This window comes from Halomonas sp. NyZ770 (genome assembly GCF_020616575.1).
Taxonomy (GTDB): Bacteria; Pseudomonadota; Gammaproteobacteria; order Pseudomonadales; family Halomonadaceae; genus Vreelandella; species Vreelandella hamiltonii.
The window spans coordinates 1205604-1666976 of the sequence record NZ_CP085143.1 but is presented as its reverse complement, the minus strand read 5'-3'; the positions used below and the strand labels follow the sequence as shown (position 1 = coordinate 1666976).

Below are 461373 nucleotides of genomic sequence, written 5' to 3'. Positions count from 1 at the left end.
CACAGACCGGCGCCAACGACACCATCGACAAGCGCGTTTCCACCGTGGGCCGCACACAACCCCACCTGGAAAGCAAGATCGTCGACCCCGGCAATGGCGGCATTCTGCCCCGTGGTGAAATCGGCGAGCTGTGCACCCGTGGATATAGCGTGATGCTCAAGTACTGGAACAACGACAAAGCCACCGCCGAAGCCATCGACGAGGCAGGCTGGATGCACACCGGCGACCTGGCCACCATGGATGACCAGGGCTACATCCAGATCGTGGGGCGTATCAAGGACATGGTGATTCGCGGCGGTGAAAACGTCTACCCGAAAGAGATCGAAGAGTTTCTGTACGCCCACCCGGCCATTTCCGAAGTCCAGGTCACCGGCGTGCCCGACAAGAAGTATGGCGAAGAGCTGATCGCCTGGGTGAAGCTCAACGCCACCGCGGGCGAGATCACCGGTGAAGACCTGCGCGAATACTGCAAGGGCAAGATCACCCACTTCAAGATCCCACGCTACTTCAAGTTCGTGGATGCGTTCCCCATGACCGTCACCGGCAAGATCCAGAAATTCAAGATGCGCGAAATCTCGATAGAAGAGCTGGGCCTGGACGAGCAGAAGTAGCCGCCATGGCAAAGCCCCTGGCGCATCATTACGATCAGGGGCTGCGCGACCAGGAGATCCTCCAGCAGTTGCGCAGCCATTATCCTGAGGGTCCGACGCTGCACCAGCTCGCGCCACTGGACCAACTGCATATCGGTGGGCTGGCCGCCTCGGCCAGGCTGTTGGCCCTGATCGAGCCGCAAAGCGAGGTGCTGGACATCGGTGCCGGGCTGGGCGGGCTGATGCGCCAGGGCGCGGCGATGGGTCTGCACATGACCGGGCTGGATATCACCCACCGCTTCAGCGCGCTCAACCGGGCCATCAGCCAACTCACCCCCACTCCCATGGGCGGCAAATTGCGCTGGGTGACGGGAAATGCCAGCGCTCTGCCGTTTACCGACGCGAGCTTCGATGCGGTGGTGTTTCAGCACAGCCTGATGAACATGCCTGACCCGGAAAGCGTACTGGCCCAGTGCCGCCGAGTGCTGCGCCCCGGCGGGCAGCTGGTGATGCACGAAGTGGTGGGCGGCCCGAACCAGGCGGCGCTGCGCTACCCCGTGCCCTGGGCGGAAGGGCCCGAACATTCGCACCTGCTCAGCCTGGAAGCACTGACTACCCTGCTGCAACGGCAAGGCTTCACCTTGCAACACCACGAGGATTGGAGCCAGACCGCCCTGGCCTGGCGCCAGCGTCAACGCCAAAAGGAGCAGACCGCCCAGCCTGCGGTCGTCTCGCCCCAGTGGGTATTTGGCGAGCGCTTCCTGACCATGGGCAAGCACCTGCTGGAAAATCTCGCTCAACAGGCAATTAACGTGGTGGAAATCAGCGCCCGTTGCTAACCTGTAACGGTTGGCTCGATAAATGGCGACAATCACGCATAACGACAAGGTCACGATCAAGGACAAGAGGAACGCCAATGAACCGCCTGGCAAGCACCCTGTTCCTGACGCTGGTGAGCGCCGCGCCCTTCGCCACTGCCCTGGCAAATGACGATACGGCACTGCTTGCCTATGCGGCCCCCGACGGTGAGTGGATTCGGCTGGATAACGGCGTGGTGCTGGAAGGCAGCGACCTGAGCAGCCTGGACACCAACACCACCGGCTTTCGGCTGACCGCGGGCTTCAGCCCCGAACGGCTGCCCCGGCTGGATATCGGTGCCGAGATCGCCTATCGCGAAAGTGAAGAAGTCCCCATTACTTCCCAGGTGAACCCGCTACTCATGGACACCCTGAGCCTGGGTGGCGCCCTAGTGGCAGGCGTGCGCATGGGCGCCGTCAGCATTTATGCCAAGTCCGGCTTCACCGAGTGGCGTGGTGAAGCGTACCAGCCCCAGGCCGATGATGGCGGCACGGCGCTACTGCAAGGCTTCGGCGCCACCATGACCATCAACCGGTTGATCAGCCGTTTCGAGTACGAGCGTATCGATGCACCCACGCTCAGCCACCTCAATATGCTCAGCGCTTCGCTACACCTGCCGTTTTAATCCCAGTTTTCGATGCTGCCAGCCGAGATGTCTCTTGACCCGGCGTTTATCCGTGTTAATGTACTAGCGTACTAGTACATTAACACGGATTACATCGACCGCTGGTGACTCACTCATGACCCTCTCTCCGTCACATTATCAGACTGAGCTGGTACGCCATCTGGTGGCCATCGAGACCCCCGAGGCCATGGACGCTGCGCTGGCCAGCCTGCTGACACCAGCGGAGTACCAGGAAATCAGCAAGCGCCTGCAGATTTTCAAGCTGCTCAACGAAGGGGTGCCCCACCGCAAGATTGCCGACACCCTCGGGGTCGGTATTGCCACGGTATCCAGGGGCTCTCGCGCACTGAACCAGTCATCTTCATCACGGAACGACCCTTTATGAGCACTCACACTCAGGCCAACACCACTGGCCCAACGCCGTTTACACTGCCCCGTAAACCGCACTACGTGACGTTGGCGGCAGACTGCGACTTCTTCGCCCTGTTTCAAAAAATCGAGCGCCGCTTCGACACCTGCTACATGCTGGAGTCGCTGGGCGAAGATAGCCATATGGCGCGCCACTCGATCATTGGCTTCGACCCCGAATATACGCTGTACGCCAATGGCGACACGCTGACCATTGAAAACCGCGACGGTCAGGCCGAGCAGTACACCAGCGAGAACCCCTACGAGCTGCTGCGCAGCCTGATTCCGCAGAACATCATTTCCCGCAAGTACGCCGGCGGCCTCAGCGGCTATCTGGGCTACGACGCCATGCAGTACTTCGAGCCTTCGCTGACGCTGAAAGCCAGCGACGACTTCGATACCTTCCGCTTCGGGCTTTACAAGGATGGCTTGATCCTCGACAAGATGACCGGGGAAGTCACCTACTTTTACTACGACAACAGCCGCTATGATTTTCTGCAGACACTGATCGAAGCAGCAGACGAGCCTGCCGGGGCACTCAGCATTACCGCGCTGGGCGACACCATGAGCAAGGCCCAGCATGCCGAAGCCGTGGCCAAAGTGAAGCAGGACATCATCGACGGCAAGGTGTTCCAGTGTGAAGTGGGATTCAAGAAGCGCTTTCGCATCCAGGGCGATACCCTGGCGCTCTATGACCAGCTGCGCACCATCAACCCGTCACCACAGATGTATTACGTCAAATTCGGTGATCAGAAGCTGATCGGCGCCAGCCCCGAGCTGCTGTTTCGCCTGCGCCAGGGCGAAATGGAAACCTTCCCGCTGGCGGGCACCACGCTCCGTGGCCAGACCCCCCAGGAAGACACGCAGCTGGCCCGCGCACTGCTCAACGACCCGAAAGAGATCGCCGAGCACAACATGATCGTGGACCTGCACCGCAACGACATCGGCCGCGTGGCCCAGTTTGGAACGGTGAAGGTACGCAGCCTGATGGACATCAAGCGGTTCAGCCACGTACAGCACATCTCCAGCGAGATCGTCGGCATCATCGCCGAAGGCGAAGACATGTTCTCCGCCCTGGCCAGCAACTTCCCTGCCGGAACGCTGACCGGCGCTCCCAAGATCGAGGCCATGAAGATCATCGACGATCTGGAAACCGACGGTCGTGGCCCCTATGGCGGCGCAGTGGGTCAGTTTTCCTTCAATGGCGACTGCACCTTCGCCATTCCGATTCGTACGGTGTTCGTCAACGGTGAACGCGCCTACGTGCAAACCTGCGGCGGCAACGTCTACGACAGCAATGCCGAGGATGAGTACGAGGAGATTCGTCGCAAGTTTGCCGGTACCCGCAAGGCGCTAGCCCCCTTTATGAGCACGGAAACGGAGAGCCCCGCATGAAGGTGCTGATCATCGACAACTACGACTCGTTCACCTACAACCTCTACCAGTTCATCGGTGAAATTCTCACCACCGAAAAGAACCGCGGGGAGCTGCCGCATTTCGAGATCGTGGTGAAGCGGAACAACCAGATCGACTTCAGGGCCATCGAGGCCATGGCCCCGGACCGCATCATCATTTCGCCGGGGCCGGGCTCGCCGGACGACCCGCGCTACTTCGGGGTGTGTGCCGAGGTCATCGAAAAACTCGGCAAGACGACGCCACTGCTGGGAGTGTGCCTGGGCATGCAGGGAATCGTGCATGTCTTTGGTGGCAAGGTGGTCAAGGCACCGCTGCCCATGCATGGCAAGATCAGTCCCATTCACCACGATGACCGCTCGGTGTTCCAGGGCGTCCCCGACCAATTGGAAGTGATGCGCTACCACTCCTTGATTGCCGACGCCACCACCCTGCCCGAGTGCCTGGAAGTGACCGCCACGGTCGGCGCGCTGACCGCCGAGCATTTTGCCGAGCGCAGCGCCTGGCAGGCCGCAGGCGAGTTCGAGCTGATGGGCGTGAAGCACCGCGACTACCCCATCCACGGCATTCAGTTTCACCCGGAGTCGTTTGCCACCGAAGGCGGCAAGGAACTGATCGCCAACTTCCTGTTCAACTCGGCCAAGGTTGCGTAAGCGCCAGAACAGCCGCCAGACAGGCCAGGTTGAGCGCCACCGTGACCCAGAATACTCGCCGAAAAGCGGTTTTCTGGGTCTTGTGGCGCAGCTGCTGCTGAGCGCACCACGCGCCTGGCCAACCCCCCAGCAGCGCCAGCCAGTGCAGCGTTTTTTCGCTCACCCGCTGGCGCTTCTTGATCGCCGCCCGCTTGTCCCATGCATAGGTGGCATAGGTCACGACGCTGGCCGCTGCATAGAGCACCAGCCCGAAAAGCATCCATGAATTCATGATGGGTCCTGGCTGACTATTTGCGCCGGGAAGACGGCTTACCGGCGGCTGTTCTGCCCCCACCAGGACGACCACCCTTGATGGCACTCTTGCCCGCGCCCGGCTTGCCACCGGGTTTACTGCCGGGCCTGCCCTTGCCTTTGGCAGCCGGTTTTCCCGTTGGCTTTGCTTTGGCGCCTGGCTTACCCGGCGCGACTACTCTCCCCTTGGAGTCCTGACGGCTCTTGCCACCCGAACGGGCACCTGGTGAGGCCTTTTTCGCTGCCGGTGGTTTACCTTTCGCGCCATGTCTGTTGCCGCTGTAGTCAGGCCTGTCGCTTTTTTTCTTCTCCGGTGCGGCTTGCGAGGTTTCGGTCAGGGCAATGATGGTCTCGATCTCACGGGGCGTCAGATCGCGCCAGTCGCCCAGCGCCAGGCCTTTCAGGGAGACGTTCATGATGCGTGTACGCACCAGTTGCGTCACTTCGTAACCGAAGTATTCGCACATACGGCGAATTTGACGATTCAGCCCCTGCACCAGCGTAATATTGAAGACGAAAGTAGACTCCTTGACCACGCGACACTTTTTGGTCACCTGGCCAAGAATGGGCACCCCGCCCTGCATACCGGCAATGAACTCATCGGTGATCGGTTTATCCACCGTCACCACGTACTCTTTCTCGTGATGATTGTTGGCGCGCAGAATCTTGTTGACCAGATCGCCATTGTTGGTGAGAAAGATCAGGCCCTGGGAGTCCTTGTCCAGCCGTCCGATGGGAAAGATACGCGTGCCGTGCTTGACGAACTCGACGATGTTGTCCTTCTCGGCAGACTCCGTGGTGCTGACGATGCCCACCGGCTTGTTCAGCGCGATCAGTACCAGGTCTTCTTCTTCCTGCGGTTCGATCTCCTGGCCGTTCACCTTGACCCGATCACCCGCCACCACCTGATCCCCCGTGGTGGCCCGGCGACCGTTGATATAGACATTGCCCTGCTCCACGAAGCGGTCGGCTTCGCGGCGGGAGCACAGGCCGCTTTCACTGATGTACTTGTTGATACGGGTAGAGGTTCTTAACGGCATAAAGCGCTACGTCATCCCATTGGGTTAAAAAGAGGAGCCCGGCTGCTGGAGGAAGGCGACTTCTTCCGGCGCGGCGAGGGCAGGCGCTAAGGTTTGAAACCAGAAGACCATCACGGCCTGAGCATCTGCGTGCATGGTGCACCTCCCCTGGAGTGCGTCGATAAAAGCTCAACGAAAACAGCAGCCCAACATAAACAAAAGCGCCGCCACCCGAGGAGTGACGGCGCTGGCCCACGGTGCGACTAGCCGGTATTGCGCAGCCCGGCAGCGATGCCTGCCATGGTGACCATCAGCGCCCGTGAGAGATCGGCGCTGATGGCGCCGTCAGCATCCCGGTTACGCTGCAGCAGCTCGGCTTGCAGGCCGTGGAGCGGGTCGATGTAAGGGTTGCGAACATCGATGGCCTGACGGATCAGCGGCGTATTCTCCAGCAGCCGCTCCTGCTGAAGAATGTCCAGCACCACCAGCTCCAGCCGCGCAAAGCGTTCTCGCAGCTGCTTGCCCAACGCCTTCAGCGCAGGCTCGTCGACCAGGCGATGCTCGTAATAAGCCGCAATGGCCACATCGGCCTTGGCCAGCAACATCTCCAGCATGTCCAGATAGGTGCCAAAGAATGGCCACTGCGTACGCATCTCCTGCAGCACTTCCAGGCCGCCCGGCTCCTCAAGGCGTCGGGCAAAGGCCTCACCACTGCCCAGCCAGGCGGGCAGCATCAGGCGAATCTGCGTCCAGGCAAAGATCCAGGGAATCGCCCGCAGCGTTTCCACGCCGCCATCCTGGCGACGCTTGGCGGGACGCGAACCCAAGGGCAGCCTGCCCAGCGCGCCCTCGGGCGTCACCGCGCGGAAATAGGGGACGAAATCCGGGTCTTCACGCACCACGCCCACGTAAGCCGCGTGGGCAACCTTGGCCAGCTGGTCCATCTCTTCGCGCCAGTGCGGTTGTGGTGCAGGCGGCGGGAGCAGCGTGGCTTCCAGCACCGCGCAGGCGTAGATCTCCATGGAGCGCAGCGCAATGTCCGGCTGGCCGAACTTGAAGCGAATCATCTCTCCCTGCTCGGTCACCCGCAGGCTGCCGTTCACCGACCCCGGCGGCTGAGAGAGAATCGCCGCATGGGCCGGACCGCCACCACGGCCTACCGTACCGCCTCGGCCATGGAACAGCGTCAAATCCACGCCGTGCTTCTCGCACACGTTGACCAGCGCTTCCTGGGCGCGGTACTGCGCCCAGGCCGCCGCCAGTTGCCCGGCATCCTTGGCAGAGTCGGAGTAACCGATCATGACTTCCTGACGGTCCTGAGTGAGCGCTCGGTAACCCGGCAGCGACAGCAGCTGATCGATGACAGCACCGGCGTGGTCCAGGTCGTTGAGCGTCTCGAACAGCGGCGCGATGGGCAGCGTCACTTGGCCGCCCACCTCTTTCATGAGCAGCGCCACGGTCAGTACATCGGAAGGCTCGCCTGCCATGGAGATGATATAGGTGCCCAGCGCTTCGGCATGCTCCTGGGCAATCACCTTGAACGTATCCAGCACTTCCCGTGATTCGGCGGAACACTCCCAGCGGCGCGGGATCAATGGACGGCGCGAGGCCAGCTCGGAAAGCAGGAACTCCTGACGCTGGGGCTCGCTCCACTCCTGATAATGACCAAGGCCCAGGGCACTGGTGAGTTCTTCCATGACCTGGGCATGGCGGCCCGCTTCCTGGCGCAGATCCAGCTTGGTCAGGGTAACGCCGAACACGGCGACCCGTCGCAGCGTATCCAGCAGCGCGCCGTTGGCGATGGTGTCCAGACCCACATCGCACAGCGAGCGATAGCAGGCCAGCAGCGGCGCATACAGCTGGTCGCGGGTTTCGATGATGGGCCCGCCATCGTAGTTGCGCCCCTCCAGCTGTGCCTTGGCCCAGTCACGGGTAGCTTCCATCTTCGTCAACAGACGCTTGAGCAGCTCCCGGTAAGGCTCGGCGACATCGCCCACTTCGGCCTTCAAGGCGCTGTTGGCCTTCCACATGGAAAGCTCGGTCTTCAACTGCTCCAGATCGCGCAGATAGAGGTCTGCCGCCATCCAGCGCCCCAGCAGCAGGACTTCCTGGGTCACCTTCGCCGTGACATTGGGGTTGCCGTCGCGATCGCCACCCATCCACGAGGCGTAGCGAATGGGCGCCGCATCCAGCGGCAGGCGCTCGCCTGCCGTTTCCAGCAACAGGCTATCCAGGTCGCGGTGAAAATCGGGCACCGCCTGCCACAGGGAGTTCTCGATGACCGCAAAGCCCCACTTGGCCTCATCCACCGGGGTGGGACGTTCGTGACGAATCTCGTCGGTGTGCCAGGCCTGGCTGATCAGCTCTTCCAGCCGCCCCTGAGCGCGGGCGCCACGCTCAGGGTAATCCTCGGAGCTTTCAATGGCGGTCAGGCACTCGTCGATGGCGTCATACTTCTGAATCAGGGTGCGGCGAATGACCTCGGTGGGGTGGGCAGTGAGCACAAGCTCCACGCGCATGTTGGCCAGGGTTTCGACCAGCTTGCGGGGGGAGTTGCCCGCCTGCTGGGCGCGACTGAGCAGTTCGCCCAGCACCGGCTGGGTGCCTGGCTTGTAATCCTCCACGCGACGAAACCGAGCGCGGTAATGCTGCTCGGCGATGTTGGCGAGGTTCAGGAACTGGTTGAAGGCACGGGTGACCGGCAGCAGGTCGCGCTCGGGAAGCTGGCGCAGATACTCGATCAACTGCCGCTGTTGAAGGGTGTCGCCCTGGCGACCCCGCTTGGCATGGGCACGAATGGTTTCAATCTTGTCGACGAACGACTGGCCCAGATCATCGGCGATGGTACGCCCAAGACTGTCACCCAGAATACGGACATTATCGCGCAGCGACTCGTGTAGATCATGGCTCATTGGCGGGGCCTCCTTGCGGGGTCGCGTTGATATGGTGAGATATTAGCGTTGTTCTTGGGCTTTCGCGGCTTGCCAGTGGTGTTCCATTTCTTCCAGGGTCGCCTGACCCAACGGTCGCTCGGCCCTGGCAAGTGCGCCTTCGACATGGCGAAAGCGGCGCTCGAATTTGCTGTTGGTCTGGCGCAGGCACTGCTCAGGGTCGGCCCCCAGGGTACGCGCCAGGTTGGTGACCGCAAACAGCAGGTCACCCACTTCTTCCTGCGCATGCTGGCGGTCGCCAGCGGCCAGCGCCTCTTCGACCTCGGCCAGCTCTTCACGAATCTTGTCCAGCACGCCGCGGGCATCGGGCCAGTCGAAACCCACTCGGGCGGCACGCTTGGAGAGTTTGGTCGCCCTGCTCAGCGCAGGCAGGTTACGCGGTACATCGTCGAGCACCGATACCTCTTCTACGCTGCGCTGCGCGCGCTCTTCGGCCTTGAGCGCTTCCCAGCGGCTGTTGACCTGCTGGGTTTTGACGGCGTCTGCGCTCATGCCAGGCGGGCGGCGAGACGCCAGCGTCCCCTCTGGAAACACATGCGGATGGCGACGCAACATCTTTTCCGTCAACGTATGGACGATATCGTGGAAATCGAAGCGCTGCTCCTCGACGGCGAACTGGGCGTAATAGACCACTTGAAACAGCAGGTCCCCCAGCTCTCCGGGCAGCTCATCGAAAGCACGCCGCTCGATGGCATCGGCAACTTCGTAGGCTTCTTCCAGGGTATGCGGCACGATGGTGTCCCAGTGCTGCTTGACGTCCCACGGGCAGCCCTGCTGCGGGTCACGCAGCACGGCCATCAGCGTCAACAGGTCTTCCAGGCGGTAGCGCATCAGGCCCCTCCTTTGCGGGCACTTTTTTCGGGGTCGGCGTTACGCAGGCGGCGAACCTCGGTCACGTTGGGCAACTGCTGAATACGCGAGAACAGCCGTCCCAGGGACTCCAGGCCATCCACCTCCAGGGTGATGCGCAGGCGGGCAATGCCCTCGTCGGTATCGGTCAGCGTGTTGACCGCCAGTACATTGACCTTTTCATTGCCCAGCAGGCCCGTGACATCGCGCAGCAAACCCGAACGGTCCCAGGCCTGAATCTCGATGGTCACCGGGTAGCGGGTATGGGCGCGCTCGCCCCACTCCACTTCGATAATGCGCTGAGGCTCCTCCATGCGCAATTGGAGAATATTGGTGCAATCCTGACGGTGCACGGTGACCCCACGCCCTTGCGTGATGAAGCCGACAATCGGCTCGCCGGGCACCGGTCGGCAGCAGTTGGCCATGCTGGTCTTCAAGTTGCCCACGCCCAGCACGGTAATGTCGCTTTTGGTGGCCTTGCTGGGCTGGCGGCGAGGCTTGGCCAGCAGTCGGTCCAACTGCTCCTGGTCATCAGTCTCGCCAAACAGCTGCTGCGCCTGATGCAGTACCTGGCCTATCCGCAGGTCACCGGCGCCCAACGCGGCGTACATGTCGTCAGCGTTCTGGTAATTGACCGCCTTGGCCAGTTTTGGCAGGTCGAGCCCTTCCACATCCAGACGACGCATTTCACGCTCGAAGAGCGTGCGCCCTTCGTCCAGGTTCTGGTCCCGGGCCTGATGCTTGAACCATGCCTGGATCTTGGCCCGCGCCCGTGAGGTGCGTACGTAGCCCAGGCTGGGGTTGAGCCAGTCGCGGCTGGGGCCACCCTTGGTCGCGGTGAGAATCTCGATCTGCTGGCCAGTCTTGAGCTTGTAGGTCAGGGGCACGATACGCCCATTGACCTTGGCACCTCGGCAGCGATGGCCTATTTCGGTGTGTACCCGGTAGGCAAAGTCGATGGGAGTAGCGATACGCGGCAGGTCGATCACGTGGCCGTCAGGGGTGAAAACATAGATTCGGTCCGGCGCCACGTCGCTGGAGAGCCCCTCGCGCAGGTCTCCAAAGCCGCCCACTTCGTCCTGCCACTCCAGCACCTGCCGCAGCCAGGCGATCTTTTCTTCGTAGCTGCGACTCTTGGCATTGGTATCGTGGCCCTTGTAGCGCCAGTGGGCACACACCCCAAGCTCGGCCTCGTCGTGCATACCGAAGGTGCGGATCTGAATTTCCAGCACCTTGTTTTCCGGCCCCATGACCGCCGTGTGCAGCGACTGATAACCGTTTTTCTTGGGGTTGGCGATGTAGTCGTCGAACTCGTTGGGCACGTGGTGCCAGCGGGAGTGGACGATACCCAGCACGGTGTAGCAGTCGGTGACTTCGGGTACCAGAATGCGCACGGCGCGCACGTCGTGGACCTGGGAAAAATCGATCCGCTTGCGCTTCATCTTGCGCCAGATGGAGTAGATATGCTTTGCCCGGCCACTGACATCGTAACGATGGATATGCTGGGCTTCCATGAGGGTCTTGAGGGTTTCGACCACATCGTGAATATAGCGGTCGCGGTCCAGGCGCTTCTCTGCCAGCAACTTGGCAATCGCCTTGTACTCGTCCTCATGCAGGTAGCGGAACGAGAGGTCTTCCAGCTCCCACTTGATCTGGCCAATGCCCAGGCGGTGGGCCAGCGGCGCGTAGATATCGGCCACTTCCCTGGCCACCTGAAGGCATTTTTCCCGGGGGGCGTCCTTGACCTGACGCAGCGCGCAGGTGCGTTCGGCAATCTTGATCAACGCGACTCGTACATCTCCCACCATATTGACCAGCATTTTGCGCAGGTTTTCCTGCTGGTTATGCTGGCTCATGCCATGGTTGGGCGCCAAGGGGTAGCTGATGGCGGCCATCTGCAGTACGCCATCGATCAGCTTCGCCACTTCATCGCCAAAGCGCTTGGTCACCGCGTCGAGGCTCAGCAACCCTTCGCGCACGGCGCGATACAACACGGCAGCTTCCAGCGTGGCTTGATCGAGCTTGAGATCCGCCAGAATATCGGCCATTTCCAGCCCCATGCGAAAACTGGAACCTGGCGACAGCCACACACGATGGGTGCGGGGAGCTTCTCGCTCCAACTGGTCGGCCAGCTCGCAGGCCTGAAGCAGGCGCTCGGGCTCACGCAGGCGCACATCTTCCTGAAGGCGCGTTAACCATTGTTGTATGTCCACCTTTCCGCTTTCTGTCAGCGGCTGGTCTTCACGCACTTTCACCATGACAATGACTCATCCTTTTGGGTGGCGGCTTGCTGCAAATGGCACGCTAGCCCGTATATTCAAACAGCATCAGCGTTTCCATGTGCGCCGTATGTACGAACATGTCGGCCACGACAACGTGCTTGATAGCATACCCTGCATGCACAAGATGTGCCGCATCGCGAGCCAGGGTTGCCGGGTCGCAGGAAACATACGCGATCTTGGCAATGCGATGGCGGCCCAGCGCCTGACACACCGCCTCGGCACCGCTACGCGGCGGATCCAGCACCAGCGCATCCACGGGGTGCTGCCGCAGCACCTTGGCCACGGCCTCGGCATTGCTGAGATCCGCTTGTTCCGCGCTGACCGCCAGGACTGCATCGGCATCGCGGGCGTTATGGGCATTGTCGCGCAGCCGTTCGACCATGCCTTGGCTCCCTTCGACCGCATGAACGCGGGCGCCTGCAGCGGCCAACGGCAGGCTGAAATTGCCGATACCGGCAAACAGATCCAGCAGCACCATGCCGGGCTTGGGCGCCAACCAGCCTACCACTTGTGCCACCATCTGCTGGTTCACCTCGGCATTGACCTGCAAAAAATCTCCCGGCGCAAAGTCAAGCGACAGGGTGGATGGCAGTGTGCTGGCGTCGATGCCCAGCGCCTGCATGTCAACGCGCTCTCTCAGCAAAGGTGGCGCACCATACCAGTGCAGCTGGGGCGTTTCGCGCCCCAGCCAGGCACCGACATGTACCTGGTGCTGCTCAGCGAAACGCTGCCAGCGCAGCTCATCGTCAGGCTGTACCTTCAACTGACGCACCAGCACGACCGTCGCATCCGGGGTCGCCAGCAGTTCGAGGTGGCCGACCAAGCGCGGGGCTTCCAGGCTCTCCAACAGCGCTCGCAGAGGGGCAATGAGCGCCTGCAAGGCAGGCACCAGCACTGGACAGGTGTCGATATCTACCAGCCGATGCGTGCTGGCGGCGCGAAACCCCAGGTGCACCTTGCCCTGGCTATCCACCTTGACACCCAGCCTCGCCCGACGGCGATACGCCGTGGTCTGCCCGTGGAGCAAGCCGATGGCATCATGGGCCAGGCCCTGCCGTGCCAGCAGCTCAGCGACCACCTCCCGTTTGTGGTGGCGCTGGGTGTCGAGCGCCATGTGCTGCAAATCGCACCCTCCGCACTGGCCAAAGTGGGCACAGGGCGGCGTCACGCGCAGGGGCGAGGGAGTCAGCAGAGTTTTGACATGCGCCTCATCGAAGCGTTTGCGGGTCACATGGACCGCGACCTCCACTTTCTCGCCGGGCAGCACCCGGTCGATGAACACGGTCTTCCCGGCAGCGTTGTGGGCCACCCCTCGGCCATCATGGGCCAGCCGCTCGACGACCAGCGGCGCACCGGAGAGCTCGCCAGTCTGCTCTTTTGCGGCTCGCCCACTTGGCGTGCGTGTCAGGCCCGAATGGCCCGAGGCGGGGCGTGGAGGCCGCCGCTTACCCAACATGGCCATTCATACCTCCGGGGCGAACAAGCCCGTGGAGAGATAGCGATCACCACGGTCACAGACGATGAACACGATGACCGCGTTTTCGGTTTGTTCGGCGATGCGCAGCGCACCTGCCAGGCTGCCGCCGGATGAAACCCCTGCCAAAATACCCTCTTCCCGGGCCAGGCGACGCATGTGCTCTTCGGCTTCCTGCTGGGCGATGTCCAGCGTGACATCGACTCTCGGCGCTTCGAAGATGGCGGGCAGGTACTCCTGGGGCCAGCGGCGAATGCCGGGAATACTGGCGCCATCGGCCGGCTGCAGCCCGACGATCTGCACGGCCGGGTTCTGCTCCTTGAGATACCGTGACACGCCCATGATGGTGCCCGTAGTACCCATGGAGCTGACGAAGTGTGTGATCTCACCGTCGGTTTGCCGCCATACCTCCGGGCCGGTGGTGCGATAATGCGCCAGCGGGTTGTCCGGGTTGGCAAACTGGTTGAGCGGCTTGCCCTCGCCTCGGGCAATCATGGCGTCGGCGATATCGCGTGCCTCTTCCATGCCTCCCTCCTTGCTCGCCGAGATGAGCCTGGCGCCGTAGGCCGCCATGGCTTGCTTGCGCTCGGCGGAAGCATTTTCAGGCATGACCAGCACCATCTTGTAACCCTTGATGGCGGCCGCCATGGCCAGCGCAATGCCGGTATTGCCCGAGGTCGCCTCGATCAGCGTATCACCGGGACGAATGTCACCACGGGCTTCTGCTTCGCTGAGCATCGACAGCGCTGGGCGGTCCTTGACCGAGCCTGCCGGGTTGTTGCCCTCCAGCTTGGCCAGCAGCGTATTGTTGCGGCCTGCCGTGATTCTTTTCAGACGTACCAGCGGTGTGTTGCCGACCACATCTTCAAGCGTGGGATAATTCATCACACATTCCTTATCGTAACCGTTATGCTGCATTATATCGGTGCTGCCCATGCCTGGACAGGCAACCTTCTGGATTCGATGAGCTTCTTTCATGTCTTTAAACACGCGCCTGCTGTTTGCCCTGCTGGGTTTTCCACTGTTGGTGTATGCCATGATGGCGTTTCTGTTCGTCTTTCACGCCGACGCCACAGGCCGTGCGGTACTCGAGGAAAGGCTGGTCGGTACTGGCGAGCTGTTGGCTCCCAGCCTGGGCGAGGCCATGGCCGATGGCGACTCGCAACGCCTGGAGAGCCTCGCGGGAAAACTGCTCGAACAGCGCCACCTACGAGCCGTCACCCTCTTCGATGAACAAGGCAATCGCCTGCTGGTGATGGGTACCTCGCTGCCACCCCCGGCTCGACTGCACGCCCCGGAAACGACGACCATCGCCATGGAAGACGATCTGTGGCGCGTTCAGGTACCGCTGACCAGCGAGTCACTGAGCGGTCGTGGGCGCACGAACAATGGCTGGCTGGAAGCCGAGATGGATATCCGCACGCTGGTGCTGGAGCGCTACAAGCTGATTGCCAGCCTCAGCCTGGGCGGCATGCTGCTGGGCCTGTTGCTGTTTCTGATCGCCTTTGCCATCAGCCGCTATGTTACCCGCCCCATCGAAGAAGCCAGCCAGGCACTTTACCGACTGTCGAGAGGCGATGACCGCCTGCAGATTACTCCTACCAACCCCATCGAGCTGCACCAACTGGCCCAGCATATCAATCGGCTGGCGGAGTATTTCCAGCACGCCCGGCGCAACATGCAGAGCCAGATCGAGCAAGCCACCAGTGAACTCCAGGAATCCATGGAGACCATCGAAGAGCAGAACATCAAGCTTGATCTAGCACACCGCAGCGCGCTGAGAGCCAACGCCGTGAAGTCTGAATTTCTGGCCAACATGAGCCATGAGATACGTACACCGCTCAATGGCATTATCGGTTTCTGTCGGCTGCTGGGCCGCTCGTCGCTCGACAGCCGCCAAAAGGAGTGGCTGGACCATGTGCGCCGGGCCTGTGACAACCTGCTGATGCTGGTCAACGACGTGCTGGATTTCTCAAAACTGGAAGCAGACCGCCTGACACTGGAAGAAGTGGACGTGGATATCGTGGCGCTGGTCGATGAAGTGATTGGCCTGCATGCCCCAGAAGCGCAGCGCAAGCAGCTCAACCTGGTCGCCATGGTGTATGACGACGTGCCGACCCCGCTATGCGGTGACCCGCTACGCATCCATCAGGTGCTGAACAACCTGCTTGGCAATGCCCTCAAATTCACCAATGAGGGCGATGTGATCGTGCGCGTCATGCTGGACAACCAGGAGGGTCAGCACGTCGTCCTGCACATCAGCGTCAGTGATACCGGTATTGGATTGAGCGACGAACACCAGCAGCAGCTGTTCAGCGCCTTCTCTCAGGCAGAGCCCAGCCACTCCCGACAGTTTGGAGGTAGCGGTCTGGGCCTGTCGATCTGCCGCCAACTGATTCAACGCATGGGCGGCGAGATTGGTGTCGAAAGCGAGTTGGGCAGAGGGTCGACTTTTTCGTTTACGCTCCCCCTGCTCGCCCATCAGGCAGACGAACGCCCTCCAGAACTGGTGCTGGACAATCCGATCGTGCGCTTGCACGAACCTCACTTGCCCACTCGAAACGTGCTGGAACACTTGCTGGAACGCTGGGGCGCACGCCCAGTATCGTTCATCGATGCCGGCAATGAGGCACTGCTGATGGTCAGCCTCGAACACGATGATTTTGACGGCGAACGTAAGGGCTATTGGCAGAACATCATTGCCCAGACCCCCTGCCCAGTCATCATCCTGGCCAACACCACCAGCTTTGAACTGCCCCACTGGGACCTTCCCCATGGCGGTGACATGCTCTGCAAGCCCTTCACCCGCGCCCAACTGGTCACGATGGTACGACGCTTGCTGCAGCCCACGGTACTGCCAGCGGGTCAGGAGCCGAAACCCCTGGAGCTTGCCAACAAGCCTGCCTCAGGCGCCCCTTTGACGCTGCTGATCGTTGACGACAACACTGCCAACCGTGAGCTGCTCAAGGCCATGCTGGAGAGCAGCACGCTGCGCATCGTCTTGGCTGCCAGCGGCAGAGAGGCATTGGAGTTCGCGCGCCAGCATACCGCCGACATGGTACTGATGGATATTCGCATGCCCGACATGAACGGCATCGAAACCACCAAAGCGCTGCGTCGCGTCAACGGCAGCTGGGCACGCTGCCCCATCATCGCGGTCACCGCCCACGTACTGAATAACGAACGCCAGCAGTGGCTGAGTGAAGGGCTGGACGATGTGTTGATCAAGCCCATCAATGACGTACAGTTGCAGCAGCTCATGCAGCGGTTTCTGGGTATTACGCCTGACCCGGGGTATCAAGACATCACGCCAACTTCTACTGAAGCAGATACCCCACCGGCCACACCAGAGCCCTTGGCAGAACCCTTGGCAAAACCCTTGGCATTGCCCAGCGCCCTGCCTGCCGTGGATCTCACCCTGGGGACGCGCTTGGCAGGCGGCAAGACATCATTGGCCAAGCAGCAGTTGGTCAGGCTGATCGACAGCCTGGAAGAGCACGAACAACAAATGCGCGAGGCTTTCCAGGCAGACGACCTGAACGAACTGCTGGACTGGGTGCACGGGCTGAACGGGGCCAGCCGCTACTGCGGTGCACCAGAGCTGGCCCTGCTGGTGGAAACCCTGGAAACTCGGCTACGCACCAGCGGGCTACGCCATGTCGATACGCTGCTGGAGGAGCTTTACGCCGCCATGACGCGACTTGCCCAATACCGCGATGGCTTACTGGAGTAAACAAGGAGAACGGCATGTGATGGGGGCGATCAGCGCTCCAGCACCACGAACGCCACGGCATACTCGGCTTCGTCACTGAGGGTAATATGCGCTGTGGCGGCGCCGCTGGCTGCGAAGAGCCGCTGAGCCTCACCATGCAGGTGTAATCCGGGCTTGCCCAGCGCGTCGTTAAGCACCTGGATGTCTCCCCACTGCATGCCCTGGCGCAAGCCAAGGCCCAAGGCTTTCACGAAGGCTTCCTTGGCCGCGAAGCGCTTGGCCAGATAAGCCACCGGGCAACCTTTGGCCCGCCATACCTGCTGCTCCTGCTGGCCCAGAATGCGTTCGGCAAAACGCTCACCGTGGCGCTCCAGGGCCTGACGAAACCGAGCAACGCGAGCAATATCAGAACCGATGCCAACGATCATTCAATGCCCGCAGCAGCCGTGATGACCATCATGCTCGTCATGCGCGTGCTCGTGCTCATGGGCATCCAACGCGGCCATCAAGCCCGCCTCCTGGCCAGCAATTATCAGCCGCTTCATTTCCTGAATGGCTTCTTTCAGCCCTACGAACAGCGCGCGCGCAATGATCGCGTGACCGATGTTCAGCTCGTTGACACCCGGCAAGGCAGCAATGGCTTCCACATTGTGGTAATGCAGACCATGCCCGGCATTGACCACCAGTCCAAGCGAGACGGCATGGACCGCTGCTGCGCTAAGGCGGTCATACTCGGCGTTGGCCGTTTCGCTGCCCGGCCGAGCTTCGGCATAGGCACCGGTGTGCAGTTCGATGGTGGGCGCTCCAGCGCGCTTGGCCGCGTCGATCTGGGACTCATCGGGGTCGATGAACAGCGATACGTCACAGCCCGCGGCTGCCAGACGCTGGCAGGCAGCGGCAATCTGTTCGAACCCACCCACCACGTCCAAGCCACCTTCCGTGGTCAGCTCTTCGCGCTTTTCCGGCACCAGGCAAACGTGGGCAGGCCGCACTTCTTCGGCCAGGGCCAGCATCTCTTCGGTCACGGCCATTTCGAGGTTCATGCGCGTATTGAGCATCTCGGCCAGCAGGCGTACGTCGCGGGGCTGGATATGACGGCAGTCTTCACGCAGGTGAACCGTGATGCCATCGGCACCGGCCTCTTCGGCCAACAGCGCTGCCTGAACGGGGTCCGGGTAGCGGGTGCCCCGTGCTTGGCGCAGGGTGGCGACGTGATCGATGTTGACACCCAGTAGAATACGAGGAGGATGCATCGTGACTCTCCATTGGATGGCACACAGAGGCCATCATTGCTTGTCTGAGTATTGCTTGTCTGAGAATTGCTTGTCTGAGAATTGCTTGTATGAGAGAGGCCCGCCTAGCGCTGACGGCGGCGGGCCAAATCCATCATCAGCTCTCGCGAGCGTAGTGCCACTGCCCCCAAGTGGGGCGCCAGCGCTGCTCGCATGAGCGCTTTCAAGGCGCTGGCCAGGCTCTCTGATTCCCAGTCACCCTGCTCGATATAGCGCAAGGCACGGCCGTCGATCCCTCGCTCGGCGGGCAAGAATGCACGACTGGCCGCCTCGAATCGATAGCGCCCGTGAGGGTCCAGAGGGGTACCTTGAGGCGTGCAGAAGCGCGGCGTGGCTTCCAGGGCTTCCAGTAGCGCCCACTCATAGCGTCTCAGCGCCAACCCGCGCGCGGCGGGCACCGGAAGTGCCTCCAGCAGCGCACTGTAAAAGGCAAACACATTCGCGGATGCCAGTTCCAGCGGCAGCAAGCGGGTGGCAATTTCATTGGCATAAAGGCCACACAACAGCCCTTCACCCGCCAACAGCGCGGTCTGCCCCCGGGACTCCATCAAGGTCAGCCGCTTCAGCTCACGCTCTCCGCGCCAAGCGATGAACAGCGGCGTAAAGGGTTGCAAACGCTGGCGCGATTTCGAACCGGGGCGCTGCCCGCCCTGAGCCACCGCACGGATGCGCCCGTGGTTGAGCGTCAGCAGGTCGACCAGCGCGCTGGTTTCCCGATACGCCTTGCGGTGCAACAGAAAGGCAGGCTCGGGGGTCATGGCCGCGCTCAATCCAGGTCGTAACCCAGGCTCTTCAAGGCACGCTCATCGTCCGACCAGCCTCGCTTGACCTTGACCCACAGGTTGAGCATGACCTTGGTGCCCAAGGCACGCTCCATGTCCAGCCGCGCCTCTCGGCCGATACTCTTGATCCGATCGCCGTTTTCACCGATCAGAATCACTTTCTGGCCCTGGCGCTCCACCAAAATCAACGCGCTGATATGGGTCACCCGCTCGGTCTCGCGAAACTCCTCGATCTCGACGGTCATCTGATAGGGCAGCTCGTCGCCCAGCTGACGCATGACCTTTTCGCGCACCAGCTCGGCGGCCATGAAGCGCAGACTCTTGTCGGTAATCTGGTCTTCAGGGAAGAAGTGAATACTTTCTGGCAGGTGTTTGGCCACCTCATCTTCCAGCGCTTCGACCTGCGTGCCGTGCTTCGCTGAAATGGGGATGACGGCAGCAAATTCACGCCGTGCCCCCACCTCCGCCAACCAGGGCAGCAGGTCGGCCTTGTCCTGCAGGCGGTCGACCTTGTTCACTGCCAGAATCACCGGCGCCGTGACATGCTCCAGACGCTTGAGCACCGCCTGGTCTTCCTCGGTCCAGCGCGTACGATCGATGATGAAGACGACACAATCCACGTCACGCAGCGCCTGGGTGGCTGCCTGGTTCATGAATCGGTTGATCGCCTTGTTGCGATCCTTGGACATGATGTGCATGCCCGGGGTGTCCACGTAGATGAACTGCGTCTCATCGACGGTCTTGATACCCATCACCTGATGGCGGGTAGTTTGCGGCCGCCGAGAGGTAATCGAGATCTTTTGCCCCAGAATCCGGTTCATGAGGGTTGATTTGCCTACGTTGGGACGGCCAACGATGGCCACGAATCCGCAGGTTTGGCTCATGATTTGTCTCCAGGGGGTTGTTCAAGATAGGACAGAGCTTCTTCCGCCGCCTGTTGCTCTGCATGTCGGCGGCTAGGACCTTTACCAGTGGTATGCTCGCTCAACAGATCGATATAGCACTCCACGGTAAACGTCTGGGCATGCGCCTCGCCCTTGACCGAGACCACTTCGTAGCGAGGCAACGCGGCCTGGCGTGACTGGAGAAACTCTTGCAAGCGCGTTTTGGGGTCCTTCTGAGTATCCTGAAGAGAGATGTTTTCCAGCCTCTCCGCATACCAGGCCAGTACTCGGTCACGCACGGCGTCCATACCTGCATCCAGGTAGATGGCCCCGATCACGGCCTCGACGGCATCGGCCAGGATGGATTCACGGCGGTGACCGCCGCTTTTCATCTCTCCCGAGCCAAGTCGCAGGCACTCGCCAAACGACATTTCACGGGCCAGCTCGGCCAAGGTCTGCCCCTTGACCAGACGCGCGCGCAGGCGAGAAAGCTGACCTTCTCGCGCCTGGGGGAAGCGCTGAAACAGCGCTTCGGCAATGACAAAGTTGACGATAGAGTCACCCAGAAATTCCAGGCGCTCATTGTTGCGACCACCATAGCTGCGATGGGTCATGGCCAGTTCCAGTAGCGTTGGGTCGCCAAAGGTATGGCCGATTCGTCGGCAAAAAGCGGTTAAGGAATTGCTCACGGTGCTCCTACGTCATTGACGTTATACAAAATAACCACGCTGACCTTGTTGTTTAACAGGTGCTTCATTCGATGCGACGCACGCTGCTGAAGCTGGGCAAACCACCATCCCAGTGCATCCAGACTGCAAAGGCGCGCCCGACGATGTTCTCTTCCGGAACAAAGCCCCAGTAGCGGCTATCATTGGAGTGATCACGGTTATCGCCCATGGTGAAATAGTGCCCTTCCGGCACCACGACCTCACGCATTTGCGGGCCAGGATCACGCGGATTGTTATAAATGAAATGGCTCACTTCACCCAGCTGCTCTTCGAGCAACAGCTGCTGAGGAGACAAGGCCGGGCCTTCTTCGACCAGCACCTTGCTGACTGCTTCGCCGTTCACATAGAGCTGCTTGCCTTCATACCGAACACGGTCGCCGGGCAGGCCCACTACGCGCTTGATGAAATTGACCGAGGGCTCGTCAGGGAAGCGAAACACCATGACATCACCGCGCTCCGGGTCGTCCACTTCCAGAAAGCGGTGGTGTACCACGGGCAGGCGCAGGCCATAGGCAAACTTGTTCACCAGGATGAAGTCGCCTACTTCCAGCGTCGGCTTCATGGAACCCGAGGGAATCTGGAACGGTTCGACGATGAAGCTACGCACCACCAGTACGACCAGCAACACGGGAAAGAAAGAGCGAGAGTAGTCGACCGGCCAGGGCTCCTTGAGAAGCTTTTCCCGGCTGGCATCGTCCAGCCCGTCTACCGTGGCGGCTTCGGCAGTGGCCACCCGCTCACGGCGCTTGGGCCGCAGCACCAGCACATCCAGCAGAAAGATGGCCCCGGAGAGTACGACGGCAAGTACCAGTAATAATGAAAAATCCATGTGAGGTCGAGTCCCTAGTCGTTGACCTTGAGCACAGCAAGGAAGGCATCCTGGGGAATTTCGACACGCCCCACCTGTTTCATCCGTTTTTTACCGGCTTTCTGTTTTTCCAGCAGTTTTTTCTTGCGGCTGACGTCGCCGCCATAACACTTCGCGGTCACGTTCTTACGAAGCGCCTTGACCGTCGAGCGCGCGACCACCTGCCCGCCAATGGCAGCCTGGATGGCCACGTCGAACATCTGCCGCGGAATCAGCTCTTTCATCTTCTCCACCAGCAGACGGCCGCGGGTGTGGGCATGATCCCGATGGATGATGACCGCCAGCGCGTCTACCTTGTCGCCATTGATCAAGACGTCCAGACGCACCAGCTTGGCGGCTTCAAAACGCTCGAAGTTATACTCTAGCGACGCGTAACCGCGAGAAATCGACTTCAGACGATCGAAGAAGTCCATGACCACTTCCGACATCGGCAGCTCATAAGTGAGCTGAATCTGGTTGCCCAGAAACTGCATGTCCAGCTGGGTGCCACGGCGCTGCTCGCACTCGGCAATCACGTTGCCCACGTACTCCTGGGGCACCAGAATACTGGCCCGCACGATAGGCTCGCGCATCTCGTCGACGTCGGCCATGTCCGGCAGCTTGGAGGGGTTGGAGACGTATTTGATGTCGCCATTTTTCATGCCCAGCTCATACACCACCGTGGGTGCAGTCGTGAGCAGATCCAGGTCGTATTCGCGCTCCAGGCGCTCCTGGATGATTTCCATGTGCAGGGTGCCGAGGAAGCCCACGCGGAAACCGAAGCCCAGGGCATCCGAGTTTTCCGGCTCGTACTCCAGCGACGCATCGTTCAGCGCCAGTTTCTCCAGCGCATCGCGGAAGTCTTCATAGTCATCGGCGCTGACCGGGAACATACCGGCGTATACCTGCGGCTTGACCTTCTGGAAGCCCGGCAGGCGTTCGACATCGGGGGTTTTGGTGTGGGTGATGGTATCACCGACCGGGGCACCATGAATTTCCTTGATCCCGGCAACCACGAAACCGACCTCACCCGCGCGCAAAATATTGGTCTCTTTACGCAGCGGTGTGAAGATGCCTACTTCGGTGGCGTTCCAATCCCGCCCGGTCGATTTGATGCGAATCTTGTCGCCCTTGCGCAGCGTACCGTCGAACAGCCGCACCAGCGAAACGACGCCGAGATAGTTGTCGAACCAGGAATCGATGATCAGCGCCTGCAAGGGCGCGTCCGGGTCCCCTTTAGGGGGCGGAATGTCACGCACCAGGCGCTCCAGCAGTGCGTCGATACCAATACCGCTCTTGGCCGACACCTGGCAGGCATCGGTGGCATCCAAGCCGATGATTTCTTCCACTTCCTGAGAAACGCGGTCCGGGTCGGCCTGGGGCAGGTCGATCTTGTTGAGCACCGGCAGGACTTCCAGGCCCTGCTCGATGGCGGTGTAGCAGTTGGCCACCGACTGAGCTTCGACGCCCTGAGCGGCGTCCACTACCAGCAGCGCCCCTTCACAGGCGTACAGCGAGCGGGATACTTCGTAGGAGAAGTCCACATGCCCTGGTGTATCGATGAAGTTGAGCTGATAGACCTGACCATCGGCCGCGGTGTAGTCCAGCGTGACCGACTGCGCCTTGATGGTAATGCCGCGCTCGCGCTCGATATCCATGGAGTCGAGCACCTGCTCCTTCAGTTCACGCTCGGACAAGCCACCACAAGTCTGAATCAAACGATCGGAAAGCGTCGATTTACCGTGGTCGATGTGGGCGATGATGGAGAAATTGCGAATATGCTTGAGCTTTCCGCCGGAAACGTCATGAGACATCGAGTGTGTTCTGCCTTATTGGTACGCAAGCGATGGTGTTGGGGACAGCGCCAACAAGGCGTAACGTGAACACCGCACCACTGCATTGCCAAAGTTCGTCAAAAGATAAGCGCTATTGTAGCGATATGCGGGGGATAGGAACAGCAGTCCGGCGAGAACCGCCGGACTGGAGGGAGCGAAAAGCGTACTTATTCCAGACGCAGCGCTACAAAAAGTGAGCGTCCATCACGATACAGGCGCAGCGGGATGGCACGATCGGTGGGCAAGGCTTCGACGATTCGCATCAGCTCATCGGCAGAAGCAACGCTACGGTGGTCGAGGCTGACCAGAATGTCTCCCGGGCGGAGCCCCGCCTGGGCGGCAACGCTGTCCGGCTCCACCTGACGAACCTCTACGCCACCGGTGATGTTGAGCCGCTCGCGCGTGGCTTCATCCACTTCGGCCACAGCGACACCTAGTCGCATCTGATTGTTGCTGCTGGAAGCTTGCTCGACGCCTTGGGCATCCGGCCAGCTTCCCAGTTCGATGGTTTCAGTCACCTGCTCACCATCGCGCATCAGGGTAAGCTCCACATCGCTGCCAGGGGCAACACGCCCGATGAGGCGCGGCAACGTGCTGGAGCGATCGACCTCTTCGCCATTGACTTCCAGAATCACATCCCCAGCCTGCAGGCCACCCTGCGCGGCGGGACCTTCGGGGTCCAGGTCGGCAATCAGCGCACCGATGGCTTCGTTCATGCCAAACGACTCGGCCAAATCACGAGACACCGGCTGAATCATCACGCCCAGCCAACCACGGTTCACCTGGCCATCTTCACGAAGTTGGCTGGCAACGTCCATGGCGACGTTGATCGGAATGGCGAACGACAGACCCATGAAACCACCGCTACGGGTGAAGATCTGCGAATTGATACCGACGACTTCACCTTCCAGATTGAACAGTGGACCACCGGAGTTGCCCGGATTGATGGCCACGTCGGTCTGGATGAAGGGGACGTAAGCGTCCTGTGGCAGCGTACGGTTGATGGCACTGACGATACCCGCAGTGACCGAATGGTCGAAGCCGAAAGGCGAGCCAATGGCCGCCACCCACTCCCCTACCTTGAGCTCATCGGAATTCCCCAACGTGAGCACGGGCAGGTCGCTGGCATCGATCTTGAGCAAGGCAACGTCGGTCTGCACATCGCTGCCGATCAGCTCGGCGGGCAGTTCGCGACGGTCGTTGAGGCGTACCAGAATTTCATCGGCATCCTGCACGACGTGGGCGTTGGTCATCACGTAGCCATCTTCACTGATGATGAAGCCAGAGCCCAATGACTGTCGCTCCTGGCTACGCCCCTGACCACCACTGGGCGGCGCTGGAAAACTGTCACCAAAAAAGTGGCGGAAGATTTCGGGAATTTCCTGACCACCAAACCCTTGTGCCGACGGCGAGCTGCTGCGCTGCACCGTGCGCGTGGTAGAAATGTTGACGACGCCCGGCGCCGCTTCTTCTACCAGCACCGTGAAATCGGGCAAGGTTTGCGCCTGGGCACTGTGACCCACCATGAACAGCGCAATCAGGCATAACCATAACGTTGAGGGGAGAACCAAGCGCTTCATGAAACAGCTCCTAGTCAAGCAGGGACGACACCATGGAAGTGCAACTCTTAGCGAGCTACAGGACAACTAACTGACCAAACGCGGACGGAAGCGTTCCATCCCCCCGCGCATGAGAAATCTAAGCGCCACCAAGGCGCACGCCAAGGTACCAAAAAAGGCACCCGCGCTGATCCATTGGCTCTCTGCCACCCTGGCAATCACCCCCGACACCACCAGCGCCAGCAGCATGGGCGCGGCATAGACCAAGAGCGCCAGATAGCCAACGGCTTGCCGCTCCACCGTCAGCGTCACCGCACTGCCCAAAGGGTAACGCTCTGCCAATTGGCTTTCCAGACACTCAGGCCGCACCTCGACACGCTGGTGCTGGCGGCGCGCCAGCAGGCCCATGCCGCAACCCCGCCCCTTGGCGCAGGCATCACATTCACTGGCCACCGATACATCCACCACCAATCGCCCTTCGACATGCCCTGTTACTCGGCCAGTGCGATAGAGCGCAGAACAGGGTGCGGGCTCGGCCAATGACATCAGGGCTGAATCACGATGGACTGAACGATACGGCGCATGACAGCAGCTGGCAGCTCACCAACGCCTACCAGCTGCCAACGCTGATCATCGACCTCCACGACCGATACCGTGGCCGTAGAAACGCCTAACTGATGGCTACCTTCCGAGAGCGCCTGCTGCTCCACGGGCGCTGCAAACAAGCTGACCGAAGCCAAGCCGTCGCTGTAGACACGCTGACTCGATAACGAACTCGTTTCGACCGGCTGAGAAACGAAACCATCCGGCAGCCACTCCGCCTGCCAATTCACTGCTGGCTCCTCAGGCGAAGCAGGATTTGCAATCACGCCCTCATAAAGCACCGGCGACTGTAGCTGTGTGATCTGAAACGTTTCCAGCGCCCGCGATTGACTATCGCGCATGACATGCTTGAGCAGCAGCCCCGTCTCTTTGTCCAGCCACCACTCATGCTGATAGCGCTCACCATCCTGAGGCACGAACTTGAGCTGCACGGCTTCGCGGCCCGCCACGCGATCATCGTTGAGCAGCTCGATCTCATAATAATGGGCCACGTGAGCCGCCCAGGCTTCCGCTGCGCTGCCGGTCTCTTGATCTTCAGGAATGAAGCGGGCGCGATAGCCCACGGCCGACTGACGCTCGACACTGACAGAAGGGCCATCCAGATGCTGAACGACCTGTTGTCGAATGCCATCTCGGATACGATGCGAAAGCGCCAGAGTGCGCACTCCCAAGGCATCGATGGAGACGGCTCTGGCCTGGAAATCGTAGCAATGACCGGCCTGTTTGCTGAGCACCAGCCACTCTTGAGCACTGGCAGGCTCGGTCAATGAAGTGAGGTCATCGCAGCTGAAAGCGGACTGCTCTGCGATGACCGGCATGGAGAAGGAGAATAGGCTTACCAGCCCAGCAGACGCGACGGCCTGAATTCCCCACTGTCGGCACTTGTCCATCGCCATAATGCTCAGGCTACCCTGTCCGCCATCAACGTTGGCCCAACGGCTCAGTGACCGAGGAGCGCATCAGCGGCATCCAGCTGTCACCACCGCCACTGGCGGCGCCTTGAGCGTGCTGCTCCAGATAGGACTGCAACAGGCGCAGTTGATCAATATCGATGGACGTTGGCTGCTGAGCCATGACGCTTTGCGGCGCAGACGGAGCCGCGAAACCGGCTTCGCTGACGTTCATCAAGCCGCTATTGCCTGCCTGCCCATTGATCCGGAACGGCGTGGGCTCGAACATCGGCATATCGGAGGCTGCCAGGGCTCCCGTCTGGGCACCAGACAAACTGACCGGCTGTACCTGCGCACCCACTCCAGCGCCAGGCTGAACGGCAATGTTGCCATCAGGCTGGCCGCTCGACCCTGTACCGCTATTGAAGAACTGTACGCCCGTGATCACCATCAGTGATACGGCCGCTGCCACGCCAGCACCGCGGGCAAACGAGATGCCGCCCGTACGATGATTCGCCGCCGTGACCGGTTCGGCGATCGGTACCGGCTCGTCACGCAGTCGAGCCATGATGCCCGCCGAAAGGTCGACGCTGACATCCACTTCGCGCTCACGCTGCATCATGCTGCGCGCCAGATGATAGCGGCGCCAAGTCTCTGCCGCGTCGGCGTCGTCAGGTAGTGATTTCAACACTCGGCGAAGTTCCAGCTCATCACTTTCACCGTCCATCAATGCGGAAAGTGACTCCCGTGTGTTTTGACTCATACTTCACACCCTCACACTGTGTTGGAAGAAGCTTCACGACAACACGGCTAGTGCGTGTTTTAGCCGCAAAACCTCACAGGCCAAGACTCAGATTATCTATCACCGTCTGCACAACGCCATTGCCAAGTTGGCAGGCAACATGATTGGGCTGCTCGGCGGCTCAACTCAATAACGCTGGCAGCCCTTATGACGCCTGACTCGCCAGACAGTTCACAAAAAAAGTAAAAACGTAAATGTTTGTGTCCATGCGCAGGCAGCGGCCCAACGCTCAGGGCTCTTCACGGCTGTTGCGCGCCGTGGTAACCAGCGGGCGGATATGCTCGTCTACCGCCTCCCTGGCACGAAAAATACGCGAACGCACCGTACCCACCGGGCACTGCATGATTTGCGCGATGTCCTCGTAGGCCAACCCATCCAGCTCACGCAGGGTAATGGCCGTGCGCAGGTCATCCGGCAAGCGTTCGATGGCTTCGAACACAGCGGCTTCCAACTGGTCCCGCGCAATGGAAGCTTCGGGAGACTCGGAGTCGGCCAAGCGGCCGCTTTGATCGACGATTTCGGCATCGACGATATCCAGGTCGCTGCCGGGTGGACGACGCCCTCTGGATACCAGGTGGTTCTTCGCCGTATTGATGGCGATCCGGTACATCCAGGTATAGAAAGCACTTTCTGCACGAAACTTGCCCAACGCACGGTACGCCTTGATAAAGGCTTCCTGCGCCACATCCTGCACTTCGGCGTGGTCGTGCACGTAGCGTCCTATCAGGCCAATGATCTTGTGCTGATACTTCTTAACCAAAAGATCGAAAGCGCGTGTATCGCCTTTCTGGGCACGCTCAACCAACTGCTGGTCCGTTTCACGAGTGCCCATTCACACGCTCCTTCCGCGCCGGTATCACACCGGCCGCTTCATATTCTTGTCGCCCTGTTGATCGGGCCTTCACAGCAAGCAGCATAGTGTCCCTTGGGCATTGGTTAATCGTCATGGAGAGCTCGAGGCCCATGAGGCCTGGTGGCTCACCTGTTCTGGAGGGCGTTTGGTGGCATAACGCCAATGTCATCTAGTGTTACGCGTTCTTAGCAGCGCATCAAGCGCTTACCCCCTTTCTTGAAACCCTGTGGCTGACATTTTTCCTTAATGCAAAGTTCCGTAACAATTGATTTTTACCACCGTGACGCGCCATAGTAGTGACCACTTTTCGCCCATCGCGCATGTACAGGTAGCAAGATGTCTGATCAACAGGTTAGCAATCTCAACGTCCTCGCTCAGGATGTTCTCACCACCCCCGACGCTCTGAAGTCGGCTATTCCCCTCACCGAAGCCGCCGAGCGCTCCGTCGTGGAAGGCCGTCGCGTCATTCAGAACATCCTGGATGGCAACGACCCGCGCCTGCTGGTGGTCGTGGGCCCCTGCTCCATCCACGACGTGGATGCCGCGCTGGATTACGCCCGCCGCCTGCGCGCGCTGGCCGACAAGGTGAGCGATAGCCTGTACATCGTCATGCGCGTATATTTCGAAAAACCGCGCACCACCGTGGGCTGGAAAGGGCTGATCAACGACCCCCACCTGAACGACTCGTTCGAAATCGACGAAGGCCTGCACATCGCCCGCAAACTGCTGGTCGACCTGGCCGAGATGGGCTTGCCCCTGGCCACGGAAGCGCTGGACCCGATCTCGCCACAGTACCTGCAGGACTGCATCAGCTGGTCAGCCATTGGCGCCCGCACCACCGAGTCACAAACCCATCGCGAGATGGCCTCAGGCCTCTCCTGCCCGGTCGGCTTCAAGAACGGCACCGACGGCAGCCTGGATGTCGCCATCAATGCCCTGCAGTCGGTCGCCAACCCACATAACTTCCTGGGCATCAACCAGACCGGCCAGGTCGCCATCATCCGTACCCGGGGCAACGCTTATGGCCACGTGGTACTGCGCGGCGGCAACGGCAAGCCCAACTACGACAGCGTCAGCGTCGCGCTGGCCGAAAAAGAGCTGAGCAAGGCCAAGCTGTCGGCCAACATCATGATCGACTGCTCCCACGCCAACTCCAACAAGGACCCGGCCCTGCAGCCGCTGGTACTGGAAAACGTGACCAACCAGATTCTGGAAGGCAACCGCTCCATCATCGGCCTGATGGTCGAGTCCAATATTGGCTGGGGCGCCCAGAAAGTGCCTGCCGACCTGAGTCAACTGCAGTACGGTGTCTCGATCACCGATGCCTGTATCGACTGGGACACGACCGTCGAAACCTTCACACGCATGAACGAAAAGCTTGCTCCGGTGCTGGCCAAACGTATTGCCTGAAGCCAACCTGTCGACGCCCCGCCAGATCCCTCTGGCGGGGCGTTTTTCATTAGCATCACCCGCTGCCGCCCTTCAGGCCTGAATGTCACGCCTGAAGGGCGGCAAGGCATCCAGCAGCGCCTGACCGTAGCGCCGCGTGATCACGCGGCGGTCCAGCAACGTGATCACGCCCCGGTCGTTCTCCTTGCGGATCAACCGACCACAGGCCTGCACCAGCTTGATGGAAGCATCGGGCACGCTGATACGCATGAAAGAGTTGCCGCCCTGGCTTTCGATCCACTCGGCCAACGTGGCACCCACCGGGTCATCGGGCACCGCAAAGGGTAACCGAGTGATGACTACATGAGTCAGGTAATCCCCAGGCAGGTCGATGCCTTCTGCAAAGCTGGCCAAGCCGAAGATGATGCTCCCCTTGCCGCTATCGACCGCAGCACGATGCCGTTCGATCAACTCCCGCTTGGGCAGCGCATCCTGCGCCAACAGGCGCTCTTTCAAGGCCGCTGGCAGCACTTTTTCCACCGCCCTGAGCTGGGCCCGGGACGAAAACAGCACCAGAACCGCTTCATCCTCCCCCAACTGGGAGACACAGCGCACGATGGCACGCTCATGGGCCTCTCGGTCGCTGGGGTCCGTGGCTTCCGCGGGCACGCGCAGCACCGCGTTGGCATAATCGAAGGGGCTGGGCAGCGCCTGGTACCGATAGCGACTGGCCAGGCCAGCGCGCTCCTGAATACGTTCGAAGCGCCCCAGTGCCGTCAAGGTGGCGGAGGTGACCACCGCCCCATGGCAGCGCCCCCACAAATGCTTGGCCAGCGTGTGCGCCGCCGAGACAGGGCTGGCGGAGAACTCGATTTCGGGCTCCCCGGCCACACGACTCAACGTGATCCAGCGCGCACAGGGCGGCGCATTGGGCGGGTCCTGCTCGCTGAACGCCTGCCAGAGCGCGTGGGCTTCCAGGGCGCGACCATGCAGCAGCGCCACCAGCGGTAGCCAGGCTTCGGCCTGATCGCGGTCCAGCCCCGTCTGCTTGTCCGGGTCCAGGCTCTCACGCAGGATATCGGCAATGCTTTCCAGGCTGCGTGATAGCGTGGCAAACATCACCAGCAGCTGCCGCGCCTGCTCGCGCAGCGCTTCCGGCACCTCGCCCTTCTCGAAACGCTGCTGGTGGCTGGCCTCTTCATCCGCCAGCCCCTGCTCGCGCCCGGCCAGCTGGTGCCCCAGGCTGAACACGTCCCCCAGGGCAGGCTCCAGGCCATGCAGCACTTCAGGCAGGCTGGCCAACAGCCGGGCCACGGTGGGCTGAACCGCCAGCCCCTGGTGGAGATCGGTCAAGCTGCTGCGCAGCGTCTTGAGCCAGCGCAGACAGCCATGCACCGCGAAGCGGTGGGCAAAGTGCGACAGCGCCTTGTCCGGCAGGTGATGGCCTTCGTCGAAGATGAAGATACAGTCGGCAGGGTCCGGCAGAATGGCGCCGCCCCCCAGGGCAAGGTCCGCCAGTACCAGATCGTGGTTGGCCACGATGACATCGGCATCTTCCAGCTCACGGCGTGAGCGGAAGAACGCGCAAGCACCGAAATGGCCGCAGCGGCGCCCGGTACACTGGCGGTGATCGACGGTGAGCTGACGCCAGTGGGCATCATCGATGGTGTCAGGCCAGGTATCACGGTCACCCTGCCACTCGCCTTTGCCATAGGCATCGGCAAGGTCGCTGGCAAGCACCTGATAGTCGCTGCTATCGCTTTGCAAGGAGTGCTCGAACAGCGACATGGTCGGGTTCGGCTCACTGCCCTCCAGGGCCTGGTCCAGCCGCGCCACGCACACATAGCGCCCGCGTCCTTTGGCCAGCGCGTAGCGAAAGGCGATGCCACTGTGCTCGGCCAGGGAGGGCAGGTCCTGATGCAACACCTGCTCCTGCAGAGCCACCGTGGCCGTGGACACGATCAGCCGCTTGCCCTTCGCCTTGGCAATGGGCAAGCCTGCAATCAGATACGCCAGCGTCTTGCCCGTGCCGGTACCGGCTTCCAGCACACAGACGTGGCTGTCGCTGGTGCGCTTGCCATCGCTGTCGCACTGAATATCGCCCAGGGTGCGGGCAATCTCGGCAATCATCAGCCGCTGGCCGTAGCGTGGGGTCAGCGCTAACTGCTCCACCACGTTACGGTACGCTTGCTGAATATCGGCCTTGAGCGCGTTATCCAGCATGTGCGTTACAGCATGCCTTCCGGCGGATGCTCGCAGGGCAGCTTGCCGTTGATGTAGCGCTCGATTTCCGGCAGCGAGAAGGCGTCTTCTTCACCCACGAAGCTGATCGATACCCCTTTGGCACCGGCACGACCGGTGCGGCCAATACGGTGCACGTAGTCTTCCGGGTCTTCCGGCAGGGTGTAGTTGATCACGTGGCTGACGTCTTCGATATGGATGCCACGACCGGCCACATCGGTGGCTACCAGCACCTGGATCTCGCCTTCGCGGAAGCTTTCCAGCGTCTTGATCCGCTGATTCTGGGGCACATCACCCGACAGCATGGCGGCACTCACGCCTGCCTTTTTCAGCAGGTCATCGAGTTTGCGCACCAGATCCCGACGGTTGCCGAACACCATGACCCGCTCGAAGCTCTCCTGCTCCAGCAGCTTGACCAACAGGCGCTGCTTGTCGTCATCCGACACCAGGTATACGCGCTGGTCGATATCGGCCTGATTCTCTACCGTGACTTCGATCTCGACATGGGCCGGTTCCTGCGTCCACTGGCTGGCCAGGTTGAGAATGTCGTCGGTGAAGGTGGCCGAAAACAGGAACGTCTGACGCTCCTCTTTCTTGGGGGTGTAGCGGATGATGCGCTTCACATCCGGGATGAACCCCATAGAAAGCATGCGATCCGCTTCATCGAGCACCAGCACTTCGGTTTCGGACAGGTCGATATCGCGCTTCTGATGGAAGTCGAGCAGACGGCCAGGCGTGGCCACCAAAATATCGAGTTTCTTGCCGAGGCTCTCACGCTGTTTCTGGTAATCCATGCCACCGACCACGCTGGCCACGTTCAACGACGTGAAGCGGGCGAGCGCCTTGGCGTCTTTCTCGATCTGCAGCGCCAGTTCGCGGGTGGGGGCGATGATCAGCGCACGGGGAGCCCCCGGCTTCTGACCGTCCGGCGCGGGCTCTTCCAGGAAGTAGGCCAGCACTGAAATCAGGAAGGCAGCGGTCTTGCCAGTGCCCGTCTGGGCCTTGCCCACAATGTCGCCACCCAGCAGCGTGTGGCGCAGCGCCTCTGCCTGAATGGGAGTGCAATATTCATAGCCTTGGGCATGAATAGCGCGCATCAAGGGCAGCGGCAGATCAAAGTCATGGAAGCGCCACTTGCCGGCAACGGCGGGCACCTGAAACTGACGAAGATCCCAGTTCGACTGACGACGACGCGGCTTGCGACGACGGCGTTTAGGCTTGCGGTTCTGGTCCGATGCTGTGATCTGTTCCGACTCGCTCATAGGCTGTGTATCTGTCCATTGCTGTGGAGGTTAGGCATCACGAATCGCGCATTGTAGCAGGGCTTGGCGATAAGAGCGCGCTCTGCTGTCGAAGGAGCGCCCTTGCCTGTTAGAATGAGGCATAAATTAACCCAAGGAGCGCGACGATGACGCGTAAGAAAAAGACTCGTTCACTGGCAGACAAGGTGACGATCCGCACCGGTCGCCGCAAGGATTACAAAAAGTGGCGCCATGAAAACCCGGATCAGGTGACCTCATCACGCCGTTTCGTGGCCAAGAAACAGCAACAGCGCAAACTGCAGGCAGTGCGCAAGCTGGCACGCCAGCAAAGTGGCCAGAACATTGCCATCCACCCCGACAAGGGGAGCGACTCCTCTTCGGGAGAGCCCTCCTGATGCGTCTGGTGTCTTTCAATATCAACGGTATCCGGGCAAGGCTGCATCAGCTGCAAGCGCTCATCGACACCCATCGCCCTGATGTGATCGGCCTGCAGGAAATCAAGGTGCAAGATAGCGAGTTTCCCTTGGCCGACGTGGAAGCCATGGGGTACCACACCTTTCATTATGGCCAAAAGGGCCACTACGGTGTGGCCTTGCTCTGCCGACAGAAACCTCAGCAGGTCTTCTACGGCTTTCCTGATGATGAGGAAGATGCCCAGCGACGCATGATCGGCGTGCGCCTGCTGACCACCGACGGCCAGCCGGTCACCGTGTGGAACGGCTACTTCCCTCAGGGCGAAAACGTCGACCACCCCACCAAATTTCCGCACAAGGAGCGCTTTTACCAGCAGTTGGCCAATCTGCTGGCCACGCAGCACTCCTCGGAAGAGCATCTGGCCGTCATGGGTGACTTCAACATTTCACCCGAAGACCAGGACATCGGCATTGGGGAAGCCAACCGAAAGCGCTGGCTACGTGATGGCAAGGCCAGCTTTCAACCCATCGAGCGGGAGTGGCTGGCAGGCATCAAGGCATGGGGGCTCAGCGACAGCTATCGGCTCTGCCACCCCGACAACAGCGAATGGTTCAGCTGGTTCGACTACCGCTCGAAGGGCTTTGACCAGGAACCCAAGCGCGGGCTGCGCATCGACTACATCCTTGTCTCGCCTCCCTTGGCACAGCGAGTCACCGATGCAGGTATCGACTATCCCCTGCGTGCCATGGAGCGACCTTCGGACCACGCGCCCACCTGGAGCGACTTTTCCCTGACCCTGGCAGACTGACCGCCCCTTGGCTGCCGCCCACTCGGGCGGCACGGCTCACCCCCTGAGCCCCCTCAATCGAAATAGCCAAGCCACTGCTCGGCCTGTTCGTCGCCCAGCTCCGCCGCTCGCAAGAGCGCCTCTTTCGCCAGCGACTCATTGCCCCACGCGTAGGCCAACTGACCATACTGGCGCCAATCGTCAGCCGCCCGAGTGGTTTCAGCCAGCGCCTGCCAAGCGTTCAGGGCATGCTCGACATGCCGGGCCTGCTGCCAGGCCGTGGCTCGCAGGCGCAGCGTCTCTTCATCATCAGGCAGCTCCCCTGCTTCCAGCGCTGCCTCCAGATGCTCACCGGCACGCGCTGGCGTGCCCCCTGCCAGGTGCAGCCGAATCAGGGTCAAACGATCCTCGAGCGCAGTGAACTTGCCCATCTGCCAAGCCGCTTCCCAGACGCCGGCGGCAGCGCCCAGCAGCCCCGCCTGCTGCGCCAATCCAGCCGCCTGACGCCACTCCTCGGCGCTGCTGCGCTCGCTCAGGTTTTCCAGCAGCCAGGCCAGCGCCTGCTCGCCTTCGCCTGCATGGCGCAACACGACGTTGACCAGCGCCTGCTGGGCATCACTCAGTTCTCTGCCCGGCTCCAGCTGGGGGGTGAGCCATTCGAGGGCCTCTTCCCAGCGCTCCTCTTCTGCCAATAGGCGCACCAACGCCCAAACCGACTCAAGGTAGCGCTCATGGCCCGCCGACTCGCCGAGCCACTGCGCGTAGAGCTCGATGGCCCGAGAGCGCTGTCCTGCCGCACGGCGCAGGGACGCTTCGTCACGCAACCAGCGCAGCCGTTGGCTGTTCGGCACGCTGGTACGCTGGCGGGCACTGGCCAGCTCATCCGCTGCCGCCTCGGGCGCCTCTTGACGCACCAGCGCACTGGCCGCCAACTGATGATATAGCGCGCTGGCCCACTGATCGGCTCGATTGCCCGAGGCCAGCCTGGCGGCCTGGGAGCGCGCACGGCTCAGAATGGTGTCCAACGACTCATTCTCTGCACCAGAACCGGAAAGTTCCGCCAACTGGCTCTGCAACCCATTCAGGTCGAGAATGATATCTTCACTCAGTGGCACATCCGCCACCGCCATCGTGCTCCACACACCGAGCACTGCAATTGCCAATAAACGCTGCATAACGCTCCCTCGACGGGCTTACCGCAACTGAAATTCGATGCGCTGAGTGGCACGACGCAGCTGCTGACTCGGCTCGAATTGCCAGCGCGCAATGGCCTCCTCCGCCGCCTGCTCGAACACCCGGCGCGGCTGGGCGTTGACGACGCGAATCGTCCCGCCATCGACGCTGCCATCACGCCGAATGACGAACTCCACCTCGACAAAGCCCTCCATCCCACGCCGCTGGGCACGGGTGGGGTACGTGGGATTGACGCGACTCGTGGGCGCCACCTGCCCGACACTCACCGGCTCATTGGAAGGTGCTGGTTCTGCCGCAGGCGCCGCTTCACGCTCGGCCGTCGCGGGTGCCGCGGATGGCTCGGAGCGCGACGCGGGCTCTGCGGCAGGCTCCGGCGTGGGCTCTGGCGCAGGCTGCGGCTCCGGTCGTGGTTGCGGTGTCGGCTCTGGCCTTGCCTCGGTAAGCTCCGGCAGCTCACTCTCCAACTCCAGCGGCTCTACCGGTGCATCCGGCAAAGCCAGATCGGGCAGCGCAATCTGACTCGTCGCGACCGGCGCAGGAGCAGGCGCTGGTGCAGGAGGGGGAGCCGCAGGAGCCGCCTGGGCAGGCTCTGGCGGCGGCGTTTCCGGCTCGGCAGCCTGCTCAGGCGCTTCCACCATGGTCATGGCCATGGACATGACCGGCTCGTCGACGCTGCGCTCCGGCGGTGCCACCAGCAGCGCCAGCATCCAGAACAGCCCCATCGCCAGCGCAGCACCAGCCAGCAGCGAGAACCCGTGGCGTATCATGGCGCACTCCGACTAGCCGCCACCGCCACTTGCTCGACGCCTGCCTGCTGCAGGCGATCCATCACTTCGATCAGCAGTCCAGTGGTGGACGCTCTATCGGCCTGGATGACCACCGAGCCATCGCCACTGAGCATGCCGGCCACTTCCTGACCGATGCGATGGGCATCGACCGGACGACCATCCACCCAGACGGCTCCTTCCGGCGTAATCGCGATCAGCACCTGGGCGTCCGGACGCTGTGTGGCGGCGGCCGCTTCCGGGCGCTCGATCTCTACGCCACTCTCCTTGATAAAGCTGGTCGTCACGATAAAGAAGATCAGCATGATGAAGACCACATCCAGCATCGGGGTCAAGTTGACTTCATTGCTCTCTTCGACGGCCTCTATGGAACGGCGTCTACGCATCATTTTCCTCCAGGGCACGTGCCAGGCGATCATGCAGACGCTGGTCTTCTCGCCGAATCACGTGCTCCAAACGGCTGATAAACAGCATACCCACCACGGCAATGGCCATGCCTGTCAATGTAGGTAGCGTGGCTCGGGCCACGCCATCGGCCATGGCCCTGGCCTGATGGGTGTCACTCATGGAAAGGCTGTCGAACACGGTGATCATGCCAGTGACCGTGCCCAGCAGACCCAACAGCGGGCACAACGCCACCAGCAATTTGATCCACGGCAGCGGCCGACGCAGCTTGGCCACCAGGGCCGCACTCCACACATCGCGCAACGTTCGTGCGCTCCAGCTGCGATGGTCGCTACGCGCTGCCCAGCGGTGCACCAGCTGACGACGCGCACGTCGCCAGCTGATGCGGTAGTACCACCAGCGTTCGATGGCCATGGCGAACACCAGCACAGCCACAAGCGCCAGCACCACCAGCACCGCGCCACCGGCGTCCAACAGCCGCTCTACCGGCTCCAGCCAAAGGGGCAACGTCGGCATATCAGTTCACCGCTTGCCCGGGACGGGCAGACTGCGCTTCCAGGTGATCGGCCAGGGTGGCGCTGGCCTCCCCTTCGATCACTTGCGTAATGAACCGGCTTCGGCTGGACAGTGCCGTTTGTGCGAACAGCAGCGGCACCGCCGTCACCAGCCCCAGCACCGTCGTCACCAGCGCCTGACTGATCCCACCGGCCATGAGCTGCGGATCGCCGGTACCGAACACGGTAATGGCCTGAAAGGTGACGATCATGCCCGTCACTGTACCCAACAGGCCCAGCAGCGGCGCAATGGCTGCCAACAGTTTGACGATGGGCTGGCCTCGCTCGATGCGCGGCAGCTCTGCCAGCACCGCTTCATCCAGGCGGGCCTCGAGGGCTTCGGGCGTTTGATGCTTGTCCATGTCCTTGAATCGCTGCAGCACTCGGCCCAGCGGATTGTCGGCTCGCGGCTGCTCCAACTGACGGCGTTGACGACGCACCCGTGCGCTCACCAGCAGCAGATAGAGGTATTGCGCCAGCGCCACCAGCAGGCCGACACCCCCCAGCACCACGACCACATAGCCGACATACCCCCCCTGCTGGAAACGCTCCCAGAGACTGGGCTGCTGCGCCAACGCCTGCAGTACGCTGCCTTGGGTAGGGTCGATGGCAAATTCACGACTGTCGCCTTGATGGTAGGCGGCGAGCAGACGGCGGATTTCCGACGGCGTACGCGGCAGCTCGGCCAGGCTCTGGTCATCCTGCCCCTTGCGGAGCAGTGCCGACTCCGTGAAAGCGGCAAAATCCCCCAAACGAACCACCTGACGAGGCGCAATCTCGCCCGCATCGTCTGCCACGGGCAGCTCGAGACGCTCGGCCTGCCCGGTGTTCATGGTCAAGGCTGCCAGCCGGTCTACCACGCTCTCCAGGTGCTCACGCTCCAGCACCTCGACGTCGTTGAGGCGCGGAGGCAAAGCGTCAGGCGTCAACGTCAGCCAGCTCTCCCCTCCCAATTCGTTGCGCAACTCCTCGCTGTGCCGTGTCAGATCGGCCAACAGTGCCGCAAGGGCCTCCCCCTGCTCATCCTGACGCTGAGCCAGAACCTCGGCCTGTTCGGCCTGCTCTTGCTGTTGCGCCTGCAGGGCAGCTTGCTCCTGCTCGGCTGCTGCGTGCGCAGTGCGCGCTTCCTCCAGGGCCGCGGCCAGGGCGTCCTGATCTTCCAGAAACGACTGCAGCCGCGCCTGGTCTCGCGCTTCTGCTGCTTCGCGGGCATCACGTAGCGTCGTGACATCACTGCTTTGGGCAATGGTCGGGGCGCTCGCCCAAACGCTCATGGCCAGCAGCAGGCAGGCCATCTTGTGCACGCCGCGCCGATAGCTGGATAGTTTCATTACGGCGCTCCTGTGGCGGTGATCGATAGCGGCAATTGCAGCAGTTCAGGCGTACGCTGATCATCGGCAATACGCAGGCCATTACGCACTTCTCGGCGTGCACGCTCTTCCAGCGCCAGCCATTCGCCGCGCTGCTGGTCCCATACGCCGCCCTCACGGCCATCCGGCGTCAGGTAATAGAGGCCAATACGCCCAATACGCAGATAATCGACTTCCCGAGGAGCCCCGCCGTCGCGTTGCAAACGCCCCCGCCAGCTATCCACCTGGCGGCCGTATGCCAGCTCTGCACGCCAGGCTTCGAGCAGCTCGGCAATCCGTTCGGCGCTCTCCTGGGAGGATACCTCTACCCCTTCTGCCCGTGCCAAGCGCTCACCACGAAGGAAAGGCAGATCCGACTCGATCCATCGGGTGAGCTGTTCGGCCATATCCTGCTCGATGGCCGGCAGCGCAGCACGCGTATCGCTCAGCGTATCCAGCGCCTGGGCCAACCGCTGCTGGCGCTCCGCCTCACTGGCCAGGCGACTGCTCAGGGCAGCATTGGAAGCGCTCATCTGCCGCGTCTCCTGCTCCAGTTGGCGCAGTTCTTCCAACTGTTCTCGGGTTGCTTCGTCGGCCCTGTCGATTTGCTGCTGCAGCTCAGATTGCACTTGCTGGGCCTCGACACTCTGGGCCGCCTGATCCATCGTTTCATCGCTCGCCATCAGCGATGTACTGGCCAGCATTCCAGCAAGCCAATATCCGCTCAAGGCAAAGAAAGGCCTTTTCAGCACGTCGTCTCTCCATCACTGCTCAGCGCGCCATCTGCATCAGCTCGCCAAGGCTCACCAAATATAAGAACGATTTGCGTTTAAATCGTTAGCGTGCATAGCCTACCATCAATAGAAGAAATGACAATATTTATCATTAACATTCAATAACGAAATCTTTTCATCGTCCATAAAAAAACGGGAGCCCTGAGGCTCCCGCTGAGTGGCACACTAATGGACCGATCAGAACGACCAGTCGTCGTCTTCGGTAGCGACCGCCTTGCCGATGACGTAGGACGAGCCGGACCCCGAGAAGAAGTCGTGGTTCTCGTCTGCGCTGGGGGACAGCGCCGCCATGATCGTCGGGTCGACGTCCGTGACGCTGCTGGGGAACAGCGGCTCGAAACCGAGGTTCATCAACGCCTTGTTGGCGTTGTAGTGCAGGAACTTCTTCACGTCTTCGGTCAAGCCCACCGCATCATAGAGCGACTCGGTGTAGCGCACTTCGTTGTCGTACAGCTCCAGCAGCAGCTCGTAGGCATAATCCTTCACTTCCTGCTGACGTTCCGGGGTGGCTTCCGCCAGCGCCTGCTGGAACTTGTAGCCCACGTAGTAACCGTGCACCGCTTCGTCACGAATGATCAGACGAATCAGGTCAGCGGTATTGGTCAGCTTGGCATGGCTGGACCAGTACATGGGCAGATAGAAGCCGGAGTAGAACAAGAACGACTCCAGGAAAACGCTGGCCACTTTGCGCATCAATGGGTCATCGGAGCGATAGCGCTTGAGAATCAGCTCGGACTTCAGCTGGAGCGACGGATTCTCCTCACTCCAACGGAACGCATCGTCCACGTCCCGGGTGGCGCACAGCGTCGAGAAAATCGAGCTGTAGGAGCGCGCATGCACCGATTCCATGAAGGCAATGTTGGTATACACCGCTTCTTCATGGGGCGTACGCGCATCTTCCATCAGCACCGGCGCACCCACGCTGCTCTGGATGGTATCGAGCAGAGTCAGGCCGGTGAAGACCCGGATGGTCAGCTGCTTTTCCTGCTGAGTCAGTGTGTTCCACGACTGAATGTCGTTGGACAGCGGCACTTTTTCCGGCAGCCAAAAGTTGCTGGTCAGGCGGTTCCACACCTCCAGATCTTTATCGTCCTGCAGACGGTTCCAGTTGATCGCATTAACCCGCGACAGGCGTTGCATCGTTGTCATCAGCGCTCTCTTCTAAACGTCATCACATGCCAGTGGGGATATCGTTACAGCGTGCAGGAGACACAGCCTTCTACCTCGGTGCCTTCCAGCGCGCTTTGGCGCAAGCGAATGTAGTAAAGGGTCTTGATGCCCTTCCGCCATGCATAGATCTGCGCCTTGTTGATATCCCGAGTGGTAGCGGTATCAGGGAAGAACAGTGTCAGTGACAGCCCCTGATCCACATGCTTCGACGCTTCTGCATAAGTATCGATGATTTTCTCAGGGCCAATTTCATAGGCATCCTGGAAGTAATCGAAGTTGTCTTCATTCAAGAACGGCGCCGGATAATAGACCCGCCCCAGCTTGCCTTCTTTACGAATCTCGATTCTCGCCGCCACCGGATGAATGCTGGAGGTGGAGTTGTTGATATAGGAAATCGAGCCCGTGGGCGGCACTGCCTGCAGGTTGCGGTTGTACAGGCCGTGCGCCATGACCGAGGCCTTCAGGGCCTGCCAATCGTCCTGGGTCGGCAGCGCGATACCACTGCGTTCGAACAGCTGGCGCACTTTTTCGGTACGCGGCAGCCAGGCCTGGTCGGTGTACTTGTCGAAGAACGTGCCCGACGCATAGGTGGAGTCTTCGAAACCGGCGAAGGTGGCGCCATGCTCGATGGCCAGCTGGTTCGAGGCACGAATGGCATGGAACGCGACGCAGTAGAAGTACAGGTTGGTGAAATCCAACCCCTCTTCCGAGCCGTAATAGATGTGCTCACGCGCCAGGAAACCATGCAGGTTCATCTGCCCCAGACCAATCGCACGCGACTTGGCATTCCCTTCGGCAATCGAGGGCACGCTGCTCAGGTTGCTCATTTCGGACACGGCAGTCAGGCCGCGAATGGCGATCTCGACGCTGGTGCCGATATCGCCCGAATCCATGACCTTGGCAATGTTCATCGAGCCCAGGTTGCAGGAGATGTCCTGACCGATGTCGCGGTATCCCAGGTCGTCGTCATACTCGGTCGGCGTGTTGACCTGCAGAATCTCGGAGCAGAGGTTGCTCATGTTGATGCGACCGGCAATCGGGTTGGCGCGATTGACCGTATCTTCGAACATGATGTACGGGTAACCGGACTCGAACTGCAGCTCAGCCAGCGTCTGGAAGAAGGCGCGAGCATTGATCTTCTGCTTGCGAATGCGCGCATCCGCCACCATTTCATGGTACTTCTCGGTGACGCTGATATCGCCAAACGGCACCCCGTAGACCCGCTCTACATCGTAGGGGGAGAACAGGTACATGTCGTCGTTGCGTTTGGCCAGTTCGAACGTGATGTCCGGAATGGTCACGCCCAGCGAAAGCGTCTTGATGCGGATCTTTTCGTCGGCATTTTCACGCTTGGTGTCGAGGAAACGCAGAATGTCAGGGTGGTGAGCATTCAGGTACACAGCCCCGGCACCCTGACGAGCCCCCAGCTGGTTGGCGTAAGAGAACGCATCTTCCAGCAGCTTCATGATGGGGATGATGCCCGACGACTGGTTTTCGATACGCTTGATCGGCGCGCCAGACTCACGAATGTTGGTCAGCAGGAACGCCACCCCACCGCCACGCTTGGAGAGCTGCAGCGCCGAGTTGATCGACCGACCGATCGACTCCATGTTGTCTTCGATACGCAGCAGGAAGCATGACACCAGCTCACCGCGCTGCTGTTTGCCGCAGTTCAGGAAAGTCGGCGTGGCTGGCTGGAAGCGACCACTGATCACTTCATCCACCAGCGACTTGGCCAGCGCTTCATCCCCACGAGCCAGCGTCAGCGCAACCATGCACACGCGATCTTCGTAGCGCTCCAGGTAACGCTTGCCATCGAAGGTCTTCAGCGTATAGCTGGTGTAGTACTTGAAGGCACCCAGGAAGCTGGGGAAGCGAAACTTGTAGGCATACGCCTGCTCGAACAGCGACTTGATGAATTCGAAGCTGTACTGATCGAGTACGTTGGCCTCGTAATAGCCCTCTTCCACCAGGTAGTCCAGCTTCTCTTCCAGCGAGTGGAAGAAAACCGTGTTCTGGTTGACGTGCTGAAGGAAGTACTGACGCGCCGCTTCGCGGTCCTTGTCCAACTGCAGTTCGCCGTTGGCACCGTACAGATTGAGCATCGCGTTGAGCGCATGATAATCCAGCGTACGCGCTTCGGTGGTACCCGCAGCAGGACGTTTCGCTTCTGCCGACTTCTTGGTAGCGGCGCTGGTGGACGCTACGTTGTTAGAGACTGAGCTTGACGTTTCCAAAACTCTTCTACTCCTTTGCGGACCTTGGCGACATCGTCATCGGTGCCAAACAGTTCAAAGCGATAAAGCAACGGTACCTGGCACTTTTGCGCGATGATGCGCCCTGCCAACCCGTAAGCTTCACCAAAATTCGTATTACCCGAGGCAATGACACCTCGAATGAGGTGCCGATTGTGCTCATCGTTCAAGAAGCGAATCACCTGCCCCGGTACGGCGCCTTGTGCATGGCCACCGCCGTAGGTAGGCGTCACCAATATGTAAGGCTGCGTGACGCGTGGAGTGGGCTCTTCACGATTCAATGGCAGCCGCTGGGCACTCAAGCCAAGCCTTTCGATAAACCGGTGGGTATTGCCTGACTTGGTGGAAAAATAGACCAGCGTACCCGCCTGCCTGGTTTCCACCGTGGCCGTGTGCATGGCGGCGGAGCTACGCCAGCGCCTGGATACGGTCAGGGCGGAAGCCGGACCAGTGATCCTCACCTACCACGACGACCGGCAACTGACGATAGCCCAGAGCTTCGACCTGCTGCTGCGCGCCTGACTCTTCCGTAATGTCGATCACGGTGTACTCCAAACCCTGCTTGTCCAGCGCACGATAGGTAGCGGTGCACTGTACGCAGGCAGGCTTGCTATAAATTTGGATTTCCATGGCTATTTTCCTTTTCATAGCGACACTTTTCGGGTAGCGCATGGCAATGGCGCCACCCCTCTGAAATTCTCCACGCATACTATATATAGACCACCAGAAAATCAATTCAAGCATATATGGTATTTTTTCATCCACAGGTTATTGACAAGCCATACCCAGCGCTATACCCAGAAACAAAAAAAGCCGCCCCCTGAAAGGGGGCGGCTTTGGCTGCAAAATCACGCGCTCAGGCGCAATTTTCGACCATTATCAGGCCTTGGCAGCTTGGTAGCGACGCTCGACGTCTTCCCAGTTCACGACGCTGAAGAATGCGTCAACATAGTCGGGGCGCTTGTTCTGGAACTTGAGGTAGTACGCGTGCTCCCATACATCCAGACCCAGCAGCGGCGTGTTGCCATGCATCAGAGGGCTATCCTGGTTGAGGGTGTTCTCGACGACCAGCTTCTTCTCGGGTGTGACAGATAGCCACGCCCAGCCGCTGCCAAAACGGCCCAGCGCTGCTTTCTTGAAAGCGTCCTTGAACGCATCGAGGCCACCCAGCTCGGCGTCGATGGCCTTGGCAACATCACCCTGGGGCTGACCGCCACCATTGGGAGACATCATCTGCCAGAACATGGAGTGGTTGGCGTGACCACCACCGTTGTTGATCACGGCCTGACGCTTCTCTTCCGGCACGCGATCCAGATTGGCAACCAGCTCTTCTACCGGCATATCTTCCAGACCAGTGCCTTCCAGGGCACCGTTCAGGTTGGTCACGTAGGTGTTGTGGTGACGAGAGTGGTGGATCTCCATCGTCATCGCATCGATGTGCGGCTCGAGTGCATCGTAAGCGTACGGTAATTCAGGAAGGGTATGGGCCATGCTATCTTCTCCTTGAGTGGCTTCTATAACGTTCACTATCTAAGGTGCGGTCTTGCTTCACCCTTTTCAACTGCCGCCCCGGCAATTTTTCTACCAGCGCGACGACTTCTTTATCCCAGTACTTTAGTCAACTATTTTCAGTTTATCGAATTCATCGCCATTAAAAAAGCCGACCTCTTGCGACGTCGGCTTTTGGTAAAACGGCGTTCCTGCTTACAGCTTGCTCTCCAGCTCCGGCAGGATCTCGAACAGATCCCCCACCAGGCCGTAGTCGGCTACCTGGAAGATCGGGGCCTCTTCGTCCTTGTTGATCGCCACGATCACCTTGGAGTCTTTCATCCCCGCCAGGTGCTGAATCGCGCCGCTGATGCCCACGGCAATGTACAGCTCGGGGGCGACGATCTTGCCGGTCTGGCCTACCTGCATGTCGTTGGGCACGAAGCCTGCATCCACCGCCGCACGAGACGCGCCAATGGCGGCGCCCAGCTTGTCGGCAATGCCGTCCAGCAGTTTGAAGTTTTCGCCGTTGCCCATGCCACGGCCGCCGGAGATGACGACCTTGGCACCGCCGAGTTCCGGGCGGTCGCTCTGGGCCAGCTCCTGCTTCACGAAACGGGACTGGGCGTTGTCGACGACCACGTCCACGGCGTCCACGCTGGCGCTACCGCCGCTGCCTACCGCATCGAAGGCGGTGGTGCGCACGGTGATGACTTTCAGCGGGTCGTCGCTTTTCACCGTGGCGATGGCGTTACCGGCGTAGATCGGGCGCAGGAAGGTGTCGGCGCTCTCGACACCAATCACTTCCGACAGTTGGCTGACGTCTTTCAGCGCAGCCAGCCGCGGCAGCACGTTCTTGCCAGTGGTGGAGGCGCTGGTCAGCACGTGGGTGTAGTCGTCGGCCAGGGCGACCAGCAGCGCGCCCATGGGCTCGGCAAGCTGATGGGCGTAGACGGCGTTGTCTGCCACGCGCACCTTGCTCACGCCGTCGAGTGTCGCGGCGGCTTCGGCGGCGGCCTGGACGCCTTCACCGGCGACCAGTACATCGATATCGCCACCGATAGCCTGGGCGGCTGCCACGACGTGGGCGGTGGCGCTGGCCAACTGACCTTCATGCAGGTCGGCAAGTACCAGAATGCTCATGAGATCAGCTCCTTTTAAAGCACTTTGGCTTCGTTTTTCAGTTTATCGATCAGCTCGTCCACCGAGGCGACCTTGATACCGCCCTTGCGCTCGGCGGGTGACTCGACCTTGAGCAGCGTGACGTTCGACGCGACCTCGACCCCATAGTCGGCGGGGGTCTTGACGTCCAGCGGCTTTTTCTTGGCCTTCATGATGTCCGGCAGCTTGGCATAGCGCGGCTCGTTGAGGCGCAGGTCGGTGGTGACGATGGCGGGCAGCGTGAGGGCGACGGTTTGCAGGCCGCCGTCGATTTCACGGGTCACGTTCACCTTGTCGCCATCGATGGCGACTTCCGAGGCAAACGTGCCCTGGGGCAGATTGGTCAGCGCCGCCAGCATCTGGCCGGTCTGATTGTTGTCGGTGTCGATGGCCTGCTTGCCAAGAATCACCAGACCAGGCTGCTCTTCATCCACCACCTTGGCCAGCAGTTTGGCCACCGCCAGCGATTCGACGCGCTCGTCGGTCTCGATGTGGATGGCGCGATCGGCGCCCAGCGCCAGCGCGGTGCGCAGCTGCTCCTGGGCAGCCTTGGGGCCTACCGTCACGGCGACCACTTCACTGGCCGCTCCCTTCTCTTTCAAACGCACGGCCTCTTCCACGGCGATTTCGCAGAAGGGGTTCATGGCCATCTTGACGTTGGTCAGATCCACATCGGAGTGATCCGCCTTGACGCGGATCTTGACGTTGTAGTCGATGACGCGTTTTACCGCGACCAATACTTTCATAGGTTCCTCGCTTGGCCTGGATGACAGCCGTTGACCTGAACAGACGCTGCTCGGATGGCAGCGTAAAAAAATTCATGCAAGCGTTTGATAGGCTAGTAAATGAAAAACCCTATCAATTTGCCACAGCCTACCTTTATGCAACAACACCTAATCACTGCGGCCTTGGTCGTAGTCGCTGGCGGCTTTTACCGTAAAGTGCGCTTTTGCCATCGTAGGGGTTACCTGACACAGGTATTATGCCTATCATGGGAGACAACCAGAAGCAAACGACCGTTTTAAATTAAGGCCATCTTTTCATAAGCTAGTGCTCAATCGCTAGCATCGGCGGGTGGCGCTTATGAGAATAAGGAGAAACCAGGTGGAAACCGTTGAACGCGATGTAATGGATTTTGACGTGGTCATCGTGGGCGCAGGCCCCTCTGGCTTGGCCGCCGCCTGCCGTTTGATGCAGCAGGCCAACGAAGCGGAGCAAGAGCTGACCGTTTGCGTGGTCGAGAAAGGGTCTGAAGTGGGAGCGCATATTCTGTCTGGCGCGGTATTCGAACCCCGTGCCCTGGCGGAGCTGTTTCCCGACTGGGAAGAGCGCGGCGCTCCCCTGAATACGCCCGCCACGCGCGACGATGTCTATTTGCTGAAGGATGCCGAAAAGGCGCAGAAAATCCCCAATGCGCTGGTACCCAAGAGCATGCACAACACCGGCGGTGAACTGACTCGCTACGTGATCAGCGCAGGCAACCTGTGCCGCTGGCTGGGTGAGCAGGCAGAATCCTTGGGCGTCGAGATATTTCCGGGCTTCGCCGCCCAGGAAGTGATCATCGAGGATGACGTGGTGCGCGGCATCCTGATTGGTGACATGGGCATCGGTGCCGATGGCACACCCAAGGATGGCCATATGCCCGGTATGGAGCTGCGCGCCAAGTATACGCTCTTTGCCGAGGGTGCCAGAGGCCATCTAGGCAAACGTCTGATCAAGCAGTTCTCGCTGGATGCTGGCCGAGACCCCCAACACTACGGTATCGGGCTAAAAGAGCTGTGGGATGTACCCGCCGACAAGCACGAGCCCGGCCTGGTGGTTCACGGCTCTGGCTGGCCACTGGACAGCAAGACCCACGGCGGCTGGTTTCTCTACCACGCAGAAAACCAGCAGGTCGTGGTAGGGCTGATCATGGACCTTGGCTACCAGAACCCGTGGCTCTCGCCCTTCGACGAGTTCCAGCGCATGAAGCATCACCCAGTGCTCAGCCAATATCTGGAAGGCGGCAAGCGGGTGGCTTATGGCGCGCGCGCGATTGCCAAGGGAGGCTTCAACTGCCTGCCCAAGATGACCTTCCCTGGTGGCCTGCTGATTGGTTGTGACGCGGGCACGCTGAACTTTGCCAAGATCAAGGGGCTGCACACTGCCATGAAATCAGGCATGGTGGCGGCAGAAAGCGTCTTCGAAGCCATCAAGGGCGGCGACGAGGGTGGCCAGACGCTGGCCAGCTTCGAACGCTTGTGGGAGGCCAGCTGGGCTTACCAGGAGTTGAAAGAGAGCGCCAGCTTTGGTCCGGCGATCCATAAATATGGTACGGTCGGCGGCGGGGCTTATAACTTCGCGAACCAGCTGCTGGGCAACAAGCTGCCCAACGTGCACGACACCACCACCGACCACGGCGCCCTGAAACCGGCGGCTGAATTCGAGAAGATTCAGTATCCGAAGCCGGACGGCAAGCTGTCCTTCGACAAGTCCACCTCGGTATTTCTCTCGAACACCAACCATGAGGAAGACCAGCCCTGCCACCTGCGCCTGGCTGACCCGGCGTTGCCGATTCGCGACAACCTGCCGACATACGCCGAGCCCGCACAGCGCTACTGCCCAGCGGGTGTCTATGAAGTGGTGGAGGATGACCAGGGCCAGCCACGCTTCCAGATCAACTTCCAGAACTGCGTACACTGCAAGACCTGCGATATCAAGGACCCGGCCCAGAACATCACCTGGGTAGCCCCCGAAGGCGGTGGCGGCCCGAACTATCCGAACATGTAACGCTTGCCTGTCTCGTGCTGCCCCTTCAGGGGGCAGCACCGACTGCGAATCTTCGCTAAACCGATTCAGCGTAAAAAAATGCTGCGTTCTTGCCCGCCTGCTTGGCTCGATACATTGCTATATCGGCACACTTCATCAACGTTTGCTCATCGAGCCCATCGTCGGGAAAGAAGGCGACGCCAATACTGACCGAAATCGAGCACGTCTCTTGGTGAAGTATGAAAGGCTCCTGGATCGTTGCCACCAACTGATCGGCTATGCGAGCCACCGGCTCACGCTGGGTGACGCTTCTTACCAGAATGACAAACTCATCGCCGCCCAGGCGAGCGACGACATCCTGTTCACGCACTGCCGCCACCAAGCGCTTCGCCACGAGCTCCAGCAGCCTGTCCCCCGCCTCATGACCCAGTGAATCGTTGACGTTCTTGAAGCGATCCAGATCGAGGAACAGCAGGGCAAAGCCCCCCTCATCACGCTTTTGCTCCAGCGCTTTGCGCATCACAAAACTCAAATAGACTCTGTTGGGCAAATTGGTCAGCGTATCGTGAAACGCGAGGTGCTCGATATGATGGGCATGTCGCAAGCGTTCGTCTGTCGCCCGCTGTCGCTCGCGCTGCAGTTGCAGGCTCTGCCAGGTCAGCACCCCAAGGATCAACAGCGCCACCACACTCGCGATCACGGCGCGTAGCCAGTAACGACGTATCATCGGACTGGCACTGGCCAGCTTCTCATCAACGGAGATACCCACCACGACAGACAAGGGGAAGTTATACAGCGGCTTCACCAACGTCATTCGTTCGCTACCAAGCCAATGGGCAATAAAGGGCGCATCGCCGCTGCCCAAAGCGTCCTCATCGTTACTCAGTTCCATGGCAACGCCCGAATACAGGCGATCCCCACTTCGTGCAACACGAGTGACATGTGAGGCATCGACTAACGCCAAAACACCCCGCTCACCCAACGCGGCAGCGTCATAGCCACTGACAAAATAGTCTGCACTCACCGCCAAAATGCCCCATACGGGAGCATTGCCATATCCAACGTCGCTCAACAATCTTGCAAAGAGAAACAGCTCGCGCCCCTCGTCCGAAAAGGCCTCGATGAACAATCCAGGAGCCAACGACAAGGGAGGCAATACGATGCTCGCAGCTCCATCCCAGACACCGGAGCTCTCCATCACCTGCCCTTGCGCATCGACGATACCCACGGAAAAGATCAGCTCGGGCGGGAGCAAGGCATACTCTTGAAGCGCATCCAGGATGCCTGTTTGCTGCTGGCTGGCGACCAGGTCGACGAGCTTCAAGGTGGAATCAATTTCTCTCAGCGAGCGCAACACTCGCGCTTCATAAGTATCCGCAACGTCCAAAATGGACAGCTCGACCTGCCGCTTGATGGCAGCTTGCTCACGCGTGACCAGATAATGAGTACTGCTCCAGATGATGGCCAGCATGAGCATGACAACCGTTCCGAACAGCACACGAGGGTCGGCCAACCATTGGTGCCAAACACCCTCGCTCTGCTGAGTCGCCCTGCCGGGTTCCGGGCCTTTGAGGCTACTCAACCGTCACCACCTTGAGCCGCTCATCCAGAAAGCGGGCATCTATGTACCCCAAGGCTCTTGGATCACCAATCAGCCTATCCACGACGGCTTGGCTATCGGGCAATGTGAGCGGCGGCTGGCCGCGTCCGGTAAAAATCAACCTGGCCCAATGAGCCCGCAGCTGCGCGGGCGTTTTTTCAATATAACGACGATAAAACTCGCTATGCTCGGGTGTCCGCTCGGACTGATCTATAGGAACCATATGCGCCTGCCCTCGGAGCGGGGAGCGACTTTCCAAATAGAGATCTTTTAGCTCTTGGCGCTGTATGCGATCCAGCGTCGCCTCTGCGGCCACTACCACAAGAAGGTCAGCCATCACCGTGCAGGGAAGCACACAGAGCATGACAAGGTAACAGACCCGAGTTAACCGCTTAGTCATGTTCACGCCCCCTAAAATACAAAGTCGAGCGCAAGGCTGAACACGTTGACAGCGCCACCTGGCTGAAAGCCGGGCTGCTGGTTGATGAGCCCTCCTGGGGAGCCCGAGCGAAAATCCAGATGATCATATTGTGCGGTCAAGGCCATGCCGGGGCGAAAGTCCCAGCGTACCCCCAAGGTCTGGCTATCCTGCTGAAGCCCGGAGGCCAGCAACGCATTGAGCGTGCCGTTCAGCAATAGGGCCCCCTCTGCGAAAGGAGAGGGATAAAGCGCAGGATCCAGCCCCGGCTCGAAGGTGTCGCTCAATACGCGCGCGCTGCCAAACGCGGCAAAAGGCGTCCAGCTACCAAAACGATAACCTGCAGTGACATGAACACTTTCTCCACGCCCCACCAACGATGCTGAAGAGAGCCGGGCCCACTCTGCCTGAGCAAACCAGGGGCCAGGGTCATAGCCAACACCAATGCCAAGTACTCGCAACGCCTTGCCATCCACCTCGTAGCGATTGGCAAGCGATTCACCCGGTGGGCCAAAGAGCCGGTAGATGTCAAAAAACCGGGTCAACTCTTCGGCGCTGACGCTGAGCTCACCATAGCTGGCGAAGAGCGTGACATCGCCCCATTGGGTGCGTTGCGATATACCCCACGAGTCGGAGGCCTCGATATCGCCAGACGAATACTCCACGTTGCCGCCACCGTAGCTGAGCCGCAGATCATGCACGACCGTGCCTGTAGAGTAGCGGTAGCGCAGATCGACACCGTCAAAGTTGGCAACGGGCACGAGGCGATAAACCTCAGAGGGAGGCCTGACCCACGGCGTGGCGTAGTTGACCTTGCGGTATTCGGAGTTTAGAAAATTGCCCTGCACCATACGACCAGCGCGAAGGCTCAGCTGTGGCGTGGCATCGAACTGGAGATAAGCCCACTCGAACTCAGGCGCATAAGAGCCATCGAAGCGCTTTTCACTGACCACCTGTACGGTGGCGGAGAGCGTTGACGTCGCCGACACCATTGCCTGCAGGCCAAGGCGACTATCGACTTCGGCACTCCAGTGTCCACTGAAACCTGCCCCCGAAGAAGCGAGTGGGTCAGCAACAAAATCGGCATTGGAGATATCGGCATGCACTACTCCAAGAGTGCCAAAGCCGTTCAAGGTGGCGCTGGGTAGCGAGCCGTCAGCCGTCGTAGAGCTGCTGTATATCACGAGGAAGATGGCGAACGACCTGACGAAATGCCTTGGCATGCCGATTACCCGCAAGGTAAATAGTTAACTTCAAAGCATTTAATCGGCAGTATCAGGGTAAGTCAAACACCGGATGGAGACCTTGCGTCGTATACAGTTAAAGGTGGACTATTGACAAGGTCGGCAGGCACTCAAGAGCGTCAGCCAATGGCGCTGCCAGCAGGTTCCACGACTTCGATGGGCGCACGCCGTGCGATCAGCCGTCGACGCCCCGCTTGCACGAATCTCACGTCGATGACGGGGTCCGACGGGTTGCCCTCCACGGCCGCCACCTCCCCTTCCCCAAATACGGCATGTCGCAGACGCTGGCCCGGGTAGAACGACATGGTCACTTGATAGTCCGCAGGCGCTTCCTTGAGCTGCGCGGCGGCCAGAACGATATCACTGCGCCCCAACCGGTCGAGGTAGCGTCTCACCAGGCTAGGTGACGATACCTCCAGCGGCTCGGCGCTACCGCCCTCATCATGCAGGCATTCAGCAATACGCACGGCATCCTGCCAGGCGCTTTCACCAATGAACCGGCTGGGGCGATGAGCGCCACCGTCGTGCAGCACCAATAGCTGCTCTTTGGCGCGGGTGATGGCCACGTAAAACAGTCGCCGCTCCTCTTCCAGACGATCATCGCTGAGCGGGTTGTCACGGCTGTAGTGGGGAAAGTCCTCTTCATTGACGCCGGCCACTGCCACCAGCGGCCACTCCAGACCTTTGGCACCATGCACCGTGGTAATCAACACGCCCTGGGCCTGATTTTCCACTGGGCGCTCCAGCAGCTCGATGAAGGCATCAGGATCCTGGACGCTCTCCGCCTGTTCGATCAACACGTCCAGCAGACGCACGTCTTCCTCGCCTTTATCGCGCCGAGCAGCCGCGCGCTTGAGGGTTTTCTCGGCATCGATGGTATCCACTACGTGATGCAGCAGCCGAGCTGGCGGCCAGCCAGCCAAACGCGGCAGCTCGCACAGCAGTTCCCAGCGTTTTTTCAGCGTACGCCGCTGCAAGGGTTTGAGCGTTGACAGCACGGCATCATCTCGCTCTGGCCAGCGCTGGGTGGCCGCCAGCTGAGACGCCAGGCGCTGCAGGCGCTCACGGGCCACGAAGGGCGTGGGCTGGGACAGCAACAGCAGCAGATGCTCGGGATCGTGCAGCAGTTCGGCCCGCCGCGACAGCTTCAAATAGCCTGCCAGTGCCTGTACCAGCGGCAGGCGAAACACGAAGCGATCCTCACGCAGCAGCCGAAAAGGCACCCCGGCCTGAAGCAGCGCCAGCTGAAAAGGCACCGAAAGCGCCCAGCTGCGCACCAGCAGGCTGGCATCACTCAATGCCCGCCCCTGGGCCTGCCAGTCCATCAGGGCATCCAGCAACAGGCGGCTGCCCAGCCCCACGCGGACCTGAGTCTTCGGATTCTGGGCAGCCGCCAAGCATAGCTGGTCGGGGCGGCGCTGGTTCGCCATGATGGCGTGGTTGGCCGTCAGCGCCAGCGCGTGCCCATGGCGAAAGGTCGTGGAGAGCGGATAATCCGTGGCGGTGCCGAACGTGGCGGTAAAGTTTTCCAGCATGGTGTCCGGCCTGGCACCCCGCCATTCATAGATGCACTGATTGGCATCTCCCACTGCCATGACGCTGGCATCAGGGCCTGCCAGCACGGCCAGAAGCCGCTGTTGAACGGTATTGATATCCTGGTATTCATCTACGATGACGTGGTCGAGGAACCCTTCGACCCGCTGACGCAAAACAGGTTCGGCCTCCAGCGCTTGCAGCGGGCGGTAGAGCAAGTCCGCGTAAGTCATGACGCCTTCGGCTTCCAGCAGGCGCTCGGCCTCGCCGAAGGCCGCCGGAAAGTAATCAGTGTCAGGCTCGTAGCTCAGTTGCTCATACAGCGTGGCAGCAGGCAACATTTCTGCTTTGACCAGAGCACAAAAATGGGCCAGCGCTTCCAGGCGGTCCCCTTCCAGGGCGGCATCGCGTTGCTCGGCATCGTCCAGCACATTGAGGCTTGCCTGGCGCAGCAGACGCTCCATCTGCCACTCGGCAGAGAGCAGACGCCGCGGCGCCAGCGCCCCCCAACGACACAAACTTTGCGTGAGCCGATGCCCGAGCGAATGGAAGGTACGCACATCCGGCAGGGCTTGCCCCTGCGGTGCCATTTTGGCAAGGCGGCGTTGAAAATCATCCTTGGCCGAGCGGTTGAACATCAGCACCAGCATCCGACGTGGGGAGACTCCCTGCGCCAACAGGTGCAGCACGCGTGCGGCCATGGTGGTCGTCTTACCGGCTCCTGCTACCGCCGCCACCCGCGCATGCCCGGCACCATGACGAACGACGGCCTGCTGTTCGGCGGTCAGTTTCACGATACCTCACCCGCCACGCCGTTATCCCACATGCCCAACCGATGCCATTCACCCGCACTGTAGAGGCGGCATTCGCTGCGGCCACCGGCCAGCTCGTGTATCTGGGCCTGCTCGACCAGCCGATAGAACACGTTGCGATGCAGGCGCGCGGCCAGGCCAAAGCGCACCGCACACTCGGGGGCCAGCTCTCCGTCGGGGGTGGCGGTCAGCGTCAGCGGGTGCTGGTGGTCCAGCCGCACCACATCGTCGAACTGAGTCTTGAACCACCAGGCATCATCGTAGAAATCCGCTTCCACGATCAGCAGCGGACGATCCACTACTTGAACGCGCCAGCGCTCTGCAGGTGTCACCAGGCAGTACCCCTCATCGTCCAGGCGTAGCAGGCTTGCCAGCAGCTTCGCCACCGCCGGACGCGCAAACGGCTGCCCCTCGTGCTGCCAGGTGCCGTCTGGATGAATCACGATATCCATGTCGCCAGACAGCGCAGGGTGCCAGGTATCCAGCGGGGGAATATCTGCCGCGTCACCCCGTTGCTGCAGTAGCCGATCCAGCGTCATCGCCCTTCTCCTGAACTGCGCCGAGCGCTATACCAACAGACCCGACTGGGCCAGCGCTTCTTTGACATGAGGCGGTGCATCGGGAACGGCACCACGAAACAGATGGTAGAAATTGGCGGTGGTCTGCATGGCGACCTCGTCGGTGGTGATACCGCGCTGCTGAGCAATGCACTCGGCGACTTCGACGACCCAGGCAGGCTCATTGGGCTTACCGCGATGAGGCACGGGGGCCAGATAGGGACTATCGGTTTCAATCAGCAGCCTGTCGAGGGGCAGTTGTCGAGCCAACTCTCGCAATGGCGCGGCATTACGAAACGTGATGATTCCCGACAGCGAAATGTAAAAGCCGAGCCGAACCGCCTCTCGGGCCATGTCCAGATCTTCGGTGAAGCAGTGCAGTACCCCACCGACGTGAGGATCGGCATATTCACGCAGCAGGGCCAAGGTGTCCTCCTTGGCCTCTCGCGTATGCACGATGACCGGCAGCTCCAGCTCGGCAGCAGCCATCAGGTGACGCTTGAAGCGTTCGTGCTGAACGGCCTGAGGTACGCTCTCCTGATAGTGGTAATCCAGCCCGGTTTCCCCGATGGCCACCACGTCGTACTGCTGGGCGGCCTCCACGATCTGCTCCACGCTGGGCTCTACCGGAGCCTGATGCAGTGGATGCAGCCCTGCCGATATCACCACGTCCTCATGTTCTCTGGCGATGGCGGCCAGACCAGGCAACTCTTCCAGCGAGGTCGAGATGGCCAGAAACTGATGCACGTGAGCAGCACGCGCTGCTGCCAGCGTGGCAGCAACGTCGCCGCCGTGAGTAAGCTCGGATAGGCGGTCCAGATGACAGTGTGAATCAACGAACATGAAAATCTCGCAGGGGATGAGTGGCGTGACGACGATGTTACAACGTGAACGAAGGCGGCGCCTTGTCCAACTGACCGGCCAGCAAAGTCTCGATCCGGTCGCGAACGGGATAATCCTGTTGGCTGAAGTGCACCCCGATGCCCGGCATCCGCCGACCGCTGACACCTTCGGGCGAAATCCAGATGACCTGACCGCTGACAGAAAGGCGTTCGGTCTCTCCCGGCAGCGTCAACAGCAATACCACCGGCTGCCCGAGACGATAGAGCGAAGACGTGGGAACAAAGATCCCGCCGCGATCCAGAAAAGGCATATAGGCAGCGAGCAGCGTAGGCACATCCGGTATGGTCAAGGAGAGCGCTTTTTGAGCAGCCATCACCACCTCGTCAGAAACACGTTGTCATGAGCGCAGCAGGGCCGACCAACGTACCAGCCAGGCCTCCAGCACCAGTTGCGGATTGGGGTTGGCTCCCACGGCCAGTAGCCGACGTTGCTCGCGGGCGTAATCGAGCAGTCGAAACCAGTCCTGAACCCGGCCATTCTTGACGGCTTGTCGATACAATGGCGCAAGATCGGGATTGTGCAACGCGCTTTGCTCGCCCGACAGCCCCAGCCGGATCAAGTCTTCAAGCCAGGCGATACCGTACCACAAGATCGAATCGATCGCCTGACGATCCAACCTCGCCGCCTCCGCCACCGGTTCGGCACCCCTGACCAGCTGCTCGAAGCAGTCATGAATCTGATGGCGTAGCGCCCGCTCCTCCGGCGCCGCCAGCTCCACCGCCAGCAAGGGCAGTCCGCCTGAAACTTGCCACCAGAAGTGTGCCTCGTCACCGCCCAACTGCTGGGTCAGCCAGCCACGGCACTCGTCGAATGCCACGCTGGGTAGCGCCCACTGCTGGCAGCGCGAACGGATGGTGGGCAGCGTGCGAGAGGGTACATCGGAGAGCAGAATGAACAGCGTCTTTTCACCTGGCTCCTCGAGGCTCTTGAGCAGCGCATTGGCCGCCGCGATGTTCATGGCCTCCGCCGGTGACACGACGATGACTCGGTAGCCGCCCTGCTGCGCCGTTTGTGACACGAAACGGTTGACCTCGCGAATGGGGTCTATGCGAATTTGACGCTTGCCCTCCTCCGGCGACACCCTCAGCAGGTCGGGGTGATAGCCTGACGCCAGCATATGGCAGGCATGGCAATGACCACACGCCTGGTCACCGGGCTGCGCGCACAGCGTGCGTGCGATCAGCGCTTCGGCAAGCTGCTGCTTGCCCACCCCATGGGCGCCGCTGAGCAGCAGCGCATGGGGCATGCGACCGCTGTCGGACAGGCGCACCAGCTGCCGCCACGTCGCCTGGTGCCACGGCAAGACATCATTCACGACCATTGCGCCACCCGTGCTTCCAGTGCGCGCGCAATGGCCGCCTGCACGCCTTCGAGAGGCTGTGCCGCATCGACCACGGCAAAGCGCTGCGGTGCCGCCTGGGCCCGCGCCAGGTAAGCATCACGCACGGCGCTGAAAAACGCGGCATGCTCCTGCTCGAAACGGTCGCGCTGGGTGTTGAGATCACGCAACCGCCCTTCCAGGCGTTGGCGGGCAGCCTCGACGGGCATGTCCAGCAGCAGCGTCAAATCCGGAGAAAGCCCTTGCTGAACGAAGCACTCCAACTGAGCAATGCGCGCCGGATCGATGCCACGCCCGCCACCCTGATACGCAAAGGTGGCATCGGTGAAGCGGTCACACACCACCCAGGCCCCGCGCTCCAGAGCCGGCACGATTTTTTCGGCCAGATGCTGTGCTCGGGCCGCGAAAACCAGCAGTAGCTCAGCGTCCACGCTCAGCGGCTCCTGAGGTGCAGGATCCAGCAGCAGCTCGCGAATGGCTTCGGCACGCGGCGTGCCACCGGGCTCACGGGTTCGCACTACGTCGAGCCCCTGCTCTTTCAGCCAGGCCTCCACGAACGCCACGTTGGTAGATTTTCCGACGCCCTCACCACCCTCCAGGGTGATGAAGCGACCACGCTTGCTCATTGCTGCCCCTTACGGAATAGATACGCCATGATAATGCTCGCCATGATCTGTGTGTCAGCGGTTGCGAATATAGCGATTCACCGCATTGTTGTGCTCGCGCAGGGTGCGCGAAAAGTGGTGCGTACCATCGCCACGGGAAACGAAATAGAGCGTTTCACCCGGCAACGGATTCACCGCCGCCTCCAGCGAGGCGCGCCCCGGCATGGCGATGGGCGTGGGCGGAAGGCCATCGATCACGTAAGTATTGTAGGGGGTTGCCTCGCGGATGTCGGCGCGAGTAATGCGCCCCTGATAACGCTCGCCCATGCCATAGATGATGGTCGGGTCGGTCTGCAGCCGCATGCCCTGCTCCATACGACGCTTGAATACTCCGGCGATTTCACGACGCTCTTCCGGCGCACCGGTTTCGCGTTCGATCAACGACGCCATGATCAACGCCTCGTAGGGGGTATCGATGGTCAGGTCGTCATCACGCTGCTCCCAGACCTCTTCCAGGATTCGCTCCATGCGGCTCAGCGACTGGCGCAGAATATCCACATCGCTCATGCCCAGGTGGTAGCGGTAGGTATCCGGAAAGAACCAACCCTCAGGAAACGTGCCTTCACGCCCCAATAAGGCCATGACCTCGTCATCGCTCATCTCGGCGGTACGATTTTCCAGCTTCGGGGCACTGTCCAGCAAAGCGCGCATCTGGCGGAAGGTCCACCCTTCCGGGATGGTCAACGGGTACGTCACCACGTTGTTGCTGCCCAGCAGTGCCACCAACTCCATACCGCTCATGCCCGGCACCAGCTGATATTCGCCTACCCGCAGACGCGGCACTTGCTCGGGCTCCAGCCGCGCCAGCAGTTGGAAGGGCCAGCGCGCCTGGATAATGCCTTCCGCTTCCAACTGACGAAGCACCTGATTGAAGCCTGCACCGGCAGGCACCTGGTAAAGCGCTGGCTCATCCAGCGCAATAGGCGCCGCCAGACGATGCTGCCAATAGGCGTAGCCACCGGCCACTGCGGCAACGCCTAGCGCAATGATCAGCCCCACGGCGATAAGAAACCGTTTCACGATGTCACCTCAGTGATTTCAAAGTCGTTGTTGGCTATTCAGGCTGGATAGCCCAATGGCGGATGGGCCACCCGCTGTAACGGGTCGGGGCCTTGCACCTCCGGCCAGGTACGCAAGATGCTGCCCTGCGGGTCATCCAACCGATGTACGGGCCACACGCCTTGCACAGAGTTGCCCACCCAAAGGCGCTCGACGCTGGAGAGCGCACTCACAGGCAGCTTGCTCTCCCTGACATGCCCCAGCTCCAGTAGCGCAGCCCGCAGCGTTCCTGCGACGCCACAGCCATCGACGAAGGGCGTGAACAACGCCTGACCCGATTGCCAGAAGAGGTTCATGCTGGTCGCTTCGATGACGTTATCGCTGTGATCGAGCAGCAGCCCTTCAGCAATGGCACTTGCCCGCCATTCTCGGCGGGCAAGCACGTTTTCGAGGCGGTTCAAGTGCTTGATGCCCGCCAACTGCGGCTGGTGACCCAGCCGCAGTTGGCATAAGCGCACGCGCACCCCCTGCTGCCAGCGCTCGGGGCTGGCAGCAAAGGGCGTTCTACGGCTCAGCAGCCTTGGCGCTACTTGATCGGGGAGCGCGTAACCACGCCCCCCGCTGCCCCGGGTCACGATGACCTTGAGCACCTCCAGAGGTGCCTCTGCGGGGGTTTTCCACGTATCGGCAAGTGCTGAATCAGCAGGCATCGGGATACCAAGCCGCTGGCACCCCAAGGCCAATCTTGCCTGATGGTATGACCACAGCACGGGCTGCCCTTCACGAAGCAGCACCGTTTCGAACAGGCCATCCCCATACGCCAGCCCTCGGTCATCGAACGGCACCCAAGGCATGGTCATGACGCGCTATACCCGCTTGAACAGCAGCGAACCGTTGGTGCCACCAAACCCGAAGGAGTTGGAGAGCGTGATATCGATGCGCATGTCGCGGGCAGTGTGGGGCACGTAGTCGAGGCGACAGCCCTCCTGGGGGTTATCCAGGTTGATGGTGGGCGGTGCCACCTGGTCACGAATTGCCAGGATACTGAACACCGCCTCGACCGCACCGGCCGCGCCCAGCAGGTGGCCAATCATGGACTTGGTCGAACTGACCGCCACGTCTTGAGCAGCGCTCCCCAGCACCTTCTCGACGGCACGACTTTCGGCCAGATCGCCTGCGGCGGTCGAGGTACCATGGGCATTGATATAATCCACGTCGGAGGGGTCGATACCCGCGTCCTTGATGGCGTTGCTCATGGAAAGCGCAGCGCCTCGGCCATCTTCCGGCGGGGCAGTCATATGATAAGCATCATCACTCATGCCAAAGCCCGCCAGCTCCGCATAGATATGCGCCCCGCGTGCCTTGGCGTGCTCATACTCTTCCAGCACCAGAATGCCTGCCCCATCGGACAGCACGAAACCGTCCCGATCCCGATCCCAGGGGCGGCTGGCCGCTTGCGGATCGTCATTACGAGTGGACAGGGCACGCGCCGCCGAAAAGCCCCCCAGGCCCAAAGGCGTGGTGGCCATTTCCGCGCCACCACACACCATCACGTCGGCATCGCCATAGGCGATGGTACGCGCACTGTAGCCGATATTGTGAGTACCCGACGTACAGGCCGTGGTAATCGCGATATTGGGGCCCTTGAAGCCATGCTGAATGGCCATGTTGCCGGAAATCATGTTGATGATGGATCCCGGAACGAAGAACGGCGACACGCGACGAGCGCCCCCCTTGAGCAGCGCACTGTGGTTCTGCTCGATCATCGGCAGGCCGCCAATGCCCGAACCTACCGCCACACCAATCCGCTCGGCATTCTCTTCGGTGCACTCGATGCCAGAATCCTTAATGGCCTGGGCTCCGGCTGCCATGCCGTACTGAATGAATAGATCCATCTTGCGGGCATCTTTCGGATTCAGATAAGGGCTGATATCAAAGTCCTTGACCGAACCACCAAACCGCGTGTTGAAACCGCTGGTATCGAAATGCTCGATGGCTGCGATTCCACTTTTACCGGCGACGATATTCGCCCACGATTCAGCCACGTTGTTGCCCACTGGGGTCACCAGGCCTAACCCAGTTACCACTACCCTTCTTCGCGCCATCAGCTTTCCTCCAGGCATCCTTGGTGACACGACCCGTCCGGGTCATCTTGCAGCACAAAATTGGTGACTAGTATAACGGAGATTGCACGTTATATTCATTGTGACCGCAAAGCAAAAAAGCCGCCCCATATCAGGACGGCTTTTTTAACATGGGTGGACAGCTTGCCACCCTGGTTCACAGCGTCGACCGAGCCCTTACTGGTGGGCGTTCACGTAGTCGATGGCTTCCTGAACCGTGGTGATCTTCTCGGCTTCTTCGTCAGGAATTTCGGTGTCGAATTCCTCTTCCAACGCCATCACCAGTTCAACGGTGTCCAGAGAGTCAGCACCCAGGTCTTCTGTGAAAGAAGAGCTATTCTGGATATCTTCTTCTTTTACGTTCAGGCGCTCTGCCACAACTTTTTTAACGCGCTCTTCAATAGTACTCATCAACGTACTCCAGTCGTTCACATTAGCCGTTATAGATAACCAGCTATTTGGAAACCGCAAGCCAAAAGCTGCGGGGTAGTTTATAGACGCCCTCAAGCTGACGCAACCGCCAGTCTCAAGGCCATCAACGCATATTCATACCGCCGTTGACATGCAGGGTTTCACCCGTGATGTAACCTGCAGCATCACTGGTCAAGAACCCTACTGCGGCGGCGATCTCTTCCGGCCCACCCAGGCGAGCGAGCGGAATCTGCTTGAGCAGCATCTCGTGCTGCGCCTCCGGCAGCGCTTCGGTCATGTCGGTCGCGATGAAACCCGGCGCCACGGCATTGACCGTGATCGCACGCGAGGCAACTTCACGGGCCAGTGCACGACTGAACCCTTCCATGCCCGCCTTGGCAGCCGCGTAGTTGGCTTGCCCCAGGTTGCCCATGGTCGCCACCACCGAGCTGATCGACACGATACGACCAAAGCGTGCCTTGGTCATGCCGCGCAAACAAGCCTTGCTGACACGATAGACCGACTTGAGGTTGGTATCCATGACGGAATCCCACTCCTCTTCTTTCATGCGCATGAGCAGGTTATCACGAGTGATACCGGCATTGTTGACCAGAATGGTCGGCGCACCGAAACGCTCGGTAATGCTCTTCAACACCTCATCGATGCTGGACTGATCGGTCACGTTCAGACACAGTCCAGCACCTTCGATACCATTGGCTTTGAGATCGGCATCGATTTTCTCGGCACCCGACTCACTAGTGGCGGTTCCCACCACGATGCGCCCCTGGCGACCCAGCTCGTGAGCAATGGCTCGCCCGATACCTCGGCTGGCGCCAGTGACCAGCGCCACTCGTTTTTCTTGCGTCATTACGTTTATCCTTTCACCAAACTAGCAAAGGTAGCAGAAAACAACCGCTGGTCACGCACCATCAGCCAACGCTTCGCGAGCCAACTCCAGCGCGGCATCCAGGCTATCCGGGTCATTGACCGCCAACCCCTTGGCACTGCGCACGATCCGCTTGTTCAAGCCGGTCAGCACCTTACCAGGACCACACTCGATAAACACGCTCGCCCCTTGCTCGGTCATCGCTTCGACGCAGGCGGACCAGCGCACCGGCTGATAAAGCTGTTCGATCAGCCGCGTGCGCAGCGTATCGATATCGGCATGCGCCTGGGCATCTACATTCTGAACCACCGTATAGCGAGGTGCACGCAGTTCAATCTTCTGCATGGCCTCGGCCAACTGCTCGGCCGCAGGCTTCATCAGCGCACAGTGCGAAGGCACAGAGACCGGCAGGGCCAGAGCACGCTTGGCACCCGCCTCCTGGCAGGCAACGATAGCACGCTCTACGGCTGCCTTGCTGCCCGCGATGACCACCTGGCCAGGCGAATTGTAGTTGACCGCAGCGACCACGTCGCCCTGGGCTGCTTGCGCACAGGCGTCTTCTACCGCCTGATCATCCAGCCCGAGGATGGCCGCCATCCCCCCCTGACCAGCGGGCACCGCCTGCTGCATGGCTTCACCGCGCAGGCGTACCAGTTGCACACCCTCGGCAAACCCCATGACACCGGCACACACCATGGCACTGTACTCGCCCAGGCTGTGGCCTGCCATCATGTTGGGGCGCGGTCCTTCCAACTCCTGCCATACACGCCAGATGGCCACGCTGGAGGTCAGCAGCGCCGGCTGGGTGCACGCGGTCGCGTTCAATGCATCTTCAGGTCCTTCCTGGACTACTTTCCACAAATCGTAGCCCAACGCATCTGACGCTTCCTCAAAGGTCGTTCCCACTACGCTGTAGCGCTCGGCCAGCTCTCGCAGCATTCCAAGCTGCTGAGAGCCCTGCCCGGGAAAAATGAGGGCAAGGGGTTGAGACATGTCGTTCACCTTTGCTCTTGTAGGCATTTGCTCAATTGAGCGATAGGCGTAGCTATTGTCCCCGTTTGACAACGGGTGTCGGCATCTCCTGCTGCCTCCAATAACCCGCAAAGTCGTATATCGTTTATTGTCATACAATCACGGCGGCATCAGCAAAAACGCTTTGCCAATTGGGCAGGCAGGGCCTGCTCCACCTCATGCAGTGCCCGCAAAATGGCATAATAAAAGCCGTCTGCCTGGGCTCCGCCATGACTTTTCACCACGATATGCTTCAACCCAAGCAGGCTGGCTCCGTTATAGCGCACCGGATCCAGCTCTTGCTTGAGGCGCTTGAGTACAGGCTTGGCCAGTAGACTTGCCAGCCGCCCAGTGAGGCGCGATTCAAACGCCATCTGAACACGCTCGACCAGCATACGAGTCAAACCTTCACTTGCCTTGAGCATCACATTGCCGACAAAGCCATCACACACAACCACGTCCAGCTGGCCCTGAAAGACATCACCCCCCTCAGCATAGCCACAATAGTCGAAACCAGGGTCTGCATGACGACGAATCAAGGCATCTGCCTCGCGCACCGTGGCACTGCCCTTGGTGGCTTCCGAGCCAACGTTCAATAACGCCACGCGCGGACGTTCGATACCGTCCATGCATTGCGCCATGGCCGCCCCCATGACGGCAAAATCTAGCAACCGTTCTGCGGGGGAATCGACGTTGGCACCCAGATCAAGCAGATAGCAACGCCCCCCTGATCGTGCAGGAATGGCGGTGCTGATCGCTGGCCTGGAAAACCCCGCCAGCATGCCCAGCTCACGCCTTGCAAGCGCCACCAGCGCTCCGGTATTGCCTGCGCTGACCCCCGCAACGGCGTGCCCAGCCGACACATGGCGCAGCATGGAGGCCATGCTGGTGTGCTGGCCGCGGCGCAACGCCCAGGCGGCGGTAGCGTCGGGCGCCACGCTATCAGGCGCGTCGATGACCGCCAAACGTGACACTGCCGCAGCCAAGGGCTGCGGCAAGCGCGAAAGCTCAGCGACAATGCGCTGATGCGGGCCAAACAGAGCAAGTTCGAGAACAGGATTTTCCACCACTGCCCTCGCAGAGCCTTCGACAATGGCACGGGGGCCTTGGTCACCCCCCATGACATCAATCGCCAGGCGCACTGCACTCACGCTGACTGGCCGCGCGAAAGGTCGAGAGAGGCTTAAACCTCAACCACCTTGCGACCACGGTAGAAACCGTCCGGAGAAACGTGGTGACGCAGGTGAGTCGTGCCGGTTTCCTTGTCCTGAGACAGGGTCGGGGCGCTCAGCGCATCGTGGCTACGACGCATACCGCGCTTGGAACGAGTTTTACGGTTCTGTTGAACTGCCATGGGTGTTTACTCCAAGGTATGTAGGGTAAGTGATGCTTACTTTTTGCCTTTCAAAGCGCCACTGCTTTTCAAAGCATTGAGCACCGCGAAAGGGTTTTTGGCAGGAGCGGACTCGTCCGCTGCGCCTTCGGTCTTGCTGACCAGCTGCTCCGCCGAGACATGGCATTCGGTCTCATCGTGATAGACCACCTGCGGCAAGCTGAGGATCAACTCATCCTCGATTACCGTCAGCAAGTCCAGCTGTTCGTTTTCCACCAGCACAGGCTCATGACTGGCAGGCAGCTCGGCAGCCAACGCTTCGTCTGAAATCATTCCCAGAAGGAATTCACTCGACACGTCTTGGCTCAGCGGCACCAGACAACGACGACAAGGCAGCGCCAAGGTCGCTTTCAGGGAACCACGAATTTCGCGACGACCTTGGGCATCGACACCAAACTCAAGAGTGACGTGGCAGTCACCCGTTTGGTCACCGGCTTCTTCAGCCAGACGAGGCAGCTTGTTCAACGCTACCAGGCCTTCGAGTCGTTCGCGGCGGGCTGCAAGCTTATAAGGCTCAACCCGGCTGGGGAGTTGTGAGGTCAACATAGGCGCGCAATGATAGGCACTCGCCCCGCCGGTGTCAAAGCCAGCGGCATATTTCTTGACAGTTTCTGTTCGCAGACAGCCTCTGCAGGCATGCGCCAAGGCTTTTCGCTACACTGTCCGCGATGCGTTTTTTCTTTTCGATCACCCAAATCTTGCCCTTCACAGGAGAGTATCGTGCCCCTCGCCCCCAATGCCACGCTGGTACTGGCCTCCAGCTCACGCTCGCGACAAGCCCTGCTCGACCGATTACAGCTACCCTATCAGTGCCAATCGCCGGATATCGATGAGACACCGCTGCCCCATGAAACACCAGAAGCCCTGGTGCATCGACTATCGCTGAGCAAGGCACACGCCGTCGCCGAATCGTTTCCGGCACACTGCATCATCGGGTCGGATCAAATTGCGCTGTTCGAAGGCGACGTGCTGGGCAAGCCTCATACCGCCGAGCGCGCCTGCGCCAACCTGAAACGCTTTTCAGGCCAGCGCGTCAGCTTCCTGACAGGCCTGGCACTACTGGATACCCGCCAGCAGCGCCACCTGGTGCATATCGAGACGTTCGATGTCGTGTTTCGCCACCTGCGCGATGCCGAAATCGAACGCTATGTGGCCCTGGAGCAACCGCTGGACAGTGCGGGCAGCTTTCGCATGGAAGGACTCGGCATCACGCTGTTCGAGCGCCTGGAAGGACGCGACCCCAATGCGCTCATCGGCCTGCCGTTGATCGCTCTTTGCGACATGCTGCGCCAGGCAGGCCTGGACCCGCTCGGTGCAGCATAGTCACGATCTGGAGGCTTACCACTAGGGGGCCTGGAAGCGCAGCGGCGAGCGGGCGCTTTCCACCCCCAGCACTTCCGCTGCCGCCTGGGTGAAACGACGCGTCAGGCGCTCGAAGGGGTCCAGCCGAGGCGTGTAATTCTCCCACTCGGCTTCTCCGATACGCGCTCGCGCCACTTGCTCGAGACTGGCCAGCTCATCCACCAGCCCCAGCGCCAGCGCCTGCTCACCGCTCCATACCAGCCCGGAAAAAATCTCAGGATCGCCACTCAATCGCTCGCCTCTCCCGGCCCGGACGTCTGCTATGAACTGCTCATGGGTCTGCGCCAGCACCGTTTGCCAGAACTGAACCACCTCCTCATCGAGCGGCTGGAACGGATCAAGAAACGCCTTGTTCTCACCAGCGGTCATGACACGCCGCTCCACGCCCAGCCGACCGATCGCCTCCTGGAAACCAAAGCCTGCGTAGATGACGCCTATGGAACCCACCAGGCTGGCGGGAGAGGCAATGATCTCATCCGCCGCCGACGCGATATAGTAGGCACCGCTGGCCCCCACGTCTTCGATGACCGCCAGGATGGGTTTGTCTCCCAGGTCACGCAGCCGCATGATTTCCGCATGGATGCGCTGGGATTGCACCGGGCTCCCGCCGGGGCTGTCGATATGCAGCACGACTGCCGCCGCGCTCTCGCTCTCCCAGGCACGATTCAAGCCGCGAATGATGCGTTCGGCATTGGCGGGCGCATCACTGGCAATGACGCCCTGCACCTCGACCAAAGCCAGATGCTGCTGCTCCGGCACGCTTGAGGCCGGCTCTGCGACGAACACGCGGTAAAGCGTCGTGGTGATCGACACCAGCACCAGCGTCAATACGACGAAACGGAAAAACAGCTTCCACCGCCGCGCCCGGCGCTGCTCGGTCAAGACGCCACCAATCCAGCGGTCCATCATTTCCAGCTGGGCCAGACGCTGACGTTCGCGCAGCGTTTCGGCATCGTCGCTCGGCTCACCTGCGGCCGATGCTTTCGATTCGGTCGCAGCGACTTGCGGGCCCTGTGTCCATGGATCCTTCGCGCTTCCCGACGACGCTTCGTGGGAGGGAGCGCTTCGCTCTCTATCGCGTGACTGGTCGTCGCTCATGCTATCTCCCTCATATCGATTCCCCTCATACGACGTCTCTCATACTGTCTGTCTTCCTGACCCAAGCTTGAAAGTGGCCATGTACAAGTGGCTATACAGAGTAGCCATGCAGAACTCAGCCCCTTTGTCACCCAGCGTCAGCCATGCAACCATTCGAACAGCGCGGGAATGTCATCCGCCATCCACACAGGCTGGCACGCCGCCAGCCGCTCGGCAGAGTGCACCCCATAGGTCACACCGACACGATCCATGCCGATGGCACGTGCCATCTCCAGGTCGTATTCGGTATCACCCACCATCACCGCACGCTCTACCGGCGTATTCAGCTCGGCGAGCAGCTCCAGCAGCATCTGCGGATGGGGTTTGGAGCGGGTTTCGTCTGCGGTACGACTGGCATCGAACCACTGGCCGCTATCGGTTTCTCGAAAGACACGATCCAGGCCGCGACGACTCTTGCCCGTGGCCACGGCCAGCCGCTGCCGGGGACGCTGGCGCAGCTTGGCCAACTGCTCCTCGACACCGTTGAAAAAAGGCATGGGCGTCGTGTCGCCACTCACAAAGTGATGCGAGTAGCGCTGGCGCAAGCGCTCTGCCTGCTCCGGAGAGATGCCTGGGCACAGCGTTGCAATGGCTTCAGGCAGGCCAAGACCAATGATGTTTTCGATGGCGCTGTCTTCCAGGGGCGGCCAGCGTACATCCGCCGCAGCGGCATGCATGCACGACACGATCTTGGGCACCGAATTCATCAGCGTCCCATCCCAGTCGAAGATGATCAGTTCGTAACGCATCAGGCTCCCCCTACTTGCTCGGCTGACGCGCACGCGCCAGCGTCTCTTCCAGCGCTTCAGGCAGCGGCGCCTTGACCGTCACCGGACGACCGTTACCAGGCTCGGGAAAGGTCAATGAGCGCGCATGCAGGAACAAGCGCCCCAAACCCAGCTGCCTGGAGAGCAGTTCGCTTTCACGCGTCGCGTATTTGTCATCGCCCAGCAAAGCGTGCCCCGCGTGAGCAGCGTGCACACGAATCTGATGGGTACGCCCGGTCACCGGCTCGGCCTCGATGAGCGTCACTTTCTCGAAGGTTTCCACAACGGAAAAGTGAGTACGCGACACCTTGCCGTTGGGATCCACCCGTACACGGCGCTCGCCATTTCCAGCATCGAAACGATCCAGCCGAGCACTTTCATAGGTCTTTCTGGCAGGCCAGCGCCCTGCCACCAACGCCAGGTAGCGCTTGTCCATACCGTGTTTCTTGAGCGCCTCGTTGAGGGTCACCAGCGCCTCACGCGACTTGGCCAACAGCAGGCATCCAGAGGTGTCACGATCCAGACGATGGACCAGCTCGAGAAAGCTCAAGTCGTCACGCACCTGACGCAATGCCTCGATCAGACCGATCTTGACGCCACTCCCACCATGCACCGCCAAGCCAGAAGGCTTGTTCAACACCATCCAGTCCGGCCCTTCCATGATGACACTCCCCACCAACACGTCGCGCAGGTTATCGCTGACCTCCTTGACCGCCTCCTTGGGCGCCAGGCGCAACGGCGGCACGCGAACGAGGTCTCCCCCCTGCAGGCGATAGTCCACTTTCACGCGTTTCTTGTTCACTCGAACTTCACCCTTGCGCACGATACGGTAGATCAGCGCCCGTGGAGCGCCCTTCAATCGAGTCATGAGAAAATTGTCGATTCGTTGACCCGCCTGCTCCTGGGCGATTTCCACCCACTGTACTTCACGCCCTTCGGACATTACCGTGCACTCCTAGTGTCATCCACGCCACATGATGGCCAGTGACCTTGATTGAAAAGCGGCATTCTAGCGTAGACCTTACCCCATTGCGTCAATTGCTGGCGCTTCTCTTTACTGTTATATTCCAAGACGCTCATCGGCCAACGTGACTTGCTGATCTGAAACGCAATAAGCCGCCTTGCATGGCAAATTGTCGTCTAGCGAATTGTCCGTCACGTCAGCCTAGGCACCTGCCCGACCAACATGCAGGTCAGAGCAACGAAGCCTTCGGCAGTGTACGCATTGCCTGCTTCCTACGTAATGAAATGCAGCAACTCTGTCGCTTGACCGCGGCAGAGCGAAAAGAATATCGCCAGCCACGACTGGCAAAAAAACGTTACGCCCCTGCCAAGCAGTTACCTTATTCGTCACAAGGCGCTGTCATGCCGGGGCGCAAAGATCAACGCTGTGCCGACAGCCGGCGTTGACGAATCGATGAATGCCAGGTGTAGGCGGTGTCAGCAGAGCCGGATGGACGTGACAGCCACCGAAACACGTTCTGCCTCCGCCACGTACTCAACGCCCTATTTGGCCGGGTCGGCTACGATGCCTTCCCGGCTTGATGCGTCAGCATAGCCATGCGCCGAGCACAAGCACGCAGCACACAGCGGTTCGTCGACGACTCCTCGTTTGACGGCACGACATGCTACGTGAGACCACATGAAACGGATGCTTATTAATGCGACCCAGCCCGAAGAGCTGCGGGTCGCCCTGGTAGACGGACAGCGCCTTTACGATCTGGATATCGAGTCCGGCGCACGCGAACAGAAGAAAGCCAACATCTACCGGGGCAAAATCACCCGGGTAGAACCCTCCCTCGAAGCCGCCTTCGTCGACTTTGGCGCCGAGCGCCACGGCTTTCTGCCGCTGAAAGAGATCTCTCGCGAATACTTCATCAAGGATGTTTCGGGCCGCCCCAACATCAAGGAAGTATTGAAAGAGGGCCAGGAAGTCATCGTCCAGGTAGACAAGGAAGAGCGTGGCAACAAGGGCGCTGCCCTGACCACCTTCATCAGCCTGGCCGGACGCTTTTTGGTACTGATGCCCAACAACCCTCGTGCCGGTGGCATATCGCGGCGTATCGAAGGCGATGACCGCAGCCAGCTCAAGGATGCCATGGGCCAGCTGACGGTACCCGACAAGATGGGCCTGATCGTGCGTACCGCCGGCATTGGCCGCAGCTCCGAGGAGCTGCAGTGGGACCTGGACTACCTGGTACAGGTGTGGGAATCGATCACCACCGAGTCCGCCAAGCGCCCTGCGCCTTTTTTGATCTACCGCGAATCCAACGTCATCATCCGCGCCATGCGCGACTACCTGCGCCAGGACATCGGCGAGGTGCTGATCGACAGTCCCGACATCCACGCCGAGGCGCTGGCGTTCATCCGCCAGGTGATGCCTTCCTACCAGCAAAAGATCAAGCTGTATGCCGATGAAGTGCCGCTGTTCTCGCGCTTCCAGATCGAATCTCAGATCGAAACGGCCTACCAGCGGGAAGTGAAGCTGCCCTCCGGCGGCTCCATCGTCATCGATCACACCGAAGCGCTGGTCTCCATCGACATCAACTCGGCCCGCGCCACCCGCGGCAGCGATATCGAAGAGACCGCACTGCAGACCAACACCGAAGCCGCCGACGAGATTGCTCGCCAGCTCCGCCTGCGCGACATCGGTGGGCTAGTGGTCATCGATTTCATCGACATGGGCCCTGCCCGCAACCAGCGTGAAGTCGAAAACCGCATGCGTGATGCGCTCAAGCTGGATCGCGCCCGCGTACAGATCGGCCGCATTTCGCGCTTCGGCCTGATGGAAATGTCGCGCCAACGTCTGCGCCCCTCGCTGGGTGAAACCAGCGGCGTGGTCTGCCCGCGCTGCAACGGCCAGGGCACCATCCGCGATGTGCGCTCGCTGTCGCTCTCCATCATGCGCCTGATCGAAGAAGAGGCCATGAAAGAGCGCAGCGCCCAGATCCGCGCTATCCTGCCCGTGCCGGTCGCCACTTATCTGCTCAACGAAAAGCGCAGCGTGCTGGCGGATATCGAGTCACGCCAGGGCGTACGCGTGGTCATTCTGCCCAGCCCGGACATGGACACCCCGCACTACGACGTTCAGCGCCTGCGCGATGACCACCTGGACGAAGACGACAGCCACACCCTGTCGAGCTTCGAGCTTTCCACGGACACCGAGATTGGCAAAGAGCCGCCTCCCAGCTTCGCGGCTCCGGCTCAGCGGGCAGAAGCCGCGGTCAAGAGCATCGCTCACAACGCTCCGGCCCCCGAGTCGCTGCAAACCGAAGAAGCGCCCGCCAAACCAGCCGCAGCCGTGGCGCCCGCAGAACAGCCCAGCGTACTGGGCCGCTTCATTCGCGGTTTTGCCAAACTGCTGGGTGGCGATGAGACCAGCACGACGGCCTCTCAGGAAGCCAGCTCGACGAACCGCAAGCCCGAGCAGCCGGCAGCCCCAAGCCGCCCGCCGCGCAATGAGCGTCGCCAGAAGCCTGCGCAAGAGCGCCAGTCTCAGGAGCGCCAGCCCCAGGAGCGTTCAGCACCCGAGCGTCAGGAAAACAGCGCCTCACGCGACCAGCGCAACGAGACCGTCAAGGCACCTGCTGCCCGCAACGACGATGCAAACGACAAGCGCAGCGGCCCTAGCCGCACACGCAACCGTCGCCGTCATCCGCAGCAGGAAGATGGCCGGGCTCAGGAAAGCACGCCCCGCAACCCGCGTCAGAAAGAGACTGCCAAGGAGTCGTCGCAGAACGATGCTGCCAGCAGCGCACCGCAGCCGGAACAGCGTCGCGAGAAACCCCGCGACAACAAACCCAAGCACGACGATAGCCGCTCGGAGGCCGTTCAGCAGGACGAGCCGCAAAAGGATGACGGCAAACCGAAGCGCACGCGCAACAACCCGCGCCAGCGTTCACGCAAGCAGGCACTGAGCCCACAGGCCGAAGCCGAGCAGTTGAAGCTCCAGGCAGAAGCCCAGCAGGCACCCGAGGAAGCCCCTGCCCCAGCGGAGGCAGATGCTGAAACGCCTGCAAAGAAAGCCGCGTCAGCGCCAGAAACGGCGACTCAAGCAACCGCTGCCCAAGAGACAGCCACGCAAGAGCCCGCGGCTCAATCGCCAAACGAAGCGGCAGAAGCGCACACTGACACACGTCAGGAGGCCACCGAAGAGGCCGCGGCAGAAGACACCACGGCCACCGCTCGCGCCAGCAGTGCGGACAAAGCACGCAAGTCAACGCGCCAGCGCCGTCAACCTGCCATTCGCGACGAAGCGGCCAAGGAAGCCAACGCGTCTGGAGACGACAACGATACCCCCGCCGCAGCCACAGAAGAGCCGACAGCGCCACGTGAGGAACAGCCAACCTCGTCGACGGCTCAAGAGCCTTCAGCGGCGGTAGAGAAAAAACCCTCAGCCGTGGTCGAAGAAGAGCCTTCAGCGGCGGTAGAGAAAGAGCCCTCAGCGGTGTTCGCAGAAAAGTCCTCAGCGGTTACTGAAGAAAAGCCTTCAACGACCGTGGCAGAAGCACCTTCTGCCGATGAGAGCCAATCTTCCGCCACTACTGAAGAGCCTTCAGCGGTAGTAGAGAAAGAGCCTTCGGCGGTGGTTGAAGAGAAATCTTCTGCGGTGGTTGAAGAAAAATCTTCTGCAGTAGTTGAAGAAAAAGTCTCAGCAGCCGTTGAGGAGGAGCCTTCAAAAGCGTCTTCCGCAGTAGCAGCAGAAGACACCTCAGCAGCCACTGAAGCGCAATCTTCCGTCACCACTGAGGAAAAGCCCGCCACGGCCGAGGAGCAAGCGCCCACGGAAGCGGCTCAGGAGCGCTCGACGCCTGCTGCACAAAACGCAGCAGCAGAGAAAGCCCCCGAAGCCCCTCAGGCAGCGGCCGACGCCAATGCCAGTGGCGAGCCTGCCGCTGACGAGGAGGCCTCCAAGCCACGTCGTCGCCGCCGCCGGGCTCATAACGACCCGCGTGAACAGCGCAAGCAGCAGGCCCAGCAAAACTCACCCGAGTAATGCTGACAGCCATAAAAAAACCCCGCCTCGGCGGGGTTTTTTTATGCGCTAGCGTCAAGAGATCAGTCGTGGCTCCGCTTCCAGCCTGACGCCAAAACGTTCGGCGACCGCATCTGCAACGACATCCGCAAACGCCAGCAGCTCTGCACGGTTACCGCCACCAAAGTGCACCAGCACCAGCGCCTGATGCTGATGCACGCCAAACGCCCCCTGGCGGTGCCCTTTCAGGCCACACTGATCGATCAGCCATCCGGCCGCAAGCTTCACCCCATCGGGCTGGGGAAAATGCGGCATACCAGGATAGTCGTTCAACAGCCGCTGGGCATGGTCACCGCTCACGAGCGGGTTCTTGAAGAAGCTGCCGGCATTGGCCAGCTCGGCGGGGTCCGGCAGTTTCTCCTGGCGAATGGTGCAGACGGCACGCGCCACCTCCAGCGGGTCAGGCGCGGCAGACACCCGTGCGGCCAGGTCGCCATACCTCAATTGAGGATTGGGTGTTTCCGAGAGCCGCAAGACGAGCTGCGTAATGACCACCTTGCCTGCCAACTCACGTTTGAAGAGACTGTCTCGATAACCAAACTGACACGCCTCGGCATCCAGCCAGCGCACTTCCCCAGTGGCCAGTTCGACCACCTGCACCGCCGCCAGCACGTCGGCCAGCTCGACACCATAGGCACCTATGTTCTGCACCGGAGCGGCCCCACAGTCACCGGGGATCAGCGCCAGATTCTCACAGCCCCACAGACCACGCGCTGCCAGCGCCATCACCAGGGCGTGCCAATTCACCCCCGCCCCTACGTAGGCCAGCACCTCCCGGCCACGCCGCTCCAACCACCACTGCCGGAGCGAAGGACGAATGACCACTCCTGACAACTGGCTCGGCAACAGGACGTTACTGCCCCCCCCGAGCAGCGTCATCGGCCTCCGCTGCTGCCATGCCTGATGCAACACGTCCTGCAACGCCGCCAGCGTGGTCGGCGCCGCATACTGTTCGGCCACACAGGGCAAGCGCAGCGTATTGGCCTGGGTCAGATCCCAGGATGCCATCAGAACCTTAGGGCGGGAGACAGCGCTAGCGTTCACGCTGCAACTCATCGAGCAGACCCTGCGATGCACGCTCGATCAAGTCCAGCACTTGCTCGAACCCCTCGTCGCCACCGTAATAGGGGTCAGGCACATCGCTCTGCGGCAGCCCGGCGTAATCGAGCAGCAGCCCTACTTGGGCCTGGCTACTGGCCGGTTGCAGAGCACGCATGGCGGCGAGGTTTTCGCGATCCATGCCCAGCACGTAGTCGAACTCGTGGAAGTCACTGACTTTCAATTGGCGAGCGCGAAGATGGCCAATCTCGATACCTCGTTGTCGCGCCGCCGCCTGGGAGCGGGGGTCTGGGGCTTTCCCCACGTGCCAGTCACCTACTCCGCAGGAGTCGATGGTGATGCGGTCATCCAGCCCTGCTCGCACCACGGCCTGCTGAAAAACGCCTTCCGCCGTGGGCGAGCGGCAAATATTGCCTAAACAGACGAACAGCACGCGCTTCATGAACGATCCTCCGATGACGTCAACAAGGCGCGTACCCGTGTCAGGTCCTCAGGGGTATCGACCCCCGCCGGGTTCGCAGCCGCGGCCAGCGCCACCTGAATGACATGACCGTGCTGCAATACACGCAGCTGCTCGAGCTGTTCCAACTGCTCCAGGCTGGACGCCGTCAGATCACGGTAGGTGGCCAGAAAGCTGGCACGATAAGCGTAGATGCCAATATGGCGCAGCCAGGCATCGGTGGTGAGCAAATCGGGCTGAGTCTTGAACTGCTCTCTGTCCCAAGGGATCGGCGCTCGGGAAAAATAGAGCGCGCGCCCTTGCAGTGAACGCACCACCTTGACCACATTGGGGTTGAATAGCGTATCCACATCGCCGATGGGCTCGGCCAAAGTGGCCATGGCCGCCTCAGGATCGTCTGCCAGCCGCTGGGCTACCTGGTCGATCAACACGGGAGGAATCAATGGCTCATCACCCTGCACGTTGACGACCAGCGTGTCACCCGCCAGTGAGAGCTGTTCGGCCACTTCGGCCAGCCGGTCCGTGCCGGAGGGATGGTCGGTCCGGGTCATGACCACTTCCGCGCCGTAGGCCTGCATGGCCTCACGGATACGCTCGTCGTCAGTGGCCACGATGACTCGCTGCGCCTGGCTCTCGCAGGCACGACGCCATACGTGGGCCACCATGGGCTCACCGGCGATATCCAGAAGCGGCTTGCCAGGCAGCCGTGAAGAGCCGAACCGCGCCGGGACGACCGCGATGAATTGCGCCGCAGAGCCCATCACACCTCCCCAGTACGGCCAGGTGAAGTGGCCAGCTTCTCATCGGCGTCCATCTGTCGCGCTTCTTCAGGCAGCATCACCGGAATCCCGTCTCGGATGGGATAGGCCAGACCATCATAGTGGCAGCACAACTCCTGTGCGTCGCGCTGATACTTCAGCTTGCCGTTGCAGAGCGGGCAAACCAGCATTGCCAACAGTTCCTTATCCATCGGTGCTTCCCCTTTGTGTCAGTTCTGCCAGCCTGGAAGCCAGCCAATCTTCAAACTCTTCTGGAAGCCGTGCTTCCACATCCAGCACCCAGCTGTCCGCCGGGGCCAGCTCACGGCATTTGACCGCATCCTTGGCCGTCATGACCACCGGCCCGAAGGCCATGGGCTTGAAGGTTCGCTCATCGAAAGCGTGATGATCCGCCAAGGGGTGCTGTTCCCCATGGACCCCCAGCGTTTCGAGGGTCTTGAAAAAGCGCTGCGGATTGCCGATCCCCGCCAGCGCATGTGCTGGCAGCGTAAAGGGCAAGGGAGCCAGCGGGTAGTGCTGGCCACTGGCCAGCTTGCGCCAGCCCTGGGGTACCAGTTGCATGGCCACCGAAGGCACCGGCAAGGGAGCCGTCAGCGTGCCATTGACGATCACCGCATCCACTTGTTGCAAGCGAGCAACGCCTTCGCGCAGCGGTCCTGCAGGCAGGCAGCGCTGGTTGCCCAGCCCACGGCTGCCATCGACCACCACCAGTTCAATATCGCGCCCCAGTGCCAGGTGTTGCAAGCCGTCATCGCTGATCACGATATCGCAGCCCATCTCGACCAGCGCTCGGGCGCCCCGAGCCCGCTGCGGGTCTGCGATGACGGGCAGCCCGGTCTGCTGAACCAGCATGAGCGGTTCGTCACCGCTATGCGCGGGGTCCGTGGTGGGCGTGACATGAAGCGGATAATGGGGTGCGGTGCCACCATACCCCCGGGTCACGATGCCTGGCGAGTAGCCCTGCGCGACCAGCCAGCGCCCCAACCAGGCCACCAGCGGTGACTTGCCGGTGCCGCCCAGGGTGATATTGCCCACCACGATCACCGGCACCTCCGCCCGCCAGACGGGCTTGTGCCCCCGTCGGTAATCGCGCGCTCGACGACACATGAGATAACGGTATAAATTACCTAGCGGAAACAGCGGCGCCAGCCACGGGCTTCCCCCGTAGGCGGCGTCGAGCCAGCGCTTCGCAAGGCTCACTCGTGCTCCTGAAACTGAAGCTGGTGCAGGGCCGCATAAGCACCTGACTTTTCCAGCAGCGCCTGATGGGTGCCCTGTTCCACGATCCGCCCCTGGTCCATGACCAGAATGCGGTCGGCACGCTCGATGGTCGACAGGCGGTGGGCGATCACCAGCGTGGTGCGCCCCTCACAGACCCGCTCCAGAGCTTTCTGGATATAGCGTTCGGATTCGGTATCCAGCGCCGACGTGGCCTCGTCCAGAATCAGAATCGGCGCATCCTTGAAGATGGCTCGGGCAATCGCCAACCGCTGGCGCTGCCCGCCCGAGAGCATGACCCCATTTTCGCCTACCACGGTGAGATAGCCTTCCGGCAGTTTCTCGATGAACTCACTGGCGTAGGCGGCTTCTGCGGCAGCCTTCACGGCGGCCATGTCCGGATTTTCCACGCCATACGCGATATTGTCGGCGATGGTGGCATTGAACAGGGTGACCTGCTGGGAAACCAGCGCTATCTGCTGCCGCAGCGGCCCCAGCGCGTAGCGGTCGGCATCGATGCCATCGATCAGGATCTGGCCTTCGGTGGGTCGATAGAAGCGTGGCAGCAGGCTCACCAGGGTAGACTTGCCGCTTCCCGAGCGCCCTACGATAGCGACCAATTCGCCGGGAGCGACACGCAGCTGAATATCGTGCAGCACGTTGGGCTGGTCGTCGGCGTAGCGGAAGCTGACATGGTCGATGACCACCTCGCCAGTCAAACGGCTCGGCACCACGTCGCCCTCATCGCGCTCTGGGGTCAGATCCATGAGACCGAACAGCTCGGCAGCAGCAGCAATGCCCTTCTGAATCTCACTGTTCACTTCAGTGAGCTGACGTACCGGCTTGATCATCAGCGCAGCGGCAGTAATGAAGGCAACGAATTCACCGGGCGTCATGTTGGCCATCAGACGAGGGGCCATGGCCAGCCATACCAGCAGGGCCATGGAAATGGCCACCAGCATCAGAATCACCGGCGAGCTGACCGCTCGGGTCATGGCTTCTTTCATGCTTTGCCGACGATTCTCTTCGCTGACACGTTCGAAGCGCTGCTTTTCATAGGCTTCGGCACCATGGGTGCGCACCACGCGATACCCCGAGAGGGCTTCCGAAGCCACGTGCGTCACATCGCCCATGGAGTGCTGGATGCGCTTGGAGATGCGCCGAAAGCGCTTGCTGACGTAACTCACCACACCGGCAATCAACGGCGTCACGCCCATGAACAGCAGAGTGAGCATCCAGTTGGTCCAGAACAGGTAGCCAATCAGGCCCACCACGAAGAGTCCTTCACGGAGAATGATGGTCACCGCGTTGGTCGCTGCCCCGGCAACCTGCTCGACATGGTAGGTCACCCGGGACACCAGATGCCCGCTGGAGTGGTGATCGAAGAAGCGCCCCGGCAAATGCAGCATGTGATCGAATACGTTACAGCGCAGCGTATGAATCACATAGCGCCCTACGTAGGCCATGAAGTAAGTACTGAGGAAAGTGCCCAACCCTCGGGCTGCGAACATCAGCACGACGAACAAGGGCAGGAAAAGCCGAAACGCGGCATCGGGATTCTGAATGCCATCGATGAGGCGCTTCATCATCTCGGCCAGCGCAGTGCTGGACGCGGCGTAAATCAGAAACCCGACCACGGCCAGCGAAAAAGCGCGCCAGTGTGGCTTCACATAACTCAACAAGCGTTTATAGAGTACCCAACCTGAATCAGTCACACGCGCTCCCGGCAGTAGTGTGCAGTGGGGGCGATTCTACCCTATGGTGGCCCGCTTCAACACCGCTTCTGGCCACCGGGGACACGCCGCTGGGTATCTATCTGCACGGGCACCCCCGGTTCCAGGCGGATACGCACCGCGCCATCATGGGCGGTACTCCACAGGCAGCTGTGCTGGCGGCGGAAGCGCCGTACCACCTCATCGGCCGGGTGCTGGAAGGCATTATCGCGTCCGGCACTGAAGATGGCATGCCGAGGCATCGCTTCACGGACGAACTGCACACCGGAACTGGTGTGACTGCCGTGATGGCCCGCCACCAGCACCGTGACGTCACCGGCCAACAAGGGCAGCAAGTGGCGTTCCACCTGACGCCCCACATCACCGGTGATCAGCAGCCGATGCTCTCCCACCTGGACTTCCAGCACGCAGGAGCGGTCATTGGAAGAGAGCTGCTGATGTCCTGCCGGGGGCCAGAGGAAACGATAAGTGACGCCGTCCTGCTGCCATTGCTGGCCCTGCTCACAGGGCATGCTGTCGACGATCAGCGGCTCGTCCAGCGGAGCACGCCAGTCCGCCACCTGATGTTCGTCCCGCAACGCTTCGACGCCGCCTGCGTGGTCGGTATCGGCATGGCTGACCACCACCAGGTCGAAGGCCTGACCAGGCGGCCAGAGCGTTTGCAAGGGCATGAAACCGCTGCGAAAACGCGGCCCCGTGTCGTAAAGCATCCGATAATCGGCGCTGCGCAGCTCGACCAGCTGGCCCTGCCCCACATCGTGCACGGTGACGACCAGCCGACGCTCTTCGACGCGTTCACTTGGCCACCAGGGAGCGCTCAGCGCCAATAGCGTGACCAGTATGCGCACCCCGCTGGGCGTGGCGGGCAATCCCCAGCCAAGCGCCAGCAGCAGCCAGGCCAGTGCCAACGGGTAAACGTGCTCGGGCGGTGGCTGCCACAGCGGTGCCAGGGCCAACGAGGCCTCCAGTAGATAATGGAACAGCGCCAGCGCCTGTGTGAACACCCACCAGGCTGCCAGCCCAATGCCCGGCAGCGGCGCGAGCAGCCACCCCAGCAGCGCCGAAGGCACCATGATCGAGCTGACCCAAGGTACGGCCAACAGGTTGACCAGCGGAGCCGCGGGCGCCACTCGGCCAAATGCCAACAGCACCGCCGCCGCCATCAGCGGGGCCAGCAACAGCTGGGAACGCAGCAGCGCCCAGCACCAGCCTTTGATACCCCGAGGGCGAGGGCGCCCCTGCCAGATCACGATCAGCCAGCCCACCGCCACGAACGACAGCCACAAGCCTGGCCGCCATAGAGAGAGCGGGTCGGCCACCACGATAACGGCGAGGGCCAGCCACCAGGCCTGCCAGGGGCCTGGCGCATGGCGCCCGCTCAACACCCATAGCCCCAGCAGGGTCATGATCATGGCGCGCATGGCAGGAGGTGCCAGCCCTGCCAGCAGTGCATAGCCCACGGCAGCCGCCCCCGCCACCCACCAGGGCCAGACGCGCAGGCGCCAGTCACCGGGAGTCATCAGCCGTGCTGCCAAGCGGGCCAACAGCAGCGCAAAGGACGCCACCAGGCCAACGTGCAAACCGGAAATCACCACCAGGTGCGTGGTGCCGGTAGCATTCAACAGCGCCCAGTCCTGCTGCGTCAGCTGGTCGCTATCGCCCAGCGTCAACGCGGCCAGCCAGCGCTGGGTACGCGCCTCTGGCGCAGTACTCTCCAGGTAGGCCACCGCCTGCTGACGTAGTTGAAAAGGCGCCTCCGACAAACGTTCGGGCGCAGGGTCGTTGCGTACATAGCCAGTGGCATGAATACCTTCACGCCATAGCCACTGGGCATAGTCAAAGCTGTTGGGGTTGGCAAAGCCTCTGGGTGGGCGCAGCCGAACGGTCAGCTGCCAGCGCTCGCCAACAGCGTAAACCGCACTGGACTGGGAGGCAGACGAGGGAAAAGCCGAGTAGGCGTTGACCCGCACTTGCTTCAGTCGATCACAGGGCAGCAGGGACTCCGGCGAGCGGCACGCTTCTACCGCCAGCCTCAAACGCTGGCTGCCGCCGTCCTCTCTTTGCACGTGGAGCACGCGGGCCTCCAGGGTCAGGTCCTGGCCGCTCAAGCCGTCGGGCAGTCGCTTGCCCCACTCCTGCTGAAGGGTCAGCACCATCAGTGCCACCAGCGCCAGCCATATCCACCAGCGTGGGCGCATCGTCGCCACGATCACGGCAGCCACCATCAGCAGTGCCAGCGCCAGGGTGGCGTCCCGCTCGGCCCCCAGCCAACCCGCCAGCGCACCCCCCAACAGCGCAGCCAAGGCCGCTGGCACCGCACTCCCTCGCCCCATTCCACCTCCCTGGCCGAGACTCTTCGCCTCAGTAACGTAGCCTAAGCCCTGCGCTATGTGGATAATAGCCTGCACCAATAGCAAGAGTACCTGACATGCCGCGCCGTTTCCTGCAGCGCTACATGCCTAAACCGGACACCATCCGACGCCAACGATCGCTACGTTTCATGGCGCCGTTGATTGCCGATCCAGGTTTGTGGCTACTCACTCGACGCAGCGTTGCCAACGCATTCAGTGTCGGGCTTTTTTGTGCCATGCTGCCCATTCCTTTTCAAATGGTCGTGGCCGCGCTGGGGGCACGGCTGGCTCGCTGCAATCTGGCGCTCTCGGTAGGCCTGGTGTGGGTCACCAATCCGCTGACCATGCCGCTGATCTTCTACATCAATTACCGGATCGGTACTTTTTTGCTGGGCGCTCCGGTACGCGAGGCGCCATCACGCATTTCGACCCGCTGGATAGCCGAGCAGATGCACGACATCCTGCCGCCCCTCCTGCTGGGCTCACTGATTACTGCCATCGCACTGGCCCTCATCGCCAACGTCGCAATTCGGCTCATCTGGCGCTGGCACGTCTCCCATAACTGGAAACGCCGCCGCCTGAAAAGGCGACGGCGCAGAGCCTGCATCGAATCGCAGTTCGACGATTAACCCCTGAGCGATTAACTCTGGAGCTGCTCGACGAGCCGCCCACCATCCAGCTTCATGACCCGATCCTGATGAGCTGCCAGGCTCACATCGTGAGTCACGATCACGAAGGCACAGGCGCTCTCCTTGGCCAGCTCATCCATCAAGTCCAGAATGGTGCTGGCGGTGGTCTGATCGAGATTGCCAGTGGGTTCATCCATCAACACCAGGCTCGGGTCGGTCACCAGCGCCCTGGCAATGGCCACACGCTGACGCTCGCCGCCCGAAAGCTCACCAGGCTTGTGGTCGGCACGCGCCTTCATGCCCACCCGGTCGAGCAGCTGCAAGGCGCGCTGTTCGGCGACCTTTTTCGCCTGGCCGCGAATGATCAGCGGCAGCGCGGCATTTTCCAGCGCAGTGAACTCGGCCAGCAGGTGGTGGAACTGGTAAACGAAGCCAATGTAGCGGTTGCGAAATTTGCCAAGTGCGGCTTCGTTCAGCTCCGACAGCGGTTCGCCAGCGATCACCACGCTGCCTTCGCTGGGGCGATCCAACCCTCCCAGCAGGTTCAACAGCGTGGTCTTGCCGGAACCGGAGCTGCCCACGATGGCCACGCGCTCCCCGGCATGTACCTGAAGGTCCAGCTGGTCCAGCACCGTCAAATCCTGCGGCCCTTCGCTATACACCCGTGTCAGGCCACGGCATTCCAGCATGACGGCGGGTGGTTGAGTAATCGTCGAAATCATCGGAGCATCCTTATTCATAGCGTAGTACGTCAGCCGGTTGAACCCGAGCTGCTCGCCAGGCAGGGTAAAGTGTCGAGAGGAACGTCAGGCCGAAGGCGGCCAGCACGATGTCCCGCACATCGCTCCACTGCAAGCGCGAGGGCAAGTCGCTGATGAAGTAGACCCCGGCATCGAGGAACTGGATGCCGAAAGCACTCTCGAACCAGGCGATGATGTCGGAAATGGTCAGCGCCAGCGCAATGCCGACCGCTACGCCGACGGCAATGCCGATCAAGCCGATGGCCAACCCCTGGACGATGAAAATACCCATGATCGAGCGCGGCGTGGCACCGATGGTGCGCAAGATGGCAATGTCGGCACGCTTGTCGGTCACTACCATGACCAGGGTGGACACGATGTTGAACGCCGCCACCGCAATGATCACCGTCAGCAGCAGCGCAATCATGCGCTTCTCCATCTGGATGGCCTGGAACAGGTTGCCGTGGGAGAACGTCCAGTCGGTGCCACGATAACCCGAGCCCAACTCCCTGACGATGGCCTGGGTTTCGCTCCCGGCCACGAACAGGTCATCCAGCTCGAGTCGCAGCCCACCTACGGCGTCGCCCATGCGCGCCAGGGTCTGCATGTCTTCGATGTTGGCATAGGCCAGATTGGCATCCAGATCCGCGCCCACGCTGAAGATTCCACTGACCGTGAAACGCTTCAGCCGGGGAAAGACCCCAGCGGGCGTAATCGACGCTTCGGGCACCAGCAGCGTGACGCGGTCACCCACCCCGACGCCAAGACGCCTGGCCAGCATGGAGCCCAGCACCACATTCCACTCGCCGGGCACCAGATCGGCCAGCTCACCTTCCCGCATGTGCTGGCCAATGATCGATACCTGGCCTTCCCAGTCGGGGTGGATGCCGTTCACCATGGCCCCCTGATTACGCCCACCCGACGAAAACATGCCCTGCTGTTCGACATAAGGCGCCGCGCCAATCACTCGCTCGCGCTGCGTCAGCCGGTTGGCCAAGGCCTCCCATTCGACCAGACCCTCCTGCGCTTCGATCTTGGTGTGTGGCACCATGCCGAGGATGCGCGTACGCAGCTCATGATCGAAGCCGTTCATGACCGACAACACCAGAATCAACACCGCCACGCCGAGCATCAATCCGAGCATCGAGGTCAGTGAAATGAACGAAATAAAATGGTTCCGGCGTTTAGCGCGCACATAGCGCAGCCCCACCAGGAAAGGCAAACGATCAAGCATGGCTTCATTCCTTAATAATGAGCGTCCATGGTACGGTTTTTTCAGCATGGCTGCATGTACAAACGCAGCCTTAGAGTAGCGAAAGCAGCGGCTGTTCCCTGGCACACGGTAACGCTTGCAAGTTGCGAGGCAACCCCCTAAATTGCGGCCGTTCCTCTTGCCCGCTGGGCGAGCCCTCTTACCTCGACACGAGTACCCGTGACATTGGCTATCAAGACGTATCGCTTGCTCCCCGAATGGCATCCACAGGATGGCCTACAGTTGACCTGGCCCCGCCCAGACGGCGACTGGGCGCCCATGCTATCGCGGATCGAAGCGACCCTTGAGCGCATTGTGTTGGCCACCGCACGCTATCAACGCGTCATCATCAGCGTGCCGGATGAGGCGACTCGGCAACGCCTGCTCGCCACGTTCAGCGCTTATGGCATCCCCGACGCGCAGCTGCAGCTGATTGTCGCACCCACCGACGATACCTGGGCGCGCGATCACGGCCCCATCACGGTGCTGGACGAAGAGGATCAGCCCCTGCTGCTGGACTATACCTTTACCGGCTGGGGCGGCAAATTTCCTGCCGAGCACGACAACCAGCTCACCCAATGGCTGGCCGACGCCGGAATATGGGCCTGCCCCGTCGCCTCCCGGGCCATGGTGCTGGAAGGGGGTGGCATCGAGACCGACGGCGAAGGCACGCTGTTGACGACCGAAGCCTGCCTGCTGAACCCCAACCGCAACCCGACCCTCAGCCGCGCCGACATGGAAGCCCGGCTGGCTGACGATTTCGGCGTGGACCGCTTTCTGTGGCTGGCTCATGGCCACCTGGAAGGCGACGACACCGACAGCCATGTGGACACGCTGGCACGCTTTTGCGACCCCACCACCATTGCCTACGTGCGCTGCGACGATCCAACAGATCCGCATTATCCGGCATTGCAGGCCATGGAACAGGAGCTCAAGGCGTTCCGCCAGCGCAATGGCGAGCCCTACCGCCTGATCGCCCTGCCCTGGCCACAGGCATGTTTCGACCCGGAAGATGGCCACCGGCTGCCGGCTACCTACGCCAACTTCCTGATCATCAACGAGGCGGTGCTGGTGCCCACCTATGGTGACCCCGCCGACGTGGTTGCCCTGCAAGCCCTGGCCACGGCGTTTCCGGAGCACACGCTGATCCCGATCGAGTGCGTCAGCGTGATTCGCCAGCACGGCAGCCTGCACTGCCTGACCATGCAGCTACCCAAAGGCACACTCGCCCCGATTGTTTCCATGTCTTGAAGTGAACGTCTTGAGGAGAACGGCATGTCACACACGCTGAACGTTGCGGTCATTCAACAGGCTGCCTGGCCTGACAAGGCACGCAGCCTGGCAGAGAGCGAAGCCGGTATTCGCGAAGCAGCCCGTCAAGGTGCCCAGCTAGTGCTGCTGCAGGAGCTGCATGCTACCCACTACTTCTGCCAATACGAAGACCCGGCGCTGTTCGATCTGGCCGAGCCGCTGGATGGCCCCACCGGGCAGCGCCTGGCCGACCTGGCAAAAGAGCTGGATATCGTGCTGGTGGGCTCGCTGTTCGAGAAGCGCGCCGCAGGCCTCTACCACAATACCGCCGTGGTGTATGACCGCGCCCAGGGTCGCGTGGGCCAGTATCGCAAGATGCACATTCCCGACGATCCCGGCTTCTACGAGAAATTCTACTTCACCCCCGGCGATGCCGATGCCGCCCGTGGCGATGGTTTCACCCCCATCGACACCTCGGTGGGACGCCTGGGCATCCTGGTGTGTTGGGATCAGTGGTATCCGGAAGCCGCACGACTCATGGCGCTGGCGGGCGCGGAGCTGCTGCTCTACCCTACGGCGATTGGCTGGGACCCCAGCGACGACCCTGCCGAAAAAGCTCGCCAGAAGGAAGCCTGGACGCTGATTCAGCGTGCCCACGGCGTCGCCAATGGCCTGCCGGTACTGGTCGCCAACCGGGTGGGCTTCGAAACCGACCACTCGGGCGTCGGCGAGGGTATCGAATTCTGGGGAGGCAGCTTCATCTGCGGCCCCCAAGGGGAGCTGCTGGCCCATGCTGGCGAGCAGCGCGAGCAGCTGGTGGTGACCCTGGACATGGCGCGCAGTGAAAACACGCGACGCATCTGGCCTTATCTGCGCGACCGCCGTATCGATGCCTACGGTGACCTGACGCGCCGCTACCGGGATTGAGCCAAGCGTCCTTTCAACCACCGCCATCGTAAAAAAACGCCTACTCGGGTAACCCGAGCAGGCGTTTTCATTTGCACCACGAGGCGTCCCTTCCTCACGCCATGTCGCCCGTCGCCTGCCGACAAGCAGGGCTGGACGTCACGGGCTCACTTCCAGAAATCGCGGATCGACGCGATCCCCTGAGCCCCCACGGCGCGGGCGTGGTTGGCATCGAAGCGCGTCATGCCACCCAGCGCAAACACCGGCATGCCCGCCCGCTCGACCAACTGCTGGAAGTCGTGCCACCCCATGGGGGCCACTTCCGGGTGGGAGGGCGTGGTACGCAGGGGTGACAGCGTCACGAAATCGCAGCCCAGCACGGCGGCTTGAGACAGCTGTGTCTGGTCATGGGTCGAGGCAGAGAGCCACTTGTTTTCGGCAATGGGGCGGCGGTCCAGCGACATCAAACGCGCACTGGTGAGATGAATACCGTCGGCATCCACCTGCTCCAGCACTTCCGGCTCGGCATTGAGCAGCAGCTTGGCGCCGTACTGGCGGCACAGCGCCAACGCACGCTCTGCCCGCGTCAGGTAGGCCGCTTTATCCAGCGACTTGGCCCGCAGCTGCACCAGGCGAACATTATCCTCACGCAGGGCACGTTCCAGCAGCGCTGCAAACCGCTCATCATCGGCCTCTTCACCGGTAATGAGGTATTCGGTAGGCAGCATCACTGCGCGCAGGATGGGCAGATTGGCGGCGGGGAACGGGTAGTTCACCAGCTCGTCCATGGGTACCCAGCGCACGGCCTGACCTTCACGCCCGAAAGGTTCACCGGCAAACTCATGCACTTGCCACACGTCCAGCAGAATGTGCTTGTCCGGGTACTCGTGGTGCACACGAATCAGAGGCTGGGCGCGCACGATCTCTACCCCCAGCTCTTCATGCAGCTCACGCTTCAGACCTTCCAGGCCCGTTTCATAGGGCGCCAGCTTGCCGCCAGGAAACTCCCACAGGCCGCCATGATCGACATTGGACGGCCGACGCGCGATCAACACGTGCTTCTGATCAGCGCTGATGATGGCCGCTGCCGCGACATGAACCCGTCGTTTTACCATTACACTCATTACGTCTAATCCACTCTGTGCGCGCCGCACGGGACAGGTACGGCGCTATCTGGCTTTGTTGAGCACGATGCCACAGCCTAGCTGCGGTAATCCGCATTGATGGACACATAGTCATGGGAAAGATCGGAGGTCCATACGGTAGCCCCCTCCTCACCACGACCCAGCGTGATCCGAATGGTGATCTCCTCCTGCGCCATGACCGCACTGCCAGCGGCCTCGGTATAGCTGCTGGCGCGACCGCCCTGCTCCACCAGCCGCACGTCCCCAAGGTCGATGACCACTCGGCTGACGTCGAAGGCCTCAACTGGCGCACGGCCCACTGCGGCCAGAATACGCCCCCAGTTGGCATCCGAGGCATACAGCGCGGTTTTCACCAGCGGCGAGTGGGCAACGGTGAAGGCGACATCCAGTGCTTCCTGGCGGGTACGCGCCTCATCGACCTGCAAAGTGACGAACTTGGTCGCCCCTTCGCCATCACGAATGATGGCCTGTGCAAGCTCGGTCATCACGCGCTGCAGGCCATTGCGGAAAATCGCCACCTGCTCATCGCTTTCGATGCGAGCGCCGGTTCCCGTGGCCGCCAGCATGCAGGCGTCGTTGGTGGAGGTGTCGCTATCCACCGTGATGCAGTTGAACGAACGATCAACGGTCTCGCGCAGCAGGGTTGCCAACAGCGTTTGCTCGATGGCCGCATCGGTGACCACGAACCCCAGCATGGTGGCCATGTTGGGCTTGATCATGCCCGACCCTTTGGTAATGCCGTTGATGGTGACCTGCTGATCCCCCAGCGCTACCGTCACCGTTGCCCCTTTGGCGCGGGTGTCCGTGGTCAGAATACCTTCGCCGGCGTATTGCCAAGCCTGACTACTGGCCGCCAGGGTGTCCAGCGCTGGCGGCATACCCGCCAATAGCCGCGCCATGGGCAGCGGCTCTCCGATCACACCGGTCGAAAACGGCAGTACCTGCTCCGCCGAAACGCCTGCCTGCGCGGCCAGTGCCGCGCAGCTCTCACGAGCATCCTGCAGCCCCGAGTCGCCGGTACCCGCATTGGCATTACCGGTATTGATCAGCCAATAGCGAGGTGTCTTCCCCGCCGCCTGACACTGTGCCATGTGCTCCTTGGCCACGGTCACCGGCGCTGCGCAGAACGCATTGCGGGTAAACACGCCCGCCACGCTGGCGCTTTCGGGCAGTTCGATCACCACCATATCGCGGCGGCCCGGCTTCTTGATGCCCGCCATTGCAGTGCCCAGACGCACCCCTTCAAGGGGTGGCAACTCCGGAAAGGGAAGGTTACCCACCGCCATGTTTTTCTCCTTAACGTGCGCTAACGATAATCAGCTTAGTTTGCCGCAGCACTGCTTGTATTTCTTGCCGGAACCACAGATACACGGATCGTTACGGCCGACTTTCGGCCCCTCACGGCGCAGCGGGCGACCATCGGCACCAGGCGCGACTGCCTCACCGTCTTCGCTGGGCGCATCATGGCGGCTGGCCGCTGTGGCCTTCTCACGCGCCAGCTCTTCGCGGCGCTTCTGCTCCAGCGCATCCACTTCTTCTGGTTGGCGCACCTGGACATGACTCAGGATGCGGGTGACATCGGCCTTGATGTTGGTCAGCAGATGCTGGAACAGTTCGAAGGACTCGCGCTTGTACTCCTGCTTGGGGTTCTTCTGGGCGTAGCCACGCAGATGGATACCGCGACGCAGGTGGTCCATGGATTGCAAGTGTTCTTTCCAACGCGTATCCAGCACCTGCAGCATGACCTGCTTCTCGAAACGACGAATCAGTGCCGCGCCCGCCGAGGCAATCTTGGCTTCGTAAGCTTCACGATGCATGGTCTGCAGGCGCTCACGCAGCTTCTCTTCACTGAAGCGCTCATCCTCTTCCGCCCACTGAACCACCGGTGCGTCCAGATTGAACTCGGTTTTCAGATGCGACTCCAGGCCATGCAGATCCCACTGCTCGGCCAGGCTCTGCGGCGGCACGTAGGTGCTGATGGCCTCTTCCATCACCTCCTCACGAATACCCAGCACGGCGCTCGATACGTCGTCAGAGGCGAGAATTTCGTTACGCTGCTCGTAAATGACGCGGCGCTGGTCGTTGGCGACGTCATCGTACTCGAGCAGCTGCTTACGAATATCGAAGTTGCGCCCCTCGACTTTCTTCTGGGCACGCTCGACGGCGTTGGACACCATCTTGTGCTCGATGGCTTCGCCACGCTCCAGACCCAGCGCCTGCATCAAGCGCTTCACTCGGTCCGAGCCGAACAGTCGCATCAGGCTGTCTTCCAGCGAGAGGAAGAAGCGCGTGGAGCCAGGGTCGCCCTGACGGCCCGCACGGCCACGCAGCTGATTGTCGATACGACGCGATTCGTGGCGTTCGGAACCGATCACGTGCAGCCCGCCAGCTGCCAGTACCGCATCATGACGCTCCTGCCACTCGGCTTTCAGGGCATCGAGCTGGGCCTGGGTCGGGTTCTGCAGCTTGGCGGCATCAGCCTCCCAGTTGCCGCCCAGCATGATATCGGTACCACGACCGGCCATGTTGGTGGCAATGGTGATGGCGCCGGGACGCCCGGCCTGGGCAATGATTTCGGCTTCGCTCTGGTGCTGCTTGGCATTGAGCACGCTGAATTTGAGGCCCGCGTCACGCATCAGGCGTGCCAGATATTCGGAGGTCTCGATGGAAGCCGTACCGACCAGCACCGGGCGGCCCGCCTCGGTCTCGGCAGAGACGTCCTTGATGATCGCTTCGTACTTCTCTTCGGCACTCAGGTAGACGAGGTCGTTGAGATCCTTGCGTGCCAGAGGCCGGTTGGTGGGAATGACGATGACGTCGAGGCCGTAGATCTGACGAAACTCGAAGGCCTCGGTATCTGCAGTACCGGTCATGCCCGCCAGTTTTTCATAAAGGCGGAAGTAATTCTGGAAGGTGGTCGATGCCAGGGTCTGGCTTTCACGCTGAACGGTAACGCCCTCTTTGGCCTCGACCGCCTGGTGCAGGCCTTCCGACCAGCGGCGGCCAGGCATGGTGCGCCCAGTGTGCTCATCGACGATGACCACTTGCCCGTCGGCGACGATGTAGTCGACGTCAAGATGATAGAGGTGCCGCGCCCGCAGCGCCGAGTGCATGTGCTGCAACAGGTTGAGGTTTTGCGCCGCATAGAGCGAATCGCCTTCGCCCAGCAAGCCTTCGGCGCGCATCAGCTCCTCGACCTTGTTATGGCCTTGCTCGGTGAGCTCGACCTGCTTCTGCTTCTCGTCCAGCACGAAGTCGCCTTCGACAGGAGCGTCTTCGTCTTCGGATACTTCCGCCTGCTCCAGCTGCTGGGCCAGACGGTTGACGATGGTGTACAGCTCGGTGTTCTCGTCCACCGCACCGGAAATGATCAGCGGCGTACGTGCTTCGTCGATCAGGATGGAGTCCACTTCGTCGACAATGGCATAGTGCAAACCGCGCTGCACCTTGTCCTCCAGCGAGAACGCCATGTTGTCGCGCAGGTAGTCGAAGCCAAACTCGTTGTTGGTGCCGTAGGTGATGTCACATTGGTAGGCGTGGCGCTTCTCTTCACCGGTCTGGCCAGCAAAAATCACCCCTATCGACAGCCCCAGGAACTCATACAGCGGGCGCATCCACTCGGCATCACGGCGGGCCAGATAGTCGTTCACCGTGACCACGTGTACCCCTTTGCCCGTCAAGGCATTCAGGTATACCGCCAGCGTGCCCACCAGGGTCTTGCCCTCGCCGGTTTTCATTTCGGCGATACGGCCGCGGTGCAGCGTCATGCCACCGACCATCTGCACATCGAAGTGACGCATGCCCATGACTCGCTTGCCGGCTTCGCGCACTACCGCAAAGGCCTCAGGCAGCAGTTTATCCAGGCTTTCCCCAGCCTCCAGACGCTGGCGCAGCTCGGCCGTCTTGGCCTGCAGCTCGCCATCGCTCAAGCCGACCAGAGTCTCTTCCAGCACGTTGACACTCTGCACGCTCTTGAGCATGCGTTTGACTTCACGGTCGTTCTTGGAGCCAACGACTTTGCGTAACAAGGAATTAATCATGAAATATCCACATCAACAGGAGCGACCTCTTCAGGCGCACTCTTTCATAGGGTCAATTAACGTCGGGTAAATGAACGTACCGCTAGCGGCAGGTCAACGGGCTGGCGGCCCCCGAGGAGAGCATACATCCAGAGCGACCGTCTGGCGGGGCATGACGGGAAAGAAAGAGATAAAGCTTTTCAGAACAGGAAGTTGACGCTGCTGACGTGCTACCCAGCGCCTTAGCGCGCGGCGCTTTTTGGCGATCCACTGCGACTGGGCACGCAGCATGGCGGGCACCCAAAAGCAGATACACACGCTCCGGTCGCTGCTGCGCAGATCGGAAGGGTGTAAACTGGCGGGCAGCAGACAGCTCACCAGCAGGCCCGCAAGCCACCAACGCGCCAGCCCATGGCGACGATGTCGCCGAGGCAGAGCAGATAATGTATCGAGCGTTGATGGCATGCTGTGGCGTGGCTCCTGAGCGTGTTAGGCTCTGTCGATAGACGAAAAACATGGGTGCTGCGCGCACTCGTCAGCACGATACTATCCGCAACACCCCAGGAATCAGGTAAATGAGTATAAAGGTTAAGCGTTCCCGCGCACAGCCCATTACCCAATTGCTGAACACGTCCGCTGGCGCAGGCCATCTGATGCGTCAGTCGCGCCTGATCGATCAAGCCCAGACTCATCTTCGGGCCCACTTGCCCGAAGAGATGCGTGCGCATGTGTTCGTCGGCGGCTTCAGCAATGGACGACTGACCCTGATCAGCAGCCAGGCCAGCTGGTTGACCTGGTTGCGCTACGAGCAACCGCGCCTTTTGAGCCTCCTGCAGCAACTCCCCGGCTTTGCAGGGGTCACTGGCTTTACGCTGAAAGTACGCCCCGTACGCACCGTGACACCACCGGCACGCTATGCGCGCACTCTCTCTACCAGCGCTGGCACGACCCTCATGGAGTGCGCCGAAGACACCGAACACCCCAAGCTGAAGCAGGCTCTGGAGCGCCTTGCTTCGCATGCCCAGCGCTCTTCATGAGCCACCTGCGCAGCACGTCATACACCTGACTGTCAGGCCAAACGCAATAAAGCACCGCATGGCGGTGCTTTATTATTAGTGGGGGGCATTCCCCCGATTTCAACCTGCGCGCTTCAAAAACCACGTCACGCCATGGCGGGTGCCGCATAGGAGATAGGCGCAACAGCCTTCTCTTCTTCGAAGGTCACGATTTCGTAGGCATCGGGCTGCGCCATCAGCTCACGGCACAGACGATTGTTGAGGGCATGGCCGGATTTCACGCCACGGAACTCGCCAATCAGGCTGTAGCCAAGCTGATACAGATCGCCGATGGCGTCGAGCACCTTGTGCTTCACGAATTCGTCCTCGTAGCGCAGACCACCTTCATTCACGATACGGTAATCATCCACCACGATGGCGTTGTCGAGACTGCCACCCAGCGCCAGATTGTTCGAGCGCAGGTATTCCAGGTCACGCATGAAGCCAAAGGTTCTGGCCCGAGAGACTTCCTTGACAAACGAGGTCGTGGAAAAGTCGATCAATGCCGTCTGCTTCTGCTGCTCGAAGACAGGATGGTCGAAGTCGATGGCAAATGACACCTTGAAGCCTTGATGGGGCAGGAATACGGCTTCCTTGTCACCATCACTGACCGCCACACGACGCTTGATGCGAATGAATTTCTTGGCCGCGTCCTGTTCGAGAATACCTGCAGACTGGATGAGGAAAACGAACGGGCTGGCGCTACCATCCATGATCGGCACTTCCGCGGCACTGATATCCACGTAGGCATTGTCGATACCCAAGCCCGCAAAGGCAGACATGAGGTGCTCGACGGTGGCTACCTTGACGCCTTCATAGGAAAGTGCCGTGCACAAGGTAGTGTCTTCCACCAGCTCGGCGCGGGCAGGAACGTGAACCACTGGGTCCAGATCGGTTCTGACAAACACAATACCCGTGTTGGCCGGTGCCGGGCGCAAAGCCAGATGGACTTTCTTGCCAGAGTGCAGACCCACTCCAGTGGCGCGGATGACGTTTTGTAGTGTGCGTTGTCTGATCATGGGCAGTGGTCAAGCTCTAATATCGGCGGCGTGTAACGAGTCGCTACCCAGCCGCAGGGGGAGAAAAGTTATCAAACAGTGTTCACTTTAACAGCAAACGAGCGTTTTACCAATAAAACTCTCGTTTGCTGCCTCAATAAACCTGATAGCGCAGATCAATCTGCCTGGCGGCGCAGGAACGCGGGGATATCCAGATAGTCATCGGCATCGGCCGAACGACGTTTTTCAGGGCGTGGCTTGGCTGCTGCTTCCGGCGCTTCGGCACGCGCGGTAGCCTGTTGCCGCATGACGGTGGGCTGCTGCAATTTACGGTAGTCGGAGCCACCGGCATCTGCAGCGGAGCGGCGTGCCGGTTCGCGAGACACGGCCTTGGCCTTGCTGCCATCCAGGCCAGCCGCCACAACGGTCACGCGCAGCTCGTCGGACATTTCCATATCGATGGAAGTACCCACGACGATGGTGGCTTCCTGAGAGGCGAACTCCTGCACCGTGGCACCGACGTCATTGAACTCGCCAATGGATAGGTCGGGGCCAGCCGTGATGTTGACCAGAATGCCGCGGGCACCGTGCAGGTCGATATCTTCCAGCAGCGGGCTGCGGATGGCTTTCTCTGCAGCTTCACGGGCACGGTTCTCACCAGTGGCGCCGCCAGTACCCATCATCGCCATGCCCATTTCGGACATGACAGTACGCACGTCGGCAAAGTCGACGTTGATGATGCCCGGGCTGGTGATCAGCTCGGCAATGCCTTGCACTGCGCCCAGCAGGACGTCGTTGGCAGCGCTGAATGCCGTCAGCAGGGTCGCGTTCTTGCCCAGCACCGACAGCAGCTTTTCGTTGGGGATGGTGATCAACGAGTCGACATGCTCGGAAAGCTCTTTCATGCCCTCCTCGGCCGCTCGCATGCGCTTTGGCCCTTCGAACGGGAAGGGACGGGTGACCACGGCAACCGTCAGAATGCCCAGCTCTTTGGCGACCTGGGCAACCACCGGAGCGCCTCCTGTCCCCGTGCCACCGCCCATACCGGCAGTGATGAAGACCATGTCGGCGCCACTGAGCAGCTCGGCAATACGATCACGATCTTCCATCGCGGCCTGACGGCCCACCTCAGGGTTGGCGCCTGCGCCCAGCCCTTTGGTGATTTCCCCCCCCAACTGAAGCACCGTTTTTGCCGACACCCGCTTGAGCGCCTGTGCATCGGTGTTTGCGCAAATGAATTCGACGCCTTCGATGTTGCTCTCGACCATGTGGTTGACAGCATTGCCGCCGCCACCGCCAACACCGACTACTTTAATGACCGCACTGCTCGAGGGTGCGTTATCTACCAATTCGAACATAAGCCCCGTCTCCTGAACCGCGTCGCGGCCCTATCAGAAATTTCCTTTGAACCAGCCTTTGATTCTTGCCAGCGCCGAATGGCCATCCTTGATATCACGTCGGGCAAATTCACTGCGTCCTTTGTGTCCCGCAGCGCTTCCCCCGTGGCTTTCTAGGCCTTGCCCATGACGCGTTTCCTGCAGTGCATAGTGCAGCAAACCAACGCCCGTCGCATAGATAGGATTGCGAACCACATCTGCCAAGCCTCTGACATTTTGTGGGCAGGCAATACGAACCGGCATGTGAAAAATTTCTTCGGCCAATTCGCTGACACCTTCCATGCGTGAAGTGCCGCCGGTAAGCACCACTCCCGCCGCCACCATATCTTCATAGCCACTGCGGCGTAATTCGTCTCTGACCAGCGTGAAGAGCTCTTCATAGCGAGGCTCCACGACTTCTGCCAACGCTTGGCGCGACAGATCTCGTGCCGCGCGATCGCCCACGCTGGGTACTTTGATCATTTCATCGCTGGCGGCCAGCTGCGTCAGCGCGCAAGCGTATTTTACCTTGATTTCTTCTGCGTGCTGAGTGGGCGTGCGCAACGCCATGGCGATATCGTTGGTGACCTGATCACCCGCGATCGGTATGACCGCCGTATGGCGTATAGCACCTTCGCTGAAGATGGCCATGTCAGTGGTTCCCCCACCGATATCGACCATACAGACACCGAGCTCGCGCTCGTCTTCGGTCAGTACCGCCATGCTGGATGCCAGCTGTTCCAGAATAATAGCATCCACATCCAGACCGCACCGCCGCACGCACTTTTCGATGTTCTGCACGGCATTCAAGGCAGCCGTGACCAGATGCACCTGAGCTTCCAAACGAACCCCGGACATGCCCAACGGTTCGCGGATGCCCCCTTGGGCGTCGATGGAAAACTCCTGGGGTAATACATGCAGCACTCGCTGCCCTTCGGAAATGGCCCGTGCCCGCGCGGAATCGATGACCCGTTCGATATCGTAAGGAGTGACTTCGCGCTCCTTGATGGCCACCACGCCGTCGGAATTCATGGAGCTGATATGGCTGCCTGCCACACCGACATAGACGGAATGGATGTCGCAACCCGCCATCAGCTCTGCTTCTTCTACTGCACGCTGAATCGACTGAACCGTGGATTCGATATTGATGACCACTCCCCGCTTCATGCCACGAGAAGGGTGAGAACCGATACCGGCGATTTCAATCCCACCATCATCGGTGGGTTGACCGACTATCGCGACGACCTTGGACGTTCCAATGTCCAGCCCGACAACCATATTGGATGCGTTGGGTGAGCCTGCCATGAGTCGGTAAATCTCCTTGTCGTCGTTTTATAAGAACGGGGATCGCTTTTAATGCTTAAGCAAAAGCAGGCGAAACCCAAAGATAAAATAAATAACCTGACTAAAACTGTGTGACGCCGCTAACCGCTGACCGAATAATAAAAACTGACCCACAGCATCGCCTGGGACATAGTATAGAAACAATAGCCACAATACGACTAGCCCAAACCAACGATAATTGGCTTGGAAAGCATTTTAAACCCCATAAAAGGGTTTTTTAGCGGGCCGACCTGCCCATTTACCCGATTTTTTGCACATTGCGCCTTATAGTGACTCGCCCTCCTCCTCCGGAACCTCGGTTTCACCGTGCCACGCCACCGCCACACCATTGGGATAGCGCAAGTCGATATAGCGAATATGCTCGCCCACGCTACCCAGCTCACGCTGCCAGGAGGCCGACAGCCGGGCAAGTCGTTCGCCATGGTGACGACGCCCCAACATTACCCAGGTGCCTTGATCAAGTTGAAGTCGCCAGGCACCACGAGGCTCCAGGCGGAGCTGAGCCAGCGTCAACGACAGCCCGGCAAAGTGCGGCGTCAAGCGCTGATAATAGGCCAGCACTTCCGCACTGCTTTCCTGAGGGCCCGCCAGATCGGGCAACCCAGGGGGCACGGCAAGAGGCGCATAGGAGAAAGGTTCGCCTCGCGGGTTAAGCAGGAAGTCGTCATTCCAGCGGGCTACCGGCGTCTGTTCTATCAATTCGAAGACCAGCGCATTGGGCCACTCTCTGGAGATTCGCACTTCATCCAGCCAACCAATCTCCAGCGCATTGCGGCGCAGCTCGCCCAAGTCCGCCGATAACCAGGTAATGTCCTGAACCAGCGGGGCCAGCTGTGAACGCAAATAGTCGGCGCTCACGTATTCCCACTCGCCTCGAATGGAGACGCGCTCGATAGGGCGATCCAACCAAAGCCATAGCGCTCGGCTCCCCGCCCCCAGCAGCAATGCCAGTAGAACGATACCGAGCCACGCATTGCGCTTCTTCATAAGGAACTCATGCCATGCCCCGTCACGAATCGCGCGCCAGTGCAGTGGTCAAAATACGCATCACCAGCTGGTCGAAATCGATACCGGCGTGGGCCGCCGCCTGAGGCACGAGGCTATGGTCGGTCATGCCGGGCACGGTATTCACTTCGATCAGCCAGAAATCGCCCGCGGCATCACGCATCACATCGATACGCCCCCAGCCCTCTCCGCCGACGGCCAGGAAGGCCTCTTTGCACAGCGCGGCCAACGCCTGCTCGTCTTGCGACGACAAGCCACAGGGCAAATGGTACTGGGTGGTGTTGGTCAGATACTTGGCTTCATAATCATAAAACCCACCCGGCACCTCGACACGAATGGCAGGCAGCACGTCATCGCCCAGCAGGCCGACGGTGTACTCGTCCCCCGTGATGAAGCGCTCTGCCATGACCCTGGCATCGAAAGTGGCAGCCTGGGCATAGGCCGCTTTCAGCTCATCGAGGCTGCGGACGATACTGATACCCAGAGTCGAGCCTTCGTGTACCGGCTTGACCATCATGGGAAGCCCTAGCTGAGCTACCACTGCCTCCCAGTCCGAAGCGGCATTCAGCATGATGCACTCCGGCGTGGGCAGGCCGACGGCTTGCCACACCTGCTTGGTACGCTGCTTGTCCATTCCCAGCGCCGAAGCCAGTACGCCACTGCCGGTGTAAGGCAAACCGAGCAGCTCCAATGCGCCCTGCAGCGCACCATCTTCACCGCCACGCCCATGCAGTGCGATGAACACCGCGGTGGGATCGAGGCGCTCGAGGCCCGCCAGCCCACCCTCTTTGAGATCGTAACCCTGCGCATTCACGCCTTGACGCTGCAAGGCGCTCAACACGGCGGCACCACTCTTGAGCGACACCTCCCGCTCGGCCGACATGCCGCCGTAGACCACGACGACACGCTCCAGGCCAGCCTGCTGCGTTTGCCCTGATGTCATAGCACCACCTCTTTCATGACCAGCTTGGCTTGGGCAAGGCGCAGTGAAATGCCGCCCACATCGCCCGCGCCCTGGGTAATCAGAATATCGCCTGGACGCAGCACGTTGTTGAGCAGGGCAGGCAGCTCGTGCTTGTGCTCCACGAACAGCGGATCGACATCGCCACGTTGACGGATGGAGCCTGCCAGGGTCTTGCCTTCAGCACCCGGCACCACCGCCTCGCCAGCGCTGTACACGTCGAGCAGCACCAGCGTATCCACCTGAGACAGTACGCGTACGAAGTCTTCGTAGAGATCGCGGGTACGGCTGTAACGGTGGGGCTGGTAGAGCATCACCAGGCGGCGCTCGGGCCAGCCGGCACGCACCGCCTGAATGACCATGTCCACTTCACGCGGATGGTGACCGTAATCGTCGACCAGCATGATCTCGCCTTCGCCGACCGGTGCCGGATAGTGGCCATGGACCTGAAAGCGCCGCCCTACGCCCGCAAACCCCATGAGACCGCGCTGAATGGCGTCATCACTGACTCCGGCGTCGGTCGCCACCACGATGGCCGCCATGGCGTTCAAGGCATTATGACGGCCAGGCATGGCCAGTCGAATGGCCAACGGAGGCGCGCCACCGGGCCGCAGTGCCGTGAAGGAAACTTCCCCGGCCTGCTGACTAAAATCCACGATGCGGTAATCGGCATCTTCATCGAAGCCGTAGGTCACGAACTGGCGCTTGATACGCTCGCACAGCCCGCGCACGTGGGGATCATCGATACACAGCACCGCCAGGCCGTAGAAAGGCAGATTGTGCAAGAACTCGATGAAGGTGTTTTTCAAACGCTCGAAGTCACCCCCATAAGTGGCCATGTGGTCAGCATCGATATTGGTGACGATGGACACCATGGGCTGAAGGTGAAGAAACGACGCATCGGATTCGTCGGCCTCGGCCACCAGATAATCGCCCTCCCCCAGGCGAGCATTGGCGCCTGCGCTGGTGAGTTTGCCACCGATCACGAAAGTTGGGTCCAGGCCGCCCTCTGCCAACAGGGTAGCCGTCAGGCTGGTCGTGGTGGTCTTGCCGTGAGTACCGGCCACGGCAATGCCGTGACGAAAGCGCATCAGCTCGGCGAGCATTTCCGCACGCCGCACCACCGGCACGCGGTGGTCATGAGCCCAGCGAATTTCAGGGTTGGCTTCATCGATGGCACTGGAGACGACGACCACATCCGCGCCTTCCACGTTTTCCTTGGCATGCCCAATGAATACATCGACGCCGCACTGACGCAAGCGCTCCACGACAGTGGAGGCTTTCATGTCACTACCGCTGACCTGGTACCCCTGATTGGCGAGCACCTCGGCAATGCCGCACATTCCGGCACCGCCAATACCGACGAAATGAAGCCGCTGGATACGGCGCATACCCGGGCCGCTCGGGCCACTCAGCTGCGGCGACGTATGATTGACTGACTCGGTCACGCAGTTTCTCCTTGCTTCACCAGCGAGAGACAGCCTTCGGCCAGGCGCTCGGTCGCGTTCAAAGACGCGGCTTGACGTGCCTTGACGGCCATCTCTGCCAGAGTCTCTGGGTGGAGTAATTGTTCCAAAAGGTTACTTAAATAATCAGGCGTCAGCTCGGCCTGAACGATACATAGGGCCGCGCCCGCCTGGACCAGCACGTCGGCATTTACCCGTTGATGGTCGTCCACGGCAAAAGGAAACGGCACCAGCAACGCGGGCTTGGCCGCCGCCGCCAGTTCGGCAATCGTCAGCGCACCGGCTCGGCAAACGACCAGATCTGCCCAGGCATAGGCAGCGGCCATATCATCGATGAACGGCGAAACCTCGGCGACTACCGCCTGTTGAGCATAGGCCTCTGCCGTGGCGAGATCGCGCTCCTTGCCAGCCTGGTGACGCACCTCGGGACGTCGCTCCGGCGGCAGCGCAGCCAAGGCCACAGGCAGGCGCTCGTTCAACGCTACCGCGCCCAGGGAGCCGCCTACCACCAACAGGCGCAGCGGCCTGCCCTGCATGTCGGCCACCTGGCGGGGCTGCTCGCCCAGCGCGGCGATATCATCACGTACCGGGTTGCCGATCACCTCGGCACGCGTGCCAAACGCATTTTCGAACGCGGCATACGTCCGCGTCGCCAGTCGCGACAACACCTTGTTGGTCAGCCCTGCCACGGCATTCTGTTCATGAATGACCAGCGGAATACCCGATAACCGGGCCGCCAGACCGCCAGGGCCGCTGGCGAATCCGCCCAGCCCCACCACGACATCCGGCTTGAAACGCTTGATGACACCACGTGCCTGGAGCACCGCGCGCGACAGGTTGAGCGGTGCCTTGAGCCAGCCAGCGGCGCCATTGCCGCGCAACCCACTGATCGCAATGGTATGCAGCAGAATGCCCGCCTCGGGCACCAGGCGGTTTTCAATTCCCCGTGGGCTACCCAACCACTCTACGGTTACTCCCTGGGCCTGGAGGGCACGCGCCAGCGAGAGCGCCGGAATGACGTGCCCTCCCGTTCCTCCCGCCATGACCAATACCCGTCGACCCGCATGTATCGCCACAAACAGCTCCTTGAATAATTACGTCAACCGCGGCTCTCGGCGAGCACGGTAAGGCGTCGACAATCGGCGCGGGCGATGCCGAGTTTCTGCATCCACCCGGAGCAACAGCCCCACCATCATCCCAGTGACCAGCAGACTGGACCCCCCGTAGCTGATCAGCGGCAGGGTCAGCCCTTTGGTCGGCAGCAAGCCAGCACTCACCGCCATATTGATAAACGCCTGAGCCGCCACGATAAAGCCGATTCCGTAACTCACGTAGGCACCGAACAGATGCCCGGCCAACTCTGCTCGCCGGCCCACCCACATGGCCCGCACGATGAACAGGGTGAACAGCAGCACCACGGCAATCGCTCCGATCATGCCCAGCTCTTCGGCCACCACCGCAAAAATGAAGTCCGTATGGGCTTCAGGGAGATAGTGCAGCTTCTGCACGCTGTTGCCCAATCCGGTGCCGGTCACATGACCACGCCCAAACGCGATCAATGCCTGCGTCAGCTGATACCCGGTGGCGAACTGGTCGGCCCACGGGTCCAGGAAGCTGGTCCAGCGCGCCAGTCGATACGGCTCCATGACGACCATCATCACGGCACCAAACCCCAGTACCCCCCCACTGCCCAGCAACAGCGTCAGCGAAGCGCCACTCATCATCAGCATGCCGATTACACAGACGGCATACACCACCATGCCGCCGAAATCCGGGGCAAGAAACAGCAGGAAGGCAGGAATAGCCAGTACTGCCAAGGGGCGCCACATGGTAAAAGCACGCTGGCGCAATTCGTAAGTGAAGCGCGACATGAACGCTGCCATGTAAAAGATCAGCCCCAGCTTGCCGAATTCCGAGACTTGCAGGCTGGGAAGCGGCCCCGGCAGGGCAATCCAGCGCTTGCTGCCGTTGACCTCTTGACCCACGGCCAGTACCACGACCAGCATGAAGATGCTGAACAGCAGCAGCAATGCCGCGTTCTGACGCCACAGCTCCAGCGGCACACACACCATGAACAGGCATGCCATGATGGCCAGCACCAGAAAGATGCCGTGCTGGCGGGCATAGTGATAGCTATTTTCCAGTAGCCCTATCGACGCGGAGCTGACCATGACCCAGCCCAGCCCCGCCAGCGCGACCGCCGCGACAATCAGCCAGACATCGCAAGGCAGGTGGCGGGTTGCCAGCGCTTCACGCAGTCGTTGCACCCTACTCATTGATTCGTCGCTCATGGGGCACTCTCACGCTGTTTCTGCTCGATCCAGTCGCGAAACAGGTCGCCCCGCGCCTGGTAGTTGGCGAATTGGTCCAGGCTGGCACACGCTGGCGAGAGCAACACACAATCCCCTGGCTCGGCCAGGTGCCATGCTGCTTCCATCGCCTGTGTCAGCGTTTCGACACGCTGAGTGTGAAGGCAAGGGCCAAGCACGCTGTCGAGACGCTCGGCGTCTGCGCCATAGAGTAGCGCGGCCTTTGCGTAGCTCGCCAGCGGCGCGGCCAGCGGCGTAAAGTCGGCACCTTTGCCCACGCCACCGGCCAGCAGGATGATCTTGCCTGTGAGCGCGACGCCAATACCATTGATGGCTGCCAGGGTCGCGCCGACGTTGGTCCCTTTGGAGTCGTTGACCCAGCGAACCCCGTTCACCTCAGCAACGGCTTCACTACGGTGCGGCAGCCCCTTGAACGTGGTCAACACCTCGCACATGGCCTGACGATCGAAGCCCAGCGCCTGGCCCATGGCCAGCGCTGCCAGCGCGTTCAACTGATTGTGCTGTCCGGTGATGGCCAGCTCATCCACCGCCAGCCACGGCGTCTCGCCGTGCATCAAATAGCGGCGTCCATCGATATCGGCCAATCCCCAGTCACTGCCGGACGGGACACCTACCCCGAAACGCTCGACACGCTCCAGGGCATCTAGAGGCCAGGTCATGGGGTCATCGGCGTTGACCACCGCGTGCTCCGCGCCGATGAAAATGCGCTGCTTCGCCTCACGGTAACCCGCAAGATCGCCATGACGGTCCAGATGGTCATCGCATAGATTGAGAAACGCAGCCGACGCCGCCCCCAGGCAAGGCGTCGTTTCCAGTTGAAAGCTGGATAGTTCGAGGATGAAAAGCTCGGCATCGGGGTGGTCGGCCAACAGATCCAGAGCCGCCGTGCCCAGGTTACCCCCCACGGCAGCGTACACTCCCGAGGCCTTGGCCATTTCGCCTAATAACGTAGTCACCGTGGACTTGGCATTGGAACCCGTAATCGCCGCCACCGGGGCACGCACCAGACGCCTGAACAGCGCCGTTTCGCCCACCAGTATCGGCTCGCCGGTGGCAGGATTGACGCGCTCCAACAGCCCGTCGAGGCCTGCCGAATGCGGGTCGACGCCCGGACTGACCACCACCTCGTACGCATCGCTGAAATCCAGCTCGCTCAGCGGCCCACAGTGGCAATCAATCGCTGGATAACGCTGCTGGAACGCGGCGAGGCCAGGCGGCATCTCGCGGGTATCGGCCACCATGAAAGGCACTCCATGGCGGTCCAGGTGGCGACAGATCGCCTGACCGGAAATGCCCAGCCCGACAACAACGGTAACACCCTGAGGTACCTTCACCATGAACGACTCCTTGTGCCTGAGCCAGAGCGGCCTTGTCCAACCTGACACGGCCACCCTGACACGACTACCCAATGACTAACGCACTTTCAGGGTGGCCAGTCCCAGCAGAACGAGGACAACGGTGATGATCCAGAAACGCACGATCACGCGCGGCTCAGGCCATCCCTTGAGTTCGTAATGGTGATGCAGCGGAGCCATGCGGAAGATACGTCGCCCCGTCAGCTTGTAGGAGCCGACCTGCAGAATGACCGACACGGTTTCCAGCACGAAAATACCGCCCATGATGAACAGCACGATCTCCTGGCGCACGATGACCGCCACCACACCCAGGGCGGCCCCTAGCGCCAGCGCACCCACATCGCCCATGAACACCTGGGCGGGATAGGTGTTGAACCACAGAAAGCCGAGGCCAGCACCGGCAATCGTGGCACAGAAAATGGCCAGCTCGCCGGTTCCCTGAATGAAGGGAATATGCAGGTAGTTGGCAAATACGGCATTGCCGCTGGCATAGGCAAACACCGCCAGCCCCATGGCCACCAGCACGGTGGGCATGATGGCCAGACCGTCCAGGCCATCGGTCAGGTTGACGGCATTGGAGCTACCGACGATGACGAAGTAGCTCAATACGATGTAGAACAAGCCCAACGGCAGCGCAACGTCCTTGAACAGCGGAATGAGCAGGCTGGTTTCGGCGGGCGTGGTGGCCGTGGCGTACAGAATGATGGCGGCTCCCAGGCCGACCACCGACTGCCAGAAATACTTCCAACGTGCTGGCAGGCCTCGCGGGTTCTTTTCGACCACTTTACGATAATCGTCGACCCACCCGATGGCGCCAAAGCCCAGCGTCACCAGCAGCACGATCCAGACGTAATAGTTGGTCAGGTCACCCCACAGCAAGGTGCTGATCGCAATCGCCAGCAGGATCATGGCGCCGCCCATGGTCGGCGTACCTGCCTTGGAAAGATGCGACTGGGGGCCGTCGTCGCGAACGGCCTGGCCAATCTGCCCTTCGACCAGGCGACGTATCACCCAAGGCCCCAGCCAAAGGCACAGCATCAGCGCGGTGAGCGCGGCGAGAATGACGCGCAGCGTCAAATAATTGAACACCTGAAACGCAGTTTGGAATTGAGCTAGAAAATTCGCCAAATGAAGTAACATGAACGGCGCTTACCTTGTGTCATCCGCACGCAGCGCAGCAATGACTCTTTCCATGCCGGCACTGCGCGATCCTTTCGCCAGCAGCGTGGCGTCAGGTGGCAGAGAATTAATAACATGACGCACTAGCGTCTCGTGGTCGTCGAAGTGCAGCCCGCGACCAAAGGCATCCGAGGCAGCCTTGGCTGCCTCGCCAACCGTCAACAGCATGTCCAGCCCCAGCGACGCAGCATACGCTCCTACGTCGGCATGCAGCCGTTCAGATTCATCTCCCAGCTCTCCCATCGCGCCCAGGGCGCACCAGCGAGGGGCAGGAAAGCTCGCCAAGGCATCCAGAGCCGCCTTGACCGCGCCAGGGTTGGCATTGTAGGTGTCGTCCAGCAGCGTCGTGCCGCGAATGCCGGTCACCACGCTCAAGCGGCCCTGCAATGCCGACAACCGATTCAGCCCAGCCACGACCTGCGGGGCAGGGACACTCAGCGCCAGGGCGGCGGCAGCGGCGGCCAAGGCGTTACTGACGTTATGCTTGCCGATCAGGGGTAGCGTTACGCCCCCCAACGGCTCACCTCCGACAACGAGCGTGAAAGCATAACGCCCCTGTGAGTCGCAGGAAAGAGCCGAAGCGTTTACGTCCGCATTGCCCTGCACCCCGTAGCTGACCACGCGGCGGGGGGCCGCACAGGCCGCCCAGAAAGGGAAGTAGCGATCATCGGCATTGATGATGGCCACGCCATCCTGATCGAGCCCTGACAGAATTTCGCTCTTGGCCTGGGCAATCTGACCCATGCCACCAAACTCACCTACATGAGCGCCCGTCACGTTGGTGATGATGGCCACCCTGGGGGCCGCCAAACCAACGGTCCAGGCGATTTCACCCAAATGATTGGCCCCCAGTTCGATGACACCCGCCTGGTGCTGTGACCCAAGACGTAACAGTGTCAGCGGCGCCCCGATATCGTTATTGAGGTTGCCGATGGTCGCCAGCACCTCACCGAGTGGCGCCAACAGGGCTGCCACCATCTCCTTGACCGTGGTTTTTCCGCTATTCCCCGTGACCGCCACCAGCGGCAGCGTAAAGCGTCGCCGCCATGCGCCCGCCAACAGCCCCAGCCCCAAGCGCGTATCCGGGTAGCGCAATTGCGGCAGCGGACTCTCCACGGGATGCTCCACCAGTGCCGCCACGGCGCCCAGCTCTCGAGCCTGTTCGACGAAATCGTGACCATCGAAACGCGGGCCTTTCAGGGCAATGAACAGGCAACCCGGCACGATCTGGCGGGTATCCGTCACTACCTGGCTGATCGCAACGTCAGTCGCTTCGCTTGCCAACGGAATACTCAGCGCCGCAGCCACTCCGCCAAGGGTCCACATCAGCGGCCACCTCGCGCCCGAATGGCTTGCTGCACCTGCTCGTCATCCTGGTAGGCGTGTCGAACACCCTCGACTTCCTGATAAGCTTCATGACCCTTGCCAGCCACCAGCACCACATCCTGAGAACCTGCCTGAGCCACGGCATGCAGGATGGCCTGACGCCGATCGCCAATCTCTTCCACCCGCTGCGGCTCGTGAAAACCCGCCAGAATTTGCTGACGAATCTCGGCGGCAGATTCACGGCGAGGATTGTCGTCGGTCACCACCACACGGTCGGCCAGCCGCTCGGCTACCTTGGCCATTTCCGCGCGCTTGCCGGTATCGCGCTCACCACCACAGCCAAACAGGCACCAGAGCTTTCCTTGGCTGCCCAAGTGATCACGCAGTGCTTCCAGCGCATTTTGCAGCGCGTCAGGCGTGTGGGCATAATCCACCACGACACAAGGGGCTTCGCCCCCGCCAAAGCGCGTCATGCGACCCGGCACCGGGCTCAACTTGGTCGTCGCCTCGAACAGCGCGTCCAGCGACTCGCCCAGCCCGTACAACACGCTGATGGCCAGCAGCACGTTATCCAGGTTGAAGCGCCCCAGCAGCGGCAATTCGAGCGCTTTCTCGCCCTCGGGCGTGGCAATCAGAGCCTGCTGACCGGTTTCCAACGGATGCCAATCGAGGATACGCAGCGTTACCGCCTCATCACTGCCCGTCGCCAGCACACGCACATGGGATTCGCACCCTGCCAGCATCAGCCGAGCCAGGGAGTCGTCACCGTTGACCACCGCCAGGGTCAGCTCAGGACGACGGAACAGCTTGGCCTTGGCCGCAGCATAGGCCGCCATGCTGCCGTGATAGTCCAGATGATCCCGGGTCAGATTGGTGAACACGCCGACCGTCACGTTCACTGCTTCCAGACGGTGCTGGTCCAGCGCATGGGAAGAGGCCTCCAGCGCTACACGCTGGACCCCTTGGCGCCCTAGCTGACCCAGGGTGGCCTGCAACGCCAGCGGCCCGGGCGTCGTCAGCCCGGTATCCATTAGCTGCCCCGGGCGCCCAACGCCCAGGGTGCCTATCACTCCAGCCCGAGTGCCCAAGCGCTCACTCAATGCCGCGATATAATGCGTGACCGAGCTTTTGCCGTTGGTTCCCGTGACTGCGATCACCTCCAGGCCATCAGGCACTTGATAAAGCGAGCGCCCCAGCTCACCCAGCCGCAGTGCCAGATGAGGCAGCGAAAGCACCTTGCCCTGCAGCGTCAACTCGGCCTGCCGCGTATGCGCCAGCACCAACGAGGCGCCTCTCTCCAGGGCTTGCTCGATATACTCGCGGCCATCCCCTTGACTACCGGGCACCGCCACGAAGACATCTCCTTGTGCCACCTTGCGCGAATCGGTCACCAGATCGAGCGACACGGGCAGCGGCGGCAGCTCCGGCAAGCCAGCGCCTGGCCACACCGCCTTGAGGGCGGCCCGAAACTGGTCGAGGCTCACAGTCATGCCTACTCCTTGAAAGCTATTCAACGTCATGATCAGGCGGCACATCCAGCAGCCGCAGCGCGTTGCCGGTGACGCTGGAAAATACGGGGGCCGCCACCGCCCCGCCATAAAACTGTCCCGCCCGAGGATTATCGATCATCACCACCGTGACGATGCGCGGATCAGAGATAGGTGCTATGCCAGCAAAGACGCTGCGATAGGCATCCGTGGCGTAACCCTGCTGGCTGGTCTTGCGCACCGTACCGGTCTTGCCGCCCACTCGGTAGCCCTCTACCCGAGCACGCCGCCCACCAGAGTAGGCCCCCACGGACGTTTCCAGCACGTCCAGAAGGTCATCGGCCACGCTAGGCGAGATGGCAGGAATGCCCTGTGGAGGCTCGGACAACCTCAACAGCGAGGGCGGCAGGCGCTCACCGCCGTTGGCCAATGCCGTGTAGGCACTGGCAATCTGCAGCGCAGAGGTCGACAGACCATAGCCATAGGAGAGCGCCGCACGCTCACTGCGCGACCACCGCACCGGTGCCGGGAGGCTACCCGTGGACTCGCCAGGAAAACCGGTACCCGGCCCCTGCCCAAAGCCCAACTGATTGTACTTTTCCCAGATCGCCGTATCGCTGAGCTGAAGCGCCAACCGCGACATACCGATGTTGGAAGATTTTTCCAGAATACCCGCCAGATCCAACTGCCCGTAATTACGGATATCACGAATGGTGAACTGGTCGATGCGCATCCAGCCCGGCGACGTATCGACGACCACATCGCGGTCAAATACGCCGCTTTCGAGAATCGCCGCCATGGCCAGCGGCTTCATGACCGACCCGGGTTCGAAGACATCCACCAGGGCCTGATTGCGCAGCCCTCGAGGATCGAGCCCTGCACGGTTGTTGGGGTTGTAGGAGGGCAGGTTGGCCATGGCCAGCACTTCGCCAGTGCGTGCATCCATCATGACCAGCACGCCGCCGTCCGCCTCGTGCTCGGCAACGGCGGCGCGCAGTTCACGATAGGCCATGTACTGAATGCGCTGATCGATGGAAAGCGTCAGCTCGCCCCCCGGCTGGGCATCACGGATCACCCCCAGCTCACGCACCAGACGCCCCCGCCGATCCTTGATGACGCGCCGCTGGCCGGGGTGACCTGCCAGATAAGGTTGATAAGCAAGCTCCAACCCCTCCTGCCCCACGTCATCGACGTTGGTGACGCCCAGCAGTTGGGCCACCACTTCCCCTGCCGGGTAATAGCGCTTGTACTCCCGCTGCGGATACACCCCGGGGGTGCGCAGATCCAGCACTCGCTGCGCAGCTTCCGGGGTCATATGGCGACGCAGATACATGAACTCTCGACTGGCAAAGCGCGCGACCCGGGCATCGAAATCATCCAGCGACATCCCCAGGGCCTGGGCCAGCATGACTCGCTGAATGGCATCGCCAGGCAACTCTTGCGGGTTGGCCCACAGGGTCACCACAGGCGTCGAGATGGCCAATGGCTCACCATTGCGGTCGGTGATCATGCCGCGATGTGCCGGAATGGCCTCATGACGCAGGGTGCGCGCGTCCCCTTGGCTTTGCAAAAAGGGGCGGTCGATGACCTGGAGCAGCGTGATACGACCGATCAGAATGGCAGAGGCCAGCCCTACCACCAGCAAGATGAAAAAGAAACGACCGCCAGCCAAGGGCGGTGCAATGGGATATTGACGGGACTTCCCTCCCCGACCTTCGCGTCTCATGGACGAATAACCTCAACATCGTTGACGTCTGGAATACGCATTTCTAGCCGTTCCGTGGCGATTTGCTCGATGCGTGCCGGTGTCGACCAGGCACCCTCTTCCAATAACAGCTGCCCCCATTCGGTTTGCAGCTGATTCTTCTCCTGCTCCAGACGCTGCAGCTCGGCAAACTGTACCCGAGTCATGTGGGTGGTCATCACCACCGACAACGCCGTCAGCAGACATAAGGCAAACAGGGCGACCAACAGCAGCGGCCAGAGGCGCAGACGCACTTGAAATGGCCACTCGGCCTGCAACGTAGACAGCCATCGTTCGAAGCGATCAAGGCTCATGGTCACGCTCGCTTACGGGCGGCACGCATGACGGCACTGCGGGCCCGGGGATTGGCATCCACCTCTTCGTCGCTGGGACGGTTCCCCTTGCCCAAGGCCTCGAGGCGGCGATTCAACTGATCATCACGGATGGGAACGCCACGCGGCAGATGGGTATCTCCGCGTACATGGTGGCGAATGAAGCGCTTGACGCGGCGGTCTTCCAGCGAATGAAAGCTGATGACCACCAGATGCCCACCCGGCGCCAAGGCTTCCAGGGCCGCTTCCAAAGCGCCATCCAGCTGTTCCAGCTCGCCGTTGAGGTAAATACGCAGTCCCTGAAACGCCTTGGTCGCCGGGTGCTTGCCCTTTTCCCAGGCGGGATGGGCTGCCTTGAGGACGTCGGCCAGATCCACGGTGTGCGTGAAAGGTTGCTCGACGCGCCGCTTGACCACGGCATTGGCCAGCCGCTTGGCGTAGCGCTCTTCGCCATAGGTCTTGAAGACGCTGGCTATCTCGGATTCGCTGGCACGGGCCAGAAAGCTTGCTGCACTCTCGCCTTGCGTGGGGTCCATGCGCATGTCCAACGGGCCATTGCGCATGAAGCTGAAACCACGCTCGGGATCGTCCAACTGCGGCGACGACACGCCGATATCCAGCAGGATGCCCGACAACCGACCATGTACGCCCTGCTCTTGGGCGAATTCCGCCAGCCGCGCAAATTCACGACGAGTGATCTCAAAACGCGAGTCGGTGATTTCCGCAGCGGCGGCAATGGCCTGTGGGTCGCGGTCCATGGCCAACAAGCGGCCCTGTTCACTCAACCGCGACAGGATGAGACGCGAGTGCCCCCCGCGACCGAACGTGCCGTCCAGATAGACACCGTCGGGATCATGGATCAACGCATCGACGGCCCCGTCCAATAACACGCTGGTGTGACGAAAACGGGAAGCGACCTGATCGGCGTCGGCAGAAGGCATGTTACTCTCACACAAAATTTGGGAAGGCGTGCCCTGCACGCCTTTCATGGAAATGGGGAGTCGGCCGATAAGCCGGGTTCTGTCGTGGACAGTCATTCCTCTAGGCGCTGCGTCACCACAGCGCTCAAGCAACCTACCCGGACCCAGCGCGGGCCACGCCATTGGGTCCCTATTTGGTCTTGCTCCGAGTGGGGTTTACCATGCCACGCACTGTTGCCAGGCGCGCGGTGCGCTCTTACCGCACCCTTTCACCCTTACCGGTTCCTGAGGTTGATGTCAGAAACTTAGGCGGTCTACTCTCTGCTGCACTTTCCGTCGGCTCTCGCCGCCCAGGCGTTACCTGGCACTCTGCCCTGTGGAGCCCGGACTTTCCTCCCCCAACGGCTCTTGCGAGCATATTAGCGGCGACTGTCTGGCCAACTCCGGCGGCAAGCATACCAGCGCCCCGCCCTGGCCTCAATGCTCGCCTTTGATTGCCTGCAATCTGGCATACCACTGCTGCTTGCGCCCTCCCATCAATCGCGCCGCCACCGCCGCTCCCTGCTTGACCCCGACACCTTCGGCCAATAGCGCCGCCAGCAGGGCATCTGCCTCCACGGACTGCTCATCACCCTGCTCGACGGGCGCCGCTCCGGCAATGACGATCACGAACTCACCACGCGCCTGATTGGCATCCTGCTCCATCTGCTCCAGCAGCTGCGCAGACGTTCCCTGCAAAAACGTCTCGAAAGTCTTGGTCAGTTCCCTGGCCAGCACCACGCTGCGCTCGGGCATCTGCTCTGCCAGCGCCTCCAACGTCGCCAGGATACGATGAGGCGACTCGTAAAACACCAGCGTCTCCTCCCGGGCCACCCACCGCTCCAGCGCCTGGCGCCTGCCACTGGACTTGGCAGGCAAAAAACCGCCAAAAGTGAAGCGATCCGTGGGCAGGCCAGCCGCCGACAGCGCCGTGATCAAGGCACAAGGACCGGGCAAGGGCACCACATGACGCCCACGCGCACGCAGCTCGCGCACCAGCACGAATCCCGGATCACAGATCAGCGGCGTGCCGGCATCACTGATCAGAGCGATGTCTTCCCCTGCCACAAGATAACGATCCAGGCTATCCACGCGCTGCGCTTCGTTATGCTCATGCAGTGATATCATGGGGGTATTGACCCCCAGATGGGCCAACAAACGTCCGCTATGGCGCGTATCCTCGGCGGCGATGCGCGCCACACTGGCAAGTATCCGAGCGGCGCGAGGCGACAGATCGTCCAAATTCCCAATTGGCGTAGCAACCACGTACAATGTGCCCGGAGGTTGGTGTGTCATCGTGACTCCCGATTTATTAATAGCTTGCCCTGACGGTGCGCTATGCTTACTCAACGTGAGATCAACCTGCTCATAGGCCGCGACAGCGCAAATGGAAACTAAGGAAGGATACATGAAACAGTCACTTCGTGGCCTGTTGGCCACTGCCTTCATGGCACTTCTCATCACCGGGTGTGCCATGCAGCCGCCCAGCGTCGTTGACCGAGCCCCCGATCAGGACGCAGGACGACTGCTCAGCCAGGCAGAGCAGCAGGCTCCCGAACAGGCTGCCCAAACGCGCCTGGAAGCGGCCAACATCCTGGCCCGCCAGGGTCAGCGAGAGAGCGCTTTCGAGGCCGCCAGCAGCATCGATGAAGCCCAACTGGGCGATACCGATCGCTTGCGCTGGGCCATGCTGTTCTCGGAACTGGCCCGCGGCATGAACGACCCGCAAGCGGTCCTGCGCGCCACGCAAGTACTGGATGACGAACTGCCCATGCAGGCCAATCAGCAGCAAACGCTGGCAGAGCGTCGCCAATGGGCCCAGGAAGCGCTGGACCAACGCCCTGACGACGTGCAAGTCGCGCTGCCGGAGCTGGAAGGCACCGACGTGCGACGCATCGCCGTAGCCCTGCCGGAATCCGGCCCTCTGAGCAGCGTGGCCGGCACGCTGACCACGGCCATGCGCCGCCACAACGAAATCAGCAATGATGGCGTACAGCTGACCTTCATCGACGCCTCCCAGTACTCTCTGGATGAAATCTACAGCCGTGCCGAACAAATGAACGCACAGCTGTTGATCGGCCCGCTCGACAAGGATCAGGTGACCCAGCTGGAACAGCGCGACAGCGTTCCGCTGCCCACACTGGCGCTCAACTACGGCAACAATGCCAGCAATCAGGCCCAGCGCCTGCTGCAGTATGGCCTGTCAGCCGAAGACGAAGCACGCCAGGCAGCCCGCCGTGCTTATCAGGACGGGCACCGCCAGGTAGCCGTCATGGTGCCGGATAACGACTGGGGGCGCCGAGTGGGAGAAGCCTTCTGGAACGAGTACCAGCGCCTGGGCGGCGAAGTCACCAATGCCGTGCGCTACAACCCGAGCAGCCCTGTGTCCAATGCCGTCCAAACTGCACTGAACGTCAGCGGCGAACGGGCTCGCCTGGGCAACATCGACGCCCTGTTCCTGCTCGCCTTGCCCGACTACGCGCGCCAGGTGCCGCCCACCATGGATTACTATTACGCACCTGACCTGCCGATCTACGCCACCTCGCACCTGCATGAAGGCCGCCGACAGACTCGTCTGGACCAGGACCTCAACGACGTCATGTTCATGGACATCCCCTGGCAGATTCCTGACGCAGCCGTCGGTGGAGAGGAAGTTTTGCCCTTCTACGCCACCTACCAACAGCTGCGCGAAGAGTCCGACGCCTCCATGTTCCGCCTCATGGCCATGGGCGTCGATGCCTACGAGCTGGCCAAACGCATGTCGGACCTCTCGGACATCAATGGCCTGAACGGCAGCACCGGTCGCATGTCATTGGCCAGCGACGGCCGCATTCATCGCGAACTCCCGTGGGCAAAGTTCCAGAACGGTACGCCCGCGCCCATCCTGATCCCTGGCCTCTTGGGCAATGAGCCGTAGCCCGCAAAGCGCACGCTACCGAGGAGCAGCCATTGAGCGAATCGCCGCTCAATGGCTGCAGGAGAAAGGCCTTCGGCTGGTGGCCAGCAACCACCACGTGAAGGGAGGCGAACTGGACCTGATCATGTATGATCGGGATATTCTGGTGTTCATCGAGGTCAAACACCGCGCCACCACGGAGCACGGGCATCCACTGGAGACCGTGACGGCACAGAAACGTCGCCGTCTGGTAAAGGCTGCCACGCTTTATATTGCAAGGCATGGCCTCGACTGCCCCTGCCGCTTTGATATTCTAGCGATCACAGGCATGCCACCCGAGCTGACGTTCGAATGGGAACAAGCGGCTTTTGACGCTTATTAATACTCTATAACCGGGAAGCCCTGATGGACTTTCAATCTCGCATTCTCAATCACTTCAATGCCAGCATTGATACCAAGACCTATGCCAGCGAGGTGCTGCCACCGTTTATCGAAGTGGCCAGCCAAATGATGGTTCAGTGCCTGGTCAACGAAGGCAAGATCCTGGCCTGCGGCAATGGCGGCAGCGCAGGCGACAGCCAGCACTTCTCTTCGGAACTGCTCAACCGCTTCGAGCGCGAGCGCCCCAGCCTGCCTGCGCTGGCATTGACCACCGACACGTCGACGCTCACCTCCATCGCCAACGACTACAGCTACAACGAAGTATTTTCCAAACAGATTCGTGCGCTGGGTCAACCGGGCGATGTCCTGCTGGCCATCTCGACCAGCGGCAACTCCGCCAATATCGTTCAAGCCATCCAGGCAGCCCATGATCGCGACATGACGGTGGTGGCTCTCACAGGGCGTGACGGTGGCAACATGGCGTCGCTGCTTGGCCAGGATGACTGTGAAATACGCGTGCCCGCCACCTCGACGGCGCGCATACAGGAAGTCCATCTGCTGGTCATTCACTGTCTGTGTGATTTAATTGACGAACAGCTGTTTGGCGGCGCTGCCTGACAGCGCGCTCAGGTCAACGAATTATATCGATAAAGGAGTCATCTCAATGGCCCTACGTTTTTCTTCTCGCTCCCTCTTGGTCGCTACGCTGTGCGGCGCGGTTCTGCTCAGTGGCTGTGCCAACAACAGCGGCTCCAACCCCTCCAACTACGGCCAGCGCAGCAGCGATGTCCAAGCCGTCGATGCCACCATCGAACGCGAAGTGGAGCGCTCTCTGTCACGTTCCGATGCTCGGCTAGGCGACGCGCGGATTCGCGCCCATAGCTACAACGGCACCTTGCTGCTGGTCGGCCAAGTCCCTAGCGATGAACTGAAAACCATGGCAGGCAACGTGGCTTCCAACCTGCGCGGCGTCAATCAGCTGCACAACGAACTGACCATTGCAGCCAACCTGCCCGCCAGCCAACGTCTGGCCGACACCTGGTTGACCACCAATGTCATCAGCCACCTTGCCACCAATGATCAGATCGACTCTTCCAAGCTGAAAGTCACCACCGAGAATGCCACCGTGTACCTGATGGGCATGGTCACTCGTGAGGAAGCCGACCGAATCGTCAATGCGGCGTCCGGCGTGGCCGGCATTCAGCGCATCGTCAAGGTCTTCGATTACCTGAACTGAGCTTCGTCCTGGCAACAAAAAGCCTCGCCAGCGTGACTGGCGAGGCTTTTTTTAGTCATGACCATTTAGCCATGACCAGGCTAAAAGCCCGGCTACTTGACCACTCTGAGAGCCGGTTTCTTCTTGGGCTTTTCAGACGCAGTCGATGCATCCGACGCCTCTTTGGAAGGTGCTTCCGTCAAGGTCAGCTCGGGTCGTGCAGCTTCATCAGCTGAGGACTCCTCACCCCCCTCTAGCTCGTCGGCATCCAGTTCCGGCTCATGGCCAAAGACCATGCCTGCCCCGTTTTCACGAGCGTAGATAGCGATCAACGCAGGGATGGGGATCATCACCTGCATGGGCTGACCCCCAAAGCGAGCGCTGAAACCAATTGCCTGGTTCTCCATGAACAGGTCACGCACTGCCGTTGGCGCGGCATTGAGTACGATCTGACCGTTCTGAACGAACTGGCGCGGCACTTCTACGCCCGGCTGCGTAGCATCCACCACCAGGTAAGGCGTTAGGTCGTTATCCAGAAGCCATTCGTACAAGGCTCGGGCGAGATAGGGACGGCTCGACTTCATAAGTCTCCCTCCTCCTGACAAGTGAGGCCCCTGCCCATCAGGCTAGGGGCCATATGAATTCAGGCGCGCATCTCTTTTTCACGCTCGTTCAAGGAGGCCTTGAACGCTTCACGCTCGAATACGCGCGACATGTAGTTCAGCAGCGGCTTCACCTGCTTCTCCGGCAGCTCGATATTGAGCTCGGGCAGACGCCAAAGGATGGGCGCCAGACAGCAATCCACCAGCGTAAACTCTTCGCTCATGAAATACGGCATATCTTCGAAGATGGGCGAAATGCCGATCAGGCTTTCGCGCAGCTCTTTACGCGCCTTGTCTGCCTCTTTCTTGCCACCCGTGCGGATCAGCTCGAGCATCGGGCACCATTCGCGTTCGATACGGTGCATCCACAGCCGACTTTGAGCACGTGCCACTGGGTAGACGGGCAACAGCGGCGGATGAGGAAAGCGCTCATCCAGATACTCCATCATGACCTTGGACTCATAGAGCACCAGATCACGATCCAGCAGCGTGGGAACACTGTTGTACGGGTTGAGGTCCGCTAACTCTTCAGGTGGCTGTTCCTCAGCAACATCGACGATATCGACCGCCACTCCCTTTTCAGCCAGAACAATGCGCACACGATGACTGAAATGATCATCATTACCTGAGTAAAAGATCATTGACGACCGCTTGGCCACAACACCCATGAAAGCATCCTCGCATCAAAACAATAGACGATAGTAACACGCCCGCCGCCTTTTATGGTAAAGCGACGCAAAGCCCCTGGGGGCACATAAACAAACAAAGGGCGCACGGCTTTCGCCGTGCGCCCCGCCCACCAAGCATAGGCTAATGCTTAGTGAACATCCCGCCAGTACTCACGCTTGAGCAGGTAGGCGATCACACCAAAGATAAAGATGAAGATCAGCACCTTGGGCGCCAGTGCCTGAGCCTGCAGCTTGGAAGGCTCACCGACGTAGGCCAGGAAGTTGGTCAGGTCATAGACGGCTTCCTCGAACTCGGCAGGCTCCATGGAACCTGGCTGAGTGACTTGCAGCACTTCACAAGACTGGTACTTGCCAGACAGCGGGTCGGGCGACTGCCCTGCTACCGGCTGGTCGGTTTCCGAGCAGACCATCTCCTGAACACCCTGCAGCGGCTCCAGCACGTTGGGCATGGCCACCAGATCAAATACCGCGTTATTGACGCCCAGTGGACGGCTCGGGTCACGGTAGAAGCTCAGCAGGTAGGAGTAGATCCAGTCGGGACCGCGCAGACGACCATGCAGCGTCAGATCAGGCGGCGCAGCGCCGAACCAGCTTTCACCATCTTCCGGCAGCATGGCGATGTGCATCAGGTCGTTGTAACCCAGCGATGAAGAGAAAATCAGGTTCTCTTCGACCAGGTCCTGCGGCATACCCAGATCATTTGCTGCACGGGAGAAGCGCTGATGCTCCAGCGAGTGACATCCCATGCAGTAGTTGACGTAGAGCTGCATACCACGCTGCAGAGACTCCTGATCACGCAGATCCGGCGTCATGGAGTAAGGCACATCGGGCCCTGGCGCTGCGACCGCCATAAAAGGCAGCAGCGCGAACAGCAGTGCGAACAGTTGCTTTTTCATTAGCCAGTCACCCTTTCAGGAACGGGTTTAGTCTTCTCGATACTGGTATACACCGGCATCAGAATGAAGAAGGCGAAGTAGAGCACCGTACAGATCTGGGCAACCAGCGTACGCAGCGGAGTCGCCGGAATGGCACCCAGAACACCCAGGATCACAAAGCTGATCGCAAAGATGATGAGCGCAATACGCGACAACCAGCCTTTGTAACGCATGGACTTGACCGGACTACGATCCAACCAGGGCAGTACGAACAGAATGGCGATAGCGCCACCCATGGCCAGCACGCCCAGGAACTCGGCACGCAATCCCAGGAAGTCGAAGGTAATGGCCCGCAAGATGGCATAGAACGGCGTGAAGTACCACACCGGCGCAATGTGATCAGGCGTTACCATCGGGTTGGCAGGCTCGAAGTTGGGACGCTCGATGAAGTAACCACCCCCTTCCGGGAAGTAGAACAGCACCACCGCAAAAACGAACAGGAAGACCGCCACACCCACCAGATCCTTCACGGTGTAGTACGGATGGAAAGGAATGCCGTCCAGCGGTTTGCCGGTTTCGTCTTTCTTTTCCTTGATCTCGATGCCATCTGGATTATTGGAGCCGACTTCGTGCAGTGCAATGATATGCAGCACCACCAGTGCCAGGATCACGATAGGCAGCGCCACCACGTGCAGGGCAAAGAAGCGGTTCAGCGTGATTCCAGAAATCAGGAAGTCACCACGAATCCACTGCGCCAGATCCGGGCCGATACCAGGGATGGTCGCGAACAGCGAGATGATGACCTGAGCACCCCAGTAGGACATCTGACCCCAGGGCAACAGATAGCCCATGAAAGCCTCTGCCATCAGCAGCAGATAGATGGCCATGCCGAAGATCCAGACCAGCTCGCGCGGGGCCTTGTATGATCCGTACATCAATGCACGGAACATATGCATGTAAATGACGACAAAGAAGGCAGAGGCGCCGGTCGAGTGCATATAGCGGATGATCCAGCCGTACTCGACGTCACGCATGATGTATTCCACAGAGCGGAAAGCGCCTTCCGACGTGGGGTTGTAGCTCATGGTCAGCCAGACACCGGTCAGAATCTGGTTGACCAGCACCAGCAACGCCAATACACCAAAGATGTAGAGGAAGTTGAAGTTCTTCGGTGCGTAGTACTTGGTGAGGTGGTCTTGCATCATTTGCGTTGCGGGGAAGCGGTCGTCCACCCAGCGCATGATGCCGCGTTCAGCCTTGACTCGATTAGGATTACCCATTACGCGGCCTCCTCGTCTTCACCAACGATGATGTCCTCACCCTCGAAACGATAGGGCGGCACTTCAAGGTTGGAGGGTGCAGGTACGTTATTGAAGACGCGTCCGGCGAGATCGAAGTACGAGCCATGGCAAGGACAGAAGAAACCGCCCGGCCAGTTGTCTGTGACTGCGGCCTCAGGCTCGGGACGGTACAACGGAGAGCAACCCAGGTGGGTGCACACGCCAACCATGACACCGACCTCGGGGCGCACAGAGCGCAACGGGCCAGTGATGTAGGCAGGCTGCTGCTGCTCCGTGGATTCCGGATCCCGCAAGCGAGACGGATCCAGGCTCTCTGTACGCTCGACCATCTCAGGCGTACGGTTGATGATCCATACCGGCCGCCCACGCCACTCGATGGTGACACGCTGCCCCGGTTCGAGCTTGGAAAAGTTAGCTCGAACCGGCGCACCGGCCGCCAACGCACTGGCACTAGGCTGCCAGGATGCCACAAAGGGGACCGCAACCCCGACAGCGCCCACCGCCCCCACAACGGAGGTGGCGCCCACGAGGAAACGGCGCCGGCCTTTGTTTACGCCGTTATCTGCCATTTCTGGTTTCTCCCATCAGCTTACCCGTTTCGCCGCAAAGGCGTCTTGCGGCGACGAATATCAAATACGCCCTATGTTAAAAAAACAAAGCGCTCTGCACAAGAACAACCGCCCCGGACCATGGTGGTACAGGTACTATAATTTTTTGATATTCCAATAAAAAACGCCCAGGTCTTGGACCTGGGCGTTTTTGCCGCATAGCGTAAAATTAACGCTTGGAGAACTGCGGACGACGACGCGCCTTGCGCAGGCCGACTTTCTTACGCTCTACCTGACGTGCGTCACGAGTGACGTAGCCAGCAGCGCGCAGAGTCGGGCGCAGGTCTTCGTTATAGTTCATCAGGGCACGCGTGATGCCGTGACGGATGGCGCCAGCCTGTGAAGAGCCACCACCACCTTCGACGGTCACATACACGTCGAACTGGTTCAGGGTCTCGGTCAGCTCGAGGGGCTGACGAACAACCATGCGGCCGGTAACGCGACCGAAGTACTCGTCGAGTTCACGGTTGTTGACAGTGATTTTGCCGGAGCCCGGCTTCAGGAACACACGAGCGGTGGAAGTCTTGCGGCGCCCGGTACCGTAATACTGCTGTGTCATGGCGAAGATTTCCTCAGATGTTCAGTTCAAGCGGCTGCTGGGCAGCATGCGGATGCTCGGCACCTGCGTACACTTTCAACTTGGAATACATGGCGCGACCCAGCGGGCCTTTCGGCAGCATGCCCTTGACAGCAGACTCGATGATGCGCTCGGGAGCGTGGTCCAGCATCTTGTCGAAGGTCATGGAGCGCAGACCGCCCGGGTAACCAGTATGGCGGTAGTAGGTCTTGGCCTTCGCCTTGTTACCGGTCACCTGGACTTTCTCGGCATTGATGACAACGATGTAGTCGCCGGTATCAACGTGAGGGGTAAATTCGGGCTTATGCTTGCCACGCAGGCGGCGAGCAATCTCGGTTGCCAGACGACCGAGCGTTTTGTCCGTAGCGTCGACAACATACCAGTCGCGCTGGACGGACTGCGGCTTAGCACTGAACGTCTTCATGGATGAAATCACCAGATTAAGTGTGTTGGGTAACTTGCGCCACTTGATAGCGAAGCACCATCCCTATTCTTTTTGGTTGCAGCCAGAAAAAGACTGCAACGTACAGCGAGGCGTCATTCTACAGCAAGTGAGTGGACAAGTTAAGTGCCATCTTCACTTTTCTCGAACGCCCTGGCATCGCACTCAGGCAACAGAGGCGCTCAGGGTTTGTGCGGCAGCGCCAGATACTCCCGGGACTGCATCTCCTGCAGGCGAGACAGCGTCCGCTGAAATTCGAAGGTCAGCTTGCCGTCACTGTAAAGCGACTCGACGGGCACTTCTGCCGACATCAAGAGCTTGACGCCCCGATCATAAAACTCGTCCACCATATTGATGAAGCGGCGCGCCTGGTCGTCGCGCTTGGCATCCATGCGCGGCACATTGGCCACCAGCACGGTATGAAACTCTCGGGCAAGCTCGATATAGTCGTTCTGGCTACGCGGCCCGTCACACAGTTCGGCAAATTCGAACCAGACGACATCCTCATGAAGTCGACGCGTTTTCAGCACACGGCGGTTGATTTCCAGCGGCGCGCCCTCTTCTCCCGCATGACCGGCAATCTCCTTGAAGCTGCGTGCCAGCTCCTTGTCGGCAGCCTCATCCAGCGGCGCATGGAAAATTTCCGCACGCTCCAGCGCCCGCAACCGATAATCGATCCCCGAGTCCACATTCACGACGTCACAGTGGCGATTGACCAGCTCGATGGCAGGCAGGAACCGAGCGCGCTGCAGGCCATCCTTGTAGAGCTCATCAGGGATGATATTGGAGGTCGCCACCAGCACGACACCACGCTCGAACAGCGCCTCCATGAGATTGGCCAGAATCATGGCATCCGTGATGTCCTTGACGAAAAACTCGTCGAAACAGATCACCCGAGCCTCGGTTGCAAACTTGCCGGCAATCAGCGTCAGCGGGTTTTTCTCACCCTTGTAGTGCGTCAACTCGTTATGCACCCGCTGCATGAACCGATGAAAGTGCGTGCGCATTTTTTCAGGAAAGGGCAAGGCGTCATAAAACGTATCCACCAGGTAGGTCTTGCCGCGCCCGACCCCACCCCAGAAGTAGAGCCCCTTCACCCGGGGCACCGGGGGCTTGCCCGGCTCACTGCGCTTGCCCAGCAGACCTGCCATCTTCGCCTTCAACCCTTTGCTTGCGACCACAGCCTTGGGTACGGTCGTGGAAGCCGACAACAGATCATCGTAAAGGCGCTGGAGATGCTTGACCGCCTGCTCCTGAGCCGGGTCGTATTGAAAGTCACTGCGCGTCAAATCCTGTTGGTAACGCTCCAGTGGCGTCAGGCGACGGGGGTGTTCAGACGCCTGGCGTGCAGATACTGATGACATGAAGATGCTCCCGCAGCGCGTAGTCAAGCGCTTGCTTCGGCGCACAATGGCACGCACGCCGAGCACTGGCCTGACCGATAAAAAGAGCCTAATTATACGCGGGTTGAACGCTAAGCGCATGAGCGGATTGACCCGACCAGCCGTGACGCGCCTATAATGGGTCCGTCCATGCAGCTGTGCGATCGGCGACGCCATGCCATCGATGACATGGCGCGCATCATTATTAGGGAGAATACCGTGGAAGCAAGCTCGCCAATCACTTTTGCCGTTGTAGGTCTCATCGCTGGCTTTCTCATTGGCCTTGCCTGCTATCGCCTGTTCAGCAAGAGCGAGAGAGACACGGCTGCGCTGAAGCAAACGCTGCTGGAGCGCGAGCACAAGATTGCGGAACTGAAAAAAGCCATGGGCAGCAGCCTGACCGGCATTCAGCAACGCCTTGACAGCATCCGCCAAGAGACAAATCAGATCGAAGCGCAGATTGCCGACGAGGCGGCTCAATGGCAGCTCACCAGCGTCAAGACCTCCCATCACAAAGCAGCGGCCACGGCAGAAAACGATGCCGACCTTGCCATGCCCCGCGATTACGCGGCTGGCAAGAACGGCACGCTCTCCGAAGGGTTCGGATTGAAAGAGCATCAGAAATCGGACAGCGATACGCTTGCGCAACCCCCACGCTACTGATCTACGCTCGCCAGGGCGCCCCTGAGCGCCCTGGCAGCGCGCACTTTTCTCCGAGTCAGGCCGGGTTGTCGATATCCACGAAACGATGCTCGACATCGAACTGGCTGGCCAGCCAATCACCCAGCGCCTGCACCCCATAACGCTCGGTGGCATGGTGCCCAGCCGCGATGTAGTGAATACCCAGCTCGCGCGCCAGGTGCGTGGTACGCTCGGAAATCTCTCCTGACACGAATACTTGAGCACCTGCTTCGTGGGCAGCCGTGATCATGTCCTGCGCCCCACCGGTACACCAGGCAATTCGCTCCACTGGCCCCGCCAGCGGCGCCTCGACGACCAGCGCCTGACGCTGAAGTGTCTGGCTCAACTGCTCCGCCAACGCGGCCAGAGGTTGAGGTGTCACCAATCGCCCCGACCACAGCAATCCTTCGCCCAGCTCGCCGTCCAGACATCCCTCTACCTTCCATCCCAGGCGCCGCGCCAATTCGGCGTTATTGCCCAACTCCGCATGGGCATCCAGAGGCAAGTGATACGCCAGCAAACTCATATCGTGGGCCATCAGCGTCTTGATGCGCTTCTGCTTCATCCCGGTAATCGCCACTGGCTCGTTCTTCCAGAAATAGCCGTGATGAACCAGCACCATATCTGCCTGCCAGGCCACCGCCTCATCGAGCAGCGCCTGGCACGCCGTCACGCCGGTCATGACCCGCCGCACTTCCTCTCGCCCTTCAACTTGCAGGCCATTGATGGTGTAATCCTTGAATTGGCCAGCGCGGAGCTGGTGGTCACAAGCAGCGACGAGTTGATCACGATGGTTCACGCGGACTCCTTAATAGTTGCCGCTGCCCCGTGGGGAAGCGCAGCGTAAAGTGTTACCATATCGTCTATTGTAAACTCGCTGCACGTTATCGCGAACCTCGCGACCTGCTGAAGACCGCCATCCGCTGAGGAATGCTTGCATGCACCGCTTTGTGCTGCCCTATCTCTGGCCCATTACCACGGGCCTTCTGCTGGCCGCAGTCATTCTGCTGGCCTTCCCCCAGCAGATTCCCAACCCGTTTCGTCAGGCGACGCCCACCACCGTCGAGCCACAGCCTGCACTGGTCGCGACTGGCAACCAACCAACGGCCAACCGCCCTGCCCCAGATATCCGTCAGGCAGCACCACTCTCTCGCAGCCAGGGTCCGGCCAGCTACGCCAACGCTGTCAATCAGGCCGCGCCAGCGGTGGTCAACATCTACTCGTCGCGCATCGTGTCACGGGACCAGCACCCGCTGATGTCCGATCCATTCTTCCAGCAGTTCTTCAGCGGCGACGATGCGACGACCCATCAACGCATGCTCTCCAGCCTGGGCTCTGGCGTCATCGTCAGCGACGATGGTTACGTGCTCACCAACCACCATGTGATCAGCGGGGCCGATCAGATACAAGTGGCGCTGCGCGATGGCCGAGAAACCCTGGCCCAAGTGATTGGCACCGACCCGGAAAGCGATCTGGCAGTGTTGCGCATTCAACTGGACAACCTGCCCGTGATCGAGCTGGCCGATTCGAAGGAAGTGGCCGTGGGCGATGTGGCCCTGGCGATCGGCAACCCCTTCGGTGTGGGGCAGACGGTGACCATGGGGATCATCAGCGCCACGGGACGCAGCCACCTGGGGCTGAATGCCTACGAAGATTTCATTCAAACCGACGCGGCCATCAACCCGGGCAACTCGGGCGGAGCGCTGGTCAATCCTGACGGCGCACTGGTGGGTATCAATACGGCGATCTTTTCACGCTCGGGAGGCTCACAGGGAATCGGTTTCGCCATTCCGGCCAACCTTGCCCACAGCATCCTCGACGAACTGGTCACCCGCGGCCGGGTGATTCGCGGCTGGCTGGGCATCGAGGCTCAGGCGTTATCGCGGGAACTGGCCGCCTCGTTTGGGTTACGCACTCCCCAAGGCGTCATCGTGGCTGGCGTGGTCAGCGGTGGGCCAGCAGCAGAGGCAGGGCTGCAGCCCGGCGATGTGCTGCTTTCCATCGACGACCAGGTCATCATGGATGCTCGTGCCACCATGAGCGAGATTGCCTCTATCCCACCGGGTACCAAGCTTCCCCTGACCATCGTGCGCAGCGGTGAGCGCATGGAAGTCACCTTGGAAGTGGGCGAGCGCCCCGTGCCCACCAATGCGACGTCCGAAGATCGGCAGAGCGGCTCCTGAAGCCGCTCCACCCATACCTCACTTGCTGCGAATACGATACTCGGCCGAGCGTGCATGCGCCGTCAGGTATTCGCCTCGGGCGAGGACCGACGCCACTTTGCCCAGTTCGGACGCCCCTTCAGGAGAGCAGTGAATGATCGAAGAGCGCTTCTGGAAGTCATAAACCCCCAGCGGTGACGAGAAACGCGCCGTGCCGGACGTCGGCAGCACGTGATTGGGACCCGCGCAGTAGTCGCCCAAGGCCTCCGACGTATGACGCCCCATGAAGATGGCGCCTGCATGGCGGATCTCCTCTAGCCACGCCTCGGGCTCGGCCACGGAGAGCTCCAGGTGCTCCGGCGCTATGCGATTGATCATCCCGACGGCGTCGGCCGGGTGCTGACAGAGAATCAGCGCCCCCCGACGCTTGAGCGAAGCACGCGCAATCTCCTCACGCTCCAGCGTAGGCAGCAGCCGTTCGATGGAAGCCGCGACGGCATCCAGATGCTCGGCGTCCCAACTGACCAGAATCGCCTGGGCATCTTCATCATGCTCGGCCTGGGAGAACAGATCCATGGCCAACCAATCAGGGTCGGTCTGTCCATCGGAGACCACCATGATTTCTGACGGCCCGGCAATCATGTCGATGCCTACCTGCCCGAATACCGCACGCTTGGCGGTGGCCACGTAAATGTTGCCGGGGCCCACGATCTTGTCGACACGAGGTACGCTCTGGGTGCCATAAGCCAATGCCGCAACGGCCTGAGCCCCACCGATGGTGAAAACATGATCGACACCGGCCAGATGTGCCGCCGCAAGCACCAGATCGTTCAGTACACCGTCAGGGGTCGGCACCACCATGACGATCTCACGAACACCAGCCACGTGGGCGGGTATCGCATTCATCAGCACCGAAGAAGGATAGGCCGCCTTGCCGCCCGGCACATAGATACCAGCGCGGTCCAGTGGCGTCACCTTTTGCCCCAGCACCGTGCCATCGGCCTCTTGATACTGCCAGGACTCCGGCTTCTGCCGCTCGTGGTAGCGACGAATGCGCTCCGCTGCCACGGCCAGCGCTTCACGCTGTTCCGACGGCAGCCCCTCATACGCCGTTTTCAACTGCTCGGGCGACAGGCGCAATTGCTCCATGGAGTCGACGGCCAGCCGATCGAAGCGGTTGGTGGCATCGATGACGGCCTGATCACCGCGCTGTTTGACGTCCGCCAGTATTTCATCGACACGGGCCTGCACGGCGCTATCGGACACGCCCTCCCAGTCCAGCAGCGTATCCAGCTGACGATGGAAGCCCGGCTCAGTGGTAGAGAGCCGAGCAATGGTGGCAGTGGTTGTCTCACTCATGGCAAACCTCGTGTCATTCGGCAGGCTGCAATTGACGTTGCTTTACGGCACTTTCCAAACGCGCCAACAGCGGCTTGATACGATCATGCTTCATGGTCATGGCCGCCTTGTTGACCACCAGACGGGTACTGATATGGGCAATCAATTCCCTTGGCTCCATGCCATTGGCACGCAGCGTATTGCCGGTATCGACGATATCGACGATTTCATCGGCGAGGTTCATCAGCGGCGCCAGCTCCATGGCACCGTACAGCTTGATCACCTCTGCCTGAATGCCCTGCTCGGCGTAGTAGCGGCGCGCCACGTTGACGAACTTGGTCGCCACCCGGCGACGAGCTCGTGCCGGTGGTTGCCCGGTCACGCCTGCCGTCATCAGCTTGCAGCGAGCAATGTCCAGATCCAGCGGCTCGTACAGCCCCTCGGCACCGTGCTCCAGCAGCACATCCTTGCCCGCCACACCCACATCGGCGGCCCCTAACTGCACATAGGTAGGCACATCGGTGGCGCGAATGATGACCAGCTTCACATCCGGCAGGTTGGTATCGAACAGCAGCTTGCGACTCTTGCTCAAATCTTCTGCGGGCGTAATGCCCGCATCTGCCAACAGCGGCAGCGTTTCGTCCAGAATACGCCCTTTCGAAAGGGCCAGGATCAATTGCTTACTCATGATGTAAGGCCAATGGTTGGTCACATGGCTTAGCCGGGAATGCGACGAATCTTCGCCCCCAGCAGCTGAAGTTTTTCCTCGATACACTCATAACCGCGATCGATATGATAAATACGATCCACCAGCGTCTCGCCTTCGGCCATCATGGCCGCAATCACCAGAGACGCCGAGGCACGCAGGTCCGTCGCCATGACCGGTGCACCGGACAGCTTGTCGACGCCCTGGATGAGCGCAGCGTTACCTTCCAGCACGATATTGGCGCCCATGCGATTGAGCTCCTGCACATGCATGAAGCGGTTTTCGAAGATCGTTTCCACGACACGCGAGTGCCCTTCTGCCACCGCATTCATGGCCACGAACTGCGCCTGCATGTCGGTGGGAAATGCCGGATACGGCGCCGTGCGAATGTTGACGGCCTTGGGGCGCTTGCCGTGCATGTCCAGCGCGATCCAGTCATCACCACTGGTGATCTCGGCACCGGCCTCTTCCAGCTTGGCCAACACCGCTTCGAGGATATCGGCGCGAGTGCGCTTGACCTTGACACGCCCACCGGTCATGGCAGCCGCCACCAGAAACGTTCCGGTTTCGATACGGTCCGGCATCACATCGTGTTCACAGCCGTGCAGGGAAGGCACCCCATCGATGATGATGGTATCGGTGCCATGCCCCTTGATCTTCGCGCCCATCTTGATCAGGCACTCGGCAAGGTCCACGACCTCGGGCTCACGAGCAGCATTTTCAAGAATGGTACGGCCATCGGCCAGGGTCGCGGCCATCAGCAGGTTCTCGGTGCCTGTCACGGTCACCGTATCGAAGAAGATCGTGGCACCCTTGAGGCGTCCATCTACGCGCGCACGAATATAGCCCGCTTCCACGTGGATTTCGGCACCCATGGCCTCTAGACCACGCAGATGCAGATCCACCGGGCGCGAACCAATGGCACACCCGCCAGGCAGCGAGACGTCGGCCTTGCCGAAGTGCGCCAACAACGGGCCCAGCACCAGAATCGAGGCGCGCATTTTCTTGACCAGCTCGTAAGGCGCATGGCACTGAGTCACTTGAGAGCCGTCCAACTGAATGCTCAGCTTCTCACCCATGACGGGCTCGACGCCCATCCGGCCCAACAGCTCCAGCGTCGTGGTGATATCCTGCAAGTGCGGCAAATTGCCGATCACGACGGGGCCATCGGCCAACAGGCTGGCACACAGAATGGGCAGCGCCGCGTTCTTGGCGCCACTGGCCCACACTTCTCCGTCAACGCAACCGTTGCCGGTAATAATCAGCTTATCCATGGGCAGGCCGTTACTCAGCGCTTTGCGATGCAGTTTGCCACTGCGTCGGGGTAAACGTTTTGATGCTGATAGCGTGGAGGGCACCGGACGCGATTTCATCACTCAGCGCGGCGTAGACCAGTTGCTGGCGCTTTACAGGTGAAAGACCTTCAAAGGCTTCGCCAACCGCAATAACCTGAAAATTGCAGCCTTCTCCCTGGATGTGAAACTCACACCCATCGATGCGGGATTCAAGCAGTGCTTTGACCTCGTTGGGTTGCATAAGCCAGGAAACTCCTTTGGGGTCATGAAAAGAATGTGCGGAAAAGCCACATGATAAAGAAAAGCATCACGCTTGGCGATGTTGGCAGCATGACGGATAGAAGAAAGCAGCCCGCAGGCTGCTTTATGGAGAAGGATTACTGCACGGGGCTGTGCTGAGCTATCAAGGGCTCCAGCTCTGCCAGCGTCGCCAGACGCTGGAGCGGCGGCGATAGCACGATCGCGCTCACCGGCAACTGCCTGACCTGGCTCGCTCTCAGCCACTCGAACATCACGCTCAAGGCAGCACTACTGGCACCATCGACACCGCTGAAATCGAACTGAACCGACGTGGCGCGGGTGGTTCGCAGCCAGCTTACTCCTGCCGCCGCCACATCGGCGGCGGCGTTCATGCTCAAGTCACCGGACACCACCAGCCCATCCGGTTGCTCGGCCAGTGAGACATTCGGGCGGTCGAGCAGCGTGCTCACGCATCGCCCCCTTGCTCCAGCTCTTCGACGCCGATATCCGGCGACCAGCCGCGAATGACCGCATCGTAATCGCGATTGTTTTCACGCATGGCCTGATCGAACTGATTGCGGAACGTGAGGCCCAGGTTGATACCATTGACGATCACGTTGACCACGCGCCATTCACCATTGGCCAGGCGCAGGCTGTAGCTGACCGGGTAGACCTGACCATTGTTGGCCACCACTTCCATATCGACACTGGCCTGATCTTCGTGACGCTGGGCACGCTGTTGGCTCAACACACGCAGCTCGTCGTAGTCGAAGGTCACCAGACCACGCGTGTAGGTATCGATCAGCGTCTGGCGGAAGACATCCGCAAAACGGCTGCGCTGCTCTGGCGTGGCATTGCGGAAATAGCTGCCCATGACGCTGGCACCGATATAACGGAAATCGGCAATGTCATCCAGGCTATCGTTGACCAGCGCCTTCAGCTCATCGAGATTGTTGGCATAGTAGTCTTCACGCCCTTCGATTTGCGCCATGAACCCTTCGATGTTGTCGCGAATCATCTGTTCGGGCGACTGAGACTGCGCCTTGGCCAAGGCAGGCAAAGCCATCAGCAGCAGGGCCAGGGCAAACCAGCGGGAAAAAGTTGCTGTCATCTTTTGCATCGTTACACCTCTGTAATCACGCACCATCACCATGGATGCTTAGTTGCTGACCATATTGGACACGAACTGCTGAATAAGTTCTTCCAGCACCAGGGCCGATTGCGTGTCGCGAATCGTGTCACCGTCTTGTAGCACCTCAGGGGCACCGCCCACACTCAAACCAATGTACTGCTCACCCAGCAGCCCAGCCGTCAGAATGGCCGCCGTGGTATCCTGCGAAAGCTGGCCTTCCAAGTCACTGTTCAGGCTCAGCACCACGCGTGCGTCGTACCACTCCCGGTCCAGCTCGATGGCCTCGACACGTCCAACGGTCACGCCCGCCATGGTGACACGGGCACGCGGCTTGAGGCCGCCGATATTGGAGAAGTTGGCCTCCAGGCGGAACGTGTCAGACGCGCCCGAAAGCGTCAAACCGCTGACTCTCAGCCCCAGAAAGACCAGGCCGATGATCCCCGCCAACATGAATAGACCAACGCCAAACTCCATGGTTTTACTGCGCTTCATGACACCACCCCAGCTATTGAAGGCCGCCGAACATGACGGCGGTTAAAACGAAATCCAGCCCCAGCACCGCCAGCGATGAGTACACCACCGTACGGGTGGTCGCCCGAGAAATGCCTTCGGACGTGGGAATCAGATCATACCCTTGGAAAACGGCGATCCAGGTCACCACCAGGGCAAACACCAGACTCTTGATCATGCCGTTACCGACATCATTGATGAACGAGACGCTGGACTGCATGTTGCTCCAGTAAGAGCCTTCGAAAACGCCCAGCCACTCGACGCCGACCAGATAGCCGCCCCAGATACCGACCACACTGAACCCCACCGTGAGGATCGGCAGCGCCACGAATCCGGCCCAAAGCCTCGGGGCCACTACGCGACGCAGCGGGTCGACGCCAATCATTTCCATGCTGGTCAACTGTTCGGTGGCCTTCATCAAACCAATCTCGGCGGTCAACGCCGAGCCGGCCCGCCCTGCAAAAAGCAGCGCTGCCACCACCGGGGCCAGCTCTCGCAGCAACGACAGCGCCACCATCTGCCCCAATGCCTGCTCGGCACCAAAATCCACCAGAATGGTGTAGCCCTGAAGCGCCAGCACCATGCCGATGAACAGTCCGGACACCAGCACGATGGCCAGAGAAAGCACGCCGACAAAATGCATTTGACGAAGCCACAGAGCCCACCCTTCACGGGAAGGCACCCCGACCGCCGACTGCGCGAGAAACACTGCCGCGCGCCCCAGCGCTTCCACCATCTCGCATCCCTTGCGCCCCAATCGCGTGATGGGCGCTACCCACTGTAAGAGTCTTGACTGCATTTACCCTGCCCCGCTTGCTGGATCGTGACCGAGAATGTCTCGGTAAAGGGTGTTGCCAGGATAGTGAAACGGCACAGGGCCGTCCGGCTCACCATGCATGAACTGACTGACTCTGGGGTCCTCGTTGACATCCAGCGACGCCGGCGTGCCATGCGCCACCACCTGGCCATCGGCGATCAGGTAGAGATAGTCGGCAATGCTCAGGGTTTCCTTGATGTCATGGGAAACCACCACGGAGGTCAGCGACATGGCCTGGTTCAAGCGCTTGATGAGCTGCACCAGTACGCCCATGGAAATGGGGTCCTGGCCCACGAACGGCTCATCGTAAAGAATCAGCTCCGGGTCCAGTGCCACGGCCCGCGCCAGCGCCACGCGGCGGGCCATGCCGCCCGAAAGCTCGGCAGGCGACAGGTGGCGCGCTCCGCGCAGGCCCACGGCCTGCAGCTTCATCAACACCAGGTCACGAATCATGGTATCGGGCAGGTCGGTATGCACGCGTAGTGGAAAAGCGACGTTCTCGAAGACATCCAGATCGGAAAACAGCGCGCCACTCTGAAACAGCATGCCCATTCGCTTGCGCAGCGCAAACAGCGCCTTGCGAGACAGCCGATGCACGTCCTGCCCATCGATCAGCACGCGCCCCCGATCAGGCACCAGTTGCCCGCCGATCAATTTCAACAGGGTGGTCTTGCCGGTTCCGCTGGGCCCCATGATGGCAGTGACTTTCCCACGCGGAATGCTCATGCTCACGCCACGAAAGATATCGTGGTCGCCGCGGGAAAAGTACACATCCTCCACCTGGATAAAGGGCATATCCGTCATGGGCATCACACCCCTCGTTCGCTCGCCGACGCGGGCATGTCGAGCCCGGATCGGCGGTTTAAAAAACAGTGTTTTCGAAATATTATCGAACATCGTATCCTAACGCCACCCACAGGAACAGCCACGCGCACCTTGCCTGCTGGCCACGGCCTGCCAGTGGTTTGGCTAAAAGCCGCCGCAAGATGTTATTCTTGAAGGCTATCAACCGTGATGACGAGAACGAGACCGACCATGCCCCAGCCTCCCACCCCACCCAGCTCACTGCGTGAAAGCGCACTGCGGACACTGCAGATAGAGCAAGCCGCGATTGGCGGCCTGCAAGCCAAGCTGGACGAGAGCTTCGACCGCGCCTGCCAGCTGATCCTGGCTTGCAAGGGTCGTGTGGTGGTGACCGGCATGGGCAAATCCGGCCATATCGCCGGAAAACTGGCGGCCACCCTGGCCAGTACCGGCACGCCCGCCTTCTTTGTTCATCCCGGAGAAGCCAGCCACGGCGACCTCGGCATGATTACCCGGGGCGATGTGGTGCTGGCCCTGTCGAACTCGGGTGAAACCGGCGAAGTCACGGCTCTGCTGCCGCTGCTCAAGCGCTTGGGAACTCCCTTGATCAGCATGACGGGGCGCCCTGATTCGACCCTGGCACGTCACGCCGAGGCCCACCTGGACAGCGGCGTCGAACGTGAAGCCTGCCCACTGGATCTGGCCCCCACCAGCTCGACGACGGCAGCGCTTGCGCTAGGTGACGCGCTGGCCGTCGCACTGCTGGAAGCACGCGGTTTCACGGCCGAAGATTTCGCGCTCTCGCATCCTGGCGGCAGCCTGGGCAAGCGACTGCTGCTGCGCGTGCGTGATCTGATGCACGATGGCTCTCGGCTTCCTCGGGTTGCACTGGGCAGCCCACTGCGCGATGCCCTGCTGGAAATCACCCGCCAGGGGCTCGGCTTTACCTGCGTCATCGATAGCCAGGGCAGGTTGGCCGGTGTCTATACCGATGGCGACCTGCGGCGCACGCTGGACCAGTTTCACGACCTGCGCGACGTCAAGGTGGACGACGTCATGACACGGCCAGGCAAACGCATCGGCCCCGACGTTCTGGCGGCCGAAGCCGTGCGTATAATGGAAGATAGTCGTATCACGGCGCTGGCCGTGGTCGATGAACAGCAGCGCCCGATTGGCGCTCTGCATATGCATGACCTGCTGGCAAGCGGCGTTATCTGACCCATGATCCAATGATGGATGATACGGAGGCTCTATGGCCCTACCTGACGCACTTTTAGATCGTATACGCCGTGTAAAACTGCTGGCCCTGGACGTGGACGGCGTGCTGACCGACGGCCGCCTGTACTTCCAGGCCGATGGCATCGAAATCAAGGCCTTTCACACCCAGGATGGCCACGGGCTGAAGCTGCTCAAACGGGTCGGCATTCACGTCGCGCTGATTACCGGCCGTGACTCTCCCATGGTCAGCCAGCGTGCCGCAGCGCTGGGCATCAGCCATGTCTACCAAGGCTGTGAAGACAAGCTCGCCACCCTGCGCGGGCTATGCCAACGGTTAGACATTACCCTGGAACAGGTTGCGTTCTGTGGCGACGACCTCCCGGACCTCGCGCCGATCAAGCGCTCCGGCGTCGGCATCACTGTGCCCAACGCCCCCGACTACATGCACACCCACGCCGACTGGATTACCGATCGCCTGGGCGGGCATGGCGCCGTGCGCGAAATCTGTGACACGCTGCTCACCAGCCAGGGGCACTGGGACGCCGTACTCGACACTTATCTGCACGGTTCCGTCTGAATGGGCATCAGGGTGAGAAAACGCGTCTGGCTGTCGGGCCTGGTCATCACCCTGGGTGGGCTGTTGGTGTGGCTGGATCCACGCGCCCCTCAACAGCGTGAAGTAGACCCCGAGGCCCAGGCCCAAGAGCCCGGGCACGTGCTGGAAAATGCCGAAATCACCCTGTTCGGTGAAGACGGCACGCTTCAGCAATCCTTGGTGGCACCGCGTCTGGTACATACCCCGCAGGCGGCCATGACCCACGTCACGTCACCACGCGCCACCCTGTTCGACAGCGAGCAGCGTGAATGGCTGGCCATTGCCGACACCGGCACCTTGAACATGGACTCCCAGGCGCTGACCCTGGCCGGATCCGCACGCCTGCTGGCGCCGGACGAAGGCTGGCAGCTGGATACCGACCTGCTGCACTATGATGGACTGGAGCGTCATGCCTGGAGCGACACCCCTGTGATACTGCAGCAGCCACCTCAACGCATCGAAGCCTCACGCATGGATGTCTGGCTGGACGACAGCCGTGTCAGTTTGATCGATAACGTGCGCGGCGTGCATCCGCCCGCCCCCCAATCTTCTCAGGAGTCGCCATGAACGCCCTGCTTCGTACGGCACTGTTCGCCCTTGCCGTTCCCATGGTGGTAGGCGTACTGCCTGCCGCCGCTCAACAACAGGCCCCCGTTGAAGTGGAAGCCGACCGCCTGGACCTGGACCAACGTGCGGGCACGGCGGTCTATACCGGCAACGTCGACATTCGCCAAGGTGAAATGCAGCTGCGCGGAGAGCGTGTCGAAATTCATCGCAACGAGGCGGGCGAGCTCTCCCGGGCCGTCGCCACGGGCGAGCGTGCCTACCTGCGCAACCAGCTGGAAGACCAGACGACGCCCATGGAAGGCTGGGCGCGGCGCATCGTCTACCATGTGTCCGAGCGGCGTGTAGAGCTGATCGACCAGGCCGAACTGACCCAGCAAGGGGATCGCTTCCAGGGTGGACGGCTCGAATACTTCATCGACCGCGGGGTGGTCCAAGCACGCTCCGATGTCAGCGGCAGCGCACCGCAACGCATCCGCATGACCTTACAGCCCGAGCAATAGAGAGAGCCCCTCGTGACAGCCATCAGCCCCGACACTGCAGCGGTCAAGACGCTCCATGCACAGCATCTGGCCAAGAGTTACAAGCGCCGCCGCGTGGTCAAGGATATCAACCTGGAAATTGCCCAAGGCAGTGTCGTTGGCCTGCTAGGCCCCAACGGCGCAGGCAAGACCACCTCGTTCTACATGATCGTCGGCCTGGTGAAGGCCGATGCTGGCAAAGTGGGCATCGACGATCTCGACCTGACCCGGGCGCCGATGCATGAACGTGCCCTGGCAGGCATCGGCTACCTGCCTCAGGAAGCATCGATCTTTCGCAAACTGTCGGTGGCCGACAATATCATGGCCATTCTGGAAACGCGTCGTGAGCTCGACCGCAGCAGCCGAGAAGCCAAGCTCGAATCTCTGCTGGAAGATTTTCACATCACCCACATTCGCGACAACCTGGGCATGAGCCTCTCGGGCGGCGAGCGGCGGCGGGTGGAGATCGCCCGCTCGCTGGCCACCGAACCTGCCTTCATTCTGCTGGATGAACCATTTGCCGGCGTCGACCCCATTTCCGTGGGCGATATCAAATCGATCATACGCGCCCTCAAGAAGCGTCATATTGGCGTCCTCATCACCGACCACAACGTGCGTGAAACTCTGGATATCTGCGATATTGCCTACATTGTTGGCGACGGACACATCATCGCCAGTGGAAACCCCCAGGAAATCCTCAATAACCAGAAGGTACGCGACGTCTATCTGGGCGCCGACTTCCGGCTTTAAACAATGGCCCACGAAGACATTTTATTTAGTGGCATGCTTATTGCACTTGCACCAAACGGAGACTCGCTCTAGGGTGGAGCTTTCTGATTAACGAGTGGTTCTCAGATGGTCATGAAAGCTTCTCTTCAACTGCGCATCGGCACACAGCTGACCATGACACCTCAGCTGCAGCAGGCCATTGCGCTGCTTCAGCTATCGACGCTGGACCTTCGTCAAGAAATTCAGCAGGCGCTGGATGCCAACCCCATGCTCGAGCAGGAAGATGAGTTTGGCGAACAGGCCGTCAGCGAGCCTCAGGAAGCCGAGTGGGCAGACAGCATCCCCAGCGAGCTTTCCGTAGACAGCGACTGGTCCGACACGTACCAGGACATGGGGAGCATGGGCGGCAGCAGCGAAGGCCCGGACTTCGAGCGTCAGGCGGCGGGGCAGAGCCTGCACGGTCACCTGCTTTGGCAATTGGCCATGACCGACTTCTCCTCCCGTGAACATGCCATCGCCGAAAGCCTCATCGATGCGCTGGATGCCAACGGCTACCTGACCCAGCCTCTCAACGACATTCGCGAGGGGCTCAAGGCACAAGGCCACGACGGCCTGAGCCAGCGCGAGGTCGAAAACACCCTGCTGCGCCTTCAGCAGTTCGAACCCACCGGAGTATTTGCCCGTGACCTGCGGGAGTGCTTGATGCTGCAGCTGGCCTCGCTGCCCGAAGACACCCCGCTGCTGATGCCTGCCAAACGCCTGGTACGCCAGTTTCTCGAAGCCCTTGGCAAGGACGACATGCGCTTGCTGAAGCGACGCCTGAGCCTCGACGACGAGCAGTTGGACGATGTCATCCGTTTAATCCGCAGCCTTGACCCCAGGCCTGGAAGCGCCTACGGCATCACCGACGACAGCTATGTCACGCCAGATCTGGTGGTACGCCACGATCACGAGGGCTGGCACCTGGAACTCAACCCGGAAGCGCTGCCTCGACTGCGTATTCAGCCCGACTACGCCAGCCTGATCAAACGCGCCGACAAGAGCCAGGACAACCAGTTTCTGAAAGAGCATCTCCAGGAGGCTCGCTGGCTGATCAAAAGCCTTTCGAGCCGCAACGACACCCTGCTGCGCGTGGGGCGCGAGATCATTGCTCGGCAGATCGGCTTTCTGGAGCATGGCGAAGAAGCCATGAAACCGCTGATTCTGGCCGATATCGCCGAAGCGGTGGAGATGCATGAATCGACCATCTCGCGGGTCACTACCCAGAAATACATTCATACCCCGCGCGGGGTGTTCGAGCTCAAGTACTTCTTCTCCAGCCAAGTCAGCGGCCAGGAAGGTGGCGACAGCCATTCCAGCACGGCCATTCGAGCACGCATCAAGAAACTGATTCAGGACGAGCCTCCGGGCAAGCCACTCTCCGACAGCCGTCTGGTCACCCTGCTGGAAGCGGGCGGCATTACCGTGGCCCGCCGCACCGTGGCCAAGTACCGTGAGTCGATGGGTATACCTTCGTCGAGTGAGCGCCGTCGTTTACGCTAGTTAAACGCTCTCGCCCAACAAACTCTCGACGAGGGCTTTGCAATGGCCCAAAAAGGGTTACAATCGAAGTACAGTCCGATGGATAAGGAGCACGTCAATGCAAGTAAACATCACTGGTCATCACGTTGAACTGACTGACGCCTTGCGTGACTACGTAAACGAAAAGCTGGAACGCGTTGAACGTCACTACGACAACATCACGACCGTCCAGGTCACCTTATCTGTTGAAAAGGAGCGCCAGCAAGCCGCCTGCACCCTGCACGCAGCAGGAGCCGACCTTCATGCCGAAGCGCTGGACAACGACATGTACGCAGCCATTGACGCCCTGGCGGACAAAATCGACCGTCAGCTCGTAAAACACAAGGAAAAAGCACAAGCCCGCGCCCAAGGCGCTGGCGTGCGTTAACCCGATGACGTTGGAAACCATTCTCCCCCCGGAGCGCGTGCTGTACGACGTGCCCGGGGGCAGCAAAAAAAGGGTGCTGGAGTTTTTCAGCACCTTTATCGCTCAAAACACGCCCAGCCTGGATAGCCAGGAAGTCTTCAGTCGATTGATTGGCCGTGAACGGCTGGGCAGTACCGGCATCGGCAATGGCGTGGCCATTCCCCACGCACGCAGTCCTCACTGCAGCACGCCCATTGCCGGTTTTCTCAAGCTGGCCGAACCCGTCGACTTCGATGCCATCGATGGTGACCCCGTCGATCTGGTGTTCGTGCTGCTGGTACCCGAAGAAGCCGATGATACGCATTTGGCGCTATTGGGTCAGGTCGCCACGATCATGAACGACGCAGCCACACGCCAGCAATTGCGCAATGTCAGCAGCCAGCGTGAACTGCTGACGCTGTTGACCGATAAGATTCGCGAGCAGGCTGCCTAGCGCAGCCTTTGCCGGGCAGCAAGGCCGTCGGTAACCCCCTATTCCTTCTCAAGCCAAGAGAGATGCGCTATGCAGCTGGTGATCATTAGCGGCCGTTCAGGGTCCGGTAAGTCCATCGCCCTACAGGCGCTGGAAGATCTTGGCTATTACGCCATCGACAACCTGCCTGCCATGCTGCTGGGCTCGCTGGTCGATGAACTGCGTCAACAGGGGGGGCGTACTCATTTGGCCGTCAGCATCGATGCGCGCAACTTGCCTACTGCACTGGAACAGTTGCCTGCTCTGCTGGAAGAACTACGCCAGCGTCAGATCCGTTTTCAGGTCATCTACCTGACCACGGACGCTCGCATTCTGCTGGAGCGCTACTCGGCCACCCGTCGGCGCCACCCGCTGACGCGCGATAGCGACATGACCCTGGAAGAGGCCATCAACAAGGAAGAAGAAACCCTGCTCGAGATTCGGGACCTGGCTGACCTGCTGATCGACACGTCGCGTCTTTCGGTACACGACCTACGCCGCCGCATCACCGATCAGGTTGCTCATCAGCGGCGTGACCAGTTGACCCTGACGTTCGAATCTTTCGGCTACAAACGGGGCGTACCCATGGATGCCGATATCGTGTTCGACGTGCGCTGCCTGCCCAACCCCTACTGGGACCCCAGCTTGCGGCAGTTCACCGGACGCGACGCCAACATCAAGGCCTTCTTGAGCGGCTACACCATCGTCGATGACATGCGTGACGATATTCATGCCTGGCTGGAGAAATGGCTACCTGCTTACCAAAGCAGTCAACGCAGCTATATGACCGTGGCCATTGGCTGTACCGGCGGACAGCATCGCTCTGTCTACATGGTCGAGCAACTGGCGCAATCGCTGGTCAAGCGCACTGGCGCTATTCAGCTCAGACACCGGGAATTGGGCTTGCAGTACACGCTGAGCGAATTACCCGCTACCGTCGATGCCGCTTCTTCCACCCCTCCCAGCGACACGACGTCGCCCTGATATCACTCGGCAAAAAGGAACCAGAGTGCCTGAAAGAACCTTAACGCTGACCAACCAACGCGGCCTTCATGCCCGCGCCGCCACCAAACTGGTCAAGTGCGGCCAGCAGTTTTCAGCCCGCATTCACGTGTACAAACAGCAGCAAAAGGCCGATGCGGCCAACATCATGTCGCTGCTGATGCTGGCGGCCCCCTGCGGTACGTCACTCACCATTACCGCAGAAGGTGAAGACGCCGACCAGGCCCTCGATGCCATCCAGGCCCTGTTCGACGCCCGCTTCGACGAGGATCAGTAACCCTCGTCAGCTGCCCGCCACCGTCATGGCGTCCACCAGCCAGCTGCCGGTATGAATGCTGCCACGCGTATCGGTATCATCGCCAATCCCCATCAGGCCAGCGAACATGGTGTTGAGATTGCTGGCAATGGTGAACTCTTCGATGGGGTACTGTACCTCGCCATTCTCCACCCAGAAACCGGCCGCACCGCGAGAGTAGTCACCCGTCACAGCATTGACCCCCTGCCCCATCAGCTCGGTGACCCAAATACCCCGCCCCATCTGCTGCAACAGCTCGTGACGCGGTGTCAGCGGGGCCAACAGACGCAGGTTACGCGCTCCGCCAGCGTTCCCCGTCGACTGCATACCCAGGCGACGCGCGCTGTAGGCAGACAGCATGTAGCTGGCGATCCTGCCCTGCTCGATGAAACGGTTATCTCGGGTCTGCACACCCTCGGCGTCGAAGGGCGAGCTGGCCGTGGCGCCGACTTCCATGGGGCGCTCCTCCAGCCCCATCCACTCCGGGAAAAGCGGGCTGCCCAGGCGATCACACAAGAACGATGCTTCACGATATAACGCCCCGCCCGCCAACGCGCCCATCAGGTGGCCTACCAGGCCTGCGGCCAGGGTTGGGTCGAACAGCACGGGAAACGTACCGGTGGGCGGCTTGCGCGCACCCAGCCGCCGCAGGGTGCGTGCGGCCGCTTCGCGCCCGACGTCCTCCGGGTCACGCAGCTGTACGGGATTGCGTGCCGACGTGTAGTCATAGTCGCGCTGCATACCCTTGTCATCCTGGGCGATCAGCATGCAGGACAGCGAATGGCTGCTGCCCTTTTGGGTACCTAGAAAGCCATGGCTATTGGCGTAGACCCGCACGCCCTCGCCACTGGACAACGAGGCACCTTCGGACTGGTGAATACCGTCCACGCTGCGCCCGGCCTGTTCACAGCGCAGCGCCAGCTCGATGGCCTGCTCGGTCGAGAGCGCCCACGGGTGGTGCACCTTGAGATCCGGCATCCGGGTCGCCATCAGCGCAGCGTCTGCCAACCCGGCAGCAGGGTCTTCGCCGGTATAGCGCGCAATTGCCAGGGCCTTTTCCACCGTGGCGCGCAGCGAGGCGCTGCTGGCATCCGTGGAGGAGGCGCTCCCCTTGCGCTGGCCAACGTAGACCGTAATGGCGATTCCCTGGTCACGGGAAAGCTCGACGGTCTCGACCTCGCCGAGCCGTACGCTGACGCCCACCCCCTGGTCGACACTGGCGCCTACTTCAGCGGCATCGGCGCCCAGCGTTTTCGCCAGGCCAAGGGCTTCTTCCGCCCGCTGGGCCAGTAGCGCCTGTTGCGCTGCTGCATCAAATGCCTGTGCCATGTGGTCTCCTTTTCGCCTCAATTGCATTGGCGAATCAATGTTATGGTCGCAGCCTGATATAATGCTGCCGACGAATCCAAATCAGTGAGTGTCTGTATGCCTAAGCAACGCCCCGAGCCCCTCGATATTGACGAGCAGGAAGAGCGTCCCAGTAAATCCCAGCTCAAGCGTGAAATGCATGCTCTTCAGGCGCTTGGCGAAACCTTGATTGCCATGAAACCCGCCGAACGAGCGCGTTTTCCGCTGTCTGACGACATGTTGCGGGCCATCGAGGAAACCTCGCGCATCCGCTCCCATGAAGGCCGCCGCCGCCACATGCAGTACGTGGGCAAGCTGATCCGCAAGGAGGATCTAGCCGCCATCCAGGGGGTATTCGATGCCATCGAGCAAGAGAAAGAGCAGCGCGACCATGCCTTTCACCGCCTGGAAAAGTGGCGTGATCGGCTGGTCGACGAGGGTGACGACGCCGTCGACCTGTTCCTTGCCGACTACCCCGATGCCGACCGCCAGACCCTGCGTCAGCTGGTGCGTAACGCCCGCAAGGAGCGTGAGCAAGGTAAACCGCCGACCAGCGCGCGCAAGCTGTTCAAGCACTTGCGCGATACGCTGGCGCTCTGACCCCCACACCAACGATGACGAGCTGCGCTGTCTGACTAGCCGGATTGCGTGCCACCGACGGTCAGCTCGTCCAGCTTGAGGGTGGGCTGCCCAACGCCTACCGGCACGCCCTGGCCCTCCTTGCCGCATACGCCAATCCCGGTATCCATGGCCAGGTCATGGCCAATCATGGACACTCGTCCCATCGCCTCAGGGCCATTGCCGATCAGCGTGGCGCCCTTGACTGGCGAGGTGATGCGGCCATCTTCGATCAGGTAGGCTTCGCTGGCTGAAAACACGAACTTGCCCGACGTGATATCTACCTGCCCGCCACCGAAGCTGACCGCGTAAAGGCCGCGCTTGACGCTCTTGATGATGTCTTCCGGCGCATCTTGCCCGGCCAGCATCACCGTGTTGGTCATACGCGGCATCGGCAGGTGGGCAAAGGACTCACGCCGCGCGTTCCCGGTTGGCGCCATGTTCATCAACCGCGCGTTCAGCTTGTCCTGCATGTAGCCGGTGAGGATGCCATCCTCGATCAGGGGGGTGTACTGGCCCGGCGTGCCCTCGTCATCGACGCTGAGCGCCCCGCGGCTATCCATGACCGTGGCATCGTCTACCACAGTGACGCCCTTGGCCGCCACGCGCTGGCCCATTCGCCCGGCGAAAGCCGAGCTTCCCTTGCGATTGAAGTCACCCTCCAGGCCGTGCCCGACCGCCTCGTGCAAGAGGATGCCGGGCCATCCAGCGCCAAGCACCACGGGCATCTGTCCAGCGGGTGCATCCACCGCTTCCAGGTTGACCAGCGCCTGACGCACGGCCTCCTGGGCATAGCGCTCGGCCACCCCCTCATCGCGCAGGCGAGCCATGGAGTAGCGCCCACCGCCACCGGCGCTACCGCGCTCCCGACGGCCATTCTTGGCCGCGATCACGCTGACATTGAAACGTACCAGCGGTCGCACGTCCGCCGCCAGGGTACCGTCGCTAGCGCGCACCAGCACGACTTCGTAGGTGCCGGACAGCGAGGCACTGACCTGGCTGATGCTGGGGTCGGCAGCGCGCGCGACGCGGTCGGCCTGCTTCAGCATGGCCACCTTCTCCTCGGCGCTCAGCCCTGCCAGCGGGTCGATACCTGCATAGCGCGCCGCTGCGCTTACCGGCACGACACGCTGGCCAGGCAACTGCTTGCCACTGCGCACGATGCCCGACGCGGTGCGTCCGGTATCCATCAGAGCATCGGCAGTAATCTGGTTGGAGTAGGCAAAGCCGGTTTTTTCACCGGCCAGCGCCCGCACACCGACCCCGCCATCGATGTTGTAACTCGCTTCCTTGACCTCACCGTCTTCCAGCACCCACCCCTCCTGCCAGGTGCGCTGAAAGTAAAGGTCAGCATAATCGATGCCTGCCCCCATGGCGTAGCCAAGGCCCGTATCCAGGGCTTCCAGATCGAGACCACCCGGCGTTAGCAAAATGGAAATTGCAGACTCTATATCGCTTGTGTGTGCGGTCATTGAGGGCCTTCTAAAGTAACCTGCGGCGAGGTCCAGGGACCTCGCACGCGATAATGAATGGTGGTGGCCTGGGCCAGTGCGTCACCAAAAAGCCGGTCGGCAATAAAGAGCGCCCCACCGACGATGGGAGCACCCACCGCGATTGCAGCGATAGGCAGACTTTGGCTCACTGGCAGTGTGACGCCAAGACGCTGATCGAGTTCGCGCTGCAAGAGATTAACATTTCCTGTCAGCGTAAAGGTCGTGGCAGGGGCATCAATTTGTAGGGGGCCACGCAGCAACAGCTGCCCTTGGGCCACGTCTGCCGTGCCATGCACCCGATCGAACGCCGTCCCTTGCCCGGTCACATCCGAAAAATCAAAGCGCAGTCTGCGCAGAATGTTATCGAAGTTGAGCAGCCCCACCAGCCGAGCAGGTGCCGAGTCGAGCATCACGAAGCGCCCGTCACGAATATCCGTGCTCAGCTCCCCACCTGCGCGGGCCAGCGCAAACTGCCAGGGCGCCCCCGCCCAGGCAAGCTCGGCGGCCACGTTGGTGGTGCGGCTGCGCATGGCAACGGGCTGCCCCAGACGCTCCAGGGCAGTGCCCAGATCTCCCCCCTGGATCGTCAGGTCAGCGCGCGTGCGGCTGGTCACCGGATTACCTTCCCAGTGCAGCTCGCCACGCGCCGAGAGCTGCCCCAACGTCAGCCCCACCGGCGCAATCGAGAGACGCTGATCGTTCGTTTGCCAATACGCCGTCAGAGGACCGTAAAGGCCATTGCCAACACTCAGTTCGGCCAGTCGCAATCGCCCATCGGGCACGGAGGCCAGCCATTCGGGGATAGGGGCTGGAGCCGCGTATTCGGTGGTGATCTCATCCAGCCAGGAGTCTGGTGCAGAGACGGCGTTGGCCTGCTCCTCACCGGGCAAGTCAAGCAGACGGTCAGCGGCCAGATAGCTCACCACCACATCCAGCGGACGAGCCTCGCGAGGCTGATAGCTCACTCGCCCCGACAGCAGCTCACCATTGATTTGCAGCTGCGCTCGGTCCGCCTCGGCACTGCCGGACGCCGTCATGGCGCCCAGACACTCGTCTCGATAACGTAAACAGGACGTCCTCAGCACGGCTTCGAGGGTCGGCAACTCCCCTGGCGTCGTCAGCCCATCCGCACCACTGTCGAAAAGCGGCGACACGGCCTGCTGCCAAGCCAGAGGGTCGATATGCTCCAGCGATGCATCTATTTTCCAGCCAGACTGCTGGGGCCAGTCTACCAGGGGTGCCACGCTACCCAGCGCGACCGCTCCCGCCAACCCCTCTGGCTCTCTGAGCGCCAGACGCATGGCCAGCAGATCGGCAATCCGTACTTCTCCTCTGGACCTGGAAACGTCGGCACGCACCCGCAACGGCCAAGGCTGCTCGGCACGTTTGTCGAACGGCTCGGGCAACTGGCTAGTCAGCCCGACCAGCTGGCTTTGCAGGGTCAAGGTGGGGCTGTTCCCCCAATCCACCACGCCTTCCCAGGTCGTTCGCCCACGCAGTACTTCGCGCGCCGTGTCCGGCATGTCCGCCAATGCCCAGAGCGCTACGCTGTCTACATCGCCGCTGAGCTGCACCCGCTGCTGATCTTCATCAAAGTCGGCCCGGATTCCCCCACCTTGCCAACGCCCCTGCAGGTTACCCAGCAGCGCACGCTGCTCGCCCGACTGCTGCCAGTTCACCTCGCCTTCGACCTGACGCAGTGACAAGGGTAGCGGTTGATAGCGCACGACCTCCAGAGAAGGCACCACGTTGATATCCAGCGACAGTCCTTCTGGATGCGCCAAAGGCACGACCGCCGCCAAGGAGCCTTCTACCACGCCTTCGGCACTGAGCTCGTCGAGCGGTAACCCGCCCGCCTCTGGCGTGGCCTTGAGAAAGCGCAGCAGCGAGGCGCCATCACTGTGCAAGTGTCCCGACAGACGCAGCACGTTGTCTTCATCCAACTGGACGGCCCCCTCGGATAGCTGGACACCCTGGCTATGTGCACTCGTCACTTGTGCCTTCAGCTCTCCACCTTGCCATATCAGGCGACCATCGACCTCTTCCAGCAGCGGCCAACCATCGGCAATCGGCAAGTACCCCTCGCGCACCAGCAGCGCCAGCGTGGCGGAAAATGGCGGTGCGCTACCGCGCTCTCCAAACGGCAGACTCATCTTGAGCGCCCCCTGCGGCACTCGGCCACCGATGTCTTTTTGCAACCATTCACGCAACTCCGGCCCCAACACACCCAGCGGCAACCATTGCCCTAACGGGCGCTCCACGGCATCGACATTCTCGAAGGCGAGGTCGAGACCAAACTGACCACGCTGCTGCCCCGTGATCAGGCCAAAGCCACCCTCGATGCGGGCGCCATCCCAATCGACTTTAAGCTCACGCCCGCTGATCATGGTACGTGGGCCATCGTAGACCCACTCCACCACGCCCTCGGCATGCCCCAGCTGCATGGGCGCTTCGAAGAGCTGCGGGAAGTAGAGTTCGCTGTTGCCCGCACTGCTGAAGGTCACCCGGCCACGCAGGTCACGCGCCTGCACCCAGGCATCCAGAGGGCCACCACCGGGTGCCTGCTGCCACGGGTCGACCGCAACGTTGGTCAGCGCGGCATCGACCCCCCAGCGCCCTTCACGCTGTCCTAGCCGCAGCCCCTGCACCTGCCCTCGGGGGGCCAGGGTTTGCAGCACCCGCGTCAGCGACTCGGGCAACAGGGCGTACTCGCGCCAGGCGGCCAGCGAGGCCAGTTCGAAGGCGCTGGTGCGCAGTTCCCAACGGCCGGGCTCGTGGGCCAGATACCAGTGGTAAGGTAGGGCAGGACCATCGCTGATGCCCTCTGGCTGTGCCCACTCGACGTTTTCTGCGTTGCCGCTCAGCCAGGCTTCACCGCCCTCCCCGTTGCGCTGCCACTGCCCGGAGGCCTGGATGTTGCGCAGCACGGCATACTCCACATCCCGGCGCAGGGTCAGCTCGGGCATATCGACCGCAAGTCGGGCATCCTCAAGGCGCCCTTCTCGCCAGCGTCCCCATAGCTGCACCTGACCGCCCGCCTGCTCCAGATACGGCATCTGCTCGGGTCGAAACAGCGCTGCCAGCACCACCAGATGATCCAGCTGCATATTCATCTGCAGCGCGGCCGAAAAATCACTCAAGCCACGCGCACCTGGCTGCATCTCGGCACCCATGGTGATGGCAGGCAGCGCCGCGGCTTCCTGGTCGGGGTCTTCCACGACATTCAGCTCGCCAGAGAGCCGCGTCCGACGCTCATCGCCATCCAGCACCAGCGACGGTGCATGCAACAGCACCGTCTGCTCACGCCCATGCAGCAGCACGCGGCTGTTGTCTACCCACAGACGCTGCCGGAGCAACAACCCTGCCCAGGCGTCGATCAACGCCAGATCGATATCCGGCTGCGGGGCCATGCCCAAGGGAAGCCTGGCGGGCGCCGGCCATCCCCAGGTGGTTCCAGGGGTTTGATAGAGGTGGAACTCGAGGCCCGCCATGCGGGCATCGCTGAAAATGGGTGCCCAATGGCGCAGGCTCGCCAAACCATCCAGGCGTAAATGCACGCGCTCGACGGCAGCCAGCGGGTCGCCTTGAGGGGTATCGATACGCAGGTCTTCGAGCAGGAAACGCAGATCATTGCGCGCCAACGAGAGCGATACTTGCCCGATACTCACCGGCGCACCGATTCTGGCTTCCAGCACGGCTTCGATACGTGGCGCGAGTGCATCGCTCTGGCTGAGGGCCACGCGCAGCGTCACCAGCAGTAACGCCAGCAGGCCCAGCAGTACTGCCAGCGTCACCAGTACGACGCGAAGCAAGAGGCGGAGTAAGGAGCTTGACGCAGCCATCACATGAGTACGATATCGTACTGCTCTTGGGAGTAGTGCTGCTCGACCTGAAAGCGAATGGTCTTGTTGATGAAGGTTTCCAGGTCAGCCACGGCCGCCGACTCTTCATCCAACAAACGATCCACCACCGGCTGAGAGGCCAGCACCATGTAGGTTTCTGCGCTGTAGGCACGCTCTTCACGCAGGATTTCGCGGAAGATTTCGTAGCAGATGGTTTCGGGGGTCTTCAAGGTACCGCGGCCGGCGCAGGTGGGACAGGCCTCGCACAGGGTTTGTTCGAGACTTTCCCGCGTACGCTTGCGGGTCAGCTGCACCAGCCCCAGCTCGGTTACCCCGGTACATTTGGTTTTTGCATGGTCACGCTCCAGCGCCTTTTCCAATACGCGAAGCACCTGACGCTGATGCTCGACATCCACCATGTCGATGAAGTCGATAATGATGATACCGCCCAGGTTGCGCAGCCGTAACTGACGGGCAATGGCCGTCGCGGCTTCCAGGTTGGTCTTGAAAATGGTCTCTTCTAGATTGCGATGACCGACGTACCCACCGGTGTTGACGTCGATGGTCGTCATGGCTTCGGTAGGATCGATGACCAGATACCCACCGGATTTGAGCTGCACCTTGCGCCCCAGGGCTTTCTGAATCTCGTCTTCGACGCTGTAGAGGTCAAAAATCGGTCGCTCGCCCGGGTAGTACTCGATACGGTCCACCGCGTCGGGCATGAACTCTTCGGCAAACTCGACCAGCTTGACGAAGTTTTCCCGGGAGTCGATGCGTACTTTTTCGATGTCATCGCGCATGACGTCACGCAGGGTGCGCATGAACAGTGGCAAGTCGTCGTAGATCACGCTAGGCGGGGAAGCGGTGATCTTGCGCTCGCTGACCTTGCGCCAGATACGCAGCAGAAAATACATGTCGCTGGCCAGCTCTTCATCGCCCACGCCTTCTGCCGCCGTGCGCACGATGAAGCCACCCGTCACGTCGATGGTCTGTTCTGCGATGCTCTTGTCCAGCAGCGCTTTCAGCCGCTCACGCTCGCGTTCGTCTTCGATGCGCTGGGAAACGCCATGGTGAGGCGAGTCCGGCATGTAGACCAGGTAACGCGAAGGAATCGAGAGATGGGTAGTCAGCCGCGCCCCTTTCGTGCCGATAGGGTCCTTGGTGACCTGCACGACCAGGGCCTGGCCTTCGTGCAGCAACTGCCCGATGGTCTGCTGCTCATCGCTGGGGGTGCCGGGCGGCATCACTTCATGGGCATGAATGAAAGCGGCGCGTTCAAGGCCAATATCGACAAAGGCAGCCTGCATGCCAGGCAGTACGCGAACCACTTTGCCTTTGTAGATATTACCCACGATCCCACGGCGACGAGAACGCTCGATGAGCGCCTCCTGCAACACGCCATTTTCCACCAGCGCGACGCGGGTCTCCATGGGCGTCAAATTGATAAGGACTTCACCGCTCATGCACAATTCCTTATTGAATATCCGGTTCCTTGCCAGCGCAGCGGTCGTCGCCAGGTGCCAGTGCGGGCCCAATCGCTACGTTGGATATCGGCCCGCCCAAACGGGCACTCCCTGCTGGACAAGCAAGCGCGTGGTTTCAAATAGCGGCAGCCCCACGACGGCAGAGTGACTGCCCTGAATTTCTTCGACGAACACCGAAGCAAGCCCTTGTATGGCATAGCCACCGGCTTTGTCCACGGGCTCACCGGTCTGCCAGTAGCAGGCGATTTCCTCGCGGCTCAATGAGCGCATGGTGACATGAGTCGTGACACAACATGAGAGTATACCCAGCGGCCCACTCACTGCCACCGCGGTCAGTACTTGATGCGTGCCCCCCGAGAGCCGTTTCAACATCTCGGCGGCATGTTGCTGGTCTCGGGGCTTGCCAAGAATATCCCCCGCCACCACGACTGCCGTATCCGACCCGAGCACCGGCAAGTGCGTTCGGCCCATGGCCGCGCTGGCCTTGGCGATGGCCAGCCGCTCCACATACGCCAAAGCCGACTCATCGGCCAGCGGCGTTTCATCGATGTCGCTGGGCAGCACGCTGACAGGCACACCAATCGACGCCAGCAGCGCCTTGCGACGCGGCGAAGCAGACGCCAGGCAGAGCACCGGCGGGGAGGATGCGCCGGAAATCACCTCGCTCATGTTCCACTGCTCATCATGCGCCGCTCCAGAGCCACCAGCATGGTGGCCAGCCAAGGCCACAACAGCGCACTCATCAGCGAGGGAATCAGGAAGGAGAGGTGGATCGAAAACTCGCCGGTCAAGGTACGCAACCACTGCTCGACCAGCTGCACCAGCCCCAGCAGCACCAGCACCAGCACGGCCTGCTGCACCAGCGAATAAGCGCGAAAACGTGGATAGACCATGGCAGCCAGAAACGCCAACAGCGACAAGATGAGCGCGTGTTGGCCCAAGGCGGTCCCTTCGATCAGGTCCAGCAGCAGGCCCACCACGAAGCCGTGAAAGACCCCGACTCGGTCCGGTGAGCGCATGCTCCAGTAGATGAGCATGAGGCCCACCCATTCGGGGCGAAACACCTGCCAGCCATCCGCCACCGGCATGACCTGCAAGCACAGCGCCAGCAGCAGGCTCAGCCAAACGGCGAACAGCGGCACAACGGGAGCCCTAGCCATCAAGGCGCCTCCTGTGAATGAGACTCGGCCAGACGCTGAGCGGCATGCACGGCCTGCGCCGAGATATCCATGGACTCATCCCAGTCAGACGCGTCGAACTCTTCGCGGGGCGGTGGAAAGAGCATCAGGAAATGCCGTGAGCGTTGCAGCTGGGCGGCAGGCTCGGCCATGACACGTGCAAACGGTTGGCCGGGGTCATGGTACACCTCGGTGACACGGGCCACGGGATACCCAGGAGGAAAGCGACCCGCCAACCCGGAGGTGGTCAACAAGTCTCCTTCGCGAATGTCGGCAGTATCCGGTACGTGCAGCACGCTGACGCTGCCATAACGGCCGGTGCCCTGCACGATGAAACGCAGGCCGTTTCGATTGACCTGAACCGGCAAGGCATGACTTGCATCCGCCAGCAGCAGCACGCGGCTGGAGTAGGCAGACACAGCGGTCACCTGACCGACCAACCCAGACGCATCGATCACTGGCTGTCCGACATAGGCGCCGTTACGATGCCCTCGGTCGACGACCATTTGATGAGTAAAGGGGTCGTTGTCCAGCGACAGCAATTCGGCCGTGATGTAGGGAATCTCACGACGCTCGCCCGCCTTGAGCAGCGTGCGCAGCTCGGCATTTTCGGCGGTCAGGTTGGCGAGCCGCTGCCCACGATGGGACAGCGTCAGGATCTGCTCACGCAGGCGGCGATTCTCATCCACCAGCGCTTGCTGGTCAGAGAGCGCCAGCGCCCCCCAGTTCAAGACGTCGCTGGGCACGCTCACCACCCACTGAATGGGGGCAACGACCATGGTCATCTGGGCGCGAATATCTTCCATGCGCGTGAAACGCTGGTCGACAAACATCAGCACGCTTGCCGCCAGCACACAGAAGAAAAGCCGGTAACCGGGTAACGGCCCGTGTGAAAACAGCGGTTTAATAGGCAATCCCCCGCGTCAAACCGCTGCGATCAATCGCTCGACAGTAACTCAAAGGTATGCTGGTCAATCATCTCCAGCGCCTTGCCACCGCCACGCGCCACGCAGGTCAGCGGATCTTCGGCCACAATGACCGGCAGTCCCGTCTCTTCGGCGATCAGCTTGTCGAGGTCACGCAGCAGCGCGCCACCACCGGTCAGCACCAGGCCGCGTTCGGCGATGTCCGAGGCAAGCTCGGGGGGCGACTGCTCCAGCGCGCTCTTGACGGCAGACACGATAGAGCCCAGCGTTTCCTGGAGCGCCTCGAGAATCTCGTGGGAGTTGAGCGTGAAGCTTCTCGGGATGCCCTCTGCCAGGTTACGGCCGCGCACGTCGATCTCGCGCAGCTCGCCACCCGGGTAGGCACACCCGATCTCTTCCTTGATGCGCTCGGCCGTGGCTTCGCCGATCAGGCTACCGTAATGGCGGCGCACGTACGCGGTGATCGCCTCGTCAAAACGGTCACCGCCTACGCGGATCGATTCGGAATAGACTACCCCGTTGAGTGAGATGATGGCGATCTCGGTGGTACCGCCACCAATGTCCACCACCATCGACCCCTGCGCTTCTTCTACCGGCAAGCCTGCACCGATGGCCGCAGCCATGGGCTCTTCGATCAGGAAGACTTCGCGGGCACCCGCCCCTTCGGCGGACTCGCGGATGGCACGGCGCTCTACCTGAGTCGACATGCAGGGCACGCAGACCAGGACACGCGGGCTGGGCGTCAGAAACGTACTCTGATGCACCTTGCGAATGAAGTGCTGGAGCATCTGCTCGGTAACGGTAAAGTCGGCAATGACGCCGTCCTTCATGGGTCGAATGGCCGTGATATTGCCAGGCGTGCGACCGAGCATACGCTTCGCGTCGGCGCCGACCGAAGCCACGCTGCGCATGCTACCGGATTGGCGGATGGCGACTACGGACGGTTCATCGAGCACGATGCCACGACCGCGTACATAAATCAGTGTGTTGGCCGTACCCAAGTCGATCGACAGATCGCTGGAAAACAGCCCCCTCAAACGTTTGAACATGGATGTTGTTACCTAGTGCAGACCGGGAACCCTGTGCGGATGCAAACGGTATCACCGCAACCCCTTGGCAGCAAGCACGAGTCGTGCCCAATAGTGCCCGAGGGGGGCAATATGTGGTACCTTTTGCGGCTATTTTCCACGTCTGCTCCACAAGACGAATTTAAGATGACCGTATGTATACCGCTCAAAGCGGAATATGTTCCATCACGTTTGCGAGGAAACCTCGATCATGGCGCTTGAAGAATCTCATGTGCGCCGGGCCGCACATCTGGCCCGACTCGCCGTCAGCGATGACCAAGCCAGTGGCTTCGTCGACGATCTCAGCCGCATTCTGGACATGGTCGACCAGCTCCAGAGCGTGGATACCGAAGGCGTGGCGCCACTGGCCCACCCGCTGGATGCCACGCAGCGCCTGCGCGCTGACGAAGTCACCGAAACCAATCAGCGCGACGCTTTCCAGCGCTGTGCTCCGGCAGTGGAAAACGGCCTGTATCTGGTGCCTCGCGTGGTTGAATAACCACCGCACCCCGCTCGTTTCTGCTTATTTCATTCGCCCCCGAACGGAGCTTCCGGGTCATGCACGATAAAACCGTAACGCAGCTCGCCGCCGCCCTGGATAGCGGTGAACTCTCCAGCCGAGAGCTGACCTCCCACTTTTTGCAGCGCATCGAAAAAGCCGATGGCAAGCTCAACAGCTTCATCACGGTGACCGCCGAGCAGGCGCTGAACAAGGCCGAAGCCGCCGACCAGGCACGGGCGGCAGGCAAGGCGAGCAAGCTGGCTGGCATCCCCTTGGCGCTGAAAGACATTTTCTGCACCCAGAGCGTCAAGACCACCTGCGGCTCCAAAATGCTCGATAATTTCATCGCGCCTTACGATGCCACCGTGGTGGAAAAGCTGGCGGCCGCTGGCACCATCAGCCTCGGCAAGACCAATATGGACGAGTTCGCCATGGGCTCGTCCAACGAAAACAGCCACTATGGTGCGGTCAAGAACCCCTGGGACCTGACGGCAGTCCCCGGCGGCAGCTCCGGCGGTAGCGCGGCGGCGGTAGCGGCAGGGCTCGTCCCCGCGGCCATGGGCACCGACACCGGCGGCTCCATTCGTCAGCCGGCCGCGTTCTGCGGCATCACCGGATTGAAGCCCACCTATGGGCGCGTCTCCCGTTACGGCATGATTGCCTACGCCTCCAGCCTCGACCAGGCAGGCCCGATGGCACGCACGGCTGAAGATTGTGCCCTGCTGCTCAACGTGATTGCCGGGCACGACCTGCGCGACTCCACCAGCGTCGCCCGTGGCGTGCCTGACTACACCGAAACACTCAACGCGCCGCTGTCAGGCCTGAAAATCGGCCTGCCCAAGGAGTATTTTGGCGACGGCCTCGACCCGGAAGTCGAGCAAGCCGTGCGTGACGCCGTCAAGGTTTACGAGTCGCTGGGTGCCACGGTGCGGGAGGTCAGCCTGCCCCACACGCACTACGCCATCCCGGCCTACTACGTGATTGCCCCCGCTGAAGCTTCCTCCAACCTGTCGCGCTTCGACGGCGTGCGCTTCGGTCACCGCTGCAAGGCGCCTGCCGACCTGATCGACCTTTACACCCGCTCGCGGGCCGAAGGGTTTGGTGAAGAGGTCAAGCGGCGTATCCTGATTGGCACACACACCCTGTCGGAAGGCTTCTTCGACGCTTATTACACCAAGGCCCAGAAGGTGCGTCGCCTGATTCGTCAGGACTTCCTCGACGCCTTCGATGATGTCGATGTACTGATGGGCCCCGCATCGCCCACGCCCGCTTTCGACCTGGGCGCGAAGAAAGACCCGGTGTCGATGTACCTGCAGGATATCTACACCATTGCCGTGAACCTGGCGGGCATTCCCGGCATCAGCGTTCCGGCCGGATTTGCGGGCGGCCGCCCGGTGGGCCTGCAAATTCTCGGCACGCACTTTGCCGAAGCGCAGCTGCTCAACGTCGCTCACCAGTTCCAGCAAGCCACCGACTGGCATCTCAAACTGCCTGCCTTTGCCGAGGAGAACGCCTGATGCAATGGGAAACCGTGATTGGGCTCGAGGTCCACGTTCAGCTCGCAACGCGTTCCAAGATATTTTCCGGCGCCTCGACGGCGTTTGGCGCCGAGCCGAACACCCAGGCCTGCGCCGTTGATCTGGGCCTACCTGGCGTACTGCCCGTCTTGAACGAACAGGCGGTCGCCATGGCCGTTCAGTTCGGCCTGGCCGTCCATGCCGAGATCCCGGAAGTATCGGTCTTCGACCGCAAGAACTACTTCTACCCCGACTTGCCCAAGGGCTACCAGACCAGCCAGATGTATCACCCCATCGTGGGCGCTGGCGAGGTGGAAATCACCCTGGACGACGACACCACCAAGCGCATCCGCATCCACCATGCCCACCTGGAAGAAGATGCAGGCAAGTCGCTGCATGAAGACTTCCACGGCATGACCGGCATCGACCTGAACCGCGCAGGCACTCCGCTGCTGGAGATCGTCTCCGAACCGGACATGCGCAACGCCAAGGAAGCGGCGGCCTATCTGAAGGCCATCCACTCCATCGTGACCTACCTGGGCATTTCCGACGGCAACATGGCCGAAGGCTCGATGCGCTGTGATGTCAACGTCTCGGTGCGCCCCAAAGGCCAGGAAGCGTTCGGCACGCGCGCAGAAATCAAGAACGTCAACTCGTTCCGCTTCGTGGAGCGCGCCATCGCCTTCGAAGTCGAGCGTCAGATCGAGCTGATCGAAGATGGCGGCAGCGTGGTGCAGGAAACCCGCCTGTACGACCCTGAGCGCGATGAGACCCGCAGCATGCGCACCAAGGAAGAAGCCAACGATTACCGCTACTTCCCCTGCCCCGACCTGCTGCCCGTGGTCCTCGATGAAGCGTACCTGGAGCATCTGCGCAGCCAGTTGCCGGAACTGCCAGCCGACAAGCGCGCTCGTTTCCAGGACGCGCTGGGGCTATCGGCTTACGATGCCAGCGTACTCTCGGCCAGCCGCGAAATGGCGGAGTTCTTCGAGGAAGTCCACCGAGTGTGCGGCGATGCCAAACAGGCGGCCAACTGGGTTCAGGGCGAGCTGTCCGGTGCATTGAACCGGGAAAACCTGAGCATTCAGAACAGCCCCGTCTCGGCCCAGCAGCTGGGCGAAGTGGTACGCCGCGTGCTCGATGGCACCATCAACGGCAAGGCCGCCAAGCAGGTCTTCCAGGCGCTGTGGAATGGCCAGGGGGGGAGCGCCGACGCCATCATCGATGCCAAAGGGCTGAAGCAGGTGACCGATACTGGCGCCATCGAAGGCATGATCGATCAGGTCATCGCCGAGAGCCCGGCCCAGGTCGCTCAGTACCGCGATTCGGAGCCCGAGAAGCGCGGCAAGATGATCGGCTACTTCGTGGGCCAGGTCATGAAGGCCTCTCGCGGCACCGCCAACCCCCAGCAGGTGAACGACCTGCTCAAGACCAAGCTGGACGCTTTGCTGTAACGCGCCCCCAGTGCCAGTGCATCACCATGAGCGGCTGCTTCGGCAGCCGCTTTGCGTGGTGGGGGACTCGCTCAGCTATTTTCAACAGCTATTCTCTACAGCTACTCTCTAAAACCAGCCTCTACAACCAGCCGCTACAGCTGGCTGGGCTGGGTGAAGCGCTGCAGCTGAGCGCACCCCGCCGCCCAGACGTCGGCCTCCAGCTCGGCAATGGCCGCCGTGGGGAAACCCAGCCCTTGGCTCGGCGAGCCTTCGATCAACAACCCTGCCAACTCGCCCACCAGCGGCATATGGCTGACCAGCATGATGGGCCCTTGGGGCTGTTGTGCCATCAGCCACTCGGCCACGTCGCTGGCGGGATCGTCTGGCGTGATGAACGGCAAGGTATTCAAGGGAATGCCCAAGGCATCACGGATATGCTCAGCGGTTTGCTGCGCACGCACATACGGGCTGGCATACAGCACGGGGGTGGCAAGCTCTCCTTCACTGACCCGCGCTGCCAGCCAGCGCGCCATGGCGCCCGCCTCCTGTTCGCCGCGGCGAGTCAGCGCACGCACCGGGTCTGGAAAGCCGGGAGCGGCTTCACCATGCCGCATGATCAGCAGTGGGCTCGCGCCGCCATGGCGCAGCGCCTGATTTCCCTGGTCACTCATGAACATCTCCTTTGCTGACCGCCACTCGAGGGGGCGATGTCTGTTCCCGATGCGCCTGCTGTACGGCCTCACGGGGCAGAATGAATTCGACGTCGCTGCTTTGCTCACCCAGCATCAGCGTGCGCGCCATTTCCTGGGCGGGCACGCCATCGAACAGCACCCGCTTCAGCCCTTCCGCCAGCGGCATGTAAACGCCCAACTCCTCAGCCTTGGCGCACACCAGCTTGACGGTATTGACCCCTTCCGCGACCTGCCCCAACGCTTCTACCGCAGCCTCCAGGTCACGCCCCTCGCCCAGCGCATACCCCACCCGATAGTTACGCGACAGGTTCGAGGAGCAGGTCACGATCAAGTCACCTACTCCCGCCAACCCCAGAAACGTCATCGGATTGGCCCCCTGGGCCACGGCAAACCGGCTCATCTCCGCCAGAGCACGGGTCATCAGCATGCTGCGGGTGTTTTCACCCATGCCCAGTGCCGCTGCCATGCCTGCGGCGATGGCATAGATATTCTTGAGTGCCCCGCCCAGTTCGACGCCGTGCCGGTCATTACTGGCGTAAACGCGGAAATAGCGACACCCCAGCACCTGCTGCACCCGGGTACGCGTCAGGGCATCGGCGCTGGCAATCACGGTCGCGGTCAGCTGTTTATCGGCAATCTCGGAGGCCAGGTTAGGGCCCGCAATCACGCCAATATGGCTAAAGCCGGTCTCCTGCTCCAGCACTTGGCTCATCAGCAGAAAACTCTCCTGCTCGATCCCCTTGGTGGTGCTGACGAGAATCTGCTGGGCGGTCAGCCACGGTTTGGCCGCCTGCACCACGCTGCGAAACGCCTTGGAGGGAATGGCGATCAGCACCAGCTCCGCCCCGACCAGGACGGCTTCCAGGTCAGTGGACGCCTCGACGGCAGGGTTGATCGGATAATCGGGCAGGTAGCGGCCATTACGGTGCTCCTGATTGATCTGCGCCACCAGCGCTTCGTCACGCATCCACTGGCGCACCTGGGCACCGTTGTCTGCCGCAATGCTGGCCAAGGCGGTACCAAAACTCCCCCCGCCCAGCACGGCGACCTTAATCTGTTGCTCATCCGCCATGATGACATCCTGATCGTTTAGCATTCATAGTGATCACCTACTTTATCACCAACGGCCGCCTTCGCCGTTCAAAACAGGCCGAAAAACAAACGGCCCGCCTGGCAGGCCAGGCGGGCCGCATCCCTCAACGGATGGGCATCACGCGGTCAGCACGCTGTTCAGCCGCTTCACGTAAGCCGCCGGGTCGTCCAGGTGGCCACCTTCGGCAATGATCGCCTGATCGAGCAGAATATGCGCCAGCTGGGCAAACAGCTCGCCTTCGCTGCCTTCGAGCCTCGCCACCAGCGCATGATCGGGGTTGAGCTCGAGAATGGGCTTCACTTCGGGCAGTTTCTGCCCCGCGGCCTCCATGATGCGTCGCATCTGATAGCCCATCTCATGCTCCGGCAGCACCACACAGGCAGGCGAGTCGGTCAGGCGGTGAGTGACCTTCACCGACTGCACGTGCTCGCCCAGCGCTTCCTGAACGCGCTTGACCAACGCCTCTTTTGCCTTGGCGGTCTCTTCTTGAGCCTGCTTTTCGGCTTCGTCTTCGACATCGCCCAGGTCCAGCTCGCCTTTGGCCACGTCGGCGAAAGACTTGCCATCGAACTCGGTCAGGTGGCTCATCAGCCACTCATCGATACGATCGGAGAGTAGCAGCACCTCGATACCTTTCTTGCGGAAGATCTCCAGGTGAGGGCTGTTCTTCGCGGCATTGAAGCTGTCGGCCACCACGTAGTAGATCTTCTTCTGACCTTCCTTCATGCGCTCGACGTATTCGGCCAGAGAATGATCCTGGGCGGACGTATCGGTATGCGTGGAAGCAAAGCGCAGCAGACCGGCGATTTTCTCGCGGTTGGCGAAGTCTTCACCCGGCCCTTCTTTCAGCACGCTGCCAAAGGTGTTCCAGAACGTCTGGTACTGTTCGCTATCCTTGGAAAGCTTCTTGAGCATGTCCAGGGCACGCTTGGTCAAGGCACCCTTGATCTTGTCGACCTTGGGGTCCTGCTGCAGCAGCTCACGAGAGACGTTCAGCGACAGGTCGCGGGTGTCCAGCACGCCCTTGATGAAACGCAGGTAGAGCGGCAGGAACTGTTCGGCGTCATCCATGATGAATACCCGCTGAACGTACAGCTTGACGCCTCGGGAACCGTCACGGTCGAACATGTCGAACGGTGCGCGGCCCGGCACGTAGAGCAGGCTGGTGTACTCCAGCTTGCCCTCGACCTTGTTGTGGCTCCAGGTCAGCGGGTCGCTGAAGTCATGGGCCACGTGCTTGTAGAATGCCTTGTATTCGTCGTCCGACACATCGCTCTTGGGACGTGCCCACAGCGCCGTGGCTTCGTTGACGGTTTCCCAGGTGGTGACTTCACTGCCTTCGATCTCGTTGCCCTCGTCGTCACGGGCGGTCTCGACCTTGGGCATGCGCACCGGCACTTCGATGTGATCGGAGTACTTGCGCACCAGGCTTTGCAGGCGATAGTCGTCGGCAAACTCCTTGGCATCTTCTTTCAGGTGCAGGGTGATCTCGGTGCCGTGCACCTCGCGCTCGACATCGGCCACGGTGAACTCACCTTCGCCCCGCGAGCGCCACTCGACGCCTTCCGACGCGGCGGTGCCCGCCTTGCGAGTGCGCACGGCGACTTCGTCTGCCACAATGAAGCCAGAATAGAAACCGACACCGAACTGACCGATCAGCTTGGCATCCTTCTGCTGTTCACCGGAAAGCTGCTTGAGAAACTCGGCGGTGCCTGAACGCGCGATGGTCCCCAGGTTGGCGATGACATCTTCGCGATTCATGCCGATACCGTTGTCACGCAAGGTAATGGTATTGGCATCACGGTCGTGCTCGATTTCGATGCGCAGCTCGCTGTCACCTTCGTACAGGGCGTCGTTGTCCAGGGCTGCATAGCGCAGCTTGTCGCAGGCATCCGCTGCGTTGGAAATCAGCTCACGCAGGAATATCTCCCGGTTGGAGTACAGGGAGTGGATCATCAGGTTCAGAAGCTGCTTGACTTCGGTTTGAAAGCCAAGGGTTTCTTCGTGGTTCGCCGTGGTCATGCGCTTAGCCCTCATCTATTTCGTGTGGCGTGTCGCCTCTGCCAGCCAGGCAGAGGCGTCAAACAGGATGAAGGCAATATGGGGATAAGTGATGGGATTTCAAGCGCTAGCCAACCAGCCGCGCCGATCAGGCAGCCGTCGACGCTGCCTCGTTCTCGGCCTTCCAGGCGCGATATTCGGCCAGGTGGCGATCCACACGGTTCAACAGCCAACCGACGATCAGCACATCGTCGACCAGGCCAATGATGACCAGGAAATCAGGGATGAGATCAAAGGGCATGACCAGATAGGCCAGTGCCAGAGCCATGGTACCGAAGGCGGCCCAAGGCACCGGCCTGAAACTGCCACGCAGTACGTCGCGGGTCATGGGCAGGAAAAGCGTGAGCGCACGGGCTACTCGTTTGATGGCCCAGGCCCGACCTTTCAAGCGACGAAACAACCACCAGCTAGATAATCGTGCCATCGTCAGGGAATCCTCTCAGGGTACAATGGTCAGAACGTCATTTGGCCAAATAGTTCATGATCGCGACGGCCACGCGACGGTGGCCATCACCTACTCGACCGTCATATCAGCCAGTTCCAGTTAAAGAGGGAGTGCCATGCAGGCAACGCCATTTCGTTCTACCCTTCGCACGCTGTGTGCCGCGGCACTGATCGGCCTGCCATCTGCGTCCTGGGCCGCCTCGGACGAGGCCATGCGCGATGCATTGAACGCCGCCCGCCAGCAGCAGTGGCAACAAATCGACCAGAGCGCCATCGACGGGCATATCCTCAGCGGCTATGTGGAGTATCACCGGCTACGCCAGCAGTTGCCCAACGTCTCTGTCAGCCAGGTACTGCAGTTCATCGAGCAGCACGGTGACTCCCCCCTAGGTGAGTGGCTGCGCGGCCAGGCCATTGCCAACTACGGCTATGCGGGCCGTTTCAGCGACCTGCTGGCCGTCGCCGATGGCGAACCCGCCGGTACGGCACGGCAGTGCTACTACTACACGGCACTCCTCGACCGCGCCCCCGAACAGGCACGCACGGCGGGCCTGGCGCTGTGGCGCGTGGGCAGCTCACAGCCCGACGCCTGCAACGCCCTGTTCAGCCGCCTGCGCGCGGATGGCACCATCGATGCCACCGCCATCTGGGAGCGCAAGATGCTGGCTTGGCAAGCAGGCGAGCAGCGCCTGAGCACTTACCTGGGAGGATTGCTCAGCGGCCAGTGGCAAACGGCCATCGATACGGCGGAGCGGGCCAACACAAGCCTCAACAGCCTGACCACGGCCCCCACTTGCCTGGGGCCTGAATGCGCCGCCACGGCTGCGTTCTATCAGGCGGCCATGCAGCGCTATACCCGCGAAGACACGCCCCGTGCCTTTGCCGCCTGGCAACAGATCGCCCCGCGCCTGACGCTGGCGCCCAGCGACCAGCAGGTCATCGAGGAGGAGCTGGCCTTCTACGCCCTGGTGCGCGACGTGCCCGGCACGCTGAGCTGGGTAGACAGCGTGCTGCCTTCCTTGCAGAGCGAACGGGTGCTGGAGCTTCGGGTGCGCCGCGCCCTGGCGGAGCGCCAATGGACCGATGTCATCCACTGGATTGCAGAGATGCCCGCCAGCCAGCAGGAGAGCAGCCGCTGGCAGTACTGGCTGGGACGCGCCAACGAACAGCTGGGTAATCAGGAAGCTGCTCAGGCGCGCTACCAGCAGGCCGCTCTGGACCGTAGTTTCTATGGCTTTGCCGCCGCTGAAAAAATCGGCCAGCCGTACCGACTCAACCACGAGCGCCACCACTTCGACGAAGCCACCCGCGAGGATATCGCGCGACTGCCCTCCGTACAGCGCACGCAAGCGCTGCTGCGCATTGGTGAAGAGGGCCTGGCCAACAGCGAGTGGCTGCATGCCGTGCGCGAAGCGTCGCCTTACCAGGCTCGCGCCCTCGCCGACTACGCTGCCCAGCAGCAGTGGCATGCCCGGCTGGTACAAACCACGATTGCCGGTGAGATGTGGGATGCCCTGGAGTGGCGCTTCCCACCCGCCTACCGGGACAGTTTTCTGCATTGGGGCCGCATGACCGGGGTAGACCCCTTCCTGCTGATGGCGATCACCCGTCGGGAGAGCGCCTACAACCCCGTGGCGCTGTCACCGGCTGGCGCACGCGGCCTGATGCAGCTGATGCCCGGCACCGCCACGCAGGTCAGTCGCCAACTGGGACTCAGCGACCCCGGGCCTTACGGCGTACTCGACCCCGAACTGAACATTCGCCTGGGCAGCACCTACCTGCGTGACAAGCTCGACCGTTACCGTGGCAACCGCCTTGCCGCGACGGCAGCCTACAATGCCGGCCCTGGTCGCGTAGACCAGTGGCTGGGAAGTAACAGCATGGAGTCGTTCGACCTGTTCGTGGAGAGCATCCCCTTCCGCGAAACCCGCGATTACGTGCAGGCCGTACTGAGCTATCGGGTCATCTTCGAGAGCCTGGCCAACGGCGGTAGCAGCGAAGGCGTCTCGCTATTGAACGACAGCGAGCAGAGCGTTCGCTACGACCGCGCGCTGGTTCAACGCTAAGCCTGTCTCCGCTCTCCTCCCGCGCCCGGTCACACCGGGCGCTGCTCCAGCGCCAGCCGCAGCCCGAACATGACCAGCACCGCCCCCGTGGCCGCATTCAGGGTTTGTGCAAAGCGCGCGCTGGCCAGCCATTTGCTGGCACCCCCGACCATCAATACCACGCTGATCTGCCAGACGTTGGCAATCACGAAGTGAATGCTTGCCAGCCACAGCGACTTCAGCAGGGCGGGGTCGGTGGGCGCGATGAACTGCGGCAGGAAGGCCATGTAAAACACCACGGTCTTGGGGTTCAGCACGTTCGACAGCAACCCTTCCTTGATGGGCTGCCAGAGCGGGACAGGCGCAGCGTTCTGCATGACGCCTTTGACGGGCAGCGGCGTTCCTCTACGGGCGGCCATCAAACTGGAAACCCCCAGCCAGATCAGATAGGCTGCACCGGCCAGCTTGAGCGCATTGAATGCCCAAGCCGATTGCAGAAGAATCAGCGAAATGCCCAGTGCCGACACCGTTGCGTGCACGAAGAGACCGCAGCAGATGGCCACGCTGGTGGCAATACCGTCGCGCAGGCCACCGCGTGCCGTATTGCGGATCACCAGCAGGGTATCCACCCCGGGGCTGACAGAGAGTAGCGTGATAGCCACCAGAAACGGGATGAACTGCGCGTCGATCAAGGTAAAAGGCATGCGTATCAGGCTCGCAAAAGGCGTTGACGGGAAGGTTTTCGGGGTCACTGGACGACCCGGCTATTTGCTTCTAAATTGAATTTCGCGGGCAAACACCGTGAATGCCCGTCTAATCATCAAGCACGTTAAGGATATGAATGATGGCAACTGGTACTGTCAAGTGGTTCAACGATACGAAAGGTTACGGCTTCATCTCTCCCGATGACGGCGGTGACGATCTCTTTGCCCACTTCTCCGAAATTCAGGCGGAAGGCTTCAAGACCCTGCAGGATGGTCAAAAAGTCAGCTTCGAAGTGACTCAGGGTAAAAAAGGCCTTCAGGCATCCAACATTCGCCCGGTATGACCCAGGCCAATGTAGAAGGCCCGCTCTGGCGGGCCTTCTTTTTTCGCTCTCGCATGACGCTAGCGTTTCAAGAGGTCATGCGATCAGGGGGACGTCGTCCCGTTGCGCGCCCCTGAGTTTTCCAGCCGTTCCCGCTCCAGCTCTTCGAACTGCTCTTCCAGGCGTCGCTGGGCTTCCTCGAAACGGCGCTCGGTGTCCTCGATCAGGGCGTCCACGTCAGTGGCTTCCAGGCCATCGTCCAGACGGGCGCCATTCGTGATGGCGCTATCAGTTTCCCAGTCGCCCGACAAGCGATCGCTCTCCATGGGCTCCAGCTCGGGGCGCTGCTGCTCCACTTCCTGAAACTGCTCTTCGAGCTGGCGCTGGGCCTCTTCGAAGCGGCGCTCGGTTTCGGCAATCACGTCATCCACATCAGAGCGCGTGGTTTCACCTGGCATGGCACTGGCCTCGTCCAGAGCTTCTTCAGGGTCTGCCCCCAGCGTCTCTTCCCCGGCCTGCAGCTCGCTGGCTTCCGGCGCGCCGGGTTCGCTCGCATCACCTTCGCGCATCGCCTCGGCAGCTTCCAACTGCTCGGCGGCCTGGCGCGCTTCAATATCGTCTTCCACTTCCTCCGGGTCCGGCACCTCGTTTTGCACGTCGTCCTGCGCCGCTGCCGAGGTCGCCGTTCCCTCTTCGTCAGTCACCGTGGCAGGGGGCTCTTCCGGGGCAACGTTGGCTTCTTCCTGGCTGTCGCCACAGGCACTGAGTAACAGCGCCAAGCTGGCCAGCACAGGGATCCAGAGTCGATTCACCATCGCGTGTAGCTCCTTAAAAATCGTATTCAATGACTCAATAATGACCGGCTAGTGGCGTTCATTGGCCGACAACAGTGCACACCCTTCGGGCAGCAGTACCTGGAGCGCCAACGGCACCACCTCGGCCGTGAAGCGCTCGTAGCGCTTCGCTTCGCCATCCAGGGTCAGCGGCCAGGGGTCATCGTCCGGCCTGGTGGTCACGGTCAATTGGCTGGCCGTGAAGTAGCGCACGTAGCGCCCATCCGGTGGAAAATGCTGCAGCTCGCCTAACAAGGCAGGCAGTTCCAGCACCGAACGGAAATCCTTGACCAGCAGGACATCCAGGCGCCCATCGTCCAACCGGGCCCTGGGTGCCAGTACCTGACCGCCCCCCGATTGACGCCCATTGCCCAGCGCCAGCAGCAGCAGCGAAGCGGCCTGTTCGCTGTCGGCCCAATGCAGCGTGCCGCGATAACTGCGGTGTCGCCACGCCTTGAGCGCGCCCATCAGCGAGTAGGCACCCCCGCCCAACATGCGTTTGAGGGTTTTCGGGGTCGAAGAGGTAATTTCGGCCCCAAAGCCCCCCGTCGTCATGTTGACGTAGTAGCTGATCGACTGCTCACCGTTGGCTTCCGCCGTCATGCGAATCACATCGATGGGCGCCGCCGCGAGCGAGACAGCCGCTTGCAGCGCAGGCCCGGGCTCCAGGGGCAGCCCTACCGACGTGGCGAAATCATTGGCACTGCCCAGAGGCACGATACCCAGCGGGGGGCGGTGGTCATGGGGCAGGCGCATCAATCCATTGACCACCTCGTTGACCGTGCCATCACCGCCACAGGCCACCACGTGGGTCGCCCCCAAAGCCTCTGCGTCGGCCGCAAAGTCGGCGGCATCGCCCCCTTCCCAGGTCGCGCGTACGGTGATGGCAACCCCTGCCTTGCGCTGGGCGGCTACCGCCTCGCGCAGCTCAGGGTTGCCCGCTGATTTTCCGTTGATGATCAGTAGATAGTGCTTGTTCGGATCTGTCACTGGCGCGTTTCCTTTCCCTGGTTAAACCGCAAGAACGATCTTAAGCCAACGCTTTTTCGACCACTTCGTAGACGTTCGCCGAGAGCGGCTCCTGGCGAATGCGCATCAGTTCCTGGCGCATCAGCTGCTGGCGAGCCTCGTCAAAGCGCTGCCAGCGGGTCAACGGCGTGACCAGCCGCGCAGCAATTTCCGGGTTGAGTCGATTCAACTCGATCACCACATCGGCCAGCAATGCATAGCCCTGCCCGTCCAAGCGATGGAAGTTCACCCGGTTCTGAGCAAATGCCCCCACCAGCGCACGCACCTTGTTGGGGTTCTTGATCGAGAAGGCCGGGTGTTGCATCAAGTAGCGTACCCTCTCCAGCACATCCGCCTGAGGCCGGGTAACCTGGATGGTAAACCACTGGTCCATGACCAGCGGGTCGTGGGCCCACTTTTCGCCAAACGTTTTCAGCGCAGGCGCCGCCAGGTCGTCACGGTCGCTGTGCGCCAGCAGCGTCAAGGCGTGCCGCACATCGGTCATGTTGTGTCCCGCGGCAAACTGCGCTTCGCACAGCGCCACGGCCTCGTCATCCTCGATCGACATCAGATAGGAGAGCGCCACGTTTTTGAGGCTGCGCTGGGCAATTTGTTCAGCCGAAGGTGCATAGGCCGCATCACTGAGATTATCCTGATAGACCGCCAGGAACTCCTCACGAAGGGCCAGTGCCAACGACTGGCGAACGAATTCTCGCGCCGCATGGATGGCATCCACATCGACGATCGGCTGCAGCTCGGCAATGTAGGCCTCGGAGGGCAGCGTCAGCATCTCGGCCAGCACGGCCTTGTCCTGCATGGGGCCAGTCAACAGAGTTCTGAAAGCCTCCACCACGCGGCCGTCCATGACCTTTTCGACCCCGTTGCGATGAGCAGCGATCAGATCGTCCAGCGCCAGCATGGCCAGCCGCTGACCGGCATCCCAACGATTGAAGCCATCGCTGTCGTGGGTCAGCAAGAACGCCAGCTCTTCCCGTGAATAGGGGAAGTGCAGCTTCACCGGTGCAGAGAAATCGCGCAACAGCGAAGGTACTGGCGCTTCAGGAACGTCGGTGAACACAAACGTCTGCTCATCGTCGGTCAAGTGCACCACGGCATCCTTGCCCAACGACTCGCCATTCAGCGTCAGGGTCAGGTCGTGGCCCGACTTGGTACCTACCAACCCCATACGCACGGGGATGTGCAGCGGCTGCTTCACCGGCTGGCCGGGCGTCGCCGGGGTACGCTGGCGCAGCGTCAGGCGGTACACCGCATTGGCATAGTCGTATTCGCCGTTGGCGTCTATCTCGGGGGTGCCCGCCTGGGCGTACCAGCGCATGAACTGCTCCAGATCCAGCCCCGATACCTCGGCCATGCAGCCGACGAAGTCTTCGATAGTCACGGCCTGACCGTCGAAGCGCTCGAAATAGCGGTCGGCACCGCGACGGAACGCCTCCCAGCCCAGCAGGTTGCGCAGCATCCGTACGATCTCAGCACCCTTTTCGTAAATGGTCAGGGTGTAGAAATTGGTGATTTCGATATAGTGGTCTGGGCGTACCGGATGAGCCGTGGGGCCTGCATCTTCGGCAAACTGCGCCGTGCGGAAAAACGATACGTCCTGAATACGCTTGACCGGCGCCGAGTTGACGTCTGCCGAGAAACACTGGTCCCGGAAGACCGTGAAGCCCTCTTTCAGCGACAGCTGAAACCAGTCCCGACAGGTAACCCGGTTACCCGACCAGTTGTGGAAGTATTCGTGGGCCACGATGCCTTCCACGTTCTGGAAAGCCGCATCGGTGGCGGTATCCGGGTGGGTCAACACGGCTGCCGAATTGAAGATGTTCAGACCCTTGTTCTCCATGGCCCCCATGTTGAAATCGTTCACCGCCACGATCATGAACAGGTCCAGGTCATACTCACGCCCGTAGGTCTGCTCATCCCAGGCCATGGAGCGCTTCAGCGATGCCATGGCGTGATCGGTCTTGTTCAGGTTTTCCTGCTCTACCCACAGCTGAAGGGTCACGCGACGACCGCTCAGGGTCGTGAAGTGATCCTCGACCTTGTGCAGATTGCCTGCCACCAGGGCAAACAGGTAGCAGGGTTTGGGATGCGGGTCTTCCCAGGTGACGAAGTGACGCCCGCCAGGCAGCTCGCCACGCTCGACGGGGTTGCCGTTGGCCAGCAGCACCGGCTCGCTTTCGGCATCGCCCACCACGGTGACTCTGTAAGTGGCCATGACGTCGGGGCGGTCAGGATAAAAGGTGATACGCCGAAACCCCTCGGCCTCGCACTGGGTGCAGTACATGCCGTTGGATTGATAGAGCCCTTCCAGGGCGGTGTTGGTGCTGGGTGAAATCTCGACCTCACTCTCCAGCACGAACGCCTCGGGCACCTCACCAATGGTGAGCTGGGTATCGCTCAACTGGTACTCGCTCTCCGCCAGCGAGCGACCGTCGAGCTCGAGCGAGCGCAGGGTCAAATGCTCGCCATTGAGCACTAGCGGCGCCTGCGGCGCGGCCTGGGCATGGCGCTCAATGGTCAAACGTGCCTTGACACGGGTCGCGGTAGGGTCAAGATCAAACGTCAGCTCGGTATGGGTAACCTGATAGTCGGGCGGCTGGTAGTCGCTTAAATAGACCGGCTGCGGATCAGACATGATTCGTGACTCCTGTGGGCAATAAAGTGAACGCGCCGTGGCAGCCTTCGGCTGCACGACGCGGCTATGCGGTTGTGATCAGTCGCGGAAATTATCGAACTGAAGCGGCAGGTCGGGCCCCTCTTCGCCTCGCAGCAGGGCCATCACGCTTTGCAGGTCGTCGCGCTTCTTGCCCGTCACGCGCACCTTTTCACCCTGAATCTGGGCCTGCACCTTGAGTTTGCTGGCCTTGATACGCTTGACGACGTCCTTGGCTTCGGCCTGGTCGAGCCCCTGCTTGAGCACTACTTCCTGGCGAGCTTTCACTCCGGAAAGCACCGGGTCCTTGACGTCCATGCAGCGCGCATCGATACCCCGTGCGATCAGCCGACTGCGCATCACATCGAGCATCTGCTTGAGCTGAAAGTCGACTTCGGCTTCCAGCTGTACCTTGTCGCCTTCCAGTGCAAAACTGGCATCCACGCCTTTAAAATCAAAGCGCGACTGCACTTCGCGGTTCGCCTGATCCACCGCATTGGCGGCTTCGTGTTGATCGAACTCTGACACAATATCAAAAGATGGCATGACCTGTTTCCTATCGAGACATAGCCTCCTATTCTAGAGCAGCAAGGCACTCAGCGGCCAATTCTGTTACCCGAAGTTTTTACCCAGCGTAAATTCGACAGGGCACGACACCCCATCACGAGGAGATTCGATGAGCGATCGCGAGACGCGTCACAAGGCAGCCATGGAAAAACTCAAGGCCCACGTGGACGAGAAAGTCGCCAAGGCCACCGAGCAGCGTGGCCTGCTGCTGGTCAATACGGGCAACGGCAAAGGCAAGACCACGGCTGCCTGGGGCACCGTGACCCGGGCGCTGGGCTACGGCTATAAAGTCGGCGTCGTGCAGTTCATCAAGGGGCTATGGGAGTGTGGCGAGCGCAATCGCCTGGAAGAAGACCCGCACTTGAGCGTTGCCATCATGGCCACCGGCTTCACCTGGGATACCCAAAACCGCGAGGCCGACACCGCTGCCTGCCAGGCCGTATGGCAGCAGGCCGAGGCCATGCTGAGCGACCCCGACACCTACCTGGTGGTGCTCGATGAAATCACCTACATGCTCAAGTTCGGCTATCTCGACATCGCCACGGTCAAACAGGCCTTGGCCAATAGACCGAGGGAGCAAACCGTCATCATCACGGGGCGCAATGCCCATCGCGAGCTGGTGGCCATGGCCGACACGGTGACGGAAATGCAGGAGGTGCGTCACGCCTTCAATAACGGCCTGCAGGCGCGGCGCGGCATCGACTTTTGAGTGCGCGCCAGGGCTGCAAACAAAACGGGGCGACGTCACCGTCGCCCCGTTTGGCTGGCATCGGCAGGTATTAGCTGTCGAAGGGATTGCGCAGCACGATGGTTTCCACGCGGTCAGGGCCGGTAGAGATGATGTCGATGCTGGTGCCTACCTGCTCTTCCAGGTAGCTGATGTAGGCACGGGCGTTGGCGGGAAGATCTTCGACCTTCTTCGCTCCCAGAGTCGACTCTTTCCAGCCCGGCAGGTCGTGATAGACCGGCTCGACGGCTTCGTAGCCCTCTGAGTCCACCGGATTGTCGAGCACTTCACCGTCCTTGCTGCGATAGCCGACACAGACGCGAATGTTCTCCAGGCCATCGAGCACGTCCAGCTTGGTCAAGCAGATACCCGAGACCGAGTTGATCTGCACGGCGTGGCGCAGGGCCACGGCGTCGAACCAGCCACAGCGACGCGGACGCCCGGTGGTAGCGCCGAACTCATGGCCGCGCTCGGCCAGGTGGCGGCCGTGGTCGTCGAACAGCTCGGTGGGGAACGGGCCAGAGCCTACACGCGTGGTGTACGCCTTGGTGATACCCAGCACGTAATCCAGGTACAGCGGACCCACGCCAGAGCCGGTGGCGGTACCACCGGCCGTGGTGTTGGAGCTGGTCACGTAGGGGTAGGTACCGTGGTCGATATCCAGCAGCGAGCCTTGAGCACCTTCGAACAGAATGTTCTCACCGGCCTTGCGCAGGTCGTGGACCATGCTGACGGTATCGCTGACCATGGGGCGCAGCTCTTCGGCCATCTGCATGGCGCTGTCGAGCACTTCCTGGAAATCCACCGCCGGTTCGCCGTGGTAATTCACCAGTACGAAGTTGTGGTAATCGAGGACTTCGCCCAGCTTGGAGGCAAAACGCTCGCGATGCAGCATATCGCCCAGGCGCAGGCCACGACGGGCAACCTTGTCTTCATAAGCCGGGCCGATGCCACGACCGGTAGTGCCGATCTTGGCCACGCCACGGGCCTTTTCACGCGCCTGATCCAGGCGCACGTGGTACGGCAGGATCAGCGGACAGGCTGGCGACAGGCGCAGACGCTCACGCACCGGCACGCCCTTGGCTTCCAGCTCGCGAATCTCCTTGATCAAGGCTTCCGGAGAGAGCACGACGCCATTGCCGATGACGCAGGTCTTGCCCGGACGCAGCACGCCGGACGGAATCAGGTGAAGAACGGTCTTCTCACCATCGATGACCAGCGTGTGGCCAGCATTGTGGCCACCTTGAAAGCGAACCACGGCAGAAGCGGATTCGGTCAACAGATCGACGATCTTGCCTTTGCCTTCATCGCCCCACTGAGTCCCCAGGACTACGACATTCTTACCCATTATGCACTCGTCTCTTGTGTCAGGGCCGCTGTCTGCCAACGGCCGTCGATAAACTCAAGACGGCGGTCACAGTTGTGCTCCGCCGGCCCAGTACGCTGCCCAGGCAGCGCTTGAATAACGCGTTCACCCTGCTCGCGCAGTGCCACGATGGCAGCATTGAGCGACTCATCCTCCTGGGCTGGCGCCCACACCGCTTTGCGGTCAGGAGACGCTGGCGCCAGGGAGGCCAGCTGTTTCAGATCCATCGAGAAGCCCGTCGCCGGGCGAGCACGCCCAAAGGCACGCCCAGTATCATCATAGCGCCCCCCTTTGGCCAATGCGTAGCCATAACCGGGAACATAAGCCGCAAACATCATGCCGGTGTGGTACTGATAGCCACGCAGCTCGGCAAGGTCGAAGTACAGGGCCACGTCGAAACGCGCCAACACCCCTTTGTACAGCGCTTCCAGCTGATCCAGCGCGGCATTGACCGGCGCCGGGGCACCCGCAAACCGCTCACGCGCTTCGCTCAGCACCTCGGCATTGCCGTGCAGTTCGCCAAGCGCCATCAGCATCTCCGCCAATACCGGGTCCTTGACGCTGGCCGCCACTTGCTCGGCCAACTGCCCAGGCGATTTGAGCGCCAGCGCCTCGAACAGCGCACGCTCCTGCTCTTCGCTGAGCGCAGCGGCTTCGACCAGGCTGCGATAGATGCCGATATGCCCCAGCGCCAGGTGGATCTCACTGGCACCGGCGGCATGCAGGCTGGCAAGCGCCAGGTGAATGATTTCGCTGTCGGCTTCGAGCCCCGCATGACCAAACAGCTCGACACCCACCTGCACGGGGCTGCGCCCCCCCTGATGCTGGTCGGCCTTGGCACGCAGCACGTTGGTGCAGTAGCACAGGCGTACCGGCCCCTGACGTTTCAGCGAGTGCGCATCCATTCGCGCCACCTGGGGCGTGACGTCTGCCGAGGCGCCCATCATGCGCCCCGTCAACTGGTCGGTCAGCTTGAAGGTTTGGAGGTCGAGGTCGGTGCCGGTACCGGTCAGCAGCGAGTCGAGAAACTCTACCGGTGGCGGCATTACCTGGTCATAGCCCCAGGCGTGATAAAGATCGAGTAGCGCACGGCGCAGCTCTTCCATGCGGCTTGCCTGAGGCGGCAGCACCTCATCCATGCCGTCAGGCAGTAGCCAGCGGTCAGCGATGGTCATGTGAACAATCCTGCGAGACGATGAAGGCCCGGCCGACGACACCAGGAGGGCATCTTGACCTGCCCGGCCTGATAACGCACGTGAAATGGGGCCACAAAAAAACCGGGCGACGCCCGGTTGATAAAGTCTACCACGTTTGGAGCCCAGTTGAACCCCGCCGGGCGTATCGCCCAGCGGGAAACGAGCCCGCTTCGCTTACTCGTCGCTGTCCGGCATGGCGCTGCGCAGGTAGCGGAAGAAGTCGCTGTCTGGCTCCAATACCAGCAGGTTGCCGTCGCCAGAGAAGCTCTGACGGTAGGCATTCAGGCTACGCCAGAAGGCGAAGAATTCCTGATCCTGGCTGTAAGCCTGGGAGAAGATCGCGGCGGCTTCGGCATCCCCTTCACCACGCAGGGTCTCGGAACGCTCGTTGGCTTGCGCCAGCAAGACCTGACGACGACGGTCGGCGTTGGCGCGAATACGCTCGGCCTCTTCCTGACCCTGAGCACGCCACTCGCGCGCTTCACGCTCACGCTCGGAGCGCATCCGCTCGAAAACGGCAGCCGACACGTCTTCCGGCAGGTCGATCCGCTTGATACGAATATCACGAATCGCCACGCCCAGCTCTTCACGCATCAGCTCGTCGAGTTCGCCGGTGGGTCCGGTCATCAGGTCATCACGGCGCTCGGCGATGATTTCCTGAAGATTGAGGCGACCAAACTCGTTACGCAGGCTTTCGTCGACTCGGGGCTGAATCAGGCGTACCGCCATCATCTCGTCACCCGCAGTGGCCTCGTAGTAACGGGTGGGGTTGACCACCTGCCACTTGACGTAGGAGTCGACGATGACCGCTTTCTGCTCGAGGGTCAGATAACGACTGGTATCGGTATCGAGGGTCAGCAGACGCACATCGAACTTGCGCACGGTCTGGGCAATCGGAATCTTGACGTGAAGCCCAGGCTGAATGTTCTCTTCGATGACTTCACCAAAGCGCAGCTTGACGGCACGCTCGGTCTCATCCACCACGTACAGGCTGTTGCTGGCCAGCCAGGCAACTGCGGCCAGGCCACCCACGATCAGCAGGGAACGGTTATTAATCATTTAGCGACCCTCCCTGCGAATGGGCGAATTACTGGACGATGACGAAGCGCCACCCTGACTGGTACGCAGCGAATCGAGCACGCGCGGGTCGATGGCGTCACTGCTGTTACCGCTGCTATCGCTGCTGCTGGAGCTGCTCGAACCGCCGCTGCTTCCACTGCGCATCTGATCCAACGGCAGGTACATCAAGGGCGCATTGTCGCTGATATCCAGCAGCACCTTGGGCGTGCTCCCAAAGACTTCTTCGATGGCATCCAGGTACATACGCTCGCGCATCACTTCCGGTGAGTTCTGGTATTCGGTCAACAGCGCATTGAAGCGGTTGGCCTGACCCTGTGCTTCGGCAACGACCGATTCACGGTAACCCTGCCCCTGCTCTACCACACGCTGAGCCTGACCTTGTGCAGCCGGGATGATCGCGTTGGCATAGGCCATACCTTCGTTGATGGTCCGCTGGCGATCTTCGCGGGCACGGATAACGTCATCGAAAGCATCGATCACCGGCGCGGGCGCCGAGGTGGACTCGATGTTGATCGTCTGCAGACGAATACCGGCACCATAGGCATCCAGATAGGTCTGCAGGCGGCTGGCCACCGAGCTACCGAGAATTTCACGACCAGAGGTCAGAATATCGATCATGTCGGTGCCACCCACCACGTGGCGCAGAGCCGAGTCCAGCGCATTCTCGATGGAGAGTGCTGGGTCGCGCACGTTCAGTACGAAATCACGTGGATTGGCCACCTGATACTGGGCCGAGATTTCGACTTCGACGATATTTTCGTCTCGGGTCAACATCGACTGGGTCTGTGCAACGGAACGAACGCGCGTGACGTTCACCATACGCACATCGTCGATCAGCGGCGGATTCCACTGCAGACCGGGACTGACGATGCCCTGGAACTCACCAAAGCGCAGCACGACACCACGCTCGGACTGGTCGACCAGATAGAAGCCGGACGCACCCCAGATGGCCAGCGCCACGATCAGCAGCAGCCCGGGCAGTGCAAACGAATTGCGCGGCTTGCCGCCGCCCTTGTTGCCACCGCTACCGCCACCGCTCTTCTTGCCGCCGCCCAGCATGCCGTTCAGCTTGTCTTGAAACTTCTTGAGCGCTTCATCAAGATCGGGAGGCCCCTGATTGTTTCCGCCGTTCCCACCATTGCCTCCGCCGTTGTTGCCGCCGTTATTACCACCGCGGTCACCGCCGTTATTGCTACCACGACGCCCCCCACTGCTCCAAGGGTCGTGCTGGTTGCCACCACCGGGCTCATTCCAGGCCATACTTCGTCTCCACTAAGGTGTTCACCTGCACCGTACCTTACGCTCAGGCAAGGCCGAGTGCTTTTGATATTATTGCTATATCAATCTTGTACCATACTCCCACAACACTGCACCATGGGGCAGCTGGGGAGTCGGCACTTGAAGGGCTACCATTCGTCAGATTCGCGTAATGCTTCTGGTAAATAGGTATTGGCGCGCTCGCCCAGCTGCGCCATCAGCTGGTTGAAATCACGCCGCGGCAGGCGCACGTCCAGCACGGAGCGCCCCTGCTCGTCGAAACTCTCTTCGCGGACGGCATTCAGCTCATGCAGGCCAGCGCGCAGCCTGCCCTGCTCTGGCGCCAGGGTCAGCGAGAAACCGATCACGTCATTGGCCAGACGCTCTGACAGCGCTTCGTGCAACAGTTCCAGACCCAGCCCCTGCTGAGCAGATAGCCATACCACGCTCGGCACGCCATGACCGTCGTACTCGATGCGCGGTGCGCTATCCAGCTTGTCGATCTTGTTCATGACCTTGAGCACCGGCACGCTGTCGGCACCAATTTCCTTGAGCACCTCGTCCACCTGCGCCACGTTCAATTCGCGGTCCGGGTCGGCGGCGTCGATGACGTGGACCAGCAACGTGGCTTCGGAAGCCTCTTGCAGGGTCGCCTGGAACGCCTCCACCAGCTTGTGCGGCAGGTGACGGATGAAGCCTACGGTATCGGCCAGCACGACGGGGCCGACATCTTCTATTTCCAACCGTCTGAGCGTCGGATCCAGCGTCGCGAACAGCTGATCGGCGGCATAGACTTCAGCGCTGGTCAGCGCGTTGAATAGCGTCGACTTGCCAGCGTTGGTGTACCCCACCAGCGACACGCTGTGGATCTCGGCTCTGGCCCGAGCGCGGCGATTCTGCTCGCGCTGGCTGCGCACCTTGTCCAGACGCTTGTGGATGGACTTGATGCGGGCACGCAGCAATCGCCGATCGGTCTCCAGCTGTGTTTCGCCGGGACCGCGCAGGCCAATGCCGCCTTTTTGCCGCTCAAGGTGGGTCCATCCACGAATCAGACGGGTAGACATGTATTCGAGCTGGGCAAGCTCGACTTGCAGCTTGCCCTCATGAGTTCGTGCCCGCTGCGCAAAAATATCGAGAATCAGACCGGTGCGATCCAAGACACGACACTTGAGTTCCTTCTCAAGATTACGCTGCTGGGAAGGGCTTAAACTGTGGTTGAAGATCACCAGTTCCGCTTCATGGGCTGCGAGCATCGCCCGCAGCTCCTCCAGCTTCCCGCTCCCGATGAACGTTCGGGAATCGGGACGCTGGCGGCTAGCTGTGAGCAACGTCGCGGGCTCTGCACCGGCAGAGCGCACAAGCTCCAAGAACTCACCCGGGTCTTCTCGTGCCTGCTCATCATAGAAATCTACGTGAACAAGGACTGCCGTTTCACCGGCTTCAGGGCGTTCAAAAAACAATCAATACCTCGTGGACTCTCTTGCCATCCAGCCGTCTCAGATGTCAGCGTCAGCCGCTGAGGGATCCTGTGCTGGCAGGCGCACATTGCGCGAGGGCACGACGGTGGAAATGGCGTGTTTATAAACCATCTGACTGACGGTATTGCGCAACAAGATGACAAACTGGTCAAACGATTCAATCTGGCCCTGCAGCTTAATGCCGTTTACCAGGAAAATAGAGACCGGAATGCGCTCCTTGCGCAAAATATTCAGGTACGGGTCTTGAAGGGACTGCCCTTTGGACATGTTGCTCTCCCTAAACTGTCGTTGGGGTTGGTTATCAAATGGCGCGCCCTACTGGTGCTGCGCCGCAATCTTGTTGCCCGAAAGGCCTAGTGTCGATTCGAGCGCCAAAGGCCACTCTAAAACACTTGTTACGAAATCACTATCTTACGCTAAGCACCGCTTTCACGCACGAATTTCAGCAGCTTATCCAGCGTATCCGGCTGCTGCGTATCTATCCAGCGCAGCGCTGACCAGCTACGCAGCCACGTCAGCTGCCGCTTGGCCAGTTGACGTGTAGCGATCACTCCCCGGGACACCAGCTCGTCCCGGTCATACTCACCATCCAGATATTCCCATACTTGACGGTAGCCAACACTTTTCATCGAGGGCAAGCCCGCATGAATATCTTTACGCTTTTTGAGGGCGGCGACCTCATCAATCAAGCCCTCATCCAGCATGGCGTCAAATCGCTGGGCAATACGCCGGTGCAATACCGAGCGATCGAGCGGTGACAAGGCTATCGACAGCACCCGCCAGGGAAAGGTTTCCGCTTCCTGCTCAGCCCACAGTTCACTCATCGGCCTGCCACTGGCATGGAACACTTCCAGAGCACGCATCAGCCGCTGCGGGTCGTTGGGGTGAATGCGCGCCGCCGAGACCGGATCTACGCTGGCCAGTTCGCGATGCAGCGCTGCCAGCCCTTGCTCTGCCTGCATGGCCGCCAGCCGCTCACGAATGAGTGGGTCTGCGGCGGGCAGATTGGCCACCCCTTCCACCAGGCGCTTGAAGTAGAGCATGGTACCGCCCACCAACAGGGGGACTTTGCCTGCCGCGCTGATTTGCCGCATCTCGCGCAGCGCATCTTCACGAAAATCAGCGGCGGAATAGGGGTCTGCCGGGTCACGCAGGTCGATCAGCCGATGGGGGGCGCGGGCCAGCTCCGCAGCACTCGGTTTGGCGCTGCCGACATCCATGCCACGGTACACCATGGCCGAATCGACGCTGATCAGTTCGTGCCCCAGGGTTTCGTGCAGTGCAATGGCCGCATCGGTCTTGCCTGCCGCGGTAGGCCCCATCAAGAAAATCGCCAAAGGGCGCTGATCAACCATCGGTCTGGCCTGCTTCACGGAATAGGTTCATAGGGGGTGTCTCAAGGCTACTGGCCACGCAAGAACAGACGATCGAGCGCCTTCATGTTCATTTGCGTCCAGGTGGGGCGACCATGGTTACACTGGTCGCTACGCTCGGTGCGCTCCATGTCGCGCAGCAGCGCATTCATTTCATCCAGGGTCAGGCGGCGATTGGCGCGCACGCTGCCATGGCAAGCCATGGTGGAGAGCAGCTCGTGAATGCGCGCCTCTACCTGATGGGTGCGGCCAAAGCGCGACAGCTCCTCCAGCATTTCACGCACCAGTGCCTCGGGGTCTGCCTGGGCCAGCAGGGCTGGCAACTGGCGAACCAGCAGCGTTTCCGGCCCTGCCACGTCCAGCTCGATACCTAGCTGCGCAATGGCCTCGCGCTCGCTTTCGGCCGTCGCCACTTCGCTGCGGCTGGCGGCCAGCGACACCGGCACCAGCAGCGGCTGAGCATCGATCCCCTGCGCGGCAGACCACTGCTGCTTCATGCGCTCATAGACGATGCGCTCATGGGCTGCATGCATATCCACCAGCACCAGCCCCTGGGCGTTCTGAGCCAGAATATAAACACCATGCAGCTGACCCAGCGCGAACCCGAGCGGCGGCGCGGCCGTGGCATCCTCCTGGGGCATGACGGGCGGCGCCTCGCGCACCTGATGGACTTCAGGCATCGTGGCCGTTGGCGGGCTGGGCTGAGGCGACAGCAGCGTCTCTTCATGGTCGGGGTGAAGCGCCTGATAGCCCTGCATGAACCGCCGCACCCGCTCGGCTCCTGGGTGGCGACGCTCACTCTCCGCCAACGCCATGCCCTGCTGCTGCCAGCGTGGCGCCGGGGCCGCAGGCGGCTCGGCATCAGACGTAATCGACTCGGCTTGCGGGGCTTGGTCAGCCTCGGGCTCGGCACCTTCACTGGGCCGAGACACCGCCAGGCAGTGATGCAGGCTGGAGTAGAGAAAATCGTGCACCATGCGCCCATCGCGAAAGCGCACTTCATGCTTGGTGGGGTGAACGTTGACGTCCACCACGTCCGGGTCCAGCTCCAGGTAGAGCACGAAGACCGGATGCCGACCGTTGTAGAGCACGTCTCGGTAGGCCTGACGCACCGCGTGGGCCACCAGCCGGTCGCGCACGACGCGCCCATTGACGAAGAAGTACTGCTGGTCCGCCTGGGAGCGCGAGTGCGTCGGCAGGCCTACCCAGCCACTGAGCCTTAGCCCGCCGGCTTCCCGCTCGATGTAGCGGGCATGCTCGATGAAGTTCTTGCCCAGCAGCGAAGCGATGCGCCGCTCTCGCGCGGCGGCGGTATCGCCGGGCGGCAGTTGATGCACCACTTTCTGATTATGGCGCAGCACCCAGCCAATATCGTAACGCGACAAGGCCTGCCGGCGGAACGCCTCTTCCACATGGGCGAACTCGGTCTTCTCGGTGCGCAGGAACTTGCGTCTGGCTGGCGTATTGAAGAACAAATCACGCACCGCCACGCTGGTGCCACGCGGGTGCGGCGCAGGCGTCACTTTGGCCTCCATGCCACGCCCTTCCGCCACTACCCGCCACCCTTGGCGGGGATCGTCTTCAGCATTGGATACCAGCTCCAACCGGGAGACCGAGCTGATGGAGGCCAGCGCCTCCCCACGAAACCCCAGCGAACTGACGCCTTCGAGATCTTCCAGGCTGGTGATCTTGCTGGTGGCATGACGCGCCAGGGCCAGCGGCAGGTCCTGCTCGCCGATACCGATGCCGTCGTCGCGAATCTTGATCAAGCGGGCGCCGCCCTGCTCGATATCCACCTCGATACGCTGGCTACCCGCATCGATGGCGTTTTCAATCAACTCCTTGGCCACCGACGAAGGCCGCTCGACTACTTCTCCGGCCGCAATCTGGTTCGCCAGACGGGGGTCCAGTACCTGTATCCGCCCAGCGGCAGAAGTCAATTCAGCCAACCTTCACCTCACCTGTTTCCGTTGCTTCGTTTCCATAGCGCCGTTGTCTCGGCCTGCTCGTCATCCGTTTCAAGAGCTGGGAATGCGCAGCACCTGACCCACACGAATCACGTCGCCGTTCAGGTCATTGGCCTGCTTGAGCTGGTTCACCGGCACGCCGTGGCGAATCGCGATGGCCGACAAGGTATCGCCAGACTGGATACGGTATTCGTTGCCCGTGGGGCGGCGCTGATTGTCGCGCTGCCAGGCCAGCAGACTGGCCGGTGGCGGGTTGCTCTGAAAATGCTCGCGCAGGCCGCTGAAAATCGCCGTCGACAGGCCTTGCTGATGCACCGGGTCGCGTAGCCGTCGCTCTTCGTCGGGATTGGAAATGAAGCCCACCTCGATCAGCAGCGACGGAATGTCCGGCGACTTGAGTACCATGAAACCGGCCTGCTCCACGCGACTCTTGTGGAGTCGATTCACCCGACCCAACTGCTCCAGCACCTGCCCACCGATGGAGAGCGAGTCGTTGAGCGTGGCGGTCATGGTCAGGTCGAGCAGTACGCCACGCAGCACCTGGTCCTTGTCGCGCAGCGACAGACTGCCGTCGACGCCGCCTATCAGGTCGGCGCGGTTTTCGCTGTCGGCCAGCCACTGAGCGGTTTCCGAGGTGGCACCCCGCTGGGAAAGCGCATACACCGAGCTGCCTTGCGGCCGGGGGCTGGTGAAGGCATCCGCATGGATGGAGACGAAGAAATCGGCTTTCTGCTCTCGGGCCAGCTGGGTACGCTGGCGCAGGCCAAGATAGTAGTCACCGTCACGAATCAGCACGGCCTTGAAGCCTTCGGTTCGATTGACATCGGCGGCCAGGCGACGGGCTATCTCCAGTACCACGTCCTTCTCCCGAGTACCGGCAGGCCCGATGGCACCAGGGTCTTCCCCTCCGTGCCCGGCATCGATGGCGATGATGATGTCGCGGCGCGGGTGGGGCTGCGCAGGCTGAACCTCGACCGGCTGGGTGGGTGCTTCTGGCACCTCGGCCACCGCACTGGGCACATCTGCCTGCTGGGCCTGGGCACTACGCTGCGCCATGATCTCCTGGTCGCGGATCATCGCCTCGATGGGGTCGATGGGGTTTTCGACGGCACTTTCACCGGGGTACTCCAGATCCACCACCAGCCGATGACCGTACTGGTCGTTGGGCGGCAGGGTAAAATGACGCGGGGAAATATCGCGATTGAGCTCCAGCACCACGCGCAGGCCGCCACCATCTCGGGAGCCCGTGCGCACGGCGGAAATCGCGCTGCCCTCCAGGGGCAGCGTCGAGACATCGGTATCGAGCTGGCTGTCGTCGAGGTCGATGACCAGCCGCGCCGGATTGTCCAGGGTAAACACATTAGCCTGCGCAGCGGCGGTCAAATCGAACACCAGCCGCGCATGATCGGGGGCCGCCCACAGGCGCATGCTCTCGATGGTCGCCGCCTGCAACGATGCACCGCTCATCAAGAGCAGCGCGCACCCGGTAGCCAGCCTGCCGGCCCAGGCAGCCAATGACTGTCTCATGTCCATTGAACCACACCACACTCCTGTTGCTGTTCAGCCGACAGCGTTTCGAGCTGAGCCAACACCGCAACTCCATGCGGCGTCTCGGCACTTAATGACAGCAGGCGGCCGGGTGACGCCACCTGCAAGCGTATCCACAGATCGGGCGCGGGCAGCCAGCCAGCGCCCTGACTGGGCCACTCCACCAGGCACAAGGCCTGGTCGGACAGCACCTCTCGGCCGCCGATGAACTCCAGCTCTTCCGGGTCGGCAAGGCGGTAAAGATCCAGGTGATAAATCCGCTGCTCGCCTAGCTCGTAAGGCTCTACCAGGGTATACGTGGGACTTTTGACCGCCCCCTGATAACCATAGGCACGCAAGATGCCTCGCGTCAGCGTCGTCTTGCCTGCCCCCAGGTCGCCTTCGAGATACACTCGCCCGCGACCTTCCAGCGCCTTGCCCAGCGCTTCTCCAAAGGCAACGTGGGCCATTTCGTCACTTGATTGCACCTGCATGTGGGCTGCCTTCACGGGTTGATAAACGCTCGTGCATAGGATGCCAGATCACTTGCCAACAGGCCACGCTCTCCGCTGGCTTTCGCGGCGGCATCGCCCGCCAGGCCGTGTACCATCACGCCCAGCCAGGCGCTCCACTCCAGGCGATCATGCTGGCCTGCCAAGGCTCCCAGCATGCCGCTCAGCACGTCACCCATGCCGCCGCTGGCCATGCCGGGATTCCCGTATGGGCATACCACCAGCCCACTGGGGCCGACGATCAGGCTGCCTGCCCCTTTCAAGATCACCACGCCGCCACGGGCACGCTGCAAGGCCCGCGCCGCCTCAGGGCGATCCGCCTGTACCTCGGCCACCGTGCACCCCAGCAGTCGCGCGGCTTCCCCCGGATGCGGGGTCAGTATCCAGTCATCGCGGCGCACGTCAGGCCAGCGGCTGGCCAGCAGGTTCAGGGCATCGGCATCCACCACCAACGGCGTCGCCCCCTGCAGTGCACTTTGCAACAGCGCCTGCCCCCAGGCGCCCTGCCCCAGGCCTGGGCCAATCACCACCACATCGGCGGTGTCCGGCAGTCCGACGGCCTCCGCCCCGCCACGCACGGCTCGGGCCATGACTTCCGGGCAGCGCACCAAACTGGCGGTAATGTGCTCCTCGGCCGTCGCCAGGGTGACCTTGCCCGCGCCTAGCCGCGCCGCGGCCTGGGCGGCCAGCAAGGCGGCTCCACCAAAGCCGGGCGCGCCGCCCATGACCAGCACATGCCCCAGATTGCCCTTGTGGCTGATCCGCGAACGCGGTGCAAAGGCGTCGGCCAGCAGCGCTTCATCCAGTCGCCAGGCCGTGGGCGGAATATCGAAAAAGGCCTGAGCCTTCACGCCCAGCGGGCGAAAATCGATCTCGCCGGTATAGGCAGGCGCGTCGCCGGTATGCAGCCCGACCTTGTCGCCAATGAAGGTAACGGTGCCATCCGCCACCACCGCACTGCCCAGCACGGCCCCGCTATCCGCCGACAGACCCGAGGGGATGTCCAGCGCCAGCACTGGCTGGTGCGCACCATTGATGGCCTCGATGGCCTGGCGGATGTTGCCCTGGGGCTCACCGGCAAGCCCGGTACCCAGCAGGGCATCGACGATCACTTCCCCCACCAGCGTCGTGGCGGGCTGCCACTCGTCGAATCCCACCCCGGCGGCCGATGCCAGCCCTGCCGCCTTGGCAACGTCCCCCGTGAGCGCTTCCAGGGGTTTGGTCGAAAGCCGCTGAACCTTGAGCCCTGCCTGCATGGCCAGGGCCGCCAGCACGTGGCCATCGCCCCCGTTGTTGCCGCTTCCACACAGCACCGTGACGCTGCGGGCCTGAGGCCAGCGCGAGCGAAAACTGTGCCAGGCACTGGAAGCCGCGCGCTGCATCAGCGCGAAGCTGTCGATGCCACTGGCAATGGTGCGTCGATCCAGCTCACGCACCTGGGCCGCCTTGTACAAAGGGCGTAGCGATGAGGTACTCAGTGTGGACACGGTCTCTCCTTAGCGGTTGCCATGTGCCGGGGCGCTGCCGTCGTGGTGACACGGCAGCACCGTGCATGTCGTATGAAAGCGTAATGGGTTAGCATAGCGCGCCTGTCGCGCCAACGTTGATCAACCATGCCACCTTCCTCTGATTTTTCACTCTCTGCCGAGCAACTCCAGCAACTCGCCGAGCGGATCAAGCGCTGGGGGCGCGAGCTGGGCTTTCAGCAGGTCGGCATCACCGATACCGATCTTGCCGTCCACGAGCGCCATCTCGAGCGCTGGCTGGAACAGGGCTACCACGGCGACATGGGCTTCATGGCCAAGCACGGCACCAAGCGCACCCGCCCGGCCGAGCTGGAACCCGGCACACAGCGGGTGATCAGCGTGCGCATGGACTACCTGCCCGCCGACGTTGCCACCACCAAAGTACTGGGGCAGCCCCAGCGTGCCTATGTATCGCGCTATGCCCTGGGGCGCGACTACCACAAACTGATGCGCAAACGGCTGGCCCAGCTGGCACGGCAGATCGAGCAAGAGGTAGGCGCCTTTGGCTTTCGCGCTTTCGTCGACTCGGCCCCGGTCATGGAGCGTGCCCTGGCCCAGAAGGCAGGGCTTGGCTGGTTTGGCAAGAACGCCATGCTGCTCAACCCCCAGGCTGGCTCGCTGTTCTTTCTCGGCGAGCTGTATACCGACCTGCCCCTGCCCGTGGACCCGCCCTTCGAGCGAGAGCACTGCGGCAGCTGCAGCGCCTGCCGCACGGCCTGCCCCACCGGCGCCATCGTCGATGACAAGGTCGTCGATTCGCGCAAATGCGTCTCCTACCTGACCATCGAACTGCACGGCGCGATCCCCGTGGAGTACCGCCGGGCCATGGGCAACCGTGTCTATGGGTGCGATGACTGCCAGCTGGTCTGCCCGTTTACCCGCTTCACACGCCCGACCCAGGAGCAGGATTTTGCTCCGCGTCACGATCTCGACCGCGCCTCGCTCGTCACTCTGTTCGGCTGGAGCGAGGCGGAGTTTCTCGACAAGACCGCCGGGAGCCCGATACGCCGCATCGGCTACGAGCGCTGGCTACGCAACCTGGCGGTGGGCCTGGGCAATGCGCCCTGGAGCCGTGACGTCGAAGCCGCCCTGTGGGCACGCCGCGCCTACCCCAGCGCGCTGGTCCGCGAGCACGTGGTCTGGGCACTGGCAGAGCAGCACCAGAAGCGTGGAGCGCGCATCGCGACGCAAGGCTGAAAAACGTCAGCGCGGATCAACGCTGCTCGTCGCTGCCGGGCGCCACGCGCAGGAAGGTGCTGCGATAGTGGGCAAGCTCGGCAATCGACTCCTTGATGTCGTCCATCGCCAAATGCACGTTGCGCTTCTTGAACCCTTCCAGCGCGCTCGGGTTCCAGCGCTTGGCCAGTTCCTTGACGCTGGACACATCCAGGTTGCGGTAGTGGAAGAAGCTCCACAGGGCGGGCATCTCGCGCTCCAGAAAGCGGCGATCCTGATGGATGCTGTTGCCGCACATGGGCGATGTGCCGGGCACCACGTAGCGGCTCAAAAACGCCAGCGTCTGCTGCTCGGCCTCTTCGGTACTCACCTGGCTGGCCTTGACCCGCGCCACGAGCCCCGACTCACCGTGGGTTTTCTGGTTCCACTCATCCATGGCGGCCAGCAGGCTGTCCGGCTGCTTGACGGCAATCACCGGCCCTTCGGCCACCACGTTGAGATGCGCATCGGTGATCAGCGTGGCCACTTCGATGATGCGCTCCTTGTCCGGCTCCAGGCCGGTCATCTCCAGATCGATCCATACCAGCAGGTCGCTGCGCGGGGTGACGGCTTGCTCACTCATTCGTCTCATTCCTTGGCCAAAGTCGCTCCAACACGAGCGATGTGCATAAAAGTGTCGCTTATATTGCCTTGCACCGCACCCCGTAGGGGACAGTGGGTGGCTCAGGTGGTTACAATGCCTGCCATTGTAACGATCTTCGGGTGGTCATGAGCAAACGTAAATTAAGCCGTCAGCAGCAGTGGCGCGTCGAAAAAATCCAGGCCGAGCGCGCTCAGCGGGCGGAAAAACGCGACGCGCGGGATGCCGAAAAACTCTCCGCCGGGGAGTATGGTCCCGAACAGCCAGGCCGTGTGATGGCCCACTTCGGCCGCACCCTGGAAGTCCGCGATGCCGACGGCACCCCGGTACGCTGCCATCTGCGCGCCAACCTGGAAGGGCTGGTGACCGGCGACCGGGTGATCTGGCGAGCGGGTCAGGATGGCTCTGGCGTCGTGGTGGCCCGGGAGGAGCGCGACACTATCCTCAAACGCCCGGATGCCAGAGGGCAGCTCAAGCCGGTTGCCGCCAACATCGACCAGCTGCTGATCGTCTTTGCGGTGGAGCCTGCGCCGCACCCCAACCTGATCGACCGCTACCTGGTCGCCGCCGAGGCCACCGGCATCACGCCCGTACTGGTGCTCAACAAGACCGACCTGCTGCCGGAAGGCGGTGGCGAACTCGGCCAACTGCTGGAGCGTTACCGCCAACTGGGCTATCGGGTGGTGCGTACCACCACGGCCAACCCTGACGGCCTGAACGCCCTGCGTCAGCAGCTGGAGGGCCGTACCTCGGTGTTCGTCGGCCAGAGCGGGGTAGGCAAATCCTCGCTGATCGATCTGCTGCTGCCGGACGAGACCCTGCGCATCGGCGCCCTCTCGGAAGATTCGCGCAAGGGCACTCATACCACCACCACCGCCAGGCTCTACGCCATGCGCAGCGACGAAGTGCACGACGGCGAGCTGATCGACTCCCCCGGCATCCGCGAATTCGGGCTGGTGCACCTCGATGAACAGGAAGTGACCAACGGCTTCATCGAGTTTCACCCCTACCTGGGCCAATGCCGCTTCAGGGATTGCCGCCATCGCAATGAGCCCGGCTGTGCTTTACTGAATGCCGTCGAGGCGGGCAAGATTCACCCAGAGCGCTTTACCAGCTACCGACGCATACTGGATAGCCTGAACACCCAGGCCTGACGGCTGACGCCGATGGCTCAGATTACTTTCATTGCAGGGACAGGGAGCCGACCATGACCAACAGCCACTCTTCCGAAACCAACGTGCTGCCACTGATCGTCGAACCAGAACAGCTCGTCGAGCATCTGGGCGACCCTCAGCTCTTGATCGTCGATGTGCCACTGAATGGCGACAGCTACCGGCAGGGGCACGTGCCCGGCGCCATTTACCTCGACTACCGCTATCTGATGCGCGGCGAGGGCCCGGTCCCCAACGACGTGCCTTCCGTGGCATTTCTCTCGCAGCTGTTCAGCGCCATGGGCCTGACCCGTGATACCCACGTGGTGGCCTACGATGACGAGGGTGGCGGCTGGGCCGCTCGCCTGCTGTGGACGCTGGAGCTGATTGGCCATACCCGCTACTCCTACCTGAATGGCGGCATTCATGCGTGGCGCGACGCGGGCCTCGAAGAGAGCACCGAGCCCACGGCCCCCACGCCCAGTGACTATCAGGCCGACATTCTCAATCCTCAGGCCGCCATCAGCCGCGACGAGATTCTCGACAAGCTGAACGACAAGCAGTTCGCCATCTGGGATGCCCGTTCGAAGGCCGAGTACGACGGTGAGCGTGGCAACAACAAGCACCTGGGCCACATTCCCGGCGCGGTGAACATGGATTGGGTAGACGCCATGGATCGTCAACGCGCGCTGCGCATTCGCGACTACGCCGAACTGATCACCGAACTGGGCGCGCTGGGCCTGACACCGGACATGGAGATCGCCACCCACTGCCAAAGCCACCACCGCAGCAGCTTTACCTGGCTGGTGGGCAAGGCCCTGGGCTTCAACATTCGTGGCTACGCGGGCTCCTGGGGCGAATGGGGCAATCGCAACGATACCCCCATCGAACGCTGATGCCTGCCATGCGCCAACGACACTCAACCGACATCGAGACAAAGACACCACTGTGACCGTTTCTCAAAAAGCCTTTTCGCTACTGCAGTACCCACTGCCCCATCACGCGCTTTCCCGGCTGACGGGCAAGGTCGCCGCGTGCGATCAACCACGGGTCAAGAACGCCGTCATCAAGGCGTTCATCAAACGCTTCGACGTGGACATGAGCCAGGCACTGGAACCGGACCCTACCGCCTACGCCACGTTCAACGACTTCTTCACCCGGGCGCTGAAGCCCGATGCCCGCCCCCTGGGCGACGGCATTCTCAGCCCGGCCGACGGCACCCTTTCGCAGTTTGGCCGCCTGTGCGCAGGCGACATCGTGCAAGCCAAGGGGCATCGCTATTCGGTGTATACATTGCTGGGGGGGGACGATGCGCTGGCCCAGGAGTTCATGGCAGGCAGCTTTGCCACCGTGTACCTCTCCCCACGGGATTACCATCGCGTGCACATGCCGGTGACCGGCACATTGCGCGAAATGATCTACGTGCCGGGGCGGCTGTTCTCCGTCAATCAGGCCACCGCCAACTACGTGCCTGGCCTGTTTGCGCGCAATGAGCGTCTGGTCTGTATCTTCGATACCGAGCACGGCCCGATGGCCATGGTGCTGGTGGGTGCCATGATCGTGGCCGCCATCGAGACCGTCTGGGCAGGCCAGGTGACCCCGCTGGCGGGCACGCCCCAGCGGATGGTCTTCGGCCAGCCCATCGTGATCGAAAAAGGCGCCGAGATGGGCCGCTTCAAGCTGGGCTCCACGGTGGTCACCTGCTTCGCCAAGCCGATCACCTTTGCCGAGCATGAGCTGGGCGCCAAGGTGGCCATGGGCCAATCCCTGGCAACACCGCAGGCGTCATAGCCAGCGCCCGGCACGGCCAACCTCAACAGGCAGGGGTAGCAAACGCCAGTACTTCCTCCAGCTTCCCCTTGCCCAAGGCCTGCTGTATCAACCGGTCGATGCCCAGCGCGACACCGGAGGCAGCAGGCATTCCATGGGCCAGCGCGGCCAGCAGCCGCTCGTCCACGTCCACTTCGCTCAGCCCCAACCGACGACGCTCCTCGTTATCGCGGGCAAACCGCTGACGCTGTTCGTCGGCATCGGTCAGCTCATGGTAGCCGTTCGCCAGCTCGACCCCGTTCAGATAGAGCTCGAACCGCGACGCCACCCACTCCCCATCGCTATCCTGATGGCGCTGCGCGAGTGCCGCCTGGCTGGCCGGATAATCCACCACCACGCTCAGCTCCTGCTGGCCCAGGCGCGGCTCGATGACCATGCCCATGAGCAGATCGAGGCACGTATCACGCCCCTCCTCGGCCAGCGCCTTGGCGGGCATGCTGCCCCGCTCGGCCGCCACCAGACGCAAGGTGTCCAGCGACGTGGTGAAAGGGTCCACTTCCAGATGCGTATGAAACAGCTCACGGTAGCGGTAGTGCACCACCGGCCCAGGAGCATTGGGCATCACATGGGCGACCAGCGCCGTGGTCTCTTCGATCAGCTGGGCGAGCGAATAGCCCGGCTGATACCACTCCAGCATGGTGAATTCGATATTGTGCCGCGACCCCACCTCTCCATCACGAAAGCTCCGAGCCAGCTGAAAGATCGGCCCGCTTCCCGCCGCCAAAAGCCGCTTCATGTGAAATTCCGGCGAGGTTTGTAGCCACAGCTTGCGCTGGCCCTTGTCCGTGCGTGCCCGCGTCGCCAGCGACACGAGGTTGACATCGGTACTGCCCCCTTGCCCGAGGACGGGGGTCTCTACTTCCATGACATCGCGTGATACGAAAAAATGGCGCACTGCCGCAAGCAGGCGCGCACGCTCACGTAGCGTCTCCATGGAGGCTGTTGGCTGCCAACTGGCCGTCATTCCCTTCTCCCTGACAACATAAAGCCACGCAGAGTGCGTGGCTTTGCTTACCGCTTGCAAGTGACGCCGATCAAGCGCGTGATACGTACTCACCGGAGCGGGTGTCGATCTTCAACACTTCGCCCTGGTTGATGAACAGCGGTACGCGTACCACGGCACCCGAGGAAAGCGTAGCAGGCTTTGAGCCGCCCTGAGCAGTATCGCCTTTCAGGCCGGGGTCGGTTTCGACGACTTCCAGCTCGATGAAGTTGGGCGGCGTGACCGAGATCGCCTTGTCGTTCCACAGCGTCAGGGTGTAGGGCACCTGCTCCTTGAGCCACTTTTCGGTCTCGCCCAGTGCTTTTTTCTCTACCGCGTACTGCTCGAAAGAGCCGTCGGTCTTCATGAAGTGCCACATGTCACCGTCGGTGTAGAGGTACTCCATCTCCAGATCCATGACGTCAGCGCCTTCCAGCGAGTCACCAGACTTGAACGTGCGCTCACCGACACGGCCAGTCATCAGGTTTCGCAGCTTGACGCGGTTGAACGCTTGACCCTTGCCAGGCTTGACCAGCTCGTTCTCGACGATCGAACAAGGATCGCCATCGAGCATTACTTTCAAACCCGCTTTGAATTCATTGGTAGAATAGTTCGCCATACTGCCTCTCAATGGTTCTATGGTGTGTTTCAGTCGGTGACGCGCGCAGCCCTGCTTCGCCGTCGTTAACCTTGTAGCCAAGTGCGCGCATGATAACCCGAAGGAGGGCTTTTTGCAGGAGAACATCATCATTGCCGGTCACTCGATATCCGACGAGGCGCCCGCCTCCTGGCAACGGCAACTATCCCGCGCCATTCGCGACCCGCAAACCCTCTGCCAACGCCTTGGCCTGGACGCCCAGTGGCAGCAAGAAGCCCAGGCGGGGCATCGCCTGTTCGATATCTGCGTGCCCGAGGCGTACCTGTCACGCATCGCGCCCAACGACCCCAGCGACCCGCTGCTGCGCCAGGTCCTGCCGCTGGCCGAAGAAGCCCTGTCGCCGCCTGGCTATGTCACTGACCCACTGGAAGAAGCCGAGCACCGCCCGGCCAAAGGCCTGATCCATAAATACACCAACCGCGTGCTGTTGATCGCCAGCCCGGCCTGCGCCATCAACTGCCGCTACTGCTTTCGCCGCCACTTTCCCTACCAGGAGCACGCGCCTTCGCGAGCCCAGTGGCAGGAGGCCCTTGGCTATATCCGCCAGGACAGCGCCATTCGGGAAGTGATTCTCTCCGGCGGCGACCCGCTGGCCGCCAACGACAGGCAATTGAGCTGGCTGGTCGCGCAGCTGGAAGAGATTCCCCACCTGCAGCGACTGCGGCTGCATACGCGCCTGCCGGTGGTCATCCCGGACCGGGTGGATGACCATCTGCTGGGCTGGCTTGGCAACACCCGGCTGCAAAAGGTAATGGTGCTGCACATCAACCACGCCAACGAGATCGACCAGGCCGTGGTCGCAGCCTGCGCGCGCCTCAAACAGGCGGGCGTCACGCTGCTCAATCAGAGCGTCCTGCTGCGCGACATCAACGATGACGTCACGACCCTGACCACGCTCTCCGAACGACTGTTCGAGGCGGGGATACTGCCCTATTACCTGCACGCCTTCGACCCCGTACAAGGCGCAGCCCACTACGACGTCACCGACGAACGCGCCAAAGCGCTGGTCCAGCAGTTGCTCGAACACCTGCCCGGCTTCCTGATGCCCAGGCTGGTGCGAGAAGTACCGGGCAGGATGAGCAAGACGCCGCTGTGAATGAGGAATGTATAAGACTACTTAGAGGGAACTGCCCGCGCAAACGGTTAACGTTTGCCCCGTGATAGAACGAGCAGAGTCGCCGAGTAAAAATGCAGTAATCGCTGCTATTTCTTCTGGCTCGATAAAACGCCCCATTGGAGGTAGTCTTGGCGCCACCCCCTCTCGCTTTGGATCAGCCAGCATCGGGGTACGTGTGGCACCTGGAGCAACCAAGTTAACCGTTGTTTGATGCTCTACAAGCTCCATTGCCCATGAGCGTATCAAGCCCTGCTGAGCCGCTTTAGATGCCGCATAGGCGCTTTTACCTAATGCCCCCTGCTGTGTCCGGCTTCCAACCAAAATGATGCGTTTTAAAGGCGCCTGCTCAATCATCAACTGCCGAACGAGTAGGGCTGGCACCTCGACGTGGAGTTTCCACATCTGCTGGGCCAAATCATGGTCAAAGGCTTGGAGCTCACCTGTATGCATGACTCCTGCAGCATGCACAAAGGCGTCAAAACATCTCGACTCAAGCTCCATTCGAGTCGAGTGAAGCGCATTCAAGTCGGCAGCAACCCAATGAAACAATTCACTATCGATGGGAGGTAAACGTCTAGAAATACCAGTAACTTTGAACCGTTGGTCAAGCAGATGCCGACAAATGGCCAAACCTATACCTGAGCTACACCCAGTAACTAACACATGCATGGATTGACTCCCTACTTCAGCCATAACTAAAGTTTGATCACCTCAAGCGTCACCGCTCGGCGACGCTTGAACGCCTCAAGTCTGTCTTCTCCTGCCTGGTCATCCGTAATCAACGTCCATTGGCTCAACATCGGTGTCCAGTGTTGCTGTCGCGCGCTACCCAGCTTGCTCGAATCGGCTAGCACATAAACGCTAAGGGCTCGTCGAATCATTATCTCTTTGAGATAAGCTTGCTCAGCGCTCGCCTCACACAGACCAAGATCTGCCACGACTCCATCAGCGCTCATAAACAGCTTATTGACTGATAATCGCTCAAGCGCCGCTTGAGCAGTCACACCATAGGTCGTCATACTAGACACACGAAGGTCTCCACCCAGAAAGCTAACCTTGCAATCCCTGATAGCAGCCAAAGCGGGCAATGCGGCAAGGTTGTTGGTGAATACGTGGAGCCCACGGCGCTGACCAAGCAGCTTGGCCAGCGCTGTGGTGGTGGAACCGCCTTCTAGCAGTAGCGTATCGCCATCCTCAATATGTTCGAGCGCTGCAAGCGCTAAGCGTGCTTTGACATCTCCCCTCTCGTGCTGCCGTTGCATAAGTGACAGCTCCGGCTCGCGCTTGCCCACCACAGCCGCTGCGCCACCATAAGTCCGAACGATGTGGCCCTCGTCGGCCAGTGACGATAGATCTCTTCGGACAGTAGCTTCAGAAATGTTGAACCGTTCGCATAGGGTCTCGACATCAGTAATGCCGCTATGAACCGCTTCCAGCATGGCACTGCGACGTTTAGCAACTTTCATTGAGACTCCTTAGTGCGAAATCAGATGCTCATACGATCAGGGAGAGAAGGAAACGCCATGACGCCTAGCGACGATGTCGGAAAGTTCCGGCACAAAACATTCGCCAGCCCCCTCATCGAGCGCACTGGCGTAAAGCTCCTGGATAGCGTTAGCAACACCAGCTTTAACGTTCAGGTCGTTGGCCAGATTAGCAACGTAACTAATATCCTTCCCAGCATTGGCCAGTGAAAAACGGTGCGCGTTACGGTCTCGCTCGAGTACATATTGGAAAAACGTCTGATAAAAGCCGCTATCCATTCGGCTGCCGCGAATAACGCTGTCAAACACCGCTGGCGTCACACCCGCTTTGGCTCCAATAGTAAGTGCCTCTGAGTAAATCGCTCCATACCCCATAGCCAAAAACTGATTGAGCAGCTTCATGGTATGACCTGCCCCGGCTGGACCGACATGAAGAATCTTGCTTGCCCAGCACTCCAACACCGGACGTATAACCTCTAGCGTGTCCTTTTCAGCACCCACGATCGCCTGAAGCTCACCAGACTCTGCCTGCGTAGGTGTACCGCCAAGGGCTGCATCCATGAAAGCCACCCCCTTGTCAGCGAGCGTTTCGCTTAAGCGCCGCGTAAGGGTTGGATCCGAAGTCGAGCAGTCAACAATGACCAGTCCATCGTGAGCTCCTAGCACCAACCCCTGCCTTCCTTCAACAATTGCTTCGACCTGCGGCGCACCGGGTACACAAATAAACACAATATCCGAACACTCAGCCAGTGCCTGGGGAGATTCAACTGATTTGGCACCGTGTGCGACAAGAGGAGCGAGATTTTCCTGGCACGGATCAAATAAAGCCATGGGGTAACCACCCTGCATGATATTACGAGCGATATTGGCTCCCATCAGACCCAAGCCGATAAAACCGATACGTTTCATTATACTTTCTCCTTTGTAATTCTAGTTGCCACAACTGGTTTTTCTTGGCGATTAGCAAGGTCGACGGCTTGCTTGAGTGCTTCCAAAAGGCTTCGCTCGTCTGCAATCCCTGTACCAGCTATGTCAAAAGCCGTTCCGTGATCAACCGAGGTCCGAATGACCGGCATACCTACGGTCACATTGACTCCGGCCTCCAAGCCCATCACCTTGACCGGGCCATGTCCCTGATCGTGATACATCGCTACGACTACGTCGAAGTCACCCCGTCCAGCGCGAAAGAAGAGCGTGTCCGCAGGCAGTGGCCCCTGAACATCCCAGCCACGTGCAGTGAGTTCCTCAATAGCAGGCACGATCTTCTCACCCTCCTCACCGTGGCCGAACAGGCCGTTCTCACCAGCGTGCGGGTTGATACCACACACTCCAATACGCGGATGGGCTATGCCTGCCCGGCTTAGAGTTTCATGCGCGCGCTCAATAGTGCGTTTGACGAGCCCCGGCTCGATACGCCTAATAGCATCAAGAAGCCCGATGTGGGTTGTGACATGAATCACCCGTAGATTCGGCGCCACCAGCATCATTGAGACCTCTTCGATACCGGTTAAGTGAGCCAACATCTCGGTATGCCCTGGAAAGAGATGCCCCCCGGCGTGCAGCGCCTCCTTGTTCAACGGCGCCGTGCAGATAGCGTCGAGCTCGCCCTTATGAGTCAGCTCGACGGTACGGGCTACGAACTGGTAGGCAGCATCACCAGCTACCGGTGACACTTGACCGAAAGGTAGATCTTTAGGAATCAGGCCGAGATCAATGCAGTCGACCGTTCCCGACACAAACGCCGCCGCTCTGACATCATCGATGATATTTAAATCAAGCTTGCTTTCCACGATCTGCCCAGCTTTCTTCAACCGGTTCGCATCACCGATAACAAGCGGGCGACAGGTACGGTAAACGCTATCATGGGCCAAAGCCTTCATGATAATTTCAGGCCCGACTCCAGCGGCATCACCCATAGTAATGCCTACAACAGGAAGGTAGCTCATTAGTATTTTTACTCCGAAATAAATAGGTTGAAGATATTAGCTGAGCTCTCCAACACATAAACGAGATGCTCGATGAACAACCAAGGCGCTCCAGACCGCATAAAGGGTTTGTTCACAGCCGAAGGCACCTGCCTTGGTCACCACTGGCATACCCTGATCGCTGACCGAAAGCGCCACTCCTGGTTCGAGTTCATTCATTAAATGAAGACGCTCAATTCCAGCTGCAACTAGTAACGCCCGAGCCGTTTCACCACCTGTCGCCACTAGCGCGCCGAGCAGCTTGAAGTAACCGCTAAAATGGTGAGCCAAGCGCTGTGGCAGGAGATGGCTATCAATAGCAGCATCTGGTTCCTGCTGGGCCAGAGAAACAAGTACGTCTTTACCTTTTTCAAGAGCTTGCTGCGCTCTCGCGAGTGCCGCGGGAGGCTTAGTTGATAAAAGAAGCTCATGGATATTGATTGAATAGTGTTCAATACGCCCCTCACTTTGCGCCAACAGATAGTCGACCTGACGATGAGAGATGGATGACATGCTGCACACCACAGTTAGAACAGGTCCTTCGACAGTTAAAACCGGTGATGAGCCTTTATGGAGGTCATTCTGGAAGTAAGGGCAAATCGCGTTAGAAAGCCCTGCCGATCCTACCCAAAAGATATCCTCCAACTGGTGGCTCGCCAACGCCAGCCGTTCCAAGTCTGACTCGCTCTCGGCGTCACAAATTACGGCACCGATAGATTGTTGTCGGTACGTTACCAATTCCTGACCAAGCGCTTCGATGGTAGACTGGCGCAGCGTGCTCAACGACAAGTGAGCGACGCTAGCACCAGCATTGATAAGCATGATATCGATTGCCGCCGTACCTTGACGCCCCTCATTTTGCCATACAGGTGTCTGCTCTACCGGAGTGTCACCGATATACTGATGGGCACCTTGGGTAAAGCGCTTCATAGCTGGCATCGCCGGAGCAACGAGTGCCATCCCAACTTCGGGAATTAACGCAGCAACCTCTTGAGCCCAATTGCCGCGCAGCGTCGAATCAATCTTCTTGTATAAACGAATATCGCCACTCCTGACCGCACGCCAAACGCATTGGTTTATGTCAGCAGCCTCAGTCGGCGACAAGTGGCGAGAATCGGTATCGAACACCGCAACGTCGGGTTGGATCGTGCCTGAGCCTTGTTTCGTCAGTTCTACAGTCGTGGTCAAGCCTTTTTGCGCGTAACCCGCGGCACAGTCCGCAGCCCCCGACAGGTCATCGGCCAGAATGACCAAGCGCGTTACGCCCGGACTCGGTCTTGACGTTGCCCCGCCCATCAGCGGTAAACCTGCATTAATTCAGCGAGCCGTGTTCGCTGCTGTTCATCAAGCGGTAGTGCAGGGGCACGCGTCGGCCCTGCAGGCATCCCCATCAATTCGGACGCCGCTTTCAGAACGACAGGCATAGTGGCCATACTGAAAGCTGTTCGCAGCACGCGTAGTTTCTCTTGAGCTTGACGAGCCGTCTCCATATCGCCCGACTGATAAGCGTTATAGATGCTCATCACCACATCAGGCACTGCGTTTGTAGTCGCTGCCACGGCGCCATCGGCCCCAGCCAGTAATCCCCAAAAAATCAACGAATCAGTGCCGGTAAACACCGCGAAATCATCGCGTTTCAAACCAATCAGTTGCGTGAGCCGATCAAAATCGCCGCCACTGTCTTTGATGCCCTGAATCATTGGCAGATGCGATAGCTCAGCGACGGTGTCGATAGTGATCGTGCCACCAGTTTTGGCAGGGATGTTGTACAACATGAAAGGTAACGTCGCCTGTTCGGCAATCGCCGTATAGTGCACCACGAGTTCGCGCTGCGATACCGCATTGAAGTAGGGAGTAATGATAGAGCAAGCATCGACACCAATTTGCGCCATTCGCGCATTCATGTCGATGACCCCTTGAGTGGTGAAAGCCCCGGTTCCTGCAATAACAGGCACTCGTCCCTTTGCCTGGTCGACGACGATACGTGCCACGTCGAGCTTTTCGTCATCACTCAGAGCGAAGAACTCACCATTAGTCCCTAGAGCGAAGAGTCCATGCACGCCCTTCTCAATCAAGATATCCACTAGCGTGCGCAGAGCGATCTCATCCACCTTCTGCTGCTCGTTCATAGGCGTAATTAACGCGGGAATAATCCCTTTGAATGGCGTTGTCATAAGCTTGGCTTCCTTCATAATTTTCGACCACATCGATCACAAACTGATTGATCCGAACGATTACCGCAAGCCAAGCAAACGAAAAAACCTTACAAAAAAACGCCAAAAAAACAATAACCAATTGTTTTAAAAACAAAAATATCTGCAAAACCTTTAGTCTATAAAACCAAAGTTTAAATGCACAGAATGACTATTTCGATCATTTTAAATTTGCTGTACACAGAGAAACATATTTATCCGTTTGCATTTTCTTTCGTTGAGCCTGAAGAAATAAAGACAACGCACCATGCCACAAGGCTTTGCACAACAAAAACAGGAGATTAAGATGACGGTACGTAAATCACTATGTGTAATTCTTGCTACGTCCTTGCTCGCTCCCATAACGGCAATGGCCAGCTATCCAGAAAGACCGATCGAACTGATCATTCCCTTCGGGCAAGGAGGTGGCAACGATCTAGTAGGTCGCGCCTTTTCACAATCACTTGCTGAATATTCCGAAGTCGACGTTCTACCTGTCAACCGCACAGGAGGAAGTGGCGCTGTAGGTTTTCATGCGGCATCGTCAGCAAGACCGAATGGCTATACTCTCGCCATGATCAATAGCTCGCTGGTGGGTAATCCGCATATGATTGATGGATTTCCTGCAAGCGTCGATGATTTCACGCCGATCTGCTTGCTCTCAGCCGAGCCCGTAGGTATCGCGGTCAGCGCTAGCAGCAATATTGAAACGCTTGAGGACTGGGTATCAATTGCCCAAGAAAATCCTGACCAGCTTGCACTAGGTTATACCTCAATCGGTGAACTGATCGCGCTGTCGGCTGGCAATGTCACCGACACCGACCCAACGCTAATTCCTTATTCTGGCTCGGGTGACGCTATAACAGCTGTTATTGGCGGCCATATCGATGGTGCTATCGTTTCCGATGCCGAAGCCTATGCGCAGGTTCAAGCCGAACAATTGCGCATGTTGACATTTTTCAGCGAAGAGCGCTCTCTAAGTTTGCCGAATATCCCAACCTCGGCCGAAGCAGGCTACCCGTTGGATATTGGCTTATTCCGTGCCATCGGTGCCCCGGCAAATCTGCCCGATGATATCGAGAACTACCTGATCGATGCCTGTACACATATCGCTCAGCAAGACTCGTTCATCGAACGCATGAACCGAATCGGCTTCAATGTCCAGTTGCGCACTGGCGACGATTTCAAGCAGTGGCTTAACCGCCAGAATGAAGCATTCTCTGCCGCAGCTGATCTGCTGGAGCAGTAAACCACGACCCAAGCGCTGGCGCATTAACGCTTTATCAATTTTCGCCAGCGCTGTTGAAGGGATAGCGTTTTGATGAGTTATCAAGTTCTCAAATATCGGTTGAAAACCATAGAATTCTGGACATTAGTCTTGCTACTTATAGCAGGAGGCTACTTTCTTATCCAAGCTATGGGAATGCCCTTCGAAATGCGACGCACGATTGGCCCTGGTTTCATCCCTACCATCGTGTTAACAGTCTTAATCGGCTGCACCCTAGTAGCGATCATTCGTTTTTTGACCAACTCACAGCATAAGATCTTCACCAACTTTCCAGAAGGGTCCGAAGATGACACTACCTTTAAAGCGCTAGCCGAAGCCCTCAACCACCAAGACGGCCCGCGCCTTGCACTGTCTAGCCATGCTGGACTTGGCAACTTCTCTGCTCTAAATGTTATTAACCGAAGTCACCCCAACACTTCGATACTCGCTGCTTCTTCTAAAGCAACTCAGGTCAATGCAGAACTGGCTGCACAGCAGCACCTAAACGGTTTCAAGCCATTAAGCCTGCTCTATTTTGATGCTTTCATTCTGGCTGCTCGAACTGACACGACTATCTCGAACGATACACTTGACGAGCTGACAATTGGCTTTGACCCTCAACTTGAGGATACCGTTTTTCTAGAAAAGCTTCGCCTGAGCTTGAATGCTCAATTCTTGCCGATGGATATTACGACACAGCATGATGCATTGTCAGACAACCGAATTGATGCCGTACTCGCCGCCCGCTCTGAGTTCACCGAAGCACTACAGAACAACGACCTAAAAACTCTTCACGTCTTCGATGGAGTTGCCATTGAACAAGACGCTCTGATCTACGGTGATTGGGCAGCGCTGTTCGTGTCTGAACAACAAACTAGCGATCTTCGACAGCAAAATGCCACACGCTTGGTGGAGGCCGTTGAGGCGCCAATTTTCACCACACAACTGCAGCATGTTCAGGTTCCATGGCAGCCTACAAGTGCTGATGACGCACAAGCGCTCTTGAGCGCACTAGCGGCCCAGGGTACTCAAGGCGTCAAGGTAAAAGCCCGACCAGCACGTGGGCGTGCATACGCAATCCCCGCAACTCTACTGGCCATTGCACTTTTCCCATTTTTAATGAGCAGTGTGGGCTTCATTATCACCTCCACTTTGGTCACATCACTAATCATGGCACTTTTGCGCGCGGAGCTGAGTCTGTTCGGCCTAATCAAAATCGGTGCCATCAATATCGCAATTTCCGTCAGCACTTACATGGCTTTTTATCATGTATTCAGTATCCCACTTCCATTAGGATTGGTCTGGTAAGGAGTCCAGCATGATCGAACTATTGATACAAGGGTTTGCATCCCTTCTGGATCCACTCCTAATACTATTATTGGTGGGCTCGGTAGCCATCGGTATTGTGGTAGGTGCCATGCCTGGCATTTCCCCCTCACTTGGCGTTGCGATTGCAAGTCCATTGACGTTCGTGTTCGACCCGTTCACGGGTATCAGCTGCCTGCTAGGTATTTATATCGGCGCCGTCTTCGGCGGATCGATTCCCGCCACGGTGATTGGTATTCCGGGCTCAGCCATGGCAGTTACCACAGTGTTTGACGGCTACCCAATGGGGCGCAAGGGAAAGGCAGGACTTGCTCTTGGACTGAGCACGATCTCCTCGTTTGTTGGTGGTGTGCTCGCCTCCCTTATCCTAATTCTACTTGCCTATCCAATCTCTCAGTTTGCTCTTTCACTTGGCCCCAGAGAGTACTGCGCAATCGCTGTTTTGGCATTAATGGCCGTTGCCTCGCTATCAGGCGGCTCTTTTCTAAAAGGCGCTATTGCCTGTCTTATCGGCCTTTTCCTGGCCACCGTAGGTCTTGATGAAATCAACGGGCAGCCACGCTTCACGATGGACATTCCTTACCTGATGGGAGGTATCCCTTTTATTGCTGTCATCATCGGGCTGTTCGCGATTCCAGAGATCATGCAGCGATTCGAGCGAATTTCACATCGCAGCCAACCCATCGTTCAGGTGTCTGAGGTCATACCCTCCTGGTCGCTGCTGAGGCGACTTGTTCCGGCACAGCTTCGCTCGACCGGGATTGGCACCATTGTTGGTGCAGTGCCTGGCGCGGGCGCTGATGTGGCATCACTCATTTCCTACAGTCAAGGTCGCAATCTTTCAAAATACCGTGACCGTTTCGGCTCGGGCGAACCCGAGGGCATTGCCTGCTCCGAAACTGCCAACAGTGCCTCGGGTGTGGGCGCACTCATTCCCCTTTTGACCCTTGGCCTTCCTGGTGGCGCGGTCACCGCCGTCATCATCGGCAGTTTTATGATTCATGGCCTACAGCCGGGGCCACTTTTGATGCGTGACCATGCACCGCTGGTATATCAATTCTTTGCCACTACAGTCGTTGTTAATTTCATCGTGTTATTGATTGGCCTACCTGGTGCGAAGCTATTTTCGCGAGCTCTTCAGGTCAAAGAAAGCATACTACTGCCGATCATTCTTCTGATCTGCATTGTCGGGGCTTATGCGCTGCGCAATAACCCTTGGGACATTTTGGTTATGCTTGGCGTCGGAGTGTTCGGCTATTACTTGGCCAAAGCGGGCATTCCTAGAGCGCCTATTGTAATCGGAATGACCTTAGGGCCGATTATCGAAAGCGAGATCGCTCGCGGACTGTTGATCACTCGTGGTAACTACCTCGATTTCATTACACCGATCAGTGCCATCATCTGGGCAGTTGCCTTGCTGCCACTCTATCTTCCGTTGTTGCGCTTTGGTTTTCGTCTCCTTAGGCGTCGCCCAGACTATCGCAACCAGGCTTCCTGAAAAATATTTCCAAGGACATACTATGAGCGCATTCACTGTTCCAATCCAAACAGGCCAGTTGCATACTGCAGCAATCGATGGTGGCCGACTGGAAGCGTACCTGCCTACTCCCTGCCTACAAAATCATGCATCGTTTCTACACGAGCTCGAAAATGGAGATTTACTGTGCGCCTGGTTCGGAGGCACTCAAGAGGGCGTACCTGATATATCGATCTATGTCGCGCGACTGAAAAAAGGAGAAACACAGTGGTCGGAAGCGGAAAAACTTTCCGATGACGACACACGTTCAGAGCAAAATCCCGTGATATTTACTACACCCGATGGTGCTCTTTGGCTAGCCTATACCGCCCAGCTCTCTGGGCACCAGAACACCGCGATCGTACGTCGTCGCATCTCTCACGATGGTGGCCAAACTTGGGGCGATACAGCCGACTGGTTTGAAACTCCCGGAATTTTTATCCGCCAGCCGCCGGTTTTCACCGAAGAAGGAAACTGGGTGATGCCCATTTTTCTTTGCCGTGTAGCCGAAGGAGAGCGCTGGACCGGCAACGACGACATCAGCGCTGTGATGGTATCCAAGGACGCTGGCCAAACTTGGCAACAGCATGAGGTGCCTAACAGCGTGGGCTGTGTGCACATGAACATCCAGCCACTCAAGGATGGTTCTTTCATCGCACTCTATCGGAGCCGCTGGGCCGACTATATCTACTTAAGCCGCTCGCAAGATGCCATTCACTGGAGCGACCCAGTGCCAACGGAACTTCCCAATAACAATTCTTCAATCCAGTTCATTTGTCTAAATAATGGCCATTTGGCATTGATCTATAATCACCGCAGAGCCGACTCGAATGCTGAGCGACGTACATCGCTTTACGACGACATTGAGGATTCGGAAGACCATGGAGAGTTGGTCGAGCAGGCAAGCAACGCTGGCCAATCAGCTTTCTGGGGCGCACCTCGCGCGCCCATGACATTGGCGTTGTCCACTGATGGTGGTCACACCTGGCCATCGCGCCGTGACCTTGAAATAGGCGATGGCTACTGCATGACCAACAACTCCATCGAAAAAAAGAATCGCGAATATTCCTATCCGACCATCATTCAAGGGCAGGATGCCAATCTGCACATTGCCTTTACTTACTTTCGACAGCGCATCAAGTATGTGCGCGTGAACGAAAGCTGGGTCATAAAATAGATCTTTTACGCTAAAACATCTAAATAAAAGGATTTTTTTATGGTCCTTCACGAGAACTCGGACTGATCAGCATTTTTGCTTCAGAAATGAGGAGAGCTGGTAATACTACAGGAACACGATCCCATGTTAGATCATACTGCTCAGTTATCGTTTGCCAAGGCGCAGCCCACTACGACGTCACCGACGAACGCGCCAAAGCGCTGGTCCAGCAGTTGCTCGAACACCTGCCCGGCTTCCTGATGCCCAGGCTGGTGCGAGAAGTACCGGGCAGGATGAGCAAGACGCCGCTGTAAGCGCTGACAACCGATACAGCGTGGTGCAAGCCCAATGATAACGCACCAAAAAAATGCGCAGACAAAAGCGACGCTGCATGCCTTGTTCGTCAGAAACGTCGCCAAACGCATGATTCACCGTCATTTTTAAGCAAGCGGCCAATATCTTGCTGTGTTCATGGTGTTACACACGGGGTATTGGCCGCTATCGCAGCCGCACAATCGAGTTTCCAATAGATCGCTAGGGTTCCGACACCATCAACGAAATGCCCCTGATGGCTGTGGCTGGTCCGAGAGCGATCGACCTTGCAAGCGCAAGGTTACACGGCGGGATAAAAGCCCGGGAGGATAAGGCACAGTGATGCGCCGATGCCCCCTGAGTTTTTACTTAGCCGCTGGAGGCTCTCATGACCCGTTCCATCCGCACCCCTGGCAACTATCTGCTGGCCCCGCTCTCGGCCGCCCTGCTTGCCACCTCACTGGCCCCCTCTTTCGTGCATGCCCAGGAGCGTGACCAATTCAGCGTCTGCTGGTCCATTTATGCAGGCTGGATGCCTTGGGCCTATGCCGATGTCGAAGGCATCGTCGACAAATGGGCCGAGCAGCACGGCATCGCTATCGACGTGATACAGGTCAACGACTACGTCGAGTCCATCAACCAGTTCACCTCGGGCAACGTCGATGGCTGCGCCATGACCAACATGGACGCTCTGACCATTCCTGCCGCCAGCGGCGTCGACTCCACCGCACTGATCATCAACGACTACTCCAACGGCAATGACGGCATCGTGCTCAAAGGGGGCGGTGAGCTGGCGGATATCGAAGGCCGCCGGGTCAATCTGGTGCAGTTCAGCGTGTCTCACTACTTTCTGGCACGCGCCCTGGAGAGCGTTGGGCTGACCGAGCGCGACATCGAAACGGTCAATACCTCCGACGCCGATATCGTCGGCCTGTTTTCCAGCAGCAGTACCGAAGCCGTAGCCGCCTGGAATCCGCAGCTCAGCACCATCGCCGAGATGCCGGACAGCCAAGTGGTATACACCTCGGCGGAAATCCCCGGTGAAATTCTCGACATGATGGTAGTGAACACCCAAACCCTGGCCGACTACCCCGCGCTGGGGCACGCCCTGGTGGGCGCCTGGTACGAGGTCATGGCGCTTGTCGAGGCCAATGACGAGCACGCGCTGACGATCATGGCCGATGCCGCCGGCACCGATCTGGAGGGTTACCGTGCCCAGCTAGAGGCAACCTACCTGTATACCGACCCCGCCGAAGCCGTGGCGCTGATGGAAAGCCCCGAGCTGTTGGACACCATGGAGCGAGTGGCCGACTTCAGCTTTACCCACGGGCTGTTGGGCGACATGGCACCCAGCGCGGGCGTGGTGGGCATCGAAACGCCCAGCGGTATCTTCGGTGACGAGAGCAACGTGCAGCTGCGCTTCGATCCTTCCTTTACTCAGGCGTACCTCGACGCGCAGTAACGAGGCCACGGTATTCGCCCCATGAAGCGGCGGCTCGCCGCTTCTGCCCCTTACTTACCTGGTGGACCCTGCCATGAAGCGCTTGATTAACCTGTCGCCCTCGCGCGGCGGCCGCTGGCTGCTGGGACTGGTGCCGTTTCTGGTACTGGGCATGCTCTACCTGAGCGCCTCCAGTGCTCGCCTGGCTGACAACCCCAACGACCGCCTGCTGCCTTCCCCTGGCAGCATGGCGCAGACCTTTCACCACCTGGCCACGGCCGAAAACGTGCGCACCGGCCAGATTGTATTGTGGACCGATACTTTCGCCAGCCTCGAAAGGCTGCTGATCGGTGTCGGCATCAGCGCACTGATCGGCCTGGTGGTGGGCATCTTGAGTGGCGGCATTCCGCTGCTGCGCGCCAAGCTCTCGCCGCTGATCACGGTAACGTCGCTGATACCGCCCATGGCCATTCTGCCGATCCTGTTCATCGCCTTTGGCACCGGGGAAGCGGCCAAGATCGCGTTGATCGTGATGGGCGTGACGCCCTTTCTGATTCGTGACTTGCAGGGCCACGCCCTGCGCCTGCCAGACGAACAGTTGATCAAGGCCCAGACCCTGGGTGCCAGCTCCTGGCAAGTGCTGCTGCGCGTGCTGCTGCCTCAATTGACGCCTCGGCTGCTCAATGCCACACGGCTGGCGCTGGGCAGCGCCTGGCTGTTCCTGATTGCAGCAGAAGCGATTGCCGCCCAGGAGGGCCTTGGCTATCGCATCTTTCTGGTGCGCCGCTACCTCTCCATGGACGTGATTCTGCCCTACGTGGCCTGGATCACCCTGCTGGCCTTCGTGCTGGATCAACTGCTGGCCTGGGTATCACGGCTGGCCTTCCCCTGGTATCACGCCGATGAAGGAGACAAATCATGAGCCTGCTCTCCGCCCACCGGTTGGAAAAGCATTATGGCCAGCACGTGGTGCTGGAAAACCTCAACTTCTCCGTCGAGGAAGGCGAGTTCGTGACGCTGGTGGGCGCGTCAGGTTGTGGCAAGACCACCTTCCTGAAAATGCTGCTGGGCACCGAAAAGCGCTCCAAAGGCAGCCTGCTGCTGGATGGCCAGCCCATTCCTGACGAACCCGGCCCCGACCGAGGCGTGGTGTTTCAAAAGTACTCGGTCTTCCCCCACCTGACCGTCCTGGGCAACGTCATGATCGCCGAAGAGCTGCGGACTGCCCCGCTGCTGGGCAAGCGCTTTGGTGCATCCCGGCGGCGCGCCATCGAGGTGGCCACAGCGCGCATCGAGGAGGTGGGCCTGGGCCATGCGCTGCACAAGTACCCTCACGAGCTCTCCGGCGGCATGCAGCAACGCCTCGCCATTGCCCAGGCGCTGATGATGAAACCTCGGCTACTGCTGCTGGACGAGCCGTTCGGCGCGCTCGACCCCGGCATTCGCCAGGACATGCACGCGCTGATCACGCGGCTTTGGCAAGAACAGTCGCTGACCATTTTCATGATCACCCACGACCTCACGGAAGCCTTCGCCCTCGGCACGCGGCTGTGGGTCTTCGACAAGACTCGCCACGACCCCCAGGCCCCCGAGGCCTATGGCGCCACCATCACCTACGACCTGCCCATCGGCAAACAGGCCAACCGCGCACACTCCGCCCAGGCACTGAGTGAAACGCTGGCGGAACGCGGTCTGACCACCCACGTACAGGAGACGCTGTCATGACAACCCACGCGGATTACGCCACGCACCTGCCCGGCGGCCATCACTGGTCCCTGCGCCTGCGCCGCGGCACCACGCTGACCCTGTCAGCCCAGCAGGCCAACAGCAACGTAGGGCTGCTCTGCTACAACCCGGAAAACCTGCTGGAGCGCCTCAACCTGCCGGACACCCTGAAGTGCCAGCACACTTTCAAACTCACCCAGGGCCACTGCCTCTATTCCGACATGGGCCGCATCTTTGCGTCGATCACCCACGACACCCTGGGCTGGCACGATAGCGTGGGCGGCAACCTGATGCCCCACCACCTTCTGGCCAAGGGCTGGCAGCCGGTGAGCTACCAACAGGCTCACAATGACTGGACCCGCACCGGCCACGATGCCTTTCTCGTCGAGCTGGCGAAATACGGCCTGGGCCGACGCGATCTGGCGGCCAACCTCAACCTGTTTTCACGGGTCGAGAGCGATAACGCAGGCAAGCTGCGCTATGTCGACAACCACTGCCAGCCGGGCAGCCGCGTCACGCTGCGTTTCGAGATGGATACGCTGGTGCTGCTGCACACCTGCCCGCACCCCCTCGACCCCAGCCCGCACTACCCCCGTCGCGGCGTCGATATCGCGCTAGGCACGGCGGAGCCTCCCACCGAGGAAGACCCCTGCTACCGCTCACGGCCCGAAAACGCACGTGGCTTTGCCAACAATCGCCTCTACCACCTCGGCCTCTAAGGGGGACACCATGATCATCGAAAGCACCTTACGCCCTGAAAACGCCGTCCGCCGCACCACCGTCGAGGCCGGTGACCACTACATCGGCACCGTGAAGCGCGGCCAGACCCTGCGCATTCTGGACCTGGAGGGTAACCAGGCCGCCGACACCCTGTTCTTCAATGCCGACGATACCGCCGAACGCTACAGCGCCATGGATACCGTGCGCGAACAGGGCGCGGTTTACCTGACGGCGGGCACCCGGCTGATGTCCAGTGAAGGCCGCACCATGCTGACCATCACCGCCGATACCTGTGGCCGCCACGACACCCTGGGCGGAGCCTGCGCCAGCGAAAGCAATACCGTGCGTTACGATCTCGAAAAGCGCCACATGCACTCCTGCCGCGACAACTGGATGCAGGCCATTGCCCGCCACCCCGAGTTCGGGCTGACCAAACGCGACATCACCCACAACATCAACTTTTTCATGAACGTGCCGGTGACGGCCGACGGCGGGCTGACCTTTGCCGACGGTATTTCGGCCCCCGGCAAGTACGTCGAGATGGAAGCCAACATGGATGTCATCGTGCTGGTCTCCAACTGCCCTCAGCTCAACAACCCCTGTAACGGCTACAACCCGACGCCCATCGAGCTGCTGGTCTGGGAGTGAGGCCACTTTTCCTCCTGGGGACGACCCCAAGGGGCTGATTCATCTGCGGGACGGCCCGCCCTTCTTTGCAGGCACCACCATGTCCATGACACCGTTATTGTCCAAGGTATTGATTGCCAATCGCGGGGCCATTGCCGCGCGTATCCTGCGAACGCTGAACGCCCTCGGCATCCAGAGCGTCGTGGTATACGCCGACGCCGACCGCGATGCGCCCTACGTGCACCAGGCCGACGAAGCCTATTCGCTGGGTGAAGGCGGCGCCAGCGAGACCTATCTGAACATCGACAAGCTCATCGCCATTGCGCAGCAAAGCGGCGCCCAGGCGGTTCACCCCGGCTACGGCTTCCTGTCGGAAAACACCCGCTTCATCAGCGCCTGCGATACGGCCGGGCTGGTATTCCTGGGCCCGACCGCCGAGCAGATCCGCCAGTTCGGCTTGAAGCACGAAGCCCGCGCGCTGGCCGAACAGGCCGGGGTGCCGCTGGTCCCCGGCTCACCGCTGTTGGCCTCGCTGGAAGACGCCAAGGCTCACGCCGAGCGTATCGGCTACCCGGTAATGCTCAAGTCCACCGCTGGCGGTGGCGGCATCGGCATGCAGGTCTGCCACTCCCAGGCAGAGCTGGCCCGCGCTTTTGATTCGGTGAAAGGTCTGGGCGAGCGCAACTTCGGCGATGGCGGCGTCTTTCTCGAAGCCTACATCACCCGTGCTCGCCATCTGGAAGTGCAGCTGTTCGGCGATGGCCAAGGGCAGGTGATTGCCCTTGGCGAGCGGGATTGCTCCACCCAGCGTCGCCATCAGAAAGTTCTCGAAGAGTGCCCTGCTCCCAACCTGCCTGATGCCGTGCGGCGCTCCCTGCACGCCACGGCGGTGCAGCTGGGCCAGGCGGTCAACTACCGCAGTGCGGGCACCGTCGAATTCATCTACGATGCCGAACGCGAGGCGTTCTACTTTCTGGAGGTCAATACCCGCCTGCAGGTCGAGCACGGGGTGACCGAACTGGTCTACGGGGTCGATATCGTCGAGTGGATGGTACGCCTCGGTAGCCAGGCACTCCCCCCGCTGGCCAGCCTGGCAGAGGGCCTGCAGCCCCGTGGCCATGCCGTGCAGGCCAGGCTATATGCCGAAGACCCAGCGCACGATTTCCGCCCCAGCGCGGGGCTGCTGACCGAAGTCACCTTCCCCGAGGATCAGGGCCTGCGTATCGACCACGCCCTCGAAGCAGGCCTGGAAGTCACCCCCTTGTTCGACCCCATGCTGGCCAAGGTGATGGTCCATGCCGACACTCGCCAACAGGCCATTGCCCGGCTGGCCACGGCCCTGGAAGATGCCTCGGTATATGGCATTGCCACCAATCGCCGCTGGCTGGCCCATGTGCTGAGGGACGCCCGCTTCGACGCCGCCCAGATCGATACGCACTGGCTCACCCAGCTGGCATGGGCCCCTCCCGCCATGGAAGTTCTCAGCCCGGGCACGCTGACCACCGTGCAGGATTACCCGGGGCGTCAAGGCCACTGGGACGTGGGTGTTCCCCCATCTGGTCCCTTCGACGACTGGTCGTTTCGCTTGGGCAATCGGCTGCTGGGCAACCCCGACGAGGCCGCCGGGCTCGAAATCACCCTGAATGGCCCCACGCTGCGCTTTCATCGCGCCACCCAGATCGTGCTGGCGGGCGCCGAGCTGCCTGCCACCCTCGATGGCACCGCCATCTCCGGCTGGCAGGTCATCGACGTGCCAGCCGGCGCCACCCTGACCCTGGGCAAGGCCGCCGTGGGCGCCCGCGCGTACCTGCTGGCGCGGGGCGGCATCGACTGCCCCCGCTACCTGGGCTCACGCAGCACCTTCACGCTGGGCCAGTTTGGTGGCCACGGTGGTCGTGCCCTGCGCAGTGGCGACATGCTGGACCTGCCCGCGTTTTCAGCTGCGCCCGTCAAGACGCTGGACCCAGCGCTGATCCCCACCTTTGGCGGCCCGGAGGTGACCCGCATTGCGGTTCTCTACGGCCCCCACGGCGCCCCGGACTTCTTTACCGACGAGGATATCGAGCGCTTTTTCGACCATGAGTGGGAGGTTCACTACAACTCCAGCCGCACCGGCGTCAGGCTCATCGGCCCTCGGCCCACCTGGGCACGCGCCGATGGCGGCGAGGCGGGGCTTCACCCCTCCAATATTCATGACAACGCCTACGCCTTCGGCACCATCGACTTCACCGGCGACATGCCGGTCATCCTGGGCCCCGACGGCCCCTCACTGGGCGGCTTCGTCTGCCCGGCCACGGTCGTGCGCGCCGAACGCTGGAAGCTGGGCCAACTGACGGCAGGCGACAAGGTGCGCTTCGTGCCGATCCGCCTGGAAGATGCCCGCGCCCTGGAAGCGCATCAGTTGACGCAGTTGCAGCAGCTGTCCGCCCAGCCCACGCCCGTTTGTGAGGCCGAGCGCGGCTCGCCGCTGCTCCGTGAGGTCGATGCAGCTCAGGCAGGCGAGCGCATCGTCTACCGCCGCGCAGGTGACGACTTCCTGCTGATCGAATTCGGCCCCATGGAGCTGGATATCGCGCTGCGCTTTCGGGTCCACGCCTGGATGCTGTGGCTACGCGAGCACCCGGTGGCGGGGCTGCGCGAGCTGACGCCGGGCATTCGCTCCCTGCAGCTCCACTACGAGCCCCGCGAGCTAAGCCTCGACCAGCTGCTCGACCACCTGCGCCAAGCCGAACAGGCGCTGGTGGATGTCGAGTCGCTGGAAGTGGAGTCCCGCGTGGTGCACCTGCCGCTCTCCTGGGACGACCCTGCCTGTCAGGAAGCGGTGGACAAGTACCAGCGCAGCGTGCGACCCGATGCCCCCTGGTGCCCCAGCAACCTAGACTTCATACGCCGCATCAATGCGCTGGAAAGCGAGCAGCAGGTGCGCGATATCGTCTTCAACGCCCGCTATCTCGTCATGGGGCTAGGGGACGTCTACCTCGGCGCACCGGTCGCCACGCCCCTCGACCCGCGCCAGCGGCTGGTTACCACCAAATACAACCCGGCCCGCACCTGGACCGCCGAAAACTCGGTGGGTATCGGCGGCGCCTACCTGTGCGTCTATGGCATGGAAGGCCCTGGCGGCTACCAGTTCGTGGGGCGCACCCTGCAGATGTGGAACCGCTATCGCACCACGGCCCACTTCGAGAACCCCTGGCTGCTGCGCTTTTTTGATCAACTGCGTTTTCATGAGGTCAGCCACGAGGAGCTGGCGCAAATTCGCCGCGACTTCCCCCATGGTCGTTACGAGTTGTCCATTGAAACGACTCGCTTTCGCTTGGCGGACTACCAAGCCGACATCGACAAACATGCCTCGGCAATTGAGACCTTCCGCTCAAAACGTGAAGCTGCCTTCCAGGCCGAAATGGCCGCCTGGCGTGCCAATGGCCAGTTCACCTTTGAAGACCAGGCCCCGGAAGCCACCGAAGTCACCGCGTTGGATGATCACGAAATAGGCATCGAAAGCCCCGTCACCGGCAGTCTGTGGAAATTGCTGGTGAAAGAAGGTGATCTGGTAACGGCTGGCCAGCCAGTGGCACTGGTGGAGTCGATGAAAATGGAAGTTGAGATCACCGTCCACTGCGCTGGCCGTGTTGCTCGCTTACCCCTTTCTGAGGGCGCTTCCATTGCCCCGGGGCAACCACTTGTGGTGCTCACCAGCGAACAGGAGGTAAACGCATGAGCCAGATCACCGCCGACCAGCGCTTAGCTGACTTTCAAGCAATCCCCGTTATCGACATTAGCGGTTTACTCCATGGTGATGCCGCTGCACGCCAAGCGGTTGCGGATAACCTTGGTCGCGCCGCACGAGACGTGGGGTTCTTTCAAATGGTGGGCCACGGAATCGACCTCCCACTTCGCGAGGGATTGATTACTCAAGCCAAACGCTTCTTTGCCCAACCTGAAGCCATCAAAATGGAGCGCTACATCGGCCTCTATCACCACCACCGAGGCTATGTTCCTCCTGGTGAAGAGTCGCCAGACCCTAAAAAGCCGGACATGAAAGAGGCGTTTGATCTTGCCTTTGAACTGCCCAGTGACGACCCAGAGGTGTTGGCAGGTACGCCACTCCTCGGCCCCAACCCCTGGCCCGACCTTGACGGTTTCCGCGAGCCTATCGCCGCCTACTACGAGGCTGCCTACCAAGTGGGCCGGGCACTCATGGGCGGCTTTGCCCGAGCATTGGGTCTTGATGAGCAGCAGCTACTGCGCCACGTCACCAAGCCGCCCAGCCAACTGCGATTGATCCACTATCCGTATAACCCTGATGCCGAAGATGCCCAAGGCATCGGTGCCCATACCGACTACGAGTGCTTCACGCTGCTGCTACCCACTGCACCGGGGCTCGAGGTAATGAATGGTGCAGGCAAATGGATCGATGTCCCCTATCAAGAGGATGCATTAGTCGTCAATATTGGCGACATGCTGGAAATTTGGAGCAACGGCGAATTTGTGGCGACCTCCCACCGAGTGCGCAAAGTTAAACAGGAGCGCTACTCTTTCCCGCTGTTTTTCGCCTGCGATTACCATACTGAAGTGGCACCGCTGCCTGAATTGGTCGAGCGCCACGGCAAAGCTCATTACGCACCGCTCAAAGCGGGCGATCACCTCTACGCCCAAACGATCCAGACCTTCCGCTACCTGCGCGAGCGTTTGGCAAAGGGTGAGATTACGCTTCCCGAAGGTGCCCGAGAAGTGGGAAGCCTGGGCCAGCACGGCAAGCACTCGGCTGCCCAAGACGGGAAGCCCGCCTCATGACCCTACCACTCCCCGCCACACCAACCGAGTTTCGGGGCGTCTGGAAGCGCACGCGCTATGCCGAGCCCGCTCAGCCGCCCTACCAGTACACGGATACCGGCACCCAGGTGGTCTGGCTACAGGGCGCTCAGTGGCATGCCGACCTGCGCCTTCCCGCCCGTCACGATGCGCTGGCAGGCATCGAGCACCTGGGTGCGTGCAGTCGAGCGCAGCTCGAATGGCTCGCCCACCTGACCGGTTTCGTCGGCATCACCCAGATCGACGGGCCGGTATGCACCTGGCACCGCCTGCAGGACCTGAACCCCAGCCTGGAAAAAGACGTCGGCCACCTGGCCTGGCTCGATGACCACCTGCTCGAAGAACAGCACCCCCACGGGCGCTACGTCGAACACTGGCAACGCCAATGCACCCCCGACCAACGCGAGCTAGTGCGCACCGACGCCCAAGGGCAGCTACGCTGGTTACAGATCGGTGACCATGCCATGGCCATCACTCCGCGCCCAGCACCAGGCCACCAGAACTCGCTATACACGCCACTGGAAAAGGCCAGCGACGACGCCCTGCGCTGGCGAGCCAGCCTGTGCATGGACTATCTGGAGCGCGATGGGCAAGGGTGGCAGATTCGTCTTTCGACCCACCCCTGGCGCATAGGTCACCCAGCCACGCCAATGAACGACACGCCACTCAAGCTCGACACGACCCAGAACGGCTAGGTAAGACCACTAGCTCAGAACTAGATTAGGAGACCACCATGGCACTCACCCAAGCGCTGGATATCGCCAGCCTGCACAGCGCCTATCGGCAGGGCAACCTGACACCTGCACGACTGGTAGAACACCTGCTCGATACACACGGCCATGACCCTGCCTGGATCACCCGGCTAACACGTGAGCAATTAGCGCCCTACCTCCAACGCCTGGAAGGCGAATCGCCGGAGACCCTGCCCCTGTACGGCATTCCGTTTGCGATCAAGGACAATATCGACCTGGCGGGCGTTCCGACCACCGCTGGCAGCCCGGCGTATGCCTATACACCTACGGAAAATGCTTTTGTGGTGCAGCAGTTGATCGATGCGGGAGCGATCCCCATGGGCAAAACCAACCTGGATCAGTTTGCCACGGGGCTGGTCGGTGAACGGGCGCTGGAGGTTTACGGCACGCCCGCCAATGCCTTCGACCCGACGCGGGTGCCGGGTGGCTCCAGCAGTGGCTCGGCGGTGGTCACGGCGGCAGGCATGGTCAGCTTTGCTCTCGGTACCGATACGGCGGGCTCAGGCCGTGTGCCGGCCTGTTTTCACAACTTGTACGGGGTCAAGCCAAGCCTTGGCCTGCTCAGCACCCGCGGCGTAGTACCCGCCTGCGCAACGCTGGACACCATCAGCCTGTTTACCTTCACCGCCGACGATGCCGCGAAAGTGCTCAGCATTACCGCTGCCTATGATGATCAGTGCGCCTGGTCGCGAAAGCACGATTTTGCCGTGCACGCCAGACGCTATGGAAAGGCCCCTTCTGCGTTCCGCTTTGGCGTACCGCCGCAAGCCCAATGGCAAACGGATGCGGCCTACACCCAGGGCATGCACCAGGCCATTGCCCACCTTGAAGCGTTGGGCGGTGAAAGGGTCGAGCTGGACTGCGCGCCACTGCTGGCGGCGGCGCGCCTGCTTTACGAAGGCCCCTGGGTGGCCGAGCGCTACCACGTGATTCGTGAGCTGATGGCCAGCCACCCCGAAGCCATTCACCCAGTGACGTTTCAGATCACGCAAGGCGGGGCCACCCCGCTGGCGGTCGATGCCTTCGATGCCCGCTATCAGCTCGCCGAATTCAAGCGTCAGGCCGATGCGCTCATCGCCCAGGTGGATGTGATGCTCAGCCCCACCACGGTGACCCACCCCACCAAGGCAGATGTCGCCGCTGACCCAATTGGCGTGAACTCACGGCTGGGGACCTGGACCAACTTCATGAACCTGCTCGACTACAGCGCCCTGGCGGTACCTGTGGCATTGTCCGAGAGCGGCCTGCCTGCCGGAGTCACCTTGTTCGGCCCGGCGTTTGCCGACCTGATGCTGCTGTCGTTGGCGCGGGCGCTGGAAGCACGCGTGATGCTGCCACTGGGGGCAACCGGCATTGCACATCCGCCACTCGCTGATTTGGCAACCACCGCCCAGGACGGCCACATGGAGATCGTGGTGTGCGGCGCTCACCTGAGCGGCTTACCCCTCAACCACCAACTGACGGAGCGCGGCGGCGTACTGCTCGAAGCGAGCCAGACGGCTCCTTGCTACAAGCTGTTCGCGCTGGCAGGCGGGCCGCCTTCGCGTCCGGCGCTGCTGCGCGATGCGGGGGGCCAGGCCATTGACGTCGAGGTATGGCGGTTGCCCGTCGAGACCGTGGGCAGCTTTCTGGCCGGGATTCCCGCGCCGCTGGGGCTGGGGCAGGTGGAGCTGGCCAGCGGCCGCTGGGCGTGTGGATTCATCTGCACTGCCGGGGCGTTGAACGAAAGCGGTACCGCCAGGGACATTACCGAATTCGGCAGTTGGCGAAAGTGGCTGGCCAGCCACGCCTGACACCGCCCGCCGCTCTGAGCAATGACCTCAGAGCGGCGCTACCCACGCTGCCTCGGCGCGTGTGCAAGCGTCCTGGCGCACAGGCGCGCCACCGGCAGTAGCAGCCAGAGCAAGGGGGAAATCAACCAGCGATATAGCCAGCGAGCCATGATCAGCACCGGCAGCAAGACCAAGAACCACAGCAGCCACTGCCCCAACCAGGTGGGCCAGCCAAGCCAGTTGGCCAGATTGGCGCCGAGCGCGCTCACCAGGCTGGGGTGGCGTACCACCACGTAGGCCGTGCCCGCCACTGCCGCCACGCGCGCCATGCGAGGCAGCGCTGTGAAACGTCCCGTGCTGGCCGCGACGCCCACACGGGCACCCTGCGCCTCCAGCGCGCCGACTCGGCCTGCCCGGGCGGCTCTTCCCGCTCGCAGCACCTTGACCGTGCTGGCCATCACCAGCAGGTCCACCCCTGCCCACCCGAAATCGCTGGCACGCACGCCGTCACCGCTGCGCCACTGGCTCTCCAGTTGACGAATCCCACTGGTGAAAAAGTCGCCCACCCCGGTCACGACACGCTCGCCTTGCAGCCAATTCACCTGGCCTTCACGGTCGATGACGAACTGGTTCAACAGTGCGTGCCCCTCGGCATCGAGGAATGCAATGCCCATCAGCCCGCGCTGCTGGGCCGACCATTGCGCCGGGGCAGGCATCTCTTCATCGCTCCACCATCGGCTCAGCTGCTGATAGCGCTCACCCAGCCAGTGCTGCGCACGCAGCGTGGCGCTGTCGTGATGATGAAAATAGCTGACTGGCAGCACCGCATCGGCACCATAACGCACCAATACGTCTTGCCACTGGGGTGAGAGCCCGTACGCGAGCAGTACCTCCCGGGCGAGGTCGCCATGCTGCATGACAGCCAGCCAGGCGCTCATCCACAGCGCCTGATCGGAAGCGTAGTGCAGCATCAGCGCATTGATCTCAGGAGACTCTTGCTCAAGGGGCAATGCAGGCAGTGCCTTGTGGGCTTCCAGCCGCACCAGCCGTGGCTCGAAGGGCTCGTGGGAGGCAGCCGAGGTCAATATTGCAGCTGCCAAGGCAATCAGCACGAAGACCCACCCAACCCGTGTTACCCATCCTCTGCACATTGACGGCTATCCTGCTGTTCTATGCTGGAATAATCGCTTTGACACTAGGTGGTCTCCCGCCATAGAGGTCACTGCCCCGGGCCTACCCAATCTTCTACACGCAAGCCCGGCACTGCTTTGAACTCGCGCATATTGTTGGTGACCAGTATCAGCCCTCGTGAGCGCGCGTGACCGGCGATCATTTGATCGTAAGGGCCTATGGGCTTGCCCACCTTGGCTTGTTCAGCGCGCAGCTGCCCTGTATGCGATGCCGCTGCCTCGTCGTACATCAACACGTCCAGCCTGGCTGCAAACCCTTCGATGGTGGCTAAATTACGTTCAGGGAAAGCAGATTTTTCTGCACCATACACCAACTCCATCAGTGTGACAGTACTGATGCACAGCTGCCCATGATGCTGTTTGAATGCCTCACGAACCTCTTGCGGACGATTTTTAATCGTGAAAATGCAGATATTGGTATCGAGCATGAACTTGAGCATCAAAACAGGTCTCGTTCCTGTTCGGGGGGCTGCTCACGAGACGACATGAAGTCAGCGCTCACGCCTTCTCCCTCAAACCAGCTATCCCAGGCCTCCCCGGCTGGCGATATAACCCGGGTACGACCAATGGCCACGATGTCGACTCGCTTTACACCTTCTGGCAGAGCCAACGCTTTGGGCAGTCGAACCGCCTGGCTTCGATTACTCTGAAAGACTGCGCCTTGTTCCATGATCAGACTCCTGTGCCAAGACCATCGGGAGATACCGTACATGGAACTCATGTTAGCCAACGCAATGGATATGTCAAAGGGATATACACCCTAATGAGCCTACCCAATCCTGTAGCTGGCGATGCACTTCCTCCATGGGCAGATACGCCTGCTCCATGCTGATCTCTGAGTCAGTGCATCTTGTAAACCGTGTTTACTCCAACGTTGCCGCCTAAACGTTTACTGTTGGGAACGAGCCGCATGATAACGATTGATGGCACTCAGCACGCCTTTCATGGAGGCGCTGGTGATGCTCTCGTCGCTGCCGACGCCAAACACGGCCTGGCCGTCGATACGGACTTCGACATAGGCAATGGCTTCCGCATCGGCGCCCTGGCCTCGGGAGTGCTCGTGGTAGTCGATGATCTCCACGTCGTGACCATGGGCGTGTAGCGCTTTGACGAAGGCCGCCAGCGGGCCGTTGCCCTGACCGCTCAGCAGATGGCGTTCGCCCTGCTGCTCCACGACGGCTTCCAGGGTGACCCGAGGGCTATCCGGCTCGGAGGCCAGGCGGTGGTTGACCAGCGCCAGCGGTGTCTGCTGCTCCAGGTACTCTTCCAGGAAGGCCTGATAGATCATCTGGGAAGTGATCTCGCGACCCGTACGGTCCGCCACTTCCTGCACCACCTGGCTGAATTCGATGGAGAGCCTGCGCGGTAGCTCGATGCCGTGCTCCTGCTCCAGCAGGTAGGAGATGCCGCCCTTGCCCGACTGGCTGTTGACGCGAATCACGGCTTCGTAGCTGCGCCCGACATCCATGGGGTCGATGGGCAGGTACGGCACGTCCCAGGGGGCTTCGGGGTTGGCGCGACGCTCGGCCATGCCCTTCTTGATGGCATCCTGGTGCGAACCGGAAAACGCCGTGAACACCAGGTCGCCCACGTACGGATGGCGCGGATGAACCGGCAGCTGGTTGCAGTACTCCACTTCGCGCATGATCGGCGTGATATTGGAGAAATCGAGCTGGGGGTGTACGCCCTGGGTGTACATGTTCATGGCCAGCGTCACGATATCGACATTGCCGGTACGCTCGCCATTACCGAACAGGGTGCCCTCGATTCGGTCGGCACCCGCCATCAGCGTCAACTCCGCCGCCGCCACGCCGGTGCCGCGGTCGTTGTGCGGGTGCACGCTGACGATCAATGTATCGCGCTTTTTCACATGGCGGCAGAACCACTCGATCTGGTCGGCGTAATTGTTGGGCGTGGCCACTTCGACCGTGGCCGGCAGGTTGACGATCATCCGGTTGTCCACGCTGGGGCCGAAGGTGTCCATCACGGCTTCGACGATCTCCACGGCAAAAGGCATTTCCGTGGTCGTGAACAGTTCCGGCGAATACTGGAAGGTCCACTGGGTCTCCGGGTTGGCGGCCATCAGGTCACGTATCTGCGCCGTGGCGTCCACGGCAATTTGCACGCACTCTGCCTTGTCGACGTTGAACACCACCCGTCGAAACATCGGGTCGGTGGCATTGTAGACGTGCACGATGGCGCGCTTGGCGCCCTTCAGCGCCTCGAAGGTGCGCTCGATCAGATGCGGCCGTGCCTGGGTCAGCACCTGGATGGTGACGTCGTCGGGAATCTTGTCCTGCTCGATCAACGAGCGCACGAAATCGAAATCGGTTTGCGACGCAGAAGGAAAGCCCACTTCGATCTCTTTGAAACCGATCTTCAGCAGCATGTCGAACAACCGCTGCTTGCGCTCCTGATCCATGGGGTCGATCAGCGACTGGTTGCCATCGCGCAGGTCGACGCTGCACCAGATGGGCGGCGTGTCGATACGCTGGCCGGGCCACTGACGGTCGGGCAGGTCCACCGCCACGAAAGGGCGATACTTTTTCGAAGGGTCCTTCATCATCATCGTGGCTCTCCTGTTATTCGTCGCGGTCAGGCTTTGCTTGCCCAGGCTGTGCTAGACCAGGCTTTGCTTGCCCAGGACTGGCTTGCGCGGCCGCCTGCAGGGCGGACTCCATGCGATCCAACTGGCTGCGCAGTGCGCGCACGTCGTCACGCAGGCCCTGTATCTCTGCAGCTTCGCCTTCTCCGCTTTCTAAATCAATCTGCGCGCTCTCTTTCTGCATCACGTCCAGCACGATACCGATCATCATATTCAGGAAAATGAACGCATTCAAAAAGATGAAGGTCAGAAAGTAGATCCAGGCGTAGGGGTACTGCTCCATAGTGGGATACAGCACCGCCGTGGCCCAGCTCTCGAAGGTGGCCACCTGGAACAGCGTCAGCATGGCCAGCGCAATGTTGCCCCACAGCTGCTCATCCACGGTATGGAAGATGAAGCTGCCCACCGCCGCGTAGATATAGAAGATGATGAACATCAGCAGCGCCACGTAGCCCATCCGTGGAATGGACTTGATCAACGCCACCAGCAGCAGGCGCAGCTCGGGAATCATCGACACCAGACGCAGCACCCGGAAGATGCGCAGCAGGCGTGCCAGCAGCACCATCTCAGAGTCGTCCATGGGAATGAGGCTGGCCGTGACGATCAGGAAGTCGAAGATGTTCCAACCCTTCTTGAAGAAGTTGGTCAGATTGCGTTCGGCGGCCATGCGAATCAGCAGTTCCACCAGAAAGAAGATGGTGACGGCGACGTCCAGATAGATCAGCCACTGCTCGAACTGACTGACCTCATCGTAGGTGCGGGCACCGATGGTCAGGGCAGACAGCACGATGATGGCGATCACCACGGTCTCGAACAGCTTGTTGCTGCGCAGCTTTTCAAAGCGCGCCTGCCAGGTAGTAAAGGATGCACTCATGGAACGGGGCTTCTCGGAAACGTTGAATCGGCACACTTTATACCAAAAAGAGCCGCCTTCCACCTGCTGGATACAGGGGAGTTTTACTGCTCCTGCTAGTGGTCGATACCACTTTCGGGTAAGCTCCCTGTCGGTTTTTTGGCCTGTAACGAGGTACAACTATGCGGCGCCTGACAAGGCTATCGATACTGTCGTTGACGGCCCTGCTGATAGCGGGCTGTGCTGACCCCAAAATTGATACGAGTTCGATGCCCGCAGCCGTGGTGTCCATCGAGAAAGTCCGCGATTCGCTGCCCACCTACAAACGCGACGAGTTCGACCAGGCGCTGAAGATCATCGCCATGTCGTCTTTCAGCGGTATCAGCGTGCTGCAGCCCGGGCGCATGAACGCGGCTGAAATCGCCGAGTCGGCCAACGCCTACATGCATGGGCTCACCGGCGACCAGGTCATCGAGCGAGCCGACGAGATGCTGCGCCAGCGCCGTGCCCGAGAGCGTGACCAGGCCCTGCGCACCTTGAGCCGCCTGGAAGAAAAAGAGGCCAACGCCGAAGCCGCCCAGCAGCAGCTGGCGCGGGTAAGTATCGACAGGGCGCGCTACTATCTTGCTTCCAGCCCATTCGGAGCGCTGGAGCCGGTCATTGAACTAGAGGTCAGCAACGATTCTGATGCAGCCATTGCCGAGCTGCAGCTGCGCGGCGTACTGCGCAGCGCCAACCGCGACGTTGCCTGGGTAGACGAGACGTTCTACTACGTGATTTCCGGCGGCCTGGCGCCGGGTGAGCGCGCCACCTGGAGCCTGGCACCCAACCGTTTTGGCCCTTGGGGCAACGATCAGATACCCCGAGATGTCCAGCTCACCCTCACGCTGAAGGGCGTGAAGGATGCCCAGGGCCAACGGCTGTGGCACGCGCCTACGCTGACGGAGGCCGAAACCGAACGGCTGGAAGCCCTGCGGGCCGAGTACGGTAGCCTGACGCCCAGCACCGAGGGTCCTTCGAGCTGAACAGGGCGGCCAAACGCCGCCCCGTCAATCACTGGATAAGGTCGAAGATAGGGTCGAACTGGATAGAGTCGAACTGAATGGGGTCGAACTAGACAGGATCGATCAGCTCGGCCTGGGAATAGCCCAGCAGATAGAGCACGCCATCCAGCCCCGCCACGCCCAGCGCCTGACGCGCCTCGGCACGCACCAGCGGCTTGGCGCGAAACGCTACGCCCACTCCCGCCTTGGCCAACATCTTCAGGTCGTTGGCCCCGTCACCTACCGCCACCGTCTGCGCCAGGTCGATACCTTCACGCTGGGCAATCTGCTCCAGCAGCAGCGCCTTGCGCTCGGCATCGACGATGGGCTCCTGGACTTCGCCTGTGACCTTGCCCTGCTGAATCACCAGCTCATTGGCGTGGATCTCATCGAAGCCAAGCCGTGCCTGCAGGCCACGGGCAAAATAGGTAAAGCCACCAGAAAGGATGGCAGTGCGGATCCCCTGATGGCGAAGATTGGCCATCAGCCGCTCGACACCGTCCATCAGCGGCAGCTCGGCCGCAATGCTGGCCAACACCGACTCATCCAGCCCCGCCAGCTTGCTCATCCGCTCCCGGAAGCTGGCCTGAAAGTCCAGCTCGCCGCGCATCGCCCGCTCGGTGACTTCAGCCACTTCGTCGCCTACCCCGTGGCGGCGCGCCAGCTCATCGATCACCTCGGCCTTGATCAGGGTGGAGTCCATATCGAAACAGACTAGCCTGGGAGCCCCCAGGTGGCGCCGGTCGGGTTGCACCACCACGTCGGCCCCCAGCGTTTCCCCCAGCGCCAGCGCCGCCTGACGCAGCTCCCGCCACTCGGCGGGAGCGCCAGCCAGATGCAGCTCCAGGCAATCCAGCGGCGCGCCTTCTGCCACCTGGGCCAACGGCGTGCGCTGCTGCTCCTGCAGGCCGAACTGCGCCAGCAGTGCCGCCAGGGGCGGCTCCATGTCGGGTGTCCAGCGTGGTGCCAGTACACTCATCACCACATCGGCTACTGCTTCATCACCGCGTGCCATCGGTCACTCCCCTGCTTCTAGTCGTTCAACTTTTTGGAAACCGCGCGGCAACTTGCTGCCCCGACGCCCACGTTCACCCCGGTAATAAGCAAGGTCATCGGCCTTGAGCGTCAGCTTGCGCTTGCCCACATGAATGATCAGCTCTCCGCCTTCCGGCACAATGGCGATATCACGCAGGAACTCTTCGCGCCGCGCCGCCCGGGGGCCGGGGATATCGAGCATCTTGTTGCCCTTGCCCTTGGCCATCTCGGGCAACTGGTCCAGCGGGAAGAGCAGCAGCCGCCCTTCATTGGAAACCGACGCCACCCACAGCGATTCGCCTTCCGGCACCTCCACGGGCGCCATGACGCTGCAGCCCTTTGGCACGCTGAGTACCGCCTTGCCCGCCTTGTTCTTGCCGGTCAGCGCCTCCAAGGGCGCGACGAAGCCATAGCCACCATCGCTGGCCAGCAAAAAGCGTCGCGTGGGCGGCGCCAGCATCAAGCCCGCCATCTGGGCGCCCGCCGAGACATTGGCGCGGCCGGTGACCGGCTCGCCCTGCCCTCGGGCGCTGGGCAGGTTGTGCGCTGGCAGCGTGTAGGCACGGCCAGTATCGTCCAGCAGCACCAGCGGCTGATTGGTCTTGCCCCGGGCAGCCAGGCGGAAGCTGTCGCCCGCCTTGTACGATAGCCCTTCAGGGTCGATGTCATGGCCCTTGGCCGCACGGATCCAGCCCTTGTCGGACAGCACCACGGTAATCGGGTCGGCTCCCAGCAGCTCCACTTCCGAGAGCGCTTTCGCTTCGCTGCGCTCGACCAGCGGCGAACGGCGCGCATCGCCGTGCTCCTTGCCCGCCGCGCGAATCTCTTTTTCGATCAGCGTAGTGAGCTTGGCGTCGCTGCCTAGCAGGCCTTGCAGGGTCTTGCGCTCTTTCTCCAGCTCGTCCTGCTCGCCGCGAATCTTCATCTCCTCCAGCTTGGCCAGGTGGCGCAGGCGCAGCTCCAGAATCGCCTCGGCCTGCCGCTCGGAGAGGCCAAAAGCGCTCATCAGGGCAGGTTTGGGCTCGTCCTCCTCGCGGATGATACGAATCACTTCATCGATGTTCAGGTAAGCCGTCAGCAGGCCTTCCAGAATGTGCAGGCGATCTTCCACCTTGCCCAGCCGATGCTCCAGGCGACGGCGCACCGTGGCACGACGAAAGCGCAGCCACTCGCCCAGCATGTCATTCAGCGGCATGACCCGTGGCCGACCGTCCAGGCCAATCACGTTCATGTTCACCCGCACGTTCTTTTCGAGGTCCGTGGTGGCGAACAGGTGGGCCATCAGCGACTCCACGTCCACTCGGCTGGAGCGCGGCTCGATCACCAGGCGGGTGGGCTCTTCATGGGTCGACTCGTCACGCAGGTCGGCCACCATGGGCAGCTTCTTCGCCTGCATCTGCGCGGCGATCTGCTCCAGCACCTTGGCACCGCTGACCTGGTAAGGCAGCGCGGTGATCACCACGTTGGCCTCTTCTCGCACGTAGCGAGCGCGCAGCTTCACCGAGCCACGGCCGCTTTCATAGAGCTTTTGCAGGTCCGCTTTGGGGGTGATGATCTCGGCATCGGTGGGGAAGTCCGGTGCGGGCACGAACGCCATCAGCTCGGCCGTGGTGGCCTTGGGGTTGCGCAGCAGATGGCAGGTGGCATCGACCACTTCCGATACGTTGTGCGGCGGAATGTCCGTGGCCATGCCCACGGCAATGCCGGTGCCGCCATTGAGCAGCACATGGGGCAGACGAGCCGGCAGTACCACCGGCTCCTGCATGGTGCCATCGAAATTGGGCGCCCACTCCACGGTGCCCTGGCCCAGTTCGCTGAGCAGCACGTCGGCGAATTTGGAGAGCTTGGCCTCGGTGTAGCGCATTGCCGCGAAGGATTTGGGGTCGTCCGGGCTACCCCAGTTGCCCTGGCCATCCACCAGCGGGTAGCGGTAGCTGAACGGCTGGGCCATCAGCACCATGGCTTCGTAGCAGGCGCTGTCGCCGTGGGGGTGGAACTTGCCCAGCACGTCGCCCACGGTACGCGCCGACTTCTTGTACTTGGCGTTGGCGTGCAGCGCCAGTTCACGCATGGCATAAATGATGCGCCGCTGCACGGGCTTCATGCCGTCACCGATGTTGGGCAACGCGCGGTCGAGAATGACGTACATCGAGTAGTCGAGGTACGCTTTTTCGGTGTAGTCGCGCAGGGACAGACGCTCGACGTCGCCCTCCGCTACCTGAATATCCATGGTCATCGGAGGTTATACCTCAATGTCTGCGAGGTTGCCGTAATCTTCCAGCCACTTCTTGCGGTCGCTGGCACGTTTTTTCGCCAGCAGCATGTCCATCATCTCCAGCGTGCCGTCCCCCTCGCTCAGCGTGAGCTGCACCAGCCGGCGGGTCTCCACGGCCATGGTGGTTTCACGCAGCTGTAGCGGGCTCATTTCGCCCAGCCCCTTGAAGCGCTGCACGTTGGGGGTGCCGCGCTTGCTGGCCAATTGCTTGAGGATGGCGGCCTTTTCGCTCTCGTCCAGGGCGTAGTGTACTTCCTTGCCCAGGTCGATCCGGTAGAGCGGCGGCATGGCCACGAACACATGGCCTGCATCCACCAGGGCGGGGAAGTGCCTCACGAACAAGGCACACAGCAGCGTGGCGATGTGCAGGCCATCCGAATCGGCATCGGCCAGGATGCAGATCTTGTGGTAGCGCAGCTTTTCCAGGTCGGCACTGCCGGGGTCGGCGCCAATGGCCACCGCGATGTCGTGGACTTCCTGGGAGCCGTAGATATCGTGGGTCTCGACCTCCCAGGTGTTCAGAATCTTGCCGCGCAGCGGCAGGATGGCCTGGGTTTCGCGGTTGCGCGCCTGCTTGGCGCTGCCCCCGGCCGAGTCCCCTTCCACCAGAAACAGCTCGCTCTGGGCCGGGTCCTGGCCCGAACAGTCGGCCAGCTTGCCCGGCAGCGCGGGGCCCGAGGTGACCTTCTTGCGCGCCACTTTCTTCGATTTCCGCTGACGCTGCTGGGCAGCGCTGATCACCAGCTCGGCCAACTGCTCGGCCTGCTCCACGTGGTGGTTCAGCCACAGCGAGAACGCGTCTTTCACCACGCCGGACACGAATCCGGCGATGGTACGCGACGACAGCCGCTCCTTGGTCTGCCCGGCAAACTGAGGGTCGAGCATCTTGACCGACAGCACGAAGGACGCGCGCTCCCACAGGTCTTCGGCGGTGAGCTTGATACCCCTGGGCAGCAGATTGCGGAATTCGCAGAACTCCCTCAGGGCATCCAGCAACCCCGCCCGGAAACCGTTCACATGGGTGCCGCCCTGGGGCGTGGGGATCAGGTTGACGTAGCTCTCCAGCAGCGCTTCGCCACCTTCCGGCAGCCACTGAATCGCCCAGTCCACGCCATGCTCGTCATCATTGAAGTGGCCAACGAAAGGCTCCTTGGGGAGCACCTCGTAGCCATCGGTGGCTTCGGCCAGGTAGTCGCGCAGGCCATCGGCGTACGCCCACTCGGTTTTGGTGCCGTCCGGCTCCACCAGCGTGACCGCCAGCCCCGGACACAGCACCGCCTTGGCCCGCAGCAGGTGCTTCAATCGTGAGAGCGCAAGTTTGGGGCTGTCGAAGTAGCTTTCGTCCGGCCAGAAGCGCACCAATGTTCCGGTGGCACGCTTGGCGGCCTTGCCGATCTCCTTGAGCTCTTCGACCTTTTCGCCGTGTTCGAAGGCAATGGCATGGCGCGCGCCGTCACGGGTGACCTCGACCTCCAGCCGCCGCGACAGCGCATTGACCACCGATACGCCCACGCCGTGCAAGCCGCCGGAGAAGCGGTAGCTCGACGAGGAGAATTTACCCCCCGCGTGGAGCTTGGTCAGAATCAGCTCGACCCCCGAGACGCCGTGCTCGGGATGCAGGTCGATGGGCATGCCGCGCCCGTTGTCCTGCACTTCGATGGCGCCATCGCCGTGCAGCACGACGCTGATGGCCGTGGCATGCCCAGCCAGCGCTTCATCGACACTGTTGTCGATGACCTCCTGCGCCAGGTGATTGGGCCGCGAGGTATCGGTATACATTCCAGGGCGCTTGCGCACCGGCTCAAGCCCGGAGAGAACCTCGATGGAACTCGCGCCGTACTGAGAAGCATCAAACTGGGTCATGTAACGTCAGTTCCTAAAAATACGTACTGTCGACGGCGTGCGCCGCCGACAAAAGGGCACAGGATAGCGGAAAAGCAAAAAGCTGTATATCCAGCCATGAAAAACGGGCGCCACGCATCTCTTAGCCGCGCGGCGTCTGCTCCGCCGCCCAGAACGCTTCGATCAGCCCACGGCTGGACGCGTCCAAACGCGCCAGCTCGCCGTCGCCTTCGATGATGGCCTGGGTGTCGGTAGCAATCTGCTTGCCCAGCTCGACGCCCCACTGGTCGAAAGGATTGATGTCCCAGATCACCGCCTGCACGAACACCTTGTGCTCGTAGAGCGCAATCAACGCCCCCAGGGTGGCGGGCGTGAGCTTGTCCAGCAGCACCGTGGTCGAGGGCTGATTACCGCGATAGCGCTTGTGTTCGGGGCGCGGGCCGTCCTCCTCCAGCGCATCATCCCCCAGCATCAGCACCCGCGACTGGGCGAAGCAGTTGGCCAGCGCCAGCCGATGCTGGGCCTTCAGGTGGCGGCGAGTGTCCGGGTCTTCGACCTCGTCGTAGCGCTTGAGCGGGGCAATGAAGTCGCAGACCACCGGCTGGGTGCCCTGGTGCAGCAGCTGATAGAACGCATGCTGAGCATTGGGACCCAACTGCCCCCAAAGCACCGGGCAGGTAGAGTAACTCACCGCCTGGCCCTGGCGGGTCACGGATTTACCGTTGGACTCCATTTCCAGCTGTTCCAGATAGGCGGCAAAATATTCCAGACGCCCGTCATAGGGCAGAATCGAATGGGCACGAATGTCCAGGAAGTTCACGTTCCAGATACCCGCCAGGCCCAGCAGCACGGGCAGGTTGTCGGCCATGGGCGCCGTCTTGAAGTGGGTATCCATGGCGTGCGCGCCCGACAGCAGCGCACGAAAGTTCTCCATGCCGATCACCAGGGCAATCGGCAGGCCGATGGTGCCCCAGAGCGAATAGCGCCCCCCCACCCACTCCCAGAACATCAGCTGGTGGTCCGGGGTGATGCCCCACTCGCTCATTTTTTCCGGGCTTGCCGAGACGCCAATGAAGTGCTGACGCACGACCAGTTCGGCACTGATGGTGTGCGCCTGAGGGGCTTCGCCAGCTTCTGCATGTCGGGACAGCCGCCCCAGCAGCCAGTCACGGGCGGTATTGGCGTTGGACAGCGTATCGATGGTGGTGAACGACTTCGAAGAGAGCACGAACAGCGTCGTCTCCGGGTTGAAACGCGTCAGGTAGTCGGCCAGCTGCGAGCCATCCATGGTCGAGGCAAAGTGCACCTCGACGGGGTGAATGTCGCTGGGGCGATAATCGGCCAGCGCATGGGTCACCATCAGCGGGCCCAAATCCGAACCGCCTACCCCCAGGTTCACCACGTGACGAATCGGCTTGCCGGTGGCACCGCGCCACTGGCCCGCGTGCAGGCGCTGCACCAGGCACTCCATCTGCGCCAGGCTGTCGTGCACGGCCCCGACGATGTCTTCACCCTCCACCTCCAGCTGGGCATCGGCGGGCAAGCGCAAGGCGGTGTGCAGCGCCGGGCGGTTTTCGCTGACGTTGACCCGCTTACCGCTCAACAGCGCTTCGATGGCCCCCGGCACGCCCGCCTCTTCCGCCAGGCCCAGCAAATGCTCCAGGGTGTCGTCATCCCAGCGCTGTTTGGAGAGGTCCAGCGTCAGCCCCGCCACGTGACGGGTGAAGTGTGACCAGCGCTCGGGGTCGTCACCAAACAGGTTCTTCAGATGGATGTGACGAATCGCCTGGGCATGCTGGGTAAGCGTTTGCCAAGCGGGTAGCGTATCGGGAGTTGCCTTTGCTGAAGCCATGTGCCCTCTCCTGTGGCGTCGTTCCGTGAGGCAGGAATCTGTGATCGACGGGCCTGTTCTGGATTAACAAGGGCGCGTAAACTAGCGAGCCTCATTAACCAGCCTGGCTTGCCCATGAGTGATGCATCTTACCGCGACGCTATCTTTTCAACACCCCTGGATAAGGTGGCAAGGTTCTCTTTCGATGAACAGGTCGTCGCCTGCTTTCCCGACATGATCCGCCGCTCGGTGCCCGGCTATGGCCAGATCCTGGGCATGCTGAGCCTGATCGCCCAGCGCCATTTGCGCCACGGCGCCCATGTCTACGACCTGGGCTGCTCGCTGGGGGCCTCGGGCCTGGCGCTGGCCGGGGCCATGCCCGCCGACGCTTTCCGCTATACCGGCATCGACCTCTCGCCTGCCATGGTCGAGCGTGCTCGCCAGACCTTTTTCGACGAGAGCCCCGACCACGCCATGCAGGTGGAAGAAGCCGACATCCGCACCTACGCGTACGCGCCCTCGGGGATGATCATTCTCAACTTCACGCTGCAGTTTCTGCCTCCCGCCGACCGAGATGCCCTGCTCAAGCGGCTGTACGCTGCCCTGGAGCCCGGCGGCGTGCTGATTCTCTCGGAAAAGACCATCGACGCCGACGAGCGCGACAATGCCTGGCGAGTAGAGCGCTACCACGACTTCAAGCGTGCCAACGGCTACAGCGATATGGAAATCAGCCAGAAACGCACGGCGCTAGAGAACGTGCTGATTCCCGACACTCTGGATGCCTTGCACGAGCGGTTGTCGCAGGCGGGCTTTCCGCGCTCGATGACCTGGTTTCAGTACCTGAACTTCACCTCGCTGATCGCGTTCAAGGAGGGCTGACGTGGCGCTGCTTCCCGACGATCATCGCGTGCTGTATCAAGCGTTTCTGGATCAGGCCACGCAGGACGCTTCACTGACGCCGTGGCTGGCCAAACTTCCCGAGCAGCTGGCCAGCGGGCTGGACCGCCAGCGCCACGGCGACCTTTCCGCCTGGGAAAAGGCCGTGGCCAAGCTGCCCCCGCTGCCCGAAGAGCGCCACGTCGACCTCAACAGCGACACGCTGACGGTAGAGCTGGCACTTACCGAGAGCCAGCAGCGCCAGTGTTTCAACCTGCTGCGCAAGCTGGCCCCCTGGCGCAAGGGGCCGTTTTGCCTGGGAGATATTCATATCGACACCGAGTGGCGCTCCGACTGGAAATGGCAGCGCGTCGCGCCGCATCTTGCCCCGCTCAAGTATCGCAAAGTGCTGGATGTCGGCGGCGGCAGCGGCTACCACGCCTGGCGCATGGCAGGCGCAGGCGCCGCCTTCGTGCTGGTGATCGACCCTTCCCCGCGCTTCTACTGGCAGTTTCAGGCCGTGCGCCACTTCGTGGGTGACGCCGATGAAGGCCGCACGCACTTCCTGCCCGTGGGTATCGAGGATGTACCGGAAAACCTGGGCTTCTTCGATACGGTGTTCTCCATGGGGGTGCTCTACCATCGCCCTTCGCCCCTGGAGCACCTGCAACAGCTCAAGGGCGCGCTGGCCCCCGGCGGCGAGCTGGTGCTGGAAACCCTGGTAGTGGAAGGCGACGAGCAGACCGTGTTCGTGCCCGGCGAGCGCTACGCCGCCATGCCCAACGTCTACTTCCTGCCCTCATCCCGCGCCCTGTGCCACTGGCTGGAGCGCTGCGGCTTCACCAACGTGCGCGTAGTGGATGAAGCCGCCACCACGCTGGACGAGCAGCGCTCCACCGAGTGGATGACCTATCAGTCACTGGCCGACTTTTTGGATCCCTACGACCGCACCCGCACCATAGAGGGCTACCCCGCCCCCCGCCGCGCAGTGATTCTGGCGAACAAGCCGGCGTAAGCCAGGCTCAGCGCCGCAAAATCACCAGCCAGCGCCCCAGGTTCATGACGCTGGCCAAGGAGGCGGCCACGTAGGTGAAGGCGCAAGCGGTCAGTACGTGGCGGGCACCGGGCATGTCGTAGGGGGGCACGTAGTCTTTCAGCAGCGGCAGGGCCCGATTGAAGCTGGCATCGAACTCGACCGGTAGCGTGACCAGATGCACCAGTGCCGCAGTGCCAAAACTGATCACGGCCATCGCCACCACCGCTGCCAGGCCGCCGGGCAAGCGGGTCAGCAGGAACAGGAAAGGCGCGAGCATCATCAGCACCGCCCCCAGCTTTTCCGCTCTTTGCGCCAGCTGCACCAGGCGGCTGCGGGCCAGCAGCGGCGCATAGCCTTCATGGTGCTGCAGAGCATGGCCCACTTCGTGAGCCGCCACGGTGACGGCAGTGAGCGAGCGACCGTCGTAGTGGTCTGGCGTCAAGCGCACACAGCGGGCTTCCGGGTCGTAGTGGTCGCCATGCTCGGTACGCTCTACCTTGACCCCTTCTACGCCCAGGCGGCGCAACAGGTGCTCGGCCAGTTCGGCCCCGGTGCCCGGGTAGTCGTCACGGCCACGGGTGTGACGCTTCAGCACCCATTTCGCCCAGACGTTGGGCAGTACGAAGATTGCCAGCATGACGGCAATGACCAGAATCCACATAACTCCACCGCTGCGTTCACAGGTAATTCAGAGAGGCTTCGACAAGCCGTGGGGCACTGACGGCGGCAAAGCAAGCTGCTCGCGACGGCCAGTGCCTACGTAAAATGACCCGCAAGCGGGCCATTAGTTTTACCATGATACGCGCGGGGGCGCAGCGTCAGTCGGGGTCGTTGTGATGTGCGGCGACATCACGCTTGACGGCCTGCAGCCCGCGGGCAGATATATCGCCCTGTCCGTGGGCATGTTCGGCCATCAGCACGCTATCAGCGGCCAACACCAGTTCGCACTGGGTGTGCGCCAACTGCTCACGCAGGCGTTGAATGGCTTCTTCGCGTTTGGGGTCACTGTCCACCCGTCGGATGTAGATCGCCTTGATGCGCTCCGGGTAGGCTTTGACGACCTCGGTATACACTTCCGGGTCGTGCTGGCCGCTGTCGCCGATCAGGATGCAGGGCATGTCCTGATAGAGCGCCAGCATGCGGTCGATCAGGTCGCGCTTGTGGGCTTCTGCCCGGCGCGGCCAGGGCTTGCGCCAGGAGATACCCCATTCGCGCAGAAACAGGATCGGCCCCACCGGAATACGGTTGAGCTGAAAGAAGGCTTCGAGCATTTCATAGATGGCCCAGGGGCCACGGGACACGTACAGAATGGGACGCTCTGCCTTTTCGGTCTGGCCACGGTAGAGCGCCTGGTACAGCGATGCCACGCCGGGAAACGCGGTGCGTCGATGGGGTTTGCGCACGAACAGTCGATAGAGCATCTTCAGCTTTTCGGCCACACCGGTGAACATCACGGTGTCGTCGATATCACTGATCACCAGCAGGTCGGCCTCGGGGGGCGGCACGTAGACTTCCACGCTGGTGCGCACCGTGGGCTGACCGCTGGCACGTACGACGATATCGGCACGGTGCCAGGAAACGTCCACTGGCAGCGTCGAGGTGATGGGCAAATGGGCGTCGAAATAACCGTCGCGGTCGGTGGTCAGCGTCAGCTGATTTTCGCCCACACGGATCTCTACCTGGGCATCGGCCAGGCCACGGCGAAAGATGCGCCGGGCCACGTCGGCCGTGTCACGCAATATGCCGCGCCGCGGGATGGCACGCCCAAGCGCCGCCTGTCGAAACACGCGGCCCATGACGAAAATTTCCTGTTGAGAGCCGTAGCCACGATAAGGGTGCACCATCATGCCACCCCGGCCACGATCCTTTTTCATGGGTTTGGCAACGACATGGGCAAGCCTTTTGGCAAAGCTTGCCCACTGGTGATACCACGCCATTAAGCGTGCTGACCCGAGTGACGCCCTTCCTGCAGCTCTTCCAGCAGCTTGGCGTTGAAGGCATCCAGGTCCTTGGGGGTGCGGCTGGTCACGAGCCCACTGTCGACCACCACCGGCTCGTCTACCCAGTTCACGCCCGCATTGCGCAAATCCTGAGCGACGCTGGCGACCGAGGTCATCTTGCGCCCTTCCACCACGTCTGCATTGATCAGAATCCACGGGGCGTGACAGATGGCCGCCACCGGCTTGCCTGCCTGAAAGAAGGCTTTGACGAAGCTCAGCGCCTCATCGTTCATGCGCAGCTCGTCCGGGTTGAACAGGCCACCGGGAAGCACCAGGGCGTGATAGTCCGCCTCGCTGGCTTGTGCAAGCGACTTGTCGGCGCGGTAGGTATCGCCCCACTCGGTCTCTGCCCAAGCGCGGATCTCCTTGCCTTCCGGGGAGATCACATGCACATCGACGCCTTCTTTTTGCAGCGCGGCGCGAGGTACGCTCAGCTCGGACTCTTCGAAACCATCCGTTGCCAGAATAGCGACGCGTTTACCGTTCAGTGCTTGATTCATCATGCTCTCCATTTCGTGATGAGTAGTCGTGTACAGCACCTAACCAGTGTGGCGCATCTTATACCATCGTCAAGCATTGTATAAAACGCGACCCAGCTGGCTGATGTCGTAACCTTTCAGCGCCTCGGCCCGCTGATGAAAGCGCGGCTGCCGGGCAAAGGCCATCAGCGCTTGCATGGTGGGCTCGAAAGCGCTGCGTCGATGCAGGACCAGATCGAACGACTCCTCCACCAAGGGAATGAAATGAAGCTGCTGGCGATGCGCCGCCGCCTCCATGCCCACCCCGACATCCGCCTCTCCCTGAGCAATGGCCAGGCCGAGATCCTCCTCGCTGAGCGCCATGTGGTCGGCCCAGCGCAGCGCGTCAGACGCGATGGACGCTTGCTTCAACAAGCCTCGCAGCAAATGCGCAGCCCCGGCATCGGGCTGGCGATGAGCACACACCACGTCTGGGCGGGCAAGATCCTTGATCGTCTTCAGGCCCAGCGGGTTGCCCGGCGCTACTATCAGACCCTGACGGCGCTTGGCCCAGTGCAGCACCACCAGATCCTTGACCCCACCCAACCCCAGCAAGGTCGGTTCGTTGTAGCGGCCGCTGTCAGGGTCCCGCAAGTGGATACCCGCCACCATGGCCTTGCCTTCGAGCAAGCGCCGAATGCCGTCGCCACTCCCATGGCACAGCGATGCCAGGTCGCAGCCACTCTCACGAATCGCCCACTCCAGCAGCGGATCGAGGCTTCCGGCCAGCACCTGAGGGGGCGGCAACCGTTGGGCCTGGTCGCCTTCCAGGTGGCTCAACACCCACATGTCGATGTGCTGACGAGGAAACAGCAGTTTCCCGGTCGCACGGCTACAAGGGATCTGCCCCTGGCGCACCAGGTCATACACCTTGCGCTCCTTGAGCCGCAGATACTCCGCCACTTCCGCCGTCGTAAGGTACTCTTTTGAATACTCTTTCAGAGACTCTCTCACCCGCCCACCTTCAATTCCTGCATGAGACTGCATAGTAGCGCATATTTTTCAGCGCACCGTGCATCCCGGGAAATTTACGTACACTATGTTCCTGCCTGATGCTCCTACCAGCATCGTGACTTTTCAAATACATCATGACCTTACAACGACATCCTACAAGCACAATGAACCTGCCCCTATCAGCAACCCTGGCCACGGAACGTCATGTCGGATAACCCATTCAGCACCGCGATAGCGCTCATTCTGGGCATGGACCCTGCGCTCGTGGCCATCGTGACGCTATCGCTTCAGGTGTCGCTGATCGCCGTCACCCTGGCCAGCCTGTTGGCACTGCCCCTGGGGGCGGCGCTGGCACTGTGGCAGTTCCCCGGGCGGAACGCTCTGATCGTGGTGCTCAATGCCCTCATGGGACTACCTCCCGTGGTCGCGGGCCTGTGCGTCTACCTTCTGCTTTCCCGTGCGGGGCCATTGGGTCAGTTCGGGCTGCTGTTCTCGCCCACCGCCATGGTCATTGCCCAGGTGATTCTCGTCTTTCCGATCATTGCTGCCCTGACACGCCAGCAGGTGGAAGCCCTGCACAGCGAGTACGCCGAACAGCTGCGTTCGCTCGGGCTCGGCCAACTGCGCATGATGCCCACGCTGCTATGGGATGCGCGCTTTGGCCTGCTGACCGTGATCCTGGCGGGCTTTGGCCGCGCCAGTGCGGAGGTGGGCGCAGTGATGATCGTGGGGGGCAATATCGACGGCGTGACCAGGGTCATGACCACCAGCATCGTGCTGGAAACCAGCAAGGGTAACCTGGCGATGGCCTTGGGGCTGGGCATCATTCTGCTCAGTCTGGTCACCTTGATCAATGCACTGGCCCACTGGGTCAGTGAAACGGCAAAACGGCGGTTAGGATGAACGTACCTCTCAGCCCCGCGGCTTCCACCGTCCCCAGCCTGCATTTTCAGCAGGTCAGCTTCTGCCACCGTGGCGACACGCTGCTGGCACCGACCACGCTGGCGCTGCACGGCTGCCGCCGGACGCTGGTAATGGGCCCCAACGGGGCTGGCAAAAGCCTGCTCATGCGCTTGGCGCATGGGCTGCTGCGCCCCAGCGGTGGCCAGGTGACCTGGGAAGGCAAGCCGCCGGTGCAGGCCATGGTCTTTCAGCGCCCGGTGCTGCTGCGCCGTTCGGCGCTGGACAACCTCACCTACGCCCTGGCCGTGCATCGGGTGCCTCGCCGCCAGCGCAAAGCGCTGGCCTTGCAGGCATTGGAAAAGTTCGGCCTGACCAGCCTGGCCAAACGCCCCGCCCGGGTGCTTTCCGGAGGCGAGCAGCAACGTCTCACGCTGGCACGGGCCTGGCTGCTCAAGCCTGCCGTCCTGTTTCTGGATGAACCCACCTCCGCCCTGGACCCGGCGGCCATCAAGGCCGTGGAAGACGCGGTCAATGAGTTCCATCAGGCAGGCACGCGTATCGTCATGACCACCCACGATTTGCACCAGGCCCGGCGTCTGGCCGACGACGTGCTGTTCATGTACAGCGGTCAGTTGATCGAACACACCTCGGCAGAAGACTTTTTTGACACCCCGGCAACAGCGCAAACCAGGGCGTTCATACGGGGCGAGCTGGTCTGGTAAGCCCTACTCTGGCAAGCCCTACTCTAGCAAGCCCCACCACGACGCTTGAACAATACCCAAAGGAGCAGGACCGTGAACAAGACCACTACCCTCGTTACCGCCAGCCTATGCACCACGGCACTGGCCTGGAGCGCCTCGCTGCTGGCCAATGATGACTACATTACCCTGGCTTCCACCACCTCTACCGAGAACTCGGGCCTGTTTGGGGCCATTCTGCCGGTCTTTACGGAAGCGACAGGGATCGATGTGCGCGTGGTGGCCGTCGGCACCGGTCAAGCCTTCGAAATCGCTCGTCGTGGCGATGCCGATAGCCTGCTGGTTCACGATACCGCAGGCGAAGAGCAGTTCGTTGCCGATGGCTACGCCACCGAGCGGCTGGATGTGATGTACAACGACTTCGTGATCGTGGGACCCAGCGATGACCCCGCCAACATCGCCGACAGTGACAGCGTCAGTGATGCTTTGGCGCGGATCGCCGACAGCGAGTCGCCCTTCGCCTCACGGGGTGACGACAGCGGCACTCACCGCGCCGAGCTGCGCCTTTGGGAAGATGCGGGCGTCACACCGCAAGGAGATTGGTACCGTGAACTGGGCAGCGGCATGGGGCCGACCCTGAATACCGCCGCAGGCATGAACGCCTACAGCTTCACCGACCGCGCCACCTGGGTGGCCTTTGAAAACCCGCAGGACCTGACCCTGCTGTTCGAGGGCGACGAAGCGCTGTTCAACCAATACGGTTCGCTGCTGCTGTCACAGGAGCAGCACCCTCACCTGAAACATGAGCTGGCGGGCCAATGGCACGAGTGGCTGGTGTCCGACGAAGGCCAGCAAGCGATTGCCGACTTCAAGGTCAACGACCAGCAGCTGTTCTTCCCCAACGCGGAATAACCCAAACAGGCGCGCCCCCACTGACGTGGGGGCGCACTGGCGACACGGCGAGATTTGACGGGCGCTAGCCCACCAGCCACATCTTCTCGACGGAGCGGGTCGCTACTTCTCCCGGCACGTCCACATACCCACGCACATTCGCACTCGTCGCGGAAATGGAATCCATGTACAGCGGCGCGACGGTGCTGCCTTCCTGTTGATACAGCACCTGAATATCGTGGTACATCTGGCGACGGGTGGCTTCGTCCTGTTCGCCACGGGCGGCGATGATCAGTTGATCCAGCTGCTCGTTGGCCCAACGCGACTCGTTCCAGGGCGCATTGGAGAGGTTGACCATCGACAGGTAGGCATCGGCCGTGGGACGGCTGGACCAGCCCGAGGCACAGAACTCATGCTGACGCCACACTTCCGACCAGTAACCATCCGCCGGTACACGGTTGATCTCCAGCGGAATGCCCGCCCGCTGGGCCGACTGCTGATACAGCTCTGCCGCCGACACCGCCCCTTCGAAAGTCGCCCCATCGGCCACGCTCAAGCGAATGGGCCGCTCTACCCCTGCCTTGCGCCAGTGGTGCAGTGCCTTGTCCGGGTCGAAGGCATGACTGGGCAGGTCGGTGGTGAAGTAAGCGTTGCTGGGGAACAGCGGCGAATCGTTGCCCACCTGCCCATACCCCTGCACCAGCATCTTGAGCAGCTGTTCACGGTCCAGCGCGTGCTTCATGGCCAGCCGCACGTCCAGGTTATCGAAGGGCGCGCGATCGGCCAATCCCGGGAAGGTGACCTGGAAACTGCCCGAGTTACGGTTGATCTGCACCGACGAGGCGCTCTCCAGGCGACTGACGATACTGGGCGTGACGCGGTTGATGAAGTGGACCGAGCCGCTCATCAGGGCCGCCACACGGGCCGATGCGTCGTTGAAGGCGCGGGTTTCCACGCTATCCACGAAGGCACGATCGCTTTTCCAGTAGTTGTCGTTGCGCCTGACCAGCGTGCGCACGCCCGGCTCGAAGCGTTCCAGCACGAACGGTCCGGTGCCGATACCGTCATCGAAATTGGCGCCTTCGGGCGTGATCGCAAAGTTCACCTCGCCCAGCAGCGAAGGCAGGTCCATGTTGGGTCCCGTCAGCGTGATATGCACCTCACGCTCACCGTGGGCTGCCACTTCCGCGACCTGCTCCATGTACCCCTTGACCGCCGAGGGAGAGTCCTCGGCCCGGTGATGGTTCAGCGAGTAGACCACATCCGCCGCCGTCAGGGTCTTGCCGTTGTGGAACGTCACCCCTTGGCGCAACTGAAAGACCCACTGCACCGCATCCTGGGTATCCCAGGATTCAGCCAAACCCGGCGCCAGCGAGCCGTCGTCGTTCAGCTCGGTCAAGGTATTAAACAGCTGACGACCAATGTGGTACATGTACTGCTCGAAATAGTAGGCCGGGTCTAGACGATCACTGCTGGACGCGTTGTCGATGGCCAGAATCAAGTGCCCACCGCGCTGAGGCACGGCGGCGTCCTGTGCGCTTGCCCAGCGGGGCAGCACCAGCCCCCCGACCGCACTGGCGCTTACCGAAAGCGCCGCCGTATGCTGCAAGAACTGACGTCGTGTAAGCCCTGCCGATGCAGGCCGACCCGCCTGCCATTGGTCATTCGCCATGTCGATTGCTCATCTGCAATGCACTTGCGTGCAAGTTTAAACGCTCTGGCGCAGGGCCTGCGCCAGCTGTTGAATATGCTCTGGGCCAATGCCGCAACAGCCGCCAATCAGGCTGGCGCCCGCCGCCTGCCAGCGCTGGGCAAACGCGGCATACGCCTCTGGCCCCAGGTCATCACGCATGTCGCTGACCCCGGAGTTGGCCGCCATGCGATTGCTCTGAGGAACGAAGCTATTGGCGTAAACGCCCAACCGCAGCGAAGCGCCCTGCTCTGCGACGGCAGCCGTCGCCTGGCGTAGCGCTTCCTCCATCACCTCGGCCTGACTGCAGTTGAACAGTAGCGCCTCGCCCTGGGCGGCCAGAACGGCGTTCACGGCGGTGGCAATGGACTCGCCCGAGCGCAGCTCGCAGGGCAAAGCGCCGTGTTCATCGGCATCTTTCAAGGTGAAAGAGAACCACCTTGGCCGCGTGTCGTCGTCCAGCGCCTGGGCCACCGCAGCGGCTTCTTCGGTAGCGCCCAAGGTCTCGGCCAGCCAGACATCCACATAAGGCGCCTGCCCTTCGATCAGCGTCTTCAGCAGCGCCGGGGCGCGCTGTGCATCGAACAACTCCGGCTGATAAGAGCCAAACAGCGGCGGCAAGGAACCCGCCACCACCACCGGCTGTGGCTGATTGGCAGTGCTCTCACGGGCCAGCTTGCCTGCCAGAGTGGCCAGCTCCAGGCCACGCTCTTCGAAGCACTCTTCGCCAATGTGAAAGGGCACCACGGCATAGGCATTGGTGGTAATCACTTCTGCCCCGGCCTGGATGAACGCCTGGTGCGCCTGGGTCACGCACTCGGGGGCTTCCATCAGCGCCAGCGCCGACCACTCCGGTTGACGAAATGGCGCGCCCAAACGTTTCAACTCACGCCCCAGGCCACCGTCCAGTAGGGTTAACATCGACCTTCACTCCTTGGTGTCTCGATTCAGCCATCATTAAGACTTCATCTATCATTAAAAACAGCGGCAACCCACCCGCTGTCTCCATATAGAAAACCTGCTGCAGCGTCTCGCGCCAACAGCAGGTCCAGTGTGCGTTGCCAACGGCTAAGCGTCTACTCGGTTATCTCGATAACGTCATCAAGCCGTTAGCGCAGAAGGTCACGGATGTCCTTCGCGCCCCAGTGCGGAAAATGCTTGCGCACCAGGGCGTTCAGGTCACGTTCGAAGGCGGCCCAGTCGGTGGTGCCGGCCTGCTCACGGGCATCCGCGACCCGCCGAATCATACCGGCGCCCACGGTCACGTTGCTCAGCCGGTCGATGATGATGAAACTGCCCGTGCCGGGGCTGGTACGGTAGTCGTCCACCGGAATCGATGCCGTCAGTTCCACTTCACAGCGAGCAATGGCGTTCAGCCCCAGGCGCTGGGTCGGGTGTTTCTCCAGCGTGTTGACGTCCACCTGATACTCGATGGCGCTGATCTGGCCCGCCAGATCACGAGTGGCCAGCTTGATATCGTAGAGCTTGCCCGGCTCCAGGGGCTCTTCGTGCATCCAGACCACATCGGCGTTGAACACGTTGGAAAGCGGCACCTGGGCTTCGGCGCTGACCAGCCAATCGCCACGGGAGATATCGATCTCGTCTTCCAGAGTCACGGTGATGGCCTGACCGGGGTAAGCAGCGTCGAGATCCCCGTCGAAAGTGACGATGCGCGCCACGCGAGAGGTCTTGCCCGACGGCAGCGCCTTCACCTCTTGGCCTGGGCGCAGCACACCGGCCGCCAGGGTGCCGCAATAGCCTCGGAAGTCCAGGTTGGGGCGATTGACGTACTGCACCGGCAGGCGCAGGTCGCTCAGGTTCTGGTCACGGGTGACTTCGACGTTTTCCAGCAGCTCGATCAGGGTCTTGCCTTCGTAGCCTTCACTGCCCGCCGCAAAGTACCAGGGCGTGTGCTCGCTGGCGTTGACCACGTTGTCGCCATTGAGCGCCGACATCGGCACGAAGCGAATATCCGGGGCCTGCAAGTTGGCCGCAAAAGCGCGGTACTCCGCCACGATCTCGTTGAAGCGTGCCTCCGAGAAGCCCACCAGGTCCATCTTGTTGACCGCGATGACCAGATGCTGAATGCCCAGCAGGTCGGCAATGAAGCTGTGCCGACGGGTTTGGGTCTGCACACCGTAGCGCGCGTCGATCAGGATGATCGCCAGGCTGGCAGTGGAAGCGCCCGTGGCCATGTTGCGCGTGTACTGCTCGTGCCCCGGCGTATCGGCAATGATGAACTTGCGCTTGTCGGTGGAGAAAAAGCGGTACGCCACGTCGATGGTAATGCCCTGCTCGCGCTCCGATTGCAGGCCGTCTACCAACAGGGCGAGGTCCACCGTATCACCGGTGGTGCCACTGGTCTTGGAAGCCTTGGTGATCGCGGCGAGCTGATCTTCGAAGATCATCTTGGAGTCGTGGAGCAGCCGTCCGATGAGCGTGGACTTGCCGTCGTCGACGCTGCCGCAGGTGATGAAACGCAGCAGATCCTTGTTTTCGTGCTCGTGCAGGTATTGCTCGATGTTATCGGCAATCAACGTTGATTGGTGCGCCATTAGAAATACCCCTCACGCTTTTTCTTCTCCATGGAACCGGCCTGATCGTGATCGATGGCGCGGCCACTGCGCTCGCTGGTCTTGGTCAGCAGCATCTCCTGAATGATCTCCGGTAGCGTGGCGGCGGTGGACTCCACCGCCCCCGTCAGCGGGTAGCAGCCCAGGGTTCTGAAACGCACCCACTTCTCTTCCGGCACTTCGCCCTCGGCCAGCGGCAGGCGCTCGTCGTCCACCATGATCTGCATGCCGTCGCGCTGCACTACCGGACGCTTGGCGGAGTAGTACAACGGCACGATGGGAATCGACTCCAGATAGATGTACTGCCAGATATCCAGCTCGGTCCAGTTGGAAAGCGGGAACACGCGAATCGATTCGCCCTTGTTGATCTTGGCGTTATAGACGCTCCACAGCTCCGGACGCTGATTTTTCGGGTCCCAGCGGTGGTACTTGTCGCGGAAGGAGTAGACGCGCTCCTTGGCACGGGAGGCTTCCTCGTCGCGCCGCGCGCCGCCAAAGGCAGCATCGAAACCGTGCTTGCTCAGGGCCTGCTTGAGGGCCTGGGTCTTCATGATATCGGTGTACTTGGCACTGCCGTGGTCGAAGGGGTTGATGTTGGCAGCGCGACCCTCTTCGTTGGTGTGCACGATCAGCTCCATGCCCGCCTCTTCCGCCATGCGATTGCGGAAAGCGATCATTTCGCGGAACTTCCAGGTGGTATCGATATGCATCAGCGGGAACGGCGGCGTGCCGGGGTAGAAGGCCTTCCGCGCCAGATGCAGCATCACCGAGGAGTCCTTGCCGATGGAGTACATCATCACCGGGTTGCTGAACTCGGCTGCCACTTCCCGGATGATATGGATCGACTCGGCTTCGAGCTGCTTCAGGTGGGTCAATCGAGCGGCATCCGGTGCGATGGGCACCTGTTGCGTCGCCGACGGCGCAGAAAACTGGTTCATTACCTACTCCCTCACAAAACGGTGCTTGCTTTTATCGAGACGGCTTTTCAAGGAAGCCTGTGCAAACATGGTGTGCCGCCCGGCGCGTATGAATCGCAAGGCGGGCATTTGTGGGTAGGGTAACGCCAGGTCAATAATAACCCAAAAGAATTAATAACTATCTTTTTATATCTTTATCAACTAAACAGAAAAGCATCAGAGGTCGATACGCTCGACCCAGGTCTGCCACTCCTCCCCGTGCAACTCCACCACGCGATAACCCGGCCGCGACGCTTCATCCACCGCAAAGGTTTCCGCTCCGGGCAGAAACTGATCTGACGTGGCGGGGCAACCATAAGTGCCTATCGCCGAGCCCGCCAGCGGCTGATGCTGGGCAAAGGCCTGATGGGCATGCCCAAACAGAATGATCTTGACCTGGGGGTAAGCGCTCAACAGCTGCCAGAACGCATCGCGGTCCTGCAAGCCAATCGCATCCATCCAGGCCGCCCCGACATCCACCGGCGGGTGGTGCATGACGATAGCCACCGGCCGCTCGTCCTGCTCCAGCCGTTCGGCCAGGGCGGTGAGTTTGGTCGCTCCCAGCTCGCCATGGGGCTTGCCCGGCACATGGGTATCCAGCAGCAACAGGCGCCACTGTTCCAGGTCGACTTCATCCAGCATCGGGCGTTCTGCGGCCATCAGCTCGGGCTGGTCGTGGTTGCCCGGTATCCAGAACCAGGGGCACGGCAGGCGGTTCAAGGCCTCGCAGGCGTGAACGTAAGACGCGCTGGTTTCATCCTGGCTGACGTCACCACTCACCACCACCACGTCCGGGCGTTCGGCCACCACGGCGTCCAGCACGGCTTCGAACTGCTGCCAGGGAATGGCCGCCCGAGAGCGTGCCTGCTTGTCGGCGTGCAGATGCGCATCGGTAATCTGTATCAACCGCATCAGGGTAGCTCCGGCAAATCGACGACATGACCATGGGCCAGCCCATGGGCCAACCACTCTCCTAAAAAGCAGTTCAACTGCAGCTTTTCATCCGGTTGATGCATGCGCGCATTGGGGTAGCGATAGCGTCCGCTGAAATGACGCTCGCGCTGAAAGTCGATGACTTCCGCCATGCGCACATCATGGTAAAGGTGCACGCGCATGCGCGGCCCTTCAATGACCGCATCCAGCGGGCCACGCTGGGAGATCTCCACCAGCGTGGTGTAAGGGGCCTGCTGAAGAATGGCCAGCTTGAGGTCGCCAAAGTGCTGGTTATCACCGCGCAAGGCGATATCGCGCCGCTGGCCGCTCTGCAGGTCACCCACCAGGCGCACCAGGCGCAGATAGTTGGCGCTGCACTCCCCTTGCAGGGTTTTCAAATCGGTTACGTAGGCGGCTCTTGCCATGATGGCTCCTTACCGGGTGTTGGCCTCGGCGGCTGACACGGCAGCGCGCTGGGAAGCCGCCCGCAGCGATGCCCGCTGCCCGGCCAACCAGTGCATGCCGATCAAACACATGGCGTTGTCGAGTCGGCCCTGCTCCAGGAGTTCCCAGGCGGCGGGAAAAGAGACGACATGAACACGGATGTCTTCATTCTCGTCCTCGACACCATGCACGCCTCCCACGCCCTGGCTATCGACCAGCCCGCAAAATAGCGTGACCCGCTCGTTGCAGGCGCCAGGGCTTGGGTAGTAGGTATGCAATCGGGTCAGTTGGCCCACCTGGCAACCGGCTTCCTCCTGGGCCTCACGGCGCGCCACGTTTTCCAGGGTCTCGTCCTTGTCGACGAGGCCAGCCACCAGTTCCAACTTCCAGGGGGAGTGAGGGTCGTCGATGGCGCCGGCGCGAAACTGCTCAATGAGGATCAGCGCATCGCGCTCGGGGTCATACAACAGCACACCCACCGCATCGTGGCGGTTGTGCACTTCTCGGCGCATGGTGGCGCTCCAGCCGCCCTCGAAAAGTCGATGACGCAGCTCTAGCGCTTCCAGGCGAAAAAACCCCTTGTAAAGGGTGTCACGCGTGATGAGTTCCACATCGTCGCGATTGAGTGTGGGGCCCATGCGGCACTCCCGGTGAACATGATCGTACCATTATCAATGCTGGCCACCGGGAATGCCAATCGGATCATCAACCGCGTGATTTGACGGCCATTACAGCTCGCGCAGCAGCGCCTCGGCATCACGGCGAAGGGCTTCGTCGGAACGCTGGCGACTCTCCCGCGCCGTGCCGTTCACGGCTCGCTGAGCATGCTCCCGCGCCGCCTGGGTGTTGCCCTCTTCTTTCAGGAAAGCGGCATAGTAGTAGTTCACATCGATACCGTCCGGGCGAATTTCCAGCGCCCGCTGGAACATCCGCTCAGCGGTGGCGCTATTGCCAAACCCCAGCGGGCGCCCCGGGGCGCGATCATACAGCGCCCCCAGGGTCACATACGCAGAGCCATTGCCCCCCATGGGGTCGATCTCTACGGCGCGTTCCAGCACCGTGCGCGCATCACCGGCGGTACCCAGCGCCCCCAACCCACCCCGCTCTCGAGCATAGGAAGCCAGCACGATGCCTTGCCATACCAGCACCTCGGCCTCGTTGGGGTTCTGCTGGGCCAGTCGCTCCGCCTCGCCCGCCAATGCCCTCAGGGTCGACTCGCGCTGGTTGGCGGGCATCTCGGTCACCGTATGCTCCCAGCGGTTCTTCAAGGAGAACAGCTCGCTTTCGAAGGCCGACGCGCTCAGCGGCGACAGTACCAGGGCACCGCCCAACGCCGCCGCCATGAAGAGTCTAGAAAATGGAATTGCACGCATGAAAAACTCCTGCTTGTTGTTATGAAGTATGAGGAATGAGCCATGAAGAATGAGTCATGACTGTTGAGTTATCACTATCGAATTAGACCTGCCCAAAGCATGGCGATATCTCGTCCACACTGACAATGTAACGAACGTTTGAATGATTCGCCAGGGAATCACCGCTTTGTTGCCCCGTACCTTGGTAGCGTAAGCTAGGCACTTTTCCGGGAAGGTAACGACACCATGAAAGGCCGCAACATGACGCGCTGGCGCGATCCGGCAAAAGACCCGCGCCAGGCACCCAAGAGCAACCTGATTACCGCCGAGGGCGCGGCCCGCCTGCGGGGCATTCTGGACCACCTTTCCCGCGTCAAGCGCCCTGAGCTGTCGGCCAAGGTAGGGGAAGCCGCCGCGCTGGGGGACCGCAGTGAGAACGCCGACTACACCTACAACAAGAAAGAGTTGAACCGGGTCATCGCCCGCATCCGCTATCTGACCCAGCGGCTGGACGAACTACAGGTAGTGGACAGGCTGCCCGCCAACACCGACAAGGTGTTTTTCGGCGCGTTCGTGAGCCTGGAAGACGACGCGGGGGAAGCCCTGCATATCCGCCTGGTGGGCCATGACGAAATCGACACCCGGAAGCACTGGATCAGTGTCGATGCCCCCATGGCCAAGGCGCTGCTGGGCAAGGAAGTGGACGACGAGATCACGGTGATCACGCCCAACGGCGAGGCGTTCTACACCATTACCGACATTCGCTATGCCGGTGCCTCACCCAGCGCCTGAGCCAGCCACGGCTGTCATTCCAAGGCATAATCCACGGTGGTGACCACGCGGATGCGTTTGATGTGCGGCGTGTAGCTATCCAGGTCGTCGATGGAAAAATAGCCCTGCGTGGCTTGGCGTATGCCCCCCACGGCACTGCCGGAATCTTCGGCAAACTGTTGTGCTGCATTGCGCGCATCGGCGGTGGCTTCGGCAATCATCTCGGGCTTGATGGCGTCCAGCGCCGTAAACAGAAACTCGGTGCGGTACTCATAGGTGGGCGACAGTAGCACGCCCTGACGAACCAACGCCGTTGCCTGGGGCACCGCCTCTCGGACCCCCTCCACGTCATTGGTGCGCAGCAGCAGTGTCGCTTCGGCACGATAACGATCGTCCGGGCGGTCACTGCCATAGGCAAAGCTGAACTGGTCAGTGATACGTGGCGGCGTCACGCTTACCTCTGCCATATCGAAACCACGCTCGCTCAGAAAGCGCCGAATCAACTGCTCATGACGGGAAAGCTGCTGCTCCAGCTCGGCCAGGGTATTGGCACTGACGCTATAGTTGAGCGGCCACAGTACACGGTCGGCAGTCACCTCCCGCTCCGCTAGACCGCGCACCGTCACGCTGCGTGACGACTGCTGCCAGACCTCGGCGGCGCCTTTCAAATAGCTGCCTCCCCACACCAGCCCAAGCGCCAGCAAACCGCCCAGCACGAAAGCACCCCCAATGATCGAGACACTCGCCACGTTTGACGTACTGCGTTCGCTGCCTGCCATCCTGGTCACCTCCGCTATCGATCCACACGAGTGAGACTGCTACAGGTTTATCATAGCTGCCCGCGATACACCCGGAAACGCCGATTGTCGGCCAGCGTCTCGAAGCTTCCAAACGCACGCTCCAGCCGCTCGGGATAAGGCAGGAAGGCGTTGGCCACCAGCACCAGTTGGCCTTTGGGGGTCAGGTGCTGACGCGCTTCGTCGATGAGTCGCGCACTCGGTCCGTAGCTGATCTCGCGCTCCTGGTGAAACGGTGGATTGCTGACGATCAGGTCGAAGCGCGCATCGCCCAGCGCACGGTAGACATCGCTTTCGCACACGCTGCCCGTCAGCTGGTTGGCCGCCAGGGTCTGGCGACACGCCTCGACGGCAAAAGCGTTGACGTCCACCGCTGTCACCGTATGGCCACGGCTGGCCAGCCAGGCGCTGATGATGCCGTCACCACAGCCCATGTCCAGCACGCTCATCGGGCGCCTGGGCAGGTGCGCTTCCAGGGTGTCGAGGAGTAGCAAGGTTCCTTCGTCGACCTTGCCATGGCCAAACACACTAGGGTGGCTCACCAGCGTCATGCCCAGCGCTTCGAAGCGCTGCCACTCATCTGGCTGCTCGGGCAGCGCCACAGTGCGGCTGGCAAACAGTGAACAGCGGCGTGCGTTGTCCAGCTTGTCACACCCCATGCCCAGCGCTGCCAGCAGCTTCGGCACACGCTTGATCCCGCCCTGGTGCTCCCCCACGATCTCGAAAGGCGTGTTCTCGGGGAGCCATTGGCACAGCCAGCGCAGCCACCACGTGCCCAAGGCATGCGCCTTGGGCCAGAACAGCACCACGCGGCCAGCGGGCTCTGCATTCATGGGCGCCAGCGGGCTACTGGCCAGCTTTCCAGCATCCTGCCACTGCTGGCGCAGCGCCACATCGCCACTGATCATGGCGGTAGAGCGTTCCACCAGCCAGCCGTCGGCAGGCGGGGCGATTGGCAGCAGTTGAGCCGCAGGGCCATGGTAACGTTCGAGAAGTTGGCTGGCGGGCAGTTGAGCGCTCATGCATCGGCCTCGGGTTTGGTGAAGGTGTAAAGTAGATAGCGGCCCAGCCGCCAATGGGGCTCCTGGCGGCAGTACTGGCGTTCCAGCGCCATGAGCGCGGCCTGGTCGTCAGCGCTGGCAGGGGCCTGGCGCAGGTAGTCCTGAAAGATACGAATGCCCGCCACGTCGACCATCTCCAGGCCGCAGGTGTCGGCCCAGCCCAGAACTTGCGCGTGGGTCATGGGTGAAATGGGGGTCAAGCGCTGGCGACGCCCCTTGCCTGCCAACTGGTCGCCCAGCGCCTTGTTCAAGTTGCCCTTCACCACGTTGGAGAAGCGCAGCGCATCGCGGTTGAACACCATCAGGCTCAGCTGGCCACCGGGAGCCAGCAGGCTGGCCAGGGTAGCCAGCGCCTGGGCAGGGTCGCCCAGCCACTCCAGCACCGCATGACAAGTGATCAGCGGCCAGGGCCCGGGGGCTTGAACGGGCAACGCTTGCAGCGGTGCTGCAACGTAGTGCAGCGCGTCGGCATTGAAAGCACCTTCGCTGACCCGCTGGCCATGCCATGCCTGGGCGTGTGCCAACATATCCTGGGAAGGCTCTGCCATGGTCACCGCATGCCCCCGCTCGGCCAGCCAGGCCGATAGCTGTCCCAGGCCGCCGCCTACATCCAGTATCGGCTGGGCGTTCAGGTTCAGCATCTGAGGCAGCAGGTAATCCAGCATGGCCAAGCGCAGCTCTCCACGCGGGGCCTGATACAGCGAGCGGGAAAATTTCTCCGCCAGACCATCGAAATAACGGTCGCCCGCCTCGGTCAGTTCGTAGGATGGGTGCATGCAGCAAGCTCTAGATAGAATCACGGTCGTCGATTGACGGGGGCGTAGTTTACCCTGCCTGAGCTGCAAACGCTTGCCGAGGCAGCCTCGCCTGCCAGTTTTCCTGCTGCTCCAGGGCGGCGGCCAACTGCAGCAACTGGCGGTCTTCCCCCAGCCGCCCAACCACTTGCACCCCCACGGGCAAGCCGCTTTGCGCCACGTGCATCGGCAGCGACATGGCAGGCTGGCCGGTCAGGTTGGCCAACTGGGTAAAGGGCGTACGGCTCAGGGCATCGACGGCCAGTCGCTTCAACAGCCCCGCCTTCAGGGCCAGCGCGGGCAGGCCCGGCACCGCCAGCAGCGCCATCAGCCGTTCGCGCAGGGCCGACGGGTACAGCTCCCCTAACCGAGGCGCGGTGTCTGCGGCCACGGGCAGCACCAGCACATCATTACGCTGATGAAACTGGCTCATCTGCTCGGCGGCCACGTGCCAGTAGCGCTTGGCCGTCTCGTACTCCCAGGCAGAGAGTTTGGCGCCCAGGCGGCCAATGGCTCGGGTAGAAGGCTCCAGAGGCAGGCGGCCGAGCGGCACGCCGGTTTGCTGACTGATCCAGCGCAGGTCTGCCGCCAGGTGGCCCAGATAGAGCGTCAGGTAACTGTCGGCAAGCGCCTCACCGTCGACCGGCGGGTCGCACCACGCTACCGTGTGCCCCATCTCCTCCAGCCGCTGGGCGGTTTTCTCGATGGCCATTTTCACCTCTGGATTCAACCGTGTACCCAAACTGCGCCCAAAAGGCTCCCCCAGAGAGATCGCCACCCGCAAGGGTGGGCAGGGTTTCGACAGCGCCTCCACATAGCCGCGTTCCGCAAGCACCGGGTAAGGGCCCGAAGGCGCCATGCCGTTGACCTCTTCCAGCAGGGCCGCACTGTCACGCACGCTCCGCGTGATCGCATGCTCCACGACCGCCCCCTGCCACACCTCACCATGGGCTGGCGCCAGCGGCACGCGGCCCCTGGAAGGCTTGAACCCGAACAGCCCGCAATAGCTGGCAGGGATACGAATGGAACCGCCGCCATCGCCTGCCAGCGCCAAGGGCACCATGCCCCCGGCCACCGCGGCCGCCGCCCCACCGCTGGAACCACCGGGCGAATAGCCTGCGCACCACGGGTTTTCAGGGTGGGCAAATGCCTTGGGCTCGGTGATGCCCATCAAGCCAAGCTCCGGCGTGGCCGTTTGGCCCACCACCACCAGCCCCGCCCTGCGCGAGCGCTGGATGAACAGCGAGTCCTCGGCAGGCCGCCAGTCGCGTAACGCAGCACTGCCGAATGCCAAGGGCTCCCCTTTGAGCGCCATCAACAAGTCCTTGCTCAAGGTGGGCACACCGGCAAAACAGGCCGAACTTTCTACCTGCTGGCTTTCACGACGCGCCTGCTCGACCCGCATGCGCACCACGGCCTGCAGCGCCGGGTTAGCCTGCTCGATGGCCACCAGCGCGGCCTCCAGCACCTCTTCCCGGCTCACCTGCCCGCCACGAATCAGCGCTGCCAGCCCCGTTGCGTCGTACTGTTGATACTCGTGCACGTGCATCGCCACCCTCCCGGTTTTCTTTCAGCGTAGCAAAGGCTGCTCGGGCATTGGCCACACAGGCATTGCCCACATGTGCCTTGACCATATGGGCATATTGTCTTGGCGATATAAAGGTATTAAGGTGAAACCTTATCATGGGAACGTTCCCATTCACTCATTTGCATCAGGTCGTCGTGCTCATGCTCTCCTCACGCGCAACGCTCATCGAAGTCGCTCGGCTGGCAGGTACGTCCAAAACCAGCGTTTCACGTTTCTTCGGCCCAGAGCGAGACAGGCTGTCTGCCGCCTTGCAGGCGCGTATCGATCAAGCGGCCAAGAGCCTTGGCTACTCCCCCAACCAAATGGCACGGGGCTTGAAAGGCAGCGGATCCAGACTGCTGGGCATGCTGGTCGCCGACATACGCAACCCGTTTTCCGTGGCCATCGTTCATGGAGTAGAGCAAGCGGCACGGGCACAGGGTTACTCGCTGATCGTGTGCAATACCGATAACGACCCCGAGCTGGAAACGCGGCATCTGGCCTCGCTATCGTCCTACCGAGTGGAGGGATTGATCGTCAATGCGGCCGGGCAGCCAGAGCGCGCATTGAAAGCCTGGGCGCACAACGGCATCCCCCTGGCCCTCATCGACCGCGACGTCGCCAACCTGGACGCCGAGACCATCGGCCTCGATAACGCACTGGCCATCGACCTGGCGCTGGAACACCTCATGCAGCGGGGGTATCGCGCGGTACTGTATGTCAGCGAGCCTCCCCAGTTGGCCAGCGCTCGCCAGGAGCGGCTGCAGCGCTTTCGACAACGCGTGACGTCACTGGGCATACAGGGCGAAACCCTGACATCCCTCGACGACCCACAGGCAGCCTCACGGCTGCGCGCCTTCGTTCAACGCCATCGCCAGGCCCCTTGCGCCGTACTATGCGCCAACGGCAACGCCACCCTGGCCATGGTTCGCCATTTCCAGCACCAGGCCATTTCTCTGGGGCCCGTCGGCCTGATCGGTATAGACGAGCTGGAGTGGTGCGCCCTGGTGCCTCCGGGCATCACCACGCTGGCCCAGCCCACCAACGCCATTGGCCAAGCCGCCGTGACCAGCCTGCTGAACCAGATCACACGGTTGACTGGCCCTCGGGCGATAGAGCAACCGGTGCAGTACCGCCATGCGCCCACTCTCATTGCCCGAGGCAGCACTCACCGCCAGGGCCTGCAAACCAACACGACAACCCAAGACAACACGTGAGGCCCCGATGACACGCCCCAAACCCTCCCCCAGCGTTCTTACCTTTGGCGAAGCCATGGCCATGTTCGTGGCAGAGACTCCCGGCGAACTGGCCACCGTGGAGCATTTTCAGCGGCGCCTGGCGGGGGCGGACAACAACGTCGCCATCGGCCTGGCCCGGCTGGGCTTTGACGTGGCCTGGATGAGCCGCGTAGGTAGCGACAGCTTCGGGCAGTTCATTCGCCAGGCACTTGAGGCGGAAGGGGTAGACAGCCGCCATATTCATACCGACCCCAGCCACCCCACCGGCTTGCTGTTCAAGGAGCGTGCCGAGCGCGGGGCAGACCCCAAGGTCACTTACTTCAGGCGAGGCAGTGCTGCCAGCCATCTGTGCATCGAAGACGCCGAAAGCGTCGATATGGCCGCCCTCACCCACCTGCATGCCACCGGCATCACGCCTGCGCTTTCCGAAAGCGCCGCGCAGTTGAGCCGCCATATGATGCAGCAAGCGCGCGCGGCGGGCTCCAGCGTCTCTTTCGACCCCAACCTTCGCCCAACGCTTTGGCCCAGTGATGCCCTGATGCGCGATACCCTCAACGCCTTGGCCGTCCTGGCCGACTGGGTGCTGCCGGGCTTGTCCGAGGGCCGCCTGCTCACCGGGCAAACGTCGCCCGAGGCCATCGCCGACTTCTACCTGGAACGAGGCGTCAAGGCGGTCGTCATCAAGCTGGGCCCAGAAGGCAGTTATTATCGAGGAGTGCTGGGCGGCCAGCTGGAAAGCTTTAGCGTGCCCGGCCAGCCGGTTGCCAACGTGGTCGATACGGTCGGCGCCGGTGACGGCTTTGCCGTCGGTGTGATCAGTGCGCTGCTGGATAGGCTGCCCCCCTTACAGGCACTTCAGCGCGGCAACCTGATCGGTGCTCAGGCGGTGCAAGTGGTTGGCGACATGGAGGGCCTGCCGACCCGCCAGCAGCTCATGCAGCTGGAGCAGCTCTGACACCCCCACCCCATCATGATCACTGGAGAGCACATGAAACCGCGTATCATCGTTTCAGGGCGTCTCAGCCCTGCCCAACTGGCCGAACTGGACGAGCACTTCCAGCTCATTGAGCTGGAAAGCCCATTGGATCTGACTCAGCCCAACGTGCGCGAAGCGCTGCGGGAGGCACAAGGGATCATCGGCTCCAGCCTGCTCATCACCGATGAGCTGCTGGAAGCCTCCCCTGCCCTCAAAGTCATCGCCACCATTTCCGTGGGCTATGACCATCTGCCCGTCGATGAACTGACCCAGCGCGGCATCCTGGTATGCAACACCCCGGATGTGCTGACAGAAACGACGGCAGATACCGGCTTTGCGCTCATCATGGCCACCGCACGCCGAGTGGTGGAACTGGCCAATTGGGTCAAGGCGAATCAGTGGCAACAGAGCCTTGGCCCAGCGCTGTTCGGCAGCGACGTGCACGGCAAAACCTTAGGCATGGTGGGGTTTGGTCGCATCGGCCAGGCAGTGGCCAAGCGCGGCGCCTTAGGCTTTGGAATGCGCATCCTCTACTCCAATGCGTCCCCCAAGCCAGACCTCGAACAGGCGCTGGGCGCCCAGCGGCGTGAGCTGAACGCACTGCTGGCCGAGTCCGATTTCGTGTGTCTGACGGTCCCCTTGACCGCCGACACGGAACACCTCATCGGTGCTGCCGAACTTGCCCGCATGAAGCCCTCGGCCATTCTGGTCAACATTGCCCGCGGCAAGGTGGTCGACGAACCCGCCCTGATCGAAGCGCTGCAACAGGGCGTGATCAAGGCAGCCGGGCTGGACGTGTTTGCGCAAGAGCCTTTGGCCCATGACTCTCCCTTGCTGCAGATGACCAACGTGGTCGCGCTGCCGCATATAGGCTCAGCCACCCATGAAACCCGAGACGCCATGGCGCAACGCGCGGTGGACAATATCCGCATGGCCCTGCAAGGCCAGCGCCCTATCAGCCTGGTCAACGAGGAAGTCTGGAAATGAACACGACTGGCCAATCGGCGGAACATGCCGCCTACTGCTTGTTGTTCGATTGTGACGGCACGCTGGTCGACAGCGAGACGCTGCTCGCTGACGTGATGGGCGACGTTCTGCCGGAATACGGGCTGCCCTTTACGGCCCGGCAATACATGGCGGAGTTTCGCGGAGTACGTTTTCACACCATCGTGCATACCCTGGAGGAGCGCTTTCAAGCGCTGGAAGAAACCCGATTGATACAGCTCGAAGCCGCCATGCGCGCGCGTATGGAAGCACGCATGCAGGCCGAGCTACTGGCCATAGAAGGCATGCCGGATGCGTTGGCCCAACTGGCCCACCACCCCAAGGCGGTGGTATCCAACGGCCCCGAGCGCAAAATCCGCTGCGCCCTGGAGTGCACGCAGCTGACGCACCATTTTGCGGGCAACCTGTTCAGCGCCTATACCCTGAACGTCTGGAAACCCGATCCGCAGCTGTACTTGAAGGCCGCTGCCGCCATGGGCTACGCCCCACAACAGTGTGTGGTCATCGACGATGCCGCCGTAGGCGTGCAGGCCGGCCTGGCGGCAGGCATGCACGTCATCCACCTGAACCACTTCCCGAAAGAAGAGGCCACCCCCGCAGGCGCGATCGGCATTCATCATGCCAGCGAGCTGCCGGAGGTACTGCATAAGCTCGCTTGAAGTGAGCAGTCAGAAACAGGTGTTCATCGTTTCACGGACCGTCAATTGCTCATCCACGAGCAGAAGCTGGCGCCACTTGTCGAACGTCAGGCACGGATGAGAGGCGCCAAAGGAAACGATATCCCCCACCGCAACATCCTGGGCCTCTTCAGGCAAGCGCACGAAGGTGTGCTGATCCATGATCTTGGTGACTTCCCAGCCCGCTACGGAAAGCTGTTGGCCTTGTGTTCCCGATTCCCGGTAACGGCGCAAGGCCAGCGGTAGTTGGTCATGACCAATATCGCGTTTTCCAAGGGCAATGATGGCCAGCCCCGGCTCAGGTAGAGACTGCACTTGAGCGAACACCTCCAACGCTGGCTCAAGCCCTTGCTTTAAATCGGGACGTCGCGCCATGACCGCTGCCTGCGCCTCGTGGTACAAGCCATGATCGTGCACGACATAGCATCCAGGGCGCAAAACCGGGGTAAACCGACCTTGCTGCAGTGGGGCGGAGTGGAACGCCTCTGCAATGAGGTCGTACCAGGCAGACCCCGAGGCCGTCACGATAGGATTGGCGACCGAAAAGAGACCCGCGCGCTCCAGTTCCACAGCGACCTGCACCAGATACTCGGCATAGCGGCGAATACCGCTCTCAGGGTCATCCCCGTGCACGACGCCTTCGTACCCTTCCAACCCCGCCAGCGCAAGGGCCGGTTCATCGGCAATGGCGTTGGCCAACGCAATAATTTGCGCTTGGTGACGGCAACCACAGCGACCACCTTCCACTCCCAACTCGATCAGCACCGAGAGTGTCAGGCCGCGCGATGCAAAGAACTGCCCCAGTTGGCGCACGTTTTCAGGGTGGTCGACCACACAGAAAAACTCGGCCCCCTCCTCCAGCAACGTTGCCACGATCGCCATGTTGGCCTGCCCCACCAGTTGGTTTGCCATCAGCAGACGCTTGATGCCATGCGCAAAGGCCGCTCGGCACTGAGGAGCCGTTGCCAGCGTGATACCCCAGGCACCCGCGGCTATCTGCCGATGGAAAAGAGCAGGTGTCATGGTGGTCTTGCCATGGGGAGCCAGGTGCGCCCCATGGGCTTCGGCAAAGCGCTGCATCCATGCCAGGTTATGAGTCAGTGGACTTTCATGAACGACGGCAGCGGGCAAGCTGACACCTGATAAAAGATTAGGACTCAGTTCGATACCGCCTTTATCGACTGCTAATGCCATCGTGCTCATCGCTTCATCTCCTGCTGAAGAGGTGTCATTCATCGTCAATGTTAGAAATTTTCACACATATTGACTTTAAGTTAAAAACTAACATACTTTTCAAACAAGGCAACCATCAGGAGCCCAAGGTGAGCCAGGAAATAGATATTTTGTCGCGTATGACGACTGACTTCGCCACATTGCGTGACGCTGAAAAAAAAGTCGCTGAGCTGATCTTTGCGGATATCGAATTCGTTACAGAAGCCAGTATCAGCGATATTGCACAGCGCGCAGGGGTCAGTGATGCCAGCGTCACCCGTTTTGCACGGGCAATCGGTTGCTCGAACGTGCGGGATTTAAAAACCCGCCTGACTCGGGCTCTCGCCGCAGGTCGTCGCTTCATTCAGGAAGCGACGCCAGAAGACGGCTCCAGCGTCGTCTATGACATTGCCACCCAGACCCTGGCCCTCAACCGAGACCTGCTTGCCCAGGCAGATGTCACAGGGGCCGTGGAGCGTCTGGATGCAGCCCGCCAGATACTGGTGTTTGGTGCCGGAGGTGGGTCCAGCATTCTGTCGCAAGAGCTGCAGTTTCGCCTGGTACGTCTAGGCTATGCGATTTGCGCCTACCCACAGGCCCTGTTGCCGCGCATGGTGGCTGCCACCCTTGAACCAGACGACGTCGTGGTAGTGCTGTCTGCGACCGGCTATACCCCCGAAATGGTGGAGTCGGCGCAAATTGCCCGCCAGTACGGTGCCACGGTGATTGCCATCACGGCCATGAATTCTCCGCTCGCCGAGATTTCTGACATCGTGCTGCCGGTTACCTCTCGGGAGACCGATTTCATCTATCACCCCTCAGCCTCACGTTACGCCATGCTCGCCGTCATCGACGTGCTGGCATTAGAGCTGGCCATGCGTCATCGCGAACGCTCACGCAGCAAACTGCGCCGCCTGAAGCTAAGCCTGGATGACCACCGTGGCGGCGACAACCGTCAGCCATTGGGAGATTAAAATGGTGTACGACCTGTTGATTCGTGACGCCGACATCCTGGATGGCTCTGGCGCACCGCCCTTCCGTGCCGATATCGCCATTCAAGGCGATCGTATCTGCGCCATCGGCAAGATGCCTGAGGCCAAGGCCCACGCGCTCATCGACGCCCATGGGTGCTATCTGGCGCCGGGGTTCATCGATGTGCATACCCACGACGATACCAACGTGATCCGTACGCCGGAGATGCTGCCCAAGCTCTCCTAGGGAGTGACGACCGTCGTCGTCGGCAATTGCGGCATCAGCGCGAGCCCCGTCGTGCTATCGGGAGAGGTACCCGACCCGATGAACCTGCTTGGGCAGACCGGGGACTTCCGCTATCCCACGTTCGCTGCGTATGCCCAGGCCGTCGACGATGCACGACCCAGCATCAATGTCGCCGCGCTGGTAGGTCACACCAGCCTACGCAGCCAAGTGATGGACAGCTTCGACCGCCCTGCCAGCTCGGCTGAAGTCGCCCAGATGACGTCCCGCTTGCAACAAGCACTCGATGAAGGAGCACTTGGGCTGAGTTCCGGGCTTGCTTACCGAAATGCCATTCATGCACCTACCGCCGAGATGCTGCCTCTGGTAGCTGCGGTAGGCGAAGCGGGCGGCGTTTATACCACGCATCTACGCGATGAATTTGCCGGCCTGCTGGCAGCAATGGACGAAGCCTTCGATACGGCGCGGGAAGGCAAGGTTCCGCTGGTCATTTCGCATCTGAAATGCGCAGGCGCAGGCAACTGGGGGGGCGCTGCGAAAGCCCTGGGCAAACTAGAAACCGCTGCCCGGCATCAGCATGCCCACTGCGATTGCTACCCATATACCGCAGGCTCCTCCACCCTCGACCTGGGCCAGGTGACCGATGAGATCGACATCACCATTACCTGGTCCCAGCCGCATCCAGACCAGGCACGTCGGCCATTGAGAGACATTGCCGCCGAGTGGAGCGTATCACTCATGGACGCCGCAAGACGGCTTCAGCCTGCCGGTGCGGTGTACCACAACATGAACGAGGCGGACATGCAGCAGGTGCTGGCGCACCCGCTCTCCATGGTAGGGTCCGATGGACTCCCCAATGACCCCCACCCGCACCCCCGGCTATGGGGAGCCTTTCCGCGGGTGCTGGCCCATTACAGCCGCGACCTGAACTTGATGTCGCTGGCAGAAGCCGTACGCAAAATGACGAGCCTGTCCGCAGCCAACTTTGGCTTGACGGACCGAGGTGTAGTGCGCGTTGGCGCCTACGCCGATCTGACCCTTTTTGACTTGAACACCCTTGAAGATACGGCAAGTTACGACCACCCCATTGCCGCTGCCAAAGGCATCGAGCTGGTGGTGGTCAATGGCAGGATCGCCTATCGCCAGGGCAACGCCAGTCGGCAGCGCGAAGGGCGGATGCTGCGACGAACCGAGCGTATTTCTCCCTCCACACCGTTAACCACCCAACAGGAGCAAACCCCATGAGCATTACTCGATACGGCACCGAAGGCGGCGTCGGCACGGGCGGCCAAAAGTTGCCCTTCGCCCGCGCGGTCGAAGCAGGCGGCTGGCTATACGTGTCTGGTCAGACGCCCATGACCGATGGCGAAGTGGTCGAAGGCGGCATCATCGAACAGACCCGTCTCGCCTTCGACAACTGCCTGAGCATCATGAAAGAAGCAGGATACGGCGTCGAAGACGTGGTGCATGTCACTACCGTGCTGACCGACGCGCGCTATTTCAGCTCGTTCAACAAGGTCTTCAAGGAAGTGTTTGGCGACAACCCGCCAGCGCGTATCTGCAGCGTTCAGGACCTGGTGGTGGACTGCAAGGTAGAAGTCGACGTGAAGTGTTTCAGAGCGGATCGCGTATGACCCCGGAAGACTAGATGGCACCGCGCCCCGGCAAGGGCGCGGTGCCGAATTACCGCGTGATTAGCATAAAAAAGCCCGCGGCAATTTCCTGCATTGCCTATGTTCGGCCGCGGCAACGGCCGGATAAACAACGATAAGAGGTTACCATGAACAGCCAAATATTCCTTGTCACCTTCGTTCTCTACATCATCGCCATGATCGCGTTCGGATGGTGGGTATCACGCCATAAACGCGGCAGTGGTGATGACTTCCTGCTGGGTGGCCGTAGCGTTCCCCTCTTCCTCACCGTCGGCACCACCGTGGCCACCATGGTCGGTACCGGCTCCAGCATGGGCGCAGTCGGCTTTGGCTATGCCAATGGCTGGGCTGGCGCGCTGTACGGCATTGGCGGTGCTGTCGGGGTACTGTTACTTGCCGTCTGCTTTGCCTCGGTACGCAAGCTGCGCTTCATGACCATGAGTGAGGAGCTGGCTTATTACGTGGGCGCCAACCGCCTCGTGCGTAATATCGTGGCGCTGCTTATCTACATTGCTTGTATCGGCTGGCTGGGCGCGCACATTCTGGGTGGCGGGCTTTATCTCTCCTGGATGGCAGGTATCGACCTCACCACCGCCCGCATCCTGGTTGCGTTAGGCTTCGGTATTTACTGCGTGGTTGGTGGGTACTTTGCGGTCATCTGGACCGACACCATCCAGGCCGTCGTGCTGTTCACCGGGTTTATCGTGATGGCCGTTCTGGCACTCATGGAAGTGGGGGGCTTTTCAGGCCTGACCGCAAGCATGGACGCAGGTGCCGCCAGCTTTTTGGGCATCGGCCAGATTGGCGGGCTTCCAGCGCTGTCGCTGGCGGCGGTCATTGCCATTGGTGTGCTGGCAACGCCCTCTTTTCGACAGCGTATCTACTCCGGCGAGTCGGTTGGCTCGGTACGCCGCTCGTTTCTGATTACGGGCGTCCTCTATCTGGGGTTCTCCATCATCCCCGCCATTATCGGGATGGCCACCCACGCGCTGAACCCTGGGCTGGAAAACAGCAACTACGCCTTTCCCTTTCTGGCAACAGAAATCATGCCCCTAGGGCTAGGCTTGCTGTTGCTGGTGGCGGGGCTATCGGCCACCATGTCGAGCGCAAGCTCGGATGCCATCGCCGGCGTTTCAACCCTGATTCGTGATCTCTACGTACTGGCGACAGGACGTACACCGTCGGCACGCAACGTGGTGCGCTTTTCGCGCATTGCCTTGGTAGCCACCATTGGCTTGGCACTTCTATTTGCCCTCACCTCCGACAATGTCATCACGTATATCACACGGATGATTTCGACCATTCTGTCCGGCCTGTTTGTATGTGCCATGCTGGGGCGCTTCTGGCCGCGCTACAACTGGCAGGGGGCCATAGCGACGCTGGTCAGCGCCTCTCTCACCTCCATGGCCATCATTGCCAACGGCCAGTGGACCGCCTTCTGGGGGAACCCCAGTATTCCCGCCGTACTGGCGGCACTGGCCGTCGGCACCGTGGTCACTCTGCTGACACCGGCGTCCCGGGTTTCATCCGCCGAAGCACTCCGGATTCTCGACCAGGAACGCAAACGCATGGAGCAAATGCCCGAGCCGACATTGACCGGCGCTGAAGTGGCTTCAGCTTCCCGTTGAGGGTTTGCTAGCAGCCATACCTAAAAAAGCCCTACGGCACTTGCTGAACTTCCCCCGCCGTAGGGCTTATGCGTAATGCCCCGATGACAGCTAGCGGCCCGTCAACTGCCGCACGGCCAGCTCCACTCCGCGCAATTCGGCCAAGCCACGCATGCGCCCGTACAAGGGATAACCCGGCGCCGTCTTGCGCTGCTGATCGTCCAGAATATGGTGGCCGTGGTCGGGCCTTAGCGGTAAACGCGCCCCGCCCTCCCTCTCCCTGCGCCGCTCTTCCTCTATCAAGGCATGAATCACGCCCACCATATCGACACTTCCGCTGAGGTGAGACGCTTCGTGAAAGGAGCGCTCGTCACCCGCTTCCGATTGCGTCGCTCGCAGGTGGGCAAAATGGATATGTCTCGCAAACCGCCGCGCCATGGCCACCAGATCATTTCGTTTGCTGACACCTAAAGAGCCCGTACAGAAGGTGATGCCATTGGCCTGACTGGGAATGATATCGAGGATCCATTCGATGTCGTCGGCACAGGAAACCACTCGGGGCAGGCCCAGTAACGGCCGCGGAGGATCATCCGGGTGAATGGCCATGCGAATGCCGAGCGACTCCGCCACGGGAATCACCGCTTTCAGGAAGTACCCCAGGTGCTTGCGCAGCTGGGCGGCATCGATCTCCGCATAATCTGCCAATACCGAGCGAAACTGCGCCAACGTATAGTGCTCTTCCGCGCCAGGCAGGCCCGCGATCAAGGTATTGATCAACCGCTCACGAGCCGCCGTATCCAGCGCTTCCAGATAGCGGGTTGCCTGGGCTTTCTCGTCGTCACCATACTCCTGTTCGGCACCTGGGCGCCGCAGCAGGTAAAGATCGAACGCGGCAAACGCGACTTGATCGAAGCGCAGCGCCAAGGCGCCATCCGGCAACTCGTAGGCCAGGTCGGTGCGCGTCCAGTCCAGAACCGGCATGAAGTTGTAGCAGACGGTGTCGATACCGCAGTCCGACAGATTACGAAGGGTCTGGCAGTAACTGGCAATCAAGGCATCCCGCTCTGGCAGGCCCTTTTTGATCGACTCATGCACCGGAACGCTCTCGACCACCGACCAGGACAATCCGGACGTCTCGATCAACTGCTTGCGCTCACGTATGGCCGCGATTGGCCAGACCTGCCCGTTGGGTAGGTCGTGCAGCGCCGTGACGACCCCCGTCGCCCCCGCTTGACGAATTTCCCGCAGTGACACCGCATCCTGCGGCCCAAACCAGCGCCACGTATGCTCCATTCTCGATCTCCTTGTTAGCGGTCTGCCAGCATGGCCGACAGCGCACCGACCATCCCACCTTGAGTCAGCGCTCGATAGGCGGCTGAGACGCACGCCACGAACGCCGAATCCGCCGCCAGTGCACCGGGCACGATGTCCTGCATGTTCAGAAATGCCGTGACGAGGCCAGCACAATCACCCTCATGAACCTGATGCAGCGACGCAAAACGCTGGGCCAGCGGGTCATCGACCGGGTACGACTGCCCATGCAGATCGTGGCCTGCGGTATAACGAATCCAGGCAGCCATACCCAGTGCCACGCAGGGCGTCTCACCTCCGTGGCGACGCCGTGCCAGCGTACCCGACAGCCAGCGCTGCGGCAGTTTCTGACTGCCATCCATGGCGATTTGCTGCAGGCGATGCCGCAAGCTGTCATTGGCAAAGCGTGCCAGCAGGGAATCGGCATAGGCGTCTAAATCGATCCCGTCGGGCATGTCGAGGGTTGGCGCGGCCTCCTCCAGCATGTAGCGGCGAAGCAGCGTGCGTAGGCCCGTATGGTTCACGCCATCGAAGACGGTTTCGATGCCTGCCACCGCACCCAGATACGCCAGCAAGGAGTGGCTACCGTTGAGCATGCGTAACTTCATGGTTTCGAAGGGGGCCACATCGGCAACCATATCGACGCCTTCGGCCTCCCATTCAGGGCGACCCATGGGAAAGTGATCTTCCACGACCCATTGGCTGAACGCTTCACACACCACGGCATTAGGATCGTTCACACCCAACACCGAGAGGCGCTCGAAATCCTGTTCGGTCATGGCGGGGACGATGCGATCCACCATGCTGCAGGGAAATGCCACCTCACTGGCAATCCATTGGGCCAACGAGGCATCGCGCAACTGGGCGAGCTGCAGCACCGCCTGGCGCGTGCGCTTGCCGTTATCGGGCATGTTGTCGCAAGAGAGCACCGTGAAGGGAGCGACCCCTGCCTTGTACCGGCGGGCCAAAGCTTCGAGCAACAGCCCTGGGGCGGTTCGGGGTCGTTCCGGGGTTGCCATGTCACTGGCGACCATGGGGTCTTCGGTACGCAGCTCCCCACTGGCAGGATGCAAAAAATAGCCTTTCTCGGACACCGTCAAAGTGACGATCCGTGTCTCGGCAGCGGCCATTCTTGCCAACAACACCTCCCGGTCACGCCCCCACTGCCCTGCCGCATCGCACCCGGTGAACAGCGCCTCTTCCAGCACGCCGATGTCGCGCAGCGTCAACGTCTCGCGACTGGAATACTCCGCCACATGGTAGCGATACCCGGCAGCGTGCAAGCCATCCACCAGCCCGACACTGGCACGCAGGTTGGCACTGCAGACGCCCCAACGGGTGTCGCCACTACGCTGGCGGTAGCGCTCCAGATACACGGCCTGATGAGCACGGTGGAAGGCCCCCAGGCCAAGGTGAACGATGCCGATATGGCCTGACGCGCCAGCACTGGCAATGCAATGTGGATGAGTCATGGAAGGACACTCCTGTGATGACAAACCGCCCGAAGGGATGACTCAAGCGGAACGCTTCCTGGTGGTCATACGTCGATACCGAAATAATCGCGGGCATTATCGAAGCTGATACGGCGCACCATGTCGCCCAGCAGGACTTCATCATCGGGTAATTGCCCATCCACGACCCACTGGCCGAGCATGCGACATAGCAGGCGACGGAAGTATTCATGGCGTGTATAGGAAAGGAAGCTGCGGGAGTCGGTCAGCATGCCAATGAAGCGGCTCAGCAGCCCCAACTGCGCTAACTGGGTCATCTGGCGCTCCATGCCATCCAACTGGTCGTTGAACCACCAGCCAGAGCCAAACTGCACTTTCCCTGGCACACCGCCACGCTGAAAATTACCTGCGGCCGTCGCCAGCACTTCGTTGAACGTCGGGTTCACGCAGTAGAGCACCGTGCGGGGCAAGCGGTCATCACGATCCAGAGCATCGAGCAGCCGCGAAAGAGGAGCCGCAACCGGCCGGTCATCCATGGAGTCAAACCCCATGTCCGGCCCTAACTGCCGCACACCCCGCGTGCTGTTATTGCGCAATGCACCGATGTGGTACTGCTGCGCCCAGTCACGGCGATGGTATTCTCGCCCCAGGAACAGCAACAGCGCCGTGGTAAACTGCGCGTGCTCCTCTTCATTCGGCAAACGCCCCGACAGGCGTCGGGAGAAGATGCCCTCCAACTCGCTATCACCCGCTTCGGCAAATACGACGCGGTCCAACCCATGGTCCGAAATCCGGCAACCCAGGTCGGCAAACGAGTCCATTCGCCGAGACAGCGCGCGGCATAGCGAGGCGACATCGACAATCTCCACATCAGCGGCTTCGCCCAGGCGCTGCAGGTACTGAACATAGTCATCGGCCTGAAGCTTGAACGCCCTGTCGGGTCGAAAGCTGGGCAGCACCTTGACGTTGAAATCCGCAGCCTTGGCAATCTGCGCATGGTATTTCAGATCATCCGCCGGATCGTCGGTAGTGCCCACCATGCGTACGTTCATCTGGCGAAGTATGCCACGGGCCGAGAACTCAGGTCGTTTCAGCAGGTCATTACCACGCGCCCAGATAGCGTCCGCCGTTTTTTCCGAGAGCAGCGTATCGGTGATCCCGAACGGGCGACGTAATTCGAGATGCGTCCAGTGATAGAGCGGATTACCCAAGGTATAGGGAACGGTGCTGGCCCAGGCCCGAAATTTCTCCAGGTCGCTGGCATCGCCAGTACAAAAACGCTCATCGATCCCATTCCAGCGCATCGCCCTCCATTTATAGTGGTCCCCCCGCAGCCAGATATCCGTCATATTCTCGAAACGGTAATCCTCCGCAATGTCACGGGTTGGCAAGTGGCAGTGGTAATCGAAAATGGGCTGCTCACTGGCATGGCCGTGATACAGGCGGCGTGCCATGTCCGAATTGAGCAGAAAGTCATCATTTAAAAACAGGTTCATCGGTCATCTCCACAAATAAGGCAGTCGTACTCTTCTTGAACCCCCTACTGGCGCGCATCGCGGTTACCCCAGCAACAAGTTGGGCAAGAACAGAACGACACTTGGGAAAAAGATGATCCCCAAGACCACCACGAGCACTGCCAGCGCAAAAGGCAGCAACTCACGGCTATAGTCGTAGAAAGAGCAGCGCAAAATGCCGCACACGGTATACATGGAAATACCCACCGGTGGCGTCATGCCGCCAAACGTCACCAGTGTCATCATCAACAAACCGAAATGCACAGGATCGACACCCGCCGCTTTTATGACGGGCACGAGAATGGGGGTCAGCAGCATGACGACAACGGTGGCTTCCAACAGCATGCCCAACACGACCAGCAAGACGGCCAAGGTAAGCAATAAGGCGATCTGGCTGGAGAACACCCCCAGCATCAGCTCTGCAATCGTCTGCGGCACCCTTTCGAAAGAGACGACATAGCCAATAATCCCGGAGAACATGATGATCAGCATGATCATCCCGATATCTCTGACGCTGGCTTTCATGGCATTGACTATTTCCTTGATGCCCATCTCTTTATGAATGACACACCCCACCAGCAAGGCATACGCAACGGCAAAGGCACCGGCTTCGGAAGGCGTGAAAAGCCCGTAACGAATGCCCACCAATAGCCACACGGGAAAGAGCACCGCCCAAATACTGCTGCGCAGCGCCTGCCAAACCTCACGCCCGGTAGGTAACTGCTGCCTCACGGCGTGATACCCCCGACGCTTGGACATCACATAAGTGGCCACCATCAGCGCCACCATCAACAGGAACCCCGGCACCAGCCCGGCAATGAACAAACGGCCAATGGAAACCTCTCCCAGGTAGCCGTACAGAATCAGCCCGATACTGGGCGGAATCGTTGCCGTAATCAGCCCGCCGATGGATAACACCGCCCCCGTGAACCCTGGGGAGTAACCACCGTTCACCATGCTTTTACCCAACACACGGGACTGCATGGCAGCGTCGGCCACGGCCGACCCGGATACCCCTCCCATCAGCGTGCTCAGCACGATGCTGGTCTGCGCCAAACCGCCACTCATCCAACCCGCCAATAGCGAGGAGAGATGCAGCAGTCGTGGCGTAATGCCACTGGCATTCATCAAATGACCAATGAAGATAAAGAGGGGAACGGCAAGCAGCGGAAACGATTGCGTTGAAGAAACGATGCGCTGCACGGCAATACTGGTAGGTAAAAACGTATCCGGCAGTAGAAAGTAGCTAAACCCCGCAATGCCAATCGCAAAAGCGACGGGCATGCCGATGGCCATCAATAACAAACCCAGCCCCAATAACAACGCCGCTGTCATAATGCCTCCTCTACCACGTCGTCATCGTCTGCGATCAAGCAGCCCACCACGCCATGGGAAACGACGCGCCTGACCAGCGAGATCAACATCAACGCAGCGCCGACCGGCAAGGCCAACGTGATGTACCCATAACTCAGCCCTGCCACGCCCATGGGGCGCTGCCAGTTGGATATCGCCAGCGGAAATCCGTACCAAATCAGCAGCACCAGAAACAGCGCCATCAGGCTCACGCACAGTCCTGTCACCAGATATTGATACTTCAACGGCATACGGATGACGAACGCATCGATACGCACCTGGCCGCCACGACGCAGAGTGATATCGGCCCCCAACACGGCCGTCCAGATGAATAGAAACTGGGCAAGCTCCGCGCCTCCCGCAAACGGCTGGCCTATCGCCCTGGCCGTGGAGCTCATGAGCATGATCAAAGAGGTGCCACCGAGCAGCATGATGGCCAGCCACTCTTCGGCTTTTTCGTACCAATGCCACATACACACATCCTCTCCCCATGGGGCAGTTGGACTATCAGGTATCAGCGATCCAAACGCAGCCCCCGCCTGCCTCATGGCAGGGGCTAACGCTCACTCCTGGCCGAGCAATTGGCGACGATACTGTTCGTAGCCCAATGTTTCGTAGACGGTGCCCACGCGCTCACGGAACACCTCCAGGTCGACCTCGGTAAAGACGATGCCCGCTGCCTCCATCCGCTCACGCACGGCGGCTTCGGCCTCTACGGTGGCCTCGCTGGCCTCGTCCCCCGCTACCTGCAGTTCTTCGTCCAGAATGGTGCGTAACGCTTCAGGCAAGGATTGATACCACTGCTCGGACGTCACAATACCGGTCATCAGCTGAATGTGGCCGGTCAACGCCACGTGGGTGATCACCTCATGCAGATTTTGCCCTTCGGCACCGGTCAGCTGCGCCTCGGCGCCATCGATAGAGCCAAGCTGCAACGCTGAATAGACCTCTGACCAAGGTAGCGGAGTTGGCGTAGCGCCCATGGCACCGATGGTGTTGATCCACACGGGCGAGTTGATCGTGCGCACTCTGACACCACGCAAGTCATCAGGCGCATGAACCTCGTTTTGTGTCAGCATCTGACGCGCGCCCTGATACCAGTTGTAGTTGAGCAGCCGCAAACCGCTGGTGTCTGCCAAGCCCTCGATCCACTCCAGATACAGGGGCGATTGGGTAATCTGTCGATAGTCGCGGTGGTCTTCCACCAGATAGGGAGCGCTGAGGATGCCCAGCTCCCGCTGATACTCGGAAAGCCGTCCGGCATCGATCAGAATGGCAATGTTCGCTCCGCTGCGAATCTGCTCTACCACATCCTCGTCCGAACCTAGCTGGCTGTTGGGAAAAATCTGAACTCTCAGTTCGCCTTCGGAGCGCTCCTCGATGGTTTGCCGAGCACTCTCCAACGCTTGTGCTATCGGGTCCTGAGGGCTCAAGGCGATAGAAATATTCAGTTGATAAGCCGCTTGAGCCGTACTGCTCATCATGGCCAATACAAGTGCAGACATTATTGTTCTGGTTTTCATCTTTGCCTCCAGTGAGGTTGTTTTGTTATTGATGCTTCCCATAAGCCAAGGCTAAAAGCACCGTCGTCTTTCAGCCCACGCTGCCGTTACCAATGCCAAAGCGTTCCGTCTTCGAGCCGATTGACCGGCAAGCTGGCCCGTTTGTAGGGGTATTGCCTGGCTAAGGTTTCGTCGATATCCACCCCGTGCCCCGGCGCTTCGCCTACGATGAAATGCCCCTCTTCAAAACGGTAATCGTGAGGAAAGACGGCATTGGTTTGGTCGGTGTGGGGCATGTACTCCTGAATACCGAAATTGGGCACCCAGGTGTCGAAATGGATGGCTGCCCCCAGGCACACCGGTGACAGGTCGGTCGGCCCATGGAACCCGGTACGCACGTGATAAATAGCCGCCAGGTCTGCCAATCTCCTGACATGGGTAATGCCACCTGCGTGGGTCAACGTGGCGCGGATATAGTCGATCCACTGATTTTCGATCAATGCCTTGGCATCAAACAGGCTATTGAACACCTCACCCACGGCCAGAGGCGTGGTGGTGTGCTGACGAATCAACCCAAACGCCTCCTGGTTTTCTGCCGGGACGCAGTCTTCCAACCAGAACAGATGGTAGGGTTCGACCTCCTTGCCTAGCCGAGCCGCCTCGATAGGCGTCAGGCGGTGATGAACGTCATGCAAGACATGCAGGTCGTCACCGAACCGTTCACGTACCGCCGCAAACAGCTTGGGCACGTGATTCAGGTATTTGTGGGTACTCCAGACGTGTTCCGCCGGCAGGTCCGCATCGGCAGGCTCGTAGGGCTCACCGTCTCGCTTGGCGACGCCATAGATACTGGCGATCCCAGGCACACCGGCCTGCACACGGACGGCCTTGTAGCCTTCATCCACATGCCTAGCGACTTCTTCCAGGCACGCCTCGATGTCTCGTCCAGTGGCATGCCCATAGACCATGACGCGGTCGCGGCTTTTCCCTCCCAGTAGCTGGTACAACGGCATATTCGCCAGCTTGGCCTTGATGTCCCATAGCGCCATGTCCACGGCGGCGATGGCGCTCATCGTGACCGGGCCTCGGCGCCAATACGCGCCTCGGTAGAGGTATTGCCAAATATCTTCGATACGCTGCGGGTCTCGGCCAATCAATGCAGGAATGACGTGCTCTTCCAGATAGCTGACCACCGCCATCTCTCGCCCATTGAGAGTAGCGTCCCCAATGCCATACACCCCCTGGTCGGTAAGAATCTTGAGCGTGACGAAATTGCGCCCCGGCGACGTCACAATGGTATAGGCATGCTCTATTTTCACTGGCTGGCCTCCTCGATAAGGGATGCGGTTTCCTGAGAATCGAACAGATCGGGGAAGCGCTTGACCAGATCCGGCAGCGAGATGAAGATTTCTCTCAAATGATGCCGCATGGCGTGTTCTGCTCGCGCCGAATCGCGCTCTTCGATGGCGGCCACGATGTCCGCGTGCTGATCGATCAACCGGGCAATCGGGGTGCTGTCCGGCACGCTCAGGTAGCGCACGCGATCCAACTGCGCACGAACGTCCTCGATCACTTTCCACGCAGCATGTTGCTCGACCCCCAGCGAAAGCATGCGGTGGAACTCTTCATCCAACCGATAGAAACGACCGTAGTCGTGGGGCGCTATACAGCGCCGCTGCCTGTCCAGCAAATCATGCAGTTCAGCCATGATGCCGCTCTTGAGGCCTTTGCTAGCGGCCTGCCTGACGATGGCAACCTCCACGGCCTCGCGCACGAAGCGCGCTTCGAGTACCGCCCGTTGAGAGATCTTGACCACATAGGTGCCCCGCTGTGGCCGCACCTCCACCAGTCCGGCCTCGGAAAGGCGTATGAAAGCTTCACGGACAGGCTGTCGACTGACAGAAAAGTGATCGGCAATCTCTTTCTCGGAAAGCGCCTGCCCCGGCGCCAACAACCCTTGGATGATGGATTGACGCAGCACTTTATACAGGCGCTCACGTACTGGATCGCTGTCTCGCGTTTCTGCCCATAGCGTTTGCAGTGGCATATGCATAGTAGGTATCCAAATGCGGCCGAACGGGTTCGGCACTTAACTGATATGACTAGTATGGTAGTATGGCAAAAAAAGAGATAGCCTTTAATGGCTATACTTTAGTGGCAACGATTACGACTCTGACGCGGTTGATATGACAACTCAGCTGCGAGGCCATGGAAGTGGCACAAAAAAACCAGCCGCCTAAGCGACTGGTTTCAGGACCAAGGGAGGGGAAGAACTCAGAACTGTTCCCAACCGCCTACTGTCGAGGGTTGGGCTGGCAGGTTGGGCTTGCCTTTCACGCTGTCGAGGCGAAGCGAATCGGGGCGGCGCGGCGCCGGTAGGCGGTGGGGCTGAGAGTTGGTATGGCGGCTGGAAGTTCTGAACGCGTTCACGCTGTTATTCAGGGAAGCGGCTTCTCCGCTGAGCGCATCGGCCACTCGGCGGTAGCTCTCCATGTCTGAAGCACTGGCTTGCGTCGTGCTGTCGATCTCGGCGATGGCTAGCCCGATCTGTGCAACCCCGTCGCTTTGCTCACTGGCGGCGCGGCTAATCTCTTCCATCAGGTCGTTGACGCGCTGGCTGGCCTGCTTGATGCGCAGCGTGGCCGCCTGGGTTTCACGGGTGTGGGCCACGCTTTCCAGAACGCTCTGGTTGGTGTCCACGATCATGCGCTGCACTTCCTTGGCCGCTTCGGCGGTCTGGTTGGACAGCTTGCGCACCTCTTGCGCCACCACCGCAAAACCACGCCCATGCTCCCCTGCCCGAGCAGCCTCCACGGAAGCGTTCAAAGCGAGAATGTTGGTCTGGAAGGCAATCGCATCGATGGTCTGCACCATGTGCTTCATGCGCTCCGACTGCTTGGTCAGCACCTCCATGGCCTGCGCCAGCTCATCGGTCAGGCGGGATGCCGTACTGACCTCTGCCAGGTTGGTATCTGCCGCCTTGCTCGCCAGCTCCGCGTTGGACGCGCTTTGACGCACGGTACTGGAGATCTCTTCCATACTGGCAGCGGTTTGCTGCACGGCGGAAGCCTGTTGCTCCAAACGATCAGCCATATTGCTGTTGTTATTGAGAATCTGGTCGACCACCGGTCTGATGACTTCCATATTGCGCTGGATGTCGCTAGCCGTGGAAAGCAACGAGCGGCGCATCAACTGGAGGGCTTCCAGCGTCTGACGTAGCGATTGGCGCTGGTGAGAAGGAATGGCCGCATTCAGATTGCCTGCCGCCAGTTGCAGTGCAATATCTTTCAACGAACCGACCGAGCGGTTCAACGACCCCAACAGCAAGACATTGACGCCACAGATCAGCCCTGCCAGCACCAAGGCCAACACTCCCAGCTGCCACCCCCCCAGGGCATAGTGCTGAGTCACCGCCAGGCCTGCATCCAGCAGCACCACGCTGGCCAGCGTGGCGAACAGCAGGCGCGTTTTGACGCTTTCCCAATGAATGGATGGTAGCTTGCCCAATAACCCACGGCGCTTTAACTGCCCGCGCTTCAGATAGTAGGGGCACGTCTTTTCGCGCATTTGTCGGTAAATGTTATCGAAGTAGCGCGTCTTTTCCTCTTCCGCATAAGAGCGCAGCGATGCGTACCCCTGGAGTTCTCCTTTATCCATGACCGGCACGACATTGGCATGTACCCAGTAGTGGTCCCCATTCTTACGGCGGTTTTTTACATAGCCCTGCCAAGAGATGCCTTCACGCAGGGTGGCCCACATATCGCGGTATACTTCCGGCGGCATATCCGGATGACGAACGACGTTATGGGGTTCGTTCATCAACTCTTCGATATCAAAACCGCTGACCTCGATAAACCGAGGATTCGCATAAGTGATATAACCGTTAGCATCAGTACGCGAAATCAAAAAATCATCAGGATCAATAGGATAGTTCACCTGGGAGACATAGCCATTGTTTCTCATCACACACCCCCTCGTTATCGACTGCCTGGGCAGCACCCATCATTGGGCTTATGTAACTACTATGGAGGGAGATATTAAAAAAGTAACTAGGCCAGCTGGAGATGTGACATTTGTTGACATTCACTAAAAATAACGAGATCAACAACTATAAAGACGATGCTTATCATTAGCCAGAAAACAAACTTAAAACAACTCTTCTACACAACTTGCATAACATTTAAAAAGCATCAATAAACGATTGATCCGCTTCAGTCTGCTGCCAGATCACACAGCGATCTCGCCCACGGTGCTTCGCCTGATAAAGCGCCTGGTCTGCCATCTTGATCAGCGAATGTCGGCTGTCGGCATGCTCGGGGTACGCCGCAATACCGCACGAAAGCGTGATGTAGCCCAACGGTTGCTGGAGGTGAAACAAGGCATGGGTACGCAGCGTCTGCAACAGCTCGTTGGCCCGTCGTTCGGCCTCATCGAGGTCGGTCATTGGCAACAGCGCCACGAACTCCTCCCCGCCCAGGCGGCACACCACATCGCTCCCGCGAAAGCAGCGTGTCAGCAGGTTGGCGACTTCGATCAGCACCGCATCGCCCACATCATGGCCAAAGCTGTCGTTGACGTTCTTGAAGTGATCGATGTCGATCATCAACAGGCAAAGCGGCTGCCCACTCTGGGCGGCGCGCTCCATCTCTTCATCCAGCAGCGTATCGAAGTGGCGCCGATTGGGCAGCCCGGTCAAGGCGTCCTGGAGCGACAATCCCTTCAACTGGTCCACCAGTTGATCCAGCTCCGCCGTACGCGACTTCACCTGCGCCTCCAGCGTCAGGTTCGCCAGAGCCAGCTGCCGCTGCGTGAAACGGTAATGCCACAGCGAGACCCCCACGATGGCCATCGAAAAGCCCAGCGCCCCAACGCTCAAAGGCACTTGCCGCAGCGCCACCAGCCCGTGGGCCACCAGCATATCGAGCACCAGCAAAGGCGCGAACATTACAAAGCTGAACACCAGCAAACGTTGCTCCAACGCCAAGCGGCGCCATGCCACCAGGGTGATCAGCAGCATGCAGGGCAACGTCAGCAACAGCAGCACGTCAAACACGGGAAAGGTCAGGGCCAAGTTCAAGAAGCCGAACTGCACCAGCCCCATCGTCACCACCAGATACCCCAGATGAAGCTGCCAGAAACGCGCCATCCAGCGCTTGGCCGACCCCACCAACCAGTGGCTCAACAGCAGCCCCATGGCAATGGGCAAGGTAAAATAACTGGCGGCGCGCAGCATGTCCCAGGCCAAGGGGGCATCGGCGATCAGCTGCCTGGCAGGCGTTTCGGCCAACAGCATCAATCCGGAAGCACAGGCGAACAGCGCCGTGGCACCAAAGCCTCGCCGGTCAGGGCCCATCAGCGCAAAAATACCCGCAAGCGTTGCCAACAACAGGCTGAATGCACTGACCGCCAGGTCTTTTGCTGACGCCTTCAGCATCGCCTTGAGGGCGCCCAGGCGGTCCATGACCCGAACATCGCCCCATAAACCAATGCTGGTGTAGTCCGAATAGATGCGTATTGACAGGGTCTGGCCCGCAAAATCGTCGGGCAGCGGAATCAAATGCCACGGCCAACCAATGAAGCGCGGCTGCTGCATATCGCCGTGCTCATAAATCAGCTCATCCCCCAAAAACACCTGCCCGACCAGATTGATGCTGGTGATGTGGATCACCGGATCACGCCAGTTTCCCTCAGGCAGTACGGTCCTGAACCAGACATATTGCCGCCCCTCGCGCTCGGGCGGGTTCGATGGAAAGGCAATGGCCTGCCAATCGCGGCTCGGCTCCGATAACCAGAGTGGCTCCCCTTCGCTGTCCAATGGCGAGTCCCCCCAGCGGTACTCCCACTCCCCCAATGGAGAAGGGCCCTGGTAGCCGTGAGCCAGCCCAGAAAGTGCCAGCAGGGCACACAGAGCAGGCCACCCCGCCAGGGTACGCCATCGAGAAAGAAGCATCGCCATGACCACGTGCACTATCAGCCACCCAATAGGATTAGAAGTTATCCAGCCGTTCCGTACGGTAAAGATGCCATTCATTCTCTACTCGGCCATCTGGCAAGCGGCAATAACGCCCCGTCCCCAAACGGCTTTCACGGGTGATACGCTCGCCTCCCCGTGCCTCACAATGTTCAGCCGCCGCCGCTTGCATGCTCGGCGCCTGCTCACCCCCCGCCGTGGCACATCCCGCCAGCAATTCGGTCATCCCTACCGCTACCCACAGCGGCCAATAACGTAATCTCATGTCATTTTCCTCAACGCAATATCCAGTCTTGCGACCTGCCATATCGCGCCCTGCCAGACCTATGTGTCACCCGACTATAGCGCCTCTTTGACGCACGAGTCGCGTCCTCTTTTACACGCTCCCAGATTCCACAATTTTTCACATCTGCGCTAGATACCGCGATACCGCCTGTATTTACACTATGGGGAGGTCAGGCGTGCCCCTTGATGGCGTGCCAATGCATTTCAGAGAGTGGTGGGTCACGCCATGAAAGAGCCAACGATTCAACGCAATCCCGCAACGCCACCCCTCGTGCGAGCCATCAGCGAGCTGCTGGATGACCGTGCCGATGCACGCTTCGACCGCGTGACTCAGCTGGCCCAGCAAACCTTCGGCGTTTCGATGGCGGTGATCTCTTTCATTCACCAGGCCAAGCTCCTGTTCAAGTCCTGCCAAGGAATCGACCTGCCCTCCCTGCCCCTCGACCAGACGTTTTGTGGCCATGCCGAGCTGGACGATGCGCCGCTGATCGTCGAAGACGCTCGGCAAGACGCCCGCTTCGCTCGACTTCCCGTTGTCACCGCCGCCCCGTTTCTACGCTTTTATGCAGGCGTACCGCTGCGTATTCATGGCCAGCGCATTGGCACGCTCTGCCTGCTAGACCCCGAACCCAAGCAGTTGAGTAGCGAGCAGCTCAGCCTGCTATGCGATATGGCCGCCATGGTAGAGGAGCTGGTGCAGAGAGACATCGACTACGGCACCTCGCGCTCCGGGCTGGTTCAGGAACTGCAAGCCAGCCGAGACGAATTCGCCTCGCTGCTCAGCAACATGCCCGGCGTCACGTTCCGCTGCCTGCCCGACGACAACTGGACCATGCTCTACATCAGCGGCCAAATCGACCAGATCAGCGGCTACCCCGCCGAAGAGTTGCTGAACAACAAATCCACCAGCTACGCCGAGCTGGTACACCCCGACGACGGCCCCATGCTGACCGAACAGGTCAACCTGGCGCTGGAACGCAAGGAAGGCTGGCATTTCGAGTACCGCGTTCGCCACCGAGACGGCAGCTGGCGCTGGGTCGAAGAGCGCGGCAACTGGGTACCCGGCAATGCGCAATACCCGCTCATCATGGAAGGCTTCATTGTCGATATCACCCGCGAGCACGAAGCCCGCAGCCAACTGCGCAAGCACCACGACGCCCTCAATCTGCTCAACGATATCGCCTTTCAGCCCGCCGACACACTCGATGCCAAAATCCAATACGCCTTGGCCCGTGCCAAGGCCTATCTCGGGCTGGACCTAGCCGTGATCAGCCAGATCGAAAGCGACGTGTACACCGTGCGCTGGGTCGATGCGCCCGACACCCTGCCCATACCGGCCGGCTACAGCCTCCCCGTCGACCAGACCTGGTGCCAACTGCTGCTTTCCGACCAGCAGCACGAGCTGTTCATTGCCAACGTCTCCGACAGCCGCTACCACCATCATCCATGTAACCAGAGCTTTCCCATCGGCACCTACGCAGGTATTACCCTGAACGTAGAGGGCCAAATATTCGGCACCCTGAACTTCACCTCCAGCCACTCCCGGCTGGGAGAGTTCGATGAAAGCGAGACCCTGTTCATGCGCCTGCTCGCCCGCTGGCTCTCGGACACGCTCACCAACAGCCTGAGCAACGAACGGGTCACCAAACTGATGGCCCAATTGCCCGGCACGATCTACCAATACCGGCTATTTCCCGATGGTCGCGCCACCTTCCCGTTCAGCTCTCCGCAGATCGAGGCGCTCTACGGTATTACGCCAGAAGAAGCCGCCCAGGATGCCGGGCCCGCGTTGGCCACCATCCACCCCGACGACCTCGAGAGCGTCGCGGCCAGTATCGTGCACTCCGCCAACACCCTCGATTACTGGGAAGCCACCTACCGCGTCAAGCAACCCGACGGCCACTACCGCTGGACCACCGGCCAAGCCCGCCCAGAACGCCTGGCCGATGGCAGCGTGCTGTGGCACGGCTACCTGTACGATATTCATGAACAAGAGCTGGCCCGCCTGGCCATGGAGCGCAACGAAAGCCGCCTGCGCGGCCTGTTCGAATTTGCCCCCATCGGCATTGCCCTGAACGATTACGAAACCGGACGCTTTATCGACCTCAACGACGCCCTCATCCAGCCCTCCGGCTTCACGCGGGAAGAGTTCGTCAACCTCAGCTACTGGGACCTGACCCCCAAAGAGTACCAACCCGAAGAAGAGCTGGTGCTGACCAGCCTGGCCACCCATGGCCGGTACGGCCCGTTCGAAAAAGAGTATTACCGCAAGGACGGCAGCCGCTACCCGGTGCGCTTGCAAGGCATGCTCAGCCAAGACCCGGATGGCAAATGGGTCATCTGGTCGCTCATCGAAGACATCACCGAACGGCGTCGGCTGGATAAAATGAAGAACCAGTTCATCGCCACGGTGAGCCATGAACTGCGCACCCCGCTCACCTCCATCAACGGTGCGCTGGGGCTGCTGGCCGGGGGCGCACTGGGGGTCTTTCCACCCCAGGCCGCCGCCCTGCTCGACACCGCCCTGCGCAACGGCCAGCGCCTGACCACGCTCATCAACGACCTGTTGGACATGGAAAAACTGGTGGCCGGAAAAATGCCCATGCAGCTCGCCGAACAGCCCCTGGCCCCCTTGGTCACGGAAGCCATCGAATCCATGGGCAGCTATGGCGACCAGCACCAGGTCAGCCTGCATCTGCTGGCCAACGACACCACCCTGAACGTCAACGTGGATGGCCAGCGGCTCATCCAGGCACTGACCAACCTGATCTCCAACGCCATCAAGTTCACCCCCGCAGGAGCAGCCGTCAGCATCACCGCCCACGCCCAGCAAGGCCGCGCAGAAATCCGCGTGCGCGACCACGGCCCCGGCGTCCCCGAAGCCTTCCAGGCACAGCTCTTTCAACGTTTCTCGCAAGCCGACAGCAGCGACACCCGCAAACTCCCCGGCACCGGCCTGGGCCTGGCCATCACCCGAGAAATCTGCCGCCAGCTAGGCGGCGACGTACACTACCAAGACGCCCCCGGCGGCGGCAGCGAGTTTGTGATTGAGTTGCCGGTGGTGTGAGGGGAACGCGAGTAAGTCTCGGAGCGAGAGGTATACCACACGGTATTCCTCTGATTGTAAGGGTGGAATGTATAGAGGAACATGCAATAGAGCTGAAAGATTAGAAATTTCAGCGCACTAGCTCTGTTTCTAGGCTTTTGAGGACTTCCCGAGAAGCCCCCCAATGGCGTCCCTGGCAGGAGTCGAACCTGCGACCTGCCGCTTAGGAGGCGGCTGCTCTATCCTACTGAGCTACAGGGACTTAGGGGGCGCGTAGTATAGCGCGTTGGCTTGCCTCGGCCAACCGTCGCGCTTTAAATCCACCCCGCCAGGCGCAGGGCGAAAATGCCCAGGGTCACGGTGATGCTGGCCATCAGAGTGGTGATGGCGATGATATTGGCGGCCAGGGCCACGTTGCCGTTGATGGCCTTCACCATCACGAAGCTGGCGGCGGCGGTGGGGCTGGCGAAGAACAGGAACAGCAGGCCCAGTTGCGCGCCGGAAAAGCCCAACAGCCACGCCGCGACCGTCGACAAAGCGGGCAAGGCGACCATCTTCATCAGGCTGGCACTCATGGCCACTTGGCTGCCTTCACGCAAGCTGGACACCGAGAGCGTGGCGCCAATGCAGATCAGCGCCAGGGGCAGCGTCAGCGAGGCAAAGTAGTTGCCCGAGGTCATCACCCAACTCGGCAGCCCTACCGAGAACGCCGTGAACGGCAACGCCGCGAACACGGAAAGAATCAGCGGGTTCTTGACGATATGCCCCAGCAGGCTGCGCCAATCGGTGGATTGGCCGGGCTGGTACGCCGCCAGGGCCACCACGGAAAGCGCGTTGTACATCACGATCACCACGCCCAGCAGCAGGCTTCCCGCCGAAAGCCCGTAGTTGCCGTACATGCCCGCCGCCAAGGCCAGCCCCACCACGCCGCAGTTGCCGCGAAAGGCCCCCTGCACGTATATCCCTCTGTCTGCCTGGGGCACACGTAGATGCGCCCAGCCCCAGCTCAGGGCGAACTGCGCCAGGGTGGCCACGGCGAAGAACAGCAGCAGCGGAATGTCCAACGCGACACTCAGGTCGGCCTTGACTAGACTCAGAAAAATAAGCGTCGGCAGCGTCGCCTTGAACACCAGCGTCGAGGCCGTGCTGATAAAGGCACTGTCGATCCAGCCAAGGCGTTTCAAGCCAATGCCGATGAACACCATGGCAAACACGGGTAGCGTCACGTCTAGCGTGCGGGTAAACAGTTCCAGTAGATCCACAGCAGCTCTCTCAGTTGGATAAGCGACGTCTTATACTCTACCGTTGACCAAGATTTGTCGACTGGCTAGACAGGCACCTCGGCATAAGGGAAAGTAGCCCTAAACGCGCATCACGGATACGTTACGTATGGTACAGCCCGCCGTCCCTGAACACGAAGCACACCGGCTTCTCACCCTGAAGCGGTACACACTGGGGGATCTTTCGGCTGACCAGGAGTTTGACCGCATCACCCGTCTAGCGGCTGCTTACTGCGAAACCCCCATGGCCTTGATCACGCTGGTGGATGCCAGTCACGTCTGGGTCAAAAGTGGCGTGGGCGAATACAGCCCCACGGTATTGCGTCAGCTTTCATTATGCGGGGAAGCCATCCTCGAACCCAAGCTGTTCGAAGTATCGGATGCACGCCTGGATGCGCGGCTCCATAAATTGCCCATGGTCAGTGAAGCGCCCCATGTCGTGTTCTATGCAGGCATGCCGCTGGTTGCCGAGGATGGCAACATCATCGGCACACTGTGCGTCATGGATCAAAAGCCCCGCCAACTGAGCCCTACCCAGCGGGAACTGCTGCAGCAACTGGCCAGCAGCACCGTGCTGCAGTTCGAGCACTACCTGAGCCAACGCGCCTATCAAGCCATTGGCAATGCCGCCATCGGCCTCTGGGAGATGGATGTCGCCACCCGAACCACCCACTGGAACGACGTGGTCGATGCGCTCTATCAAACCGATGCTCGGCAAGCCAACACCTTCGAAGCGCGCATGCAGGCGTACACCTCGGCTGACCGCGCCCGCCTCGTCGAAGCCATCGACACCGCCATTGCCCACGGAACGCCCTTCAACGACATCTTCGAGATGCAGACCCCTTCGGGCGAGCCGCTCTGGGTCAGAATCACCGGCAACCCCTTGGCCGTGGATGGCCAAGTGGTGCAGATCATCGGCACCATGCTCGATGTCACCCCCCGCAAGAAGGTCGAAACACAGCTACTGCGCCAGCAGGCACTGGAGCAGGCCATCATGCGGGCGCAGGCCAGCTTCATCGACGAACAGGGCAATGCCAAGGCGCTGAACCCGCTGCTCGACGACCTGCTCACCCTCACCGGCAGCGAATACGGCTTCATCGGCGAAGTGCTTTACCACACCGACAAGACACCCTACCTGGTGGCCCATGCTATCACCGACATCAGTTGGGACGAGCCCTCGCGGCAATTCTACGCTCAGCACGCCCCCAACGGCATGGTGTTCAGCAACCTGGACACCCTGTTCGGTCATGTCATGCGCCACGAAGAAGTGGTCATTGCCAATGAGCCCGCCCACGACGCCAGGCGCGGCGGCCTGCCACCGGGGCATCCACCGCTCGATGCGTTTCTGGGGGCACCGATTCACTTCCACGGTCGTTGCATCGCCATGATTGGCCTGGCCAATCGCCCCGGGGGCTATCATCCCGACCTGGTGGAGTACCTGGCCCCGCTGCTGGGCAGTATCGGGCAGTTCATCAACACTCTGCGCCACCACCGCCAGCAGCAGCAAGACCAACAGGCCATCGCACGGCTCTCCCTGGTGGCCAAGAACACCAGCAACGGCGTGGTGATCACCGATGCACGTGGCAACATCGAATGGATCAACGATGGCTTTACCCGGCTCAGTGGCTACACCTTCGCAGAAGCGGTCGGCAAGAAGCCGGGGCAACTGGTGCAGGGCAAAGCCACCGACCGCGCCACGGTACTGCGCATCGCCCATGCTCTGCGCCACCGCCAGCACTTCGAGGAAGAGCTGCTCAACTACCGCAAGGATGGCACCCCGTACTGGGTACATATCAGCTGTAACCCGCTGCCTGCCAATGAGCAAACCGGCGGCGGCTTCATTGCCATCCAGTCGGACATCACCGACACCAAGCTGCACGAAGAAGCGCTGTACAAAGCCGCCAATATCGACGAGCTGACGCGGCTACCCAACCAGCGGCTGGCCCGCACGCAGTTGGAAGCGCTGGTGCGCCAGGACACCCCGCTGGCCGTTGCGATCCTCAACATCGACGATTTCAAACGCCTCAACGACCTGTTTGGCTACGCCACCGGCAACAGCATACTCAAGCGCATTGCCAAACGGCTGGAAGCCTTGGTCAGCCCCTTCAAGGCCCAGGGCATCACGGCGCGGCTCAGCGGCGATGAGTTCGTGTTGGCCGGACCAGTCCAGCGCCTCACCCCGTCCACCATCCAGCACGCCATCCAGCAGCCGCTGCATGTGAACGGGCAAAAGCTGAAGCTCACCGCCTGTCTCGGCATGACCAGCTACCCCAAAGACAACGTCGACCCAGACGCCCTGTTTCGCCATGCCTACCAGGCGCTGTACCAGGCCAAGACCCAAGGGATCGCCCAGTGCGTCCGCTACAGCACCGATGAAGAACACCTGGTCAAACTGCGCCAGCAAGAGCGCAGCGCCATTCAGCACGGCCTGGCCAATAACGAATTTCGTCTCTACTACCAGCCCCAGGTCGATCTCGAATCGCACACCTTGGTCGGGGCAGAAGCGTTGATTCGCTGGATTCACCCGCAACACGGGCTGCGCAACCCCGCGGAATTTCTGCCCCTGCTGGAAGGCAGCGAGCTGGAGTTTCATCTGGGCGAGTGGGTCATCGAAGCCGCCTTGAAGCAGCTGCAAAGCTGGCTGGCCATGGGCATCGAACTGCAGGTGAGTGTCAACATCAGCCCGCAACACCTGCTGCACCCCGGCTTTCTGCCGCAGTTGGAACAGCTGCTGCTGTACTACCCGCAAGTCCCCTCACGGCTGCTCGCCATCGAGATACTCGAATCGGCCACGCTGGATGACATGCAGGCCGCCCTGCACGTGCTGGAAGAGTGCCAGCGACTCGGCATCGAAATTGCCCTGGACGACTTCGGCACCGGCTACTCCTCGCTGGCCTACTTCCGTCGCCTGCCCGTGCAGTTGATCAAGGTAGACCGCGACTTCGTGCGCGACATGCTGGAAAGTGAGGATGACAAAGCCATCGTGGAAAGCATCATCTTCATGGCCAGAAAATTCTCACGGCCGGTGCTGGCCGAAGGGGTCGAGACCATGGAGCATGCCAAAGCCCTGCTGGCCATGGGCTGCCATCTGGCACAAGGTTACGGCATTGCCCGTCCGATGCCCGCCGACGAACTGCCAAGCTGGCTGGAAACCTGGCAGGCAGAAGGGTTTGCGCTGCGTTAATCGAACAACGCCATCGGGTCGCTTTCCCCCGTCAGCTTGACCATGACGCCATCGCGCCCCTGGCCCTTGACGTCGTAGCTAGCGGCATCGGCACGGGCCAGGGCGACTTCCACGGCGTCATCGCTTTCATCGAAGACGGTCACGCCAATACTCAAGGTAACGGTATATTCCTTGCCCTCATGGGTCACCGACACCTCGCTCACCGCCTTGCGCAGTGAATCGGCAATCACCTTGGCTTGCCCCAGCGTGCAGCTAGGCAACAGCACGCCAAACTCATCGCCCCCCTGGCGGGCCACGTGGTCGCTGCGGCGCACCTCCCAGGCCACCACCTGAGCAATACGGCGCAGCATCTCGTCACCCAAGGCATGGCCGCCTTCGTCATTGATCGGCTTGAAGTGATCCAGGTCGAACAGCAGCAGCGCCGAAGGCGTACTGGTTTTCTGAAAATCGGCGAAGGCCTCTTCCAGGCGGCGCTCGAAGCCACGTCGGTTCAACAGCCCGGTCAAGGGGTCATGTTCGGCTTCCCAACGCTGCAGCGCCTCTTGCTGGCGCCGCTCGGTAATGTCCTTCACCACACCGACCAACCCCAAGGAGTGGCCGCCTTGGGTCAACATCACCACCCGGGCATGAATATCCAGCCACAGCGTTTCGCCGTCGCTGCGCAGAAAACGCAGCTGGCGCACGAAGTCGCTGCCGGTCTTGAGACTATGCGTCCACATATCACGCGCACCCTCACGCTCATCCGCGTGAATCTGTGTCAGCCACTGCTCCATCGGGGTATCGGCTGAAATGCTCAGCATCTGCAAAAGCGCAGGGTTCATGTAGGTGATCTTGCCACCGAAGTTGGCCACGAACATGCCCTGGGGGGTGGCGCTCAGCACCGAATCGAGAAACGCCTCACGCTCCTGCAAATGCCCCACCAGCTGCTGGCGCTCGTCTTCCACACGATTGAAGGTATTGGCGACCTGCTGTAGCTCCTGCATCCCCGTGGCCAGGGCCAACTGCGAACGCCGCCCAGCCCCTACTTCGCCAATCTGGCGTTCGAGATGCTCCAGGGGCTTGAGAATACGCGCCAGCAACCACCACAGTAGCGGCATCATCAACAGCGAAATCACCAGCCAGATACCAAACAGCTTGGAGATGAAGCCCGAAAGCGGAAGCTGCGCCTGCTCGGTGGGCAAATAGAGCCCAACGACCCAGTTGGCTGGCCACACTTGCGCATATGCTTGCAGGCTGGAGCGCCCGTCGGCCAGCTCGCTGACCCCCTCCCCTTGCCAGCCGTCCAGGGCCAGGTCCAGCAGGGCATTGCGCTGGGCGCGGCTGATTTCTGCATTCACCAGCTCGTAATCAGGGTGGTAAAGAATCTTGCCTGACGCCGTGGAAACCGCCGCAAAGCCGTGGTCACCCAAACGAATCGTGGCCAATCGCTGGAACAGGCCGCTACGGTCCAGGCTCACTATCCCCGCCACTAACCCAGCAAAACGGCGGTCTTCATCCAGGCGGGGCACGGTCATCAGCACCATGGGCGCGCCGCTTGCACGGCCAATGAAAGGCTCGCTTACATAAGGGCGGCGAATGCCCTGCACCATCTTGAAATATTCGAGCTCCGAGGCATCGAGCCCCACTCGCCCCACCACACTGGGCCAGTCCGCCACGATCTCACCATACTCGTCACTCACAATCAGTCCATCGAACCAGGAGAGCAAGGCATCGTTTTTCTGCAGCTCGTATGCAAGCCAACCCACGTCATTGGAAGGCCCCATGGAGCTGCTCAACCGCTTGAGCGCATTGATACGCTGATTCACCTGCTGGGTGATCTCGTCAGCCAGCAAACTGGCCTCGTAGCGCAAATGAGACATGTTGGTCTCGTGCACCATGGTCTTGCCGACCTGCCAGGCCATGCTCAACACCGCGCCCGCCAAAATCGCCAAGGCGAAAGAGAGGCCCAGCAGCAGCCGCCCTTTCAAGGAGCGTAACGTCAACAGCCTGTTGATGAGGGGGGCTAGTCGCACCAGAAATTCCTATTTCGTCAACGTTCCTTGAATACTGCCCTAAAATTCAATCGTTATTGCATCACAGGCAATCAACTTACCAAAAACAATCACAAACTGCGCGTTGATATAATTCAACTTAATCTCCTTGTATCACCCTAGGCCAAGGCATGCCAGCACGCTAGCCTGGTCAGCCAAGCGCTCACTGCGCGCCACGAATTGATAACCCTGCCCAATTCACGTATGTTCGCCGCCTGTTTGGTATCTTTATCAGGACGACTTGCGGCCTTTTCCATGGCAAAACGTACGGCGGGTTATACATCCTCAGGCATCGGTAAAATTGCGACTCTTTCAGTGCTGCTGTCCGAGTTTGACGACGTCATACCGATCAGGCCTTTCTGCTCTCCGCCGTCAACGGTCATTGGCTGGGGCCTCAAGCCCACGACGCGACGATCGAAACGTTATGCCGAGCGCAAGAACCTGCCCCACATCGCCCTGGAGGACGGTTTCCTGCGCTCCCTTGGCCTCGGTGTCGAGGGCTATCAACCGCATAGCATGGTGGTGGATGTCACCGGCATCTATTACGACGCCTCGCGCCCCAGCGACCTGGAAACGAGCATCAACGAAGCCACCTTCAGCAGCGAAGAGCTGGCCCGTGCCGAGCGCTGCATGGCCCTGCTGCGGCACCATCGTCTCTCCAAGTACAATCACGCCCCCGATACACCGTTGAATCACTCCAACGCCACGGTCCTGGTCGTCGACCAAACCGCAGGCGATGCATCGATCACCTATGGTGGTGCCAGCAGCGAGAGCTTTCAACGCATGCTGCAGGAAGCCCTGGCCAATCACCCCGATGAGGAGATCCTGGTCAAGATCCACCCCGACGTGATTGCGGGCAAGAAACAGGGCCATCTTACCCAGGCACTCGACCACCCCCGCTGCCGCATCATCAGTGAAGACATCAACCCCTGGGCACTGTTCGATCAGGTCAGCAGCGTTTACGTCGTCACCAGCCAGCTCGGCTTCGAAGCCCTCATGGCAGGCAAACAGGTGCATTGCTTTGGGCTGCCCTTCTACGCAGGTTGGGGGCTGACCCAGGACAAGCTGGCCTGCCCGCGCCGTACGCGCACCCGCTCCTTGCCGGAAGTCTTTGCGGCGGCGTATTTGCGCTACGCACGCTACGCCAACCCCTACACCTGCCAGCCCGCCACGCTGGAAGAAACCATTACCCTGCTGGCCGACCAGCGTCGCCAGCAGGAACGCCTGCGTGGTCCATGGGTAGCCTGCGGTTTCTCCGCCTGGAAACGTGGTTTCATCGGCTGTTTTCTCGGCCCCTGCGCCAACATTCACTACCAGGAAACGCTGCCCAGCACTCTCGAAGGCACGCCGTCGGCACCCCGCATCCTGGCCTGGTCCAGCGCCCTCACGCCAGAGTTCAAGGCACGTAATGCCCACGCTCTGCATAAAGTATGGCGCATCGAAGATGGCTTCATTCGCTCGGTAGGGCTTGGGGCAGACCTGACCACGCCGCTGTCCCTGGCCATCGACCGCCAAGGCATCTATTACGACCCCACCCAGCCCAGCGAGCTGGAAACGCTTCTGGAAACCCACGCCTTCGATGCGCCGCTGGTTGAACGCGCCGCAGCGCTGCGTGAACGCCTGGTGGCCCTCAAGCTCTCCAAATACAACGTCTATGGTCAGGCCAAAATAGACCTGCCCAGTGGCAAGCACGTCATCCTGGTGCCCGGCCAGGTGGAAAGCGACGCCTCGATCGCCACCGGTTCTCCCCAGGTCAGTACCAATAGCGCCCTGCTGCGTGCCGTGCGCCAAGGCCACCCGGACGCCTTCATCATCTACAAGGCTCACCCAGACGTTACCAGTGGCGCGCGGGTCGGCAAACTCGATAGCGACGCCAAACAGTTGTATGATCTCGACGGCAGCCACATGGAGATCACCGCCCTGCTGGAGCGGGTCGATGCCGTGCACACCATGAGTTCACTGACCGGCTTCGAGGCGCTGTTGAGACATCGTCAGGTACACACCTATGGCCTGCCCTTTTATGCCGGTTGGGGGCTGACCCGCGATGCCATGCACTGCCCAAGACGCACACGCAAGCTGACCCTGGATGAGCTGGTGGCAGGCACCCTGCTGGTATACCCCGGCTATGTCGACCCAAACACGGGTCAGCTATGCAACGCTGAAACCGTCGTCGCGCTACTGGAACAGGCCAAGACGCGTCAGCATCACTCACAAAAACATTTGCTTACATGGAAGCAGCGGCTCTATCGCAGCTATCGTAACGTATTCATTGGAAGACATTGAGTTGAAGCAGAAGCGCGCATTTTTATTCCTGCAGGGCGTATGCTCGCCCTTTTATCAGCGTCTGGCTCGGCGTTTGACCGATGACGGCCACCGTGTTGTCAAAGTCAACTTCAATGCAGGTGACATTCTTTATTGGCAGCGCACCCATAGCAAACATCATTTATTTCGTGGTCCGTTAACGGTACTACCTGAATACATCACATCGCTTTGGAAGCGCTACGACATTACCGACCAAGTCATGTTCGGTGATCGGCGTCCCGTCCATCGCTCGGCTATCGAACAAGCCGACAAGGCCGGGGTGCGTACCCATGTTTTTGAGGAAGGTTACTTTCGCCCTTTCTGGGTCACGCTTGAGCGCGATGGCGTCAATGGGCACTCTCTTTTGCCGCGAGACCCTGCTTGGTTCTATGAAACAGGGAAAACATTACCTCTGCTACCAAAGCCAGTGCGCTTTCGTTCGGCTTTCAAGATCCGTGCTTTGCACGATGTTGCTTACCACACAGCCGGATTGCTCAACCCGTTGATCGCCCCACGCTACCGCAACCATTCCCCCATCACGGCACCAGTGGAATACGCGGGTTACATCAAGCGCTTTACACAACTGAAACAGTGGAAAAAACGCGACGTCCAGCGCATCAAGGCGTTGATCGAAAGCGGACGCTCGTATTTCATGCTGCCGCTACAGCTCAACACCGATGCGCAGATCCGTGACCACTCCCCCTATCAAAACATGGAAGAGGTCATGGACCATGTGATGGGCTCCTTTGCGGCCAACGCCCCGCAAGATGCCCAGCTATGCATCAAGAATCACCCCTTGGACATGGGCCTGGTCAACTACCCGGGCATCATTCAGCGGCTGGCCGATTTTTATGGCCTGCAAGGGCGTATCGTCTACCTGGAGTCTGGTGACCTGAATGCACTGCTCAAAAACGCCACCGGAACGGTCACGGTCAACAGCACCGTCGGCATCGTCTCCCTCGAGCACCAGTGCCCCACCTTTGCGCTGAGCGACCCCATCTACCACATGGCAGGCCTGACCTACGAAGGCAGCCTGGACGAGTTCTGGCACCAGCCGCCACCGCCCAGCGCCCAGCTGTTCGACTATTTCCGTAACACCGTCATGTATGCCACCCAGCTCAACGGGGGGTTTTACTGCCAGCCCGGCATCGACCTGGCGGTCAATAACGCGGCCCAGGTACTCGAAGCCTGCCCCTCCCCGCTGGAGAGACTGCTGTGAGCACCCCACCCCAAACAGGCCACCGCTGCGTGCTGATCACCGGCGCCACCGGAGCCATCGGCAGCGCCCTGGCCAACGAATATGCCACCCACGACACCCACCTGATCCTCCACGGCCGAAACCTTGCCGTGCTGGAACAGGTAGCCGAAAACTGCCGCGCCCAAGGGGCCAAGGTCACGCTATCGAACATCGACCTCGGTGATGAGACCGCACTGGCCAACTGGCTGGGCGAGCTATGCGCCCACCACCTGCCCGATATCGTGATCGCCAATGCGGGCAAGAACACCCACCCGCCCCAAGCGGGCGAGCTGGAACCCTGGCCAGACGTTCAGGCGCTGCTGGACATCAACCTGACCACTCCCATCGCCATGGCTCACCACCTGGTGCCCGCCATGCGCGCAAGGGGCAGTGGCCAACTAGTGTTCATCAGTTCCCTGGCCGCCTGGCACGGGCTGCCCAGCACGCCCACCTACAGCGCCAGCAAAGCGGCCATCAAAGCCTACGGGGAAGGCCTGCGTGGGCTGCTCGCCCCGGCCGGTATCGGCGTCACCGTGGTCATGCCCGGCTATGTCACCTCGCCCATGTGCAACGCCATGCCCGGCCCCAAACCCTGGGAGTGGCCACCTGAGCGTGCCGCCCGCGTCATTGCCCGGGGCATTGCAGCCAACCGGCCACGTGTCAGCTTCCCGTTTCCGCTCAACTTCGGCACCTGGTGGCTGGCCGTACTGCCCGCGTCGGTGTCCCAGTGGCTGATCAAACGGCTGGGGTTCGACCACCTGGAGGGCGGCTCATGATGCTGCTCTCAGGTGCCGCGATGGCCGCCATGGCCCCCGCGCTGGTCACCGGGCTACTCGGCAGCCTGCTGGCTGAAGCGCTGCTGCGCCCCCAGCCACGCCCTTTCTGGCAGCGCCGTCTGGCCGCCAATGCCGTGCACCTGGGCAGCTGGCTGCTGCTGTTTGGCGTGTTCACCTTGCTGCTGCAGCGCCCCTGGTTTGCCGTGGTGTTCATTCTCTCGCTGCAGTTGGTAGTGGTGCAGTCCAGCAACACCAAATCGGCCACGCTCAACGAGCCTTTCATCTGCCACGATTTCGAATACTTCTGGGATGCCATCTTGCACCCCAGGCTGTACGTGCCCTTCTTCGGCATCGGGCTCGCCATCGCCGCCAGCAGCGCTGGGGCCGTGGCCATCGGCAGCTTCTTCTATTTCGAGCCGTCGTTGGTGGGCCAGTGGGGCTTGATGCCTTGGCTCTTCAGTTGCCTGCTGCTGATACTGGCGGGTGCGCTGCTGCTGGCGGCCAGCCTGAAGCGCTTGCCCCCGCCCACGCTAGCCCCCACACACGACCTGCATGAAACAGGGCTATACACCAGCCTGTGGAGCTACGGCGTCGCGCTGTTGCGCTCCCGTGCGCCTGGCCCGGAAAGCTCACCGTTCCAACCGCTCAGCCAGCTGCTCGGCGAACCGCAGTGCCCGCCTGACGCCACCACCGTCGCGCCCACGAGCAAGGGCAACACATTGCCAAACGTGATATTGGTGCAGAGCGAGTCCTTCTTCGACCCCCGCCCGTGGTGCCAGCACGTGGCGCCAGGGCTGCTCAGCCAGTTCGATGCCACCGCCGCCGAAGCCCTCGAACAGGGCGAACTGCACGTACCCGCCTGGGGAGCCAACACCGTGCGCACCGAATGCGCAGTACTGACAGGCCTGGCGCCCAGCGACTGGGGGCCGCGTCAATTCAACCCCTACCGCACGCTGTCACGCCACCCTCTCGCCAGCGTGGCCAGCGCATTCAAGGCCCAAGGGTATCGCACCGTGTGCGTGCACCCGTACCCGGCCACCTTCTACCTGCGCGACAAGGTCATTCCCCTACTGGGCTTCGACACCTTTCTGGATCTCAGCGCCTTCGAAACCCAGGAAAAGCACGGCCAATACATCGGCGACCAGGCCGTCGCACGAAAGGTTGGACGCCTGCTGAAAGATGACGATAATAGGCCGCTATTCGTGTTTGTGATCACCATGGAAAATCACGGCCCGCTGCACTTGGAAGCACCCCAGCAGCAGCGCCTCGCCGAGACGCTGCCCAACGCCCCATGGCCGCTGCCGAACCATTTGCGAGACTTGGCAGTCTATCTTCACCATCTGGGCGAAGCAGACCGCATGCTGGGGGGGCTCAAAACGGCCTTGACGGAGGCGCAAAGGCCGGGGCTACTGGGATGGTACGGCGATCATGTGCCCATCCTGCCCGCCGCGTATGGATATTTTGGCGCCCCTACGGGCCGCACGCCATACATGATATGGTCAACGCAACGGCAACCGTCTGACCCACCGCCTGCCGAGCACATGCCGCAGGGAATAGCAGCAAACGAACTTGGCGTCCGACTATTTAAACAAGTGTTTGGACGCGATATAAGTAGTGATGTGATCAAGGCAGAACCAGAACCTCAGGAGCAAGAATGACTAAACGCGTGGCCATTATTGGTGCCGCCCATCGTTTCCCAGGCACCACCCCTGAAACGTTCTGGCAAGACCTGCAAGCTGAAAAAGACCTCGTCACCCAAGTAGCGCCCGACCGCTGGAGCCACGATGCGTTCTGGCACCCCGACAAGCGCCACCCCGGCACCAGCGTGACGTTCGCCGCCGGTAGCCTGGGCGATATCAGCGGGTTCGACGCAGAGTTTTTCGGCATCTCCCCCAGGGAAGCAGCCAACATGGACCCCCAGCAGCGCATGCTGCTGGAGCTGGCTTGGGAAGCCATGGAAAGCGCGGGCATCGTGCCCAGCACCCTGCGTGGCAGTCAGTGCGGTGTGTTCCTTGGTGTGGCCAGCCTGGATTACTCCTATCGGCTTGCCGACGACATGGCGGCCATCGACGCCTCCACGGCCACGGGCAACACGTCCAGCATCGCCTCCAACCGGCTGTCGTACATTTTCGACCTGCACGGCCCCAGCATGTCGCTGGACACCGCCTGCTCGTCTTCCATGGTTGCGTTCCACCAGGCCTGCCAATCCATTCGCAGCGGTGAAACTCCCATGGCGCTGGCAGGGGGCATCAGCCTGCACCTGCACCCCTACGGCTTCATCATTTTCTCCAAAGCCAGCATGCTGTCGCCCACCGGGCGCTGCCAGGTCTTCGATGAAGCAGGCAATGGCTACGTGCGCTCGGAAGGCGCGGGCCTGTTTCTGCTCAAGGACTACGACTTGGCCGTCGCCGACGGCGACAACATCCTGGCGGTGGTAGCAGGGTCGGCGGTCAACACCGACGGCCACAAATCCGGCCTGACCGTGCCCAACCCCAGCGCTCAGGTTGCCCTGATGCGCAGCGCCTACGAGCAAGCGGGCATCTCCCCCGATGAGATCGACTACCTGGAAGCCCATGGCACCGGTACCGCCGTCGGCGACCCCATCGAAACCCGTGCCATCGGCGAAGCCCTCGGCCAGCATCGCAAAACGCCGCTGCTCATCGGTTCGGTGAAGAGTAACGTGGGCCACCTGGAAACCGCCTCCGGCGTGGCCGGGCTGGCCAAGGCGCTGTACAGCCTTCAGCACCGCGAAGTGCCCGCCACCATCGGCATTCGCAAGCTGAACCCGCGCATCAAGTTCGACGAATGGAACCTGCACGTGGTCACCAAGGCCCAGCCGCTCAAGCCCGAGGGCAAGCTGGTCATTGGCGTCAACTCCTTCGGTTTTGGCGGCGCCAACGCCCACGTCATTCTGGAAAGTGCCCCGGAAACGCCCGCCGCTGAGCGTCAGGTGCCGGACACCCGTCTGCCCATACGTATCAGCGCACGCAGTGAAGCCGCCCTGGCCGCCAGTGCCCAGGCACTGGCCAACCACCTGCAGGCCACCGAGCAGCCGTTTTACGACATTGCCCACACCCTGTTTCACCACCGTGAGCAGCACAGCCACGGGGCGCTCTGCTTTGCCAGCAGCGCAGCAGAAGCCGCTGCCGCGCTTGGCCAGTTTGCTGAGGGCGATACTCGCCAGCTCACCACCCTGGAGCGCCTCACTGACGCCAAGGGCCCGGTGTTCGTCTACGACGGCAACGGCTGCCAGTGGGCCACCATGGGCCACGACCTGCTCGACACCGCACCGGCCTTCAGCGACGCCATCGACCGCGTCGATGCACTGTTCCAGCGCCACGGCAACTTCTCACTGCGCGCCGAGCTGGCAGGCCTGAACCAGCAAGCCGGCGAAGAAGAACGCTTCGTCAGCACCGAAATTGCCCAGCCAGCGCTATTTGCCCTACAAGTGGCACTCACCGAGTGGCTCAAGGAGCAAGGCATTACCCCTGCCGCCGTGTTCGGCCACAGCGTGGGTGAAGTCGCTGCCGCCTGGGCATCGGGTGCCCTGAGCCTGGAAGACGCGGTGAAAGTGATCTACTACCGCAGCGACTTCCAAGGCAAGACCCGTGGCCAGGGCGAAATGACCGCCGTGGCCATGAGTGCCGACGACATCGTCCCCTGGCTGGCCAAGCCCGAGTTCGGCCAAGTCAGCCTGGCCGGTATCAATAGCCCCAAAGGCATTACCCTGGCAGGCGATAAAGACCAGTTAAGCGAACTGGAAGCGGCGCTCAGCGCCCAAGAGGTGTTTGCCAAACGCCTGCCGCTGGATTACGCCTTCCACAGCCCCGCCATGGACAGCATCCAGGAAGGCGTGGTGGAAGCGCTGGCCGGTATTCAGCCGCAGCTCACTCGAATTCCGTATTTCTCCACCGTCACCGGCGCCTTGGCCGAAGGCACGACGCTGGATGCCCACTACTGGTGGCTGAACATCCGTGAACCAGTACTGTTCGACGATGCCGCCACGCAGCTGATTCAACAGGGCTATAACGTCTTCGTCGAGGTCGGTGCGCACCCCATCTTGCGCCGCTACCTCAACGAGTCGCTGCGCCAGCAAGAGCACAGTGGCCTGGTGCTGGGCACCGTTGAACGGCACAAACCCGGCCTCGAAGGGCTGCAGCGCACGCTGGGCCAACTGCTGCTCAGCGGGCTTTCCCTGCCCAGCGGGCACTACTTCCCCGTGGAAGGCCAGCGCGTGCTGCTGCCTCGCTACCCATGGCAGCGCACCCACCTCTGGGTGCAAGGCACTCAGGATGGCCAAGGCCTGCTGTCGCGCTACTACCAGCACCCGCTGCTGGGCTACCCGCTGGCCCAACAGGAGCACACCTGGGAAAGCCAGCTGGACACCAAGCGCCAGCCCTGGCTGGCCGACCACGTGGTGGGCGAAGGCGCCGTCTTCCCCGGCGCGGGCTTCATCGAGCTGGCCCTGGCCGCCGCCATGCAGCAAAAAGACACCCAGCTGCTGGATATCGAAGAGCTGGAAATTCGCGCGCCGCTGCTGCTGGACGGCCCCAACGGGCGCACCATGCGCCTGACGCTGGACCCCGATGACGGTCGCCTGGAAATTCACTCTCGGGAGCCCGCCACCGGCAGCGAATGGCAGCTCAACACCGTGGCTCGCCGCATGCGTGAAAGCCGTGGTTTCCTGCTCAATCGCCAGGCCCCGGCACTGCCCAGTCGCGCTGCCGACTACACCCTGGAGCAGCACCTGGCCATGGCCGAGCGCATCGGCCTGCACTACGGCCCCGCCTTCCAGGCCATTACCCGTGGCTGGATCGAGGGCGACAGCGTCATCGGCGAGATTCACCTCTCGGAAGCCGTCACCGCCCAGCTCGACACGCTGCACGTGCATCCCGGCATTCTCGATAGCGCTTTCCAGCTGTTCATTCCGCTGCTGGCACGCCAGGCCGAGTTTGCCTCGCAGCTCGCCTTCGTGCCCGTGCGCGTAGGCCGTATTCAGGTCAATGCCGAAGCCGGAACCCCCGTGCTGGCCCGCGCCGTCATGGGCAAACGGGCACCGCACTCCTTCACCGCCGACTTCGAGCTCTACGATGCCGAAGGCCGCGCCGTGGCCGTGCTCAGCCAGACCCGCTTCAAGGCCATTCGCCTGAACCGCGCACACCACCAGCACTTCAGCTACCTGGATATCGAACTCACGCCCGCGCCGCTCAGCGCCGTCACGCTGCCCATGCCAAGCGAAGCCCTGCCACGCCTGATGGGGCTAAGCGATGCCTTCAGCGCCAGCACCGGCCAGCGTTACGCCCAGGAAGTCGCTCCGCTGCTGGACAGCCTCAGCGAAGCCTTCGCCCAGCAGGGCCAGCCTGCCGAGGCCACCGCACCCGGCGACGATGCCGCCAGCGACGAGGCAGCGCCCCTGCCCCCGGAAACCATCTGGCAACTGCTGGTCCAAGACTACCCGGACTACTTCGCCCCCATTCATCTGGTGGGCAGGCTCGGTCTGCACAAGGAAGCCCTGGCGCGTGGCACCGACACCCTGGAAAGCCTGGGCGTCACTCACGAACACCTGGCAGGCATCAACCGCGTCCTGATTGGCGAAAGCGGCTGGCAAGTACTGGCCAGCGAGCTGGGCAGCCTGATGGAAGCAGCCCTGGCCGCCCTGCCCGAAGGCCAGCGGCTGGCTCTGCTGGAAGCAGGCCCCTGCGCCCCCGCGCTGGGCCAACGCCTGCTGGAACGGCTTGCCCATCACTCCCCCAAAGTCACCGACAGCTACCGCTACCGTGCGCTGACCACCAGCGACACCGCGCGCCATCAAGCGGAACAGCTCCAGGAACGCTACCCGCTGATCGACGTTCAGCCGCTGGAAGAGACCCTGCCCACGCTGGCAGAGGCACAAAAAGCCCAGCTGGCCTTCATCAGCGCCGATGTCACCCAGCCCGAGCGCACCCGCCAGCTCATCGAGGCCTTGCCTTCGCAGTTGGCGCCGAGCGCACAGCTCATCGTGGTCGGCATTCATCCCAGCCGCTGGCTGGACGACCTGCTGGCCACCCCCGGCATCGGCCAGGCCGCGCTGGAACAAGCCACCCTCATCGAGTGGCTCTCCGCCCAAGGGCTCAGCGTGACCGCGCCCATCGAGCTGGAAGAGAACGGCGCCTACCTGCTGCACGCGCAAGCCCCCAGCGAACAGCCGGGCAGCGCAGCGCAAGCGCCCCAGGCACATACCCTGGTCATTGCCGACGACACCCAGCAAGCCCTGGCCAACGCGCTGGCGGCAGCGCTGGACAACGTCACCCTGCTCAGCGATGGCGAGCCTGCGGCCCTGCTGGCCGAGCAGCTGCGCCAGCACGAAACGCCTCCCGCCGCGCTGAACGTACTGGACCTGCGCGGCCTGGGCCAAGACACTACCGCCGCACAGACCCAGCGCTGCCACCTGGCTCAACAGTGGTCGCTGGCCCTCGAACACAGCGGCCTGGAAGCCCAGGGCAGCCGTGTCACGCTGTGGCTCCTCACCCAGGGTTACCAGCACGGCGACGACGCCGCGCTCTGGGGCTTTGGCCGCTCGCTGGCCAACGAAGCCGTAGGTCACAGCGTTACTCTGCTGGAACTGCCCGAGCAACCCAGCAGCGAGGCCCTGGCCTGTATGGCCGATTCCGTGACCCACCCGGATGCGGAAAACGAGCTGGTCATTACCCAGGCAGGCACCCGTTACGCCACCCGCCTGCGTACCCTGCCCGCCCCGCACCCGCACAAGGCCAGCCAGGCAGCGCCGCGCCAGGCCATGACGCTGGGCTTTGCCCTGCCCGGCCAGCTGCGCCAGCTACAGTGGCGGCCACGCCAGCTCCCCGAACTGGGTGCCGACGAAGTGGAAGTGCGCGTCAAGGCCACCGGCCTGAACTTCCGCGATGTCATGTACACCCTCGGGCTGCTCTCCGATGAAGCCATCGAAAACGGCTTTGCCGGCCCCACGTTGGGCCTGGAGTTCTCCGGGGAAATCGTGGCCGTCGGCAGCAACGTCACCCACTTGGCCCCCGGCCAAGGCGTGGTCGGTTTCGGCCCTGCCAGCTTCAGCGACCGCCTGGTCGCCAGCCAGCACGCCGTGGCCCCGCTGCCCGAAGGCGTCAGCTACGCCGCAGCCGCCACCATTCCGACCACCTTCTTCACGGTCTACTACGCGCTGAAGCACCTGGCACGCCTGCAGCCCGGTGAAAAGGTGCTGATCCATGGTGCCGCCGGGGGCGTGGGCATTGCCGCGCTGCAAATTGCCCAGTGGATGGGCGCCGACATCTACGCCACCGTGGGCTCGGAAGAGAAACGCGACTTCCTGCGCCTGATGGGCGAAGCGCGTCTCTATGACTCCCGCTCGCTCACCTTCGCCGAAGAAATCCTCGAAGACACCCAGGGCGAAGGCGTCGATATCGTGCTCAACTCCCTGGCAGGTGAAGCGATCAACCAGAACCTGCGCGCACTGCGCCCGTTCGGCCGCTTCCTGGAGCTGGGCAAGCGCGACTTCTACGAGAACACCCACATTGGCCTGCGCCCGTTCCGCAACAACCTCAGCTACTTCGGCATCGACTCCGACCAGCTGATGAAAGTGCAGCCCGCGCTCACCCAAACCCTGTTCAGTGAAATGATGGCGCTGTTCAACGACGGCACCCTCAGCCCGCTGCCGTTCACCGCCTTCAGCCACAGCCAGGTCATTGATGCCTTCCGCTACATGCAGCAGGCTCGCCAGATCGGCAAAGTAGTCGTCACCTACGAACAGCCCATTGCGCCACCGCGCCAGGAACAGCTGGGCAGCGGCAGCCTCACCCTGCCCGCCAATGCCAGCTACCTGGTCACGGGTGGCCTGGGCGGCTTTGGCCTCAAGACGGCTCAGTGGCTGGTCAGCAAAGGCGCACGGGAACTGATCCTGCTCAGCCGCAGCGGCCCTGCCAGTGAAGAAGCCCAGGCCGCTATCCGTGACTTTGACGCCCAGGGCATCAAGGTCATGGCCGCCGCCTGCGACATCACCGACCGCAATGCCCTGGCCAACGTGCTGGAACGCGCCAAGGCCGAGCTGAGCCCGCTGCACGGCATCGTCCACGCCGCCACGGTGATCGACGACGGCCTGATCCGCAACCTGGACGCCGAACGCATCCATAAAGTGCTGGCCCCGAAAATCGATGGCGCACGCCACCTGGAAGCGCTGACCCAGGAAGCCCCGCTGGACTTCTTCGTGGTCTACTCATCGGCCACCACGCTGTTCGGCAACCCTGGCCAGGGCAACTACGTGGCCGCCAACCACTGGCTCGAAGCCTTCGCGGCCCGCCGCCGCGCTCAGGGCCTTCCGGCCACCTGCGTACGCTGGGGTGCCATCGAAGACGTCGGCTTCCTGGCCCGCAACACCCGCACCCGCGATGCCCTGCAAGAGCGTTTGGGAGGCTCGGCGCTGCGTTCCGACGACGCCCTGAAGGTGCTGGAACAGATGCTGCTGACCCCCGGGCCAAGCCTGGGCGTGCTGGAGCTGGAATGGGGCGCACTGGCGCGCTTTTTGCCCACCTCCGACACCCCGCGTTTCGACGAAATTGCCCGCGCCAGCGATGACGACGGCAGCCTCGACCACGACGACGACATCAGCGCCCTGCTGGCCGACCTCTCGCCGGAAGAGCTGCACAGCACCATCACCGAACTGCTGCGCGCAGAGCTGGCCAGCATCCTGCTCATCGACGAAGAGAAGATCGACGTCAACCGCTCGGTGTACGACATGGGCTTCGACTCGCTGATGGGCGTGGAACTGATGACCGCCATCGAGAACCGCCTGGGCGTTCAAGTGCCGGTCATGGTCCTCAGCGAAGCCTCCACCCTCGACAAGCTGGCAGGCGTGCTGATCCAGAAGCTCCACCAGCACGATGAAGACGTTGAAGAGTCGCCGCAAGATGCGTTAGCCTCTCTGGCCGCCCGCCACGGCGCGGACGGCATTACCAGTGAGCCCGCATCCTCCCCAGCGACAGAGACACCATGACCGCCAAGCGTTCAGAACTAAAACGCCAGCTACTGGAACAGGCGCGCAAGCGCCCTACCGCAAGAGCCAGCCAGCCCACTGCCCCTGCCACCAGCGCAGGGGCAACCCGTTCCGTGCCCGAACGCTTCACCCGCTTCGATGCCCACCCAGGCTATCAACAGCTCTCGATGATGCGTCAGGGCGCGCAACAGCTGGGCTTGCAGGTGCCGTTCTTCAAGGTGCACGACGGCCTGGCCGGGGCCACCAGCGTCATGCAAGGTCGCACCTGCATCAACTTCGCCAGCTACAACTACCTGGGCTACTCCGGCGACCCGCGGGTCATCCAGGCCGCCTGCGAGGCCGCCCAGCACTACGGCACCTCGGTATCTGCCAGCCGTGTGGTCTCGGGCGAGCGCCCCATTCACGGCGAGCTGGAACAGGCCATCGCCAAGGCGTATGCCGTGGAAGATGCCGTGGCCTTCGTCAGCGGCCATGCCACCAACGTCTCCACGCTAGGTTACCTGCTGGGCCCCAAGGATCTGATCCTCCACGACGAGTACATCCACAACAGCTCGTTGGTCGGTGCCCAGCTCTCCGGGGCCAAGCGCATGTCGTTCAGCCACAACGACCCCGACGCCCTCGACGCGCTGCTCACCCAGCACCGCCACCAGTTCGAACGCGTGCTGGTGGTGATCGAAGGGCTCTACAGCATGGACGGCGACATCCCCGACCTGCCTCGCTTCATCGCCATCAAACAGCTCCATCAAGCCTGGCTGATGGTCGACGAAGCCCACTCCTTCGGCGTCATGGGCGAAACAGGCCTGGGCCTGCGGGAACACTTTGCCATCGACCCCACACAGGTAGACATCTGGATGGGCACCATGAGCAAAACGCTCTCCGGCTGTGGCGGCTACATCGCGGGCAACCAAGCCCTGGTCGAAACCCTGCGCTACTTCGCGCCCGGCTTCCTCTACAGCGTCGGCATGCCCGCCCAGGTCGCCGCCCCCTCGCTCAAGGTACTGGAACTCATGGCCCAGGAACCCGAGCGGGTCGCCAAGCTACAGGCCATCTCCCGTTACTTCCTCGAACAGGCGCAAGCACGCGGCATGGACACCGGCCACAGCATCGGCTCCGCCGTCGTCCCCGTCATCGTCGGCAGCTCACCCCTGGCCGCCAAGCTCTCCAACGCCCTGCTCGAAAAAGACATCAACGTCCAACCCATCCTCTACCCCGCCGTCCCCGAAAAAAGCGCCCGCCTACGCTTCTTCCTCTCCTGCGAGCACACCCAAGCCCACATCGACGAAACGCTGGATGTACTGGAGAAGCTATTGGCCGAGGGAAAGTGAGGAGTGAGGAGTGAGGAGTGAGGAGTGAGGAGTGAGGAGTGAACCGTAGCGCGGCGTAACGACTGAGCGAGAGCAACGAGCGAAAGAGGCACCCGCAGCGGCGGCCCGGCGCGAAGGGCGGCGCCAGCCGCCCCGATCACACGCCACCGTTCAATAAAGCGCCACCACCACCGCCTATCACGCCACCCAGGGCAAAAAAAGGTAACCGCATGGTAATCGCAACACCCCAAACCAGCACCGCCCACTGGTACGTCATCCAATGCAAAGGCAGTGAATCCTTCCGCGCCGCCGAACACCTCGCCAACCAAGGCTACGAGGTGTTCCACCCCGTGCTGGACGTCAAACGCAAACGGCAAGGCAAGCTCACCACCGTCGCCGAACCCCTCTTCCCCTACTACCTGTTCATCCAGCTAGACCAGGTCAGCAGTAACTGGCGCCCCATCCGCTCCACCCGAGGCGTCCTGCGCCTGCTCACCTTCGGCAACACCCCCATCGCCGTGCCCGACGCCCTCGTCGCCACCCTCCGCGCCCAACCCCACCGCCAGGAAGGCAACCACAGCATCTTCACCGCCGGCGACAAAGTCACCATCACCGAAGGCCCCTTCAAAGACCTCGAAGCCATCTTCACCCGCTGCAAAGGCGAAGAACGCGCCATCGTCCTCCTCAACGTCCTCCAACGCCCCCACCCCGTCGAACTCCCCGTAGAAAGCCTGGAAAAGCGGTGAAGCGCGAATGGTGAATGAAAAACAATGCATGACGAAAGACAAACCGTAGCGCGGCGTAACGATTGAGCGAGAGCAACGAGCGAAAGAGGCACCCGCGAAGGCGGCGCCAGCCGCCCTGATTGAGCCACCACCACCCACCGCGCCACCGCCGCCCATGTGCCCTAATCGGCAACGCTAACGCATTGCTTCGCGGGTGCGCTCCGCTTACGCCGCGCTACGGGGTCATCGCCAACATCGGGCATGGGGAATGGGCATGGGCACGGACACCCCCGTAGCGCGGCGTAACGACTGAGCGAGAGAAACGAGCGAAGGAGGCACCCGCGAAGGCGGCGCCAGCCGCCCTGATCACGCCACCGCACGCCCCCGCGCCCTCATCGGCAACGCTCTCGCGTTGCTTCGCGGGTGCGCTCCGCTTACACCGCGCTACGGGGTCATCGCCAACATCGGGCATGAGGAATGGCCGTGAACGCGCCAATGTTGGGTATGGAAATGGATTAATCACGCCACCATCACCAACCGCTCCACCGCCCCACCACGCCCTCATCGGCAACGCTCTCGCGTTGCTTCGCGGGTGCGCTCCGCTTACGCCGCGCTACGGGTCATCGCCAACATCGGGCATGGGGAATGGTCATGGGCATATGCACGGGCACGGATACCCCCGTAGCGCGGCGTAACGACTGAGCGAGAGCAACGAGCGAAGGAGGCACCCGCAGCGGCGGCCCGGCGCGAAGGCGGCGCCAGCCGCCCTGATTACGCCATCATAAACAACCACGCCACCGCCGCCCATGTGCCCTCATCGGCATCCCTAACGGGATGCTTCGCGGGTGCGCTCCGCTTACGCCGCGCTACGGGGTCATCGCCAACGTCTGGCACAGGTAACCACCCCCGCACGAAAGATGCACTCCCTTTCCAATCAAGGTACGCTTACCCTAAATTCACTGCAGGGAAGCAGCCCTTGGCCACCTACCGACGCGCGCACATCCCCGGCGGCACCTACTTCTTCACCGTGGTAACCTACGGCCGCCAACCGCTCCTGGCGGACCACCTCAACATCAACGCCCTGGGCCGGGCCTTCCGTCGTGTGAAAGAAGAACGCCCCTTCACCATGGACGCCTTCGTCCTGATGCCCGACCACCTGCACTGCCTCTGGACCTTGCCCGAAGGCGACGCCGACTACTCCTCACGGTGGCGAGACGTCAAAAAATACGCCTCCCAAGATTTCATCCTCCCACCCGGCTCCCAGAACGCATGGCAACGCGGCTTCTGGGAACACGCCATCCGCGATGAGCAAGACTGGCAAAACCACATGGACTACATCCATTACAACCCCGTCAAACACGGCTGGGCCACCGCCCCCAGCGAATGGAAATGGTCCAGCTTCCACCAATGCGTCACCAAAGGCTGGTACGACCCCCAATGGGGCGCCCAAACCCCACCCGACATCGCCCAAATGAACTGGGAATGAACACTCCCGCGCCCTCATCGGCATCCCTAACGGGATGCTTCGCGGGTGCGCTCCGCTTACACCGCGCTACGGGAACATCGCCCATATTGGGCGTGGGGAATGGTCACGGGTATGGACGTGGGCACGGGCACCATCGTAGCGCGGCGTAACGATTGAGCGAGAGCAACGAGCGAAAGAGGCACCCGCGAAGGGCGGCGCCAGCCGCCCCGATCACGCCACCACAACCCACCGCGCCACCGCTCACCCATGTGCCCTCATCGGCAACGCTCACCGCGTTGCCTCGCGGGTGCGCTCCGCTTACACCGCGCTACGGGGTCATCGCCAACGTCGGGCATGGATAACCATTCCGAATGGTGGCCCCGTAGCGCGGCGTAACGATGGAGCGAGAGCAACGAGCGAAAGAGGCACCCGCGAAGGGCGGCGCCAGCCGCCCCGATCACGCCACCACAACCCACCGCGCCACCGCTCACCCATGTGCCCTCATCGGCAACGCTCACCGCGTTGCCTCGCGGGTGCGCTCCGCTTACACCGCGCTACGGGGTCATCGCCCATATTAACCGTGGGGAATCGGCACGGGCACGGATACCCCCGTAGCGCGGCGTAACGATTGAGCGAGAGCAACGAGCGAATGAGGCACCCGCAGCGGCGGCCCGGCGCGAAGGCGGCGCCAGCCGCCCCGATTACGCCACCACAACCAGCCGCGCCACCGCCCACCATCACGCCCCCCTCACCACCACCCGCACCCCAACATCACCCCCGATCCCCCCACACCACAAAAGGCGGGTTCAGAGTTTGAGAGGGGGTGGCGTAGTGCAGCGGTTGGCCGTCCAGGGTGACGATGCGACCTCCGGCCTGGTGGACGATGGCGTGGGCGGCGGCGGTGTCCCAGAGGCTGGTGGGGCCGAGGCGGGGGTAAACGTCGGCTTGGCCTTCGGCGATCAAACAGCTTTTCAGCGAACTGCCCATGGGGTGCATCTGATAAGGCCCCAACGCTGCCAGCCAATCGGTGAGCGCGGGGTCGTGATGAGAGCGGCTGCCCAGCACGCGCCACATGGCACCCTCGGCGGGCCTGCCCGCCACCTGCAAACGGGTACGCTGGCCATCCGGCGCTACCTTGTAGGCCCCCAGCCCCTCTGCCGCCAGGTAAGCAACGCCTGTTACCGGAGCGGTCACCACGCCCAAGATCGGCGCACCGTGTTCGATCAGCGCGATGTTCACGGTGAACTCCCCGTTGCGCTTGATGAACTCCTTGGTGCCATCCAGCGGGTCCACCAGCCAGTAGCGGCCATCGTCACCCACTCCTGAAAAGCCTTCCACATCCTCTTCGGAAAGAATGGGATGCCCCTGCGGCAGCGCCTGCAAACCTTGCCGAATGACGTCATGCGCCGCTCGATCTGCCTCGGTCAGCGGGCTGTGGTCCTGCTTGATCGTCACATCGAAGGCGCGGCCATACACCGCCATGATGGCACTGTCCGCCGCCTTGGCAATGGCCAACACCTGTTCCAGTAATTCGCGCATGGCACCTCCCAAACATGAAAAACCGCCCACGGGGGACGGTTTTCGAACACGCAGCCTGCAACTGGCCGTTAAACGTCGTAACCCGCTTCACGGGCCAGCGTGGTATTGGCCTGCAGCCAGCCTTCGATATGCCCGCAGTCGAACGTACGGCCATGCATACGGTACGCCTGCACCGACTTGCCTTCCTGCATCAAGCGGTCGATAGCATCGGTGAGCTGGATTTCGTTGCCCGCGCCGGGCGGCTGGTCGCGCAGCAGCTCCATGATGCGGTAAGGCAGCACGTAGCGGCCAATCACGGAAAGGCGCGAAGGCGCTTCTTCCGGCTTGGGCTTTTCCACCACGCCGCGCATGTTGGCGCTTTCGCCTGCCGCAGGCTCATCGCAATCCACGATGCCATAGCGGTACACCTCTTCCTGGGGCACGGCTTCCACCATGATTTGCGATGCGTCGTTGGCTTCCCAGCGCGCCACCATGCTGCCCAGGTCACAGGCACTGCTGCCCAGCTGCGGCTTGACCAGCACGTCGGGCAGAATCACCGCGAACGGCTCATCCTGGTCCAGCAGGTGGGCCGCGCAAAAGATCGCATGCCCCAGGCCCTTGGCATTGGGCTGGCGAACACTGGTCACCTTCAACTGCTTGGGAGAAATAGCCGACAGCGTCTCCAGCAGCGCATCCTTACCCTTGCTGGCCAGCGAATGCTCAAGCTCGAAGTGGGCATCGAAATGGTCTTCGATGGCCGATTTACCCGCCCGCGTCACCAAAATGATCTCGTTGATGCCTGCGGCCAGCGCCTCTTCCACCACGTGCTGAATCAAGGGGCGGTCGACCACCGGCACCATCTCCTTGGGGATCGCCTTGCTGATGGGCAGCAGGCGGGTACCAAACCCCGCCACCGGAATAATCGCCTTGCGTACTTGAGTCATTCAACACTTCCTTTTTCGTTACGTTGCTTGCGCCACTCACTCACTTTACGCAGCAGCTGAGCAGTACTGGGATCTTCTACATTCTGGTGCTCGATCGGCAAACCCGCCAACGTCTGATACAGGCTGGTGGCCAGCTGCTTGCCCAGCTCCACGCCCGGTTGGTCGAAGGGGTTCAGGTTCCACAACACCGATTGAACGAACACTTTATGCTCGTAAAGTGCCAGCAGCGCGCCAATCGACCACGCATCCAGCTCACGCACCAGTATAACCGAATTGGGCTGGTTACCCCGATACCCCTGGGCCATATACCCCCGCAACGCAGGCGGAATGGCATCGTCTCCCAGCGCAAACAGCTGGGCCTGGGCCAGGCAGTTCGCCAGGGTCAGGGAGTTTTGCGCCTCCAGCGCCTCCGCCACCGGCGAAGCCACCTCGGCGCGGCGCTGGGCCACGGCCACGAAATCGGCGCTCACCGTATGGCTACCCTGATGCAACAATTGATAGAACGCATGCTGGGCATTGGGGCCCACATCGCCCCACAGAATCGGGCAGGTAGCATGATTGACCGAACGGCCATCCAGCCCCACGCTTTTACCGTTGGACTCCATCTCCAACTGCTGAAGATAGGCCGCGAGGCTCTTCAAACGGCCATCGTAGGGCAGCACTGCGTGGGTGGGGATATTCAAGAACTGGCTGTTCCAGGCCCCCACCAGCGCCTGCAACACGGGCAGGTTCTGCGCCAGCGGCGTCTCCAGAAAGTGGCGGTCCATGGCGTGTGCACCTTCCAGCAAGGCATCGAACTGCGCCACCCCCAGCTGCATGGCCACGCTCACGCCAATCGGCGACCACAGCGAAAAGCGCCCGCCAATCCACTCCTTGAACGCCAACTGATGCGCCTCGGGAATGCCGAACTCGGTCATTTTTTCCGGCTTGGAAGAGACCCCCAACAGCTGGTAACGGCGCACCGTGGCCTCATCCACTTCCAGGGCGTCGCTCAACCAGGCCAGCGCCGTGCGCAGATTGAACTGCGTATCGGCCGTGGTGAACGACTTCGAGGCCAACACCAGCAGCGTAGTAGCCGGGTTCAGCGTTTCCATCAACGGCAGCAGCTGCGAGCCATCCATGGTAGACACATAGTGCACGCCCACCTGCGCCTGGCTCGGGCAATCGGCCAGCGCCTCGCTCACCAATTTGGGGCCTAAATCCGAGCCCCCCACCCCAATATGCACAATATCGGTGATCGCCTGGCCCGTGGCACCAAACCACGCCTGCTGATGAACACGAGTCACCAGCTCGGCCATTTTCACCCGCTGCTGCTGGCAAAACGCAGCGGCGGCCTCCATGCCCTCAGGGGCAGGCGTCGCTTGTGGCCAGCGCGCCGCCATGTGCAACGCCGCCCGGCGCTCGGAGTGATTCACCTTGGCGCCTGCAAACAGCGCACTACGCCGCGCTTCCAGCCCACAGCTCTGCGCCCACGCCACCAATAACTGCAACGTTTGCTGGGTCAACCGCTGTTTGCTGAAATCCAGATGCAGCGTGCCAAATGAAAACGCCAGAGAATTCGCCCGCTGTTGAGCAGACTCAGAGTTCCCCAACAGGTCGCTCAATGACTGAGCCTGCAGCTGGTCAGCATGCTGATGCAATGCATTGAAAGGCGTGTAGGTACGCTCGTTAACAATGGATAGTGAACTGTTCATGTGTCGTCCTTGATAAAAGGTGGCATGACAAAGAGAAATAAGCATTTGCCACGCCAACCTGCATCACTTCAGTGTTAACCATAAAGTTTACAGTAAGATGATGGGGGAAGGTACACAGCCAAAAATGGATAATACGTGGAAATTGAGACACCAGGGAGCAGCGCAGCGAACAATAGCCATAATACTGTGCCACTATTAACCACCTTCCCCACTCCAACGAAGCGACGATCGAAAGGAGTGGGGATATGCCTTACAAGAGTTCTACGCGGCCAACACGCCCGAAAGTAACTGCTTGGCGCTGTCGATCAGTTCGTCCAGGTGTTGGGGGCCTTTGAAGCTTTCAGCGTAGATTTTGTAGAGCGATTCCGTACCGCTGGGGCGAGCGGCGAACCAGCCGTTGTCGGTGGTGACTTTCAAGCCGCCAATGGCAGCCTGGTTACCGGGGGCCTTGACCAGTACGGCAGTGATGGGGTCGCCCGCCAAGGTGGTGTCGGTGACGCTGGCGGCGGTGAGCTGCTTGAAGGCGTCCTTCTCTTCCACGCTGCACGGCGTGTCAACACGCTTGTAGCAAGGCTCGCCAAAGCGCTGGGTCAGCGTCTTGTAATACTCGCTGGGCGTTTTGCCGGTCACGGCCAGAATCTCGGCGGCCAGCAGGCACAGCGCAATGCCATCCTTGTCGGTAGACCACGCCTTACCGTCGCGGGTCAGCAGGCTGGCCCCGGCGCTCTCTTCGCCGCCAAAGGCCAACCAGCCATCGGAGAGGCCATCCACGAACCATTTGAAGCCCACCGGCACCTCGTGCAGCTCCCGCTCATGGGAAGCCACCACCCGGTCGATCATGGAAGACGACACCAGCGTCTTGCCAATGCGCAGCTCCTGGCTCCACTCGGGGCGGTGGCTCATCAGGTAATCCACACACACCGCCAGAAAGTGATTGGGATTCATCAACCCATTGGCATCCACGATACCGTGGCGGTCGGCATCCGGGTCGTTGCCGAAGGCGAGATCGAAGCGGTCCTTGATATCGAGCAGGTTGGCCATGGCCGCCGCACTGGAACAGTCCATGCGAATCTTGCCGTCGTGATCCGGCGGCATGAACGCAAACCGGCTATCGAGGGTGGTATTCACCACCTCCAGATTCAGCCCGTAGTGTTCGGCCACCGCCTGCCACACCGGCAGTGCCGTACCACCCATGGGGTCTGCCCCGAGGGTCAGGTTGGCCTTCTGGATGGCATCCATATCCACCACGCGGCCCAACTGGGCCACGTAATGAGCCGTGAAATCGTACTCCTGCACCTGGGCCAGCGCCTCTTCCAACGACACCAGCGTAATATCGCTCAACTGGCGCATCAGGTAGGCATTGGCACGCAGTTCGATCCAGCGGGTCGCTTCGGTATCGGCGGGGCCACCGTGGTACAGGTTGTACTTGATGCCGCCATCTTCCGGCGGATTGTGCGAAGGCGTGATGATCAACCCATCGGCCTTGGCAGCAGGGTCACCCAGCGGGTGCTGAGTGTTGTAATGAATGATGGCCTGGCTGACCAGCGGCGTCGCCGTGTAGCCATGGCCCTTCTCGACCAGCACCGGCACGCGGTTGGCCACCAGCACCCGCAGCGCGCACTCCCAGGCGGGGCGCGAAAGCGCGTGGGTATCCACCCCCAGAAACAGCGGCCCCTGGTAGTTCTCTTCCTTGCGGTAGTCCACTACCGCCTGGGTAATCGCGATGATATGCGCCGCGTTGAACGTACGCTCGGTGGCGCGGCCACGGTGGCCAGACGTACCAAAGGCGATGCGTTCCTTCACGACATTGGCATTCGGCGTTTGATCATGAAATGCCTGGATAATGGCGTCCATTCTACTTACTCCCTGATTGATATACGGAAAAACGAGCCTGCCGTGCCTGCCAGAACTGTATCGCATCGTCAGGTTGGCCAATGCGCTGCGCATCTATAGCTGCCTGACGGGCCATGGCCGCGGCCTCTTGGGGATGATGAATCAAGAAGTGCAGTGCAGCCTGCCACTCCTCAGGCGTGTCACCTACCAGCAAGCCGTTGCTACCGTGGGAAACGACATCAGTGTAAGGGCCCCGACGCGAGTAAACACCCACGCCACCCATGGCAGCAATATCTAAAAACTTGATATACGACTTACCCCGGTTAAACGGTGTAGGCCATAGCGGAGCCAAGCCAATATGCACCCGATGCTGAGATTGGTAGTGACGAAACGCCTGCCAAGGCAGTGGTTCTGGCGTAGTCACACCTGGTAACTCAGCCAATTCGGAAGGCGTATGTCGCCCCAGCATAATTTCCAGCTGTGTACCCACTTGAGCGTTCTGAATTGCCTTAAGCGCGGGAGCGATATGCTGCAGGTCGCTCAAATGGGCGCGCGTCCCATGGAAGCCTATTCGCCAAGGTAAGCCTGGCGAAGGCGGTTGTCTGAAGTGGTTCAAGTCTTCAGGAAGGGCGGCGATCAATGGAGGGGGCAACACCGACACATTGGCATGGTCTGAACGGAATTGATCGGCTAACGCTTCACTGCACGCGACCACCTCATCACACAAGGCCAGCAATCCTGTCTGGCTATCGGCAATACCTGCCATGCGTTTACGGTAAGCATCGGGGAGTGATACATCGGCGGCAGCGGCAGAGATATCATCATCGATCAAATACACGACGTAGCCAAAGACACGACGATGACGTCTTAGCCAGCGTATCCATGCGGCAGGCAGGGAGCGGCACACGACCAGATTGGCCCCCGCATAATGATCCAGAAAATCTCGCCCCAGCAGCCACGGCGCGGCAAACCACCTCGAAGCCATCACGCGCTCAATGCGCAAACCCTGTTGGCGAAGCGCCGGTACAGCAGATTCAAGAAAGTAGATATCTTCCGTCGGCCTGCTGCCGTCGCTAAAAACAACCCAGTCTGCTTTCGGGGTCATAAGGCATCTTGCAGGCACACAAAACACATGAGCACACCATGCCGTGAAGCTGGCCACACAGACATGGCGTTACTCACAGGTATCACCAGCATGTTAACGGAGTGAGAAATCTTCATGCACCAGCGTCAAGTTAGGGTTGTAAGCAGGGTCATTATCCAACTGTTTGGCCCAACGGCGGCGCATATAAGCAACTTCGCTCAGCCACCGTGCGCGTTTGGTAGGCGTGTCATCTGCACCACGGGAAATAGACTCGTGATGATACAGCTCTGCATAAGGTGTCCATAAATTGCGGTAACCTGCCTCTCGAACACGTAAACACAAATCGACATCGTTGTAAGCAACTGCCAACTCGCGCTCGTTCAGGCCCTTCACTTTATTAAAGACACTTTTTCGCAATAACAAACATGCGGCAGTAACAGCAGAAAGATTCTGCACAACTTTCAAACGCCCGTTATAACCATCGCTTTCCCGCGGGAAGAAGCGATGCGCATGACCCGCCACATCGCCTAACCCAAGGATGACCCCACCATGTTGCAACATTCCATTAGGATAGTAAAGCTTAGCGCCAACGCAGCCGATTTCAGAGCGACACACTTGGCCGACCATTTCGGTTAGCCAGTGCTCGTTGATGGGTTCAATGTCGTTATTTATCAGCCCAATAATCGAGCCATGCGCGTGCGTTGCACCAAAATTATTGATGGCTGAATAATTGAACGGGTGATCCCACCGCAAAACTCGCACGCGAGCATCACGCTGCTCCACTTCGTTCATATAGGCCAGCGCCTCCGGGCAATCACTTTGATTATCCAGAATCAGCACTTCAAAATGGGTATATGCCGTACGAGCAAGAATGGCATCTACACAAGGCCGCAGGATATCCACCCCATTACGGGTAGGAATCAACAGACTTACCAATGGCGCAGGGCGCGGAATCGGCCACTCGATACGCACGCTATGCTCCAGCAAACCAGGGTGAACAACTGCATGATTACTGGCCACATGCTGTTTCAATACGTGCGTTACCAGCTGTATGGCATCCGCTTGAGAAAGTGAATAGCGAAATAGCGTACTACGGTGATACAGCATTGCAGGTAAATGATGAACCGAACGCTCACTCCCATGGACACTCTTCCACATCAAAAACGTCAACGCCAAGGCGTAGTCGACAGCCGCTCGGTTAGTCAGATGTGACAACAGGTCTGCTTGCTCGGTTTCCAGCTGCCATAGCAGTTTACGCTTGTAGAGTGCCAGGCGACCAATGTAATTGGTAGACAGCAATAAATCAGGGTTCCAATCTGGCTTGAAAACCGGCTTGCTACGCTCGCCATTTTCATTAATGGCATCTTCATCGCCATAGAACAGCTGCGCATCCGGATACTCGTTCCATGCCCTGGCCAGTTGGCTCAGCGCCTCTGGTGATAGCTGGTCGCCAACGCTAATCCGCAACACGCCATCCCCTTGGGTTTGAATAAACCCCTGGTGATCCAACTTCGCATAGGTGCGGTGATAGCTCCTGATCAGATTGATACGGCTGGTAGAAGGAATATAACGCTCAAGACTTCGCCTTTGTGCATCGGTAATCTCAGCCGACAACACGATGAATATTTCCCAAAAGAAATAGCTTTGCGCCTTGAGCGAATTGATCGTGGCAACAAAATGTTTCTCGCCTTTTTCAAAATCTTCCAGAGTCACGGGCATGATCAGCGAGAACAAAGGCGCGTGCGCCAGCCTGGAAATAAAGGCCTGAGCATCAAGGTGAGCAGAAGGCTCTTTGACATCGATCCAGCGCACATAATCATCGTTGATGTGCTGCTTCGCATGTGTCTGGTCATAGGCAGTAAGGGCCACTTTACGCCAGGAGCACCCTTCCGCCACAGACGCGACATGCAATTGCCGGATCACCTTGCGAGTACGCAGCCCCTTGAAGTCTTCATGGTTATTGATAAGCCGGCGCGCCAAGCGGTTATGTGCAAACCAAGGCGTCAACCACACCCATCGCAACGTAGCCGACTGCAGCGCCGCCTCGGAAGTACTGAAAGAAAGCGTAATACCAACAACGCCCAGCGGCACCCAAACAATCCGTTTAGTCGTTTTACCAGGACGTAAAGAAACAGAGGATTCAAGCTCCCCCTGCCGCGTATGAAGCACCAAAGTAGCAGCACCGTGAGCATCACCCGCCAGCCCATCCAGCTCGATCATATTCCAGCCTGGCCAAGGCTTGTCGCCGACTACCTCGCAGTCGACAGTACCGTTTTCGCGTTCATATTCGACTGCTTCATCAAGCGCCGAAGGCGTACTTCTGATATTCAAGACAGGCTGACGCCGCCAGATAGGCGGCATGTCAATCAAACGACCCAGCGCGGCCATCCATTCTTTAAAGCGAACTGTATGCTGCCCCATTCACACCTCAACCCAATTCTTTGACAAGGCAACCTTCATGAAATAAGTGCCCGAGCCGCCTGCGCCCAAGGCAGAATGCCCACCGTTTGCAGGTACTCATCCTCGGCGATGATACGCCGTTCCAGCACACCCTCAAGTGCTTTCTCGTCGAGCTGGGACGACTTGCTCTGCACCATCTCCTGTAAGCTATAGGCCACTGTAGGTACTTGAATCACAAAGCGCGCATTGGTCTGAGCGGCCAGATAAGCAGGGCTGACAGCCTGCACCAGAGCAGGGTCAACATTACCTGCGCTATGCACGAACACCACGCGCTGAAAAAGGCGGCACAGATAATTGAACATGGAATAGCTGGACGAGGAACCAAACAGCAAGCACGTGCCAGGCATCAGCGCTTTCGGGTACTCCATCACCATCAGACGGCCAAAATTAGGCAGGCCATTGTCATAAGTCTTGTAACGGGTATGCGTAAAAGAAGTCAGGACCTCCACCACGGACGTCTGTTTGGGCGCCAACTTATTGCCCAAGTCCCCCCCCATGGTTCTTTTCTTGTAGCGATCTTTGGCAAACACTGACGCACACGACGACGCATCCAGCCCCAAGCGCTCGGCAAAAGCCAACGTTGCGGTCATCGCCCCCTGATGCGTCCAGTGCGTATCGGTCGGGATAAAAGCACCGTCTCCCAATGATTTCAGCGCCGCCACGGGGTACACCAACTCAGCAGCTTCTGGCAATGCCAATACCTGCTGCATGGGACCTGTCTCCCCGCCCTGTTGAGGGTGATACTGCTCGCCCATGACACTCTCTTTGGAAGGCGCCACCAACAACGCGCAGGGCACCTGGCCCGCCACCTCTGACAATTGGCGCAGATACGCCTGCCACCCCTCCACGCCAGCCTGGGTCAGCTGCATCCGTCCCGTAAATTGGTCTACGCTGCCATTGGTATCATTATCCAGAAACAGCCACCCTTTTTTACCTTCGAGGACTTTCAATGGCTGTGAAGGAGCAACATCCTGAGTATCCACGTGAACGTCTTGCAACAGCCAGCGCTCATCACCCAACGCAAGCCACAGTGAAAACTCTCTCAACAAGGGCGGCACCGTAAAGCGAAAACCGCACCGCTGCTGAGCGTGCCCTTCGGCGGCTACGCTCAGCACATTCTCGATGACATCAGGACGCTCGATATCCAACGGATAACACAGTTCGTAGACGGGCAACCAGCGAGCAACGATGCGAACCTGAGCTCGCATGTCCTGTAGATGCTCAGGCAGCAGCAGCCACCCTTGTACCACTCGCCCAGAAGGCAGAAAACGCGACCCGCGCTGCGGTGAAGGATAATCCAACGACCAGCGTTCAATCGGGGTTCGTTCATGCTCTGGGGTAGCATGAGTCCACTCCTTCACACGGCGCGTTAGCCAGCGCTTCAAGTCCTGCCCTGCCGAGCGCTCGTCGGCATTTTCTGTTACGTCATGTTGCTTATCTGCAAGCTGCTGCAACCATTTCATTTTCTGTTTAACCTTAGGCGCGAATTGAGCGGCCACATGACACTCAACATCGTTACGGTCATGGCGCATAAAGTAGTCACGCTGCTTTTGATAATGGGGGGTGGCAGCACTGCCACGCTGAGCCTTGCCCAGCACAAACTCTTCTACCGACTTGACCAAATAGTGGTTTATCCGCGCGCCGTCCCAGCAAACAGTGTCGCTCAACCCCTGGCTAACCGAGCCATTCGGCCCCTGACGTGCAATCAGCGGCGCCCCATGGCTATTGAGATAGTGGCCATGGCGCAAGCGAGCAATATGCGGGTTGATAAAACACTCGACATCACGCGGCCTGACCACACTTTTTATGTGATGGTTAGGCCCGAAGTCCTGCCGGGCACGCCGAGTGAAGCGTTCGATGACCAGCCCATCCTCACGAAACCTGGCACCAGCAGAGCCAAAGCAGGCCCAGTTCAGCCCCAACGCACTTACCTCAGGGTCAGAAAAGCGCGTTTTCAACCACGACAACAAAGGATACTCGTCATCTTCCAGGGTTTCAGTGGTGGGTAGCAAGAACTCATCGACATCAATAAACGCCAACAGATCAATAAGTTGAGGGCAATGATGCAACAATTGCCGATACGCCTGCAACTGAGGCGGCTGCCCCTCGGTGGGCACAGACAGCAAGGTCACCAGCCCTGCCTTTTGCATAGGAGCCAGCCACTCATACGTGCCATCATCGCTTTCATTATCGGCAATCAAAAAGTGGCTAACGCCTACCGACAAACGAAACGCCATCCACTCGGGAAGGCTCTCTCGTTCATTCTTGACGATAGCAGCAATGGCAAGCTTCAAGCATGTCCCTCCGCTGGATCTGTATGGTTTTGCCACGTAGTCGATGTCACGTAATCAATGCCACGTAGTCGATCACGGTGTATCTGCAAAGGCAGGCACACCGGTTAACCGATACGCCTTGCACAATGCACTGCCCAGCTCAGCCGAACTAAACCAAGTCACCGCTCGCTGCTGTGCAGCCTGACCGAAGCGTCGGCATTGAGCGGGCGCAGCGGCCAACTTTGCCACCTGCTGGGCTGCCGCCGCCGGGTCGCCATACGGCACGAGATACCCCGTTTCACCATCAACGACCAGCTCGCCCAATGCGCCCCACTGATAAGCCACTACCGGCCGTCCTGCCGCCATGGCTTCGAGTACAGTACGCCCAAAAGACTCTTGAAAGCGGGATAGGTTCACCACGATATCAAGCTGAGCCAACGCCTCTTCAGGGCGTTCTACGTAACCCGCAAAGCGCACATTGGAAGGCGCACGGCCCTGCGCCTGACGCGCCAATAGCGCTTTTATTTCAGGAGTGCAGGCCCCAAACACCACCACCTCAGCAAAGGGAGACAAAGCTTGCAGGTGACGAGCCATGGTGGCCAGGTCATCGATGCCCTTTTTGGCAACATTGCTACTCAACATGCCCACCCTTACCCCACCCTGACGCTCGCCGGGTGAAAAACGCACGGGCGGCAGCGCCAATAATGGCGGCATATGGATCGTATTAGGCACCACGCACACGGGCGTTGAAGACGGCAGTGCAAATGCCTCGGCAGCGCAGCGTGAGTTGGCGATCACCACATCGGCTTGTGCATGAACATGGGCCACCACCGCCTCAGGCTCAGCGCCCAACAAGGCACACAAGCCTGGATCATGACGCGGCAATTCACGAACATGCACCAGCGTTGGTAACCCCGCTCGACGTGCCGCCACATAAGGTTCCAAAAGCACTGCTGTATTACCGTGTATCGCATTGACCTTGTGGCGCTCGATCAATGTTTCGAAATGAGCAACCGTTCTCTCGACCGGCAACCGCCCTGCCTGCCACCAGCCATAGGGGAGTACGGCCAACACCCGGCAACGCTTCAAAATGGCCTGCTCATACTCGGCATTCATGGCCTCAGGCAAGGTAACCACTACATTCCAACGCAGCTTGACCATGGCATCCAGCACATCCAACAGGCTACGCTCAGCGCCAAACAGCGTCTTGCCCGCCTGATGCGCGCACAACATGACGGTTGGCCGGTTAGAAAACGCCTGCTCCCCCTCCCACTCTGGCAAGGCTGAAAAGTCGTGTGCGTACCCCGTCTTTAAAAAATGAGCCAGCGGCTGACAAGGAAGTTGAGCCACCTCCGGGTAATAACGTAAATATCCAGACGTAGAAAAATCGGGCCCTGGATCTCGGCCTTCGGCGGCGCCCGCCTCCCAGAAATGCAGCAGCGGCTCGGTTGGCGTATTCAGCAAATCCGGGTAACGGGCAAGGTACCACCCAGCATCAAACAGCGTGGATTCGCAGACTCGCTCGAAATCGGTCAACGACCCATTGGCAGGCGACTGCTCGCGCAGCATCGAAAGCGGTGCTGCAAATGGCCTTGACTCAGGCATAAAAGGCATCAACAGCGCCGTTCTGCTTTCTGCTGCCTGATGCCACTGGCGAGCCATCTGCATATAACGGAACCGTGCTCCACTGAACTGACTTACCAAATGCGTGCTGGTATGCTGGCTTAATGACCCTTCATCACTCAAGCCAAATGACAGGGGCACACCTGGCAGCACCTCAGCCACACTTTCCGGCCCAAAAGCCGCTTCCACACGATACCGGAACTCGGTATCGGCATTGACGTTCACGCGATCCCAATAGCCCAACGCCTCGAACGTCGAGCGCCGAAACATCAACGAAGACATATTCGGATAGACCCACCCAAACTCATCCAAGCGCCAGCGGTGGAAGTGCAAAGACGGCGTAACACGTACCCAATGCGAAAGGCAGGCCTGCACCTGCGGCTGCGCCACCAGCGCCTGACATTGGTGCCACAATTTCTGAGGGTGAGACCAGTCATCACTATCGTGGGTAGTAATGAACTCACCACGCGCCACTTTCAGCCCAGTATTACGTGCCGCATAGGCCCCCTGGTTACGCTCGTGGCGCAGCAACACCAGCTGCACATGGGAGGGAGCCTCATGCTGAAGCGCCTTGACTACCGCAGCACCGTCATCCGCACTGGCATCATCTACCACGATGATTTCAAGGCGCACGCCAGATTGCGCAAACAGCCCGCGCAACGCCGTGGCAATGGTGCGTTCAGCGTTATAAAGCGGAATAATGACACTCACCAATTTCAACGGAATGACATTATTGACCTCTTTATTGCCCGTGCCCCCAGCAAGCTGCAAAGCAGACAGCGCAAACGAAGACGCATCATCACCCAGACCAACGGGAGCGAGATCATGCGCCTCGAACATGGCATTCAAAACACCCAATGATGATGCGGAAGGCTCATCCAACCATTGCTGCATGTTACAGCGTGCCAGAGCGGTGTCGGCTAAATGTGGGTAATGGCTCTCTAAAAACGTCAGCGCCTGCTGAACTGCCCCCCTAGTGTGACGAGCCACCTTACCCCGACAACACGCATCAATGACCAACAGCGCCGGCCCAGGGGACGAAAAAGCCTCCCACCGCCCTTCCGGCATCAGGCTATCCAGCACCGCATCCCAACGTTGCTGCCAGGCATACCAGCGTGCTAACGCCCAACGCGCCGCCAGCCGCTCAGTAGCATTGGCAGAAGACGAGGAAAGCAGCTGCGCTAAACGAGGCAGCATGACACGATCGGCTCCTCGCCATAACGCATGCTCCCAGCCCACCACTCGGTTGCGAAAAGGCTGCCGGCCCTCTGCCCGGCCATGGCGCTGATAATGCTGCCACGGGTCCAACCCCGCCTCAGCCACATCGGGATAAGCGTCGAGATACCACTGAGCATCGAAATCAGCCGCGTCATCCTGCCGTAGCGGAGTGGCGTGAACAGCATCTCGGGCCGATGAAGGCCGACCCCACCATTTAGCCAGAAAAGAAAACATGGCAACCCATTAGCGAAAAGTGAAATCCCAAAACCCTACATACAAAAAAGCCGTCAAACCCTGGGTTGACGGCCCTTACATGCATTTATGGGCAACACGTTTTTATAAATAAAACCGAGGCCTAGCGGCAATATAGCATACCCGAAGCGTTAAATTTCCATGGGCTCGCTCAATCGCTGCCAAACAGGTCACGGGTATAGACCTTGTCCACCACATCCTCCAGCTCAGGCACCATGCGGTTTGCCAAGATCACATCTGCCTTCTGTTTGAAGGCGTCGAAGTCGCGCATCACCACAGAACCAAAGAACTTCTCTTTATCCAAGGCAGGTTCGAACACCACCACTTCGATGCCCTTGGCCTTAAGACGCTTCATGACGCCCTGCATGGCACTGGCACGGAAGTTATCGGAACCGGTTTTCATGATCAAACGGTACACGCCCACCACTTCCGGCTCACGGCGCAACACCGACTCCGCGATGAAATCTTTGCGAGTGCGGTTCGCTTCCACGATGGCCTGAATCATGTTGTTGGGCACATCCTGATAATTCGCCAACAGCTGCTTAGTATCTTTAGGCAGGCAGTAGCCGCCATAACCGAAGCTGGGGTTGTTGTAATGCTTGCCAATGCGCGGGTCCAGCCCTACCCCTTCGATAATCTGTTTGGCATCCAACCCATGAGTTTCGGCGTAGGTATCCAGCTCATTGAAATACGCTACGCGCATGGCCAGATACGTATTGGCGAACAGCTTGATTGCCTCTGCTTCCGTGCTGTTGGTCAACAGCACATCGACTTCCTGCTTGATGGCACCCTGCTTCAACAGCTCGGCAAAAGTCGCCGCCCGCTCCGAACGCTCGCCCACAATGATGCGCGAAGGGTACAAGTTATCGTGCAGAGCCTTGCCTTCACGCAGGAACTCAGGCGAAAACAGCAGATTCTGCGTGTTCAAACGCTCAGCAGTTTCCTGTGTATAGCCCACCGGCACGGTGGACTTGATGACCATGACCGCATCCGGGTTGATCTCCATGACCTGCTGAATCACGGCCTCAACGCTTTTGGTGTTGAAATAGTTGGTGTCCGGGTCGTAGTCGGTGGGCGTGGCAATAATGACAAACGCCGCCCCCGCGTAAGCCGCTTTGGCATCCAGGGTTGCCGTGAAGTGCAGGTCTTCCCGGGCCAAAAACGCTGAAATTTCCGCATCCTCAATCGGTGATACGCGGTTATTCAGCATCTCGACCTTTTCAGGCACGATATCGACCGCGACCACCTCATGGTGCTGGGCCAACAGCATCGCGTTAGAAAGGCCAACATAGCCCGTACCGGCAACTGCAATCTTCATCCTTAAGGTTCTCCAACAAGCATCGTTGCATCAGTCATCGCCAAAGCGACAGAGTCGGCGCGATTGTAACAAACTACGCGCCCATCGATTCATCATAACCATCACATTCACCAGAAAGTTCCCTACAAAGGGGGATGCCTTCCTAAGGCAGGATGCATGTTATCGCAAAAGACGGCCTGGAAAGCTCAGCGCCCACTCCCACAGGCCATCGCCAACTCAGTCCGCATCAGTTCAAGTAAAACACTTCCCATGCTTTGCAGTTTTTCTTGAAGCTCACTTCGCCTGAACGCTCTGCAGACAAATAACGCTCTGCCCCTTTCACTACGATCGCGAGCCCGCGGCCATTACGCTTGAAAGCCAACGGTTTACAGCCATAGGAATCATTGGTGGAAAAGACATTTCGGTTATCGAGAAACAGCTGCTTGCCTGTTTCACTGAGGGTCAGTGCGTGCTTTTCACGATCAAAGCAGACCAGCTCATCGTCATGGTCCAGCACCACATCGCGGGGGTGGCAGTGATGGATTTCTTCACTACTGTGTGAGTACACCAAGACACTTTTATGATGGGTCACCAAGCAAGCAGCAGAAAATCCCTCGCCCAGAAAATCAAGCTGCGGCAACGTTTCAAGCGCCACTGCATTGCCTTCACGCAAGAAGCAGAAGCGCTCAGCTACTGTACTTTGGCCAGCCGTCTTGGCTGCACGTGATTTTTTCAACTTCTGCTTGAACTGCTTGGCAAAAATGTCACTGCCCGGATGTACCGTGCGCACGTACATAGGAAAGCGTGGATTAACCACCAGCGGATGCTTTTCATCCACCTTGGTGTGATTACCCAAGCTATATACTGAGAGTAACCGTGGAGGAGAGGAAGGCCGATACACTTGCACCAAAGACAGGCCCATCGCAATTTTGGGGCTATGCCGTGGCAAAAAAGAAGAATATCCGCCCTCTTCATAGATACCTTCATAACCATTTGCAAACGTAATGGCATGGCCTTCGAATTCAGGCGAAATATAATGGTATAGCTGCTCTTCAAAATCATCCGCCAGCGCATCATCGTCATCCAGGCGAACGGTGGCGTAACATACCTCACCGCCAAATGCTTCCAAGCGACTCAGCAGGTGCTGCTGCATTTTCGAGATAACCCCCCCTTTGCTGGAAAGAGGCACGATTTCAAGATGGGGGCAGGCTTGCTGTGCTCGCTGTAATTGCTGCATGTTCTTCTCAGGCAATGCTTCTGACGTAAACACCAATACCGTTGTCTTGTCAGGCGACATTTTCTGCAAGGAAGGCAGCGTTACGTTGAAGAAAAGCTCTTCATGTAACGACATGCGCTCATCAGAGAACAGCTCTTTTTTATAGGCTTCAAATTCGTTATCACGACCAATGACCCAAGCAGTGTTGTTTTCAGACAAAACGCTATAGCGGATCATGACAAACATGTGCTTTTTCATTGATTTTCTCCTGATCACCGGCTTGTCCAACAACCCGTCTTATTCACGAGCCTTGACCTAAAATAAAGAAGGCGAGTGGTTTATTCTTTATAATCAATATGTTCGGCAAGAACTTGATTAGAGAGGGCCGCTCGCCATGGGTGAAACACTACCAAGCTGGAAACCAGCCTGCAACTTATCTGTTTCAGTGCAGCTCAGTGAACAAAAAACCAGTAGTGATGCCGGTGCATTCTTGCTGCGCGAGGTGCTCGATCGCAGCGGTGTGATTGAGAGCTTGGATCGGCAGTTGCTTGATGATCGTGACCCCGCACGTGTGCAACATAGTTTGTCCAGTCAGCTTCGTACTCTGCTGATTCAGCGTGCGCTGGGCTGGGACGATCTGAGTGATACGCAAACACTAGCAAACGACCCGGTTTTGCAGCTGGCCTGCAGCGATCAGCGCAGCACCACGCCACTAGAGCAGCCCCGTCCTTCGCAGCCAACCCTGTCGCGTCTTCTGAATCTGTTGGCCACAGATATCAACCAGTCTGCATTTCATGACGGTTTGCTCGACATGGCCATGTGGCGACTGTCTTCGATGCGCAGCGGCAAGCCATTGTCATCGATCACGTTGGATGTCGATGGCCTGCCCATTGAAACTTTTGGCCAACAAGTCAGAACGGGCTACAACAGCTATGTTGGTTATTCACACTACTCACCGCTGGTGGCTTCTATCGCTGAAACGGGCGACATGGTTGGCGGCCTGTTACGAGAGGGAAACAGCGGTTGTGCAGTACAAGCTGAGCACTGGATTCCCAAGCTGGTTGAACGGATTGGCAAGACAACCGGCACCAAGGTCAGAGTTCGTTTTGATGCGGGTTTTACTGGCAACCCAACACTTTCGGCACTGGATGACGCCAATATTGAATATGTTGGTCGATTGTCCAGCAATACCGTACTTGAGCGCGAAGCGGCACACTACCTCAAGCGCCCAGTGGGTCGGCCAACCCATCAACTACGCGAGTGGTGCCATGAGTTTTACTATCAGGCACAGTCTTGGGAGAAGCCGCGCCGCATTATTTTAGTGGTCTGCGAGCAACCGGATGATCTGTTTTTAAAACATTTTTTCCTAGTCACCAGCCTGGACTGGAAAGACTGGACACCGCATAAAATTCTGCAGCTGTACCGCAAACGCGGGAAAGCTGAGGGGCACATGGGCGAACTGAAAGACACGCTCAACGTTCACCTATCTTCTACCTGCCGTGGTGCGTCTACCGTGCAACAGGTGATGGGCCGCAATCAGGTCAGCCTGCTGCTGAGTCTCTACGCTTATCAGATGCTGCACAGTCTGCGAGCGCTGATGGAGCGCGTCACACAAAAGGGCTGGAGCATACGCAAAGTCCGCGAGCAGATCCTGAAAACAGCAGCGACCGTGGCCGTGCATGCGCGAAAAATAGCAGTTCATATCGGACAGTCTGGCGGCAAATGGTGGCCCAGTCTGCTTAAAAACTTGCCTCGACTGCATCAGGCTCAAACTTAAACCGAGGCACGCAACAAACAGGTTATCGGCTGAACGGCTGAGGTTTTATCTTGCCTAAATGATAAGAAAAGCTGTGAAAGAGTTGAAAGCAGGCACAAAACCTTTCTGTTTTTACGCTGACAAAGTAAATACACTACCGAAAATCGTACCCCCCAGCCCGAAAACGGTTAGAGGGTCATCAAGCTGCCGAAAATGAGTCACTTTGAGAGCTCTCATGAATAAGACGGGAACAATGGAAAAGCACGCCACCCCAAGAAAACCACTCAAAGCAATACGACATGACAATATAACAACACCACGCCAACTGCCTTTAAACAGCTTCATGGGAGTGGCGTGATATCGTTATTATTGGACTTACATTTTAAAACATCTATGAATTCTTATGATACAAAGGTATAGCACATCGTCACTGTGCAGGACAAGACCTTGCAATCAACCCACTGTCTATTTAATTAGCAGGCTAAAATCATCGAAGAAGGCACAGTCTGTCTTGAAGGCCCCCGTGCTGTCTCTTGGAGCCCACTCAGGGCTGCTGCCCCCATGAAACGTACTGAACATCAGCCGCTGAATCAGACTCTGATCGTTTTCGACATCTCGAAAGCGCAAACCGGTATGCTCGATGACCAATGCATCATCCACCCACACCAGCACCTGCCCATTATTCGCAGAGGAAGGGGCGTTCAAGTCTACATGCATACGCACATGGTGGTACTGCCCTGGCGTAAACTGGAACGCCTCTGCACGGCGTGTATCACCATAACGCCCTGCCATATCCTGGTGGTAAACATAGGTTTGCAAGCCGCCATCGCCGCGGAACATCAAACGGGCGCTCCACTGGTCGGCACTGGGTTCATTGCCACCCGCCACCGGGCTGGCAGGCCCTAGCCCATGTAACTTGCCACCTCGAGCGAAATCAAACCCTTCACAGAACTGAACCCAGAAAGAGAGCTCATACTGGAGTGCAGGATCAATACGAGGCGACACCACTACCCGACGGCTGCCGCGCTCGTATCCTTCATAGTCAACACGCAACGCAGTACTGCCATTGACCCCATGGCCGGGTGCTAACTGGGTACGGGAGTGCTCGACAAGACTTTGCCCCTGAGAGGAAAAAGTAGGGTTATCGAATGTTTCGATGGCCTGCTCAGAGGTGGGCGGCGCTTGAATGCCAGACCACCAAAGAGCGAACAGGACCACCAGGGTCAGCCCAAGCGTCCAAAACCTAATCAATGCTGCTGGCTCCTCGAGTCATGGAATGCACCCATCGTTTGTGACATCAAGTGATGGAGAAATTATCCAGGACGCTGACACTCCCTCCATCCGTTACGTTAACGTAACTGACCAGTGCTTTGGCAGGCCCTTGATTCGCCGCACGTACCAGGTCAGAGATCGCAGAGTCGCTGCCCTGAACCATAGCGACTACTGAGCCATCTTTCTGATTGGATACTGTTCCACTGATTGAGCGCAGTTTTGCTTGGCGGGTAAACCACTTGCGATAGCCTACGCCCTGAACCTTTCCGCATATCGTTAATTGACGCCTTATAACAGGCGCAGGTGATGACTCTGGGAAAAGGTCGTCAAGAATAGCTCCCGCCGCATTACGTGGCTCTCCCCGCGTAGGGAAGTGATGCATTGCTAAATCACAGTTAGCATTTACTTCAATAACGGCATAACGTTGTGCGTCTGATGGGCAACTGATATCTTCTGTAATAAGGTCCAGCCCACAGAATGCAAGTTTTTCAAATGCGCCATAAACACGCTCAGCGATTTCAATAAAGTCAGGGTGCACAAGCTCCGTCACATCCTCACTATCTCCCCCTGCACCGATATTTGCAATAGTTTGCAAATACAACACTTTTCCAGCGTCAAGGATAGAATCAGGAGCATAGCCTTTACTCGAAATACGTTCGATGACAGCTTGATCTAATGCTAGCAAATATTTGCCAGTATATGGATTGTGCCTCCGAACTTTGTTCTTTGCATTTACGAGCATCTCTACCGTAGAGACACCATCACCTACAACGTGTGCAGGATGCCGTTTAATGGCATACTTGAACTTACCGCCTACTACAAACAAGCGATAATCAAAACCATTGATATGCTCTTCTAATACAGCATCGTCATCGTCCAAGCCAGCAAGAGCATCAAGCATCACTTTCTTAGATGCGATACCCGAAGTAACACCCTTTCCACCCGAACCATTATAAGGCTTAACAACCACTAAAGGACTGGAACCAAGAGAATCAAACCATTTTTCAGCAGTATTGAAATCCGATTGCTTAACCCTAATACCGGAAGGCACATGGATACCATATTTAGACAGACGCTGCTTGGTTTTCTCTTTATCATTTGTGAGGGCCCTTGTAGCATAAGACGTTTGGGCAGGCATATTCTCACGAAAAACAATAGACCGTTGAGCACTGGTAATAGACCAACGCTTGCTTCCCTTCTCAGTGCTCCAAGTGTCAAAAAACAAGCCTCGGGAATGGATCTCTCGGCGTAACACCAGCCTATTACTATTTGAAAATGAGCTCAACTCCTTAAACTTGAGATCATTAACTGAATCAGAGGTTAATGGAAAGCGATTAACCCCAGGATCCAATAATATTCCTGTATCATTCTTTCTAGACAAATTTACGGATTTTTTTATGTCGCCAATTCTGCCACCAACCACATATTTTATCTGAGTGGCCGGAAAAAGGGCACTGACCAGTGCGTCTGCAATATTTCTGCCTTTCCCATCATCAGGCATAAGCAAAGAACTCAACTGTGGCCGGTTATTCGCCTCAATCAGATAACAGCTCTCTTCATTGACAATAACATCCAAGCCTGTACATAAACTATCGTTAAAATAACTCCCTAGCTTATCTATTTTTTTCAACACCCAGCCAGGCATTTGATGAGAAACATCGTACACATCTCCACCTGAGGAGCGCCCCAGCACATTAGTTAAAGCAACAAACTCACCATCAGCTGGCACTACATCAACGCTTTTCCCTTGAGCAGATAGGAAAGCCAACGCGCTTTCCTTTTTGATCAGAGGATGATGTTTTTTCTTTTTTAACGCATTTTTTTGCTTAATCAGTTGCTCAACTGTCATCACGCCGTTACCAACAACATTGGCAGGCACTCTTTTGACAGCACCAAAGTACTTACCTTTTACAAGGTAAATACGATATTCATCACCAGACACTTGTTCTTCTACTACCAGATCATCAGACACACTATTCTCTATTGCTACTTTTAGTGTACTAATGCTTTTCAAATCGAGAACAACGCCCTTTCCCATGCTTCCGCCAACCGGCTTCAACACAACGGGAAACTTGATACCGTTTTTTTCAAGCAGTTTAGATGAGAACTGATTCTTTTTAAAAAAAACACCCTTGGGTGAATCGACACCTAGATGCTCACTATCTTTCAATGCTTTCTTTGAAAAAGCAGGCGGCAGTTTAGAAAGTAGAAACTTGGTCTTATTAACAAGATAGGTTTTATCGCCATAGGTCAATGAAAAAACTTGCCCTACACCGTAATAACTTTGGCGAAACTTCAGACCGTACGTAGCGCATATTTTTTTAATTTCTTCAGCAGAATAGATATAAACCTTAACATCACGAGCTAACGCACTTGCCATTATCGCATGGCAGCATAGCGAGCTACTATGGACATTGCAGCTCTTAACAGATTCAAACAAAGAAACATCGTGTTCATTCATCATTGCCTGAGCCACCAAAATCACTTAAAAAGATCCGCCGCCCGCTTATGAGCAAACATATCTTCAATATCATTGACATTCTCAACGACATTATTTAGAACGTTTGCCCAAAAAGCCCTTGGAGCTGTTTTATGCCCATCGCCCCAATCACCATTACACGTCACTAAGTGATCGTTATGTTGATGCGCCCCTGCATTCAGCATGGGTTCAACACCAAGCGACTCCAAGAATGGAATATAATGACGATTTACATGATGCAAATCTTTTTGGTTTTGCATGTAAAGCGTTTTGTTCTTAAGAGAACCATCGTAATATTTCAACAAATTGGTAACGGTGCCACGCGTCAACTTTGAATTAGCTCTAACAGCATCCACACTCTCCACATCAAAACCATACTTCAAATAACGATTAACATGTGATTTGTAATATCTAAAAATTGATGTTTGAGGATTTGATGTTATACAAATAGAATCCGGGAACTTTGAAGCATAAAACAGGCTGGCAAAACCTCCCGCAGAACCACCCACAAAGACAATCTTGCTGGCTGAAAGAAGAGATGCAACTTTACTTACAATTCTCGGTATAATATCTTTTTGCAGAGCAATCGTTTTAGTGCCTGCGTACCAACCCATAGATATATCATCTGCGAGATACAAGGCTGGATCATTAATGGAAAGCCGACTGGCTTTACCTGAAGGCGTTACCTTAGCACCGGAAAAAATAGGAAGCTTCGTACTATCCTCTCTATTTTTAGCCCCATTGAAAAAAACCAACAGAGGCCCAGCACCTGCAGCTTCTACATTAATATCAATCAATGCGCCACTTTCATAAATCGTGTAGCAGCCATCAACTAAACTATCCACGGATTCAAACTGGTCTAACGAAAAGTAAATATCTTTCACTCCACCCCAACGAGCAAATGACCTTTCATCACCAACATAACGAATTGACCAAGACATTTTTTATTGAAACCTCAGAACGAAGATAAATGAGAAAGAAAAAGACACTTACTTTCAGGACCAGAAGGCTCCATGCCATATGTCCGCTGCATGATGGCGTCATCCCATTTATCTGAATTTTTATCCAAAGCAGTCAGCGTTACTTTTGTTTTTTGATCGGATTTTACATCTTTGCCTATCAAGCCATACAAAGGTATTTGCTTCAGTATAAAACTAAACTTACCCAGCGTTGCTTTTTTCCTTTTGGTATTAATTATTTTATTACCAAACTCGCTTTCCAACAACAAAGAACAGGAATCATTGGCTGAGATGAAAGAGATGGCGACCGGAGCACCCTTGACATATAACGCTACAGATTCATTTTTCTCAAGCACGGTGGTTTGCTTATGAAACCTTGAATTTTCATAGCACTCTACGGCACCAGGCAAACCATAAACATTTAGCTTTTTGTCTTTCGAAGATGCTGATGTTTTTTTGTCAAAAAAACCAACCAATTGACTCAGCAAATATTCACTGACAACCACTTCAGATATATATCGAGTTACGCCAGGCGAGCTATAATGACTCTCATCCAAATAAAATTTTTCAAAACCACCCGCTACAGCAGCTTTTTCTTTAAGCAACGTATCAATATCGACAACCAGCGCACCAGAACGATCAGACAACGTCTTCATTTTATTATGCATACGTTGTTGATTATTCCAAAAACGCTCTTTCTGACGCCCCAGCAAAATCGTGACTATGTGAGCTGATGGATATTTTGATTTTAAAGAAGTCAGGAGGCTAGTAAAGGCCTGCTCCCATAGCACTCGGTCATTTGCAAAAAGCGGTAGATCGTTAATCCCATATTCAATAAAAACAAGGTCTATTTGCTTTTTTTTGAAAAGGGTCAAATTTTCCAAGCCGAAAAGACAGGGAGTTGCACCAACGGCAATATTGTATACATTATCAACTGATATGCCTGAATTGCGTAAGCACTCAGGAATTAGTGTCGAGATACCCTGTTTGATAACAAGATTACTTCCACCAACGAAAAGAATGTTCATTTATTCCTTAGTCCTTACCCAACCAGCTTTTTAACAAGCGCCCTTCAGCACTCAAATAACACTCGCCCAAGTAGCGGTCAAAGGCTTTGTTGAACGACGAGAATTGGCCTGGGCGAGGGGTGAATTCGCCGAAGGAGAAAGCCTGGCGGCTTTTGATAAAGTCAATGCGCATAAAGGGAGTGGTGATGGCTTTGCTGATGCGCTTGGCGGTTTCTAGCTGCTCACTTGTAAAGCCGTTGCCAATGAAGCTTTTGTCAGCATAGCGGCCGGTTTCTGCAAGGCGGCCATCCGGCAGCCATTCGCAGTAGCGGGTTTCATTGGCACGCTCGACCTCCAGCACAAAACCAACTTCGCCGTAGAAGCAATAAAATTTGAGGTCGACGGGCGGCAAGGGCTTACCCGCCTCGAAATCTCCAATAAATTCTTCCAACAGCCAAGAATCTTTTTTGATGGTGCCCTGCTCTACCATTCCACGGGCCTTGGCCAGCGCCTCCTCTGCTGTGGCCAAGGTTTCCCCGGTGCGTACTTCGAAGGCACCTCCCTGCTCATCAAAAATGAACACGCCCTGGCTGGAAGAACCATTTTCAGGCTTCAGCACGCTGCCCTGCTTGGGCTGGATACTGGCTAACGGCTGGTTGAAGGCATAGGTGTCTGGCCGCTTGATGCCCAGCTCATCAATAAATTTATAGGCATAGCGCTTGCTGTTCAGTTTCCATTCTGGCTGAAAATTGAATAGCTGCCGACGCCGGGTCGCCTGTACCAACAGCTGCTGAAAAGAAGCCACGTTCGTGAGCGGCACTTTGTGCTGGCTCAACAGGCGTGTCAGCTTTTCTGTCAACTCATCGGACGTTAACAGGTTTGCTACCTGCTCCAGCACAGCCGGACGCTGCTCCATGGGCAGTTTGGGTAACGCGGCCACGAGCTGATTGGCAATGGTGCGTTTCTGCGCTTTTTCGCGCTGTACTTTTTCTTCTGCTTGGGTAAGCGCTTCTAACAAAGCGCTTACGTCCTGCTGGCGTTTACTCACAGAGCTCCCCAATTCTTCAAGCCGATAAACTCGGGGTATCCATCCAGGGGATACTCGGTCAAGGTGTTATCGGCTGTTTTATAGTGGCTGGCGTTGACCACCTGGCCCATCACAACGGGCTCTACTTTACCTTGTTTAAGCAGCTCGAAGTAGAGGTTGCACAGGGCTTCCGGGGCTTTGTGGAAACTGGGCCAGTGGAACAGGGCGACCTTCTGCTTGGAGTGCTTGCCGATGAATTCGGCGGCTTTCCGGCAGTCTTCGAGGCGAGAAAAATCGCCCGCAATCACGGTGTTGAACACCAGCGGTTCATCCGTGCGCTCGAACATACTGCGAGGCGCGGGGAAAGCGCGCTGGGCTTTAGCATCGCGCACGTTCAAGTGTTTTTGCGATGCGTGCCACCAGGCACAAATTTCGCGGTAGATATGGCGCAGCCCGTAGTACACGGTGCGCACATGGGTGGCTTTGGTACGGGTAAGCGAGGATTCTTCATCCAGTGCGAAGGCCAGCGGGGTATCTGGATAGATCTTGGCGAACGATTTTTTCCCGAACTGTGCCTGCATGCGCCAGATGTACTCGGTATCGCCACCAATGCGTACGTGGTCCCACTCGCCAATGGTGTCCAGCACTTCCTTGCGGAACATGAAGGATGACTGGCTCCAGTGCGTCAGGCAGCTGTTCGGGCGCCAGTTCTGAGTAAAGGCCAGATTGCCCTGGGCGCGGATCCAGTGCGCCGAGCAGCCCTTCACAGAAGGATGTTTTTCCAGGTAGGCCACTTGGGTAGCGATTTTCTGCGGGTGCGACCAGTCATCACTGTCGTGGGTTGTAAACAGATCGCCAGTGGCAAAGGTGAGCCCGTAGTTACGCGCCGCGTAGGCCCCCCCATTGTGTGGCGGCTGCACGGCTTTCACGCGCGGGTCTTCTTTCTCTAGCGCCTTGAGCACCTCGAAAGTGTCATCGGGCGAGCAGTCGTCTACCGCGATAATTTCTATGTTTTCATAGGTTTGTGCCAGCAGCGACTCAATGGCAATGCGTACCTGCTCGCCTGCACTGTAGATGGGCATGATGATGGAGACTTTTTTCGTGCCCTTCACTTTCGGCGCAGGTAGCCCTACCACGTTGCCAATCGAAAGCGGCTGCGTTTTATCCTTGCGACGAATACCACTGAACCCATGAATCGCGAAGGCCTGGTTGATCAGCTCGATGCGCTTGGCATCATCGGAGAGTGCGTTGGTAAGCGCAAAGTGGGCATCGGCATCATTGGGGTGGCGCTCGACGAAAGGCTTGAGGGCGTCATAGGCTTCCGCAGAGCGGCCTAGCGTCAGCAGGCAGAAATAGGTGAGATACACCGTTTCTTTACGCGACTTGTTGGCATTGGTCAGTTCGCGCATTTTTCCGGCGAACGCCAGGGCAGCTTCGATCTCACCACAAAAATAGAGCCAACGCGCCGTGTGCCACATGGCCCACCAGCGAGACGCTTCCGTTGCATTGGGGTCGTTGTACACGTCCTCCAGCGCTTTCAAAGCCGATACCGAATGACCGTTCCAGAGCTGCACGGCCAGGTTGGCGGTGCCGTTGGCTTCCTTGTCCTTGATCTCGTTCCCTTTTGCCTGGCCCTTGTACAGGTAATGCAGCAACGGCACTTCATTGGGCTGCATCTGCGCCTTGTGCGTTTCCAGATAAAAATCGTTATCGAAGCGTTTACAAGGGTTCAGCCCCAACCGCCAGCCTACCGCCAGGTAATGCAACACGGGGTCCACCTTGTGAGGCATCCACACCTCATGCTCGACCAGATACCATTTGCCATTCACCAGCCGAGACTTCTTCACCAGCTCGATATCGTTATCAACCTGCCCTGGCCGCACCACTTCCAAGGCATTGCGCAGCAGTTGGTCGCACACCTTCTTGTTGTCGATCTTGCGCAAGGCCAGCGCCAAATTGACATAAATCGGCTTGAACCCCTTATACCGAGACAGCGCGTTGACATAATGGGCAGCTGCCTGCTCGTAGGCTTCCTGCCGATATAGGTCATTTCCTTTTTCAAAACTCATGGGGTCGCTCAGGCTCTGTGTATTCATCATGTTCATTCGGCAATATTCTGTATAAGAGGGAGCAGGCAACCGCTGCCCACCACGTTGGCAATCACTACTCGAATTCGACTAACGTCTATAGGCTAACACAAACCATTAAAGCGCCTCAGCGTTTGCTCAGGCGCTCTATAGATACGTTCTGGCGTGGTTAGTTGCTTAATTCTGGGGCAACGACGCCGCAATATGGCGAGCACACCAGTCGGCCAAGGCAGCATCGCTGGCTTCTACCATGACGCGAATCAACGGCTCGGTGCCCGATTTACGCAGCAGCACTCGGCCTTTATCACCCAGCCGGGTTTCTGCTTCCTGCACAGCGTGCTGTACACGAGGGCTCTGCACCGGGTCTTCCTGGGTCGCGTTGAAGCGCACGTTCAGCAGCACTTGAGGAAATTTGTGCATGCCTTGTTTGGCCATGAACAGCGTATTGCTCTGATTCATCAAGGCCGTGAGAACACGCAAAGACGCTATGATGGCGTCGCCGGTGGAAGCGTGGTCCAGGCTCAACAAGTGGCCTGACCCTTCGCCTCCCAACCGCCAGCCGGTCGCTTTCAGCTGTTCCATGACGTAGCGGTCGCCCACTTTGGCACGTACAAACGGCATCCCCAGCATGGCCAGCGCCTGTTCTAGCCCCAAATTGCTCATTTGCGTACCCACCACGCCACCGGTATACCCATGGTGCTTGGCATCTTTGGCCAACAGGAAAAGCAGCTCATCGCCATCCACCACCGTGCCGGTATGGTCTACCATCATCAAGCGGTCGGCGTCGCCATCCAGCGCAATGCCCAGGTCGGCCTCGTGAACCAGCACGGCGCCACAGAGGGCACGCATCGACGTAGCACCGCACTCGGCATTGATGTTCGTGCCGTTGGGGCGGTCATTGATACTGATGACCTCTGCCCCCAACTCCCGGTATACCGCAGGGGCAACCTTGTAGCCTGCGCCATTCGCGCTATCGACCACGATCTTCAACCCCTGCAGGCTCAGCGTGCTGGGCAACACCGCCTTGCAGTACTCAATATAGCGCCCTGCGGCATCATCAATTCGGCGTGCCTTGCCTAGCGCATCCGACTCCACACACTCCATCCCCCCTTCCAGAGCGATATGAAGCATCTGCTCGATTTCCTGCTCCTGGGCATCGGTCAGTTTGAAGCCCCCCTGGCCAAAAATCTTGATGCCGTTATCGTAAAACGGGTTGTGCGATGCGCTGATCACCACGCCCGCATCGGCCCGAAAAGTAGACGTAAGGTAAGCCACCGCCGGCGTAGGCAGTGGGCCCACCAACGCGATATTGACACCCGCCGCCGAAAAGCCCGCTTCCAGGGCAGACTCCAGCATATAGCCACTGGCCCGAGTGTCCTTGCCGATAAGCACTTCTTTAACGCCTTCAGCGCCCAAGACCTTACCAGCAGCCCAACCCAGTTTCATGGCAAACGCCGGTGTCATCGGAAACTCACCTACGCGGCCGCGAACGCCGTCGGTGCCAAAATAGTGTCGCATGATGTAAAAACCTGATTAAAAGATGGTGAGGGGAAAAGAGTGAGGGGTGAAGCGCTGGACTGCCACAGGTCTAGTAGCGCGTGGTAACGAGCAAAGCGAGGCACCCGCGGATGGGCGGCGATGAGCCGCCCCTAACGCAGCCCCACTAACGCCATCCCACCAACGCTGGCACCCACGCTATGCCAAGCCTTACTCCACCGTAACGCTCTTGGCCAAATTGCGCGGTTTATCCACATCGGTGCCTTTTACCAGCGCCACGTGGTAAGCCAGCAACTGCAAGGCCACGACGTGCAGCACAGGGGAAAGCAAACCGTAATGCTCCGGCATGGCCAGTACATTCACCCCTTCACTGGGTTTCACCGCACTATCACCATCGGCAAATACGTAAAGCTGGCCGCCGCGAGCGCTCACTTCCTGCATGTTGGCTTTGAGCTTTTCCAACAGCTCATCGTGAGGGGCCACCACCACCACCGGCATATCGGCATCTACCAGGGCGAGCGGCCCGTGTTTCAACTCACCCGCGGGGTAGGCTTCAGCATGAATGTAGGAGATCTCTTTGAGCTTCAGCGCGCCTTCCAAGGCAACCGGGAAGTGGCGGCCACGCCCCAGGAACAGCGCATGGTGCTTATTAGCAAACTGCTGTGACCACGCTTGAATGCTGGGTTCCAGCGCCAGTACCTTTTCGACCGCAATGGGCAGGTGGCGGAGCTCATCCAGGTAGGCTTTCTCATCGGTGGCGGGCAAGCGCTGATGAGCTTTGGCCAACAGCAGGGTAAGCAGAAACAGCGCGGCCAGCTGGGTGGTGAACGCCTTGGTGGATGCCACGCCAATTTCTGGCCCGGCACGGGTGATAAAACGCAGCGCGGTTTCACGCACAATGGCGGATTCCGGCACGTTACAAATCGCCAACGTATGGGGGTGGCCCAACGCTTTGGCATGCTGCAAAGCGGCTAGCGTATCCGCAGTTTCACCAGATTGAGAGATGACCACCACCAGCTGGTTCGGGTTGGGCACACTCACGCGGTAGCGGTATTCGCTGGCAATTTCTACATTGCAGGGTATACCCGCCACCTGTTCTATCCAGTACTTGGCTGTCATGCCTGCATAGCTGGAAGTGCCACAGGCCAGGATCAGTACCGAATCCACCTGTTCAAACACGGCTTGCGCATCGGCCCCAAACATACCGGGGTGCAGTTGCCCTGCCCCACTAAGCATTTCCAGCGTATTGCCTAGCGCCTGGGGCTGCTCGAACATCTCTTTTTGCATGTAGTGGTTGAACTCACCCAGCTCTACCGCGTTCGCCGTGAGATGAGACGTCACCACGGCACGCTGTACTGGCTGCCCCAACGCATCCACCACCGCCACCGCATCACGCGTCAGCTGTGCCACATCGCCATTTTCCAAATACATCATCTGCTGCGTGACGGACAGCAGCGCCGACGCATCCGAGGCGGCGTAGTGGCCTTCATCCGTTATGCCCAGCATCAGCGGCGAGCCTTCACGGGCCACCACCAGGCCCTCCGGCTCTTCTTCACTGACCACAGCCAGCGCAAACGCGCCCGTCAAATGCTTGACCGCACACTGAACCGCAGAGAACAGGTTTTCTGCGGGTTCGCCTATTTCACCCTTAAAGCACGCTTGAATCAGGTGAGCGATAGTTTCGGTGTCGGTATCTGACGTAAACACATAGCCCAACACCTGCAACTGTTCACGCAGGGCTTCGTAGTTTTCGATAATACCGTTGTGCACCAAGGCCAAACCTGCCGAGATATGCGGGTGAGCATTGCGTTCAGCAGGCACCCCGTGAGTGGCCCAGCGGGTGTGGGCAATGCCAATGGTGCCACGGAGCGCCTGCTGATCCACGCGAGCCGCCAGCTCCGCCACGCGCCCTTTAGCCCGCGCCCGCTGTAAGCCATGATTGAGCACCGCCAAGCCAGCGGAATCGTAACCGCGATACTCCAGCGTCGAGAGCCCTTCCAATAGAAAAGCAATGCTATCCTTTGCGCTTACCGCGCCTACTATCCCGCACATTTAAACAGTTCCTACACAAGCAAAAGAAAACAGCATGCCTTTGCACAAGCCATGCCACTACCCAGTTCATGATTATAAAGCATTAAGCTGGCTTAATTCAGCCTTTGTTGCGAGTTTCGGGGAGGGAGAAGTCTAGGCCGATAGAACGCTCGGGGTGGGGTTTAGAGCTATCGATAAAAAAATCTTCTCGCCTGATAGTGCTTGAAACAGAACACTCCGAACCATTGGCTAACTTGTCATAATCATCTTTTCTAACAGATAAAGAATCACTATTTTCTACACCTCTTCTAGTCTCAGAAATCATTACATTAAGAGTATTATATTTTTCACGCAACTGAAGATATGAGGATCTGATTTTTTGTCTTTCTTCCCAAAGCTTATAAAAACTTTTACCTTGCAACAAGCTATTGCACTGGAGCTCTTCATAAGAAACCGAATCCAAATGAACAAACCAATTAGTTGGCGTAGCGTTAAAGGTTCGCCAATAAACATAACCCAAGTTATCAAGAATTGCATGTACCTTTAAAAACTGCTCCTCATTGTGCGATTCAACAAATAAATTCGGCCTATCATTCAATAGAATATTCACAGCACCTTTTAAAACATCAACCTCCATGCCTTCAACGTCCACTTTAATAGCTTTAACCTTACGATTAAACTCAAAACTATCAAGCGACACAACTTCAACCTCTTCACCATCAAGCAAGGCTTTATCATCTACTAAAGTTAGTGCCTGAGCACCTAAGTTATGGGGAATTGACTCTTTAAAAACCCCTTTCCCATAGCATGCTCCAACTCCTTTACTTATAACAGTAACACGATCTTGAAGTTTGTTCGTAGCAACTGACTGCTTCATGGAATCAGATAATTTTTTATTTGGCTCGAAAGCAAACACATAACTATTGGCAACCACTGCCAGGCAAAGCGAGTGATTTCCAATATTAGCACCAACGTCTAAAACCAAGTCATCCTTTTTTAAAACATCAAACATAGCCTCTAACATTTCCAGCTCATACGGACGACCTTTATCTGCCAAATACTTCTGTATATAATCAGTTTCATGATCTGGAAGAAACATGAAATATTGTTTATCTCTCGCTTGAATAGCGAACTTTTTGCTTTTCAATTTTTAGTCCTTATTAGCTGAATAACTTAGGCTCATCATTTATACGGCAATAATTCAAAATCAGTAGAAAACCAATTACACTTCAATAGCAAAATGCAATTTAAAAAAATCACAAACAAACTCGTAACAAGAACCCATCAATCTTTTCAGACATTTTTTTTAATTCTGAGCTTTCAGGATAATAAGCCAAACCAAGGTCAACAATAGATTTAGCCGCATCAAAATCAAACACTTCAATGAAAACACTTGCTAAATTTAGATAGAAACCAATTTCACCAACTACCAACGTTGACAACTGACCATCTGCCTTTAAACTTCTGAAATACAAATTTTTTCTGTACTTAGTTAATGCAATCTCTTCTTTTCTAAAGCCATATCCATAATCAAAAAACAGTTTTTTTATAGCCGTCTCAACATAACTAGAAACACCGTATACTCTATATTTTTTTATCAACTCATAAGCTTTTTCTATTTCACCTGATTGTATATGCCTTAGGGCTTTCTTTCCATAACAAACAGGGTTTTTCAAAGGATCAATTTCTACATTCGAAGGAAAACAATCATCCTCCACTATGCTAAAGAAAAATTTTTTTAAACACCCGTTATTAAGAAGCGTCTTTGCTACAGAATGTTGCCCATCTGGCACATCATAAATTCTTGCAGATCCAAAACCTGGCCTAACTCTTTCGTTAAAAAAAAGATTATCTGTTTTAACCAATGAATCATATATTACAAACTGAGCAAGAGATGCATCATTATCCTTTTCACTTAACGGAATATGCAGAAACTCTTGTTGACTCCCACTTTTAAACAAGCCTTTTAAAACAGGATCAGGCGGGCAAAGTGGGGAGAATGCAATAGCAGTACCATTTAAATAACTTGAAAAATATAAAGCTGCGTAGCCACCGACACTAGAGCCGTAAAGATATACTTTTTTATTAGCAACATATATGCTAACTGCATCTAAAATATCTTCCGGGCTTACTAACTGATAGCTAGTATTTTTTGAACAAGTGATATGGAGGCTAGTGTAATTATTTTTAGCTAGAAATTCAGTACCAAATCCAAAAGAGCGTAAACCTCCAGGCAAACCGTCAAAAGTAAGGAATATAACATCATTTACTGCATTTTTTTTAGGTGTATTTAATGCAACGCTGAGCACATTGTCTTTAAAAACAATTTTGGTATCAAATAAAACATTCACTTACATTACCTCCCCAAAAACTTAAACAACCATTACTGTCATAACATAAAGGAAACGAAAATAAAAATTTAACGCTAAAACACAAGCACGCATAAATAATCAAAGAACGATCACTTACACTGTAGAGACAAAGCACAAAAATTAAAGAAGTCAAAGATTAATCATTTATAAATCTTATATGCAGAAACATTTGGAAAAAAAGCATCATAAACGCTTCTAACTTTCATATAACATGAAAGAGTGGCGTTATTATTAGACCCTGCCTTCTTCAAGATAGAGTCGCGCATCTTATCATCAAACAGCACCTTTCCAAGGTTATTATGATCACAAATGAAATCCATCATGCTTTTAATACTACTTGTAGCATATTCAATCATGCCCTGATTACAACTTGATATCCATGGCGCATGTTTATGAACCTTACCTTGCTCGCTTTTAAAGGCGGCATATTCCATTAAATCATGTTCGTAATCTAATAACTCACCATCAGGATCACCTGAAAAAGGATATGCAGCGACACTTGGTTCTAGCTCTTCATAAATCACCTTAAGAAATTTTTTACTCTCTCTCTCTTGAATAGTTAATTTGTTCGCTGCAATATTCCAGTATGGATTGGCCAGAGGAAAAAATGTACGTTTTCCCATAGCTAACATTTCTCTATGGTGACCAAAATGTCGATTGTTTCTTTCTAAAAAAAATCTATAGTTTAATTTTTCCTCAATATTATCACCATGATATTTCAAAAGATGACTGACAAAAAAGTCTTTTGATTCTTTATGATTTCTCAAAGAAATACTAGGTTCACATACAATATCAAACAGCACAGATAAATCATCCTCCGTACTCTTTTCAGTATTTTTGAAGCCACCCTGCTTCTTAGCCCGTTTTGCAATACCCTTATAAAGAGCACTGACCCTTAAGACCTCACCTGCACCACCTCTTACCTGAACCTCACGATCATAACTTGTTGAGGAACATGCAACTCTAGAACCTGTTGCTAAGCGCGCAAAATAATTATTAGATCTATATTTTGAAATATAATTTAAATAATTGTCAGGGGAGAACTCCAAAGACCCCCTACAGTCATCACGAAACCAACTCATACTTAAATCTTTTTTTATAAAATTTGCAACTTTAAAATCATTTTTTAAAACTTTATACGAATTAGGGGATTCTTTGCCTGTAGGTATCGCAGTCGATAATCCAATCTGCTCTTTATCTTTAGTTTTAAGCAAGGCTGACAGACATACCCGGGAATCGTTGCCACCTGAAAAGAATAAATTAATTTTATAAGGCGAAAGGTTTGCTATATTATTGACAAGATATTCTTTACCGCTCTGCACTAAACCATTGAAGTCTTGGTTTTCGTTTACCAAGTCTCTGCCAACATTTAGAACCTGACCAGACAAAGGAAAATAATTAATCTTGCAATCAGGACTTAATGATTGAATTTTATCACTTGCAGTATGCGTAGAATAATTATTAGCAAAAAAAACATCCGATGAAGCTAATATGGGATAAAACGCTGCATTATCTACAGATACTTTGATGCCTCTTTGTAGAAGATGATCACTTAGTGAGGAAAAGCAATTAGAAATCAATAACGCCCTCTCACCACCTGAAGTTACATTCGAATAGTAAAGCCTATAAAAACCAAAATAATCAGTTCTAACCTCTAAAAAGCCATTGATTTTAAACACAGCCACCCATTCACCATAGGGTTCGCTTTCTCTATCAACAACATCTTTAAAATCATTGCTTGGCGTCTTACCCATTTCAGTTTTATAAAAATATCTTTTATGGGAGTGGTTGATATATCCATCAAAAAAAATCAAACCATCCCTACAATCTAAAAGATTTTCACTTAAGGTAACAACAAATCTATCTTCATCACTCAAGAAATAATTCACACCCACCTCACACAATTATTTAAACTATAAAAAATTCAAAATACAACCGGCAACCTTATAACGATCAAAACATAAAACTTTCTCTTTTATTGAAGGTAGCAAATCAGATCTAGCAATGAACTCAGCAGCCATGTCTAGAGACATAAATATTGTATTGCTCGGGTAGATTGTTTCCGCTCCTGGCCACGACAAAATTATCGGTCGTGAACCACTTGCTAAACCTTCAGCCACAGCCAGGTGAAAACTCTCATGATCGCTGACGGAGAGTATCCAGCCGATTTTTTGCAGCCATACATCTATTGGGCCAAAACCCTCAAAAATAACGTTTTCACTCCAGCCGTTATCTTTGATGCGCTGATATTGGCTTTTGTAATAAGCCATTTCATCGGCTTTCGCCTTTGAGTGCATCCACGGGTAATCTTCCGGCCTCTTACCTTTTATAAAAAGCTTATAACGCTTATCTTTAACATACAATTTTTCAAAAATGTCTAATGCCCGATCTAGGCGTTTAGACTGAGGCACATCTCCAATCATCCCAAGATGAAACTCGGAACCTGGATACTTAGGCTTATCTAGCAGATCTGTATCTACCATGTTGAAAATCATCCTACACTTCTCTCTTTCAAGAGAAAATTCAGATATCATCAGCTCATAATAATAAGGTGAAACAAAAATGTAATTATCAATATTTTTATGGTTGCATTGCTCAAGATGCCTAGTCTTTAGCTCTTGCGCATGTATACGGGTGATTAATTTCTGCCCCTCTTTTTTATGATTTGAGTACCAAACTAGATTCCCCAGGCCCCATTCACAAAGTATTGTATCCGCTTGGTTTAATAACCGTAGGCTTTGCTCTTCATCATGTTTACTGTGACCTTGCCATTGATCAACCAGCAATTCCATATCATCTCGCTGCTCAATAGCTTCGATGATAAATTTAGCAAATTTCAGATCATGACCTGCAACGAGCACTTTCTTTTTATCTTGCGCAAAGGTCAACGCTTTCCTTGCTCGCTCCGCAGTCTGGGTATGAGAAAAGCGTTCTGCTTCTTCTACATTTACTCCTAAACGACCTTGGATAGCTTCCCACATGGCGTGGGCAATTCCATCTATATCTTTTTCTGTTAATGAAGCCCCCCCAAGGCTATCCAACATATCCGGTACACAGCCATGGGCCATGGTCACTGCTAATACCGGTTTTTTAGCCCCTAAGTAGTCAGCGAGCTTTCCTGGATAAAATGGTGTGTCACGAAGCCCTTGATCGCTAAAATCAGCATCACGTAACAGCAGACAATCAGCTTGGGTCATTACTGCTAGGCTTTCCAGGTAACTGACCGTTCCCTCGAAGCTGACAACCCCCTCCAAACCATAATCGGCAGCAGCCTGAATATAACGGTCATTGGCACCATAGAACTCTAAGGTAAAACGCCCTAGTAGTTCAGGATGTTTTTCTAGCAATCGCTGGGCGCCCAGCATGAAGGGTTCCGAGGTACGCTTGAACTTATAAAGCATACCGACGTGCATGAAGCGAAAGACCTGTTCACCCCCAGCCTTCTCCTGCACGATGTCGGTTTGCTCAGCCCGCGCCGGATACATGCGCTCATCGAAGCAGTGGGGCAGCACGAAGAACTTGTTGCTATCCACCGGCTGGGCCTGGCTGTCGCAGACAATGGCCTGCTGGTAGGGGTTGGTGACGATAATCCTGTCAGCCCGCTGAAGCACCTCTGTTTCCGTCTGGCTATCCTCTTCCAACATGGGAAACTTGTAAGATTCGTTAAAAGGGTTCGCGGCTATAGGATCACCAAAAGAAGCCACCCATCGCAGTTCTGGATTGGCCTTCTTGATCGCCATAGCGGCCAAATGCGAAGCAATCTCATGAGAGTGTGAAATCATCACCCGGTAGTGGCTGTGTTCTTTCAGGCGTTGATAAAAATCTAGTACCTTCTCCACATAGTGTTCGCGGGCCTGGGGATCTCGAGCATCTTCCGTGGGCACTTCGATCTCATAGCGATTGAAGCGGCTGGCCGCGTAGCGGAACATCCCTTCGTTGTCAGGCTTGTCGGCGCGCTTGATCTGCAACACATCGTACTCGTAGCCGGTGTCCTTCAATCGTTTGAAGAGATTGAAGGCCGAAGAGCTCTTGTAAGGCGGAAAATGCCAGGAGACCACCAGCACCTTCTTTGGGGTAGAGCGGCTCATGCGCTTACCTCCTGCCGACGGGAGACAAGCGTTAGGTCGGAACTCGGTTCATGTTCGCCCCAGTAGATGAAATCCTCCAGTGCCTCAATGTGCAGGGGTTGGGACACGTCGTGCTTGAGGACGCGATTATGCCCGTAGTAGTGGCGCTCATCGGTATAGAACTCGTGGGCGAGCTTCATAGCGTAAGTCACAGTGCCGTTGGATTGGTTGAGGAACTGGTATGCGGTTTCGAAGTTTTCCAGCTCGATGAAAAGCTGTTTATTATGGGCGGTCTGGGCCTCAAATAGCTGCTTAGCTCGCTGGATATCAGCTTCGCTGCTGGCAGTGATCGCCAGGGCAACTTTGGGCAAAGCAACCTCAACCTCCATACCCAGTAGGCGGCACAGCGACTGGATGCGGTGGCCATAGGTATGGTCGCGCATCACGGCACGTACGCCGCGGCGAGCCAGTGCCTGATAGGCCTGTGGCGAGGCTTCCAGTGCCCTCAGCTGCTCGGCAATGCTCTGCTCGCCGGGCATGATGACAATATCCCCAAACAGCTGGCGTACCCCAACTGAATCGTTGCTTATCACCGGCGTACCGGAAGCTAGCGACTCATAGACCCGACGGGCAAACATGGTGGCAGAGTCCTGAACTGAGTTCATATTGACCTGATACTTGTAGCCCTTATGGGCCTTCCAGACCTCTTCCGGCGGCAGATTGCCAACGATGCTGTCTTGATAGTGATCGGGGAAAAAGAACTTCTCGATGCCCTGCTGGTAGTTGCGGTCGAAGATATCGCACTGGACGCCGGCCCGCTTCACCTCACCCATCACCTGGTTGAAATCGTCACAGCGCTTGGGCTTATCACCGTAGTAGGAGCCAGCGAACACGGCCTTGGATAGTCGGGGAATCACCGGCTCGGGATTATGGATTCTGGGCTGGGCGCCGAAGGAGAGTGGGTGGGCATCAATGCCGAAGTCTGCTTTGTAGCGCGGCACCATGTTGACGTCGGTGGTGATCGCTAGGTCGAAGAGCTTGGCAATGGGGCCAAATTTGTCATAGTGAGGAGGGTCTTCCTTATTCCAGAACGCCGTAGGGATGCCCTGCTGCTTACAGTAGCGCAGCAGACCGCTGAGTTTCTTGCCACCACCGCTACCCTTGGTGATCGTACCCCAGTTGCCATCATTACCTTTCCAGCAACTCTCCACCAGTAGGAAGTCCGGTGGGTTCTGCTCGATTTGCGACTGCCAGTCCTCTTGGGTCACCTTGATCAGCTTGACCTCGTGAGAGAGACACTCGGCGGTAAATTCGTCCAGTACACAGGCTACAGTCAGGTCCGAAGTGAGTCGCTTGTGCTGGGGATCATGGACGATAGCAGTCGGAAGGGGCTGTCGCTGAAGCAGTTGACGCTTACGCTCTTTCTCGGCGGCTTCGCTGTAGCAACGCCCTTGGATGCAAAGCTCGACCTGCTCATCATCCTTGATGCCCAGACTTCCCACTGAGAGAGACACACTGACAACATCTTCTGGTAGCGTCAGTTTGAAGACTTCTTTTGTGGTCTCATCTAGCGTTTTGCTATTAGCGTTGAGATATCGAAAATGCTGCTTGAACGCCGCCGCTATTCCAATACCGGGAACGGTCGCTTTTTTGTTGCCTTCCTTGTCCAAAAAGTCGAACAATAGCACCGCTTTGCGGGACGTAGCGGCACTTTTCAGCCGGTAGATGACAGCCGCTGAGAGCTCTAATGTAGCACCAGGTACCGGCACCTTTATGAAATCAGCTACGCTTTTCTTGCTGTTGCCGCTGAGCGTCAATTGCTTCTTTGTGATATGAACTGTTTCATCTTTCGGCGCTAAAGCAGGCTTGGGAGTAGCTGCCGGAGTGGGCAACTTTACAGCCGCTGGCTCAGTCGCAGGCGCTACCACTGGCTCTACAGTGGTCTCACTCTCTATGCCCTGCTGCCATTTCTCTATCGTCAACACCTTCACTATTGGCTCAGCATGCGCAGAGAACAGCAGCTCAGAATTCGGCTTCGGTGCTGGCAGCTTCAGTGACCTCTTAAGAGATTCAGCCAAGCTGGTGGCATTGTCAGCGTTAAAACTCACGACCTCTTTGTGTTTCTTTGCATACTCTGCCAAAGGCGCTATATCAGAAACGACCAGGCGCTTACCGTAAGAAAGGGCTTCTGCCGCTTTAATCGGCGGCACAATGTTGCAAACGGCCAGTGGCTTGCGGGGAATCACTACTGCATTCAGTAATGCGTAGTAATCGCCTACCTGCTCATGGGCAACGCGCCCTACCTGTATCAACCAGGGGGTGCTGTCTGCTTCTTTGGCCAAAGCATGGTCGCCTACTGCTTTGGTGATCGGCTGCTCGTCACCTACCAACAGCAGCTTGATTTTTTCACCTTGGGCCACCAGCTGGGCACAGGCTTCCAGCAGCACTTCGAGCCCTTCATAGGCACTAAAACTGCCAATGTAGCCTACTACTTTATCGCCCTCTTCAATGCCTAGGCGTTTTTTCAAAGCTGAGTTGGCCGGCTTGATGTTGGGAAGCGCGGTCACGCCATTAGGCACAATGGCAATGTTTTCCGGCTTTACGCCGCGCTTTACCAGCTCCTCTTTCATAGGCTGGTTGAGGGTGAATACCTTTTGCGCCTGTTTTGCTACAAACGCATCACGCTCGGCTTCTTTACGGAAGGCGGCGCTGTTTTCATACTCGGGTTCGCGGGCGGCACGTGAAAGCTCCCAAAATCCGCGTACCTCGTTATAGAACGGTAGGCCCAAGCGCTTGGCAGCCACCCAGGCGGGCAGGCCCACTGCATGGTTGGAAGCAGCCAATACCGCGCTGGGGCGGTACACCCTGAATAACTCTATGTACTTATTTATGCTCTCTTCTAACAGCGGCTTGCCGTTTTTTGGGGCGGCATCACCTTTCCAGCGTGTATGAATGTAGCGCACGCCTTCAATGGTGGTTTCCGGTGCGACGTTGCTTTCTGCGTTTAGCTCCCACGGCCTGCCTGGGCGCACAAAGCAGAGTGTTTCAAAGCCGTGCTGGTTCAGTGCGTGGGCAATGCCTTGGGTTCTAATCGCATAGCCGTTGCTAGCGTAACTTTGCCCATGGCTAACCATATAGGCAATTCTTCCTTGAATGGGCGCATTGAGTGGCTGCGCGGGTGTGTCCGCAAGCTTGGAGGCGTGTGAAAGCAACTCGTCCATGGAGATCCAGAAATAGGTAAATAGTGAGAGAACAATCGTAAAGAGTGAGGAGTGAATGGTGAGGGGGAAGTGATGAGCCTATGGACTAATGCTGTGGCCCTGCGGAACTCCCCCTCACTTTTAAGTGGGCTATTAGCCCAGTAAGCCTACGGCGTCGATGACGCTCTCTTTCTCGCGTACTTTCTCTACATTTTTGATAAACGATTTGTGCTTCACGAGTACGCACACTACGTCTGCTTGTGTCAGTGCTTCTTCGAGTGTTTTTAGTTCTACATTGGTTTGTTGCAGTGTTTTAGGCAGCGCTTCGATGTTGGGCTCGACTACCTGCAAACGGCAGCCCAGGGCGGCTACTTGTTCGGCAATGCCCAAGGCGGGGCTTTCACGCAGGTCGTCGATATCGGGTTTGAAGGCAACGCCCAGGCATGCCACGGTCAGCTCGCTGCGCTTGGCTTCGGGGTTTTGCTGGTGGTAGCTGTCCAGGGCCTCTTTAACCCGCGCCAGCACCCACTGGGGTTTGGCATCGTTGACTTCACGCGCAGCACGTACAATTTTGGCCTGTTCTGGGCAGGCATCCACAATGAACCAGGGGTCTACGGCAATGCAGTGGCCGCCTACGCCTGCGCCGGGGGTCAGAATATTCACCCGTGGGTGGCGGTTGGCCAGCGCAATCAGCTCCCACACGTTGATGTCCAGCTCGTGGCAAATGGTGGAAAGCTCGTTGGCAAACGCAATATTCACATCGCGGAAGCTGTTTTCGGTCAGTTTGGCCATTTCCGCCGTGCGGGCGGTGGTCGGCACGCACTCGCCTTCGACCACGATGCCGTACAAGGCGCAGGCGGCTTCGGCGCACTTGGGGGTCATACCGCCAATCACTCGGTCGTTTTCCACGAGCTCACGAATCACATGGCCGGGCAACACACGCTCGGGGCAGTGGGCAATGCGGATATCCGAGGCTTCGCCGTGGGTTTGCGGGAAGGTGAGGTCTGGCCGGGCTTCTGCTAGCCATGCGGCCATTTGCTCGGTGGCACCAATGGGGCTGGTGGATTCCAGCACCACGAGGTTGCCCGGCTCTAACACGGCGGCGATGGCTTTGGCAGCAGCTTCGATGTAGCTCAGGTCGGCTTTGTGATTCTGGCCGTGCTCATCGGTGTGGAACGGGGTGGGAACTGCCACCATGAACGCATCGGCGGGTTCGGGTTTTGTGGTGGCACGCAGGTAACCTTCGGTGACGGCAGCGTGCACCACCATATCCAGCTCGGGCTCGACAATGTGAATTTGGCCGCTGTTGATGGTGTCTACGGCATGTTGGTTGACATCCACACCAATGACTTTTTTCTTGCGTGACGCAAATACTGCCGCGGTAGGTAGACCAATGTAGCCCAAACCGATCATGGAGATAGTATCGAATTTCATTTTCATGCTCTTATAAAGAGTAAAAGTAGTGAGCCACGGAAAACACTGACAACACGGATAAGTACTTATACGGATAGGTACTTATACAAATAGTACTTTTTCATTTATCCGTGTCATCCGTGTTATTCCGTGGCATGACAAAGCTAGCGCGCGTATTACTTCGCCAAGATGTCGCGAATACGTTGGCAGGCGTTGCCGTCGCCGTAGGGGTTGTGGGCGTAGCTCATGGCGTTATAGGCCTGCTCATCGGTGAGCAGCGTGTTCAGCGCGCGGGTGATGGCGGCGACATCAGTACCTACCAGTTTCACGGTTCCGGCTTCTACCGCTTCAGGGCGCTCGGTGGTATCGCGCATGACCAGCACGGGCTTGCCTAATGAGGGCGCTTCTTCTTGAATACCGCCAGAGTCCGTCAGGATAATGTGCGCCTGGTTCATCAAGTACACAAACGGCAGGTAGTCTTGCGGCTCTACCAGGTGTACGTTGCTCACATCGGCTAACAGCCGGTTTACCGGTTCGCGCACGTTGGGGTTCAGGTGTACGGGGTAGAGAATTTGCGTTTCGGGATGCGCTTTGGCGGTTTCCGCCAGGGCTTGGCAAATGCGTTCGAACCCGCCGCCAAAGCTTTCACGGCGGTGGCCGGTCACTAGAATCAGTTTCTTGCTGGCATCCAGCATGGGAAAGCGCTTCGCTTGCTCTGCGGCAAGCTCCGGCTGGCTCTTCAGCTTTTCTACGACTTCCAGCAGCGCGTCGATCACCGTGTTGCCCGTTACGTGAATGGTGGCAGGGTCAATGCCTTCTTCCAGCAGGTTCTGCCTGGAGGTACTGGTAGGCGCAAAGTGCACGGCGGCCAATGCGCCGGTTAACTTGCGGTTGCCCTCTTCCGGCCAGGGCGAATACAGGTTGCCCGTGCGCAGGCCTGCTTCTACATGGCCTACGGGAATTTGCTGGTAGTAGCACGCCAATGTGGTGGCAAAGGTGGTGGCCGTATCGCCATGCACTAACACGATATCCGGCTTGAACTCTTCAAGAACACTCTTTAACCCTTGCAGAATGCCGCAGGTCACATCATTCAGGTCTTGCCCTGGCTTCATGATGTTGAGGTCGTAGTCGGGCGTCAGCTCGAATAGTTCCAGTACCTGATCCAGCATTTCGCGGTGCTGTGCCGTAACACACACTTTCGCTTCAAAACGCGTGTCTTCCGCTAACTGCAGTGCCAGCGGGGCCATTTTGATGGCTTCAGGGCGTGTACCAAACACGGTTAAAACTTTCATCGGTGTTCCCTATTCCTTGCCTATGGTGTGGCGGTTTCCAACAGTTGATATTCCAGCTCTTGGCAGCGGCGGTAGTAGTGTTCAAGCAGGCTTTGGGTTTCTGCCAGCTGTCTAGATTCCGCAGGCGAGCCCGCAAGCACTTGTTTATGTTCAGGTTCGCCTTTTATACGCTGCTCACACAAAGCAATATTAGCGCTGAAAAAGGCGCTATCATAAAGCGTTGCTGCTTTCTGGTACAGGTTTAAGGCTTCCTGATAGTTGCCCTCGCGGAAGCTTTTAGAGGCGCTGGCCACAATTCGCTGTGTCACATCCATTCCCTTATGTTCTCTGTTGCTTATGTCCATTCGTATCGTCGTGAGAGACTTTGCCGCCCCGCGTTAAAGGTCCGTGGTACGCCGTGTAATATGCTGGCCCAAGGCATTGGCAACCTCTTTGATAAACGTGTGCTGCTCGTCAAATTTTTTATTTATATCTTTATGCAATTCCATGAGTGCAGCATGCAGCGCTTTTTGTTGTGCCAATTCGGCCTGCAAAGCGTCGAGCTTTTGCTGTTGTTCGGCACACTGTGCTTTCAGCGCTTCACGCTCTTGCTGCCACTGCGTTTGCTGAGCTAACCACTCCTGCTGTTCGTTATGCCCTGCCTCGATGGCCACTTGGGCAGCCTTGAGCTGCTTGGCCAGCTTGGCCGCGCGCTGTGCCTGCTCTTGCCAGCGGTCGTAGAACGGGTGGCGGGTTAGCTGAAGCAGGGGCAGGTCCGGGTCGTCTTCGCGGGTTACTTGAAGCTCGAAGCCTTCTTCCAGGCACCAATTGAGGATTTCCTCGGCTTCCGGCATGCCTTGGTACAGCGGTACGCCCCCTACTCTTAACCACAGCTCGCTGAGTTGCTTGTAGCCGGCGTGCGCTTTCAGCGCTTGCAGTAGCGGCCATACCAGTTCTGGCTGTTCGACCACTATGGTGCTGGGCTGGTTTTCCAGTTCATTCAGTAGATCGGCGACCCCCATGAGCGGCTGGGGGGTGCTATCTACCAGCTCTAGCCCTGGGTAAAGGGTGTAAAGCCCAGAGGCGGGTTGGCTGGCGTTGAACTCCGGCAGGTTGAAGACGTAGTACGGCTGTTCACCGCTGGCTTCCGCCAGTTTTTTTACTTGCTGCACGGCTTGTGGGAACAAACCCTGTACTTCCAGCCACTGCTCGCTATTCGCGGTGGGCGTAATGAACTGGGCACTTTCTGCCGGGCCAAGCGCTTCCAGCAGCGTTAGCGTGTCGGGCCGTAGAGGCCCCAGGTACAGTAATTGAATGCTCATGAGGGGTCACTTCTATGCGTGGGCATTGGGCAGCGTGGTATTCAAGGCTGGGCGGGGGCTGGCAACTGCTGCTGGGGCCTGGCGGGCAAGCGCTCTTCATGCTGCCCATAGCGCAGGTAGTGAAGCAGCGGGTTTTGCCCGGAAATCGCTACGTCTGCGTATTCACACAGGTAGAAGTAAGTATCGAACTTGTCGCTGGGGTTGCGCCCTTCGGTGGCACCAAACTTGAGGTAATGTTCGGCGGGTTCCATGCCGGAAGTTTTGACATCCGGGTACTGTTCACAATACCACTGGGCATCGAAGAAGCTGCTTTGCTGGATGGTGGCTACCTGTTGCGGTAGCGCACGCTTGAAGGGGCGGCTATAGCGGTAGGCGGCAGCGGCATTGCGGTGCCCACTGGCGCGCAGCCACTGGGTAATGCTTTCGTACTGGTGCTGCATGAGCTGCTGTTCTTGCTTGAGCACATTGATGGTTTTCTGACGGCTGTCGGCCTGCTTTTTGTAGTGCTGGGCATTTTCGGTGGTCTTTACTAGCTGCTCTTGCACTTCATGAAGCTGAGCCACGATGAGCTGCTGCTCTTGCTGCAGCTGCTGGTACTTCACACTGGCCTGCGCGTCTTTTTTCTCTGCTTGCTTCACCGCTTTTTGATGCGCTTGAGTGAGCTTGTCCAGGCTTTGCTGGGCGGTTTGATGCTGTTTTTGCAAGGTTTGCAGGGTGTCTTGCAGCTGCTGCTTGTCCTGGGCTTCCAGGCGGAACTGCTCTTGGGTTTGATGCAGCTGTTCGATCAACAACGCCTGCTCTTGCAGTAACTGCTCTTTGCGATGCTGCGCTTGTTGCTGCGCCTTGGCGGCATTTTCTTCCGCTTGTTCCAGTTCGGCTTGGTGTGCAGCCGCCAACGCGTTGGCTTCTTGCTGCGCTTGTGCCAATTGCTGTTCGACCTGTTGCAGTGCCTCTTGGCTGGCCTGGCTCAGCGCTTTGTAGGCATCTTGCTGTGCTTGGGCGGCCTTGGTTTGCTCTGCCAGCTGCTTTTCCAACGCTTGCTGGGCTTTTTTATGGTCGCCTTTTAGCTGGCTCAGTTCGGCTTTGCGCTCATCCAGCCGAGCTTGTTGCGATTTGGTTTTCTTTCTTAACCAGTTGAGCTTGGTTTCTTTTTCTTCCAGGTCGGCCTGTTGTGCCTGGTTGGCCAGAATGTTCTCTTCCAGCGCTTCTTGCACTTTCATGAGCTGTTCTAGCAGCGCCGCATTTTCTTGCTCTACGCCGTAAGTGTGATCTTGCAGCTTGGCCAGTTCGTTGGCTTTGCGCGTGGCGGCTTGCTGCTGTTCGTCCAGCTGCTGGCGCAGCTGGGTGTTGGTGGCCTGCTGCTCTGTCAGTTGGCTGGCCAGGGTGTCTTTGGCGTGTTCGGTTTCCAGCAGCTGGGCGCTTTTTTCTGATAGGCGCTGGGTGGTTTCTTCCAGGCGCTTTTGGGTTGCGTCGTGCTTGGCTTGGGTATCGTTGCATTGCTGCTGCAGCGTGGCCAGCTGTTCGCCAAGCTGGCTGTTTTCCTGCTGCACGTGGCTTAGCTCTGCCTGGGCACTCTCTGTCGTGGCTTTGAGCGTGTCGCGTTGCTGGTGCTCGTGCGCCAACTGTTGCAGGCTTTGCTCGACTACGTCGACGGCGGGCTGCTGCCAGTTCGCTACGTGGCCGCTGCTGGCTTTCAGATAGCTGTAGGCTTGTTGCAGCAGGCTGTCTTCCTGGGTGAGCTGATGCGCCATTAGCCGGTAGAGAGGTGCTGTTTGCGCCAGCGTGAGCTGGGCCACCCATGGCAGCAGGGCCACAGTGGCGACGTTGGGCAGGTACCCTTCCAGCGTCACCTGTTTACGCTTGCGCTTATAGAGTTTTACCAATAGGTCGGCCTGATAGCTCCATTGCCACAGTGCTTCTTTAGGCCGATTGGCGTGCTGCAAGCTGGCGGCTAACCAGGCGCTGGGGTGCGGCCATGCAATGGTGCAGGTGCGCTCTGCATCGCTTTTTAGCCAGTGTTCCAGAGCTGAGAGGGCTTCTTCCGTGAAGACGCTAAGAAGTAAAGCGGGCTGCCCTTCCGTCGTGTCGTGGGAGAAGCCAGTGGCGATATCGCCTAGCGTAACGGCATGGGCGGGCTCTGCGCTGGCGTCTCCCTCTCGCGTATCGCGAAATTTTTCGGTTCCGATATATACGGCTAAGGACATTGTCTGGGCAGCTCCATTCACTTCTTTGATAGTCATTTGATTTACTTGAACTGGGGGGCTTCGTGCAGGCTGAGCCCTTGAGCATCTTTGTTGGATAGGGTGGGTCGTTGGTGTTCGCTCAGCGGCCATGTAATCGCTAGGCTTGGGTCGTCCCAACGGATCGACACTTCATCGCCGGGGGCGTAATAGTCGGTGCATTTGTATTGAAATTCGGCTTCGTCACTCGTGACGTAAAAGCCGTGTGCAAACCCTGGTGGTACCCACAGCATTTGCTTGTTGTCCGCACTTAAATGGACGCCTACCCACTGGCCAAAGGTGGCCGAGCTTGCGCGCATGTCCACCGCTACATCGAACACTTCACCTTGCGTGACGCGTACCAGCTTGCCTTGGGGCTGCTGATGTTGGTAGTGCAACCCGCGTAAAATGCCGTGTTTGGATTTGCTGTGGTTGTCTTGCACGAACTGGTAAGGGCCGCAGTGGGCTTCAAATTCGCTTTGACGAAAGGTTTCCATGAAGAAACCGCGCTCATCCCCAAACACTTGCGGGGTGAGCAGCACCACCTCAGGAATGGCGAGTTTTTCGTACTTCATAAATAGCTCGTAAGGCGTGAATCGTTAGGTGTGAGGTGCCATTCAAGTACCACAAGGTTCCTTACCTCTTACCCTTTACCTTTTACTTTTAAAAGGCGCTGGAGGTATTGGCCGTATTGGGTTTTGGCTAGGGGCTTGGCGAGCTCGGCTAGCTGTTCGCTGGTGATCCAGCCTTGCTGCCAGGCAATTTCCTCCAGGCAGGCGATTTTCAGGCCTTGGCGGTGCTCAATGGTTTGTACGTATTGGCTGGCTTCCAAGAGGCTATCGTGGGTGCCGGTGTCTAACCAGGCGAAGCCTCGGCCCAGGCGCTCTACGCGTAAATCGCCGCGTTGCAGGTAGGCGTTATTCACGCTGGTAATTTCTAGCTCGCCACGTTCTGAGGGCTTGACCTGCTTGGCAATCTCGACCACATCTTTGTCGTAGAAGTAGAGCCCGGTGACCGCATAAGCGGATTTGGGCTTCTTGGGCTTCTCTTCGATGGAGATGGCTTTGCCTGTTTCATCAAACTCCACCACGCCAAAGCGTTCAGGGTCTTTGACCAGATAGCCAAATACGGTGGCACCGCTGGTGTGTGCGCTGGCTCGCTTTAGCTGATCAGAGAAGTGTTGGCCGTGGAAGATGTTGTCGCCTAGTACCAGGCATACCGGGCTTTCGCCGATGAAGCGCTCCCCGATGATGAAGGCTTGTGCCAGGCCATCGGGGCTTGGCTGTTCGGCATATTCGAAGCGCAAGCCGAAATCATCGCCACTGCCCAGCAGGTTTTGGTATTGAGGCAGGTCTTCAGGGGTAGAGATGATGAGAATATCGCGGATGCCCGCCAGCATCAGTACCGAGATCGGGTAGTAGATCATCGGCTTGTCGTAGATGGGCAGCAGTTGTTTGGAAACGCCCCGAGTAATGGGGTGCAGGCGCGTGCCTGAACCACCGGCAAGAATGATGCCTTTTCTGGGTGTGGTTTGACTCATTGGGGTCTCTTTGTTCATTTTTTAGCCACGAATGTTCACTGATAGCACGGATGACATCAAAAGAAACAATAAATAAAAAGTTTCCGCTTTTTCAGTGCGTTCCGTGGCTTAGTAATGTTCCAGATGCTCTTGAAGCGTGAGCGCCAGCTGGCTTTGCCACGTAGGCAGGGTGATGCCTAGTGCCCGCTCTATTTTGCTCAGCGACAGGCGTGAGTTTAACGGGCGCTGGGCGGGTGTTGGGTACTGAGCCGTGGTGATGCCGTGGGTATTGTCAGGTGTAATGGCCAGGGCTAACTGCCGCTGGGAGGCCTGTTTGAAAATTTCGCTGGCGAGGCCATGCCAGCTGGTTTCGCCCTGCGTGGCCAGATGGTAAACCCCTGATGGGATGTGAGGGGTCAAACGTGAGGCGTGAGGGGTGAAGGCCAACGCGGTGATTTGGGCGATCAAGCGTGCTGGCGTGGGCGCGCCTATTTGGTCGTTGACGATGTTGAGCGTTTCGCGCTTGTGGCCCAGGCGCAGCATGGTTTTCATGAAGTTGTTGCCCCGGGCGGCGTATACCCAACTGGTGCGGAAAATCAGGTGGTGTGCACCGCTTTGAGTCACCGCTTCATCCCCTTCTAGCTTGGTTTGCCCGTAAATGCTTAGAGGGCCGGTGGGGCTATCCTCTTGCCACGGGGTCTCGCCGTTGCCAAGGTAAACGTAATCGGTTGAATAGTGCACTAGCGCGATGCCCTGCTGGGCGGCATAGGCGGCTAGCTGTGCGGGTAACTCGGCATTCAGGCGTTTGGCTTGTTCCGGCTCGCTTTCGGCTTTGTCTACCGCGGTGTAGGCGGCGGCATTCAGAATCAAGGCAGGTTGGTGCTTTGCAAGATACTCATCCACAGCGTGAGCATTGATTAAATCAAGCGCCTGCCGTGAGGGGGCCAAGATGTTGCCGAACGGGGCAAACTGGCGCTGCAGCTCAAAGCCCACTTGGCCGTTGCCGCCGGTGATGAAAATGTTCATGGTGAATCCTTTTTTGCCACGGACACTCACGGAAAACACGGATAAAAACATTAAACAACGATACGTTTGATCAGTGTTTTTGGAAATGTGAAATTAATGAGCAGTCCTACAGGTAAGTTAGTGGCACGAAGATAATTTATGAGTTGCGGTTCAGCGGCTGGAGGCAAGTTTTTCTGCGCTTTCAACTCTAGAATAATTTTACCTTCTACCAACAGATCGAGCCGGTGCTCCCCTACCAGGCACTGTTTGTAGTAGATATTGACAGGCTTTTCAGCCTCCACATATAGACCGGCAGATTGCAGCTCAATGAACAATGCTTTTTGATAGATGCTTTCCAGAAAACCGGGGCCAAGCTGCCTGCTGACTTCAAAAACAGCTCCCCTGATTCGATATGTTAGCGCTTCTTCCTTGAGCATGTGCATCTCTTGTTAGTAACCACGGAAGCTCACTACAAACACAGATAAGATCAAAAGCAATTAATAAAAAAACCATATCTTGGTTTTATCCGTGCTTTCCGTGTTTTCCGTGGCAAAAAGCAGTGGCTCTACAGGCTGCCGAGGCGTTGGCCTTGGTAGCTGCCGTTTTGTACGCGTTTCCACCAGGTTTCGTTGGCAAGGTACCACTCCACGGTTTTGCGCAGGCCGGTCTCGAAGGTTTCCTGCGGCTTCCAGCCGAGTTCGCGTTCGATCTTGCTGGCGTCGATGGCGTAGCGTACGTCGTGGCCTGGGCGGTCGGTCACGAAGGTGATCAAGTCTCGATAGGATTTTTCACTGGGCACCAGCTCTTGCAGCAGGTCGCAGAGGGTTTCGACTACCGTGAGGTTGGCTTTTTCGTTGTGCCCACCAATGTTGTAGGTTTCGCCTACCTGGCCTTCGGTGGCTACCTTGATAAGCGCGCGGGCGTGGTCTTCGACGTAGAGCCAGTCGCGGATCTGTTGGCCGTCACCGTAGACAGGCAGCGCTTTACCGGCGAGGGCGTTCAGGATCATCAGCGGAATGAGCTTTTCCGGAAAGTGGTACGGGCCGTAGTTGTTCGAGCAGTTGGTGACCAACGTGGGCAGGCCATAGGTGCGCTGCCAGGCACGTACCAGATGGTCGGAACTTGCCTTGCTGGCGGAATAGGGTGAGCTGGGAGCGTAGGGCGTTGTCTCGGTGAAGAGGTCGTCGGTGCCTTCCAGGTCACCATATACTTCATCGGTGGAGACGTGGTGAAAGCGAAAGGCTTCCGCCTTGGCGGCGTTGGTGGCTTGTAGCGCTTTCCAGTAGCCACGGGCGGCTTCCAGCAGCACTGCCGTGCCCACGATATTGGTTTGGATAAATTCGGCGGGGCCATCGATAGAGCGGTCTACGTGGCTTTCGGCGGCCAGGTGCAAGACGATATCGGGCTGGTGGTGCGCGAACAGCTGCTGCATGGCCACGGCGTCACCAATGTCGGCTTGCACAAAGGTGTAGCGCTCGCTGGCTTCCACGCTGGCCAAGGATTCCAGATTACCTGCGTAGGTGAGCTTATCGATATTGACGACTTGATGCTGGGTGCTGTTGATCAATTCACGCACCACGGCGGAGCCGATAAACCCTGCTCCACCGGTAATAAACAATGTTTTTTGCATGACGTTCTAATTTTCCAGTGCTTAGCGACCAGGCCCGTTCACTCAAGGGACTCCAGGTGTAATCGCGCTTCTTTGGCACGGCTACCGGCTTCTTGAACGGCTTTTTTAGCAGCGGCGATCTCTTTTGTGTCGCCCTGCTCTTTGGCATCGTTCAAGCGCTCTTGCGCGGATTTCAGGTCGGCATGGCAGGCTTGCAGGTATTGGCGCGCGCCCTTGGCATCTTTGGGCAATTCGGCACTGCGCTTTTTATGATCGATATCGGCATGGTAAGCGGCAATGGCGTCATGAATATCGTCGTACCAATGCGCTTGACCCTGTTTGATGTACAAACCGGCTTGGCAGAGGTCTTTCAGAATCCCTTCCGAGTGCGAGACCATGATCAGCGATGACACGCCAATCTTGGATTGAAAAAGATTTTTGGCTTTTGCCTTGAACGCGCGGTCACCTACGGCGGTAGCTTCGTCTGAAATGTACACATCGAAGTCGAAGGCGAGTGAAAGGCCAAACGAAATGCGTGACTTCATACCGGAGGAGTAGGTACGAATGGGTTCGTCGAATGCGGGGCCTATTTCCGCGAATTCTTCTACGAACTTGATGACGCGTTTGACTTCTTCTGGGCCACTGCCCTGAACTCGGGCGACGAACTTGGCATTCTGGCGCCCGGTCATGTTGCCTTGCATGCCGCCGGAAAGGCCCACAGGCCAGGAAACACGGCTGTGGCGAATTACTTCACCACGCTCGGGGGAATCCATGCCCGCGATAAGACGCAATAAGGTGGATTTACCCGCTCCGTTGGCACCAATCAACCCTACGCTCACCCCTTGGGGGATCGTGACATTGATATCTTTCAGCACCCAGTCGCTACCGTGATGGTTGTGGTAACGCTTGTAGAGGTTCTTTATTTCAATCATTTTGGGTTTGTGAATGGTGAGGGGTAAATGGTGAATGGGGCGTTCGTGGGGTGCATTGATTTCACCGATTCTGTCAACGTTTGATTCAACTGCTGGGCTGGGCAAGTATGCGGTGGCTTCGTTAGGGGTGCTGAATATGCCAATGAGGTTATTCCACCACCGTGGCCCAATCAGGGCGGCTGGCGCCGCCCACGCGGGCGCCTCTTTCGCTCGTGACCTCGCTCTTTCGTTACGCCGCGCTACGGGGGCACGTGGCCAATGATGGCGGTGTTTCGTAGCGCGGTGTAAGCGGAGCGCACCCGCGAAGCACCCCGCCAGGGGTGCCGAATAAGCCAGCGAGGGTTGCTACACCACCGTGGCCCAATCAGGGCGGCTGGCGCCGCCAACGCGGGTGCCTCTTTCGCTCGTTGCTCTCGCTTTTTCGTTACGCCGCGCTACGGGGGCACGTGGCCAATGATGGCGGTGTTTCGTAGCGCGGTGTAAGCGGAGCGCACCCGCGAAGCACCCCGCCAGGGGTGCCGAATAAGCCAGCGAGGGTTGCTACACCACCGTGGCCCAATCAGGGCGGCTGGCGCCGCCAACGCGGGTGCCTCTTTCGCTCGTTGCTCTCGCTTTTTCGTTACGCCGCGCTACGGGGGCACGTGGCCAATGATGGCGGTGTTTCGTAGCGCGGTGTAAGCGAAGCGCACCCGCGAAGCACCCCGTGAGGGGTGCCGATGAGGCCAATGAGGGTTGCTCCACCACCGTGGCCCAATCAGGGCGGCTGGCGCCGCCCACGCGGGTGCCTCTTTCGCTCGTGACCTCGCTCTTTCGTTACGCCGCGCTACGGGGGCACGCGGCCAATGATGGCGGTATTTCGTAGCGCGGTGTAAGCGGAGCGCACCCGCGAAGCACCCCGTGAGGGGTGCCGATGAGGCCAATGAGCTTTGCTCGATCACTGTGGCTTGATCGGGGCGGCTGGCGCCGCCCTTCGCGGGTGCCTCTTTCGCTCGTGACCTCGCTCTTTCGTTACGCCGCGCTACGGGGTGGTTGCCGCCATTCGAGGTGTTGCCGCGCTTGATCGTTAAGCAATGAAATGAGGTTGGTTCTATTCACCATTCATCACTGTCACGCCCTTTCCTTTACGGGTGTACATCGCTTCCAGCTCACGTTTGAGTGCGCTGCGGGCGGTTTGTTCGCCGTGCACCAGGTGGATGGTGTGGGGCCAGCGGCGCATGCGTTTGACGAAGTTGAGCAGGTCTTTCTGGTCGGCATGGGCGGAGTAGCCGCTGATGGAGGTGACGCCTGTTTTGATATCGTATCGCTGGTTGTCGATCTCGACCCAGCCGCCACGCGGGCCATATTGCTGAATGGCGCGGCCTGGGGTGCCTGCGCCCTGGTAGCCGACGAACAGTACCTGGTGGCGTTCATCGCCCAGCATGGCTTTGAGGTAGTTCATGATGCGCCCGCCTGCGCACATGCCGCTGGCGGCGATGACCACCGCTGGGCGGCCTGTGCTGGCCAGGTAGCTGACCGTTCGCTCGTGGGCTTCGTGGCTGTCTACGGTGTAGAGGTTGGCGAAGTTGAGCGGGTGGCGGCCACTGCGCAGGCGGCGTTGGGCTTCGTCGTCCCAGTAGGGCTTCAGCTCGCGGTATACCTGGGTGAAGCGGGCGGCCAGCGGCGAATCGACGATGATCTCCAGCGTTTGCCATAGGCTTTTGGGCAGCCCGCGTTTGGCGTTGCGCTCGGCTTCATGAATGATGCCTTCCAGCTCGTAGAGCAGCTCTTGGGTTCGGCCAATACTGAAGGCGGGCACCATGACCGTGCCGCCGTTAGTGAGCGCTTGCTCGATGGCCTGTTTCAGCGTGGCGCGGCGCTGGCGGCGGTCAGGGTGCTGGCGGTCGCCGTAGGTGCTTTCGAGTACCAATTGTTCGCAGCCGTAGGGCGATTGCGGCGCGGGCAGTAGCGGTGCGTAGGGAGCGCCTAGATCGCCGCTGAAGATGACCCGTTCCTTTTCGCCGCTGGGGTGCTGGTGGGCTACTTCCACGTAGCTGGAGCCCAGTATGTGCCCTGCCCGCTTGAGCTTCACTCGGGTGGTGATGCCGCCTTCTTCGGTTTTTTCAAGCACGGTGTGCCATTTACCGTAGGGCACGCTGATGATCTGGCTTTCCAACTGCTGCTGGAAACGTTCGATGAGCTGGACATTGCGGGTGAAGCCGATTTTCAGGGCATCTTCGATCACCAGGGGCAGCAGTTTGGCCGAGGGGATGGAGCAGATGATGGGCCCTTTGAATCCCGCCGCCAGCAGGTAGGGCAAGCGTCCTACGTGATCGATATGTACGTGGGTGATGAACAGCGCTTTGACGGTGCTGATATCGAATTCGATCTGGAGCTGCTGGAAAGTGTCTTCGGTGGTGTCTTCGCCCTGAAAAAGCCCGCAGTCGATCAGCAGTGAGTGTTCGCTATCGAGAATGAGCTGGTGACAGCTCCCCGTCACGCCCGTTGCCCCGCCGTGGTGTGTGATATCGAGCATGGAATTCCTTTTCGTGCTTTTTTAGCGTGCTTTCTTTGAGCGTTTGGCGTGTGGTGGCGTTATCAGGCGGCTGGCGCCGCCCACGCGGGTGCCTCTTTCGCTCGTTGCTCTCGCTCTTTCGTTACGCCGCGCTACGGGGTGGCACGCCTTCCCCCTCACCACTCACCACTCACCCACTCTAATCCCGGTGATCCTTGACGATCATGATGATCATGCTGAGGATGAATGACAGGAAGATAGTGATGATGGCAAACACGCTGCTGTTATAGAGTCGGTTTGGTTCTGTGGGGTATTCGGGCATCAGCGGGCTTTGTAGCACGCTGACTTGTTTGAGCTGGCGGGCGGCTTCCAGGCGTGTGTTTTCGAGTGCAGCCAGGGCACTTGAGTAGGTTTCCTGAGCAAACTGTGCCTGCAGCTCCAGGGTTTCATACTCTGCTGATACCCGGTTGAGCGAATTGCCGGTGGCCTGTGCCAGCCGATCGCGCTGTTGGGTTATCTGGTCTCGCAGGGCTTCTATGTTGCGCTCGACCTGACGAAGCTCGGCCGATTGGGCGCTTTGGAAGCTTGCCAGGGCATTACGTTGCGCCTGGAAACGCGCGAGGTCTGCTTCCAACGTGGCCACTACTTGATTGATACTTTCTACCGTACTGGTGGGAGACACCAAGCCAAATTCGTTCTGGAACTCCAGCAGGCGTGCGCGAGTATCATTGAAGCGCTCTTCTAGACGCACCATTTGTTGCTCAAGAAAACGTACTTGCTCATCGGCGAGCCGATGGCCCATTTCGTTCATGTGGTTTTCGCCTGCTTCAAGCAGAAGCGTGGCCAGATTTTGCGCAAACTCTGGCGTGTAACCTTGTACTTGGATATTCAGTACGCCGGCGTATTCGTCCAGCTCTACTTCTACCCGACGCAAATAATATTGATGCAGATCTTCAATGGGTGCAGCCGGATCACGCAGCCGAGCAAAAAAATCGCCATTTTCGCTGTAGTGCTGGCGAATGCCGAGCTGTTGGTCCAGCAAACGCAGCATGTCTACTGAGAGTAGGTGCTCGCGTAGCAATAACAGGTCGTGCGTGTTTCCTCCGCCGCCCCCCATGAGTGAAGAAAGACTGAACTCTGGAGGAGCTACCTGGGGGCTCTCCAGCACGACAGTGGCACGCGATACATAGCGTTCTTCTGCCCACACGAACCAGTAAAAGGTAACCACCAGAATGGCTAAAAAGGCAACGGCCCAGTGGGGTGAGGTTTTGATAAAACGACCAAAAGAAGCGTGCATGAATTAATTTGCCTTTAAACGATCAACAAAGCGCAGGTGCATCAGAAGCCCCACTGAGATGAGCGTGAGCGTAAACAACCAGAAATACAGCATGCTGGTCCCGTGCACGACCTGATATTTTTCAAAGAAACCTAAGCGTAGCGTTTCAAGCCCATGGGGGATGGGGTTCAACATCAGGTATTCCAGCAGCCAATGGGGCAGGCTGTTGAGCGGGATAATGACACCCGACAAAATCATCAGCGGTAGCGATAACATTCGAATAACCTTGCCTATTTCAGGCACCAGCGTTGCCGCAACCGATGTTACCAGCCCCAGCCCCAGCCCCAGGCTCCAGAGCGATAGCCAGGCCGCCATGACACGCACGGCATTGTCGGGGTACATGTCCAGGCCAAGCATCAGGCCGCCGCCGATAAAGATCAGAAATACCAGTGAGCGTAGCGCTCCTTCCAGGAAGTTGCGCACCAGCACCGGGTCGACTGGCTGCACTTGCCGATAGGCGAACAGGGCTTTATTCCCGTCAATCGCCCCCATGCCACGCATCATGCCTTCTCTTACCAGCATGAAGCCCATCAACCCCGCAATGAGCCAGGGGATAAACTCTGCGTTGACGATCAGACGGCCACCGCGAATGAAGCTACGCATGGCCACCATAATTCCCACAAAGGCGACGGGTTCAAAGATCATCCAGAACCAGCCCATGCGGTCGCCCATGGTACGCGAGAGCGCCTCGCGTACGAACATGGCGTACCACACGCTGCGAGTCACCTGCCAAGGTGTTCGCGCCCCTTTCGGAGCGCTGCTTGTGTTATCCATGTTTCCGTTTCTTTTGATGTCGGGAACGTAAATGGAGAAGTGGCGTGACCGGGGCGGCTAAGGCCGCCCTTTGCGCCGGGCCGCCGCTATGGTCTCATCACAGGTCCAGGGCGACACGGGTGGTGACGGCGATCTGGAACAGGATCTGAGTGAGGGTCGAGGCGAGCTGCAGGTTGTGCGTAGGTGCCTTGGGCATGACGAGGATTTCGTCGCCAGGGCGCAGCGGCGTGTTACGGGCGTGTTCGACGGCGCCGTTCTGGCGTACCAGCAGAATCTGGTCGCGGTCGGCACGTTCGGTGAAGCCACCGGCGCTTTCCACGTAGTCGATGACGCTCATGCCGGGGCGGTAGACGGCGGCCTGGGGCACGAGGATTTCACCGCTGATGAGCACCGAGTCGCTGATTTCAGGAATGGTGATGATGTCACCATCTTGAAGACGTATATCCGCAATACCTTCGCTGGAGGCAACCACCAAGCGGCCGCTGGGCTCTAGCTCACGGGCACGCTCGATGAAACGTTCGATCAGCTCCGCTTCTCGCAGGCGGATCTGGGCTTCCTGATCGGTGCGCGAGGAGGCGCCCAGGTAGGTGGTTTCCAGGCGGCGCAGACTGTCCTGCAGGGACTGCGCCTGCTGCTGACGTACGCTTTCACGCTGCAGCGAGATGCTTTCCACGGCGGTCATGTTTTCGGGTACGGCAATGGCGTCAAGCAGTTCGCTGAGGCGCGCATTGCGGGGTAGCGCAAACCGCGAGGGGCCGTAGTAGCTGCCTTCGATTTCCACCACGATGGTTTCGTTACGCTGGTCGGCACTGAACACCACTTCGTCACCGCTGCGTACCGTTTGGCCTGCAAACAGGTTGATGGGGAAGTATTGGGCAATCGGGCCGTCGTCTCGGTCGCCGCGTAGCAGTACGTGTGAAACTCCGCTTCTCAACCGGGCCAGGTTGATGATTTCGGCACCGCTGAGCTGGTTGCCGATCAGTTCGTAGCGGTGTTCGCGGTGTACGTCACCGACCACGGCAATGGCAGGGCCGCGCTCTTCCACCACGATGGTGTCGCCATCCTGGAACTGCGGGCGGGCGATGGTGCCGTTGATGAGGAAGTCGTAGAGGTCGACGGTGGCCACGGTGCGGTCGTCACGGACGACGCGAATCTGGCGGTAGCTACCCAGGTCCTGGTCGATGCCGCCTGCCTGGTCGAGGAAGTAGAGCAGCGAATCGTTGGGGGTGCCTGCATAGCGGCCCGGATTTTCCACGTAGCCGGTGACGAACACGGCCACGGGCTGAACGCCTTGCACGTTGGTGTAGACCTCGACGTTATCGGGGTACACCGAGGTAATGGCGCTGCGTACGCTGCCATCGACCTGTTGGCTGTTCTGCCCTTCCACGTTGAGCGGGCCGGAGCCGGGAATGAAGATGTTGCCCTGGGCATCCACGGGCAGCACGCGGTCGAACTCGAACGCGCCCCAGGCGCGCACGGTGATCTGGTCGCCGGGCTTGATGCGGTAATCGGCGTTCAGGCCGTCTCCCATGGCACCACGAAAGCCCCCGGTGAACAGGTTGGCGCCAAAGGGCGGCAAGGCATCGGGGTTTTGGGGCGGCGTGGCAATGGGGCCGTAGGTGCCGCTGCGCCAGTCTGCGCGCGGGGTGTCCTCCACCTGCTCTTGCTGCCCCTGCTGGCCGCCTTGCTGGCTACCCTGTTGGGGAAGAATGTCGTTGGAGAGGCTGAGGGACTGGGCTATGGCAGGCGCCGCAGTCAATGTTGCAAATACCAATCCTGCTGTCGCCAACATGCGTTTAAGAGGAACCAACGCAACGGTGGGTGAGGAGATAGATGACTGCATGTTAGCGCCCTCCTGCTTGAGTGACCAGGCGCTGATGTACCCAGCCGCTTTCGGTTTCGCAGGCGAGTGCTGCGCGTACGCTGCCACCGGGCTCCATCACTTGCAGCTGGCGGCATTTGCGCCCGCTGGCGGCCAGATACGGGGCATCGGCGATAATTTCTACGTTGTCACCCCAAGGGGTGCGGGCAGCTGTGTGCACACCACTGGCAGGCGATTGGGTGAGGAAGCGATTGAGTGCTTCATCTTCCAGAAGTTTGGCCGCATCGTCGGTTAGTACGTATTGCGGTGATTGTTGACCGCTGCCAGAAGGGTATTGCGTGGCACACCCACTGAGCAGGGTCAAACTGACCGCCGCCAACAGCATGCGAGCTGGCCGCGAAAAAGAAGTGGGGGTATTCGACATAGTAGATTCCATCAAAAAGGCACGCTACCGCCCAGGGATTCATACGGGCGCATTCCCTTGCCCTACGCTGTGCGGATGAATAGAAGGTTAACCTGAGATATAAAAATGCTCGGCTATTGTAAGGGATTAACAGTGCCAGCTCTACGTCAACAAGCCTTGTACAATCAATTAAATCTATTTAGCGCAATAACTATCTTCTATTTTTATAAAAAAAACGGCCTGTTCAAGGCCGTTTGGAATATACGTTTAAAAACATAACGTTATTTAGATATAAGCGCCTACGGTTTAGAAATCGCAGCGCCTTGCCCCCGATGGCAGCCCCACAGCACCACCAGCAGGAAGGCGTACATCATGACGCCGCTGTTATGCTCCAGAAAAACCTGGGAGAGCCCGAAATCCAGAAACGTGACGGGTAGCAGCACGCCCGCCGTGGCCACGGCGCGAGCGGCCAGATCGGGGGATTGCAAATCGCGGGCGAACATTCGCATGGGCACCAGATAAAGTGCCAACAAAATCACCAGCCCTAGAATGCCGCGCTTGGCGAAAGCATCGACGAATTCATTGTGAGCGTGACCATATTGAGCCGCTTCACGACTGATGACGCCTTCTTCACCAAAGTCGTACATAGCTTCGGCGTAACCGGTACTGCCCCACCCCGTCAGCGGTTTTTCCTGAATCAGCATGGCGGCTCCGCGCCACATTTCGAACCGCGACCCCACGGAAGAAGAGCGGTTTTCACCCGTGATATATAGCGACACATCGGTTACGGCCTGATGCACTCGGTGCTGCACGCCGGTTTGCGGCACGGAATACACCGCCAGCCCACCCACTACTACGGCCGCCACGACGGCTACTTTGAGGCGGTTGGAAAGCTGGGTGCCATAAGCTCGGTACAGCACCAGCAGCACGATGGGGAAACCTACCCAGCCGCCACGGCTGCCGGAAAACAGCGAGCCCAGTATGCCGCCCAACGCCCCCGCCAGCAGCAGGGCCACCCAAAGTTGGCGCTGGCGCTGCACCACGGCCCACCCCAGGCCTGCCATGCACAGTACGCCCAGCAGCATGCTGAGGTTACCGAACTGAATCACATGGGTATGGCCCTGGGCGCGGTCTACGCCTTCGAACAGCTTTTGCCACCCGGCCCAGGTACCTGCACTGAGTGCGCCCACGGCGGCACCGCTCCACAGAAAGGCCAGATTGGGCGGGTAGCGCAGTACCCAGAACAGCGCCGGAATGGCCAGAATGAAGCGGCTGGGCTTGTCGAAACCCTTGCTGCCCTGGCCATCCAGCCACGCTTCCAGCATGGTGATGGCCGCATAGGCCAGCAGCACGGCAATAATCGCAGCGTCCTGGCGTGTCAGCTTAGGAACACGGCGCAGGGCGATGAGCCCCAGGCCCGCCAGTAGTAGCAGTAACGCACCCAGCGAGTAGCCGCTGGGCACGACCAGCGCGATGGCGGCCAAAAGAAAGACGGCCACGCCGGTAAATAACTGAGGAGGCTGAGTGCCGGGATGTGACGAGGGGGGGTGCGTTACCAACATTGAAACAGACTTCCTTTCATGGCCCTGGGGCGGCAAATCATTGAGGAAGCCGATAGTAGCACAGGCAGCCTGTTCTCAGGGATAGCATAGGCTCACAGGCAACAGGGGCTTACCGATAACGTGGCTGCTTGCCAGGCGCTCACCTGGCAAGCATACGTTCAGGCGCTGGCGTGCTGCTGCCAGCGCCAGGTGTCGATCATCATGTCGTCGAGGGTTTGGGTGGCTTGCCAGCCCAGCTCTTGCTGCGCCTTTTCGGCACTGGCCCAGAAGGCGGCCAGGTCGCCATCGCGCCGGGGGGCGTAGCGGAAGGCCACGGGCACTTGGGTGGCCTGGGTAAAGGCATCGATCATCTGCTTGACCGACACCCCCTGCCCCGTGCCCAGGTTGTAGTGGCTGGCGCCGGGCGTTTCCAGCGCCTTGAGCGCGACGCGGTGCCCTGCCGCCAGATCGACCACGTGCAGGTAGTCACGCACGCAGGTGCCGTCCTGGGTCGGGTAGTCGTTGCCGTAGACCTGCAGCTCGGGCAGCACGCCTGCCGCCACCTGGCTGATGTAGGGCATCAGGTTATTGGGGACCCCTTGGGGTGATTCACCAATCAGGCCCGAGGGGTGCGCACCAATGGGGTTGAAGTAGCGCAAAATGGCCACGGACCACTCTGGGTCGCTGGCGCACAGGTCTTCCAGCACCTGCTCGACCATGGCCTTGGAGGTGCCATAGGGGCTGGTACAGCTGCCCCGGCCCATGGTTTCCACGTAGGGCGGGATGGCATCCACGCCATACACCGTGGCCGATGAGCTGAAAATCAGCCGTTTGATGCCGGCCCTGGCCATGGCCTGACACAGCACGATGGAGCCGTACACGTTGGTATCGTAATAGGCCAATGGCTGGGTGACACTTTCACCCACGGCCTTCAGGCCTGCGCAGTGAATCACCGCCTGGATGGGATGGCGTTCAAAAATGGTTGCCAGCAGCGCGGCGTCGCGCACGTCGCCCTGATAGAACGCCGCCGAGTGTCCGGTAATCTTTTCAATACGCGGCACCACGGAAGCCACACTATTGGCAAGGTTATCCAGCAATACCACTGAGTGCCCTGCTGCGAGCAGCTCGACGGCGATATGCGAGCCAATATAGCCCGTGCCACCTGTCACCAGGATCATCAGAGGCTCCGGTTAGTAAGCATTGGTGTGTTTAAAGCCCTTGAATACGGTCATGAAGATGATCTTGAGATCGAGCCACACCGACCAGTTGTCGATGTACCACAGGTCGTATTCGACCCGCCGCTGCATTTTTTCCAGCGTATCGGTCTCACCGCGCAGCCCATTGACCTGAGCCCAGCCGGTAATACCGGGCTTCACCTTGTGCCTGCGCATGTAGGACTCCACCAGTTCCTTGTAGTACTCATTGTGGGCCAGCGCATGGGGCCGTGGCCCCACGATGGACATGCGCCCCTGCAGCACGTTGTAGAACTGCGGCAGCTCATCCAGGGAGGTGCGGCGCAGGAAGGCTCCTATCGGCGTCAGACGGTTGTCGTTTTTGGTGGCCTGAGTGACGACGCCCTCTTTTTCCTGGTGCACTTTCATCGAGCGGAATTTGTAAACTTTGAACACCTTGCCGTTGGAGCCCGTACGGTGCTGCTTGAACAGTACGGGGCCAGGCGAGGTGAACTTGATGGCCAGCGCAATGGCAATGCATACCGGCAGAATCATCAGCGAGATCAGGCTGCCGACGATGATGTCTTCGGCACGCTTGACCACTCGGGACATGCCGTTGATGGGCGATACGCTGAGGTCGATGGCCAGGTGGCCCGCCACTTCGCTGGTGCGATGGTTGAGCAGGCGCATGTCCTTGAATTCCGGAATCAGGCGGATCTCTTCGGTATGGTTGCGCAGCGCGTAAAACAGGCCATGCACGGTGTCGCCCATTTCCAGCGGCACACAGATCCACACTTCGGCGGCGCCCGCATCACTGATCCGAGCGGCAATGCGCTCCAGGTGCTCTTGATCAGGCGCTTCATCACCCAAGCGCTCGACCCCCGCAATGGAGTGACCTTCCCAGGAGGCTGCCCGCATGCCCCGCGCCACGTGCAGCACGTTCTTGGCAGGCCCCACCAGAAACACGGGGCGCCGTGCTCCGCCACGAATGCGAATGCGCCGCAAGCCATATTGCACCAGCGCCCTGGCACTGGCCGCCAGCACGAACGAGAACAGCAGGGTCAGCCCCACCCATAGCCGTGAGTAGCGCTCTGCCGCGTGGGCAAAGTAGATGATGGAGGTGACGATGATGCCGATCACCATCCACACCAGCATCAACTTGGTGATGATGTAAAACGTGGACGAGATGCGCCAGCGTTTATAGCTACCTGTGGAACTGTTGGCCACCACCACCAGCAAGGCCATGCAGGCCAGCGCCAGAACGTAGCGCTCATGCAAATGAAAGGTCTCGAAACGCAACAGGTACGCCATTACCCCCGAGAACACGACAACGACGAAGTCGAATACCGGGAAGATGATCTTGGGCGGATAGCGCTCGGAAAAGATCACGCCTCTTTTCTGAGCCACCCCCGGTTTACTGTCTGAGTGCATAGTACGGTCTCTACTCTACGATCCAATTATTGGGCGCTATATAGGGCATGTCGGGCCGCTTTCAAACCGTGTTGGCACCGGGTGCCTCCACCGAGGCCGCTGGTGCCGGCTCCTCTCGCCCATAGGAGAGATAGAACATCATGGAAAGCATGGCAAACACGCTGTTGAACGCCGAAACGGAAAGCGATGAGGCCATCAACACGCCCAGCACACACAGGGTATCGGCCCAGCTATAGCCGCTCTTGCGCAGCGCGTAGACGGTAAACGCGACGAGGAAGACAAGCCCCAGCACGCCATGGTCGTAAAGCACACGAATGATATAGGAGTGCAGAATGACCGAGTAGCAGGTGCCATCCCCGGAGAAGCTGTACATGTCGCTCCAGTAAGAGAGTGCTTCGCACGTTTCCGTAGACATCGGCGTCAGGGGCTGTGTACCCAGCATCACGTTCCACCACTGCCACCCCTCTACGTCATCGAGGAAATAGAGCAGGAATCGAACGCGGTCGATGGACGCGCCCCGTTCCAGCAGGGAGCGAAAGGTAAGCGGCTGCTCGATGACTTCGCCATCTGCCCCTAAGGTGGCAATCGGCGAGCGATCTTCTTCCAGGGCTGGCATGCTGGGATGCTCGCCAGGAGCCGCGCTGCTGCTCAAAGAGATGTCCATGCGATCATTGACGATGCCGTAGGCCAGCAGCACCAGAAACGGGAAGAGCAGCAGCCATGGTTTGATAAAGCCTTTGCCTGCCCGAAACACACTGAAGAAATACACCGCGAGAAAACACAGAAATGCGCTGCGCGATCCCGACAGAAAAATGATCAGCATCACGGCCACGAACGAGACGAACCGCCAGCGCATCACGGGCAGCACCAGATACAGAAGCAGAATCAGCAGCACCAGCTCGAAATTGTTTTCCGTGAAGATACCGGGGCGCTGGCTGACCCAGGCGTCCAGACCAATCAGCCGCGAGTAGGTGTACTTGAGGAAGAACAGCCCTAACAGCACATAGAAGAATTTGACGACGTGGGCCTGCTTGAATAGCGGCTGACCGATGAACGAGCACAGCAGCAGCACATAGAAAAATGCCTTGTACGCTTGCACGTAATCGAGAATATGGCTGCCGCTCATCAGCAGCGCAATGGCCAGCGTGACCACCAGATAGCCGCCTGCCGCCAGTAGGAACAGCCAGGCTGAACGACTTTTAGGTGGAAACACCAGTACGGATACCCCCAGCACCGCCAGCTCCAGGAGCGGCGCGGCGGGCAGTATGTTGTAGTGCCAGGGCGACATCACCCCCACCACACCCAGCACCAGGATCACGGCCATCAGCAACATCGCTGCCAGCGGTTGTGCCTTGCTGCGGTAAGACAATAACGCATTGCCCACTGGGTAATGTCCTTGCATTCCTTGCTCCCAAACGCATCTCGCTAAATTGAATCCCTTTACCGCGATGGCCTACTTGAACAACTTTCTGAATACTCTTTCCACCAGCCCCATTTTCCACCCTTTTCCCCAGTGGTGGATCAGGTAGGTATCGCTTTCGATATAGCAGTACATCAGCTGCTTGCGATCATGCGCCTTGGCATAGGGGTTATAGGGGTAGAAAAAGTGCCAGGGCTTGAGATCGATATCACTGGCATCCTGTTCGACACAGGCATTGGCCACTTCCGGGGCAATCAGAAACGGCTTTTTCTGTTGATGACGGGCTTCGATCAGCGTCATGGCATTCTTGAAGAAGTGATGCCCTGCCACCCCGCCCACCACGGCGGTGTTCAGCCGTCCTTCATCTTCATAGCCCAGGAAACAGGGGCTTTCCAGCAGCGGCTCCAGCGAGCGTACGACTTCCATGTCCACATCGAGGTAGATGCCACCGTGCTCATGAAGTGCCGCCATACGGACGTAATCGGACAGAAAGGCCCACTTCTTGTTTTCCAGGCAGTATTTGATGAACGGATTGTCGTGATCGATGGTGGACTCGTTCCACTCGATGATCTCGAAGTCGGGCATCTTTTCTTTCCACGTGGCGAGGCACTCTTTATAAAGCGTGCCCATGGCGTTACCGCCAAACCAGCAGAAATGGATCTTTTTAGGAATCATGATTTACTCGATCTTGTTGCCGTATTTGATCAAAAACCGGGGGTAGTCTTTCAGGTAGCGCTTCAACAGCCGGTTCGGCTCTTTCATCATTCGGTACAGCCAGCGCAGGTTGAGACGGTCTACCCAGGCTGGGTAGTAGTCTTGCCCCTTGGCCTCCACGAACTGATCCAGATAGCCGCCACAGGTAAAGCCGGTGCCTTGCCAGCCCGCAGCCCTCAGGTCCAGCAGCAGGCGCTCCTGCTTGCCTGCGCCCATGCCCACGATGACGATGTCGGCATTGGCTGCCTGCACTAAGCTCTGCTGGCGCTCTTCGTCACTGCTGAAAAAGCCGGAGCGTGCGTAGCTGATCTCGAGCCCAGGGTATTTCTGTGCCAGCAGCTGCGACGCCTGACGGACGTTTTCTTCGGTGCCGCCCACCAGCGCAACGCGCTTCTGTGTGGCCTGGGCATGGCCTAGTACCACCGGGGCAATCGAGGTGTCGTCGAAGCTGGTCCGCTGAATCTTTTTGCCTTTGAACAACCGGGCATAGAGCACGACGGCAATGCCATCGGCGTAGAAGCGAATCTGTCGGCACTCCTGCTCGCTTAGGCTTTGCGCCACGACCCCTAGAGAAAACGGATTGATGAAGCTGTAATCGATCCCTTCTTCCAGGTGGAACTCCCTTTCGAGTCTAATCATCTTGGTTCACCATCATTGTTGGCTCGGCTTCGTGGCGTCATGACGAAACGCCAGTCGGTCATCATGAAACCGAACTTTCTCTTCACCACGTAGACCGCCACGCCATTCTGAATCAGCAGGCACAGCAGCAGCGCATAGGCCGCCCCCTCTGCGCTGTAACGCGGAATCAGTAGCAGCGAGGCAATGCCCCCCACCACCACAGACCAGATTAGTATATTCCGCGCTGCACGCTGCTGGTCGGCCATCAAAAGCAGCAAAATGACCGAGCCGGTCATCACATTCACCAGCTGCCCGATCACGAGAATTCTCACGACGCTGGCAGCACCGGTGTAATCACTGCCAAACAACGCCAGCACGGCGTTGGGCCAGATGATGAACACCAAGGCAGGCAGCAGCGCGAAGCAGGTCATTTGAAAAGCACTTTTCTGGGCAAGCAGCCTGAGCCCTTCGCCATTGCCTTCATGCTGGAGCCGTGAGAAACGCGGCCCCAGAATGCTGTCGTATACGGTCAGGATGAAGCCGATGATCATGGCCAGCCGTAGCCCCAGGCTGAACAAGGCAACATCGCTTTCGCTATGGAAGGCGCCCAACACCAGGCCAACTCCCCACTGGGTGTAGTAGAAGATGATGCCTACCAGCAAAAAATCGGGCAGGTGGCGATAGAAGCCTTTGGTAAAGCTGACGCTGTCACTTTCGACCAGCGCGCTGCGGCGGTACAGCCACCAGACGGCCCACAGCGCCACCAGCAGGTAGAGCCCCAGAATCACACCCAGCGCAGTCATCAGCGCCAGTGCCCCCAGCGAGATCCCCAGCCAGGCACACACCAGCACGACCCCGCTGAGCACGATGGAAATACAGCCTATTTCGAACAGGCAGGAAACGTTGGCCCTGCCCCACCCTTTCATCAGAAAATTGCACAGGTAAATGACGCTGTACACCGGCGACAACAGCGCGGTCATTCGCAGGGCCTCGACCGCATTGTCTGTCGAGGAGAGCAGCATTTGTGCCACGCTGGGCGCCGCCACCCACAGCACTACGCCCAGCAGCACGCCGACCAGTACGTTGACCGTCATGGCGTGCCGGTAAATCCAGGCGACTTCACGGCGGTTATTATTGGAGGTCGCGACCCCCATGTACTTGAGCGTGGCCCGGTCGGTGCCCAGGCTGGCAAAGACCTGCATGCCGATCATGATCGACAGACACAGCATGAAGGCACCAAAGGCCTGAATACTGACGAACGTGGCCAACACATAGGAAAGCAGGAAGGTGCCACCTGCGGCAATCCCACGCGCAGCCAGCGTGGTGAGCAGTTGGTTCTGCAGAATTCGTTTTATCATCCGTGACTCTTGGAGAAGTCAACTCTTTGACTTTGCGCGTAAATTCAGAAAGGCATGGCCATAGAACGCCACTACCTGATAAGCGTTATCACTAATGTAAGTGTGCTTAGCCTAAGGTATGAATCATACCCTTTTCGGCGCCTGCATGTAACAAGGTGGAAGCAGGATTCATAAATCTTGCCTATTTCCTCCATTGTCAATAGCAATGAGATGTGTTTAGTAAATACTGATAAGGCTACTGTACCTTGCTTCAGACGGCCAAGCGATTGGCCAACCTGTTCACTCACTGACCATAGGCCATCAAATAAAAAACCGGCCCCTGAGGGCCGGTTCTATCTGCTGTTAGGCAGTTATCCATTCAAGCGTTGGCAAAAGCCAGGCTTAGAAGTGGTAACGAGCGCCAGTCAGCCAGTATACGTTGTCGGTCAGGTCGCCCAGAGTGGTGTCACGATCGACGCTCGGCGCATCGCCGTCAGCGACCTCAGCGAATACGTCGAAGTTGCTGGATACTTTGTAGTATGCGCCAGCAGCCCAGGCGTTGCTGGTAGAATCGTTGTCACGCTCGATGTTGTAGTAGTCAACGTTGAACGCCCAAGGACCAGTGGTGAAAGTACCACCCAGACCTACGGTGTCGAAGCCACCGCCGAATTCAGTGCTGTCGTCACGGCCTTCGTAGCCCAGACGTGCAGTGAACTGGTCAGTGATGTCGTAAGAACCCATTACGCCGTACAGCATTTCGCCGTTGCCGCCGCCACGAACTACGTCGTCAACGAAGCCCACAGCAACAGTCACAGGACCTTCAGCGTAGCGAACACCACCCTGAGAGGCTACAACTTCACCTTGCTCAGTAGTTTCGATACCTTCCAGCAGGCCACGCTCGCTGTAGTGTTTCAGCTGCAGGAAGGCAGTGAAACCGCTCAGGTCAGGCGTGTAGTAACCGATAGAGTCGCCGCGAGACTGTGTCGGGTGACCAGCAAACTCAAGACCTTGGTCGATGTAGACGTCGAACGGCTTGGAAACGAACTGGCTGTAGAAGCTGTCGAAGTTACCGCCGACAACTGTACCGTACTGCTCGCTCTTCAGACCGATGTAGCTCTGACGAGTTTCACGGAAAGCTTCGTCGCTGCGACGCTCGTCAGCACGGAAACGCCATTCCAGGTGACCGAAAGCGCTCAGGTCAGAAGTAACCTGCTGGCTCATGCGCAGACCCAGACGAGAGAACACGTCTACGAACTCAGCGCCGTTGTCGATTTCACGGTCTTGAGAATCGAACTCGGGGCCGCCACCGGCGATACCCATGGCGATACGGCCGTATACGTCCAGACGAGTGCCGTCTTGGTCATATACAGTAGCTGCTTGAGCGGCAGCGGAGGCACCCAGGGCGCCAACGATGGCAGTCGCTAAAAGTGTCTTTTTCATGATGTAGGTTCCTTTAACTAGCTTACTGTTTCGATCGTTATTACTGGCCTTCGTAGAAGCCAGTAAGTGGCTTGCGGGCCATGCTCTTTTTCTCATCCGCCGGTTTTTCCCGGTGGTATGCGACATGTCCTCAACAAAGCCTTGTTATAGTCCAATGCTCGCAGGTCAAACTCTATACTGGGATTCCAAGGAACGCAATAGAAAAAAACAGTGTTTTTTTATGATTTGTGTTTTTTTATGGAACCCAGCCAAACAAAACCGGTCTCAGCGGCCTTCGAATTTCTGCTGCAAGCCTTTGAGCTTATCTTCAAGGCTAAGCGGTTTTGCCTGCTCGGTTTTTTCCTGCCGGGGCACTTCCTGACGTTTTTCCTTCCTCGGCGGCGGCGTTCGTTGAGCAGGTTTGGCACGCGGGGTCGGCGCTGTTTCTGTTGCTGTGGTCGCCTGGCTTTCGTGGCGCCGCGCACTGGCGTGCTGTGCCGCTTCCTTGTCGACTTTGCCTGCCGGATTGCCTTCCAGATCGACCCGTTCTACGCCTTCCCGCATGGATTTGATGTAGCGCGGCAGATTGACGTAGTTGGCCAGCGCACGACGCACCAGCTTGCCCGACCAGGGCTCACGCTCGGCCAGGTCGTGATGAATCCCTACTTTCAGCGGCTTGGTATGCCCTTTGAAGAAAGCATTGGGATAGCGCTGATACCACTGTTTCAACAATGCGTGGGGCGAGGGGGGCTGAGGCGCTTCAGCAGCAGGTTCAACGGCAGGCGCTGGCGTTTCGTTTGCTTCTGCCTGCGGTGGCACTTGCTCGGCTACCACCGGGGGCTTTTCCTGGTGCTGACGCGCTGCCTGGGGCTGGCACTCTTCCATGGGCAGCGGCGCTGGCGCTATCTGGGGTGACGCTACCTGGGGTGGCGCTGCTTCCCCACGTGCCAGCTGCTGCTTCAGGCGGCTGTTTTCGGCACGCAATGCTTCCAGCTCGGCGTTTTTCTGGTCGAGCCGTGTTTCGAGTAGTTCTAATAGTTGCAGTACGTTGGCAGCCATCACCTCCTCCTTTCCTTGCTCAGTCGTTGACACGCTCATATACCACGAAATCATAACGTGGCTGCCCTTCCGCTGGCTGGCCGGGTACGCGCTGCACTTCACGCCACTCGTCTGCCGAGAATTCAGGAAACGTTGCGTCGCCCGCAACGTCGATATCGACTTCAGTAATATACAGCCGCTGGGCAAAGGGCAAGGCTTGCTGGTAGATCTCGCCGCCTCCCATCACCATGATCTCCTCCGCCGCCTCGATAGTGGCGTGCTGGTCGGCCAGCGCCAAGGCAGACGGCAGGTCGTGGCAGATACGCGTGCCCTCGGCGGTGAAGGCCGTGTCTCGGGTCACCACGATATTCAGCCGATTGGGCAACGGCTTGCCGATGGATGCATAGGTCTTGCGCCCCATGACCAGCGGCTTGGCCTGGGTCATGCGTTTGAAGAATTTCAGGTCTTCCGGCAGGTACCAGGGCAGCTTGCCATCGACGCCAATGACACGATTCTTCGCCATGGCGACGATCATCGCCACCGGCACCAGCAGTTCGTCAGTCGGGAGAGATTGGCTCATACGGCAACCTTTGCCTTGATGTGGGGGTGCGATTGGTAACCTTCTATATGAATATCATCGAAGGTGAAGTCGAACAGATCCGTGACCGCCGGATTGAGCACCAGCGCTGGCGGCGCCATGGGCGTACGCGCCAGCTGCTCCTGCGCCTGCTCCAGGTGATTGCTGTAGAGATGGGCATCGCCCAGCGTGTGGATGAACTCACCCGGCTTCAGCCCGGTCACCTGCGCCACCATGCTGAGCAGCAGCGCGTAGCTGGCGATATTGAACGGCACACCGAGGAAAATATCCGCACTGCGCTGGTACAGCTGGCAGGAAAGGCGACCGTTCGCCACGTAGAACTGGAACAGGCAGTGGCACGGCGGCAGCTTCATTTCCTCCACCTGCCCCGGGTTCCAGGCCGAGACGATCAAACGGCGCGACTGCGGGTTATGGCGAATCTGCTCCAGCACATTGGCAATCTGATCCACGCTGCCACCTTTGGGGTGCGGCCAGCTACGCCACTGGTAGCCGTATACGGGCCCCAGGTTGCCCGCTTCATCGGCCCATTCGTCCCAGATACGCACGCCGTGCTCTTTCAGGTAACCGATGTTGGTATCGCCCTTCAGAAACCACAGCAGCTCATGAATGATCGAGCGCAAGTGCAGCTTCTTGGTGGTCAGCAGCGGAAACCCACGAGAAAGATCGAAACGCATCTGGTGGCCAAACACCGAGCGCGTACCCGTACCGGTACGGTCACCGCGATCAACGCCCTGTTCGAGCACAGTGCGCATCAAGTCCAGGTAAGGCTGCTCAAGCGCAGGCAATTCGTTCGACGTGGTAAGCGAAGGCGTTGTAGCAGTCACAAGGTTTCCAGATTAACAGCGAATATGAGGCTGTATTCTAGGCTCCCCTAAAGGCAACGTCTACGTTAAGCCCACCGCCGCCCACCGAGCCCTCATCGGCAACGCTCCTCGCGTTGCTTCGCGGGTGCGCTCCGCTTACGCCGCGCTACGTTTTCCACCGAAAGCTATGCCCCCCGTAGCGCGGTGTAACGACAGAGCGAGAGCAACGAGCGATGGAGGCACCCGCGAAGGCGGCGCCAGCCGCCCCGATTACGCCTCCAAACGGGAAAACGCCACCGCCACCCACCGTGCCCTCATCGGCAACGCTTTCGCGCTGCTTCGCGGGTGCGCTCTGCTTACGCCGCGCTACGTTTTCCTCCGCAAGCTATGCCCCCGTAGCGCGGCGTAACGACAGAGCGAGAGCAACGAGCGATGGAGGCACCCGCGAAGGCGGCGCTAGCCGCCCCGATCACGCCTCCAAACGGGAAAACGCCACCGCCGCCCACCGTGCCCTCATCGGCAACGCTCTCGCGTTGCTTCGCGGGTGCGCTCTGCTTACGCCGCGCTACGGGGTGTACTGCTTTCTATACCTTGGCGTCGATGGGCTTGCCTTTTGACCAGAGCATCAGGAGGAGTCCGAGAATAATCATGGGCAGGGTGAGGAGCATGCCCATGGTGAACCAGCCAAAGGCGAGGTAGCCGATGTGGGCGTCGGGCATGCGGACGAATTCGACCATGAAGCGGAAGACGCCGTAGCCCAGCAGGAACAGGCCGGAGACGAACCCGCGCGCGCGAGGCTTGGCCGAGACCCACCAGAGGATGACGAACAGCACGGCGCCTTCCAATACGGCTTCGTAGAGTGCCGAGGGGTGACGCGGCTCTGGGCCCATGCCGGGAAAGGGCATGCCCCAGGGAAGCGAGGTCACGCGGCCGGGCAGCTCGTGGTTGATGAAGTTGCCGATGCGCCCTGCCCCGAGGCCGATGGGCACGAGCGGGGCGATGAAGTCGGTGAGGGTGAAGAAGGCCAGCTGCTTGCGCCGGGCGAATAGCAAGGCCGCCAGCAGTACGCCGATCAGCCCGCCGTGGAAGCTCATGCCGCCATCCCAGACGCGGAAGATCCACAGCGGGTCGGCAGACCACTGCCCCAGGCCGTAAAACAGCGCATAGCCCAAGCGCCCACCGGCCACGACACCGATGGCGCAGTAGAACAGCAGGTCGCTGATATCATCCTTGGTGAGCCCGATCCGCGCAGCACGGCGGCAGCCCAGCCACCAGGCAGCAACGAAACCGACCACGTACATCAAACCGTACCAGTGCACTTGCAGGGGGCCGAGCGAAATCGCGACGGGGTCTATCGTGGGGTAATTAATCATTCCGTTTCTCTACGTGAACAAAAGAAGTGACAGCGTGCCGGGTGGCGATTACGCCAGGATGAAGCGCAGCCCCACCACCGTGAGCAGCAGGGCAAAACCATAGCGCAGCACGTGGGCAGACAACACGTGCGCCAGCCGCACCCCTAGCCGTGCAAAGGGAACGCTGGTGACGACGATGCCGATAAACGCGGGCCACATGACGAAGCCAGTGGCCCACGGCGGCAATAGAGGGTTGCCCCAGCCGACGATGATGAAGGTGATGGCACCCACGACGGCAATGGGCAGGCCACAGGCGGCGGAGGTGCCCACGGCCTGGGTCATGGTGGCACCGGAGCGAGACAGCCAGGGCACCGTCATGGCCCCGCCGCCAATACCGAACAGCGCCGAAATGGCGCCCACGACACCTCCGGCCACCGACATCGCCACTTTACCGGGCGCAACGCTGCCCGGCTTGGGATTCAAGCCAATGACCATCTTGGCGGCCAGCAGCAGCACGAACACGCCGAACAGTGTGCCCAGCACGGTGCCTGAGAGATTCCCTGCAATGAAGACCCCGGCAATCGCACCGAGCATGAGCCCCGGCAACAGCGCCATGAACCAGGGGCGGTGTACGCTGCCGCGACGCACGTGGCCAAGGGCCGAAGAGGCTCCGGTGACCACGATGGTGGCCAGCGACGTGCCCACTGCCAGATGCATGGTGATTTCTGGCGCGATGCCTTGCAGGCCAAAAGCGAACACCAGCACCGGTACGATGATGATGCCGCCCCCTACGCCAAACAGTCCTGCCATGGTGCCTGCGGCGGCACCGAGTACGAGATAACTGGCCAAAATGGCGGCAAATGTCATTGTGCGGGCTTCTCCAAAGCGTCAGGCAGCCATTTTTTGAGCATGCGTTGCAGCGTTTCGGGTTGATAGGGCTTGGCTAGGATATCATCCATGCCTGCCGTTTCGCAGGTGCCTCGCCCGGCGTTGTCCACGTTCGCGGTGAGGGCAATGATGATACTGCGATGGGCGGGGTTATGCCGCTCGAACTGTCGCCAGCGGCGGGTAGTTTCCAGGCCATCCAGCGTGGGCATGAAGATGTCCATGAACACGAGATCGTAAAAAGTGGACTGTTGCCGCTCCAGCGCCTGTTCGCCACTGCTGACACCTTCTACCTGAAGCCCTTGAGATTCCAGCATTTGCCGTGCCAGCATCAGGTTGACGGGGCCGTCATCCACGACCAGCACACGGGGCTGATACCCTTCGGTTTCCAGCACATTGTAGGTGGTGGCTTCGTTGACGCTCTGCTGCACGAAATTGGCCAGCAGCGAGCGTATGTCGGCCAGCCGCTCGCGCACATGGGTGACGTTCTGGCGACACGCCTCGGTAGGGTCGTCCTTGATCATGCTGCCCAGGTGTTCGAACAGGCTGTCGGCTTCACGCTGCATCAAGGTCAGGTAGCCTGACTTCAGCCGCGACTCTTCCCGTGCCCGCTCCCTGCCTGCCATCAGGTGCTTCAGCTGCTTCTGCTGGTGATGCAGGTCTTCGAGCAGCGCCTGGTCGGCCCGGCCCGCGCTCTCTTGCGTCGCCGTGGGTATTTTTTCCAGCTGTTCCAGCATGGTGGCCAGCCGATCGTTGACATGGGTAAGGCGCTTGAGGGGACGCTGATGGGTGTCTTCTTCCGCCGCCCATGGCTGGCTGGGAGCGACCTTCTGCCCCAAGGAGGCGACACGGCACTCCAGCTCGACCAGGCACTGCATGAAACGGGCATCCTTATATCTGGCCCGGGCTTTGATTAACATCAAGAAAGCGCCTACATTCATGCAACTGCCCAGCAGCAGGGCCAGGGTAAGCCATAATGTGGTCGACCAGGAGGCCTGGCCTGGCGACATCACCCAGATCACCACTCCCATCAACAGGCAGAGCAGTACGAGTGCGGCTTGCACTAACAGCAGCGGCCACAGAACGGGCCAGATGATGGCGTTCCAGAAGTGCTCTCGCTGATCACGTTGCATAGTGTGCGTCTTCCTCGTTGATATGAGGCTCTGTCGCGGCAGGTGAACCGCCTTATTGCTTTAGCTTTTAAGCTAAGTGTACGTCCACTCTTGGATGCTGTCATGCAGCACACCGCAAGGAGTCGGATTTCGTGACCAACAGGGGTCGTTTATGTGTTTGATCACCTTTTCATGGCGCCCAGGGAGTCGTTTCCCGCTGCGTCTGGCCGGTAATCGGGATGAATTTCATGCCCGCCCCACGGCACCACTGGCCCACTGGGACGGCAAGCCGCTGCTGGGCGGCCGCGACCTGGAGGCCGGGGGCACCTGGCTGGCGGCCAATCGGCAAGGGGTGGTAGCCGCGCTGACCAACGTGCGGGATACACGGCTGTCGCCCCCTGCTCACCCGCCCAGCCGGGGCGAGCTGGTCGCCAACGTGCTGGCCAGTGAGAACCCGGCCAAGTGGCTTAGGCAGATGGCCGAGCACGGCGCAGCCCGTTATGCCGGATTCAATCTGCTGGTGGCGACGCCCACCCACTGCTGGCACCTGCACCGTGGGCGCCATGACGTGACGCTGACGGACGTGGCCGAGGGGGTTCACGGGCTATCCAACGCCAGCCTGAACACTGCGTGGCCCAAGCTCCAGGCGGTGCGCCACGCGCTGAGCCAGCATGAGACGACGCTCTGGCGCCGAGCAACTCGCCAGGCGCTTCACGATGCCAGCCTTGCGGAGGACGCCGCACTACCCGATACCGGCGTTGGGCTGACGCTGGAACGTCAGCTCTCTGCTGCGTTCATTCTGGGGGAGGCCTACGGCACGCGGGCCACGACATGGCTGTCACTGAGCGCGCAAGGAGACGTCACCTTGACCGAGCAGCGTTTTGGGCCCCTCGGTCGGTTTCTGGGTGAGACCACGTTGGCAACGCCCGCCTACAGGGAGTATTAATCCCTGGGGGGAAGCAGGTGGGAAAGCTGCCACTCGTCGAAGCGCTGGTTGAGATGGGCATGTACCTGGGAAGGTGTATCCAGCTGCATGATCTCCTTGAGCAGCGTTTGCGCATCAGCCAGGGTGACACGCCGAATGGCTGCTCGCACCTTGGGCAGGCTGGGAGCGTTCATGGAGAGGCTATTGAAGCCCATGGCCATCAGCAGCAGCGCCCCTGCCGGGTCCCCGGCCAGCTCGCCACACAGCGAAATGGGTTTGTTCAGCCGCCGGGCATCCTGAGACAGCTCGACCAGCGCGCCCAGCAGCGCTGGGTGCAGCGCATCGTAGAGGCTGGATACCCGTGCGTTGTTGCGGTCCACCGCCAGCAGGTACTGGGTGAGATCGTTACTGCCCACCGAGAAGAAGTCCACCCGCTTGGCCAGCGCATCCATCTGATAGATGGTGGCGGGCACTTCGATCATGACCCCCACGCTGGGCCGCTCCACTTGGATGCCCTCTTCGCCCAGCTCGATGATGGCACGGTCGAGCAAGCGAATGGCTTCATCCACCTCTTCGACGTTGGTAATCATCGGGAACAGAACGTGGAGATTGTTCAGATCCTGAGAGGCCTTGAGCATGGCGCGCAGCTGCACCATCAGCACTTCAGGATGGTCGAGGGTGACGCGCATGCCGCGCCAGCCCAGGAACGGGTTGGCCTCTTCGATGGGGAAATAGGGCAAATCCTTGTCGCCGCCGATATCCAGCGTGCGCATGACCACCGGCAGCGGCGCAAAGCCTGCCAACTGCTCCCGGTACATGCGCATCTGCTCTTTCTCGCCGGGGAAGCGCTCGGTGATCATGAACGGCACTTCGGTGCGATAGAGCCCTACCCCGCCAATCCGGCTTTTCAGCATGGCAGACGCATCCACCGCCAGGCCGGTGTTCACCATCAGCGGGATGCTGTGGCCATCCGGGGTTTCGCTGGGCAGGTCCTGCTCGTGGGCCAACACCTCACTGAGCACTTTCTCTTCGGCAATCAGGCTGGCATAGCGGGCTTTGAGCTCGGCCATGGGCCGTACGAACAGCCGCCCACGGTGGCCGTCCAGCACCACGGGGGCGCCGTTGAGGCGGGGCAGCGGCAAGTCCATCATGCCCAGCACGGTCGGGATACCCATGGCGCGGGCGACGATGGCCACATGCGAGGTGCTGGAACCACGCACCGAGACCAGCCCCTTGAGCTTGTCACGGGGCACTTCGCCCAGCATGGCCACGCTGATTTCATCACCCACCAGAATGGCGTCGTCCGGGTAGGTTTCCGGGGTAGCGGGCGTGTCTTCCTGAAGATGCGCCAGCACGCGGCGGCCCAGGTCGCGGATGTCCGCTGCCCGCTCGCGCAGGTAGTCGTCATCGACCCGCTCCAGGTATTGCACGTGACGGCGCACCACATCGGCCAACGCCCCTGGCGCCCACTGCCCTTCGCGGATGCGTTTTTCGACCTCTTCCGAAAGCGCCGCCTCGCCCAGCATCTGCTGGTAGACATCGAACAGCGCCAGCTCCTGGGAAGAGATACGGTTGACCAGCCGCTCGGCCGCCGCGCGGATTTCGTCGCGGGTCTTGCCGATGGCTTCTTTCAGGCGGGCGATTTCATACTCCTGATCGCTGGGGATCAGGTCTGGCACGCTGTTGAGGTCGGCGGGCGGGGTGATGACCACCGCTTCGCCCATGGCCATGCCAGGCGACGCGGCCACGCCCTTGAACATGGCCTGGCCACCGGGCAGCGCGGGGCGGTTGAGGTGGCCAGTGGCCAGCGCATGGGCCAGCACGCCTGCCAACTGGGCCGCCATGGTGACCAGAAACGCTTCGTCTTCGTCATCGTAACGGCGTTTTTCCGCCTGCTGCACCACCAGCACCCCGAGCATGTGGCGCTGGTGGATGATCGGCACCCCGAGAAAGCTGCAGTAGCGCTCTTCCCCGGTGGCCTCGAAATAGCGGAAGTGCGAGTGTGACTGCGCATCTTCCAGGTTGAGGGGTTCGCTGCGCTTGGCCACCAGCCCCACCAGACCCTCGCCCAGTGGCAGAATGACTCGCCCCACGGCCTGAGTGCGCAGGCCGATGGTTTCCATCAGCACCAGCGACTCCAGCTCTTTGTCATACAGGTAGAACGAGCAGACGTCCGTCTGCATGGCCTTGCGGATACGACGTACCATGGTGGACAGCGCGGCATCGAGATTGCGCGCGCCATTCACTTCCTGAATCACGCGTCGCAGCACCTCAAGCATCGACGTTTTACTATTCACTGTTGTTTGCCTCGCTGAGGAAGTGTCCGGCTATAGCCCACTGCCGGCTTCCAGCAGTGACGCGCACGTCATCCTTCATTATCTTGTGCCAACCGTTGAACGCGGGGAGACAGCTCTCGTAACGCGCGTCGATAAACCTCTCGTTTAAAGGGCACCACCTGACCCAGCGGGTACCAGTAGCTGACCCATCGCCAACCATCGAATTCCGGCTTGGGTGTCGCCGTCATACAAATCCGGTTTTCCTGGCAGCGAATTTGCAATAAAAACCACTTCTGTTTCTGGCCAATGCAGACTGGCCTGGAGTGGGTACGAATCATGCGTCGTGGCAGACGGTAGCGCAGCCAGCCCCGGGTGCAGGCGACAATATCAACATCGTCGGCGGTCAGGCCGATTTCTTCGTGAAGCTCACGAAAAAGTGCTTGTTGTGGTGTCTCGCTTGCCTTGATGCCTCCCTGGGGGAATTGCCACGCATTTTGTCCTACACGACGCGCCCAAAGCAGTTGCCCCTGGCTATTGGCAATAATGATGCCAACATTGGGGCGAAAGCCGTCAGCGTCGATCACGGACATCACCTTCATAAATTTTCAGTTGTCCCCATTTTTCCACAAGGGAGTCAACCGTATCAATACAATATAACGCCAAGTGGTGAAAGCCAGGCGACTCTGCGATAATCCGGCGCTTTGTGTCGCGCACATCTCACCAACATCAACCATCAAGGGGAGCGCCGTGAGTCTGGCCATTTTCGACCTGGATAATACGCTGCTATCCATCGATAGCGATCATGCCTGGGGGGAGTTCCTGGTAGAGCAAGGAGCCGTGGACCCGGTGGCCTACCGCGAGGCCAATGAGCGCTTCCTGGCCGATTACAACGCCGGTACGCTGGACATGATGGCGTTTCTGGCGCTGGCGCTGAAACCGTTGGCTGACAACAGCCCGGAACAGCTTGCTGCCTGGCACCAACAGTTTATGATTAGCAAGATCGAGCCGCATATTCTGCCCAAGGCCGAAGAGCTGCTGGCCCGCCACCGCACCAAGGGCGACACGCTGTTGATCGTCACGGCCACCAACCGCTTCATCACCGGCCCGATTGCCGAGCGGCTGGGCGTGGATGACCTGATTGCCGTCGACCCCGAGATGGTCGATGGCCGCTACACCGGACGTGTGGCCGGGGTGCCCAGCTTCCGGGAAGGCAAGGTCGCCCGTTTGGAAGCGTGGCTGGAAGACCAGGATTGCACCCTCGATGACGCGTGGTTCTACAGCGACTCCCATAACGACCTGCCGCTGCTGGAAGTGGTCGACAACCCCGTTGCCGTAGACCCTGACGATACTCTTCGCCAAGTGGCCGAGGCGCGCCATTGGCGCATCATGAGCTTACGGGATTAATGGCGTTCGACCCACCTACCCTGCTGACGCTGACCATTGCCATCGCCGCCGCTGCGGCGCTGTACCTGTTGATGGAGTGGCGCGGTGCCCGCGAACAAGCCCTGCTGCTATGGGCAGCGGGGTTCGCCACGGTGACGGTGGGTTCCAGCCTTTCTCTGCTACGCGCCAACGGTTTCTTTCTGGTAGGCGTTTGGTTCGCCAATGGCCTGCTGATCCTGGCTCACTGGCTGTTCTTGCTGGGCGTGCTGCGTTTCGTGGGTCAACGCCCCAGCCGCGCCTGGTGGCTGCTGGTCGTCATCTGGTGCGGGCTGCTGCTCCCCGAGCCCTTGACCAGCTCCAAGCTCTACCTATCGCTCAACTCCCTGCTGGTAGGACTGCTGGCCTTGCGCGCCAGCTGGGCGCTCAAGCTGGAATCCGACGCCGCCACGCTCGGCACGCGCCAACTGCACTATGTACTGATGATCCATGGCCTGTTCTATGTGGCCAAAGGGCTGCTACCGCTGGCCCCCAACACGCTGGTTAATCTGATGGCTTTTCAAGGTGCCATCATTCGTATTTCGCTGGTGGAAGGCTCCATGGCCATCCTGTTGATTGCGCTCTCGATGACGGGCACCGTTCGCTATCAGCGGGAGCGGCACATTACCCACCTCGCCGAACGCGACGCCCTGACCTCGCTGCTCAACCGTCGTGGTTTCGAAGCCCAGGCGCCGCGCGTACTCAAGCGTATCTCCCCCAGCCAACCAGGGGCGCTACTGCTGCTGGACCTGGACAACTTCAAGCAGATCAACGATCTCTATGGGCACGCAGCGGGAGACCACCTGCTGCTCGCCCTGGCCGACATTGCTCGGCAAACGCTCCCCACGGACGCGCTGCTGGCCCGCCTGGGTGGCGATGAGTTCGTCTTTCTATTGAAAGACGTGAACGACGATGAATTGCTGCACATCGGCCAGCAATTACGCCAACGCTTCCACACCGTCGCCTCGCACACCTACCTCACCCCCGCCCCCGTCTCCTTGAGCCTGGGCGTCACACGCCTCACCCAGCCCACCCAAGACCTGTCCAGCCTCCTCGCCCAAAGCGACCAAGCCCTCTACGAAGCCAAGCGCCGCGGCCGCAACCGCATGGAAATCTGCTGACGCCACCACCACTATGCTTGGGTGGCTGCCCGGCTCATCAAGCCGCTGTAGTGGTGTGTGGGAGGGGGCTTCAGCCCGCGATGATTCAGGCTCCCAGCCTATTCAGGCAGTCGCCCAATGAAATTGGCCTCCCACAGATATGAAGCCCCCGAACGACAATATGCCACCGCCACCCTCGTCGCCCTCATCGGCAACGCTCTGCGTTGCTTCGCGGGTGCGCTCCGCTTACACCGCGCTGCGGTACGCGCCCACATCACACCAACGCATAAACCACCCCGATCACACCGCCAACACCAACCCGAATACGTCACCACGGCAAATCGAGGCAAACCCGTAGCGCGGCGTAACGATTGAGCGAGAGCAACGAGCGAATGAGGCACCCGCGAAGGGCGGCACCAGCCGCCCCGATGAAGCCACCAAACCCAACACGCCCTCGAACCGCAAAACGCCACCGCCACCCTCGGCGCCCCCATCGGCAACGCTCTCCGCGTTGCTTCGCGGGTGCGCTCCGCTTACGCCGCGCTACGGTATGCGCCCACATCACCCCAACGTATAAACCACCCCTATCACATCGCCAACACCAACCCGAATACATCACCACGGCAATCGAGCCCCCCGTAGCGCGGCGTAACGATTGAGCGAGAGCAACGAGCGAATGAGGCACCCGCGAAGGGCGGCGCCAGCCGCCCCGATGAAGCCACCGCCACCCCCAGCGCCCCCATCGGCAACGCTTTCGCGTTGCTGTAATGGTACGTGTGGGAGGGGGCTTCAGCCCGCGATGATTCAAGCTCCCAGCCTATTCAGGCAGTCGCCCAATGAAATTGGCCTCCCACAGAGATGAAGCCACCGAACGACAATATGCCACTACCACCCTCGTCGCCCTCATCGGCAACGCTCTCGCGTTGCTTCGCGGGTGCGTTCCGCTTACGCCGCGCTACGGGGTCACCCACTCAAGCTATCCCGCAAGCGACATAACGTTCCATCCAAACCCATTACGCTGAGCATAAAAAACCCCGCAAGCATGGCTTGCGGGGTGGGTGCGGTTGGCGAGTGCCAAACGGCGTGCTTAGCCGAGCAGGTGCTCGACGGCAGCGCGCTCTTCGCGCAGTTCTTTTTCCGTGGCCTGCATCTTCTCTTTGCTGAACGCATCGAGTTCGAAACCTTGTACGATTTCGTACTTGCCACCCTGGCAGCGCACCGGGTAGGAGTAGATGATGCCTTCGGCGATGCCGTAGCTGCCGTCGGAGGGGATGGCCATGCTGACGATACCGTCGCAGCCCAGCGCCCAATCACGCATGTGGTCGATGGCGGAAGACGCAGCAGAGGCGGCAGACGAGGCGCCGCGCGCCTTGATGATGGCGGCACCGCGCTGCTGTACGGTCGGGATGAAGTCGTTTTCGTACCAGTCGCGCTCGACCAGATCGAAAGCGGCTTTGCCGTCTACCTTGCACTGGGCCAGGTCCGGGTACTGGGTGGCACTGTGGTTGCCCCAGATGATCATGTTTTCGACGTCGGTGACGTGCTTGCCGGTCTTCTGTGCCAGCTGCGTCAGGGCGCGGTTGTGGTCCAGACGGGTCATGGCGGTGAACTGGCCAGCGTCCAGGTCCGGCGCGTTGCAGGAGGCGATCAGCGCGTTGGTGTTGGCCGGGTTGCCGACGACCAGCACTTTCACGTCGCGGCTGGCGTGGTCGTTCAGCGCTTTACCTTGTACGGAGAAGATGGCGGCGTTGGCTTCCAGCAGGTCTTTACGCTCCATGCCGGGGCCACGCGGACGAGCACCTACCAGCAGAGCGAAGTCGGCATCCTTGAACGCCACGTTGGGATCGTCGGTGGCGACGATATCTTGCACCAGCGGGAACGCACAGTCGTTCACTTCCATGACCACGCCGTTCAGCGCGCCCATGGCTTGGGGAATTTCGAGAAGCTGGAGAATGACGGGCTGATCCGGCCCCAGCATGTCGCCAGCGGCAATGCGGAAAATAAGAGAGTAGCTGATCTGGCCGGCACCGCCGGTAATCGCAATACGTACTGGATCTTTCATCATTGCTCCTTGATGGTTCGCCTAGTGAAGGTTCGCCTGGTAAAGATTCGCGCACCGATGTTATGCCCACACGCCCAAAAACTCAATCAGACTTGAGACTACTACCCATTCGCGCGGCGGCTTGGTACTCGCTGAGCGGCAGCACTTGCGCTATGGTGTGACGGGTTGCGAGCCCCTCTTTATTTGGAACAGTGACTCCTCATGCGAAGAATCCCCCCCTCTTATGCACTGGCTAGCCTGCTGGTGCTGGCCCTGGTGGTATGGCTTGCCCTGGGCGACTTTCAGCGTTTTCAGTCCACCCCTGTAGAAAACCGCGAGAGCAACAGCGAGACCTTGGCTCGGGTGGAGGTCTCGACCCAGCCCAGCACGCTCTACATTCCTCAGGTGGTCGTTCAAGGCCAGTTGGCGGCCGCTCGCGAGGCGGTGTTGCGCGCCAACGTGGCGGGCCTGGTGGCGGAAGCCCCCATCACCCAAGGCGAGCGCGTTCAACCGGGCGAGACGCTTCTGGTACTGGAGAGCGATGCCCTGCCGGAGCGCCTGCAGCAGGCACGCGATGAGCTGGCCCTGGCGCAGGCCGAGTACGCGGGGGCCCAGAACCTTCGCCGTCGCGAGCTGATTTCCCAGCCCGAGCTGTTGCGCTTGCAAAGCGCACTCAGCGCCAGCGCGGCCCAGGTGGCTCAATTGGAGAAGCAGCTACGCGATACCCGCCCCAGCGCTCCGTTCGAAGGCGTGCTGGACCGGGTACAGGTGGAAATCGGCGACCTGCTGCAGCCCGGAGAAGAGTGGGCTCGCCTGGTCGATGACCGTCGCCTGAAAGGGGAAGCCTGGGTGTCCCAGCAGCAGGTAGGCGCTTTGAGCGAAGGGCTGCCGGTGACGGCCCGCCTGTTGAATGGTGGCGAGCTGTCTGGCGAAGTGAGCTATATCAGCCGCCGTGCCGATGAAGCGACCCGGACGTTCTATGTGGAAGTCATCCTCGACAACCCCGAGCGCCAGCGGCTGGCAGGCGGTAGCGCCGAGCTGACCATCACCCTCCCCCCTCGCGCCGTGCATACGCTTTCGCCTGCGCTGTTCAGCCTGGATGCGCGGGGCCAGTTGGCCATTCGGCATCTGGATGCCGAAAACCGCGTGGTGCAGTCTGCCGTGGAGCTGGTCAGTGCCGACACCCAGCGCGCCTATGTCAGCGGCCTGCCCGACCCGGTCACGCTGATCACGTTGGGAGCTGGCCTGGTCAGCCCAGGCGAGGAAGTCACCCCCGTGCCTGCCCAGGAAGGTGGTCATGCGCTCACTCATTAATGCCGCGCTGACCCATACGCGCACCACCCTGCTGCTACTGGTCGGGCTACTACTCGCTGGGCTCACGGCCTGGCAAGTGATCCCCAAGGAAGCCAACCCGGACGTCACCATTCCGATCATTTATGTCTCGCTCTCGCTGGAGGGGGTCAGCCCGGAAGATGGCGAACGGCTGCTGATTCGCCCGATGGAGCAGGAGCTGCGGGGCATTGCCGGGCTGCGCAAGTTCACAGCGCAGTCCAGCGAGGGGCATGGTTCCGTCACGCTGGAGTTCGACCCGGGCTTCGATCCGGACACCGCGCTTTCCGACGTGCGGGAACGGGTGGACATTGCGCGTAGCAGCCTGCCCACCGAAGCCGATGAACCGAGGGTCATGGAGGTCAACGTCTCGGAGTTCCCGGTCTTGAGCATCGGCCTTTCAGGGGAACTGGACACCCGCGAGCGCATTGCCATCGCCCGTCGCCTGAAGGAGGAGATCGAAGGCATTGCCGACGTGCTGGAGGTGGACATTGCCGGTGACCGTGAAGACCTGCTGGAAATCGTCGTGGACCCGCTGGTGCTGGAGAGCTATGGGGTCGATTTCGATGCCTTGTTCAACCAGGTCTCGCGCAACAATCGGCTGGTGGCAGCCGGCAGCCTGGACACCGGCGCAGGCAGGCTGGCGCTGAAGGTGCCCGGCATCATCGCCGCCCTGGAAGACGTGATGAACATGCCCGTGAAAGTAGAGGGCGAGCAAGTGGTCACGTTCGGTGACGTGGCCTGGATTCATCCCACCTACAAAGAGCCCGAAGGCTTTGCCCGTATCGACGGTCAGCCTGCCGTGGTGCTGGAAATCTCCAAACGCGCCGGGGCCAACATCATCGCCACCATCGACGCCGTGCGGGACCGCTTTGCGGAGGCGCAAACGCTGTTACCCGAGCAGCTACGGGTGACGACCATCCTGGACGAGTCGATCACCGTGCAGAACATGCTCTCCGAGCTGCTCAACAACGTGCTAACCGCAGTGGTGCTGGTACTGGTCGTGGTGGTCGCCGTGATGGGCTGGCGTATGGCACTCCTGGTCGGACTGACCATTCCAGGGGCTTTCCTGACCGGTATTCTGCTGGTGTGGGCCTTTGGCTTCACCCTCAACATCGTGGTGCTGTTCGCACTGATTCTGGTGGCGGGCATGCTGGTGGACGGTGCCATCGTGGTCAGCGAGCTCGCTGACCGCCATCTGCACGAGGGGCAGACGGCTCATCAGGCGTGGCTGAACGCCGCGTCGCGGATGAGCTGGCCGGTGATTGCCTCCACGGCAACCACATTGGCGGTGTTTCTACCGCTACTGTTCTGGCCCGGCGTCGTCGGCCAGTTCATGAAGTACCTGCCCGCGACGGTGATTCTGTGCCTGCTGGCCTCGCTGGTCATGGCACTCATCTTCCTGCCCACGCTTGGGCGGCTGTTTACCCGTACCGCCAAGGCCAGCGGTGCAGGCACTGGCCCCCTGGATGAAAGCACTGCGATGGGCCGAGGCTACCGCCATTTGCTGAGCCGATTGCTGCGCTACCCCGGCTGGGTGCTGGCCTTCGCCCTGCTGCTGATCGCGCTGCTGTATACCGGCTATGCGCGGTTCAACCACGGCGTGGATTTCTTCCCCAATGTCGAACCCGATAGCGCCCAGGTGCTTGTGCGCGCCCGGGGCGATTTTTCCGCTCAGGAAACCGATGCCATTTTGCGCCGCGTGGAGCAGCGCCTGGGCGGCCTGGGTGAAGTGGAGGCTCTCTACGCACGCTCTTTTGCAGTGCCCGACCAGCAGATGGGCAGCGACGTGGTCGGCATGCTGCAGTTTCAGTTCATTGATTGGTATCAGCGCCGTCCGGCACGCACCATTCTGGCGGACATGGCCGAGCGCACGTCAGATATTCCGGGGATCACCCTAGAATTCCGCGAGCAGGAAATGGGCCCCGGCGGCGGCAAACCCATCGTGCTGGAAGTCAGCGCCACGGACCCGGACGTTGCCGATGCGGGGGTCGATCAACTCACCCGGTTGATGCGCGAGCTGGGCGGCTTCGTGGATATTCAGGACAACCGCAGCCTGCCAGGGGTGGAGTGGCAGATCACCGTGGACCGTGAGGCCGCCGCCCGCATGGGGACCGACATCACCACCATTGGCAGCGCGGTTCAACTGCTCACCACCGGCCTGCAGGTGGCCAGCTACCGCCCTCCCACGGTGAGTGACGAGGTCGATATTCGCGTACGCCTCCCAGAACACTGGCGCACGCTGGACCAGTTGGAGCGGCTCACCATCAACACCTCCCGTGGGCAGGTGCCGATTTCTCATTTCGTGGAAATCACCCCGGCGCCCAAGGTGGGGACATTGAACCGCATCGATGGCCGCCGCGCGATTACGCTGGAAGCGGATCTGGCGCCCGGCTACCTGGCCGATGAGCGCCTGAGAGCCCTGCTGACCGCTGGCCAAGGCCAACTGCCGGATGGCCTGATGGTCAATGTGGCTGGCGAGCAGGAGGATCAGCAGGAGTCGATGCAGTTTCTGATCAGTGCCTTCCTGATTGCCGTAGGATTGATGGCGCTGATTCTGGTGACCCAGTTCAACAGCTATTACCAGGCCGCGCTGGTGCTGTCCGCCATCGTGTTCTCCACGGCGGGCGTACTCATGGGCCTGCTGATCACCGGCCAGGCCTTTGGCATCGTCATGGTAGGCATGGGCGTGATCGCGCTGGCGGGCATCGTGGTCAACAACAATATCGTCTTGATCGATACCTACAACGAGCTGCGCCGCGACGGCATGCCACCTCCTCAGGCAGCCCTGGAAGCAGGCTGCCTGCGCCTGCGCCCCGTCCTGCTGACCGCCATCACCACCGTGCTGGGGCTGATGCCCATGGTACTGGGAGTCAACGTCAACCTCTTCACCCCCGCGCTCGGGTTCAACGCCCCCTCCGCCCAGTGGTGGACACAAATGTCCAGCGCCATCGCCGGTGGATTGACGTTCGCCACCTTCCTCACCCTACTGCTCACCCCCTGCATGCTGGTGATCGGCGGCCGCTTACGGCGGGAGAAAGATCTCGGATAAAACGCGCCCCACCCCGCTACGGGCAACCCCATTTGCATCGTTGGCGCCGCACCCGTAGCGCGGCGTAAGCGGAGCGCACCCGCGAAGCAACGCGAGAGCGTTGCCGATGGGGGCGACGGGGGTGGCGGTGGCGTTTTGTGATTCGAGGGCGCGGTGGGTTCGGTGGCTCCATCAGGGCGGCTGGCGCCGCCTTCGCGCCGGGCCGCCGCTGCGGGTGCCTCTTTCGCTCGTTGCTCTCGCTCTTTCGTTACGCCGCGCTACGGGGGTATCCGTGCCCGTGCCCCATACCCAATGTTGGCGATGTACCCGTAGCGCGGCGTAAGCGGAGCGCACCCGCGAAGCAACGCAGAGAGCGTTGCCGATGAGGGCGACGGGGGTGGTGGTGGCATTTTGTGTTTCGAGGGCGCGGTGGGTTCGGTGGCGTCATCAGGGCGGCTGGCGCCGCCTCCGCGGGTGCCTCTTTCGCTCGTTGCTCTCGCTCTTTCGTTACGCCGCGCTACGGGGGTATCCGTGCCCGTGCCCCCATACCCAATGTTGGCGATGTACCCGTAGCGCGGCGTAAGCGGAGCGCACCCGCGAAGCAACGCGGAGAGCGTTGCCGATGAGGGCGCCGGGGGTGGCGGTGGCGTTTTGTGATTCGAGGGCGCGGTGGGTTCGGTGGCGTCATCAGGGCGGCTGGCGCCGCCTCCGCGGGTGCCTCTTTCGCTCGTTTCTCTCGCTCAGTCGTTACGCCGCGCTACGGGGGTATCCGTGCCCGTGCCCCCATACCCAATGTTGGCGACATACCGTAGCGCGGCGTAAGCGGAGCGCACCCGCGAAGCAACGCGGAGAGCGTTGCCGATGAGGGCGACGGGGGTGGCGGTGGCGTTTTGTGGTTCGAGGGCTCGGTGGGTTCGGTGACGTCATCAGGGCGGCTGGCGCCGCCTCCGCGGGTGCCTCTTTCGCTCGTTTCTCTCGCTCAGTCGTTACGCCGCGCTACGGGGGTATCCGTGCCCGTGCCCCCATACCCAATGTTGGCGACATACCGTAGCGCGGCGTAAGCGGAGCGCACCCGCGAAGCAACGCGGAGAGCGTTGCCGATGAGGGCGCCGGGGGTGGCGGTGGCGTTTTGTGGTTCGAGGGCGCGGTGGGTTCGGTGACGCCATCGGGGCGGCTGGCGCCGCCTCCGCGGGTGCCTCTTTCGCTCGTTGCTCTCGCTCTTTCGTTACGCCGCGCTACGGAGGTATCCGTGCCCGTGCCCCCATACCCAATGTTGGCGACATACCGTAGCGCGGCGTAAGCGGAGCGCACCCGCGAAGCAACGCGAGAGCGTTGCCGATGAGGGCACCGGGGGTGGCGGTGGCGTTTTGTGGTTCGAGGGCGCGGTGGGTTCGGTGACGCTATCGGGGCGGCTGGCGCCGCCTCCGCGGGTGCCTCTTTCGCTGGTTGCTCTCGCTCTTTCGTTACGCCGCGCTACAGGGGCGCGGCATTAAGCGGGAGATTTGATCTGCTGGGGGCTGTGGGCTGCGTGGAGGCGTGCGATGAGCTGATCCTCCAGGGCGAAGCGTTCGGTGAGCCCTTTGGCGAGCCGGTCGATCCAGGCGGGCAGCCGGGCCAGGTTTTGCTGGCAGCGTACCGGGGTGGCGAAGTCTTCGTCGAACTCCAGCACCATGGCGGTAGACATTTCGAGCCTTTCCAGCAACAGGGCCGCGATTTGCAGGGCTCCTTCATCTTCGAAGGCCTTGGCTTCTTCGGCCAACTGGGGGTAGATCTCGAAGTGGCCCGCGCTGATGTAATCCATCAGCAGTTCGCTGAAGGTGTCGATGCGCGCCTTGCTGACGGCTTCGAGTTCCGCATCGCAGGCTTCCTTGAGCTCAATGAAGCTGACCAGTAGTGCGCGCCGTTGATCCAGCCAGCGGTCGATCAGGCTGTGTACGCCCCCCCAGCGCTCCAGGGCATTTTTGCAATCTTCGAGCATGGGGCTTCTCCTTGCTGATAGCCGCCTTCATCAAGGCTAGACTCGCTGTTCCTTCTAGCCCTGTCAATGCAGGCGGGCACGATTTCCTTGATACTGCCGAGTGTGCCTTGAATAATCAACGCTTGGCTAACGTACCCTGCCCTGTCACGGCCAGCCATAACATATGTAACGGTACCAGGGCGAGAATGAGGAACCCGACCAGCGTCCAGCCAGGCAGCGACAGCCCCAACAGCATGAAGTCGATTTCCGCGCACTCGCCGGAGCCGGTGAGCACCATGGCCACGACTTCCTGCATGGGCAGAATATCCATCATGTATTCCAGGCCGGGGCCACAGCTGGGCACTTCATCGGCGGGCAGCCCCTGTAGCCAGACATGGCGGCCTGCGATGAACGCCCCGGTACCCACCGCCGCCAAGCTGAGCACGCCATATAACCCCTTGCCGAAACGGCCGCGGGGGTTATGAATGGCAGCCACGGCCAGTACCAGCCCGGCGGCGATGACCGCGACGCGCTGGAAGATGCACAGCGGGCAAGGCTCCAGCCCGCCAATGTGTTCCAGTCCTAGCGCCACGGCCATCATCAGGATACAGAAGGCAACGCCGAGTAGCGCGACCGGACGAATAGTTGATGAGGTCATTGCCCATCCTCAGGTGTAATGGCCGATAGCGCTCGCGATTCCCGCGCCTTGGCGAAGTAGTTTTCCAGGAAGGTACTGAAGCTTTCTTGATCCGCGGCTTCGATATCACGCTGCTGCTGGTGCGAGGTGTCGATGAGCTGTGCCAGCAGCGCTTCCCGTGAACGCAGCATGGGGGTGCTCTTCAAGGCCTCTGCCTGTTCTTGGGCCATGCCCAGCAGAGTCTCGCTGAGCGAGCCGTTGCCGGATTGCAGCTTCGCCAGCAGTTGCGCAGAGGGCGTCAGCTCGGGCTGGCGCAAACGGGGCTGTAGCGCCGCCAGGGCGGCCGCATGGGGAGCGTCGTCTTCCACGGCGTCCAGCAGCCGAGCGACCTCGGCCATTTCCGCGAAGATCTGCTCGCCCCACTCGGGGAGCGTCACCGATTCCCCCTGACGCACGAGACGCAGCTCAGGGTCACGCCCCCGCTCCACCACCAGGCGACGGTTGTCATCCAGGCGGTCACACTCTTCATCGGAAATCCAGGGGCTGTCGCTGAGCAGACACCACATCAGGAAGGTGTCGACGAAGCGCATCTGCACTTCCGTGACGCCCAGCGGATCGAAGGGATTGAGGTCCAGACAGCGCACTTCGATGTACTCGACGCCACGAGCTTCGAGTGCCTGGCTCGGGGTTTCGTTGTGCCGCGCCACGCGTTTGGGGCGAATATCGCTGTAGTATTCGTTCTCGATCTGCAGAATATTGGCATTGAGCTGCTGCCACTCATCGCCTTGCCGAACGCCCAGCGCTTCATAATCGGGCCACGGTGTGGAAATCGCATGGCGCAGGGTGTTGACGTAGTTGGAGAGCGAGTTGAAGCAGATTTTCAGCTGCGACTGGACCTTGTTCTGATACCCCAGGTCGGACATGCGCAGCGTGGTAGCGTAGGGGGCGATATAAGTATCGTCACCGAGCGGCTGCAGCTTGTCCGGCACCTGCCCGCTGGGCAGGAAGCTCTTGTCCACGGCGGGAGACGCACCGAATAGATAGAGCAGCAGCCAGCTATGGCGACGGAAGTGACGAATCAAGCCAAAGTAGCGCGTCGAACGGTAGTCGTTGAACGGTACGTGGGTGGCTTTTTCCATCTCGCGCAGGGCGTACCACATGTCTTCAGGCAGCGAGACGTTGTAGTGCACCCCGGCAATGGCTTGCATGATCCGCCCGTAGCGCACGTCGAGCCCTTTGCGGTAAACGTGCTTCATGGTGCCCACGTTGGAGCTGCCGTAGTCGGCAATCGGCACGCTGTCGTTACCGGAGAGCCGGGAAGGCATGCTGCCAGGCCAGATCCACTCGTTATCGAGATGGTGATAGGTAAAGGTATGCAGATCGGACAGGAAGGCCAGCGCCTCCTTGGGTTCCGAATACACCGGGGTGATGTACTCCAGCAGCGCTTCGGAGTAGTCGGTGGTGATGTGCGGGTGGGTCAGCTTGGAGCCCAGCGCCTGGGGGTGTGGGGTCTGTGCGATATGGCCCTGCGCATCGACCCTCAGCCCCTCTTTTTCTAGCCCGCGACGCAGCCGCCCCAAACGACCCAGACGGGCGCTGGGGAGCAGGCGCTCGACCTGAGCGGTCAGCGACGTAGGCACCGTGAGTGGTTCAGACAAGGTGAACACTCCTTGTTGATAAGGCCTGCATGACGCAGGCCTTGTGGAAACCGGCGGGCGTGACCATGAGCTGTATCCTACCTGATAGGGAATAGTGGGCAGGATATGGCGGCAACCCTGTGTTTTTCAAGACACGCGACTATTTGCCCCGCTTGGCCTTCAACAACGCGGCACCCAAGGCACCCATGGCCGCCGGTGCATTGCCCTGCTGCTGCCCCTGGCGCTGGCCCGATTGACGGCTGCTGCGCGCAGGCTTGCGGGGCTCCTGAGCGGCGCGGCTGCCGTTTTGCTCAGGCTGCTCTGGTTCATCGCTGAGACGCATGGAAAGCCCGACTCGCTTGCGGGGAATATCGACGCTCATCACTTTGACGGTAACGATGTCGCCCGCCTTGACCACGCTGCGCGGGTCGTCGATGAACCGCTCCGACAAGGCCGAGATATGCACCAGGCCATCCTGATGAACCCCGATATCCACGAACGCGCCGAAGTGCGTCACGTTGGTCACCGTGCCTTCCAGCACCATGCCCAGGGTGAGGTCCTTGAGCGTTTCCACGCCTTCGCGGAACTCCGCCGCCTTGAACTCCGGGCGCGGGTCTCGGCCTGGCTTGTCCAGCTCCTTGAGAATGTCGCTGACGGTGGGCACCCCGAAGCGCTCATCGGCGAAATCGGCGGGCTTCAGCGCCTTGAGGGTGGCGCTGTCGCCAATCAGGCCCTTGAGGTCACGCCCGCTTTGCTTGGCGATGCGCTCGACCAGAGTATAGGCCTCTGGGTGGACGGCGCTGGCATCCAGCGGGTTGTCGCCATTGCTGATACGCAGGAAACCGGCGCACTGTTCAAACGTCTTGGGCCCCAGACGGCTGACGCCGAGCAGCTCCTTGCGGCTTTTGAAGGCACCCTGCAGGTTGCGCTGCGCGACGATGTTTTCGGCCATCGCGGCGCTCAAGCCAGCCACTCGGGAGAGCAATGCGCTGGAGGCCGTGTTGAGGTCCACGCCCACCGCGTTCACACAATCTTCGATGACGGCTTCCAGGCTGCGCGAGAGCTGCACCTGAGAGACGTCGTGCTGATACTGACCTACCCCGATGGATTTGGGCTCGATCTTCACCAGCTCGGCCAGCGGGTCCTGCAGGCGGCGGGCAATCGAAACCGCCCCCCGGATGGTGACGTCCAGATCGGGCAGCTCACGGGCCGCGTATTCCGACGCCGAGTACACCGATGCCCCGGCCTCCGACACCATGACCTTGCTCAGCGGCTGCGCGGGCGCCAGCGCCTTCACCAGTTCCCCGGCCAGCTTGTCGGTTTCACGGCTGGCGGTTCCGTTGCCCACGGCAATCAGCTGCACGCGATGCTGCTTGACCAGCCGCGCCAGCACCTCCAGCGATTCGTTCCAGCGGTTCTGGGGAGCGTGGGGGTAAATGGTGGCCTGGTCGATGAACTGACCGGTGGCATCGATGACCGCTACCTTGCAGCCGGTACGCAGGCCGGGGTCCAGCGCCAAGGTGACTTTCTGCCCCGCCGGGGCCGCCAGCAGCAGGTCTTTCAGGTTGGCAGCAAAGACATCGATGGCGGTCTGCTCGGCCTGTTCGCGCAGGCGGCCCAGCAGCTCGGTTTCCAGTGCGGTGTAGAGTTTGACACGCCAGGTCCAGCGCACCACTTCGCCCAGCCACTTGTCGGCCGGGCGCCCTTCATCGCGAATACCGACCTGACGGGCAATGGCCACCTGGGCAGGATGCACCGGGGCGTCTTCTTCACCGGGCAAGCGAATGGCCAGCCCCAGAATCCCTTCGTTGCGGCCACGGAACATGGCCAGCGCACGGTGCGAGGGCACCTTGGCGAGTTTTTCGTCGTGCTCGAAGTAATCCGAAAACTTGGCGCCTTCCTGCTGCTTGCCTTCCAGCACCCGGGCGCTCAGCTCGCCTTCCTGCCAGAGCCGCTCACGCAGCTGGCCGATCAGCTCGGGGTCTTCGGCAAAGCGCTCCATCAGAATCTGCTTGGCACCGTCGAGGGCGGCCTTGGCATCTTCGATGGCCGGCACTTCCCCTTCTGCCGGGCGCAGGTAGCGTGCCGCTTCGTTTTCCGGGTCGAGGGTGGGGTCGGCCAGCAGCGCATCCGCCAGAGGTTCGAGACCGGCTTCCCGGGCAATCTGGGCTTTGGTGCGGCGCTTTTTCTTGAACGGGAGATAGAGGTCTTCCAGGCGCTGCTTGGTGTCGGCGGCCTCGATAGTGGCCTTGAGCGCGGGGTCCAGCTTGCCTTGTTCATCGATGGCCGCCAGCACGGCTTCGCGCCGCTCTTCCAGTTCGCGCAGGTAACGCAGGCGCTCATCCAACTGGCGCAGTTGAGTATCGTCCAGCGCGCCGGTCACTTCCTTGCGGTAGCGGGCGATGAAGGGCACGGTGGCACCGCCATCCAGCAATTCCACCGTGGCCAGGACTTGTTCAGGTCGTACGCCCAGCTCTGACGCCAGGCGCGCAATAATCCGTTGTTTGACATCCATAACGTGCAACCAGCTCATGCAGCATTCGAGGTGCCGACACGGTACCACAAAGCACCTGTGCTGGCATGGCTTGCGCGCCCGAGACCGCCCTAGCGGTGGAATTGCTTCTCCCGCTCGGGCTGCCAGAAGATGGCATCCACCCGCAGCTTCACGTCGGTGGCATTGGGTAGCGGCCATTCGATGACATCGCCCACCTTCAGGCCAATCAGCGCGGCTCCGATCGGCGCCATGACGGAAATACCGTCTTCCACGCTGGCCAGCGCATGGGGATAGACCAGCGTGCGGATCATTTGCCGCCCACGGGTCAGGTCGGTGAAGCGGATCTGGCTATTCATGCTCACGACGTTATCGGGAATGTCCTGCGGGTCGAGCACCTCACCGCGCAGCAGCTCTTCTTCGAGCAATTCCGCCACCATCTGATCCTTTTCCGGTGCTTGATCGATCAGTCGCTGCAGACGCTCTGCATCGAGACGGTTGATGATGATTGGAGGACGCTGCCCCATGGTCTCTCTCCTTGATGATACCGACCATAAAAAACAGCCCTTCCCCAAAGGGAAAGGACTGTGGATATCCGCTACATGCAGGATAGCTTATTTAAAGTGACCCGGTAACTCAATCGACCAGGCCACCGACATGATCAGGTAACGCCCTGCTCGATCATGGCATCGGCCACCTTGCGGAAGCCTGCGATGTTGGCACCGAGCACCAAGTTACCGGGTTCGCCGAACTCTTCTGCCGTGTCAGCACACTGCTGATAGATATCGGCCATGATGCGCTTGAGCTTGTCATCGACCTTCGCTAGCGACCACTGCTCCATGCTGCTGTTCTGGGCCATTTCCAGCTGGCTCGTGGCCACGCCACCGGCGTTGGCGGCCTTGCCAGGGCCGTAGGCGAGCCTGGCGGCAATAAAGCGCTCCACTGCCGCCTTGGTAGAGGGCATGTTGGCCCCTTCACTGATACAGCTCACCCCGTTGGCGATCAGCGCCTGGGCATCCTGTTCGGTCAATTCGTTCTGGGTGGCACAAGGAAACGCTACCTGCGCCGGTAGACGCCATACGGCATGGCCATCGGCAGGGTAATCCCGTGCCGCCACATAGTGTGCCTCAGGGTGCTCGTGCAGATAAGCTTCCAGAGAAACACGCTCGACCTCCTTCAGACGCTTGAGCAGCCCCAGGTCGATGCCTCGCGGGTCGTGAATCATGCCCTTGGAATCACTGCAGGTCACCGGTAGCGCACCGAGTTCCAGCAGCTTTTCGATGGTATAGATGGCGACGTTGCCCGCGCCGGACACCAGGCAAGTCTTGCCTGCCAGACTCTCCCCTCGGGCGGCCAGCATGTTCTGGGCAAAGTAGACCGCGCCGTAGCCGGTGGCCTCCTTGCGCCCGAGCGAGCCGCCCCAATTCAGCCCTTTGCCGGTTAGCACCCCTTCGTAACGCCCGGTCAGCCGCTTGTACTGGCCAAACAGATAGCCAATCTCGCGGGCGCCCACGCCGATATCGCCGGCGGGCACATCGCTATGGGGCCCCACGTGGCGGTACAGCTCGGTCATGAACGACTGGCAGAAGCGCATGATCTCGTTGTCCGACTTGCCCTTGGGGTCGAAGTCCGCGCCGCCCTTGCCGCCGCCAATCGCCAGGCCGGTCAGCGCGTTCTTGAAGATTTGCTCGAACCCCAGAAACTTGATGGTGCCTGCGGTCACGCTGGGATGAAACCGCAGCCCCCCTTTATAAGGCCCCAGGGCCGAGTTGAATTGCACTCGATACCCTTTGTTGACCTGCACCCGACCCTTGTCATCCAGCCAACTGACGCGGAACATGATCTGCCGTTCAGGCTCGATCATACGCTCGATGATACTGTGCTGGTGATAGTGCGGCGAACGCTCGAACAGGGGGCGCAAGCATTCCAGCACTTCCTCGGTGGCTTGATAGAACTCGGTTTGGGCAGGGCTACTCTTGGCTAGCCGCGCAAGGGTGTCATGAACGTAGGGCATGGCGTCGTACCGTTACCGTAATGAGACTGTCGTTATGCTGGCCAGCGCATGACGGTATTTAACTGTGACGGCGTTTTTCTGCATACCCTATGCCGGTTCGGTATGGGCAAAAAACCGGCTGCAACTCGACTAAAGTCGCAATTTTTTTGCCCACTATTGGTGCATTAACCAAATTTGATAAACGATGATTTAACGAAGCGCCGCGGAAAATAAAAAAGGGAGGGTGCCAAGCACCCTCCCTTGAAGCGATGAAACAGCGAGTATCAGGTCAGTTGCGGGCCAGCTTTGATGATCGCTTCGTTGACGCCTTCGAACTTCTTGAAGTTGTCAACGAACTTGGTGGCCAGGTCTTGCAGGTGACGGTCGTAGGCGTCGCGGTCGGCCCAGGTGTCGCGGGGGTCCAGCAGGCTGGAGTCCACGCCCGGCACGGCCAGCGGCACTTGCAGGTTCAGGCCGTCGATGTGCCTGGTCTCGACATCACGCAGGATGCCTGACTGAATCGCGCTGATGATGGCGCGCGTGGTGGGGATCGAGAAGCGCGAGCCGCCTTCACCATAGGCACCACCGGTCCAGCCAGTATTCACCAGGTACACTTGGGCGTCTTTCTTTTCGACACGCTTGATCAGCAGGTCGGCGTATTCACGGGCCGGACGCGGGAAGAACGGCGCGCCGAAGCAGGTAGAGAACGTTGCTGCCAGACCTTCGGAAGAGCCCATTTCCGTGGAGCCGACCTTGGCGGTGTAGCCCGACAGGAAGTGGTAGGCTGCGGCTTCCTTGGACAGGATGGACACCGGCGGCAGCACGCCCGACATGTCACAGGTCAGGAATACGATGGCGTTGGGCTCACCCGCCAGGTTTTCGGCCACGCGCTTCTCGACGTGCTCCAGCGGGTACGCGGCACGGGAGTTCTGGGTCAGACTGTCGTCGGCGTAGTCCGGCTCGCGGCGGTCATCCAGCACGACGTTTTCCAGCACGGTGCCAAACTTGATGGCGTTCCAGATGACCGGCTCGTTCTTCTCGGAAAGGTCGATGCACTTGGCGTAGCAGCCGCCTTCCATGTTGAAGACGATGCCGTCGCCCCAGGCGTGCTCGTCGTCACCAATCAAGAAACGCGCCTGATCCGCTGAGAGCGTGGTCTTGCCGGTGCCTGAGAGGCCGAAGAACAGGCAAGTTTCGCCATCTTCACCCACGTTGGCAGAACAGTGCATCGGCAGCACGTCGGCGGCGGGCAGCAGGTAGTTCTGCACCGAGAACATGGCTTTCTTCATTTCACCGGCGTAACGCATGCCGGCGATCAGCACCTTGCGCTCGGCAAAGTTGATGATCACGCAGCCGTCGGAGTTGGTGCCATCACGGTTCGGGTCGCACTCGAAGCCTGCAGCGTTGAGGATGGTCCACTCTTCCTTGGCGGCCTGGTTGTAGGCCAGCGGGCGCACGAACATGGTGCGGCCAAAGAGGTTTTGCCAGGCCGTTTCCGTGGTGACACGTACCGGCAGGTAGTGGGTGTTGTCGCTGCCCACGTGCAGCTCGGCCACGAAGCGCTCACGGCTTTCCAGGTAGTCTTCGACACGCGCCCACAGCGCCGAGAACTTCTCGGCGTCGAACGGGCGGTTGACGCTGCCCCAATCGATGCTGTCACGGGTGGAGGGCTCATCGACGATAAAACGGTCTTTCGGTGAACGCCCGGTGCGTGCGCCGGTGTTGACTACCAGGGCTCCGTTCGCCGAGAGGCGACCTTCACCACGGGCCACGGCGCGCTCGATCAGTTCGGCGCTGCTGAGATTGACGTGGGCTTGAGGAGCGGCTTGAGTCGTGGTCATGTCGATTCCTGGGCCTTGCGGCCGTTTATCTCGTTTACCGGGCGTCGTACGACGCCTTTAAAAGTCATCCCAACCACTCGCGAACGGGCTGGGCGCGCTGAAGTCCGGCGCATTATGGCAAAAAGAAAGCCCCCGGGAAACGGGGGCTTCTCGCAAACATCTTGTAGTTAAACTACTACAATGACACTACATTTTGTGTTGCAGCGCAGTATATTTTCAAACAACCGTTTGCTGGGTGCGCCGAGCGCATTGTCTCCTCTGGGGTGGCGCCAGGCCGCCTGAAAGCCCACCCCATCAGGAGCCGACTACACAATCAGTGAATGACTGGCGGTGGTGCGCCCGGGTCTTCCAACAAAATTTCAATATCTGCGGCGGTGTAGTGATATTTCGTGTGGCAAAAGTGGCATTGGGTGTCGATGGCACCCTGCTCCTGAAGAATATCCATCAACTCTTCCTTGCCCAGGGTGTACAGCGCATGGCTCATACGCTCCCGTGAACAGGTGCAGCCAAAGCGCAGCGCCTTGGGTTCGAAGACCCTGACGATCTCTTCGTGATAGAGCCGATACAGTACCTCACGCTGCTCCAGCCCCAGCAGCTCTTCATTCTTGATCGTTTCGGCAAGGTGCACGCTGCGCTCCCAGGCATCCACGTCCTGGTTTTGCGAGGCATCCGGCAAGCGCTGCAGCAGCAGCCCACCCGCTCGCTGACCATCGGCGGCCAGCCACAGCCGGGTAGGTAGCTGTTCGGACTGGCCGAAATAGGCTTCCAGGCAGCCACTCAGCGTATCGTGATCCAGTGCCACGATGCCCTGGTAGCGGTGCCCCTCCTTGGGGTCCAGGGTGATCATGATCTGGCCGTCACCGACCAGCTCACGGAAGCTGGCCTGCTCGCTGGGCAGCGCGGCCTCTTCGGCGATACGTGCAATGGCGCGCAGCTCACCGCCCGGATTGGACTCTGCCATCAGCAGCGCCAGCGCGCCCTGGCCGCGCACTTCGATGCTGAGCGTACCGTCCAGCTTGACCGTATCGGTCAGCAGGGCCACCGCTGCCAGCAGCTCGCCCAGCAGGGCATTGACCGCCGGTGGGTAGGCATGACGGTCAAGCACTTCCTGATAGGCGGTGCTCAGCGTGACGATTTCGCCACGCACGTTGGTTTGGTCAAACAGGAAACGCTGGATCTGATCAGACATAGTGAAACCATGAAGAGAGAAAGGGGAACGTCGACAAGGCAGGCGTCAGCGACGCTACTCGCCCTGCTGGCGTTGAAATCGGTGTATATCGCGGCGCTGCTTCTTATCGGGGCGCTTGAGGGGGTGCTGCATCGCTTCGTTGGTGAGCCGACGCGCCTCGGTTTCCTTGGCACGACGCTGGGCGCTGGCCTCGGTTTCGGCATACAGGGTGCGCGCCTCGGGAGCGCCCCTGCGCTGGTCTGAAAGCGCCGTGACTTCCACCTCGTAAATGTCCCAGCCCTGGGGCACGCGAATCAGCGCCCCCAGCTCGACGTTCTTGCTGGTCTTGGCACGCTCACCGTTGTAGTGAACCTTGCCGCCTTCTATCGCTTTCTTGGCCAGGGCGCGGGTCTTGAAAAACCGTGCAGCCCATAGCCACTTGTCCAGGCGAACGCTGTCGCTCATTGGCACTCTCCTCATCTATTGGCTGCCCCGCGAAGGTCGCCCCTGGCGGATCAGTCATTGGCCGATGCCCAAGCCGCACTCATGGCAGCAGTTGGGCAAATCGGTCCAGGGCCACGAACTCCTGCAGCTCTTTTTCGGGCCGCTGGCTATCGGGCTGCTTGATGCCCAACAGGTACTTGATTCCGAACTCCCTGGCGCTTTCCAGTACCCGGGCGTTGTCATCGATGAACAGGGTGCGTGCGGGGTCGAAGGGCTCTCGCTCCTGCAGTGCGAACCAGAAGGCCTGCTCCTCCTTGGCAGCGCCAACGTCTTCCGAGGAGATGATGGCATCCAGGTAGTTTTCCAACCCGGTGAGCGGCAATTTCAGTGCCAGACTGGCTCGGTCGGCATTGGTGGCCAGCACTACTCGGGGGTGGGCTTGCTTGAGCCAGGTGAGAAAGTCCAGCGCGTCGCTACGCAGGCCAATCAGATGCTGCACTTCACGCTTGAGGGCCACGATATCGACGTTCAGCTCGCGGCTCCAATAGGCCAGGCTGTACCAGTTCAGAGTGCCCTGCTCACCGATGATGCGGCTCTTGAGCTCCTCCTGGCTGGCCTGATCCAGTTGATGCAGCTCGACGTAGCGGCGTGGCAGATGCTCCAGCCAGAAGTGGCTATCGAAGTGAAGGTCCAGCAGCGTGCCGTCCATGTCCAACAGCACCGTGTCGATCTCGCGCCAATCAATCATGGCCACTCCAGTCTTTGAGAGTAAGCGTGCTATTGTAGCGTAACCCGTTTTTTGCAGCCACGGAGGCATGATGGACCGCGACGATTCCACCACCAGCGACGTCACTGAGCGCTACCCGCGCAAGCCCACGATTCTGGCTCGTCACCCCGTGGCCCAAAGCCGCTTGTTTCAGATCGAGGCGCTGGACCTGCGCTTTTCGAACGGCGAGGAGCGCCAGTTCGAGCGCCTCACCGGCGCCGACCGTGGCGCCGTGATGATCATCGCCATGCCGGACCCGGAACACGTCTTGCTGATTCGCGAGTACGCGGCCGGTTTCGAGGACTACGTGCTGACCCTGCCCAAAGGCTTGGTAGACCCCGGCGAGGATGTCGTGGCCGCCGCCAACCGTGAACTCATGGAAGAGTGCGGCTTTGGCGCCCACCGTATCGAGCCGCTGGTGGAACTCTCGCTGGCCCCCAACTACATGCGACACCGCATGCAGGTACTGATCGCCACCGACCTCTACCCCAAACGCCTGCCCGGCGACGAGCCCGAGCCGCTGATCGTGGAAACCCACGCCATCGAAGAGCTCCCCGCACTGCTGCTTCGAGAAGACTTCCACGAAGCACGCGCCATCGCCGCCCTCTACATCGCACGCGACCGATTACGCGAAGAGCAGCGCAGCAACGGCATTAATTTACTCTAGCAGTCTGTCGGACTTGAGGTTAATGGATGAGCTGAGGCGTGGGTTCTTCACCCCCCCCTGTGTTGGTGTTGGTGTTGGTGCTGTTGTGTGGCTCTTAACCTGCCCCTCAGCTTCTGCAAGGCGGTTCTGACGCCTTGCCTGCTGGCCGGTTGGGCGCGGCGAGCCCTCAGCCCGCCGTCAACCGGTGCATCCGCTTGATATTCCACGCCATGGTGGCCAATCGCCACTCGCCGCTGACCTTATCCAGTCCGCGTAGCGAGAACTGCCGGAACCCCATCACGTGTTTGATGATCCCGAAGACCGGCTCCACGGTATGTTTGCGCAATGCGTAGAGCGCTCGGCCCGCCTGCGTCTTCAAGCGGTGTGCCATCTGTTCGACGGGGTCCTCGCTCTCCGGGGCAGGCGGATCCGCGGCGAAACGTTCAAAGACCGGAAGGTGATGGACGTCTCGCTTCATCGCCAACAGCGGTTCGATACCATGGTCATGGCAGGCCTGGATATTGCTGGCACTGAAGTAGCCGGTATCACCCAGCAGGTGGTCAGGTTTTCCCAGCGTTTCCGGGTAACCTTGCCAGGCCGTCAGTAGCGGCATGACTTGCTGCTTGTCATTGGTCGCCTGCGTGACGTGGACATGGGTCACCAGCAGACTCTCGGTATCAACCGCGGCTTGGGCGTTGTAGCACTGATCAAACCCCTTGCCGGTGACCGGCATGATGCGCGACTGCGGGTCGGTGAAATTGATCTGATCCTTGTCACGCGGGCCACCAGTGGGCGGTTCGGGGTCACGCCCACGGGGCTTCTTGCCGGCCTTGCGCTGCGCCTCCCGCCGCGCCACCTTTTCCTGATAGGCGGCTTGCTCGGTGGCGTCCCGCTCCTCGGCGCGCGCCTCGATCTTGGCCTTCGCCTCAGCGATGGCCGCCAGGCGGGCTTCACGGCGGGCAATCTCGGCGGGGATATCCATGCCGTCGGCCGCGTCCTCCTTGTCCGCCGACTCGGCCCGCTCGGTCAGCGCTTTCACCTCTGCCCTGAACTGTGCCTCCAGCTTCTTGGCATGGCCATACGACAACGCCTTGTGCTTGCTGGCGTTGGCCTTGAGCTTGGTGCCGTCCAGGGCGATGGTGCCAAGCTTGAGCAGCTTCATCTCGCGGGCCAGCAGCAGCACCTGTACGAACAACTGTTCCAGTTCCGGCAGAAAGCGGCGGCGAAAGGTGGCCAGCGTGTCATGGTCGGGATGGGTATTGGCGGCCAGGTAGCGGAACGCCACCGAGTCATAGGTGGCACGCTCGATCTTGCGGCTGGAGACCACCCCGGTGGCGTAGCCGTAGATCAGCAGGCTCAGTAGCACCGCCGGGTGATGTGCCTTGGAACCCCGCCCCATGTAACGCCGGGTCAACGTCGAGAGGTCCAGTTGTTCGACAACATCGACAACGAACCGCGCCAGGTGACCATCGGGCAACCACTCGTCTACCGAAGGCGGCAGCAGGTAATCGGTCTGGCGATCCACAGGGATGAAGCGGCTCATGGCGATCTTCTCAGCTCGGCGATGACGGTGGTCAGTATCTCACGGTGCAACGGAAAGACCGACAGGCTGCTAGCGCCGAATCAACACCCCTGCGCCCCCACCGGCAGCGCTCTCCGCGCTGCTTCGCGGGTGCGCTCCGCTTACGCCGCGCTACGGGTAACCCGCCCCCCCAAATTCCGGCAACCTCCCGTAGCGCGGCGTAACGAATCTTGCGAGGCACGAGCAAATGAGGCACCCGCGAAGGGCGGCGGCCAGCCGCCCCGATCATGCCACCATCCACCACCGTGCCACCGCCATCCCCGAGCCCCCATCGGCAGCGCTCTCCGCGCTGCTTCGCGGGTGCGCTTCGCTTACGCCGCGCTACGGGTATCCCGGCCCTCCAAATTCCAGCAACACCCCGTAGCGCGGCGTAACGATTGAGCGAGAGCAACGAGCGAAAGAGGCACCCGCGGAGGCGGCCCGGCGAGAAGGCGGCACCAGCCGCCCCGATGAGGCCACCACCAACCGCACCACCGCCCACCTATGCGCCCCCATCGGCAGCGCTCTCCGCGCTGCTTCGCGGGTGCGCTCCGCTTACGCCGCGCTACGGGTGTCCCGAACTTCCAAATGCCAGCAACACCCCGTAGCGCGGCGTAACGAATCTTGCGAGGCACGAGCAAATGAGGCACCCGCGAAGGGCGGCGCCAGCCGCCCCGATCACGCCACCACAACCAACCGTGCCACCGCCACCCCCGAGCCCCCATCGGCAGCGCTCTCCGCACTGCTTCGCGGGTGCGCTTCGCTTACACCGCGCTACGGTTATACCGCTCCCTAAGCACATGCAACCTCCCGTAGCGCGGCGTAACGATTGAGCGAGAGCAACGATCGAAAGAGGCACCCGCGGAGGCGGCACCAGCCGCCCCGATGAGGCCACCATCCCCCACCGTGCCACCGCCGCCCCATGTGGCTCCATCGGCAGCGCTCTCCGCGCTGCTTCGCGGGTGCGCTCCGCTTACGCCGCGCTACGGGTAACCCGCCTCTCCAAGTGCCAGCAACCTCCCGTAGCGCGGCGTAACGAATCTTGCGAGGCACGAGCAAATGAGGCACCCGCAGCGGCGGCCCGGCGCGAAGGCGGCGCCAGCCGCCCCGATGGAGCCACCATCCCCCACCGTGCCACCGCCATCCACGAGCCCCCACCGGCAGCGCTCTCCGCGCTGCTTCGCGGGTGCGCTCCGCTTACGCCGCGCTACGGGTATCCCGACCCTCCAAATTCCGGCAACACCCCGTAGCGCGGTGTAACGAATCTTGCGAGGCACGAGCAAATGAGGCACCCGCGGAGGGCGGCGGCCAGCCGCCCCGATCACGCCATCACCACCAACCGTGCCACCGCCCACCCCCGAGCCCCCACCGGCAGCGCTCCTCGCGCTGCTTCGCGGGTGCGCTCCGCTTACGCCGCGCTACGGGTATCCCGACCCTCCAAATTCCGGCAACACCCCGTAGCGCGGCGTAACGATGGAGCGAGAGCAACGAGCGAAAGAGGCACCCGCGGAGGGCGGCGGCCAGCTGCCCCGGCGAGGCCACGAAACCACCCTGCCGCTCCACATTCAGGCAGGCATTTAATACATGGGCGGCTTTATGAGTGGTGCTTCAACGCTATCCAGCGGCGTTGGCGGTGGCTGTCGAGGCCGGCTTCGAGCAAGGTCATGCTGCGCAGGGCGTCCTCGACGGAGACTGGGAGGGGGGCTTGTTGGCGGATGGCGTCGGCAACGCCCTGGTAATAGGCGAGGTAGTCGCCGGGTAGCGTGGGGTGTTCGTGACTGACCAGCGGGGCATCTTCGCCTTGCCCTTCGCGTAGGGTGAGCATGCCGGGAATGTCCTGTCCCCAGTGCGGCGTGGGGGTCTCGCCTGCTTTCAAGCGCGCTTCCTGTGGGTCGAGCCCCATCTTCACATAGCTGCCCAGCGTGCCATGCAGGCGATAGCGGGGAGTGGGCTCAGCCACCAGGGTGCCTGCACTCAAGCTGACACGGCAGCCGTCGTACTCCAGCAGAGCCAGGAAGTCATCGTCGGCATGGGCGGCGTCTCGGCGCGCGCCGATCTCCAGCAGGATGGCGTGGGGCATGCCAAACAGCTCGCAGGCCTGGTCCAGCAGGTGAGGCCCAAGGTCGTACCAGATGCCGCCCCCGGGCGCGGCTTTTTCGCGCCAGCGGTCGCGCACCTCCGGACGAAAACGATCGAAGCGGGATTCGAAGCCCGTCACTCGCCCCAGCGTGCCTTCGGCCAGCAGTGCCTTGACGGTCAAGAAGTCGCTGTCCCAACGGCGATTGTGAAATACCGAGAGCAGGCACTCTTTATCCGCCGCCAGGGCCTTGAGTTGCCTGGCCTCCGACAGCGTGACGGTAAAGGGCTTGTCGACCACCACATGCTTGCCTGCCGCCAGCGCGGCCTTGGCCAGGGGAAAGTGAGTATCATTGGGCGTTGGGATAACGATCAGATCCAGATCCTTGCGTTGACACAGCACCAGAGCCTCGCGCTCGACCGCCACCTGGGGCAAGTCGGCAGTCACCTTGCTGGCATCGCTGGAAGATACCGCCACCAGTTCCAACCCCGGTACCGCCTGAATCAGCGGCGCATGAAACGTTTTACTCGCAAAACCATAGCCGACCAGGCCCACATTGATCGTCGCCTTCATGACGCTCCTCGATAGGTGTTGGATGATATACCACAAAAAAAACAGCCCGCTTTCGCGGGCTGTGAGATAAGCCGATCAATCCAGTTTGGAGAGGTCGCGTACTGCGCCCTTGTCGGCGGAGGTGGCCAGCAGGGCATAGGCCTTGAGGGCAGGCGTCACCTTGCGCGGGCGCTGCTCGACGGGCTTCCAGGCGTCCTTGCCACGCGACTCCATGGCGTCGCGGCGCTTGGCCAGCTCGGCATCGCTCAGCTGCACGTTGATGGTGCGGTTGGGGATGTCGATCAGAATGGTATCGCCCTGCTCGACCAGCCCGATGGCACCCCCGGCGGCGGCCTCAGGTGATACGTGACCAATCGACAAGCCTGAGGTGCCCCCGGAGAAACGGCCGTCGGTCAGCAGCGCGCACGCCTTGCCCAGCCCTTTGGATTTCAGGTAGGAGGTGGGGTACAGCATCTCTTGCATACCGGGGCCACCTTTGGGGCCTTCGTAGCGGATGACCACCACGTCGCCCTCTTTGACTTTGCCATCCAGCACGTTGGCCACTGCCTGATCCTGGGACTCCACCACGTGAGCCTTGCCCTCGAATACCAGGATGGAGTCGTCTACACCGGCGGTCTTGACCACACAGCCATCCAGGGCGATGTTGCCGTAGAGCACGGCGAGGCCGCCCTCACGGGAGAAAGCGTGCTTCAGATCGCGGATACAGCCAGTGGCACGGTCGCCGTCCAGGCTTGGCCAACGGGCGCTCTGGGAGAACGCGGTTTGGGTCGGAATGCCCCCCGGGCCTGCCTTGAAGAATTCGACCACTTCTGAACTGGGCGAGCGCATGATATCCCACTCGTCCAGCGCGGCTTTCAGGCTGTCGCCGTACACGGTGGGCACCGAGGTATCCAGCACCCCCGCCCGGTCCAGCTCGCCCAGAATGGCCATGATGCCACCCGCGCGGTGCACGTCTTCGATATGGTATTTCTGAGTATTGGGCGCCACTTTGCACAGCTGCGGCACTTCACGGGAAAGGCGGTCGATATCCGCCATGGTGAAGTCGACTTCTGCCTCTTGAGCCGCCGCCAGCAGGTGCAGGATGGTATTGGTGGAACCGCCCATGGCGATGTCCAGGGTCATGGCATTCTTGAAGGCGGCCTTGTTGCCAATGGCGCGGGGCAGCAGGTGTGCCTCTTCGCCTTCGTAATAACGCTTGGCCAGCTCGACGATACGATGGCCCGCCGTTTCGAACAGGCGACGGCGATCGGCATGGGTCGCCAGCACGGTGCCGTTACCGGGAAGTGCCAGGCCCAGCGCCTCCATCAGACAGTTCATGGAGTTGGCGGTGAACATGCCCGAGCAGCTGCCACAGGTGGGGCATGCGCTGCGCTCGACTTCTGCCAGGGTTTCGTCGTCGACGCTGTCGTCTGCGGCCATGACCATGGCATCGACCAGATCCAGGCCGTGATCCAGAAGCTTGGTCTTGCCGGCTTCCATGGGGCCGCCGGAGACGAAAATGACGGGAATGTTGAGCCGCATGGCGGCCATCAGCATTCCGGGGGTGATCTTGTCGCAGTTGGAAATGCACACCAGCGCATCGGCACAGTGGGCGTTGCACATGTACTCGACGCTGTCGGCAATGATATCGCGGCTGGGCAGCGAGTAGAGCATGCCGTCATGGCCCATGGCGATACCGTCATCCACGGCGATGGTATTGAACTCTTTGGCAACGCCACCCGCTTTTTCGATTTCGCGGGCGACCAGTTGCCCCATGTCTTTCAGGTGCACATGGCCGGGCACGAACTGGGTGAACGAGTTGGCTACCGCGATGATCGGTTTGTGAAAGTCGTCATCCTTCATGCCGGTGGCACGCCAAAGGGCACGAGCGCCTGCCATGTTGCGGCCAGCGGTAGTGGTACGGGAGCGATACTGGGGCATGGTGTCCTCTACGTCTTTATCATGGCCCGCCACATACGAGGTGGCGGGCGGGTGAATCCAGCGGTCTTCGATTGTGGCATGAGCGAACCGCTGAGACTAGACGTAGAGAACAACCAATACCGGACATGCTTTAAAAGGTTGCCCACTCCTCCGCGGCACGAGCCTTCACCAGCGGACGCTTCGACGGCGCTGACGAAGAGGCCGAGGGTGACGGCAAGCTGGCCGACTGCCCAGCACGCGCCACGCGAATCCGCGCCATTTCGCTACTCTCCTCCTCGGCCCCTTCCAGGCGGAAAGCCGCGATCACGTTGGCAAGGTCCAAGGCTTCATTGGTCAACCGCTGAGCAGCGCTGGAAATGGACTGCACCTTGGTGGCATTTTGCTGGGTCACGTGATCCATCTCGGAGACGGCCATGTTGATCTGGGCAATACCGCTGCTCTGCTCGTCGGACGCAGTGCTGATCTCCTCCATGATGTCGCTGACACGCATGACCTGATTGACCACCTGCTCGATGGCCTGCTCGGCTTGCTTCACCGCACTGGTCCCACCCGCGATTTCCTGGGTAGAGGTGTCGATCAAGCGGCGAATTTCGCCTGCTGCGTCGGCACTGCGGCCTGCCAGGTTGCGCACCTCGTTGGCCACCACGGCAAAACCACGCCCCTGCTCTCCGGCACGGGCAGCCTCCACCGAGGCATTCAGCGCGAGGATATTGGTCTGGAAGGCAATGCCATCGATGACGCTGATGATGTCGTTCATCTTGTCGGCGCTGGCCGCAATGCGCTCCATGCGTTCCACCAGCGCCTGCATGTGCTCGCCGGTTTCACGGCTGGTGGCGGCATTCTGCATGGCCAGTTGGTTGGCCTGGCGGGCATTTTCGGTATTCTGCTGCACCGTGGCGGTGATCTGATCCATGCTGGACGCCGTCTGCTGCAGCGACGAAGCCTGCTGCTCGGTACGTGAGGCGAGGTCTTCGTTTTCCTGTTTGATCTGCTCGGACGCAGGCGTGACCACCTCGACCTTGTTGCCCACTTCGGTAATCAGCCCTGAGAGGCTGGCCCGCATGGTTTCCAGCGAGGCCAGAAGCTCGCCCAGTTCGTCATCCCGCTTCAAGGTGACACGGTTGGCCAGGTTACCCGCAGCGATTTGAAAGGTGACACGCCGCGCCTCACTGAGCGACTTCAGCAGTGATTTCAACACCGCCACGCTGAGCCCGACCATGAGCGCAATACCGAACAGCAGCACGCCCACTTGCCCCCATAGCAGCCATTGCTGCTGCCGCTCGGCATCGGCCATCAGGCTGTGAGCTGCCGCGCGCTCGTTATCGACCAGCAGATTGATGGTGGCACTGATACTCTCCGAGGTGGGCCTGACGATGTCGTTGAAGGCTTCAAAGGCCGCAAAGCCATTGCCCTCGCGAATCGCCGTCATGGCGGTGGTCGAGCCGCCAAGAAACGTCGCCAAATGGGCGGTCAACCCTTGCTGCACACCGCTGGCCTGCTGACGCTGTTCGGTAAAGCCTTGCCAGGTTTGCTCGATTTGCTGCTGGAGGGATGCCAGCTGCTCATCGAGCTGAGTGAGGTCCACGCGGCGAGGGTTACGCACGGCAGGCTCCAACACCTGCAGTAACTGGGCGCTACGCTGCTCGATCTGCTGCAAATCGGCAATGCCTTCCAGGCCGGTCTGGTTGAGGGTACGCAGGCGCTCGGCAGAACTGGTCAAGCCATAGACACCGGCGGCCCCTGCCACCGTCAGCAGTAGAATGGCAGCGACGACCATGCCCATCAATTTGGCCTGCATGCTACTGAAACTGAAGCGTTGCACCCAACCACGCACCCCGGTGCGACGTAATGCACCACGATGGAGCATAAACCCTCTGGCACGCCCCTGCTGCATGGCGCTATAACCTTTGGCAGCACGTGTGACGGCCTTGTGCGATGCCCGGCGGCGAATGGCGGTGTAACCCGCCACCCGTTCACCGTCCAACAGTGGCGCCACGGTGGTATGCACCCAATAAGTATCGCCGTTCTTACAGCGGTTCTTGACCACCCCCTGCCAGGTGTTGCCTTGCTCGATGGTGGCCCACATGTTCTTGAAGACCTGAGCAGGCATCTCGGGATCACGGAAAATACGATGGGGTTCGCCCAGTAGCTCAGCCTGTGAATAGCCGCTTACTTCAATGAACGTCTGATTGACGTAGGTGATATTACCCTGGCGGTCGGAGCGTGAAATCAGCACCTGATCGTCTGTCAGCTCAAGGGTTGCCTGGCTAGATGTGCTCATGAAGTCCCCTGTATTTTTTTGAAAGGCATGTTTCGCCTGATGACCCAGCGCTTCCTTTTACCAAGCCGACCTAGCAGTCTGTCGGACTTGAGGTTAATGGATGAGCTGAGGCGTGGGTTCTTCACCCCCCCCTGTGTTGGTGTTGGTGTTGGTGCTGTTGTGTGGCTCTTAACCTGCCCCTCAGCTTCTGCAAGGCGGTTCTGACGCCTTGCCTGCTGGCCGGTTGGGCGCGGCGAGCCCTCAGCCCGCCGTCAACCGGTGCATCCGCTTGATATTCCACGCCATGGTGGCCAATCGCCACTCGCCGCTGACCTTATCCAGTCCGCGTAGCGAGAACTGCCGGAACCCCATCACGTGTTTGATGATCCCGAAGACCGGCTCCACGGTATGTTTGCGCAATGCGTAGAGCGCTCGGCCCGCCTGCGTCTTCAAGCGGTGTGCCATCTGTTCGACGGGGTCCTCGCTCTCCGGGGCAGGCGGATCCGCGGCGAAACGTTCAAAGACCGGAAGGTGATGGACGTCTCGCTTCATCGCCAACAGCGGTTCGATACCATGGTCATGGCAGGCCTGGATATTGCTGGCACTGAAGTAGCCGGTATCACCCAGCAGGTGGTCAGGTTTTCCCAGCGTTTCCGGGTAACCTTGCCAGGCCGTCAGTAGCGGCATGACTTGCTGCTTGTCATTGGTCGCCTGCGTGACGTGGACATGGGTCACCAGCAGACTCTCGGTATCAACCGCGGCTTGGGCGTTGTAGCACTGATCAAACCCCTTGCCGGTGACCGGCATGATGCGCGACTGCGGGTCGGTGAAATTGATCTGATCCTTGTCACGCGGGCCACCAGTGGGCGGTTCGGGGTCACGCCCACGGGGCTTCTTGCCGGCCTTGCGCTGCGCCTCCCGCCGCGCCACCTTTTCCTGATAGGCGGCTTGCTCGGTGGCGTCCCGCTCCTCGGCGCGCGCCTCGATCTTGGCCTTCGCCTCAGCGATGGCCGCCAGGCGGGCTTCACGGCGGGCAATCTCGGCGGGGATATCCATGCCGTCGGCCGCGTCCTCCTTGTCCGCCGACTCGGCCCGCTCGGTCAGCGCTTTCACCTCTGCCCTGAACTGTGCCTCCAGCTTCTTGGCATGGCCATACGACAACGCCTTGTGCTTGCTGGCGTTGGCCTTGAGCTTGGTGCCGTCCAGGGCGATGGTGCCAAGCTTGAGCAGCTTCATCTCGCGGGCCAGCAGCAGCACCTGTACGAACAACTGTTCCAGTTCCGGCAGAAAGCGGCGGCGAAAGGTGGCCAGCGTGTCATGGTCGGGATGGGTATTGGCGGCCAGGTAGCGGAACGCCACCGAGTCATAGGTGGCACGCTCGATCTTGCGGCTGGAGACCACCCCGGTGGCGTAGCCGTAGATCAGCAGGCTCAGTAGCACCGCCGGGTGATGTGCCTTGGAACCCCGCCCCATGTAACGCCGGGTCAACGTCGAGAGGTCCAGTTGTTCGACAACATCGACAACGAACCGCGCCAGGTGACCATCGGGCAACCACTCGTCTACCGAAGGCGGCAGCAGGTAATCGGTCTGGCGATCCACAGGGATGAAGCGGCTCATGGCGATCTTCTCAGCTCGGCGATGACGGTGGTCAGTATCTCACGGTGCAACGGAAAGACCGACAGGCTGCTAGTGACGCGCATTGATATGCAGCCGTCGTTATGAAAAACAGGCAAAAAATATGCCACCCGGGGGTGGCATAGGCACAACACATCGTGGGTTTTCATTGATGCTGAGCACAGCACCCCGTCAGAAGGTTCCCCAAGGCTCGTCCTGGTGGGGCAACGCATGGCGTGCCGACGCATCAGGCTGCTGAAGAACGGCTTTCTTCACACGCGCCAGTTTTTCCCGCGCTGCCGCAATACTCTCTTCCTGGGCACCTTCCAGGCGGAACGCATCGACCACGTTGGCCAGTTCGAAGGCTTCCAGGGTCAGGTTGTCTGCGGAGGCGGCAATGGACTGAACCTTGGTGGCGTTTTGCTGTGTGACGTTGTCCATCTCCGCAATGGCCGAGTTGATCTGGCCGATTCCACTGCTCTGCTCGCTGGAAGCGGTGCTGATCGAGGCCATTAGTTCGCTCACCTGATTGACCTGGCGGACGACGTTCTCGATGGCGCTTTCGGCTTGCTCCACGGCGCTGCGCCCACCGCTGACCTCCTGAGTGGTGCTGTCGATCATCTTGCGGATTTCCTGGGCAGCATCAGCACTGCGGCTGGCCAGGGTGCGCACTTCACTGGCCACCACGGCAAAGCCGCGACCATGCTCCCCAGCTCGGGCGGCCTCGACGGAGGCGTTCAGCGCCAGGATATTGGTCTGGAAGGCAATGCCATCAATCACGCCGATCATCTCGGTCATCTTCTCGGCGCGCTGGGCAATACGCTGCATACGCTCTACCAGCTGCTCCATTTGCTGGCGGGTTTCCTGAGTGCTGCTGGCGTTTTGCTGAGCCAGTTCGGTGGCCTGGCGCGCGTTGTCGGTATTCTGCTGCACGGTAGAGGTCATCTCTTCCATGCTGGAGGCCGTTTGCTGCAGCGAGGAGGCCTGTTGCTCGGTACGCGATGCTAGCTCCTCGTTCTCAGCGGCGATCTGCTGAATCGCAGGCGTCACCACCGCCACTCGGTTTTCGACCTCGCTGACGATACTGGAAAGGCTGAAACGCATGGTGTCCAGCGAATAGAGCAGCTCTCCCAGCTCATCGTTGCTTTGACGACGCTCACGGGCGGCCAGGTTGCCTGCGGCAATCTGGAAGGTCATGTAGCGCGCGCCCGCCAGGCTGCGCATCACCGAGCGCAGGATCATCACGCTCAAGCCGATCATCACCAGTAGCCCTACGGCCATCAGCACCAGTTGCGCCACTAGCATCTGCTGACGGCCCTGATGCGCTAGAGCCACCAGCGCATGGGCGCCTTCCCGCTCGGCATCGACGAGCTGGTCACTCAACTGTCGCAACTGCTCGGTGGCGGGCTGCACGGCATCATTGAAAGCTTCGAACGCGGCAAAGCCGTTGGCCTGACTGACCGCCGTCATGGCGCTGGTCACGCCAGTGATCCAGGCATTCAACGACGCCTCGACCACTTGCAGCACGTCAGGAGCGGCTGCGCTATCCGACTCATACTCATCCCACAGGGTCTGGACCGACTGAGTGACTTCTTGCAGCCGCGATTCAAGGGCCACCAAGTCTACCCGGCGCGGGTTGCGCACCGCGGGCTCCAGCTGTTCGACGGTGAGCCCTACCTGGCGCTCCATGAGCTGCAGGTTGGCAATCGCCTCGAGCCCCGAGCGGTTCAGCGTATCCAACCGCTCCCCCGACACCATCAACCCATAGACGCCAAGCCCCCCCGCCATGCCCAGCAGCAACAGCGCGGTAACGACCATCCCCGTCAGCTTGGCCTTTAAACTACTGAACTGAAAGCGCGCCACAAGCCCGCCCAGGCCACGCCGAATCAGTGCGCCCTGGTGCAACCGGTAGCGGCGTGATTTGCCCTTGGCACGAATCTCGGCATACACCTGCTCGGCCCGGGCGATCCGCTTGGCAGACGCCTTGCGGCGCAGCGAGGTATAGCCCACGATCCGCTCGCCGTCGCGCAGCGGCGCCACGGTGGCATTGACCCAGTAATGATCGCCGTTCTTGCGACGGTTCTTGACCGTACCCTGCCAGGTGCCGCCTGCCTGGATGGTTTTCCAGAAGTCGGCATAGGCGGCCTCGGGCATGTCCGGGTGTCGGATCATGTTGTGGGGTGCCCCCATCAACTCCTCACGGCTGTAACCGCTGACCTCCACGAAGGCTGCGTTGGCATAAGTCACGTTGCCTTTCAGGTCGGAGCGAGAAATCAGAACGGTTTCTTCGTCAAGCACGTATTCGCGCTGTGTCACGGGCTGGTTGTTACGCATCGCGGCTCCCCAGGGTGTTATTCGATTTTTTGAGTTCTCTCATTATCCAACGTATTAAGTCGCGTTAATCCTCAAATAGCCATATAAAAAACGCCGCTCTTCAAAGAGCGGCGCCGAAAGGAAAGACCGATACCGTACTAAGCCCTTTATTGGTTACCAGGGCTTACCCAACGTTACTTGAACACCACGTTGGCCACATCTCGGTAACGGCTGGCGAAATGAACCGTCATGCCTTCTTTCAGGTACTCCGGCAGTTCGTCGTAATCGCGACGGTTGGCTTCCGGCAGGATCACTTCGAAGATGTCGCTGCGCCGCGCAGCAATGACTTTTTCGCGTATCCCGCCCACCGGCAGAACCTGCCCGGTCAGGGTCAGCTCTCCGGTCATGGCCAGCGGGCGATCGATGGCCTGGTGCTTGGCCAGTGACAGTAGCGCCGTGGTCATGGTGACCCCCGCCGACGGGCCATCCTTGGGTGTTGCCCCTTCGGGTACGTGCAGATGCACGAACGCGGAATCGAAGAAGTCGGCATCGGCACCGAACTCGGCCAAGTGCCCCAAGGTGTAGCTGTAGGCGATATTGGCCGACTCCTTCATGACCTCCCCCAACTTGCCGGTGAGCTTGAAGCCTCGGTCCAGGGAGTGGATCTTGCCCGCTTCGATGGGCAGCGTGGCGCCCCCCATGGAAGTCCAGGCCAGGCCGGTCACGACCCCTTCACCCTTGAGCACTTTCTCCTTGCGGAAGAGCGGCGCGCCCAGGAACTCTTCCAGGTTCTTGACCGAAATCTTGACCGTTTCCACTTGCTCTTCCAGCAACTTGACCGCCGCCTTGCGCACGATGCGGTGCAGCTGTTTTTCCAACTGGCGCACCCCCGCTTCGCGGGCGTAGCCGTCGATGACCTGCTTGAGGGCGGCATCGGTCAGGTTGATGCGTTTTTTCGGCAGGTTGTCACGCTTGAGCAGCTTGGGCCACAGGTGGTGCTTGGCGATCTCCAGCTTCTCTTCGGCGATGTAGCCGGACAGGCGAATCTGCTCCATGCGGTCCAGCAGCGGGCCGGGGATGCTGTCCAGGGTATTGGCCGTACACACGAACAGCACCTTGGAGAGGTCCATGCGTACGTCCAGATAGTGGTCCAGAAAATCCACGTTCTGCTCGGGGTCCAGCACTTCGAGCAGCGCCGAGGCGGGGTCGCCCTGGAAGGACTGGCCCAGCTTGTCGATCTCATCGAGCATGATGACCGGGTTTTCGACCTCCACTTCCTTGAACGCCTGCACCAGCTTGCCGGGCATGGCACCGATGTAGGTGCGTCGGTGGCCTTTGATCTCGGCTTCGTCGCGCATGCCACCCACCGAGAAACGATAGAACTCACGCCCCAGCGCCTCGGCAATGGAACGGCCGATGGAGGTCTTGCCCACCCCCGGCGGCCCCACCAGCAGCACGATGGAGCCCCCCACATCGCCTTTGAACGTGCCTTCGGCCAGGAACTCGATGATGCGCTCCTTGACGTCTTTCAGGCCATCGTGGTCTCGGTCCAGCACTGCGCGGGCATGGCCAAGGTCCAGCTTGTCCTGGCTGGTGACGCCCCAGGGCAGCGATGTCAGCCAGTCCAGATAGTTGCGCGTGGTGCCATACTCCGGCGAGCCGGTTTCCAGCACGCTGAGCTTGTTGAGCTCTTCGTCGATGCGGGCCTGAACACGCTCCGGGACCACCAGAGACTCCAGACGGTTCCTGAACGTATCCACGTCGTTCTCGCGGTCGCCCTTGGAGATGCCCAGCTCACGCTGAATCACCTTCAACTGTTCACGCAGGAAGAATTCACGCTGGCGCTCCTGCATCTGCGCGTTGACCTGCTCGCTGATTTCGCTTTGCAGCTGGGCAACGTCGATCTCCTTGCGCAGCAGCGGCAGCACCTTGTGCATGCGCTCCGCCACGGGCAGCGTGGCCAGCACGTCCTGCAATTCAGGGCCTTTGGCCGAGGTGATGGCAGCGGCAAAATCGGTGAGCGGCCCAGGCTGATGGGGGCTGAATCGATTGAGGTAGTGCTTCAGCTCCTCCCCGTACAGCGGGTTGATGGGCAGCAGTTCCTTGATGCCGTTGATGATCGCCATGGCGTAGGCCCGGGTTTCTTCATCTTCGGCATTGACCGGCTCTTTCGGGTAGGTCACTTCCACGAGATAGGGCGGCTCCTTGGAGAGCCAGCGCTGAATCTTGAAACGCTGCAGGCCCTGAGCAATGAACTGAATCTGCTGCTCTTCATTTTTCAGCTTGTGCACCTTGACGGCCGTTCCGATCTCGGGGAAGCCGTCATGATCCAGAGAGTGCACCCCTTGTTCTCCGACGAACGCTACTCCAATGGTGTGATGTGGCGTGTTGCCAACGCGGCGCATGGTCTCTTCCCAGCGCTCACGATTGATCACCAGAGGCTGTACCTGGGCGGGAAAGAACGGGCGGTTGTGAATTGGCAGCAGATAGATGCGCTCGGGCAGCATGTCGCTGGCAGGCACCAGTGAATGAGTGCGCTCACCATCCGAGCGGTGGTCGTTTTCGTCGTGGTGTTCTTCGTGATGTTCTTCGTGACGGTCCGAATGCTCGCCTGCGGCGAGCCAATCGAGGTGTTCGTGATCGCGGTCGTAGTCCTGGTCGCTCATGCGCCCTCCCCATCCACAGTAACCAGCAGCAGTGGCCAGCAAGCGGTTTGCCTGCCACTGTCGCCGCTTCGTATGGTTACTGGGATGTGGGCAGCTAGGGAAAACTTCAACCCTGAGCGCCATTTGACAGCGTACTTATTGGTGGAATGTTACGGCCACAGTGTCAGCATGGGACGACCATTGACGCGCCAGACGCCGCGCACCACGTCGAACTGCAGCTCCCGGGTACCGAGGGGCAACCCCAGCCACAAGGCTGCTACGGTAGGGGCGTCGTGCCAGATGAAGTCGCCGTCGATACGTGCCCGCCAGCGCGCTTGCTCCTCGGGCTTGTCCAGCGAGACGACGCGCAATCTATCCAGCTGTCGACCGTCGAAAAACAGCGCCCCGTCTGCGGCAACTTGTAGGCCGAGCAGCGGGCTATCGAGTTCGATGGTGGTGACATCGAGCCGTGGAGAGTCGCTCAATACTTGCAGCAGATCAGGTTCCAGCCGCGCCAGCAGCCCTTCGGCCATGGGCAGCGCGGTATCCCCCCAGGCAGCTTCCTGGCGCAGCCGACGGATCACCTGTCGCACGGCATCACCGTTCAGCCGCGACAGTTCGGCCGCGACACGGCCGCTCAGCAGCGGTGTCTCCGGCGCTTCGCTGGGCACCAGCACCTCGCCCAGCACCAGCTCTCCCTGAATGCTCAGCTCGGTTTCATCCAGCGTCATCTGGCTGTAGAGATCCAGCGGGGTGATCTGGATATCGTAGGCGGGGTAGTGCATCGACAGGCGGTCGATGCGCAGGTGGTCACGCTGGGTGAAATGGTAGGCATCGTCGATGTAGGTATAGCGGCTTTCCAGGGTGGTGGGCCCCAGTGTCAATTGAGACAAGCCATCGGTCAGCGTCAACTGGTCGAACAATCCCCGCAGGCGCCAATCGCCAAACATGCCTTCCAGGCGAACCCGAGCGCCCCGAACATCCAGTTCCCGACCATTCTGCTGGATCACGAAGGGCGCCAGCGCCAAACGCAGTTCGGTGCGACCACTCAGCGTCTGATAGCGACCCTGCCAGCGCGGCACGGAAGGGGCAGATACATCGCCCACGGCCTTTTGCAGCACGCTGTCCAGGCGAGGCAACAGCGTGCCCTGCACATCGGTGGAGAGCAGGCCGTGGCGGGCGTGGTAAGTCAACTCCAGCCGCCAGGGGCGGCCCAGCAAGGGCGACAGCACGAGCTGACCACGGGAGGTCAACCAGCCCTGACGGCTATCCAGGCGCTCTACCCGCCATTCACCTCGGGCTTCCAGGTCTTCCAGCGCCTGACGCAGGCTCCGTTCGAACAGGATGCTCGATAGCAGTTGCGCGACCATCCATATCACGGCAATCACCGAGAGGATAGGCACGATCAGACGTTCCTTGCGCATGCTATCTCCTTGTATGGCCTCCTGACAAAGCGCAGCGCCTGCTATCGGGCGTCGACTAGTGGAGCCAGAACCATAAGTGCATGGTACTCCAGGCGTAGATGCCTGCCATGACGTCGTCGATCATGATGCCAAAGCCCCCCGCCACTCGGCGGTCGGCCCAACGGATGGGCCAGGGCTTGAACACATCGAAAATACGAAAGACGATGAACCCCCAGATGGCCGCTTCCCAGGAAAAGGGCACGGCGGCCATGGTGATCCAGTAACCGACGAACTCGTCCCAGACGATGCCGGAGTGGTCGTGCACCCCCAGGTCATGGGAAGTTTTATCGCATAGCCAGACACCGACAATGAAGGCCACGAACACGATACTGAGATACCAGACCAGCGGCAGGTCCGCCATCATCCAATAGAAGGGAATTGCCGCCAGCGTACCGAAGGTGCCCGGCGCCCAGGGCACCGTGCCACTCCCCAAGCCAAAGGCGAAGAAGTGGGTGGGGCGTCGCCAGACGCTGGCCGGTGCGCGGTTCATTGGACACCCCCACGAAAGTGCTGCCAGCCAGACTCGGCCACCGGCGCCACGCCGGTAATGCCAGGCGCATCGGTGCACTGGCCAATCACACTGAGCGCGATCCCCTGCTCTGCCAGCCGTTGCCTGGCCTGGGAAACGTGCGACGGGGGGAGCGTGACCAGCAGCTCGTAGTCGTCGCCTCCGGAAAGCGCTGCGCGCTGGGCTGCTTGCGCGCCCAGAAAGGCTTCCAGCCCTTCCGCCAGCGGTAGTTGCTCTGCCTCCAGCGCAGCCCCCACTTGGGAAGCTTCACAAAGATGCGTGAGATCCGCCAGCAGGCCATCGGAGATATCCAGCGCCGCGCTGGCCAGGCCACGCAGGGCCATGCCTGCTGCCAGGCGCGGCTGGGGCAACAGATAGCGCTGGAGCAACGGGTGCTGCATGTCTCTTTCACCCTGTTGCCACAGCGCTAGCCCGCCCGCACCACCGCCCAGCGCGCCCGTGACGGCAATCACATCGCCGACACGAGCCCCGGAGCGGGTCAATGCTTCACCGGAGGGCACTTCGCCCATCACCGTCACGGCAATGCTTAGCGCTCCTGCAGTGACATCGCCACCCGCCAGCGTAGTCTCGTGCCGACAGCACAGGTCATGAAAGCCATCGGCATAGCCCGATAGCCACGCCTCGGCGGCCGCACTGCCGGGGAACGCACGCTGGTCGAGGGTCAGCGCCATCAAGCACCAGCGGGAGCGTGCCCCCATGGCCGCCAGGTCGCTGAGCGCCACGGCCAAGGCGCGATGGCCGACCGCATGAGCAGGCGCATCATGGGGAAAGTGCACGTCTACCACGGAGGTATCCACACTGACCACGAGCTGCTGCCCCGCTTGGGGCAGCAGTAAGGTGGCGTCATCGCCGCATCCCAGGGCAACGCCATCCGTCGCTTTCGCCTCCTGCGGCGACATGAAGAAACGTCGAATCAAATCAAATTCGGCAAGCACAAAGGCCCCTTAAACGCTTGATCAGGTCGCCCGCTTACAAGCGGCGGGCGCTGACTTCGGCACTTCGCAAGCGGTTGGCCAGCTTGTCGAGAATGCCATTCACGTACTTATGGCCGTCGGTGGCGCCAAACGATTTTGCCAGCTCAACGCCTTCGTTAATGACCACGCGGTAAGGCACTTCCATGCGGCGCGAGAGCTCGTAAGCGCCCAGGCGCAGAATGGCCAGTTCTACCGCGTCCAGGTCTTCCAGACGACGATCCAGCAGCGGTGCAATGTCACGATCCAGCTCGGCTTTGAAGCGCACCGTGTTGTGCAGCAGCTCATGAAACAGCGCTTTGTCGGCGATTTCCATGACCTTGACCCAGTTCTCGTGGTCTTCCAGGTCGTCGTCCGCCTTCTGGCTACGAAACTCGGCTTCGATGGTCGAGATCGATTTGCCGGTCATGTGCCATTGATATAACCCTTGTACCGCCAACTCCCTTGCGGCGTGGCGTCCCTGCTGTGCCGCAGAGGACTTGCGCTCACGTCGCTCGCTCATTGGTCATCTCCTGCGGGCAGTGCGCGCAGCAGCGATACCATTTCCATGGCGGCCATGGCGGCTTCGGTGCCTTTATTGCCTGCTTTGGTGCCCGCTCGTTCGATGGCCTGTTCGATGGATTCCACGGTCAGCACGCCGTTGGCAACCGGCGTGTCGAACTCCAGCTGCAGGTGATTGATGGCCGTGTTGCAGCCACCCGCCACGTATTCGAAGTGCGGCGTGCCGCCACGAATGACCGCGCCCAGTGCGATGACGGCATCCGGCTTCATGACGCGGAGCACGCGCTTGACTGCCAACGGCAGTTCCCAGGCTCCCGGCACGTGCACGATATGGATTTGCTCGGCATCGACGCCGTGGCGGGTCAGGCTGTCCACTGCGCCTTCTACCAGGCTATCGACCACATGGTGGTTGAAACGCCCCACCACGATGACATAACGGCCATCTACGTCGACAAAAGTGCCTTCAACTTGCGAAAGGGATTGCATCGATTTATTCCTGCTGAGTAGTGGGCTCATACGCCGTGTCATTGGGCCCCAGACGCTCGACCACTTCAAGATCGAACCCGGAAAGCGCCGAGAATTTCCACGGAGAGCTGAGTAGCCGCATCTTGCCGACGCCCAGATGGCGCAGAATTTGCGAACCCGTACCAATGGTTAAATAGTTGCCGGCACCGTCCGAATCGTTGGTACGCGGCTGGCGTACCCGATCCAGGAAGATGTCCAGCTGATCTTTCAGATCCTGATGGGGGCGCCCGTCATCGATCAGGACGAACACACCGGCGGGCGCTTCGGCGATTTCACGCAGGGCACGGTGGGCATCCCAGCGGCACTGCTCGCCTTTCATCAGCCCCAGCACGTCGCGCAGCGTATCGGCCAAGTGTACACGAACCGTGGTGGGCTGCTCGGCGGTGGGCTGGCCTTTCACCAGCGCCAGGTGGTGAGCCCCCTGGATACGGTCACGGAACACATGCAGCGCCAGCTCGCCATGCACCGTGGACACACGACTGGTCTCGATGGCGTCGACAGTCTGTTCGTTGACGATCCGGTAGTGGATCAAATCGGCAATGGTGCCGATCTTGATACCGTGGGCCTTGGCGAAGGCTTCCAGCTCGGGGCGGCGCGCCATGCTGCCATCGTCGTTCATGATTTCACAGATCACGCCGCTGGGGTCAAGCCCTGCCAGCGCCGCCAGGTCGCAGGCCGCTTCGGTATGGCCTGCCCGGCGCAGTACGCCACCCGGCTCGGCCATCAGCGGAAAGATATGGCCGGGCTGCACGATATCCGTGGGCTTGGCATTGGGCGCAGCGGCGGCCTGCACCGTGCGTGCGCGGTCCGCGGCAGAGATGCCGGTGGTCACGCCTTCGGTCGCCTCGATGGACAGCGTGAACTTGGTGCCAAAACCGGACCCGTTGTCGCGCACCATGAGCGGCAGGTTAAGCTGCTCGCAGCGTTCTCGGGTCATGGGCATGCAGATCAGACCGCAGGCGTAGCGCGCCATGAAGTTGATATGCTCTGGCTTGACCAGTTCGGCCGCCATGATGATATCGCCTTCGTTTTCGCGATCCTCATCGTCCATGAGGATCACCATTTTGCCCTGGCGAATGTCTTCCACCAGCTCGGCGATAGGGGACAGGCCCTCAGAAGCGGAGTGCGCCATGGAATCTCCAAAAAAAGTGGTCGCATGGGATGCGATTTCGGGCGTCAGGGTACCTTGCTATGGCCGCTTGCGCTAGTCGACCCGGGGGGTCGCGATAATCTGCCAGTCCTGGCCTACCTGGCGAAACTCCTTGATCACCAGGCGCTTTTGATCCGCCATTCGGGTGATCCCCGGCAACTCGAATAGCGGCCGGGCATCGCCCCCGAGTAGTGTAGGAGCGACGAACAGCTGCAACTCATCGACCAGCTGCGCGTCCAGCAGTGCCCCGGCCAGCGTCGCACCGGTCTCTACCAGTAGTTCGTTTACCTGCTCATTATCGGCTAACCAGCGCAGCATGTCAGCAAGCTCGACGCGCCCGCCGGCGTCGCTGGGCAACACCTGAATCTCGGCACCAGCCGCTTCCAGTCGCTGACGCTTGTCGGGGCTGTGCTGCTCGGTGGTGATGATCAGCGTGCGCCCCGGCTCACGCAGGCAGGCCGCCGCCAGCGGCAGCCGCAACCGAGAATCCAGAATGACCCGCAGCGGTTGGCGCAGCACGATCTCATCGGCCTGGGGCAGCGCCAGCTGTTCGGGCCGCAACGTTAGCCGCGCATCGTCCATGATCATGGACTCCACACCGCTAAGGATCGCGCTGGAGCGTGCCCGCAGGCGCTGCACCTGGGTGCGCGCCTGCGGGCCGGTGATCCACTGCGACTCCCCTGAGCCCATGGCCGTTCGACCATCCAGGCTCATCGCCATTTTCAAGCGCACCAACGGACGCCGTGACTGCATGCGCAACACGAACCCGGGGTTGAGCGCCCGTGCATCCTGCTCAAGCAGGCCCACGTGAACCTCGATACCGGCAGCTCTCAAATGCTCTATCCCCCGCCCACTCACTTGCGGATTGGGGTCCCCCATGGCCACTACCACGCGCCCTACACCGGCATTGGCCAGCGCCACGGCACAGGGGCCGGTACGCCCGGTATGGGAACAGGGCTCCAGCGTCACATAGGCCGTGGCCCCACGGGCCTGTTCCCCTGCAGCTGCCAACGCATGCACTTCGGCATGAGGCTCACCGGCGCGTAGGTGGTAGCCTTCGCCCACGACCTGCCCTTCGGCCGAACGATCGTAGCGGACGATGACGCACCCCACGCGGGGATTGGGGTCCGTGGTATACAGGCCGTGGCGGGCCAGTTTCAGGGCGCGGGCCATGAAACGGTGGTCTGCAACAGAGAACAGGCTCATCCTTCAGCCTCTTTCGACGCGGGCCCACTGGCAGCGTCATCGCCAGGCGCTTGAGCAGGTTCCTGAGACAGCCGGTCGATTTCAGCCCGAAACTCGTCCAGATCCTGAAACTTGCGATACACCGACGCAAAGCGAATATACGCCACCTGATCCAGGCTGCGTAGCGCCTGCATGACGGCCTCGCCCACGTCACGGGCATTCACCTCGCGGTCACCGCGGGCACGCAGGGATTGGCGGATACGCTCCACGGCGGCTTCGATGGCTTCCGCGCTGACCGGGCGCTTTTCCAACGCCCGCAGCATGCCAGCCCTTAACTTGGCCTCGCTGAAAGTCTCCCGCGAGCCATCCGACTTCACCACCCTGGGCATGATCAGCTCCGCCGTTTCGTAGGTCGTGAAGCGCTCATGGCAGCTTGCACACTGGCGACGGCGACGCACCTGGTCACCGTCGGCCACCAGGCGTGAATCCGTTACTCGCGTATCGTTTGCACCACAAAAAGGACAATGCATGGCAGTCAACCTATTGTCGGCACGCACCCTCAAGTGCGCTCAGCGTGTCAGCCCCGTAGATACCAGCCGTGCCAACAGGCCGCCTGCTATCTCTTGTTTTGTAAGCTATTTTAAGAACTCTTCAAGGATCGTTGGGTAAACCATCCCACTACCGATTGTCGTGCCTGCAAAAGCAGGCGTACTCATGACTTGTACGTCATTTCGCACAGTATTCTCCTATATTGTAACGATTTGGCACACAAGCTGCAGCGTTTGTCGAAGGTTGATTGAAAGGAGGCACCCATGACGGCATTTGAGCTCAGGCTACAGCATTACTTGACCCACCTGTACGGCGAGCGCGCAGGAGAGGTACAGCGGCGCCTCGAACAGCATTTGGCCCACTTCCGACCGCTGCTTCCAGCGGCGCCTTTATCTGCTGAGCAGAGCGGCATTGCACCAACATGGAGCGAAAAGGATCAGTGGGTCATCAGCTATGGTGACTCCATCGTGGCAGACGGCACGCCGCCACTGGGCGTACTGAACCACTTTCTGCAGCGCCACCTGGGCGAGACGATCAGCGGGGTGCACGTGCTGCCCTTCTTCCCCTGGAGCAGCGACGACGGTTTTTCGGTCATCCATTACCGGGAGGTCAACCCCGAACTGGGAGACTGGTCGCATATCCGTGACCTGGCCAGCCACTATGACGTGATGGGCGACCTGGTGCTCAACCACGTTTCCCGTGAATCGCTGTGGTTCGTGGATTACCTGACCGGCAGCCTGCCGGGGCGGGACTACTTTATCGAGGTGGACCCTGACACCGATGTTTCCCAGGTCACGCGGCCACGCAGTAGCCCGCTGCTCGTGCCTGTCTCCACCCGCCGGGGCACACGCCACCTGTGGGCCACGTTTTCGGAAGACCAGATCGACCTGAATTTCGAGAACCCGGATGTCCTGCTGGAATTCGTCGGCATCCTGCTGTTTTATCTGCAGCAGGGAGTGAGGATCATCCGCCTCGATGCCGTGGCATTCTTGTGGAAGCGGCTGGGCACGGCCTGTATTCACCTGCCCGAAACCCATACCGTGGTGCGCCTGCTACGCGCCATCGTCGATGAGATCGCCCCCGGCACCTTGATCATCACCGAAACCAACGTGCCCCACGCCGAAAACATCAGCTATTTCGGCCTCGAACGCCTAGCGGAAGGCCCGCCGGACGAAGCGCACATGGTGTACCAGTTCGCGCTGCCCCCGCTGCTGCTGCACACCCTCACCCGTGGGGAGGCCAGCACCCTGCAAGGCTGGCTATCCAGCCTGCCGGTGCTGCCTGAACACTGCACTTACCTCAACTTTACCGCCAGCCACGACGGCATCGGGGTGCGCCCGCTGGAGGGCCTGCTGCCGGACCACGAACGCGACGCCCTGCTGGAGCTGATGCACCGTTTTGGTGGCTTCGTCAGCATGCGCAGCAACCCGGACGGCAGCGACACACCCTACGAAATCAACATTACCTGGTTCGAGGCCATGCGCGGCACCCGGCGCGGCCCTGACCCTTGGCAGATTGCCCGCTTCCTGTGCAGTCAGGCCATCATGCTCAGCCTGCAAGGCATTCCTGCGCTCTACCTGCACACCCTGACCGGCACGCTCAACGATGTCGAAGGCGTCGAGCGCAGCGGGCGGCTGCGCTCCATCAACCGGCGTCGCTGGCCGCTGGACGAACTGGAGCTGCTGCTGGAAAGCCCCTCTACCCCGACCCACGATGTCTTCCATGCCCTGCGTCGGCTGCTGGACCTTCGCCGTCAGGAGCCCTGCTTTCACCCCAACGTACCCCAGCAGGTCATCAGCACGCCAGCAGAGCTGCTGGCCATCGAGCGCGGTCCGCTGGCCGATGGCCGACGCTTGCTGGCCCTGTTCAACGTCACCGACCGCCGCATAGCCCTCGACCAGGGCGGCGAGGCATTGACTCAGCGACTGCAGCAGCACGCCTGGCAGCCGCTGGACACCTCGTCTTCGCTTCACCCGCTGGCATCCCTGCCCCCCTATGCCGTGCTCTGGCTGGTGGCTAACGCCTGACGCCTTGCGACATAACGTCTCAGGACAGAACAAGATAATCCTTTAATAATCCTGTCCTGCGACACTGTCCATCCAATTCGACGGTGGATACGTGAGCGTTTATGTTGCAACAAAGCCTGGCCATTGGCCCCATGGGATTCAGCCTGCATCAGTTGATCATCGGTTTTGCCTTCTTACTCGCCCTGTTGGTAGGCGCCCTGCTAGGCAGGCGCCAGCAGGTTTCGGTCAGCGATACCCTGTTTACCCTGCTGATGGTCGCCCTGCTGGCGGCCAGGCTGGTATTCGTCGTGCGTTACTGGGGGGAATACGACGGCCTGCTCGCGCGGCTGGATATTCGTGACGGTGGTTTTGATCTGCTGGCCGGTGCATTGGCCGGGATAGGGTATGGCGTCTGGGCACTGTGGCGCTCGCCGCGTCAACGCGCGCCGCTGGGCGCGGCCATGCTCACCGGCGGTCTGGTGTGGGGCGTCACGCTGGGCAGCACCCTGCTCATCGAACAGCAGACCCGGCCGCTGCCCACCACCCCGCTCAGCACCCTGGAAGACACCCCCATCAGCCTGCCGGAGCTGGCTCAGCAACAGGGCCAACCCATGGTAGTGAACCTGTGGGCCAGCTGGTGCCCGCCCTGCATTCGCGAAATGCCGGTCTTCGAAGCGGCTCAGCAGCAGGAGCAGGACGTGACGTTCGTGTTCGTCAATCAGGGGGAGAGTCTTCCACAGATCAACCGCTTCATGGCAGAACATGGCTTTCAGCTCGACAACGTCTGGCAAGACCCGCGCAATGCGCTGGGTCAAGTGACAGGTGCCCACGCCATGCCCACCACGCTTTATTATGACGCCCAGGGCCAATTGGTCAGCACCCACTTTGGCGAGCTTTCCCGAGCCACCCTGAACGATGGGCTATCACGTATTCGTTAAGCCTTCTACAGCGTGATCATGAGTTACCCGCTGCCGCGAGTGCGGCCTATTTGAGGATAAAGTGATGCAACGGATGTTTCCCATTCAGACGGGCCGTCTGACCCTGCTGGCTGCGTTGAGCGGCTTTGCCATTACCAGCCAGGCCGATGCTCTACCTGCCCCGGTGCAAGCCCTGGCCGATCAGGGCATCAGCATTCACGGGCAGTTCGAGGCCCCCGGCGGCATGCGCGGCTACGGCGCCAGCGTGCAAGGTCAGGATATGGCCATCTACCTGACCGCCGACGGCGAACACGCCATTGTCGGCACATTGATGGACAGCGCGGGCAATGACCTGACCGAAGCCCAGCTGGACGAGCATGTGCGCGTCCCTCTCGAAGCCGAAACCTGGCAACTGCTGGAAGAGAGCCACTGGATTCAGGACGGCAACCCGGACGCCCCCCGGGTGATTTACACCTTCACCGACGCCAACTGCCCTTACTGCCGCCAGCTATGGCAACAAGCTCGCCCCTGGGTGGAAGCCGGTGAAGTTCAGTTACGCCACATCATGGTCGGCATTCTGGCGCCGAATAGCCCCGCCCTCGCCGCCACCCTTCTCGGTGCCGACGACCCCGCCGAGGCCCTGCACCGCCACAGCGACGGCGAATCTCTGACCGCCAGCGCGCAACCCCGCGATATCGAAGAACAGGTCTATGCCAATAACCAGCTCTTCGACGAACTTGGCCTGTACGCCACCCCCACCAGCGCCTACCAACGCGAAACCGACACAGGCCTGCTACGCATCGACCGCATCCAGGGCATGCCCAACGAAGCCCGCCTTCTGGACATGATGGGCAGCGAAGCACCGTGATCGTGGAGGCCAGACTAGCTACCACGCCCAACGTGGCTGTGGCTTTTAGAGATATCGTGTTGGGGTAATGACTGCGGCGCCATCAGGGCGGCTGGCGCCGCCTCCGCGGGTGCCTCTTTCGCTCGTTGCTCTCGCTCAATCGTTACGCCGCGCTACAGGGGTGCCGCGATTTGACGTGGTGACGTATTGGGATTGATGTTGGCGACATACCGTAGCGCGGTGTAAGCGAAGCAACGCGCCAGCGTTGCCGATGGAGCCACCGAACGTGGCGGCGGCCTCATCGTTACGGGCAGCCGCCGCCCACCCCACAGCCGCTACTCCTCCGAAAGGTGCTGAAAACGCGGGGCGCCGACGTTCCAGGGTTGGATGTTGCCGTTTTCGCCGTAGTTGTCGTGGTCGCCGAGGACGTGGCCGTCATGCTCACGGGTGTGGCCGTAGAGCGAACGGTTGTGGAAGGTGGGGCCGAAGCGCTCGGCGGTTTCGGCGATATCGCCGGTATAGCGTGGGTCCTGGGGGCGCTCTTGACTACTGATGTAGTAGGCGATGTCCCAGGCTTGCTGGCCGGTGAGCGAGCGTGGCTGGCCCAGCGGCATATTCTGATAGATGAAGCCTGCCATGGTTTCTACCCGAACAATGCCGGCCCCCCAGTTGTTGGAGCCATCGCCCCAGGGCGGTGGGAAGACGTATTCCCCGTTTTCGTAGTGGCCTGAGCCGTCGGACTGATGGCACAGAGCGCAATTTTCCAGGTAGGCCGTTTCCCCTCGGGCATAGCTGGGCGCTTCTTCATGCTCAGGGGCTGGAAAACCTCGCCCATAGATGGGCTTGTCGGGGTACATGGGCGCCCCCGTGGCCAGCCACTGGTGGTAGGCGCTCAACGCCAGCATTTCATCGCTGCCATACGCCGGCGGTGTGCCGTTCATGGAGTAGGCAAAACATCCGGCAATGCGCTCTTCCAGATTGTTGACGTGCTGATTCTTGCCACGAAAATCCGGTAGCGTGATGGCGGCGGCCCATACCGGCGCGCTGAACGGCACGCGCCCTTCTCCCAGGTGGCAGCTGGAGCAGTTCATATCGTTGTACACGTACTCACCGCGCAGCTGCTGGGTATCCGTGAACAGGTCGTAGCCGTAGCGAATGACTTTCTTGAGCTCCGGGTGCAGATCGGAGGCTTCCAGGTCGTCCATGGTGGGCGGCTCGTGGACCAGCATGTCCAGGGCGTCATCGGCACGCGGCTGCTGGGCCGACACCGCGCCTGCATAGAGCGCCAACACGGCTGCCGAGGCCAGCAGACCGCCCGACAAGGTGAACGTCAAGGTCGTTGGACGCGTCATCATTGGCTAGCCTCCTGGTCGCGTTGAGAGGGTTGAGCGGCGTACCAGGCCGAGACGGCGGCAATGTCGTCATCGTTCATGCGCTTGGCCACGGCGCCCATCAGGTGTTGTGGATCGTTATGACGGGTATCGTTTTTCCATGCGTGCAATTGGGCGCTGATATAGCCTGCATGCTGCCCGGCAATCCCGGGAAAGTCACTGCCCACTCCGTAGCCGCCGGGCCCATGGCAGCTTTGACACGACACGATGTAGGCATTCCAGTCGCCACGTTCGGCCAGTTGCTGGCCACGCGCCAGCAGGCTGTCTTCCACGTCGCCGCCTTGGCCTGGTGTCGCGGGCAGTTGGCTGTAGTAGGCAGCCACATCGGCGATTTGCTGGTCATCGAGCATGTTGGCAAAGGTCAGCATGGTGGCGTTTTGCCGCTCACCGGACTGAAAGTCGTACAGTTGCTTGGCCAGATAGTCGGCATCCAGCCCCGCCAGGCGCGGCCAGGACTCGCCGCCCGGAATGTTCATGCCGCTGCCGTCTGCCTGGTGGCAGGCAACACAGGTGGCGGCGGCGGTTTGCCCCCGTTCCGGGTCTCCCGCTTGGGCCATGGCAGCACTTGCCAGCAGGCAGGCCCCCGCCAGCAGGCCGACGTGCGTCGATTGGATGTATGGCATTCTTCCCCCTTGGCATTGCTTGTTATGTTGGGTCTTGCAGTAACGGCGTTGTTGGTGATGACGCGTGTGGTGGTAGCACTTCGGGCACCGTGAGGTGGGCCAGGAAACCTCCGGTGGGTGCATTGGCAAAGTGAACGCTGCCGCCAAAGCGCTCGGCGATGGCGGCCACGATGGCCAGCCCCAGGCCACTTCCCTGGTGCTTGCTGGCCCGCCAGAATCGTTGCGTTAGCTGCTTCAGCATGGCGTCATCCACCCCTGGCCCCTCGTCGGCCACGGTGAACGTGACCCGACCACCCAAACGCTGCACCCTCAGGTGAATCAGCGCGTTGGCAGGCCCATGGCGCACGGCGTTGTCCAGCAAATTGCGCAGCGCGGTAATCGCCAGCTCACGAGGCATGGCCAGCTGCACATCGGGCAATGCCTCAGGCACGCGGCACTGTGCTGGGTCGACCACGCTATCGGTGACGGCTAGCTCGACCACCGGGCCGACGCTGCAGGGTTCGCCATCGTCGAAACGCATGCGCCCTTCCACCCGGGCCAGGGTGAGCAGCTGATCCAGCGTATCGGCCAGCCGCACCACGCCTTCTTCGGCGTGGCTCAAGGCTTCGCGTGCCAGCGGGCCTTCTGCCCGCTGCGCCACTTGAAGGTGGGTCTTGATAGCCGTTAGCGGCGTACGCAGCTCATGGGCGGCATCGTTGGTGAAGCGCTGCTCGCGCACCAGCGTCTGTTGAACGCGCACCAACAGCCCATTGAGCGTGTCGATCAGCGGCTTGATCTCCTTGGGCACACCATAGGTAGACACCGGCGCCAGCGCTTCCGGATGGCGGCTGGCCAGGGAGGCGCGCAAGCGGGACAGTGGCGCCAGCCCACGCCATACCCCAATCCACAGGGCGACCAGGCTACCCACCAGCGCCACCACGAACGGCACCACAGCCACCCGCACGATGCCGCCCAGCAGCAGGTTGCGCTCATCCATGCGGTCTGCCGTGGTGATGATCAGCCCACCTCGCTCGTAGGTGAACACACGCCAGGTGGTCTCCCCTTCCTGACGGTAGCTATGGCCGTGCTGACCGGGAGCCAACACGGCCTCCATATTGGCGTGGGTCCGTGCAATGATCTCTCCACGTGGCGAGTGCACCTGGCAGGCCAGCCCTTCAATGGGTGGAATGGAAAGCGCGGCAGTCATGTTCTGCTCCCACACCTCTGGCGGCAGCTGATGAACCAGCCCAGCCACCATGCGCGCCGACTGGGCCAGCCGCTGGTCGAGGGTGCGCACGAAAGACGCCTGCAAATCGTTCAACAGCCACGCGGCAGCCACGCCCCAGAGCAGCACCAGCGTGATGCCCAGCGTCAACAGTAGCCGTGCGCGCAGGCTCATCGCTGCCCCTTGGGCCGCTGGCCGGGCACCTGGACCGCCTCGGGCTTGCCCAACCGATACCCCAACCCACGCACGGTTTCGATGATGCCGCTGCCCAATTTGCGCCGCAGGTGGTGAATGTGCACATTGAGCGCGTTGCTTTCGACATCGTCGCTCAAGCCATACAGGCTATCCTTGAGCTGGTCGGCGGAAAGCACGCTGCGCGGCGCATGCAGGAAAGCTTCCAGCAGCACCAGTTCACGACGCGACAGGGCAACCAGGTGATCGGCCACTCTCACTTCTCGGGCAGCCGGGTCCAGGGTCAGGGTGCCGTGCACGGTCAAGCCCTGGCTGCGTCCTGCCACACGCCGCAACAGCGCATGCAGGCGCGCGACCAGCTCATCCAGGTCGAAGGGTTTGATCAGGTAGTCGTCGGCACCGGTTTGCAGCCCATCCACCCGGTCACGCACGGCATCTCTGGCCGTAAGCACCAGCACCGGCGTGGTGACCCCCTCGTCACGCCAGGCTTGCAGCAGGGTCAAGCCATCGCCATCCGGTAACCCACGGTCGAGGATGACCACGTCGCTGGCGACACTCTGCATGGCCTGCCGCGCTGCCTGTAACGACGTCACGTGCTCGACCACAAAGTGATACATCATCAGTCCGGCGCGAATACCCGACGCCACCAGCGGGTCATCTTCAATCAATAGGACGTGCATAGCGGTTTCCTTGTTATGGAAGCAGCATGACAAAAGCGTATTAACCGAGCGTTAAGCGCCGGTCGAAAACCCTTGCCGCAGATCAAAAAAAACGCCCCTGCCGACAGAGGCAAGGGCGACAACATGCCGCGTTGGTTCGGTGGTGCTAGCGAGACAGGCGTGCAGCCCCCCACCAGCCCAACATCATGGCCGCCAACATGGCCAGTAACGGCAGCGTGACGCCGCCCAAAGAAGCAATGGCAGGCCCTGGGCAGTAGCCGGACAGCCCCCAACCCACTCCAAACAGCGCCGCACCGCCCAGCAGCTTGCCATCCAGCTCCTGGCGCGTGGGCAGTTGAAAGCCACCGGCCAACAGCGGCTGCCCCCGAGCAAACACCAGCCGGTAACCGACAAACGTGGTGCACACCGCGCCCCCCAGCACGAACATCAGCGTGGGGTCCCAGGCGCCCGCGATGTCCAGAAACCCCAGCACCCTCGCTGGGTCGGTCATGCCGGAAATAGCCAGCCCTAACCCAAACAGCAGCCCGGCCACGTAGCCCGCTGCCGTTTTCAACGCGGCCCGGCTCATACGCCACCCCCAATGACATGACGAACCACATACACCGTGGCGATGGCGGTCACCAGAAACATGCCCGTGGCCGCCATGGAACGCGGCGCCAAGCGCGCCAAACCACATACGCCGTGGCCGCTGGTGCAGCCGCTGCCCAGCCCGGTGCCCAGCCCCACCAGCAGGCCCGCCAACAGCATCAACGAGACGCCACCGGCAGGCGCGCCAATCACTTCACCGGGGCTGCCAGCTACATTGCCCAGGCCACCGCCCAGCGCCATGACCAGCAGCGGGCCGCTGACCAGGCCCGCCAAAAAAGCCACCCGCCAGGCGCTATCGCCCTTGGGCCGCTGAAGCACCAGCCCCCCAATGATCCCGCTGATGCCGGCAACACGCCCCAGCGCCCCCATCAACCAAACGGCGGAGAGCCCAATCAACACGCCCCCCACCAGCCCTTGCAGGCTTGCCATTACGTCCACCGTCTGCTCCTCGTATTACGTGGGTTGAAAAGATTCAGAAACGATTGATCGGCACCTTGAGATACACCTGACCGTTGTCTTCCTCAGGGGGCAGCTCCCCAGCCCGCATGTTGACCTGCACCGACGGGATGATCAGCCGAGGCATGCCCAGGGTGGCATCTCGCTCGGTGCGCATACGCACGAAGGCGTCTTCACTGATGCCATCGTGCACATGAACGTTGGCCTGGCGCTGCTCGGCAACGCTGGTTTCGTGCTGGTACACGTCACGCCCCGGGGCCTTGTAGTCGTGACACAAAAACAGCCGTGTCGTGTCAGGCAGGGCCAGCACTTTCTGAATCGAACGATAGAGAGTGCGGGCATCGCCACCGGGAAAATCACAGCGGGCGGTGCCGTAGTCGGGCATGAACAGCGTATCGCCGACAAACGCGGCATCCCCCACCACATAGGTCAAACAGGCGGGCGTGTGGCCAGGCGTATGCAGGACGCTGGCCTCCAGGGCTCCAATCATGAAGGTATCACCCTCCTGGAACAGCGCGTCGAACTGGCTACCGTCCCGAGCAAACTCGGTGCCCGCATTGAAGGCCTTGCCGAAGATCTCCTGTACCTCGACGATGTGCGCTCCAATGCCGGTCTTGCCGCCCAACTGGGCGTGCAAATAGGGGGCCGCCGAAAGGTGGTCGGCATGGACGTGGGTTTCCAGTATCCAGGCCACGTTTAGCCCTTCACGGCGCACGAACGAGATGATCTGCTCCGCTGAACGGGTATCGGTTCGCCCAGCGGCGTAATCAAAATCGAGTACGGAGTCGATGATGGCGCAGGCGGTGCCATCGGGGTCTCTCACCACGTAACTGAACGTGTTGGTTGGCTCATCGAAAAAGGGCGTGACGACGGGGCGTTGCATGATGGACCTCCAGCAGTTGACCGCATGCGTTAGACATTTCACCCAGTGTAGCGCACAAAATATTATATGTTTATTACCTTTTAGAATTATCAATTGTAAAATTTAGTGAAATGAAGATTTTCTACTAAGGTTGCATGCACCATGGCCGATAAAAGTGAAGGCTTACTCACTGAACTCGTTTGATATAAGGACGCCATGAACAACCTGACCACAACACAGAAACTCTGGAGCACGCTGGGCATCATCTGGGTGGCCATGCTGCTTTTGGTGGGCTGGCTGGCGTGGGAAAATCGCCAGACCATCGCCAATGAACGCCGCGACAGCATTCAATACATCGTCAACAGCGTTCACGGTCAGCTCGCCGATCTGCAGGCCCGTGCCGCCAGCGGTGAACTGAGCGTCGATGAAGCGCAGCAGCGGGCCATCGACAACCTTGCCAGCGTACGCTTCGGTGACGGCGAGTACGTGTTTGCGTTCGACAACCAGCTGGCCATCGTGTCACACCCCAACCGCCCCCGTGGCGAAGACATGACCAACTTCCAGGACGCCAGCGGTATGCGCCTTTACAGCGTACTGCGTGACGTGGCCCAGGCGGGCGGTGGCCACGTGGACTACTACTCGCGACGCATCTCGGGGGAAGAGCAATCGCCCAAGGTGAGCTATGTGGCCCACTTACCCGAATGGGGCTGGTCCATGGCGGCGGGTGTCTATGTGGACGATATCGATGCTGCCTTTGTCGCTGGGCTGGTGCGTTCGGCGGTCATTCTGCTGATCATTGGTCTACCCGTGACGCTGCTGATGGGCTGGGTGATCAGGGATGTGGCTCGTCGGCTGGGCGGTGACCCACGCTATGCCGCCAGCGTAGTGCGTCATATTGCCGACGGCGACCTGACCCAGGCCGCTACGCTGAAAAGCAGTGACCACAGCAGCCTGCTGTTCGACATCAACCGCATGCGTGAAACTCTGGCGGACACCATCAGCGATATCCATCACGGCGCGGACCAGGTCAATAACGGCGTCGAGCAGATCGTGGGCGTCAACGAAGAACTCTCGACGCGCACCGAAGAGCAGGCTGCGTCACTGGCGGAAACGGCCTCCAGCATGGAGCAGCTGACCGCAACGGTAAAACAGAACGCTGAGCATGCCGACCATGCCCGCAACCTGGCCTCGCGAACCGCTGAGAGCGCTCAACGCGGTAGTGACGCCATGTCGTCCGTCATCGACACCATGGCCACCATCAATGAAAGCGCCACTCGCATGAGCAGCATCGTCGAGACGATCAATGCGATTGCCTTCCAGACCAATATCCTGGCGCTGAATGCCTCCGTGGAAGCCGCCCGCGCCGGGGAACAGGGTCGCGGTTTTGCCGTGGTGGCCAATGAGGTACGCCAACTGGCCAGCCGCTCCGCTTCTGCCGCTCAGGAGATCAAGGGGCTGATCGAGAATGCCGATGCCCAGGTGGTGGAAGGCAGCCGCCGAGTGCGCAGTACCGGCGAAGTGATCAATGGCATGGTGGGCGATATTCAGCAGCTCAGCACGCTGGTTCAGGAGATCTCTGCGGCCACCATCGAACAAAGTAGCGGCATCGAGCAGGTCAACCAGGCCGTGACACAGATGGATCAAATGACTCAGCAAAATGCCGGGCTGGTGCAGCAGAGCAACCATGCTACCCAGCAATTGGCACATTTGAGCACCCAGCTGCGTCAGATGGTCAGCAACTTCAAGCTCAATGCCCAGCGGCGTCAGGCCACTGAGCTGTCGCTCACGCCGCCACGCCAATCTACCCACCACGACGACTTCTAGAAACGTCCCCCGGCAGCGCTATCCAGTAACGCTATCCAGCAACGCTGTTAACCCCGATGTTTCACCACAGTAATCGCGAACGCCTTTGACAGCGCACACCCTTGTAGGGTGTGCGCCAAGGCCAGCAGCCCTTGTCAGCAAAGGGCCGCCATGGCGACACCGGCTACACCTTGCCCTGGTTATCCAGCGCAACGGCTTCGTGCATGCGGGTCAGCAGGTCGGGTACAGCAGCCTGCACTCGGTTCCAGCTGGGAATGAACGGGCGCTCACGCGGGTTGTCGAGAAACAGGTTACCGGCTTCCAGCAGGTTGCTGGCAAACAGCTCTACTGCCTGCTCTTCGCAGTGACGGTCGAGGCTCAAACCGTTCATGGTAGCGTCGTGGTCGTAGGCCTCGATCAAGTCCAGCGCCAGCCGATAATAGGTTGCCTTCAGTGTACGGAAATCCTCGCTGCTGAAGCTCACCCCGTGGGTCGCCAGCTTGCGGTAAAGGGCCTTGGCGATATCCAGACTCATGCGGTTCAAACCACCGCTGGCATCCTCTTCGCTCACTGGCTGGTGTTTGTGGTCATAGGCATCGGCAATATCTACCTGGCATAGCTGGCGATGCGAGTAGTTGCGCTGTAGCTCCGAGAGCACGCCAATTTCCAGCCCCCAATCGGCGGGAATACGAATGCCCTCCAGCACGTCGCTGCGCATGGCAAACTCCCCCGACAGCGGGTAGCGGAAACTGTCCAGGTAATCCAGATACGGTAGCGGGCCGCACACGGTCTTCAACGCTCGCAGCAGCGGCGTCACCATCAAGCGAGACACCCGGCCATTCAGCTTGCCTTCGGCGATGCGCGGGTAGTAGCCCTTGCAGAAGCTGTAGTTGAAGCGTGGGTGCGCCACCGGGTACATCAAGCGCGCCAGCAGGCTACGGTCATAGGTGAGAATGTCGCAGTCGTGTAGCCCAACCACGGTCGAGCGCCCGGAGGCCAGCACATAGCCCGCGCAATACCACACGTTGCGCCCCTTGCCAGGTTCCAACGCTCCCAGCCCGTGGTGTTCGAGCTCGGCATCCAGCTCACGCAGCCGGGGCCCATCGTTCCATAGAATGCGGGTGTGCTGCGGCAGGCGTGAGAAAAACTCGCGGGCATAAAGAAATTGTTCGCGATCGGCCCGGTCCAGTCCAATCACGATTTCGTTGAGATACGGCACTTTGGCCAGCTCGTCCACAATGGCCGAGAGTGCAGGCCCTTCCAGCTCGGAAAACAGCGACGGTAGAATCAGCCCCATGGGGCGGCGCTTGGCAAATTGGCACAGCTCCCGCTCGAGCTCTTCCACGGGGCGACGGGTCAGGTTATGAAAATCGGTGATGACGCCATTCTGATGAAAATCACTCATGGGCACTTCCTCGTTGGGTTAAGCCGTGGCCGCTTGCTGGTGGGATTCCGCCGCTAATCGGCGGTCGTCTCGCCCCCACCAGTGAGCCACCCCCTCGGCCCATCCGGCTGGCCCGGTTGCCTGGGTGCGATACAACGCCCGGTTGTGCGGTGCCACCATCAAGTCATGGCAGCCCTTGATCACCACGGCCTGGTCCACGGCTTCCAGCATGGAAACGTCGTTGGGGCCATCGCCGAGCCCCAACGCCAGCGGCTGGCGCCCGCGCAGCGCCGCAAAGCGCTGGATCAACCAGGTCACCGCACTCCCCTTGCCTGATGCCTGCGCCATGACGTGCCAAAAACGCCCGCCCTGGGTCATGGTCAAACCATCGCCCTCCAGCGCCTCGCGCAGGGTCTCCAGGGCACGCTCGTCGTCTTCCCAGATCAGCGGCTCGCTGCCCTCACGCCGTTTGGCCGCCTTGGCCCGAGGCTCGTCCAAGCCGGTTCTGGCGATGACTTCCGCCACCTCCATCTCTCCCATGGGCGTAAACCGCAGGTTGAGGCGCTGCTTCCAGATGGCCAACCGCGCACGGATAAAGCGGATATCGACCCCCGTGTGCTTGATGACCACGCCGTCTGGCCCGCTGCCTGGCCGATCAAGACTGGCATGGCACCAGCCTGGCGGCAGACCAATCACGGCACCGTTTTCGGCAATGAAGGGCGTCGCCGTCAGCCCCAGGGCTTCACGCAGTGGCAGTAGTTCTGCCCGGGTTTTGCTGGTCACGGGAATCACCGGGACACCCAGCTGCTTGAGACGAGCAAGCCAAGGAGCGGCAGGCGAAAAGTCATAGCTATGGTGGTCCAGCAAGGAACCGTCGAGATCCGTGACCACCAAACGCGGCTGTAACGCGGGATCAAGTAGTTCAGGACTAGCGAACTCGGTCATGGCAGCACCTTCTGCAAACTGAAATCAGGTCACCCAAAAGCCCAACGTAGCCATCTTTTGAGATCAATACCCAAGGTAGACAACCACCAAAGCAAAATGCACGCCAAGATGTTTTAATTAAATAAAATCAAAATATTAAAGCACTATCGAAGCGGTGTCAGAGCAAGCACCAAAATAGGGCAACCCATGACGCACCAAAATAGAGCATGAGAAAGAGGCAGGGAGGTCGGGGGAAATAGTGCTGAATTATTGTACAATTCTTATCTAATCAAAACACCGAGCATAAAAAAACAAAAAATTTGCACAAACCCTTGGCAAACATTTCAAAATAGCTATACTCGAATTGTACCCACTGACTGTCTCGTACACCCCCTCACCTGATGTCAGTGGGCTGCAGTGAGCCAAGCCCTTTGATGCCCGCCACCCCCCTGGCGGGCTTTTTTTGTTCAGCAAAAGCAAAGCAGTCCCAAGCCAGCGCGTGAGTGCCTACTCCACGTGAATCACCACTTCGACACGGCGGTTGCGGGCGCGCCCTTCGGCGCTGCTGTTATCCTCCAGCGGGCGGGTATCGGCAAACCCGACGGCGCGCAGCCGCTCTGGCTCGACCCCAGCGGCCTCCAGTGCTTCAACGATGGCAATGGCCCGTGCGCTGGAAAGCGCCCAGTTGGACGAGAACTCAGGGGTATTGATCGGCTGACTGTCCGAGTGCCCTTCGACCCATACTTCGCCGTCATAGCGCTGGATGGTTTCCAGCAGGCTGCCCACCAGCGATGTACCGCCTTCCGACAACCCCGCCGCGGCAGAGGGAAACAGTAGCTGATCCTGCACCCGCAGGCTGATGCCTTCCGCTACCCTGGAGACCTCGACGCCTTCCAGATTGGGCAAATAAAGCGATGTTTCGACGCGTTCGGGCAGCTGCTCGTCCAGCGCCAAAGCGCTGCTGATGGCCTCATCGTCGATCTGTTGCACGTTGACAGGCGGCCGGTCGGTCAGCAGTACCATGTAACTGGCCAGCGGCTGGCCCAGGCGCTGCGTCTCATCGACGAGCAGCGGCGTTGGCAAGGTAGGCAAGTAGCGCTCCAGCAGCGGCGCGACGGGCGATGTGTCGCTTTCGATGGATGCGCGTGCCAGCAAGGGAGGCACTTCAGTCAGCGGAAGGACAGGCATGACGGGCGAAGGCAGGCCCGCCACCCCCAAGGCCGCGCTGATGGCCATCGGGCTGAGCGTTCCGGGCTCATTCAGGTAAGCGATGTTGCGCTTTTGGCGTCGTTCATCCAACAATGCGGGCAGCGGCACTTCAAGAGCAGGCACACTGCTTTCGCTGACGTCGGTGTCATCTGCTTCAGGGCTCCAACGGGGGCCGGTCACCCCGGCCGCCGCAATGATGATCACGAACAGCGCCACCAGTAGCGTCATGATGTCGATGTAACTGATCATCCAGCCATTATTGCTATCGTCTTCAGGGTATGATGACAACAGCGAGTCGTGACGGGGGCCGCTACGGTGGTCCTCAAGCATGGGGGTTACTCATTCAAGTTTTAAACCTCGTGGCCGATTTACTATGAGCATGGCAAACTAGTCTATCAAAAAGCCCTGTCAAAAAGCCGTTTACTAGCGATAAGGAACTACCCGGTGCGCATTCGTCCTTTGCTGTCTCTCACTCGCCGCTATCTCGCCCCACTCGGGCTTGGCGCGGTTAGCTTGATGCTAAGCGGCTGTTTTTACGCCAACACATCACAAACGCCGATTGCTACCACCTACCCTTACAGTGAGCAGCAGCGCATGCAGGCCGCCCAGCATTGGGAAGTTCTTGCCCGCCACGAAGCCGCGGGCATTCTGGCCAGCGAGCGCGTGCGATTTCGGGACCTGCACGTGCTGGCACCCGAGCATGCGCAGTACGGCAGCTATTACAGTGGTGGAGAGTTCGAGCGTGGTTTCAGAACCCTGTTGACCAGCGAGCTGGTGTCACGCGGCGGCAGCGTGACCACTCAGCCCCGCGCCAACGGCGCTACGGTCCAGATCGATGTGGAAGTCGTTCAACATCGTGACCGAGGCTACACGCGTCCGCCTTTTGGTGCTTACACAGCGCTGGCAAGCGGTATTGCCGTTGCCAGCTTCCCCATTCGACACTGGAGTGAACCAGCACTGGCGCTGATCCCGGCGGGTATCCTCGCCGACTCCATCGGCGGCAGTTGGACGCCCACCAGCAACGAAGAGATCATCATCACCACACAGATCGTGGAACAGGATCAAATCCTCTACTCGTCGTCCAATATCTATTACATTAATGCCGGTGATCGGCGCCAGTATGCACCCCATAGAGTGCCACAGGCCCCCACAACGCCGGTCATTTCCATCACCGACACCTGGTAAACTTATGCTGTTGACTCTTATGACGGTGCTATCTGCTTCTTATCGACGCTCGATTCACATGGCTGCTGCGAGCCTTGCGCTGTTGGTGCTGGCCGGCTGCGCCTCCCTGGGCAATAACAACCAGCAGGAAGCGCCCAAACCGGACCTTTCCGAGCTTGCCCATCAAGCTGCTCAGCAAATGATGGCAAGCAACCCCGACCTTACACGCTATAGCCCCATGATTGCCGCGACTTTTGTCAGCATCGACAACTTGAGCCAGTCCTCCACGTTTGGGCGTATAGGCTCGGAGATCATGGCTTCGGCTCTCGCTCAGCAAGGCATGCAGGTGCGGGAAGTCAAGATGCGCGATAGCATGTTCATCGAAGAGAATGTGGGGGAATTGATTCTCTCCAGACAAGTGCAACGCCTGAGCGCTCAGCACAATGCTCGCTCCATTCTCATGGGAACCTATGCCCAAGGTCAGGACTCCTTGTATGTGAGCGCACGGGTAGTGCGTGCGGGTGATGCCATGGTGCTGGGCAGTGCAGACTTCCGACTCCCCCTCGATAACAACATCCGCAGCCTGCTGGAAGGCCAGGGCGGCTGGTGATGATCGGGTAAACGTCCCCGCAACATTCAATATTGTCGAAAAGCCTGAGGAGCTTACTCCCCAGGCTTTTCATTGAAATGAGCAAAGAGAACCGATGCCGTCTCAACCGAAACCTCGCAAGCCGCATATCGTGGCGACCAGCAGAGTCATCAAGCTAGCGGCCAACATCACCAAGCTGTTGAGCTATGGCTTTCATGCCCTGTTCCCCAAAAAACGCTTTACGCTACCGGAACAAGCGGCCCCCTGGCTGAAGCCCAAAGAGCCAACGCCCATCCCCAGGATCATCTGGCAAACCAACTTCACCAATAAGGTCACGCTCCCTGTTTACTTGAACTACCTGTTCAATCGCTTGATGGCCCCGCGCTTCGAATATCGGTTCATGATTACCGAGGCCAGAAAAGCGTTCATTGCCGCTCACTACTCTCCAGAGATCAATCAGCAATATGACCGCCTACAAATCGGTGCCGCCCAGGCCGATTTCTGGAGGCTGCTGGTGCTCTACCAACACGGTGGCGTATATCTGGATATCGATGCCCACGCGATCTGGCCCTTGGCCAACACGTTAGGCAAGCATGAGGAGCTGTATATCACCACCCGCCGTGGTGAGCTCAGCAACTATTTCATTGCCAGCCGCCCCGGCAATCCGAACCTGTTGAAGCTGATCGAACGAGTGCAGCACAACATTCAGGACAGCTCCCTGACCAACGTCTTCGAGCTGACCGGGCCGGGGGTGTTCATCGAACTACTCGATCAACAAGCCGTGCCCACTGTCTCCTATCGGCATGCCTGTAACCAGGGCAGCTTCACCAACGAGCATTTTCAGTATATCGACAAAACAGCGGGAAAATGGACCAAGGAGCAGCGCACCGTCAGCGTCGTGAGACCAGAGCCTGCACGTGATGCTCAGGACCGCTCTGCCGATTGACCTGGGAAACGCGACCTACCAAAAAAAACGCTAGCCCAAGGCTAGCGTTTTTACTTACTGAAGACAGAAGCGCTTACTTGTAAACCGGGAAGCGGCCACACACCTCTGCCACTTTATCCAACACCTGGGCTTCGATGCCGCTGGTGTCTTCACCCTTGGCCAGCACATCGAGGATATCGCAGATCCAGCCTGCCAGTTGGGTACACTCTTGCTCACCGAAACCGCGGGTGGTCACTGCCGGGGTGCCGATACGCAGGCCGGAGGTGACGAATGGGCTTTGCGGGTCGTTGGGCACGGCGTTCTTGTTGACGGTGATGTGGGCGCGGCCCAGGGCAGCATCCGCATCCTTGCCGGTCACGCCCTGCTTGATCAGAGAAAGCAGGAACAGGTGGTCTTCGGTACCGCCCGAGACGATGTCGTAGCCACGCTCGATGAACACGGTTGCCATGGCCTGTGCGTTCTTGACGACCTGCTGCTGGTAGGTCTTGAACTCGGGCGCCATGGCTTCCTTGAAGCAGATCGCCTTGGCCGCAATGACGTGCATCAGCGGGCCGCCCTGGCCGCCGGGGAACACGGCAGACTGGAGCTTTTTCTCGATCTCGGGGTTGTTTTCCGCCGAGAGGATCACGCCGCTACGGGGGCCACGCAGGGTCTTGTGGGTGGTGGAGGTGACCACGTGGGCGTGGGGCAGCGGGCTGGGGTAGACACCGGCCGCCACCAGACCCGACACGTGGGCCATATCGACCAGCAGGTAAGCCCCTACTTCGTCGGCGATTTCGCGGAATTTGGCCCAATCGACAATCTGGGAGTAGGCCGAGAAGCCCGCAATGATCATTTTTGGCTGGTGCTCACGAGCCAGCTGAGCCACCTGAGCGTAATCGATCAGGCCCTGCTCATCGAGACCGTACTGGATGGCGTTGTAGTGCTTGCCAGAGAAGTTGGGCTTGGCACCGTGGGTCAGGTGTCCGCCTGCGTCCAGGCTCATGCCGAGGATGGTATCGCCGGGGCTGACCAGCGCCTGGAATACGGCACTGTTTGCCTGAGAGCCGGAGTGCGGCTGCACGTTGACGTAGGTGGCGCCAAACAGCTCCTTGGCGTAATCGATGGCCAGGTTCTCGGCGATATCGACAAACTCACAGCCGCCGTAGTAGCGCTTGCCGGGGTAGCCTTCAGCGTATTTATTGGTCAGCTGGCTGCCTTGTGCTTCCAGTACCCGCGGGCTGGCGTAGTTTTCGGAAGCAATCAGCTCGATGTGGGCTTCCTGGCGTGCCACTTCTTTCTGCATGGCATCAAACAGCACATCATCGAATCCGGCAATTGTCATGTCGCGGCTGAACATCGGCGGGAACCTCGTAACGAAACGGTCATCATGGAGAAGCGAGGGAGCCATGATAACCCACTCGGACGCGACTTTCATCGCATCCGTATCAGGTGTTACATGAGCATGTTTCATGTTGGCGGTAGCCTTTACAGGCTGACCAACTGGACAACCGCGCTATTTCAATTCGAAAGTGACGCGTAGGCGCTGACTGCTGCCCAGCGGGTCCATCATGAATTGTTCGAGGGTAAAGGGGTCCGGCAGCGCGATGTGCGTGGTCAAGGATTGGGCGTACCCCCCCATGATATCGACCAGAGCTACCATCAGCTTGGCGACCTGCGGGCCTGCCAGCCTTTCGAACTGGCGAGCCTGAGCCCAGCCTTGCGCCACCATTTGCGAGGTGCTGATCCCCTCCTGGGTGGCGAGTTCGGTGGCGAGGCGCGGCAGCAGGCCAGCATCCTTGTAGGCCAGGGTGACATTACCGCCGTGAAGCCTGGCCGTTTCGAACAGGGCTGGGTGTTGCATGGCCTGTTCGATGGTGGCACGCCCAGGTAGCGTTACGGGAAGCGCCATCTGATAGCTCACCTCCCCCGCCTCGCTGAGCTGTAAAAAACCTTCCGCCTTCAGCTGCGGCGGTTGGGTATCCTCATGCCACTCGGAGACGCTACGCCCTGCGGCATTCAGGCGCCCGCTGCCACCGGTCAGCACGTTATTCACGGCCTGTAGATCCAGGCGCTCTTGCGGTGGCGCCAGGCCAATCAACGCCCCCATATCCAGCGCGGCCCCTTGAAAGCCCATATCGCTGACATAGAGGTTGCCGCTGGCCCAGGCACGCTCCAGCAGCACGCTCCAGCGGTCACCGGTCAGGCTGAAGCCGTTCACTTCGGCCCACGCCAGCTGCTCCTCTCCTGGGCGATCGAGCCCTTCCAGCCCACGTATACTCAGCTCATCCAGCCCCAGCGAAGCGCTAAAGCCCGACGCCAGATCATTGAATTCGGCCTTCAACCCCTGAAGCTCAAAGCGCCCAAGGGCGGCGTCGCTCATCTCTTCCAGCACCAACGCTTGCAAGGTGAGGTAGCCCGTCAGCGCCGCGTCGTTGCCCCACTCTTCCGTCCACTGCTTGGCCAAGGTGCCGTCCAGCCACAGCGAAAGCTCCTGCAAACGCAAGCCGTGAAGCGGTGCATCTGAGGTCGTGAAGTTGGTGAAGTCGGGGACGGCCGCTCCTGGTCGATCGAGGGCCAGCTCGGTCAGCGTCAAGACCGGGTCACTGACGTCAGGCTCGATAACGCGAATACCGTGAATCGAGACGCTCTCGGGTTGGTCGTAATCGCCCTGCACGTGGTAGGCCTCGATGGTCACCACATCGCCTTGCGCCTGCCGGATCACGATATGCTCGGCGATCACGCGATGCTCCTGTTCACGGAGTTCGCCGATTTCGATGAGCTGCTCGCCACGGCCCCACTGGGCCTGCAGGTCAGCCTCCAGCCGCGCCACGGATGCATGGGCATCACCAGCGCTCAACAGGGTGACAACAAGCCCTGCCAGGATCGGCATGCCCTGTTGAAAACGAGGAAGCACAGGTAAGAAATGAGAGACGTTGAACGACCACATGCCGCGAACTCCAATGAAGAGGCGCGTAGCATACACGAAGCCTGCTTTGTGAAAAGCGAAGAATGCACCGGCTCATGCAGTTGCCCAATAAAGTGGCCTCCCACAGGATAGCTTGGGTGCCTGGGAGCTTCTTGTGGGAGGGAGCTTCAGCTCGCGACGATTCCAGCACGGGTGCCTGCCCAAGCAGTCGCCCAATGAAATTGGCCTCCCACAGGATAGCTTGGGTGCCTGCCCAGGCAGTCGCCCAATAAATTGGCCTCCCACAGGATAGCTTGGGTGCCTGCGCAGGCAGTCGCCCAATAAATTGGCCTCCCACAGGATAGCTTGGTTGGCTGCTCAGGCTATAAGCCCATGCATTGGCCTCCTACAAGTTAGTTTGGGTGGCTGCGCTACCCAGTTACAGCCATATAGCATTCCAGTAGCTATAGGCTTTGATATCGTCGACCAGGTTGGCACGCAATGGATTGGCGACAATGTATCTGGCCGCTGCTTTTAGGGCAGTTTCATCTCTAATCATTCGATCATGAAAGCCGTCCTGCCAAACGCTCTGTCCAATATCCAAAGACACATAGGTCTTGTAGCGTCTTACGGCCTCCGATAGCTGTTCATTTAATTGAAAAAGCCAATGAATGTGGTCTGGCATGACGACATAGGCGTAGGTAGTGGCAAGAACTGACACACGTGGATGATAAAAGTGTCGAGCCGCGTGACGGGCCTGGGAAAAAGTGGAAAAGACAGGTTGCCGACGCTGAGTGGTGATGGTCACCAGATAATAACTGTTGGGGATGGAGAGCCTGCCACGTCTCAGCTGATAACTTCTATTCATGTGGCCACTCTCCCTTTATGTGATTAACTTTATTTAAACTAGCATATTTTCGTTAATCGATTGAGCGATGACAGAAAGCGCAGGTGAAGCTGGGAGCTTCTTGTGGCTGGAAGCTTCTTGTGGGAGGGAGCTTTAGCTCGCGACGATTCAAGCACGGGTGCCTGCCCAGACAGTCGCCCAATGAAATTGGCCTCCCACAGGATAGCTTGGGTGGCTGTTCAGGCTATAGCCAATGAGTTGACCTCCCAGAGGTTAAGAAGCCCTGCTGTGGCTGGGAGCTTCTTGTGGGAGGGAGCTTTAGCTCGCGATGATTCAAGCACGGGTGCCTGCCCAGGCAGTCGCCCAATAAATTGGCCTCCCACAGGTTAGCTTGGGTGACTGCCCAAGCAGTCGCCCAATAAATTGGCCTCCCACAGGATAGCCTAGGTGCCTGCCCAGGCAATCGCCCAATAAATTGGCCTCCCACAGGATAGCTTGGGTGGCTGCTCAGGCTATAGCCAATGAGTTGACCTCCCAGAGGTTAAGAAGACCTGCTGTGGCTGGGAGCTTCTTGTGGCTGGAAGCCTATTGTGGGAGGGAGCTTTAGCTCGCGATGATTCCAGCACCTGGCTTGATATGGGTGCCTGCCCAAGCAGTCGCCCAATGAAATTGGCCTCCCACAGGATAGTTTGGGTGGCTGCTCTGGCTATAAGCCAATGGATGGGCCTCGCTCAAGTGGGCTTGAGTGGCTGCCGGGGCAGCCACTCCTTCATTGCCTACGCTTCTCCCAACAGCCCCAGGCTGGCGGCGGGGGCTTGGCGGCGCAGTTGGTAAGAGAGCAGATGACCAATGATGCCGATCAGCAGCGCGCCGCCCAGGGGCAGCACTAGCCATAGGCCCCAATGCAGGCGCGGGGTGAGGTCGAGCCAGTAGAGGTAGAGCGCAGCGGTGACCAGCTCGGCCAGCACGGCGCCCAGCAGCCCGCTGGCAAAGCCCAGCAGGGCGTACTCGGCTCCTTGCACGCGGGAGATCATGCGATTACCCGCCCCGAACACCCGCAGCAGGCCGCTTTCATGGGCGCGTACCGGTCGGCTGGCCGTGAGGGCGGCGTACAACACGCTCACCCCTGCCAACAGCACCAGGGCCAGCACCAGTTCGACAGCCCGCGTTACCTGGGTGAGCACGTCACGTACCTGGCCCAGGATGGCATCGACGTTGAGCAACGAGACGCCAGGGAAGTCGCTGACCAGTTGGCGAACCAGGCTCTGCTCCGCGTCTGGCAAGTGGAAGGCGGTGATGAAGCTATGCCCAAAGGACTCCAGTACGCCCGGCGGAAAGATCACGAAGAAGTTGGGGTTGAAGCTATCCCAGTTCAGGCTGCGCAAACTGTCGATACGGGTGGTGATGGTATCGCCCCCCACGGTGAAAGTCATTTCATCGCCCACGCCTAGCCCCAGGCGGGCTGCCAGCCCCTCTTCCACCGAAATGGGCACGGTGCTGGCCACCGCCGAGGCAGTGGCTTCGACTTCACTCATCCAGCCCTGGGGCTCGCTGGAGGTGCGAAACCATTGCCCGGCCACCACGCGATTGCCTTCCGGCAGCGTGGCTTGCCAGGTGAGGTTCAGCTCGCGGCGCAAGGAGTTGTCGCCCCGGGCATCGGGTGGCACGGCGTCCCGAGGGGCTTGCCCGTTGATGGCACTGATGCGCCCGCGCACCATGGGGTAGAGCGTGCTTTGGGTCTCGACGCGCGGGGCCACGGCCTGCTCGAAGGCCTCGCGTTCGCTGGGCTGGATATTGATGGCAAAGTAGTTGGGTGTGTTGTCCGGCAGCTGGTCTTGCCAGGTGGTCAGCAGATCACCACGTACCAGCACGATCATGGCCATGGCGAAAAACGTCACCGAAAAGGCCAGCAGTTGCCCTAGCCCGGCTTGCTTGCGGCGGGCCAACTGCCGCCCTCCCAAACGCAGGGCCTGGCCCCATTCACTGGCACCGGAGAGGCGCTGCACTGCCTTCAACAAGCCGTTCAGCAGCAAGGCACTGACGCCCCACAACAGTGCCAGCAATAGCGAACCGCCCAGCAGCAGCGCCAGAGCCAGCGAGAAGCTGCCCGAGTAGAGCCACAGCAGGCCACCAAACACCAGGCTGGCCACGCCCACCACCAGCCAGGCGGCAGGCGGCAACGGGTCCAGCTCACGACGCAGCACTTTCAGCGCGCTCACCTGCTTGATGCGCAGCAAGGTGGGGCCGGCAAAGCCCACCAGCACCGCCAGCGCGGTAAAAATGCCCAGCCATAGCGGCATGATGCCGGGGGCAGGCAGCGTCATGGGCAGGAAGCTGCTCAACAACCACAGCAGCAGCGCCTGGCCTACCAGCCCAAGGGCCGCGCCCAATAGTGATGCCATCAAGGCCAGGCACACCAGCTGCAGACTGAACAGCATGACTAGCTGTTGCTGGCTAGCGCCGAAGCAGCGCAGCAGCGCGGCGGTGTCCAGATGGCGCTCGACATAGCGACGAGTCGACATGGCCACTGCGACCCCGGCCAACAGCACGGCCGCCAGCCCTGCCAGCCCCAGGTAGCTCTCCGCGCGCTGCAGTGCATTGCCCAACTGCGGCCGGTCGACACGCACGTCACGAACGTCAACGCCATTTCGGCGCAGCTGTGTCAGCAAGCCTTGGACTTGTTCCAAGGCAGCGGGTGGCCCGGCGGCCAGCAGTTCGAACTCGACCCGGGAGCCAGGCTGCACCAGCCCGGTGGCGTCAAGGTCGGCGGTATTGAGCATCAGCCGGGGGTTGAAGTTGCCAAACCCTGCGGACTGGTCGGCTTCACGCTCGATGATGCCGGTGATGGTCAGCTCGGTTTGGCCTACCTGTACCTGATCGCCTATCTGAATCTCGATCAGCTCCGCCAGACGCGGGTCGGCCCAGGCCTCACCGGCGCCAGGCCCGGAGGCCAGGCGTTCGACTCCGTTGCCCAGATCAACCAGGTTGACGCCATAGTGCGGGTAGATATCATCGACGGCCTTGAGGCTGGCCGGTTGAAAGCGCTCACCGCGGCTAATCATCGACACCAGGTCTACCTGGTCGCTCAGGATAAAGCCCGCCGCTTCGAGTTCGGCACGCAGGCTCTCATCGAAGGGCTCGCGCTGTTCCAGCACCAGGTCGCCGCCCAATATCTGGCTGGCCTGGCGCTCCAGACCACGCTCCAGACGGTCCAGGAAGAAGGCGATCATAGTGGATGCCGCCACCGCCAACATCAAGGCCACGAACAGCGCCCGGACATCTGACGCGCGCAAGTCACGTTTTAAACTACGGGCGGCCAGCCGCCAGTTGATGTCACTCATTGCCTTCCTCGCTGGTGGCCGGGGCGGGAACGAAAGGCGTCAATTGGCCATTGGTGAGCCGCAGGCAGCGGTCGCAACGGCGCGCCAACGCGTGGTCGTGAGTCACCAGAATCAGCGTGGTGCCCGCCTGCTGGTTCAGCGTGAACAGCAGGTCGATGATTTGTGCGCCGGTATCCGGGTCGAGGTTGCCGGTGGGTTCGTCGGCGAACACCAGCTCCGGGTCGGTGACGAAGGCACGGGCAATCGCCACGCGCTGCTGCTCGCCCCCAGAGAGCTGCTTGGGCAGATGCGCGGTGCGCTCCCCTAGCCCCACACGCTCCAGCCACTGCTGGGCGGCGGCGGTTTCCCCTGCCCGGGGCGACAACTCCAGCGGCAGCAGCACGTTTTCGAAGGCGCTGAGCGTGGGCAGCAGCTGGAAGTTTTGAAACACGAAACCTACTCGTCCGGCCCTGAGCGCGGCACGCCCATCCTCATCCAGCTGGCTCAGCGGGTGACCAAACAGCGTCAGCTCACCATCACTTGGCGTGTCCAGCCCCGCCAGCAGCCCCAGCAAGGTTGACTTGCCTGCCCCGCTCTTGCCTAGAATGGCAACGCTTTCACCGGCGGCCACGCTGAGGTCGAGGTGGTCCAGTATGGTCAGCGAACGCTCGCCACTGGCCACGCGTTTTGCCAACTGATGGGCATGCAGCACGACGTTGGGCGCAATGACGGGGGGAACCTTACCTGACGTTGGCGTGTCGGTGGTGGGCGCATGCGCATTGGCAGCATCGCTGGGCACTTTGGAAGTAGGGTCAGAGGAGTAGGACATGAAGCGTGGATTCCCTTTAATAACGGTTCGACAACGAATGGTACCTGTACGACAGGCGATGCACACGACACTCGCAAACACGGCTTTCTCACCAACAGCACTTTCAAGAGCCTTCATGCTGACGGCCGTCACCCTGGTGACCTGTTTGAGCGTGCTCCCCTTGTACGCCGATGACGACGACACGTCCTCGGATACTCGCGCATTGCCCACGCTGCTGGTGATGGGCGATAGCTTGAGCGCTGCCTATGGTATCGAGGAAGAGCAAGGCTGGGTGGCGCTGCTCGCCGAGCGCCTGGAGGGCGAGGCCCAAGTGGTCAATGCCAGCATCAGCGGTGAAACCACCTCTGGCGGTGCGCAACGATTCGCCGACATTCTCCGACAGCGTCAGCCGGATATCGTTCTGCTGGAGCTGGGTGGCAACGATGGTCTGCGGGGCCTGCCTCCGGCCCAGATGCGCGCCAATCTGGCCAGCATGATCGAACAGAGCCAGCAGGCCGACGCCGAGGTGCTGCTGCTGGGCATCGATATTCCTCCCAACTACGGGCAAGCATATCGCGATGCCTTTACCGGCGTGTTCCACTCACTGGCGGATGAGTACTCGCTTTCACTGGTGCCTTTCCTGCTGGAAGATGTGGCGCTCAATACCCAGTTGATGCAAAGCGATGGCATCCACCCCACGGCAGACGCACAGCCTATCATTCTCGACAACGTTTGGCCCGAACTGGAGCCCATGTTGGAAGCCACCTATCAGGCAGCCCAGTAACAAAACGTTGATACTTTGTGACCAGCAGGGATAGCGCTTTTGCATGCCAGCGAGTAATCTTAAGCTCTATTTGCTCAACGCTCATGGCGTCCATGTCCCTGCACTCCTCCCCTCCTCCTCATTGCCTGACACGTCGGCGGTTCTTGACCGTCACAGGTGCCTTGTTGCTGGGTCTTGGGCTGGGGTTTCAGCCCTCTCCTGCGGCCGCCTTCAACCCTCAGCAATTGCGTCAATCCATGCAGCGGCTTTATGGCCAAAGCGGAATGAACGTGCTGGAAGAGTGGTTCAGCCTGCTCGACCGCCTGCAGGGCCAGGATATCCAAACGCAACTGCGCGACGTGAATGACTTCTTCAACCGGCGCATTCGCTGGGTGGATGATATCCAGGCGTGGGGCCAGGAAGATTTCTGGGCCACGCCTCTGGAGGCCATGGGCAAGGGTCAGGGTGACTGTGAAGATTATTCGATTGCCAAATACATCACGTTAAAGCAGCTCGGGGTGCCAGGTGATCGTCTGCGCATGATTTATGTCCGTGCACGTATCGGGCGCAGTCAGATTACCCAGGCACACATGGTACTGGGCTACTATTCGACGCCTAATGCCGAACCGCTGGTGCTGGATAACTTGATGCCTTCCATCACGCCCGCCTCCCAGCGTAACGACCTGGACCCCGTCTTCAGTTTCAATAGCAGTGGTTTATGGGCAGGCGGAGGCTCCGAGTCTCGTGCCGACCCACTGGCGCGGCTATCTCGCTGGCGCAGCGTCATCGAGCGCATGCAATCACAAGGATTCATCTAAGAGGAACAGGCACCATGTCGCTGATCAAACAGCTTTGGCTGGCCATTATCGTGCTGTTACTGCTGTCGTTCGTCGGCAGCCTGGCCATCAGCATCAACAGCAGCCGCGCCTACATCGAGCAGGAAGTACGCATCAAGAACGAGGACAACGCCACGGCACTGGCGCTTTCCATGAGCCAGCTGGACAAGGAGCTGGTGATTCTTGAACTACTGATTGCGGCCCAGTTCGATACCGGCTATTACCGCTCGATCGTGCTGCGCGATGCCGAAGGCGACGTGCTGGTGGAACGCCGCGCCGGTGAGTACAGCGGTGACGTGCCCGGCTGGTTTCGTAGCCTGGTGCAGTTCGATGTGCCCGTGGGCACCGCCACCATTCAGGATGGCTGGCGACAGTTTGGCACGCTGGAGCTGGAGAGCCAGCACAGTTTTGCCTACGCCTCGCTATGGCGCAGCATGCTGGAGCTGGCGGGGTGGTTCCTGCTGGCGGGGGCGATCAGCCTGACCCTGGCCACGGTGATGGTACGAGGCATCAAACACCCGCTGGTGCGGGTAGTGGCCCAGGCCAAAGACATCAGTGCGCGCCGCTTCACCACCATCAAGGAGCCCCGCACGCTGGAGCTGCGTGAAGTCGCTCAGGCCATGAACGTGCTGTCGGCCAACGTGCGCCAGATGCTCAGCCACGAAGGGCAAAAGCTGGACGAACTGCGCCGCCACTTGCAGCACGACCGTGTGACCGGCGCCCTGAACCGTGACGTGATGCTGGGCAAGCTGGGCGCTCTGCTGGAGAGTGAAGACGCCCGTGCCACGGGGCTGCTGGTCATGGTGCGCGTGCGCGCCCTGGAGCAGTTGAACGAGCAGCTGGGCCACCAGGCCACCGATACCCTGCTCAAGCAGCTAACCCAGCAGCTGGCCGCCCTGGACAGCTCCTCGGAAGAGCCCCTGGTGGGCCGCCTCAACGGCAGCGACTTCCTGCTGATACTACCCATGGAGGAGAAGCCTCACGCGCTACTGCCTCGCCTGGAAGAGGCGCTGGTACAGGTAACGTCGCCCCACAATAGCGCCACACCGGGCCTGGCCACCGCCGTGTTAGCCTACCACCCGCATGATGAACGTGGCCCGCTGCTGGCGACGCTGGACGACGCCCTGGCAGAGGCGGAAAGTGCCAGCAGCGCCACCCACACAGTAGTAAGGCAGCGTGAACAGGGCTCTCTGTTCGGCAATCATACCCAGTGGCGCACGGCCCTGACCGACGCCATTGCCCAGGGGCCAAAGCTTGCCTACTTCCCGGTCATGGATGCCGAGCAGCAGGTGTTGCACTACGAATGCCCTGCCCGCCTCAAGTTGGCCAACGAATGGCAAAGTGCGGGGCTCTTCATTCCCTGGGTCGCGCGGTTTTCTCTCGAACCCGCGCTGGATATCGCTGTCGTCAAAAAAGCGCTGGATAAGCTCACGACCCATGGTGAGCAATCGTTTGGGATCAACCTGTCGATTGCCTCAATTACCAATGCCGAGTTCGTCAATGAGCTGAGACAGCTACTGGAGAAGCAGCCTGCCCAGGCACGCAAGCTTTGCTTCGAGGTGCCCGCTACGCTAACGCCACACGCCATTGGTAGCCTGCGCGGGCTATGCAGCGCTCTGCGCCCGCTGGGCTGCCAGTTCGGCATCGAGCACGTGGGTGCTGAATTCACCAAACTGGCCGACCTGCACGACGTAGGGCTAAGCTACTTGAAGCTGGACAGCAGCCTGGTGCGGGGTATCGATACCTCCCACGAGCAACAGACCATCGTGCGCGGCATGGCCACCCTGTGCCACTCACTCGGCATTCAGGTGATCGCCGAGGGCGTGGCCGCCCCGGAGGAGCTGGAAAGCCTGTTCCGCACCGGTGTAGATGGCGTGACAGGGCCAGCTGTCAGAGTCGACTAATCCTCACAATGGATGTCAGGGCGTGTTTGAAACACGCCCTGACTAGATTAGCGTATCTTCATCCCCCAATAGGTTCACATCATTCTTGGCGCGAAGCGACTTACGCTCCATCACCTTGCTCTGGGCGGCAGCGGGCAAATCGGTAAAGCTCAGCACGCCCTTTGCCAGTAGAACTTCCAGCAGATCCTCAACTACGCGTACGAAAGCCAAATCAGAAGCGATAAACTGCGAAGCCCCACCTACTTGTCCGGCAAGAAAGGCCAATACTTCTGGCGAGTCTCCCTCAACAGTATCATTACACTCTGGCGATGGTTCTTTGCTGAGCATCACGATCTCTCCCTCTTCATTACGCTTGATATAGAGCATTGTCTTTATCCATTTGTAAGGCTAACAGTTATTACACTTAGCGTAATAGGTTAATTCTGAGATGACCTAGCTTTTTTTTCGAGAGCTAGATTTTTGAGATAGCCTTCATAAGTCTCACTGTGAGTGATCGCTCGCGCTTCTGCTCCAACTGTGCAAGCCCATTGATTACCACCACAAAGCAGAGCAGCCTGTGTTATGAGGTCTACATAGGATGAGCGCAAAATAAACGCTATACTCGTTTCGTAGCCACCTCCCTCTCTTTCCATCTGGGTCGCAATCTGCCAATTTGAAATAGCATTCATTAACACAGAGTTAAGGTGATCGAAATTCTTCCGATAAAAACTATTTCTTGGAAGCCTTATCAAAATATCAAAGAATAATTTATTAATACTATTATCATCTAGCAGCTTGTCTTTATCTATTAGATCGTCCCATTTATGGGCTATGTCACAAACTAATTCAACATATTCAACAGCAGACTTATCGTTTTTCATCCAGCGTAGTAACTGTATCTGATCAAAGTACATATCACTTCCACCTACTTATGCGTTAAAAAGAGCCCCACTACAAAGTGGGGCTCAGTCTACTCAATCGTAAAAATTATTGATCTATTCTCAACTGACCGTCGTCTAGCATGCTCTGTATGAAATCAGATGAGCTTCCACCCTCTGGCATCTGAACACCTTTCAACACAATCTGTTGATCTGCATTGCTCCCATCTGATGCCAACCCCCCATCAGACTTAATGTGCAGCACGGTATCTGCACCCTGTTGTTCAGCTTTAATATATTGGTCCAGATTTTCCGCATTTTCACCTTGCAATAGATCCGCTATATCCAAACGATCTGCTGCTGAGTCGACACCAAACTGCCCTAAATTGAAGTCCATAACCTGATCCACAGCAGGTCTCTGCTCTGAACCTTCATCGCCCGACTCCCATACAAAGGTATTGGCGCCACTACCGCCATACATGATGTCATTACCAGTACCACCTATCAGCGTATCATTGCCTCCTTGCCCAAACAGAATGTCATCACCATCACCACCGATCAGAATATCATTACCTCCTCCTCCGGCAGGATTATTGAACTCTGAATGGTTTTCAGTAATGTACGTATGAATCTGCTCAGCAGACACCTGATTAGGATCCGTAATACCTAGTTGACCAGCAACGTACGCTTTAAGGGCAGGCAACCCATTACTATTAATACCTGCAAAGGTAACCTGATCTCCAAATAGGATATCATTTCCATCACCTCCGAAAACTGTATCGTCACCAGACGGCAGTTGAACATTCTCTCCAAGGATGGCATCCGCGAGTTGCTCAGGATCGATATTTGACTGAACAATACCGTCAGAGTCGTATGCCCGCAGATTACTTTCATTCAGTTCGTTGCCCACGCCAATAGCATTAACCGACGATACAGCATCTAACAGTTCAAATGATTCCTGTGAATTTTGGACCACCGTTTGTGTGGTATTTCTGCCATTACCATCAAGTACAGAAATTTCGTATGTACCATCTCCCTCTGCTCTTACCTGTCCTATAACACTGCTACTCCAACTTCCTCCACCACATCCAGAGCTATGAGTCCACTGTTGGACATTGCCATTTGAATCAATAACTTCTCTGACTTGGCCATCAATATTCATCGAATATGACTGGCCAGGTACATAGTCAATGTCATCGATAGTCAAGTTCCAACGATTACTTCCTCTGGAGCCTACAACCACCGTCTCCCTCTCATTGGCTTGATAATACGTCGGCAAACCATCGGTAATAAAGTAGGTCTGGTTAGTACCAGGATTGGCTTGTACAGCGTCTGAATAGAACCAGTTGGCCGTGGTTTTAAATACGTCTTCGTAGTTAGTACCCCCACCACGCTGAAACTCATTTAACACCGACTGAAGTTTTGACAGTGCCTGCGGATCCGACAAATTGACACTGACATTTTTTCCAGCCTGTGTATCAAACTCTACCAAGAAGATGTTAACGGTGCCGGCATTATCCTCGCCCACACTCTGTTGGAGTGTATTAAACACTTCGGTCAGCGATGCCTTAGCATGGGCAATATCGGCAGTCGACATACTGCCCGATGTATCTACCATGAACGCTAGGTTGTAGTTTTCACCTGGCACTAACTGAAGACCTGCAACATCACCAATGATAATGTCATTTGCACTGGTGCCAGCTATCGTGTCGCCACCGGGCGAGCCGACGATGATGTTGTATTGTTCAACTGCGTTAGTAACAGTGCTGGTTGCACTATCAACGATAACTAGCTGGCCGTCCTCATAAACCGGATTACCATCCGCGTCGCGAATAATCTCTTTCGATGTAACGCTAGCCTCTAGATGGAACTCTCCAGCGTCCACAGGCACAGTCACAGACAATACGATGTCATTGAGATCGGCCTGATCCGGGTTGCTAATTAACCAACCACCGTTATTTTGAACAAGCTCTACACCTTGTGGCGCATTTGCTAATTCAACCGTTGAGCCAGCGGGTATACCACTAAGCTTAATGCCAGATAATATTTCACTACCATCCGTATCAGTGAGCGCAGCTGATAGCTCAACTGTGTACTGTTGGTATACATCGCCTGTTGTGATTTCAACGCTGGTACGGTCACTTGAGGCAGTGTAGGTAGTGCCATCTGCGTAAATAACGCCTTCGAGGTTGTTGCTCATCTGGCCAATCAAGTATCCCTGCTGGGCACCAGAAGAGTAAGAGACTCGAACACCGTCTAATGTATTGACCTTAGTCTCTGAATTATTATTCGTACTCCAAGTAACCCCGTAATCATACCCTTCTTCTTGGGAGACAAAGATATAGTCTTGTTTCGCTCCGCTCGTTGCTTGGGTTCTATTCCCGGAAACGGAATCCAAACTTCTCCAGTTTCCGTCCTGCGAGTAGCCGCTGCCCGAATGTACTACAAAAATATCGGCGTAATCGCCACTACCATTGGCATTACCCTGGCCATAGTACTGTACAACGCCAGCATTCGAAGTGCCGGGATTGGCAATTTCAGGGGCACTATCCCCTTCCGTTAACCACACACGAACGCCATCGCCTATCTTAACAATCTGGCCATTTTGAACATCAAAGCCACCAGCAACCCCACTACCACCGTTTACTTTGATAATTTCACTACCTACGTCGCCCTGCTTTTCACCAGGTGTTACCACCATGGAGATTTCCGGTGCGTCCGCAATGGGTTTGATATCAATTTGTAGTGTTGCTTCTTCGCCCTCGTTGCGAGCATCGGTCGGGCGGAAAGAGAGGTGGGCATAGTCAGCCTGCTGGTTACCGACTCCTTCACCCTCATAACCGTCAAAGCCTGACTCGTTCTCAGCTGGCAAGAAGCGCAACATCCCTGAATCGATTTGTGCTTTGGTGAAGTGGCTGTTTTCACTAACACTCTGCCAGTTCCCATCGGCGTCTTTAAATTGCAGCGTGCCCGCTTCAGGCAGCCGAGTAATAGTGACACCTAGCTCTTCATCAGCAGAATCATCATCTGAAATATTAAAGTCATCCCACTTAATCGCCAGTGCAGTGTCTTCTTTACCGACGATCTGGCCACCCTCAGCACTAGGAGCGAGGTCGATTCCGTAGCCGCGGTCAGCCTCGGCACTGTAGGGGTTGCCTGCGTCGTCGCTACCGGTCACTTCGGCACTGATGGTGTCGTTCTCAGCCAGCAGTGAGCCCGGTACGTCGATGGCGTAGGTCAGGTCGGCACCTACGGTGCCGGTGAACTCCTGGCCACCCACGGTCAGGGTGACGGTGTCACCTTCGCGGGCGTCGCCGCCCACGGTGCCGGTGATGGTGATGGTCTGGGTCGCTTCTTCGCCGTTGATCACGTCGTCACCGGCGATGGTGTCGATGGTGATGGTGGCTTCGGCCTCGGTATTCACGCCGTAGCCGCGGTCGGTCTCGGCGCGGTAGGCGTTGCCTGCGTCGTCGCTACCGGTCACTTCGGCACTGATGGTGTCGTTCTCAGCCAGCAGTGAGCCCGGTACGTCGATGGCGTAGGTCAGGTCGGCACCTACGGTGCCGGTGAACTCCTGGCCGCCCACGGTCAGGGTGACGGTGTCACCTTCGCGGGCGTCGCCGCCCACGGTGCCGGTGATGGTGATGGTCTGGGTCGCTTCTTCGCCGTTGATCACGTCGTCACCGGCGATGGTGTCGATGGTGATGGTGGCTTCGGCCTCGGTATTCACGCCGTAGCCGCGGTCGGTCTCGGCGCGGTAGGCGTTGCCTGCGTCGTCGCTACCGGTCACTTCGGCACTGATGGTGTCGTTCTCAGCCAGCAGTGAGCCCGGTACGTCGATGGCGTAGGTCAGGTCGGCACCTACGGTGCCGGTGAACTCCTGGCCGCCCACGGTCAGGGTGACGGTGTCACCTTCGCGGGCGTCGCCGCCCACGGTGCCGGTGATGGTGATGGTCTGGGTCGCTTCTTCGCCGTTGATCACGTCGTCACCGGCGATGGTGTCGATGGTGATGGTGGCTTCGGCCTCGGTATTCACGCCGTAGCCGCGGTCGGTCTCGGCGCGGTAGGCGTTGCCTGCGTCGTCGCTACCGGTCACTTCGGCACTGATGGTGTCGTTCTCAGCCAGCAGTGAGCCCGGTACGTCGATGGCGTAGGTCAGGTCGGCACCTACGGTGCCGGTGAACTCCTGGCCACCCACGGTCAGGGTGACGGTGTCACCTTCGCGGGCGTCGCCGCCCACGGTGCCGGTGATGGTGATGGTCTGGGTCGCTTCTTCGCCGTTGATCACGTCGTCACCGGCGATGGTGTCGATGGTGATGGTGGCTTCGGCCTCGGTATTCACGCCGTAGCCGCGGTCGGTCTCGGCGCGGTAGGCGTTGCCTGCGTCGTCGCTACCGGTCACTTCGGCACTGATGGTGTCGTTCTCAGCCAGCAGTGAGCCCGGTACGTCGATGGCGTAGGTCAGGTCGGCACCTACGGTGCCGGTGAACTCCTGGCCGCCCACGGTCAGGGTGACAGTGTCACCTTCGCGGGCGTCGCCGCCCACGGTGCCGGTGATGGTGATGGTCTGGGTCGCTTCTTCGCCGTTGATCACGTCGTCACCGGCGATGGTGTCGATGGTGATGGTGGCTTCGGCCTCGGTATTCACGCCGTAGCCGCGGTCGGTCTCGGCGCGGTAGGCGTTGCCTGCGTCGTCGCTACCGGTCACTTCGGCACTGATGGTGTCGTTCTCAGCCAGCAGTGAGCCCGGTACGTCGATGGCGTAGGTCAGGTCGGCACCTACGGTGCCGGTGAACTCCTGGCCGCCCACGGTCAGGGTGACGGTGTCACCTTCGCGGGCGTCGCCGCCCACGGTGCCGGTGATGGTGATGGTCTGGGTCGCTTCTTCGCCGTTGATCACGTCGTCACCGGCGATGGTGTCGATGGTGATGGTGGCTTCGGCCTCGGTATTCACGCCGTAGCCGCGGTCGGTCTCGGCGCGGTAGGCGTTGCCTGCGTCGTCGCTACCGGTCACTTCGGCACTGATGGTGTCGTTCTCAGCCAGCAGTGAGCCCGGTACGTCGATGGCGTAGGTCAGGTCGGCACCTACGGTGCCGGTGAACTCCTGGCCACCCACGGTCAGGGTGACGGTGTCACCTTCGCGGGCGTCGCCGCCCACGGTGCCGGTGATGGTGATGGTCTGGGTCGCTTCTTCGCCGTTGATCACGTCGTCACCGGCGATGGTGTCGATGGTGATGGTGGCTTCGGCCTCGGTATTCACGCCGTAGCCGCGGTCGGTCTCGGCGCGGTAGGCGTTGCCTGCGTCGTCGCTACCGGTCACTTCGGCACTGATGGTGTCGTTCTCAGCCAGCAGTGAGCCCGGTACGTCGATGGCGTAGGTCAGGTCGGCACCTACGGTGCCGGTGAACTCCTGGCCGCCCACGGTCAGGGTGACGGTGTCACCTTCGCGGGCGTCGCCGCCCACGGTGCCGGTGATGGTGATGGTCTGGGTCGCTTCTTCGCCGTTGATCACGTCGTCACCGGCGATGGTGTCGATGGTGATGGTGGCTTCGGCCTCGGTATTCACGCCGTAGCCGCGGTCGGTCTCGGCGCGGTAGGCGTTGCCTGCGTCGTCGCTACCGGTCACTTCGGCACTGATGGTGTCGTTCTCAGCCAGCAGTGAGCCCGGTACGTCGATGGCGTAGGTCAGGTCGGCACCTACGGTGCCGGTGAACTCCTGGCCGCCCACGGTCAGGGTGACGGTGTCACCTTCGCGGGCGTCGCCGCCCACGGTGCCGGTGATGGTGATGGTCTGGGTCGCTTCTTCGCCGTTGATCACGTCGTCACCGGCGATGGTGTCGATGGTGATGGTGGCTTCGGCCTCGGTATTCACGCCGTAGCCGCGGTCGGTCTCGGCGCGGTAGGCGTTGCCTGCGTCGTCGCTACCGGTCACTTCGGCACTGATGGTGTCGTTCTCAGCCAGCAGTGAGCCCGGTACGTCGATGGCGTAGGTCAGGTCGGCACCTACGGTGCCGGTGAACTCCTGGCCGCCCACGGTCAGGGTGACGGTGTCACCTTCGCGGGCGTCGCCGCCCACGGTGCCGGTGATGGTGATGGTCTGGGTCGCTTCTTCGCCGTTGATCACGTCGTCACCGGCGATGGTGTCGATGGTGATGGTGGCTTCGGCCTCGGTATTCACGCCGTAGCCGCGGTCGGTCTCGGCGCGGTAGGCGTTGCCTGCGTCGTCGCTACCGGTCACTTCGGCACTGATGGTGTCGTTCTCAGCCAGCAGTGAGCCCGGTACGTCGATGGCGTAGGTCAGGTCGGCACCTACGGTGCCGGTGAACTCCTGGCCGCCCACGGTCAGGGTGACGGTGTCACCTTCGCGGGCGTCGCCGCCCACGGTGCCGGTGATGGTGATGGTCTGGGTCGCTTCTTCGCCGTTGATCACGTCGTCACCGGCGATGGTGTCGATGGTGATGGTGGCTTCGGCCTCGGTATTCACGCCGTAGCCGCGGTCGGTCTCGGCGCGGTAGGCGTTGCCTGCGTCGTCGCTACCGGTCACTTCGGCACTGATGGTGTCGTTCTCAGCCAGCAGTGAGCCCGGTACGTCGATGGCGTAGGTCAGGTCGGCACCTACGGTGCCGGTGAACTCCTGGCCACCCACGGTCAGGGTGACGGTGTCACCTTCGCGGGCGTCGCCGCCCACGGTGCCGGTGATGGTGATGGTCTGGGTCGCTTCTTCGCCGTTGATCACGTCGTCACCGGCGATGGTGTCGATGGTGATGGTGGCTTCGGCCTCGGTATTCACGCCGTAGCCGCGGTCGGTCTCGGCGCGGTAGGCGTTGCCTGCGTCGTCGCTACCGGTCACTTCGGCACTGATGGTGTCGTTCTCAGCCAGCAGTGAGCCCGGTACGTCGATGGCGTAGGTCAGGTCGGCACCTACGGTGCCGGTGAACTCCTGGCCACCCACGGTCAGGGTGACGGTGTCACCTTCGCGGGCGTCGCCGCCCACGGTGCCGGTGATGGTGATGGTCTGGGTCGCTTCTTCGCCGTTGATCACGTCGTCACCGGCGATGGTGTCGATGGTGATGGTGGCTTCGGCCTCGGTATTCACGCCGTAGCCGCGGTCGGTCTCGGCGCGGTAGGCGTTGCCTGCCGCATCTTCGCCGCTCACAGAGGCGCTGATGCTGTCGTTGTCGGCCAGCAGCGATCCGGGCACGTCGATGGCGTAGGTGAGGTCGTCGCCCACCAGGCCGGTGAAGGTCTGGCCACCCACGGTCAGGGTGACGGTGTCGCCAGCCTTGGCGTCGCCGCCCACGGTGCCGGTAACGGTGATGAGGTTGCCCTCGGCCGCTTCGGCGCCGTTGATCACGTCGTCACCCGCCAGGGTGTCGATGGTGATGGTGGCAGTGGCGTCCAGGTTGACGGTGTAGTCACGCTCGGCGTCGGCGCTGTAGGGGTTGCCCGCCGCATCTTCGCCGCTCACAGAGGCGCTGATGCTGTCGTTGTCGGCCAGCAGCGATCCGGGCACGTCGATGGCGTAGGTGAGGTCTTCACCCACCAGGCCGGTGAAGGTCTGGCCACCCACGGTCAGGGTGACGGTGTCGCCAGCCTTGGCGTCGCCGCCCACGGTGCCGGTAACGGTGATGAGGTTGCCCTCGGCCGCTTCGGCGCCGTTGATCACGTCGTCACCCGCCAGGGTGTCGATGGTGATGGTGGCAGTGGCGTCCAGGTTGACGGTGTAGTCACGCTCGGCGTCGGCGCTGTAGGGGTTGCCCGCCGCATCTTCGCCGCTCACAGAGGCGCTGATGCTGTCGTTGTCGGCCAGCAGCGATCCGGGCACCTCGATGGCGTAGGTGAGGTCTTCGCCCACCAGGCCGGTAAATTCTTGGCCGCCCACGGTCAGGGTGACGGTGTCACCGGCCTTGGCGTCGCCGCCCACGGTGCCGGTAACGGTGATGAGGTTGCCCTCGGCCGCTTCGGCGCCGTTGATCACGTCGTCACCCGCCAGGGTGTCGATGGTGATGGTGGCTTCTGCGTCCAGGTTGACGGTGTAGTCACGCTCGGCGTCGGCGCTGTAGGGGTTGCCCGCCGCGTCTTCGCCGCTCACGGAGGCGCTGATGCTGTCGTTGTCGGCCAGCAGCGATCCAGGGACGTCGATGGCGTAGGTGAGGTCTTCGCCCACCAGGCCGGTAAATTCCTGGCCGCCCACGGTCAGGGTGACGGTGTCGCCGGCCTTGGCGTCGCCGCCCACGGTGCCGGTAACGGTGATGAGGTTGCCTTCGGCCGCTTCGGCACCGTTGATCACGTCGTCACCCGCCAGGGTGTCGATGGTGATGGTGGCAGTGGCGTCCAGGTTGACGGTGTAGTCACGCTCGGCGTCGGCGCTGTAGGGGTTGCCCGCCGCATCTTCGCCGCTCACAGAGGCGCTGATGCTGTCGTTGTCGGCCAGCAGCGATCCGGGGACGTCGATGGCGTAGGTGAGGTCTTCGCCCACCAGACCGGTAAATTCTTGGCCGCCCACGGTCAGGGTGACGGTGTCACCGGCCTTGGCGTCGCCGCCCACGGTGCCGGTGACGGTGATGAGGTTGCCCTCGGCCGCTTCGGCGCCGTTGATCACGTCGTCACCCGCCAGGGTGTCGATGGTGATGGTGGCTTCTGCGCCCAGGTTCACGTCATAGGACTTGTCGGTCTCAGCGCTGTAGGGGTTGCCGGCCGCATCTTCGCCGCTCACATAGGCGCTGATGCTGTCGTTGGCCGCCAGCAGCGATCCGGGCACGTCGATGGCGTAGACCAGGTTGCCGTTGGCATCGGCGGTCACCAGACCGGTAAATTCTTGGCCGCCCACGGTCAGGGTGACGGTGTCACCGGCCTTGGCGTCGCCGCCCACGGTGCCGGTGACGGTGATGAGGTTGCCCTCGGCCGCTTCGGCACCGTTGATCACGTCGTCACCTGCCAGGGTGTCGATGGTGATGGTGGCGGTGGCGTCCAGGTTGACGGTGTAGTCACGCTCGGCGTCGGCGCTGTAGGGGTTACCCGCCGCATCTTCGCCGCTCACGGTGGCGCTGATGCTGTCGTTGTCGGCCAGCAGCGATCCGGGCACGTCGATGGCGTAGGTGAGGTCTTCGCCCACCAGACCGGTAAATTCTTGGCCGCCCACGGTCAGGGTGACGGTGTCACCAGCCTTGGCGTCGCCGCCCACGGTGCCGGTAACGGTGATGAGGTTGCCCTCGGCCGCTTCGACACCGTTGATCACGTCGTCACCCGCCAGGGTGTCGATGGTGATGGTGGCTTCTGCGTCCAGGTTGACGGTGTAGTCACGCTCGGCGTCGGCGCTGTAGGGGTTGCCCGCCGCATCTTCGCCGCTCACGGTGGCGCTGATGCTGTCGTTGTCGGCCAGCAGCGATCCGGGCACGTCGATGGCGTAGGTGAGGTCTTCGCCCACCAGACCGGTAAATTCTTGGCCGCCCACGGTCAGGGTGACGGTGTCACCAGCCTTGGCGTCGCCGCCCACGGTGCCGGTAACGGTGATGAGGTTGCCCTCAGCCGCTTCGGCGCCGTTGATCACGTCGTCACCCGCCAGGGTGTCGATGGTGATGGTGGCTTCTGCGTCCAGGTTGACGGTGTAGTCACGCTCGGCGTCGGCGCTGTAGGGGTTGCCCGCCGCATCTTCGCCGCTCACGGTGGCGCTGATGCTGTCGTTGTCGGCCAGCAGCGATCCGGGCACGTCGATGGCGTAGGTGAGGTCTTCGCCCACCAGACCGGTAAATTCTTGGCCGCCCACGGTCAGGGTGACGGTGTCACCGGCCTTGGCGTCGCCGCCCACGGTGCCGGTGACGGTGATGAGGTTGCCCTCGGCCGCTTCGGCACCGTTGATCACGTCGTCACCTGCCAGGGTGTCGATGGTGATGGTGGCGGTGGCGTCCAGGTTGACGGTGTAGTCACGCTCGGCGTCGGCGCTGTAGGGGTTACCCGCCGCATCTTCGCCGCTCACGGTGGCGCTGATGCTGTCGTTGTCGGCCAGCAGCGATCCGGGCACGTCGATGGCGTAGGTGAGGTCTTCGCCCACCAGACCGGTAAATTCTTGGCCGCCCACGGTCAGGGTGACGGTGTCACCAGCCTTGGCGTCGCCGCCCACGGTGCCGGTAACGGTGATGAGGTTGCCCTCAGCCGCTTCGGCGCCGTTGATCACGTCGTCACCCGCCAGGGTGTCGATGGTGATGGTGGCGGTGGCGTCCAGGTTGACGGTGTAGTCACGCTCGGCGTCGGCGCTGTAGGGGTTACCCGCCGCATCTTCGCCGCTCACGGTGGCGCTGATGCTGTCGTTGTCGGCCAGCAGCGATCCGGGCACGTCGATGGCGTAGGTGAGGTCTTCGCCCACCAGACCGGTAAATTCTTGGCCGCCCACGGTCAGGGTGACGGTGTCACCGGCCTTGGCGTCGCCGCCCACGGTGCCGGTAACGGTGATGAGGTTGCCCTCGGCCGCTTCGGCGCCGTTGATCACGTCGTCACCCGCCAGGGTGTCGATGGTGATGGTGGCTTCTGCGTCCAGGTTGACGGTGTAGTCACGCTCGGCGTCGGCGCTGTAGGGGTTGCCCGCCGCATCTTCGCCGCTCACGGTGGCGCTGATGCTGTCGTTGTCGGCCAGCAGCGATCCGGGCACGTCGATGGCGTAGGTGAGGTCTTCGCCCACCAGACCGGTAAATTCTTGGCCGCCCACGGTCAGGGTGACGGTGTCACCGGCCTTGGCGTCGCCGCCCACGGTGCCGGTGACGGTGATGAGGTTGCCCTCGGCCGCTTCGGCACCGTTGATCACGTCGTCACCTGCCAGGGTGTCGATGGTGATGGTGGCGGTGGCGTCCAGGTTGACGGTGTAGTCACGCTCGGCGTCGGCGCTGTAGGGGTTACCCGCCGCATCTTCGCCGCTCACGGTGGCGCTGATGCTGTCGTTGTCGGCCAGCAGCGATCCGGGCACGTCGATGGCGTAGGTGAGGTCTTCGCCCACCAGACCGGTAAATTCTTGGCCGCCCACGGTCAGGGTGACGGTGTCACCAGCCTTGGCGTCGCCGCCCACGGTGCCGGTAACGGTGATGAGGTTGCCCTCGGCCGCTTCGACACCGTTGATCACGTCGTCACCCGCCAGGGTGTCGATGGTGATGGTGGCTTCTGCGTCCAGGTTGACGGTGTAGTCACGCTCGGCGTCGGCGCTGTAGGGGTTGCCCGCCGCATCTTCGCCGCTCACGGTGGCGCTGATGCTGTCGTTGTCGGCCAGCAGCGATCCGGGCACGTCGATGGCGTAGGTGAGGTCTTCGCCCACCAGACCGGTAAATTCTTGGCCGCCCACGGTCAGGGTGACGGTGTCACCAGCCTTGGCGTCGCCGCCCACGGTGCCGGTAACGGTGATGAGGTTGCCCTCAGCCGCTTCGGCGCCGTTGATCACGTCGTCACCCGCCAGGGTGTCGATGGTGATGGTGGCGGTGGCGTCCAGGTTGACGGTGTAGTCACGCTCGGCGTCGGCGCTGTAGGGGTTACCCGCCGCATCTTCGCCGCTCACGGTGGCGCTGATGCTGTCGTTGTCGGCCAGCAGCGATCCGGGCACGTCGATGGCGTAGGTGAGGTCTTCGCCCACCAGACCGGTAAATTCTTGGCCGCCCACGGTCAGGGTGACGGTGTCACCGGCCTTGGCGTCGCCGCCCACGGTGCCGGTAACGGTGATGAGGTTGCCCTCGGCCGCTTCGGCGCCGTTGATCACGTCGTCACCCGCCAGGGTGTCGATGGTGATGGTGGCTTCTGCGTCCAGGTTGACGGTGTAGTCACGCTCGGCGTCGGCGCTGTAGGGGTTGCCCGCCGCATCTTCGCCGCTCACGGTGGCGCTGATGCTGTCGTTGTCGGCCAGCAGCGATCCGGGCACGTCGATGGCGTAGGTGAGGTCTTCGCCCACCAGACCGGTAAATTCTTGGCCGCCCACGGTCAGGGTGACGGTGTCACCGGCCTTGGCGTCGCCGCCCACGGTGCCGGTAACGGTGATGAGGTTGCCCTCGGCCGCTTCGACACCGTTGATCACGTCGTCACCCGCCAGGGTGTCGATGGTGATGGTGGCTTCTGCGTCCAGGTTGACGGTGTAGTCACGCTCGGCGTCGGCGCTGTAGGGGTTGCCCGCCGCATCTTCGCCGCTCACGGTGGCGCTGATGCTGTCGTTGTCGGCCAGCAGCGATCCGGGCACGTCGATGGCGTAGGTGAGGTCTTCGCCCACCAGACCGGTAAATTCCTGGCCGCCCACGGTCAGGGTGACGGTGTCACCGGCCTTGGCGTCGCCGCCCACGGTGCCGGTAACGGTGATGAGGTTGCCCTCGGCCGCTTCGGCACCGTTGATCACGTCGTCACCCGCCAGGGTGTCGATGGTGATGGTGGCTTCCAAATCGGCATCGGCATCAGCGTCTGCGTCTGCGTCTGCGTCTGCGTCTGCGTCTGCGTCTGCGTCTGCGTCGGCATCAGCGTCGGCGTCTGCATCCGCGTCGGCATCGGCATCCGCATCTGCATCCGCGTCGGCATCTGCGTCGGCATCTGCGTCGGCGTCCGCATCGGCGTCAGCGTCAGCATCTGCATCGGCGTCGGCGTCGGCGTCAGCATCCGCGTCTGCGTCTGCGTCTGCGTCTGCGTCTGCGTCTGCGTCGGCATCGGCATCAGCGTCGGCGTCTGCATCCGCATCTGCGTCGGCGTCAGCATCCGCGTCGGCATCTGCATCTGCATCAGCGTCGGCGTCGGCATCGGCGTCAGCGTCGGCATCAGCGTCTGCGTCAGCATCGGCATCGGCATCGGCATCGGCATCGGCATCGGCATCGGCATCAGCGTCTGCGTCTGCGTCGGCATCCGCATCCGCATCTGCATCTGCATCGGCGTCAGCATCGGCGTCTGCGTCTGCGTCTGCGTCTGCGTCGGCATCGGCGTCGGCGTCGGCGTCGGCGTCGGCGTCGGCATCAGCGTCTGCATCGGCATCTGCATCCGCATCTGCGTCGGCATCTGCATCTGCATCCGCGTCTGCGTCTGCGTCTGCGTCTGCGTCTGCGTCTGCGTCTGCATCAGCGTCGGCGTCGGCGTCTGCATCGGCGTCTGAGTCAGCATCTGCGTCGGCATCAGCATCAGCATCTGCGTCTGCATCGGCGTCCGCGTCAGCATCCGCATCGGCGTCTGCGTCGGCATCCGCATCGGCATCGGCATCGGCATCGGCATCCGCGTCGGCGTCCGCATCTGCATCTGCATCTGCATCTGCATCTGCATCCGCATCCGCATCGGCATCGGCATCGGCATCGGCATCGGCATCCGCATCAGCGTCTGCATCGGCGTCGGCGTCGGCATCTGCATCGGCATCGGCATCTGCATCTGCATCTGCGTCGGCATCTGCATCGGCATCGGCATCGGCATCCGCGTCTGCGTCTGCGTCTGCATCCGCATCGGCGTCCGCATCTGCATCAGCATCAGCGTCTGCATCCGCATCAGCGTCCGCATCTGCATCGGCGTCGGCATCGGCGTCCGCATCGGCGTCTGCATCACCATCTGCATCGGCATCGGCATCAGCATCGGCGTCGGCGTCGGCGTCGGCGTCAGCGTCCGCATCAGCGTCTGCATCGGCGTCCGCGTCGGCATCGGCATCGGCATCGGCATCGGCATCAGCGTCGGCATCCGCATCAGCATCAGCATCAGCGTCTGCATCGGCGTCGGCGTCGGCATCCGCATCAGCGTCTGCATCGGCATCAGCGTCGGCATCGGCATCGGCATCGGCATCGGCGTCCGCATCGGCGTCCGCATCCGCATCTGCATCGGCATCTGTGTCATCAGCAGCAGCGGTAGCGGCGGCGCCACCATCAAATTCTACGAATTCGGCGCCTTCCAGTCCGCCTTCGGTGCTGAAGCTTTGTGGGTCGGTTTCTTCGGCAATACGGGCAACGCGCACGAAGCTGCTGCCGCCACCGCCGCCGCCACCTGCGCCAGCACCGGCCGCTGTGGCATCCAGGATATCGAGGAGGTCACCGTCTTCATCTTCGAGGGCGGCAAGCAGGGCTTCCAAATCATCGTCCAGAGCGCTGGCGTCCGTGGCGACAATGGCATCGACATCCAGTTCAGGGGTGACGGCCACTTCCTGGCCACCCTCGACCACATTGGCGCCGGTACCATCGGCAAAATCCAGCTCTACACGACCATCGGCGGAGGTGACGAGGGTTTCACCTTCCTGGATGACGTCGCCAATACGCAGTTCACGCAGGTTGCCGTCTTCGTCACGCGCCCATGCTTGACCTGAAATCGAGATAACCGTTGCCGTTGCCATGTCTTGTTCTCCACCCACTGCTCGATTAAGGGGTTGCCGATGCTAGTCGCCACGAACGTAGCGATGCCTATTAGCGGCATTTTAAACAAGATAGTGGTAGCGAACGGGGCTGCCTATTGTACCGGTGGCCAATAAGAAAAAAGGATGAATCGGGCTTATTTGGCGGCGTACGAAACGTCGTGTCCCGTCGCTGTGAGAAGAGCCTCTTGCGCTTTCAGAATACCTGGCAACATGTTGAGCGCACCCGCATCGTTACTGGCTCGGCAACGGTGGCAAAACTCATGGGCACGGGCAGCAAGAGCAACATGATGTGCCGCCACGTCAGGGGTCTGTAACTCCGCCCACCTGGGGCAGGCGCACAGCATTGGCCATTGGGCTGCCAGCAGCGTTTGCACCTCTGACGCCAGCTTGGCCGAGAGAGGCCAGTAGCTTCCCAGCGTGTCATGAGCCCACCCATGCCAATCCAACAGCAGCAACTGCTTATTATCTACCAAGGCCAGGCGCGCGCTGGCGGGATTATGGATGGTCAGGCATTGAGGCACCTTCTCGACCAAGGCAATGATATGTGGCCAGCACTCTTTGAAACGCGCTACCTGAAAGGCTTCCCTGTCTTCATGGGTAAGGTAATCAAACCAGGCGGTGTCGATGCTCCTCATGCGCTCAGGCAGCGAAGCGAAGGTGGCTCGATATTGCATCACGAGCCCCTGAGAGACCGGTAGTTGCAGCAGCGCCTTGCGAAGTGGGGCCATCCAGGGTTTGCGCTCTTCGGAATTTAGCCACTGTGGGCGCTGGCTCCCGACGTTCAGCACCACGTAACGGCACCAGAGCAAGCCACCATGCTCGAGCAGCCTGGGCACTTCGGGCTGTACTGCGCAGGCTGTCATATGATGCTCTTCGAGCAATGCCACTTCATGATGCGCCTCGTTCTCCCGAGCGGGCACGTAGCATTTCAACAGCCAGTAAGCGGGTGGCGCGCTGCCGTGTTGAGCACGTAGCAGCACGTGGGAAACGGTACGCCCATGAAGCAGGCGGCATTCGACGATCTCGAAGACGCCATGATGACGTTCGGCAAGCCAGCCGGGCAACCATTGAGCTAACCTTGCTGCTTCGAAGCGTTGGAGGAAATCGGTGGCCTCCTCTATGAATACTTGCCGTGGACGGGGCAGCAGCAGCATGTTGATGTGCTTAAAATGCTTGATGATCCCTAGCACGTTGACGATGCCATTGACGCTGGCAGCCATCATTTGACGCAGGGCAATCAGCAGGATGAACAGCGTGAACAGGGGGCGCACCGAGCCATAAATATAATCGATGACCAGGATGCCGAACCCCAGCGCAAAGCTGACATTGATCACCGTCAACACGTTGCTTTGCAGCTTTTCCTGAATCTGGGGCACTTTTTCGAAACGATAATGCCGCACCACGATGCCCACCAGGGTCGCCACACAGGCCGCCGCCAGCAATCCCAGCACAAGGTGTAATGACCCAATGACCAGGCAAAACAGCAGCGCAATGCAGGCCGAGGATAGCGCTCCCAGCACGATGGTCAGCACGCGCCTACCCAAGGCGCGATGATTGGCCACCAGGCGCGTCTTGTTGAGCGTTTTCAGTAAGGTGTCGAAGAAGCGTGAGATGCAGCGCTTGATCAGCCACTGAAGCAGAGCGAAGGCACAAAAGCAGAGGACAGCCAATGCCAACAGCATGGCGATCTTGTCATTATCGCCAAACCGCGCCGGTAGCCCATTGGTCAAGCGGCTTTGACCGGTCATCAATACCTGCAACAGTTGCCAGGGCAATAACAAGCTGGCCAGCAGCAGCGCTTGTGCCGCTATCTGCATGACGATAATGACGAGCACTCGCCAGCGAAACGGATAAATCACTTCCTGCAAGAGTGCGCCCATCAAGGCACGCAGATGCTGACGATGAGCCACCTGCTCTGCATTCGCGAACATGAGGTACATTACTCCAACCTGGCATCGATCAGTTGCATGAACGCTCGCAGCTCATCCGGCTGGTCTGGCTGCAATGTATAGGTCGATATCGCGTGTCGTAAGGCGGCCAGGATAACGTCGTTGTAGTGTGTACTGCGCTGTTCGGCTTCGGCCCACCCATAGAGGGGCCACTGCTGCTGTTGAGCCAAAGCGATACTGGCCTGGTGGAGCGCGTCGAACAGGGGCGCCACGAAACGGCTGCCGTACAGGCGTTCAAGCTCAACGACGTGGCTACCATCTTGGTAGCGCAGCGATATCAGTGACCTGGGCAAGGAAATACTGCCTTGAGGGTCGAGCAAATAGAATAGCCGCTGCCAAAAACTCACCGCACCATAGCTGGACTGCATGACCCTTTCCAATGCAAGGCTATCCGTGGGTAAAGGTGGGCCGGGCTGCACGTCGCCACTCAACAGCGACTCCGACCAGCGCGCCAAGCCTTCGTGTAACCACCCCTGTTTGAACATCATATGGGCGTTTTGGTAGAGATGAAAAAGCTCGTGGGCAGGCGTCAGATTGCCAGAGGCGTCCACGCGACCTCCCAGCGCCATGCGAATATGGCACCCTGGCATGGCAGGGTTACGCACCACTTCGTCATAGGCTTGTCCGCCGCGCACCTGATCGTCTCGCAGAATCACCACCATCGCCTCGGCATATCGATA

General features: G+C 60.2%; 380 protein-coding genes, 1 tRNA gene, 1 other RNA gene, 1 pseudogene and 1 riboswitch (2 of these 384 running past the window's edge). Of the genes and pseudogenes, 102 read left to right on the top strand and 281 right to left on the bottom strand.

All coding sequences use genetic code 11. The features are described 5' to 3' along the window. From LG409_RS07620 to LG409_RS07595, 6 genes are all read left to right on the top strand, one after another. Positions 1-611: the 3' end of an AMP-binding protein gene (locus LG409_RS07620; protein ID WP_039177131.1), read on the top strand. Its footprint begins 1102 nt before the window's first position; 611 of the gene's 1713 nt are visible here — the last part of the coding sequence; its start codon lies beyond the left edge, outside the window; its stop codon occupies positions 609-611. A gap of 5 nt (positions 612-616) precedes the next feature. Next, positions 617-1429, top strand: a complete 813-nt coding sequence (locus LG409_RS07615) for a class I SAM-dependent methyltransferase (RefSeq protein ID WP_096923126.1) — start codon at positions 617-619, stop codon at positions 1427-1429. A 77-nt stretch (positions 1430-1506) separates the two neighbouring features. Next, positions 1507-2073: a hypothetical protein gene (locus LG409_RS07610; protein ID WP_189462855.1), complete on the top strand. Its 567-nt coding sequence runs from the start codon at positions 1507-1509 to the stop codon at positions 2071-2073. 115 nt (positions 2074-2188) lie between these two features. Further along, positions 2189-2458 (top strand): Trp family transcriptional regulator, encoded by a 270-nt coding sequence (locus tag LG409_RS07605; RefSeq protein WP_039177138.1) that lies wholly within the window; start codon positions 2189-2191, stop codon positions 2456-2458. Next, positions 2455-3876, top strand: a complete 1422-nt coding sequence (locus LG409_RS07600) for an anthranilate synthase component I family protein (protein WP_227407951.1) — start codon at positions 2455-2457, stop codon at positions 3874-3876. Before LG409_RS07605 ends, LG409_RS07600 begins: the two co-directional genes overlap by 4 nt. Next, positions 3873-4547: an anthranilate synthase component II gene (locus LG409_RS07595; RefSeq protein WP_227407950.1), complete on the top strand. Its 675-nt coding sequence runs from the start codon at positions 3873-3875 to the stop codon at positions 4545-4547. The genes LG409_RS07600 and LG409_RS07595 overlap by 4 nt, the downstream gene beginning before the upstream one ends. Here LG409_RS07595 and LG409_RS07590 read toward each other — a convergent pair. The 7 genes from LG409_RS07590 to cysM form a co-directional block, all read right to left on the bottom strand. Next, positions 4525-4818: a DUF1294 domain-containing protein gene (locus LG409_RS07590; RefSeq protein ID WP_227407949.1), complete on the bottom strand. Its 294-nt coding sequence runs from the start codon at positions 4816-4818 to the stop codon at positions 4525-4527. The genes LG409_RS07595 and LG409_RS07590 overlap by 23 nt on opposite strands. Before the next feature lie 16 nt (positions 4819-4834). Beyond that, positions 4835-5878 carry a 23S rRNA pseudouridine(2604) synthase RluF gene (rluF, locus tag LG409_RS07585; RefSeq protein ID WP_227407948.1) on the bottom strand — a complete coding sequence of 348 codons (1044 nt, stop codon included), beginning with the start codon at positions 5876-5878 and terminating at the stop codon, positions 4835-4837. Positions 5879-6120: 242 nt separating this feature from the next. Further along, positions 6121-8769 carry a phosphoenolpyruvate carboxylase gene (ppc, locus tag LG409_RS07580; RefSeq protein WP_081137151.1) on the bottom strand — a complete coding sequence of 883 codons (2649 nt, stop codon included), beginning with the start codon at positions 8767-8769 and terminating at the stop codon, positions 6121-6123. 42 nt (positions 8770-8811) lie between these two features. After that, the gene (gene mazG, locus LG409_RS07575) at positions 8812-9639 is read right to left on the bottom strand and encodes a nucleoside triphosphate pyrophosphohydrolase (protein WP_227407947.1); all 828 of its coding nucleotides are present in this window, start codon (positions 9637-9639) and stop codon (positions 8812-8814) included. Further along, positions 9639-11915: a GTP diphosphokinase gene (gene relA, locus LG409_RS07570; RefSeq protein WP_039177160.1), complete on the bottom strand. Its 2277-nt coding sequence runs from the start codon at positions 11913-11915 to the stop codon at positions 9639-9641. The genes mazG and relA overlap by 1 nt, the downstream gene beginning before the upstream one ends. Positions 11916-11961: 46 nt before the next feature. Further along, complete coding sequence (locus tag LG409_RS07565; RefSeq protein WP_227407946.1) at positions 11962-13401, bottom strand: TRAM domain-containing protein; 1440 nt, start codon at positions 13399-13401, stop codon at positions 11962-11964. Continuing rightward, positions 13402-14298, bottom strand: coding sequence for a cysteine synthase CysM (cysM, locus tag LG409_RS07560; protein WP_039177164.1), 897 nt, complete (start codon positions 14296-14298; stop codon positions 13402-13404). A 91-nt stretch (positions 14299-14389) separates the two neighbouring features. Between cysM and LG409_RS07555 the strand changes: the two genes are divergently transcribed. After that, on the top strand, positions 14390-17146 hold the full coding sequence (locus tag LG409_RS07555) for an ATP-binding protein (RefSeq protein WP_227407945.1): 2757 nt from the start codon (positions 14390-14392) through the stop codon (positions 17144-17146). A gap of 29 nt (positions 17147-17175) precedes the next feature. On the opposite strand, the gene acpS is transcribed toward LG409_RS07555, so the two are convergent. The 12 genes from acpS to rpoE form a co-directional block, all read right to left on the bottom strand. Then, entirely contained in the window at positions 17176-17553 is a 378-nt protein-coding gene (gene acpS, locus LG409_RS07550) for a holo-ACP synthase (protein ID WP_039177167.1), read from the bottom strand. Next, positions 17554-18378, bottom strand: coding sequence for a pyridoxine 5'-phosphate synthase (pdxJ, locus tag LG409_RS07545; RefSeq protein WP_227407944.1), 825 nt, complete (start codon positions 18376-18378; stop codon positions 17554-17556). Between the two features lie 104 nt (positions 18379-18482). Next, positions 18483-19175: a DNA repair protein RecO gene (recO, locus tag LG409_RS07540; protein WP_039177176.1), complete on the bottom strand. Its 693-nt coding sequence runs from the start codon at positions 19173-19175 to the stop codon at positions 18483-18485. Between the two features lie 8 nt (positions 19176-19183). Next, positions 19184-20083 carry a GTPase Era gene (gene era, locus LG409_RS07535; protein ID WP_039177179.1) on the bottom strand — a complete coding sequence of 300 codons (900 nt, stop codon included), beginning with the start codon at positions 20081-20083 and terminating at the stop codon, positions 19184-19186. Next, a complete protein-coding gene (gene rnc, locus LG409_RS07530) occupies positions 20080-20772 on the bottom strand; it encodes a ribonuclease III (protein ID WP_039177180.1) in 693 nt (230 codons plus the stop codon). The genes era and rnc overlap by 4 nt, the downstream gene beginning before the upstream one ends. A 64-nt stretch (positions 20773-20836) precedes the next feature. Next, positions 20837-21640 carry a signal peptidase I gene (gene lepB, locus LG409_RS07525; RefSeq protein WP_039177182.1) on the bottom strand — a complete coding sequence of 268 codons (804 nt, stop codon included), beginning with the start codon at positions 21638-21640 and terminating at the stop codon, positions 20837-20839. A 14-nt stretch (positions 21641-21654) separates the two neighbouring features. Next, entirely contained in the window at positions 21655-23472 is a 1818-nt protein-coding gene (lepA, locus tag LG409_RS07520; protein WP_039177184.1) for a translation elongation factor 4, read from the bottom strand. Between the two features lie 188 nt (positions 23473-23660). Continuing rightward, the gene (locus LG409_RS07515; protein ID WP_039177186.1) at positions 23661-25073 is read right to left on the bottom strand and encodes a DegQ family serine endoprotease; all 1413 of its coding nucleotides are present in this window, start codon (positions 25071-25073) and stop codon (positions 23661-23663) included. Between the two features lie 66 nt (positions 25074-25139). After that, positions 25140-25598: a SoxR reducing system RseC family protein gene (locus tag LG409_RS07510; RefSeq protein ID WP_039177187.1), complete on the bottom strand. Its 459-nt coding sequence runs from the start codon at positions 25596-25598 to the stop codon at positions 25140-25142. Continuing rightward, positions 25598-26551, bottom strand: coding sequence for a MucB/RseB C-terminal domain-containing protein (locus LG409_RS07505; protein ID WP_227407943.1), 954 nt, complete (start codon positions 26549-26551; stop codon positions 25598-25600). The genes LG409_RS07510 and LG409_RS07505 overlap by 1 nt, the downstream gene beginning before the upstream one ends. A 25-nt stretch (positions 26552-26576) precedes the next feature. After that, entirely contained in the window at positions 26577-27308 is a 732-nt protein-coding gene (locus LG409_RS07500; protein ID WP_039177190.1) for a sigma-E factor negative regulatory protein, read from the bottom strand. 268 nt (positions 27309-27576) lie between these two features. Then, positions 27577-28179, bottom strand: coding sequence for an RNA polymerase sigma factor RpoE (gene rpoE, locus LG409_RS07495; protein WP_039177195.1), 603 nt, complete (start codon positions 28177-28179; stop codon positions 27577-27579). Positions 28180-28536: 357 nt separating this feature from the next. Between rpoE and LG409_RS07490 the strand changes: the two genes are divergently transcribed. After that, complete coding sequence (locus LG409_RS07490) at positions 28537-29610, top strand: 3-deoxy-7-phosphoheptulonate synthase (protein WP_227407942.1); 1074 nt, start codon at positions 28537-28539, stop codon at positions 29608-29610. 72 nt (positions 29611-29682) lie between these two features. Here the strand turns inward: LG409_RS07490 and dinG are convergent, their stop codons facing one another. After that, on the bottom strand, positions 29683-31812 hold the full coding sequence (dinG, locus tag LG409_RS07485; protein WP_039177197.1) for an ATP-dependent DNA helicase DinG: 2130 nt from the start codon (positions 31810-31812) through the stop codon (positions 29683-29685). Between the two features lie 5 nt (positions 31813-31817). Beyond that, positions 31818-33092, bottom strand: a complete 1275-nt coding sequence (gene rhlB / locus LG409_RS07480) for an ATP-dependent RNA helicase RhlB (RefSeq protein WP_039177199.1) — start codon at positions 33090-33092, stop codon at positions 31818-31820. A gap of 146 nt (positions 33093-33238) precedes the next feature. Between rhlB and LG409_RS07475 the strand changes: the two genes are divergently transcribed. Together LG409_RS07475 and xthA are read left to right on the top strand one after the other, a co-directional pair. Continuing rightward, entirely contained in the window at positions 33239-33487 is a 249-nt protein-coding gene (locus tag LG409_RS07475) for a hypothetical protein (protein WP_016913576.1), read from the top strand. Further along, entirely contained in the window at positions 33487-34314 is an 828-nt protein-coding gene (xthA, locus tag LG409_RS07470) for an exodeoxyribonuclease III (protein ID WP_039177208.1), read from the top strand. Before LG409_RS07475 ends, xthA begins: the two co-directional genes overlap by 1 nt. A gap of 53 nt (positions 34315-34367) precedes the next feature. Here xthA and LG409_RS07465 read toward each other — a convergent pair whose 3' ends face one another. The 13 genes from LG409_RS07465 to LG409_RS07405 all read right to left on the bottom strand — a co-directional run bounded on the left by LG409_RS07465 (position 34368) and on the right by LG409_RS07405 (position 46194). After that, positions 34368-35468: a hypothetical protein gene (locus tag LG409_RS07465; RefSeq protein ID WP_227407941.1), complete on the bottom strand. Its 1101-nt coding sequence runs from the start codon at positions 35466-35468 to the stop codon at positions 34368-34370. 18 nt (positions 35469-35486) lie between these two features. Further along, a complete protein-coding gene (locus tag LG409_RS07460) occupies positions 35487-36254 on the bottom strand; it encodes an energy transducer TonB (protein ID WP_193461560.1) in 768 nt (255 codons plus the stop codon). After that, positions 36251-36658 carry an ExbD/TolR family protein gene (locus LG409_RS07455; RefSeq protein ID WP_039177216.1) on the bottom strand — a complete coding sequence of 136 codons (408 nt, stop codon included), beginning with the start codon at positions 36656-36658 and terminating at the stop codon, positions 36251-36253. Before LG409_RS07455 ends, LG409_RS07460 begins: the two co-directional genes overlap by 4 nt. After that, the gene (locus tag LG409_RS07450; protein WP_039177218.1) at positions 36651-37193 is read right to left on the bottom strand and encodes a MotA/TolQ/ExbB proton channel family protein; all 543 of its coding nucleotides are present in this window, start codon (positions 37191-37193) and stop codon (positions 36651-36653) included. Before LG409_RS07450 ends, LG409_RS07455 begins: the two co-directional genes overlap by 8 nt. 1 nt (position 37194) lies before the next feature. Further along, on the bottom strand, positions 37195-38562 hold the full coding sequence (locus LG409_RS07445) for a MotA/TolQ/ExbB proton channel family protein (RefSeq protein ID WP_227407940.1): 1368 nt from the start codon (positions 38560-38562) through the stop codon (positions 37195-37197). Continuing rightward, positions 38562-39332 (bottom strand): DUF3450 domain-containing protein, encoded by a 771-nt coding sequence (locus LG409_RS07440; RefSeq protein ID WP_227407939.1) that lies wholly within the window; start codon positions 39330-39332, stop codon positions 38562-38564. Before LG409_RS07440 ends, LG409_RS07445 begins: the two co-directional genes overlap by 1 nt. Positions 39333-39551: 219 nt before the next feature. Next, positions 39552-40523, bottom strand: coding sequence for a class 1b ribonucleoside-diphosphate reductase subunit beta (gene nrdF, locus LG409_RS07435; protein WP_039177224.1), 972 nt, complete (start codon positions 40521-40523; stop codon positions 39552-39554). Between the two features lie 44 nt (positions 40524-40567). After that, the gene (gene nrdE, locus LG409_RS07430) at positions 40568-42781 is read right to left on the bottom strand and encodes a class 1b ribonucleoside-diphosphate reductase subunit alpha (protein ID WP_264477632.1); all 2214 of its coding nucleotides are present in this window, start codon (positions 42779-42781) and stop codon (positions 40568-40570) included. Beyond that, on the bottom strand, positions 42748-43197 hold the full coding sequence (gene nrdI / locus LG409_RS07425; protein WP_052196365.1) for a class Ib ribonucleoside-diphosphate reductase assembly flavoprotein NrdI: 450 nt from the start codon (positions 43195-43197) through the stop codon (positions 42748-42750). The genes nrdE and nrdI overlap by 34 nt, the downstream gene beginning before the upstream one ends. Positions 43198-43207: 10 nt before the next feature. Then, the gene (nrdH, locus tag LG409_RS07420) at positions 43208-43429 is read right to left on the bottom strand and encodes a glutaredoxin-like protein NrdH (RefSeq protein WP_039177227.1); all 222 of its coding nucleotides are present in this window, start codon (positions 43427-43429) and stop codon (positions 43208-43210) included. A 249-nt stretch (positions 43430-43678) separates the two neighbouring features. After that, on the bottom strand, positions 43679-44290 hold the full coding sequence (locus LG409_RS07415) for a superoxide dismutase (protein ID WP_039177232.1): 612 nt from the start codon (positions 44288-44290) through the stop codon (positions 43679-43681). 213 nt (positions 44291-44503) lie between these two features. Beyond that, positions 44504-45430, bottom strand: coding sequence for an electron transfer flavoprotein subunit alpha/FixB family protein (locus LG409_RS07410; RefSeq protein ID WP_096923145.1), 927 nt, complete (start codon positions 45428-45430; stop codon positions 44504-44506). 14 nt (positions 45431-45444) lie between these two features. Beyond that, positions 45445-46194, bottom strand: coding sequence for an electron transfer flavoprotein subunit beta/FixA family protein (locus tag LG409_RS07405; protein WP_039177239.1), 750 nt, complete (start codon positions 46192-46194; stop codon positions 45445-45447). A gap of 358 nt (positions 46195-46552) precedes the next feature. On the opposite strand from LG409_RS07405, the gene LG409_RS07400 reads away from it, so the two are divergent. Further along, positions 46553-48217, top strand: coding sequence for an electron transfer flavoprotein-ubiquinone oxidoreductase (locus tag LG409_RS07400; RefSeq protein WP_144983600.1), 1665 nt, complete (start codon positions 46553-46555; stop codon positions 48215-48217). A 55-nt stretch (positions 48218-48272) separates the two neighbouring features. Here the strand turns inward: LG409_RS07400 and LG409_RS07395 are convergent, their stop codons facing one another. The 18 genes from LG409_RS07395 to LG409_RS07310 all read right to left on the bottom strand — a co-directional run bounded on the left by LG409_RS07395 (position 48273) and on the right by LG409_RS07310 (position 64636). Continuing rightward, a complete protein-coding gene (locus LG409_RS07395) occupies positions 48273-49667 on the bottom strand; it encodes a diguanylate cyclase domain-containing protein (protein WP_157779984.1) in 1395 nt (464 codons plus the stop codon). A gap of 103 nt (positions 49668-49770) precedes the next feature. Next, positions 49771-50196 carry a hypothetical protein gene (locus tag LG409_RS07390; RefSeq protein ID WP_039177248.1) on the bottom strand — a complete coding sequence of 142 codons (426 nt, stop codon included), beginning with the start codon at positions 50194-50196 and terminating at the stop codon, positions 49771-49773. A gap of 11 nt (positions 50197-50207) precedes the next feature. Beyond that, positions 50208-51437: a porin gene (locus LG409_RS07385; protein WP_227407938.1), complete on the bottom strand. Its 1230-nt coding sequence runs from the start codon at positions 51435-51437 to the stop codon at positions 50208-50210. Between the two features lie 140 nt (positions 51438-51577). After that, positions 51578-53785, bottom strand: coding sequence for an ATP-dependent helicase (locus LG409_RS07380; RefSeq protein ID WP_039177255.1), 2208 nt, complete (start codon positions 53783-53785; stop codon positions 51578-51580). Then, entirely contained in the window at positions 53782-54342 is a 561-nt protein-coding gene (locus LG409_RS07375) for a DUF1285 domain-containing protein (protein WP_096923148.1), read from the bottom strand. The genes LG409_RS07380 and LG409_RS07375 overlap by 4 nt, the downstream gene beginning before the upstream one ends. A gap of 27 nt (positions 54343-54369) precedes the next feature. Continuing rightward, entirely contained in the window at positions 54370-55203 is an 834-nt protein-coding gene (locus LG409_RS07370; protein ID WP_039177263.1) for a TatD family hydrolase, read from the bottom strand. Between the two features lie 37 nt (positions 55204-55240). Further along, positions 55241-55576, bottom strand: a complete 336-nt coding sequence (locus LG409_RS07365; RefSeq protein ID WP_039177267.1) for a PilZ domain-containing protein — start codon at positions 55574-55576, stop codon at positions 55241-55243. A gap of 24 nt (positions 55577-55600) precedes the next feature. Then, on the bottom strand, positions 55601-56584 hold the full coding sequence (locus LG409_RS07360) for a DNA polymerase III subunit delta' (protein ID WP_039177270.1): 984 nt from the start codon (positions 56582-56584) through the stop codon (positions 55601-55603). Further along, positions 56575-57228, bottom strand: coding sequence for a dTMP kinase (tmk, locus tag LG409_RS07355; protein WP_227407937.1), 654 nt, complete (start codon positions 57226-57228; stop codon positions 56575-56577). The genes LG409_RS07360 and tmk overlap by 10 nt, the downstream gene beginning before the upstream one ends. Positions 57229-57282: 54 nt before the next feature. Continuing rightward, on the bottom strand, positions 57283-58290 hold the full coding sequence (gene mltG, locus LG409_RS07350; protein ID WP_039177276.1) for an endolytic transglycosylase MltG: 1008 nt from the start codon (positions 58288-58290) through the stop codon (positions 57283-57285). A 35-nt stretch (positions 58291-58325) separates the two neighbouring features. Next, a complete protein-coding gene (gene pabC / locus LG409_RS07345; RefSeq protein ID WP_227407936.1) occupies positions 58326-59126 on the bottom strand; it encodes an aminodeoxychorismate lyase in 801 nt (266 codons plus the stop codon). Between the two features lie 6 nt (positions 59127-59132). Next, positions 59133-60371, bottom strand: a complete 1239-nt coding sequence (gene fabF / locus LG409_RS07340; RefSeq protein WP_039177283.1) for a beta-ketoacyl-ACP synthase II — start codon at positions 60369-60371, stop codon at positions 59133-59135. Between the two features lie 195 nt (positions 60372-60566). Continuing rightward, positions 60567-60800: an acyl carrier protein gene (gene acpP, locus LG409_RS07335; RefSeq protein ID WP_008956801.1), complete on the bottom strand. Its 234-nt coding sequence runs from the start codon at positions 60798-60800 to the stop codon at positions 60567-60569. A gap of 124 nt (positions 60801-60924) precedes the next feature. Beyond that, a complete protein-coding gene (gene fabG / locus LG409_RS07330; protein ID WP_039177293.1) occupies positions 60925-61668 on the bottom strand; it encodes a 3-oxoacyl-ACP reductase FabG in 744 nt (247 codons plus the stop codon). A gap of 51 nt (positions 61669-61719) precedes the next feature. Continuing rightward, complete coding sequence (gene fabD / locus LG409_RS07325) at positions 61720-62679, bottom strand: ACP S-malonyltransferase (RefSeq protein WP_039177295.1); 960 nt, start codon at positions 62677-62679, stop codon at positions 61720-61722. Between the two features lie 149 nt (positions 62680-62828). After that, entirely contained in the window at positions 62829-63839 is a 1011-nt protein-coding gene (gene plsX / locus LG409_RS07320) for a phosphate acyltransferase PlsX (RefSeq protein ID WP_193461222.1), read from the bottom strand. Positions 63840-63880: 41 nt separating this feature from the next. After that, on the bottom strand, positions 63881-64051 hold the full coding sequence (gene rpmF, locus LG409_RS07315) for a 50S ribosomal protein L32 (RefSeq protein WP_009099300.1): 171 nt from the start codon (positions 64049-64051) through the stop codon (positions 63881-63883). A gap of 36 nt (positions 64052-64087) precedes the next feature. Beyond that, positions 64088-64636 (bottom strand): YceD family protein, encoded by a 549-nt coding sequence (locus LG409_RS07310; protein WP_039177300.1) that lies wholly within the window; start codon positions 64634-64636, stop codon positions 64088-64090. Positions 64637-64810: 174 nt separating this feature from the next. Here LG409_RS07310 and LG409_RS07305 point away from each other — a divergent pair, with 174 nt between their 5' ends. Then, positions 64811-65413, top strand: a complete 603-nt coding sequence (locus LG409_RS07305; protein ID WP_039177302.1) for a Maf family protein — start codon at positions 64811-64813, stop codon at positions 65411-65413. Positions 65414-65434: 21 nt separating this feature from the next. Here LG409_RS07305 and sppA read toward each other — a convergent pair whose 3' ends face one another. From sppA to LG409_RS07290, 3 genes are all read right to left on the bottom strand, one after another. Continuing rightward, entirely contained in the window at positions 65435-66550 is a 1116-nt protein-coding gene (gene sppA, locus LG409_RS07300; protein WP_096923154.1) for a signal peptide peptidase SppA, read from the bottom strand. 137 nt (positions 66551-66687) lie between these two features. After that, on the bottom strand, positions 66688-67338 hold the full coding sequence (locus LG409_RS07295) for an HAD family hydrolase (RefSeq protein ID WP_039177308.1): 651 nt from the start codon (positions 67336-67338) through the stop codon (positions 66688-66690). 10 nt (positions 67339-67348) lie between these two features. Beyond that, positions 67349-68299 carry an RluA family pseudouridine synthase gene (locus LG409_RS07290; protein WP_227407935.1) on the bottom strand — a complete coding sequence of 317 codons (951 nt, stop codon included), beginning with the start codon at positions 68297-68299 and terminating at the stop codon, positions 67349-67351. Between the two features lie 699 nt (positions 68300-68998). On the opposite strand from LG409_RS07290, the gene rne reads away from it, so the two are divergent. After that, positions 68999-72352: a ribonuclease E gene (gene rne, locus LG409_RS07285; RefSeq protein ID WP_227407934.1), complete on the top strand. Its 3354-nt coding sequence runs from the start codon at positions 68999-69001 to the stop codon at positions 72350-72352. 54 nt (positions 72353-72406) lie between these two features. Here rne and murB read toward each other — a convergent pair whose 3' ends face one another. From murB to LG409_RS07250, 7 genes are read right to left on the bottom strand one after another with little or no spacing between them, the layout of a single operon-like run. After that, the gene (murB, locus tag LG409_RS07280) at positions 72407-73399 is read right to left on the bottom strand and encodes a UDP-N-acetylmuramate dehydrogenase (protein ID WP_227407933.1); all 993 of its coding nucleotides are present in this window, start codon (positions 73397-73399) and stop codon (positions 72407-72409) included. A gap of 25 nt (positions 73400-73424) precedes the next feature. Then, on the bottom strand, positions 73425-73892 hold the full coding sequence (locus LG409_RS07275; RefSeq protein ID WP_039177316.1) for a low molecular weight protein-tyrosine-phosphatase: 468 nt from the start codon (positions 73890-73892) through the stop codon (positions 73425-73427). Beyond that, a complete protein-coding gene (gene kdsB / locus LG409_RS07270) occupies positions 73889-74671 on the bottom strand; it encodes a 3-deoxy-manno-octulosonate cytidylyltransferase (RefSeq protein ID WP_227407932.1) in 783 nt (260 codons plus the stop codon). Before kdsB ends, LG409_RS07275 begins: the two co-directional genes overlap by 4 nt. Next, complete coding sequence (locus LG409_RS07265) at positions 74671-74880, bottom strand: Trm112 family protein (protein ID WP_026001654.1); 210 nt, start codon at positions 74878-74880, stop codon at positions 74671-74673. The genes kdsB and LG409_RS07265 overlap by 1 nt, the downstream gene beginning before the upstream one ends. Continuing rightward, positions 74873-75889 (bottom strand): tetraacyldisaccharide 4'-kinase, encoded by a 1017-nt coding sequence (gene lpxK, locus LG409_RS07260; RefSeq protein WP_227407931.1) that lies wholly within the window; start codon positions 75887-75889, stop codon positions 74873-74875. Before lpxK ends, LG409_RS07265 begins: the two co-directional genes overlap by 8 nt. Continuing rightward, positions 75886-77622 (bottom strand): lipid A export permease/ATP-binding protein MsbA, encoded by a 1737-nt coding sequence (gene msbA, locus LG409_RS07255; RefSeq protein WP_039177328.1) that lies wholly within the window; start codon positions 77620-77622, stop codon positions 75886-75888. The genes lpxK and msbA overlap by 4 nt, the downstream gene beginning before the upstream one ends. A gap of 56 nt (positions 77623-77678) precedes the next feature. Beyond that, on the bottom strand, positions 77679-79973 hold the full coding sequence (locus LG409_RS07250) for a DNA internalization-related competence protein ComEC/Rec2 (protein WP_227407930.1): 2295 nt from the start codon (positions 79971-79973) through the stop codon (positions 77679-77681). Positions 79974-80068: 95 nt separating this feature from the next. Between LG409_RS07250 and LG409_RS07245 the strand changes: the two genes are divergently transcribed. Beyond that, positions 80069-80620 carry a DUF2062 domain-containing protein gene (locus LG409_RS07245; protein ID WP_039177335.1) on the top strand — a complete coding sequence of 184 codons (552 nt, stop codon included), beginning with the start codon at positions 80069-80071 and terminating at the stop codon, positions 80618-80620. Positions 80621-80631: 11 nt separating this feature from the next. Here LG409_RS07245 and LG409_RS07240 read toward each other — a convergent pair whose 3' ends face one another. Both LG409_RS07240 and LG409_RS07235 read right to left on the bottom strand, forming a co-directional pair. Then, the gene (locus LG409_RS07240) at positions 80632-81342 is read right to left on the bottom strand and encodes an ABC transporter ATP-binding protein (RefSeq protein ID WP_227407929.1); all 711 of its coding nucleotides are present in this window, start codon (positions 81340-81342) and stop codon (positions 80632-80634) included. A 10-nt stretch (positions 81343-81352) separates the two neighbouring features. Beyond that, complete coding sequence (locus LG409_RS07235) at positions 81353-82594, bottom strand: lipoprotein-releasing ABC transporter permease subunit (protein WP_081137070.1); 1242 nt, start codon at positions 82592-82594, stop codon at positions 81353-81355. Positions 82595-82792: 198 nt separating this feature from the next. Here LG409_RS07235 and LG409_RS07230 point away from each other — a divergent pair, with 198 nt between their 5' ends. Beyond that, positions 82793-83863, top strand: coding sequence for an agmatine deiminase family protein (locus tag LG409_RS07230; protein WP_227407928.1), 1071 nt, complete (start codon positions 82793-82795; stop codon positions 83861-83863). Positions 83864-83887: 24 nt separating this feature from the next. Then, positions 83888-84790, top strand: coding sequence for a carbon-nitrogen hydrolase (locus LG409_RS07225; protein WP_227407927.1), 903 nt, complete (start codon positions 83888-83890; stop codon positions 84788-84790). 146 nt (positions 84791-84936) lie between these two features. Here LG409_RS07225 and LG409_RS07220 read toward each other — a convergent pair whose 3' ends face one another. The 4 genes from LG409_RS07220 to LG409_RS07205 all read right to left on the bottom strand — a co-directional run bounded on the left by LG409_RS07220 (position 84937) and on the right by LG409_RS07205 (position 90398). Next, entirely contained in the window at positions 84937-85893 is a 957-nt protein-coding gene (locus LG409_RS07220) for a Nudix family hydrolase (protein ID WP_227407926.1), read from the bottom strand. Positions 85894-85970: 77 nt separating this feature from the next. Further along, positions 85971-87200 carry a bifunctional glutamate N-acetyltransferase/amino-acid acetyltransferase ArgJ gene (argJ, locus tag LG409_RS07215; protein WP_227407925.1) on the bottom strand — a complete coding sequence of 410 codons (1230 nt, stop codon included), beginning with the start codon at positions 87198-87200 and terminating at the stop codon, positions 85971-85973. 30 nt (positions 87201-87230) lie between these two features. Beyond that, the gene (gene secA / locus LG409_RS07210) at positions 87231-89954 is read right to left on the bottom strand and encodes a preprotein translocase subunit SecA (RefSeq protein ID WP_096923161.1); all 2724 of its coding nucleotides are present in this window, start codon (positions 89952-89954) and stop codon (positions 87231-87233) included. Between the two features lie 93 nt (positions 89955-90047). Then, positions 90048-90398, bottom strand: coding sequence for a hypothetical protein (locus tag LG409_RS07205; protein WP_016913527.1), 351 nt, complete (start codon positions 90396-90398; stop codon positions 90048-90050). A 110-nt stretch (positions 90399-90508) separates the two neighbouring features. Here LG409_RS07205 and LG409_RS07200 point away from each other — a divergent pair, with 110 nt between their 5' ends. Then, the gene (locus tag LG409_RS07200) at positions 90509-90970 is read left to right on the top strand and encodes a DUF721 domain-containing protein (protein ID WP_039177359.1); all 462 of its coding nucleotides are present in this window, start codon (positions 90509-90511) and stop codon (positions 90968-90970) included. 125 nt (positions 90971-91095) lie between these two features. Here LG409_RS07200 and lpxC read toward each other — a convergent pair whose 3' ends face one another. The 17 genes from lpxC to rsmI all read right to left on the bottom strand — a co-directional run bounded on the left by lpxC (position 91096) and on the right by rsmI (position 110146). Continuing rightward, positions 91096-92007 (bottom strand): UDP-3-O-acyl-N-acetylglucosamine deacetylase, encoded by a 912-nt coding sequence (lpxC, locus tag LG409_RS07195; RefSeq protein WP_227407924.1) that lies wholly within the window; start codon positions 92005-92007, stop codon positions 91096-91098. Between the two features lie 155 nt (positions 92008-92162). Continuing rightward, positions 92163-93344, bottom strand: coding sequence for a cell division protein FtsZ (ftsZ, locus tag LG409_RS07190; protein ID WP_039177365.1), 1182 nt, complete (start codon positions 93342-93344; stop codon positions 92163-92165). Positions 93345-93377: 33 nt separating this feature from the next. Further along, the gene (gene ftsA / locus LG409_RS07185; RefSeq protein ID WP_039177368.1) at positions 93378-94667 is read right to left on the bottom strand and encodes a cell division protein FtsA; all 1290 of its coding nucleotides are present in this window, start codon (positions 94665-94667) and stop codon (positions 93378-93380) included. 303 nt (positions 94668-94970) lie between these two features. Beyond that, on the bottom strand, positions 94971-95693 hold the full coding sequence (locus tag LG409_RS07180) for a cell division protein FtsQ/DivIB (protein WP_081137057.1): 723 nt from the start codon (positions 95691-95693) through the stop codon (positions 94971-94973). 22 nt (positions 95694-95715) lie between these two features. Then, entirely contained in the window at positions 95716-96654 is a 939-nt protein-coding gene (locus tag LG409_RS07175) for a D-alanine--D-alanine ligase (protein WP_039177375.1), read from the bottom strand. Then, the gene (murC, locus tag LG409_RS07170; protein ID WP_096923454.1) at positions 96651-98063 is read right to left on the bottom strand and encodes a UDP-N-acetylmuramate--L-alanine ligase; all 1413 of its coding nucleotides are present in this window, start codon (positions 98061-98063) and stop codon (positions 96651-96653) included. The genes LG409_RS07175 and murC overlap by 4 nt, the downstream gene beginning before the upstream one ends. 53 nt (positions 98064-98116) lie before the next feature. After that, positions 98117-99214 (bottom strand): undecaprenyldiphospho-muramoylpentapeptide beta-N-acetylglucosaminyltransferase, encoded by a 1098-nt coding sequence (gene murG / locus LG409_RS07165; protein ID WP_260851406.1) that lies wholly within the window; start codon positions 99212-99214, stop codon positions 98117-98119. An 18-nt stretch (positions 99215-99232) separates the two neighbouring features. Further along, positions 99233-100414: a putative lipid II flippase FtsW gene (gene ftsW / locus LG409_RS07160; protein ID WP_039177381.1), complete on the bottom strand. Its 1182-nt coding sequence runs from the start codon at positions 100412-100414 to the stop codon at positions 99233-99235. Positions 100415-100425: 11 nt separating this feature from the next. Further along, positions 100426-101805, bottom strand: a complete 1380-nt coding sequence (gene murD, locus LG409_RS07155) for a UDP-N-acetylmuramoyl-L-alanine--D-glutamate ligase (RefSeq protein ID WP_227407923.1) — start codon at positions 101803-101805, stop codon at positions 100426-100428. Between the two features lie 75 nt (positions 101806-101880). Then, positions 101881-102963 carry a phospho-N-acetylmuramoyl-pentapeptide-transferase gene (mraY, locus tag LG409_RS07150; protein WP_039177387.1) on the bottom strand — a complete coding sequence of 361 codons (1083 nt, stop codon included), beginning with the start codon at positions 102961-102963 and terminating at the stop codon, positions 101881-101883. A 9-nt stretch (positions 102964-102972) separates the two neighbouring features. Continuing rightward, positions 102973-104331: a UDP-N-acetylmuramoyl-tripeptide--D-alanyl-D-alanine ligase gene (locus LG409_RS07145; protein WP_227408097.1), complete on the bottom strand. Its 1359-nt coding sequence runs from the start codon at positions 104329-104331 to the stop codon at positions 102973-102975. Then, entirely contained in the window at positions 104328-105818 is a 1491-nt protein-coding gene (locus tag LG409_RS07140) for a UDP-N-acetylmuramoyl-L-alanyl-D-glutamate--2,6-diaminopimelate ligase (protein WP_227407922.1), read from the bottom strand. The genes LG409_RS07145 and LG409_RS07140 overlap by 4 nt, the downstream gene beginning before the upstream one ends. Positions 105819-105834: 16 nt before the next feature. Then, positions 105835-107541 (bottom strand): peptidoglycan D,D-transpeptidase FtsI family protein, encoded by a 1707-nt coding sequence (locus LG409_RS07135; RefSeq protein ID WP_039177394.1) that lies wholly within the window; start codon positions 107539-107541, stop codon positions 105835-105837. Continuing rightward, positions 107538-107873, bottom strand: a complete 336-nt coding sequence (gene ftsL / locus LG409_RS07130) for a cell division protein FtsL (RefSeq protein ID WP_039177396.1) — start codon at positions 107871-107873, stop codon at positions 107538-107540. The genes LG409_RS07135 and ftsL overlap by 4 nt, the downstream gene beginning before the upstream one ends. A 2-nt stretch (positions 107874-107875) precedes the next feature. Next, positions 107876-108832, bottom strand: coding sequence for a 16S rRNA (cytosine(1402)-N(4))-methyltransferase RsmH (rsmH, locus tag LG409_RS07125; protein WP_186299145.1), 957 nt, complete (start codon positions 108830-108832; stop codon positions 107876-107878). Between the two features lie 52 nt (positions 108833-108884). Beyond that, positions 108885-109256, bottom strand: an RNA gene (gene rnpB / locus LG409_RS07120) — RNase P RNA component class A. Between the two features lie 32 nt (positions 109257-109288). Then, the gene (rsmI, locus tag LG409_RS07115; protein ID WP_227407921.1) at positions 109289-110146 is read right to left on the bottom strand and encodes a 16S rRNA (cytidine(1402)-2'-O)-methyltransferase; all 858 of its coding nucleotides are present in this window, start codon (positions 110144-110146) and stop codon (positions 109289-109291) included. Positions 110147-110258: 112 nt separating this feature from the next. Here rsmI and LG409_RS07110 point away from each other — a divergent pair, with 112 nt between their 5' ends. The 4 genes from LG409_RS07110 to LG409_RS07095 are packed head-to-tail and all read left to right on the top strand — an operon-like array spanning position 110259 to position 113364. Then, positions 110259-111767 (top strand): penicillin-binding protein activator, encoded by a 1509-nt coding sequence (locus tag LG409_RS07110; RefSeq protein WP_039177404.1) that lies wholly within the window; start codon positions 110259-110261, stop codon positions 111765-111767. Continuing rightward, positions 111757-112128, top strand: coding sequence for a YraN family protein (locus LG409_RS07105; RefSeq protein WP_039177406.1), 372 nt, complete (start codon positions 111757-111759; stop codon positions 112126-112128). The genes LG409_RS07110 and LG409_RS07105 overlap by 11 nt, the downstream gene beginning before the upstream one ends. Before the next feature lie 23 nt (positions 112129-112151). Then, positions 112152-112745 carry a phosphoheptose isomerase gene (locus LG409_RS07100; protein ID WP_016913507.1) on the top strand — a complete coding sequence of 198 codons (594 nt, stop codon included), beginning with the start codon at positions 112152-112154 and terminating at the stop codon, positions 112743-112745. A gap of 46 nt (positions 112746-112791) precedes the next feature. Then, positions 112792-113364: a BON domain-containing protein gene (locus tag LG409_RS07095; protein WP_039177412.1), complete on the top strand. Its 573-nt coding sequence runs from the start codon at positions 112792-112794 to the stop codon at positions 113362-113364. Between the two features lie 92 nt (positions 113365-113456). Here the strand turns inward: LG409_RS07095 and LG409_RS07090 are convergent, their stop codons facing one another. The 8 genes from LG409_RS07090 to zapE form a co-directional block, all read right to left on the bottom strand. Continuing rightward, entirely contained in the window at positions 113457-113927 is a 471-nt protein-coding gene (locus tag LG409_RS07090; RefSeq protein WP_039177413.1) for a ClpXP protease specificity-enhancing factor, read from the bottom strand. A gap of 59 nt (positions 113928-113986) precedes the next feature. Further along, entirely contained in the window at positions 113987-114613 is a 627-nt protein-coding gene (sspA, locus tag LG409_RS07085; RefSeq protein ID WP_026001643.1) for a stringent starvation protein SspA, read from the bottom strand. Between the two features lie 149 nt (positions 114614-114762). Beyond that, the gene (locus LG409_RS07080; protein WP_096923167.1) at positions 114763-115530 is read right to left on the bottom strand and encodes a cytochrome c1; all 768 of its coding nucleotides are present in this window, start codon (positions 115528-115530) and stop codon (positions 114763-114765) included. Beyond that, the gene (locus LG409_RS07075; RefSeq protein WP_039177421.1) at positions 115530-116789 is read right to left on the bottom strand and encodes a cytochrome b; all 1260 of its coding nucleotides are present in this window, start codon (positions 116787-116789) and stop codon (positions 115530-115532) included. Before LG409_RS07075 ends, LG409_RS07080 begins: the two co-directional genes overlap by 1 nt. After that, on the bottom strand, positions 116789-117379 hold the full coding sequence (petA, locus tag LG409_RS07070) for a ubiquinol-cytochrome c reductase iron-sulfur subunit (protein WP_039177424.1): 591 nt from the start codon (positions 117377-117379) through the stop codon (positions 116789-116791). The genes LG409_RS07075 and petA overlap by 1 nt, the downstream gene beginning before the upstream one ends. Before the next feature lie 208 nt (positions 117380-117587). Beyond that, positions 117588-117977: a 30S ribosomal protein S9 gene (rpsI, locus tag LG409_RS07065; protein WP_016913500.1), complete on the bottom strand. Its 390-nt coding sequence runs from the start codon at positions 117975-117977 to the stop codon at positions 117588-117590. Positions 117978-117990: 13 nt separating this feature from the next. Beyond that, positions 117991-118419, bottom strand: coding sequence for a 50S ribosomal protein L13 (gene rplM / locus LG409_RS07060; RefSeq protein WP_016913499.1), 429 nt, complete (start codon positions 118417-118419; stop codon positions 117991-117993). Positions 118420-118619: 200 nt separating this feature from the next. Beyond that, positions 118620-119801, bottom strand: a complete 1182-nt coding sequence (zapE, locus tag LG409_RS07055; RefSeq protein WP_227407920.1) for a cell division protein ZapE — start codon at positions 119799-119801, stop codon at positions 118620-118622. Between the two features lie 168 nt (positions 119802-119969). Between zapE and LG409_RS07050 the strand changes: the two genes are divergently transcribed. Continuing rightward, positions 119970-120482 carry a ZapG family protein gene (locus LG409_RS07050; RefSeq protein WP_227407919.1) on the top strand — a complete coding sequence of 171 codons (513 nt, stop codon included), beginning with the start codon at positions 119970-119972 and terminating at the stop codon, positions 120480-120482. Between the two features lie 55 nt (positions 120483-120537). Here the strand turns inward: LG409_RS07050 and LG409_RS07045 are convergent, their stop codons facing one another. Next, on the bottom strand, positions 120538-121299 hold the full coding sequence (locus LG409_RS07045) for a Nif3-like dinuclear metal center hexameric protein (protein ID WP_039177434.1): 762 nt from the start codon (positions 121297-121299) through the stop codon (positions 120538-120540). Between the two features lie 139 nt (positions 121300-121438). On the opposite strand from LG409_RS07045, the gene LG409_RS07040 reads away from it, so the two are divergent. Continuing rightward, positions 121439-122683: a S1C family serine protease gene (locus LG409_RS07040; protein WP_096923169.1), complete on the top strand. Its 1245-nt coding sequence runs from the start codon at positions 121439-121441 to the stop codon at positions 122681-122683. An 18-nt stretch (positions 122684-122701) separates the two neighbouring features. Here the strand turns inward: LG409_RS07040 and hisD are convergent, their stop codons facing one another. From hisD to LG409_RS06995, 9 genes are all read right to left on the bottom strand, one after another. Next, entirely contained in the window at positions 122702-124021 is a 1320-nt protein-coding gene (gene hisD / locus LG409_RS07035; RefSeq protein ID WP_096923170.1) for a histidinol dehydrogenase, read from the bottom strand. Between the two features lie 13 nt (positions 124022-124034). Beyond that, the gene (gene hisG, locus LG409_RS07030) at positions 124035-124688 is read right to left on the bottom strand and encodes an ATP phosphoribosyltransferase (protein WP_039177782.1); all 654 of its coding nucleotides are present in this window, start codon (positions 124686-124688) and stop codon (positions 124035-124037) included. A 29-nt stretch (positions 124689-124717) separates the two neighbouring features. After that, on the bottom strand, positions 124718-125980 hold the full coding sequence (gene murA / locus LG409_RS07025; protein WP_039177440.1) for a UDP-N-acetylglucosamine 1-carboxyvinyltransferase: 1263 nt from the start codon (positions 125978-125980) through the stop codon (positions 124718-124720). Between the two features lie 10 nt (positions 125981-125990). Further along, positions 125991-126242 carry a BolA family protein gene (locus LG409_RS07020; RefSeq protein WP_016913491.1) on the bottom strand — a complete coding sequence of 84 codons (252 nt, stop codon included), beginning with the start codon at positions 126240-126242 and terminating at the stop codon, positions 125991-125993. Positions 126243-126378: 136 nt separating this feature from the next. Further along, a complete protein-coding gene (locus tag LG409_RS07015; protein ID WP_039177443.1) occupies positions 126379-126711 on the bottom strand; it encodes an STAS domain-containing protein in 333 nt (110 codons plus the stop codon). Beyond that, positions 126708-127361 carry an MlaC/ttg2D family ABC transporter substrate-binding protein gene (locus LG409_RS07010; protein WP_039177446.1) on the bottom strand — a complete coding sequence of 218 codons (654 nt, stop codon included), beginning with the start codon at positions 127359-127361 and terminating at the stop codon, positions 126708-126710. The genes LG409_RS07015 and LG409_RS07010 overlap by 4 nt, the downstream gene beginning before the upstream one ends. A gap of 39 nt (positions 127362-127400) precedes the next feature. Next, positions 127401-127865, bottom strand: coding sequence for an outer membrane lipid asymmetry maintenance protein MlaD (gene mlaD / locus LG409_RS07005; protein ID WP_016913488.1), 465 nt, complete (start codon positions 127863-127865; stop codon positions 127401-127403). 13 nt (positions 127866-127878) lie between these two features. Then, positions 127879-128682, bottom strand: a complete 804-nt coding sequence (gene mlaE / locus LG409_RS07000; protein WP_039177449.1) for a lipid asymmetry maintenance ABC transporter permease subunit MlaE — start codon at positions 128680-128682, stop codon at positions 127879-127881. Next, a complete protein-coding gene (locus LG409_RS06995; RefSeq protein WP_040460708.1) occupies positions 128683-129504 on the bottom strand; it encodes an ABC transporter ATP-binding protein in 822 nt (273 codons plus the stop codon). A gap of 231 nt (positions 129505-129735) precedes the next feature. Between LG409_RS06995 and LG409_RS06990 the strand changes: the two genes are divergently transcribed. From LG409_RS06990 to LG409_RS06945, 10 genes are all read left to right on the top strand, one after another. After that, complete coding sequence (locus tag LG409_RS06990; protein ID WP_039177452.1) at positions 129736-130722, top strand: KpsF/GutQ family sugar-phosphate isomerase; 987 nt, start codon at positions 129736-129738, stop codon at positions 130720-130722. A gap of 34 nt (positions 130723-130756) precedes the next feature. Further along, positions 130757-131299 carry a KdsC family phosphatase gene (locus tag LG409_RS06985; RefSeq protein WP_039177455.1) on the top strand — a complete coding sequence of 181 codons (543 nt, stop codon included), beginning with the start codon at positions 130757-130759 and terminating at the stop codon, positions 131297-131299. Further along, positions 131300-131884: an LPS export ABC transporter periplasmic protein LptC gene (gene lptC, locus LG409_RS06980; protein ID WP_227407918.1), complete on the top strand. Its 585-nt coding sequence runs from the start codon at positions 131300-131302 to the stop codon at positions 131882-131884. It begins immediately after the preceding gene. Then, the gene (gene lptA / locus LG409_RS06975) at positions 131881-132384 is read left to right on the top strand and encodes a lipopolysaccharide transport periplasmic protein LptA (RefSeq protein ID WP_039177461.1); all 504 of its coding nucleotides are present in this window, start codon (positions 131881-131883) and stop codon (positions 132382-132384) included. Before lptC ends, lptA begins: the two co-directional genes overlap by 4 nt. A 21-nt stretch (positions 132385-132405) precedes the next feature. Continuing rightward, positions 132406-133152 (top strand): LPS export ABC transporter ATP-binding protein, encoded by a 747-nt coding sequence (gene lptB / locus LG409_RS06970; protein ID WP_039177787.1) that lies wholly within the window; start codon positions 132406-132408, stop codon positions 133150-133152. Positions 133153-133257: 105 nt separating this feature from the next. Continuing rightward, positions 133258-134673 (top strand): RNA polymerase factor sigma-54, encoded by a 1416-nt coding sequence (locus tag LG409_RS06965; protein WP_081137013.1) that lies wholly within the window; start codon positions 133258-133260, stop codon positions 134671-134673. Between the two features lie 97 nt (positions 134674-134770). Then, on the top strand, positions 134771-135079 hold the full coding sequence (hpf, locus tag LG409_RS06960; protein ID WP_027335376.1) for a ribosome hibernation-promoting factor, HPF/YfiA family: 309 nt from the start codon (positions 134771-134773) through the stop codon (positions 135077-135079). A gap of 4 nt (positions 135080-135083) precedes the next feature. After that, positions 135084-135551, top strand: a complete 468-nt coding sequence (gene ptsN / locus LG409_RS06955; protein ID WP_039177474.1) for a PTS IIA-like nitrogen regulatory protein PtsN — start codon at positions 135084-135086, stop codon at positions 135549-135551. A 69-nt stretch (positions 135552-135620) separates the two neighbouring features. Next, entirely contained in the window at positions 135621-136553 is a 933-nt protein-coding gene (rapZ, locus tag LG409_RS06950; protein ID WP_227407917.1) for an RNase adapter RapZ, read from the top strand. Between the two features lie 25 nt (positions 136554-136578). Continuing rightward, a complete protein-coding gene (locus LG409_RS06945; RefSeq protein ID WP_039177479.1) occupies positions 136579-136848 on the top strand; it encodes an HPr family phosphocarrier protein in 270 nt (89 codons plus the stop codon). A 6-nt stretch (positions 136849-136854) separates the two neighbouring features. Here LG409_RS06945 and pmbA read toward each other — a convergent pair whose 3' ends face one another. Then, positions 136855-138195, bottom strand: a complete 1341-nt coding sequence (gene pmbA, locus LG409_RS06940; protein WP_227407916.1) for a metalloprotease PmbA — start codon at positions 138193-138195, stop codon at positions 136855-136857. Between the two features lie 96 nt (positions 138196-138291). On the opposite strand from pmbA, the gene yjgA reads away from it, so the two are divergent. Further along, positions 138292-138813: a ribosome biogenesis factor YjgA gene (yjgA, locus tag LG409_RS06935; protein ID WP_016913474.1), complete on the top strand. Its 522-nt coding sequence runs from the start codon at positions 138292-138294 to the stop codon at positions 138811-138813. Between the two features lie 35 nt (positions 138814-138848). On the opposite strand, the gene tldD is transcribed toward yjgA, so the two are convergent. From tldD to LG409_RS06900, 7 genes are all read right to left on the bottom strand, one after another. Then, positions 138849-140303 carry a metalloprotease TldD gene (gene tldD, locus LG409_RS06930; protein WP_039177484.1) on the bottom strand — a complete coding sequence of 485 codons (1455 nt, stop codon included), beginning with the start codon at positions 140301-140303 and terminating at the stop codon, positions 138849-138851. Then, a complete protein-coding gene (locus LG409_RS06925) occupies positions 140300-144166 on the bottom strand; it encodes a YhdP family phospholipid transporter (RefSeq protein ID WP_227407915.1) in 3867 nt (1288 codons plus the stop codon). The genes tldD and LG409_RS06925 overlap by 4 nt, the downstream gene beginning before the upstream one ends. Beyond that, a complete protein-coding gene (gene rng / locus LG409_RS06920; RefSeq protein ID WP_039177490.1) occupies positions 144166-145629 on the bottom strand; it encodes a ribonuclease G in 1464 nt (487 codons plus the stop codon). The genes LG409_RS06925 and rng overlap by 1 nt, the downstream gene beginning before the upstream one ends. Positions 145630-145704: 75 nt before the next feature. Then, a complete protein-coding gene (locus LG409_RS06915; RefSeq protein WP_144983539.1) occupies positions 145705-146319 on the bottom strand; it encodes a Maf family protein in 615 nt (204 codons plus the stop codon). Beyond that, the gene (gene mreD / locus LG409_RS06910; RefSeq protein ID WP_144983537.1) at positions 146316-146810 is read right to left on the bottom strand and encodes a rod shape-determining protein MreD; all 495 of its coding nucleotides are present in this window, start codon (positions 146808-146810) and stop codon (positions 146316-146318) included. Before mreD ends, LG409_RS06915 begins: the two co-directional genes overlap by 4 nt. Next, positions 146810-147742, bottom strand: coding sequence for a rod shape-determining protein MreC (gene mreC, locus LG409_RS06905; RefSeq protein WP_227407914.1), 933 nt, complete (start codon positions 147740-147742; stop codon positions 146810-146812). The genes mreD and mreC overlap by 1 nt, the downstream gene beginning before the upstream one ends. A gap of 23 nt (positions 147743-147765) precedes the next feature. Continuing rightward, positions 147766-148803, bottom strand: a complete 1038-nt coding sequence (locus tag LG409_RS06900; protein ID WP_039177500.1) for a rod shape-determining protein — start codon at positions 148801-148803, stop codon at positions 147766-147768. 229 nt (positions 148804-149032) lie between these two features. Between LG409_RS06900 and gatC the strand changes: the two genes are divergently transcribed. From gatC to gatB, 3 genes are read left to right on the top strand one after another with little or no spacing between them, the layout of a single operon-like run. Beyond that, entirely contained in the window at positions 149033-149320 is a 288-nt protein-coding gene (gene gatC, locus LG409_RS06895) for an Asp-tRNA(Asn)/Glu-tRNA(Gln) amidotransferase subunit GatC (protein ID WP_016913466.1), read from the top strand. A 59-nt stretch (positions 149321-149379) separates the two neighbouring features. Continuing rightward, complete coding sequence (gatA, locus tag LG409_RS06890; RefSeq protein ID WP_227407913.1) at positions 149380-150840, top strand: Asp-tRNA(Asn)/Glu-tRNA(Gln) amidotransferase subunit GatA; 1461 nt, start codon at positions 149380-149382, stop codon at positions 150838-150840. Continuing rightward, a complete protein-coding gene (gene gatB, locus LG409_RS06885) occupies positions 150840-152294 on the top strand; it encodes an Asp-tRNA(Asn)/Glu-tRNA(Gln) amidotransferase subunit GatB (protein ID WP_227407912.1) in 1455 nt (484 codons plus the stop codon). The genes gatA and gatB overlap by 1 nt, the downstream gene beginning before the upstream one ends. A gap of 134 nt (positions 152295-152428) precedes the next feature. Here gatB and sixA read toward each other — a convergent pair whose 3' ends face one another. From sixA to LG409_RS06865, 4 genes are all read right to left on the bottom strand, one after another. Beyond that, positions 152429-152947: a phosphohistidine phosphatase SixA gene (gene sixA / locus LG409_RS06880; protein WP_052196368.1), complete on the bottom strand. Its 519-nt coding sequence runs from the start codon at positions 152945-152947 to the stop codon at positions 152429-152431. Further along, positions 152940-154064 carry an NAD(P)H-dependent glycerol-3-phosphate dehydrogenase gene (locus tag LG409_RS06875; protein WP_422822513.1) on the bottom strand — a complete coding sequence of 375 codons (1125 nt, stop codon included), beginning with the start codon at positions 154062-154064 and terminating at the stop codon, positions 152940-152942. Before LG409_RS06875 ends, sixA begins: the two co-directional genes overlap by 8 nt. Positions 154065-154178: 114 nt before the next feature. Then, complete coding sequence (htpG, locus tag LG409_RS06870; protein ID WP_227407911.1) at positions 154179-156083, bottom strand: molecular chaperone HtpG; 1905 nt, start codon at positions 156081-156083, stop codon at positions 154179-154181. Between the two features lie 127 nt (positions 156084-156210). Beyond that, positions 156211-156546 carry a YkvA family protein gene (locus tag LG409_RS06865; protein WP_016913460.1) on the bottom strand — a complete coding sequence of 112 codons (336 nt, stop codon included), beginning with the start codon at positions 156544-156546 and terminating at the stop codon, positions 156211-156213. 136 nt (positions 156547-156682) lie between these two features. On the opposite strand from LG409_RS06865, the gene LG409_RS06860 reads away from it, so the two are divergent. After that, on the top strand, positions 156683-158632 hold the full coding sequence (locus tag LG409_RS06860) for a transglycosylase SLT domain-containing protein (protein ID WP_227407910.1): 1950 nt from the start codon (positions 156683-156685) through the stop codon (positions 158630-158632). A 29-nt stretch (positions 158633-158661) separates the two neighbouring features. Here LG409_RS06860 and LG409_RS06855 read toward each other — a convergent pair whose 3' ends face one another. Further along, positions 158662-159315 carry a LysE family translocator gene (locus LG409_RS06855; protein WP_016913458.1) on the bottom strand — a complete coding sequence of 218 codons (654 nt, stop codon included), beginning with the start codon at positions 159313-159315 and terminating at the stop codon, positions 158662-158664. Positions 159316-159455: 140 nt separating this feature from the next. On the opposite strand from LG409_RS06855, the gene LG409_RS06850 reads away from it, so the two are divergent. Beyond that, a complete protein-coding gene (locus tag LG409_RS06850) occupies positions 159456-159659 on the top strand; it encodes a cold-shock protein (RefSeq protein WP_016913457.1) in 204 nt (67 codons plus the stop codon). An 83-nt stretch (positions 159660-159742) separates the two neighbouring features. Here the strand turns inward: LG409_RS06850 and LG409_RS06845 are convergent, their stop codons facing one another. From LG409_RS06845 to LG409_RS06830, 4 genes are all read right to left on the bottom strand, one after another. Beyond that, positions 159743-160453: a hypothetical protein gene (locus tag LG409_RS06845; protein WP_227407909.1), complete on the bottom strand. Its 711-nt coding sequence runs from the start codon at positions 160451-160453 to the stop codon at positions 159743-159745. 48 nt (positions 160454-160501) lie between these two features. Then, positions 160502-161461 (bottom strand): lipid kinase YegS, encoded by a 960-nt coding sequence (yegS, locus tag LG409_RS06840; RefSeq protein ID WP_189462888.1) that lies wholly within the window; start codon positions 161459-161461, stop codon positions 160502-160504. A gap of 40 nt (positions 161462-161501) precedes the next feature. Beyond that, positions 161502-164132 carry an aminopeptidase N gene (gene pepN, locus LG409_RS06835; RefSeq protein WP_227407908.1) on the bottom strand — a complete coding sequence of 877 codons (2631 nt, stop codon included), beginning with the start codon at positions 164130-164132 and terminating at the stop codon, positions 161502-161504. 78 nt (positions 164133-164210) lie between these two features. Continuing rightward, a complete protein-coding gene (locus LG409_RS06830; RefSeq protein ID WP_039177529.1) occupies positions 164211-164696 on the bottom strand; it encodes a YajQ family cyclic di-GMP-binding protein in 486 nt (161 codons plus the stop codon). Positions 164697-164826: 130 nt separating this feature from the next. Here LG409_RS06830 and cobO point away from each other — a divergent pair, with 130 nt between their 5' ends. Beyond that, on the top strand, positions 164827-165426 hold the full coding sequence (gene cobO / locus LG409_RS06825; RefSeq protein ID WP_016913452.1) for a cob(I)yrinic acid a,c-diamide adenosyltransferase: 600 nt from the start codon (positions 164827-164829) through the stop codon (positions 165424-165426). A 70-nt stretch (positions 165427-165496) separates the two neighbouring features. Here cobO and LG409_RS06820 read toward each other — a convergent pair whose 3' ends face one another. The 11 genes from LG409_RS06820 to LG409_RS06770 form a co-directional block, all read right to left on the bottom strand. Next, positions 165497-166792, bottom strand: coding sequence for an adenylosuccinate synthase (locus LG409_RS06820; protein ID WP_039177535.1), 1296 nt, complete (start codon positions 166790-166792; stop codon positions 165497-165499). Beyond that, positions 166792-167985, bottom strand: coding sequence for an ATP phosphoribosyltransferase regulatory subunit (locus LG409_RS06815; protein ID WP_039177538.1), 1194 nt, complete (start codon positions 167983-167985; stop codon positions 166792-166794). The genes LG409_RS06820 and LG409_RS06815 overlap by 1 nt, the downstream gene beginning before the upstream one ends. A 195-nt stretch (positions 167986-168180) precedes the next feature. After that, positions 168181-169065 carry a protease modulator HflC gene (gene hflC, locus LG409_RS06810; RefSeq protein WP_039177541.1) on the bottom strand — a complete coding sequence of 295 codons (885 nt, stop codon included), beginning with the start codon at positions 169063-169065 and terminating at the stop codon, positions 168181-168183. Then, positions 169066-170346 (bottom strand): FtsH protease activity modulator HflK, encoded by a 1281-nt coding sequence (gene hflK / locus LG409_RS06805; RefSeq protein ID WP_227407907.1) that lies wholly within the window; start codon positions 170344-170346, stop codon positions 169066-169068. 146 nt (positions 170347-170492) lie between these two features. Further along, positions 170493-171803: a ribosome rescue GTPase HflX gene (hflX, locus tag LG409_RS06800; RefSeq protein ID WP_227407906.1), complete on the bottom strand. Its 1311-nt coding sequence runs from the start codon at positions 171801-171803 to the stop codon at positions 170493-170495. Positions 171804-171839: 36 nt separating this feature from the next. Next, positions 171840-172088 (bottom strand): RNA chaperone Hfq, encoded by a 249-nt coding sequence (gene hfq, locus LG409_RS06795; protein ID WP_016913446.1) that lies wholly within the window; start codon positions 172086-172088, stop codon positions 171840-171842. 149 nt (positions 172089-172237) lie between these two features. Next, the gene (gene miaA / locus LG409_RS06790; protein WP_039177553.1) at positions 172238-173176 is read right to left on the bottom strand and encodes a tRNA (adenosine(37)-N6)-dimethylallyltransferase MiaA; all 939 of its coding nucleotides are present in this window, start codon (positions 173174-173176) and stop codon (positions 172238-172240) included. Between the two features lie 47 nt (positions 173177-173223). Next, positions 173224-175134 (bottom strand): DNA mismatch repair endonuclease MutL, encoded by a 1911-nt coding sequence (gene mutL, locus LG409_RS06785; protein ID WP_227408096.1) that lies wholly within the window; start codon positions 175132-175134, stop codon positions 173224-173226. 78 nt (positions 175135-175212) lie between these two features. Further along, positions 175213-176694, bottom strand: coding sequence for an N-acetylmuramoyl-L-alanine amidase (locus LG409_RS06780; RefSeq protein ID WP_446719092.1), 1482 nt, complete (start codon positions 176692-176694; stop codon positions 175213-175215). Further along, complete coding sequence (tsaE, locus tag LG409_RS06775; RefSeq protein ID WP_227407905.1) at positions 176685-177182, bottom strand: tRNA (adenosine(37)-N6)-threonylcarbamoyltransferase complex ATPase subunit type 1 TsaE; 498 nt, start codon at positions 177180-177182, stop codon at positions 176685-176687. The genes LG409_RS06780 and tsaE overlap by 10 nt, the downstream gene beginning before the upstream one ends. 11 nt (positions 177183-177193) lie before the next feature. After that, on the bottom strand, positions 177194-178687 hold the full coding sequence (locus LG409_RS06770) for an NAD(P)H-hydrate dehydratase (RefSeq protein WP_227407904.1): 1494 nt from the start codon (positions 178685-178687) through the stop codon (positions 177194-177196). Positions 178688-178813: 126 nt separating this feature from the next. On the opposite strand from LG409_RS06770, the gene queG reads away from it, so the two are divergent. Next, positions 178814-179923, top strand: coding sequence for a tRNA epoxyqueuosine(34) reductase QueG (queG, locus tag LG409_RS06765; RefSeq protein WP_227407903.1), 1110 nt, complete (start codon positions 178814-178816; stop codon positions 179921-179923). A 16-nt stretch (positions 179924-179939) separates the two neighbouring features. On the opposite strand, the gene orn is transcribed toward queG, so the two are convergent. Then, positions 179940-180524: an oligoribonuclease gene (gene orn / locus LG409_RS06760; protein ID WP_227407902.1), complete on the bottom strand. Its 585-nt coding sequence runs from the start codon at positions 180522-180524 to the stop codon at positions 179940-179942. Positions 180525-180670: 146 nt separating this feature from the next. On the opposite strand from orn, the gene rsgA reads away from it, so the two are divergent. From rsgA to asd, 3 genes are read left to right on the top strand one after another with little or no spacing between them, the layout of a single operon-like run. After that, positions 180671-181696 (top strand): small ribosomal subunit biogenesis GTPase RsgA, encoded by a 1026-nt coding sequence (gene rsgA / locus LG409_RS06755; RefSeq protein WP_026001635.1) that lies wholly within the window; start codon positions 180671-180673, stop codon positions 181694-181696. 53 nt (positions 181697-181749) lie between these two features. Further along, positions 181750-182589, top strand: coding sequence for a sulfurtransferase (locus LG409_RS06750; protein WP_227407901.1), 840 nt, complete (start codon positions 181750-181752; stop codon positions 182587-182589). A gap of 52 nt (positions 182590-182641) precedes the next feature. Next, complete coding sequence (gene asd, locus LG409_RS06745) at positions 182642-183484, top strand: archaetidylserine decarboxylase (protein ID WP_227407900.1); 843 nt, start codon at positions 182642-182644, stop codon at positions 183482-183484. A 22-nt stretch (positions 183485-183506) separates the two neighbouring features. On the opposite strand, the gene epmA is transcribed toward asd, so the two are convergent. Beyond that, positions 183507-184487 carry an EF-P lysine aminoacylase EpmA gene (gene epmA, locus LG409_RS06740; protein WP_016913435.1) on the bottom strand — a complete coding sequence of 327 codons (981 nt, stop codon included), beginning with the start codon at positions 184485-184487 and terminating at the stop codon, positions 183507-183509. 70 nt (positions 184488-184557) lie between these two features. After that, a complete protein-coding gene (gene efp, locus LG409_RS06735) occupies positions 184558-185124 on the bottom strand; it encodes an elongation factor P (RefSeq protein WP_016913434.1) in 567 nt (188 codons plus the stop codon). Positions 185125-185236: 112 nt separating this feature from the next. On the opposite strand from efp, the gene epmB reads away from it, so the two are divergent. Continuing rightward, the gene (gene epmB, locus LG409_RS06730) at positions 185237-186259 is read left to right on the top strand and encodes an EF-P beta-lysylation protein EpmB (RefSeq protein ID WP_227407899.1); all 1023 of its coding nucleotides are present in this window, start codon (positions 185237-185239) and stop codon (positions 186257-186259) included. Positions 186260-186280: 21 nt separating this feature from the next. On the opposite strand, the gene LG409_RS06725 is transcribed toward epmB, so the two are convergent. Genes LG409_RS06725 through dapA form a run of 6 tightly spaced genes read right to left on the bottom strand, consistent with a single transcriptional unit; the run spans position 186281 to position 191902 of the window. Continuing rightward, positions 186281-186949: an SDR family oxidoreductase gene (locus LG409_RS06725; RefSeq protein WP_227407898.1), complete on the bottom strand. Its 669-nt coding sequence runs from the start codon at positions 186947-186949 to the stop codon at positions 186281-186283. Between the two features lie 26 nt (positions 186950-186975). Then, the gene (locus LG409_RS06720) at positions 186976-187746 is read right to left on the bottom strand and encodes a DeoR/GlpR family DNA-binding transcription regulator (RefSeq protein WP_227407897.1); all 771 of its coding nucleotides are present in this window, start codon (positions 187744-187746) and stop codon (positions 186976-186978) included. Between the two features lie 36 nt (positions 187747-187782). Then, positions 187783-188673 (bottom strand): NAD(P)-dependent oxidoreductase, encoded by an 891-nt coding sequence (locus tag LG409_RS06715; RefSeq protein WP_227407896.1) that lies wholly within the window; start codon positions 188671-188673, stop codon positions 187783-187785. Beyond that, positions 188673-189710, bottom strand: coding sequence for a 4-hydroxythreonine-4-phosphate dehydrogenase PdxA (pdxA, locus tag LG409_RS06710; RefSeq protein ID WP_227407895.1), 1038 nt, complete (start codon positions 189708-189710; stop codon positions 188673-188675). The genes LG409_RS06715 and pdxA overlap by 1 nt, the downstream gene beginning before the upstream one ends. Positions 189711-189746: 36 nt before the next feature. Continuing rightward, on the bottom strand, positions 189747-190982 hold the full coding sequence (locus LG409_RS06705) for a four-carbon acid sugar kinase family protein (protein WP_227407894.1): 1236 nt from the start codon (positions 190980-190982) through the stop codon (positions 189747-189749). 41 nt (positions 190983-191023) lie between these two features. After that, positions 191024-191902: a 4-hydroxy-tetrahydrodipicolinate synthase gene (dapA, locus tag LG409_RS06700; protein WP_227407893.1), complete on the bottom strand. Its 879-nt coding sequence runs from the start codon at positions 191900-191902 to the stop codon at positions 191024-191026. A gap of 286 nt (positions 191903-192188) precedes the next feature. On the opposite strand from dapA, the gene LG409_RS06695 reads away from it, so the two are divergent. From LG409_RS06695 to atzF, 14 genes and pseudogenes are all read left to right on the top strand, one after another. Further along, a complete protein-coding gene (locus LG409_RS06695; protein ID WP_227407892.1) occupies positions 192189-193169 on the top strand; it encodes a Bug family tripartite tricarboxylate transporter substrate binding protein in 981 nt (326 codons plus the stop codon). 72 nt (positions 193170-193241) lie between these two features. Then, entirely contained in the window at positions 193242-194495 is a 1254-nt protein-coding gene (locus LG409_RS06690) for a tripartite tricarboxylate transporter TctB family protein (RefSeq protein ID WP_227407891.1), read from the top strand. A gap of 10 nt (positions 194496-194505) precedes the next feature. After that, positions 194506-196011 (top strand): tripartite tricarboxylate transporter permease, encoded by a 1506-nt coding sequence (locus LG409_RS06685; RefSeq protein WP_227407890.1) that lies wholly within the window; start codon positions 194506-194508, stop codon positions 196009-196011. A 22-nt stretch (positions 196012-196033) separates the two neighbouring features. Next, positions 196034-197206: a sialidase family protein gene (locus LG409_RS06680; protein ID WP_227407889.1), complete on the top strand. Its 1173-nt coding sequence runs from the start codon at positions 196034-196036 to the stop codon at positions 197204-197206. Positions 197207-197361: 155 nt separating this feature from the next. Continuing rightward, positions 197362-197499, top strand: a pseudogene (locus LG409_RS06675) (EF-P beta-lysylation protein EpmB); the annotation flags it as partial. A gap of 209 nt (positions 197500-197708) precedes the next feature. Further along, a riboswitch (guanidine-I (ykkC/yxkD leader) is annotated at positions 197709-197827 on the top strand. A 58-nt stretch (positions 197828-197885) separates the two neighbouring features. After that, entirely contained in the window at positions 197886-198959 is a 1074-nt protein-coding gene (locus LG409_RS06670; RefSeq protein ID WP_096923188.1) for a putative urea ABC transporter substrate-binding protein, read from the top strand. 73 nt (positions 198960-199032) lie between these two features. Then, positions 199033-199860, top strand: a complete 828-nt coding sequence (locus LG409_RS06665) for an ABC transporter permease (protein ID WP_081136957.1) — start codon at positions 199033-199035, stop codon at positions 199858-199860. Beyond that, positions 199857-200663, top strand: coding sequence for an ABC transporter ATP-binding protein (locus tag LG409_RS06660; protein ID WP_227407888.1), 807 nt, complete (start codon positions 199857-199859; stop codon positions 200661-200663). Before LG409_RS06665 ends, LG409_RS06660 begins: the two co-directional genes overlap by 4 nt. Further along, positions 200660-201382 (top strand): urea amidolyase associated protein UAAP1, encoded by a 723-nt coding sequence (locus LG409_RS06655; protein ID WP_227407887.1) that lies wholly within the window; start codon positions 200660-200662, stop codon positions 201380-201382. The genes LG409_RS06660 and LG409_RS06655 overlap by 4 nt, the downstream gene beginning before the upstream one ends. A gap of 10 nt (positions 201383-201392) precedes the next feature. Next, the gene (locus tag LG409_RS06650) at positions 201393-202031 is read left to right on the top strand and encodes an urea amidolyase associated protein UAAP2 (protein ID WP_144983486.1); all 639 of its coding nucleotides are present in this window, start codon (positions 201393-201395) and stop codon (positions 202029-202031) included. Positions 202032-202110: 79 nt separating this feature from the next. Continuing rightward, positions 202111-205731, top strand: coding sequence for an urea carboxylase (gene uca / locus LG409_RS06645; RefSeq protein WP_227407886.1), 3621 nt, complete (start codon positions 202111-202113; stop codon positions 205729-205731). Further along, positions 205728-206807 carry an isopenicillin N synthase family dioxygenase gene (locus LG409_RS06640; RefSeq protein ID WP_227407885.1) on the top strand — a complete coding sequence of 360 codons (1080 nt, stop codon included), beginning with the start codon at positions 205728-205730 and terminating at the stop codon, positions 206805-206807. Before uca ends, LG409_RS06640 begins: the two co-directional genes overlap by 4 nt. After that, the gene (locus LG409_RS06635; protein ID WP_227407884.1) at positions 206804-207520 is read left to right on the top strand and encodes a hypothetical protein; all 717 of its coding nucleotides are present in this window, start codon (positions 206804-206806) and stop codon (positions 207518-207520) included. Before LG409_RS06640 ends, LG409_RS06635 begins: the two co-directional genes overlap by 4 nt. 38 nt (positions 207521-207558) lie before the next feature. Further along, positions 207559-209370 carry an allophanate hydrolase gene (atzF, locus tag LG409_RS06630; RefSeq protein ID WP_227407883.1) on the top strand — a complete coding sequence of 604 codons (1812 nt, stop codon included), beginning with the start codon at positions 207559-207561 and terminating at the stop codon, positions 209368-209370. 38 nt (positions 209371-209408) lie between these two features. Here the strand turns inward: atzF and LG409_RS06625 are convergent, their stop codons facing one another. The 5 genes from LG409_RS06625 to LG409_RS06605 form a co-directional block, all read right to left on the bottom strand. Beyond that, on the bottom strand, positions 209409-210461 hold the full coding sequence (locus LG409_RS06625) for a hypothetical protein (RefSeq protein ID WP_227407882.1): 1053 nt from the start codon (positions 210459-210461) through the stop codon (positions 209409-209411). A 107-nt stretch (positions 210462-210568) separates the two neighbouring features. Beyond that, positions 210569-210979, bottom strand: coding sequence for a type II toxin-antitoxin system tRNA(fMet)-specific endonuclease VapC (vapC, locus tag LG409_RS06620; RefSeq protein WP_189462900.1), 411 nt, complete (start codon positions 210977-210979; stop codon positions 210569-210571). After that, entirely contained in the window at positions 210979-211209 is a 231-nt protein-coding gene (gene vapB / locus LG409_RS06615) for a type II toxin-antitoxin system VapB family antitoxin (protein ID WP_039177604.1), read from the bottom strand. Before vapB ends, vapC begins: the two co-directional genes overlap by 1 nt. 219 nt (positions 211210-211428) lie before the next feature. Further along, positions 211429-213108, bottom strand: coding sequence for a 2-isopropylmalate synthase (leuA, locus tag LG409_RS06610; RefSeq protein WP_096923195.1), 1680 nt, complete (start codon positions 213106-213108; stop codon positions 211429-211431). 13 nt (positions 213109-213121) lie between these two features. Next, on the bottom strand, positions 213122-214018 hold the full coding sequence (locus LG409_RS06605; protein ID WP_039177609.1) for an ion transporter: 897 nt from the start codon (positions 214016-214018) through the stop codon (positions 213122-213124). Positions 214019-214179: 161 nt separating this feature from the next. On the opposite strand from LG409_RS06605, the gene LG409_RS06600 reads away from it, so the two are divergent. Next, positions 214180-215022 (top strand): DUF6694 family lipoprotein, encoded by an 843-nt coding sequence (locus LG409_RS06600; RefSeq protein WP_227407881.1) that lies wholly within the window; start codon positions 214180-214182, stop codon positions 215020-215022. 88 nt (positions 215023-215110) lie between these two features. Here LG409_RS06600 and serB read toward each other — a convergent pair whose 3' ends face one another. The 4 genes from serB to pgi (LG409_RS06580) all read right to left on the bottom strand — a co-directional run bounded on the left by serB (position 215111) and on the right by pgi (LG409_RS06580) (position 222044). After that, entirely contained in the window at positions 215111-216055 is a 945-nt protein-coding gene (gene serB, locus LG409_RS06595; protein ID WP_039177612.1) for a phosphoserine phosphatase SerB, read from the bottom strand. Positions 216056-216058: 3 nt separating this feature from the next. Then, positions 216059-218311: a DNA topoisomerase IV subunit A gene (gene parC, locus LG409_RS06590; protein ID WP_227407880.1), complete on the bottom strand. Its 2253-nt coding sequence runs from the start codon at positions 218309-218311 to the stop codon at positions 216059-216061. Between the two features lie 6 nt (positions 218312-218317). Continuing rightward, positions 218318-220213 (bottom strand): DNA topoisomerase IV subunit B, encoded by a 1896-nt coding sequence (parE, locus tag LG409_RS06585; RefSeq protein ID WP_096923197.1) that lies wholly within the window; start codon positions 220211-220213, stop codon positions 218318-218320. 121 nt (positions 220214-220334) lie between these two features. Further along, positions 220335-222044 (bottom strand): glucose-6-phosphate isomerase, encoded by a 1710-nt coding sequence (gene pgi / locus LG409_RS06580; RefSeq protein ID WP_016913414.1) that lies wholly within the window; start codon positions 222042-222044, stop codon positions 220335-220337. 114 nt (positions 222045-222158) lie between these two features. Here pgi (LG409_RS06580) and cmoA point away from each other — a divergent pair, with 114 nt between their 5' ends. Then, positions 222159-222902, top strand: a complete 744-nt coding sequence (cmoA, locus tag LG409_RS06575) for a carboxy-S-adenosyl-L-methionine synthase CmoA (protein WP_227407879.1) — start codon at positions 222159-222161, stop codon at positions 222900-222902. A gap of 1 nt (position 222903) precedes the next feature. After that, positions 222904-223914, top strand: coding sequence for a tRNA 5-methoxyuridine(34)/uridine 5-oxyacetic acid(34) synthase CmoB (cmoB, locus tag LG409_RS06570; protein ID WP_227407878.1), 1011 nt, complete (start codon positions 222904-222906; stop codon positions 223912-223914). Positions 223915-223921: 7 nt separating this feature from the next. Here cmoB and LG409_RS06565 read toward each other — a convergent pair whose 3' ends face one another. The 4 genes from LG409_RS06565 to LG409_RS06550 form a co-directional block, all read right to left on the bottom strand. Beyond that, a complete protein-coding gene (locus LG409_RS06565) occupies positions 223922-224596 on the bottom strand; it encodes a zinc metallopeptidase (RefSeq protein WP_096923199.1) in 675 nt (224 codons plus the stop codon). Positions 224597-224753: 157 nt separating this feature from the next. Continuing rightward, the gene (locus LG409_RS06560; protein WP_227407877.1) at positions 224754-225809 is read right to left on the bottom strand and encodes an App1 family protein; all 1056 of its coding nucleotides are present in this window, start codon (positions 225807-225809) and stop codon (positions 224754-224756) included. Positions 225810-225871: 62 nt separating this feature from the next. Continuing rightward, the gene (locus LG409_RS06555) at positions 225872-226435 is read right to left on the bottom strand and encodes a type 1 glutamine amidotransferase domain-containing protein (RefSeq protein WP_227407876.1); all 564 of its coding nucleotides are present in this window, start codon (positions 226433-226435) and stop codon (positions 225872-225874) included. A 69-nt stretch (positions 226436-226504) separates the two neighbouring features. Next, positions 226505-227407 (bottom strand): helix-turn-helix transcriptional regulator, encoded by a 903-nt coding sequence (locus tag LG409_RS06550; protein ID WP_227407875.1) that lies wholly within the window; start codon positions 227405-227407, stop codon positions 226505-226507. A 204-nt stretch (positions 227408-227611) separates the two neighbouring features. On the opposite strand from LG409_RS06550, the gene LG409_RS06545 reads away from it, so the two are divergent. The 3 genes from LG409_RS06545 to LG409_RS06535 all read left to right on the top strand — a co-directional run bounded on the left by LG409_RS06545 (position 227612) and on the right by LG409_RS06535 (position 229920). Next, positions 227612-228310, top strand: coding sequence for an ABC transporter permease (locus tag LG409_RS06545; protein WP_016913407.1), 699 nt, complete (start codon positions 227612-227614; stop codon positions 228308-228310). Beyond that, entirely contained in the window at positions 228307-229032 is a 726-nt protein-coding gene (locus LG409_RS06540; protein ID WP_227407874.1) for an ATP-binding cassette domain-containing protein, read from the top strand. The genes LG409_RS06545 and LG409_RS06540 overlap by 4 nt, the downstream gene beginning before the upstream one ends. A gap of 72 nt (positions 229033-229104) precedes the next feature. Beyond that, the gene (locus LG409_RS06535; protein ID WP_039177635.1) at positions 229105-229920 is read left to right on the top strand and encodes a substrate-binding domain-containing protein; all 816 of its coding nucleotides are present in this window, start codon (positions 229105-229107) and stop codon (positions 229918-229920) included. A 64-nt stretch (positions 229921-229984) separates the two neighbouring features. Here the strand turns inward: LG409_RS06535 and LG409_RS06530 are convergent, their stop codons facing one another. From LG409_RS06530 to LG409_RS06495, 8 genes are all read right to left on the bottom strand, one after another. Then, the gene (locus LG409_RS06530) at positions 229985-231571 is read right to left on the bottom strand and encodes an ABC transporter substrate-binding protein (protein ID WP_096923203.1); all 1587 of its coding nucleotides are present in this window, start codon (positions 231569-231571) and stop codon (positions 229985-229987) included. A gap of 36 nt (positions 231572-231607) precedes the next feature. After that, positions 231608-232510 carry a homocysteine S-methyltransferase family protein gene (locus tag LG409_RS06525; protein ID WP_227407873.1) on the bottom strand — a complete coding sequence of 301 codons (903 nt, stop codon included), beginning with the start codon at positions 232508-232510 and terminating at the stop codon, positions 231608-231610. 188 nt (positions 232511-232698) lie between these two features. Then, positions 232699-234144 (bottom strand): sulfate adenylyltransferase subunit CysN, encoded by a 1446-nt coding sequence (gene cysN / locus LG409_RS06520; RefSeq protein WP_016913404.1) that lies wholly within the window; start codon positions 234142-234144, stop codon positions 232699-232701. Further along, positions 234144-235100, bottom strand: a complete 957-nt coding sequence (cysD, locus tag LG409_RS06515; protein ID WP_039177641.1) for a sulfate adenylyltransferase subunit CysD — start codon at positions 235098-235100, stop codon at positions 234144-234146. The genes cysN and cysD overlap by 1 nt, the downstream gene beginning before the upstream one ends. 195 nt (positions 235101-235295) lie before the next feature. Next, on the bottom strand, positions 235296-236030 hold the full coding sequence (locus tag LG409_RS06510; RefSeq protein WP_081136917.1) for a metallophosphoesterase: 735 nt from the start codon (positions 236028-236030) through the stop codon (positions 235296-235298). Beyond that, positions 236030-236476 carry a DUF1249 domain-containing protein gene (locus tag LG409_RS06505; RefSeq protein ID WP_227407872.1) on the bottom strand — a complete coding sequence of 149 codons (447 nt, stop codon included), beginning with the start codon at positions 236474-236476 and terminating at the stop codon, positions 236030-236032. Before LG409_RS06505 ends, LG409_RS06510 begins: the two co-directional genes overlap by 1 nt. A 9-nt stretch (positions 236477-236485) precedes the next feature. Further along, the gene (locus LG409_RS06500; RefSeq protein WP_227407871.1) at positions 236486-237133 is read right to left on the bottom strand and encodes an NUDIX domain-containing protein; all 648 of its coding nucleotides are present in this window, start codon (positions 237131-237133) and stop codon (positions 236486-236488) included. Positions 237134-237223: 90 nt separating this feature from the next. Further along, positions 237224-237868, bottom strand: coding sequence for a TRAP transporter TatT component family protein (locus LG409_RS06495; protein ID WP_144983456.1), 645 nt, complete (start codon positions 237866-237868; stop codon positions 237224-237226). Positions 237869-238093: 225 nt separating this feature from the next. Here LG409_RS06495 and greB point away from each other — a divergent pair, with 225 nt between their 5' ends. After that, positions 238094-238639 carry a transcription elongation factor GreB gene (gene greB / locus LG409_RS06490; protein WP_096923208.1) on the top strand — a complete coding sequence of 182 codons (546 nt, stop codon included), beginning with the start codon at positions 238094-238096 and terminating at the stop codon, positions 238637-238639. Between the two features lie 14 nt (positions 238640-238653). Here greB and LG409_RS06485 read toward each other — a convergent pair whose 3' ends face one another. Genes LG409_RS06485 through LG409_RS06470 form a run of 4 tightly spaced genes read right to left on the bottom strand, consistent with a single transcriptional unit; the run spans position 238654 to position 242819 of the window. Beyond that, complete coding sequence (locus LG409_RS06485) at positions 238654-239397, bottom strand: SIMPL domain-containing protein (RefSeq protein WP_227407870.1); 744 nt, start codon at positions 239395-239397, stop codon at positions 238654-238656. A 50-nt stretch (positions 239398-239447) separates the two neighbouring features. Further along, positions 239448-240437, bottom strand: coding sequence for a class I SAM-dependent methyltransferase (locus LG409_RS06480; protein ID WP_227407869.1), 990 nt, complete (start codon positions 240435-240437; stop codon positions 239448-239450). Continuing rightward, positions 240434-241252, bottom strand: a complete 819-nt coding sequence (locus tag LG409_RS06475; RefSeq protein ID WP_189462910.1) for a methyltransferase domain-containing protein — start codon at positions 241250-241252, stop codon at positions 240434-240436. The genes LG409_RS06480 and LG409_RS06475 overlap by 4 nt, the downstream gene beginning before the upstream one ends. A 49-nt stretch (positions 241253-241301) precedes the next feature. After that, entirely contained in the window at positions 241302-242819 is a 1518-nt protein-coding gene (locus LG409_RS06470) for an amidase (RefSeq protein WP_144983407.1), read from the bottom strand. A gap of 134 nt (positions 242820-242953) precedes the next feature. On the opposite strand from LG409_RS06470, the gene LG409_RS06465 reads away from it, so the two are divergent. Genes LG409_RS06465 through LG409_RS06450 form a run of 4 tightly spaced genes read left to right on the top strand, consistent with a single transcriptional unit; the run spans position 242954 to position 246715 of the window. Beyond that, positions 242954-244054: a LacI family DNA-binding transcriptional regulator gene (locus tag LG409_RS06465; RefSeq protein WP_227407868.1), complete on the top strand. Its 1101-nt coding sequence runs from the start codon at positions 242954-242956 to the stop codon at positions 244052-244054. 7 nt (positions 244055-244061) lie between these two features. Then, entirely contained in the window at positions 244062-245030 is a 969-nt protein-coding gene (locus tag LG409_RS06460; protein WP_227407867.1) for a sugar kinase, read from the top strand. 33 nt (positions 245031-245063) lie between these two features. Beyond that, positions 245064-246038, top strand: a complete 975-nt coding sequence (locus LG409_RS06455; RefSeq protein WP_144983401.1) for a 2-hydroxyacid dehydrogenase — start codon at positions 245064-245066, stop codon at positions 246036-246038. Then, positions 246035-246715: an HAD family hydrolase gene (locus tag LG409_RS06450; protein WP_227407866.1), complete on the top strand. Its 681-nt coding sequence runs from the start codon at positions 246035-246037 to the stop codon at positions 246713-246715. Before LG409_RS06455 ends, LG409_RS06450 begins: the two co-directional genes overlap by 4 nt. Positions 246716-246724: 9 nt before the next feature. Here LG409_RS06450 and LG409_RS06445 read toward each other — a convergent pair whose 3' ends face one another. Continuing rightward, positions 246725-247936: an amino acid deaminase gene (locus LG409_RS06445; protein ID WP_227407865.1), complete on the bottom strand. Its 1212-nt coding sequence runs from the start codon at positions 247934-247936 to the stop codon at positions 246725-246727. 119 nt (positions 247937-248055) lie between these two features. Here LG409_RS06445 and LG409_RS06440 point away from each other — a divergent pair, with 119 nt between their 5' ends. The 5 genes from LG409_RS06440 to LG409_RS06420 all read left to right on the top strand — a co-directional run bounded on the left by LG409_RS06440 (position 248056) and on the right by LG409_RS06420 (position 252440). Continuing rightward, entirely contained in the window at positions 248056-248919 is an 864-nt protein-coding gene (locus LG409_RS06440) for a MurR/RpiR family transcriptional regulator (RefSeq protein ID WP_039177687.1), read from the top strand. Between the two features lies 1 nt (position 248920). Further along, a complete protein-coding gene (locus LG409_RS06435; protein ID WP_227407864.1) occupies positions 248921-249163 on the top strand; it encodes an amidohydrolase family protein in 243 nt (80 codons plus the stop codon). A 3-nt stretch (positions 249164-249166) separates the two neighbouring features. After that, on the top strand, positions 249167-250405 hold the full coding sequence (locus LG409_RS06430; protein WP_227407863.1) for an N-acyl-D-amino-acid deacylase family protein: 1239 nt from the start codon (positions 249167-249169) through the stop codon (positions 250403-250405). Then, on the top strand, positions 250402-250794 hold the full coding sequence (locus LG409_RS06425; RefSeq protein WP_039177691.1) for a RidA family protein: 393 nt from the start codon (positions 250402-250404) through the stop codon (positions 250792-250794). Before LG409_RS06430 ends, LG409_RS06425 begins: the two co-directional genes overlap by 4 nt. A gap of 146 nt (positions 250795-250940) precedes the next feature. After that, positions 250941-252440 carry a sodium:solute symporter family protein gene (locus LG409_RS06420; protein WP_039177695.1) on the top strand — a complete coding sequence of 500 codons (1500 nt, stop codon included), beginning with the start codon at positions 250941-250943 and terminating at the stop codon, positions 252438-252440. A 90-nt stretch (positions 252441-252530) separates the two neighbouring features. Here LG409_RS06420 and uxuA read toward each other — a convergent pair whose 3' ends face one another. The 11 genes from uxuA to LG409_RS06365 all read right to left on the bottom strand — a co-directional run bounded on the left by uxuA (position 252531) and on the right by LG409_RS06365 (position 265786). After that, positions 252531-253712, bottom strand: a complete 1182-nt coding sequence (gene uxuA / locus LG409_RS06415; RefSeq protein ID WP_227407862.1) for a mannonate dehydratase — start codon at positions 253710-253712, stop codon at positions 252531-252533. 14 nt (positions 253713-253726) lie between these two features. Continuing rightward, positions 253727-255202, bottom strand: coding sequence for a mannitol dehydrogenase family protein (locus LG409_RS06410; protein WP_227407861.1), 1476 nt, complete (start codon positions 255200-255202; stop codon positions 253727-253729). A 65-nt stretch (positions 255203-255267) separates the two neighbouring features. Beyond that, positions 255268-256677: a glucuronate isomerase gene (uxaC, locus tag LG409_RS06405; protein WP_144983383.1), complete on the bottom strand. Its 1410-nt coding sequence runs from the start codon at positions 256675-256677 to the stop codon at positions 255268-255270. 63 nt (positions 256678-256740) lie between these two features. Beyond that, on the bottom strand, positions 256741-258030 hold the full coding sequence (locus LG409_RS06400) for a TRAP transporter large permease (RefSeq protein WP_039177710.1): 1290 nt from the start codon (positions 258028-258030) through the stop codon (positions 256741-256743). Further along, positions 258027-258521 (bottom strand): TRAP transporter small permease, encoded by a 495-nt coding sequence (locus tag LG409_RS06395; RefSeq protein ID WP_039177713.1) that lies wholly within the window; start codon positions 258519-258521, stop codon positions 258027-258029. The genes LG409_RS06400 and LG409_RS06395 overlap by 4 nt, the downstream gene beginning before the upstream one ends. A gap of 90 nt (positions 258522-258611) precedes the next feature. Further along, positions 258612-259553, bottom strand: coding sequence for a C4-dicarboxylate TRAP transporter substrate-binding protein (locus tag LG409_RS06390; protein ID WP_227407860.1), 942 nt, complete (start codon positions 259551-259553; stop codon positions 258612-258614). Between the two features lie 104 nt (positions 259554-259657). Then, a complete protein-coding gene (gene manD, locus LG409_RS06385) occupies positions 259658-260869 on the bottom strand; it encodes a D-mannonate dehydratase ManD (RefSeq protein WP_039177719.1) in 1212 nt (403 codons plus the stop codon). Then, positions 260866-261603, bottom strand: coding sequence for a GntR family transcriptional regulator (locus LG409_RS06380; protein ID WP_039177722.1), 738 nt, complete (start codon positions 261601-261603; stop codon positions 260866-260868). Before LG409_RS06380 ends, manD begins: the two co-directional genes overlap by 4 nt. Positions 261604-261824: 221 nt before the next feature. Further along, positions 261825-263513 carry a methyl-accepting chemotaxis protein gene (locus LG409_RS06375; protein WP_096923215.1) on the bottom strand — a complete coding sequence of 563 codons (1689 nt, stop codon included), beginning with the start codon at positions 263511-263513 and terminating at the stop codon, positions 261825-261827. A 217-nt stretch (positions 263514-263730) separates the two neighbouring features. Then, complete coding sequence (locus LG409_RS06370; protein WP_227407859.1) at positions 263731-265500, bottom strand: GGDEF domain-containing protein; 1770 nt, start codon at positions 265498-265500, stop codon at positions 263731-263733. Positions 265501-265537: 37 nt separating this feature from the next. Next, on the bottom strand, positions 265538-265786 hold the full coding sequence (locus LG409_RS06365; RefSeq protein WP_227407858.1) for a putative hemolysin: 249 nt from the start codon (positions 265784-265786) through the stop codon (positions 265538-265540). 246 nt (positions 265787-266032) lie between these two features. Here LG409_RS06365 and LG409_RS06360 point away from each other — a divergent pair, with 246 nt between their 5' ends. Beyond that, positions 266033-268873 carry a PAS domain-containing protein gene (locus LG409_RS06360; RefSeq protein ID WP_227407857.1) on the top strand — a complete coding sequence of 947 codons (2841 nt, stop codon included), beginning with the start codon at positions 266033-266035 and terminating at the stop codon, positions 268871-268873. Positions 268874-269037: 164 nt separating this feature from the next. On the opposite strand, the gene LG409_RS06355 is transcribed toward LG409_RS06360, so the two are convergent. Beyond that, a tRNA-Arg gene (locus LG409_RS06355) sits at positions 269038-269114 on the bottom strand. Positions 269115-269166: 52 nt separating this feature from the next. Beyond that, entirely contained in the window at positions 269167-270114 is a 948-nt protein-coding gene (locus LG409_RS06350; protein ID WP_039177736.1) for an AEC family transporter, read from the bottom strand. 127 nt (positions 270115-270241) lie between these two features. On the opposite strand from LG409_RS06350, the gene LG409_RS06345 reads away from it, so the two are divergent. Continuing rightward, a complete protein-coding gene (locus LG409_RS06345; protein WP_227407856.1) occupies positions 270242-273316 on the top strand; it encodes a bifunctional diguanylate cyclase/phosphodiesterase in 3075 nt (1024 codons plus the stop codon). Here the strand turns inward: LG409_RS06345 and LG409_RS06340 are convergent. Further along, entirely contained in the window at positions 273313-275328 is a 2016-nt protein-coding gene (locus tag LG409_RS06340; RefSeq protein WP_227407855.1) for a sensor domain-containing diguanylate cyclase, read from the bottom strand. The two genes, LG409_RS06345 and LG409_RS06340, sit on opposite strands and share 4 nt — an antisense overlap. Before the next feature lie 273 nt (positions 275329-275601). On the opposite strand from LG409_RS06340, the gene LG409_RS06335 reads away from it, so the two are divergent. The 8 genes from LG409_RS06335 to LG409_RS06300 all read left to right on the top strand — a co-directional run bounded on the left by LG409_RS06335 (position 275602) and on the right by LG409_RS06300 (position 292173). Next, the gene (locus LG409_RS06335) at positions 275602-277629 is read left to right on the top strand and encodes a capsular polysaccharide biosynthesis protein (RefSeq protein WP_227407854.1); all 2028 of its coding nucleotides are present in this window, start codon (positions 275602-275604) and stop codon (positions 277627-277629) included. 1 nt (position 277630) lies between these two features. Further along, on the top strand, positions 277631-278866 hold the full coding sequence (locus LG409_RS06330) for a capsule biosynthesis protein (RefSeq protein ID WP_227407853.1): 1236 nt from the start codon (positions 277631-277633) through the stop codon (positions 278864-278866). Then, on the top strand, positions 278863-279660 hold the full coding sequence (locus LG409_RS06325; RefSeq protein WP_227407852.1) for an SDR family NAD(P)-dependent oxidoreductase: 798 nt from the start codon (positions 278863-278865) through the stop codon (positions 279658-279660). Before LG409_RS06330 ends, LG409_RS06325 begins: the two co-directional genes overlap by 4 nt. Then, on the top strand, positions 279657-281318 hold the full coding sequence (locus LG409_RS06320; RefSeq protein WP_227407851.1) for an LTA synthase family protein: 1662 nt from the start codon (positions 279657-279659) through the stop codon (positions 281316-281318). Before LG409_RS06325 ends, LG409_RS06320 begins: the two co-directional genes overlap by 4 nt. Beyond that, positions 281315-288658 carry a type I polyketide synthase gene (locus tag LG409_RS06315; protein WP_227407850.1) on the top strand — a complete coding sequence of 2448 codons (7344 nt, stop codon included), beginning with the start codon at positions 281315-281317 and terminating at the stop codon, positions 288656-288658. Before LG409_RS06320 ends, LG409_RS06315 begins: the two co-directional genes overlap by 4 nt. Then, the gene (locus tag LG409_RS06310; protein WP_227407849.1) at positions 288655-289983 is read left to right on the top strand and encodes an aminotransferase class I/II-fold pyridoxal phosphate-dependent enzyme; all 1329 of its coding nucleotides are present in this window, start codon (positions 288655-288657) and stop codon (positions 289981-289983) included. Before LG409_RS06315 ends, LG409_RS06310 begins: the two co-directional genes overlap by 4 nt. A gap of 209 nt (positions 289984-290192) precedes the next feature. After that, complete coding sequence (gene rfaH, locus LG409_RS06305) at positions 290193-290708, top strand: transcription/translation regulatory transformer protein RfaH (RefSeq protein WP_039177757.1); 516 nt, start codon at positions 290193-290195, stop codon at positions 290706-290708. A 955-nt stretch (positions 290709-291663) separates the two neighbouring features. Continuing rightward, complete coding sequence (locus tag LG409_RS06300; protein ID WP_039177759.1) at positions 291664-292173, top strand: REP-associated tyrosine transposase; 510 nt, start codon at positions 291664-291666, stop codon at positions 292171-292173. A gap of 750 nt (positions 292174-292923) precedes the next feature. On the opposite strand, the gene cysQ is transcribed toward LG409_RS06300, so the two are convergent. From cysQ to LG409_RS06250, 10 genes are all read right to left on the bottom strand, one after another. Next, positions 292924-293691: a 3'(2'),5'-bisphosphate nucleotidase CysQ gene (gene cysQ, locus LG409_RS06295; protein WP_227407848.1), complete on the bottom strand. Its 768-nt coding sequence runs from the start codon at positions 293689-293691 to the stop codon at positions 292924-292926. A gap of 68 nt (positions 293692-293759) precedes the next feature. Then, positions 293760-294614, bottom strand: coding sequence for a UTP--glucose-1-phosphate uridylyltransferase (locus tag LG409_RS06290; protein WP_144984485.1), 855 nt, complete (start codon positions 294612-294614; stop codon positions 293760-293762). After that, positions 294611-296308: a glucose-6-phosphate isomerase gene (gene pgi / locus LG409_RS06285; RefSeq protein ID WP_096923230.1), complete on the bottom strand. Its 1698-nt coding sequence runs from the start codon at positions 296306-296308 to the stop codon at positions 294611-294613. Before pgi (LG409_RS06285) ends, LG409_RS06290 begins: the two co-directional genes overlap by 4 nt. 261 nt (positions 296309-296569) lie before the next feature. Then, positions 296570-298162, bottom strand: a complete 1593-nt coding sequence (pgm, locus tag LG409_RS06280) for a phosphoglucomutase (alpha-D-glucose-1,6-bisphosphate-dependent) (protein ID WP_227407847.1) — start codon at positions 298160-298162, stop codon at positions 296570-296572. Between the two features lies 1 nt (position 298163). Then, positions 298164-299246 carry a glycosyltransferase family protein gene (locus LG409_RS06275; RefSeq protein WP_144984493.1) on the bottom strand — a complete coding sequence of 361 codons (1083 nt, stop codon included), beginning with the start codon at positions 299244-299246 and terminating at the stop codon, positions 298164-298166. 93 nt (positions 299247-299339) lie between these two features. Then, complete coding sequence (locus tag LG409_RS06270; protein ID WP_227407846.1) at positions 299340-301646, bottom strand: glycosyltransferase family 2 protein; 2307 nt, start codon at positions 301644-301646, stop codon at positions 299340-299342. A 35-nt stretch (positions 301647-301681) separates the two neighbouring features. Next, entirely contained in the window at positions 301682-303979 is a 2298-nt protein-coding gene (locus LG409_RS06265; protein ID WP_227407845.1) for a glycosyltransferase family 2 protein, read from the bottom strand. Between the two features lie 72 nt (positions 303980-304051). Beyond that, complete coding sequence (locus tag LG409_RS06260; RefSeq protein ID WP_227407844.1) at positions 304052-307033, bottom strand: glycosyltransferase; 2982 nt, start codon at positions 307031-307033, stop codon at positions 304052-304054. 169 nt (positions 307034-307202) lie between these two features. Next, a complete protein-coding gene (locus LG409_RS06255; RefSeq protein WP_144984502.1) occupies positions 307203-308369 on the bottom strand; it encodes a nucleotide sugar dehydrogenase in 1167 nt (388 codons plus the stop codon). Positions 308370-308595: 226 nt separating this feature from the next. Beyond that, positions 308596-309822, bottom strand: a complete 1227-nt coding sequence (locus LG409_RS06250) for a glycosyltransferase (RefSeq protein WP_144984505.1) — start codon at positions 309820-309822, stop codon at positions 308596-308598. Positions 309823-309958: 136 nt separating this feature from the next. On the opposite strand from LG409_RS06250, the gene LG409_RS06245 reads away from it, so the two are divergent. Next, positions 309959-311341: an IS1380 family transposase gene (locus LG409_RS06245; protein WP_045632137.1), complete on the top strand. Its 1383-nt coding sequence runs from the start codon at positions 309959-309961 to the stop codon at positions 311339-311341. Positions 311342-311785: 444 nt separating this feature from the next. Here LG409_RS06245 and LG409_RS06240 read toward each other — a convergent pair whose 3' ends face one another. The 43 genes from LG409_RS06240 to LG409_RS06030 form a co-directional block, all read right to left on the bottom strand. Beyond that, positions 311786-312571: a polysaccharide lyase gene (locus LG409_RS06240; RefSeq protein WP_227407843.1), complete on the bottom strand. Its 786-nt coding sequence runs from the start codon at positions 312569-312571 to the stop codon at positions 311786-311788. 46 nt (positions 312572-312617) lie between these two features. Beyond that, positions 312618-315068: an acylphosphatase gene (locus LG409_RS06235; RefSeq protein WP_227407842.1), complete on the bottom strand. Its 2451-nt coding sequence runs from the start codon at positions 315066-315068 to the stop codon at positions 312618-312620. Positions 315069-315073: 5 nt separating this feature from the next. Further along, positions 315074-316012 carry a hypothetical protein gene (locus LG409_RS06230; RefSeq protein WP_227407841.1) on the bottom strand — a complete coding sequence of 313 codons (939 nt, stop codon included), beginning with the start codon at positions 316010-316012 and terminating at the stop codon, positions 315074-315076. 14 nt (positions 316013-316026) lie between these two features. Beyond that, entirely contained in the window at positions 316027-317058 is a 1032-nt protein-coding gene (locus tag LG409_RS06225; RefSeq protein ID WP_227407840.1) for an SGNH/GDSL hydrolase family protein, read from the bottom strand. A 7-nt stretch (positions 317059-317065) separates the two neighbouring features. Then, a complete protein-coding gene (locus LG409_RS06220; protein WP_227407839.1) occupies positions 317066-318085 on the bottom strand; it encodes an ATP-grasp fold amidoligase family protein in 1020 nt (339 codons plus the stop codon). Continuing rightward, a complete protein-coding gene (locus LG409_RS06215) occupies positions 318082-320163 on the bottom strand; it encodes a glycosyltransferase family 2 protein (protein WP_227407838.1) in 2082 nt (693 codons plus the stop codon). The genes LG409_RS06220 and LG409_RS06215 overlap by 4 nt, the downstream gene beginning before the upstream one ends. Positions 320164-320328: 165 nt before the next feature. Then, positions 320329-321669, bottom strand: a complete 1341-nt coding sequence (gene glmM, locus LG409_RS06210; RefSeq protein WP_227407837.1) for a phosphoglucosamine mutase — start codon at positions 321667-321669, stop codon at positions 320329-320331. A gap of 189 nt (positions 321670-321858) precedes the next feature. Further along, on the bottom strand, positions 321859-323700 hold the full coding sequence (gene glmS / locus LG409_RS06205; protein WP_227407836.1) for a glutamine--fructose-6-phosphate transaminase (isomerizing): 1842 nt from the start codon (positions 323698-323700) through the stop codon (positions 321859-321861). Positions 323701-323797: 97 nt separating this feature from the next. Next, positions 323798-324826: an FkbM family methyltransferase gene (locus LG409_RS06200; protein WP_227407835.1), complete on the bottom strand. Its 1029-nt coding sequence runs from the start codon at positions 324824-324826 to the stop codon at positions 323798-323800. 109 nt (positions 324827-324935) lie between these two features. Then, positions 324936-326030 (bottom strand): hypothetical protein, encoded by a 1095-nt coding sequence (locus LG409_RS06195; RefSeq protein WP_227407834.1) that lies wholly within the window; start codon positions 326028-326030, stop codon positions 324936-324938. 161 nt (positions 326031-326191) lie between these two features. Continuing rightward, the gene (locus LG409_RS06190) at positions 326192-327928 is read right to left on the bottom strand and encodes a hypothetical protein (protein WP_227407833.1); all 1737 of its coding nucleotides are present in this window, start codon (positions 327926-327928) and stop codon (positions 326192-326194) included. A 36-nt stretch (positions 327929-327964) separates the two neighbouring features. Next, entirely contained in the window at positions 327965-330139 is a 2175-nt protein-coding gene (locus LG409_RS06185; RefSeq protein ID WP_227407832.1) for a hypothetical protein, read from the bottom strand. Then, a complete protein-coding gene (locus LG409_RS06180) occupies positions 330136-333339 on the bottom strand; it encodes a glycosyltransferase (protein ID WP_227407831.1) in 3204 nt (1067 codons plus the stop codon). The genes LG409_RS06185 and LG409_RS06180 overlap by 4 nt, the downstream gene beginning before the upstream one ends. Before the next feature lie 132 nt (positions 333340-333471). Beyond that, positions 333472-334752 carry a UDP-N-acetyl-D-mannosamine dehydrogenase gene (gene wecC, locus LG409_RS06175; RefSeq protein ID WP_227407830.1) on the bottom strand — a complete coding sequence of 427 codons (1281 nt, stop codon included), beginning with the start codon at positions 334750-334752 and terminating at the stop codon, positions 333472-333474. Between the two features lie 155 nt (positions 334753-334907). Next, the gene (gene wecB / locus LG409_RS06170) at positions 334908-336023 is read right to left on the bottom strand and encodes a non-hydrolyzing UDP-N-acetylglucosamine 2-epimerase (protein ID WP_096923255.1); all 1116 of its coding nucleotides are present in this window, start codon (positions 336021-336023) and stop codon (positions 334908-334910) included. 20 nt (positions 336024-336043) lie between these two features. Beyond that, on the bottom strand, positions 336044-336337 hold the full coding sequence (locus LG409_RS06165; protein ID WP_096923256.1) for a hypothetical protein: 294 nt from the start codon (positions 336335-336337) through the stop codon (positions 336044-336046). Between the two features lie 63 nt (positions 336338-336400). Further along, complete coding sequence (locus LG409_RS06160) at positions 336401-337324, bottom strand: hypothetical protein (RefSeq protein ID WP_227407829.1); 924 nt, start codon at positions 337322-337324, stop codon at positions 336401-336403. Positions 337325-337365: 41 nt separating this feature from the next. Continuing rightward, on the bottom strand, positions 337366-339528 hold the full coding sequence (locus tag LG409_RS06155) for a hypothetical protein (RefSeq protein ID WP_227407828.1): 2163 nt from the start codon (positions 339526-339528) through the stop codon (positions 337366-337368). 41 nt (positions 339529-339569) lie between these two features. After that, positions 339570-340118 carry a dTDP-4-dehydrorhamnose 3,5-epimerase gene (gene rfbC / locus LG409_RS06150; RefSeq protein WP_227407827.1) on the bottom strand — a complete coding sequence of 183 codons (549 nt, stop codon included), beginning with the start codon at positions 340116-340118 and terminating at the stop codon, positions 339570-339572. Positions 340119-340186: 68 nt separating this feature from the next. Then, complete coding sequence (rfbA, locus tag LG409_RS06145; protein WP_189464281.1) at positions 340187-341083, bottom strand: glucose-1-phosphate thymidylyltransferase RfbA; 897 nt, start codon at positions 341081-341083, stop codon at positions 340187-340189. 108 nt (positions 341084-341191) lie between these two features. Beyond that, positions 341192-342088: a dTDP-4-dehydrorhamnose reductase gene (gene rfbD / locus LG409_RS06140; RefSeq protein ID WP_227407826.1), complete on the bottom strand. Its 897-nt coding sequence runs from the start codon at positions 342086-342088 to the stop codon at positions 341192-341194. A gap of 50 nt (positions 342089-342138) precedes the next feature. Further along, positions 342139-342504, bottom strand: coding sequence for a GxxExxY protein (locus LG409_RS06135; RefSeq protein ID WP_096923262.1), 366 nt, complete (start codon positions 342502-342504; stop codon positions 342139-342141). 128 nt (positions 342505-342632) lie between these two features. Beyond that, positions 342633-343697: a dTDP-glucose 4,6-dehydratase gene (gene rfbB / locus LG409_RS06130; RefSeq protein WP_096923263.1), complete on the bottom strand. Its 1065-nt coding sequence runs from the start codon at positions 343695-343697 to the stop codon at positions 342633-342635. A 38-nt stretch (positions 343698-343735) separates the two neighbouring features. Continuing rightward, positions 343736-344713 (bottom strand): ATP-binding cassette domain-containing protein, encoded by a 978-nt coding sequence (locus LG409_RS06125; protein ID WP_227407825.1) that lies wholly within the window; start codon positions 344711-344713, stop codon positions 343736-343738. A gap of 982 nt (positions 344714-345695) precedes the next feature. Next, positions 345696-347120 carry an MBL fold metallo-hydrolase RNA specificity domain-containing protein gene (locus tag LG409_RS06120; RefSeq protein ID WP_227407824.1) on the bottom strand — a complete coding sequence of 475 codons (1425 nt, stop codon included), beginning with the start codon at positions 347118-347120 and terminating at the stop codon, positions 345696-345698. A 178-nt stretch (positions 347121-347298) separates the two neighbouring features. Continuing rightward, positions 347299-348396, bottom strand: a complete 1098-nt coding sequence (locus tag LG409_RS06115; RefSeq protein WP_096923265.1) for a chain-length determining protein — start codon at positions 348394-348396, stop codon at positions 347299-347301. Positions 348397-348399: 3 nt separating this feature from the next. After that, on the bottom strand, positions 348400-349209 hold the full coding sequence (locus LG409_RS06110; RefSeq protein WP_096923266.1) for an ABC transporter permease: 810 nt from the start codon (positions 349207-349209) through the stop codon (positions 348400-348402). A 97-nt stretch (positions 349210-349306) separates the two neighbouring features. Further along, positions 349307-351001, bottom strand: coding sequence for a polysaccharide biosynthesis/export family protein (locus LG409_RS06105; RefSeq protein ID WP_422822545.1), 1695 nt, complete (start codon positions 350999-351001; stop codon positions 349307-349309). A 52-nt stretch (positions 351002-351053) separates the two neighbouring features. Beyond that, positions 351054-351455, bottom strand: a complete 402-nt coding sequence (locus tag LG409_RS06100; protein WP_096923268.1) for a DVU3141 family protein — start codon at positions 351453-351455, stop codon at positions 351054-351056. A gap of 278 nt (positions 351456-351733) precedes the next feature. Beyond that, positions 351734-352996 (bottom strand): O-antigen ligase family protein, encoded by a 1263-nt coding sequence (locus LG409_RS06095; protein WP_227407823.1) that lies wholly within the window; start codon positions 352994-352996, stop codon positions 351734-351736. 158 nt (positions 352997-353154) lie between these two features. Next, positions 353155-354153 carry a UDP-glucose 4-epimerase GalE gene (gene galE / locus LG409_RS06090; protein WP_227407822.1) on the bottom strand — a complete coding sequence of 333 codons (999 nt, stop codon included), beginning with the start codon at positions 354151-354153 and terminating at the stop codon, positions 353155-353157. Between the two features lie 12 nt (positions 354154-354165). Continuing rightward, positions 354166-355554, bottom strand: a complete 1389-nt coding sequence (locus LG409_RS06085; protein WP_319799340.1) for an undecaprenyl-phosphate glucose phosphotransferase — start codon at positions 355552-355554, stop codon at positions 354166-354168. Between the two features lie 85 nt (positions 355555-355639). Beyond that, the gene (locus LG409_RS06080) at positions 355640-356980 is read right to left on the bottom strand and encodes a hypothetical protein (RefSeq protein ID WP_227407820.1); all 1341 of its coding nucleotides are present in this window, start codon (positions 356978-356980) and stop codon (positions 355640-355642) included. Between the two features lie 51 nt (positions 356981-357031). Continuing rightward, positions 357032-357673: a glycosyltransferase family 32 protein gene (locus LG409_RS06075; RefSeq protein WP_096923273.1), complete on the bottom strand. Its 642-nt coding sequence runs from the start codon at positions 357671-357673 to the stop codon at positions 357032-357034. A gap of 3 nt (positions 357674-357676) precedes the next feature. Next, complete coding sequence (locus LG409_RS06070; protein ID WP_096923274.1) at positions 357677-358351, bottom strand: WecB/TagA/CpsF family glycosyltransferase; 675 nt, start codon at positions 358349-358351, stop codon at positions 357677-357679. Then, the gene (locus LG409_RS06065; protein WP_144984569.1) at positions 358348-359688 is read right to left on the bottom strand and encodes an oligosaccharide flippase family protein; all 1341 of its coding nucleotides are present in this window, start codon (positions 359686-359688) and stop codon (positions 358348-358350) included. The genes LG409_RS06070 and LG409_RS06065 overlap by 4 nt, the downstream gene beginning before the upstream one ends. Positions 359689-360069: 381 nt before the next feature. Then, complete coding sequence (locus LG409_RS06060) at positions 360070-361107, bottom strand: porin (protein ID WP_144984572.1); 1038 nt, start codon at positions 361105-361107, stop codon at positions 360070-360072. A gap of 264 nt (positions 361108-361371) precedes the next feature. Then, positions 361372-362145, bottom strand: a complete 774-nt coding sequence (locus LG409_RS06055; RefSeq protein ID WP_144984575.1) for a ProQ/FINO family protein — start codon at positions 362143-362145, stop codon at positions 361372-361374. A gap of 19 nt (positions 362146-362164) precedes the next feature. Beyond that, entirely contained in the window at positions 362165-362704 is a 540-nt protein-coding gene (locus LG409_RS06050; RefSeq protein ID WP_144984578.1) for a dihydrofolate reductase, read from the bottom strand. Beyond that, positions 362701-363546, bottom strand: coding sequence for a thymidylate synthase (locus LG409_RS06045; RefSeq protein WP_144984581.1), 846 nt, complete (start codon positions 363544-363546; stop codon positions 362701-362703). The genes LG409_RS06050 and LG409_RS06045 overlap by 4 nt, the downstream gene beginning before the upstream one ends. A 563-nt stretch (positions 363547-364109) precedes the next feature. Continuing rightward, complete coding sequence (gene lgt, locus LG409_RS06040; protein WP_039183113.1) at positions 364110-364898, bottom strand: prolipoprotein diacylglyceryl transferase; 789 nt, start codon at positions 364896-364898, stop codon at positions 364110-364112. A gap of 48 nt (positions 364899-364946) precedes the next feature. Beyond that, positions 364947-365744, bottom strand: a complete 798-nt coding sequence (locus LG409_RS06035; RefSeq protein WP_096923282.1) for a sulfite exporter TauE/SafE family protein — start codon at positions 365742-365744, stop codon at positions 364947-364949. Further along, entirely contained in the window at positions 365741-366895 is a 1155-nt protein-coding gene (locus LG409_RS06030; protein WP_039183119.1) for a response regulator, read from the bottom strand. The genes LG409_RS06035 and LG409_RS06030 overlap by 4 nt, the downstream gene beginning before the upstream one ends. Positions 366896-367046: 151 nt before the next feature. Here LG409_RS06030 and LG409_RS06025 point away from each other — a divergent pair, with 151 nt between their 5' ends. Beyond that, entirely contained in the window at positions 367047-367820 is a 774-nt protein-coding gene (locus LG409_RS06025) for an NRDE family protein (RefSeq protein ID WP_227407819.1), read from the top strand. On the opposite strand, the gene ptsP is transcribed toward LG409_RS06025, so the two are convergent. Both ptsP and LG409_RS06015 read right to left on the bottom strand, forming a co-directional pair. After that, the gene (gene ptsP, locus LG409_RS06020; RefSeq protein ID WP_227408094.1) at positions 367817-370078 is read right to left on the bottom strand and encodes a phosphoenolpyruvate--protein phosphotransferase; all 2262 of its coding nucleotides are present in this window, start codon (positions 370076-370078) and stop codon (positions 367817-367819) included. The two genes, LG409_RS06025 and ptsP, sit on opposite strands and share 4 nt — an antisense overlap. A gap of 86 nt (positions 370079-370164) precedes the next feature. After that, positions 370165-370659: an RNA pyrophosphohydrolase gene (locus LG409_RS06015; protein WP_039183147.1), complete on the bottom strand. Its 495-nt coding sequence runs from the start codon at positions 370657-370659 to the stop codon at positions 370165-370167. A gap of 163 nt (positions 370660-370822) precedes the next feature. On the opposite strand from LG409_RS06015, the gene LG409_RS06010 reads away from it, so the two are divergent. Continuing rightward, a complete protein-coding gene (locus LG409_RS06010) occupies positions 370823-371479 on the top strand; it encodes a histidinol-phosphatase (protein WP_096923286.1) in 657 nt (218 codons plus the stop codon). Continuing rightward, positions 371479-372615, top strand: coding sequence for a GGDEF domain-containing protein (locus tag LG409_RS06005; protein ID WP_227407818.1), 1137 nt, complete (start codon positions 371479-371481; stop codon positions 372613-372615). The genes LG409_RS06010 and LG409_RS06005 overlap by 1 nt, the downstream gene beginning before the upstream one ends. A 1066-nt stretch (positions 372616-373681) precedes the next feature. On the opposite strand, the gene LG409_RS06000 is transcribed toward LG409_RS06005, so the two are convergent. Continuing rightward, positions 373682-374656: a malate dehydrogenase gene (locus LG409_RS06000; protein ID WP_039183870.1), complete on the bottom strand. Its 975-nt coding sequence runs from the start codon at positions 374654-374656 to the stop codon at positions 373682-373684. 201 nt (positions 374657-374857) lie between these two features. On the opposite strand from LG409_RS06000, the gene LG409_RS05995 reads away from it, so the two are divergent. Together LG409_RS05995 and LG409_RS05990 are read left to right on the top strand one after the other, a co-directional pair. Further along, on the top strand, positions 374858-375949 hold the full coding sequence (locus LG409_RS05995) for an efflux RND transporter periplasmic adaptor subunit (protein WP_096923288.1): 1092 nt from the start codon (positions 374858-374860) through the stop codon (positions 375947-375949). Beyond that, entirely contained in the window at positions 375933-379016 is a 3084-nt protein-coding gene (locus LG409_RS05990; protein WP_096923289.1) for an efflux RND transporter permease subunit, read from the top strand. The genes LG409_RS05995 and LG409_RS05990 overlap by 17 nt, the downstream gene beginning before the upstream one ends. 1468 nt (positions 379017-380484) lie before the next feature. Here the strand turns inward: LG409_RS05990 and rsd are convergent. The 10 genes from rsd to yrfG form a co-directional block, all read right to left on the bottom strand. Continuing rightward, entirely contained in the window at positions 380485-380973 is a 489-nt protein-coding gene (gene rsd, locus LG409_RS05985; protein WP_039183827.1) for a sigma D regulator, read from the bottom strand. A gap of 115 nt (positions 380974-381088) precedes the next feature. Then, positions 381089-381610: a disulfide bond formation protein B gene (locus LG409_RS05980; protein WP_189463856.1), complete on the bottom strand. Its 522-nt coding sequence runs from the start codon at positions 381608-381610 to the stop codon at positions 381089-381091. After that, positions 381607-383247, bottom strand: a complete 1641-nt coding sequence (gene gshA / locus LG409_RS05975) for a glutamate--cysteine ligase (RefSeq protein WP_189463857.1) — start codon at positions 383245-383247, stop codon at positions 381607-381609. Before gshA ends, LG409_RS05980 begins: the two co-directional genes overlap by 4 nt. Before the next feature lie 139 nt (positions 383248-383386). After that, positions 383387-385741: a Tex family protein gene (locus LG409_RS05970; protein WP_189463858.1), complete on the bottom strand. Its 2355-nt coding sequence runs from the start codon at positions 385739-385741 to the stop codon at positions 383387-383389. An 89-nt stretch (positions 385742-385830) separates the two neighbouring features. Further along, positions 385831-386244 carry a nucleoside diphosphate kinase regulator gene (gene rnk, locus LG409_RS05965; RefSeq protein ID WP_039183820.1) on the bottom strand — a complete coding sequence of 138 codons (414 nt, stop codon included), beginning with the start codon at positions 386242-386244 and terminating at the stop codon, positions 385831-385833. Between the two features lie 134 nt (positions 386245-386378). Then, entirely contained in the window at positions 386379-387731 is a 1353-nt protein-coding gene (gene gdhA, locus LG409_RS05960) for an NADP-specific glutamate dehydrogenase (RefSeq protein ID WP_189463859.1), read from the bottom strand. Positions 387732-387994: 263 nt separating this feature from the next. After that, positions 387995-389551, bottom strand: a complete 1557-nt coding sequence (locus LG409_RS05955; RefSeq protein ID WP_144980223.1) for a phosphoenolpyruvate carboxykinase — start codon at positions 389549-389551, stop codon at positions 387995-387997. 313 nt (positions 389552-389864) lie between these two features. Beyond that, positions 389865-390740, bottom strand: a complete 876-nt coding sequence (hslO, locus tag LG409_RS05950; protein WP_096923294.1) for an Hsp33 family molecular chaperone HslO — start codon at positions 390738-390740, stop codon at positions 389865-389867. Positions 390741-390794: 54 nt separating this feature from the next. Continuing rightward, positions 390795-391184, bottom strand: coding sequence for a ribosome-associated heat shock protein Hsp15 (gene hslR, locus LG409_RS05945; protein ID WP_039183812.1), 390 nt, complete (start codon positions 391182-391184; stop codon positions 390795-390797). Positions 391185-391263: 79 nt separating this feature from the next. Next, entirely contained in the window at positions 391264-391911 is a 648-nt protein-coding gene (yrfG, locus tag LG409_RS05940; protein ID WP_096923296.1) for a GMP/IMP nucleotidase, read from the bottom strand. 70 nt (positions 391912-391981) lie between these two features. Here yrfG and nudE point away from each other — a divergent pair, with 70 nt between their 5' ends. Further along, the gene (nudE, locus tag LG409_RS05935; protein WP_227407817.1) at positions 391982-392596 is read left to right on the top strand and encodes an ADP compounds hydrolase NudE; all 615 of its coding nucleotides are present in this window, start codon (positions 391982-391984) and stop codon (positions 392594-392596) included. Positions 392597-392762: 166 nt separating this feature from the next. On the opposite strand, the gene LG409_RS05930 is transcribed toward nudE, so the two are convergent. From LG409_RS05930 to nrdR, 15 genes are all read right to left on the bottom strand, one after another. Beyond that, complete coding sequence (locus LG409_RS05930) at positions 392763-394118, bottom strand: IS1182 family transposase (RefSeq protein ID WP_016913619.1); 1356 nt, start codon at positions 394116-394118, stop codon at positions 392763-392765. Positions 394119-395730: 1612 nt separating this feature from the next. Beyond that, positions 395731-396786 carry an oxidoreductase gene (locus tag LG409_RS05925; RefSeq protein WP_227407816.1) on the bottom strand — a complete coding sequence of 352 codons (1056 nt, stop codon included), beginning with the start codon at positions 396784-396786 and terminating at the stop codon, positions 395731-395733. 75 nt (positions 396787-396861) lie between these two features. Further along, positions 396862-398706 (bottom strand): dihydroxy-acid dehydratase, encoded by a 1845-nt coding sequence (ilvD, locus tag LG409_RS05920; RefSeq protein ID WP_227407815.1) that lies wholly within the window; start codon positions 398704-398706, stop codon positions 396862-396864. Between the two features lie 130 nt (positions 398707-398836). Continuing rightward, a complete protein-coding gene (locus tag LG409_RS05915) occupies positions 398837-400987 on the bottom strand; it encodes a methyl-accepting chemotaxis protein (RefSeq protein WP_039183696.1) in 2151 nt (716 codons plus the stop codon). A 240-nt stretch (positions 400988-401227) separates the two neighbouring features. Next, entirely contained in the window at positions 401228-402583 is a 1356-nt protein-coding gene (locus LG409_RS05910) for an IS1182 family transposase (RefSeq protein WP_016913619.1), read from the bottom strand. Positions 402584-402772: 189 nt separating this feature from the next. After that, on the bottom strand, positions 402773-404914 hold the full coding sequence (locus LG409_RS05905) for a methyl-accepting chemotaxis protein (RefSeq protein ID WP_039183694.1): 2142 nt from the start codon (positions 404912-404914) through the stop codon (positions 402773-402775). A 173-nt stretch (positions 404915-405087) separates the two neighbouring features. Further along, a complete protein-coding gene (gene lon / locus LG409_RS05900; protein ID WP_227407814.1) occupies positions 405088-407559 on the bottom strand; it encodes an endopeptidase La in 2472 nt (823 codons plus the stop codon). 149 nt (positions 407560-407708) lie between these two features. After that, on the bottom strand, positions 407709-408962 hold the full coding sequence (locus LG409_RS05895) for a DUF945 family protein (protein ID WP_227407813.1): 1254 nt from the start codon (positions 408960-408962) through the stop codon (positions 407709-407711). 55 nt (positions 408963-409017) lie between these two features. Beyond that, positions 409018-409491 carry a phosphatidylglycerophosphatase A family protein gene (locus LG409_RS05890; RefSeq protein ID WP_039183688.1) on the bottom strand — a complete coding sequence of 158 codons (474 nt, stop codon included), beginning with the start codon at positions 409489-409491 and terminating at the stop codon, positions 409018-409020. Then, positions 409488-410465: a thiamine-phosphate kinase gene (thiL, locus tag LG409_RS05885; RefSeq protein WP_100731829.1), complete on the bottom strand. Its 978-nt coding sequence runs from the start codon at positions 410463-410465 to the stop codon at positions 409488-409490. The genes LG409_RS05890 and thiL overlap by 4 nt, the downstream gene beginning before the upstream one ends. Before the next feature lie 34 nt (positions 410466-410499). Next, a complete protein-coding gene (gene nusB, locus LG409_RS05880) occupies positions 410500-411003 on the bottom strand; it encodes a transcription antitermination factor NusB (RefSeq protein ID WP_016913295.1) in 504 nt (167 codons plus the stop codon). Then, positions 411000-411488 carry a 6,7-dimethyl-8-ribityllumazine synthase gene (gene ribH, locus LG409_RS05875; RefSeq protein WP_039183684.1) on the bottom strand — a complete coding sequence of 163 codons (489 nt, stop codon included), beginning with the start codon at positions 411486-411488 and terminating at the stop codon, positions 411000-411002. The genes nusB and ribH overlap by 4 nt, the downstream gene beginning before the upstream one ends. A 4-nt stretch (positions 411489-411492) precedes the next feature. Then, positions 411493-412659, bottom strand: a complete 1167-nt coding sequence (gene ribBA / locus LG409_RS05870; protein ID WP_016913293.1) for a bifunctional 3,4-dihydroxy-2-butanone-4-phosphate synthase/GTP cyclohydrolase II — start codon at positions 412657-412659, stop codon at positions 411493-411495. Positions 412660-412731: 72 nt separating this feature from the next. Then, on the bottom strand, positions 412732-413883 hold the full coding sequence (gene ribD / locus LG409_RS05865; protein ID WP_227407812.1) for a bifunctional diaminohydroxyphosphoribosylaminopyrimidine deaminase/5-amino-6-(5-phosphoribosylamino)uracil reductase RibD: 1152 nt from the start codon (positions 413881-413883) through the stop codon (positions 412732-412734). Then, positions 413880-414392: a transcriptional regulator NrdR gene (nrdR, locus tag LG409_RS05860; RefSeq protein WP_081193629.1), complete on the bottom strand. Its 513-nt coding sequence runs from the start codon at positions 414390-414392 to the stop codon at positions 413880-413882. The genes ribD and nrdR overlap by 4 nt, the downstream gene beginning before the upstream one ends. 282 nt (positions 414393-414674) lie before the next feature. Between nrdR and LG409_RS05855 the strand changes: the two genes are divergently transcribed. The 3 genes from LG409_RS05855 to dsbG all read left to right on the top strand — a co-directional run bounded on the left by LG409_RS05855 (position 414675) and on the right by dsbG (position 418202). Further along, positions 414675-416438 (top strand): sugar phosphorylase, encoded by a 1764-nt coding sequence (locus LG409_RS05855; RefSeq protein WP_227407811.1) that lies wholly within the window; start codon positions 414675-414677, stop codon positions 416436-416438. Between the two features lie 101 nt (positions 416439-416539). After that, positions 416540-417355, top strand: coding sequence for a TlpA family protein disulfide reductase (locus LG409_RS05850; RefSeq protein ID WP_016913289.1), 816 nt, complete (start codon positions 416540-416542; stop codon positions 417353-417355). A gap of 64 nt (positions 417356-417419) precedes the next feature. Continuing rightward, entirely contained in the window at positions 417420-418202 is a 783-nt protein-coding gene (gene dsbG / locus LG409_RS05845; RefSeq protein WP_227407810.1) for a thiol:disulfide interchange protein DsbG, read from the top strand. A 314-nt stretch (positions 418203-418516) separates the two neighbouring features. On the opposite strand, the gene LG409_RS05840 is transcribed toward dsbG, so the two are convergent. From LG409_RS05840 to LG409_RS05810, 7 genes are all read right to left on the bottom strand, one after another. Further along, the gene (locus LG409_RS05840) at positions 418517-419536 is read right to left on the bottom strand and encodes a c-type cytochrome (protein ID WP_227407809.1); all 1020 of its coding nucleotides are present in this window, start codon (positions 419534-419536) and stop codon (positions 418517-418519) included. After that, positions 419533-420195: a c-type cytochrome gene (locus LG409_RS05835; RefSeq protein ID WP_227407808.1), complete on the bottom strand. Its 663-nt coding sequence runs from the start codon at positions 420193-420195 to the stop codon at positions 419533-419535. Before LG409_RS05835 ends, LG409_RS05840 begins: the two co-directional genes overlap by 4 nt. A gap of 22 nt (positions 420196-420217) precedes the next feature. Next, positions 420218-421573, bottom strand: coding sequence for an ATP-binding protein (locus LG409_RS05830; RefSeq protein WP_227407807.1), 1356 nt, complete (start codon positions 421571-421573; stop codon positions 420218-420220). Beyond that, the gene (locus LG409_RS05825; protein WP_016913284.1) at positions 421570-422271 is read right to left on the bottom strand and encodes a response regulator; all 702 of its coding nucleotides are present in this window, start codon (positions 422269-422271) and stop codon (positions 421570-421572) included. The genes LG409_RS05830 and LG409_RS05825 overlap by 4 nt, the downstream gene beginning before the upstream one ends. A gap of 145 nt (positions 422272-422416) precedes the next feature. Next, entirely contained in the window at positions 422417-422839 is a 423-nt protein-coding gene (locus tag LG409_RS05820; protein WP_081138184.1) for a DUF6691 family protein, read from the bottom strand. After that, positions 422836-423297: a YeeE/YedE family protein gene (locus LG409_RS05815; protein WP_096923308.1), complete on the bottom strand. Its 462-nt coding sequence runs from the start codon at positions 423295-423297 to the stop codon at positions 422836-422838. The genes LG409_RS05820 and LG409_RS05815 overlap by 4 nt, the downstream gene beginning before the upstream one ends. Before the next feature lie 34 nt (positions 423298-423331). Beyond that, positions 423332-424198, bottom strand: coding sequence for an MBL fold metallo-hydrolase (locus LG409_RS05810; protein WP_227407806.1), 867 nt, complete (start codon positions 424196-424198; stop codon positions 423332-423334). A 195-nt stretch (positions 424199-424393) separates the two neighbouring features. Here LG409_RS05810 and LG409_RS05805 point away from each other — a divergent pair, with 195 nt between their 5' ends. Next, positions 424394-426001 carry a methyl-accepting chemotaxis protein gene (locus tag LG409_RS05805; protein WP_227407805.1) on the top strand — a complete coding sequence of 536 codons (1608 nt, stop codon included), beginning with the start codon at positions 424394-424396 and terminating at the stop codon, positions 425999-426001. A 163-nt stretch (positions 426002-426164) separates the two neighbouring features. Here the strand turns inward: LG409_RS05805 and LG409_RS05800 are convergent, their stop codons facing one another. The 3 genes from LG409_RS05800 to LG409_RS05790 form a co-directional block, all read right to left on the bottom strand. Beyond that, a complete protein-coding gene (locus LG409_RS05800) occupies positions 426165-427385 on the bottom strand; it encodes a glycosyl transferase (RefSeq protein ID WP_100731738.1) in 1221 nt (406 codons plus the stop codon). A gap of 18 nt (positions 427386-427403) precedes the next feature. Then, positions 427404-428309 carry an HAD-IIB family hydrolase gene (locus LG409_RS05795; protein WP_227407804.1) on the bottom strand — a complete coding sequence of 302 codons (906 nt, stop codon included), beginning with the start codon at positions 428307-428309 and terminating at the stop codon, positions 427404-427406. Between the two features lie 486 nt (positions 428310-428795). Then, positions 428796-429827 carry an OmpA family protein gene (locus LG409_RS05790; RefSeq protein WP_227407803.1) on the bottom strand — a complete coding sequence of 344 codons (1032 nt, stop codon included), beginning with the start codon at positions 429825-429827 and terminating at the stop codon, positions 428796-428798. Between the two features lie 186 nt (positions 429828-430013). On the opposite strand from LG409_RS05790, the gene LG409_RS05785 reads away from it, so the two are divergent. The 3 genes from LG409_RS05785 (at position 430014) to LG409_RS05775 (ending at position 432196) form a co-directional block, all read left to right on the top strand. Continuing rightward, positions 430014-430682 carry a hypothetical protein gene (locus LG409_RS05785; protein ID WP_445012232.1) on the top strand — a complete coding sequence of 223 codons (669 nt, stop codon included), beginning with the start codon at positions 430014-430016 and terminating at the stop codon, positions 430680-430682. A gap of 4 nt (positions 430683-430686) precedes the next feature. Then, complete coding sequence (locus LG409_RS05780; RefSeq protein WP_264477631.1) at positions 430687-431271, top strand: FlgO family outer membrane protein; 585 nt, start codon at positions 430687-430689, stop codon at positions 431269-431271. A 94-nt stretch (positions 431272-431365) separates the two neighbouring features. Next, positions 431366-432196 carry a glycosyltransferase family 32 protein gene (locus LG409_RS05775; RefSeq protein ID WP_081138174.1) on the top strand — a complete coding sequence of 277 codons (831 nt, stop codon included), beginning with the start codon at positions 431366-431368 and terminating at the stop codon, positions 432194-432196. A gap of 73 nt (positions 432197-432269) precedes the next feature. Here LG409_RS05775 and glyA read toward each other — a convergent pair whose 3' ends face one another. The 5 genes from glyA to LG409_RS05750 form a co-directional block, all read right to left on the bottom strand. After that, positions 432270-433535 (bottom strand): serine hydroxymethyltransferase, encoded by a 1266-nt coding sequence (gene glyA / locus LG409_RS05770; protein WP_016913272.1) that lies wholly within the window; start codon positions 433533-433535, stop codon positions 432270-432272. A gap of 156 nt (positions 433536-433691) precedes the next feature. Then, the gene (locus tag LG409_RS05765) at positions 433692-435125 is read right to left on the bottom strand and encodes a hypothetical protein (RefSeq protein WP_227407801.1); all 1434 of its coding nucleotides are present in this window, start codon (positions 435123-435125) and stop codon (positions 433692-433694) included. A 397-nt stretch (positions 435126-435522) separates the two neighbouring features. Continuing rightward, a complete protein-coding gene (locus LG409_RS05760) occupies positions 435523-435951 on the bottom strand; it encodes an REP-associated tyrosine transposase (protein ID WP_227407800.1) in 429 nt (142 codons plus the stop codon). Between the two features lie 755 nt (positions 435952-436706). Beyond that, positions 436707-439271 carry an ABC transporter permease gene (locus LG409_RS05755; protein ID WP_227407799.1) on the bottom strand — a complete coding sequence of 855 codons (2565 nt, stop codon included), beginning with the start codon at positions 439269-439271 and terminating at the stop codon, positions 436707-436709. Beyond that, on the bottom strand, positions 439264-440079 hold the full coding sequence (locus tag LG409_RS05750) for an ABC transporter ATP-binding protein (protein ID WP_227407798.1): 816 nt from the start codon (positions 440077-440079) through the stop codon (positions 439264-439266). Before LG409_RS05750 ends, LG409_RS05755 begins: the two co-directional genes overlap by 8 nt. A 115-nt stretch (positions 440080-440194) precedes the next feature. On the opposite strand from LG409_RS05750, the gene LG409_RS05745 reads away from it, so the two are divergent. The 3 genes from LG409_RS05745 (at position 440195) to LG409_RS05735 (ending at position 443561) form a co-directional block, all read left to right on the top strand. Continuing rightward, positions 440195-440842 carry an arylesterase gene (locus LG409_RS05745; RefSeq protein WP_446718790.1) on the top strand — a complete coding sequence of 216 codons (648 nt, stop codon included), beginning with the start codon at positions 440195-440197 and terminating at the stop codon, positions 440840-440842. Positions 440843-440934: 92 nt separating this feature from the next. Then, complete coding sequence (locus LG409_RS05740) at positions 440935-441639, top strand: transglutaminase-like cysteine peptidase (protein ID WP_227407797.1); 705 nt, start codon at positions 440935-440937, stop codon at positions 441637-441639. Between the two features lie 14 nt (positions 441640-441653). Further along, entirely contained in the window at positions 441654-443561 is a 1908-nt protein-coding gene (locus LG409_RS05735; protein WP_227407796.1) for a bifunctional diguanylate cyclase/phosphodiesterase, read from the top strand. Positions 443562-443603: 42 nt separating this feature from the next. Here LG409_RS05735 and LG409_RS05730 read toward each other — a convergent pair whose 3' ends face one another. The 5 genes from LG409_RS05730 to LG409_RS05710 form a co-directional block, all read right to left on the bottom strand. Beyond that, positions 443604-443927 carry a tryptophan synthase subunit beta like protein gene (locus LG409_RS05730; protein WP_227407795.1) on the bottom strand — a complete coding sequence of 108 codons (324 nt, stop codon included), beginning with the start codon at positions 443925-443927 and terminating at the stop codon, positions 443604-443606. A gap of 50 nt (positions 443928-443977) precedes the next feature. Further along, the gene (locus tag LG409_RS05725; protein WP_227407794.1) at positions 443978-444454 is read right to left on the bottom strand and encodes a hypothetical protein; all 477 of its coding nucleotides are present in this window, start codon (positions 444452-444454) and stop codon (positions 443978-443980) included. Positions 444455-444527: 73 nt separating this feature from the next. Continuing rightward, complete coding sequence (locus LG409_RS05720; protein ID WP_227407793.1) at positions 444528-458723, bottom strand: Ig-like domain-containing protein; 14196 nt, start codon at positions 458721-458723, stop codon at positions 444528-444530. A 155-nt stretch (positions 458724-458878) separates the two neighbouring features. Next, positions 458879-460675, bottom strand: coding sequence for an ABC transporter ATP-binding protein (locus LG409_RS05715; protein ID WP_227407792.1), 1797 nt, complete (start codon positions 460673-460675; stop codon positions 458879-458881). A gap of 8 nt (positions 460676-460683) precedes the next feature. Next, positions 460684-461373, bottom strand: partial view of a hypothetical protein gene (locus tag LG409_RS05710; RefSeq protein ID WP_227407791.1) — the 3' portion only. The gene runs 309 nt beyond the window's last position; the window shows 690 of its 999 coding nt (coding positions 310-999); the start codon falls outside the window, past its right edge — the gene reads right to left on this strand; the stop codon is at positions 460684-460686.

Excerpts from the sequence above, each read along its gene's own strand:
- uca (WP_227407886.1), top strand. The coding sequence starts at position 202,111 with ATGTCCATGACACCGTTATTGTCCAAGGTATTGATTGCCAATCGCGGG.
- LG409_RS05910 (WP_016913619.1), bottom strand. The coding sequence starts at position 402,583 with ATGAGCCGCTTCATCCCTGTGGATCGCCAGACCGATTACCTGCTGCCG.
- LG409_RS05835 (WP_227407808.1), bottom strand. The coding sequence starts at position 420,195 with ATGCCATACATCCAATCGACGCACGTCGGCCTGCTGGCGGGGGCCTGC.
- rluF (WP_227407948.1), bottom strand. The coding sequence starts at position 5,878 with ATGCCGTTAAGAACCTCTACCCGTATCAACAAGTACATCAGTGAAAGC.
- LG409_RS07040 (WP_096923169.1), top strand. The coding sequence starts at position 121,439 with ATGCACCGCTTTGTGCTGCCCTATCTCTGGCCCATTACCACGGGCCTT.
- LG409_RS05895 (WP_227407813.1), bottom strand. The coding sequence starts at position 408,962 with ATGCGCAAGGAACGTCTGATCGTGCCTATCCTCTCGGTGATTGCCGTG.
- sixA (WP_052196368.1), bottom strand. The coding sequence starts at position 152,947 with ATGAGTGACCAGGGAAATCAGGCGCTGCGCCATGGCGGCGCGAGCCCA.
- LG409_RS07020 (WP_016913491.1), bottom strand. The coding sequence starts at position 126,242 with ATGCAACCCAACGAGGTCAAAGCACTGCTTGAATCCCGCATCGATGGG.
- pdxJ (WP_227407944.1), bottom strand. The coding sequence starts at position 18,378 with ATGCATCCTCCTCGTATTCTACTGGGTGTCAACATCGATCACGTCGCC.
- LG409_RS06925 (WP_227407915.1), bottom strand. The coding sequence starts at position 144,166 with ATGGCTGCGTCAAGCTCCTTACTCCGCCTCTTGCTTCGCGTCGTACTG.
- LG409_RS07080 (WP_096923167.1), bottom strand. The coding sequence starts at position 115,530 with ATGAAAAAGCAACTGTTCGCACTGCTGTTCGCGCTGCTGCCTTTTATG.
- cysM (WP_039177164.1), bottom strand. The coding sequence starts at position 14,298 with ATGAATTATCCCACGCTTGAAGATGTGGTCGGCAACACACCGCTGGTA.
- hflK (WP_227407907.1), bottom strand. The coding sequence starts at position 170,346 with ATGGCCTGGAATGAGCCCGGTGGTGGCAACCAGCACGACCCTTGGAGC.
- LG409_RS06250 (WP_144984505.1), bottom strand. The coding sequence starts at position 309,822 with ATGAAAAAGCACATGTTTGTCATGATCCGCTATAGCGTTTTGTCTGAA.
- LG409_RS06725 (WP_227407898.1), bottom strand. The coding sequence starts at position 186,949 with ATGCATGTGTTAGTTACTGGGTGTAGCTCAGGTATAGGTTTGGCCATT.
- rfbA (WP_189464281.1), bottom strand. The coding sequence starts at position 341,083 with ATGAGTCAAACCACACCCAGAAAAGGCATCATTCTTGCCGGTGGTTCA.
- yjgA (WP_016913474.1), top strand. The coding sequence starts at position 138,292 with ATGCCTAAGCAACGCCCCGAGCCCCTCGATATTGACGAGCAGGAAGAG.
- LG409_RS06850 (WP_016913457.1), top strand. The coding sequence starts at position 159,456 with ATGGCAACTGGTACTGTCAAGTGGTTCAACGATACGAAAGGTTACGGC.
- rpoE (WP_039177195.1), bottom strand. The coding sequence starts at position 28,179 with ATGGGCACTCGTGAAACGGACCAGCAGTTGGTTGAGCGTGCCCAGAAA.
- wecB (WP_096923255.1), bottom strand. The coding sequence starts at position 336,023 with ATGAAAGTTTTAACCGTGTTTGGTACACGCCCTGAAGCCATCAAAATG.
- LG409_RS06420 (WP_039177695.1), top strand. The coding sequence starts at position 250,941 with ATGAACAGCCAAATATTCCTTGTCACCTTCGTTCTCTACATCATCGCC.
- LG409_RS06035 (WP_096923282.1), bottom strand. The coding sequence starts at position 365,744 with ATGACATTTGCCGCCATTTTGGCCAGTTATCTCGTACTCGGTGCCGCC.
- LG409_RS06690 (WP_227407891.1), top strand. The coding sequence starts at position 193,242 with ATGAGTTATCAAGTTCTCAAATATCGGTTGAAAACCATAGAATTCTGG.
- LG409_RS06275 (WP_144984493.1), bottom strand. The coding sequence starts at position 299,246 with ATGACCCCGAAAGCAGACTGGGTTGTTTTTAGCGACGGCAGCAGGCCG.
- acpP (WP_008956801.1), bottom strand. The coding sequence starts at position 60,800 with ATGAGTACTATTGAAGAGCGCGTTAAAAAAGTTGTGGCAGAGCGCCTG.
- LG409_RS07600 (WP_227407951.1), top strand. The coding sequence starts at position 2,455 with ATGAGCACTCACACTCAGGCCAACACCACTGGCCCAACGCCGTTTACA.
- LG409_RS07365 (WP_039177267.1), bottom strand. The coding sequence starts at position 55,576 with ATGGCTGCTCAAAAAGCGCTCTCCTTGACCATACCGGATGTGCCTACG.
- LG409_RS06255 (WP_144984502.1), bottom strand. The coding sequence starts at position 308,369 with ATGAAGATTGCAGTTGCCGGTACGGGCTATGTTGGCCTTTCTAACGCG.
- LG409_RS06660 (WP_227407888.1), top strand. The coding sequence starts at position 199,857 with ATGAGCCTGCTCTCCGCCCACCGGTTGGAAAAGCATTATGGCCAGCAC.
- LG409_RS05800 (WP_100731738.1), bottom strand. The coding sequence starts at position 427,385 with ATGAGTGATTTTCATCAGAATGGCGTCATCACCGATTTTCATAACCTG.
- LG409_RS06110 (WP_096923266.1), bottom strand. The coding sequence starts at position 349,209 with ATGGATAACACAAGCAGCGCTCCGAAAGGGGCGCGAACACCTTGGCAG.
- LG409_RS05805 (WP_227407805.1), top strand. The coding sequence starts at position 424,394 with ATGAACAACCTGACCACAACACAGAAACTCTGGAGCACGCTGGGCATC.
- ftsZ (WP_039177365.1), bottom strand. The coding sequence starts at position 93,344 with ATGTTCGAATTGGTAGATAACGCACCCTCGAGCAGTGCGGTCATTAAA.
- rng (WP_039177490.1), bottom strand. The coding sequence starts at position 145,629 with ATGAGCGGTGAAGTCCTTATCAATTTGACGCCCATGGAGACCCGCGTC.
- LG409_RS06135 (WP_096923262.1), bottom strand. The coding sequence starts at position 342,504 with ATGCTCAAGGAAGAAGCGCTAACATATCGAATCAGGGGAGCTGTTTTT.
- LG409_RS07090 (WP_039177413.1), bottom strand. The coding sequence starts at position 113,927 with ATGAAGTCGAGCCGTCCCTATCTCGCCCGAGCCTTGTACGAATGGCTT.
- parC (WP_227407880.1), bottom strand. The coding sequence starts at position 218,311 with ATGACCATGGATATTCAGGTAGCGGAGGGCGACGTCGAGCGTCTGTCC.
- LG409_RS06120 (WP_227407824.1), bottom strand. The coding sequence starts at position 347,120 with ATGCTCGATATCACACACCACGGCGGGGCAACGGGCGTGACGGGGAGC.
- ftsA (WP_039177368.1), bottom strand. The coding sequence starts at position 94,667 with ATGGCAGGCTCACCCAACGCATCCAATATGGTTGTCGGGCTGGACATT.
- xthA (WP_039177208.1), top strand. The coding sequence starts at position 33,487 with ATGCGTCTGGTGTCTTTCAATATCAACGGTATCCGGGCAAGGCTGCAT.
- LG409_RS07095 (WP_039177412.1), top strand. The coding sequence starts at position 112,792 with ATGGCCCTACGTTTTTCTTCTCGCTCCCTCTTGGTCGCTACGCTGTGC.
- LG409_RS06365 (WP_227407858.1), bottom strand. The coding sequence starts at position 265,786 with ATGAGATTACGTTATTGGCCGCTGTGGGTAGCGGTAGGGATGACCGAA.
- LG409_RS07455 (WP_039177216.1), bottom strand. The coding sequence starts at position 36,658 with ATGCGTAGACGCCGTTCCATAGAGGCCGTCGAAGAGAGCAATGAAGTC.
- murB (WP_227407933.1), bottom strand. The coding sequence starts at position 73,399 with ATGGCATCCTGGGATCTGACCCAGGCCAATACGCTGCGCTTGCCCTGT.
- LG409_RS06070 (WP_096923274.1), bottom strand. The coding sequence starts at position 358,351 with ATGATTAGACTCGAAAGGGAGTTCCACCTGGAAGAAGGGATCGATTAC.
- LG409_RS06165 (WP_096923256.1), bottom strand. The coding sequence starts at position 336,337 with ATGGATGTGACACAGCGAATTGTGGCCAGCGCCTCTAAAAGCTTCCGC.
- LG409_RS06670 (WP_096923188.1), top strand. The coding sequence starts at position 197,886 with ATGACCCGTTCCATCCGCACCCCTGGCAACTATCTGCTGGCCCCGCTC.
- LG409_RS06445 (WP_227407865.1), bottom strand. The coding sequence starts at position 247,936 with ATGAGCACGATGGCATTAGCAGTCGATAAAGGCGGTATCGAACTGAGT.
- LG409_RS07370 (WP_039177263.1), bottom strand. The coding sequence starts at position 55,203 with ATGTTCGTTGATTCACACTGTCATCTGGACCGCCTATCCGAGCTTACT.
- LG409_RS07555 (WP_227407945.1), top strand. The coding sequence starts at position 14,390 with ATGTCTTTAAACACGCGCCTGCTGTTTGCCCTGCTGGGTTTTCCACTG.
- nudE (WP_227407817.1), top strand. The coding sequence starts at position 391,982 with ATGGACCGCGACGATTCCACCACCAGCGACGTCACTGAGCGCTACCCG.
- LG409_RS06990 (WP_039177452.1), top strand. The coding sequence starts at position 129,736 with ATGCCCCAGCCTCCCACCCCACCCAGCTCACTGCGTGAAAGCGCACTG.
- LG409_RS06400 (WP_039177710.1), bottom strand. The coding sequence starts at position 258,030 with ATGACAGCGGCGTTGTTATTGGGGCTGGGTTTGTTATTGATGGCCATC.
- vapC (WP_189462900.1), bottom strand. The coding sequence starts at position 210,979 with ATGCTCAAGTTCATGCTCGATACCAATATCTGCATTTTCACGATTAAA.
- LG409_RS06160 (WP_227407829.1), bottom strand. The coding sequence starts at position 337,324 with ATGAGCATTCAATTACTGTACCTGGGGCCTCTACGGCCCGACACGCTA.
- ppc (WP_081137151.1), bottom strand. The coding sequence starts at position 8,769 with ATGAGCCATGATCTACACGAGTCGCTGCGCGATAATGTCCGTATTCTG.
- queG (WP_227407903.1), top strand. The coding sequence starts at position 178,814 with ATGCCACCTTCCTCTGATTTTTCACTCTCTGCCGAGCAACTCCAGCAA.
- LG409_RS06115 (WP_096923265.1), bottom strand. The coding sequence starts at position 348,396 with ATGCACGCTTCTTTTGGTCGTTTTATCAAAACCTCACCCCACTGGGCC.
- leuA (WP_096923195.1), bottom strand. The coding sequence starts at position 213,108 with ATGATGATGAAGGACCCTTCGAAAAAGTATCGCCCTTTCGTGGCGGTG.
- LG409_RS06080 (WP_227407820.1), bottom strand. The coding sequence starts at position 356,980 with ATGCAAGGACATTACCCAGTGGGCAATGCGTTATTGTCTTACCGCAGC.
- LG409_RS07205 (WP_016913527.1), bottom strand. The coding sequence starts at position 90,398 with ATGCCATCAACGCTCGATACATTATCTGCTCTGCCTCGGCGACATCGT.
- LG409_RS07410 (WP_096923145.1), bottom strand. The coding sequence starts at position 45,430 with ATGAGCATTCTGGTACTTGCCGACCTGCATGAAGGTCAGTTGGCCAGC.
- rsd (WP_039183827.1), bottom strand. The coding sequence starts at position 380,973 with ATGCTCGAAGATTGCAAAAATGCCCTGGAGCGCTGGGGGGGCGTACAC.
- LG409_RS06720 (WP_227407897.1), bottom strand. The coding sequence starts at position 187,746 with ATGAAAGTTGCTAAACGTCGCAGTGCCATGCTGGAAGCGGTTCATAGC.
- cobO (WP_016913452.1), top strand. The coding sequence starts at position 164,827 with ATGAGCGATCGCGAGACGCGTCACAAGGCAGCCATGGAAAAACTCAAG.
- LG409_RS05735 (WP_227407796.1), top strand. The coding sequence starts at position 441,654 with ATGTCGCTGATCAAACAGCTTTGGCTGGCCATTATCGTGCTGTTACTG.
- ilvD (WP_227407815.1), bottom strand. The coding sequence starts at position 398,706 with ATGCCCCAGTATCGCTCCCGTACCACTACCGCTGGCCGCAACATGGCA.
- lepA (WP_039177184.1), bottom strand. The coding sequence starts at position 23,472 with ATGTCTCATGACGTTTCCGGCGGAAAGCTCAAGCATATTCGCAATTTC.
- dsbG (WP_227407810.1), top strand. The coding sequence starts at position 417,420 with ATGCAACGGATGTTTCCCATTCAGACGGGCCGTCTGACCCTGCTGGCT.
- ftsW (WP_039177381.1), bottom strand. The coding sequence starts at position 100,414 with ATGAGTAGGGTGCAACGACTGCGTGAAGCGCTGGCAACCCGCCACCTG.
- LG409_RS06860 (WP_227407910.1), top strand. The coding sequence starts at position 156,683 with ATGCAGGCAACGCCATTTCGTTCTACCCTTCGCACGCTGTGTGCCGCG.
- rsmI (WP_227407921.1), bottom strand. The coding sequence starts at position 110,146 with ATGACACACCAACCTCCGGGCACATTGTACGTGGTTGCTACGCCAATT.
- LG409_RS06820 (WP_039177535.1), bottom strand. The coding sequence starts at position 166,792 with ATGGGTAAGAATGTCGTAGTCCTGGGGACTCAGTGGGGCGATGAAGGC.
- rsmH (WP_186299145.1), bottom strand. The coding sequence starts at position 108,832 with ATGCCTTCTGCCGACGCCGATCAGGTCGCTTCCCGTTTTCGTCACACC.
- LG409_RS06310 (WP_227407849.1), top strand. The coding sequence starts at position 288,655 with ATGACCGCCAAGCGTTCAGAACTAAAACGCCAGCTACTGGAACAGGCG.
- LG409_RS06215 (WP_227407838.1), bottom strand. The coding sequence starts at position 320,163 with ATGATGAATACACAGAGCCTGAGCGACCCCATGAGTTTTGAAAAAGGA.
- rfbD (WP_227407826.1), bottom strand. The coding sequence starts at position 342,088 with ATGAACATTTTCATCACCGGCGGCAACGGCCAAGTGGGCTTTGAGCTG.
- mraY (WP_039177387.1), bottom strand. The coding sequence starts at position 102,963 with ATGTTACTTCATTTGGCGAATTTTCTAGCTCAATTCCAAACTGCGTTT.
- LG409_RS07220 (WP_227407926.1), bottom strand. The coding sequence starts at position 85,893 with ATGAGTGTAATGGTAAAACGACGGGTTCATGTCGCGGCAGCGGCCATC.
- LG409_RS07375 (WP_096923148.1), bottom strand. The coding sequence starts at position 54,342 with ATGACGCTGGATCGGCTACTGCAGCAACGGGGTGACGCGGCAGATATT.
- LG409_RS06530 (WP_096923203.1), bottom strand. The coding sequence starts at position 231,571 with ATGGCGAATGACCAATGGCAGGCGGGTCGGCCTGCATCGGCAGGGCTT.
- murC (WP_096923454.1), bottom strand. The coding sequence starts at position 98,063 with ATGCGCCGTATCCAGCGGCTTCATTTCGTCGGTATTGGCGGTGCCGGA.
- LG409_RS05820 (WP_081138184.1), bottom strand. The coding sequence starts at position 422,839 with ATGAGCCGGGCCGCGTTGAAAACGGCAGCGGGCTACGTGGCCGGGCTG.
- LG409_RS07450 (WP_039177218.1), bottom strand. The coding sequence starts at position 37,193 with ATGCCGACGTTGCCCCTTTGGCTGGAGCCGGTAGAGCGGCTGTTGGAC.
- LG409_RS06230 (WP_227407841.1), bottom strand. The coding sequence starts at position 316,012 with ATGTCTTGGTCAATTCGTTATGTTGGTGATGAAAGGTCATTTGCTCGT.
- fabD (WP_039177295.1), bottom strand. The coding sequence starts at position 62,679 with ATGTCTCAACCCCTTGCCCTCATTTTTCCCGGGCAGGGCTCTCAGCAG.
- sppA (WP_096923154.1), bottom strand. The coding sequence starts at position 66,550 with ATGAGCGACGACCAGTCACGCGATAGAGAGCGAAGCGCTCCCTCCCAC.
- LG409_RS06510 (WP_081136917.1), bottom strand. The coding sequence starts at position 236,030 with ATGCGGTTGATACAGATTACCGATGCGCATCTGCACGCCGACAAGCAG.
- miaA (WP_039177553.1), bottom strand. The coding sequence starts at position 173,176 with ATGGTTGATCAGCGCCCTTTGGCGATTTTCTTGATGGGGCCTACCGCG.
- LG409_RS07105 (WP_039177406.1), top strand. The coding sequence starts at position 111,757 with ATGAGCCGTAGCCCGCAAAGCGCACGCTACCGAGGAGCAGCCATTGAG.
- LG409_RS06915 (WP_144983539.1), bottom strand. The coding sequence starts at position 146,319 with ATGAGCGAGGTGATTTCCGGCGCATCCTCCCCGCCGGTGCTCTGCCTG.
- LG409_RS07460 (WP_193461560.1), bottom strand. The coding sequence starts at position 36,254 with ATGATACGCCACGGGTTCTCGCTGCTGGCTGGTGCTGCGCTGGCGATG.
- rpsI (WP_016913500.1), bottom strand. The coding sequence starts at position 117,977 with ATGACACAGCAGTATTACGGTACCGGGCGCCGCAAGACTTCCACCGCT.
- LG409_RS06485 (WP_227407870.1), bottom strand. The coding sequence starts at position 239,397 with ATGGCAGGCAGCGAACGCAGTACGTCAAACGTGGCGAGTGTCTCGATC.
- LG409_RS07565 (WP_227407946.1), bottom strand. The coding sequence starts at position 13,401 with ATGGCCATGTTGGGTAAGCGGCGGCCTCCACGCCCCGCCTCGGGCCAT.
- LG409_RS07275 (WP_039177316.1), bottom strand. The coding sequence starts at position 73,892 with ATGAAGCGCGTGCTGTTCGTCTGTTTAGGCAATATTTGCCGCTCGCCC.
- era (WP_039177179.1), bottom strand. The coding sequence starts at position 20,083 with ATGAGCCAAACCTGCGGATTCGTGGCCATCGTTGGCCGTCCCAACGTA.
- LG409_RS07200 (WP_039177359.1), top strand. The coding sequence starts at position 90,509 with ATGAGTATAAAGGTTAAGCGTTCCCGCGCACAGCCCATTACCCAATTG.
- LG409_RS07385 (WP_227407938.1), bottom strand. The coding sequence starts at position 51,437 with ATGCCAAGGCATTTCGTCAGGTCGTTCGCCATCTTCCTCGTGATATAC.
- vapB (WP_039177604.1), bottom strand. The coding sequence starts at position 211,209 with ATGGAACAAGGCGCAGTCTTTCAGAGTAATCGAAGCCAGGCGGTTCGA.
- LG409_RS07175 (WP_039177375.1), bottom strand. The coding sequence starts at position 96,654 with ATGACATCAGGGCAAACGCAGCAGGCTGGCCTGGAGCGTGTCGTCGTG.
- LG409_RS07265 (WP_026001654.1), bottom strand. The coding sequence starts at position 74,880 with ATGGATAAGGAACTGTTGGCAATGCTGGTTTGCCCGCTCTGCAACGGC.
- LG409_RS06380 (WP_039177722.1), bottom strand. The coding sequence starts at position 261,603 with ATGCATATGCCACTGCAAACGCTATGGGCAGAAACGCGAGACAGCGAT.
- LG409_RS07415 (WP_039177232.1), bottom strand. The coding sequence starts at position 44,290 with ATGGCCCATACCCTTCCTGAATTACCGTACGCTTACGATGCACTCGAG.
- LG409_RS07475 (WP_016913576.1), top strand. The coding sequence starts at position 33,239 with ATGACGCGTAAGAAAAAGACTCGTTCACTGGCAGACAAGGTGACGATC.
- LG409_RS06000 (WP_039183870.1), bottom strand. The coding sequence starts at position 374,656 with ATGAAAGATCCAGTACGTATTGCGATTACCGGCGGTGCCGGCCAGATC.
- glmM (WP_227407837.1), bottom strand. The coding sequence starts at position 321,669 with ATGCGACACTATTTTGGCACCGACGGCGTTCGCGGCCGCGTAGGTGAG.
- pepN (WP_227407908.1), bottom strand. The coding sequence starts at position 164,132 with ATGTCTGATCCGCAGCCGGTCTATTTAAGCGACTACCAGCCGCCCGAC.
- LG409_RS05905 (WP_039183694.1), bottom strand. The coding sequence starts at position 404,914 with ATGCGTAACAACCAGCCCGTGACACAGCGCGAATACGTGCTTGACGAA.
- LG409_RS06470 (WP_144983407.1), bottom strand. The coding sequence starts at position 242,819 with ATGCACGTGCACGAGTATCAACAGTACGACGCAACGGGGCTGGCAGCG.
- LG409_RS07235 (WP_081137070.1), bottom strand. The coding sequence starts at position 82,594 with ATGCTTGATCGTTTGCCTTTCCTGGTGGGGCTGCGCTATGTGCGCGCT.
- LG409_RS05890 (WP_039183688.1), bottom strand. The coding sequence starts at position 409,491 with ATGAACCGCGCACCGGCCAGCGTCTGGCGACGCCCCACCCACTTCTTC.
- LG409_RS06995 (WP_040460708.1), bottom strand. The coding sequence starts at position 129,504 with ATGACGGATATGCCCTTTATCCAGGTGGAGGATGTGTACTTTTCCCGC.
- LG409_RS07050 (WP_227407919.1), top strand. The coding sequence starts at position 119,970 with ATGCAGCTGTGCGATCGGCGACGCCATGCCATCGATGACATGGCGCGC.
- LG409_RS07295 (WP_039177308.1), bottom strand. The coding sequence starts at position 67,338 with ATGCGTTACGAACTGATCATCTTCGACTGGGATGGGACGCTGATGAAT.
- rfaH (WP_039177757.1), top strand. The coding sequence starts at position 290,193 with ATGGTAATCGCAACACCCCAAACCAGCACCGCCCACTGGTACGTCATC.
- LG409_RS05995 (WP_096923288.1), top strand. The coding sequence starts at position 374,858 with ATGCGAAGAATCCCCCCCTCTTATGCACTGGCTAGCCTGCTGGTGCTG.
- LG409_RS06095 (WP_227407823.1), bottom strand. The coding sequence starts at position 352,996 with ATGTTGGTAACGCACCCCCCCTCGTCACATCCCGGCACTCAGCCTCCT.
- htpG (WP_227407911.1), bottom strand. The coding sequence starts at position 156,083 with ATGACCACGGCGAACCACGAAGAAACCCTTGGCTTTCAAACCGAAGTC.
- LG409_RS07245 (WP_039177335.1), top strand. The coding sequence starts at position 80,069 with ATGCCGCGCCGTTTCCTGCAGCGCTACATGCCTAAACCGGACACCATC.
- LG409_RS06375 (WP_096923215.1), bottom strand. The coding sequence starts at position 263,513 with ATGAGAAACAATGGCTATGTCTCCCAGGTGAACTATCCTATTGATCCT.
- LG409_RS06695 (WP_227407892.1), top strand. The coding sequence starts at position 192,189 with ATGCCACAAGGCTTTGCACAACAAAAACAGGAGATTAAGATGACGGTA.
- LG409_RS06360 (WP_227407857.1), top strand. The coding sequence starts at position 266,033 with ATGAAAGAGCCAACGATTCAACGCAATCCCGCAACGCCACCCCTCGTG.
- LG409_RS07490 (WP_227407942.1), top strand. The coding sequence starts at position 28,537 with ATGTCTGATCAACAGGTTAGCAATCTCAACGTCCTCGCTCAGGATGTT.
- LG409_RS05840 (WP_227407809.1), bottom strand. The coding sequence starts at position 419,536 with ATGATGACGCGTCCAACGACCTTGACGTTCACCTTGTCGGGCGGTCTG.
- uxaC (WP_144983383.1), bottom strand. The coding sequence starts at position 256,677 with ATGAACCTGTTTTTAAATGATGACTTTCTGCTCAATTCGGACATGGCA.
- mreD (WP_144983537.1), bottom strand. The coding sequence starts at position 146,810 with ATGGCTAGGGCTCCCGTTGTGCCGCTGTTCGCCGTTTGGCTGAGCCTG.
- efp (WP_016913434.1), bottom strand. The coding sequence starts at position 185,124 with ATGGCGAACTATTCTACCAATGAATTCAAAGCGGGTTTGAAAGTAATG.
- LG409_RS06865 (WP_016913460.1), bottom strand. The coding sequence starts at position 156,546 with ATGGCACGATTATCTAGCTGGTGGTTGTTTCGTCGCTTGAAAGGTCGG.
- LG409_RS06480 (WP_227407869.1), bottom strand. The coding sequence starts at position 240,437 with ATGAGCGCTCAACTGCCCGCCAGCCAACTTCTCGAACGTTACCATGGC.
- hflC (WP_039177541.1), bottom strand. The coding sequence starts at position 169,065 with ATGATTAATAACCGTTCCCTGCTGATCGTGGGTGGCCTGGCCGCAGTT.
- LG409_RS05830 (WP_227407807.1), bottom strand. The coding sequence starts at position 421,573 with ATGAGCCTGCGCGCACGGCTACTGTTGACGCTGGGCATCACGCTGGTG.
- LG409_RS07405 (WP_039177239.1), bottom strand. The coding sequence starts at position 46,194 with ATGAAAGTATTGGTCGCGGTAAAACGCGTCATCGACTACAACGTCAAG.
- LG409_RS06315 (WP_227407850.1), top strand. The coding sequence starts at position 281,315 with ATGACTAAACGCGTGGCCATTATTGGTGCCGCCCATCGTTTCCCAGGC.
- cysQ (WP_227407848.1), bottom strand. The coding sequence starts at position 293,691 with ATGCGCGAATTACTGGAACAGGTGTTGGCCATTGCCAAGGCGGCGGAC.
- LG409_RS07100 (WP_016913507.1), top strand. The coding sequence starts at position 112,152 with ATGGACTTTCAATCTCGCATTCTCAATCACTTCAATGCCAGCATTGAT.
- LG409_RS05810 (WP_227407806.1), bottom strand. The coding sequence starts at position 424,198 with ATGCAACGCCCCGTCGTCACGCCCTTTTTCGATGAGCCAACCAACACG.
- lgt (WP_039183113.1), bottom strand. The coding sequence starts at position 364,898 with ATGATTAATTACCCCACGATAGACCCCGTCGCGATTTCGCTCGGCCCC.
- LG409_RS05780 (WP_264477631.1), top strand. The coding sequence starts at position 430,687 with ATGCTGTTGACTCTTATGACGGTGCTATCTGCTTCTTATCGACGCTCG.
- LG409_RS06410 (WP_227407861.1), bottom strand. The coding sequence starts at position 255,202 with ATGACTCATCCACATTGCATTGCCAGTGCTGGCGCGTCAGGCCATATC.
- LG409_RS06050 (WP_144984578.1), bottom strand. The coding sequence starts at position 362,704 with ATGAGCCAATCTCTCCCGACTGACGAACTGCTGGTGCCGGTGGCGATG.
- LG409_RS05745 (WP_446718790.1), top strand. The coding sequence starts at position 440,195 with ATGCTGACGGCCGTCACCCTGGTGACCTGTTTGAGCGTGCTCCCCTTG.
- rne (WP_227407934.1), top strand. The coding sequence starts at position 68,999 with ATGAAACGGATGCTTATTAATGCGACCCAGCCCGAAGAGCTGCGGGTC.
- hslO (WP_096923294.1), bottom strand. The coding sequence starts at position 390,740 with ATGTCTGATCAGATCCAGCGTTTCCTGTTTGACCAAACCAACGTGCGT.
- LG409_RS06855 (WP_016913458.1), bottom strand. The coding sequence starts at position 159,315 with ATGCCTTTTACCTTGATCGACGCGCAGTTCATCCCGTTTCTGGTGGCT.
- sspA (WP_026001643.1), bottom strand. The coding sequence starts at position 114,613 with ATGGGTGTTGTGGCCAAGCGGTCGTCAATGATCTTTTACTCAGGTAAT.
- LG409_RS07135 (WP_039177394.1), bottom strand. The coding sequence starts at position 107,541 with ATGAGACGCGAAGGTCGGGGAGGGAAGTCCCGTCAATATCCCATTGCA.
- petA (WP_039177424.1), bottom strand. The coding sequence starts at position 117,379 with ATGGCAGATAACGGCGTAAACAAAGGCCGGCGCCGTTTCCTCGTGGGC.
- recO (WP_039177176.1), bottom strand. The coding sequence starts at position 19,175 with ATGACCCCCGAGCCTGCCTTTCTGTTGCACCGCAAGGCGTATCGGGAA.
- LG409_RS05990 (WP_096923289.1), top strand. The coding sequence starts at position 375,933 with ATGCGCTCACTCATTAATGCCGCGCTGACCCATACGCGCACCACCCTG.
- cmoA (WP_227407879.1), top strand. The coding sequence starts at position 222,159 with ATGAGTGATGCATCTTACCGCGACGCTATCTTTTCAACACCCCTGGAT.
- LG409_RS05850 (WP_016913289.1), top strand. The coding sequence starts at position 416,540 with ATGTTGCAACAAAGCCTGGCCATTGGCCCCATGGGATTCAGCCTGCAT.
- rfbC (WP_227407827.1), bottom strand. The coding sequence starts at position 340,118 with ATGAAGTACGAAAAACTCGCCATTCCTGAGGTGGTGCTGCTCACCCCG.
- LG409_RS07610 (WP_189462855.1), top strand. The coding sequence starts at position 1,507 with ATGAACCGCCTGGCAAGCACCCTGTTCCTGACGCTGGTGAGCGCCGCG.
- argJ (WP_227407925.1), bottom strand. The coding sequence starts at position 87,200 with ATGGCGGTGGGTAACCTTCCCTTTCCGGAGTTGCCACCCCTTGAAGGG.
- LG409_RS05925 (WP_227407816.1), bottom strand. The coding sequence starts at position 396,786 with ATGAAGGCGACGATCAATGTGGGCCTGGTCGGCTATGGTTTTGCGAGT.
- rapZ (WP_227407917.1), top strand. The coding sequence starts at position 135,621 with ATGCAGCTGGTGATCATTAGCGGCCGTTCAGGGTCCGGTAAGTCCATC.
- LG409_RS05725 (WP_227407794.1), bottom strand. The coding sequence starts at position 444,454 with ATGTACTTTGATCAGATACAGTTACTACGCTGGATGAAAAACGATAAG.
- nusB (WP_016913295.1), bottom strand. The coding sequence starts at position 411,003 with ATGAGCGAGCGACGTGAGCGCAAGTCCTCTGCGGCACAGCAGGGACGC.
- LG409_RS06685 (WP_227407890.1), top strand. The coding sequence starts at position 194,506 with ATGATCGAACTATTGATACAAGGGTTTGCATCCCTTCTGGATCCACTC.
- pmbA (WP_227407916.1), bottom strand. The coding sequence starts at position 138,195 with ATGGCACAGGCATTTGATGCAGCAGCGCAACAGGCGCTACTGGCCCAG.
- rplM (WP_016913499.1), bottom strand. The coding sequence starts at position 118,419 with ATGAAGACGTTCAGTGCTAAGCCGCAGTCCGTCCAGCGCGACTGGTAT.
- LG409_RS06005 (WP_227407818.1), top strand. The coding sequence starts at position 371,479 with ATGGCGTTCGACCCACCTACCCTGCTGACGCTGACCATTGCCATCGCC.
- rnk (WP_039183820.1), bottom strand. The coding sequence starts at position 386,244 with ATGGGGCAGCGTCCTCCAATCATCATCAACCGTCTCGATGCAGAGCGT.
- LG409_RS05765 (WP_227407801.1), bottom strand. The coding sequence starts at position 435,125 with ATGTGGTCGTTCAACGTCTCTCATTTCTTACCTGTGCTTCCTCGTTTT.
- LG409_RS05720 (WP_227407793.1), bottom strand. The coding sequence starts at position 458,723 with ATGGCAACGGCAACGGTTATCTCGATTTCAGGTCAAGCATGGGCGCGT.
- LG409_RS06965 (WP_081137013.1), top strand. The coding sequence starts at position 133,258 with ATGGTCATGAAAGCTTCTCTTCAACTGCGCATCGGCACACAGCTGACC.
- cysN (WP_016913404.1), bottom strand. The coding sequence starts at position 234,144 with ATGGCGCACCAATCAACGTTGATTGCCGATAACATCGAGCAATACCTG.
- LG409_RS06225 (WP_227407840.1), bottom strand. The coding sequence starts at position 317,058 with ATGAACATTCTTTTCGTTGGTGGAAGTAATCTTGTTATCAAACAGGGT.
- LG409_RS06465 (WP_227407868.1), top strand. The coding sequence starts at position 242,954 with ATGGGAACGTTCCCATTCACTCATTTGCATCAGGTCGTCGTGCTCATG.
- lon (WP_227407814.1), bottom strand. The coding sequence starts at position 407,559 with ATGAGCGACCAGGACTACGACCGCGATCACGAACACCTCGATTGGCTC.
- tmk (WP_227407937.1), bottom strand. The coding sequence starts at position 57,228 with ATGAGCAAGCGTGGTCGCTTCATCACCCTGGAGGGTGGTGAGGGCGTC.
- hisG (WP_039177782.1), bottom strand. The coding sequence starts at position 124,688 with ATGAGTAAGCAATTGATCCTGGCCCTTTCGAAAGGGCGTATTCTGGAC.
- LG409_RS07310 (WP_039177300.1), bottom strand. The coding sequence starts at position 64,636 with ATGTTGACCTCACAACTCCCCAGCCGGGTTGAGCCTTATAAGCTTGCA.
- LG409_RS06655 (WP_227407887.1), top strand. The coding sequence starts at position 200,660 with ATGACAACCCACGCGGATTACGCCACGCACCTGCCCGGCGGCCATCAC.
- pabC (WP_227407936.1), bottom strand. The coding sequence starts at position 59,126 with ATGACCATGCCTTGGGTGCCGTTCGATGACCGAGGGCTGGCGTATGGG.
- LG409_RS05740 (WP_227407797.1), top strand. The coding sequence starts at position 440,935 with ATGTCCCTGCACTCCTCCCCTCCTCCTCATTGCCTGACACGTCGGCGG.
- LG409_RS06540 (WP_227407874.1), top strand. The coding sequence starts at position 228,307 with ATGAACGTACCTCTCAGCCCCGCGGCTTCCACCGTCCCCAGCCTGCAT.
- LG409_RS05760 (WP_227407800.1), bottom strand. The coding sequence starts at position 435,951 with ATGAATAGAAGTTATCAGCTGAGACGTGGCAGGCTCTCCATCCCCAAC.
- gatA (WP_227407913.1), top strand. The coding sequence starts at position 149,380 with ATGCACGATAAAACCGTAACGCAGCTCGCCGCCGCCCTGGATAGCGGT.
- ribH (WP_039183684.1), bottom strand. The coding sequence starts at position 411,488 with ATGCAATCCCTTTCGCAAGTTGAAGGCACTTTTGTCGACGTAGATGGC.
- LG409_RS05930 (WP_016913619.1), bottom strand. The coding sequence starts at position 394,118 with ATGAGCCGCTTCATCCCTGTGGATCGCCAGACCGATTACCTGCTGCCG.
- mlaE (WP_039177449.1), bottom strand. The coding sequence starts at position 128,682 with ATGCAGTCAAGACTCTTACAGTGGGTAGCGCCCATCACGCGATTGGGG.
- LG409_RS06635 (WP_227407884.1), top strand. The coding sequence starts at position 206,804 with ATGACCCTACCACTCCCCGCCACACCAACCGAGTTTCGGGGCGTCTGG.
- LG409_RS06985 (WP_039177455.1), top strand. The coding sequence starts at position 130,757 with ATGGCCCTACCTGACGCACTTTTAGATCGTATACGCCGTGTAAAACTG.
- nrdF (WP_039177224.1), bottom strand. The coding sequence starts at position 40,523 with ATGACAACGATGCAACGCCTGTCGCGGGTTAATGCGATCAACTGGAAC.
- rfbB (WP_096923263.1), bottom strand. The coding sequence starts at position 343,697 with ATGCAAAAAACATTGTTTATTACCGGTGGAGCAGGGTTTATCGGCTCC.
- LG409_RS06105 (WP_422822545.1), bottom strand. The coding sequence starts at position 351,001 with ATGTTGGCGACAGCAGGATTGGTATTTGCAACATTGACTGCGGCGCCT.
- galE (WP_227407822.1), bottom strand. The coding sequence starts at position 354,153 with ATGATCCTGGTGACAGGTGGCACGGGCTATATTGGCTCGCATATCGCC.
- ptsN (WP_039177474.1), top strand. The coding sequence starts at position 135,084 with ATGACGTTGGAAACCATTCTCCCCCCGGAGCGCGTGCTGTACGACGTG.
- LG409_RS06245 (WP_045632137.1), top strand. The coding sequence starts at position 309,959 with ATGGGTGAAACACTACCAAGCTGGAAACCAGCCTGCAACTTATCTGTT.
- gdhA (WP_189463859.1), bottom strand. The coding sequence starts at position 387,731 with ATGCCCTACGTTCATGACACCCTTGCGCGGCTAGCCAAGAGTAGCCCT.
- LG409_RS07110 (WP_039177404.1), top strand. The coding sequence starts at position 110,259 with ATGAAACAGTCACTTCGTGGCCTGTTGGCCACTGCCTTCATGGCACTT.
- rsgA (WP_026001635.1), top strand. The coding sequence starts at position 180,671 with ATGAGCAAACGTAAATTAAGCCGTCAGCAGCAGTGGCGCGTCGAAAAA.
- lepB (WP_039177182.1), bottom strand. The coding sequence starts at position 21,640 with ATGGATTTTTCATTATTACTGGTACTTGCCGTCGTACTCTCCGGGGCC.
- LG409_RS07240 (WP_227407929.1), bottom strand. The coding sequence starts at position 81,342 with ATGATTTCGACGATTACTCAACCACCCGCCGTCATGCTGGAATGCCGT.
- pgi (WP_096923230.1), bottom strand. The coding sequence starts at position 296,308 with ATGAACAGTTCACTATCCATTGTTAACGAGCGTACCTACACGCCTTTC.
- LG409_RS07615 (WP_096923126.1), top strand. The coding sequence starts at position 617 with ATGGCAAAGCCCCTGGCGCATCATTACGATCAGGGGCTGCGCGACCAG.
- LG409_RS05825 (WP_016913284.1), bottom strand. The coding sequence starts at position 422,271 with ATGCACGTCCTATTGATTGAAGATGACCCGCTGGTGGCGTCGGGTATT.
- LG409_RS06555 (WP_227407876.1), bottom strand. The coding sequence starts at position 226,435 with ATGAATCAAGCACTGAACGGTAAACGCGTCGCTATTCTGGCAACGGAT.
- LG409_RS06875 (WP_422822513.1), bottom strand. The coding sequence starts at position 154,064 with ATGCTAAACGATCAGGATGTCATCATGGCGGATGAGCAACAGATTAAG.
- secA (WP_096923161.1), bottom strand. The coding sequence starts at position 89,954 with ATGATTAATTCCTTGTTACGCAAAGTCGTTGGCTCCAAGAACGACCGT.
- LG409_RS06260 (WP_227407844.1), bottom strand. The coding sequence starts at position 307,033 with ATGTTTTCTTTTCTGGCTAAATGGTGGGGTCGGCCTTCATCGGCCCGA.
- LG409_RS05855 (WP_227407811.1), top strand. The coding sequence starts at position 414,675 with ATGACGGCATTTGAGCTCAGGCTACAGCATTACTTGACCCACCTGTAC.
- LG409_RS06155 (WP_227407828.1), bottom strand. The coding sequence starts at position 339,528 with ATGTCCTTAGCCGTATATATCGGAACCGAAAAATTTCGCGATACGCGA.
- LG409_RS06065 (WP_144984569.1), bottom strand. The coding sequence starts at position 359,688 with ATGATAAAACGAATTCTGCAGAACCAACTGCTCACCACGCTGGCTGCG.
- lpxC (WP_227407924.1), bottom strand. The coding sequence starts at position 92,007 with ATGATCAGACAACGCACACTACAAAACGTCATCCGCGCCACTGGAGTG.
- LG409_RS06185 (WP_227407832.1), bottom strand. The coding sequence starts at position 330,139 with ATGAGCCGCTCTACCCCAAAGAAGGTGCTGGTGGTCTCCTGGCATTTT.
- LG409_RS06455 (WP_144983401.1), top strand. The coding sequence starts at position 245,064 with ATGAAACCGCGTATCATCGTTTCAGGGCGTCTCAGCCCTGCCCAACTG.
- tldD (WP_039177484.1), bottom strand. The coding sequence starts at position 140,303 with ATGACCGCACACACAAGCGATATAGAGTCTGCAATTTCCATTTTGCTA.
- LG409_RS06025 (WP_227407819.1), top strand. The coding sequence starts at position 367,047 with ATGTGTTTGATCACCTTTTCATGGCGCCCAGGGAGTCGTTTCCCGCTG.
- LG409_RS05970 (WP_189463858.1), bottom strand. The coding sequence starts at position 385,741 with ATGGATGTCAAACAACGGATTATTGCGCGCCTGGCGTCAGAGCTGGGC.
- tsaE (WP_227407905.1), bottom strand. The coding sequence starts at position 177,182 with ATGCAGGTGCAATCAAGTGACGAAATGGCCCACGTTGCCTTTGGAGAA.
- cysD (WP_039177641.1), bottom strand. The coding sequence starts at position 235,100 with ATGAACCAGTTTTCTGCGCCGTCGGCGACGCAACAGGTGCCCATCGCA.
- ftsL (WP_039177396.1), bottom strand. The coding sequence starts at position 107,873 with ATGAGCCTTGATCGCTTCGAACGATGGCTGTCTACGTTGCAGGCCGAG.
- LG409_RS06435 (WP_227407864.1), top strand. The coding sequence starts at position 248,921 with ATGGTGTACGACCTGTTGATTCGTGACGCCGACATCCTGGATGGCTCT.
- LG409_RS06900 (WP_039177500.1), bottom strand. The coding sequence starts at position 148,803 with ATGTTCAAACGTTTGAGGGGGCTGTTTTCCAGCGATCTGTCGATCGAC.
- LG409_RS06680 (WP_227407889.1), top strand. The coding sequence starts at position 196,034 with ATGAGCGCATTCACTGTTCCAATCCAAACAGGCCAGTTGCATACTGCA.
- dapA (WP_227407893.1), bottom strand. The coding sequence starts at position 191,902 with ATGACAACGCCATTCAAAGGGATTATTCCCGCGTTAATTACGCCTATG.
- lptC (WP_227407918.1), top strand. The coding sequence starts at position 131,300 with ATGGGCATCAGGGTGAGAAAACGCGTCTGGCTGTCGGGCCTGGTCATC.
- zapE (WP_227407920.1), bottom strand. The coding sequence starts at position 119,801 with ATGTCATCAGTATCTGCACGCCAGGCGTCTGAACACCCCCGTCGCCTG.
- ptsP (WP_227408094.1), bottom strand. The coding sequence starts at position 370,078 with ATGCTTGAGGTGCTGCGACGCGTGATTCAGGAAGTGAATGGCGCGCGC.
- LG409_RS07500 (WP_039177190.1), bottom strand. The coding sequence starts at position 27,308 with ATGAGTCAAAACACACGGGAGTCACTTTCCGCATTGATGGACGGTGAA.
- LG409_RS05775 (WP_081138174.1), top strand. The coding sequence starts at position 431,366 with ATGCCGTCTCAACCGAAACCTCGCAAGCCGCATATCGTGGCGACCAGC.
- LG409_RS07290 (WP_227407935.1), bottom strand. The coding sequence starts at position 68,299 with ATGTCCGAAGGGCGTGAAGTACAGTGGGTGGAAATCGCCCAGGAGCAG.
- LG409_RS06390 (WP_227407860.1), bottom strand. The coding sequence starts at position 259,553 with ATGTCTGCACTTGTATTGGCCATGATGAGCAGTACGGCTCAAGCGGCT.
- nrdH (WP_039177227.1), bottom strand. The coding sequence starts at position 43,429 with ATGGAAATCCAAATTTATAGCAAGCCTGCCTGCGTACAGTGCACCGCT.
- glmS (WP_227407836.1), bottom strand. The coding sequence starts at position 323,700 with ATGTGCGGGATAGTAGGCGCGGTAAGCGCAAAGGATAGCATTGCTTTT.
- LG409_RS07510 (WP_039177187.1), bottom strand. The coding sequence starts at position 25,598 with ATGTCATTGGCCGAGCCCGCACCCTGTTCTGCGCTCTATCGCACTGGC.
- LG409_RS05915 (WP_039183696.1), bottom strand. The coding sequence starts at position 400,987 with ATGAGCACATCTAGCCAGGCAACCCTTGAGCTGACAGACGATCAGGTG.
- LG409_RS06180 (WP_227407831.1), bottom strand. The coding sequence starts at position 333,339 with ATGGACGAGTTGCTTTCACACGCCTCCAAGCTTGCGGACACACCCGCG.
- LG409_RS07590 (WP_227407949.1), bottom strand. The coding sequence starts at position 4,818 with ATGAATTCATGGATGCTTTTCGGGCTGGTGCTCTATGCAGCGGCCAGC.
- hslR (WP_039183812.1), bottom strand. The coding sequence starts at position 391,184 with ATGAGCGACAGCGTTCGCCTGGACAAGTGGCTATGGGCTGCACGGTTT.
- LG409_RS07445 (WP_227407940.1), bottom strand. The coding sequence starts at position 38,562 with ATGAAACTATCCAGCTATCGGCGCGGCGTGCACAAGATGGCCTGCCTG.
- atzF (WP_227407883.1), top strand. The coding sequence starts at position 207,559 with ATGGCACTCACCCAAGCGCTGGATATCGCCAGCCTGCACAGCGCCTAT.
- LG409_RS07010 (WP_039177446.1), bottom strand. The coding sequence starts at position 127,361 with ATGCAAAAGATGACAGCAACTTTTTCCCGCTGGTTTGCCCTGGCCCTG.
- LG409_RS06335 (WP_227407854.1), top strand. The coding sequence starts at position 275,602 with ATGGCAAAACGTACGGCGGGTTATACATCCTCAGGCATCGGTAAAATT.
- LG409_RS07140 (WP_227407922.1), bottom strand. The coding sequence starts at position 105,818 with ATGACTGTGAGCCTCGACCAGTTTCGGGCCGCCCTCAAGGCGGTGTGG.
- LG409_RS06395 (WP_039177713.1), bottom strand. The coding sequence starts at position 258,521 with ATGTGGCATTGGTACGAAAAAGCCGAAGAGTGGCTGGCCATCATGCTG.
- LG409_RS07250 (WP_227407930.1), bottom strand. The coding sequence starts at position 79,973 with ATGGGGCGAGGGAGTGCGGTGCCAGCGGCCTTGGCTGCGCTGTTGGGG.
- LG409_RS05955 (WP_144980223.1), bottom strand. The coding sequence starts at position 389,551 with ATGACCACGACTCAAGCCGCTCCTCAAGCCCACGTCAATCTCAGCAGC.
- LG409_RS06565 (WP_096923199.1), bottom strand. The coding sequence starts at position 224,596 with ATGTGGATTCTGGTCATTGCCGTCATGCTGGCAATCTTCGTACTGCCC.
- LG409_RS07595 (WP_227407950.1), top strand. The coding sequence starts at position 3,873 with ATGAAGGTGCTGATCATCGACAACTACGACTCGTTCACCTACAACCTC.
- serB (WP_039177612.1), bottom strand. The coding sequence starts at position 216,055 with ATGGCACGCGGTGATGAAGCAGTAGCCGATGTGGTGATGAGTGTACTG.
- LG409_RS05730 (WP_227407795.1), bottom strand. The coding sequence starts at position 443,927 with ATGCTCTATATCAAGCGTAATGAAGAGGGAGAGATCGTGATGCTCAGC.
- LG409_RS07505 (WP_227407943.1), bottom strand. The coding sequence starts at position 26,551 with ATGGCGATGGACAAGTGCCGACAGTGGGGAATTCAGGCCGTCGCGTCT.
- LG409_RS06320 (WP_227407851.1), top strand. The coding sequence starts at position 279,657 with ATGATGCTGCTCTCAGGTGCCGCGATGGCCGCCATGGCCCCCGCGCTG.
- LG409_RS06475 (WP_189462910.1), bottom strand. The coding sequence starts at position 241,252 with ATGCACCCATCCTACGAACTGACCGAGGCGGGCGACCGTTATTTCGAT.
- relA (WP_039177160.1), bottom strand. The coding sequence starts at position 11,915 with ATGGTGAAAGTGCGTGAAGACCAGCCGCTGACAGAAAGCGGAAAGGTG.
- orn (WP_227407902.1), bottom strand. The coding sequence starts at position 180,524 with ATGAGTGAGCAAGCCGTCACCCCGCGCAGCGACCTGCTGGTATGGATC.
- LG409_RS06290 (WP_144984485.1), bottom strand. The coding sequence starts at position 294,614 with ATGACTCAAGTACGCAAGGCGATTATTCCGGTGGCGGGGTTTGGTACC.
- dinG (WP_039177197.1), bottom strand. The coding sequence starts at position 31,812 with ATGCTGGATAACGCGCTCAAGGCCGATATTCAGCAAGCGTACCGTAAC.
- LG409_RS06425 (WP_039177691.1), top strand. The coding sequence starts at position 250,402 with ATGAGCATTACTCGATACGGCACCGAAGGCGGCGTCGGCACGGGCGGC.
- LG409_RS06460 (WP_227407867.1), top strand. The coding sequence starts at position 244,062 with ATGACACGCCCCAAACCCTCCCCCAGCGTTCTTACCTTTGGCGAAGCC.
- LG409_RS06075 (WP_096923273.1), bottom strand. The coding sequence starts at position 357,673 with ATGATTCCTAAAAAGATCCATTTCTGCTGGTTTGGCGGTAACGCCATG.
- murD (WP_227407923.1), bottom strand. The coding sequence starts at position 101,805 with ATGGTGAAGGTACCTCAGGGTGTTACCGTTGTTGTCGGGCTGGGCATT.
- nrdR (WP_081193629.1), bottom strand. The coding sequence starts at position 414,392 with ATGCATTGTCCTTTTTGTGGTGCAAACGATACGCGAGTAACGGATTCA.
- LG409_RS06100 (WP_096923268.1), bottom strand. The coding sequence starts at position 351,455 with ATGTCGAATACCCCCACTTCTTTTTCGCGGCCAGCTCGCATGCTGTTG.
- epmA (WP_016913435.1), bottom strand. The coding sequence starts at position 184,487 with ATGACGGCCAGTTGGCAGCCAACAGCCTCCATGGAGACGCTACGTGAG.
- LG409_RS06370 (WP_227407859.1), bottom strand. The coding sequence starts at position 265,500 with ATGCTTCTTTCTCGATGGCGTACCCTGGCGGGGTGGCCTGCTCTGTGT.
- LG409_RS06505 (WP_227407872.1), bottom strand. The coding sequence starts at position 236,476 with ATGGCAAGAGCCGCCTACGTAACCGATTTGAAAACCCTGCAAGGGGAG.
- glyA (WP_016913272.1), bottom strand. The coding sequence starts at position 433,535 with ATGTTCAGCCGCGACATGACAATTGCCGGATTCGATGATGTGCTGTTT.
- LG409_RS06815 (WP_039177538.1), bottom strand. The coding sequence starts at position 167,985 with ATGACCATCGCTGACCGCTGGCTACTGCCTGACGGCATGGATGAGGTG.
- LG409_RS05980 (WP_189463856.1), bottom strand. The coding sequence starts at position 381,610 with ATGACCTCATCAACTATTCGTCCGGTCGCGCTACTCGGCGTTGCCTTC.
- LG409_RS05755 (WP_227407799.1), bottom strand. The coding sequence starts at position 439,271 with ATGAGTGACATCAACTGGCGGCTGGCCGCCCGTAGTTTAAAACGTGAC.
- LG409_RS06500 (WP_227407871.1), bottom strand. The coding sequence starts at position 237,133 with ATGGGCCCCACACTCAATCGCGACGATGTGGAACTCATCACGCGTGAC.
- LG409_RS07465 (WP_227407941.1), bottom strand. The coding sequence starts at position 35,468 with ATGCAGCGTTTATTGGCAATTGCAGTGCTCGGTGTGTGGAGCACGATG.
- LG409_RS07390 (WP_039177248.1), bottom strand. The coding sequence starts at position 50,196 with ATGACTAAGCGGTTAACTCGGGTCTGTTACCTTGTCATGCTCTGTGTG.
- LG409_RS07225 (WP_227407927.1), top strand. The coding sequence starts at position 83,888 with ATGTCACACACGCTGAACGTTGCGGTCATTCAACAGGCTGCCTGGCCT.
- LG409_RS05750 (WP_227407798.1), bottom strand. The coding sequence starts at position 440,079 with ATGTCCTACTCCTCTGACCCTACTTCCAAAGTGCCCAGCGATGCTGCC.
- wecC (WP_227407830.1), bottom strand. The coding sequence starts at position 334,752 with ATGAAATTCGATACTATCTCCATGATCGGTTTGGGCTACATTGGTCTA.
- LG409_RS06495 (WP_144983456.1), bottom strand. The coding sequence starts at position 237,868 with ATGCGTGCAATTCCATTTTCTAGACTCTTCATGGCGGCGGCGTTGGGC.
- LG409_RS06845 (WP_227407909.1), bottom strand. The coding sequence starts at position 160,453 with ATGGTGAATCGACTCTGGATCCCTGTGCTGGCCAGCTTGGCGCTGTTA.
- LG409_RS06650 (WP_144983486.1), top strand. The coding sequence starts at position 201,393 with ATGATCATCGAAAGCACCTTACGCCCTGAAAACGCCGTCCGCCGCACC.
- ribD (WP_227407812.1), bottom strand. The coding sequence starts at position 413,883 with ATGAGCCTGTTCTCTGTTGCAGACCACCGTTTCATGGCCCGCGCCCTG.
- rpmF (WP_009099300.1), bottom strand. The coding sequence starts at position 64,051 with ATGGCAGTTCAACAGAACCGTAAAACTCGTTCCAAGCGCGGTATGCGT.
- LG409_RS06055 (WP_144984575.1), bottom strand. The coding sequence starts at position 362,145 with ATGGCTGCCAACGTACTGCAACTATTAGAACTACTCGAAACACGGCTC.
- hisD (WP_096923170.1), bottom strand. The coding sequence starts at position 124,021 with ATGAGTGAGACAACCACTGCCACCATTGCTCGGCTCTCTACCACTGAG.
- pdxA (WP_227407895.1), bottom strand. The coding sequence starts at position 189,710 with ATGAGCTACCTTCCTGTTGTAGGCATTACTATGGGTGATGCCGCTGGA.
- LG409_RS05790 (WP_227407803.1), bottom strand. The coding sequence starts at position 429,827 with ATGCTTGAGGACCACCGTAGCGGCCCCCGTCACGACTCGCTGTTGTCA.
- fabF (WP_039177283.1), bottom strand. The coding sequence starts at position 60,371 with ATGGCGCGAAGAAGGGTAGTGGTAACTGGGTTAGGCCTGGTGACCCCA.
- LG409_RS06665 (WP_081136957.1), top strand. The coding sequence starts at position 199,033 with ATGAAGCGCTTGATTAACCTGTCGCCCTCGCGCGGCGGCCGCTGGCTG.
- hpf (WP_027335376.1), top strand. The coding sequence starts at position 134,771 with ATGCAAGTAAACATCACTGGTCATCACGTTGAACTGACTGACGCCTTG.
- fabG (WP_039177293.1), bottom strand. The coding sequence starts at position 61,668 with ATGACGCAAGAAAAACGAGTGGCGCTGGTCACTGGCGCCAGCCGAGGT.
- LG409_RS06560 (WP_227407877.1), bottom strand. The coding sequence starts at position 225,809 with ATGAAAAAGGATCGTGGCCGGGGTGGCATGATGGTGCACCCTTATCGT.
- greB (WP_096923208.1), top strand. The coding sequence starts at position 238,094 with ATGAAAGGCCGCAACATGACGCGCTGGCGCGATCCGGCAAAAGACCCG.
- LG409_RS07515 (WP_039177186.1), bottom strand. The coding sequence starts at position 25,073 with ATGAAGCGCTTGGTTCTCCCCTCAACGTTATGGTTATGCCTGATTGCG.
- LG409_RS06450 (WP_227407866.1), top strand. The coding sequence starts at position 246,035 with ATGAACACGACTGGCCAATCGGCGGAACATGCCGCCTACTGCTTGTTG.
- ribBA (WP_016913293.1), bottom strand. The coding sequence starts at position 412,659 with ATGGCGCACTCCGCTTCTGAGGGCCTGTCCCCTATCGCCGAGCTGGTG.
- kdsB (WP_227407932.1), bottom strand. The coding sequence starts at position 74,671 with ATGGGCTCTGCGGCGCAATTCATCGCGGTCGTCCCGGCGCGGTTCGGC.
- LG409_RS06345 (WP_227407856.1), top strand. The coding sequence starts at position 270,242 with ATGGTACAGCCCGCCGTCCCTGAACACGAAGCACACCGGCTTCTCACC.
- parE (WP_096923197.1), bottom strand. The coding sequence starts at position 220,213 with ATGACCCAGTTTGATGCTTCTCAGTACGGCGCGAGTTCCATCGAGGTT.
- LG409_RS06270 (WP_227407846.1), bottom strand. The coding sequence starts at position 301,646 with ATGGGGCAGCATACAGTTCGCTTTAAAGAATGGATGGCCGCGCTGGGT.
- LG409_RS05785 (WP_445012232.1), top strand. The coding sequence starts at position 430,014 with ATGCTAAGCGGCTGTTTTTACGCCAACACATCACAAACGCCGATTGCT.
- LG409_RS07360 (WP_039177270.1), bottom strand. The coding sequence starts at position 56,584 with ATGGTCGTGAATGATGTCTTGCCGTGGCACCAGGCGACGTGGCGGCAG.
- LG409_RS07180 (WP_081137057.1), bottom strand. The coding sequence starts at position 95,693 with ATGAAGAAGCGCAATGCGTGGCTCGGTATCGTTCTACTGGCATTGCTG.
- mazG (WP_227407947.1), bottom strand. The coding sequence starts at position 9,639 with ATGCGCTACCGCCTGGAAGACCTGTTGACGCTGATGGCCGTGCTGCGT.
- uxuA (WP_227407862.1), bottom strand. The coding sequence starts at position 253,712 with ATGGAGCATACGTGGCGCTGGTTTGGGCCGCAGGATGCGGTGTCACTG.
- murA (WP_039177440.1), bottom strand. The coding sequence starts at position 125,980 with ATGGATAAGCTGATTATTACCGGCAACGGTTGCGTTGACGGAGAAGTG.
- LG409_RS07075 (WP_039177421.1), bottom strand. The coding sequence starts at position 116,789 with ATGGGTAATCCTAATCGAGTCAAGGCTGAACGCGGCATCATGCGCTGG.
- LG409_RS06750 (WP_227407901.1), top strand. The coding sequence starts at position 181,750 with ATGACCAACAGCCACTCTTCCGAAACCAACGTGCTGCCACTGATCGTC.
- LG409_RS07605 (WP_039177138.1), top strand. The coding sequence starts at position 2,189 with ATGACCCTCTCTCCGTCACATTATCAGACTGAGCTGGTACGCCATCTG.
- LG409_RS06830 (WP_039177529.1), bottom strand. The coding sequence starts at position 164,696 with ATGCCATCTTTTGATATTGTGTCAGAGTTCGATCAACACGAAGCCGCC.
- LG409_RS05795 (WP_227407804.1), bottom strand. The coding sequence starts at position 428,309 with ATGACCGAGTTCGCTAGTCCTGAACTACTTGATCCCGCGTTACAGCCG.
- LG409_RS07395 (WP_157779984.1), bottom strand. The coding sequence starts at position 49,667 with ATGCTGGCCATCATCTGGAGCAGTACTCATTATCTGGTCACGCGTGAG.
- acpS (WP_039177167.1), bottom strand. The coding sequence starts at position 17,553 with ATGATCGTTGGCATCGGTTCTGATATTGCTCGCGTTGCTCGGTTTCGT.
- rhlB (WP_039177199.1), bottom strand. The coding sequence starts at position 33,092 with ATGAGCGAGTCGGAACAGATCACAGCATCGGACCAGAACCGCAAGCCT.
- LG409_RS06605 (WP_039177609.1), bottom strand. The coding sequence starts at position 214,018 with ATGAGTGCATCCTTTACTACCTGGCAGGCGCGCTTTGAAAAGCTGCGC.
- yrfG (WP_096923296.1), bottom strand. The coding sequence starts at position 391,911 with ATGATTGATTGGCGCGAGATCGACACGGTGCTGTTGGACATGGACGGC.
- LG409_RS06600 (WP_227407881.1), top strand. The coding sequence starts at position 214,180 with ATGCGGCGCCTGACAAGGCTATCGATACTGTCGTTGACGGCCCTGCTG.
- gatC (WP_016913466.1), top strand. The coding sequence starts at position 149,033 with ATGGCGCTTGAAGAATCTCATGTGCGCCGGGCCGCACATCTGGCCCGA.
- LG409_RS06780 (WP_446719092.1), bottom strand. The coding sequence starts at position 176,694 with ATGGACATGAGACAGTCATTGGCTGCCTGGGCCGGCAGGCTGGCTACC.
- LG409_RS05715 (WP_227407792.1), bottom strand. The coding sequence starts at position 460,675 with ATGTTCGCGAATGCAGAGCAGGTGGCTCATCGTCAGCATCTGCGTGCC.
- LG409_RS06640 (WP_227407885.1), top strand. The coding sequence starts at position 205,728 with ATGAGCCAGATCACCGCCGACCAGCGCTTAGCTGACTTTCAAGCAATC.
- LG409_RS06060 (WP_144984572.1), bottom strand. The coding sequence starts at position 361,107 with ATGAAAAAGACACTTTTAGCGACTGCCATCGTTGGCGCCCTGGGTGCC.
- mlaD (WP_016913488.1), bottom strand. The coding sequence starts at position 127,865 with ATGAAGCGCAGTAAAACCATGGAGTTTGGCGTTGGTCTATTCATGTTG.
- hfq (WP_016913446.1), bottom strand. The coding sequence starts at position 172,088 with ATGTCCAAAGGGCAGTCCCTTCAAGACCCGTACCTGAATATTTTGCGC.
- LG409_RS06545 (WP_016913407.1), top strand. The coding sequence starts at position 227,612 with ATGTCGGATAACCCATTCAGCACCGCGATAGCGCTCATTCTGGGCATG.
- pgi (WP_016913414.1), bottom strand. The coding sequence starts at position 222,044 with ATGGCTTCAGCAAAGGCAACTCCCGATACGCTACCCGCTTGGCAAACG.
- gatB (WP_227407912.1), top strand. The coding sequence starts at position 150,840 with ATGCAATGGGAAACCGTGATTGGGCTCGAGGTCCACGTTCAGCTCGCA.
- nrdI (WP_052196365.1), bottom strand. The coding sequence starts at position 43,197 with ATGCACACGGCCACGGTGGAAACCAGGCAGGCGGGTACGCTGGTCTAT.
- pgm (WP_227407847.1), bottom strand. The coding sequence starts at position 298,162 with ATGGACGCCATTATCCAGGCATTTCATGATCAAACGCCGAATGCCAAT.
- LG409_RS06715 (WP_227407896.1), bottom strand. The coding sequence starts at position 188,673 with ATGAAACGTATCGGTTTTATCGGCTTGGGTCTGATGGGAGCCAATATC.
- lptA (WP_039177461.1), top strand. The coding sequence starts at position 131,881 with ATGAACGCCCTGCTTCGTACGGCACTGTTCGCCCTTGCCGTTCCCATG.
- LG409_RS06525 (WP_227407873.1), bottom strand. The coding sequence starts at position 232,510 with ATGTTAACCCTACTGGACGGTGGCCTGGGGCGTGAGTTGAAACGTTTG.
- LG409_RS06030 (WP_039183119.1), bottom strand. The coding sequence starts at position 366,895 with ATGCAACGTGATCAGCGAGAGCACTTCTGGAACGCCATCATCTGGCCC.